Origin of the sequence: Bacillus sp. 3G2 (genome assembly GCF_044324725.1) — a bacterium.
In the GTDB taxonomy this organism is placed as follows: Bacteria; Bacillota; Bacilli; order Bacillales; family Bacillaceae_G; genus Bacillus_A; species Bacillus_A mobilis.
The window spans coordinates 1,927,751-2,389,123 of sequence record NZ_CP172246.1 but is presented as its reverse complement, the minus strand read 5'-3'; the positions used below and the strand labels follow the sequence as shown (position 1 = coordinate 2,389,123).

General features: G+C 34.0%; 449 protein-coding genes, 14 pseudogenes, 1 riboswitch and 6 other annotated features (2 of these 470 only partly in view). Of the genes and pseudogenes, 113 read left to right on the top strand and 350 right to left on the bottom strand.

The window, feature by feature from the left end; translation table 11 throughout:
- The 6 genes from ACHZK0_RS12165 to ACHZK0_RS12140 form a co-directional block, all read right to left on the bottom strand.
- Positions 1 to 19, bottom strand: the beginning of a protein-coding gene (locus tag ACHZK0_RS12165; RefSeq protein WP_395761606.1) for an ATP-binding cassette domain-containing protein. It extends 3,152 nt beyond the left edge of the window; the window shows 19 of its 3,171 coding nt (coding positions 1-19); its start codon is at positions 17 to 19; its stop codon lies off the left edge, out of view.
- Between the two features lie 79 nt (positions 20 to 98).
- The gene (locus ACHZK0_RS12160; protein WP_262742658.1) at positions 99 to 578 is read right to left on the bottom strand and encodes an SRPBCC family protein; all 480 of its coding nucleotides are present in this window, start codon (positions 576 to 578) and stop codon (positions 99 to 101) included.
- 263 nt (positions 579 to 841) lie between these two features.
- Positions 842 to 1,402, bottom strand: a complete 561-nt coding sequence (locus ACHZK0_RS12155) for a class I SAM-dependent methyltransferase (RefSeq protein ID WP_395761605.1) — start codon at positions 1,400 to 1,402, stop codon at positions 842 to 844.
- Between the two features lie 185 nt (positions 1,403 to 1,587).
- Complete coding sequence (locus tag ACHZK0_RS12150; protein ID WP_395761604.1) at positions 1,588 to 3,822, bottom strand: SpaA isopeptide-forming pilin-related protein; 2,235 nt, start codon at positions 3,820 to 3,822, stop codon at positions 1,588 to 1,590.
- Positions 3,823 to 3,973: 151 nt separating this feature from the next.
- On the bottom strand, positions 3,974 to 4,777 hold the full coding sequence (locus tag ACHZK0_RS12145) for a class C sortase (RefSeq protein WP_270607974.1): 804 nt from the start codon (positions 4,775 to 4,777) through the stop codon (positions 3,974 to 3,976).
- Positions 4,778 to 4,869: 92 nt separating this feature from the next.
- Positions 4,870 to 6,531 carry a SpaA isopeptide-forming pilin-related protein gene (locus ACHZK0_RS12140; protein ID WP_395761603.1) on the bottom strand — a complete coding sequence of 554 codons (1,662 nt, stop codon included), beginning with the start codon at positions 6,529 to 6,531 and terminating at the stop codon, positions 4,870 to 4,872.
- Positions 6,532 to 7,105: 574 nt separating this feature from the next.
- Here ACHZK0_RS12140 and ACHZK0_RS12135 point away from each other — a divergent pair.
- On the top strand, positions 7,106 to 8,332 hold the full coding sequence (locus ACHZK0_RS12135; RefSeq protein ID WP_262743161.1) for an AraC family transcriptional regulator: 1,227 nt from the start codon (positions 7,106 to 7,108) through the stop codon (positions 8,330 to 8,332).
- Positions 8,333 to 8,624: 292 nt separating this feature from the next.
- On the opposite strand, the gene ACHZK0_RS12130 is transcribed toward ACHZK0_RS12135, so the two are convergent.
- The 7 genes from ACHZK0_RS12130 to yqeK all read right to left on the bottom strand — a co-directional run bounded on the left by ACHZK0_RS12130 (position 8,625) and on the right by yqeK (position 15,630).
- A complete protein-coding gene (locus tag ACHZK0_RS12130; protein WP_395761602.1) occupies positions 8,625 to 11,297 on the bottom strand; it encodes a M4 family metallopeptidase in 2,673 nt (890 codons plus the stop codon).
- Between the two features lie 207 nt (positions 11,298 to 11,504).
- Entirely contained in the window at positions 11,505 to 11,879 is a 375-nt protein-coding gene (locus ACHZK0_RS12125; RefSeq protein ID WP_061680389.1) for a hypothetical protein, read from the bottom strand.
- A 108-nt stretch (positions 11,880 to 11,987) separates the two neighbouring features.
- Positions 11,988 to 12,842 (bottom strand): GNAT family N-acetyltransferase, encoded by an 855-nt coding sequence (locus tag ACHZK0_RS12120; RefSeq protein WP_262743159.1) that lies wholly within the window; start codon positions 12,840 to 12,842, stop codon positions 11,988 to 11,990.
- A gap of 102 nt (positions 12,843 to 12,944) precedes the next feature.
- Positions 12,945 to 13,580, bottom strand: coding sequence for an SDR family oxidoreductase (locus tag ACHZK0_RS12115; protein ID WP_395761601.1), 636 nt, complete (start codon positions 13,578 to 13,580; stop codon positions 12,945 to 12,947).
- A 16-nt stretch (positions 13,581 to 13,596) separates the two neighbouring features.
- Positions 13,597 to 14,337, bottom strand: coding sequence for an S-adenosylhomocysteine nucleosidase (locus ACHZK0_RS12110; RefSeq protein ID WP_262743157.1), 741 nt, complete (start codon positions 14,335 to 14,337; stop codon positions 13,597 to 13,599).
- Positions 14,334 to 14,990, bottom strand: a complete 657-nt coding sequence (locus tag ACHZK0_RS12105; protein WP_270344341.1) for a DUF3885 domain-containing protein — start codon at positions 14,988 to 14,990, stop codon at positions 14,334 to 14,336. The genes ACHZK0_RS12110 and ACHZK0_RS12105 overlap by 4 nt, the downstream gene beginning before the upstream one ends.
- Before the next feature lie 31 nt (positions 14,991 to 15,021).
- The gene (gene yqeK / locus ACHZK0_RS12100; RefSeq protein WP_262743155.1) at positions 15,022 to 15,630 is read right to left on the bottom strand and encodes a bis(5'-nucleosyl)-tetraphosphatase (symmetrical) YqeK; all 609 of its coding nucleotides are present in this window, start codon (positions 15,628 to 15,630) and stop codon (positions 15,022 to 15,024) included.
- Between the two features lie 193 nt (positions 15,631 to 15,823).
- Between yqeK and ACHZK0_RS12095 the strand changes: the two genes are divergently transcribed.
- From ACHZK0_RS12095 to ACHZK0_RS12085, 3 genes are all read left to right on the top strand, one after another.
- Complete coding sequence (locus ACHZK0_RS12095; protein ID WP_061680394.1) at positions 15,824 to 16,519, top strand: response regulator transcription factor; 696 nt, start codon at positions 15,824 to 15,826, stop codon at positions 16,517 to 16,519.
- Positions 16,509 to 17,666 (top strand): sensor histidine kinase, encoded by a 1,158-nt coding sequence (locus ACHZK0_RS12090; RefSeq protein ID WP_242239320.1) that lies wholly within the window; start codon positions 16,509 to 16,511, stop codon positions 17,664 to 17,666. Before ACHZK0_RS12095 ends, ACHZK0_RS12090 begins: the two co-directional genes overlap by 11 nt.
- Positions 17,667 to 17,847: 181 nt before the next feature.
- Positions 17,848 to 18,864 carry a D-alanyl-D-alanine carboxypeptidase family protein gene (locus tag ACHZK0_RS12085; protein ID WP_262742998.1) on the top strand — a complete coding sequence of 339 codons (1,017 nt, stop codon included), beginning with the start codon at positions 17,848 to 17,850 and terminating at the stop codon, positions 18,862 to 18,864.
- A gap of 60 nt (positions 18,865 to 18,924) precedes the next feature.
- Here the strand turns inward: ACHZK0_RS12085 and ACHZK0_RS12080 are convergent, their stop codons facing one another.
- The 19 genes from ACHZK0_RS12080 to ACHZK0_RS11990 form a co-directional block, all read right to left on the bottom strand.
- Complete coding sequence (locus ACHZK0_RS12080; protein ID WP_262742997.1) at positions 18,925 to 19,383, bottom strand: DinB family protein; 459 nt, start codon at positions 19,381 to 19,383, stop codon at positions 18,925 to 18,927.
- Between the two features lie 13 nt (positions 19,384 to 19,396).
- The gene (locus ACHZK0_RS12075; protein WP_262742996.1) at positions 19,397 to 20,125 is read right to left on the bottom strand and encodes an alpha/beta fold hydrolase; all 729 of its coding nucleotides are present in this window, start codon (positions 20,123 to 20,125) and stop codon (positions 19,397 to 19,399) included.
- The gene (locus ACHZK0_RS12070) at positions 20,118 to 20,678 is read right to left on the bottom strand and encodes a hypothetical protein (RefSeq protein WP_270343923.1); all 561 of its coding nucleotides are present in this window, start codon (positions 20,676 to 20,678) and stop codon (positions 20,118 to 20,120) included. Before ACHZK0_RS12070 ends, ACHZK0_RS12075 begins: the two co-directional genes overlap by 8 nt.
- A gap of 51 nt (positions 20,679 to 20,729) precedes the next feature.
- Positions 20,730 to 21,245, bottom strand: coding sequence for a GNAT family N-acetyltransferase (locus ACHZK0_RS12065; protein ID WP_392387858.1), 516 nt, complete (start codon positions 21,243 to 21,245; stop codon positions 20,730 to 20,732).
- A gap of 129 nt (positions 21,246 to 21,374) precedes the next feature.
- Positions 21,375 to 21,731 carry a hypothetical protein gene (locus tag ACHZK0_RS12060; protein WP_061680401.1) on the bottom strand — a complete coding sequence of 119 codons (357 nt, stop codon included), beginning with the start codon at positions 21,729 to 21,731 and terminating at the stop codon, positions 21,375 to 21,377.
- Positions 21,732 to 21,998: 267 nt separating this feature from the next.
- A complete protein-coding gene (locus ACHZK0_RS12055; protein WP_262742994.1) occupies positions 21,999 to 23,939 on the bottom strand; it encodes an AMP-binding protein in 1,941 nt (646 codons plus the stop codon).
- A gap of 49 nt (positions 23,940 to 23,988) precedes the next feature.
- On the bottom strand, positions 23,989 to 25,530 hold the full coding sequence (locus ACHZK0_RS12050) for an acyl-CoA carboxylase subunit beta (protein ID WP_270607708.1): 1,542 nt from the start codon (positions 25,528 to 25,530) through the stop codon (positions 23,989 to 23,991).
- A gap of 2 nt (positions 25,531 to 25,532) precedes the next feature.
- On the bottom strand, positions 25,533 to 26,321 hold the full coding sequence (locus ACHZK0_RS12045) for an enoyl-CoA hydratase (protein WP_073515069.1): 789 nt from the start codon (positions 26,319 to 26,321) through the stop codon (positions 25,533 to 25,535).
- A 4-nt stretch (positions 26,322 to 26,325) separates the two neighbouring features.
- Entirely contained in the window at positions 26,326 to 27,237 is a 912-nt protein-coding gene (mvaB, locus tag ACHZK0_RS12040) for a hydroxymethylglutaryl-CoA lyase (RefSeq protein ID WP_073515068.1), read from the bottom strand.
- Between the two features lie 21 nt (positions 27,238 to 27,258).
- A complete protein-coding gene (locus ACHZK0_RS12035) occupies positions 27,259 to 27,474 on the bottom strand; it encodes an acetyl-CoA carboxylase biotin carboxyl carrier protein subunit (RefSeq protein WP_001987345.1) in 216 nt (71 codons plus the stop codon).
- A 26-nt stretch (positions 27,475 to 27,500) separates the two neighbouring features.
- Complete coding sequence (locus ACHZK0_RS12030; RefSeq protein ID WP_262742992.1) at positions 27,501 to 28,838, bottom strand: acetyl-CoA carboxylase biotin carboxylase subunit; 1,338 nt, start codon at positions 28,836 to 28,838, stop codon at positions 27,501 to 27,503.
- Between the two features lie 15 nt (positions 28,839 to 28,853).
- A complete protein-coding gene (locus ACHZK0_RS12025; protein WP_270607706.1) occupies positions 28,854 to 29,999 on the bottom strand; it encodes an acyl-CoA dehydrogenase in 1,146 nt (381 codons plus the stop codon).
- A 215-nt stretch (positions 30,000 to 30,214) separates the two neighbouring features.
- Positions 30,215 to 31,183: a YbgA family protein gene (locus ACHZK0_RS12020; protein WP_262742990.1), complete on the bottom strand. Its 969-nt coding sequence runs from the start codon at positions 31,181 to 31,183 to the stop codon at positions 30,215 to 30,217.
- 4 nt (positions 31,184 to 31,187) lie between these two features.
- On the bottom strand, positions 31,188 to 31,841 hold the full coding sequence (locus ACHZK0_RS12015; RefSeq protein WP_262742989.1) for a TetR/AcrR family transcriptional regulator: 654 nt from the start codon (positions 31,839 to 31,841) through the stop codon (positions 31,188 to 31,190).
- Between the two features lie 24 nt (positions 31,842 to 31,865).
- A complete protein-coding gene (locus ACHZK0_RS12010; RefSeq protein ID WP_262742988.1) occupies positions 31,866 to 32,885 on the bottom strand; it encodes an ABC transporter permease in 1,020 nt (339 codons plus the stop codon).
- Positions 32,882 to 33,607: an ABC transporter ATP-binding protein gene (locus tag ACHZK0_RS12005; RefSeq protein WP_262742987.1), complete on the bottom strand. Its 726-nt coding sequence runs from the start codon at positions 33,605 to 33,607 to the stop codon at positions 32,882 to 32,884. The genes ACHZK0_RS12010 and ACHZK0_RS12005 overlap by 4 nt, the downstream gene beginning before the upstream one ends.
- A 187-nt stretch (positions 33,608 to 33,794) precedes the next feature.
- Entirely contained in the window at positions 33,795 to 34,046 is a 252-nt protein-coding gene (locus tag ACHZK0_RS12000) for a hypothetical protein (protein WP_262742986.1), read from the bottom strand.
- Between the two features lie 211 nt (positions 34,047 to 34,257).
- On the bottom strand, positions 34,258 to 35,100 hold the full coding sequence (locus tag ACHZK0_RS11995) for a metallophosphoesterase (protein WP_395761600.1): 843 nt from the start codon (positions 35,098 to 35,100) through the stop codon (positions 34,258 to 34,260).
- Between the two features lie 397 nt (positions 35,101 to 35,497).
- Positions 35,498 to 36,370: a YitT family protein gene (locus ACHZK0_RS11990; RefSeq protein ID WP_016081573.1), complete on the bottom strand. Its 873-nt coding sequence runs from the start codon at positions 36,368 to 36,370 to the stop codon at positions 35,498 to 35,500.
- Positions 36,371 to 37,018: 648 nt separating this feature from the next.
- On the opposite strand from ACHZK0_RS11990, the gene ACHZK0_RS11985 reads away from it, so the two are divergent.
- A complete protein-coding gene (locus ACHZK0_RS11985; RefSeq protein ID WP_080117184.1) occupies positions 37,019 to 37,219 on the top strand; it encodes a DUF2187 domain-containing protein in 201 nt (66 codons plus the stop codon).
- Between the two features lie 263 nt (positions 37,220 to 37,482).
- Here the strand turns inward: ACHZK0_RS11985 and ACHZK0_RS11980 are convergent, their stop codons facing one another.
- Entirely contained in the window at positions 37,483 to 38,043 is a 561-nt protein-coding gene (locus ACHZK0_RS11980; protein ID WP_270608236.1) for a GNAT family N-acetyltransferase, read from the bottom strand.
- A 73-nt stretch (positions 38,044 to 38,116) separates the two neighbouring features.
- Between ACHZK0_RS11980 and ACHZK0_RS11975 the strand changes: the two are divergent.
- Positions 38,117 to 38,191: pseudogene (locus tag ACHZK0_RS11975) on the top strand (undecaprenyl-diphosphatase); the annotation flags it as partial.
- 7 nt (positions 38,192 to 38,198) lie between these two features.
- Here the strand turns inward: ACHZK0_RS11975 and bla are convergent.
- A complete protein-coding gene (gene bla, locus ACHZK0_RS11970) occupies positions 38,199 to 39,125 on the bottom strand; it encodes a class A beta-lactamase Bla1 (RefSeq protein ID WP_270343915.1) in 927 nt (308 codons plus the stop codon).
- Positions 39,126 to 39,349: 224 nt separating this feature from the next.
- On the bottom strand, positions 39,350 to 41,479 hold the full coding sequence (locus ACHZK0_RS11965; protein WP_395761599.1) for a peptidoglycan D,D-transpeptidase FtsI family protein: 2,130 nt from the start codon (positions 41,477 to 41,479) through the stop codon (positions 39,350 to 39,352).
- Between the two features lie 349 nt (positions 41,480 to 41,828).
- On the opposite strand from ACHZK0_RS11965, the gene ACHZK0_RS11960 reads away from it, so the two are divergent.
- Positions 41,829 to 43,550, top strand: coding sequence for a peptidoglycan D,D-transpeptidase FtsI family protein (locus ACHZK0_RS11960; RefSeq protein ID WP_395761598.1), 1,722 nt, complete (start codon positions 41,829 to 41,831; stop codon positions 43,548 to 43,550).
- A gap of 46 nt (positions 43,551 to 43,596) precedes the next feature.
- Here the strand turns inward: ACHZK0_RS11960 and ACHZK0_RS11955 are convergent, their stop codons facing one another.
- The 5 genes and pseudogenes from ACHZK0_RS11955 to ACHZK0_RS11935 all read right to left on the bottom strand — a co-directional run.
- Positions 43,597 to 44,424, bottom strand: a complete 828-nt coding sequence (locus ACHZK0_RS11955; protein WP_061680420.1) for a hypothetical protein — start codon at positions 44,422 to 44,424, stop codon at positions 43,597 to 43,599.
- Positions 44,414 to 44,947 (bottom strand): RNA polymerase sigma factor, encoded by a 534-nt coding sequence (locus ACHZK0_RS11950; protein WP_395761597.1) that lies wholly within the window; start codon positions 44,945 to 44,947, stop codon positions 44,414 to 44,416. Before ACHZK0_RS11950 ends, ACHZK0_RS11955 begins: the two co-directional genes overlap by 11 nt.
- Positions 44,948 to 45,544: 597 nt before the next feature.
- A complete protein-coding gene (locus ACHZK0_RS11945) occupies positions 45,545 to 47,515 on the bottom strand; it encodes a penicillin-binding transpeptidase domain-containing protein (protein ID WP_395761596.1) in 1,971 nt (656 codons plus the stop codon).
- 594 nt (positions 47,516 to 48,109) lie between these two features.
- The gene (locus ACHZK0_RS11940) at positions 48,110 to 48,730 is read right to left on the bottom strand and encodes an SGNH/GDSL hydrolase family protein (protein WP_270343906.1); all 621 of its coding nucleotides are present in this window, start codon (positions 48,728 to 48,730) and stop codon (positions 48,110 to 48,112) included.
- A 110-nt stretch (positions 48,731 to 48,840) separates the two neighbouring features.
- Positions 48,841 to 48,963: pseudogene (locus ACHZK0_RS11935) on the bottom strand (acyltransferase); the annotation flags it as partial.
- 296 nt (positions 48,964 to 49,259) lie between these two features.
- Here ACHZK0_RS11935 and ACHZK0_RS11930 point away from each other — a divergent pair.
- A complete protein-coding gene (locus ACHZK0_RS11930; protein ID WP_395761595.1) occupies positions 49,260 to 49,979 on the top strand; it encodes a CPBP family intramembrane glutamic endopeptidase in 720 nt (239 codons plus the stop codon).
- 156 nt (positions 49,980 to 50,135) lie between these two features.
- Here the strand turns inward: ACHZK0_RS11930 and ACHZK0_RS11925 are convergent, their stop codons facing one another.
- Positions 50,136 to 51,449 carry a D-alanyl-D-alanine carboxypeptidase family protein gene (locus ACHZK0_RS11925; RefSeq protein WP_395761594.1) on the bottom strand — a complete coding sequence of 438 codons (1,314 nt, stop codon included), beginning with the start codon at positions 51,447 to 51,449 and terminating at the stop codon, positions 50,136 to 50,138.
- 357 nt (positions 51,450 to 51,806) lie between these two features.
- The gene (locus ACHZK0_RS11920) at positions 51,807 to 52,466 is read right to left on the bottom strand and encodes a CatB-related O-acetyltransferase (RefSeq protein ID WP_270344362.1); all 660 of its coding nucleotides are present in this window, start codon (positions 52,464 to 52,466) and stop codon (positions 51,807 to 51,809) included.
- A 452-nt stretch (positions 52,467 to 52,918) separates the two neighbouring features.
- Between ACHZK0_RS11920 and ACHZK0_RS11915 the strand changes: the two genes are divergently transcribed.
- On the top strand, positions 52,919 to 53,389 hold the full coding sequence (locus ACHZK0_RS11915) for a DUF5065 family protein (RefSeq protein ID WP_270608444.1): 471 nt from the start codon (positions 52,919 to 52,921) through the stop codon (positions 53,387 to 53,389).
- 567 nt (positions 53,390 to 53,956) lie between these two features.
- On the opposite strand, the gene pepD is transcribed toward ACHZK0_RS11915, so the two are convergent.
- The 6 genes from pepD to ACHZK0_RS11885 all read right to left on the bottom strand — a co-directional run bounded on the left by pepD (position 53,957) and on the right by ACHZK0_RS11885 (position 58,372).
- Positions 53,957 to 55,426 (bottom strand): beta-Ala-His dipeptidase, encoded by a 1,470-nt coding sequence (gene pepD / locus ACHZK0_RS11910; RefSeq protein ID WP_395761593.1) that lies wholly within the window; start codon positions 55,424 to 55,426, stop codon positions 53,957 to 53,959.
- A gap of 142 nt (positions 55,427 to 55,568) precedes the next feature.
- Positions 55,569 to 55,745, bottom strand: a complete 177-nt coding sequence (gene spoIISB / locus ACHZK0_RS11905) for a stage II sporulation protein SB (protein ID WP_262743444.1) — start codon at positions 55,743 to 55,745, stop codon at positions 55,569 to 55,571.
- 72 nt (positions 55,746 to 55,817) lie between these two features.
- Positions 55,818 to 55,946: a hypothetical protein gene (locus ACHZK0_RS11900; protein ID WP_000237818.1), complete on the bottom strand. Its 129-nt coding sequence runs from the start codon at positions 55,944 to 55,946 to the stop codon at positions 55,818 to 55,820.
- A 112-nt stretch (positions 55,947 to 56,058) separates the two neighbouring features.
- Positions 56,059 to 56,796 carry a type II toxin-antitoxin system SpoIISA family toxin gene (locus ACHZK0_RS11895; protein WP_270344190.1) on the bottom strand — a complete coding sequence of 246 codons (738 nt, stop codon included), beginning with the start codon at positions 56,794 to 56,796 and terminating at the stop codon, positions 56,059 to 56,061.
- 188 nt (positions 56,797 to 56,984) lie between these two features.
- Entirely contained in the window at positions 56,985 to 57,722 is a 738-nt protein-coding gene (gpmA, locus tag ACHZK0_RS11890; protein WP_395761592.1) for a 2,3-diphosphoglycerate-dependent phosphoglycerate mutase, read from the bottom strand.
- Between the two features lie 167 nt (positions 57,723 to 57,889).
- A complete protein-coding gene (locus ACHZK0_RS11885) occupies positions 57,890 to 58,372 on the bottom strand; it encodes a MarR family winged helix-turn-helix transcriptional regulator (RefSeq protein ID WP_097818874.1) in 483 nt (160 codons plus the stop codon).
- 103 nt (positions 58,373 to 58,475) lie between these two features.
- Here ACHZK0_RS11885 and ACHZK0_RS11880 point away from each other — a divergent pair, with 103 nt between their 5' ends.
- The gene (locus ACHZK0_RS11880) at positions 58,476 to 60,161 is read left to right on the top strand and encodes an alpha-keto acid decarboxylase family protein (protein WP_395761591.1); all 1,686 of its coding nucleotides are present in this window, start codon (positions 58,476 to 58,478) and stop codon (positions 60,159 to 60,161) included.
- 169 nt (positions 60,162 to 60,330) lie between these two features.
- Here ACHZK0_RS11880 and ACHZK0_RS11875 read toward each other — a convergent pair whose 3' ends face one another.
- The 9 genes from ACHZK0_RS11875 to ACHZK0_RS11835 form a co-directional block, all read right to left on the bottom strand.
- A complete protein-coding gene (locus ACHZK0_RS11875) occupies positions 60,331 to 61,113 on the bottom strand; it encodes a class I SAM-dependent methyltransferase (RefSeq protein ID WP_395761590.1) in 783 nt (260 codons plus the stop codon).
- A gap of 292 nt (positions 61,114 to 61,405) precedes the next feature.
- Positions 61,406 to 61,813 (bottom strand): VOC family protein, encoded by a 408-nt coding sequence (locus ACHZK0_RS11870; RefSeq protein ID WP_395761589.1) that lies wholly within the window; start codon positions 61,811 to 61,813, stop codon positions 61,406 to 61,408.
- 119 nt (positions 61,814 to 61,932) lie between these two features.
- Positions 61,933 to 62,643 (bottom strand): class I SAM-dependent methyltransferase, encoded by a 711-nt coding sequence (locus tag ACHZK0_RS11865; RefSeq protein ID WP_262743473.1) that lies wholly within the window; start codon positions 62,641 to 62,643, stop codon positions 61,933 to 61,935.
- 100 nt (positions 62,644 to 62,743) lie between these two features.
- Complete coding sequence (locus ACHZK0_RS11860) at positions 62,744 to 63,505, bottom strand: ABC transporter ATP-binding protein (RefSeq protein ID WP_395761588.1); 762 nt, start codon at positions 63,503 to 63,505, stop codon at positions 62,744 to 62,746.
- Positions 63,506 to 63,515: 10 nt separating this feature from the next.
- Positions 63,516 to 65,855 carry an ABC transporter permease gene (locus tag ACHZK0_RS11855; RefSeq protein WP_395761587.1) on the bottom strand — a complete coding sequence of 780 codons (2,340 nt, stop codon included), beginning with the start codon at positions 65,853 to 65,855 and terminating at the stop codon, positions 63,516 to 63,518.
- Positions 65,856 to 65,861: 6 nt separating this feature from the next.
- On the bottom strand, positions 65,862 to 67,112 hold the full coding sequence (locus ACHZK0_RS11850) for an MFS transporter (protein WP_270606831.1): 1,251 nt from the start codon (positions 67,110 to 67,112) through the stop codon (positions 65,862 to 65,864).
- Between the two features lie 58 nt (positions 67,113 to 67,170).
- Entirely contained in the window at positions 67,171 to 67,806 is a 636-nt protein-coding gene (locus tag ACHZK0_RS11845) for a TetR/AcrR family transcriptional regulator (RefSeq protein ID WP_262743477.1), read from the bottom strand.
- Positions 67,807 to 68,058: 252 nt separating this feature from the next.
- Entirely contained in the window at positions 68,059 to 69,423 is a 1,365-nt protein-coding gene (locus tag ACHZK0_RS11840) for a DEAD/DEAH box helicase (protein WP_395761586.1), read from the bottom strand.
- 73 nt (positions 69,424 to 69,496) lie between these two features.
- Positions 69,497 to 69,766 (bottom strand): hypothetical protein, encoded by a 270-nt coding sequence (locus ACHZK0_RS11835; protein WP_262743582.1) that lies wholly within the window; start codon positions 69,764 to 69,766, stop codon positions 69,497 to 69,499.
- Between the two features lie 62 nt (positions 69,767 to 69,828).
- Here ACHZK0_RS11835 and ACHZK0_RS11830 point away from each other — a divergent pair, with 62 nt between their 5' ends.
- Positions 69,829 to 70,587 (top strand): hypothetical protein, encoded by a 759-nt coding sequence (locus ACHZK0_RS11830; protein ID WP_395761585.1) that lies wholly within the window; start codon positions 69,829 to 69,831, stop codon positions 70,585 to 70,587.
- A gap of 108 nt (positions 70,588 to 70,695) precedes the next feature.
- Here the strand turns inward: ACHZK0_RS11830 and ACHZK0_RS11825 are convergent, their stop codons facing one another.
- The 3 genes from ACHZK0_RS11825 to ACHZK0_RS11815 all read right to left on the bottom strand — a co-directional run bounded on the left by ACHZK0_RS11825 (position 70,696) and on the right by ACHZK0_RS11815 (position 72,108).
- Complete coding sequence (locus ACHZK0_RS11825) at positions 70,696 to 70,869, bottom strand: hypothetical protein (protein WP_270606832.1); 174 nt, start codon at positions 70,867 to 70,869, stop codon at positions 70,696 to 70,698.
- Between the two features lie 130 nt (positions 70,870 to 70,999).
- Positions 71,000 to 71,686: an MBL fold metallo-hydrolase gene (locus ACHZK0_RS11820; protein ID WP_270606833.1), complete on the bottom strand. Its 687-nt coding sequence runs from the start codon at positions 71,684 to 71,686 to the stop codon at positions 71,000 to 71,002.
- A 161-nt stretch (positions 71,687 to 71,847) separates the two neighbouring features.
- Positions 71,848 to 72,108 carry a hypothetical protein gene (locus tag ACHZK0_RS11815; protein WP_139303636.1) on the bottom strand — a complete coding sequence of 87 codons (261 nt, stop codon included), beginning with the start codon at positions 72,106 to 72,108 and terminating at the stop codon, positions 71,848 to 71,850.
- Positions 72,109 to 72,329: 221 nt separating this feature from the next.
- Here ACHZK0_RS11815 and ACHZK0_RS11810 point away from each other — a divergent pair.
- Positions 72,330 to 72,485 (top strand): annotated as a pseudogene (locus ACHZK0_RS11810) (SMI1/KNR4 family protein); the annotation flags it as partial.
- Positions 72,486 to 72,703: 218 nt separating this feature from the next.
- Positions 72,704 to 73,033 carry a YkvA family protein gene (locus ACHZK0_RS11805; protein ID WP_262742970.1) on the top strand — a complete coding sequence of 110 codons (330 nt, stop codon included), beginning with the start codon at positions 72,704 to 72,706 and terminating at the stop codon, positions 73,031 to 73,033.
- 221 nt (positions 73,034 to 73,254) lie between these two features.
- Here the strand turns inward: ACHZK0_RS11805 and ACHZK0_RS11800 are convergent, their stop codons facing one another.
- The 10 genes from ACHZK0_RS11800 to ACHZK0_RS11755 form a co-directional block, all read right to left on the bottom strand.
- Positions 73,255 to 74,490 carry an MFS transporter gene (locus ACHZK0_RS11800; protein WP_395761584.1) on the bottom strand — a complete coding sequence of 412 codons (1,236 nt, stop codon included), beginning with the start codon at positions 74,488 to 74,490 and terminating at the stop codon, positions 73,255 to 73,257.
- A gap of 156 nt (positions 74,491 to 74,646) precedes the next feature.
- Positions 74,647 to 75,117: a MarR family transcriptional regulator gene (locus tag ACHZK0_RS11795; protein ID WP_262742967.1), complete on the bottom strand. Its 471-nt coding sequence runs from the start codon at positions 75,115 to 75,117 to the stop codon at positions 74,647 to 74,649.
- A 204-nt stretch (positions 75,118 to 75,321) separates the two neighbouring features.
- Complete coding sequence (gene tdcB, locus ACHZK0_RS11790) at positions 75,322 to 76,323, bottom strand: bifunctional threonine ammonia-lyase/L-serine ammonia-lyase TdcB (protein ID WP_270606836.1); 1,002 nt, start codon at positions 76,321 to 76,323, stop codon at positions 75,322 to 75,324.
- A 106-nt stretch (positions 76,324 to 76,429) separates the two neighbouring features.
- Positions 76,430 to 78,013: an aminotransferase class V-fold PLP-dependent enzyme gene (locus tag ACHZK0_RS11785; protein WP_270606837.1), complete on the bottom strand. Its 1,584-nt coding sequence runs from the start codon at positions 78,011 to 78,013 to the stop codon at positions 76,430 to 76,432.
- Positions 78,014 to 78,082: 69 nt separating this feature from the next.
- Positions 78,083 to 78,631, bottom strand: coding sequence for a glycerol-3-phosphate 1-O-acyltransferase PlsY (plsY, locus tag ACHZK0_RS11780; RefSeq protein ID WP_262742964.1), 549 nt, complete (start codon positions 78,629 to 78,631; stop codon positions 78,083 to 78,085).
- Between the two features lie 132 nt (positions 78,632 to 78,763).
- A complete protein-coding gene (locus tag ACHZK0_RS11775) occupies positions 78,764 to 79,663 on the bottom strand; it encodes a BadF/BadG/BcrA/BcrD ATPase family protein (protein ID WP_262742963.1) in 900 nt (299 codons plus the stop codon).
- Between the two features lie 18 nt (positions 79,664 to 79,681).
- Complete coding sequence (gene anmK / locus ACHZK0_RS11770) at positions 79,682 to 80,833, bottom strand: anhydro-N-acetylmuramic acid kinase AnmK (RefSeq protein ID WP_270606851.1); 1,152 nt, start codon at positions 80,831 to 80,833, stop codon at positions 79,682 to 79,684.
- A 22-nt stretch (positions 80,834 to 80,855) separates the two neighbouring features.
- Complete coding sequence (locus ACHZK0_RS11765) at positions 80,856 to 81,122, bottom strand: hypothetical protein (protein WP_262742962.1); 267 nt, start codon at positions 81,120 to 81,122, stop codon at positions 80,856 to 80,858.
- Between the two features lie 78 nt (positions 81,123 to 81,200).
- A complete protein-coding gene (locus tag ACHZK0_RS11760; protein WP_270606838.1) occupies positions 81,201 to 82,484 on the bottom strand; it encodes a PTS sugar transporter subunit IIC in 1,284 nt (427 codons plus the stop codon).
- Positions 82,485 to 82,495: 11 nt separating this feature from the next.
- Complete coding sequence (locus ACHZK0_RS11755; protein ID WP_262742960.1) at positions 82,496 to 82,801, bottom strand: PTS sugar transporter subunit IIB; 306 nt, start codon at positions 82,799 to 82,801, stop codon at positions 82,496 to 82,498.
- Between the two features lie 226 nt (positions 82,802 to 83,027).
- Here ACHZK0_RS11755 and ACHZK0_RS11750 point away from each other — a divergent pair, with 226 nt between their 5' ends.
- A complete protein-coding gene (locus ACHZK0_RS11750; protein WP_262742959.1) occupies positions 83,028 to 84,584 on the top strand; it encodes a glycoside hydrolase family 10 protein in 1,557 nt (518 codons plus the stop codon).
- 55 nt (positions 84,585 to 84,639) lie between these two features.
- On the opposite strand, the gene ACHZK0_RS11745 is transcribed toward ACHZK0_RS11750, so the two are convergent.
- The 3 genes from ACHZK0_RS11745 to ACHZK0_RS11735 all read right to left on the bottom strand — a co-directional run bounded on the left by ACHZK0_RS11745 (position 84,640) and on the right by ACHZK0_RS11735 (position 87,498).
- Positions 84,640 to 85,473, bottom strand: a complete 834-nt coding sequence (locus ACHZK0_RS11745; RefSeq protein ID WP_262742958.1) for a DUF3974 domain-containing protein — start codon at positions 85,471 to 85,473, stop codon at positions 84,640 to 84,642.
- 24 nt (positions 85,474 to 85,497) lie between these two features.
- The gene (locus ACHZK0_RS11740) at positions 85,498 to 86,610 is read right to left on the bottom strand and encodes a toxic anion resistance protein (RefSeq protein ID WP_000137398.1); all 1,113 of its coding nucleotides are present in this window, start codon (positions 86,608 to 86,610) and stop codon (positions 85,498 to 85,500) included.
- A 303-nt stretch (positions 86,611 to 86,913) separates the two neighbouring features.
- Positions 86,914 to 87,498 carry an O-methyltransferase gene (locus tag ACHZK0_RS11735; protein ID WP_262742957.1) on the bottom strand — a complete coding sequence of 195 codons (585 nt, stop codon included), beginning with the start codon at positions 87,496 to 87,498 and terminating at the stop codon, positions 86,914 to 86,916.
- Between the two features lie 311 nt (positions 87,499 to 87,809).
- On the opposite strand from ACHZK0_RS11735, the gene ACHZK0_RS11730 reads away from it, so the two are divergent.
- Positions 87,810 to 87,968, top strand: a complete 159-nt coding sequence (locus ACHZK0_RS11730) for a hypothetical protein (RefSeq protein WP_001100983.1) — start codon at positions 87,810 to 87,812, stop codon at positions 87,966 to 87,968.
- Positions 87,969 to 88,003: 35 nt separating this feature from the next.
- Here the strand turns inward: ACHZK0_RS11730 and ACHZK0_RS11725 are convergent, their stop codons facing one another.
- The 3 genes from ACHZK0_RS11725 to ACHZK0_RS11715 all read right to left on the bottom strand — a co-directional run bounded on the left by ACHZK0_RS11725 (position 88,004) and on the right by ACHZK0_RS11715 (position 91,777).
- Positions 88,004 to 88,873 carry a sigma-70 family RNA polymerase sigma factor gene (locus ACHZK0_RS11725; protein WP_395761583.1) on the bottom strand — a complete coding sequence of 290 codons (870 nt, stop codon included), beginning with the start codon at positions 88,871 to 88,873 and terminating at the stop codon, positions 88,004 to 88,006.
- On the bottom strand, positions 88,851 to 90,161 hold the full coding sequence (locus ACHZK0_RS11720; protein WP_270344142.1) for a phytoene desaturase family protein: 1,311 nt from the start codon (positions 90,159 to 90,161) through the stop codon (positions 88,851 to 88,853). Before ACHZK0_RS11720 ends, ACHZK0_RS11725 begins: the two co-directional genes overlap by 23 nt.
- 83 nt (positions 90,162 to 90,244) lie before the next feature.
- Positions 90,245 to 91,777 carry an SMI1/KNR4 family protein gene (locus ACHZK0_RS11715; protein WP_395761582.1) on the bottom strand — a complete coding sequence of 511 codons (1,533 nt, stop codon included), beginning with the start codon at positions 91,775 to 91,777 and terminating at the stop codon, positions 90,245 to 90,247.
- A gap of 225 nt (positions 91,778 to 92,002) precedes the next feature.
- Between ACHZK0_RS11715 and ACHZK0_RS11710 the strand changes: the two genes are divergently transcribed.
- Positions 92,003 to 92,635 carry a cupin domain-containing protein gene (locus ACHZK0_RS11710; protein ID WP_061679243.1) on the top strand — a complete coding sequence of 211 codons (633 nt, stop codon included), beginning with the start codon at positions 92,003 to 92,005 and terminating at the stop codon, positions 92,633 to 92,635.
- Between the two features lie 637 nt (positions 92,636 to 93,272).
- Here the strand turns inward: ACHZK0_RS11710 and ACHZK0_RS11705 are convergent.
- Positions 93,273 to 94,535, bottom strand: coding sequence for an exosporium glycoprotein BclB-related protein (locus ACHZK0_RS11705; RefSeq protein WP_395761581.1), 1,263 nt, complete (start codon positions 94,533 to 94,535; stop codon positions 93,273 to 93,275).
- 465 nt (positions 94,536 to 95,000) lie between these two features.
- Between ACHZK0_RS11705 and ACHZK0_RS11700 the strand changes: the two genes are divergently transcribed.
- Positions 95,001 to 95,291: a DUF4183 domain-containing protein gene (locus tag ACHZK0_RS11700; protein WP_262743567.1), complete on the top strand. Its 291-nt coding sequence runs from the start codon at positions 95,001 to 95,003 to the stop codon at positions 95,289 to 95,291.
- Positions 95,292 to 95,352: 61 nt separating this feature from the next.
- Here the strand turns inward: ACHZK0_RS11700 and ACHZK0_RS26820 are convergent, their stop codons facing one another.
- Both ACHZK0_RS26820 and ACHZK0_RS11680 read right to left on the bottom strand, forming a co-directional pair.
- Positions 95,353 to 96,318 (bottom strand): DUF4183 domain-containing protein, encoded by a 966-nt coding sequence (locus tag ACHZK0_RS26820; protein WP_416351277.1) that lies wholly within the window; start codon positions 96,316 to 96,318, stop codon positions 95,353 to 95,355.
- Between the two features lie 738 nt (positions 96,319 to 97,056).
- Positions 97,057 to 97,671 (bottom strand): helix-turn-helix domain-containing protein, encoded by a 615-nt coding sequence (locus ACHZK0_RS11680; protein WP_262743588.1) that lies wholly within the window; start codon positions 97,669 to 97,671, stop codon positions 97,057 to 97,059.
- 59 nt (positions 97,672 to 97,730) lie between these two features.
- On the opposite strand from ACHZK0_RS11680, the gene ACHZK0_RS11675 reads away from it, so the two are divergent.
- A complete protein-coding gene (locus ACHZK0_RS11675) occupies positions 97,731 to 98,315 on the top strand; it encodes a LysE family transporter (RefSeq protein WP_262743587.1) in 585 nt (194 codons plus the stop codon).
- Between the two features lie 233 nt (positions 98,316 to 98,548).
- On the opposite strand, the gene ACHZK0_RS11670 is transcribed toward ACHZK0_RS11675, so the two are convergent.
- Positions 98,549 to 99,286, bottom strand: a complete 738-nt coding sequence (locus tag ACHZK0_RS11670) for an N-acetylmuramoyl-L-alanine amidase (protein ID WP_270606848.1) — start codon at positions 99,284 to 99,286, stop codon at positions 98,549 to 98,551.
- A gap of 280 nt (positions 99,287 to 99,566) precedes the next feature.
- Here ACHZK0_RS11670 and ACHZK0_RS11665 point away from each other — a divergent pair, with 280 nt between their 5' ends.
- From ACHZK0_RS11665 to ACHZK0_RS11655, 3 genes are all read left to right on the top strand, one after another.
- The gene (locus ACHZK0_RS11665) at positions 99,567 to 99,827 is read left to right on the top strand and encodes a hypothetical protein (RefSeq protein ID WP_270344257.1); all 261 of its coding nucleotides are present in this window, start codon (positions 99,567 to 99,569) and stop codon (positions 99,825 to 99,827) included.
- A gap of 426 nt (positions 99,828 to 100,253) precedes the next feature.
- On the top strand, positions 100,254 to 100,505 hold the full coding sequence (locus ACHZK0_RS11660) for a type II CAAX prenyl endopeptidase Rce1 family protein (RefSeq protein WP_395761580.1): 252 nt from the start codon (positions 100,254 to 100,256) through the stop codon (positions 100,503 to 100,505).
- A gap of 162 nt (positions 100,506 to 100,667) precedes the next feature.
- Positions 100,668 to 101,453: a sulfotransferase family 2 domain-containing protein gene (locus ACHZK0_RS11655; RefSeq protein ID WP_395761579.1), complete on the top strand. Its 786-nt coding sequence runs from the start codon at positions 100,668 to 100,670 to the stop codon at positions 101,451 to 101,453.
- A 671-nt stretch (positions 101,454 to 102,124) separates the two neighbouring features.
- Here the strand turns inward: ACHZK0_RS11655 and ACHZK0_RS11650 are convergent.
- From ACHZK0_RS11650 to ACHZK0_RS11635, 4 genes are all read right to left on the bottom strand, one after another.
- Positions 102,125 to 103,921, bottom strand: a complete 1,797-nt coding sequence (locus ACHZK0_RS11650) for an ABC transporter ATP-binding protein (protein ID WP_270344260.1) — start codon at positions 103,919 to 103,921, stop codon at positions 102,125 to 102,127.
- On the bottom strand, positions 103,914 to 105,668 hold the full coding sequence (locus ACHZK0_RS11645) for an ABC transporter ATP-binding protein (protein WP_262743529.1): 1,755 nt from the start codon (positions 105,666 to 105,668) through the stop codon (positions 103,914 to 103,916). Before ACHZK0_RS11645 ends, ACHZK0_RS11650 begins: the two co-directional genes overlap by 8 nt.
- Before the next feature lie 346 nt (positions 105,669 to 106,014).
- Positions 106,015 to 106,899, bottom strand: a complete 885-nt coding sequence (locus tag ACHZK0_RS11640; RefSeq protein ID WP_270608406.1) for a GNAT family N-acetyltransferase — start codon at positions 106,897 to 106,899, stop codon at positions 106,015 to 106,017.
- 261 nt (positions 106,900 to 107,160) lie between these two features.
- Complete coding sequence (locus tag ACHZK0_RS11635) at positions 107,161 to 107,847, bottom strand: MOSC domain-containing protein (protein ID WP_395761578.1); 687 nt, start codon at positions 107,845 to 107,847, stop codon at positions 107,161 to 107,163.
- Between the two features lie 157 nt (positions 107,848 to 108,004).
- On the opposite strand from ACHZK0_RS11635, the gene ACHZK0_RS11630 reads away from it, so the two are divergent.
- Positions 108,005 to 108,907, top strand: coding sequence for a LysR family transcriptional regulator (locus tag ACHZK0_RS11630; protein ID WP_395761577.1), 903 nt, complete (start codon positions 108,005 to 108,007; stop codon positions 108,905 to 108,907).
- A 98-nt stretch (positions 108,908 to 109,005) separates the two neighbouring features.
- On the opposite strand, the gene ACHZK0_RS11625 is transcribed toward ACHZK0_RS11630, so the two are convergent.
- From ACHZK0_RS11625 to ACHZK0_RS11615, 3 genes are all read right to left on the bottom strand, one after another.
- Positions 109,006 to 109,269, bottom strand: a complete 264-nt coding sequence (locus ACHZK0_RS11625; RefSeq protein WP_262743403.1) for a hypothetical protein — start codon at positions 109,267 to 109,269, stop codon at positions 109,006 to 109,008.
- 48 nt (positions 109,270 to 109,317) lie between these two features.
- On the bottom strand, positions 109,318 to 110,442 hold the full coding sequence (locus tag ACHZK0_RS11620) for a C45 family autoproteolytic acyltransferase/hydolase (protein ID WP_262743404.1): 1,125 nt from the start codon (positions 110,440 to 110,442) through the stop codon (positions 109,318 to 109,320).
- A gap of 167 nt (positions 110,443 to 110,609) precedes the next feature.
- Complete coding sequence (locus ACHZK0_RS11615; RefSeq protein ID WP_395761576.1) at positions 110,610 to 111,653, bottom strand: aspartate-semialdehyde dehydrogenase; 1,044 nt, start codon at positions 111,651 to 111,653, stop codon at positions 110,610 to 110,612.
- A 129-nt stretch (positions 111,654 to 111,782) separates the two neighbouring features.
- On the opposite strand from ACHZK0_RS11615, the gene ACHZK0_RS11610 reads away from it, so the two are divergent.
- A complete protein-coding gene (locus tag ACHZK0_RS11610) occupies positions 111,783 to 112,655 on the top strand; it encodes a LysR family transcriptional regulator (protein ID WP_395761575.1) in 873 nt (290 codons plus the stop codon).
- Positions 112,656 to 112,725: 70 nt separating this feature from the next.
- Here ACHZK0_RS11610 and ACHZK0_RS11605 read toward each other — a convergent pair whose 3' ends face one another.
- The 4 genes from ACHZK0_RS11605 to ACHZK0_RS11590 form a co-directional block, all read right to left on the bottom strand.
- Positions 112,726 to 113,922, bottom strand: coding sequence for an MFS transporter (locus ACHZK0_RS11605; protein ID WP_395761574.1), 1,197 nt, complete (start codon positions 113,920 to 113,922; stop codon positions 112,726 to 112,728).
- Positions 113,923 to 114,062: 140 nt separating this feature from the next.
- On the bottom strand, positions 114,063 to 114,479 hold the full coding sequence (locus ACHZK0_RS11600; protein WP_262743407.1) for a MarR family winged helix-turn-helix transcriptional regulator: 417 nt from the start codon (positions 114,477 to 114,479) through the stop codon (positions 114,063 to 114,065).
- Positions 114,480 to 114,600: 121 nt separating this feature from the next.
- Positions 114,601 to 115,206 carry a PRK06770 family protein gene (locus tag ACHZK0_RS11595; RefSeq protein WP_395761573.1) on the bottom strand — a complete coding sequence of 202 codons (606 nt, stop codon included), beginning with the start codon at positions 115,204 to 115,206 and terminating at the stop codon, positions 114,601 to 114,603.
- Positions 115,207 to 115,305: 99 nt separating this feature from the next.
- Complete coding sequence (locus ACHZK0_RS11590; protein WP_270344037.1) at positions 115,306 to 116,079, bottom strand: HAD family hydrolase; 774 nt, start codon at positions 116,077 to 116,079, stop codon at positions 115,306 to 115,308.
- 307 nt (positions 116,080 to 116,386) lie between these two features.
- Between ACHZK0_RS11590 and ACHZK0_RS11585 the strand changes: the two are divergent.
- Positions 116,387 to 116,617: pseudogene (locus ACHZK0_RS11585) on the top strand (arginase family protein); the annotation flags it as partial.
- Between the two features lie 34 nt (positions 116,618 to 116,651).
- Here the strand turns inward: ACHZK0_RS11585 and ACHZK0_RS11580 are convergent.
- Both ACHZK0_RS11580 and ACHZK0_RS11575 read right to left on the bottom strand, forming a co-directional pair.
- On the bottom strand, positions 116,652 to 117,311 hold the full coding sequence (locus tag ACHZK0_RS11580) for an ATP-binding protein (RefSeq protein WP_262743109.1): 660 nt from the start codon (positions 117,309 to 117,311) through the stop codon (positions 116,652 to 116,654).
- Complete coding sequence (locus tag ACHZK0_RS11575; RefSeq protein ID WP_262743100.1) at positions 117,311 to 118,198, bottom strand: CPBP family intramembrane glutamic endopeptidase; 888 nt, start codon at positions 118,196 to 118,198, stop codon at positions 117,311 to 117,313. Before ACHZK0_RS11575 ends, ACHZK0_RS11580 begins: the two co-directional genes overlap by 1 nt.
- 382 nt (positions 118,199 to 118,580) lie before the next feature.
- On the opposite strand from ACHZK0_RS11575, the gene cspD reads away from it, so the two are divergent.
- Positions 118,581 to 118,784 carry a cold-shock protein CspD gene (gene cspD / locus ACHZK0_RS11570; protein WP_000176365.1) on the top strand — a complete coding sequence of 68 codons (204 nt, stop codon included), beginning with the start codon at positions 118,581 to 118,583 and terminating at the stop codon, positions 118,782 to 118,784.
- An 86-nt stretch (positions 118,785 to 118,870) separates the two neighbouring features.
- Positions 118,871 to 119,056 (top strand): cold-shock protein, encoded by a 186-nt coding sequence (locus tag ACHZK0_RS11565; RefSeq protein WP_061679056.1) that lies wholly within the window; start codon positions 118,871 to 118,873, stop codon positions 119,054 to 119,056.
- Positions 119,057 to 119,095: 39 nt separating this feature from the next.
- Here ACHZK0_RS11565 and ACHZK0_RS11560 read toward each other — a convergent pair whose 3' ends face one another.
- Positions 119,096 to 119,647, bottom strand: coding sequence for a GNAT family N-acetyltransferase (locus ACHZK0_RS11560; protein ID WP_061679057.1), 552 nt, complete (start codon positions 119,645 to 119,647; stop codon positions 119,096 to 119,098).
- Between the two features lie 373 nt (positions 119,648 to 120,020).
- Here ACHZK0_RS11560 and ACHZK0_RS11555 point away from each other — a divergent pair, with 373 nt between their 5' ends.
- Positions 120,021 to 120,569, top strand: a complete 549-nt coding sequence (locus ACHZK0_RS11555; RefSeq protein WP_270344039.1) for a hypothetical protein — start codon at positions 120,021 to 120,023, stop codon at positions 120,567 to 120,569.
- A 52-nt stretch (positions 120,570 to 120,621) separates the two neighbouring features.
- Here ACHZK0_RS11555 and ACHZK0_RS11550 read toward each other — a convergent pair whose 3' ends face one another.
- From ACHZK0_RS11550 to ACHZK0_RS11530, 5 genes are all read right to left on the bottom strand, one after another.
- Positions 120,622 to 122,022, bottom strand: coding sequence for a protoporphyrinogen oxidase (locus ACHZK0_RS11550; RefSeq protein ID WP_270608129.1), 1,401 nt, complete (start codon positions 122,020 to 122,022; stop codon positions 120,622 to 120,624).
- A gap of 60 nt (positions 122,023 to 122,082) precedes the next feature.
- Entirely contained in the window at positions 122,083 to 122,811 is a 729-nt protein-coding gene (locus ACHZK0_RS11545; RefSeq protein WP_262743103.1) for an alpha/beta fold hydrolase, read from the bottom strand.
- Positions 122,812 to 122,925: 114 nt separating this feature from the next.
- Complete coding sequence (locus tag ACHZK0_RS11540) at positions 122,926 to 123,075, bottom strand: aspartyl-phosphate phosphatase Spo0E family protein (protein ID WP_088313100.1); 150 nt, start codon at positions 123,073 to 123,075, stop codon at positions 122,926 to 122,928.
- A gap of 167 nt (positions 123,076 to 123,242) precedes the next feature.
- Complete coding sequence (locus tag ACHZK0_RS11535) at positions 123,243 to 124,190, bottom strand: hypothetical protein (RefSeq protein ID WP_262743104.1); 948 nt, start codon at positions 124,188 to 124,190, stop codon at positions 123,243 to 123,245.
- A gap of 25 nt (positions 124,191 to 124,215) precedes the next feature.
- Positions 124,216 to 124,776, bottom strand: coding sequence for a helix-turn-helix domain-containing protein (locus ACHZK0_RS11530; RefSeq protein ID WP_063261085.1), 561 nt, complete (start codon positions 124,774 to 124,776; stop codon positions 124,216 to 124,218).
- 171 nt (positions 124,777 to 124,947) lie between these two features.
- Between ACHZK0_RS11530 and ACHZK0_RS11525 the strand changes: the two genes are divergently transcribed.
- Positions 124,948 to 125,835 (top strand): DMT family transporter, encoded by an 888-nt coding sequence (locus tag ACHZK0_RS11525; protein ID WP_395761572.1) that lies wholly within the window; start codon positions 124,948 to 124,950, stop codon positions 125,833 to 125,835.
- 35 nt (positions 125,836 to 125,870) lie between these two features.
- On the opposite strand, the gene ACHZK0_RS11520 is transcribed toward ACHZK0_RS11525, so the two are convergent.
- The 3 genes from ACHZK0_RS11520 to catA form a co-directional block, all read right to left on the bottom strand.
- Positions 125,871 to 126,383 carry a GNAT family N-acetyltransferase gene (locus ACHZK0_RS11520; protein ID WP_270344042.1) on the bottom strand — a complete coding sequence of 171 codons (513 nt, stop codon included), beginning with the start codon at positions 126,381 to 126,383 and terminating at the stop codon, positions 125,871 to 125,873.
- A 145-nt stretch (positions 126,384 to 126,528) separates the two neighbouring features.
- Positions 126,529 to 127,473 (bottom strand): GNAT family N-acetyltransferase, encoded by a 945-nt coding sequence (locus tag ACHZK0_RS11515; protein ID WP_395761711.1) that lies wholly within the window; start codon positions 127,471 to 127,473, stop codon positions 126,529 to 126,531.
- Between the two features lie 203 nt (positions 127,474 to 127,676).
- Positions 127,677 to 128,327, bottom strand: coding sequence for a type A chloramphenicol O-acetyltransferase (catA, locus tag ACHZK0_RS11510; protein ID WP_395761571.1), 651 nt, complete (start codon positions 128,325 to 128,327; stop codon positions 127,677 to 127,679).
- 199 nt (positions 128,328 to 128,526) lie between these two features.
- On the opposite strand from catA, the gene ACHZK0_RS11505 reads away from it, so the two are divergent.
- Complete coding sequence (locus tag ACHZK0_RS11505; protein ID WP_063261091.1) at positions 128,527 to 128,709, top strand: DUF4021 domain-containing protein; 183 nt, start codon at positions 128,527 to 128,529, stop codon at positions 128,707 to 128,709.
- A 47-nt stretch (positions 128,710 to 128,756) separates the two neighbouring features.
- Here ACHZK0_RS11505 and ACHZK0_RS11500 read toward each other — a convergent pair whose 3' ends face one another.
- Complete coding sequence (locus ACHZK0_RS11500; protein WP_395761570.1) at positions 128,757 to 130,988, bottom strand: MMPL family transporter; 2,232 nt, start codon at positions 130,986 to 130,988, stop codon at positions 128,757 to 128,759.
- Positions 130,989 to 131,112: 124 nt separating this feature from the next.
- Here ACHZK0_RS11500 and ACHZK0_RS11495 point away from each other — a divergent pair, with 124 nt between their 5' ends.
- Positions 131,113 to 131,730, top strand: coding sequence for a TetR/AcrR family transcriptional regulator (locus tag ACHZK0_RS11495; protein WP_262743108.1), 618 nt, complete (start codon positions 131,113 to 131,115; stop codon positions 131,728 to 131,730).
- Between the two features lie 101 nt (positions 131,731 to 131,831).
- Here ACHZK0_RS11495 and ACHZK0_RS11490 read toward each other — a convergent pair whose 3' ends face one another.
- On the bottom strand, positions 131,832 to 132,239 hold the full coding sequence (locus ACHZK0_RS11490) for a GNAT family N-acetyltransferase (RefSeq protein ID WP_395761569.1): 408 nt from the start codon (positions 132,237 to 132,239) through the stop codon (positions 131,832 to 131,834).
- Positions 132,240 to 132,767: 528 nt separating this feature from the next.
- Between ACHZK0_RS11490 and ACHZK0_RS11485 the strand changes: the two genes are divergently transcribed.
- Positions 132,768 to 133,208 carry a MarR family winged helix-turn-helix transcriptional regulator gene (locus ACHZK0_RS11485; protein WP_262742811.1) on the top strand — a complete coding sequence of 147 codons (441 nt, stop codon included), beginning with the start codon at positions 132,768 to 132,770 and terminating at the stop codon, positions 133,206 to 133,208.
- A 38-nt stretch (positions 133,209 to 133,246) separates the two neighbouring features.
- Entirely contained in the window at positions 133,247 to 134,071 is an 825-nt protein-coding gene (locus tag ACHZK0_RS11480; RefSeq protein ID WP_395761568.1) for a class I SAM-dependent methyltransferase, read from the top strand.
- A 111-nt stretch (positions 134,072 to 134,182) separates the two neighbouring features.
- On the opposite strand, the gene ACHZK0_RS11475 is transcribed toward ACHZK0_RS11480, so the two are convergent.
- The 4 genes from ACHZK0_RS11475 to ACHZK0_RS11460 form a co-directional block, all read right to left on the bottom strand.
- Entirely contained in the window at positions 134,183 to 134,653 is a 471-nt protein-coding gene (locus ACHZK0_RS11475; RefSeq protein ID WP_395761567.1) for a DMT family transporter, read from the bottom strand.
- A gap of 16 nt (positions 134,654 to 134,669) precedes the next feature.
- Positions 134,670 to 135,365 (bottom strand): Crp/Fnr family transcriptional regulator, encoded by a 696-nt coding sequence (locus tag ACHZK0_RS11470; protein WP_395761566.1) that lies wholly within the window; start codon positions 135,363 to 135,365, stop codon positions 134,670 to 134,672.
- 19 nt (positions 135,366 to 135,384) lie between these two features.
- Complete coding sequence (locus ACHZK0_RS11465) at positions 135,385 to 135,810, bottom strand: DMT family transporter (RefSeq protein WP_098374815.1); 426 nt, start codon at positions 135,808 to 135,810, stop codon at positions 135,385 to 135,387.
- A gap of 180 nt (positions 135,811 to 135,990) precedes the next feature.
- Positions 135,991 to 136,476, bottom strand: a complete 486-nt coding sequence (locus ACHZK0_RS11460; RefSeq protein ID WP_262742803.1) for a DUF2798 domain-containing protein — start codon at positions 136,474 to 136,476, stop codon at positions 135,991 to 135,993.
- 216 nt (positions 136,477 to 136,692) lie between these two features.
- Between ACHZK0_RS11460 and ACHZK0_RS11455 the strand changes: the two are divergent.
- Together ACHZK0_RS11455 and ACHZK0_RS11450 are read left to right on the top strand one after the other, a co-directional pair.
- A pseudogene (locus ACHZK0_RS11455) lies at positions 136,693 to 137,294 on the top strand (DUF2441 domain-containing protein).
- Positions 137,295 to 137,327: 33 nt separating this feature from the next.
- Positions 137,328 to 138,269, top strand: coding sequence for a nucleoside hydrolase (locus ACHZK0_RS11450; protein WP_395761565.1), 942 nt, complete (start codon positions 137,328 to 137,330; stop codon positions 138,267 to 138,269).
- 163 nt (positions 138,270 to 138,432) lie between these two features.
- Here ACHZK0_RS11450 and ACHZK0_RS11445 read toward each other — a convergent pair whose 3' ends face one another.
- The 4 genes from ACHZK0_RS11445 to ACHZK0_RS11430 all read right to left on the bottom strand — a co-directional run bounded on the left by ACHZK0_RS11445 (position 138,433) and on the right by ACHZK0_RS11430 (position 141,362).
- Positions 138,433 to 139,299, bottom strand: coding sequence for an MBL fold metallo-hydrolase (locus ACHZK0_RS11445; protein ID WP_395761564.1), 867 nt, complete (start codon positions 139,297 to 139,299; stop codon positions 138,433 to 138,435).
- 73 nt (positions 139,300 to 139,372) lie between these two features.
- The gene (locus ACHZK0_RS11440) at positions 139,373 to 139,906 is read right to left on the bottom strand and encodes a DUF6843 domain-containing protein (protein ID WP_262742800.1); all 534 of its coding nucleotides are present in this window, start codon (positions 139,904 to 139,906) and stop codon (positions 139,373 to 139,375) included.
- Positions 139,899 to 140,528 (bottom strand): immunity protein Imm33 domain-containing protein, encoded by a 630-nt coding sequence (locus tag ACHZK0_RS11435; RefSeq protein WP_262742799.1) that lies wholly within the window; start codon positions 140,526 to 140,528, stop codon positions 139,899 to 139,901. Before ACHZK0_RS11435 ends, ACHZK0_RS11440 begins: the two co-directional genes overlap by 8 nt.
- A 48-nt stretch (positions 140,529 to 140,576) precedes the next feature.
- Positions 140,577 to 141,362 carry a class I SAM-dependent methyltransferase gene (locus tag ACHZK0_RS11430; protein ID WP_395761563.1) on the bottom strand — a complete coding sequence of 262 codons (786 nt, stop codon included), beginning with the start codon at positions 141,360 to 141,362 and terminating at the stop codon, positions 140,577 to 140,579.
- A 134-nt stretch (positions 141,363 to 141,496) separates the two neighbouring features.
- Here ACHZK0_RS11430 and ACHZK0_RS11425 point away from each other — a divergent pair, with 134 nt between their 5' ends.
- Positions 141,497 to 142,234 (top strand): ZIP family metal transporter, encoded by a 738-nt coding sequence (locus ACHZK0_RS11425; RefSeq protein ID WP_270343781.1) that lies wholly within the window; start codon positions 141,497 to 141,499, stop codon positions 142,232 to 142,234.
- 83 nt (positions 142,235 to 142,317) lie between these two features.
- Positions 142,318 to 144,018 carry a pyruvate oxidase gene (locus ACHZK0_RS11420; RefSeq protein ID WP_395761562.1) on the top strand — a complete coding sequence of 567 codons (1,701 nt, stop codon included), beginning with the start codon at positions 142,318 to 142,320 and terminating at the stop codon, positions 144,016 to 144,018.
- 43 nt (positions 144,019 to 144,061) lie between these two features.
- On the opposite strand, the gene ACHZK0_RS11415 is transcribed toward ACHZK0_RS11420, so the two are convergent.
- The 11 genes from ACHZK0_RS11415 to ACHZK0_RS11365 form a co-directional block, all read right to left on the bottom strand.
- Positions 144,062 to 145,063, bottom strand: coding sequence for an ABC transporter permease subunit (locus ACHZK0_RS11415; protein WP_270343784.1), 1,002 nt, complete (start codon positions 145,061 to 145,063; stop codon positions 144,062 to 144,064).
- Between the two features lies 1 nt (position 145,064).
- Positions 145,065 to 145,931, bottom strand: a complete 867-nt coding sequence (locus tag ACHZK0_RS11410) for an ABC transporter permease subunit (RefSeq protein WP_395761561.1) — start codon at positions 145,929 to 145,931, stop codon at positions 145,065 to 145,067.
- Between the two features lie 54 nt (positions 145,932 to 145,985).
- Positions 145,986 to 147,257: an MFS transporter gene (locus ACHZK0_RS11405; protein ID WP_395761710.1), complete on the bottom strand. Its 1,272-nt coding sequence runs from the start codon at positions 147,255 to 147,257 to the stop codon at positions 145,986 to 145,988.
- 144 nt (positions 147,258 to 147,401) lie between these two features.
- Positions 147,402 to 149,285, bottom strand: a complete 1,884-nt coding sequence (locus ACHZK0_RS11400) for an FtsX-like permease family protein (protein ID WP_395761560.1) — start codon at positions 149,283 to 149,285, stop codon at positions 147,402 to 147,404.
- An 11-nt stretch (positions 149,286 to 149,296) separates the two neighbouring features.
- Positions 149,297 to 150,064: an ABC transporter ATP-binding protein gene (locus ACHZK0_RS11395; protein WP_262742797.1), complete on the bottom strand. Its 768-nt coding sequence runs from the start codon at positions 150,062 to 150,064 to the stop codon at positions 149,297 to 149,299.
- A gap of 252 nt (positions 150,065 to 150,316) precedes the next feature.
- Complete coding sequence (gene thrS, locus ACHZK0_RS11390; RefSeq protein ID WP_395761559.1) at positions 150,317 to 152,236, bottom strand: threonine--tRNA ligase; 1,920 nt, start codon at positions 152,234 to 152,236, stop codon at positions 150,317 to 150,319.
- 48 nt (positions 152,237 to 152,284) lie between these two features.
- Positions 152,285 to 152,507 (bottom strand) — a binding site (T-box leader).
- 37 nt (positions 152,508 to 152,544) lie between these two features.
- Positions 152,545 to 152,768: a binding site (T-box leader), on the bottom strand.
- Positions 152,769 to 152,893: 125 nt separating this feature from the next.
- The gene (locus ACHZK0_RS11385; protein ID WP_395761558.1) at positions 152,894 to 153,601 is read right to left on the bottom strand and encodes a pseudouridine synthase; all 708 of its coding nucleotides are present in this window, start codon (positions 153,599 to 153,601) and stop codon (positions 152,894 to 152,896) included.
- 186 nt (positions 153,602 to 153,787) lie between these two features.
- A complete protein-coding gene (locus ACHZK0_RS11380; RefSeq protein WP_395761557.1) occupies positions 153,788 to 154,408 on the bottom strand; it encodes a DUF4937 domain-containing protein in 621 nt (206 codons plus the stop codon).
- 121 nt (positions 154,409 to 154,529) lie between these two features.
- Positions 154,530 to 155,348, bottom strand: coding sequence for a nucleotidyltransferase (locus ACHZK0_RS11375; RefSeq protein ID WP_262742794.1), 819 nt, complete (start codon positions 155,346 to 155,348; stop codon positions 154,530 to 154,532).
- 311 nt (positions 155,349 to 155,659) lie between these two features.
- Positions 155,660 to 155,884: a hypothetical protein gene (locus ACHZK0_RS11370; RefSeq protein WP_395761556.1), complete on the bottom strand. Its 225-nt coding sequence runs from the start codon at positions 155,882 to 155,884 to the stop codon at positions 155,660 to 155,662.
- Between the two features lie 150 nt (positions 155,885 to 156,034).
- Positions 156,035 to 156,340: a hypothetical protein gene (locus ACHZK0_RS11365; protein WP_395761709.1), complete on the bottom strand. Its 306-nt coding sequence runs from the start codon at positions 156,338 to 156,340 to the stop codon at positions 156,035 to 156,037.
- A gap of 174 nt (positions 156,341 to 156,514) precedes the next feature.
- Here ACHZK0_RS11365 and ACHZK0_RS11360 point away from each other — a divergent pair, with 174 nt between their 5' ends.
- Both ACHZK0_RS11360 and ACHZK0_RS11355 read left to right on the top strand, forming a co-directional pair.
- Positions 156,515 to 157,090, top strand: coding sequence for a hypothetical protein (locus tag ACHZK0_RS11360; RefSeq protein WP_395761555.1), 576 nt, complete (start codon positions 156,515 to 156,517; stop codon positions 157,088 to 157,090).
- 208 nt (positions 157,091 to 157,298) lie between these two features.
- A riboswitch (glycine riboswitch) is annotated at positions 157,299 to 157,418 on the top strand.
- 107 nt (positions 157,419 to 157,525) lie between these two features.
- Positions 157,526 to 158,896: an alanine/glycine:cation symporter family protein gene (locus ACHZK0_RS11355; protein ID WP_262742896.1), complete on the top strand. Its 1,371-nt coding sequence runs from the start codon at positions 157,526 to 157,528 to the stop codon at positions 158,894 to 158,896.
- A gap of 165 nt (positions 158,897 to 159,061) precedes the next feature.
- Here ACHZK0_RS11355 and ACHZK0_RS11350 read toward each other — a convergent pair whose 3' ends face one another.
- Complete coding sequence (locus tag ACHZK0_RS11350; protein ID WP_262742895.1) at positions 159,062 to 159,829, bottom strand: DUF3891 family protein; 768 nt, start codon at positions 159,827 to 159,829, stop codon at positions 159,062 to 159,064.
- A gap of 204 nt (positions 159,830 to 160,033) precedes the next feature.
- Between ACHZK0_RS11350 and ACHZK0_RS11345 the strand changes: the two genes are divergently transcribed.
- Entirely contained in the window at positions 160,034 to 160,306 is a 273-nt protein-coding gene (locus ACHZK0_RS11345) for an HU family DNA-binding protein (RefSeq protein WP_001043960.1), read from the top strand.
- Between the two features lie 42 nt (positions 160,307 to 160,348).
- Here ACHZK0_RS11345 and ACHZK0_RS11340 read toward each other — a convergent pair whose 3' ends face one another.
- The 11 genes from ACHZK0_RS11340 to ACHZK0_RS11290 all read right to left on the bottom strand — a co-directional run bounded on the left by ACHZK0_RS11340 (position 160,349) and on the right by ACHZK0_RS11290 (position 177,199).
- Positions 160,349 to 160,888: a cold-shock protein gene (locus tag ACHZK0_RS11340; RefSeq protein WP_262742894.1), complete on the bottom strand. Its 540-nt coding sequence runs from the start codon at positions 160,886 to 160,888 to the stop codon at positions 160,349 to 160,351.
- Between the two features lie 35 nt (positions 160,889 to 160,923).
- Positions 160,924 to 161,673: a 4'-phosphopantetheinyl transferase Sfp gene (gene sfp, locus ACHZK0_RS11335; RefSeq protein ID WP_395761554.1), complete on the bottom strand. Its 750-nt coding sequence runs from the start codon at positions 161,671 to 161,673 to the stop codon at positions 160,924 to 160,926.
- 64 nt (positions 161,674 to 161,737) lie between these two features.
- Positions 161,738 to 163,180 carry an MDR family MFS transporter gene (locus tag ACHZK0_RS11330; RefSeq protein WP_262742892.1) on the bottom strand — a complete coding sequence of 481 codons (1,443 nt, stop codon included), beginning with the start codon at positions 163,178 to 163,180 and terminating at the stop codon, positions 161,738 to 161,740.
- Positions 163,180 to 163,404 (bottom strand): MbtH family protein, encoded by a 225-nt coding sequence (locus tag ACHZK0_RS11325; RefSeq protein ID WP_262742891.1) that lies wholly within the window; start codon positions 163,402 to 163,404, stop codon positions 163,180 to 163,182. Before ACHZK0_RS11325 ends, ACHZK0_RS11330 begins: the two co-directional genes overlap by 1 nt.
- Complete coding sequence (locus tag ACHZK0_RS11320) at positions 163,401 to 170,549, bottom strand: amino acid adenylation domain-containing protein (protein WP_395761553.1); 7,149 nt, start codon at positions 170,547 to 170,549, stop codon at positions 163,401 to 163,403. The genes ACHZK0_RS11325 and ACHZK0_RS11320 overlap by 4 nt, the downstream gene beginning before the upstream one ends.
- 31 nt (positions 170,550 to 170,580) lie before the next feature.
- Positions 170,581 to 171,474, bottom strand: a complete 894-nt coding sequence (locus ACHZK0_RS11315; protein ID WP_242239161.1) for an isochorismatase family protein — start codon at positions 171,472 to 171,474, stop codon at positions 170,581 to 170,583.
- Between the two features lie 30 nt (positions 171,475 to 171,504).
- Positions 171,505 to 173,121 (bottom strand): (2,3-dihydroxybenzoyl)adenylate synthase, encoded by a 1,617-nt coding sequence (locus ACHZK0_RS11310; protein ID WP_395761552.1) that lies wholly within the window; start codon positions 173,119 to 173,121, stop codon positions 171,505 to 171,507.
- A gap of 12 nt (positions 173,122 to 173,133) precedes the next feature.
- Positions 173,134 to 174,333, bottom strand: a complete 1,200-nt coding sequence (gene dhbC / locus ACHZK0_RS11305) for an isochorismate synthase DhbC (protein WP_395761551.1) — start codon at positions 174,331 to 174,333, stop codon at positions 173,134 to 173,136.
- Positions 174,334 to 174,358: 25 nt separating this feature from the next.
- Positions 174,359 to 175,144 (bottom strand): 2,3-dihydro-2,3-dihydroxybenzoate dehydrogenase, encoded by a 786-nt coding sequence (gene dhbA, locus ACHZK0_RS11300; protein ID WP_262742887.1) that lies wholly within the window; start codon positions 175,142 to 175,144, stop codon positions 174,359 to 174,361.
- Positions 175,145 to 175,775: 631 nt separating this feature from the next.
- Complete coding sequence (locus tag ACHZK0_RS11295) at positions 175,776 to 176,978, bottom strand: OFA family MFS transporter (protein WP_395761550.1); 1,203 nt, start codon at positions 176,976 to 176,978, stop codon at positions 175,776 to 175,778.
- Positions 176,975 to 177,199, bottom strand: a complete 225-nt coding sequence (locus tag ACHZK0_RS11290) for a hypothetical protein (protein ID WP_262742898.1) — start codon at positions 177,197 to 177,199, stop codon at positions 176,975 to 176,977. The genes ACHZK0_RS11295 and ACHZK0_RS11290 overlap by 4 nt, the downstream gene beginning before the upstream one ends.
- A gap of 259 nt (positions 177,200 to 177,458) precedes the next feature.
- Here ACHZK0_RS11290 and ACHZK0_RS11285 point away from each other — a divergent pair, with 259 nt between their 5' ends.
- Positions 177,459 to 177,644, top strand: a complete 186-nt coding sequence (locus ACHZK0_RS11285; RefSeq protein WP_061679135.1) for a YkvS family protein — start codon at positions 177,459 to 177,461, stop codon at positions 177,642 to 177,644.
- 58 nt (positions 177,645 to 177,702) lie between these two features.
- On the opposite strand, the gene ACHZK0_RS11280 is transcribed toward ACHZK0_RS11285, so the two are convergent.
- Complete coding sequence (locus ACHZK0_RS11280) at positions 177,703 to 178,002, bottom strand: ArsR/SmtB family transcription factor (RefSeq protein ID WP_000214798.1); 300 nt, start codon at positions 178,000 to 178,002, stop codon at positions 177,703 to 177,705.
- Positions 178,003 to 178,332: 330 nt separating this feature from the next.
- Here ACHZK0_RS11280 and ACHZK0_RS11275 point away from each other — a divergent pair, with 330 nt between their 5' ends.
- The gene (locus tag ACHZK0_RS11275) at positions 178,333 to 178,506 is read left to right on the top strand and encodes a hypothetical protein (RefSeq protein WP_001142748.1); all 174 of its coding nucleotides are present in this window, start codon (positions 178,333 to 178,335) and stop codon (positions 178,504 to 178,506) included.
- A gap of 123 nt (positions 178,507 to 178,629) precedes the next feature.
- On the opposite strand, the gene ACHZK0_RS11270 is transcribed toward ACHZK0_RS11275, so the two are convergent.
- The 4 genes from ACHZK0_RS11270 to ACHZK0_RS11255 form a co-directional block, all read right to left on the bottom strand.
- Entirely contained in the window at positions 178,630 to 181,719 is a 3,090-nt protein-coding gene (locus tag ACHZK0_RS11270) for an AAA family ATPase (RefSeq protein WP_395761549.1), read from the bottom strand.
- Positions 181,716 to 182,873 (bottom strand): exonuclease SbcCD subunit D, encoded by a 1,158-nt coding sequence (locus ACHZK0_RS11265; protein WP_262743064.1) that lies wholly within the window; start codon positions 182,871 to 182,873, stop codon positions 181,716 to 181,718. Before ACHZK0_RS11265 ends, ACHZK0_RS11270 begins: the two co-directional genes overlap by 4 nt.
- 15 nt (positions 182,874 to 182,888) lie before the next feature.
- Complete coding sequence (locus tag ACHZK0_RS11260; RefSeq protein WP_262743065.1) at positions 182,889 to 183,128, bottom strand: DUF2584 domain-containing protein; 240 nt, start codon at positions 183,126 to 183,128, stop codon at positions 182,889 to 182,891.
- A gap of 184 nt (positions 183,129 to 183,312) precedes the next feature.
- Positions 183,313 to 183,570, bottom strand: a complete 258-nt coding sequence (locus ACHZK0_RS11255) for a hypothetical protein (protein ID WP_001119406.1) — start codon at positions 183,568 to 183,570, stop codon at positions 183,313 to 183,315.
- A gap of 316 nt (positions 183,571 to 183,886) precedes the next feature.
- Here ACHZK0_RS11255 and ACHZK0_RS11250 point away from each other — a divergent pair, with 316 nt between their 5' ends.
- Together ACHZK0_RS11250 and ACHZK0_RS11245 are read left to right on the top strand one after the other, a co-directional pair.
- On the top strand, positions 183,887 to 184,942 hold the full coding sequence (locus tag ACHZK0_RS11250; protein ID WP_395761548.1) for an enoyl-CoA hydratase/isomerase family protein: 1,056 nt from the start codon (positions 183,887 to 183,889) through the stop codon (positions 184,940 to 184,942).
- A 183-nt stretch (positions 184,943 to 185,125) separates the two neighbouring features.
- Positions 185,126 to 185,758 (top strand): LysE family translocator, encoded by a 633-nt coding sequence (locus tag ACHZK0_RS11245; protein WP_262743067.1) that lies wholly within the window; start codon positions 185,126 to 185,128, stop codon positions 185,756 to 185,758.
- A 71-nt stretch (positions 185,759 to 185,829) separates the two neighbouring features.
- Here the strand turns inward: ACHZK0_RS11245 and ACHZK0_RS11240 are convergent, their stop codons facing one another.
- The 8 genes and pseudogenes from ACHZK0_RS11240 to ACHZK0_RS11205 form a co-directional block, all read right to left on the bottom strand.
- A complete protein-coding gene (locus ACHZK0_RS11240; protein ID WP_000633351.1) occupies positions 185,830 to 187,290 on the bottom strand; it encodes a CoA-acylating methylmalonate-semialdehyde dehydrogenase in 1,461 nt (486 codons plus the stop codon).
- 36 nt (positions 187,291 to 187,326) lie between these two features.
- Positions 187,327 to 188,217, bottom strand: coding sequence for an NAD(P)-dependent oxidoreductase (locus ACHZK0_RS11235; protein ID WP_097819800.1), 891 nt, complete (start codon positions 188,215 to 188,217; stop codon positions 187,327 to 187,329).
- Positions 188,218 to 188,233: 16 nt separating this feature from the next.
- On the bottom strand, positions 188,234 to 189,943 hold the full coding sequence (locus ACHZK0_RS11230) for an acyl-CoA dehydrogenase family protein (RefSeq protein ID WP_395761547.1): 1,710 nt from the start codon (positions 189,941 to 189,943) through the stop codon (positions 188,234 to 188,236).
- 306 nt (positions 189,944 to 190,249) lie between these two features.
- Positions 190,250 to 191,158 (bottom strand): methylisocitrate lyase, encoded by a 909-nt coding sequence (prpB, locus tag ACHZK0_RS11225; RefSeq protein WP_242239146.1) that lies wholly within the window; start codon positions 191,156 to 191,158, stop codon positions 190,250 to 190,252.
- Positions 191,159 to 191,176: 18 nt separating this feature from the next.
- On the bottom strand, positions 191,177 to 192,613 hold the full coding sequence (gene prpD, locus ACHZK0_RS11220; RefSeq protein ID WP_262743069.1) for a 2-methylcitrate dehydratase: 1,437 nt from the start codon (positions 192,611 to 192,613) through the stop codon (positions 191,177 to 191,179).
- A 98-nt stretch (positions 192,614 to 192,711) separates the two neighbouring features.
- Positions 192,712 to 193,833: a citrate synthase gene (mmgD, locus tag ACHZK0_RS11215; RefSeq protein WP_071724138.1), complete on the bottom strand. Its 1,122-nt coding sequence runs from the start codon at positions 193,831 to 193,833 to the stop codon at positions 192,712 to 192,714.
- Positions 193,834 to 194,247: 414 nt separating this feature from the next.
- Positions 194,248 to 194,473, bottom strand: a pseudogene (locus ACHZK0_RS11210) (cytoplasmic protein).
- Positions 194,474 to 194,488: 15 nt separating this feature from the next.
- Positions 194,489 to 195,634, bottom strand: a complete 1,146-nt coding sequence (locus ACHZK0_RS11205; RefSeq protein ID WP_270607983.1) for an MFS transporter — start codon at positions 195,632 to 195,634, stop codon at positions 194,489 to 194,491.
- Positions 195,635 to 195,871: 237 nt separating this feature from the next.
- Here ACHZK0_RS11205 and ACHZK0_RS11200 point away from each other — a divergent pair, with 237 nt between their 5' ends.
- A complete protein-coding gene (locus tag ACHZK0_RS11200) occupies positions 195,872 to 196,153 on the top strand; it encodes a hypothetical protein (RefSeq protein WP_395761546.1) in 282 nt (93 codons plus the stop codon).
- Between the two features lie 138 nt (positions 196,154 to 196,291).
- Here the strand turns inward: ACHZK0_RS11200 and ACHZK0_RS11195 are convergent, their stop codons facing one another.
- Both ACHZK0_RS11195 and ACHZK0_RS11190 read right to left on the bottom strand, forming a co-directional pair.
- Positions 196,292 to 196,948 (bottom strand): DUF1801 domain-containing protein, encoded by a 657-nt coding sequence (locus ACHZK0_RS11195; RefSeq protein ID WP_395761545.1) that lies wholly within the window; start codon positions 196,946 to 196,948, stop codon positions 196,292 to 196,294.
- A gap of 363 nt (positions 196,949 to 197,311) precedes the next feature.
- Positions 197,312 to 199,810, bottom strand: coding sequence for a PBP1A family penicillin-binding protein (locus ACHZK0_RS11190; protein ID WP_270607982.1), 2,499 nt, complete (start codon positions 199,808 to 199,810; stop codon positions 197,312 to 197,314).
- Between the two features lie 466 nt (positions 199,811 to 200,276).
- Between ACHZK0_RS11190 and ACHZK0_RS11185 the strand changes: the two genes are divergently transcribed.
- Entirely contained in the window at positions 200,277 to 200,486 is a 210-nt protein-coding gene (locus ACHZK0_RS11185) for a KTSC domain-containing protein (RefSeq protein ID WP_262743551.1), read from the top strand.
- A 67-nt stretch (positions 200,487 to 200,553) separates the two neighbouring features.
- Here the strand turns inward: ACHZK0_RS11185 and ACHZK0_RS11180 are convergent, their stop codons facing one another.
- The 4 genes from ACHZK0_RS11180 to ACHZK0_RS11165 all read right to left on the bottom strand — a co-directional run bounded on the left by ACHZK0_RS11180 (position 200,554) and on the right by ACHZK0_RS11165 (position 203,077).
- Positions 200,554 to 200,766: a YqaE/Pmp3 family membrane protein gene (locus ACHZK0_RS11180; protein WP_262743550.1), complete on the bottom strand. Its 213-nt coding sequence runs from the start codon at positions 200,764 to 200,766 to the stop codon at positions 200,554 to 200,556.
- Between the two features lie 174 nt (positions 200,767 to 200,940).
- Entirely contained in the window at positions 200,941 to 201,615 is a 675-nt protein-coding gene (locus ACHZK0_RS11175; RefSeq protein ID WP_395761544.1) for a DUF6944 family repetitive protein, read from the bottom strand.
- A 186-nt stretch (positions 201,616 to 201,801) separates the two neighbouring features.
- Complete coding sequence (locus ACHZK0_RS11170; protein ID WP_395761543.1) at positions 201,802 to 202,509, bottom strand: SDR family oxidoreductase; 708 nt, start codon at positions 202,507 to 202,509, stop codon at positions 201,802 to 201,804.
- Positions 202,510 to 202,741: 232 nt separating this feature from the next.
- The gene (locus ACHZK0_RS11165) at positions 202,742 to 203,077 is read right to left on the bottom strand and encodes a hypothetical protein (protein ID WP_242243278.1); all 336 of its coding nucleotides are present in this window, start codon (positions 203,075 to 203,077) and stop codon (positions 202,742 to 202,744) included.
- 209 nt (positions 203,078 to 203,286) lie between these two features.
- Between ACHZK0_RS11165 and gerPF the strand changes: the two genes are divergently transcribed.
- Positions 203,287 to 203,502, top strand: a complete 216-nt coding sequence (gerPF, locus tag ACHZK0_RS11160) for a spore germination protein GerPF (protein ID WP_001141565.1) — start codon at positions 203,287 to 203,289, stop codon at positions 203,500 to 203,502.
- Positions 203,503 to 203,714: 212 nt separating this feature from the next.
- On the opposite strand, the gene ACHZK0_RS11155 is transcribed toward gerPF, so the two are convergent.
- The 6 genes and pseudogenes from ACHZK0_RS11155 to ACHZK0_RS11130 form a co-directional block, all read right to left on the bottom strand.
- Complete coding sequence (locus ACHZK0_RS11155) at positions 203,715 to 204,050, bottom strand: YolD-like family protein (RefSeq protein ID WP_270344227.1); 336 nt, start codon at positions 204,048 to 204,050, stop codon at positions 203,715 to 203,717.
- 494 nt (positions 204,051 to 204,544) lie between these two features.
- A pseudogene (locus ACHZK0_RS11150) lies at positions 204,545 to 204,794 on the bottom strand (hypothetical protein).
- A 277-nt stretch (positions 204,795 to 205,071) separates the two neighbouring features.
- Positions 205,072 to 205,290 (bottom strand): hypothetical protein, encoded by a 219-nt coding sequence (locus ACHZK0_RS11145; RefSeq protein WP_131933612.1) that lies wholly within the window; start codon positions 205,288 to 205,290, stop codon positions 205,072 to 205,074.
- A 510-nt stretch (positions 205,291 to 205,800) separates the two neighbouring features.
- Positions 205,801 to 206,652, bottom strand: coding sequence for a peptidylprolyl isomerase PrsA (locus ACHZK0_RS11140; protein ID WP_262743589.1), 852 nt, complete (start codon positions 206,650 to 206,652; stop codon positions 205,801 to 205,803).
- A gap of 198 nt (positions 206,653 to 206,850) precedes the next feature.
- Positions 206,851 to 207,861: a glycoside hydrolase family 25 protein gene (locus ACHZK0_RS11135; protein WP_395761542.1), complete on the bottom strand. Its 1,011-nt coding sequence runs from the start codon at positions 207,859 to 207,861 to the stop codon at positions 206,851 to 206,853.
- Positions 207,862 to 208,386: 525 nt separating this feature from the next.
- The gene (locus tag ACHZK0_RS11130) at positions 208,387 to 208,977 is read right to left on the bottom strand and encodes a hypothetical protein (RefSeq protein WP_098342560.1); all 591 of its coding nucleotides are present in this window, start codon (positions 208,975 to 208,977) and stop codon (positions 208,387 to 208,389) included.
- Between the two features lie 275 nt (positions 208,978 to 209,252).
- On the opposite strand from ACHZK0_RS11130, the gene ACHZK0_RS11125 reads away from it, so the two are divergent.
- Entirely contained in the window at positions 209,253 to 209,447 is a 195-nt protein-coding gene (locus tag ACHZK0_RS11125) for a hypothetical protein (RefSeq protein ID WP_270344336.1), read from the top strand.
- A 972-nt stretch (positions 209,448 to 210,419) separates the two neighbouring features.
- Here ACHZK0_RS11125 and ACHZK0_RS11120 read toward each other — a convergent pair.
- The 6 genes from ACHZK0_RS11120 to ACHZK0_RS11095 form a co-directional block, all read right to left on the bottom strand.
- Complete coding sequence (locus ACHZK0_RS11120; RefSeq protein WP_395761708.1) at positions 210,420 to 211,031, bottom strand: C1q-like domain-containing protein; 612 nt, start codon at positions 211,029 to 211,031, stop codon at positions 210,420 to 210,422.
- 106 nt (positions 211,032 to 211,137) lie between these two features.
- Positions 211,138 to 211,674, bottom strand: a complete 537-nt coding sequence (locus ACHZK0_RS11115) for a C1q-like domain-containing protein (protein WP_061679487.1) — start codon at positions 211,672 to 211,674, stop codon at positions 211,138 to 211,140.
- Positions 211,675 to 211,917: 243 nt separating this feature from the next.
- A complete protein-coding gene (locus ACHZK0_RS11110) occupies positions 211,918 to 212,229 on the bottom strand; it encodes a hypothetical protein (protein ID WP_061679488.1) in 312 nt (103 codons plus the stop codon).
- On the bottom strand, positions 212,211 to 213,233 hold the full coding sequence (locus ACHZK0_RS11105; protein ID WP_262743478.1) for an anti-sigma factor: 1,023 nt from the start codon (positions 213,231 to 213,233) through the stop codon (positions 212,211 to 212,213). The genes ACHZK0_RS11110 and ACHZK0_RS11105 overlap by 19 nt, the downstream gene beginning before the upstream one ends.
- A complete protein-coding gene (locus tag ACHZK0_RS11100) occupies positions 213,223 to 213,723 on the bottom strand; it encodes a sigma-70 family RNA polymerase sigma factor (RefSeq protein WP_063262826.1) in 501 nt (166 codons plus the stop codon). Before ACHZK0_RS11100 ends, ACHZK0_RS11105 begins: the two co-directional genes overlap by 11 nt.
- 599 nt (positions 213,724 to 214,322) lie before the next feature.
- Positions 214,323 to 214,592, bottom strand: a complete 270-nt coding sequence (locus tag ACHZK0_RS11095) for a DUF3947 family protein (RefSeq protein WP_395761541.1) — start codon at positions 214,590 to 214,592, stop codon at positions 214,323 to 214,325.
- Between the two features lie 593 nt (positions 214,593 to 215,185).
- Between ACHZK0_RS11095 and ACHZK0_RS11090 the strand changes: the two genes are divergently transcribed.
- Positions 215,186 to 217,141 (top strand): beta-propeller fold lactonase family protein, encoded by a 1,956-nt coding sequence (locus tag ACHZK0_RS11090; protein WP_395761540.1) that lies wholly within the window; start codon positions 215,186 to 215,188, stop codon positions 217,139 to 217,141.
- A gap of 345 nt (positions 217,142 to 217,486) precedes the next feature.
- On the opposite strand, the gene ACHZK0_RS11085 is transcribed toward ACHZK0_RS11090, so the two are convergent.
- A complete protein-coding gene (locus ACHZK0_RS11085) occupies positions 217,487 to 217,840 on the bottom strand; it encodes a hypothetical protein (protein WP_262741728.1) in 354 nt (117 codons plus the stop codon).
- A gap of 949 nt (positions 217,841 to 218,789) precedes the next feature.
- Between ACHZK0_RS11085 and ACHZK0_RS11080 the strand changes: the two genes are divergently transcribed.
- Positions 218,790 to 219,398 carry a hypothetical protein gene (locus ACHZK0_RS11080; RefSeq protein WP_262741729.1) on the top strand — a complete coding sequence of 203 codons (609 nt, stop codon included), beginning with the start codon at positions 218,790 to 218,792 and terminating at the stop codon, positions 219,396 to 219,398.
- On the opposite strand, the gene ACHZK0_RS11075 is transcribed toward ACHZK0_RS11080, so the two are convergent.
- Entirely contained in the window at positions 219,377 to 219,550 is a 174-nt protein-coding gene (locus ACHZK0_RS11075; protein WP_262741730.1) for a hypothetical protein, read from the bottom strand. The two genes, ACHZK0_RS11080 and ACHZK0_RS11075, sit on opposite strands and share 22 nt — an antisense overlap.
- Before the next feature lie 240 nt (positions 219,551 to 219,790).
- Here ACHZK0_RS11075 and ACHZK0_RS11070 point away from each other — a divergent pair.
- The 3 genes and pseudogenes from ACHZK0_RS11070 to ACHZK0_RS11060 all read left to right on the top strand — a co-directional run bounded on the left by ACHZK0_RS11070 (position 219,791) and on the right by ACHZK0_RS11060 (position 221,686).
- Positions 219,791 to 220,054 (top strand): annotated as a pseudogene (locus ACHZK0_RS11070) (hypothetical protein).
- Between the two features lie 140 nt (positions 220,055 to 220,194).
- Positions 220,195 to 220,509: a thioredoxin family protein gene (locus ACHZK0_RS11065; RefSeq protein ID WP_000658777.1), complete on the top strand. Its 315-nt coding sequence runs from the start codon at positions 220,195 to 220,197 to the stop codon at positions 220,507 to 220,509.
- Between the two features lie 295 nt (positions 220,510 to 220,804).
- Complete coding sequence (locus tag ACHZK0_RS11060; protein WP_140384339.1) at positions 220,805 to 221,686, top strand: cation diffusion facilitator family transporter; 882 nt, start codon at positions 220,805 to 220,807, stop codon at positions 221,684 to 221,686.
- On the opposite strand, the gene ACHZK0_RS11055 is transcribed toward ACHZK0_RS11060, so the two are convergent.
- The 5 genes from ACHZK0_RS11055 to ACHZK0_RS11035 form a co-directional block, all read right to left on the bottom strand.
- Positions 221,676 to 222,311 (bottom strand): phosphatase PAP2 family protein, encoded by a 636-nt coding sequence (locus ACHZK0_RS11055; protein ID WP_061678422.1) that lies wholly within the window; start codon positions 222,309 to 222,311, stop codon positions 221,676 to 221,678. The two genes, ACHZK0_RS11060 and ACHZK0_RS11055, sit on opposite strands and share 11 nt — an antisense overlap.
- Before the next feature lie 77 nt (positions 222,312 to 222,388).
- Entirely contained in the window at positions 222,389 to 223,144 is a 756-nt protein-coding gene (locus ACHZK0_RS11050) for a sporulation protein (RefSeq protein ID WP_262741731.1), read from the bottom strand.
- On the bottom strand, positions 223,126 to 223,947 hold the full coding sequence (locus ACHZK0_RS11045; RefSeq protein ID WP_262741732.1) for a serine/threonine protein kinase: 822 nt from the start codon (positions 223,945 to 223,947) through the stop codon (positions 223,126 to 223,128). The genes ACHZK0_RS11050 and ACHZK0_RS11045 overlap by 19 nt, the downstream gene beginning before the upstream one ends.
- Positions 223,947 to 224,129: a hypothetical protein gene (locus tag ACHZK0_RS11040; RefSeq protein ID WP_000473374.1), complete on the bottom strand. Its 183-nt coding sequence runs from the start codon at positions 224,127 to 224,129 to the stop codon at positions 223,947 to 223,949. Before ACHZK0_RS11040 ends, ACHZK0_RS11045 begins: the two co-directional genes overlap by 1 nt.
- A 110-nt stretch (positions 224,130 to 224,239) precedes the next feature.
- The gene (locus ACHZK0_RS11035) at positions 224,240 to 224,419 is read right to left on the bottom strand and encodes a YozD family protein (RefSeq protein ID WP_000658451.1); all 180 of its coding nucleotides are present in this window, start codon (positions 224,417 to 224,419) and stop codon (positions 224,240 to 224,242) included.
- Positions 224,420 to 224,569: 150 nt separating this feature from the next.
- Between ACHZK0_RS11035 and ACHZK0_RS11030 the strand changes: the two genes are divergently transcribed.
- A complete protein-coding gene (locus tag ACHZK0_RS11030) occupies positions 224,570 to 224,737 on the top strand; it encodes a DUF3930 family protein (protein WP_000456535.1) in 168 nt (55 codons plus the stop codon).
- A gap of 4 nt (positions 224,738 to 224,741) precedes the next feature.
- Here the strand turns inward: ACHZK0_RS11030 and ACHZK0_RS11025 are convergent, their stop codons facing one another.
- From ACHZK0_RS11025 to ACHZK0_RS10980, 10 genes are all read right to left on the bottom strand, one after another.
- Positions 224,742 to 225,404, bottom strand: a complete 663-nt coding sequence (locus tag ACHZK0_RS11025) for a hypothetical protein (RefSeq protein ID WP_166689191.1) — start codon at positions 225,402 to 225,404, stop codon at positions 224,742 to 224,744.
- A gap of 187 nt (positions 225,405 to 225,591) precedes the next feature.
- A complete protein-coding gene (locus ACHZK0_RS11020) occupies positions 225,592 to 225,807 on the bottom strand; it encodes a YozE family protein (protein ID WP_000750725.1) in 216 nt (71 codons plus the stop codon).
- Positions 225,808 to 225,879: 72 nt separating this feature from the next.
- The gene (locus ACHZK0_RS11015; RefSeq protein WP_000995761.1) at positions 225,880 to 226,152 is read right to left on the bottom strand and encodes a YokU family protein; all 273 of its coding nucleotides are present in this window, start codon (positions 226,150 to 226,152) and stop codon (positions 225,880 to 225,882) included.
- Positions 226,149 to 227,570 (bottom strand): lysine 2,3-aminomutase, encoded by a 1,422-nt coding sequence (gene ablA, locus ACHZK0_RS11010; RefSeq protein ID WP_262741733.1) that lies wholly within the window; start codon positions 227,568 to 227,570, stop codon positions 226,149 to 226,151. The genes ACHZK0_RS11015 and ablA overlap by 4 nt, the downstream gene beginning before the upstream one ends.
- Positions 227,571 to 227,780: 210 nt before the next feature.
- The gene (gene rocR / locus ACHZK0_RS11005; protein ID WP_262741734.1) at positions 227,781 to 229,166 is read right to left on the bottom strand and encodes an arginine utilization transcriptional regulator RocR; all 1,386 of its coding nucleotides are present in this window, start codon (positions 229,164 to 229,166) and stop codon (positions 227,781 to 227,783) included.
- 98 nt (positions 229,167 to 229,264) lie between these two features.
- A complete protein-coding gene (gene ablB, locus ACHZK0_RS11000) occupies positions 229,265 to 230,110 on the bottom strand; it encodes a putative beta-lysine N-acetyltransferase (RefSeq protein ID WP_262741735.1) in 846 nt (281 codons plus the stop codon).
- Positions 230,107 to 231,375, bottom strand: a complete 1,269-nt coding sequence (locus ACHZK0_RS10995) for a peptidase (protein WP_395761539.1) — start codon at positions 231,373 to 231,375, stop codon at positions 230,107 to 230,109. The genes ablB and ACHZK0_RS10995 overlap by 4 nt, the downstream gene beginning before the upstream one ends.
- A 15-nt stretch (positions 231,376 to 231,390) precedes the next feature.
- Entirely contained in the window at positions 231,391 to 232,053 is a 663-nt protein-coding gene (locus tag ACHZK0_RS10990; protein ID WP_000525280.1) for a CoA transferase subunit B, read from the bottom strand.
- Positions 232,038 to 232,736: an acetate CoA-transferase subunit alpha gene (gene atoD / locus ACHZK0_RS10985; RefSeq protein WP_000208097.1), complete on the bottom strand. Its 699-nt coding sequence runs from the start codon at positions 232,734 to 232,736 to the stop codon at positions 232,038 to 232,040. Before atoD ends, ACHZK0_RS10990 begins: the two co-directional genes overlap by 16 nt.
- Positions 232,733 to 234,043, bottom strand: coding sequence for an aspartate aminotransferase family protein (locus ACHZK0_RS10980; RefSeq protein WP_001205889.1), 1,311 nt, complete (start codon positions 234,041 to 234,043; stop codon positions 232,733 to 232,735). The genes atoD and ACHZK0_RS10980 overlap by 4 nt, the downstream gene beginning before the upstream one ends.
- Before the next feature lie 984 nt (positions 234,044 to 235,027).
- Here ACHZK0_RS10980 and ACHZK0_RS10975 point away from each other — a divergent pair.
- On the top strand, positions 235,028 to 235,777 hold the full coding sequence (locus tag ACHZK0_RS10975; RefSeq protein WP_395761538.1) for a DUF4397 domain-containing protein: 750 nt from the start codon (positions 235,028 to 235,030) through the stop codon (positions 235,775 to 235,777).
- Between the two features lie 33 nt (positions 235,778 to 235,810).
- Here ACHZK0_RS10975 and ACHZK0_RS10970 read toward each other — a convergent pair whose 3' ends face one another.
- Entirely contained in the window at positions 235,811 to 236,944 is a 1,134-nt protein-coding gene (locus tag ACHZK0_RS10970; RefSeq protein WP_080467794.1) for a BA2291 family sporulation histidine kinase, read from the bottom strand.
- Positions 236,945 to 237,177: 233 nt separating this feature from the next.
- Between ACHZK0_RS10970 and ACHZK0_RS10965 the strand changes: the two genes are divergently transcribed.
- On the top strand, positions 237,178 to 237,570 hold the full coding sequence (locus tag ACHZK0_RS10965) for a YueI family protein (protein WP_000247570.1): 393 nt from the start codon (positions 237,178 to 237,180) through the stop codon (positions 237,568 to 237,570).
- A gap of 120 nt (positions 237,571 to 237,690) precedes the next feature.
- Here ACHZK0_RS10965 and ACHZK0_RS10960 read toward each other — a convergent pair whose 3' ends face one another.
- Positions 237,691 to 239,115: an aldehyde dehydrogenase family protein gene (locus tag ACHZK0_RS10960; RefSeq protein WP_262741738.1), complete on the bottom strand. Its 1,425-nt coding sequence runs from the start codon at positions 239,113 to 239,115 to the stop codon at positions 237,691 to 237,693.
- A 132-nt stretch (positions 239,116 to 239,247) separates the two neighbouring features.
- Entirely contained in the window at positions 239,248 to 240,603 is a 1,356-nt protein-coding gene (locus ACHZK0_RS10955; protein ID WP_270343663.1) for a hemolysin family protein, read from the bottom strand.
- A gap of 354 nt (positions 240,604 to 240,957) precedes the next feature.
- On the opposite strand from ACHZK0_RS10955, the gene racA reads away from it, so the two are divergent.
- Positions 240,958 to 241,500 carry a chromosome-anchoring protein RacA gene (gene racA, locus ACHZK0_RS10950; RefSeq protein ID WP_262741740.1) on the top strand — a complete coding sequence of 181 codons (543 nt, stop codon included), beginning with the start codon at positions 240,958 to 240,960 and terminating at the stop codon, positions 241,498 to 241,500.
- Positions 241,501 to 241,596: 96 nt separating this feature from the next.
- Here racA and ACHZK0_RS10945 read toward each other — a convergent pair whose 3' ends face one another.
- From ACHZK0_RS10945 to gntK, 15 genes are all read right to left on the bottom strand, one after another.
- Complete coding sequence (locus tag ACHZK0_RS10945; RefSeq protein ID WP_061678435.1) at positions 241,597 to 242,193, bottom strand: hypothetical protein; 597 nt, start codon at positions 242,191 to 242,193, stop codon at positions 241,597 to 241,599.
- A 275-nt stretch (positions 242,194 to 242,468) separates the two neighbouring features.
- Positions 242,469 to 244,319, bottom strand: a complete 1,851-nt coding sequence (locus ACHZK0_RS10940) for a hypothetical protein (RefSeq protein ID WP_395761537.1) — start codon at positions 244,317 to 244,319, stop codon at positions 242,469 to 242,471.
- Positions 244,309 to 246,129 carry an AAA family ATPase gene (locus ACHZK0_RS10935; RefSeq protein WP_262741742.1) on the bottom strand — a complete coding sequence of 607 codons (1,821 nt, stop codon included), beginning with the start codon at positions 246,127 to 246,129 and terminating at the stop codon, positions 244,309 to 244,311. The genes ACHZK0_RS10940 and ACHZK0_RS10935 overlap by 11 nt, the downstream gene beginning before the upstream one ends.
- Positions 246,130 to 246,235: 106 nt before the next feature.
- The gene (locus ACHZK0_RS10930) at positions 246,236 to 246,496 is read right to left on the bottom strand and encodes a hypothetical protein (RefSeq protein WP_000391452.1); all 261 of its coding nucleotides are present in this window, start codon (positions 246,494 to 246,496) and stop codon (positions 246,236 to 246,238) included.
- A gap of 75 nt (positions 246,497 to 246,571) precedes the next feature.
- On the bottom strand, positions 246,572 to 247,999 hold the full coding sequence (locus ACHZK0_RS10925) for a basic amino acid/polyamine antiporter (RefSeq protein WP_061678438.1): 1,428 nt from the start codon (positions 247,997 to 247,999) through the stop codon (positions 246,572 to 246,574).
- 213 nt (positions 248,000 to 248,212) lie between these two features.
- Positions 248,213 to 249,724: an ABC transporter permease/substrate-binding protein gene (locus tag ACHZK0_RS10920; RefSeq protein WP_270343669.1), complete on the bottom strand. Its 1,512-nt coding sequence runs from the start codon at positions 249,722 to 249,724 to the stop codon at positions 248,213 to 248,215.
- A gap of 3 nt (positions 249,725 to 249,727) precedes the next feature.
- Positions 249,728 to 250,675 (bottom strand): ABC transporter ATP-binding protein, encoded by a 948-nt coding sequence (locus ACHZK0_RS10915; protein WP_262741744.1) that lies wholly within the window; start codon positions 250,673 to 250,675, stop codon positions 249,728 to 249,730.
- A 102-nt stretch (positions 250,676 to 250,777) separates the two neighbouring features.
- Positions 250,778 to 251,335 (bottom strand): YdcF family protein, encoded by a 558-nt coding sequence (locus ACHZK0_RS10910; protein WP_395761536.1) that lies wholly within the window; start codon positions 251,333 to 251,335, stop codon positions 250,778 to 250,780.
- Positions 251,336 to 251,447: 112 nt separating this feature from the next.
- Positions 251,448 to 252,677, bottom strand: a complete 1,230-nt coding sequence (locus tag ACHZK0_RS10905) for an MFS transporter (protein ID WP_395761535.1) — start codon at positions 252,675 to 252,677, stop codon at positions 251,448 to 251,450.
- Position 252,678: 1 nt separating this feature from the next.
- Entirely contained in the window at positions 252,679 to 253,215 is a 537-nt protein-coding gene (locus ACHZK0_RS10900) for an NADPH-dependent FMN reductase (protein WP_000780350.1), read from the bottom strand.
- Between the two features lie 145 nt (positions 253,216 to 253,360).
- Complete coding sequence (locus ACHZK0_RS10895; protein WP_262741746.1) at positions 253,361 to 254,515, bottom strand: glycosyltransferase family 1 protein; 1,155 nt, start codon at positions 254,513 to 254,515, stop codon at positions 253,361 to 253,363.
- A 34-nt stretch (positions 254,516 to 254,549) separates the two neighbouring features.
- Positions 254,550 to 255,770, bottom strand: a complete 1,221-nt coding sequence (locus ACHZK0_RS10890; protein ID WP_262741747.1) for a glycosyltransferase — start codon at positions 255,768 to 255,770, stop codon at positions 254,550 to 254,552.
- 272 nt (positions 255,771 to 256,042) lie between these two features.
- The gene (gene gnd, locus ACHZK0_RS10885) at positions 256,043 to 256,939 is read right to left on the bottom strand and encodes a phosphogluconate dehydrogenase (NAD(+)-dependent, decarboxylating) (protein ID WP_000765992.1); all 897 of its coding nucleotides are present in this window, start codon (positions 256,937 to 256,939) and stop codon (positions 256,043 to 256,045) included.
- An 18-nt stretch (positions 256,940 to 256,957) separates the two neighbouring features.
- On the bottom strand, positions 256,958 to 258,307 hold the full coding sequence (locus tag ACHZK0_RS10880) for a GntP family permease (RefSeq protein ID WP_061678446.1): 1,350 nt from the start codon (positions 258,305 to 258,307) through the stop codon (positions 256,958 to 256,960).
- 14 nt (positions 258,308 to 258,321) lie between these two features.
- Positions 258,322 to 259,860 carry a gluconokinase gene (gene gntK, locus ACHZK0_RS10875; protein ID WP_395761534.1) on the bottom strand — a complete coding sequence of 513 codons (1,539 nt, stop codon included), beginning with the start codon at positions 259,858 to 259,860 and terminating at the stop codon, positions 258,322 to 258,324.
- Between the two features lie 513 nt (positions 259,861 to 260,373).
- Here gntK and ACHZK0_RS10870 point away from each other — a divergent pair.
- Together ACHZK0_RS10870 and ACHZK0_RS10865 are read left to right on the top strand one after the other, a co-directional pair.
- Positions 260,374 to 261,276: an ABC transporter permease subunit gene (locus tag ACHZK0_RS10870; protein WP_262743372.1), complete on the top strand. Its 903-nt coding sequence runs from the start codon at positions 260,374 to 260,376 to the stop codon at positions 261,274 to 261,276.
- Positions 261,273 to 262,292 (top strand): ABC transporter permease, encoded by a 1,020-nt coding sequence (locus tag ACHZK0_RS10865; RefSeq protein WP_270608085.1) that lies wholly within the window; start codon positions 261,273 to 261,275, stop codon positions 262,290 to 262,292. Before ACHZK0_RS10870 ends, ACHZK0_RS10865 begins: the two co-directional genes overlap by 4 nt.
- Positions 262,293 to 262,422: 130 nt before the next feature.
- On the opposite strand, the gene adhP is transcribed toward ACHZK0_RS10865, so the two are convergent.
- From adhP to asnB, 16 genes and pseudogenes are all read right to left on the bottom strand, one after another.
- The gene (adhP, locus tag ACHZK0_RS10860; protein ID WP_270343680.1) at positions 262,423 to 263,460 is read right to left on the bottom strand and encodes an alcohol dehydrogenase AdhP; all 1,038 of its coding nucleotides are present in this window, start codon (positions 263,458 to 263,460) and stop codon (positions 262,423 to 262,425) included.
- A 431-nt stretch (positions 263,461 to 263,891) separates the two neighbouring features.
- Positions 263,892 to 264,428, bottom strand: coding sequence for a methyltransferase family protein (locus ACHZK0_RS10855; protein ID WP_270344150.1), 537 nt, complete (start codon positions 264,426 to 264,428; stop codon positions 263,892 to 263,894).
- Between the two features lie 300 nt (positions 264,429 to 264,728).
- Positions 264,729 to 265,583, bottom strand: a complete 855-nt coding sequence (locus ACHZK0_RS10850; protein WP_242252073.1) for a MurR/RpiR family transcriptional regulator — start codon at positions 265,581 to 265,583, stop codon at positions 264,729 to 264,731.
- Between the two features lie 212 nt (positions 265,584 to 265,795).
- Entirely contained in the window at positions 265,796 to 266,431 is a 636-nt protein-coding gene (locus ACHZK0_RS10845; RefSeq protein ID WP_395761533.1) for a response regulator, read from the bottom strand.
- A gap of 14 nt (positions 266,432 to 266,445) precedes the next feature.
- Entirely contained in the window at positions 266,446 to 267,543 is a 1,098-nt protein-coding gene (locus ACHZK0_RS10840) for a sensor histidine kinase (protein WP_262743373.1), read from the bottom strand.
- Positions 267,544 to 267,721: 178 nt separating this feature from the next.
- A complete protein-coding gene (locus ACHZK0_RS10835) occupies positions 267,722 to 268,615 on the bottom strand; it encodes a mechanosensitive ion channel family protein (protein WP_395761532.1) in 894 nt (297 codons plus the stop codon).
- A gap of 296 nt (positions 268,616 to 268,911) precedes the next feature.
- Positions 268,912 to 269,460 (bottom strand): cysteine hydrolase family protein, encoded by a 549-nt coding sequence (locus ACHZK0_RS10830; RefSeq protein WP_262743366.1) that lies wholly within the window; start codon positions 269,458 to 269,460, stop codon positions 268,912 to 268,914.
- Positions 269,461 to 269,574: 114 nt separating this feature from the next.
- A pseudogene (locus tag ACHZK0_RS10825) lies at positions 269,575 to 269,829 on the bottom strand (hypothetical protein).
- A gap of 66 nt (positions 269,830 to 269,895) precedes the next feature.
- Complete coding sequence (locus ACHZK0_RS10820) at positions 269,896 to 270,384, bottom strand: hypothetical protein (RefSeq protein WP_262743364.1); 489 nt, start codon at positions 270,382 to 270,384, stop codon at positions 269,896 to 269,898.
- Between the two features lie 259 nt (positions 270,385 to 270,643).
- Positions 270,644 to 271,291, bottom strand: coding sequence for a nitroreductase family protein (locus ACHZK0_RS10815; RefSeq protein WP_001105300.1), 648 nt, complete (start codon positions 271,289 to 271,291; stop codon positions 270,644 to 270,646).
- Positions 271,292 to 271,389: 98 nt separating this feature from the next.
- Positions 271,390 to 272,265, bottom strand: coding sequence for a D-amino-acid transaminase (gene dat, locus ACHZK0_RS10810; protein ID WP_262742928.1), 876 nt, complete (start codon positions 272,263 to 272,265; stop codon positions 271,390 to 271,392).
- A gap of 129 nt (positions 272,266 to 272,394) precedes the next feature.
- On the bottom strand, positions 272,395 to 273,357 hold the full coding sequence (locus tag ACHZK0_RS10805; RefSeq protein WP_395761531.1) for an ABC transporter substrate-binding protein: 963 nt from the start codon (positions 273,355 to 273,357) through the stop codon (positions 272,395 to 272,397).
- A 137-nt stretch (positions 273,358 to 273,494) separates the two neighbouring features.
- A pseudogene (locus ACHZK0_RS10800) lies at positions 273,495 to 273,590 on the bottom strand (phosphatidic acid phosphatase); the annotation flags it as partial.
- A gap of 7 nt (positions 273,591 to 273,597) precedes the next feature.
- Positions 273,598 to 273,927, bottom strand: a complete 330-nt coding sequence (locus ACHZK0_RS10795) for a hypothetical protein (protein WP_073518478.1) — start codon at positions 273,925 to 273,927, stop codon at positions 273,598 to 273,600.
- A gap of 48 nt (positions 273,928 to 273,975) precedes the next feature.
- Positions 273,976 to 274,335, bottom strand: a complete 360-nt coding sequence (locus ACHZK0_RS10790) for a GNAT family N-acetyltransferase (RefSeq protein ID WP_262742926.1) — start codon at positions 274,333 to 274,335, stop codon at positions 273,976 to 273,978.
- Positions 274,336 to 274,428: 93 nt separating this feature from the next.
- Positions 274,429 to 276,330 (bottom strand): asparagine synthase (glutamine-hydrolyzing), encoded by a 1,902-nt coding sequence (asnB, locus tag ACHZK0_RS10785; RefSeq protein WP_000333823.1) that lies wholly within the window; start codon positions 276,328 to 276,330, stop codon positions 274,429 to 274,431.
- Between the two features lie 217 nt (positions 276,331 to 276,547).
- On the opposite strand from asnB, the gene ACHZK0_RS10780 reads away from it, so the two are divergent.
- The gene (locus ACHZK0_RS10780; protein WP_262742925.1) at positions 276,548 to 277,012 is read left to right on the top strand and encodes an Hsp20/alpha crystallin family protein; all 465 of its coding nucleotides are present in this window, start codon (positions 276,548 to 276,550) and stop codon (positions 277,010 to 277,012) included.
- Positions 277,013 to 277,047: 35 nt separating this feature from the next.
- On the opposite strand, the gene ACHZK0_RS10775 is transcribed toward ACHZK0_RS10780, so the two are convergent.
- Entirely contained in the window at positions 277,048 to 277,635 is a 588-nt protein-coding gene (locus ACHZK0_RS10775) for an SCO family protein (protein WP_000833337.1), read from the bottom strand.
- Positions 277,636 to 277,970: 335 nt separating this feature from the next.
- Between ACHZK0_RS10775 and ACHZK0_RS10770 the strand changes: the two genes are divergently transcribed.
- A complete protein-coding gene (locus tag ACHZK0_RS10770; protein WP_262742924.1) occupies positions 277,971 to 278,945 on the top strand; it encodes an MBL fold metallo-hydrolase in 975 nt (324 codons plus the stop codon).
- 197 nt (positions 278,946 to 279,142) lie between these two features.
- Here ACHZK0_RS10770 and ACHZK0_RS10765 read toward each other — a convergent pair whose 3' ends face one another.
- The 4 genes from ACHZK0_RS10765 to ACHZK0_RS10750 form a co-directional block, all read right to left on the bottom strand.
- Complete coding sequence (locus tag ACHZK0_RS10765) at positions 279,143 to 279,985, bottom strand: DegV family protein (RefSeq protein WP_262742923.1); 843 nt, start codon at positions 279,983 to 279,985, stop codon at positions 279,143 to 279,145.
- A gap of 152 nt (positions 279,986 to 280,137) precedes the next feature.
- Entirely contained in the window at positions 280,138 to 280,389 is a 252-nt protein-coding gene (locus ACHZK0_RS10760; RefSeq protein WP_000629012.1) for a DUF2535 family protein, read from the bottom strand.
- 342 nt (positions 280,390 to 280,731) lie between these two features.
- On the bottom strand, positions 280,732 to 281,475 hold the full coding sequence (gene tatC / locus ACHZK0_RS10755; RefSeq protein WP_262742922.1) for a twin-arginine translocase subunit TatC: 744 nt from the start codon (positions 281,473 to 281,475) through the stop codon (positions 280,732 to 280,734).
- Positions 281,476 to 281,517: 42 nt separating this feature from the next.
- Positions 281,518 to 281,703 (bottom strand): twin-arginine translocase TatA/TatE family subunit, encoded by a 186-nt coding sequence (locus ACHZK0_RS10750; protein WP_000492443.1) that lies wholly within the window; start codon positions 281,701 to 281,703, stop codon positions 281,518 to 281,520.
- A gap of 213 nt (positions 281,704 to 281,916) precedes the next feature.
- On the opposite strand from ACHZK0_RS10750, the gene trhA reads away from it, so the two are divergent.
- Positions 281,917 to 282,573, top strand: a complete 657-nt coding sequence (gene trhA, locus ACHZK0_RS10745) for a PAQR family membrane homeostasis protein TrhA (RefSeq protein ID WP_061679535.1) — start codon at positions 281,917 to 281,919, stop codon at positions 282,571 to 282,573.
- Positions 282,574 to 282,612: 39 nt separating this feature from the next.
- Here trhA and ACHZK0_RS10740 read toward each other — a convergent pair whose 3' ends face one another.
- The 6 genes from ACHZK0_RS10740 to ACHZK0_RS10715 all read right to left on the bottom strand — a co-directional run bounded on the left by ACHZK0_RS10740 (position 282,613) and on the right by ACHZK0_RS10715 (position 290,615).
- On the bottom strand, positions 282,613 to 283,332 hold the full coding sequence (locus ACHZK0_RS10740; RefSeq protein WP_061679534.1) for a lysophospholipid acyltransferase family protein: 720 nt from the start codon (positions 283,330 to 283,332) through the stop codon (positions 282,613 to 282,615).
- A 111-nt stretch (positions 283,333 to 283,443) separates the two neighbouring features.
- Positions 283,444 to 284,079 (bottom strand): FMN-dependent NADH-azoreductase, encoded by a 636-nt coding sequence (locus ACHZK0_RS10735; protein ID WP_262742921.1) that lies wholly within the window; start codon positions 284,077 to 284,079, stop codon positions 283,444 to 283,446.
- A 241-nt stretch (positions 284,080 to 284,320) separates the two neighbouring features.
- Positions 284,321 to 286,306 (bottom strand): penicillin-binding protein 3, encoded by a 1,986-nt coding sequence (gene pbpC / locus ACHZK0_RS10730; RefSeq protein ID WP_395761530.1) that lies wholly within the window; start codon positions 286,304 to 286,306, stop codon positions 284,321 to 284,323.
- Between the two features lie 155 nt (positions 286,307 to 286,461).
- On the bottom strand, positions 286,462 to 286,950 hold the full coding sequence (locus ACHZK0_RS10725) for a dihydrofolate reductase (RefSeq protein ID WP_076537399.1): 489 nt from the start codon (positions 286,948 to 286,950) through the stop codon (positions 286,462 to 286,464).
- Between the two features lie 19 nt (positions 286,951 to 286,969).
- On the bottom strand, positions 286,970 to 287,926 hold the full coding sequence (locus ACHZK0_RS10720; protein WP_270341247.1) for a thymidylate synthase: 957 nt from the start codon (positions 287,924 to 287,926) through the stop codon (positions 286,970 to 286,972).
- A 106-nt stretch (positions 287,927 to 288,032) separates the two neighbouring features.
- Positions 288,033 to 290,615, bottom strand: coding sequence for a family 78 glycoside hydrolase catalytic domain (locus ACHZK0_RS10715; protein ID WP_395761529.1), 2,583 nt, complete (start codon positions 290,613 to 290,615; stop codon positions 288,033 to 288,035).
- A 184-nt stretch (positions 290,616 to 290,799) separates the two neighbouring features.
- Here ACHZK0_RS10715 and ACHZK0_RS10710 point away from each other — a divergent pair, with 184 nt between their 5' ends.
- The gene (locus ACHZK0_RS10710) at positions 290,800 to 292,257 is read left to right on the top strand and encodes a serine hydrolase (RefSeq protein WP_395761528.1); all 1,458 of its coding nucleotides are present in this window, start codon (positions 290,800 to 290,802) and stop codon (positions 292,255 to 292,257) included.
- Positions 292,258 to 292,308: 51 nt separating this feature from the next.
- On the opposite strand, the gene ACHZK0_RS10705 is transcribed toward ACHZK0_RS10710, so the two are convergent.
- Together ACHZK0_RS10705 and ACHZK0_RS10700 are read right to left on the bottom strand one after the other, a co-directional pair.
- Positions 292,309 to 293,418, bottom strand: coding sequence for an alpha/beta hydrolase (locus ACHZK0_RS10705; protein WP_395761527.1), 1,110 nt, complete (start codon positions 293,416 to 293,418; stop codon positions 292,309 to 292,311).
- Between the two features lie 132 nt (positions 293,419 to 293,550).
- On the bottom strand, positions 293,551 to 294,432 hold the full coding sequence (locus tag ACHZK0_RS10700) for an AraC family transcriptional regulator (protein WP_270341241.1): 882 nt from the start codon (positions 294,430 to 294,432) through the stop codon (positions 293,551 to 293,553).
- 45 nt (positions 294,433 to 294,477) lie between these two features.
- Between ACHZK0_RS10700 and ACHZK0_RS10695 the strand changes: the two are divergent.
- Positions 294,478 to 294,612, top strand: a pseudogene (locus ACHZK0_RS10695) (peptidase); the annotation flags it as partial.
- 35 nt (positions 294,613 to 294,647) lie between these two features.
- Here ACHZK0_RS10695 and ACHZK0_RS10690 read toward each other — a convergent pair.
- The 6 genes and pseudogenes from ACHZK0_RS10690 to ACHZK0_RS10665 form a co-directional block, all read right to left on the bottom strand.
- A complete protein-coding gene (locus ACHZK0_RS10690; protein ID WP_262743418.1) occupies positions 294,648 to 295,577 on the bottom strand; it encodes an aminoglycoside phosphotransferase family protein in 930 nt (309 codons plus the stop codon).
- 62 nt (positions 295,578 to 295,639) lie between these two features.
- A pseudogene (locus ACHZK0_RS10685) lies at positions 295,640 to 295,842 on the bottom strand (hypothetical protein); the annotation flags it as partial.
- On the bottom strand, positions 295,835 to 296,470 hold the full coding sequence (locus ACHZK0_RS10680) for an HAD family hydrolase (protein ID WP_262743419.1): 636 nt from the start codon (positions 296,468 to 296,470) through the stop codon (positions 295,835 to 295,837). The pseudogene ACHZK0_RS10685 and the gene ACHZK0_RS10680, both read right to left, overlap by 8 nt.
- Before the next feature lie 106 nt (positions 296,471 to 296,576).
- A complete protein-coding gene (locus tag ACHZK0_RS10675; protein WP_262743420.1) occupies positions 296,577 to 297,164 on the bottom strand; it encodes a YpjP family protein in 588 nt (195 codons plus the stop codon).
- Between the two features lie 283 nt (positions 297,165 to 297,447).
- A complete protein-coding gene (locus ACHZK0_RS10670; RefSeq protein ID WP_395761526.1) occupies positions 297,448 to 298,647 on the bottom strand; it encodes an ABC transporter permease in 1,200 nt (399 codons plus the stop codon).
- A complete protein-coding gene (locus ACHZK0_RS10665; protein WP_395761525.1) occupies positions 298,640 to 299,350 on the bottom strand; it encodes an ABC transporter ATP-binding protein in 711 nt (236 codons plus the stop codon). Before ACHZK0_RS10665 ends, ACHZK0_RS10670 begins: the two co-directional genes overlap by 8 nt.
- A 153-nt stretch (positions 299,351 to 299,503) precedes the next feature.
- Here ACHZK0_RS10665 and ACHZK0_RS10660 point away from each other — a divergent pair, with 153 nt between their 5' ends.
- Both ACHZK0_RS10660 and ACHZK0_RS10655 read left to right on the top strand, forming a co-directional pair.
- Entirely contained in the window at positions 299,504 to 299,935 is a 432-nt protein-coding gene (locus tag ACHZK0_RS10660) for a GNAT family N-acetyltransferase (protein ID WP_270341237.1), read from the top strand.
- Positions 299,936 to 299,965: 30 nt separating this feature from the next.
- A complete protein-coding gene (locus tag ACHZK0_RS10655) occupies positions 299,966 to 300,493 on the top strand; it encodes an HAD-IIIA family hydrolase (protein ID WP_395761524.1) in 528 nt (175 codons plus the stop codon).
- 57 nt (positions 300,494 to 300,550) lie between these two features.
- Here the strand turns inward: ACHZK0_RS10655 and ACHZK0_RS10650 are convergent, their stop codons facing one another.
- From ACHZK0_RS10650 to ACHZK0_RS10625, 6 genes are all read right to left on the bottom strand, one after another.
- Complete coding sequence (locus ACHZK0_RS10650; RefSeq protein WP_061679521.1) at positions 300,551 to 300,991, bottom strand: GNAT family N-acetyltransferase; 441 nt, start codon at positions 300,989 to 300,991, stop codon at positions 300,551 to 300,553.
- Positions 300,988 to 301,461 (bottom strand): SAM-dependent methyltransferase, encoded by a 474-nt coding sequence (locus tag ACHZK0_RS10645; RefSeq protein ID WP_132132033.1) that lies wholly within the window; start codon positions 301,459 to 301,461, stop codon positions 300,988 to 300,990. Before ACHZK0_RS10645 ends, ACHZK0_RS10650 begins: the two co-directional genes overlap by 4 nt.
- Before the next feature lie 87 nt (positions 301,462 to 301,548).
- Positions 301,549 to 302,247, bottom strand: coding sequence for an aspartate/glutamate racemase family protein (locus tag ACHZK0_RS10640; RefSeq protein WP_395761523.1), 699 nt, complete (start codon positions 302,245 to 302,247; stop codon positions 301,549 to 301,551).
- A gap of 148 nt (positions 302,248 to 302,395) precedes the next feature.
- Positions 302,396 to 303,598 (bottom strand): alcohol dehydrogenase EutG, encoded by a 1,203-nt coding sequence (gene eutG / locus ACHZK0_RS10635; protein ID WP_270341278.1) that lies wholly within the window; start codon positions 303,596 to 303,598, stop codon positions 302,396 to 302,398.
- A 52-nt stretch (positions 303,599 to 303,650) separates the two neighbouring features.
- Positions 303,651 to 305,096: a GntP family permease gene (locus ACHZK0_RS10630; protein WP_395761522.1), complete on the bottom strand. Its 1,446-nt coding sequence runs from the start codon at positions 305,094 to 305,096 to the stop codon at positions 303,651 to 303,653.
- 205 nt (positions 305,097 to 305,301) lie between these two features.
- Positions 305,302 to 305,967 (bottom strand): HAD family hydrolase, encoded by a 666-nt coding sequence (locus ACHZK0_RS10625; RefSeq protein WP_262741665.1) that lies wholly within the window; start codon positions 305,965 to 305,967, stop codon positions 305,302 to 305,304.
- A gap of 191 nt (positions 305,968 to 306,158) precedes the next feature.
- Here ACHZK0_RS10625 and ACHZK0_RS10620 point away from each other — a divergent pair, with 191 nt between their 5' ends.
- Together ACHZK0_RS10620 and ACHZK0_RS10615 are read left to right on the top strand one after the other, a co-directional pair.
- Positions 306,159 to 306,956 carry a lipid II flippase family protein gene (locus ACHZK0_RS10620; RefSeq protein WP_270341276.1) on the top strand — a complete coding sequence of 266 codons (798 nt, stop codon included), beginning with the start codon at positions 306,159 to 306,161 and terminating at the stop codon, positions 306,954 to 306,956.
- Between the two features lie 24 nt (positions 306,957 to 306,980).
- Positions 306,981 to 307,556 (top strand): nucleotidyltransferase family protein, encoded by a 576-nt coding sequence (locus tag ACHZK0_RS10615; protein ID WP_262741667.1) that lies wholly within the window; start codon positions 306,981 to 306,983, stop codon positions 307,554 to 307,556.
- Between the two features lie 36 nt (positions 307,557 to 307,592).
- On the opposite strand, the gene ACHZK0_RS10610 is transcribed toward ACHZK0_RS10615, so the two are convergent.
- From ACHZK0_RS10610 to ACHZK0_RS10595, 4 genes are all read right to left on the bottom strand, one after another.
- Complete coding sequence (locus ACHZK0_RS10610; RefSeq protein ID WP_262741668.1) at positions 307,593 to 308,498, bottom strand: alpha/beta fold hydrolase; 906 nt, start codon at positions 308,496 to 308,498, stop codon at positions 307,593 to 307,595.
- Positions 308,499 to 308,539: 41 nt separating this feature from the next.
- A complete protein-coding gene (locus ACHZK0_RS10605; RefSeq protein ID WP_262741669.1) occupies positions 308,540 to 309,880 on the bottom strand; it encodes a sodium-dependent transporter in 1,341 nt (446 codons plus the stop codon).
- Between the two features lie 116 nt (positions 309,881 to 309,996).
- Positions 309,997 to 310,245: a binding site (T-box leader), on the bottom strand.
- Positions 310,246 to 310,360: 115 nt separating this feature from the next.
- Positions 310,361 to 311,659: an aspartate--tRNA(Asn) ligase gene (gene aspS, locus ACHZK0_RS10600; RefSeq protein ID WP_395761521.1), complete on the bottom strand. Its 1,299-nt coding sequence runs from the start codon at positions 311,657 to 311,659 to the stop codon at positions 310,361 to 310,363.
- Between the two features lie 108 nt (positions 311,660 to 311,767).
- Positions 311,768 to 311,979 (bottom strand) — a binding site (T-box leader).
- 65 nt (positions 311,980 to 312,044) lie between these two features.
- Positions 312,045 to 313,427, bottom strand: a complete 1,383-nt coding sequence (locus ACHZK0_RS10595; protein ID WP_270607179.1) for a UDP-N-acetylmuramoyl-tripeptide--D-alanyl-D-alanine ligase — start codon at positions 313,425 to 313,427, stop codon at positions 312,045 to 312,047.
- Positions 313,428 to 313,491: 64 nt separating this feature from the next.
- Here ACHZK0_RS10595 and ACHZK0_RS10590 point away from each other — a divergent pair, with 64 nt between their 5' ends.
- Positions 313,492 to 313,974 carry a hypothetical protein gene (locus ACHZK0_RS10590; protein WP_270341222.1) on the top strand — a complete coding sequence of 161 codons (483 nt, stop codon included), beginning with the start codon at positions 313,492 to 313,494 and terminating at the stop codon, positions 313,972 to 313,974.
- A gap of 103 nt (positions 313,975 to 314,077) precedes the next feature.
- Here ACHZK0_RS10590 and ACHZK0_RS10585 read toward each other — a convergent pair whose 3' ends face one another.
- Positions 314,078 to 315,589, bottom strand: a complete 1,512-nt coding sequence (locus ACHZK0_RS10585; protein WP_262741673.1) for a M36 family metallopeptidase — start codon at positions 315,587 to 315,589, stop codon at positions 314,078 to 314,080.
- Positions 315,590 to 315,919: 330 nt separating this feature from the next.
- Between ACHZK0_RS10585 and ACHZK0_RS10580 the strand changes: the two genes are divergently transcribed.
- Both ACHZK0_RS10580 and ACHZK0_RS10575 read left to right on the top strand, forming a co-directional pair.
- A complete protein-coding gene (locus ACHZK0_RS10580) occupies positions 315,920 to 316,504 on the top strand; it encodes a TetR/AcrR family transcriptional regulator (protein ID WP_262741674.1) in 585 nt (194 codons plus the stop codon).
- A gap of 1 nt (position 316,505) precedes the next feature.
- Entirely contained in the window at positions 316,506 to 317,591 is a 1,086-nt protein-coding gene (locus ACHZK0_RS10575; protein ID WP_395761520.1) for a DUF418 domain-containing protein, read from the top strand.
- Between the two features lie 203 nt (positions 317,592 to 317,794).
- Here the strand turns inward: ACHZK0_RS10575 and ileS are convergent, their stop codons facing one another.
- The 13 genes from ileS to ACHZK0_RS10510 all read right to left on the bottom strand — a co-directional run bounded on the left by ileS (position 317,795) and on the right by ACHZK0_RS10510 (position 336,179).
- Positions 317,795 to 320,896 carry an isoleucine--tRNA ligase gene (gene ileS, locus ACHZK0_RS10570; RefSeq protein ID WP_395761519.1) on the bottom strand — a complete coding sequence of 1,034 codons (3,102 nt, stop codon included), beginning with the start codon at positions 320,894 to 320,896 and terminating at the stop codon, positions 317,795 to 317,797.
- Between the two features lie 53 nt (positions 320,897 to 320,949).
- Positions 320,950 to 321,189: a binding site (T-box leader), on the bottom strand.
- A gap of 98 nt (positions 321,190 to 321,287) precedes the next feature.
- Entirely contained in the window at positions 321,288 to 325,490 is a 4,203-nt protein-coding gene (locus ACHZK0_RS10565; protein ID WP_395761518.1) for a tetratricopeptide repeat protein, read from the bottom strand.
- Between the two features lie 271 nt (positions 325,491 to 325,761).
- Positions 325,762 to 326,646, bottom strand: a complete 885-nt coding sequence (locus ACHZK0_RS10560) for a class I SAM-dependent methyltransferase (protein ID WP_395761517.1) — start codon at positions 326,644 to 326,646, stop codon at positions 325,762 to 325,764.
- Between the two features lie 174 nt (positions 326,647 to 326,820).
- The gene (argS, locus tag ACHZK0_RS10555) at positions 326,821 to 328,509 is read right to left on the bottom strand and encodes an arginine--tRNA ligase (RefSeq protein WP_395761516.1); all 1,689 of its coding nucleotides are present in this window, start codon (positions 328,507 to 328,509) and stop codon (positions 326,821 to 326,823) included.
- A gap of 47 nt (positions 328,510 to 328,556) precedes the next feature.
- Positions 328,557 to 328,771 (bottom strand) — a binding site (T-box leader).
- A gap of 40 nt (positions 328,772 to 328,811) precedes the next feature.
- Positions 328,812 to 329,588 carry a class I SAM-dependent methyltransferase gene (locus tag ACHZK0_RS10550; RefSeq protein WP_395761515.1) on the bottom strand — a complete coding sequence of 259 codons (777 nt, stop codon included), beginning with the start codon at positions 329,586 to 329,588 and terminating at the stop codon, positions 328,812 to 328,814.
- Between the two features lie 49 nt (positions 329,589 to 329,637).
- On the bottom strand, positions 329,638 to 330,072 hold the full coding sequence (locus tag ACHZK0_RS10545) for a BrxA/BrxB family bacilliredoxin (RefSeq protein ID WP_098885140.1): 435 nt from the start codon (positions 330,070 to 330,072) through the stop codon (positions 329,638 to 329,640).
- An 83-nt stretch (positions 330,073 to 330,155) separates the two neighbouring features.
- A complete protein-coding gene (locus ACHZK0_RS10540; protein ID WP_073518519.1) occupies positions 330,156 to 330,539 on the bottom strand; it encodes a thiol-disulfide oxidoreductase DCC family protein in 384 nt (127 codons plus the stop codon).
- 3 nt (positions 330,540 to 330,542) lie between these two features.
- Positions 330,543 to 331,670, bottom strand: coding sequence for a conserved virulence factor C family protein (locus ACHZK0_RS10535; protein WP_262741681.1), 1,128 nt, complete (start codon positions 331,668 to 331,670; stop codon positions 330,543 to 330,545).
- Positions 331,671 to 331,825: 155 nt separating this feature from the next.
- Positions 331,826 to 332,164 carry a single-stranded DNA-binding protein gene (locus ACHZK0_RS10530; RefSeq protein WP_395761514.1) on the bottom strand — a complete coding sequence of 113 codons (339 nt, stop codon included), beginning with the start codon at positions 332,162 to 332,164 and terminating at the stop codon, positions 331,826 to 331,828.
- Positions 332,165 to 332,472: 308 nt separating this feature from the next.
- Positions 332,473 to 332,727 (bottom strand): DUF4318 domain-containing protein, encoded by a 255-nt coding sequence (locus tag ACHZK0_RS10525; RefSeq protein WP_270341203.1) that lies wholly within the window; start codon positions 332,725 to 332,727, stop codon positions 332,473 to 332,475.
- A gap of 105 nt (positions 332,728 to 332,832) precedes the next feature.
- The gene (locus ACHZK0_RS10520) at positions 332,833 to 333,564 is read right to left on the bottom strand and encodes a Bax inhibitor-1/YccA family membrane protein (RefSeq protein WP_001260655.1); all 732 of its coding nucleotides are present in this window, start codon (positions 333,562 to 333,564) and stop codon (positions 332,833 to 332,835) included.
- Between the two features lie 75 nt (positions 333,565 to 333,639).
- Entirely contained in the window at positions 333,640 to 335,535 is a 1,896-nt protein-coding gene (locus ACHZK0_RS10515; RefSeq protein ID WP_061679547.1) for an ABC-F family ATP-binding cassette domain-containing protein, read from the bottom strand.
- Positions 335,532 to 336,179, bottom strand: a complete 648-nt coding sequence (locus tag ACHZK0_RS10510; protein ID WP_071723983.1) for an HD domain-containing protein — start codon at positions 336,177 to 336,179, stop codon at positions 335,532 to 335,534. The genes ACHZK0_RS10515 and ACHZK0_RS10510 overlap by 4 nt, the downstream gene beginning before the upstream one ends.
- 109 nt (positions 336,180 to 336,288) lie before the next feature.
- On the opposite strand from ACHZK0_RS10510, the gene ACHZK0_RS10505 reads away from it, so the two are divergent.
- Positions 336,289 to 337,164 (top strand): hypothetical protein, encoded by an 876-nt coding sequence (locus ACHZK0_RS10505; protein ID WP_395761513.1) that lies wholly within the window; start codon positions 336,289 to 336,291, stop codon positions 337,162 to 337,164.
- Between the two features lie 271 nt (positions 337,165 to 337,435).
- Here the strand turns inward: ACHZK0_RS10505 and spoVS are convergent, their stop codons facing one another.
- A complete protein-coding gene (spoVS, locus tag ACHZK0_RS10500) occupies positions 337,436 to 337,708 on the bottom strand; it encodes a stage V sporulation protein SpoVS (RefSeq protein ID WP_061678591.1) in 273 nt (90 codons plus the stop codon).
- A 480-nt stretch (positions 337,709 to 338,188) separates the two neighbouring features.
- On the opposite strand from spoVS, the gene ACHZK0_RS10495 reads away from it, so the two are divergent.
- Entirely contained in the window at positions 338,189 to 338,773 is a 585-nt protein-coding gene (locus tag ACHZK0_RS10495) for a preprotein translocase (RefSeq protein WP_262741686.1), read from the top strand.
- Positions 338,774 to 338,936: 163 nt separating this feature from the next.
- On the opposite strand, the gene ACHZK0_RS10490 is transcribed toward ACHZK0_RS10495, so the two are convergent.
- From ACHZK0_RS10490 to exsG, 3 genes are all read right to left on the bottom strand, one after another.
- Entirely contained in the window at positions 338,937 to 340,520 is a 1,584-nt protein-coding gene (locus tag ACHZK0_RS10490; RefSeq protein ID WP_395761707.1) for an esterase/lipase family protein, read from the bottom strand.
- A gap of 248 nt (positions 340,521 to 340,768) precedes the next feature.
- Positions 340,769 to 340,978, bottom strand: a complete 210-nt coding sequence (locus ACHZK0_RS10485; RefSeq protein WP_046959276.1) for a hypothetical protein — start codon at positions 340,976 to 340,978, stop codon at positions 340,769 to 340,771.
- A gap of 162 nt (positions 340,979 to 341,140) precedes the next feature.
- Positions 341,141 to 341,293, bottom strand: a complete 153-nt coding sequence (gene exsG, locus ACHZK0_RS10480) for an exosporium protein ExsG (protein WP_000395675.1) — start codon at positions 341,291 to 341,293, stop codon at positions 341,141 to 341,143.
- Between the two features lie 208 nt (positions 341,294 to 341,501).
- Here exsG and ACHZK0_RS10475 point away from each other — a divergent pair, with 208 nt between their 5' ends.
- The 5 genes from ACHZK0_RS10475 to ACHZK0_RS10455 all read left to right on the top strand — a co-directional run bounded on the left by ACHZK0_RS10475 (position 341,502) and on the right by ACHZK0_RS10455 (position 348,070).
- The gene (locus tag ACHZK0_RS10475) at positions 341,502 to 342,458 is read left to right on the top strand and encodes an excalibur calcium-binding domain-containing protein (protein ID WP_395761512.1); all 957 of its coding nucleotides are present in this window, start codon (positions 341,502 to 341,504) and stop codon (positions 342,456 to 342,458) included.
- Positions 342,459 to 342,663: 205 nt separating this feature from the next.
- Complete coding sequence (gene ric / locus ACHZK0_RS10470; protein WP_395761511.1) at positions 342,664 to 343,371, top strand: iron-sulfur cluster repair di-iron protein; 708 nt, start codon at positions 342,664 to 342,666, stop codon at positions 343,369 to 343,371.
- 294 nt (positions 343,372 to 343,665) lie between these two features.
- Positions 343,666 to 344,628 (top strand): AAA family ATPase, encoded by a 963-nt coding sequence (locus ACHZK0_RS10465; RefSeq protein WP_270606870.1) that lies wholly within the window; start codon positions 343,666 to 343,668, stop codon positions 344,626 to 344,628.
- A complete protein-coding gene (locus ACHZK0_RS10460) occupies positions 344,628 to 345,842 on the top strand; it encodes a DUF58 domain-containing protein (RefSeq protein ID WP_395761706.1) in 1,215 nt (404 codons plus the stop codon). Before ACHZK0_RS10465 ends, ACHZK0_RS10460 begins: the two co-directional genes overlap by 1 nt.
- Positions 345,839 to 348,070: a transglutaminase TgpA family protein gene (locus tag ACHZK0_RS10455; protein WP_395761510.1), complete on the top strand. Its 2,232-nt coding sequence runs from the start codon at positions 345,839 to 345,841 to the stop codon at positions 348,068 to 348,070. The genes ACHZK0_RS10460 and ACHZK0_RS10455 overlap by 4 nt, the downstream gene beginning before the upstream one ends.
- 84 nt (positions 348,071 to 348,154) lie before the next feature.
- On the opposite strand, the gene bsaA is transcribed toward ACHZK0_RS10455, so the two are convergent.
- Positions 348,155 to 348,637, bottom strand: a complete 483-nt coding sequence (gene bsaA, locus ACHZK0_RS10450) for a glutathione peroxidase (protein WP_262741692.1) — start codon at positions 348,635 to 348,637, stop codon at positions 348,155 to 348,157.
- A gap of 224 nt (positions 348,638 to 348,861) precedes the next feature.
- On the opposite strand from bsaA, the gene ACHZK0_RS10445 reads away from it, so the two are divergent.
- The 4 genes from ACHZK0_RS10445 (at position 348,862) to ACHZK0_RS10430 (ending at position 351,102) form a co-directional block, all read left to right on the top strand.
- The gene (locus tag ACHZK0_RS10445) at positions 348,862 to 349,071 is read left to right on the top strand and encodes a DUF3925 family protein (RefSeq protein ID WP_000844973.1); all 210 of its coding nucleotides are present in this window, start codon (positions 348,862 to 348,864) and stop codon (positions 349,069 to 349,071) included.
- A 96-nt stretch (positions 349,072 to 349,167) separates the two neighbouring features.
- Positions 349,168 to 350,139 carry an MBL fold metallo-hydrolase gene (locus tag ACHZK0_RS10440; protein WP_395761705.1) on the top strand — a complete coding sequence of 324 codons (972 nt, stop codon included), beginning with the start codon at positions 349,168 to 349,170 and terminating at the stop codon, positions 350,137 to 350,139.
- Between the two features lie 85 nt (positions 350,140 to 350,224).
- Complete coding sequence (locus tag ACHZK0_RS10435; protein ID WP_270606867.1) at positions 350,225 to 350,659, top strand: hypothetical protein; 435 nt, start codon at positions 350,225 to 350,227, stop codon at positions 350,657 to 350,659.
- Between the two features lie 227 nt (positions 350,660 to 350,886).
- The gene (locus ACHZK0_RS10430; RefSeq protein ID WP_395761509.1) at positions 350,887 to 351,102 is read left to right on the top strand and encodes a hypothetical protein; all 216 of its coding nucleotides are present in this window, start codon (positions 350,887 to 350,889) and stop codon (positions 351,100 to 351,102) included.
- A gap of 56 nt (positions 351,103 to 351,158) precedes the next feature.
- On the opposite strand, the gene ACHZK0_RS10425 is transcribed toward ACHZK0_RS10430, so the two are convergent.
- Together ACHZK0_RS10425 and ACHZK0_RS10420 are read right to left on the bottom strand one after the other, a co-directional pair.
- The gene (locus ACHZK0_RS10425; RefSeq protein WP_395761508.1) at positions 351,159 to 351,839 is read right to left on the bottom strand and encodes a DUF3600 domain-containing protein; all 681 of its coding nucleotides are present in this window, start codon (positions 351,837 to 351,839) and stop codon (positions 351,159 to 351,161) included.
- Positions 351,836 to 352,414, bottom strand: coding sequence for a sigma-70 family RNA polymerase sigma factor (locus tag ACHZK0_RS10420; protein ID WP_073518537.1), 579 nt, complete (start codon positions 352,412 to 352,414; stop codon positions 351,836 to 351,838). Before ACHZK0_RS10420 ends, ACHZK0_RS10425 begins: the two co-directional genes overlap by 4 nt.
- A gap of 206 nt (positions 352,415 to 352,620) precedes the next feature.
- Here ACHZK0_RS10420 and ACHZK0_RS10415 point away from each other — a divergent pair, with 206 nt between their 5' ends.
- A complete protein-coding gene (locus ACHZK0_RS10415) occupies positions 352,621 to 353,607 on the top strand; it encodes a quinone oxidoreductase family protein (protein ID WP_395761507.1) in 987 nt (328 codons plus the stop codon).
- Between the two features lie 29 nt (positions 353,608 to 353,636).
- On the top strand, positions 353,637 to 354,275 hold the full coding sequence (locus ACHZK0_RS10410; protein ID WP_262741696.1) for a zinc dependent phospholipase C family protein: 639 nt from the start codon (positions 353,637 to 353,639) through the stop codon (positions 354,273 to 354,275).
- Positions 354,276 to 354,319: 44 nt separating this feature from the next.
- Here the strand turns inward: ACHZK0_RS10410 and ACHZK0_RS10405 are convergent, their stop codons facing one another.
- From ACHZK0_RS10405 to ACHZK0_RS10385, 5 genes are all read right to left on the bottom strand, one after another.
- Entirely contained in the window at positions 354,320 to 354,703 is a 384-nt protein-coding gene (locus tag ACHZK0_RS10405; RefSeq protein ID WP_262741697.1) for a VOC family protein, read from the bottom strand.
- Positions 354,704 to 354,825: 122 nt separating this feature from the next.
- On the bottom strand, positions 354,826 to 355,995 hold the full coding sequence (locus ACHZK0_RS10400) for a DEAD/DEAH box helicase (protein ID WP_061678608.1): 1,170 nt from the start codon (positions 355,993 to 355,995) through the stop codon (positions 354,826 to 354,828).
- A 19-nt stretch (positions 355,996 to 356,014) separates the two neighbouring features.
- Positions 356,015 to 356,542, bottom strand: coding sequence for a hypothetical protein (locus tag ACHZK0_RS10395; RefSeq protein ID WP_061678609.1), 528 nt, complete (start codon positions 356,540 to 356,542; stop codon positions 356,015 to 356,017).
- 90 nt (positions 356,543 to 356,632) lie between these two features.
- Positions 356,633 to 358,321: a formate--tetrahydrofolate ligase gene (locus tag ACHZK0_RS10390; RefSeq protein ID WP_395761704.1), complete on the bottom strand. Its 1,689-nt coding sequence runs from the start codon at positions 358,319 to 358,321 to the stop codon at positions 356,633 to 356,635.
- 94 nt (positions 358,322 to 358,415) lie between these two features.
- Positions 358,416 to 359,096: a class I SAM-dependent methyltransferase gene (locus tag ACHZK0_RS10385; RefSeq protein ID WP_262741699.1), complete on the bottom strand. Its 681-nt coding sequence runs from the start codon at positions 359,094 to 359,096 to the stop codon at positions 358,416 to 358,418.
- A 204-nt stretch (positions 359,097 to 359,300) separates the two neighbouring features.
- Between ACHZK0_RS10385 and ACHZK0_RS10380 the strand changes: the two genes are divergently transcribed.
- Positions 359,301 to 359,639, top strand: a complete 339-nt coding sequence (locus tag ACHZK0_RS10380; RefSeq protein WP_001253205.1) for a hypothetical protein — start codon at positions 359,301 to 359,303, stop codon at positions 359,637 to 359,639.
- A gap of 30 nt (positions 359,640 to 359,669) precedes the next feature.
- Here ACHZK0_RS10380 and ACHZK0_RS10375 read toward each other — a convergent pair whose 3' ends face one another.
- The 4 genes from ACHZK0_RS10375 to ytfJ all read right to left on the bottom strand — a co-directional run bounded on the left by ACHZK0_RS10375 (position 359,670) and on the right by ytfJ (position 361,686).
- The gene (locus tag ACHZK0_RS10375; protein ID WP_000798748.1) at positions 359,670 to 359,882 is read right to left on the bottom strand and encodes a hypothetical protein; all 213 of its coding nucleotides are present in this window, start codon (positions 359,880 to 359,882) and stop codon (positions 359,670 to 359,672) included.
- Between the two features lie 69 nt (positions 359,883 to 359,951).
- The gene (locus ACHZK0_RS10370; RefSeq protein ID WP_098375361.1) at positions 359,952 to 360,272 is read right to left on the bottom strand and encodes a hypothetical protein; all 321 of its coding nucleotides are present in this window, start codon (positions 360,270 to 360,272) and stop codon (positions 359,952 to 359,954) included.
- Between the two features lie 51 nt (positions 360,273 to 360,323).
- Positions 360,324 to 361,100 carry a hypothetical protein gene (locus ACHZK0_RS10365; protein WP_000014093.1) on the bottom strand — a complete coding sequence of 259 codons (777 nt, stop codon included), beginning with the start codon at positions 361,098 to 361,100 and terminating at the stop codon, positions 360,324 to 360,326.
- 160 nt (positions 361,101 to 361,260) lie between these two features.
- Positions 361,261 to 361,686, bottom strand: a complete 426-nt coding sequence (gene ytfJ, locus ACHZK0_RS10360) for a GerW family sporulation protein (protein WP_000349987.1) — start codon at positions 361,684 to 361,686, stop codon at positions 361,261 to 361,263.
- Positions 361,687 to 361,940: 254 nt separating this feature from the next.
- Between ytfJ and ACHZK0_RS10355 the strand changes: the two genes are divergently transcribed.
- Positions 361,941 to 362,471 carry a DUF3841 domain-containing protein gene (locus tag ACHZK0_RS10355; protein WP_262741700.1) on the top strand — a complete coding sequence of 177 codons (531 nt, stop codon included), beginning with the start codon at positions 361,941 to 361,943 and terminating at the stop codon, positions 362,469 to 362,471.
- A 176-nt stretch (positions 362,472 to 362,647) separates the two neighbouring features.
- Here ACHZK0_RS10355 and ACHZK0_RS10350 read toward each other — a convergent pair whose 3' ends face one another.
- From ACHZK0_RS10350 to ACHZK0_RS10330, 5 genes are read right to left on the bottom strand one after another with little or no spacing between them, the layout of a single operon-like run.
- Positions 362,648 to 363,076: a GNAT family N-acetyltransferase gene (locus ACHZK0_RS10350; protein WP_262743392.1), complete on the bottom strand. Its 429-nt coding sequence runs from the start codon at positions 363,074 to 363,076 to the stop codon at positions 362,648 to 362,650.
- Positions 363,073 to 363,363 (bottom strand): cupin, encoded by a 291-nt coding sequence (locus ACHZK0_RS10345; protein WP_270341172.1) that lies wholly within the window; start codon positions 363,361 to 363,363, stop codon positions 363,073 to 363,075. Before ACHZK0_RS10345 ends, ACHZK0_RS10350 begins: the two co-directional genes overlap by 4 nt.
- 12 nt (positions 363,364 to 363,375) lie before the next feature.
- Entirely contained in the window at positions 363,376 to 363,861 is a 486-nt protein-coding gene (locus ACHZK0_RS10340; RefSeq protein ID WP_262743390.1) for a GNAT family N-acetyltransferase, read from the bottom strand.
- A complete protein-coding gene (locus ACHZK0_RS10335; RefSeq protein WP_270341171.1) occupies positions 363,858 to 364,418 on the bottom strand; it encodes a 2'-5' RNA ligase family protein in 561 nt (186 codons plus the stop codon). The genes ACHZK0_RS10340 and ACHZK0_RS10335 overlap by 4 nt, the downstream gene beginning before the upstream one ends.
- A gap of 6 nt (positions 364,419 to 364,424) precedes the next feature.
- Entirely contained in the window at positions 364,425 to 364,991 is a 567-nt protein-coding gene (locus ACHZK0_RS10330) for a GNAT family N-acetyltransferase (RefSeq protein ID WP_262743388.1), read from the bottom strand.
- 136 nt (positions 364,992 to 365,127) lie between these two features.
- Here ACHZK0_RS10330 and ACHZK0_RS10325 point away from each other — a divergent pair, with 136 nt between their 5' ends.
- The gene (locus tag ACHZK0_RS10325; protein ID WP_270606861.1) at positions 365,128 to 365,754 is read left to right on the top strand and encodes a DUF1648 domain-containing protein; all 627 of its coding nucleotides are present in this window, start codon (positions 365,128 to 365,130) and stop codon (positions 365,752 to 365,754) included.
- Between the two features lie 32 nt (positions 365,755 to 365,786).
- On the opposite strand, the gene ACHZK0_RS10320 is transcribed toward ACHZK0_RS10325, so the two are convergent.
- Entirely contained in the window at positions 365,787 to 366,914 is a 1,128-nt protein-coding gene (locus ACHZK0_RS10320) for a metallophosphoesterase (RefSeq protein ID WP_262743387.1), read from the bottom strand.
- Positions 366,915 to 367,059: 145 nt separating this feature from the next.
- Entirely contained in the window at positions 367,060 to 367,482 is a 423-nt protein-coding gene (locus ACHZK0_RS10315; protein ID WP_270341169.1) for a GNAT family N-acetyltransferase, read from the bottom strand.
- Positions 367,483 to 367,612: 130 nt separating this feature from the next.
- Between ACHZK0_RS10315 and ACHZK0_RS10310 the strand changes: the two genes are divergently transcribed.
- Complete coding sequence (locus tag ACHZK0_RS10310) at positions 367,613 to 369,013, top strand: PLP-dependent aminotransferase family protein (RefSeq protein ID WP_262743385.1); 1,401 nt, start codon at positions 367,613 to 367,615, stop codon at positions 369,011 to 369,013.
- 46 nt (positions 369,014 to 369,059) lie between these two features.
- On the opposite strand, the gene ACHZK0_RS10305 is transcribed toward ACHZK0_RS10310, so the two are convergent.
- Both ACHZK0_RS10305 and ACHZK0_RS10300 read right to left on the bottom strand, forming a co-directional pair.
- The gene (locus ACHZK0_RS10305; protein WP_262743384.1) at positions 369,060 to 369,905 is read right to left on the bottom strand and encodes a YitT family protein; all 846 of its coding nucleotides are present in this window, start codon (positions 369,903 to 369,905) and stop codon (positions 369,060 to 369,062) included.
- 168 nt (positions 369,906 to 370,073) lie between these two features.
- Positions 370,074 to 371,276 carry a macrolide family glycosyltransferase gene (locus ACHZK0_RS10300; RefSeq protein ID WP_262743393.1) on the bottom strand — a complete coding sequence of 401 codons (1,203 nt, stop codon included), beginning with the start codon at positions 371,274 to 371,276 and terminating at the stop codon, positions 370,074 to 370,076.
- 385 nt (positions 371,277 to 371,661) lie between these two features.
- Here ACHZK0_RS10300 and ACHZK0_RS10295 point away from each other — a divergent pair, with 385 nt between their 5' ends.
- The 3 genes from ACHZK0_RS10295 to ACHZK0_RS10285 are packed head-to-tail and all read left to right on the top strand — an operon-like array spanning position 371,662 to position 374,157.
- Entirely contained in the window at positions 371,662 to 372,540 is an 879-nt protein-coding gene (locus ACHZK0_RS10295) for an aminoglycoside phosphotransferase family protein (RefSeq protein WP_262743380.1), read from the top strand.
- A gap of 23 nt (positions 372,541 to 372,563) precedes the next feature.
- The gene (locus ACHZK0_RS10290; RefSeq protein ID WP_262743379.1) at positions 372,564 to 373,451 is read left to right on the top strand and encodes a GNAT family N-acetyltransferase; all 888 of its coding nucleotides are present in this window, start codon (positions 372,564 to 372,566) and stop codon (positions 373,449 to 373,451) included.
- Positions 373,444 to 374,157, top strand: coding sequence for a class I SAM-dependent methyltransferase (locus ACHZK0_RS10285; protein ID WP_395761506.1), 714 nt, complete (start codon positions 373,444 to 373,446; stop codon positions 374,155 to 374,157). The genes ACHZK0_RS10290 and ACHZK0_RS10285 overlap by 8 nt, the downstream gene beginning before the upstream one ends.
- Before the next feature lie 20 nt (positions 374,158 to 374,177).
- Here the strand turns inward: ACHZK0_RS10285 and alr are convergent, their stop codons facing one another.
- Positions 374,178 to 375,353 (bottom strand): alanine racemase, encoded by a 1,176-nt coding sequence (alr, locus tag ACHZK0_RS10280; RefSeq protein WP_270341254.1) that lies wholly within the window; start codon positions 375,351 to 375,353, stop codon positions 374,178 to 374,180.
- Between the two features lie 171 nt (positions 375,354 to 375,524).
- Here alr and ACHZK0_RS10275 point away from each other — a divergent pair, with 171 nt between their 5' ends.
- Positions 375,525 to 375,986, top strand: a complete 462-nt coding sequence (locus ACHZK0_RS10275; protein WP_262743377.1) for a DinB family protein — start codon at positions 375,525 to 375,527, stop codon at positions 375,984 to 375,986.
- An 8-nt stretch (positions 375,987 to 375,994) separates the two neighbouring features.
- Here ACHZK0_RS10275 and ACHZK0_RS10270 read toward each other — a convergent pair whose 3' ends face one another.
- The 6 genes from ACHZK0_RS10270 to ACHZK0_RS10245 form a co-directional block, all read right to left on the bottom strand.
- Positions 375,995 to 377,176, bottom strand: coding sequence for an MFS transporter (locus ACHZK0_RS10270; RefSeq protein ID WP_262743381.1), 1,182 nt, complete (start codon positions 377,174 to 377,176; stop codon positions 375,995 to 375,997).
- Between the two features lie 174 nt (positions 377,177 to 377,350).
- Positions 377,351 to 377,896, bottom strand: a complete 546-nt coding sequence (locus ACHZK0_RS10265; RefSeq protein ID WP_262743376.1) for a MarR family winged helix-turn-helix transcriptional regulator — start codon at positions 377,894 to 377,896, stop codon at positions 377,351 to 377,353.
- Positions 377,897 to 378,039: 143 nt separating this feature from the next.
- The gene (locus ACHZK0_RS10260) at positions 378,040 to 378,816 is read right to left on the bottom strand and encodes a Cof-type HAD-IIB family hydrolase (RefSeq protein WP_262743375.1); all 777 of its coding nucleotides are present in this window, start codon (positions 378,814 to 378,816) and stop codon (positions 378,040 to 378,042) included.
- Positions 378,817 to 378,822: 6 nt separating this feature from the next.
- Positions 378,823 to 379,413 carry a histidine phosphatase family protein gene (locus ACHZK0_RS10255; RefSeq protein ID WP_001166451.1) on the bottom strand — a complete coding sequence of 197 codons (591 nt, stop codon included), beginning with the start codon at positions 379,411 to 379,413 and terminating at the stop codon, positions 378,823 to 378,825.
- Positions 379,414 to 379,996: 583 nt separating this feature from the next.
- Positions 379,997 to 380,968 carry an SPFH domain-containing protein gene (locus ACHZK0_RS10250; RefSeq protein WP_000257392.1) on the bottom strand — a complete coding sequence of 324 codons (972 nt, stop codon included), beginning with the start codon at positions 380,966 to 380,968 and terminating at the stop codon, positions 379,997 to 379,999.
- A gap of 2 nt (positions 380,969 to 380,970) precedes the next feature.
- Positions 380,971 to 381,399, bottom strand: coding sequence for an NfeD family protein (locus tag ACHZK0_RS10245; RefSeq protein WP_262743603.1), 429 nt, complete (start codon positions 381,397 to 381,399; stop codon positions 380,971 to 380,973).
- Positions 381,400 to 381,671: 272 nt separating this feature from the next.
- On the opposite strand from ACHZK0_RS10245, the gene ACHZK0_RS10240 reads away from it, so the two are divergent.
- Positions 381,672 to 382,889, top strand: a complete 1,218-nt coding sequence (locus tag ACHZK0_RS10240; protein WP_262742149.1) for an MFS transporter — start codon at positions 381,672 to 381,674, stop codon at positions 382,887 to 382,889.
- A gap of 50 nt (positions 382,890 to 382,939) precedes the next feature.
- Here the strand turns inward: ACHZK0_RS10240 and ACHZK0_RS10235 are convergent, their stop codons facing one another.
- The 5 genes from ACHZK0_RS10235 to spoIIP all read right to left on the bottom strand — a co-directional run bounded on the left by ACHZK0_RS10235 (position 382,940) and on the right by spoIIP (position 387,851).
- The gene (locus ACHZK0_RS10235) at positions 382,940 to 384,415 is read right to left on the bottom strand and encodes an amidase family protein (RefSeq protein ID WP_395761505.1); all 1,476 of its coding nucleotides are present in this window, start codon (positions 384,413 to 384,415) and stop codon (positions 382,940 to 382,942) included.
- Positions 384,416 to 384,753: 338 nt separating this feature from the next.
- Complete coding sequence (locus tag ACHZK0_RS10230) at positions 384,754 to 385,200, bottom strand: NUDIX hydrolase (RefSeq protein ID WP_061676422.1); 447 nt, start codon at positions 385,198 to 385,200, stop codon at positions 384,754 to 384,756.
- A gap of 23 nt (positions 385,201 to 385,223) precedes the next feature.
- A complete protein-coding gene (locus ACHZK0_RS10225; protein WP_132131900.1) occupies positions 385,224 to 385,964 on the bottom strand; it encodes a M15 family metallopeptidase in 741 nt (246 codons plus the stop codon).
- 11 nt (positions 385,965 to 385,975) lie between these two features.
- The gene (locus ACHZK0_RS10220; RefSeq protein WP_270341159.1) at positions 385,976 to 386,473 is read right to left on the bottom strand and encodes a GNAT family N-acetyltransferase; all 498 of its coding nucleotides are present in this window, start codon (positions 386,471 to 386,473) and stop codon (positions 385,976 to 385,978) included.
- A gap of 223 nt (positions 386,474 to 386,696) precedes the next feature.
- The gene (gene spoIIP / locus ACHZK0_RS10215) at positions 386,697 to 387,851 is read right to left on the bottom strand and encodes a stage II sporulation protein SpoIIP (protein WP_262742152.1); all 1,155 of its coding nucleotides are present in this window, start codon (positions 387,849 to 387,851) and stop codon (positions 386,697 to 386,699) included.
- Between the two features lie 89 nt (positions 387,852 to 387,940).
- Here spoIIP and ACHZK0_RS10210 point away from each other — a divergent pair, with 89 nt between their 5' ends.
- Entirely contained in the window at positions 387,941 to 388,237 is a 297-nt protein-coding gene (locus ACHZK0_RS10210; RefSeq protein ID WP_262742153.1) for a hypothetical protein, read from the top strand.
- Between the two features lie 4 nt (positions 388,238 to 388,241).
- On the top strand, positions 388,242 to 388,547 hold the full coding sequence (locus ACHZK0_RS10205; protein WP_395761504.1) for a permease: 306 nt from the start codon (positions 388,242 to 388,244) through the stop codon (positions 388,545 to 388,547).
- Here ACHZK0_RS10205 and ACHZK0_RS10200 read toward each other — a convergent pair.
- The 4 genes from ACHZK0_RS10200 to cbpA all read right to left on the bottom strand — a co-directional run bounded on the left by ACHZK0_RS10200 (position 388,520) and on the right by cbpA (position 391,885).
- Complete coding sequence (locus ACHZK0_RS10200; RefSeq protein WP_262742156.1) at positions 388,520 to 389,047, bottom strand: DUF1572 domain-containing protein; 528 nt, start codon at positions 389,045 to 389,047, stop codon at positions 388,520 to 388,522. The genes ACHZK0_RS10205 and ACHZK0_RS10200 overlap by 28 nt on opposite strands.
- Before the next feature lie 17 nt (positions 389,048 to 389,064).
- A complete protein-coding gene (gene csaA / locus ACHZK0_RS10195; protein ID WP_071721684.1) occupies positions 389,065 to 389,394 on the bottom strand; it encodes a chaperone CsaA in 330 nt (109 codons plus the stop codon).
- 67 nt (positions 389,395 to 389,461) lie between these two features.
- Entirely contained in the window at positions 389,462 to 390,799 is a 1,338-nt protein-coding gene (gene brnQ4, locus ACHZK0_RS10190) for a branched-chain amino acid transport system II carrier protein BrnQ4 (RefSeq protein ID WP_395761703.1), read from the bottom strand.
- 438 nt (positions 390,800 to 391,237) lie between these two features.
- Entirely contained in the window at positions 391,238 to 391,885 is a 648-nt protein-coding gene (gene cbpA / locus ACHZK0_RS10185; RefSeq protein ID WP_395761503.1) for a cyclic di-AMP binding protein CbpA, read from the bottom strand.
- A 244-nt stretch (positions 391,886 to 392,129) separates the two neighbouring features.
- Here cbpA and ACHZK0_RS10180 point away from each other — a divergent pair, with 244 nt between their 5' ends.
- From ACHZK0_RS10180 to ACHZK0_RS10170, 3 genes are all read left to right on the top strand, one after another.
- Entirely contained in the window at positions 392,130 to 392,999 is an 870-nt protein-coding gene (locus tag ACHZK0_RS10180) for a hypothetical protein (protein ID WP_395761502.1), read from the top strand.
- Positions 393,000 to 393,207: 208 nt separating this feature from the next.
- Complete coding sequence (locus ACHZK0_RS10175; protein WP_061676432.1) at positions 393,208 to 394,515, top strand: hemolysin family protein; 1,308 nt, start codon at positions 393,208 to 393,210, stop codon at positions 394,513 to 394,515.
- A gap of 1 nt (position 394,516) precedes the next feature.
- On the top strand, positions 394,517 to 394,999 hold the full coding sequence (locus tag ACHZK0_RS10170) for a DUF456 domain-containing protein (RefSeq protein ID WP_073518583.1): 483 nt from the start codon (positions 394,517 to 394,519) through the stop codon (positions 394,997 to 394,999).
- Between the two features lie 24 nt (positions 395,000 to 395,023).
- On the opposite strand, the gene ACHZK0_RS10165 is transcribed toward ACHZK0_RS10170, so the two are convergent.
- From ACHZK0_RS10165 to cls, 4 genes are all read right to left on the bottom strand, one after another.
- Positions 395,024 to 395,644 (bottom strand): NAD(P)-dependent oxidoreductase, encoded by a 621-nt coding sequence (locus ACHZK0_RS10165; protein ID WP_395761501.1) that lies wholly within the window; start codon positions 395,642 to 395,644, stop codon positions 395,024 to 395,026.
- A gap of 103 nt (positions 395,645 to 395,747) precedes the next feature.
- Positions 395,748 to 395,927, bottom strand: coding sequence for a hypothetical protein (locus ACHZK0_RS10160; RefSeq protein WP_001045960.1), 180 nt, complete (start codon positions 395,925 to 395,927; stop codon positions 395,748 to 395,750).
- A 187-nt stretch (positions 395,928 to 396,114) separates the two neighbouring features.
- Complete coding sequence (locus tag ACHZK0_RS10155; RefSeq protein WP_063261342.1) at positions 396,115 to 396,573, bottom strand: spore coat protein; 459 nt, start codon at positions 396,571 to 396,573, stop codon at positions 396,115 to 396,117.
- Between the two features lie 31 nt (positions 396,574 to 396,604).
- On the bottom strand, positions 396,605 to 397,789 hold the full coding sequence (cls, locus tag ACHZK0_RS10150; RefSeq protein WP_262742162.1) for a cardiolipin synthase: 1,185 nt from the start codon (positions 397,787 to 397,789) through the stop codon (positions 396,605 to 396,607).
- A gap of 160 nt (positions 397,790 to 397,949) precedes the next feature.
- Here cls and ACHZK0_RS10145 point away from each other — a divergent pair, with 160 nt between their 5' ends.
- Complete coding sequence (locus ACHZK0_RS10145; RefSeq protein WP_071721689.1) at positions 397,950 to 398,036, top strand: YjcZ family sporulation protein; 87 nt, start codon at positions 397,950 to 397,952, stop codon at positions 398,034 to 398,036.
- 126 nt (positions 398,037 to 398,162) lie between these two features.
- Here ACHZK0_RS10145 and ACHZK0_RS10140 read toward each other — a convergent pair whose 3' ends face one another.
- The 8 genes from ACHZK0_RS10140 to cotH form a co-directional block, all read right to left on the bottom strand.
- Positions 398,163 to 398,669 carry an acyl-CoA thioesterase gene (locus ACHZK0_RS10140; RefSeq protein WP_000141167.1) on the bottom strand — a complete coding sequence of 169 codons (507 nt, stop codon included), beginning with the start codon at positions 398,667 to 398,669 and terminating at the stop codon, positions 398,163 to 398,165.
- A gap of 195 nt (positions 398,670 to 398,864) precedes the next feature.
- Positions 398,865 to 399,740 carry a TIGR03943 family putative permease subunit gene (locus ACHZK0_RS10135; RefSeq protein ID WP_088029551.1) on the bottom strand — a complete coding sequence of 292 codons (876 nt, stop codon included), beginning with the start codon at positions 399,738 to 399,740 and terminating at the stop codon, positions 398,865 to 398,867.
- Between the two features lie 3 nt (positions 399,741 to 399,743).
- The gene (locus ACHZK0_RS10130) at positions 399,744 to 400,640 is read right to left on the bottom strand and encodes a permease (protein ID WP_061676438.1); all 897 of its coding nucleotides are present in this window, start codon (positions 400,638 to 400,640) and stop codon (positions 399,744 to 399,746) included.
- A gap of 198 nt (positions 400,641 to 400,838) precedes the next feature.
- A complete protein-coding gene (locus ACHZK0_RS10125; RefSeq protein ID WP_073518588.1) occupies positions 400,839 to 401,780 on the bottom strand; it encodes a magnesium transporter CorA family protein in 942 nt (313 codons plus the stop codon).
- 184 nt (positions 401,781 to 401,964) lie between these two features.
- Positions 401,965 to 403,344, bottom strand: a complete 1,380-nt coding sequence (locus tag ACHZK0_RS10120; RefSeq protein ID WP_262742163.1) for a putative polysaccharide biosynthesis protein — start codon at positions 403,342 to 403,344, stop codon at positions 401,965 to 401,967.
- Between the two features lie 165 nt (positions 403,345 to 403,509).
- Positions 403,510 to 404,112, bottom strand: a complete 603-nt coding sequence (locus ACHZK0_RS10115) for a DedA family protein (protein WP_000881202.1) — start codon at positions 404,110 to 404,112, stop codon at positions 403,510 to 403,512.
- Between the two features lie 93 nt (positions 404,113 to 404,205).
- Complete coding sequence (locus ACHZK0_RS10110; protein ID WP_262742164.1) at positions 404,206 to 404,823, bottom strand: NUDIX hydrolase N-terminal domain-containing protein; 618 nt, start codon at positions 404,821 to 404,823, stop codon at positions 404,206 to 404,208.
- A gap of 106 nt (positions 404,824 to 404,929) precedes the next feature.
- Positions 404,930 to 406,006 carry a spore coat protein CotH gene (gene cotH / locus ACHZK0_RS10105; protein ID WP_262742165.1) on the bottom strand — a complete coding sequence of 359 codons (1,077 nt, stop codon included), beginning with the start codon at positions 406,004 to 406,006 and terminating at the stop codon, positions 404,930 to 404,932.
- Positions 406,007 to 406,187: 181 nt separating this feature from the next.
- On the opposite strand from cotH, the gene exsB reads away from it, so the two are divergent.
- Positions 406,188 to 406,766, top strand: coding sequence for an exosporium protein ExsB (gene exsB, locus ACHZK0_RS10100; protein ID WP_016088231.1), 579 nt, complete (start codon positions 406,188 to 406,190; stop codon positions 406,764 to 406,766).
- Positions 406,767 to 406,811: 45 nt separating this feature from the next.
- Here exsB and ACHZK0_RS10095 read toward each other — a convergent pair whose 3' ends face one another.
- The 6 genes from ACHZK0_RS10095 to ACHZK0_RS10070 all read right to left on the bottom strand — a co-directional run bounded on the left by ACHZK0_RS10095 (position 406,812) and on the right by ACHZK0_RS10070 (position 411,681).
- Complete coding sequence (locus ACHZK0_RS10095; RefSeq protein WP_061676444.1) at positions 406,812 to 407,423, bottom strand: phosphoserine phosphatase 1; 612 nt, start codon at positions 407,421 to 407,423, stop codon at positions 406,812 to 406,814.
- A 13-nt stretch (positions 407,424 to 407,436) separates the two neighbouring features.
- Entirely contained in the window at positions 407,437 to 407,982 is a 546-nt protein-coding gene (locus ACHZK0_RS10090) for a short-chain dehydrogenase (RefSeq protein ID WP_262742167.1), read from the bottom strand.
- A gap of 13 nt (positions 407,983 to 407,995) precedes the next feature.
- Positions 407,996 to 408,412 (bottom strand): FosBx1 family fosfomycin resistance bacillithiol transferase, encoded by a 417-nt coding sequence (gene fosB / locus ACHZK0_RS10085; protein WP_262742169.1) that lies wholly within the window; start codon positions 408,410 to 408,412, stop codon positions 407,996 to 407,998.
- A gap of 58 nt (positions 408,413 to 408,470) precedes the next feature.
- Positions 408,471 to 410,132, bottom strand: a complete 1,662-nt coding sequence (locus tag ACHZK0_RS10080) for a peptide ABC transporter substrate-binding protein (RefSeq protein WP_395761500.1) — start codon at positions 410,130 to 410,132, stop codon at positions 408,471 to 408,473.
- A gap of 75 nt (positions 410,133 to 410,207) precedes the next feature.
- Positions 410,208 to 411,221, bottom strand: coding sequence for a DUF2628 domain-containing protein (locus ACHZK0_RS10075; RefSeq protein WP_262742170.1), 1,014 nt, complete (start codon positions 411,219 to 411,221; stop codon positions 410,208 to 410,210).
- Positions 411,222 to 411,228: 7 nt separating this feature from the next.
- Positions 411,229 to 411,681, bottom strand: a complete 453-nt coding sequence (locus ACHZK0_RS10070; protein ID WP_262742171.1) for a methylated-DNA--[protein]-cysteine S-methyltransferase — start codon at positions 411,679 to 411,681, stop codon at positions 411,229 to 411,231.
- A gap of 134 nt (positions 411,682 to 411,815) precedes the next feature.
- Between ACHZK0_RS10070 and namA the strand changes: the two genes are divergently transcribed.
- Positions 411,816 to 412,853, top strand: a complete 1,038-nt coding sequence (namA, locus tag ACHZK0_RS10065) for an NADPH dehydrogenase NamA (RefSeq protein ID WP_270341152.1) — start codon at positions 411,816 to 411,818, stop codon at positions 412,851 to 412,853.
- 29 nt (positions 412,854 to 412,882) lie between these two features.
- Here namA and ACHZK0_RS10060 read toward each other — a convergent pair whose 3' ends face one another.
- Together ACHZK0_RS10060 and ACHZK0_RS10055 are read right to left on the bottom strand one after the other, a co-directional pair.
- Entirely contained in the window at positions 412,883 to 413,542 is a 660-nt protein-coding gene (locus tag ACHZK0_RS10060) for an oxidoreductase (protein WP_270341151.1), read from the bottom strand.
- Between the two features lie 115 nt (positions 413,543 to 413,657).
- Positions 413,658 to 413,807, bottom strand: a complete 150-nt coding sequence (locus ACHZK0_RS10055; protein WP_168216100.1) for a hypothetical protein — start codon at positions 413,805 to 413,807, stop codon at positions 413,658 to 413,660.
- A gap of 267 nt (positions 413,808 to 414,074) precedes the next feature.
- On the opposite strand from ACHZK0_RS10055, the gene ACHZK0_RS10050 reads away from it, so the two are divergent.
- Positions 414,075 to 415,025: a metal ABC transporter substrate-binding protein gene (locus ACHZK0_RS10050; protein ID WP_262742174.1), complete on the top strand. Its 951-nt coding sequence runs from the start codon at positions 414,075 to 414,077 to the stop codon at positions 415,023 to 415,025.
- Between the two features lie 134 nt (positions 415,026 to 415,159).
- Positions 415,160 to 415,630, top strand: a complete 471-nt coding sequence (locus tag ACHZK0_RS10045) for a GNAT family N-acetyltransferase (protein WP_262742176.1) — start codon at positions 415,160 to 415,162, stop codon at positions 415,628 to 415,630.
- 14 nt (positions 415,631 to 415,644) lie between these two features.
- Here ACHZK0_RS10045 and ACHZK0_RS10040 read toward each other — a convergent pair whose 3' ends face one another.
- From ACHZK0_RS10040 to ACHZK0_RS10030, 3 genes are all read right to left on the bottom strand, one after another.
- Complete coding sequence (locus ACHZK0_RS10040) at positions 415,645 to 416,391, bottom strand: VOC family protein (RefSeq protein WP_262742178.1); 747 nt, start codon at positions 416,389 to 416,391, stop codon at positions 415,645 to 415,647.
- Positions 416,392 to 416,409: 18 nt separating this feature from the next.
- The gene (locus ACHZK0_RS10035) at positions 416,410 to 416,934 is read right to left on the bottom strand and encodes a PadR family transcriptional regulator (protein WP_262742180.1); all 525 of its coding nucleotides are present in this window, start codon (positions 416,932 to 416,934) and stop codon (positions 416,410 to 416,412) included.
- Between the two features lie 106 nt (positions 416,935 to 417,040).
- Positions 417,041 to 417,991 carry a CobW family GTP-binding protein gene (locus tag ACHZK0_RS10030; RefSeq protein ID WP_262742182.1) on the bottom strand — a complete coding sequence of 317 codons (951 nt, stop codon included), beginning with the start codon at positions 417,989 to 417,991 and terminating at the stop codon, positions 417,041 to 417,043.
- 165 nt (positions 417,992 to 418,156) lie between these two features.
- On the opposite strand from ACHZK0_RS10030, the gene ACHZK0_RS10025 reads away from it, so the two are divergent.
- The gene (locus ACHZK0_RS10025; protein ID WP_262742184.1) at positions 418,157 to 419,059 is read left to right on the top strand and encodes an aldo/keto reductase; all 903 of its coding nucleotides are present in this window, start codon (positions 418,157 to 418,159) and stop codon (positions 419,057 to 419,059) included.
- A gap of 24 nt (positions 419,060 to 419,083) precedes the next feature.
- Here ACHZK0_RS10025 and ACHZK0_RS10020 read toward each other — a convergent pair whose 3' ends face one another.
- Positions 419,084 to 419,668: a GNAT family N-acetyltransferase gene (locus ACHZK0_RS10020; protein ID WP_395761499.1), complete on the bottom strand. Its 585-nt coding sequence runs from the start codon at positions 419,666 to 419,668 to the stop codon at positions 419,084 to 419,086.
- Between the two features lie 84 nt (positions 419,669 to 419,752).
- A complete protein-coding gene (locus ACHZK0_RS10015) occupies positions 419,753 to 421,216 on the bottom strand; it encodes a flavin monoamine oxidase family protein (protein ID WP_049111020.1) in 1,464 nt (487 codons plus the stop codon).
- Positions 421,217 to 421,456: 240 nt separating this feature from the next.
- Here ACHZK0_RS10015 and ACHZK0_RS10010 point away from each other — a divergent pair, with 240 nt between their 5' ends.
- Both ACHZK0_RS10010 and ACHZK0_RS10005 read left to right on the top strand, forming a co-directional pair.
- Positions 421,457 to 421,648, top strand: a complete 192-nt coding sequence (locus tag ACHZK0_RS10010) for a DUF3896 family protein (RefSeq protein WP_063261324.1) — start codon at positions 421,457 to 421,459, stop codon at positions 421,646 to 421,648.
- A 105-nt stretch (positions 421,649 to 421,753) separates the two neighbouring features.
- Complete coding sequence (locus ACHZK0_RS10005) at positions 421,754 to 422,755, top strand: LLM class flavin-dependent oxidoreductase (RefSeq protein WP_061676457.1); 1,002 nt, start codon at positions 421,754 to 421,756, stop codon at positions 422,753 to 422,755.
- 45 nt (positions 422,756 to 422,800) lie between these two features.
- Here ACHZK0_RS10005 and ACHZK0_RS10000 read toward each other — a convergent pair whose 3' ends face one another.
- The 3 genes from ACHZK0_RS10000 to ACHZK0_RS09990 all read right to left on the bottom strand — a co-directional run bounded on the left by ACHZK0_RS10000 (position 422,801) and on the right by ACHZK0_RS09990 (position 424,958).
- The gene (locus ACHZK0_RS10000; protein WP_262742187.1) at positions 422,801 to 423,745 is read right to left on the bottom strand and encodes an alpha/beta hydrolase; all 945 of its coding nucleotides are present in this window, start codon (positions 423,743 to 423,745) and stop codon (positions 422,801 to 422,803) included.
- A gap of 207 nt (positions 423,746 to 423,952) precedes the next feature.
- Positions 423,953 to 424,408, bottom strand: a complete 456-nt coding sequence (locus ACHZK0_RS09995; protein WP_048543159.1) for a DUF3939 domain-containing protein — start codon at positions 424,406 to 424,408, stop codon at positions 423,953 to 423,955.
- Between the two features lie 106 nt (positions 424,409 to 424,514).
- On the bottom strand, positions 424,515 to 424,958 hold the full coding sequence (locus tag ACHZK0_RS09990) for a Dps family protein (protein WP_000105194.1): 444 nt from the start codon (positions 424,956 to 424,958) through the stop codon (positions 424,515 to 424,517).
- Between the two features lie 241 nt (positions 424,959 to 425,199).
- Between ACHZK0_RS09990 and ACHZK0_RS09985 the strand changes: the two genes are divergently transcribed.
- Positions 425,200 to 426,240 (top strand): GerAB/ArcD/ProY family transporter, encoded by a 1,041-nt coding sequence (locus ACHZK0_RS09985; RefSeq protein WP_061676459.1) that lies wholly within the window; start codon positions 425,200 to 425,202, stop codon positions 426,238 to 426,240.
- Positions 426,241 to 426,276: 36 nt separating this feature from the next.
- On the opposite strand, the gene ACHZK0_RS09980 is transcribed toward ACHZK0_RS09985, so the two are convergent.
- From ACHZK0_RS09980 to ACHZK0_RS09960, 5 genes are all read right to left on the bottom strand, one after another.
- Entirely contained in the window at positions 426,277 to 426,645 is a 369-nt protein-coding gene (locus tag ACHZK0_RS09980; protein WP_061676460.1) for a DUF3979 family protein, read from the bottom strand.
- A 297-nt stretch (positions 426,646 to 426,942) separates the two neighbouring features.
- Positions 426,943 to 427,248 (bottom strand): hypothetical protein, encoded by a 306-nt coding sequence (locus ACHZK0_RS09975; protein ID WP_060490078.1) that lies wholly within the window; start codon positions 427,246 to 427,248, stop codon positions 426,943 to 426,945.
- A gap of 194 nt (positions 427,249 to 427,442) precedes the next feature.
- Positions 427,443 to 429,425 carry a HAMP domain-containing methyl-accepting chemotaxis protein gene (locus ACHZK0_RS09970; protein ID WP_395761498.1) on the bottom strand — a complete coding sequence of 661 codons (1,983 nt, stop codon included), beginning with the start codon at positions 429,423 to 429,425 and terminating at the stop codon, positions 427,443 to 427,445.
- Positions 429,426 to 429,629: 204 nt separating this feature from the next.
- On the bottom strand, positions 429,630 to 430,679 hold the full coding sequence (gene rsgA, locus ACHZK0_RS09965) for a ribosome small subunit-dependent GTPase A (protein ID WP_395761497.1): 1,050 nt from the start codon (positions 430,677 to 430,679) through the stop codon (positions 429,630 to 429,632).
- A 182-nt stretch (positions 430,680 to 430,861) separates the two neighbouring features.
- Positions 430,862 to 431,389 carry a DinB family protein gene (locus tag ACHZK0_RS09960; RefSeq protein ID WP_395761496.1) on the bottom strand — a complete coding sequence of 176 codons (528 nt, stop codon included), beginning with the start codon at positions 431,387 to 431,389 and terminating at the stop codon, positions 430,862 to 430,864.
- 195 nt (positions 431,390 to 431,584) lie between these two features.
- Between ACHZK0_RS09960 and ACHZK0_RS09955 the strand changes: the two genes are divergently transcribed.
- Together ACHZK0_RS09955 and ACHZK0_RS09950 are read left to right on the top strand one after the other, a co-directional pair.
- Entirely contained in the window at positions 431,585 to 431,932 is a 348-nt protein-coding gene (locus ACHZK0_RS09955) for a DUF4257 domain-containing protein (protein WP_061676465.1), read from the top strand.
- A gap of 84 nt (positions 431,933 to 432,016) precedes the next feature.
- Entirely contained in the window at positions 432,017 to 432,241 is a 225-nt protein-coding gene (locus tag ACHZK0_RS09950; RefSeq protein ID WP_060490073.1) for a hypothetical protein, read from the top strand.
- 38 nt (positions 432,242 to 432,279) lie between these two features.
- Here the strand turns inward: ACHZK0_RS09950 and ACHZK0_RS09945 are convergent.
- The 3 genes and pseudogenes from ACHZK0_RS09945 to ACHZK0_RS09935 all read right to left on the bottom strand — a co-directional run bounded on the left by ACHZK0_RS09945 (position 432,280) and on the right by ACHZK0_RS09935 (position 434,787).
- Positions 432,280 to 432,484, bottom strand: a pseudogene (locus tag ACHZK0_RS09945) (hypothetical protein).
- Between the two features lie 142 nt (positions 432,485 to 432,626).
- Entirely contained in the window at positions 432,627 to 433,802 is a 1,176-nt protein-coding gene (locus tag ACHZK0_RS09940) for an MFS transporter (protein ID WP_395761495.1), read from the bottom strand.
- Between the two features lie 49 nt (positions 433,803 to 433,851).
- Positions 433,852 to 434,787: an aldo/keto reductase gene (locus ACHZK0_RS09935; protein ID WP_262741900.1), complete on the bottom strand. Its 936-nt coding sequence runs from the start codon at positions 434,785 to 434,787 to the stop codon at positions 433,852 to 433,854.
- Between the two features lie 108 nt (positions 434,788 to 434,895).
- Here ACHZK0_RS09935 and ACHZK0_RS09930 point away from each other — a divergent pair, with 108 nt between their 5' ends.
- Positions 434,896 to 435,204 (top strand): ArsR/SmtB family transcription factor, encoded by a 309-nt coding sequence (locus ACHZK0_RS09930; protein WP_061676468.1) that lies wholly within the window; start codon positions 434,896 to 434,898, stop codon positions 435,202 to 435,204.
- A 311-nt stretch (positions 435,205 to 435,515) separates the two neighbouring features.
- Here the strand turns inward: ACHZK0_RS09930 and galT are convergent, their stop codons facing one another.
- Positions 435,516 to 437,006: a UDP-glucose--hexose-1-phosphate uridylyltransferase gene (gene galT / locus ACHZK0_RS09925; protein WP_395761494.1), complete on the bottom strand. Its 1,491-nt coding sequence runs from the start codon at positions 437,004 to 437,006 to the stop codon at positions 435,516 to 435,518.
- A gap of 721 nt (positions 437,007 to 437,727) precedes the next feature.
- Here galT and ACHZK0_RS09920 point away from each other — a divergent pair.
- Complete coding sequence (locus ACHZK0_RS09920; protein ID WP_395761493.1) at positions 437,728 to 441,228, top strand: endo-alpha-N-acetylgalactosaminidase family protein; 3,501 nt, start codon at positions 437,728 to 437,730, stop codon at positions 441,226 to 441,228.
- 230 nt (positions 441,229 to 441,458) lie between these two features.
- Here ACHZK0_RS09920 and ACHZK0_RS09915 read toward each other — a convergent pair.
- The 11 genes and pseudogenes from ACHZK0_RS09915 to ACHZK0_RS09865 form a co-directional block, all read right to left on the bottom strand.
- A pseudogene (locus ACHZK0_RS09915) lies at positions 441,459 to 445,858 on the bottom strand (endo-alpha-N-acetylgalactosaminidase family protein).
- Between the two features lie 434 nt (positions 445,859 to 446,292).
- Positions 446,293 to 447,300 (bottom strand): tagatose-bisphosphate aldolase, encoded by a 1,008-nt coding sequence (gene lacD / locus ACHZK0_RS09910; protein WP_395761492.1) that lies wholly within the window; start codon positions 447,298 to 447,300, stop codon positions 446,293 to 446,295.
- A 15-nt stretch (positions 447,301 to 447,315) separates the two neighbouring features.
- Entirely contained in the window at positions 447,316 to 448,251 is a 936-nt protein-coding gene (gene lacC / locus ACHZK0_RS09905) for a tagatose-6-phosphate kinase (protein ID WP_395761491.1), read from the bottom strand.
- Between the two features lie 26 nt (positions 448,252 to 448,277).
- Positions 448,278 to 449,426: an N-acetylglucosamine-6-phosphate deacetylase gene (gene nagA / locus ACHZK0_RS09900; protein ID WP_316251373.1), complete on the bottom strand. Its 1,149-nt coding sequence runs from the start codon at positions 449,424 to 449,426 to the stop codon at positions 448,278 to 448,280.
- Positions 449,427 to 449,445: 19 nt separating this feature from the next.
- Complete coding sequence (locus tag ACHZK0_RS09895) at positions 449,446 to 450,612, bottom strand: SIS domain-containing protein (protein ID WP_262741892.1); 1,167 nt, start codon at positions 450,610 to 450,612, stop codon at positions 449,446 to 449,448.
- Between the two features lie 61 nt (positions 450,613 to 450,673).
- Positions 450,674 to 451,573, bottom strand: coding sequence for an ROK family protein (locus tag ACHZK0_RS09890; protein WP_262741891.1), 900 nt, complete (start codon positions 451,571 to 451,573; stop codon positions 450,674 to 450,676).
- A 108-nt stretch (positions 451,574 to 451,681) separates the two neighbouring features.
- Positions 451,682 to 451,849, bottom strand: a complete 168-nt coding sequence (locus tag ACHZK0_RS09885; RefSeq protein WP_170956859.1) for a DUF6903 family protein — start codon at positions 451,847 to 451,849, stop codon at positions 451,682 to 451,684.
- On the bottom strand, positions 451,839 to 454,010 hold the full coding sequence (gnpA, locus tag ACHZK0_RS09880; RefSeq protein WP_395761490.1) for a 1,3-beta-galactosyl-N-acetylhexosamine phosphorylase: 2,172 nt from the start codon (positions 454,008 to 454,010) through the stop codon (positions 451,839 to 451,841). Before gnpA ends, ACHZK0_RS09885 begins: the two co-directional genes overlap by 11 nt.
- 12 nt (positions 454,011 to 454,022) lie before the next feature.
- Positions 454,023 to 455,012 (bottom strand): carbohydrate ABC transporter permease, encoded by a 990-nt coding sequence (locus ACHZK0_RS09875; RefSeq protein ID WP_395761489.1) that lies wholly within the window; start codon positions 455,010 to 455,012, stop codon positions 454,023 to 454,025.
- Between the two features lie 14 nt (positions 455,013 to 455,026).
- Positions 455,027 to 455,917, bottom strand: a complete 891-nt coding sequence (locus ACHZK0_RS09870; RefSeq protein ID WP_061676478.1) for a carbohydrate ABC transporter permease — start codon at positions 455,915 to 455,917, stop codon at positions 455,027 to 455,029.
- Between the two features lie 69 nt (positions 455,918 to 455,986).
- Positions 455,987 to 457,330 (bottom strand): carbohydrate ABC transporter substrate-binding protein, encoded by a 1,344-nt coding sequence (locus tag ACHZK0_RS09865; RefSeq protein WP_061676479.1) that lies wholly within the window; start codon positions 457,328 to 457,330, stop codon positions 455,987 to 455,989.
- A gap of 169 nt (positions 457,331 to 457,499) precedes the next feature.
- Here ACHZK0_RS09865 and ACHZK0_RS09860 point away from each other — a divergent pair, with 169 nt between their 5' ends.
- The 3 genes from ACHZK0_RS09860 (at position 457,500) to ACHZK0_RS09850 (ending at position 460,599) form a co-directional block, all read left to right on the top strand.
- A complete protein-coding gene (locus ACHZK0_RS09860) occupies positions 457,500 to 458,360 on the top strand; it encodes an AraC family transcriptional regulator (RefSeq protein ID WP_270341125.1) in 861 nt (286 codons plus the stop codon).
- A 69-nt stretch (positions 458,361 to 458,429) separates the two neighbouring features.
- A complete protein-coding gene (locus ACHZK0_RS09855) occupies positions 458,430 to 459,293 on the top strand; it encodes a PucR family transcriptional regulator (RefSeq protein WP_395761488.1) in 864 nt (287 codons plus the stop codon).
- A 202-nt stretch (positions 459,294 to 459,495) separates the two neighbouring features.
- The gene (locus ACHZK0_RS09850; RefSeq protein WP_131932959.1) at positions 459,496 to 460,599 is read left to right on the top strand and encodes an ABC transporter ATP-binding protein; all 1,104 of its coding nucleotides are present in this window, start codon (positions 459,496 to 459,498) and stop codon (positions 460,597 to 460,599) included.
- A 204-nt stretch (positions 460,600 to 460,803) separates the two neighbouring features.
- On the opposite strand, the gene ACHZK0_RS09845 is transcribed toward ACHZK0_RS09850, so the two are convergent.
- Positions 460,804 to 461,373: the 3' portion of a serine protease gene (locus ACHZK0_RS09845; RefSeq protein WP_270606299.1), read on the bottom strand. 381 nt of this gene lie beyond the right edge of the window; only the last 570 of its 951 coding nucleotides appear in the window; its start codon lies beyond the right edge, outside the window; it ends in the stop codon at positions 460,804 to 460,806.

Below are 461,373 nucleotides of genomic sequence, written 5' to 3'. Positions count from 1 at the left end.
TTAATTGATTTACTTTCATATTAACCTCTATTCTTATTTTTCATAAAAGGCATTTTTAAGATATAATAATTACACAATAAATATAATCTATTACGTAATTAACCTCTCACTTCAAGAAACTTACCTTTATATATTTCAAACCACTGTTGCCATTCATCTTTAGAAAATTCTTTTTCTTCTCCTTCTAGAACGGAAGAAAAAAGATCTAAACAAATATGCCAACCTGCTATATCTTTCGGTGTATGATCTGTTAAATCATGAATGTATTCTTTAAGAAGTAAAAGAGTACCATTTTCCTCTTTATGTATTTCAAATCGGATACGATCTTTATCCCAAGTAAATTCAAGCACTGCGTTTACTTGACACTCTAAAATATCAATATTTATAAATGAACCGTCCATCATGTCAAACTTGATTATGCCACCTGTTTTAAGGCTTTCAATCTGTAAATTAGACATCCATTTTTTAAGCTTACTGTTTTCTGTTAATACAGACCAAACTCCCTTTATTGTATATGGAAATTGGCGTTCAAATTTTACAATATACCCCTCAGTTACTTTTTCAATTTCAGCTATCATATTGATTACCCCCCTACACAGAATATATGTTCTCACTTTATTTTACACGAATATAAATATAAAATAAATATTTATGTCACCGAAGTATTAATTTAAAATTAATGGCGCTGAAAAACTTAAGTATTTTCTAAATCGAGTTCTATTTTATTAGGAATTAAATATCATGTATATCATTTCCTTATTAAATATAAACTTACGTATAAAAAAAGCCGCATTTGCGACTTTTGAAATGATAGAATTTACTCTTGTTTTTGTTGAATGATTTACCGCTTAATCGCATCGACAATTAGCGATGGAAAACCAAGTTTATCGCCTTTATTTCTAGAATCATACTTTTTAGAACGGAAAATAATACCATCGTTTACATCCCATTCGTTGTAATAAAACTCACCATTTTCATCACAATATTCAAGTAAAACTACCTCAAACCCCGCAGTTTCAAACATTTTCGTTAAGGTTTTATAATTATGAACGATTTTATGACTTGCTGCTGGATGATCTTTCGGACCTGGTCCGCCTATTTGAACTATATTTTGGTACGCATCATCTTGGAAAAACGCATCAGGAACACCACACCGAATGTGCCCTGCTGGTTTTAAAAATTCATAACAAATTTCTGCTGCCCTTACACCTTCTTCAAATGTAAGGTGTTCCCATACATGTTCAGCTAAAATAGCTGAAATAGAATTGTATTCAAATCTTTCTTCCCACGTAGCTTTATCTAATAAGTTAAGTTCATCTTCTTGCGTTTGAATCCAACCTGGATTATTATTAAACATTCCAGCTCCAACTACTACTTTAATTTCATCTTGTTTTATTGCCATCAGTTTCACCTCATAGACATTTTAATTTATTAGTATATTCTATGTTTACTATTATCCTTCCTTCTTCGACAAATTTAATAGCATAAGTCCAGTACAATACCGAACTCATGCTTGAAATTTTTCAAACACAACGATTTTCTAACTTTATGGAATCAGTTTATAATACACAACTGTTTTTATACTATTTATATACGATTTTTCTTACATAAACATAACACACCAAACATTAGCACAAAACCAGTCACGTAAAAACTTGTTGTTCCGCTGCCACCAGTATTAGGAATTATCCATTTATTTTTCACATTTTTCACTGTTAGTTTTTGTGTCCTTACCGCTTCTGTAATTTCTATTTCTATTGGATCTCTAAGTAACATATATCCATTTGGCGCTTTTATTTCTTTAATCGTATACTTTCCAAATACTAACTGATTGGAAATCCCCTTACCTTTTTCATCCGTTGTTAATCTAGTAACTTCTTTACCTTCTTTATCTAAGACTTGAAATACAGCACCTTTTAGTTTTAGATTAATATCCTTATCATCAACTTTCTCAATTTCAATTTGTCCAGTCGGATCTGGTAATTTCTTATTTCCTATTTTAATTTCTACTACTGTATCTTTTTCTATTTTTACAGCTATTTTATCTTTTAATAATTCATAACCTTTAGGTGCTTCTACTTCCACTAGAGTATAGTTACCTATTGGCAATTCTTTTGATATCGCTTCTCCTTCTTTATTTGTTACTAAATTTCCAACTACTTTTCCTTTTGAATCTTCAATTTTAAACTTTGCTCCTACTAACTTTATATTTTTATCTCCAGTATCTACTTTCACTAGCTTCATTTTCCCCATTGGATCTGGTAATTTCTTATTTCCTATTTTAATTCCTACTACTACATCTTTTTCTACTTTTACAGCTATTTTTTCCTTTAATAATTCATAATCTTTAGGCGCTTCTATTTCCACTAGAGTATAGTTACCAATTGGTAACTCCTTTGATATCGCTTCCCCTTGTCCATCTGTTACTAACTCACCAACTACTTTTTTATTTGAATCTTCAATATGAAACTTTGCTCCCGCTAGCTTTTTATTTTTATCTCCCGTATCTACTTTCACTAGCTTCATTTTCCCCATCGGATCTGGTAATTTCTTATTCTCTATTTTAATTTCTACTACTGCATCTTTTTCTACTTTTACAGCTATTTTATCTTTTAATAATTCGTAACCTTTAGGCGCTTCTGTTTCCATAAGAGTATAGCTACCTATCGGTAATTCTTTTGATATCGCTTCTCCTTTTTCATCTGTTATTAACTCGCCAACTACTTTTTTATTTGAATCTTCAATATGAAACTTTGCCCCCATCAATTCTATATTATCATTATTACTATCTACTTTTTTTATCTTTACTTTTCCTGTACTAGGCTTGTTCCAATGTTGCCAGTTAAATTTGAAATTGTGAAATTCAAATCCACCAGTTTGTTGTACCGCACCGACAAATGCTTGTCCATTAATCGAACCGCCTTTTGTTTCTAATACAGCATTTGGAGCAAACACACTCCCAACGACACCATACCCCTCTGTTGTAATTTTTTTTGCATTAGGAAAAACCCAAATCACTTTCCCGTATAACTCAGTGAACGGTGAATTAGGAGAATAAGGTTGTGATGTAGGAATTATATCTGTAGCCCTTCCAATATTGTTCGTGTCATATAAGATAGCACCATTTTTAAATGTAACCTCTATTGCATCTGAATACATAACGATAAAATCTTTTCCTTTCGCATTAGGTAAAAAGACATCTCTTATATCTAAATTGATTTTCCCTACCAATTCTGATGAAACATAAATATTAGGATTGTTTATATCTTTTCCAATTCCATAACTCATATTTAGAATTGGGGTATTCGTTTTATATTGACCTGCATTTTTACTGACTTGGTTCACTATGTTGTGAAATTCATTAAATTTCGCGTCAATTTCTAGTTTTTCTTTATAAACGATACGATCATAAGAAGATTGTATGATATGATTTGGATCACTCTCTTTTGTCATTACAACTATTCCGTTTTGAATAATAAAAGATTCCTCTCTTGATTTTTTAAATTTTCCAGACAATAACAAGGATGGATATCCCTCATCATCCCATTTTTCCCCAATTATATTAGATGTTCCCGCTGCTGCACCTACAATCGTATAACCAGATGCATCCATATCACCTTGAACTGCAATTGCTCCTTCAATATCGCCACCTACTGCTATATGGTTACCAAAGACAACAGCATTATAACGCGATATATCTCCTAGACCTTCTAAGTTTATCGTGGATCCATATGCTTCTTTTGGTACATATACGACAAAACTTACACATAACATTAACAAAACCATAAATGGAATACTTACCAGTTTTAATCGTAGCCTCAATTCCTTTGTTCCCACCTTTACCGTATTTTTTCTACAGTCGAATAAAGTGAAACTTTTATCAGTGAGGATTTACTCCCCCTATATACCTTCTTTGCTTTTCTCTGCATTTTCGGTCCCACTGCCCAATTAATACAGAATAAATAAATACATTCTATCGAATACATTTTCTCTTATAAATTGCGACTAGAAACACACATAACAATATGATTGTGACTATTACCGTCCACTTATTAAACATAAATATCTCTGTACTCATTTTTTGTTTTTCTTTCTCATTAAACTCCACACGCTCACCTCGAACCAGTAATCTATTTGTATTTACTCCATAAGGCGTACATGTAATTAATGTAATATAATCTTTATTTTCCACAATTTTCAAATCGTCCGTTTCGTGTGGTAACACTACTTTAATTTGATCTACTTTATAAGCAAGAACTTTGTCTAAAGAATGAATATAAAAAAGATCTCCTTCACTCAACTTATCTAAATCTGTAAATAATTTTGCTGATGGTAAACCACGATGCCCTGTTAAAATAGTGTGCGTATTTTCTCCACCTACTGGAAGTGAAGAATAATCTAAATGACCTACCCCGCGACTCAATACTTCCTCAGAGGTCCCTTGATAGATTGGTAATTTTATATTAATTTTCGATATTTCAATATACCCCATTACATCACCTAAATTTAACGCATCCGCATACGCTTGATGATTATTTTTTTCTTCAGAAAATGGATCTGCAAATGTTTTCATGGAAGTTTGAACTTGTTTATTATATTCGGTTGCTTCTTTTTCCCTACGTTCAACTTCTTTCTTTTGTAGTGCTTTGATCTTCTTATCGTAGGAGCTAATCTCAGAATAATGTGCACGAGTCGCCAACCAATTACTAATAGTAGGATATAAAAAAATACCTAATCCTAATAAAAAAATACCTCCTAAAGCAAGATTTCGTTTCATATTTCCACCTCTGCATATACTAAAATATCGAAAAGAGGGAAGCATTTTGCTTCTCCCCTTTTTACATCACTTGGTTACATGTTCCTAAAGCCTTAATTATTAGCAAACTTTTTTCTAAAGAAAACAAATACCGCTGTAGCCATTAACGCAAGGCCTAGTACAGTAAATAGAATCGTTCCGATACCACCCGTTACAGGAAGAATCCATCCACTTTTATTATTTTCAATCGATAATTTAACCGTTTGATTATTTTCGCTAATCTTTACATCAATAGGATCCTTTAATAATTGATATGAAGCTGTTGTACCATCTTCTTTTGTATAAGTTGGTGCTTTCGTTTCAAAAATTTGATAGTCTCCATACGGAATGTTAGTCCATTTAATAACACCATTTTCATCTGATACACCTGTGACTTCTTTACCTGCCACAACAACTATTTTTCCATTTTTATCTTTAAGTACAAACTCCGCACCTTTTAATTTCTTCTTATCAGCACCATCAACTTTTGTTAACTCGATAATTCCAGTTGTCGGAACAACAACTACAGGTTTAGATTCCTTTTCTCCAATTACATCATTTTTATTTATAAAATCAATTTTTGCTGTATTTAAAATTTCTGAACCAGATAGTACTCCTTCTTTTACTTGTGATTTAATTTGTAAATGAAATTCTTTTTTACCATCTAACTTTGTGAAATCTTTTACTGTAGCTGTTACTTTTTGGCCTTCTACAGCGACCTTTACAATGCTTGCATTTACTTCTGCTCCATCAATTTTCACGATTGGTTTTCCTTGAATCATTAAACGATTGTCTAATGTATCTGTTACTACATATTTTTTGTATTCTTTAATGTCTTCTGGAATTAATGTTTTGATATCATAATTGTAATTAGTTAACGGATTAATTGGTAACGCTTCCGAATTACCGTTAATCTTTTTATCAATATTTGGTTCTTCATAGTTTTGCACTTCTACTTTAACTACTGTACCAGAAGTAATTGTTCCATCTTCGTTAATAGTTCCGGAGGTCTTTATAAAAAACTCGTGTTTAGTCGGATCTAGTACATACCCTTTCGGCGCTTTTGTCTCTTGGAAATAGTATTCCCCATACTCTAATCCTTGCACGCGAATATGCCCATTACCATCTGTTGCTAACTCTTTTTTCACTTCTGTACCATCTTTTTTAAATAAAGCGAATACTGCACCTGCTAATGCTTTTTCATTTGCACCACTCTTTACTAAATCAACTGCACCACGTTTAATCTCATTTTTCGGATACATATGAACATCATAGTTTAGCACCTTACCCTCTTTATTCGTTAATGGAATATCCACTGTATACGTATTTGGATTTAGGTTAACATGCGGAGGTCCTGCCACTTCTTTCACTTCATAACGTCCTAGCGGAAGATCTTTTAATACAGCTTGTCCGTTATCATCTGTTACTACTTGAGTTGGAGTTGCTCCCATTACAGGCTTCACATCTTCTTTCACGATTTTCCCATCGTTTGAAATTTTTTCAAACGACGCAACCCTTTTCACTTCAAACGTTACACCTTTTAACGGCTTCGCATTTGTTGGTACCTCTTGATTTGCAAAGCCATCTCCTTCTATCCCCTGTGCGCCATCTTTTTCTTGTTCATATTTATGGATCGTTAAAGTACCTTTGGATGGTGAAGCTGCCTTTACTAATACACTAGACCATGTAGAAAATGTTAAGAAAAATACTAAAAGCACACTAAATATTTTTTTCATTTCTCTTATCCCCTTTACTACTTCTATCATTTTAAAAATCTCATTATTACTATTACCCTCTTAAAAGTAATAGTGTGCCAAGTACCAGATTTAAACGAGTAACTTAAAACATAGTCGTCCAACAATCCATTGTTTACAATCACTTATTCACTCTTCTTATCTTCTATTATTACGTTGTCTCTCCGTACGATATATGTAGTTTCCCCTCTGAATTACACTTATATCTCAACTTCAAAAATCATTACATATTAACTTCTATCGCAAATTTCCATTAATTACTTAACTTAACTTCAATTCATTAATCCCTCCCTTCCTATCCCTATTTAAAATCCAATCTTAATTATTTTTGATACATATAAGCAATGAACAACGAATAAGTGTGACAATTCATATTTTACGTTACTCCCTAAAAATATTACCTGTATATTCAAATAATATGTGCTATTCATGTTAAATTATGGTATTATTCTTAGAAGTTTATAATTTTTATAGATAAAGTTTTTCCGTTTCTACTTATGAAAAAAGAGAATATATAAACATTCAACTATTACACACAACTGTAAGGAGGAATAATATGACTAAAAAGCTCAGTCTAGTTGAGATAGAGTACATTTGTAATATGTTTTTCCAATCTTTTGAAATTCCAGTTTGTTTTTTAGATTGTAACAAAAATATTCTTTTAGAGTTTACATCAAAAGATGATTCACATTCTTTCTATAAATCAAAAATAGAACAGTTACATGTGCTTTTTCAAAAAAATGATTCAAATAATTCACCTATCTTCAGAACTCACCAATATTTAGGGCACTTCATTTTAATTCACATAAAGAGCCATTATATGGTGAACGGTACTGTTATTATTGGGCCCTTGAAACAGGTAAATTTTTCTACAAGTAAAGCGGATAGTAACCTTAATTTTATTTCGAATTATAAAAGAACAAGAGATCATTATTTTTCATTGTCAGTCAAAGATCAAAATTTCTTTGTAAATATAGCAATATTGTTCTATAACATTCTCTATAAAAAAATTTCAGATGTAAGTACCTTTTCAAATAACAGTGACTCATTTCATGTAAGTCATAGCAGTATCTTAAACGAAGATTTATATATTTCAATGCAAAAAAACGAATCCTTCTGTCATAATTTGTATATAGAGAACCAACTACTTGGAGCTATAGAAAACGGGGATAAAGAAAGCGTACTCAAATATTATTACGAATTCCAACAAGAGACTCTTTCATCCTTATCTTCATTCGATCAATTAAGACGTCATAAAAATATTTGTATTTCATCCATCACACTTGCTACTAGATATGCTATAAAAGGAGGACTTCCTTCCGGGATTGCTTACAAGATTTACGATCTACACATCCAAAAGACAGAGGATTTAAAAGACACGGAATCTGTTTGGGATTTATTAAGAAATGTTTTCTGTACTTTTGCAGACCGTGTAAAAGTACAAAAAGTACAGAAACACTCAAAGACTATCACTATTTGCAAAAACTATATTTTTAAAAATATTTACAATCAAATATCTGTTACACAACTTGCTAAATTTGCAAATGTAAATTCAGATTATTTATCTATATTATTCAAAAAAGAAGTCGGTATTTCATTAATTGAGTACATTCAACGTGAACGAATCGAAGAAGCAAAAAAATTATTAACTTTCACAACCTATCCCTTATCAGACATATGTGCTTCGCTCAACTTTAGTGATCAAAGCTATTTCACTAAAATTTTCAAAAAATTCACTAACGAAACACCTGGTAAATACCGAAAATCTCATGTTGTCATATAGAGTTAAACTTTCATTAAAACAAAGTGTTTTTAGTAACTTATCAATGGCAGATTAAAATTACTTCCACATTCATGACCTTTTGAATTTAGGCTATTTTTAAATCAAAAAAACACGTTACTATTCTTTTATTTGAATGAGAATAGTAACGTGCTTTATATGTAATGTAGGTCTGTAGGCAAAATAGCGTCCAAATGCAAAGTTTTATAGAAGCAAAATACACCACTTAAATACTAAAATCTTATTAAGTAAAAAATTCATCTAATAATTATTGTGTGAGAAATAAATCCTACTATTATTTTTGTATCTTTCTAAATTTACGAACTAAAGTGAGTACGGTACCTGCAATAACCATCCAAATGCCCATTGTTGCACTGTTAGTTGTACTAGCACCCGTGTTTGGAAGTTCTTTATATGTAGATTCTTTTTTATCGGAATTATTCTTGTTCGGGATATTACTGTTATTAGTAAGGCCATTAGCTGTGCTAATGTCTTTATCTTTCACCAATACTTTTTGCATTGTATGAACCTCATTACCTACGGAATCTTTGACACTATATATGATTTCAAAAGTACCAGCTTTAGAGGTATCTACAGTTCCTTCATACGTTACGTTAGAAGTAAGGTCACCGTCCTCTTTATCAGTAGCTAATACTCCTACCATTGGATCAAATTTATCTCCCTCAGTAATTGTAATTGTAGCAGGTACTTTTAGTATTGGTATTTCATTTTTAACTTCTTCTCTAACTTTGACCGCTACAGCTTGTTTCGCAGTTACTTCATGTCCTTTAGAATCTGTCACTATGTACGTTAATACGTAAGTACCAGCTTTAGAGGTATTTACTTCACCATTAACTTTTACTTTAGAAGTAAGATCGCCGTCTTCTTTATCAATAGCTAATACTTTTGCCATTGGATCGAATGAATCTCCTACATGAATTGTCGCTGCAGTAGGCACTGTTAATGTGGGGTTTAAATCTAATGTTTCTCCATTTCTCTCCACAATTACCGTCTGTGTAGCCGTTGTATTCCCCCCTTGAGAGTCAACGACCGAGTAGTCCACAATGTATGTACCTGGTTTAGAAGTATCTACATCGCCTTTATGTTTTACTTTATTTGTTAAATCACCATCTTCTTTATCAACAGCTTTTACATTACTCATCGGGTTAAAAGTATCACCAACACGCAGTGTAATTGTAAGAGGTACAGTTAATTCAGGGACTTGATTTTCTGCAGTTTTTTCGTTTTCTTTCACTGTTCCTTTAATTTTTGCTGCATCAAAAGCTTTTTGGACCGCTTCAACTTCAATTGAGTTCGCACCATATTTGTTTGTTGCAACTTTAAGACACGCTATTCTTAATTCAGAGAAATTAGAAGTCATGTTCAATTCATCTGTATTTGCATAATAGAAAAGATCAAACATTTTATCTTCACCAATACCATTTACAGTTACACCGTTTTGAGTTCCACCTTGTGCAATTAAATACGCGACTTTATTAATAATACTTGAGTTAAAATGAACGCCCTCATTATCTTCTCCGTTTAAATCACTGTATTTGCTATAATCATCTGGATACGGTAATCCATTAAAAAATTTGACTGCAGATGGATTCTTCATATTACGGAGAACTGATCCAGTTTGTTCTCCTATTGTCCAATTAAATTCCCCATTATTTATGTATTTCTCAATAGCCGTTCCCATAATATCAGATAACGCCTCGTTAATTGCCCCAGATTCTCCGGAAAATTCAAGATTAGATTCGCTAGATGTAACCGCATGTGTAAATTCATGGCCCGCTATGTCAAATGCTTTCACCATTGGATCACCATATATTAGCATACTAACATTGCTAATATTAGCACTAAATGCATTCTCCCAATTTTTAGGATCATCTGTTTCTCCAGAATCCCATGCATGTACAACTGATACTACTTTTTTCCCCTTATTATCAAAACTATTACGTTTATATTTATCTTTATAAAAATCATATACCTTTGTTGCTAAGAAATGAGCACTTACCGCCTTTGGATCATTAAATATGGTTGAAGTGCTAGTTGCTAATATACCAGGATAATATCTGTTTTCAAAAGTAATATCTCTATAATTTACATCATATGTCTCAATTCCTTGCCCTCTTGTGTAATCAGCAAGTGCATATTCCCCATTACTTTGTTCAGAAATACCAAATGTGCGAATTATACCTAAATCATCTTTACCTGTTCCGGTTAATGATTTGACATCACTTTTTTTACTCTCCTCAATGAATTTAACATGCTCTTCACTTATTTTTAAATCTGACTCTTGCACCATATTTTTCAACATATCTCCATTATTAGCATTCACTAAATAAGTTCCAGATACATAGTTTGGTGTTGCAGCTGTAAATGTAACTTGATATGCATTGCTAGCCTGTCCATTATTTTCATTTACAAAAATAACTTCCTTGACTTCTGGCTCAGAAATAAATGTAATATCGTTCCCGTACTTCGTATAAATAAATTGTTTTGCATCTTCTTTTGATAAATTAATTGGATTCTTTAAATCTTCTTGTGTTAAATTTTGTGCACTTTCTCCTGAAACACTTTTAATAATACCCTTTTTATCTACATGAGCAGTCAATTGGTGTCCATACACTTCTTTTCCTTCATATATTTGTTGCATACGAACAAGTGTAGTCCCATCATAAGCCCCACGTTTTTGAAGAACCTTGTAATCTACCCCTTCGTCTCCACTAACTTGTTTTTGAGACAAAGCATGCTCCGTCTTTTCCTTAAGTGCATCTTTTACTACATTCTCAGGTGTCTTTTGTGATGGTTGTGTAAGTTCACCTGTACGGAACGAATCCTCTTGAATTTCAACTTGCATTTGACCCTTTTCCTCTGCATAACTTACTCCATACGGTATTACAGTTGTTAAGGCTAATCCTGTTGTTAAGGCAACTATAGCTATTTCTTTTTTATTTTTCATGTTATTTTCCTCGTATAATTTCCTAAAATATGAAACTGCTTAAATGTATTCCTATTAAAAATAGAAAAATAAAAATTACAACACATTACACAAAACCATATTATAAAAAGATGACTTCTGTAGCAAACAAAAGTCATCCCTTCAATATGTAATATCCCTAATATATTTTTAATGCATAATTTTCATTTGAAAAGAAAAAAGCATTCATTAACGAGCATTTTGCATTACTTTTATTAGGTCATTTATATTTTCAACTTTCTGCTGAAACTGATCAAATCTGCTATGTAGCAATGACGGATTCTTATCTTCAGTTGAAATAACTTTTTTTAATTCCTCTTCTAATTTATCATATGTATCAAAGAAATTATCAAATTCTACACTTACAAGTTCTTCATTTTCACGATAAAATCTTTTTGATTCTATATAAGTCATATATGATTTATTTAAAAATCCTAATGAAATTAAATATTTAGAAGTGTTTTCTTGATAAATAGCAATATCACATGCTGTTTTAATATCAGAATAAGTTTTTTGAACGAAACAATGTAATTCAAAAATCTTAAACTTTAATCCATTATTCATTTCATCCCCTCCCATCCTATCTATTCTACATAAAAAAAGAATATTATACAAAGTAAAATATCAATATAGTACAAAAATAAAAAGCGTAAGAATAATTCCTTCCGCTTTTTATATCAAAACATACATTTCATATTGTGCTAAAGAATTCTTTTCAAATCCAGTTTTCTTTAAAAATCCTTCTAGTAAATTGTTGTTTGGAAACCCAATTGATAAACTTGTTACATTCAACTCATCTCTTGCTATTTGTAATAATTTTGATCCAATATTACGATTTCTATAGTCTTTGTCTACGAAAAGAAAACTGATTTTACCATGTTCATTCACACATATAGCACCCTTTAAATCATTATCGACATATGCACCGTAAAATGTATTATTTGTTTTTTCGATATAATCCATATCATTTTGCCAATTTATATGGAAGTGTAACCATTTCTGAACTTCAAGTTTAAAAGATGGGAAATCTAAGTGTTTTACTTCAATTCCCTTGCAATCTTTATTTATTATTTTAGTCATATCTTTTAAATTATAATAAGATAGATCGTACACTTTTTCATAGCCTAATTTCGTATAAAAATGAATCGCTCGGTCATTGCCTACAATAACTTCTAGAAAAAGTTGCTTACACTCATTTTGAAGCGCCTCTTCTTTATGCAGTTCAAATAACTTTTGACTCACACCAATACCGCGGTAATTAGGATGAACCGCTAATGTTCCACAGCGCATTGTTTTTATGTTTTCATAATCCTTTATCCCGCCAAGTATTACACCAACAGATTTATTATCGTCTAAATCTAAAGCAAGAAAGGAATGTTTTAGTGAATTCCCTTCTGGTCCAAAAAATCTTTTTATAAAATCTTCTTTTGAAACTTCCATTTTAATAATGTAATCTGAAAATCCATCTTTAAAAGCTTCATACACTAAATCGATACTTACTTCACTGCATCTTTTGTATTGAATCATATAAAATTATCCTCCACTTACTCGTGTTAAATTTAACATTCAAATACATAAAATGTTCTAGTTCCACTCTACCCATCATTCTTTAATTTTCAGTTCTACCATTTAATTTGAAATAAACGGGCATTTTCCTACATACCTCTCACTATTAATTTGTTTTATAACAAACGGAGCAATATCACTATTTTGAATTTTGATTCCTGGCATATCTACTAAACTCTCTTTTATATTTCCAATACCATTCCCTTCCATAACAAATGGTAATCTAACAATTGTCCAATCTACATCACTACCTTGAATAATTTGCAATTCTTTATATTTATCTTGCATCATCTTTGATAAAAATACTTTAAACAAGGTAGTTCCTATTTTATTTATAATTCCCTTTTGATCTCCTGTCACATCTAAAGAACCTCCAGAAATCAGTATATATCTTTTTATTTCAAATTCTTTCATTGCTTCTAAAATATGCTTCGTTACTGTACTAAAAATATAAGATTCATTTTTTGGTTGACCAACCGCATTTATTACAACTCGACAACCTTTAAGTAATTTCCGTATTGAAGAAAAATCACGTGCATCTCCATTAATAATCTCTAAGTTTTCATTTGTTATTTTGATATTATTAGAATTTCTTGTTAATAGTTTTACTTGATATCCCTTTTCTAACGCTTCGTTTACAAGGAATTTCCCGGCTCTTCCATTTGCACCTAGAATAGCTATTCTATTTGTACTTTCCAATATTAACCCCCTCTAACTATCTATTATTTACTACATTAATCTCATACACTCGTAAAAAAGCAATTAAATGTTCGCACGCTCGTTCACATGCTAACATTTTAAAGATTTTTTGTTCCTCTTTCGTTTTATCATTTGCTTGATCTGAAGCAGCTTTTAAACATAGAAAAGGCTTGTTATTGATTTGGCATACATAAGCGAATGCTGCTACTTCTTGATCAACCGCTAATGCTCCATATACAGTATGGAGCAAATATCTCATTTCTGAACTACGGATACGTTGATCTCCAGATAAAAATGTACCGAAATGAATCGGTTCATATGATCGGATCTTTTTTATTCTTCTTACAATTGACTTTGTTGTTTCAATAGGTGCTGTTCTACCATTATATAAATTAAAAACATCCTCCCCCGAACCAGCAGCAGTAACATCGTGTTGTATTGCATTAAGAGCTACTACAATATGACCATTTTTCACCTTATTTGATAAGCTTCCGCATATCCCTGTCATAAACAACTCATCTGGCTGAAACTCACTAATTAATAATTGTACACAACTTGCACAACTTACTTTGCCAACTCCAGTTATAACGGAGATAACTTCCAAATCATTTATATAATGAAAATGAAATTCCCAAGCTGCTCTTTTTTCAATACGTTCACTTGGATAATATTGATGCAAATACGTAAGTTCTGGTTCCCATGCGGATACGATTGCAATACGTTTCATTACACACTTCACTTCCCCCATTGTTGTCATTTAAATAAGTTATCTATGCTTTCTCGTTCATAATCTGGAATCCACTTTTTATATTTCTCATATAAGTTTCGTATTGTTTCTTTATTCTTCGCAATCACTTCACATCCTCTATCATCGTAAATATACATGATAATATCTTTTGTTGTATTTATGAGAAATACATCTGGATAAGAAATTTCTTTTTCGCATCCAAAACGAGGATAAAGACCTGGAAAATCTTCATGATTTGCAGCTTGAATAAGCTGTTTATACTTTATATCGCTAGCAAAACATTTTAACGAAAATTGATATGTACAATATAAATCAGCTTCTTCATCTTCAAATAGAAAAGGTAATGTTTCTTGCCTTAACTTGAAATTTAAATCCCTCTTTTTAATAAAACTATTGTATACATTTATTTTCTGCGGATTTTTCACATTTCCCTTTTTAAATCGATAAACATTTGTTACTAAAAACACTTCATCTTCTTTTGAAAATATATCTTCAAACAAGTATTTATTATATGTATAAAGTTGAGTGAAGTATTCCATATTTAAATCGTCAGTTCTTTCGACATTTGGACATTTCTCTTTCCCAAAATGAAAATGCAAATAATTTTCCCACTGAAAGTATATATGTGGTACTAATGTAAATCCAGGAAATATTTGATTCATATACTCTTTTAATTACATCCCTATATCCTTTCTACTCTACAATTTCTTTTAAATGCCAATATGCTTCTTCTAGCCACGGGTGTATAACTTTCAACGTTTCTTTTCTATCCCACAAATATGAAATATATACGAAAGCAGCATGTTCTAAAGATTTTTCTAATCCTTTTCTTATTTCTACTAAATAAGGTGGTGTCCCATTATGATCCCATTCTATTTTATCAGCAACAAATAACACTAAATCCATCTTCGTTGAATGTTTACGTAGTGTAGTATGACAATTAATTGCATTTAAAATTTCTTCATCTTCCACTCTAAATATCTCTTTTGCAATTATTCTCGACAGTTTTTGATGAATAATCATCGGGAATTCTCGTTCTTCTTGTAATATCTCTATTCTAAATTGTTCAGCAACTGCAATCCGCACTTCATTCGGAAAGATTGCACTAATATCATGTAAATATGCTGCAATCGCTGCCTTTTCCTCGTTTTCATGATACTTAATCGCAATTTTTCGAGCTTCATTTGCCACCCGAATTGAATGTTTATATGTAAGTTCTTTATTGTATTTTAATAGAAAAGCTTTTATATCATTTTCAATTTTTCCAGTTGGAGTAAATGAATAAATCTCTTTATATACCATAGCAAGTCCCCCCCTTATTCTTCACTTTCAGTATAATACATTATTTAAATATCTTTCTTCTTTGTATTCGTTATGAATGTTTTAATCCCTTTTTATACGTTACATGAAATTTTATGTGGAATCATTGCTACAAAATACATAAATGTTTGATATTATAGTAATGTTAATGATTTGTTAGGAAAGGAACTACATAATGAATAAAAATATATTAATTATTGATGATGATAAAGAAATTGTTGAATTACTTGCTGTTTATTTGCGAAATGAAGGCTATAACATTTATAAAGCATATGATGGAGATGAAGCATTACAAATGATTTCTACATATGAAGTTGACCTTATGGTACTGGATATAATGATGCCAAAACGAAACGGATTAGAAGTTTGCCAAGAAGTGCGTGAAAATAATACTGTACCTATTCTTATGCTTAGTGCAAAAGCAGAAGATATGGATAAAATTTTAGGTCTTATGACAGGTGCAGATGATTATATGATTAAACCATTTAATCCATTAGAATTAGTAGCTAGAGTGAAAGCTTTATTACGAAGATCGTCTTTCCAAAATGCCACTTCCCCCAAGAATGAAGATGGTATTATTCGTATTCGTTCTGCTGAAATACACAAACATAATCATACTGTTAAAGTAAATGGAGAATATATTAAACTTACATCTATTGAATTTGATATTTTATATTTACTTGCGAGTAATACCGGAAGAGTATTTAGTTCCGAAGAAATTTTTGAACGCGTTTGGAATGAAGATGGTTATGGCTCAAATAAAACTGTAATGGTTCACATTAGTAATTTACGAGATAAACTTGAAACAGGAATGAATGGAGAGAAGTTTATCCATACTGTTTGGGGAGTAGGCTATAAAATTGAGAAATGAAGCATTTGATATATTAAAAGATATCCCAAAATGGAAGTTGATTTTTTGGTTTATGTTAGCCATTACACTTACTCCTATTACTGAATTAATTATATATCGCCTTGTTACAAGTGTAATTGAAAGTTCACTCACGTTAAGCGAGCTCGGAAAAGAATTCATTAGAATTTTTGGATATGAAAAATATAAAGGAATAAAGGAATCTCTATGGATGATGATTGTATCTTATTTGTTTTTATTTTCTATTTTCTCATCCTACCTATACATTTTTTATCGTCATGAAAGAAAGATTTACTATAAAACTTGTATTAAAAAAATGATAGAAGAAATTCGTTATATTGCAGATGGAAACTTCAATCATAAAGTGTCTATCGTAAATCATAATTATCTGGAAGAGTTAGCAACCGGAGTAAATCAGATTGTTGAACAATTAAAAGTCTCAATTGATGAAGAGAGACAGGCGGAACAAGCAAAAAGTGAACTTATTACAAATGTATCGCATGATTTACGTACTCCTCTTACCTCTATAGTTGGATACGTAAATTTAATCCATCATGATAATTATAGAGATGAAGTGGAATTACGCCATTATATACAAGTCATTTACGATAAAGTAACCCGTCTTAATGCATTAATGAATGACTTGTTTGAATATACACGTGTTCAAAATAAAGAGTTAAGTTTATATTCTGTTCCCATTGATATTGTAGAGCTACTGGGACAATTAACTGTTCAATTCCGCATACAAGTTCAAGAAGCTAATATAGAATGTCGCCCTTCTTTCCCATCTCAAAAACTCATGGTATTAGCTGATGGAGACAAATTAGTGCGTGTGTTTGAAAATCTTATTATAAACGCTATCGCTTATGGAAACGAGGGTGGATATATCGACCTTGCTGCCTATGAAAGCAATAATATGATTACTATAGATATAACAAATTACGGCCAACCTATTCCTAGTACAGATTTACCTCATATATTTGAACGTTTTTATCGCGTTGAAAAATCTCGCTCTACAAACACCGGTGGATCTGGGCTCGGATTAGCAATTGCAAAAAGTATTGTCGAATTGCATAAAGGATCAATTGAAGTATATAGTGATGATAAAAAAACAACTTTCACTGTAAAACTACAACCACATAAATGTTAATAAAGCTTAATTTTAGATCCAATTTCTTACCATATAAGAAATTGGATCTTTTATTTCCCATTAAAATCCAAAATTTAATAATCCTTTATAATTCTTTAGAAATTCTTTACCTTTTCTTTCTTCCTAATTAAGCATTCCTTTTTACAATAGTATTATTGATGTCATAGTAGGAGGATCGCTTATGCAATTCCTGAAAAAGTTCACAATTTTATTATTATCTTTTGTTATTACAGCACTTATTGTTTTATATTTTTATCTTTATGTAAATGGTCCAATTATTCAAGCTAAATCAGCTATTTTAATAGATGCTAATTCAGGTGAGGTTATTTATAAAAAAAATGAGGAAATTCCTATACAATCAGCTACTTTATCTAAATTAATGACTGAATATATCGCAATGGAACAACTGAATGAAGGCAAAATACAGTTAGATGAGTTAGTAAAAATAAGTAGCGAAGTTTTCCGAGCAGAAACGAGCCCTATACAAGTAACTTCTGAAGATCAAACGACAGTTCGTGATTTACTACATGCATTGTTTTTGACAGGAAATAATCGTTCCGCACTTGCCCTTGCAGAACACATTGCTGGAAATGAAGATAACTTTACACTTCTAATGAATGAAAAAGCAACACAACTAAAGTTATCACAACCATCCCCATTTCTAAATGCTACTGGAATGAATAACGATACGAATAAACAATCAACTACAACGGCAATAGACGTTGTTAAACTAGCAACACAATTAGTAAAAGACTTTCCCGATGTATTGAATATTACGAAGCTAACCTCTTACCAATTTACCTTCAAGGATTCCAAAGTTTTCAACACAAATAAAATGATTTATTCCCTTAATAAAAACATTAAACTCCAAGGTGTTGACGGCTTACAAACTAGTTTTCCAACCAATGGTAATTATAGTTTTGTCAGTACAGCAAAACGAGGAGATACTAGACTTATTTCAGTAATTTTAGAGGCTGATGATGAAAACAGTACTTTTATTGAAACAAAAAAGTTACTACAGTACGGTTTTGATCCTTCCTCATACTCTGCGTTCCAAGCTTTTAAAGACGCTGTTACATCTTGGACAGTTTTGCTTCAGTTTCAAAATTTAATCATACAGACATTATTGATTTTCTTCATTATTACATTTTTAATGTTTTTACATATACGTCAGAAAAAATCCGAGGATTTCAACTAGGAAATCTTCTTATAGATATATAAAGCGGCTTACACTTAGAGTGCAAGCCGCTTTATACATCTATAGTCCTCTTCCAATTAAATTCGCTGAAACAGGCTGAAGATTTAACTCTCTCACCCATATAGATAGCTGACCAATGTGATGAATTTCGTGCACAATTACATGTCTTAAAACTTCACCGTATGTGTATGTTTTATCTGTCCACGAAGCTTTTAATATGTTACATTCTAGGCTAGATGACCACACCTGCAAAAAAACTTCTAATTCTCGTTTATATAAATCAGATAACGCTTTCACTTTTTGGATTGATTGATAATCTTTAAACTGCAGTTCATTATCTTCTTTTCCTTGAAGTGCGCTAATCCAGCTGTATTCAACATCGACAATATGGAATAATGTTTCTAAAATACTCCCAACACCCCCTACACGCATGCGGAGTAGTTCTTCCTCTGAAAGTTTTTCACACAACTTAAACCAGTCGTCCCTTACTTGCCAATTGTATTGAAATAAAGTGTACATATTTATCTCTCCCCTACCCTATAATCCACTTAATAGCATCTATCACATAATATGGCTCATCTTTTTGAATATAGTGACCACTTTGTTCTGCTATTACAAATTTATTATTGCTTGATAGTCGTAATAAATCTTCTTGCAATTGCAACCATTTCATTTGTGCATCTGGCGAATAAAAAGCTTTTTTACCCGCAGCTAAAACGACAAGTGGAATATCATTCATTGATTTACAATATCTATCTACTTCACTTAAACTAAATGTAAACTCTCCATATGAACTTTCATATATAAACTGTTTATAGTAAGCTTCTTGAAATTCAGTAGACATGATTGGTAAAAATGCTTCTTTATAATTTTCTGGTGTCGAATCCACCAAAACAATTCCCAACAAATCTTCGGGATAAAAAGTCGCAAATAAACGTGCATTTATACCACCAAAAGAATGTCCTACAAAAATATAAGGTGGTTTCAATTGTAATTGCGCTAAGCAACATCTTAAATCTTTTACCATTTCAGAACTAATACCTCTCTTGGAACTCTTTCCACTTTTCCCTAATCCCGCTCGATCATATGTAAGTACCGTCCCATATTCCGTCAACTCTTCAGCAATATGATCCCATGTCTTTGAATAATCGCCATAACCTGCCTCCATTATAATGACTGGCTGCAGCTTCTTTCCTTGGAACTTTTTCGTATACATTTTAAAATCGTCAACTTGTACATATTCCTCTATACATTTAACCATTGACAATCACTTCTCTTAGACCAAGTTCCTCTATAGCCTGATTCATTATTTCACTTACAGATAAAGATCCATCCAATACAATATCCGAATTCGACTTAACAGCATGAATTGCCTCTAAATAAGCTTTTCTCGCAAATGTCATGTAATGATTCAAATCATTATGTATTTCATCTATTGTACCTTCTTTAAAATCTCGCAAGATTCTTCTAGCCATCGCAATATCTAAAGGTGTGTCGATAAATATTGTTACATCAATGAATTGTCGCATTTCACTATTTAAGTATGCAAAAGGATAATCTATAATGATACAATCTACGTTACTATCTCGTATAAGATACTGAATATCATGAATTAATGGTGTAAGTACCCATTCATCATAATTTGCTCCATCATCAATCCATTTACAAATATCACTAGGACAGTTTTTAAAGTGATAGTTATCAAAATATAGCGCTTTTGAATTTGTTAGCTTTTGAGTTAATCTTTCTGTAACAGTAGTTTTACCTCCTCCTGAAACAGCTGCAATTGTAATGATTTTCGTTTTATTATTCATAATTCCCCACCATACCCTATCTAATTAACATAATATAATTACAGATAACTATTATTTTTTATCGCTCCATTCATATTCTAGCATACTCATTTCCCATAAATTCCAATACGTTTCTCCTACTTTTTTGGACTCTCGCAATAAACCTTCTTTTACAAATCCTATTTTTTCATAACATGAAATGGCCGACGTATTAAAATCATAAACACCAAGAGTTACTCTATGTAGTTTTAATTCTTCAAATGCAATTTGTAGTACTGCTTTCATCATATGTTTCCCTATAGAACGTCCTCTCATTTTCGTATCACCAACTAACACTTTTCCAATCCTTGCAGACTTATTTATATTGTCTATTTGCCCAAGTGAAATATGACCAACTACTTCTGCACTCTGTTCATCTATTACTTTGAAGGCAAGTGTATTTGTACTTTCTATATATTTATCTAATTGCTGTTCAGTTAAAGGATATGTAAATGCATTTCCTGACCATTGTATTAAAAAATTCTCGGAACTAATCCAATTCATTAACTGTTTAAAATCCTTTCTTTTAAAGGGCTCTAGTCTAATCACTTCTATTCTCCTTTCTTACACCATTATTTCTAGACTCAACCTTAATTCTATGTAGAGTATATATTCTCCTTTTATACAAAAATAAAATAAAGCCATTCATATGAATGACTTTACAGAAAAATAATATACTTATGCTTTGTTTGCTACATCGACACCGTTAAAATCAAACCCAGCAGTTACAGTTGTAACAGGAGGAAAAATTGCTTCAATTTTGCAAATCGAGATAATTACCCCAACTGCTCCAGGAATAGCTGCAAGCTTAACGACGTCACAACTTACAGACGAAATTGTACCTACATAAGTACGTCCCTCTGTGTTAATTTGTACCGTTTGATTAACTAATTTCTTAAGCTCATCTCTAATTCCTTGTACACAAGAGTCATCACATTTCTCATTCTGTTCTTTTTTACACTCTTCGAAAACATCCCAACAATCATCCTGTTTACAATTACACTTCTTTTTACAATTATTAAATCGAGAACCCAATACCTCACCCCCTAATCATTTCTATTAATATAGTATGTCCACTAGCTTCGAAGTGTACGAGGCAAAAACATAGAAAAGAAAAAATAAACACATGTACTAAATTATCCTATACACATAAAAACCAAATGTATTACTATAAAAACTTCCATTGTATATATTTAAAATCCTCACATTAATAATTAACTTTTTCTTTTCATTGCAATGCAAAAAAATAAAAACTGACCTCTAACAATTAGAGGCCAGTTCATGTTATACATACTTTATATTTTATAATTTACTAGACTGTAACCCCTGAATAAACGGAACTACTTCAGGATTTACAAGTGATGATAAATCACCTAATTCTTTTCCTAAGTAAGCAGCTTTAATGACGCGTCGCATTACTTTAGAATTACGTGTTTTCGGTAAATCTTCTACAACGTGAATATCTTTTGGACATAATGCTTTTCCAATATGAGAGTTTACTAAACTCATTAATTCTTTCTTTAACTCTCCTGTGAATGTTACATTGTCCCTTAGTACTACAAAACAATGACAAACTTCACCTTTCACATCATCAGGTACACCAATTGCGGCAGCTTCTATGACATCATTATGCTTCACAAGAATAGATTCATATTCAGCAGGTCCAATACGTTTCCCAGCAATGTTTAACGTATCATCCGAGCGTCCTGTAATAATATATTGCTCGCCATCATAAATCACCCAGTCACCATGAACCCATTTATTTTCAAAACGTGACCAATATGTGTTCACATAACGCTCATCGTCTTCCCAGAAGCTTTTCGTCATACCAACCCAAGGTTTTTCTAAACATAATTCTCCAACTTCATCACGAATTGGATTACCTTGATCATCGAGCACAACCGCTGCCATTCCTGGTAAAGATGCATTAAAACTAATCGGTGCAATTGGTTTAATAAGGACGTTTCCGAAAATCCCACCAGAAATTTCAGTTCCGCCTGAATAGTTACAAATTGGTACATTACTTTTTCCAACTGTTTCAAATAGCCACATCCAAGGATCTGGATTCCAAGGTTCACCTGTTGAGGCAAATACTTCTAAACTTTTGAGTGAATGTTTATTCACATATTCATCACCTTTTGCCATTAACGCACGAATTAATGTTGGTGATATACCAAGATGTGTAATTTCATATTTATCAACTGTCTCCCATAACCGATCTGCTTCCGGGAAATCTGGAACACCTTCGTACATAACCATGGTTGCCCCATTAATAAGAGAACCGAATAGTAAAAATGGTCCCATCATCCAGCCCATATCAGTTACCCATAATACACGGTCACCTTGTTTGATGTTCATTCCAAATCCTGCATCAAATGCAGCTTTCAAAGGGAAACCAGCATGTGTATGTACTGTTCCTTTCGGTTTCCCAGTTGTTCCAGAAGTATATATAAGCATTAATGGGTCATCACTATTCATTTCTTCTGCATGTACAAATGGCTTTTCTTTTTCTAACGTACTCCATGAAAAATCATAATTATGCGGCGTAAATTCATTTCCTGCGTGACGCACGATAACGACTTTTTCAACAGTTGGACAATGTTCACAAGCTTTATCTACTTCGTCTTTTAATGAAACAACTTTACCTCGGCGTGAAAAACCATCTGCAGTAATGATCATTTTTGACCCTGCCGCTTGCACACGTGTCATGACTGCATCAGACGCAAAGCCTGAGAATATTGGTGAAATAATTGCGCCGATTTTCATAACAGCTAGCATCGCAACAACTGTTTCTGGAATCATCGGCATATAAATTGTTACACGGTCGCCTTTTTCAATACCAGCATGTTTCAAACCGTTTGCAACGCGGCTTACCCAGTTGTCAAGTTCTTCATATGTAAATGATTTTGAAGTTCCATTTTCTCCCTCGTACTGAAGTGCTGGTTGTGTTCTTGTTTCATCATCTGCAAGCCAACGCGATAAAACTGATTCTACAACGTTACATGTTCCGCCATTATACCACTGTGCAAACGGCGTACCATTCTCTAAGTCTAGCACGTCTGTATAAGGTTTCATCCATTGATAGCCTACCGCTTTCTCAGCTTCTCCCCAAAACCAAGCTGTTTCTTCGATTGACTTATTATAAAACGTTTCGTAATCTTCATATCCCAATGATTTCATCCAACCATATAAACGCGTTTTTTCTTTGTACTCTTCTGTTGGAAACCAAACTGCTTGTTTCAATGTTTTCCCCTCCTTGACTTTTTGAGCAAGAAAGCCCTAAATAGGGCTTTTAAACTGGATAAACAGGGTGTTTACGATCCGTAAATACTTGATATTTACTCATATACATTTCGAATCGTTCTTTTAACTCTTCTCTTAAATTATTTGGATGAACAATACCATCAATGACCATCTCTGATGCCAAATGGTAAATATCAATATCCTTCTTATACTCTTCACGTTTTTCAGCAATGAAGCTAGCACGCTCTTCTTCTGGTAAAGCTGCAATCTTATTTGCATATACAGCATTGACCGCAGCTTCTGGGCCCATTACCGCAATAGAAGCTGTCGGTAATGCAAGACAACAATCTGGTTCAAAGGCTGGACCTGCCATCGCATATAAACCAGCACCATATGCTTTACGAACAACGATAGAAATTTTCGGTACAGTTGCTTCACTCATTGCAGAAATCATTTTTGCACCGTGGCGAATAATACCAGCACGCTCTACTTTTGTACCAATCATAAATCCAGGTACATCTGCAAGGAATAATAATGGAATATGATATGCATCGCATAAATTAATAAACTTCGCTGCTTTATCAGCTGAATCGTGGAATAATACGCCGCCTTTCATACGCGGTTGATTTGCAATAATACCAACTGGCTTACCATCAATACGTGCTAAGCCTGTAATTAGTTCTTGAGCAAATAATTTTTTTACTTCATAAAAAGAACCTTCATCAATAATTCTGTTAATGAGATCTTTCATATTGAAAGGAGCATTTTGATTTTCTGGAATGATTTGTTCTAACGTTTTTTCGAATTGTTTCGGTTCTTGAGGTGTAACCAATGGAGTCTTCTCTAAGTAGTTGTTTGGAAAATATGAGATGTATTGTCTTGCTTGTGTAATCGCATCTTCTTCGGTCTTACATAGAACATCTCCGCATCCTGATACTGAGCAATGCATACGAGCTCCGCCCATCTCTTCTAAAGTTACTTTCTCACCGATAACCATCTCAGCCATACGAGGAGATCCTAAATACATAGATGCATTTCCTTCCACCATCATAACAACATCACAAAAGGCTGGAATATATGCACCACCAGCTGCAGAAGGTCCAAATAATAAGCATACTTGCGGAACTTTACCTGATAATTTCACTTGATTGTAGAAGATTCTTCCTGCACCACGGCGCCCTGGGAACATTTCTACTTGATCAGTGATACGCGCTCCAGCAGAGTCAACTAAATAAAATAACGGAACATGTAATTTTTCTGCCGTTTCTTGAATACGTAAAATCTTTTCAACTGTACGTGCGCCCCATGATCCGGCCTTTACTGTTGAATCATTTGCCATTACGCATGCAGTGCGACCATGTATTTTACCTGTTGCTGTAATAACACCATCAGCAGGTAATCCCGTTTGTTCACAATTTGCAAATAATGCATCTTCTACATATTCACCATTATCAAATAAAAGAGCTAAGCGATTTCGAACGAATAGTTTTCCTTTTTCTTTATTTTGTTCATGATATTTTGGTGCGCCGCCTTGTTTAATCGTTTCAACTCGTTCTTCAAATGTATTCGATTCTTGTTTTTGATCTAACATATTTACTCCCCCTTATACATTGGTGTGCGTTTTTCCTTGAATGCCTGTAATCCTTCTATTCTATCTTTCGTATGGATTACACCCTCATACGCTTGTTTTTCCATTTGTAATCCGGTATGTAAATCAACTTGAATACCGTTTGAAATTGCTTCTTTTGCTAATCGAACAGCAATTGGACCATTACTAGCAATTCTTTCTGCCATTTCAATCGCTTTCTCTTCAAGTAAATGAGCTGGTACAACGAATTCTACTAGACCATATTCTTCCGCTTCTTGCGCCGAAATGCGTCTGCCTGTATAAATTAATTCTTTCGCTCTACCAACACCAATTAATCTTGGCAAACGCTGCGTACCACCTGCTCCTGGTATAATTGCAAGTGTAGTTTCAGTAAGACCAAGACTTGCAGTGTCTGAAGCAATTCTAAAATCACAAGCTAAACTTAATTCCGTACCACCACCAAGTGCGACTCCATTTATAGCAGCAATAACTGGCTGTGGTAATTGTTCAACCATTTCCATAGTAGAACGAATCATACTAACAGCATGACGAACTTGTTCCTCATTCATGCCGGCACGTTCTTTTAAATCAGCTCCAGCACAAAATGCTTTTTCACCAGCACCTGTTAGAATAACTACACGAGTATTTGACTCTTCATTTATTTGAGTTAATATGTTTTGTAACTCTTCTAATAACGCTAAAGATAATGAGTTTGCTTGTCTTTCACGATATAATGAAATCTTTACAACGTGTGGTGTTACATAATCAACTGAAATGTTTTGTAATTGTAGCATCTTCTCACCTACTTATCGTTTTATGTTGAAGCGCTCTATACACATGACTCGGTAATTGGATATTTAATTTACTTTGAATAAATTGACTTGCTCTCAATAACTTCTCTTCATCAATATTCGTTTGGACACCTAACTTATGGAGCATATGTACTAAGTCATCGGTTGCAACATTGCCTGATGCTCCTGGTGCATATGGACATCCCCCAAGACCGCCACAAGAACTATCAAATGTTGTAATACCATATTCTAATGACTTAACTACATTTGCCAGAGCCATTCCATACGTATTATGGAAGTGCATTGCAAACTGAGAAGCATCATATTTCTTTAATAAATGTTCTATTACGCGCTCTACTTGTAACGGATTCGCTACACCGATCGTGTCACCAAGAGAGACTTCATAAATGCCATATGAGAATAGTTGATTACATAATTCGTCAACTGCTTCGACACTTATGTCCCCTTCATAAGGACAACCAAATACTGTAGAAACATAGCCTCTTACCTTTTTACCTTCGAACGTTGCCTGCTTTGTTATATCTTCAATGACAACTAATGCTTCTTTAATTGATTTATTAATATTACTTTTATTATGAGATTCACTTGCTGATAAAAAAACATTCACCTCATCTACATTTTGCAAAAAAGCTCGTTCCAAACCATTTTGATTTGGAACAAGCGCTGCATATGTAACATTTGGATCCCTTTTCAGCTCAGAAAACACATCATTTGCATCTGCTAATGCAGGAACCCATTTAGGGTGAACGAATGAGGAAACTTCAACGTACGATAATCCCGCCTCTGTAAGTAGTTGAATCCATTTTACTTTATCTTTTGTGCCAACAATCTTTTTTTCATTTTGCAAGCCATCCCGTGGCCCGACTTCTTTAATGACAGCAAAATTAGGTAGTTTCAATTCGCTTCCCCCTATATCTCCCTATTCAATTTCTAGTAATACATCTCCTTCATTTACAAAGTCACCTTCTTGCACATTAATTTTCATAACTGTGCCAGCTTCTTCTGAAATGATTGGAATTTCCATTTTCATAGATTCCAAAATGACGACATCCTGCTCTTCCTCTACTGTATCTCCTACTCCTACAACAATCTTCCATACATTTCCTGCCATCGATGCATATACTTTCGTCATCATTTTTTCCCCCTTAATATTGTTAAACCTTATTTTTTAACAAGTTGTTTCGTTACAAAACCTGTTGTATAAATACCACTTTTGAACACATCATCTTCCAATACTTGAATTAGCATTGGCGTGTTCGTTTTAATACCTTCTACTTTTAATTCTTCTAAAGCATCATGTAATTTCGAAATTGCTTCTTCACGAGTTTCACCATGAGCAATGACTTTCGCAATCATTGGATCATAGAAAGGTGTAATCGTTACTTGATTCTCTAAAAAGTGATCAATACGAACGTTTGTTGGCAGCGTTAAATTTGTAATTTTCCCAGGTGATGGGAAGAATGTTTTCGGATCTTCTGCATAAATACGTGCCTCGATGGCATGACCACTACGTTTTACATCATCTTGTGTAAACGATAATTTCTCACCACATGCAATTAGAAGTTGTTGTTCTACAAGATCTAAACCAGTAATTTCTTCTGTAACTGGATGCTCTACTTGTAATCTCGTATTCATCTCTAAGAAATAGAAATTTTTCTGATCATCAACTAGAAACTCAACTGTACCAGCATTTGTATATCCAAGAGCTTTGGCAGCTTGTACAGCGACTTCACCCATCGCTTTTCGTGTACCTTCATCTAAAAATGGTGAAGGTGCTTCTTCAATCACTTTCTGATTTCGACGCTGTACTGAACATTCACGCTCCCATAAATACACTGTGTTACCATGTGTATCTGCTAAAAGCTGAATTTCAATATGGTGTGCATCTGCAATATAGCGCTCTAAATACATTTCTCCGTTACCGAAGAAGTTTTGCGCTCTTGTTTTGTTACTTTCAAATGCTTTGGTGAGCGTTTGCTCAGTTTCCATCAACTGCATTCCAATGCCTCCGCCGCCTGCGGATGCCTTCAACATTAATGGATAACCAATCTGTCTAGCAATTTCAATTGCTTCTTCAGCAGTTTCAATATTTGTAGTAATACCTGGAACTACTGGGACATCTGCAGCTTGCATTGCAATACGAGATTCGATTTTACTCCCCATCTTCATAATGATTTCTTCTGATGGACCGATAAATACAATCCCTTCTTCTCTACAACGAACCGGAAAAGACGGATTCTCTGATAATAATCCATATCCCGGATGGATTGCTTCAGCATTTGTCTTCTTAGCTATTTCAATAATTTTTTCAAGGTTTAAATAGCTTTCTTGGACACGCGGTCCACCTACTAAGTAAGCTTCATTTGCCATTTTTACATGAAGGGCATTTTCATCTGCCTCAGAATAAATAGCAACAGTGCGAATGCCAAGTTTTTGGCAAGTTTTCATAATACGAACTGCGATTTCCCCGCGATTAGCAATTAATATTTTTTGAAACATAGTGATTCCTCCCTTTTATCTACATCCTAAATGTCTAGCAATTACGAGACGTTGAATTTCAGAAGTTCCTTCACCAATTTCTAATAGTTTTGCATCACGAATATGTCGTTCCACTTCATATTCACGCATATAGCCATATCCACCGTGAATTTGTACTGCATGATTTGCAATACGGCTTGCTGCTTCAGATGCGAAAAGTTTTGCCATGGCCGCTTCTTTACCGAAAGGTTTATCGTTATCTTTTAACCAAGCTGCTTTATGTACTAAATTACGCGCTAGCTCTACTTCAGTCGCCATATCAGCTAATTTAAATTGAATCGCTTGGAAATTAGAGATTGATTTTCCGAATTGTTGACGTTCTTTCGCATATTGCAGTGCACGTTCAAATGCAGATTGTGCAATACCTACTGCTAATGCTGCGATTGAAATACGTCCTCCATCAAGTGTATATAAGAATTGTTTAAATCCTTTATTTACATCACCAAGAATATTTTCTTTCGGTACACGTACACTATCAAGTACGATTTCACATGTATTAGAAGCACGAACACCCATTTTATCGTAAGGACTTGTGATCGTTAATCCTTCACTTGTAGTCGGTACAATAAATGCCGAAATGCGTTTTCTACCATTTTCTTCAACGCCGTTGACAGCGGTTACAATAATTGTATTTGCATACTCTGCATTTGTAATCCAACACTTTTCACCACTAATTACATATTCATCACCATCTAATACAGCTTTCGTTTGTGTACCACCTGCATCAGATCCAGCGTTCGGCTCAGTTAATCCGAAAGCACCTAACGTTTTACCTGACGCCATTGGAACTAAATATTTCTGTTTTTGTTCTTCTGTACCGAAATAATAAATTGGAGAAGCACCTAATGAAATTGTTGCAGCGTAACTTAATCCTGTACCACCACAAGCACGACCAATTTCTTCAACTGCTAACGCGTACGATACAGTATCGCCACCTGAACCTCCATACTCTTCAGGGAATGGGATGCCTAATAATCCAAGTTCGCCCATTTTTTGAAATGTTTCATATGGAAATTCCGCAGTTTTGTCATAATACACAGCTTTCGGTGCGATTTCCTTTTCAGCAAAGTCACGTACCATTTCTTTAATCATTTGTTTTTCGCGAGTTAGAGTAAATTCCATTCCGCTACACACCCCTTATCGAATATTGAGTTTCGACAGCGTGCGAGTTTCTACTACAATCGTTACTACTTAAAGACAAGAATTTTAGTTAGATAATTGTTATAATTCTGTCATAACTTAATTTTAAAACAGATTCTGTACTAATGCACAAAAAAATTCCTACATTGTTCTACAACAACATAGGAATTTTCTTGTCGAAATATGTAATTTATTGTTTAATAATCTCTACCTTTACCCGAATCTGAAATCTCTACTAAGGTTTCAGGATATGGTTCGAAATATGTTTGTCTTAATAAGTACTTTTCATCAAATCTAAGGGCCCATGATTTTAAAATTGCAAGTAAACTACTAAGCGGGATTTTCTTTTCTTTATACTTTTGTATCAAATCTAAAAAGTGATCTTTTTCTTGTTTTTTCAGCTTTGTTTTAAAATATCCGAAAATATGCTCACATACATTTACATTCGATGTATAGCGGGGTGTGCGCATCAATAATTCGTATAAAGCCTTCTCATACTTATCAAATACAACTTCAATCGTTTCATTTTTTTGATTTGCAATAATACGCCCTAATTCCTTTTGTTTTACCTGATTATATGCCATAAATAAATATTTATTGTCCGACTGAAACGATATAAGGTCTTTCATATTTTTATTATGTTTAATCATTTTGTAATATGCGATTGTAAATAACCTTGTAAAGAAATGTTCTCTAATAATAAAATTCGACAATCTACCTTCTTCTTCAATTGGAAGATGTGGAAATTTTTTTATTACTGCTCCGCCAAATAAGCCAGATCCCTTTCCTTTTGCTGGCGCCTTTTCAAAACCAGAATAAATTTTCACATCACGCGTACCACAACTTGGCGAACGATTCTTTAAAATAAAACCATCTACATCAGATATCGTTTGTAAAAAGTCTTTTGAAAATTGCTCCATTTTTCCAGTTACATCTGCCCGCGTCGACGGCTGCACAAGCTTATTCACACCATTTTCTTCTACAATTCGTATCGTTTCACGAGGAGTGCCCAATCCGATCTCGACTTCTGGACAAACAGGTATAAATGTAACAAATGGCTGCATATTTCGTATTGTTACATCTGGAATCATCTCACCATTATAACGACATGCATCAAATTCTAAACATTTACTTACAACAATTTTCGGTTTTGCAAATTGGCGCATCACATTACCTCCGTGGCGTTAATCCGTACAATATAAATTGAATCGTATTTTCAATTTCCAATTCATCAGCCCATTTTTCTTCAGGCAATAATAAAAAACGTGTTAATAGTAATCCTAATACAGCTGATAAAGTAAGACGTAATACAGAAGATGGGGGTATTTCAATAATCTCCCCTTCCTCCTGAAATTTTACAATTAACTTTTTAAAATGTGAAAGTAACTCTGTTTCTACTAAATGTTGTATTTCATTTTTCAGTTCTGGCTGAAATGGCACTTCTTGAATTAATATTTTTATCATTGGAAAGTGCTTTTTTGCAAATTCAAAACGATTATGAATAACAACTCTTAGTAGCCCTTCATACGATTCATATTCCGATTTAAATATTTCCTTTGCAAAGGCTTGTACGAAAAATGGTGCAACAAACTTTGTTAATGTCGGCATGACGACTGCTAACAATAAGTCTTTTTTCGTTTTATAGTAGCGGAAGATTGTTCCTTCCGCTACACCAGCACGCTTTGCAATTTCACTTGTTGATGTTGAAGCGTATCCTTTTTCTCCAAACATATCAACAGCTGCCTCTAATATACGCATTTGACGTTCATTTCGTTTATCCGTATTTGTTGCGGCAATTAATTCTTCCAGCCAATCCTTCTTCATCTATAATGCCCCTTTGTATCATCATTATATTTTCCGATGTTTCTTTAATGCAAATACATTTCCTATTGCAAATAAAAGAGAAAAAAGTAGTAATACAGTAATATCTAATGCAATCTCTGTAAATCCTTGATTTCGAATCATCACTTGTCTCATTGCGTCAGCGCCATATGTGAGCGGAAATAATTTCCCTAACATTTGGAGCCACTTATTCATAGATTCAATTGGAAACAAACCAGAAAAGAAAATTTGTGGCACAATAACAAGCGGTATAAACTGGATCATTTGAAATTCGTTATTTGCGTATGCCGATAAAAACGTCCCTAAAGTTAATGCTGTTAAAGAAAGCATACATGTAATAAGTAGCGTTAGCCATATGGACCCAGCTACATACAAGTCTAAAATATAAACTGAAAAACTTACGATTATAACGGATTGTATAAATGCAAAGATTCCAAAACCAACAATATATCCTACAACTATTTCCCATCTTCTTACCGGAGTTGATAATAACCTTTCTAGAGTACCACTTAAACGTTCTCTTACGAAAGACACCCCAGATAAAATGAATACAAAGAAAAATGTAAAGAAACCGATTAATACAGGACCAAGCCCATCAAACATTGTAAAATCTTTAGAACCATGTAAATAATTCACTTCAGGTTTCATAATTGATACATCGTTCTTCTCTGTACTTTTTTGTAATATTTGAAGTACAGCACGATTTTTTGACGAATCACTACCTTCTAATACAATATTCATTTTTCCATTTTCTAAACGAATTACTGCATCTATCTTTTGTTTTTCCAACTCAGACATTGCCTTTTCTTTACTATATTCATAAATTGTCGCTTCCTGATTTTCCATCACTTTTACTACCTGAGCTGGCATATCAACAACTGCAATATGCGGAACATAGTCTTTTTGTGTAAACACTAGCGACAATAACCAAAGTAATAACATAGGTGCTCCAAACATCATCGCTAACGAACGCTTATCTCGAAAAAATTGGCGAATAATACGAATGATTACACCAATAACTCTCATGATAGGGCCACCTCTTCCAACAAAAAGACATCTTCAATCCGTCCTGATGATACCCGCCTTTTCAATTCTTCAGGCGTTCCATTCGCAACTAGCTTTCCTTCTCTAATCAACCCTAGACGCTCACAAAACTCAGCTTCATCCATAATGTGCGTTGTTACAATAATGGTAGTGCCTTTCTTTTTCAAATCATAAAATTTTTCCCAGATCGTTTTTCTAAGAAGTGGATCTATCCCCACTGTTGGCTCATCTAAAATTAATATTTCAGGTTCATGAAGGAGTGCTATCGCTAATGATAAACGCTTCTTCATCCCGCCTGAAAAATGCTGTACTTGCTTTCTCATATGTTGTGATAATTGAACAAGATCAAAAACCTCTTGTATTCTTTCTTTTTTATGCTTTCCCTTTAATCCATACATCGTTGCAATAAAATCTGCATTTTCATATGCTGACAATTCTTCGTATAATGCATCCGCCTGGGCCATATAACCAATTCTTTTCATTTCATTTAAATTAGGCATATTAGTATTATTAACAAGCACTTCACCTTTCGTTGCCTCATTAATACCTGCAATCATTTTAATGAGCGTTGTTTTCCCCGATCCAGAAGGTCCAACAAAACCAAAAATCTCTGCTTTTTCAACTTGCAATGAAAGATTGTGTAACACTTCTTTTTTCCCAAAACTTTTTGATACAGTCCGTAAAATAATTGAAGGTTGTTGCACGTTTCATCCTCCTTTTCCAATAAAATGAGTGAGTACTCACTTTTATTTTACTCTTGCTTAATTATATGTCAAACTTCATTGATTAGTATGTATGTTCAATGAACGATATTAAACAATGAAACAGAGTCGACATTAGAATTTCATTTCCTAAAGTCGACTCTGTTTCATTTAAACTATAAATTTCACTTTACGTTTTTAAATTCATATACTTCCGAATTCTAGCAACATCTAAAGAATATTCGATAACTAATTGCTGTAACGGTAAAATAACTGTGTCAGGATATAAATGGGCATATTGTAATGTTTCTGCATATTTTTCTAACCTTTTTTCTAAATACTTTATTATTTGATCAGGATGATTTACTAATAAACATTTACAATAATAATGTATTTGTTCCTCAATCGCCGTGTATTCTTCAATTTCATATTCTTTATGCATGTGTACACCCCTTTAAGTTTTTTACATGAGTTACTTATCACAATTTTCACTCGACAAATTTTAAGTTTTTTGATTATTTACACTATAACAAACACTCAGGGTCAAATTTTGTTACTTTATGTAACGTAGAAAATTTTTAACAAAATTGTAATGTTAACTTGTATACATTACATATGGCCTATTTATTTTTCTATACAAAAAATCGTGCAGTTCAATTTAACTGCACGACTACAAGTTCGGGCCTATTGAAAATTCTTTGCGGAATGATACTATTGCCTAATCCTCTACTCACTACCATAGACGTATTTTGTTTTTCATATAAACCGGCTGTATATGTAGGGATAATCCCTTGATTCGGAGCAACTAATCCTCCGATAAATGGCAATCTAACTTGTCCTCCATGAGCATGACCCGATAACACTAAATCTACTTTCTCCTTAGCATACTCTGTCAAAAATTCAGGCCTATGGGATAGTAATACATTATATGTATCTGGCTGCATTTCAATTTTCGCCTTTTTAATTTCATCTATTATAATATTTCCTTCATCACGGTTTCCAGTAACAAACTCTGGATCATCAATACCTAACAAGTTTATTTCTTGCTCACCCTTTTGAATGCCTACATGTTCATTCCTTAAAACATTGACATCATATTTCTTCAACTCTTTTTCTAAACGGTTATACTTTCCAGACCATTGTTCATGGTTTCCTGTCACAAAATATACAGGATACTTCTTTACAATTTCTCGTATTAATTGCATACTAACTTCTGCATCGTATGATTTACTGTCAATTAAATCACCAGTAATCGCAATAACATCTGGATCTATGCTTTTAATTTTTTGAATTAACACATCTTGATTATCGCCAAATTGTTTATTGTGTAAGTCTGAAATTTGTAGAATTTTATACCCTTTAAAAGAGGAGGGTATTTTACTAGAGGTTATTTTAACCTCAGTTATACTTATTAAATTGTTCTGTAAATATAAAAAGATAATACAACCTACTAACGTAGCAATAAGTAATACACTTTTTTTAATCTTCTTGCTCATATTCCCTCCTAAAACCTTAATCAGTACTACAATTCTCAAAAACATTCCAATAGATTTTTCTTTTTTTATCTAACGGTTCTCTTTTAAAGTGAAATCAATTTAACTACGATAATCAAGTACAAGTTTCTAATTACAGGAATTAAAGAACTTATATCACTCTGTTGAAGTAAACATACCCAGTTCTGTTCTAATCGTAACTCTATCATATAACATTAAAGCCGAAATTCCCAAGTTAAGGAATTTCGGCTTTTTGAGTTCGTATGAATATCTTAGTTTTCGTTCTATGTACCATGCAGTTGTACATCTTAGTACATATCAGTTGTCTATCTATATGTGGTGAGGTTTTATCTTTTTCAATAATCAACTATGTATACAATATTTAAGTTAATTAATACCCTTAATGGATATCATGCTTTTTAAAGTTTCCGCCTTGTACTTCCGCAACATCATATACAGTGACAAAAGCATTTTCATCAATTTCATGAATAAGTTCCTTCATTTTATTCTCTTCTAAACGACTGATAACACAGCTAACTTCTTTATAAGCTTCTTTCGAAAAGCCACCATACATTTCATTATAGATTGCATTTCTCCCAAGACGGTCCCAAATTGTATCTATCATTAATTTAGGTTCTTTTGTAACAATTTTAAATGTTTTAGAGCCACTTAATCCTACTTCAATAATATGAATTACTTTAGAAGCTATAAAGTAAGCAATTGCTGATAAAATTCCACCTTGAAGACCGAATACTGTTGACACAAAAATAAATACGAACATATTTAAAAACAAAATAAGATCACTTGTGCCAAACGGTAATCTTCTAGACAACAATACCGCTAGCATATCAATTCCATCTAACGCTCCGCCATTACGAAGTGCCAATCCCATACCAAAGCCGATAATTACACCACCAACAACTGTAACTAACAATGTATCTCCTTCAATAATTGTAGGCACATTATGCATAACCACAGTACCTATTGCAAGTGATACAATACCAATTACTGAATAAATTGCAAATCCTCTACCGATTTGTTTATAACCTAGCCAAACAAATGGAATATTAATAATTCCAATTAAAAGACCTAATGGTAACCCAAATAACTGAGAACTAACAATACTTATACCTGTTACACCACCATCTGAGACATTATTAGGAATAAGTACAGCCTCTAATCCATATGCGGTTATAAATGCTCCAATAACAATCAAAATTGCTTGTGAAATTCTTTTTAATTTATTAACATTTTTATTCCTTATACTTCCCATCTCAATTCCTCATTTCTCACATTTTTCTCTTTTTTTCATTTCATGATTACATCATCTTCTTTAGTCTTAGTGTCACACCTACTATGTAACTTCTCTCAAACTATAACTTCCTATACTTAACCTAAAGGGTATACGGTATATGTATGGATTCTTATAACTACTAATCATGCGTTACCCTATTAAATACGTTATCCGCTTTACCATTTAAACACCATGCAATTATTGTTAATAGACCGCACACAGAAACTACTGCCTGTTCTACCTCCCAAGAGTTTAAATTTACTTCCGTCCACTTACCTATCACACAATATCAAAACCGCAGTTCATGAAATCAATTCCATAAGCATAATGAGCACTACTTTACAAATCCCAAAACAACACCAATTGACCAATATGCTCATTTGGTCAATTATAATATACCTAAAACTTAAGTAAAATTCCATTGATTAATATTATTTCTTTCTATTTAAAAAAGATACATAATGTAGGATTATTTAAGTTTTTTATAAAATAAGTAAGTTTTACAAACACCCTAGTTTTCAATGTTTTCATGGTTTGAAAATTATTTAAAATACGCTTAATCGAGGTTAATTTATTCGATATATTCTCTCTTTTCACTCTTGTATTTTATCTTCATTCGTTTATCATATGGAGACAAAAAATAACGTTACAATTGGTTCCTACGTACAATTTCCCTATCGTAATAACTCCACCTTACAGTTAACAGGTTGTGTAGTTAATATCTTACAAAATACGATTGTAGTTGATATTGCCGATATTGCTGGAACACATGCTATTGAAGAAAATAGGCAAGTTGTAAAATATGGTTATTATAAAGTGAAACTTTAATGAATGGGGGTTTTGTTCATCCCTCACTCATTATTAGCCCTCACCAATCGGGCTTTTACTTGCAGCCCGCCCCCCACCTAACTTCTTTGCTTTCGCTGAATTTTGAGGCGGGGGTCTTACTGCCTGTTAATACGGAATCAAAAGATGAAATAAATCGATAACATATAAAAAAGACCCTAGTACACACTAGGATCTTTTTTTATAACGTTATTTTTATAGTATTTTAATTTACAACCATCATACTTTGTTTCTAAATTTTATAATTACGTAGGGTCCTTCCATTCAGAATTCAATATTGAATATTGATATTCATCAATCCACTCGCCTTTTAGCATGTAATTCTGCAATAAATGACCTTCTCTCCTCATCCCCACTCGTTCTAGTACTGAAATAGACTTATTATTTCGAACGTCCGAAAATGCAATCACTTTATGTTTCCGTAATGAATGAAATATGTAACTCAATAAGGCATAAACAGCTTCAGTTGCATAGCCTTTTCCCTGATATTCTGGAGAAAGAGTAAATCCGATTTCTACGATGCGAGGTTCATTTACAAGTGTGTGAAGTGCGCAATCTCCAATTATTTTGTTATTTTCAGCCAAAGCAATTGCGAACTGGAACCAAGTACCTGGTAGATTAGGATTATTTTTAACTTGTTCATTTACAAACGTTTTAGCCTCATGATATTGATAATTAACCCATGACTGAAATTTAGCCACTTCTGGATTAGAACGATAAAAATGAAAGTATTTAGTGTCATCAATACTAAACCTTCTCAAAATAAGACAATCTGTTCTCCAAAAGACTTGATTGCCATTCTCCATAACTATTCACCCTCTTTTCTACATTAATTATATCTTTATATTACATAGGTATAAATAGTTTACATGCTTATAAAAAAGCGATTCTTTTCACATTAAAAAGAATCGCTTTCCAAGTTCTTATTTTTCATTATTTTACATAAAGAATTGAGAGATTATTATCTAAGAGCCTTAACTATAACTTCAGTTGCCTCTGCAATGAGTTGATTATCATAGATAGCCTCTTTCTCATCTTTACTAGATAAAATTGCGATGATAATTGGTGCTCTATTCGGAGGCCAAACAATAGCAATATCATTTCTTGTCCCATAACTTCCAGCACCTGATTTATCTCCAACTACCCAGTCAGTTGGTACGCCTGCCCGAATAAGTTTGTCCCCTGTAGCATTTCCTTTCATCCACTCTGTAAGAATTTTACGTTTTTCAGCTGGAAGTGCATTTCCGACTGTAAAAGCTTTAAGATTCGTAGCAATTGCTTTCGCTGTACTAGTGTCACGATTGTCCCCTGGAATAGCCTCGTTTAATTCTGTTTCAAAGCGATCAGACATAGTAACCCGATCCCCGATCTGTCTAAGCGCTTTTTCATATCCTTTCGGTCCGCCTATTTTATGAAATAAAATGTTCCCTGCAGTATTATCACTGTAACGAACAGCAGCCTCAGCAATTTCTCCTAGTGTCATTCCCGTATCTACATGTTTCTCTGTAACAGGTGAATATTCCACTAAGTCTTCTTTCGTAAATTTGATAACTTCATTTAATGTATCAATTGAGTTTTGCTGTAGTAATACTCCTGCCGCTAAAGCCTTGTATGTTGATGCGAAGGCAAATCTTTCGTTTGGTCGATAAGAGATTGTTTGATTTGTACCAGTATCAATTGCGTATACACCTAATCGAGCATCAAATTTTTTCTCAAGTTGAGAAAACTCTTTATGTGTCGCCTGATTTTTATGTTTCACTTGTCCAGTCTTTTCTTTCGCTTCAACTTGCAGTGACCCTCCTGTAAAAGCTTCTAGGCTTGTAAGACTTAAACCTAATATACCAACACATATTCCTATTTTTAGTATCCTCTTATTTTTCAAAATCATCATTCCTTCCAAATTTTCAGTACCTATTTATACGTACACATAATAGACAATCACCGAAACAAATTTGTTCCATAAACTTAAAAAATTTATAACTAGTATGAGAGTGATTAACAAAATAAGAGATAGTAGCTATGATCGCATTTATCTCTTATTTCACATATCATTTTTTTACTTATAGATGGTTTTCTTTATATAAACAGGGTCTCTTCCCTGAAAAAAATACTCTAATTTTGCTTAGAACTACCTGTATTAGTAGCTTCACCATGTATACGTTGCTGTTTTAAATCAAAGTATACATCTAAAACTTCCTTTCCAATTATAGAATTAATTCCACTTTTATCGTTATGAAGCCACGGAACTACTACAGAAAAGGCTACTTCTGGATTATCATATGGAGCATATCCAACTAACGTTAAGTTGTAACATTCCATACGTTCCCCTTTCGCATTTCTACCAATTGGATCATCTCCACCATATACAGTTTGAGCGGTCCCCGTCTTTCCTGCTGGCTTGTATGGAGCATTTTTGAAATACTTCACACCAGTTCCATCACCTTCTTGGAATACCCATCTAAAGCCTTCTCTTATTCGATCAATTTGTTCTGTCTTCATATCAATTCGATTTAATACGACAGGCTCTATAGAACGAATAACTTTGCCAACCTCTTCTTTTATTGATTGCTCTCGTATTTCTTGTACAATTTGAGGTTGCATTCTATAACCGCCATTAGCAATCGTTGAAATATATTGTGCTAATTGCAACGGCGTATACGTATCATACTGACCGATAGAAAAATCTAGTAAAAACCCAGGCTGACTATCTACTTTTCTAGTTTGGCCAATTATTTCATTCGGTAAATCAATTCCTGTTGGCACGCCTAATCCAAATTGTTTAAAATAATAGCGCATCGTATCAAATGCTTCTTGTTTTATATCCAATGAACCATTTGGTACGTAATTAACGCCCGCAATTTTTAAAGCTGTCTGGAACATGTATACATTCGAAGATACTTGTAGCGCTCGTAAATCATTAATATTACCAAATCCGGATACATTCCACGATTTCTTAGCTTGTGTACCTTTAAATTTCATCGGTGCATCATAAAATTGATCTCCTGGTTGTATTGCCCCAGTCTCATATCCAGTTAATAAAGTTGCACCTTTTACAGCTGACCCTAGTTCATATGACGTCGTCATATTACCTAATGCCAAATCCTCGATTTCCATTTCCCCTTCTTTTTCTACTATCCTTTTGCCTGCCATAGATAAAATCTGTCCGTTATTCGGATTCGTCATAACAACAAAAGCTCGGTCCAATAGTGGCTCTGAACTCTTAAAAGCTCTCAAATTTTTCTCTAAACTTTCTTCCACTTTCTTTTGTAATTCCATATCAATCGTTAATGTTAAACTATTCCCACTTTTCCCTTTAGAAATTACTTCTGTGTTTATAATGTTTCCTGCTTTATCAGTAATGTTTTTCACTTCTTCTTTTGTACCGTGTAATACGTCTTCATATCGTTGTTCAATATAACTTTTTCCTACACGATCATTACGGTTATATCCACGTACCAAATAAGAATCTAAGTTTTCTTTAGGCAGACCTTCTTCACTACTCGTAATATTTCCTAATACAGAACGAAATAAATTACCATTTACATAATTACGTTCCCAATCAACCGTCGCATCTACTCCTGGAAAATTCGCAAGGTTTTCACTTATACGCGCATACTCTTCATCTGTTACATCTTTTTTAATAATTTGTGGTGTTAGTTGATAACCTGAACTCATTTTACTTTTAATAGCTAACACCTTTAAATCTTGTGCTGTTAATTCTGCTAATTCTACTTCTGTAACGCGACTTCGTCTTAAATCTTCTATTTTTTTATCTAACTCTTTTCCCTCTACTCCCTTTTCTTTAAACTTTTCTATATCCTTTTTCGTAATCATTGTCTCCGCACGTTTCGTATTCAACTGCATCCAAAAATCTTTTTTATCGATATCTGTTAATTTATTTATATCTTCTTCAGGCATTTCAAGTACTTTTGCCAAGTCTTTTGCTGTTTTTAAAATATCTTCACTAGTAATTCCCTTTACCCTTGTATACGTAATCGTACGAAGGGATTTATTATTAACAACTGTTTTCCCTTCTCGATCTAGTATTTGTCCACGTGGAACTGGAATGCTGGTTGTTGCATTTTGACTACTTTCTACTTGATTCTTATATGCCTCTCCCTCTACGATTTGCACTTTTCCTAGCTGCATAATAATAGCTGAAAATAATAAAAATATGCAAAGGAACATTATATTTAATCGTATAGATATATACGTCTTGTTCTTTCCTTTTTGTTTTTCCATAAATCCTCCATTTAATTCCTTATATGTTATATACCGTTGACCGATTATAAATATCGTTTCGACTTTTTTGCTAAATCCTTGTTAGCACCCATCCCTTTTCGTTTAGCTACGTAATTCATAACTCTCCTTTCCTGTTTTCTCTCTATTTTTTGTCGCTAGCATTAGAAATGCTAAACTATATACTGGCCCATATAAAACTTACACATAGATTTGCTAAAAACTTTTCATACTGATTATTCCTTTCTTCATGCTGTAATACTTAATAGACAACCTAAATAATAAAGTTGTTCCACATTTACAAAAAAAATAATTAACTATAAGATGAAATAAGCTAAAAAGGGAGGGTTTTATGTTACATACAAAAATAAAAAGATGGAGATTTATAGCGATTCTTTCTATTGTAGGTTTGATATTAATAATTTTGTTAAAAAGCCATTTCTTTTCAATTACTATCGAAACTTCTTCGGCCGAAAGAGGACAAATACTTGATCGAAATGGTGTAATACTAGCTACAAATAAGAAAGTTAAGTCTCTATATTGTACTTTTAATGATGAGAAGCTATCGAAACAAGATACAGCAAACACATTAGCTTTTTCCAATCAATTTTCAAGCGAGTTTCAACATGACATTTCTACAGAGGACATAAAATCTCAATTACAACAATCTTGTAAAAAGCATACTATGAATGATATACCGTTATACTCTGATATAACTGAGAATGAACTTGCATTCATAAACAAAAACAAACCCAATAATGTAATAATCAAAGATGAAGTGATTCGATATTATCCTAAACGTGAAATTGGTTCACAGGTAATTGGGTATGTAGAAAATGACCTTAATGTACCCGTTGGAAAAAGCGGGATTGAGCTGCAATATGAAAATGATTTAAAAGGAAAACCCGGAAAAACTCTTATTTTTAAAATGAATAATAAAAAGTTCTTATGGAACATGCAAAAAGTACAAAAAGGAAAAGATATCCGGCTAGCTTTAGACTCTAAGTTGCAGCAAAAAACAGAGGAAGCATTAAGATCTCAAATCAAGAAAATAACTGATGTTAATACTGGTTATGTTGTGGTAACCGATGTGAAAACTGGCGCAATTTTAACTATGGCCAATTCAGCAGTGTTTGATCCAAATACATTATATGAACAAGTATCAACTAAAAAAGAAAACATCAAATCACTTTCGCAAAATAAAGCAATTCAAAAATTAAAGTATGGTGAATCTTATGTAAATATGGCCTCAACTATAAAGCCACTTACTATTTTAATTGGATTAAACGAAAAGCTTTTTCAACCTGAAGATACTTATTTAGATAAAGGTACTTTTCAATATGATAATCAAAATAACATTACGAATGCACCTGGAACGCCAACAGGTGAGATTACACCGAGGCAGGCCATCATTAATTCATCTAACACATTTATGACAGCAAAAGTAGCGCTACCCTTATTCAACCAAAATAATGGGAATATAGAAAAAGTTGCACATATATGGACAGAGTATTTAAAGCAATTCGGCCTTCGTTCTAAAACTGGGATTGATTTACCTTTTGAAGAAGACGGACAATATGAATTCCATCCAACAAACAAGTTTGAAAATGGTATCTCCGCCTTATTAAATGCCTCTTGGGGAGGAAATGAAGTACACACTCCTCTTCAACTTGCTCAATATGCAGCAACTTTAGCAAGTAAAGGTGATAAATATAAACCTCAAATCGTAAGTGCTATTATTGATCAAAATGGTAAGGAAACCAAAAAGTTTAAACCAATTTTAGAAAGTTCAAATCGTTACCCGGTGAAATTTTGGAGTGTCGTGCAAGGTGGAATGAGCCAAAATATAGAGGAAATTAAAAACTTACCCTTTCATGTCGCAGGTAAAACAGGCATAACAGGTGCTCCGAATGAGCAAGAAAGAATGATAAACCATTCTCTTTTCATTGCATATGCTCCTACCGAAGATCCACAAATTGCCGTTTCTGTCGTTATTCCTGGTAGTAATTCAGAAAAAAATATTGCTGCTCTCGTTACCTCAGAAATTTTAGAGTACTGGAATACTCTTCAATAAGAGAATAAAAACATAGAGGAAGGTTCATTAAAGTGAACCTTCCTCTTTACCATATAGAATCTATATTCGTTATTTTCCATTTACCTTCATGATCCTTTTCGAACATGAAAGAATATTTAATATCAGTTAAAACATACTCTTTTTGTACATATCCAGTATTACCGCTAATTGTCGATACTTTTATATATCCATTATTCTGCACTTTTTCTGGAATCCAAGCTTTTACCATTTCATTAGATACTTCGTATAAAACTTGTGATTCTCGCTTTGGTTCAGCTAAAATTTTCGTTTTATTTCCAGTAACAGTTGCATATATATAATGCGCTTGCTTTGGTTCGTTACTTTCTGTCAATCCACTTGGTACTTTGTATGCTTGCTTTGTATCATTTGTAAATTCTCCCCCCATGGTAAGAGCAACTTGCAACTCATGAAAAATATCTTCATCAAATTTCAATTCATCCTTCTTATAACTCTTCCCTTTAAATAGAACTTCATCATTTAACGCTCTATACAAGTCATTTTCATTTTTTGAATTTGTACTTTGATATAATTCATTCATAAATTGTTTTAATGTTGGATCTTGAGCAGATTCATCTTTAGTTTTAGGCTTAATTTGTGTACTACTTTGGACCGGTGATTTATTATCATCAAGCCATGGTTGTTGAACGATAACAAATAACATTGTACAAACAAAAACAACTATAATAGGCAGAGCTTTTTTACGAAACGGTCTTTTATGTTTTACAAGATCCGCTTCATTATTTTCATATATAGACTGCTTTATTTTAAAAATAAACTCTTCTTCATCGTTACGATTCTCCATTGGGCCTTTTTTTAATTGTTTATACCAGTCAGGATTTTGTTTATTGTTCATCACTACCACCCTCCCCTATTAATTTTGAAACCTTACTTCTCGCTCGGCTTAATCTAGATTTAACAGTTCCAATGGATACCCCTAGTGTTTCAGCCATTTCTTCATAAGATAATTCATATTTTGCGTCTAAAATAATTATTTCACGGTGTTTTTTAGGTAGTTTTAAAACAAAATCCCACACTTCATTCATTTCCTCTTGCTTAAAAAACTCTCGTTCTGCCGATGGAGATTGCTTATCGTCACTAAAAAAACCTACTAATGATATCCTTTTAAAATAGGAGGATTTCAAATAGTTTATTGCTGTATTTCTTGTAATTTTTAATATCCACGTTTTAATAGATGACTCCTTTCGAAATGAATTCCAATTTTTAAATACCTTTATAAACACATCTTGCGTGATATCATCTGATAAGTGTGGATCTTTCGTAATAATAAATGAATAATTCCATACATCTTGCCAATAGTCTTTTATAACATAGTCAAGCTCATCATGAATACACTTTTCAATAAACGTCTCTTCCATTTCCACACCTCGAACTTATTTGAATAAAGATAAAACTGCCCTCACTTTTATTATGGTTTCAATATATAGACAAGATACAAGTTGCATTTGTTCCGTTCTTCATCTTTTTTTGATAAAAAAATCCTCCTAAAAATGTAAAGGTCTGCAATTACTTTCATAAAATAATCATCTATATATTCTTTTACATGACAGGCTCCTAACAACAAGTAAAGCATACAATGTTAAAAATACACTCAAAAAAAATCTGATTATTATTTGTGCATTTCACGCAACACTCCACTTGTATCACCTTTTTCTTAGAGCATACTTATTTGTGTGCTCTATTTATGTTTTACTAAATAACTGTTTTGTTAAAGTTTAAAATTCCCATCACTTGTCCCTTTCAATTTGTTTTACTCTTCTATTTACTATTAGCAATACCAACCTTTCAAAAATGAAAACAAAGATGAGTTATTATCTTTATTCAGCCACAACAAAAAAGCATTCTCGATTAAGGAGAATGCTTTTTCGAAACTTAATTGTTCTTTGTATTGCTCAATTTATACCTTCGTGTTAAGCAAACAATGAATATAGTAAAAGATTTCACCTTATAGTTACTTATTTTTTCTGAAAAACATGTTTTACTTTTTCGCCTGGAACGTTACTCCCCCCTCTTCCTTTTACATCTTCGATCATCATGGTAACGATCATGTCGGGCGCATTTGCATCAAAAGCTGCAAACCATCCAAGTTCTTTTCCGTCTGCTTCTTTCGACTCCTTCAGTTCTGCTGTACCGGTTTTACCAGCAAGAGTTATACCATCAACCTTAGCAATTCTCCCCGCGCCATCAGGGTCATTAATGACTTTTATTAATGCACTCTTTAATATCTCTTGATTCTTTTTAGAAACCACATTTTCTTTCCAATTCCCCGCTACTTTTGCTTCTTTTAAAAGATAAGGCGACGGAATATTCCCTTCATTCACAATCGGTGCATACGTTAATGCTAAATGAAGTGGTGTCATTAATACTTGTCCTTGTCCATATCCCGTGTCTGCTAGTTGAATATCATTTTTTATCCCATCTCTTGCAATGATTGAAATAGGAAATTCGTATTCGATTGGTAATTTTTCATGAAATCCGTATTTCTTAAATTCATTTACATACTGATTTTTTCCCATTTTCAAAGCTTGTTGAGCAAAATAAATATTATCAGAGTACTTCATTGCCTTATCAAAATCAATTGGACTAGCTTCCTTCACACGTGTTACATAATAATTTCCCCAAGATGAATCCTTTGTCCACTTCAATCCTTGAATTTTAAATTCTTCCTTAGGGTTTATTGTGTTTGTTTCCAAACCAATTGCACCTGTAATCGTTTTAAATACGGAACCTGGTACAAATGCTTGTGTGAAACGATTCATCATTGGTAGTTTCGAGTCGTTATTCCATGCTTCTCGTTGGGCTTTTGATGCGCCTCTAACTATTGTATTTGGATTATAAGCAGGGCTACTTACAAGTGCGATAGTTTCACCCGTTTTAGGATTGACCGCTGCACTTGATCCTGCTTCATTTTTCATCTCATTAAAGATTTTTTCTTGAATTGCAGCATCAATTGTTAACGTAACATTTTCTCCTTCTTTTGCTTCTTTTTTTGCTACGTTTTTAATCTCTTTCCCGTTCTCGTCTTCCATAAATACGCGTCCACCCTTTTCACCACGCAATTTATTCTCTAATATCTTCTCTAAACCAGTCTTACCCACTAAATCATCTGCTTGATAACCTTTTTTTTGAAGCGATTTTAACTCCTCCGCATTCACCTTTCCTATATATCCAGTTAAGTGTGCCGCCGCTTCTCCTAATGGATACGTACGAATATTTACTGGACGAGAGGAAACTCCTTCTAATTCAATATAATCATTCTGTCTAGTTCCCTCTTTTAAAATACCAATGGGTACAAATGAATCTGGTTTTATCCATTTTGCTGCGAGCTTCTGATCGACCTCTTCTATAGACATATCAAGTAATTGTGCTACTATTTCTTTCGTTTGCGCTGCCATTTCACCTAGTTTCTCTGGAATAATTCCAACCTCAGACGCTTTACCATTCGTTGCAAGCCCTTTTCCATTTCGATCATATATTTCTCCGCGTTTTCCTTGTTCTAGTTGCATACGTACTTTGTAATCTTTTTTCATACCTGGAAAAATGAAATCTGGTGTCCAATCTATTTTCCAAGATTCTTTTTCTTTCACAAGTTTTGCTTCATGGATAAATGAAGCTGGTCCTCCATCCGTATCCATCTTAACTTCAAAAAGAAAAAGTTCTTTATCTTTAGCATTCTCTCCTTTCGTTTTAACTTTTAAATTCTTAACGCCAATACCTTCATAGATTTTTTGATATTTTTCTGTAAATTCTTTTTTAGAAATCGATTTTTTAGCATGATCTGATAAATGATCATACATATTTGCAAATTTTTTATCGTTCCATAAATTGATATATTTTTCAAATGCTTGTTTTGGCGGTTCGTTTTTATTACATCCTACCAACATAACTGCGAAACAAACGAAAAGCAGCATCCATAATTTTTTCAATTCAATCTTCTCCCTTAGTTAAAAATATTTTTTCCTTTCTTGATATATTAAATAAAATGAAACTTTAATTAGTGGGGGTTTTGTTCATCCCCCATTGATTATCAGCCTTCACCAATCGGACTTTTACGGCCAGTTGATTCCCCACCTACCTTCTTTGCTGTCGCTGAATTTGAGGTAGGGGTCTTTACTGCCAGTTAAAGCGGGATAAAAAATGTTGTAACGCTTAATAGACAGTGTAAGTAATGAAATTGTTCCACATTTACACTAAAAATTTAATTTATGATTAAGCTGGATTAGAAGAGAGAAGTTTTTAAGCTCATACAAACAGAAGAAGCGGATATAATTAATGAACTTTATTATTAGTATTGTTTTAATAATTTCATTTAAAATATCTCTTAGTTTAGATTCTGCAATTCTATCTTTTTTGTATATATTTGATACAAAAAAGAACCCTTAAACAAAGGGTTCTGCAACAGAAAATATCAAAAATAAAAAGTTATTTAAACTATAATTTATAGGCACCCTATATCCTTCTTTTTCGTATTAAAAACCCCTGTGCAATATGTGCGACAGGAGTTTTAGTCATTCTACAACTTATTTAGAAGAGTCATGCACAGGTAAACTACTATGAATTAATTCAGCAACTTTTACATACCCCTTTGAATTTGGATGAATTAAATCCGCAGACCAAAGCGTATTGTCATTAACTAAAGGATGACTCCAAAAGTCAACATGATGAATCTTATACTCTCTACTCAGTGAACGTATAACATCATTTGCCTCTAATAATTGTTCCTTTATTACTTGTTTTTTTTCAGAAGCGAAAGGAAGCCTTACTGTAAAATCTGGAAGGTTTGCTATAATAATATCAGCTTCTGTTTTACTTAATTTATCTATCATACATTCCATATCATTCTTATATGCTTGATGATTCCAACGTCCTTTTAATACATCGTTTGCACCCGCAATTAGACTAACCAGATCTGGTTTAAAAGTTAATGCCTTTTCCAATTGCTGTGAGCGAATTTCTTTAGTTACTAACCCACGCTTTGCAAAATTAGCATATTCTATATCGTTTACACAAAGTTGAACAAAATGATCTACCCAGCTTTTTAATGCTATTCCCTCAACTTCATCCCCTATACCCTCTGTAAAACTATCACCAATCGCTACAAATCGCTTCCACATATGTAGTCCCCCTTTATTATTAACCATATCTATACTATACAATAGCTCACACCGTAATTGTTATTTCTAAGTGGTTTTCGATTTCAATTATATTCCATTTTATTATATTTACTAAAGAAATAAAATCTCTCTAGGCATTATACTTTTTTCAAAAAATTTGTTGTTCTTTGTTTTGACCAATTGATACATTTCTTTTCGATTAAATGATACGAAACTATAGAAAAAAGTAGTGTCATTGTAATGCACAAAATAATAAGGAATATAAATTCTTACAAATCTCTTAATTAAATATCCCAATAATTAGTTTGCCCCTTATTAGACACAATAACAGGAAAATTTAGTTTATATAATAATCGGCCATTCATTTGTAGAATCTATGGCAATACTCATACAGATCTTGCATAAATTAATGATATAATAAACCTTGATATTTTTTGGGTTTAACATAATTTGATTTTTTACTCGTCTTTAATCAATGGGAGTCTCAAATAATGAATGTCTCTATTTCATTAATCTTTTAAGAATAAAAATCAATTTTCCAGAAAGGAGATTATGTATGATAGGGATAGTGGCATTATTCATACTGTCATGGATTGCACTTCAAATCTTCGGAAAACAATCTCTCTCAGTATTAGGTTTACTGCCAACAAAAAAACGAACAAAACAATTTATTTTCGCATTCCTATTTACAAGTATGTTATGCGCGTTGGTACAAAGTATAGATTTCTTGATTACACATCAATATTGGAAACTCAATCCAACCTATTCATTTATGGATTTTCTCACAGTTTTTTGGTGGAATATAAAATCCGTTCTCTTCGAGGAATTCATTTTCAGAGGAGCATTACTATATATAATAATGCAAAAAATTGGAGAAAAAAAAGGGGCTGCTTTTTCTGCTATTTGTTTTGGTATCTATCACTGGTTTTCTTATGGATTATTTGGAAGTTTCATACCATTGATTCTTATCTTTTTAGCAACCGGATTCTCTGGTCTTGTCTGGGCTTATGCTTTTCAAAAAACAAAATCAATGCTATTACCCATTGGATTTCATTTAGGCTGGAACTTCACACTCAATCAAATTTTTTCAAAAGGTCCATTAGGAGATCAGCTTTTTATCTCTGTAAAAGGATTTGACTATGTCCATCTCGTAGGAATTCCTTCCTTATTTCATTTTTTATTACCCAACATAGCCGTGCCGCTCTTTACTTATTTATTCATTAAGTTTTATATTTGTAAAAATCAAACAAAATTAATAGCTTCTACACAAAAATAATTCAAAACTCAAATAAAAAGGAGCATGATAGCTCCTTTTTATGTTGAATCTCGTATTGATACTAAAAAACAGTATCCTTAATAGTTTTTCTAATAAGAATTTATAAAACTTCGAAACTCTTTTTTTCAGATTAATATTTAGTTTCATCCTATAAACTTAGCTTTTTACTATATCAACCGCACTATCCCACATACCGCTAAAAAATGATCCGATTTTACGCATAAAACGTGTAAACCAATTTGCTTGTTCTACATCAGATTTTGTTACAAGGTCTATTTGTAATGATTTACCTAATAAGAACCCAGGATCTGTATTATCTTTAGGCGAGATAATCATTTTACTTACTGTTACACCTTTTTTAATAGGCGCTTCTTGTTCTTTATTCGATACTTTAAATTCTTTTTTATAAACATCTTTATTGCCCTGTGACATTGGAAGTGAAACAGCTTGCTTCGTTTGAACTACTACATCTTTGTCTTTCGCATTTGCAACTCGCAAAGTTTCATACCCTTTTACTACTGCATCTTTTCCGTAGATATTCTTCACTTCAAAATTCGCAAATCCATAATCATATAATTTCTTTGTTTCATCAAAACGTGCTGTATGAGAGTTTGCTTTTATTACTACAGAGATTAGACGCATACCGTTTCTTTCTACTGTACCAGTGAAGCAATCACCGGCTTCTGGAGTAGTTCCTGTTTTCAACCCATCTACACCTTCGTATTGCTTAATTAAACCTTTTAACATCATGTTAAAATTCACCATATCAATTGGATACTTGCCACCCTTTTGAAATGTTTTTTTGGGGATTTTTGCTGTATCTAACATTTTGGGGAAATCTTGAACGAGACGTTGTGCTAAAATCGCACAATCTCTTGCAGACATTTTATTTTTCTCATCTGGAGTTGTCCCTTCTGGATGATGTCCTTTTAAATCATAGTTTGTTAAGCCTGTAGAGTTTACAAATTTATAATTTTTCATTCCAAACTCTTTTGACTTATCATTCATCATTTTTACGAAATCGGCTTCTTTTCCAGCAATTTCTTCAACTAAAGCAATTGTTGCACCATTTGCAGAGTAAATTGCCATTGCCTCATATAACTCTTTTACTGTATAAGAGCCACCATTTTCTAATGGAACGTTTGATAATGAGCGATCTTGTGAAATCTTATATGCATATTCAGAGATTTTAACTTTTTGATCCCATTTAAGTTTTCCTTTATCCACCGCTTCATGAACTAAGTATTCACTCATCATTTTCGTCATACTAGCAATTGCTAGTGATTCATCCGCATTTTTTTCATATAAAATTTTTCCGGAATTTGCTTCTACTAAAATTGCTGATCCTGCTTCTACGTCTAAAACAGGAACTGTTTCCGCTGATGCGCTCTCAAATGTAACAATTATGCTACAAAATAGTGTAAGCACTGTTACGATTACAATGAATTTTTTGTAAAACATACCTTTCAATTCTCTTACCTCCAATATCTTTGTACTCAAAAAAACGTTATTCTAGCATAATCACTATAAAAATAGACAATTTTATCAAATTCTATATACATATAAGACGTTAATTTCATATTTTTTAGGATTACAATGAATAGACAATCTAAATAATGCGTTTGTTCCACATTTACAAAAAATAAAACCAGTGTATCCCGATTAAATATCGAGACACACTGGTCTTATTAGCTATCAAGGATTTTAATTATTGAATTCAGCTATTTACTATACTCATACCAGAGATGAATTTTCCTTAGTCTAGACTATTAATTTTTTATAATAAAAAAACTACATCCTATATAGAATGTAGTTTCCTTCACAGATCTATCTATTTTTTATTTCCTTGTTATAAAAATCATATAATAATTCAATAGATGAACTAGATAAAAGCGGCATCGCCTTCTCAACTAATTCTCTATCCCAATCAAACCAACGCATTTCCATTAGCATATTCATTTCTGTATCAGTGAATCGTTTCTTTATTTCCTTAGCAGGATTTCCACCAACTATTGTATACGGCGGAACATCTTTACTTACGACAGATCCTGCTGCAACGATTGCACCTTCACCGATTGTAACGCCAGGCATTATTATAGCATTCATTCCAATCCAAGCATCACTTTTAATGACTGTATCACCCTTCGGTTCATATGAATATTCAATTTGCTCAGCGAATGGATATACTGTAATCCATTCTGAGTGATGATTATGATTACCACCCATTAAAATGATTACTCCACTCGCAATACAAACATAGTTCCCAATAATGAGTTTATCAAGATGCCATCCCATCTGTTCAATTGGATTGAACAGTGCTCGGGACTTAGCATCCCCCCACAAATACCTTACACAGCCATCTTCAAAATTTTGATGACCATAATAACCCGAATAATAGGAGTACTCTCCTACCTCAATAAGTGGATTTGTTACTATATCTTTTATATACTTTGTTTCTGACCAATGATTAAATAATGGATGCTTCATAACTTTATTCCTCGCTTCTAAGTATTATATATTTTGCTATTTACTTAGAAGCTTACTACGACTGCTACATTTTTTAGCTTTCTCAAACGACGAATCATTATATTCAAGCCTTTCTTTTATAATAAAAAAATCATAACTTGTTAAATTACATAAGTCAAATTGTAAAATTAAGTACTGAAACTTATAGTATGAATTGAAATTTAAACATTAAAACAATCGAGTTTTCAAATAACAAATACCAATTACATATGATAAAGATTTCTTAACTATACATCTAACTTCTTTCCTGTATTAGCCGTAACTTCCTCGATTTAGTTTTATTATTCATTAATTTGTCAGATAAATCAATAAATGTTAATATAATTATAGAAGATATTATCATCCAGTAGATTTCACGGCTAGCTTTTCACAAAACGAGTTCTGAATCCTTTATTAATTAGGAGGTTTAGAAGATCAAACTTTTAAAGCAATCAACAATTATTGGCGTATTGACTGTTGGAGGATTTTTATTTTCGAATACAATCGCTACACCCCCACCTGTGTCTGCACAATCGCAACTTACACAAAAAGTATCACCATTTTTAGATAATTGGCAGTGGCAAAACTATTTTTTATTACATCATAATGCAGATTTTATAGAAGAGTTAGCAGTTGGTGACTTAAAGCATGGAGATACATTCGATGTTACTATATATACTGGTGGTAAAGATACTGGTATTGTAAAAATATATCAATTAAGTGGAAATGAAAATGACAAAATAAACTTGCATAGATATAAAACTATTTATGACTCAGGTCTAAAACATGATTATGGTAGATTTGTAACACCTATTACTAAGGTTTATACTCCAGGAACATATGTAGCTGTTATGAAACTTGGAGAAAATTATTATTATGGGGGCAGCTTTAAAATCTCAAAATAATATATATTTATCTCACCAGTAAACAAAAACTATTTTAAAAACTTCTCTATCTTATATAAGATAGAGGAGTTTTTTGATTCTTCTATCCTTTTAAGATTTAAAAAATCCTTACTTTCTTTATAAATTATAATTTTCATTCAATAATTGTTTCCACCTCTTTTAGTACCACAATTCAATATGCAATATTGCATATTTTATATGTTCACTCTTTAAAAATGTGATAATTTATTTATAAAAATATTTAAAAATAATATTGAAAGGAGAATATTAAATGTCTTTCTATTCTTGGTCTCCTCTTATTTTCTTAATAGTTGTTGCAATTATCATTTCTATTCAAAAGGCTAAGAAACAATAATTTATTATTTGGAGGTGTAAAGATGTCATTTGCAGCATGGAGTGCAATTTTTATGACTTTAATCGGAGCAATAACTGGAGCAGCCTTTGGTACAATTTCCTCGAGAAATAAAAGCAAAAATTAAATACTAACGTAAAAATAAATCTCTAATAAAACTCTATACAAAAAAGTAGCCCATAAAATTTTATAGGCTACTCTTCATTTTATGAATATTATTTAGCTAATTCTTTCGTACCCTTCATTACATCAACGAAGAATCCCCAGTTATTCACAACAGAAGAAATACTAATATGCTCATCTGGAGTGTGAACGTTGAAAATATCTGGACCGAATGCAATTGCATCTAAGTCAGGCATCTTTTGAACGAATGCACTACATTCAATACCTGCGTGTACAGCGAAGATTTCAGCATCTTTATTGTATTTTTCTTGATGCACTTTTTCAAATAAATTACGAATTTGTGAATTCGGATTGTATGGCCATTCTGGATACTCTGACTCTATTTCAAATGTTGCACCAACTAATTCGGCAATACATTTAATTTCATCTGCAACATGTTGTTTTAAACTACTCACAGAACTTCTCACTTCGTTACGTAATTTAATTTCATCTTGCAACGTTTCAATAACACCTAAATTTGTTGAACTTTCTACTAATCCTTTAATATCCATGCTCATACTTTGAATGCCGTTTGGAATTAAAAATAATGATGAAATAAGTTGCTTTTGTGTCTCTTTAGCAAATACTTTTTCTACTTTCTCATCCAATTTTGTAAGTGTAACGTGAACATCTGGATCAACAGCACGCATTTCTTCTTGTAATACTCTTGTCCAAGATTCTAGTTTTTCTTCTACCTTCTCTACATCTTCTGTACGTAATACAATTGTAGCTACACTTTCACGTGGAATTGCATTTGTTTTTAATCCGCCGTGAACTTCACTTATATCAAAGTGAATATTTACTGATAAATCATGTAATACTCGTCCTAATACTTTGTTCGCATTACCGCGTTGTTTATCAATTTCCATACCAGAATGTCCGCCTTTTAAACCACCAACATATAGACGGTATGCATCCATATTCGCTGGCGCTTCATCCCAAATCACTGAAATTGTTTCAACAGCTTTCGCACCACCTGCGCTACTTACAAGTAATTTATGATCTTCTTCAGAATCAATGTTAATAAAGATTTTTCCTTCAAAATGATTTGGGTCAACAGCGAAAGCCCCACCCATTGTCGTTTCTTCTTCAGTAGTAATAACTACTTCAAGTGCTGGATGCGGAATATCTTTTGAATCTAATAATGACATTGCATACGCAACAGCAATACCGTTATCAGCACCTAACGTTGTTTGATTTGCATATAACATATCCCCAATAATTCGTAATTCAATTGGATCTTTTTCAAAATCATGTACGGTTGCTTGGTTTTTTTCACATACCATATCCATATGACCTTGAATGATAATAGCTGGTACATTTTCATAGCCAGCAGTTGCGTCTTTTTTAATAATGACATTCATTGCTTCATCTTGAATCACTTCTAAGTTACGCTCTTTTGCAAAGCTAACTAAATAATCACTAATTTCCTTTTCATTACCCGATCCTCTAGGAATCTTTGAAATTTCTGCAAAATGATAAAATACAGGGTGCTTTGTTAATTGTTCTAAAGTAGAATACATTTTTAAGCTCCTCTCAAAATGACAAAATAATATGTAAGTCTCTTATCATTATACCATGATTCGTTACTTTCCCTTTCTATTTCATACCTTAAAACCTATTCGTTAAATATTTAATCGTATAAAAAAAGAGAAAGAAAATGCACTATGCATTTTCTTTCTCTTTTTTTGCTTTCATATATTTTGAAGTACTATTATTCATTAATTTCTCTAACCGATTTATATTTTCCGTTAATGCACCTTTCACAAGAGAGAAATCTGTATTTGGTTCTTCTTTTTTTTCTTTAAAAAATGAAGACTTTTGTACATTGACTTCAGCCATCCCTTCTCCCCCTTTTCAAAAAGATACAATCTTCTATTTATATTATATAGCAAATGTAGAAAGAGTGTACACTTATGATTTTCTTTTTAATTCTTCTTCTAATTCTTCTACTTGTTGCAAAGTATCTCCTTTTATTAAAGAGAAATCTGTTGTATCTTCATTGTCTTCTTTAAAAAAATCATTGTCATAATCTTTTACCACTACGATCACCTCTACATGCTAGTGTAGGAATGATTGTCCAATTTTATTCAACTTTGTTGGATTTTGTTTTTAATTTATGTATAGAAGAAAAGGACAGAAAAAGATTCTGTCCTTATTTACTAAAATAACTATGATGTATTGTTAAATTATATACATTTTCAAAATCCCGATCTTGCAGATTATTTTTCTTCCCATCAATAACAATGAAAACATCACTTACTATTTTTGCTGGTATAATCCCGACATTTTCTACTTGCACCGCTTTCTGCTCATTCAATTGCTCGATGTGTTCAAACGGAACAATCGTACTAAATTGAGAACGGATACCGCGAAAGTTTGTATTTAATTCCTTTGCCGCTTCAAATACAACAATTTTCGCTCCAATTTTTTCCCCGTATGAATCTAAAAATACATTTAAGCTTTTTGTATATTCTTCTTCCGTATGCCACTCCATTGTACCGAATACTGCTGGATTGACATTTTGAATAATTGTTGTGTAAATTTCTCCTCTTGCTTTAGAAGCAATTAATGACCGTTTTATCGATTGAACTGTTTTGCCGATATCGCTAAATTTCGCTCCCCATATTTCTGAAATATTAGGTGTTAAAATAAATGCGATATCAACGAAAATAACCATTGCAGTGAACATTAAAAGATTTTTCCAGAGGGTTAAATCAATTCCTTTTATCATGAAATACACGGTGACTGATATTATAAACAACCCATACCAAGTCTTTCTAATACGTTGCTTTTTCTCCTCATACAACTCTTCATTTCTCCAGTAAAAGAAAACAAGAACGAGAAAAACGATTGCTAAAATAAATAAGCCGATTCGAATGTTAGAGATCACCAATGACATCACCCTCCATTCAAAAACTACTCACGATATCATTACATGCACAAGCAGCTCTCTTTATGACAAAAGACGTGGACAAGCTTCTAAATTTAGCAATATCGCATATACATTAGAAGGTACCACGTCTTTTATCATGAATCTACATTGTATATGTAGACAAGCATACGTTTCAAATTTTCATGTTAAAAAGAAATATGTTTCGGAATTTCCCCTTCAGGTACTTCTCCATCCATACTTAAGTAATAATGACGAATTGGACGTAAATCTTCGTCTAATTCATACACAAGCGGAATGCTCGTTGGAATATTTAATGAAACAACACCATCACTTGAAAGGTTATCTAAGAATTTCACTAGCGAACGAATCGTATTACCATGCGATGAAATAATTACCTTTTCTCCATTTTTTAATGACGGCGCAATTTCTGAATGCCAATAATCAAGTACTCTTTTCTCCGTATCCTCTAAACATTCAGTCAACGGAAACTCACCTTTTTTAAGTGTTTTATATCTTGGATCATTCGCTTCATACCTAGGATCATCCTCAGTAAGTGCAGGTGGTCTTACATCAATACTTCTTCTCCAAATATGAACTTGCTCCTCACCATATTTTTTCGCAGTTTCATCTTTATTCAATCCTTGTAGTGCTCCGTAATGTCTTTCGTTTAATTTCCACGATTTATGTATAGGCACCCAAGTAAGATCCATCTCATGTAGAACTATCCACAGCGTCCGAATTGCTCGTTTTAATACCGATGTATAAGCAACGTCAAAAGTATATCCATTTTTCTTTAATATCGCTCCTGCTTCTCTTGCTTCACTTAACCCATTTTCTGATAAATCTACATCTGCCCATCCTGTAAATCGATTTTCAAGATTCCATAAACTTTGTCCGTGACGAATAAGTACAAGTTTTATCATAATAATTCCCCTCTCGGAAATGTGAATTTTATTGTTCCATTGCGTACACGTATAAAGTATCTAGTAATGTATCTTTTTATCCATTCACTCTATAATCAAACCATAGTTGCCAAATGTATGGATAAAATTTGTTCTTTTTCAAACTATAAAAACAGATATATTTCTTATTATTTTTGATCGATTACAACTTCTCGTTTTGATATCCAAGCATCAAAACCTGATCGACTATTTGCCATTTCATTCATAACTTGATGCCAATTTTCTTCACACGATTCACCAAATTTTGAAAAAATAGCACTCATTTGTTGTCTTTGTACATCGCTCAGTTTTTTCTCTAAATCTACACCTATTTCTGTTAAAGATAACTGTTTCACACGGCGATCATGTGTAGCTTCATTACTCTCAATTAAACCCTTTTCCACAAGCTGTCGTAATGGTCCGTGAAGAGCTTGTTTACTTATTTCTAGCATTGATAATAACTCATTTACACTTATCCCTGGAAATCGTGCGATAAAAAATAAAATTCGGTGATGTACTCGTTGTATGCCATACTCTTTTATAATTTCATCTGGCTTTTCAGTAAATGTTTTATATGCAAAGTAAAATAATGCTAATGCTTCATTCATCTGTTCTTCTTTATGTTGTGTCATCTACTTTCCCCCTGTATGTAAATTATACCACAATCCAGTAATCAATATTTTAATGAACGCATTGGAACTTAGTCTATTGAAATATTCATTGCAAAATTAGGAGATGATTCACTTGAAAACGCAATATACTGTAAGTACATATTTACTAGACCGACTAAGCGAATTAGGAATTGAACATATTTTTGGTGTCCCTGGTGATTATAATTTGGCTTTTTTAGATGATGTACTAGCACATGAAAAGCTAAAGTGGATTGGTAATTGTAATGAATTGAATGCGGCATATGCTGCAGATGGATACGCTCGTATAAAAGGAATCGCCGCTCTTATTACCTCTTTCGGTGTTGGAGAATTAAGCGCACTTAACGGCGTTGCTGGGTCATACGCAGAAAACGTACCAGTTATAAAAATAACTGGTACGCCAACAACTAAAGTAATGGAAAATGGAGCACTCGTTCATCATACGTTAGGTGATGGAAAGTTCGATCATTTTTCCAATATGTATCGAGAAATCACGGTGGCACAAGCAAAATTAACACCTGAGCATGCAGCTGAGGAAATTGACCGTGTATTATGTGCATGTTGGAATGAAAAACGCCCTGTTCATATTCAATTACCGATTGATGTGTATAATAAACCCATTAATAAACCTACGGAACCAATTTTACATAAACCGATTTTAAGTAATAAAGAAGCAGTAGATAAAATGCTTCTACATGCAACTTCAAAAATAAACAGTGCCAAAAATCCTGTTATTTTAGCTGATTTTGAAGTAGCTCGTTTTCATGCGGAAGAATATTTGCATCAATTCGTAGAAAAAACTGGGTTTCCTATCGCAACGTTAAGTATGGGAAAAGGAATATTCCCTGAAAAACACCCTCAATTTATAGGAATTTATACTGGTGATGTTAGTTCTCTATACTTACGAAAAAGAATTGATGAATCTGACTGTATTATTAGTATTGGCGTGAAATTAACTGATACTATTACTGGCGGCTTTACACAAGGCTTTGCGAAAGAGCAAGTAATAGAAATCCATCCCTATACTGTGAAAATTATAGATAAAAAATACGGACCTATTGTAATGAAAGATGCTTTACAACAGTTAAGTGATGTAATCGAACATCGCAAAGAAGAAACACTTGAAATTAAGCCGTTTATTTCAGAATCACTATCGATTACTGAAGAGTTTAATCCAAAAGGACAAATAGTTACACAAAAACGTTTTTGGCAGCAAATATATCATTTCTTACAAGAAAACGATGTTTTAATTGCAGAGCAAGGAACACCTTTCTTCGGTAGTGCCACTATCCCTTTACCGAATAACACTACATATGTAACTCAACCATTATGGGGATCAATCGGTTATACATTACCTGCTCTACTCGGTACACAGCTCGCTAATTTATCTCGGCGTAACATTTTAATTATCGGTGATGGTTCTTTCCAATTAACTGTCCAAGAGTTATCGACTATACTTCGTCAAAATTTAAAGCCGATTATATTTTTAATTAATAACAATGGATACACTGTTGAACGTGCAATTCACGGCCAAAACGAACCGTATAATGACATACAAATGTGGGATTACACAAATCTCGCAAACGTATTCGGATCAGAAGAAAAAAGTCTAACTTGTAAAGTGGAAAATGAAATAGAGTTAGCAGAAGTCTTAACGAATATAACTTTACATAAGAATCAACTCATCTTTATTGAAGTTGTAATGAGCCAAGGGGATCAGCCTGAATTGTTAGCTAAACTGGGCAAAAGATTCGGCCAGCAAAATTCTTAATATAAAAAGCATAACCTAATTATACAATTGATAGTGTAACACTTGTTTTGAGAATAGTTTTGACACTCAAAATACATAAGGAATAGGATGGAAAGCGCCATCCTTTTCCTTATGTATACTATTTTAAGAACCTTCTTCGACTAATACCCCTTGTGACAAGTCAAAATTCTTAATCCATCTTTAATTTTATAGCTTTTGTAGAAATAAAGGTTTTAATATGCTTATCTAATATCCTTGTTCCACCAAAATCATCCTCATAAAAGCCTGTTATAACAAAACCAGCTTCAATTTGGCCTTGGATTTGGTCTTCTAGAGTATGCGCATATTCTATTGTTTGATTTGAATTGATGTAATCTTGAACTTCATCCTTTGGTAAATAATCCAATGTTGATGAAGGAATTGAATGTTTAACATCAAGAATACCTTTTTGTTCTTGGTTATCATCAAAAATCCATAGTAACGGATTTGTAAATCCAGAAATAAGAATGCCTTTATTCTTTAAAACCCTGGAAACTTCATTCCATACAAGATGAATATCTTTTACAAACAAATTAGAAACAGGATTTACAACAATATCAAAATATTCCTTCTCAAAATCACTCAGGTCTGACATATCTCCTTGTACTGTTTTTAAAGTTAAACCATCCCGCTGTGCTACCTTTTCATCTTGTTCCAGTTGCTTCTTAGATATATCAGTAACTGTTACATCTGCTCCAGCAGCAGCTAGAACAGGTGCTTGTTGCCCTCCACCTGATGCTAAGCACAGTATTTTTAATCCCTCTAAAGACTTTGGAAACCAATCTCTAGGAACAGATTTTTCTGTAGTGACTGTGATTTCCCATTCACCTGATTTACTTTTTTCAATAACCTCGCTACTTACTGGTTGCGTATATCTAGAACCTTCTTCAACCTTTTTATCCCATGCATTACTGTTTTGTTGAGTTGTATCCATTATAACTATTCCCCCTAGCTATCTTGTTATATTTTAAATGTAAGGTCATTTACTATTTATGCTTTTCTTTTTCTATTAACCTAACCAATAATTAATACATATTTTTCTATATTTATATTAACAGATAAAAAGTAGTAAGAAAAATAAAATATTCTAAATAGAAAAAATACAAATTTATTTAAAAAAATAAAAAGGTGTTCCAAACCTGTTGACGCTTGGAACACCTTTTTATTTGTTGTTTAAATTTTTAATCTCTTAACTACAACCATTAAACAAATCAATTACAATTTATTTATTCCACAAGCGTTAACTGCCAAGACACACCATACTTATCATTTAACCAACCAAATTTTTTACTAAACGGATAGGCACCTAAAGGCATAAGTACTGCTCCATCCTCCGCTAATTTATTAAAAGCCGTTTCAATTTCTTCTTCCGTATTACAAGTTACATAAAGAGACATAGCTGGTGTAAATGTAAAATTATGATTTACATAACTATCTATGCACATGAATTCTTGCCCATGTAACGTAAACGTTGCCTGAATTACAGTACCCTCTTTACCAGGTCCATTTTCATCGTAGCGAGAGATACTTACAATTTCTGATTGATCAAATAGTGATGTGTAAAAATTCATCGCTTCTTCAGCTTTGCCTTCAAACATTAAAAATGTAGTGATTTTTTGATTTGTAGTACTCATACAGAGACAACCCCTTGTTATGTATTTATGCAAAATATACATCGGTCAGCAAAACCGAACATATTTTCCCGTAAGTGTATTGTCTATAAAAACGATGAGTTTGTCAATTATCTACTTTCTTATTTCTTCTTAAATAATGCTGTCCAAAGAAATGATTCTCCAAACATAGTATTTGGTTGTTCAATTTGCTTCATTTTTCTAATTTCAATCACTTCAAATCCCTTAAATACCTCTCTTAATTTCTCTTCCGAATAAGCAAGACCACCTTGCAGACTCCATCCTCTATATACGTCCCAATCTGTTATTTCTGAGCCATTTCGCTCATCTAAATCGCCTGCCGCAAAACATGTTAATCCGAAATAACCACCTGATTTCAATGAGTTTTTAATTAAATCCACATAATTTATTCTTCTATGTGGTGGAATATGATGTAAACAACCCGAATCGTATACAAAATCAAATTCATTTTGGACCTCTAAATTAAAAATTGAATCACAAATAAATTCAATTTCTATCCCTTTTGCTAAAGCCCGCTCTTTCGCCCATTTAATGCCTTCTATAGATAAATCCACTGCCGTTACATCAAACCCTTCATTTGCTAGATAAATTGCGTTTCTACCCGGACCACATCCAAGTTCTACTACTTTTCCTTTTGAAACCCAATTTTTATTTATATACGAAACTAGGTTCTCATCTGGAACGTTTTCAAAAAACGGAACATCTTTTTCTCTATTCGCATAAAATTCATTCCAAAATGGTTCTGCTGGTCTTAATAATGAATCAAGCATTTTAATAATATCTTCTTGATTATGCAACGTTTCATTTTTCACTTGTATCCCTCCAAATTTAAATAGTCAGAAAATCATTATACATCTTTCAGAACTTTCAGACAAAAAGAAAAACTCCTACATTCAATAGGAGTTTTTCTTTTTAAAATCCAAGTATAGCTAACCATTTTAACAACTTCTCTTCTCGTACTTTTAAATCATCGTTCCTATGCTTACCTAACTGTATTTCACTCACAATTTCTCCGTCCGCCATAAAAAGAACTCTTTCTGTTTTCGCTGCTACCTTTACATCATGAGTCACTAACATAATAGTCGTTCCATCACGGTTAATATTTAATAAAATTTGCATTACCTCTTCTGTTGATTTTAGATTTAGAGCACCCGTTGGCTCATCAGCAAAAATAACATTTGGATTATTGATGAGCGCTCTACAAATAGAAACTCTTTGTAATTGCCCTCCAGATGCTTCGGTTATATAATGGGAGGCTATATCACTTATCCCCATTTTCCCCATTAGCTCCAAAGCACGTCGATTTACTATTTTCTTACTCTCACATTTCGCTACATATGCTGACAAGATAATATTATCAAATAGATTCAAATTTCTAAGAAGGTTGCTCTGTTGAAAAATAAATCCTATTTCAGTAAGGCGCAATTTGGCTAGCTCTTCTTCTTTCATACATGATATTTCTTTACTATCAATTTTCACACTTCCTGATGACATTTGATCCATTCCACTAATATTATATAGTAACGTTGATTTCCCAGAACCAGAAGGGCCCATGACCGATACAAATTCTCCTTCATAAATCTCTAAATCTATATTTTTTAGCACATGATAATTTGCATTTCCATCTAATGAATATGTTTTGTTTAATTGCTTTACTTCTAAAATTTTCTTCACGTTACACCCCCTACTCCCCATTTCGTTTTAAATCGTCTGTTTGTTTCATAGTAAAACTACTGAAAAGTGTTGTTGCAGTAACAGATATAAATAAAATAGTTGGACATATTACATAAGAAACGATAGGATTTACAACAAACTTTATATGAGCTGCTCCCATAAATGAGCCTAACCAACTTACTAACATTTCCCCAAACGTAGCAGCTAGTAATGTCCCTGTTACAATGCCTATTAATACAATGACAATAGAACGGGTTATATACTGTATTCGAATATCGTTGTAAGAAAAGCCAATATTTTTCATAATTAATATTTGCGAAGAATCTTTAGCTAATAACATTTTAAAAAACATCGCAGTAATTAAAACTGATATCAATATGGCAATTAACATTACCACTTGAGTCACGAATCTTAATTGTTTAATTGTCTCTCCTAAAGTTTGCGTTAAATAATCATCTGTATCTGTTATTTTTGCAGAACTAAAATTATGTTTATACTCCTTCACTTTTTCTTGTAAATTCATAGTAGGCTTTATATCTACATTTACTACATACCATAATATATTTTCGCTATTATAAGAGAAGCTCGCTTTAGCTGTTTTCCCGCCATTTGTTACATCTTGATATATCCCACTAATGGTTTGTACTCTTTCTTTTCCTTCTACAAATAAAACGATTTCATCCCCTACATTCTTTTTTAATTCATTTGCGTTCATATAAGAAAGAGCAATTTCATCTTCATTTTTTGGTTCCATACCTTGAATATAGTCTAATGGAAATTTAGAGAAGTCTCCTACTTCTACATATAAGTTTTCATGTGTCCCATCAGTATTCACCACTTTAAATGTACTCGTTACAAATGCTGCATACTTTTCAACTTCTTCATCGTTTCGTATATATGAAATTACTTCCTTAAATCGTTTCTCTATATTTTCAGATTGCTGTAAATCTATTCGAATATCACTTTTTCCTGTTCCCATATAATTTACAAACTTCGGTGACTGAATCGTATACAAAAAGTTAACAGGTACAACAATCATGAACACAGCAATGATTAAAACGATACTTAACACGCGATATAACTTAAATCGTTTTACTACATCTTGCATACCAATAAATATATTTACATTTGTAATTCTAGTTTGAGAGAGTGAAAAAGTCCTTTTTCCCTTCTTCTTTCCTAGATTATCTCTTGATCTTAAAGCATCTATTGCTGTAATTCTCCTGAAATTCCGCAAAATGATACGACAAAACAGGATAATAGTTAGAAATAACACAATTGTGACTATTAATGGTACAACAAAATGTAAAATACTTGTACTTGCTATTCCCATATAAAGTGATATTTTAGCGGTGAAAATTTTTGTAACAAATAACGAAAGAATATATCCACATATACATCCACTAGCAGCAATAACAACATATTTTGTTACATATAGCTTTTGAATCTCTATACTTGTTATGCCGATAGCTTTCATTACACCTATTTCCCGATAATCTTCTTCCATAGAAGTCATAATCGTAAATCTAATACATAAACTTGCGATTAACATTAATAATGCACTTATTATAATAAGCACTGCAGCTATTATTCCATCTGTTAGTGAATTGAGAGTTTTAAAGAGTGAATACGTAATAGAGGGACCTTTTTGAGGTAAGTTCGATGACTGGTATAGAGTTTCAAATTCATTAATTTTATTTACATCTGTTAGCTGGAATTCAATAAGATATTCGCTTTCTCCAAAATTCACCTTTATTCTTTCGAAGTCTTCATCGCTTATTACAAATCGTTTTGAACTAACGATTGATGGGTTCATTTGAACATCACGAACAAATGACGAAATAGTCAATTCTAGTTCATTATTATTTTTAACAACCCATATTTTATCTCCAATACGCAATTTATATTTTTGCATATAATAAATTGGTACACCTATTTCCCCTTTCCTTACATTGATCACTTCATTATTTAAATCTAATAAAAAGTCAAAATTACTATTTTGTTTAACAAAACTAATGTCCATTACACTATTATGTTCCGCTTCATTTTTCTTCTTTATAAAAATGTTAGACCCGCCAATTTGAATCATCTCAGCCGTTTGCTGTTCTTTTACAACAGGAGTTTTCGCTACAAATGAATCGATTGACTTTTGATTTATTTCTCCGGCATGCATTTGTACGAAGTGTGGTGCGTTTGATACTTTAAACAATTGATCAATCGAGTTCAATAAATTTATAACGTTACTTGAAGCACTAGCCATTAATAGACTTGATAACAAGATAAACATAAATAAAATGGTAATTATCATTTTATTTTGAGAGAAATCTCTTTTTAACATTCGCCTAATCATATGAAGCTAGTTCCCTTCATTCCATAATATTTTCTTCGTCACGATCGCCATTATTATCATTATGAAACTAATAGCTAAAATAGGTAAATAAATTTTCATATTGAATTCTTCAAACATAAAACCATAAATAACTTGCCCAATTGGCGCCATACATTGAGATACCGCTGTTATAATTGCCATTACTTTTCCTAGATTTTCATTTGGTGTTTTCTTTTGGACTACAGTAATTACATAGATGGATACAATTGTCATGATCATTGCAATTAGAATAGAAGAAAGTATAAAGAGGATAAATGGTGGATAGTATCCTAAATTAAGAATAAATGGCGTAACTGATAGTGACATTGGTATTACTAATAAAGCTAGTAAAAGCATCCAGTAATACAATGTTTTCATCTGTATCTTTTTCGCAAAAAAACCTATTGTTAATGCACCTAAAATAGTAGCAAAATCGATCAATCCCATTCCAATTCCGTATATCATGTCGCTACTTTTCATTGTTACTCGTATAATAATTGGAGCACCAACTACAAATAGCGGTGTCAGTATTAAATTTAGTAATGCAGATAAAAGCATAGATTTCAAAATAAATGGTTGTTTTAAAACGTATATAAAGCCATCTTTCATATCCTTTACAATTGTCGGTATGATATGGCTTTCTTGTGCTCTTTTTATAAAAGGTATTGTAATAAACATTTCTAAAATCGCAGATAAAAAGAAAGCAAGACAGCTTATTATTACGAGCATTTTCAAACCAATTATGCCGTACAATATTCCTCCTAATACAGGAGCAACTATGTTAGATAATGCTTGCACGCCATTTACGATACCGTTCGCTTGTTCTAACTTTTTCTCTGGAACTAATTGCGGAATACTCGCCATTACAACTGGTGAGTACATTGCACTAATGACAGCTAGTAAAAACATAATTGTCCCAATCAGTGTAATAGATACCGATCCAGTAAATAATAAAACTAAAAAGCTTAATACAATCGCAGTGTTTATAAAATCAAAAATGACCATTAAATTACGGCGATTGAAACGATCAGCTATCGCTCCGCCAAGAGGGGCTAACAAAAACGGAATACTCGTAACCGCGTATAATCCTGCGAATATATCAGCACGCCCTGTTATATCTAGCACATATAACGACAGAGCAAAACGTAAAAGTGTTGATCCTAAAATAGTAATAATTTGCCCACTCACCATTAAGTGAAAATCTTTCATAGAAGATCTTATACTTGCTGGCATCCTCATCACACCCTTCTTTTAATTTAGACCGACTGTCGGTCTGTAGTAATTAAACAGAAAATGATTATTTCTGTTTAATTAAAACCTCAACCATATAATCAAAGGATCCTTCTTTCGCCCCAACAGATACTTCCATCATTTTAATATAAGCTTTCACTCTCCTCATCATTTCTTCTGGTTGCCACTCGAATAACCCCTCATCAAATATAACTTGTGCTGAAGAGAGTAATAATTCAATCGTTTCTTGTGGGTATGGTGTAGAAAATACACCTTCATCGATTCCTTGTTCTAAAATCTCTGCCAAAACAGGAGATAAATGAATAATGGATTGCACTATACTTTTTTGATGCATTTCCGCATTATTTGGCTGATGAAATTGTTCAATCATTTTATCTTTAACATCTCCTGATTTTGGTGATTGCTCCATCAAGACTCGAAATAACTTTTCTAATACTGGGATATTTGGATTAGAGACGATTACTTTCGCTTTAGCAACATCATCTTTAATGATTCTCATAATGATTTCATCCATTACTTCTTCTTTCGACTTAAAATAGTGATAAAATGTCCCCTTCGCTATTCCTATCTCTTTTAAAATGTCATTTACTGTTGTTTTCGTATAACCTTTCGTAATAAATAAACGTTCAGCAGTTTCTAAAATTTCCTTTCTACGCTCCTCATACTCCTTTACTATACGCATTCACGTTCTCCTTCCCACCCAGACCGACTGTCGGTCTATTTAAATTATATGTTTAGTTCGTAAAAAGTTTCCTATTATCGTACATATACAACACCCTACTTTCTATTTCCTTTATAAATTTTTTATTTTTTAATACGGTAAATGAAATTTTAAAAATTGCCCCTTTTCATCACCTTTGTACTTATATCGATATCGTTGTATAAAAACAAAAAAAAGCCGCAACGATTTGCGACTCTTTTCAATAATAACTATTTAACGGCCACGTCTTTGCTGACCTTGTTTTGTACTACTTTTTTTATTACTTGGCTTGTTAAATGATCGGTTGCTATCATTTCTCGAACTATTTCTTGAATCACTTCTTGAGCCACTTTTTGAACCACTTCTCGAACCACTTCTTGAACCTTCACGGCTATCTCTTTGACGATATTGATCTGATTTCTTTGGAGCCGGCTTTGGTACCGGTTTTCCATATTCATCTACACGTCTTATCTTCGGTTGTTCGATTATTTCTCTTTGCAACGGTGCACCAAGCGTTTTTTCAATTTCTTCTAAATGCTTTTCATCTTTCGCTGCAACAAACGTAATTGCAAGACCTGATCCACCTGCACGTCCTGTTCGGCCAATGCGGTGAATATAACTTTCTACATCTTCAGGAATATCAAAGTTAAATACATGTGTTACACCATCTACATCAAGTCCACGAGCTGCTACATCAGTCGCAATTAAGTACTGAATTTTAGCTTCGCGGAAACTCTTCATGACTCTTTCACGTTTCGCTTGAGGTATATCACCATGAAGTTCAGCACAATTATAACCTAGTCCTTTTAAATTATCATAAAGCTTACTTGCTCTAACCTTTGTACGACAGAAAATAACAGCTAAAAATGGCTGGTCACGGTCCATAACAAAACGAAGTGCATCTGGCTTTGCACGATCTGTCGTCTCAATGACACGCTGCTCAATTGTATTTACCGTTACTTCTTCACTTTGTATTTGAATCATTTGCGGGTCATCCATATAACGTTTCGCCAATTTTTTAATATCTTTTGGCATCGTTGCTGAGAATAACATCGTTTGTTTACTACCAGGTGTCTCATCTAAAATATCTTCAATATCATATAAGAAACCGAAATAAAGCATTTGATCCGCTTCGTCTAGTACAATTGTTGAAAGATTACTTAAATCAATTGTTTCACGACGTATATGATCTAATAATCGTCCTGGTGTCGCAACAACAATATGTGTATTGCCTTTTAATTTTCTCAATTGTTGTGCTACATCTTGCCCGCCATAAATCGCTAGTACATTAATATCTTCTCTTTGAACAAGCATTTTTTTAATTTCAGTTGTAATTTGCAGTGCTAGTTCCCTTGTTGGTGCAACAATTAAAGCTTGAACATCACTAGACTCTGGATCGATTTTTTCTAAAATCGGTAACACGAATGCTAACGTTTTACCCGTTCCTGTTTTCGCCTGCCCAATAATATCTTTACCTGACATAATAACAGGAATTGCCTGCTCTTGAATTGGTGTTGCTTCTGTAATTCCATTTTCACGTAATGTATGATTAAAAGTTTCGCTAATTCCTAATTCTAAAAAGTTTTTCAAATAGACCACTTCTTTTCCTTATTTTTCACATTAGCTTTCATTGTACCATTTGTTTCGCCAAATATGAAAAATAAAAAAATTCTTATCTTCTTTTTTTATATTCATCGTGTACTAGTTGGACAAATTCTTTTTGTTTTTTCTCGGAATTTATTAATGCTTCCATGTTAGTAGTAGACAAAATGAACTTCTTAATTTTTCTATTACACCAAATTAAACTTGTATACTTCGGATCTTCATGTAGATTTCGAAACCACTCAAATTCACTTAATTTTGCGATATGATGTTTTAATTTCATGTCATTTCGAGGGTAAAATAAAATTATATCCATTATTACATCAAGCAATAAACTCATCTTCTTCCCTCCTATACATATATATTTCAAATTTACGGAACTATAGTTACAGGGTGATAAAATTGACCACAACATTCATAAAGATTTTTTGCGTATTTTTCTTACTATATTTTCAATCCAACACAATTATAATGGCGAAATCTCAAACAGATGTAATAAGTGAATTCAAACATGCTTTACTCAAAAATGATGAAAAATTAATGAGGTCATATGTAACAGATGGAGTTGAACTACCTACTTTCCAAACAAATAAACAAATTCATGAAATTAAAATAGTACCGTCTCCAAAAGAAGATACTACAATTCTTATTTCTTATTTCAAAGACACTGATGATAGATTTACTCTTGGTTACATTTTAGAAATAGTAACAAAAAATAATAAAATATCTCGAATTAATCAAATTTATGATGGAACGAATCCTCTTATGAAAGAAGCTAATATTGTAAAAAAATATGAAATGAAGTGTAAGGAACATATACTTACTCCTACAAAATTCCCGTTCGAAATTCACGAATTTCAAGGGTATATCTATAACAATTACTTAAACCTCCAATACTACAATGACGATATTAATGGGATTTTTAAAATCACTGTTTCACCAGTTCACAACAAATTAGGCCTATATGTACATAGGGGAGCTAAGTTCTACAGTTTAAAAAATAATATAACAGCATTATATAATCCTCATTTTGATTCAGCATATGAGCTTATCTTTCAGAAGAATGGTTTTCAATATACAATTGCAATTGGTAACAAACGCTATATAAAAGGAACATATAACGTAAAGGATTTAATTCAAATTGCAGAATCTATGAATTAAAAAACCGATCTTTTCGATATGGGAAAGATCGGTTTTTTAATATTTTTTATAATCAGTTTTCCTCCTAAAAATGTGCTAACACAAGTGAGGATATTTTTAATAGTATTCTTAATCAGCATTTTTTTCTTTCTTATCACTATTATCATTTTTATATGTATACGATAATAGAATAATAACAATTAACCAAAAGACTGAGTTTTGTATCCATTCCGATATTACAGGAATTTGGAACGTTATAAATCCAAGTATAAGACTAAATACAATAATCACCAATTTATGCATATAATCCCCTTTTTTATCTAATTGTATTTTAAAAGTGATAGGAGAACAATAGACACAAATTCAATACTATTTTTTAATCATCTGTTTTATTTTTGAAATTACTTTATTATTCGTAAACAAATACTAATTTTTAGACAGTAAGTTTTCCTCCATGATAACAATAATATCTTGCTGCTTTAAGGTTTTTAATTCTCTTTAAAGACTCTTCCGCTTTTTCTAAATCTAAGCAAAAATTCGGATTAGCTATTACTAATTTATGATTATCTTGAACTGCCGCATCCCCTGTGATAACACAGTTTGAATTCGGAAAATATAATGAAATATGCCCCGAAGTATGTCCTGGTGTCGCTACAATTTGACATTCATCATTCAAAATCATTTGACCATCATATACTTTTTCATCGACGGAAACATGTCTTATATTTTTTAATTGCTGTATAAACCACTCACCAAATTTTTTCTCTTCAATTGGCATACGTTGTAACATGTCTTCAGCTTGAACTAGTCTCTCCGATTTTATTTCACCATTAATGTAGTGGGATTCAATTTCACTAGCAATAATATTAACGTGAGGATATTTCACTTTAAAATCATATAAAGATCCTATATGATCGTCATCATAATGGGTAATAATTATATTTTTTAAGTTTTTCATCTCATACCCCTGTTTTAAAATTGCATCCTCAATTAAAGGTGAAAAATTGATATAACCTGTATCTACTAAACTTAATTCATTGTTTATTATAATTAAGCTCGGATAAATACATTGTTTTGCCCCATTAAATTCAAATTCAATTGGTAGTTCTATTATCTTCACTTTTCTTCCCCCATACCTGTTATTAAATGTTTAATAATAACTAAATCATCCACATATATTTTACTATACATATCACCAAATAATTTGCATCCAAATGTCCATTTTGTTTTAATGTATAATTTCCATATAACAAAGAAAAAGCACCTGTTATGGATGCTTCCTTATCTTACCTGCTCAACTACATAAATCAACTTTGGCCTATCCGAAACCTGATATGTATAGTCTTCATTTTTATGCATATATGTTTCTATCCTATTTATCACTTTAAACATTCTGTCTGAATTCGCACTGAACCGAGATACTGAATCACATAAAACTATTGACCCTTTCTTGTAAAAATTTATAATTTCATAAATATCTCGTTCTAAACAAACTTCTCCTACTTGCAAATCCTCTTTCGCTTCATAGTTATAGATTCCCATTCTCATTCCCCCAAAAAATTGTATTTTTCCTTACAACATCCCCTTGTTACATAAATAATAACACGATAAAATTCTAAAACTCAAACTCATCGGATTTATCTGAGAAAATAAAAAAACCATCAACGAAGCGACAACTTTCAAAAAGATGGGAGAAAAGTGAGGGAAAAATGGTTCAAAACAAAGTAACACCTGAACTGCTATATGAAGTGGCCAATCGTGCAATTAATACCAGAATCACATTAGAAGCTTATGAATCACCAGCGAGTAAAGGGGCTATTCAAGAATTATAAAAGTCCTCATTAATAGATGTACCCTTAGATTATTTAGAAGTAATTCAACATTGTCCGAATGCAGAGATTAATGTAAAAAATGAACTTTAATACGTATTACCACCAAACGTTATCTGCGTAGTACCTTTACTTGGAACGAACACATACACTATAAGCCGTTACATAACCAACATTCTATTAATTTGAACAGGTAATTCCTTATTTTTATGGAAATATACATTAAGAAAAACTATAAAATTGATTAATCTCTCACTTCTTTGTCTATCCTTTTAAAAAATCTATTTTTTTGTAAAAGGAGTGTTTATATGGAGAAACAGACACTTTGGAAAAAATTCAAAAAAAGCTCAGCAAAGCTCGGGAAATCAAGCGTATATGAAAGTATTATTTTATACTACACAATGAGAAAAAAAGGGTTACCTACTAAAGCGAAATTCATAATATTAGCCGCTTTATCCTATTACGTATTAGCAATCGACTTTATTCCAGATATAGCTGCTATTATTGGGATTGGCTTATTAGATGATGTTTTAGCAATCGCTATAGCGCATAAATTTGTAATGCGCCATGCAGATGCTGAAATTCGAGAAAAGAGTAAAATAAAAATGGAATCATTATTTACTTCAGCTCAGGCGTGACTTAAAATAGTTAGTCATTTACCCTAACTTTTCTAGTTTCAACTATAACCAATCTTTAATTAATGTAAACTCTATGCACCCCACTAAATATTATCCTGCATGAATTGCGCTTTTACAGGATAAATCGTGTCAGAAACAACAGAAATCCGCTTAACTCTCTAGCCTTAGAAAATTAGGGTGCCAGCACTTGTTCTTAAGTTCCGACACCCTATCCTTCGTTTTTATGCAGTTACATGCGTCCCCCTATACAAAACTGCTATTGCAACTACTATAAAAATCATCCCCATAAAAGCAGGTGCGGCATGACCAAGTGATACATAGATTTGCCCTCCAATCATTGGACCAATCATTCTTGCCAAAGCTTGAATAGATTGGCTACCGCCTTGAATCCTTCCTTGTTCACTAGAATCGACAGACTTTGAAAGCATCCCATTGAATGAAGGCCCGAAAATTGAGTCACCAAAACCAAACAGTAACATCCCAACGATTAGAAGAGGATATAAGGAAAATAAAGCAGATGCTGCAATAAAACTGTAGCCAATAACCTCCGAAACCATCCCAAGTATTGCTATTTGTTTATCACTAAGCTTGATCAAAAGCTTTGGCATTATAAAAGCTTGTGAAATGATATCTTGAAAGCCCATAATTGAAAACATAAGCCCGATTAGTGCAGGTTTCCAGCTAAAAGTATCCATCGTAAATTGTGTGAAAATTGCTTGTAAAGATCCGTTAGGTATCCACAGTAAAAACGCTGAGACAAGTAACCATTTTAAGTTTTTCATGGAAAGTATGTTTGCCAGCTGTGTAAAAGGATTTAACCTTACAAAAGTAATTTCTTTTAACCTATTATTTTTGTCAAGACTCTCAGGCATGTATTTCATCCCATATAAAACATTTAATAAAGTTATAAGCGCTCCAAAATACAAAGGTACAGAATGACCAAAATTTGCAAGTAATCCCCCAAAAGTTGGTCCGATAATGGTTCCTGCACCTACCACTGCACTCACCCACCCAAAATACTTCGTTCTCTGTTCTGAGGGAATGATATCTGCAAAATATGCAAAAATTGTACTGATGCTCCCGCCTGTTATTCCTTCTATTATACGTCCAGCAAATAGTACCCATAAAGCCCCTCCTATCCCAAAAACTAAGTACCCAATTGCAGAACCGAAAAGGCATATTAAAAGTAATGGACGACGGCCATATTTATCGCTCAAAGCTCCGAGTGCAGGAGCAGCGAAAAACACGCAGACCGCATAAACAGAGGTCAGTAGCGTAACAACTAGAGCCTGTTCTTCCTGACTACTTATATAAGGCTGCACTAAGAATGGCACTACTGGCATGATGATACTGAAACCTATACCACAAAGAAATACAGAAATAAGGCCAAATATTAAAGCATGTTTATCTATGTTTTTTTCAGTTTCACTTTCATTTTGTGATCTAAATATAGACATTTAATTTCTCCCCTTAAAATATTTTGTTGCTTTGTCAACAAAATAATAACTCCACTTTGTTGATTAGTCAACAAAAATATAATAATAAAAAGGTAGCCTTACCGTGAATAGGCTACCTTTTTATTATTTAAATATATCTCGCATTAACAGGCAAATTTACGACTTAATATGTATACCTTGTTTCTTTATTTCTGCATCCAAATGCCTACTATACTTTTCCACGAATTTAATAATACTGTCAAATTCTGCCTCGGTTACTTGCTCAAATACAGCTTTATCCCGCTGTTGAAACTCATTGTGCAACTCTTCGTGAATTTTATATATTTCTTTCCCTTGTTCAGTAAGCTTAAAATAGATTTCTTTTTTATTCTCTGATTTCTGGTAACTTTCGATAAGGCCTTTGTTTATGAGCTTCTTAGTCATTCTACTTATTGCACCACGAGTCACATAAAAAGCCTCTGCAAGTTGTGTCACGTTAGAATCGGCATTGTTTTCAATGTATTCAATACAATGTACTTCAGAAGACTTAAAACCTTTAAGACCTTCTTCCATTTTATCCTTATTAAGCCAAACCATCTTATTATATAATTCCCTGAAACCGTTCATGACCTGTTCTTCCTTGTTCATGTTCTATCCTCCTAACAGCTCATTCATACGCTAAAACCATTATATTAAATTTCTGTTTCCGTTTCGACAATATTAATATAATTATTTGAGTTATCTTTGAAAATTGACGATTACATATACTAATTCACTAAACAGTAGACAAAAAGTAAGAGCTAAGATCAGTTGTCTTAGCTCTTCTTCCATAAAATTCATGTTTTTCAAATACTATTTCACTTCATTGGCTACAAAAAATTGCTCACAAACACTGGAAATGCGCTGCAAATCTACGTTTCCACCAGATATAACTGCGACTACCTTTTTCCCTTTAATATATGGATGCACTTTCCCTGCAAGTAGAGCAGCAGTAGCTAATGCGCCAGCCCCTTCTACAACAGCTTTACCGCGTTGTAATAAGTCTTTCATCGCTACTTCTAATTCACCTTCTGATACAGTTACAATATCATCTACTAATTCTTTTACTACTTCAAAAGTTAAATCGCCTGGTATTTTAACTGCGCAACCATCCGCTATAGTAGGTGCCTCATAATGTTCTACAATCGTACCTTTGTCATAAGATGCCTTCATCCCATGAACATTGTCTGCTTGGACACCAATAATATTAATGGATGGATTAAAAGATTTTAATGCAACAGCAATTCCAGAAATAATTCCACCTCCGCCAATTGGTACAATGACAGTATCAACATCCCACATATCATCAAGAATGTCCAAACCAATTGTACCTTGACCAGCCATTACCTCTACATCATCATATGGGTGTAAGTATGTTTCGCCTGTTTCACTAATAATCTCTTCACATTTTGCCTTCGCATCATCAAAAGTTTCACCATATAAAATCACTTCTGATCCGTATCCTCTAGTTGCTTCAACTTTCGCCTGTGGGGCAGAAATCGGCATCACAATTTTACTCTTAATACCAAGTAAATGAGCAGATAAAGCGACTCCTTGCGCATGATTACCAGCGGAACAAGCAATTACTCCTCTCTCTTTTTCCTGATTTGTCAGCTGTGACATTTTATTAAATGCACCACGGAATTTAAAAGAACCCGTTAATTGCATATTTTCTAATTTCAAGTGAATTTCTCCGCCTGTTTTACTAGTCAAATAAAATGATTTTACTAGTGGCGTTTTACGAGCATTTCTGTCTAAAATGTTTTGAGCTTTTTTAATGTGTGCTATATGTAATGGTAGTTTTTTAGTTATCATCCTAACACCTCTTCTAATGATTTATAATCTACTATTTGCCTCATTCCTAAGTTTTCGTAAGTAATAACTCCTTTATACGCAACCAACTACGTTAAAAAACCATTTCTCATATATGTACGCTATTCTTTAAAGTACACATATGCAAACAATTCAACATCCTCTTCATATCACGTTCTTTGTAATGATTCAGGCATGCAATTTGAATCCAGTTATTCTTTTGTAAATACGCTGATTCATAATGGACGATATATCCTTGTAATGCTAACGCATCGCCTACATCTTTAGAAAACTGATCTTCTTTTAATTGAATGGTAAGTATGATTGGCGCAGCATGTTCTTTAGGTGAAACAAGTTTTAAACCCACAGTAGTTATAGCTTGTTCAATATATGCATACGTCTCTTTTATTTTTTCAAATGCCATTTCATCATCAAATCTTTTTAAGGCTTCTTGCAATGCATACATTAAATTCCATGAATGAGAATATGGAATACTGTCATTTTCTTCGTACATGCCAATGTCCATATAGGCCGGTAATACTTCATTTACTTTCACATTGTGATTATAAAAAACGAAAGATAATCCAGTAAACGATTTAATTGCCTTTCCACTAACACCGCTTGCAAAATATACATCTTTCAAATCTATCGGTATTGCTCCAATTGAGCTAATGCAATCTACACATAGTTTCACTTTATACTTTTCACATAAAACATTTAGTTCGTCTAAATCATTTAACATTCCAGTTGATGTTTCATGGTGAACAAACCAAAGCCATTCATAATTTCCAGTTTCCATTATGTTTTCTAGCTCGGTATAAATAAACGGTTCTCCCATTTCTTTTTTATACGTATCAAAATGTAATTGCGCGCGTGCTGCGTGTCCAACTAATCTATTACCGAATTCCCCATTTGTTAATACTAGTCCTTTTCCTTTTAAAGAACGTAACTGTAAAGCAATCGTATCATTCGCTAACGTCCCTGTTCCTAACAATATTTGCACACGTTTTGCTTTTGTCATTTGCAGTAAACGTTTTTTCACATTTTCCATTGTCACTTGAAATGACTTAGAACGATGCGAAATAGGCTTAGTAGAAAATGCCTTTCGAACATTTTCTTCAATATCTACTGGACCTGGTAAAAATGTGTATTCCTTCGTCATAATCCCACCAACACTCGACTCTTCAAACATAGCAGGTGTAACATACATTGGCTGGAAGGCTGCTTCTTCTGTTCCAACTAACGTATGGAAAGATTTGAATCCCATTTGTTCGTATAAAGGTAGTTCACGTGTTGTAGCAGAAATGAGTGCTAATTCATATCCATTTAGAAGTAAATAACGATGTAAAAAGCGAATTAAACCTAATAATGCTCTTCCATTTCGGTATTCATGTTCTACTGAAAGCAAACGAATTTCATATACATTTTCTCCAAGTTCTTGCATATAAAAATCTAGATTTGAAATTTTATTATCTAATGAGAATGGTCGTTTTCCTCGCAATGCAACCATACCTACTAATTTTTCGTCATCTAAACAAATTAAATATGTATTTTCATCATGAAAACGATCAATACGAACACGCTCTTTCGTTTCTTCGTGTTGCGGAATTTCTTCTACAAATGTTTTATAATTCAATTTATGTATACGTTCAAATTCCCAATCTTGATCGGCAACTTTATATATTAACCCCATGCCTTCTCTCCTTTTTGTATTTAATAAAAATTATAAGTGGAGATTTACTCCACTTATTAAAAGTTCGTTTCATTCTCGATTTACATATAAAATAAGTACAATGATAAGAGCACTTAAAATAGTCGTAACAATTGAGTAAGGATATAAAATCATGCAAACTGGTAAACAAGCGATTGTAATTAACCCTGGCTTAGTAAATCCTTTAAAGATTAAATAAAATATAATGAAAACAGCCACAAGAGTAAGCGCTATCAAATAATTAAATGCGATTAATCCTCCGATAAATGTTGATATGCCTTTTCCGCCCTTGCCTTTAAATACAATTGGATAAATATGTCCAAGTAAAACAGCCATTAAAGCTACCATTACAAATGTAGAATCTCCAAAAAGGTATTTTGCAATAGAAACTACGATTGCCCCTTTGATTGCATCACCTAAAAATGTAGCGATGAAATACCCTTTTCCGTATACGCGCCCCATATTTCTTGCGCCAGGATTACCGCTTCCTTCATCCCGAATATCAACGTTATGTCTCCATTTCGTTACTATATAAGCGGTCAATATATTTCCAAATAAATAAGAAGCGACCAAATAAAAAAACTGCATACTATTAATCATATAATCATTCACTTTCTACATGGAAGTACTTATACAATATTCATGAACTATGTATATTGTACTTTTTTATCCACTTCCCTTTATATATTTTAACATCATATATTTACAAATCATACAAAAATTCTCATACAGCTATTTTTTAAAATATTTATTCTTCATTAAATAATAGGTTCCTTTCACTGCTGGTTCTGATGGTGATACAAATGTAACATCTCCTATACTTTTATCACAGCATTTCTTAAACTCAGCATATATTTCAGGAACGAAACGCAATATGCTGCCACTTACTGCAATTGAAGCGGATAAATTAAACTGCATCTTATTGTAAATATTCACCGTCATTCTTGTTAATTCCTTAGCCGCTTGTAGAATAATTTTATGTGCATCATCATTCCCATTTCTCGCTTCCTCAATAATTAGCGGTGCAATTGCTGCAACTTTATCTTTTGAAAAACTATATACTAGTTGTTTTATATGAAACGATGTTAATAATTGAAACTCGTCTTGAATCCTCAAGCTTAATGGACAAAGTGTAACTCCTTGATCAAATTGATTGGCCATTCTCTTTAAACCTTGTAACGCAATCCAATATCCGCTTCCTTCATCTCCTAAAATATGTCCCCATCCACCACTATACTCGTACACTTCTCCTTTCTTTCCAATACAAATTGCACCTGTACCGCCAATCGTTAAAATTCCATCCTTCCCTTTTAAAGCAGCTGCATGTGCAATCATTGCGTCATTTAAAACTTCAATTTGTGTTCCGTACTTCTTTTTTAAACGTACTGTTAATTCATCCGTATTTATTCCACTTACACCGGCTAACCCTAAACAAATACAAACGCAATGCCCATTTAAAAACCCTTTCTGGCATTGATCAATCACTTCCATAATATGCACAAGAGCTTCTTCAAAATCTATTAATATATTTCCAAAACCACTTGTAGCTCTTACAATTTCGTTTCCGTCTTTATCAAATGCAATTGCTTCTGTCTTCGTTCCCCCGCCGTCTATACCAATCATGTACTTCATATGTTCGCCTCATTTTCATCATCTTATTGGAGGGAATGTTATATTCCCTAAAACTACAGATTGCGTTGCACCTGTTGCGCTCGGCACATTACTCGGATTACGATGATATGTTTCATTTGCAAAAATAGCAAATGCGATTGCTTCTTTCGCTTCTGAAGAATAGCCTATATCCTCCTGAAGGAATAATGTACATTTTTCTTCTTTCAATCCATGCCGTATCATTTCTACAAGTGTATCATTATAACTTCCGCCACCACCTAGAATTACCTCATCAATTTCATAATACGGCAAAATAAACTCCTTATAATGATAAACAATTGAACTTGCAGTAAACATCGTGACAGTCGTCAATATATTTTCTTTACTATGCTTTTCAAACCGCTTCAATAATTCACTTACAAATTCTTCTCCAAACTGTTCTCTACCAGTTGATTTCGGTGGATTCATTTTCAAAAATGGATGACTCATACAATATGTCAAAATTTCTTCCACAACTACTCCTTGTTTTGCAACCTTACCATTTTGATCATATGGCAACTGAAATAACCTTTGACATACTTCATCCATTATCATATTCCCTGGCCCTGTATCAAAAGCTATAACACTCTTATCACTTAGTTGACTTGGTATTACGGTAACATTACTGATCCCGCCAATATTTTGTAGTAGTCTATTTTTAGTTTGGTGACGATACAAAATAATCTCTGAATATGGTACAAGTGGTGCACCTTGTCCCCCTGCTGCCATATCCATCGTTCGAAAATTAGAAATAACTGTCGTTTTCGTTTCATACGCAATTACTGCTGGTTCTCCAATTTGTAATGTGGAAGGAATCATAGTACCATCTTGCTTTGGCTGATGATAAATCGTTTGTCCGTGAGAACCAATTACATCTAATTGTCCCAAAGGAAAATTGGCCTCTTTACAAACTTCCTTTACAGCACCTGCGAAGCATAAACCGAGTTTGAAATTTAAACTGCATATAAGTTGTACATTTGAATTTTCTATTGATAATGCCTGCTGGATCTCATTTTTCATATCATTACAAAATGGCACAGTAGTAAAATGTATTAGTTCAACTTTAGAACCTACACCGCTTCCTTCTATATGAACAAGTGCTACATCTATTCCGTCTAACGAAGTACCGGACATTAACCCTGCAATATACATAGCATGCATGACCTCCCCTTTACTAAAAAACAATCATGTAAGTTACAAACGTACAACCGATCGAAAATAATATAAATCTAAAAAACAACTGATTTTTTGATGCAAACGACCCATCAACGAAAGAAACAACTACTGTAAGCAAAACACTTGCCGAAATGCTTGTAACGAGCCATATACTATGCATTTGTGATAGATTTAACATTCTTAATAAAGGTACAAATAGTAAATTCGCACATATCACTCCAAATAGTAATAAAAATACACCTTTATAACTAAATTTTATATCCATTCCATTTCATCCTCTCCGGACTTCATGTGAAAGAAGTGATAGGCAAAATACCTATCACTCATAAAGACAGTTTAAAAATCACGGATTAACAGATTCTCCTTCTCCACTCTTTTCAATTTCAAGCATATTTTTGTCGTACATTTTAAAGAATGGTAGATAAATAAGAAATGATATTGCTATATTTATTAAAACTAATACAACTGCACGCCAATCTCCTCCCGTAGCTAAATATGCACCAATTGGAGCTGGTAGTGTCCATGGCGGCATAATGTGCGTTGGTGTTACAAATCCCATTGCAGTTGCTGAATATGCAACAGTTGCTGTTACAAGCGGGGTAATGATAAACGGGATAATTAAAATTGGATTTAGTACAATCGGTAATCCGAATATGACTGGTTCATTAATATTAAAAATACCCGGAACAATACAAGTTCTTGATAATGCTTTCGAATATTTTGATCGACCAAATACAATCATAGCTAATACAAGCCCTAATGTCGCACCAGAACCGCCAATCCATATAAACCATTGATATAACGGCTCTGGTGAAATGAAGGGCAACTGATCTGCTCCACTAGCAACTGCTTCGCCATTTTTGCCTAGGTATACTTCCCATAATGGCCGAGCAACAGTTCCAACAACCGACACACCATGGATTCCGAATGACCAAAAAAACGTAATTAAAAACACTGGAATGATTACACCGAAGTAACTATCCCCAGCTTTTACTAATGGTGCTGCTAATTTATCAACAACATGGTGTAAATCAATGCTAAAAACGACAGTTACTAGACTCATTATAATAATAACGAATGCAGCAGGTATAAGTGCTTCAAATGAACGCGACACAGATGGCGGTACTTGTTCTGGCATTTTAATCATTACATTTTTCGTCTTACAAAACCTTAAAATCTCTACGGATAAAATAGAAACAATCATCGTGACGAATAATCCATGACCTCCGAGATTTGTCATCGGAAGCATAAACCCTTTTTTATCAATTAATTCAGGCGTTAATGTTAATAGCAAGGAACATACTGCAAGCTGTGCCCCTGATAAAGCATCTAGCTTATAACTTTTCGCTAAATTATATCCTATTCCAAATGCTATATATAAAGACATAATAAACATCGTTAAACGATATGGTATTAATATACTTGTTTGATTTTTTAATGCCCAAACGGATATGAAACTATCTTTCGGTAATGGTGGAAATGCTACGATTAAAAAGAAACTTCCTACTATAATAAATGGTAACGCTGAAATAACTCCATCACGGATTGCTTGTAAATGCCTCTGTTCAGAAAGCCTTGCCATCGGTCCAGATAAGTTTTTATCAAGAAACGTGACAAACTTATTCATAACGCTTCCCCCTAACTAATTAATTCATTTACAGTTTTTAATAAAGTCGGTCCGCCAAGCGGTGTATATGCTTGCGGCGGAATGATACCACACGGAATAGATTCCTCTTCTGCAAATTTTTTAACTGAATCGAATCGATGTCTTATTTGAGGTGCAACCATTACAACATCCCAGCCATTCTTCACTTCTTCTTCCACTTCATTTGTTCCAATCGCATGCACTTCCATGTTTACCCCTTTTTTCTCCGCTTCTTTTTTTAAAGCGTTTACAACAATTGCACTGGACATTCCTCCAGAACAAACGAATAAAACCTTCATTTATTAATCCTCCTATACTTATAAATTAGCCCCTTCGAATGAAAGGAAGTTTCACTTTACTAACAAGCATATGAAGAAGTGAAAGAATTTAGTTATGATGAAAGTAAATTTCACTAAAAATATTTTTCCTATTAAATTAATGTTTCAATATGTATTTTTCTCAATTGTAAGAACAACCTTACCTCGGATATCATATTAGTTAACGATATAATAGGGAGGCGTATAAATGATTGTTAAACGTTTATTAATGATATGTTGTATCGCCATCTTTTTTATTCCTTTCTCTTTCATTTTTCCTCACTCTACTTACGCTGAAGTAACTACGTACAAAAAACATGAATTACGTGCTGTATGGATTGCATCTGTTCTTAATATTGATTGGCCCTCAAAAACTGGCTTACCCATCGAAAATCAAAAACAAGAATTTATTAGATTATTAGAAGATGTAAAAAACGCCGGTATGAATGCAGTCGTTGTACAAATAAAACCAACTGCTGATGCTTTTTACCCTTCCCATTACGGTCCTTGGTCTGAATACATTACAGGTACACAAGGAAAAGATCCTGGATACGACCCGCTCGCATTTATGATTGAAGAAGCTCATAAAAGAAATATAGAATTCCACGCATGGATTAATCCGTACCGAATAACGATGAATCACACTGATATAAATCGATTATCAAATAATCATCCTGCAAGGCAACATCCGGATTGGATTGTACCTTATGGTGGGAAATTATATTACAATCCTGGTATTCCAGAAGTGAAAAAGTTTATAACTGAAGGTGCTTTAGAAATCGTGCAAAATTATGATGTTGATGCGATACATATGGATGATTATTTTTATCCATATAAAGTAGCAGGTGAAGAATTCCCCGATCAAAAAACGTACGAAACCTATAATAACGGTAGATTTACAAATATAGAAGATTGGCGACGTGACAATGTAAATGAACTTGTCAAAGATTTAAATACTGCTATAAAACAAGAAAAATCATACGTAAAGTTTGGTATAAGTCCGTTTGGCGTATGGCGAAATATAGCTGACGATCCAACTGGCTCTAACACTACCGCAGGTCAAAGAAACTATGATGACCTTTACGCTGATACACGTGAGTGGATACAAAAAGGATACATTGATTACATTACACCTCAAATTTACTGGAATATTGGTTTCACACCAGCTGCATATGACATATTAGTAGATTGGTGGGTAAAAGAAACAAATAATAAACCGATTCACCTATACATCGGTCAGGCGGCTTATAAAATTAATAACAACTCCGTCCCCGCTTGGTTTGATCCTGAAGAATATCCAAGACAAATTGCATTAAACCGGTTATATCCTGAAATAAAAGGTAGTATGCATTTTAGCTTAAAAGATATTAATAACAATCCACTAGGGGTTAAAGATAGACTCGCAAAAGACATATATAAACATCCTGCACTTATTCCGCCTATGCCTTGGCTTGATCATGAGCCACCAAAACAACCAACTTTAAAAGGGGCCATTCCAAGAGATGAAGGTATTGCTGTGGGTATCATTGATGATAGAGAGAATGACTCTGCTTATTACGCCATTTACCGTGTAAATGGCAAAAATGAAGTGGATATAGAAAATCCAAAACATTTACTTACTACTGTAAGAAAAACAAAGCTTGGAGAAATTTATATAGATAAAACAACTATTTCTGGAGAGACGTATACGTATGTAGTAACTGCAGTTGATCGATTGCATAATGAAAGTATTGCATCTAGTCATACAACCGTTACAGCAAAATAACATCTAATAAAAAAGCGCCTTAAAAGCTACGAACTATAGCTTTAAGGCGCTTTTATTATTTATTCTTAAACTTCTCAGTCGCTGCTCTCATCTTCACATTCAAATCGTGATCAATCGAATCACGAATATCTCGCTCGACTACTTCCATTTCTTTTTGGAAATTTTGCAAGTAGATTTTTAGTTCTTCTTCTTTTTCTGGTCGTTGTGAAGGTGGTAATTGTACGACTAACGATAGCATAGCAATTAAATCTTTCATTAAGAATGTTTCAAGCTTATGTTGTTGTTCAAACATACGCTGCTCCTGATAATACGGCAAGGCATTTAATACTGAAATTGTAATATCATCAACCGTTCGTTGTAATGAAGGATTTATTGAGCGCTTATACGCTTGAATTGTATTTAATGCATCTGGATATCGATCATAAAAATACAATTTATAAAACGATAAGTCTGTCGGTTTTACTGTTTGCTGCGTTTCTTGTCTTAAAAAATCTTTTACTTTCATCGCCGCTACATCAATATCTTCATTTGTAAGTTTTTTCGTTGTTTTTGCCATTACATGTACTTTTTTCTGTTTTTCTTTCGGTAACATTGAGAATACTTGCTCTCTCGTACGTTGACCAGATGCACAGAAAAGAGTGTTTAATGTATACTGTTCTTTCTTTCCTTCTGTACGAATCCAGCGATAAAAGAGCGGATGTTGTGTAAATTCTTGTAGAAACGGTAATGATTTATTCGATAACTTATCTAAAGAATCATGTGCTCTTTTATATGGTTTCGTCCATGAAAAATACAGTTTACGTCCGAAATATACAACTAAAACAACGACAGTAAATGCGATTAAAAGCAATGTACCTAATAGTACTAATACGGTTTGAATGAAACTCATTTTTTCACCTCCTCTAAAAGTCTGTTATTTCCTTGGACGCTGAATGAGTTTTTGTTTCATTTCATCATTAAATGTATCTAGTTCAATAACAAACTTCTTACTTGACTCGATAATGCGTTCTGATGATTTCTCAGAAGCTTCAATCGCAGCAAACACATTTTGGAATGATTCGCGTAATTTATCCATGCTAATTGCAGGATTTTCAAGAAGTTTTGTTGTTTCTTCTGTATTTTGTTTTAATGCTTGTGAGTTACTTAATACCATAGATTCAATTGCTTCATTTGTCGCATTCACTGCATCAATTGTTTTACGCTGATTTGTTAATGCTAACTGGATAGCAGCTGAAACTGTTACGACGTTTTGTGTCATCGTAATGGCATTACGAATTGCCTCTGTTAACTTTTCATTATTTTTCTTAATAATATCTACAGATGCGATAGATTGTAATAATACACTTTTTGCTTGCTGCATATTACGTGTACGCACTAGAATCTTTTCTAATGCATCGTTAATTAATGGAATATCTCTTTGACGTTCTGGATTTTGTTTCTCAGCTTCCAGCATGCCAGCAAGTTTTCTCCCTAAGTATACTTGCTTATCAAGAGCGTGAATTTTATCGTGCGATTGCTCTTTAAGCATTTCAAGACCAACTGTATCTTCTTGTAAGTTGTCACGACCAATTAGAAGGGATCTTATAATCTCCTCAATTTGCTTATCTATAGATTGATATTTATGCACGTATGTTTCAAGTGGATTTTTCTTGAATACTTTAAACATAATTTTCTTCATACCACTTGCTTTTAATGAATTTGGATCAAGTTCTGATACCACTTTTCGTAATTCTAACAATGTATTTGGAATTTCTTCGTTCTTTCCATTCATCATCGCTGTTACAGGACGTTTTAGTGCTGACAACGTTTGTCCTGCTGCTTGTTGCTCTTTATCTCCTAAATCTCCTAGCTGAGACAATACTTTTGATAAATCTGTATTTTGTTCGCTATTTAACTTTTGTACATAAAGATCAGCTTCTTTATTCAGTTCTTCTAATTCTGCATCTTTTATAACTGTATCAACCACTACTTCTACATTATTATCTTTCACAATCGATACAGGTTCTTTTTTCTCGAGTTCAGTCAACAAAATCGCTCCTTTATTTATATGTGCGAATTTATATGCACTATATTTCATCTCATTCATCGAATTCCACTTGTTTGAAACCGATTTTTCAAGAAATACCTGCATATGCAGTCATTCCCTGTTTCTTACTATAAGTATACCTGTTCTCAACATTATTTTCCTCAGACTTAAGACCTAGAGAACAACATGCTGAAGGCCGATTCTTCATATATTACGTATATAAATTATGTTCTTCTTATCCTACTGTATGCAATCTTTTGACATACACCCTTTTTCAATGTGATAATTAAATTGTACTCACTCCTATTTCTTCTTGCGCGCTACGAATGCTCCATTTTGAAATGCCAATAACACCGTTTCAAACATTTCATCTTCTTCAATCATGTTTATAAACTCGGCTAACTCACTCGCATGAGAAGTAGCATTATCAACAACAAGAAAACCCTTTGGTTGTAAAATGCGTTTTATATGCTCAAGCCACCACATGTATTGCGTACGCTCTGAATCTAGGAAAATAAAATCAAATGAATGATTTAGCTGTGAATCTAAAAATGCCCCTGCTTCTTGATTATGAATATCAATCCTTTGCAAAAGGTTTACCTTTTCAAAATTGACAAGTGCCTCTCCAACTCGTTCCGAAGAAAGCTCTACAGTTGTTACATTTCCATTTGTTTCTTCTACCGCGTTAGCTAACCACAATGTAGAATAGCCATTAGAAGTCCCAATTTCTAAAATGTTTTTTGCTCTACATCCTTTTACTAAAATTGATAAAAATTGCCCCATTTCACGAGAAATATTCCGTAATTTTTCTTCCCGTGTTTTTTTATTTCGATCATGCTCTTCTCCATATTGTTCAAGTTGAAATAATAATGAATCTAACGTATCCATTTTTTCATCGCCTTTCCAAAGCAATATGATGAAAAAGCTCTTGCTGCCCGTCTACTTTCATTATATGCGAAATGAAAACCTTTTTCTCGTTATATGACAAAGATTTAAATTTTTTTATAGCATATTGTTTCGTTTTTTGGTAAAGTTAATTTCTACGTGCAATTATTCCATTCATACTATTTTTAATTCAATTGCAGTTATTAAATCATATAAACCCCAATTAAATGAATCGGTATTTCAAATTCAATTAAGCGCCCTTTCCGGACGCATTTTCTTTTGTTTATATATTTCTAGAAGAAAGGATGCTTACAATGAACGTGATTAGCTTAGATGCTGCTAGAAAACGAAAACAGCATAAAAAATTAATGATTACTATACCGATTATTTCACGTATTTATGAAGAAGACGGGGAAATTAAATTTGAGGTAGCAGGCGAAAAAGATGTACCTCTTGAAATGTTAGAGAAATAATCAAAAAGACGCACTTCTAAAGAAATGCGTCTTTTTTATACTGTTACATTTAAGTGCATAAGTTTTTCAGGATTAACCATCATATAAATGTTTGAGATTTTCTCATCCTCAAATGCAAATGAAAGTACATAAGTCACTTTATTATTTAATGAAACTATAACTCCTGGTGCACCATTTACCTTTTTGAATTCAACTGTATACTCTTCTGTCAATCGTTTTGCAATTCCAAAGAGCAAACGTATAATTTTATCCGCAGAATAAATCGGATTAATAGCCGTTGTAACTTTACCGCCACCATCTGATTTGAATATCGCATCTGTTTTTAATACTTCTATCATACCTTGCGCATCCCCACACTGCAATGCTGATACAAATTTCTCTACATAAGCAGCCATCTTCTTCGTACTTAATGTTGACTGCTTCGGCTTATTCAAAATACTTTTTCGTGCACGTTGAAAAATTTTCCGGCAGTTCACACTACTCTTATCAACAATTGAAGCGATTTCTTCGTAGTCATAACTGAAAACCTCTCTTAATATGAAAACAACCCTCTCTACCTCAGTCAGTTGTTGTAAAAGTAATAAATATGCTGTAGAAATTGATTCTTTCATTACAAATGACTCTGATGGATCATTAATCTCTTCCACAAATGGCTCTGGCAACCACATTCCGACATATACGTTACGTTTATGTGCTGCCGAACGTAATTTATCAATTGAGCGGTTTGTTACCATTTTACATAAATAGGATCTCATATTTTCTATAACTTGAACGTCCTCCATATTATTAAGCGATATAAATACGTCATGAACGATATCTTCGGCATCCATAACACTCCCAAGGATTCTATATGCTAACGAAAATAATAATGATTGATACGTTTCATATAATTGCTCCGCTTCCATGATGAACTGCCTCACTTTCGGATTGCTTTAAAATGTGTAACGCTGCACGTTTTCCGCTTGCTACCGCAGCATCAGCTAATATTTCATCATGCCCAACCCAATCTCCTGCAACATAAACACCTGGCAGTTCACGTATATTAGGACCAGGGTTTTCAACACGGTCAATATGAGGAAAATCATGTACTACCGATATTTTCGGTAAATATTGCTGTGCAACAACTTCTCTTTTCCAATTCGGATGTAACAATTCCATCGTATTTTCTAACTGCTCTTTATCTTCTTGAATATGATTCAGCTCTAGCATTGGGTTGTGATACTTAATTAGACTCACTGCAATTGATCCATCTTCACTTAATTTAGCTGCTCTCGATTGATTTGTGAAAAATATAGGTTGATCTAATCCCAATGCAAAATGATGCAAAGGATTCGGTAATTGTTTTAAACCGATATCTAATGCTGCCGCGGTCACTTGTATAGATCGCTCACTCCATTTTTGCAAACTTGTTCCTTCTGCACCTTTTATAATTTTACAAGCTTCTTTAGGCGAGGTTGTTACAATGACTGCACCTGCTTCAAATACTTCATCGTCAAAACATTGTATTCTTTGTTTCCCTTCACAATACTCTATTTCCAACACATTCTTTTTAGCTAGAAATTGCACACCACTAGTACTTGCAATATCCCTAAAATTTGTTATTATCGTCTCCCAACCACCATCTACATAAAGTACCCCTTCTTTCATAGAAAGCTGTATTTGCTTTAATACTGAAGATGCTAATTGTATTGTAGGAGCATACGTATATGTTGTTGTTCGGCATAATGCATAAAATATATTTCGAACCATTGGATCATTAATTTCATTTTCTGCCCATGTAGTTAGACTCATTTTCGGAACTTTTCCTACATCTAATTTTCCTAAATGAATCATAAGACGAGAGAACTGTATTTTTGCAGACCATGAAAGTAACGGCGTTGATAAAATTGAGCGAAAATCTGTTGGGATGGTAAAAATACCCCCTTTCCATATTCCATGTGCTTTTGTAGATGGGATTCCACCAGGAAGATTTATACCTAACTCATAAAAAGTTTTAAACGCTTCCCCACCTCTATATAAAGCATGTGCACCAAGATTCATACAAATGCCCTTTTTATTTATAGTCATCCCTCGACCACCGAATTGACTGGACTTTTCTAATACAATAACCTTCCTTCCAGCTTTCGCTAAATATATAGATGCTGTTAATCCAGCAAGCCCACCACCAACAATTACTACATCCAAATTTTTCACAACAAAATCCCTCCTTATCCGTTCTACATACAAGACGAACGATTAACGAGGGATGTGACATTCAGTGATACATAATTTATTTTCTAATCCATTACATGCTGATGCCAAATTTCTCTTTCTTCTTCACTCATTCCTCCAATTATTTTTGAAAAATCTATTTTTCTATCAAATGAGTTTTTTAACATATAAAATTGTTCAAACGAACCTGTAAATATTTTTAATGAATGAGAACAACAAATCGTTTCAAGGTTATCAATTGTTGTGCCATCTAATTCTAATTCTATTAGTCCTTTCATTTTACCTAATGCGGCTCCATCCTTTACTTTTGTATCTGTCAACTTTATATTTTGAATTGACGAATTGTGTTTTAAGCAATTTAAATTAGCAATGATGCTATTTTCAAATTCAATTGTTATTAGTTTTTTTAAATTCTGCAAAACAAGCAAATCCAATTCACTAACATTCTCTAAACTTAAAATATATAAATGCTTTAAATTATCTACTTTCGAAATCGCATAGAGCTGCTCACAATTTGAAATATGTACTGTAAGAGATTCTAAATTTTGAAACTTCGGTAGCAACGAAAAGTCTTGAATACTAGTATGTGAAATATCTAATTTTTTTAATGATGATATTACTACAAGTTCCGATAGATTATTAATCTTCGTATTCTTTATATTCATTTCTTGTAAGTGCTGCAAACGTAATAATGGCGTTAAATCTTGAACCGGGTTATTTACTAAATACAACTTCTTTAAAGAATCTACTCGTTCTAATCCTGTTAAATCTTTAATTTCATTTCCAGATAAAATTAGTTCTCTCGCTTCCGTACACATCTGTAACGGACTAATATCTACTAATCCATTTCCACCTAAATATAATCGCTTCTCTCTAATAAACTTACCTGCACACTCAGGTGGACCCACTATATTTCTCCAATTCTCATCTAAACTATCGTACCAATCATGAATGTTATTTTCAGATTGAAATATAAATTGAGGATGTAAAACAGGTAATTCAATATTAAATAAAGCGTCTAAAAAGTGTATATTATTGTTAGCACCATAACTCCAATATACATAGTCTTCTTCTTGGTGAATGGTGAAATTTTTATTTTTTAGCGTTTGTAAAATAAATAGTAACAAGTCTGAAATTCTATTCGCAATTACATATTTTACTTCTTCATCTCGTCCAAAATTAATAACTTGCCCCACTTTTCCCTTTTCATCTGGATCAACATCTATTCCTATATTGTTACCGCCATAATCTTTACTAATAGGTATCCAATTGTGATTCACATATCTTTCCTTAATACATTCTGTTGGTATTGAAAATGCATCAAAATTTAAAAAATCATCCTCTTCAATTCTTTTCCATATTCTCCACTCATCCAAAACTTGATTTAATGAAAGAAATGGCAAACCAAAAAATAACCCTGGTCCTGATTTATCCTCACCGTTATGTGCAAGATAAAGATTACGTAATTCATCTGGAAACGCAATTCCCATTTCATTTTCAGCATCTTGAATTTCTTCTATTGTTGCAGGCGCATTCAAAAACGGTTTAAAGTAATTTTTTAATTCAACTTCCAACTCTTTTAAAATAGTTTGATTCATTTTCTGTACTCCCCTTATAATACAAATTAAAAAAGTGCCGTATTTTACATTAATTGTAATTAAATGCACCTTTTTTCGCAATGAAACTGTTGTAATTATATTGCATACCAACGAACAATTTTATCACTTTACAAACCAAGAGCAGCAGCACTTTCACATTTCAATAACTAGACTCATATCTTAAATTCAAATTGCATGAAAATATAAGAAAGGCGGGTAATACAAATGACTTCTAGTATCGACTACACTTCCCCCTCAACTAATTTCACCTATGATTTAAGTAAAAGTAATTTTTTTAAAAAAGATGCCCAAAATTATATAAACGTACTTGGCGTGAAACAATTAAATACGTTAGAAAATACTTCTTTACTAGATATTTATTTAAGTACTGGAAATGTTGTAGAGCCGCATATTCATCAAAATGCAGCTGAACTAGTTTACTGTATTTCAGGATCTGCTGTTGTTTCTATACTGAATCCTTTTACAAATCAAATATTAAACTTACCGATAAAACCAGGGCAAGTTGCCAACATTCCAAAAGCGTGGTGGCATTATGAAATTGCTACAACAGATAGTACTCATTTATTAGCTATTTTCGACGCCCCAACCCCAGAAGTTATTTTTGGTTCTGATATTTTAAGATTAACTCCCGCAAATTTGATGGCTCATACTTACTGCCTTGATGAACAACAATGGAAACAAGCGGTATCCCCTATTCAATCCACTACAGTAATTGGTCCTTCAGCAAACTGTAATCAAAACCGCGGAATGATAAACCCACCAACACAGCCTCCTAGTCCACAACAAAATTTATATTATCAAGATTCATATTATTTCCCTCTTTACTGGGGATATTAATTTATATCATGAATAAACAATAAAAAATCTCCTTGGAAAATACGTAGGAGATTTTTTATTGTTTACACTCCATTCCTATTTTTATCGTAACAATTAATAGAGTACATACATATAATATTTATATATTTAATTGGAGGTGATAGTACTATGAGTAATTATAACTATCGAAAAAACTACTCTCATAATAAAAATAGTAGTTCATCAACATCCTCTCAGTCTTCGAATTCTCAATCTTCCAATTCCCAATCACAAAGAGATTTAGCCGAGCAAGGATATGTAAAGAAAAAAGGATGTAACTGCAATAAAAACAAATAGTTTATTACTAATTTGAACAACCGCATTTCCACTTTCACAATAAATAAATTACTTCCCTTGTATAAAAGTTTATTTTATGGATGAATTCTATTTTTAATAGAATTCATCTTTTTTTATTTATAGGTAATTTTTTAACCTATATAGCTTATTCCATAAACAATAAAATTTAAAACATACATTTTTATTTTATACCAGCTTAACAAAAAGAAACTTCTCAATTGATTTATTACCTTTCTTCCCATAAAATATAGCCCTTCCTAATAAGATTAGGAAGGGCTATATACAAACGCCAGTTCGAATTTCAAAAAGACATTGTAACAAATTAGACGATATTAATACCTGCACTTACAAATCCAGCTACTGCAGCTATTGGACTTGCTGCTGTTAATGAAACATATAACAGTATTTTATCTCCAGCAGCTACTGGAATAGCTTCAGGTATGATTCCCGATGCTGTAGCACCAATCGCTATTACAGCAAATGCTGGTGCTAATAATAGAGGTGCTCCCTGTACTGTAAACGTATTACTTGCTGCTGGTGCAGTTAATATTTGTATTTGCACTTGCACAGGTGATAATGGAGCTAATGCAGCTGTTGCACTAAAGAAACCTGCTAACGACGTAATAGTTCCTGCTCGTGGTGCTACGAATGCATAATCACCTACACCTAACGCTAAAGTGATACTAGTTCCACCAGTTAAAGCTACGCCAGGTTGACTAAATCCAAATCCAAGAAGAGTTCCTGTATTAGCTACTAATGCGTTAACTAACGCAGATGGTGTTGTACCTGAAGCGAATGGAATAATAGCTCCACCACCAGTTGCACCAGTTGCTCCTGTTGACCCTGTCGCTCCCGTTGGACCTGTCGCTCCCGTTGGACCTGTTGCTCCTGTTGGGCCTGTTGCTCCTGTTGGGCCTGTTGCTCCTGTTGGGCCTGTTGCTCCTGTTGCTCCTGTTGCTCCTGTCGGGCCTGTTGCTCCTGCTCCTGTCGCTCCTGTTGGACCTGTTGGACCTGTTGCTCCTGTTGCACCAGTTGCTCCTGTTGGGCCTGTTGCTCCTGCTCCTGTTGGACCTGTTGCTCCTGTTGCTCCTGTTGCTCCTGTTGCTCCTGTTGCTCCTGTTGCTCCTGTTGCTCCTGCTCCTGGAGTAGCGCCAATTAATTGAGTTAATAAATTTAATAGAAGTTGTAAACTTGCAGGATCAATAATTAAAGAGAAGAAGAATGGTGCAAGAGCACTGTAGAATTGTTGTAATAAAGAAAGTAATTCGCTTATGTCTGGATTAGGAGATTGGAGTACATTGATAATACTTTGGATTAATTGTTTTAAATAATTACCTTCTGGAGATGGTGCTAATCCATTTAGTAAATTTAGTAGCTGAGTAAACAAATTGAGTAAATTTAATCTGTTTGCATCACTTGGATTTGCAAAAAACGCTGCAATAGCCGAAATTAAAGAATTTAGTAAAGTGATTAATTGCCCTAATTGAGTGCTAGTAATTGGAACTGTCTGTGGATTATTACAACATTCCGGAGTGAAAACTATCGGATTATTACAGTTATTATGACCAAAACAATTATTTGTCATTTTTTTCCTCCTTACTTGTCTTATTGAGTATTTTCCTATTTATAAGAAACATAAAACCCTACAAAAAGCTGTATTATATATCCACTTAAAATAGGAAACATGAATGATAATTAAACTTTACAACGTTATTTAATTATGTTCATGACTCACATATTAATTATATGTTTTTAATAATTGACTGCTTAGATTAAACACCTAAACTTAAGAGTTTATTTTATTTTTCCACGTTTATCTCTTAGGTCCAAAAGCACATTTTAATTTGAGTATAAAAACTAAGCATTAGCATACAACCAACAAGTAACAAGTAACAACACTAGCTTTTCAGATAAGTCACAATGATAACTTTCCTAAAATTATGTTCTCTCAATAATCATGTAGCCGTCTCTATTATTGAAAACTCTCATACAATATATCGGACAAGTTATTCTATACTTCGTTCCCAAAAATTGAGGAGGTCAGAGTTAATTGCCAATCATCCAACCATTTATGGCATCTAGAAGATTTACATCTACACTAAGTGCCGGAACAGGTACAGGTGCAGCTTTTGCGATTGCTGCAACAGCTTGTTTAAATGATGCAGGTACTACTGCAACCACTTTTCCGACTTTTACGTATTACAACTTATATGTTAATGGCATTCTTCAACCTAGTGTGAACTCCAGTGTTACTACTGGACCTACTGGTGCTATTACAATTCCTGGCGGAGATGCATTAGACGGCGGAATTCCAATTACAATCGAATTTATCGTCACTTAGTGTTATCTACTTTAAAGTAAAACAAAAAGACAGATTCTTTTTATTTAAGAATCTGTCTTTTTTAATTAATAGTGATAAATTGCAAAATAATTGATGAACCTTGTGATGGTGGTTGATCATCCAATAAAGTTAACTGACCAGTACTAACCTGATAAAATGGTTGTGGTTGAAGTATTCCATTAATAAACAAATTAATATAGGAAACCTCATCAGGAGATAATATGTGAGTTGTACCATATTGAGCTATCCCATCCGAATCTGTATATATAAATTTTACTCCATCTGCAAAAGTGTAAAATAATAAATTAGTTGTTGTTATGGGACCAATAACTCCAGTTGGACCTGTTAGGCCTGTTGCTCCGGTAGTTCCTGTTAAACCCGTTGTTCCTGTTAATCCCGTTGCCCCTGTTAATCCCGTCGGTCCTGTTAATCCCGTCGGTCCCGTTAATCCCGTTTCTCCTGTTAATCCCGTCGGTCCCGTTAATCCCGTTTCTCCTGTTAATCCCGTCGGTCCCGTTAATCCTGTTGCTCCTGTTAAACCCGTCGGTCCTGTTAATCCCGTCGGTCCTGTTAATCCCGTCGGTCCCGTTAAGCCCGTTTCTCCTGTTAATCCCGTCGGTCCTGTTAAGCCCGTTTCTCCTGTTAATCCCGTCGGTCCCGTTAATCCCGTTTCTCCTGTTAATCCCGTCGGTCCCGTTAATCCCGTTTCTCCTGTTAATCCCGTCGGTCCCGTTAATCCTGTTGCTCCTGTTAAACCCGTCGGTCCTGTTAATCCCGTCGGTCCCGTTAATCCCGTCGGTCCCGTTAATCCCGTTTCTCCTGTTAATCCCGTCGGTCCCGTTAATCCCGTTTCTCCTGTTAATCCCGTCGGTCCCGTTAATCCTGTTGCTCCTGTTAAACCCGTCGGTCCCGTTAAGCCCGTTTCTCCCGTTGGAATATAAATTGGTGGAAGAACTGGAAAGGTAGGTCCAATATTTTCAGGTCCTATCATACCTTTATTCAAGGATAATTTGTCATTGTGGTTCACTTGAATACCTCATTCCACATGTTTTTTTATTCATTCAAATCATTAACATCTATTATTAAAGAATAACTTAATAACTATCCTCTTTTTTCAAATGACTAACCTATTAAACATTTTACCATTGTTATAACTACTACTAAAAACTCTCACTTCCCGGCTTTATTTTTTATTCCACAATATCCACTTCAAATTAATAAAATAATTCCACTTCACCGGATCTCCCTCTAACAATTATACAAAATGATTAAAAAATGATTCATACTTTTTATAAGTCACTTTCTTACACACTTAAGTAATAAAGCGAAAGTTTAATCAGTAGGAATTTTATCCGTCCCCACTAATAATTAGTTAAACCAATCGGTCGTTTATGTGAAGCCCGAACCCCACTTAAGATCTTTGCTCCAGCTGAAATTTGAGGTGGGAGTTTTACTGCCAGTTAATACGGGATAATAAATACATTACACTATATTCATAGTAGAAATTATCTATACTAAATTTTCCGTATATACATTATCAATTTACACTTTTCCCTGCGGATGTTACATTGAATAAGAAGACGTTTTCTCAAATGCGAACCATCTCAAAGCGTAGTTGAGAAACATACTCCAATCCTATACGCGAGAGCAATACTATGTTGACACTCAAACGAGTGTCTTTTTTTATGAATTAATAAAATAAAACCATCTCTTATAGATGGTTTATCAACACACATTGCTTTTTATTCTTGATATAATTGCAAGTTTATGTAGCTGGATAATAAATGGTCATACTTAACCGAGTTAGCGTACGTCCAGAATTATGATAAGAGTGCTGTCTATCTGCCTTAAAGCGAATTGAATCTCCGCTATTTAATGTATATTGACAATCTTTTATTTCCATTGTCAATTCCCCTTCAAACACCGTTATAAACTCTTCTGTACCTTCTTTATGACCTTCTGAAATTAATTTTCCTTCTGTTTCAATTTCAACCGTATAGATTTCAAAGTTCCTATCACCTTGAAAAGGAAAAGAAGGATACACTTTATATCTCCCACTGTCTTCTGATAATACTTGAACATCATTTCGTAACACAATTTTTGTATCCGGTTGCGGATTATTGATTAAAGTAGTAAAAGACACTTTCAAACCATTAGCAATTTTCCATATCGTAGTTAATGTCGGGCTTGACTCTCCTCTTTCAATTTGCCCAATCATCGTTTTACTCACACCTGTTAATTGAGAGACTTTTTCTAAACTCATTTTCTCTTTTTCACGTATTGTTTTTAAATTTTTTGCTAAAATAAGTTGAATTTCTTCCATAAAAAACACCCCTACACTATATACAATATAACGACCGTTATGTATAATAAAAAGCACACGTTATATTGTTCTTTTCGGTCATTATAACACACATCAAATAATTAGGGGGTTTTGAAATGCCTATATTTTCTTTTTTATTATTTGTTTTTATAAGTAGCTTCACACCCGGACCTAACAATTTTTTAGCTATGACATATGCCAATCAACATGGTTTGAAACGGAGTATGCAATTTTGCTTTGGGGTAGCTTTCGGATTTTTCATACTCACTTCCTTATGTAGCTTCTTTAATATTGTACTAATTAATATCCTACCTATAATCGAATTCCCTTTAAAAATTTTAGGTGTAATATATATGCTATATTTAGCTTTTAAAATACTCACTAGTAAAACTAGTACAGATCCAGATGAAAAACCTAATAAAAACTTATTTACAGTCGGGGTTTTTCTTCAATTTGTTAATCCTAAAGGAATACTATTTGGGCTGACTGTAGTATCAACTTTTATTCTCCCTTACTATAATTCATATTCAAGTTTTCTACTATTTTCATTATTTCTAGGTGTAGTCGGGTTAATGAGTACATTTAGTTGGAGCTTATTTGGTTCCATGTTCCAAAAATTTTTATTAAAACATACGAAATCTTTTAACATCATTATGGCCGTTTTATTAGTTTTCAGTGCTATTTCAATTGTAGTCAATTAAATTCGAATTCTAAATTTCATTTCTTTTTAAAAGTATGTTTTTAAAATTTTGCTAAGATACCCAATTAATCTTCCACTTACATGCATTACTTATCAATTTTCAAGGCGTGAGTCACCTGAACCTAATCATATTTATACGAGATAAAATTATAAAAAGAGGATTACTCATAATAAGTAATCCTCTTTTTATGTCCTATGATTTTTTAAACATTGTGTTCCACTAAACGAGAACCTTTACTTAACTTCATACCACCAGCCTTTACGATCAAGCCAACCCGTCATACCATTTAATTGGTTATCTGATGTTGGATCGGAAATAAAATATGTTAATCCATCAGGCTGTAAAATAAATTTAGCTGTCATTTTAACTGAATTTAAAGCTTGCATAGCTTCAGGAACTTCATATGGTGAGAAAGCGCCTGATTGAATGATATTTTGTTTGGATGGTGGAGTTGTCCCACCAGATTGCCCAGTTAATGCATATACAATTGAATTAGCAATCTTATCTGGATCCCATTTTTCCATATCTGCTTCATTATCGATAAATCCAAGTTCAATTAAAATTGCGGGTGCTTTCGTATTAGATAACACATAAAGGTCTTTTCGTTCCTTCGCACCACGATTTGACCAGCCAATATCTTTTGAAAGTTGCGCTGCTATCTTTGCTGATAAAACTTGTTGGTCATAGTACAGAACTTCAACACCATTAGCTTTCGTATCATATGAGTTTAAGTGAAATGAAACTACTAAATCTACATCATGTGAGTTTGTTTTTGATACAATGTTATTTAAATTTTGTGCTTGCGTTGTCCCTACTTCATCAGTATCATCATAAACTGTATGCCCTAATGCTCTTAATTTAGCAACAACTGCATCCTTAACTTGGCGATCCATAATGTGTTCTTTCCGATTTCCATAATTCGCACCCTGTACAATACTATTGTGTCCTGCATGTAAACTATATCTAGCCATTGTTCCACATCCCTTTTTTATTACTATATTCAAAGCTCGTCTTATTGTCCGGTCAAATATCCTGTACATCTCCAGCAAACAAAATTTAGACACTAATCTAGTTTTAAATTTTTAATTCTAGATTATCTATTTTCTAAAACAAAGGACTCATAAATAAAAACCACAACTAAAATTTTCAAGTTGCGGTTTTTACGCATTTAAACTGTTAATTTCAAAATCTTTTTATTATAATACAAAAAATACGTTATAATATAAGCTACTGTTCTTTAGGAGGGGTTTAATGGCTGATAAATATAAATTTTTGATTCTCTTTGTTACAGCATTTTTTTCTTTCTTTTCCTTAATAAAAGATTTCCGTAACATTTCAAAAAGTTTCTTTTGGGGGAGCTTTGCAATCCTAACAAGCTTTATATTATTATTAACTCATGTTTTAGAGTTAACTCCTATACTTCTCTATTCAGCTCAGATGGCTCTTGAGATTATTACAATACCACGTAAATTACTTCTTCCATCTGGCGCTGAAGTTGCTATTTTTTGCTAACCATTCGCATATCTAAAAATTTCAAGTCTATATTTCTAATTAACTTTATAAATATAAAAATGCGGTTTCTCCTTCCTAGAGAAACCGCACTATATTTAATTTAAAACTGACTAGTATACTAATCTCATACATCGCTGTTTTTTTATTTGTAACCCTGTTAGACAAGCTTTCATATAATATAGTCATTCCTTTCTTAAAAATTAAGCTAGTCACTGGATTTCTGAAAAAGTGCTTTTTTTTATAAAAAGGTGGTTGCGGAAACAACCGCCTTCTTGTTTATGAAAAAAGGTTTATTTTGTTGAGTTTTATTTTCATGAATAAATTCACATTATTCATATATTGTTTTAAATTTGTTACCTCCGTCATATAATAAAAGTTAAATTTCATATTTTTGGAATTTGATTAACAGAGCAGGAGGAAAACTCAATGAACAGTCTTTACGACAGAAGACCTATTAGCACTTTAACTGTAATTATTGGAGCATTCTTTTTTGGTTTGGCACATTATTCTACATATAACGGTAACCTCGCTCAAATTTTCTTTGTTATTGGTTTAGCTAGATTGCCACTTAACTGGATTGCATTTAAAGCTAATTCATTATGGGCCAGTTCTATCACACATATCTTATTTGATTTCACACCATTCATAGCAGCATTATTATTTTCCGTCCTACGCTAAAATAATGATTCAGGAGCACTTTTCACACCCCTATAAAATAACGCTTTCATTCCAAAGTTATATGGTTTTAAATTATCTATTCTACTTCCCTTCTCTTATTCATATACCGAGTAGTTTATTCATAAATTAAAAATAATTGACATAATTGAATGGAGGCTAACTATGTCTTTTGCAAATATTATTAAATACGGACGCGTTCCGCACTTTAACTCTAACTTCCCTTTGATTTTATTTTGGAGTCAGAAAAGTGGATGTACTTCACTTGCACATTGGTTTTTTTATCAGATAAATTTATTTAAACAAGCCATAAAATACGATTCCTTCATCCATAATTATGAAAATGAAATATATAAAAGCTCCCCCGACTACTTTATTGAACTAGCTGCGACTTTATATACAAATGAAAAAGATTCCTATAAATTAGTGAGAAACCCTTATACAAGAGCTGTAAGTTCATTCTTTTCACTAATTGCCCCCCCTCACATAGAAAACCCAGCATGGAATCCTATTCGGCATTTTTATTATGGTAATGAATTTTGTAATAAGCCTATTTCATTTAAAATCTTTCTCTACTATTTAAAAGCGCAAATGATAGATTTAGAACAAGTAGATCCACATTTAATGCAGCAATATGAACCAGCTGAGGAGGAGTTTGTCACAAAATATATCTACCTTGAAAATTTCTCTACTGAAGTTGTGCGCTTAGAACAAACATATCAATTAAAAACTTCTCCTTTACACATACTAACTAAATCATGGCATCATCAGAAGGACAGGGCGATTTTTAGGGGTGATTTTGCAGATGCTGATATTACCGACCCTTTATTCCCACGCCTCCCAACATACGATAGTTTTTATGATCATGAAACTATCCAATTAGTACAGGATATTTTTAATAAAGATTTTAGCACGTACAATTACCCATTAACTCCTTTAAAAAATAAGTGATTTTCTAATTGTAGTTTCCTCATAAAACTCTCGTAGTAAGTTGTGGCACTGGAAACAGTGTCTTTTTTTAATAAAATTCAAAGTGTATTATTTATTAAATTATTAAAACGTATAAATATAACATGAAACACTCATTAAGGTTGTCTCCATTCGCTCTATTTGTTCCACTGCCGTTGTAAAATCAAAGTTCAATTATTTCACTATTAAATACAAAAACTTCAATTTCCAAACGATTAGTCTCAATTGTTGAAAAAACAATTGAAGCATTATAATAATATAAAAATTATAAGACACACTGATAAAGCAATACTTGGTCAAGCGTATTACTGACTGTGATTTAGTTGTTAGCATCAAAAAAGCTACATGTGGTTGTCGTAATGGACTTCATGATATTTTTAAGGTTTATTTAATTAACTCCGAATTTATAAAATTCAATTTCATAGTTTATGTCATACTCATGCAACACTTTTTGGAACAATTTGTATATCCAAAAATTACAAGTGAACGTTTGGGTTATAAAAGTGTTTTTATAACCTTACGCATGTTTTAACTTGGATGCAAAAAATACGCAGTTAAAACATTTAGTGAACAACTATTTGGATAATAATGTTTACAAATATAAAAATGCGGTTTCTCCTTCCTGGAGAAACCGCATCATATTAACGTTTTTATTAGATTTTAAACTGACTCGTATACAGATCAAAGTAAAACCCTCTATCTTCCATAAGAGATTCGTGATTCCCTCTTTCAAAAATACTTCCATCTTTTATAACAAGGATTTGATCTGCTTTTTCAATCGTTTTCAGTCGATGAGCGATTACAAAACTTGTTCGGCCTTTCATTAAATTATTTAGTCCTTCTTGAATTTGTAATTCTGTTCTCGTATCAATATTTGATGTTGCTTCATCGAGAATTAAAATATCTGCATCCGCTAAAATTGCTCTTGCAATCGCAAGAAGTTGTTTTTGTCCTTGACTTAAATTCGATCCTTCTGAAGCGATTTTTGTTTCATATTGATTCGGTAAATGCTTTATAAAAGAATGTGCAGATGCCGCCTTAGCTGCATTGATTACTTCTTCATCACTTGCATCTAGTCGACCATAACGGATATTATCCATAATCGTCCCAGCAAATAAATACGTATCTTGTAAAACTACTCCTATTTTACTTCGCAACGAATTCATATCATAATCTTTTATGCTTTTTCCATCGATATGAATTTTCCCTTGCTGTATATCGTAAAAGCGAGTTAACAAATTAATAATTGTTGTTTTACCCGATCCAGTGGGACCAACTAAAGCAATTGTCTCCCCCGGCTGCGCCTTAAGACTCACTTCTTTTAAAATCGTTTTATTTCCCTCATAACCAAATGAAACATTCTCAAGTGCAACATGCCCTTGTAAATTTTGTACAACGAACGCATCTTTTTTATTTTGAATTTCCGGTACTTCATCCATAATTTCAAAGACACGTTCTCCACCAGCAACTGCCGCTTGAATCGTGTTCATTAAAGTTGCGAATTGACTGAGTGGTCTTGAGAATTGACGGGAATAATTAATAAAAGCCGCAATGACACCTACGGTTGTCATTCCTTTTAAAACCATAATTGATCCAGTCCCAATTACAAGTCCCATACCTAAGTTATTAATAAAGTTCATACTCGGAAAAATAAAAGCTGAAAATGTATCCGCCTTCGTAGCTGAAATTCTTAGTTGTTCATTAATTTTATTGAAATTTTGTACAGTTTCTTTTTCTTTCCCGTATAATGTTGTAACATCCGCTCCTGTTATAGCTTCCTCAATAAAACCATTTAATTCTCCTAAATCTTTTTGACGCTTTGCAAAGTTTTTACCACTATAAGCAACTAGTTTCTTTGTAACGAAAAACATAATAGGTACTGTAATTAAAGTAACAATCGCTAATATCCAATTTAATGCGAACATTGCAATCGTTACACCTATAAAGGTTAATGCAGATGAAATAATTTGTACCACACTTTGTGTCAACGCTTGATTCAAATTATCTATATCATTTGTCACACGACTCATTAAATCCCCTTGCGAACGTACATCAAAGAACCGTAAAGAAAGCGTTTGGATTTTCTCAAAAATATCTTGTCGTATTTTTTGTATCGTTTTTAATGCAACATTAACCATGACAAATGTTTGTAACCAAGTTAACAGTACTGTTACACCGTAAATCGCGATAAGTAACAAACACATTCTCGCCGTACCGCTTAAATCTTTCGGTACAATATATTGATCTATAATTACTCCCATTAGATACGGACCTAATAATCCAAGTAACGTCGTAACAAATACTAAAAATATAACGAACGTAAGAGCAGCCTTTTGGTACCCCATATAGTTCCATACTCTCATTACAGTTCCTTTCGTATTTTTAGCTTTACCCACCTTAGACGCGTTACGCCCACCTTTATTAGCAAATTGCCCTTGAAAATTACGCATGTTCTTTCCCACCTTCTTTATTTAAATTACCACCTTGGGAAAGATAAATTTCTTGATATACCTCACATTGTTCTAACAGTTCTTCATGTGTACCATCACCAACTAATTCACCGTTATCTAAAACGAGAATTTTATCAGCATCTATTATAGATGAGATTTTAGAAGCGATTAATAATGTTGTTGTTCCTTTATATTCTGTTCTTAATGCGGATTGAATGTTAGATTCTGATTTTGCATCAACTGCTGATGTAGAATCATCTAATATAAGAATGGATGGCTTTCTCACAAGCGCCCTTGCAATTGAAACACGTTGTTTTTGTCCACCTGATAAATTCGTCGCACCTTGTGTTAAATGATATTGATATGAATCTTCCAACTTGTTTATAAACTCAGTCGCACAAGCTGATGAAGCTGCTACTTCCAGTTCGTCATTCGTTGCATCTTCTTTACCATAACGTAAGTTCTCTTCTATGCTACCTGAAAACAACAATGCCTTTTGAGGTACAAACCCGATTGAAGCACGAAGTTTTTGTAAATCGTATGATCTAACATTGATTCCATCAATGCATATTTCACCTTGATCAACATCGTATAAACGCGGTAATAGTTTTGCTAAAGTAGTTTTACCACTTCCTGTAGAACCGATAATTCCTACTTTTTCACCTTTACATATGTTAAATGAAATATCTTTTAAAACATATTCATTATTTTTCGTGTAACTATAACTAACATTTTTAAAGTCAATTTGTCCCTCGATTTGCTTAGGTGCAACCGCATTTGTTTCGGTCGTAATATCAACCTCAGTATTTAAAACTTGCTGTACACGATCCGCAGATGGAAATGCTCGCGCGATTTGCATAAATACCATACTTATAGACATAAGTGACATTAAAATAATATTCAAATAGTTTATAAACGCTAAAATAGCTCCTACTTGAAGCGTTCCATCAAATACTTTTTCTCCACCAATCCATAATGTTGCGACAATCCCGCCGCTTACCACTAACATAATGATTGGCATCATTATAGAAATAAGCTGCACCGCTCGAATATTTATCTTCGTTAAATCTGTATTCACTTTGCCAAACTGAGTGATTTCATATTTTTGTCTTACATACGCTTTAATAACACGTACTCCAGATAAATTTTCTTGTAACTTTGTATTCACTTTATCTAATGCTTCTTGCACTTTTTTGAACGTCCCACTCGCTTTACTTGCAATGAATATAATCGCAAGTAATAAAATTGGAACAACTACGAGCAATATAGGAAATAACTCGCGTGCTGTTACAAAGACAATTATTATACTTCCGATAAATAACAAAGGACCACGAACAAGAACACGTAATGTCATCGTCATCGCCGCTTGAATAGAAGTAATATCATTTGTCACAATCGTTAATAACTTTCCAGTTCCGAACGAATCACGATTTTCGCTAGAAAATGTTTCTATTTTCGCAAACACATCTTTTCGTATGTCAGTAGCGAAATTAACAGCTGCTTTTGTAGAATACATCATACACCCAAGTCCTCCAACTAAACCGAGTGCTGCTGCTCCTATCATAAGAAACCCCATCTTTATTACATAATTCAAATCCCGATTTGCTATCCCAACGTCAATAATATGTTGCATAATAGTCGGTTGAATTAAGTCCATCGCAACCTCAAGTACCATAAATAGCGGTCCAATTATAGCGAAGAACATGTATGGTTTTAAATAGTGTAATAACTTACGAAATGATTTCATACATAATCTCCTTTTCCCATGAAATTACCACTGAATAATTTATATCCCTCCTTATTTAAGCGATGTAGTTTGTAATTTCTTTCTTATTCCTATTATATTATGTAAATTAATATTTAACATTATTAAATGATACGCATGAATGACTTTTCGGTCAATAAATGTGCCTTATATTACACAATTAGAAAAACCGTATTCTTAAATTGAAAGAATACGGTTTTTATCTATATGAGTTACACTGCGAAATTTATTCTCAAATTCATTTTTTCAGGTGGACTTCACATATATAAACCTATCTAAATAGTATTTATACTTATATACTCCTCATCAAAAATATCTATATAAACAATTAGAACTCTGTTAATACTGGGAATTTATAACCTTTAAAATCTAACTCTTTATTACTTCGCACCATTAAATATTTTCTAGACTGTAATTCTGTAAACTGTACATCCTCAATCCCTAATTGATCTGGAGAGAAATAAAATTCGATTTCTGTAAATCTTTCAGAAATCCCCTCACAAATTTCATCTAAAACTGGAATTACTGGTGCAAACACTCCATATAATTTCAACTTTTCATTATCTACTTCATACACAATTAGAGCATCTAGTTTCTCTGAATAATACAATTTCTCATTCCATTCCGAGTCATGCATATTCAAATAAAACGAAGGGCGGAAGTTTAATGTTGAAAAATTATTTGAAAGTCTTTGACTACTATCAATAGTTTCATGTATTAACTTTCTATCCTCTTCCATATAATAATCTAACTTTCTAAGTAAGGAATCATTATTCTTCTTTTTATCATATGGAATAGTCATCAAATACTCCTGCACAACTTTAAACCCAAATGATGCATATAGTTCAGGTTTTTCCGTAAACAATAAAGTACACTCACATTTTTTATCGATTTCTTCTATCATTTTACTCATTAATTGTGTCATGAGTCCTTGTCTACGAAAATTAGGATGTGTCATTACCGATTGAATTCCCGCTGCATTTATTCTTTCACCATTTACTAGCAATGGTAGCGAAAATGCCGCAACATTTGCAATCGCTTTATCGTCATGTAAAAATGATAAAGCTTTGTATGTATCATCCCAATAACCTCTCTCCGAAAAATCATTCAATGTTTGAATTGTAATCCCAAACACTTCTTCAAATAAAGGAAATAACTGCTCTCTTTTCGGTTCTTCTAAAAGAAGTTTTTCAAAATTTTCAACATTCCCCATGTTGTCCCTCCATACGTTAATTCCATCAAATTAGATATAGTTGTAGAACCTGCTCTTAAAGTAACAGGTCTTACCAATCAATATACTATCATAAAATATAAAAAAAAAGTCTAATTAATTTTATGTTTTGACTATTCGAAAATAAGTCGAATAAAACAATATTAGGATTTTTGAATATTAATAAGTTTATTATATAAAAATAGTGCTTTCTAAGTCGTTTTTACTAATAGAAATGCACCATTTATAAAAAAATATTTTTTATTATTTTTTTCCTTCTAGTCTCTCCTGCGTGTTAATTTCTTCTCCCCTCATTCGCTTTTCAAATGTTTGTCTCCAACTAGTAGAAAGTGCACGAACATCTAAGATCCTTTTTAATCCTTCTATATTTTGTTTTTCCTTATGCATGATACGATTAGCAAATGCCACTGTTACACCTTTCGGATCATACTTCAGTATCTTTAACGTATCAACAGGTGATACCCATCCTTCTTTTAATACGCGAAAATAAAATCCTGTATATCCTGTTTCTTGAAAATACAGCGGTAATTTTGGAATATTGTATTTCTTAGCTAATTTAAAACAAGGTTGCCTTGGCTGTGTTACTTGTACAATTGCTTCTCCAATTTGAAATGTATCACCAATACAAACATCCTCTTCACGCATATCACTAATTGTTATATTTTCTCCGAATGCTCCATATACAAGATCTTGACTCAACTCTTTTTCCCAATATCCATAATGTTCTCCCGAATATACGCACACCGCTTTATCTACTCCGCCATGATGAACTAAGTCTGCCTGGCCATCCCCATTAAATTTTACAAAGGATAAAAAGACCGATTCCTTTACTTGTTTCTTATTTATACCTGTATGAATTACCTTTCCACCGTACGTAACCTCTCTTGGTAACCCTATTTTTAAAGATAATAATTGATATTCATTTGCCATTCTATTTCCTCCTTTAAAGGTGTTACATGAATTTGCTCACTCAAGTTATATTCGCACTATCTCTGTTATATAAAGATGATTATAAAACCCAAAAAATTATTGTTCAATCCTATTATTTATATAATAATGATAGGTATAACCTATCATTAAACTTGAGGTGATCTCAATCGAATTACGACAACTTGAATACTTTTTAGCTGTTTCAAAAGAATTACATTTCACAAAAGCAGCTGAGAAATTAAATATTTCACAGCCTTCCCTAAGTCAGCAAATACGTGCTTTAGAACATGAAATAGGAATGCCGCTTTTCGATCGCATTGGTAAAAAGATATCTTTAACTGACGCAGGGAGGATTTTATTATTACATAGTAAAACCATTTTTCATGAAGTTGAACAAGCTCGTTCCGCCATTCAAGACTTAAACGGATTACAGCAAGGCTCCTTAACAATAGGGTCTTTGTTAACCGTCGTAAATTACTTACTACCATCAGCTATTTTTAATTTTAATCATTTATATCCAAATATAGAGCTTTCTGTATTAGGGCTTCGTACAGGAGATATTCGCGAAAAATTATTACAAAACGAACTAGATATTGGCATTACATTTCTCCCGGTGCAAGATAAAGAGATTATTTCTATCCCTCTATACAAAAGTGAACTTACATTAGTCGTACCAACCGATCATCAATTAGCTGAACGTAATCATGTATCTATTGCTGAATTACAGAACTACTCTTTAATTCTTTTACCTAAAAATTTCTTTTTAACCGAACTAATTACATCTCATTGTCAAAAATTTAACTTTAAACCAAAACCAATTTTAGAAATTAGTACGATGGAATCTTTAATCCAAATGGTTTCAAAAGGAATGGGAATTACAGTGTTACCAAAACCGTATATAGACTTTTTACAAAACAAAAACATTCAAGCTATTAAAATAGAAAATCCTACTCCAACAATAGAAATTGGTCTTATTTATAGAAAAGATAAATATATGTGTGCTGCAACTCGAGAATTTATTGAGCAACTAAAAAGAACAGTACATTCTTTACAAAGCTAAACGAACAAAAGAGATTATCCTATTGAAACCGTTTCACAACGATTTAGTAGAATAATCTCTTTTCAAAACAAAACATTATATTAAGATTCACATAAATCTCAATGTACCTTTTTAAACATTGGAATATATTTCGTAAAATATGCCCCCACTAGCAATAATACGATTGAAAACAACCAAGTAAACATACCGCCAAAGTTAAACCAATATGCAAAGAAATTTAAAATCGCAATTGCAAAGAAACAAATTGAAGTTAACGCACTCTTCAATCCTTTTATCCCTGCTTTTTTTCTTTTTTCATAAGTAATATACATTGAAACGACAACAATTAAGATAAAAACAATCGGTAACATAACTTTTAGCAATGGCAATCCCTCCAGTATATATACCTTTCTATCACCATTTTATCCCATTTAATCTTTTGAAATCAATTCATTATGCTCTTCTCTCCAAAAATCCGCATACGTTGTATTTTTAAATTTCACATTTATCTCAGAAAATGAAAGACTTTCTCCAACTTTCAATGTGTACCAATCGTTTAAAATTGGAGATCCGAAGCAAATATTCATTGTACGATTATGTAAATCAAATAAGACAGAATGCAAAGTTCCAAACCATTCTTCATAATTATGTACTGTCAGCCCAGTAGGATACTCTTTTTCTACTAAACCTTTTAAAGATTCCATACTCACTTGTTCATTTCGGTTTAAATGATCATACAATGTGTGATATCTGTTTGTAGATTGTTCTAATCTTCTATTATTCAATTTTTGAATAGGCACACTAATTGCATGGTTTGTTGATACGATAAAATCATGACTTTCCTCCTCAATTGTGGTTATTGATTTATACCCGTCAAATATTTCAATACGCGCTGCGTCTAGAGGATCCGCTACAATTAGATTGACATTACTTGCAATTGGCATTTCATCTATTAGTAATTTCGCCTCCTGCACATTTTTACATTTCTCCAATAATACTCGAATTACCGCAAAACATTGTAAACCATTTAACACTGGCTTTCGTAAGCCTTCAATATTCCCTACTGGTTGACCACATGCTGAAAATGTAACAGATAACCCATGCTCGTTAACTCCTTCTGTTCGTCCGAAATATTGAGTAGAAAATCCACTATGCACATATGCACCCTCAACATGTGTTGAGCAAAAACGCATATCATCTATTTTTGGCGACAAATCATAATTTCTTAATACATATGTGTGCTTTGAATCTGTCTTTTTAGGTAATACGACACAATGACTACATCCTGCTTTTAATAATGTTTGATAATAATACATCATATGTTTAGAAGGAATTTTCAATACTTCACAAAAACCTTCAATTTCTTCATTAATTCCATGACAATATTGATATAATATATTTCTAGATTCTGTCCAATAGTTATCTGATACTAAATGTTCTTGTTGTATAAATTGTGGAATGAGATACGAATGATTTTTCACAAACTCTCCTTGCTGCTTTCCTATATCATAATGACTTCCTTTTAATGATGAAAAATACCCCTTTACTTCATACATCACATTTCCCCCTCACATTGAATATACCCATATCATACCCAATGGATTTTAATCATTCTTGATGTTTTTTACTGTCTTTCAAATCAAATTTGGCTGGAATAAAGAAAACAATTATAAAATAAAAATTAGGAAACTGTAATCATTAACAGTTTCCTAATTTACCTATACTATATTATCCCCTCTTCCACCAACGTTTCTGCAATTTGAACTGAATTCCAAGCGGCACCTTTTAATAAATTATCGGAAACAATCCACAGATGGAAACCTTTTGGTGTATCAGGATCTTTTCTAATTCTCCCAACAAATGTATCTATTTTCCCTTCTGCATATAATGGCATTGGATACAACTGTTTACTAGGATTATCTTGTAATATAACACCTGATGCATCCAGCAACACTGCTCTTATTTCTGCGACAGTTGCTTCTTTTTCAAGTTCAATATAAACCGATTCTGAATGCCCTGAAACAACTGGAACACGCACACAAGTAGCTGCCATTTTTAAATTGGGATCTTCTAAAATTTTCTTCGTTTCTTGAATCATTTTTACTTCTTCAAATGTGAAATCATTATCTGTGAATATATCTACTTGTGGCAGTACATTAAATGCAATTGGATAATGTATTTTATCTTTTTTCACGGGCAGTATAGTACTTTCCACTTCTTCACCTGCAAGCATTGACTTAGCCTGTTCTGTCAATTCATGAATCGCGTGAACTCCTGAGCCTGATACAGCTTGATATGTTGAAACAATAATTCGTTCTATACCAAATGATTTTCGTATTGGCTGAAGAGCTGTTACCATCTGTAATGCTGAACAATTTGGAACTGCAATGATACCTTTATGCTCCTTTAAAGCGTGCGCATTTACTTCTGGAACAACGAGCGGCACATCGTGAGCCATTCGGTATTCACTCGTGTTATCAATTACGATTGCACCACTAGACACTGCATGATTAACAAATCGTTTTGAAACTTCTCCTCCTGCACTAAAAAAGGCAATATCTACTCCTTCAAAACTAGTTGTTTTTGCCTCTTGTATTATTATCTCTCGTCCTTGAAACTGCACTACCTTACCAGCTGATCGTTTTGACGAAAGTAATGTAACTTCAACTATATTAAAATTAGTTTCTTTCTCTAACAGTTCAATAATTTTCTGTCCAACTGCCCCTGTAGCACCCACAATAGCTACATGATAGCCCATTTCATTCATCTTTTCTCCTCCAATATCACTTAAATGAATATTTCTACAATTTTATTTTATAAAGAATTTAACCATTTGGAAAATTGAAATACGTGATATAATCATTCACAAATCATGATAATAAAAGAGGGATTGCTTATGGAAATGAGACATGTTAAAACATTTTGTGCGATTGTTAAGTATGGTGGTTTTTCTAAAGCTGCTCATGCGTTAGGTTATGCGCAATCTACTGTTACAGCGCATATGAAAGCATTAGAAAACGATTTACACCTCCCTCTTTTTGATCGATTAGGGAAAAAAATACTTCTTACAAAAGCAGGTCATCAATTTCATCCTTATGCTTTAGAATTACTTGCAATTTATGAAAAAGCGCAAGAAATCCCTCAAAATACCGATCAATTAGAAGGTACATTAAGTATTACATCAAACGAATCATTAGCAGTCTACCGTTTACCACAATTATTACGTACTTACAAACAGAAAAATCCGAAAGTAAATATCGTACTTGAAACAAATACAAATGAACAAGCATTACAAAAATTACGTGAAGGAGAAACAGACATTGTCTTCATAATTGGAGAATGTATAGAACATAATGATTTTATTACGCGTACATTTAGTAATGAAACATTTGGATGGATTTTACCACCTCATTATTCTACACAATCTAATCCGTTTTGTTTATTAAAGGATACTCAGTTTATTTTTACTGAACAAAGCTGCGGTTATAGACCAATGGTAGATCGTTTTTTACGTCAAAGCGGGAATATTCCAGCTAAAACATTTGAAACTTCCAACGTTGAAGTTATTAAACAATCCGTTATGTGTGAGTTAGGAATTTCAATTCTTCCTTACATCGTTGTACAAGAAAGTTGTCAAAAAGAGCAACTCTGTTTTCAGCCTATCGAAACGTCAACTGTTATTCAAAGTCATATAATCTATCATAAATCTAGATGGATTTCCCCTGTAGTACAGTCGTTTCTTTCACTCTTAAAAGTGATGAAAGTATAAAAAGAATATAAAAGAAAACATGAATTGAAATCCTTTGAAGAATATCAATCCACGTTTTCTTTCATACTACTTATATAGTCATCTTCTTTTTATTAGATAATGCTTTTCCTTTAACTAGAACAAATATAATCGGAAGGACGAGTAAACTAGCAATTGCACACATTATTCCTAAAGAAGAAAACGGAAATCCATTACTTACGGTAAGCGACGCTGCACCAGAAGCAATAGTCATACCAATATACATGGCAGAGCTATTTAATGCCATTACAGTCCCTCGCGCAGCTGGTTTTAATTCTGAAACTAATGCCGTTAATGATGCTTGGCCAAATCCAATAAATAGACTCCAAATTATATGAACAGTAATTGCAGTTACTAGATTTTCTATAGAAAGCGAGAATACCATTACACTAATCGCGACTACAATACTGGCAATGGATATAACATTCCTCTTTCCTATTTTATCAGCTAGCTTTCCACCCAAAATATTACCAACCACACTACCAATTCCTGCCAAAAAGATTACAATACCTATTTCACCAACGGAAAGTCCAAAATTATTCCCATAATAAACACCTATGTATGAAAACATACCGTGTAATCCAATTGTCCATAGAAACGTTGCTAATAATGCAAATAAAACTGATATATTTACTAAAGCCGTTTTCAATGATGCACCTAACGTTTTCGCTATAGAAACATGCTCCTTATTTCTCGGTTTTTCATTTTCTAATATGTGATTAACTAGTAATGTAAGCAATAAAGTTACTAGTCCTATACTATAAAATGTCCATTGCCAATTTCCTAATTCAGATAAAAGTGCTCCTATAGGTACTCCGATGACTGTCGAACCAACCATTGCTCCCATAATTGTTCCCATCGCTTTTCCTCTTGACTCATATGTAACTTTATCTCCTACTAATGCAAAAATACTTGGCATAATCATTGCACCAGATAAACCTGTTAGTCCACGAAATAATAAAAGAATTTCAAAATCCTTCGCTAAACCCGTACAAAATGTGGAAATGGAGAAAAGTACAAACCCTATTACGATCATACGTTTCCTTCCAACTCTATCAGACATCGGTCCGAATAAAGGTGCAGTTATTCCATAACAAAGTGCATAAATAGTAATTAATAGCCCTCCACTCCCATCAGGAATACTGATTGTTTCTGTAATAGCTGGTAATAGAGGTGCTACTAATAATGAATCTAACCCAACAAAAAAAGCTACAATTGCCAAAATACGTATCATCGACTTTAACTCCATATATTACTCCCCTTTATTTCATATATGAAATAATTCTTTATTTTTATCTCCTCTTCTTTTTTTACTGCACTTATATTTATTTCATATATGAAGTATATATATAAATAAAAATGTAACAGCGTGTTACATTTTTATTATATTTAATTCAAATGCTTCTTCCACTTTAATAATAAAGCATCTAAATGCTCTTCTTCTTCTTTCGTAAAACAACCACAATTCTCTTTTAAAAAATCACTATATTGCACATCTACTTGCTTTTTCGTTTCTTCACCTTTTTTAGTTAAATAAACGAGCGTTTCACGTTGGTCATTTGGATTCTTCTCTGTCATAACATAACCATCACGCTTCATCCGCTGAATCATTGTTGTCATATTACTTGGAACACATCCCAAGTTTTCAATTAATTTTGACATAGATACTTTCCCAGATTTTGCGAGTACTTGAATCACTCCAAATTGTACGTAACTTATATCATATTGCTCAATTGCCTTATCTAGATTTTTTTGGAGTAAATGATAAACATCACGAATATTTGCGTAAAGCTCTCTGTTATTCATATGTATATTTAAGCCCCTCTAATTTATTTCACATATGAATCATATTCCCATTTTTTTCTTGTGTCAACAAAAACACCTTTGTATTTATAACAACAAAGGTGTTTCAAAATCAACATACTTCTTATTTATTAGTCTGTTCTCCACCTGCAATTAATTTACTGCCTGAATATGTACCTTTTTGCATAAACAATTGATTGATTAATTCTTTTTGTTCCGCTTCTGACAGTACTCCTTTCCCTTCGCCTAAATTCCCGCTTTGTAATTTCCAAATCTTATTGTGATCCGCGTCCATCTTTTCATATTTCCCTTGTTTCCATCTCTCTAAAATGTCTGCATATGTATTTCCTTGTACTAGATTATTACTCTTTACAATATCAAGTAAACTTTCAATACGTTCTTGTGTGATAAAAATATAACCCCACTTTTGATCAGCTTTCGTTTTTTGATGTGCCATTTCATGTAAAGCTGTCTGTATGTTCTCATCTGTCCACTTGAAATTTTTATTAAAGCCGCTATTTGGTAATGAATGATTGCCATTTTCTAAAAGCTTTGCATCTTCAGCTTTTACATTACTATCAGCTAGTACCTCTGCTGCTGGAGCAGCTGGTGATGCCTTTTTCGCAGCTGGTTTACTATTATTCATATAATACAGCATACCATATGTTACACCTACTCCTATTACCGCCATACCAGCTATTATACCTATTATTTTAAATAATGTTTTCATCTTGCTTGTTTCCTCCCGCATATCCCATTTCGTAATATCTATTTATCAAAAACAGATGCAGCATCTCTCTTTTCGCTGCTTACTACAATTTTTTTCATACTAGTTAACATAAACATAACTTTTACTTTCTAGAAATGTAGCAACTCCATCCTCATCGTTACTTTTAGCAATAAATTTAGCGACTGCCTTTAATTCCTCAACAGCGTTGCTCATCGCTACACCAATCCCACACTTCTCTATCATTTCCATATCATTGTAGTCGTCTCCAAAGGCAATAACTTCGGATACGTCTCGATTTAAGTGCTGTAAAACATATTGAATACTATTCCATTTTGAAACTTCTGCATGCATAATTTGGCACAATGTCCCGTCATCTGTAATGACTGCCTTGCATTCAAGAGGCAATTCTTTAATGAATTTCTTGCTTATTGAGTCTTTAGTACAAATAATTGCTTTAGAAGCTTTTTCAAAGTCTAAATCTCTTACATCCATAATTTCACTTGGTATATTACCAAAATAATCAGTAACATCAAAATTCGAATACAACTTATCACCTATTTCAAGACAAATCTCATGAAGATTATACTTTTTTGCTATTTCTATGATTTCTAAAACGTTATTTTTAGAAATCTTCATTTCATATAAAATATCATTCCCTTTAAGAACTAGAGCCCCGTTATAACAAATGATAATCTCACTCTTTAACACGTCTGGAATATACTGTTTTATAGCTCTTGGCGGCCTTGCTGTAGCAAAAATCAATTCGTCTCCATTATTTTTACATTCTCTTAAAATATTAATAGATTTTTCTGAAATTGTTTTATCACTTTTTAATAAAGTCCCATCAAGATCTGAAATTATAATCTTTTTCATCCTTACATTTATTCTCCTTTCACAAATAATAACTCGAGATATTGATTATTGATTGGATCAACTGAGTTTTGGTAAGTAGTTAATCTTTATCTACTTTTTTCAAGTCTCATTTTCATTTATTACATAGTCTCTATTTCCTGAACCACATATACATTTCCTTATATTATATTTCTTTCCTTTATAAATTGAAAGATTATTCTGTAAAAATAACCCATCTATTTCAAATGCAAATCCACCTCTAAGCATTTCATTTTTACTTTATAAAAATATATGCTAGCCTACATATAAAGAAGATGAATAAATATGAGTTACAAATTGGGATCAAGGACATATGAAACTCTCTTCACTTTTAAAATATATTCATGCTCTTATTAGAGATAAAAATGTCTATGGTATTGATATTTGCGGTGAACTACCGATTTATCCTTCTCAGCTCTTTCTAGCTACATATACAAATGCCATTAAGAAAAATGAAGAAGCAAACTTACAAATTTTAAAAACAATTTATGAAACGAACTTACATATTCAATATGCATAAAAAGAACGAGTACCTTATAAGGTACTCGTTCTTTTTACGCGCGATTTTCTTTTAACCACTTCGTAATCGCATCTAACCTCGAAACATCAAAACGACTCTCTTCACACACATGTAAAATGTTTAAGTTATTTACAATTTCTAGTTCATTCGTTTTTACACTTTTCGCTTCAATTATTTTGCAGTAACCGTCTGTAACGGTATTTAAATTTTCATAATAACGTTGAAACGATTTTGATATATGTAAATGTTTTTCAAAGTTTCTTCTTCTTTTTGTCTCGTCAGATTCTTTCCGTTTTCTAAGTTCTTCATCATTCGTATATAAATAAAAATATTGATCAGGAAAACCAATCTCCCCATGTATCAGCTTTTCTTTATAAAAGTTTTCTATTAAAGATAACGGCTGATTAAATACATCAAAATGGAAACACCAATTATAACTAAGTGGCTGATAAATATCACCATCAAGTATTACTAATTCATACTGCTCTGACTTCTGCACTGCTATTTTCCAGCGCTCTACTTGTTTTTCAAAATACCAGGTTGTATGCTCATTTTTTGGTCTTTCAAATAAAAAATTCACTTCAGGTATAATATAAGCACCATAATTTTTTTCTAACTCACGACAAGTGCTGCTCTTACCAACAGCACTTGCTCCCTCAAACGCTATAATCCCCATTGTTTCTCCCACTTTCATTAACTTAAATCTCTTTGCTTCGCTTTTTTCCCCCATAACTGTCTCCATAATACAATTGAAGCTATAGAAAGCATGATTGTTGTTATGATACTCCCCTCAATTCCAAACGAGCCTCCATGAAGGAATTCCGATCCGTTTGTTACAGGTTTAAAGAGTGGCGTAGAATACATCGTCATTCCACTTACTGCAAAGCCATAAATATTAAACTGTGCCCAGTTCCACAACGAATGCCACGCGCATATTCCCCAAAGACTACTGTCCTTCAAAACATAAAAAGCTGCAAATATACCAACTAATATTATATTCGAAATTGAAAGAATTGTAATACCTGGATTTAGTAAATGAAGAAAGCCAAATAAAAAAGAAGTCACAACAACTCCGATCCATATACGGCTTCTAACAGAAAGGACTGGAAATAACCAACCTCGAACAACTATTTCTTCTGTTGCACCTTGTATTAAAAAAGCAACTAAAGACCCCACAATTCCAAATATGGCGGTTGGTGTAATTTGTTGCATTTGTAGTTGTACATTTCCTGTTAATAAAAGTAGCATGACTGGTATTGAAATGAAGACAAAACCTATTAATGCACCTCTCAAATATTTTCTTATCCATTGATTTCTCCAAAAACCAATGGATGAAATTGATCTTTTTTCTACGAATCTAATCCATAAAAAAACAAAAAATATAGCACCTCCAAACGTCAATACCATCTCAATATCGCTATAAATTGCCTTCATTAAAAGTGTTTCTGCTTTCGGTAAAAACAACATAAATAACATGAACAATTCACCTAAAGTTAAAAATACAATTGCAAGTATAACAGCGAATATTGGATGAACTTTTTTTCTTCCCTCTTTGGCTGCTTCAATTATTTTAAATTGCAATATTCTCGCCTCCTTAACACATACATCAACACTATTCTTATACTATATATCGTTTTCCTAACACAAATTTCCAATAAAAATATTCAATGTTTAGCATAAACCCAAATTTGGAATAATATATAAATAAAAGAGATGACTTTGTGCGTTTTACTATTATCACCAAGATTATTCACTGGTATTACCAGCACTTGCTATTTCCCACCATTTGTTGTAAGATAGTAATTAAGGTCAATTTAACACTATATTTTCTTTGCATATTATCAAGTATCAATCTGGAACATTTTGTACTCCTTATGGGTTTTTGATAATATGTGAACTTTTATTTTTCATTCAAATAAGGCCGATCATATTGTAATCTTTTTAAATTTTAGGAGGCATTACCATGACATTAACAGGTAAAGTAAAATGGTTTAACAGCGAAAAAGGTTTCGGTTTCATCGAAGTTGCAGACGGTAACGATGTATTCGTTCACTTCTCAGCTATCACTGGCGACGGCTTCAAATCTCTTGACGAAGGTCAAGAAGTTAGCTTCGAAGTTGAAGACGGTAACCGTGGACCTCAAGCTAAAAACGTTGTAAAGCTATAATTCAAACAATAAAAAGGTTGTTACCAGCTCGGTTAACAACCTTTTTAATATATAACTAAAATTTTTTACATAAAAGGAGTGGTTATATGTATCGCAATCGAAAGAACGATGTAGCAGAGGTACCACCAGAACAAACGCCTGTTTGGGAATGTGAAGCAGATGATTGTTTAGGATGGATGAGAAAGAACTTTTCATTTGAAGAAGAGCCTAAATGCCCTTTATGTAAAAGTAGCATGAAAAGCGGAGAACGTTTATTACCTAAATTAGGTTAATTTTTTACTTAACCCCTCTTTTATAAGAGGGGTTTTTTATTATAAATTTATATTCTCTACATCCGTTCGAACTATAGAATACAATAGTGCATCATGTTGCTTATTTCCTTGATGAATGTATCCACGTAATAACCCTTCCTTATGAAAGCCTATTTTAGATAACATTTTACAAGAAGTAACATTTTCAGGATATGTAATAGCTCCAATTCTAAATAAGCCTAAATCTTGAAATCCATAATGGATGATTTCTTGTGCTGCTTCTGACGCATAACCATTACCCCAATAACGAGGATGTAAGTCATATCCAATTTCAGATCGTTTACTCCATAGCTGTAAATTATTTAATCCTATTGTACCTACTAAAGTATTTGTTTCTTTTAATACAATCCCCCATCGTATTGCCTTTTTCTCGAAGTAATTTTTTGAAAAAGATTCAATCATACGTGAAGCTTGTCCAAACTCTGTAAAAGAATTCATACCATAATAACAAGTTACTTCATCCAATGAAAAAATTTCATATATTTTTTGACAATAAGATTGTTCTATTTCAACTAAACGTAATCGTTCTGTTTCTAATATAGGAAATGCCACAGGATCACTCCTTTCTTTCTACACATTCATTATAGCAGAAAAAGTATTTATAATTAGGAAAGTCCTCAATGTCCCATTAATCAAATATTTCTAGAGAAGCTTATCCTCTTAATTCAATACGAACTAAGAGTTACCCTTCTTTCTTTTGCATGAATAGAAAAAATAAAGAGATGATCAAAGTACTTTGATCATCTCTTTATTCTATATTTTTAAAATGTATTTTATTTTTTCATTTCCATCATTCCGCTCGTAATAATATGTCTAATAATTTCGATTCCTTACTCATTTCCCCCTACTAAAACACCCCCTCCTCCATACATTTATGGTAAAATATAGTTAACGTCATATTTTATTGTGGAGGTGTAAATATTCTATGTATATATTCATCGGCTTATCCCTCTTACTCATATTATTCATTTTTTTATTCGCAAAAAAGTTCGCCCCAAACTCATTTATGATGACTAGTTTTAAAGGTAATGGCTTTAAAACTTTTTCAATCAGCATTTTAATCGCAGCCACTGTTTCTCTTTCATATGGAATCTATCACGCAGCAACATATCAACCTAAACATTTAGATATCACACTACAAAATCAAAACTTTACTGTTTTCGGTAATGTTGGAGAAGTTGGATATTTCTCAGAAGAATTACTAAAAAAAGATACAGAAGTTGAACTATATTTTGCCTCTTGGAAACCAATGCAATTAAATAATCCAGAAATAATAGTAAATTATCCTTCCGGTAAACAGGAAACATGGAAACCGAACATAACATTAATTCCTGCCAATAAATTAAAAGAGCAACATAATATAAAAGAACTCTATCAACTCTCATCATATTCATTTAAAGAATCCGGAAACATAACCTTAACAATTACTGAGAATAATTCAACAAATAAAAAGGTCTCAATTCAAGTGAAATAAATAAAATGTCCCTCCAATATACTGGAGGGACATTTTATTTATATATGTATTATTAATTTGACGGTTCATGCAATGTTGCCATTATTTCATTTGCAGTGTTCTTTCCATTTCCAATACATGCACCAATTCCGACACCGTAATATGAAGCACCAGCTAAGTATACATTAGGATAAAGGTCCGTCATTTTTTCTTCTAATGTTTGAACCGCTTGATTATGTTCTAAATGATATTTCGGCATTAAATCTTTCCAATTTGTAACTTCAACTACTTCTGGTTCACCTTTAATTCCGAGACTCTTTTCAATATCATATAAAGCGACTCGTACTAATTCTTCTTCACTATAATTTTTAATCGTTTCATATACTGTATTGGTACTCTTATAAAACATTCTTACTAATAGCTTTTGTTTTCCAGATGTATGTTTCCACTTCCGGCTTGTCCATGTACAAGCATCACAATGCAAATCACTGTTTTCCATTACGATAAATCCTGTGCCGTCCGCCGGTAATTGTTCATCTAGTATGTCAAATCCTAAGTAAATACTAATAAGAGATGAGTTTTTAAATGTATGAAACTGCTCGTTTAACTCATTAGACTGTAATAAAATTTCGGCGATATCATGCGGAGCTGCTACAACAACATAATCAGCTTGGATTGATTCGTGATTTGCAAAGGAAATTTCATAGCGATCACCTTGTTTCCTTACAGCTGTCGTTATAGCGCCTTTCTTAACTACTGTCTCAGTCAGCACCTCTTCTAAACGATCAATAATCGTAGATAGCCCACCTTTAAATGATACGAACTTTTTGTTTCCTGCTGATTGAAACTGTTTTTTATTCTCTTCAAAACCTTTAATGATACTTCCATATTTATTTTTATACTCCAGTAAATACGGTAATGTCGATGCCATAGTAAGTTCATTCAATTTACCAGAATATACACCTGAAAGCACTGGGGCAATTTGTCTTTCCACTAATTCTTTCCCTAAAAAGCTTTCTAAAAATACAGCAAGTGAAGTATCTTTTGTAAACTCTTTATTTTTCGTTATGAAATCTTTTAAAGCAACAATTTTCCCTTTCGTTGATACTAGCGTACTGCTAAACAACGATTCGACACTCATCGGTATGCCAAAAATAGTGTCAGAAGGAATTGGATGTAAAGTATTATCAGAATATATGTAAGAAATACCCGTTTCGTTATATACCATTTCTTCTTCTAAATTTAAATCTTTTACAAGCGGTAAAACATGTTCATTACGAGCAACGATAGAATCTGCTCCTGATTCCATGATAAAATCTTTTTCTTCTACACTATGGATTTTACCGCCTAAATACTCTTCTTTTTCTACAAGGATTAAATTTAAATCAACATTATAATCCTTTTTTAATTTTTCTAAATAAAACATAGTAGAAAGTCCCGTTATACCTCCACCGATAACAACAACTGTTTTCATATGTGCTGCGCTCCTAACCGATACAATTAATAATTCCTTTCTTATTATACCCAAAAGTCCTTATATTCGACTAGCAGCTTGCGCATTCTGTAAGAAATTAGACAATATATTCGAATAGATTTCCGGTTGATCATTGTGCACTAAATGACCAGCAAACGGAATTACAGCAATATGTATATTGTCGTTTAATTGTTTGAACGTTGTAGCAGCTGTAACTTCATCTTCTGAATCTCCCCCAGCTATACAAAGTGTAGGTACTTGAAGATTAGCTACTTCACCAGTTTCACCAAATGGATACCAATCTTTAACTTGCCACGATTCAAGTAATGCTTTCCAATCACTTTTTTCATGAATTTGATTCATATAAGTTACAATTTCTTCATTTCCCATCAATTGCTGATGACACTTCGCTTCATACTCCTGAGACTCCTCCCAATTTTCTCTCTTAACCGGAAAGATACCTGAAAAACTTAATGTTCTCACTTTATCCGGATATTTTTTTGCAAATAATAAAGCGACTAATCCACCTAGAGAAACACCAGCTATATGACATCTATCAATTTGTAAATGCACTAACGTATCATGTAAATCCTTTACAGAACGTAGGAAAAAATTCTCCAATGCCCCCCCTGACTTTCCATGCCCTCTTAAATCAGGACGAATGACTTGATAATTTTTTTCTTGAAAAAATACTACCTGCTCTTCGAATTCCACTAAACCTGTCATACCACCAGAATGTAAAAGTACAATCGGTTCACCCTCGCCTGAAATGTACGTATGTAATATCATTTATGCCCTTCCTTCCAAATTGAATATTCTATTAATTAACATTATATAGAATATATATCTAAATTTCCAAATAAAAAAGAACTATAACATTTCCAAATCCTGTCATAATTCTTTTTATTTTAAAAACATAAAGTAATTAATTAATTTGTCTATTTCTTGGCTTAATGCTAATACTTTTTCATGTTGAATTCCGTAATCCGATACTAAATATAAAAGTTCTTCTTTCTTTATTTCAATGACTTTTTCCAATTTCATTAATTCCATGTCGTTTTACTTCTCTCTCCAATACTAAAATGTATGTATTTTAGTATAGCCTATTTACATAATTAGTAAAAGTAAAATACGCATGTAAAATCTTACAAATGTAAAAATAATATACTATCAACAAAGAAATTTAATATTTAGCCCTTTTTCCAATTCATCAAACTTCATTACGTATGAATAACAAATCGGAATTTCTCTAATGTTATATCTTTATATTTTGGAGCTCTCTTAATATGGTCAAAGTAACTATATGAGAATTTAAAGGTATGTCCGAAGTCCCAATCAAATTCACCATAGTCTTTTAGCCAAAATTGATTTTCTGTTGGTAATATATGAGCACGTTTAGCTTCGACTAAAGGTAAACCATCTATCGGTGAGTGTAAAGTTATTTCACTATTTGACGTTAAGTTTTGACTAGCACGTAACACGTATACTAATTTTAACAGCGGACGTATCCCTCGTTGGAATATATCTCTATGACCTAAGTCGTACATAATATTAATTGCATGAGAAAAAGTTAGTAAATGACCAATTAAGTCATGGTGTGCTTCCGCTCTATAAATAATATTAAATTGCGAAAGCTCTTTTAAAATAAACGTAGATAATTGTTCTGGATTTCTTAATTCACTTTCTATCTCTTCTTTTATACTTAATTGTTTTACTTCCTTTGTTGTAAATCCAATCCACGATCTACCAGGAATTGTTTTTCGAAACGATATTATAAGGTTAGTAATCCCTTCAATCTCTTGATTATCGCCCCATTTTTGTAACTCTTTCATAGCTAATAAACTTAATGCCGCATAAATGACATTATGCCCCACCCAATGAAGTTCATCAATTGTATGTTCCAATGATTTTATAATCATTCTTTCAGCACTTTGAAAATCAATTTCTTCTTTACTATCAATAATTTCACATATGTTATGCTTGTTCAGCATCCTCTTTGTTTGGGAATACATATTACGAGTTATTTCTTCTTCCATATTGTTATCTTTTATGAAAAAATAACTAGCAATTGCAGCTGCTCCGAAATGTGCATGCCAAATATCATTTGTTTGTCTTTTGCATTGAGAAATAATTGAAAGGCCATCTCTTAAGACAGTTTTATTTTCCATCTTTTTATCCCCCATCACTTTATACTCATCCTAAAGATGGCGTCAATACAAATAAAATATGATTAGATTCATCACTTTTATTTAAAAAACGATGTTTCACATTTGGCGGAATACGTACAACATCGCCTTCTTCTAAAAAATATTCTTTTCCTTCTAACTCCACATACACTTCTCCTTTCATGACAACAGCAATCTCTTCCTTATCTTCATGTGAATAATGACTTTCCGTTGTTTTTGCTTGTTTATTTAAATCCATCATTAACATTTCAATACGAGCTTTCATAAAATCCGGTGTTAATACATCATATACAATGTGATCATTGTTTTCCCGATATACTTTTTTTCGATCTTTTTTCTTAGAAATGAGTGAATCTGTATCGATTTCATTAATAAAAAGTGTAAATAATGGTACATTTAATGCTTTCGCAATTAATTCCAATACACTTAAAGAAGGATTCGCATGTCCTCTTTCAATTTGACTAATTAGTGACGTGCTAATCCCTGCATAATCAGCAAATTCACGAATTGTCATATTATTTTTCTTACGATAACTTAATACAGTTTGTCCGAGTCTATCATGGATCATAGTAAAAACTTCCTTTCGTCCATCATATTGCATCTTTCGCTGTCTTTGTGCTGACATAGTAAACAAAAGCAAATAATCCTTTCCTATCGTCTTAGGGACTTATATACTTACTTTTGTACATTATATCGTATTAAGTTTATTATAATAAACATTGTATCGGAGGAACAAACTGTGAAATCACCTATTCTTTCATATTGCATCTTATTTTTCGGCGTATTCGCCCTATCAACTTCAGCAATTTTTGTAAAATTAGCAGACGCTCCTGCGGCTATCGTTGCTTTTTATCGATTATTCTTTGCTGCACTGATTCTATTACCGTTATTACTATTTAATAAAAATAATCGAAACGAGCTAATAACAGTAACAAGAAGACAATGGGGATTCGGATTCATATCCGGGCTATTTTTAGCTGCACATTATGTACTATGGTTTGAATCATTACAATATACTTCTGTAGCGAGTTCTACAGTTATCGTAACGTTACAACCTTTATTTTCAATGATTGGTGGTTACTTTCTATTTAAAGAGAGATTTACGAAAGGAGCGGTTATTGGTTGCCTCATCGCTATTTCAGGAAGTATCGTCATCGGATGGCAAGACTTCCAAATTAGCGGAGAAGCATTATACGGAGATATTTTAGCATTTATTGCGGCCGGAATTATTACCGCTTATTTTTTCATTAGCCAACATGTTCGTAAAGATTTATCACTTATACCATATTCGGTAATTAGTTATGGAAGTAGCGCCTGTTTTCTCGGTATATTTGCCTACATGCAGCAAGAATCTTTCATCCATTACTCTACACAAACTTGGTTGTGCTTTATTGGCTTAGCTTTCATTGCTACGATTTTAGGTCAAACGATATTCAATTGGTTACTAAAATGGATGAGCGCTACTGTTATTTCTATGAGTATTTTAGGAGAAACGATTGGGACTTGTATACTAGCGTACTTTATATTAAATGAGACTATTTCTTTACAACAAGGACTAGGTATTACAGTTATTTTCATTGGTTTAGCATTATTTTTAATGCAACCAAAACTGCCGAATCGCAACTAACAAAAAAGCATGACAGTAAAATGTCATGCTTTTCACTATTCGTTATGTACGATTAAACCATCAGGTCTAAAACGACTCATCATTATTTCATTAATAAACTTTCCGTGAGCCTTCAAATTCCCTATCTTTACTCCCTCTTCTACAAATCCGAATTTTTCATATAGTGACTTCGCTTTCGGATTCGTTTCTAAAACACCAAGCTCTACTCGCTCTAACATTAACCAATTATCAGCTAAATCAAGCATTTTTGTAAGAAGTGCTTTCCCAATACCCTTATTATGATATTGACTATCTACCCCTATAAATAAATCACCCGAATGAGATCTACGGCCTGGACTTTGAGTTAACCCAACAAATCCAACAACTTCCCCATCATACTCTGCAACAAATTCAAATTGATTTGGCGCTAAATTTCGAATTCTATTTTCCATTGCATCTACACGCATACTAGGCAAGAAAACCATATAAGGTAAAACATCATCTTGTATGCATATACGGTGAATCGCTCTAGCATCTTGTATTTCTACCGCCCTTACTTTTATCCCCATTTTTTCTTCCCTCCATATTCATAACAATATATTCTCTATCCTCCTGCATAAAACCCCTTCTTTCCTTTATTTCTTTATATTATTTTTACATAATTATTTCGGCATAACATTAGATTTACGAACAGCTTATCTACATATATACCGGTTAATTTTTTACTTTATTATATAACGCAAGCAGCTTTTCAATTGGAATACCATTTACTTTCATACCGGTTATATCACAATTTTCTATTTCAACATTTTTCAAATTACTATTATGTATTACACTACCTTCTAACTCACAATTATCGAATATAATAGGTTCCTTCTCATCTCCAAGACTTGTATTTTTAAATTGAACTCCACCTAATGTCACCAAATTAAAATTACCACCAGAAAGATTTAAATCTGCAAATAAAGACCTTTTAAAATTGATATTTCTAAACTTAGATTGACCTACATTACAATTACTCATATTCAAATGCATTATATTACTACCAACAAATGCACTATTTTTTAAATTCACTTGATAATATTCTGTATTAACCAGATTACAGTTTTCGTATTGGCTATTTTTCAAATCTTTATTTTTAATTAGGTTCACTTCAGCTGTCTCTACATTGATTCTTTTTACATAACAATACTCGTCTTCAGATTTAAAAATTATTTCATAGCCCATTTTTTTATAAAAATGATGATTATTAAATTGTCTACTAGATGTTTCGAGATCCCAAATCCTTATGCTTGGATATTCCTCTTCTATTAAATTCATTACATATGATCCAATTCCTTTTCCTTGATACACAGGATCTACAAAAATACGATCAATTCGGCCATATGACTTACCTGAGATCGTAACTATAATGCCCCCGATTATTTTTCCATCCATTATCACTTTGTAACAATCCAATTCTTCAATCGAATATTTCATCATTTCAACTGAAGAATAACCTGGTGGTTGGATGTTATAGTCAATAACATCACCTTGACCGGATAGCCATCGTTTTGCTTCTTCATCAAATGTTTTTGTCATTATTTCTGTTAACTTTTCAGCATCTAAAATTGTAGCTTTTTCTATAGATATTATTGACATTTTTGTTTTCCCCTTTATTGTTACAAAATAATATGTTTTGTGAATGATACAGATATAAAATACAGAAAATTAAAACCAATCACCTTATTTACTATTAAACTACAAATCACCCTATATCTTCCACTATTTATTTATATTAATGAATAAAAAAGAGACCACGCTATATAAACATGTTCTCTTCTGTTTTTCATTTTCAATTGTGTATAATTAAAAATTAGATATTACTTAAGCCACTCGTTACAACTATTACTTAACTTCTGTAAATCCTCTATAAATCGACTCGCATGATATCCATCACAAACCGAATGATGAACTTGCAATGAAACTGGTAGCATAACCTTATTCTCTTCATTAAAATATTTCCCACAAGTTATAATCGGTAATAGAAAATCACCATCATTATTAATATTTAGATTAAATCCAGTAAAACTAGCCCAAGGTATGCTAGAAATCGGAAAAACATTTGGCGGAATATTCTCTTTCGTGAAGAGACCATGTACATTAGTATAGCATCTCATATCTTCTTCATAGTTTTTATAGAAAATGTGAAAATCACTAGAATAATCCGTCCATATACTTGAAAAAGATTTATCATCTTTATGGAAGGTTGTATAACTTGGTATCATTACCTCCCAATATCCTAAAACTCCTTCATCGTTAAAACATGTGCGAAATTCTTTATGATTATTTACTACTCTAGAAATTAAATATATAAAAACGGGATAAAATTTTATTCCCTTTTGATGTAATTCCTTTAATAACCTCGTAATATCAACATTCACAGTCACACTAAACGTACATTTCAACTTTAAATAATGTTCAAAATACTGCTCTCTATTCCAATTTTCTCTGTCAATTATATGAAACCTCATTTTAATAGCCTCCTACAATTTCATTTTATTTTAGAAGGCTAACTTTCTTGTTCTCACCACAATTTTTCACTCCTTTCAATTTAAATTTATCCTCAAGTTTTTATTTAATTATATAACATCTGCAAAAATCCGTTCACATATTTCTAGAAATACATCCACATACTATAAATAAATCAAATGAAATTCGGAGGATGCCTACATGAATAACAAAAATGTAAATAAAAAAGAAACTGTTACCGAAAACGCTACACCTATTCAAAATGATAATACTGCAAATCTTAATATCGAAGAACAAGCAATGAACGGCTTATATGGAATGCCAGAAACTACTATTGAAGATGCTGATCACACTGAAACTGAAGATTTAAATTCAAAAAATTAATGGACTACATAGAAGAAAGCCAAGGAACATATCCTTGGCTTTCTTAACTATGCATCCACCTTTTGTACTTCTTCACTCTTTCTTGAAAGCTTTCCTGGCCAAAAAGCAAAGCGTCCTAGAACAACTGTAATTGCTGGTACAAGTAACGGTCTAACAATAAACGTATCTAGTAGTACACCAATTGCAGTTACAATACCAAATTGAACAAGAACTTGAATTGGAAGTGTACCTAAAACCGCAAAAGTTCCGGCTAAAATTAAACCTGCTGATGTAATGACACTACCTGTTTGTATAACCCCATTTTTTACTGCATCCAAATGATTTTGTGTCTTTCTGTTTTTCCATATTTCTGAAACCATAAAGATATTATAATCTTCACCTAAAGCAACTAAAAATACAAATGCGTATAACGGTATTGCACCTTGAATGGCCGGCGCTCCCATACCATAATGAAGTAATAACCACCCTGCTCCTAATGCCGAGAAGAACGATAATACAACAGTTACAATTAAATAAATCATCGCAACAATTGATCGTAAGTAAACAAGTAACAATAACGCTATAATACTAATCATTACTGGAATGATAACTGATTCATCACGTTCCGTAATTTGCTTAGTATCATACAATGACGCTGTTTCTCCGCCAATCCATAGTTGATCTTCTGCATTATTAACCCCAGCATCTTTTAATACTTTTTCTACACTATTTTTCAATTTAGGAATTTGATCTAACGCTTCAATTGAGTATGGATTTTCAGCTAAAGAAACCTCATACATTTGTATTTGCTTATTTTCTTTACCCTCTTTTGGGTCTTTAACTGTATTTACAAAAGAAAATTTCTCTAGTTCTTCTTTTATAGGAAGCTCTTTTCCTTTCGTATCAACAACAACTTTTACTGGCGCTAGTTCACCAGCTGAAAAATGATCACTAATTAACGTAAACCCTTCACGTGAAGGCATATCTTTAGGGAACGATTCTAGTAAGTCATATGTGTATTGAATACGTGGTACAAATGATGCCAATCCACCTAATACAAATACAGTGAGCATTATTATTGTCCACGGTCTTCGTACTACAACATCTCCAAGTTTTTTACTAAAGGCACCTTTTGATTTTTTAACTTTTATGACTTTCTTTTTCTTTCTTACAAATTCTTCATTCATTGAAGCTGTTCTCGGTATAAATGGGAAGAATGCAGCTCTACCAAAAATTAATAATAACGCTGGTAAAATTGTTAAAGCAGCAATGCCCATTATGAATACAGCAACACTAAATGGTACTGCAAATCGATGAAAGGCACCATACTGAGCAAGTAATAATGTTCCTAATCCAAGTACAACAGTTAACGCACTCATTATAATTGCTCCGCCAGAAGCTTTAATTGCAAGTTGTAATGCCTTATATTTACTTTCTTCTTCTAGCAAGTATTCTCTATATCTCGAAATTAAAAATAGACAATAATCCGTCCCAGCACCAAACAATAGTACAGTCATAATTGATATTGCCTGAGCATCTACTTTAATCCATCCGTGATCAGCTAAAAAACCAAGAGTCGGACTAATAATACCGTATGCAAAGCCAACAACAAGTAAAGGTAAAATTGCTAAAATTGGTGAACGGTACAGTAAAATTAATAGGACTAATACGAGTAGTACAGTTGCAATTAATAATTTCACATCTGCTTGACTAAATAAACTAACTGCATCCGTTTGAATACCTACAGGTCCAGATAATCGAACATGTAAACCAGACTCACTTATTTTTTGTTTAAATGGATCTTCATCGACCTTACTATTCACTATGTTTCTTAAATCATCAAGATTTCCTTTTAATATATCTGTTCCAGCTGACTTGTTAAAGAATACCGGTGTAACAAATGATGTACCATCTTTTGATGCACTTTTTGATAATACTTGTTCCGGGATTGTATCAAATGGTGGTAACGTTGATTGTTCCTTTAAAGGACTAGCTTTTAACTCTTTATAAACATCTTGTATGAGCTTATAATCCTGTGACTGTAATCCACCATCTCTATACCATACTACCAACAACGGATTTCCTGCATTATTAGGAAATTCTTTTTTCATTAGTGCTTCCGCTTGCTGTGACATAGCTGTTTCAGGTAAATTTTTCGGATTAGGTTCTTTCGTACTGTTTACTTGTGGCAACGTAAATGAAAGTACTAATGTAATAAGAATCCATACCGATAAAGTTATCCATTGCGTATGCTTCCCTGCTACAAGCCTTCCTAACATATGTAACGGGTGCTTTTTCATAAAAATCCCACCTTCCCTTTTTTCCTCCAATATTAATTATATATACTGGTCGGTTAATTAATCAAGAATGAATAAAAATTTGTGTTATAATTATCTCAACAATACATGTCAGGAGCGAATGGATTTGGAACAAAAACAACGTCCTCTTGGAAGGCCACGTCAAAATAAAAATACAAAATCTAAAAAAGAAATGATTTTAGAAGTTGCAACTCGGTTATTTCTTACTCAAAATTATCAAGTCGTTTCCATGGATGAAGTCGCAAAAGTTTGTGGTGTTACGAAAGCAACCGTCTACTATTACTATTCAACAAAAGCCGATTTATTTACCGCTACAATGCTTCAAATGATGATACGTATACGAGAGAATATGCACCAAATACTCTCTACAAATAAAAACCTGGAAGAAAGATTATTGGACTTCGCTAAAGTCTACTTACATGCAACGATGGATATTGATATGAAGAATTTTATGAAAGATGCAAAACTGTCGTTATCTGAAGAACAATTGAAGCAATTAAAAGGCGCTGAAGACAACATGTATGAAGTATTAGAAAAAGCACTGGATCATGCAATGAAAATTGGAGAAATCCCGAAAGGAAACGCTACATTTGCTGCTCATGCTTTCGTATCTTTATTATCAATTGGGAATTTTAAAGATGAAAATCAAAATCCTATTCTTGCCAATATAGATGAATTAGCACAAGAAATTGTTTCTTTTTATCGGAACGGATTAGGTCATTAATATTAAATTAATTTACTTTAATAAAAGAGCATGTTTGAATTTTTTCAAACATGCTCTTTTATTAAAAAAATATATAAATAACCAAAAAAGAAGAATCCCCACTATCTTATTATATGTTTTGTCATTCCAACAGAAAATGTCTCAAATCCTATAGATTCATAATAAGATTGCAATTTTTCCACACACATAAGTTGGGGAATAACCTTGTTTTGTTCACAGTGCCGGATTAATCGCTTTACTATTTCTTTTCCGATACCTATGGACTGATACTCTGGCAATACACAAACACCACAAATAACACCCGTAATTACACCATCCGATATAATACGCCCCATCCCTACTAATTTCTTATCATCAAAAGCATACATTGCATACCAACTTTGTTTACACATTTGTTCTAACTCGTTAACCGTTAATTGAAGCGAATTCCATCCTAAAGATTCATATAACGCTAATAATCCATTGAAATCTGTCGGGTGTTCCATTGTGTAATTTATACTATTATTCATGTGAATACTCCTTATTTTCTCGTTTGTACTGCATAAAATTAGCCTTAATATGAAATTAACTTAAACAAACTTCCATAAGAACAATATAATTCCTTCTCAACATAAAATAAAAAGAAGTTAACTTCACCTCAGTTAACTTCTTTTATATAAATCTATCATTATTTTATCAACCAAAAATCATACAGCTACAAACGATCAGGACAAACAAAACTAATAAACTGTTTGAGAAATAACCCATAGAATACTACCCCTTTATTTCATTATGTAAAAGATTTTAACATAAAATTATTTACAACATAATAACTGAAAAAGACATTGCATGCATTACTTATTTGTATTTAGTAATATTTCCTTTCCGGTCATACTCTCCTCTCCTAAAAACATCTCTCATACTCTTCTATTTCAATTCATATAATTTTCTCAAAAAAAATATAGTAAACATTAATTTACTATAATAGATTAAATCATTTGATTTACCATTAAAATAGTAATAAAATAATTACTAAATGCATAAAGGAAGCGAAAATGATGACCCAAAACGAATTATTAAACGAATACATGAATTTGTTATTAAATATGTCAGGCACTTTCAAATTATTATCGGAAAAATCATCTGAATTTACACATATAGAACAACACGTAGTCGAATATATCGCACAACAAAAGATGCCTGTAAATTTAAAAATGATTGCCAGTTATTTAAACATTCCTAAACAACAATTAAGCGTAACAGTTCGTAATTTAGAATTAAACGGATACATTATAAAAAAACAAGATACGGTAGACAAAAGAGCTATATTAATCTCTCTAACAGAAAAAGCTGAAAAGGTACATTATGAGAGATGGAAACAAATATATAATAACTTTACTCAAAACCTTGAGAAACTAAGTGAAGAAGATCAACGTGATTTAACTTACGGATTGTATAAAACAAATAAAATGCTCTCAAAAATGTTACATAACGATTAAGAATACAAATAATTTTTCATTACATGGAGGACGGTTTCATGGTTAAAGATATAGATATACATTCAGTACAAGGTACGATGCTTATTCCGCTATGGGGACGTGCGTATGGAAGCGAGAACAATAAAGCTATTTTAGATGATACTGAGGCTATTCGTATTATTAAAGAATGTGATTTCGACTTCTCCTCAATAGCAAATACATTTGGTGAATACGGATGTATCACATACATTACTCGCGCACGAAAAATTGATGATACGATAAAAAAATTCATTATAAAACATCCAAATGCTACTATTGTAAATATAGGTTCTGGACTAGACACTACTTTTTCTAGAATTGATAACGGTACGATACATTGGTATAATCTTGATTTGCCCGATGCTATTTCATTTCGAAAAACATTAATTGAAGATACACCAAGAAACATGAGCATCGCTAAATCATTTTTTGATACCTCTTGGTTTGACGATATAAAATATAATCCAGACGATGGTATTCTTTTTATATCAGCTGGCGTGTTTTATTACTTTAAAGAAGAGGATTTGAAGAAAATCATAGTCGCTATGTCAAAACGTTTCCCTGGAGGCGAATTATACTTTGACGCTGAATCAAAATTTGCACTGAACCTTTCAAATGCTACTGTAAAGAAATCCGGTAATAACGGCGCAATGATGCATTTTTATTTAAACAATCCAAAATCAATAGCAAAATGGTCTTCTACCATAAAAGTATTAAGCTGCTCTCCTTTCTTTAAAGATATACCTACAAATAAAGAGTGGGATGGTAGTACGCGTATAATGATGAGAATTGTAAACTTAATAAAGATGTTGAAGTTTGTTCATGTGCAGTTCAATAGAAAATAAGTAAAGGAGACCTTAAGTTTTCAAGGTCTTCTTCACTTATTTTTCAACCGCTTTAGTTACTGACTTATAATTGTATTGTATAGATGTAAACTCTTCACAAAAATATATTCATTACTGCTTATCCGCATTTATAAGAATAGTTTTCTTACTCGAAAATAGATTTTTAAAAATTCCTATCCCCATAATTAATAGACCTATCCCAACTAATTTATTTATTTGCAATGGAATGCTCTCCATTCCAAATAATCCGAATGTATCAATACATAACGCAACAACTAATTGAGTAATAAGGCTAATTAACACCGTATACGCTGGACCTAAACTCTTTATTGCACCCATGATACAAATAATTAACCCGATGCCAAACAATCCACTTACATAAAACAAATAATTTGTAGTATACACTTTAATGCTAATACTGTGTTCTGTAATGATATAAAATAGAATAGAACTTATGAGACCTATTCCAAGAACACATGCTGTTGTTAACCACTGCCCTACATTTTCATTTACCTTTGCATTAAAAACAGATTGTAAGCTAATGAATACGCCAGCTATTATAGCTAAACTAAATCCAATCATATTCCCTCTCCCCTATTCATTGCTCATATATATTATTTTTAGCAACTTCCTTCATTCTAAAAAAATCTTTAATTACAATAATTCCATTTTTCTTTTCAATTAATTTTTCTTTATAAAATTTTTGTAACACTCGAATTACGTGCCGATAACTTACTCCTATAAAATCCGCAATACTTGACACTGAAGTTGCATCCAAATCTTCTTTATACATATTCCCGTTACTGTCAGTGGAAATAGAAAGTAAATAACTAGCGACACGTACTTCTACTGGATAAAGTAAATTAAGAGCTGTAAAACGAGTCGATATTTTTAACGTGTTCGCAATGTTATCTAGCAAGAACTTCATTAATTTAGGATTTTGTAAAAACTTATTTTTAATAACCGTATGAGAAATGGAGATCGCTACAACTTCTGAACAAGCTTCTACCGCATTATGCGCTTTGCTATTTTGTATGAATTCAATATCACCAACAACCGCTAATGGATTGATAAAACGAAGAATCAGTTTCTTTCCCTCTGGTGTAATCGTATAAACCTTTACTTTACCTTTAACAACAAAATATAAACGATCCATTTTGTCATCTATATTGCAAATAAGCTCGCCTTTTTCAAAATGATTTAATTGAAAATAAGCTGTATCTATTTCTGAAAAAATTTCAAGCATTTTATTAGTTTCCAAATAACGGGTAATTAAATCTGATCTTTGCTCCACTTTCATTTCCTCCTTTCATTTACATATTAAATACAACGATACCTAAAATCATTACTATTGTTCCCACAATATGATATCTCTCCATCTGTATCTTTTTCATTTGGAATAATCCCTTCATCTCAATAAAAGTTGCTGTTAACAATTGCGCAACCATAAGTGTCCCAGCTGTTACTGTAACTCCCATTGAACGTATCGCTATTGTTTCTGCACAAATAATTAACCCACCAAGTGCACCAGCTACTAAATATATTTTTTTCACATTCTTCAAATCCGCTATTTTCTCTTCTTTCTTTAACAAAAATATTGTTGTTGCAATAAGGAATCCAATAAAATGCGTAATAATACTCGTCGACCATATACCAATATGTGAACTAAGTTTCGCATTAAATGTGCCTTGAAGTGTAATAAATACGCCAGCTAAAACAGCAAATACAATGCCTTTCAAAAAATCATCTCCTAATCTTCTATTTCTGACTTAATTAAAAGCTATAATCCTATATAGGCAAAAGGACAAATGTCACATCAATATGAAAATAACTGCGAATGAACATAAAAAAATGCACCTCAAAATATTTGAGATGCATTTTCATTTTAATATCAATATATACAATTTAAATAATTATAACTACGCTACATTAACAGATTTCTTCTTCAAAACAAACTTTACAAATATGAAACGCACAAGCGGTCCCATAATAATTAATTGTAATGGATACGCCATAATGAAGTTTTTAATAAAAATCGAGAAATACATTGAAACAAATGATTCACCATGTAATCCATTATGAAAATACATCATAGCCATTCCGTAAAAAGACATAAAGAAAACCATTCCAATTACCATAGCTGTCGCCATCGCAATAATAATATTTACTTTATTCGATTTATCAAACGGTAACGCAAATACAAGTTTTTTCGCACAAGGCCCAACGATACATATTTCAATTAATAGTGCAATAATGAATCCGATTAGTAGTTCTAATACGATCTCCTTAATATGAATTGGTCCTCCTATTCCGTTCAGTATTAAATTATAAAACGTCATTACAATAACCATCCCAAGGCACATCATCATACCAAACTGGAGGTTTTCCTTTCTTGTTGTTGGCAATTTCTATCATCCTTTCTGTTTAAGTCTTTGTCATTATATCGATTGTGGAAACCTCTTCGTAAGTGAACATTTTGTGAACAAATTTAAAGCGTTATCATATTTTCTTTACTTACTGCTCAAATTCTTACTTTTATTTATGAAGGTTTTATATATCTCAATGTTGAATTATTAAATTTAACTTTGTAATACCTGATAGTTACTACTAGGAGGATAACCATGAATAAACAAGAGTTTTACGCATATCACATCGTAACAAGGAAAAAATGAAGATGGGACAAATCATTCATTTCGAAAAAAATCAAACGAATACCCTCTTTCATTTCTTTTTTGAAAGAGAACATTTAAATTCTAACGGTCAAGATACTATGCAAATTTTAAAAGAACATTATACAAATGAAGGATTACTTATAAAGAATGAAAACGCTAAAGTAGTTATGAATTATATGGATCAAACAATTAGAGCGGTTAGAGAAACGATTGTAGAAATGGTAAGACTACAAGAATTCCCTGAATACCCTTCCCGATTATCTTGTTTATATGCTGCAAAGAGCTATGGAGATACTTTAAAATGGAAAGCATTATTTGATTCTTACAATCGAGAAGTTTTACAGATTGTTAAACTACGAGTAATTGGACATTGTTTTGAAGGTGACGGAAATCTTTTACCGAAAGAAGATGGTATTCCTTTTTCTCAAAAAATTGAACAAGCTAGAGAGTATTGGAGAGGAAACGTTAGTAATGAACTTCCTGAGTTACTGATCAATGGAAAAATTGAAGTGGTGGAAATTATTGATGATTTTTCTGCAATTCATATCTAATTCCAAACTAAATCGTATAGGATGGAGATTATAATGGGGAAAAAAGTGTACTTCAATCATGATGGTGGTGTAGATGATTTAATTTCACTATTTTTACTACTCCAGATGGATAATGTCAAACTTACAGGTGTTTCAGTTATCCCTGCAGATTGCTATTTAGAACCAGCATTGTCTGCAAGTCGCAAAATTATTGATCGCTTCGGCAAAGGAAATATTGAAGTAGCTGCATCAAATTCCCGTGCGAAAAATCCATTTCCAAAAGACTGGCGGATGCATGCATTTTATGTAGATGCTTTACCAATTTTAAATGAGTCTGGAAAAGTTGTAACACCTATAGCGGCAAAACCTGCACATCACCACTTAATTGAAACCCTACTACAAACTGAAGAGAAAACAACTTTATTATTTACAGGTCCGCTTACCGATTTAGCGCGTGCACTATATGAAGCACCTATAATCGAAGAAAAAATTGAGCGCCTTATTTGGATGGGAGGCACATTTCGTACTGCCGGCAATGTACATGAGCCAGAACATGATGGAACAGCTGAATGGAATTCGTTTTGGGACCCTGAAGCAGTAGCTCGTGTTTGGGGATCAAAAATTAAAATTAACTTAGTGACACTAGAAAGTACAAACCAAGTTCCGTTAACTATAGACATACGTGAACGTTGGGCAAAAGAGAGAAAATATATTGGTATTGATTTCCTTGGTCAATGCTATGCAATGGTCCCTCCTCTCGTTCATTTCTCAACGAACTCTACTTACTATTTGTGGGATGTATTAACTGCTGCCCTTATCGGGAAAACTGACCTTGCAAAATTACAAACAATTTATAGTATTGTTCATACATATGGACCTAGCCAGGGGCGTACAGTGGAAACTGTTGATGGACGACCTGTAAATGTAGTATTTGATGTACACCACAATGCATTTTTCAGCTATATAACTGAATTAGCGAAGAAAGCTTCTACTTGAACCACTATCTATGCGAAAAATAAATAGAGAGACATCACTTCATACTTTGAACCCCATATTTAGAAATTGGTTGAAACCAGCTATTTAACCATTGAAAAGAGTATTGAATTAAATTTCAATACTCTTTTTGTACCGTACAATTATATTTGATTCATGTAGTGTCTTACTGATTATCCATTTCATAACCATTTACAAAAAACGTTATTGTTTCTAGTTCATCTTCATTTAATTCTCTATCTACGTCTCGTTTATACGCTGCCTTTATGCTCTCTTCATCGCCTTTATGAATTTCTGTATAAGTTCCCACTGTTTTTAACAAATGCATTTCTTGTAAAAACTCAGCCCGACTTATAGCTGTCCCATGAGAAAGAATATAGGTTTCAGCATCAAATGCCTCCAACTCTTCTATTAATTTAAACGTTCGTTTCGTCGTATAGTTCCACTTTGAAGAAAAGATATCTGCATATATACAGTCTCCTAAAAATAATATCTTTTCTTCTTTCACGTAAATAACAACTGAATCATGTGCATGATCTCCGCCGACATGTTTTAACACGCATGTCACTTCACCAAGGTCTAATTCAATTTGATCCTGGAACGTTAAGGTCGGGGGAATGATTTTAATATTTCTTGCTTTTTCTTCAAACTCTTTTTTGATGCAATCCGCACAAAATGCAATTTCAGTACCCTCTTTTACGCGTGCATCCAACGCTTCATCTGTCCATTCATAAGATACTAATGACTGCATTTCTTTTTTCGTTTCAGCATGCGCAATAGTTAATGCATCTTGTAGTACAGGCAATCCAAAAATATGATCCCAGTGCCAATGCGTTAATGCTACGAAGTTAGGTTTTGATACATTCTTTTCTTGTAGCATTTCTAGAAATAATTGTGTATGTTCTTCTGAATTCCCTGCATCAATCATTACCGTTTTTTCTTGTCCAACGACCATTCCTAATATAGGTCTATCTGTTTCAGAAACAGGTGTCATATACCAAAATGAGTTTCCTATTTTTTTAATTTGTTGCATAATTAGCTCCTCCATTTACTACTATTCTCTTCAATTTATACTACTTATAAATTTCTTCCATCTAACATACTTACTATTTCACTTTATTCATATATTGCTCTTGTACATGCTGCATTAAATCTCTCATCTTCTTTTCAGCAGGATGTTCCTGGTTCTCAGGTACCTCTCTACCATTTGCTGAAAATTCTTGAGAACATGCTGTACGAGTTACTTCTAAGTTTGCAAGTGGGAATTCCCATGAATTTTCGGTTCTACTTCCAGTTGAAGCAAGGCGTATACAGCTAGAATCAAGCTTCGTACGCTTCCCTTCTTTATTTACTGTGTAATATATATCATTCACTGTACCATATTTCATATTTTGTGTAGATGTCACAGCAATACCGTCAGCTGAAAAAGTAACAACACTAAATCCATCTTCTTCCTGTAACGTCTCAGCACCAGGTACGTTATATAGTACAATCAAATCCCCTTCGTATTCTTCAGGAATTACGTAAATTGTATCTGTAGTTTCTTTACCAAAACTGATACATCCACTTAAAAATAACGTTAATATGATTCCGAAACAAAATGTACTTTTCTTTACAAAGTAGTAAATTCTTCTATCCATTTAAATACGCATCCCAATCATAGTCTTCAATCTTATAAAATTCACCTTCATCATTTCTTTCATATGCACATAAAGGTGGTTCCTCAAGAAAGTTTAAAATAGAATCATCTATATTCAAAATAACTCCAATTGAAATAATTTGAAAGTTTTTAGGATTATTTACATAATCACCACTTTCATAGCCACTTAAAATTGACCAATCTGGATCGTCCTCTGCTGTTGAATTATCTTTAAGCATAAAGTTAAATTCTCTTTTTTCAAGTACATCATCACTAACAATTACCTTCGCATCAAAATAGAAATCCCAATCACTTGAAGCTGGGTCATCATATTCCGTATCACATATATTTTCAATTCCAAATGAAATTGTATCACCTATTTTTAAATCTATACGATACGGATTATTGTCCAGTTCTCCTACAAATTCCTTCTCATTTTTTTCAGTAATTTCAACCCACATTCTTTCACGATGAAACCCATCTTCTTCCTCATTTTTAGATACAAAAATGAGTTTTACCAAATCTCCAACCTTTAATTTCTCCAAAACATCTGTACTAGGAAGGTAGAATGTATAAGGCGCTTCTTTATTTAATTCATAAACATTATCTAAGTACCAGGGCATCTTTTTCTCTCCTTAAAAGCTTCTTGCACTCTTAATATAAAACTAACACTATTTTTTCCGGCAAACTACTACCATAGAATAGCAGTCTTCCCCTAACTCATTTCCTTCCCAATCATTATATATATGTAATAATTCAAATCCATTCGCTGCTAATAATCTGTCTAACTCCTGCGGATATGTATAGCGAAGATCAATCGTTGTTTTCAGTTCCTCTACTTGCCCATCATCCTCATAAAAACTTCTTGTTGTTATATAGTGCTGTATTTGCTGAATTGAATCATATGTCATTTCAGTATATAAATCACATTTTCTTCCCTTTTCATCACTAATAGTTGTCCAATATTCTTCTGTAGATGGTTGTATTAATTCTTCTTTTGAAGGAAAACGTGTATCGAATATAAATATACCATTATCAGCTAACACATGATGAATAGATGTTAATAAATTATTTTGATCAGTATTCGTAAGAAAATGCTGAAATCCGTGGCCAACCATAAATGCTAACGGAATCGTTTCTTCAATCTTTAATTGTAAGCAGTCTTGTTGTAGCCATTTTACTTTTTTACACTCCGTAGACTTTCTCTTCGCTTCAGCAAGCATACCTTCATGTATATCTACGCCAATCATTTGATATCCGTTTTCGATAAATGGAATTGTAACCCTTCCTGTTCCGCAGGCAATATCTAGAATCCATTCATTTTGTATACTTAGTTTTTGTGCCCATGATTGTAAAAACGGAAAATCTGACAAACTTTTATTTTCTATATCATATCGTTTTGGATTTTCATATTCAGATAGACTCCATTTTATTTGCAATTGTATTCCCCATTTCATTTTCCACCTAAATTTAATATATAAATTATAACGAATTATTAGTTTTTTCTCTATAATCAAACACAATTACTTGGACTAATCTAACTTTCCTTTTCGTAAGCTAAAAATAAGTGGAAGAATCGGAGTGTGATATGATGGAACGATTATGGATTCCTATGATAGTTACATTTTTTTCATTAGGTGGATTACTATTAGGCGGTGCTGTCGGCATTGCTACGCGTCAGCTAATTGAAGAAAAAATGCATCGTTTATATGCATTATGCGGCGGAATTTTGCTCGGGCTTTTATCCCTTGAGATTATTCCCGAAACTTTTGCAAGCTATGAAATAATTGGCCCTATGCTCGGTATAGCTATCGGTATTTTAGTTATGAGCTTATTAGATAACTATTGTCATCATCCAATGATACATAAAAAAGATCAACAAGCATGGCAAACTTTCCTTTTTCTTTCTTTTGCTATATTTATTCATAATTTGCCGAGTGGCTTTGCACTAGGTACAGCATTTATAAATCATAATGATTCTGCCATTCCTTTCTTACTTGCGATTGTAATTCACCATATTCCTGAAGGATTAGCTTTAATTATCCCCTTCCTCTTTACAAAACATAAATATATTTCCTTTTTATTAACAACTTTATTACTTTCCCTTATCCTCGGTACCGGTACTGTTTTTGGCATTTTGATGGAAGGAAAAGCCCTACATTTGCAAGGACTCATTATGGGGAGCGCTATCGGTTCCCTTGGCTATGTTACAATTCATGAAATGCTTTGGAAGGCAAAGAAACAGCTCTCTTTCCTTTCATTTCTTACGTGGGCTACTAGTGGATTTTTACTTATAACAGTATTTACACTATTTACTGGTCACCATTAAAACTAATATATTTTATCATTTGTATATTTTTCCTTTTTCTCCAAAACATAATAGTAACTACCTATTATAAGGAGGAAAAAATTATGTTTGAGAAAACAGCCGGTGAAGCACTAGTTGACCTATTAATTGACTGGGGAGTAGAACACATATACGGAATGCCTGGAGATTCTATCAACTCTATCATTGAAGCTTTAAGAAAAAAACAAGATAAAATTAAATTCATTCAAGTTCGCCATGAAGAAGCTGGTGCACTAGCAGCAGCTGCCTATGCTAAGTTAACAGGGAAACTTGGTGTTTGTATGGCAATTGCAGGACCTGGAGCTATTCATTTATTAAATGGTTTATATGATGCGAAACTCGATAAGGCTCCTGTGCTAGCAATTTCAGGTCAAGTAGAAACTGATTTACTCGGGACGGATTTTTTCCAAGAAGTAAACTTAGAAAGATTGTTCGATGATGTCGCGGTTTATAACCAGCGCATTATGTCAGCAGAACAGCTACCAGCTGTCGTGAATCAAGCGATTCGAATGGCTTATACGAAAAAAGGGGTATCCGTTCTTACAATTCCAGATGATGTTCCGAAATTCGAAGTAAAAAGTGGTGCTCGTGTTACAAATACTTCTTTTACATTACCTGAATTATTTCCGCAAGAAGAAGATTTACATGCTGCCAAACTCGCAATAAATGAAGCGAAAAAGCCTGTTATTTTAGCTGGAAAAGGTGCGAAACATGCGAGAGAATCTTTACTTACATTCGCGGAACACATTGGTGCTCCAATCGTACTTACATTACCAGCTAAAGGGATTATCCCTGATGAACATCCACTTTGCATCGGTGGATTAGGATTAATTGGAACGAAACCTTCTTATGATGCAATGAAACATGCAGATACTTTAATTATGGTTGGTACTTCTTATCCGTTCACCGGTTTCTTACCCGAAAAAGCAAAAACAATCCATATCGATACTGATCCTGCCCAAATCGGAAAACGTTACGTTACAGATATCGGCTTAGCTGGTGATGCTGATAAAACATTAAAATGGTTATTTAAAAATGTAGAAAAACACGAGGACCATTCCTTCTTAGAGCATCATCAAGAAATGATGAAAAAGTGGGAGGAAAAATTACACGATCAAGAAGACGATACTTCTACTCCAATTAAGCCACAACGCGTTATGCATGCACTGCAACAAGTAGCTCATGATGATGCAATATTATCAGTCGATGTCGGAAATGTAACCGTTTGGACAGCAAGGCACTTCCGTATGAAAAATCAGCAATTTATTATTTCTAGCTGGCTCGCAACACTTGGCTGCGGTTTACCTGGTGCCCTTGCTGGAAAAATTGCTTTCCCGGATAAACAAGTATTTGCTGTTTGTGGTGATGGTGGTTTCGGAATGACAATGAACGATTTCGTAACAGCTGTTAAATATAAACTGCCAATCGTTGTCGTCGTATTAAATAATAATAAAATCGCCATGATTAAATTCGAACAAGAAGTTATGGGGAATATCGAATTTGGTACAGACTTAACTAACCCTGATTTTGCAAAATACGCAGAGGCGTGCGGAGGTATTGGATACCGTGTTGAGAATGTAGATGAACTACTTCCTGCTTTCGAAAGTGCGGTAAAGCAAAATAGACCGTGTATTATTGATGTTGTTGTTGATGCTAACGAAGCACCAATGCCAGCAAAAATCACCTTTGGTCAGGCCGCTGGTTATACGAAGCATATGATAAAAGAATTATTTGAAGAAGGTAAGATTGATTTACCACCACTATAAACAAAAAAGATAGCTGAAAACGATTTGTCTTCAGCTATCTCTTTTATTTTTGTATCTCTCTATAAAAAGAAAAATCATTTACATTAGTTTGTACTCGTTTTTCTTCCTTTACTTCTTTATCCTTACTCTTAGGTATTTTTACATTTCCTAATTTAATCGCATCTTGCATACTATTACTAATTAGATTGCCTGACAAGATCGTCATACTATAGAAAGCAATTGGTATAAGTACTATCCATGTATGTGTAGTTAAATGGCGGAAGTTTTGACCAATTAGGCCAGTCCATTCTTTTGTTACACTATCTGCATCTAATCCAAATAATATCGTTCCTCCAAAAAATAACTTAAGTAATCCAAGATGCAAAAGAAGCAATAGTACACTCACAAATTGTTGCGCTACTAATAAAAGAAATGATGGTAATATATGCGGCCATATATGGCGCTTCAACCTATGCCACTTACTTCCGCCGAGCACAGTAGCTGCCAACATAAATTCTTCTTTCTTAATACGCTTTACTTCTTGCGCTACATACAACATAACCGTCGGTACCGCAAGACATACAAGAACTATAATTTGAAATGCCACACGCAAATACAACGGCACAACTTCTGCTCCACTATCAAACGTTAAAACTTCATTTAGCATAAAATAAGAAATCATAACCATCGGTACAATACTAAAAGGATCAAAAAAGGATGAAATAACTGGAAAAGAACGTTTACCATACATACCAAGAAGTAAACCAATTCCCCCTCCAACTATAACTCGTAATATCGCTATAATTATACTCGCTCCAACTGTCCATTTCGCGCCTTCTATTATTAATTGAACAAGATCGCGACCTTTCACATCACTTCCAAACCAAAATTTACTTGATGGTGAAAATGGAGCTGCCTCTAGTTCCCCTTTTTCGTTATACATCATCGTGAGTTCACGAATATTCCCATCAAAAAACACCGTATATCCAATACTAACAATCATTAGTACACTCAAAAAAGTAATACCTACCCAAAATCTCACATCTCTTTTTACAACTTGCCACATGTTACACACGCTCCTTTATCACATTTTGTAAAAGCGTATGTAATATACGAAATAGTATAAAAAGCGGTACATATAATATTACTAGACTCACTGTAAATATTTCTAATTTAGAATTTTCTTTTACAAAAACAAACATACCATATGTATTAAATATCCATTCAATAATATATAAATTGGAAAGCATAAATAAAATATTTGTTTTCGCATAATAAATTGTCGTCAATAAAACATTTCTTGAAATATGATGTGTCAAAATATGCCGTAAGCTTAGCCCTTTACTCTTGGCAAACAAACTATATTCCTTCTCTAATTCTTCTTTAAATCGTAATAACAACAGTTTAATAAACAATAATGTTGTTGGTATTGTAAGACATATAATCGGTAACAAACGTATCCTTTCTTCCCCTAATCCAGCTAGTTTGACCGGCATAAATCCTGTTTTTTGAAAAAGAATTACAACAAGAAGTTGCGATAATAAAATAAGTAAAATATCCGGTATACTCTCAAGTGTAAGAAAGATCCCGTTCCACATTTTCTGTTTCATATGAGAACGTTGCAATACCCAAACGACAAGTATATACGCTATAAGCAAAGATAGTAAAAACGCTGATAGAAATACAATCATCGTTTCAATGTAATGAATCCATATTTGCGGAAATAATTTTCTTGAGTCCCGAAATCCATATGTAATTTCACCTGGTTGAAGTAACTTCTCTCCAAGAAATACAATCGTGTTCCAAAAACCGATTAAATCAATTTGCAATCCCTTAAATAAACGCGGCAGCGCACCTAGACAAATTATACATAAAATTGCAGCTACTAGTTGTAAACAAGTAATGCCACACCATTTAGCAATTCGCATCAACATAACGATTTCCCCTTACCGTTAGATAGAATATTCAGAATTCAAAAACCACATATATTACATCTCTTCAGCTATACTTTGCACCCGTTTCTTCCCACTAGGTAAAATAGTTTGATATAAACACGTAACAAAAAATAATAAACCAAATAAAATAATAAACAACGTATCTGCACGAATCCATTTCGGGAACAACATCGCTATCGCACCGAGAGATAACAGCTGGAATCCTGTCGTTAATGGACTAAGTAAACTTTGAACACGTCCCATGAATGATTCTTCTACAATTTCATACATCCAGCCCATGATTGCAACATTAATAAACGGTAAAAAGAAAGTCGCAAAAGCGATACATACATAAAAAGACCATACTTGGTTTACAAAGTAACACATACCGAAAAAGACCCCTGAGCCCGCCATACCAAAGACAATAATAGACTTGGGTGCATATTTCATCCCTACACTTGTTGCTACTATACTTCCAATTAGTAATGAAATCCCTCCAACTACACCGCCCACCATCGCTAAACTTTCATACGTTGCTGGTGCTAATTTATATTTTAATATGTAAGTTGTGGACACGCTTAAAATACCATTTAATAGTCCAAACACGATAAATCCTAAAAGTAATTTTTTTAAAGTGTCATTTTGATATATGTACTTGATCCCTTCTTGAAACTCTGTTATTAACATTTTCAAATTAACTTCTTTCCATTTTGTTCTACCGTTTGGCAAACGCACTTTTTCTGGAATGGAGATCGTTTGAATCAAAATACCACTCATAATAAAAGTGAGCGTATTTACTAAAATACTCCCGTATATTCCAAAAGTCCAGTACACCATCGTTGCAATTCCTACACCAAACAAAGCATACAAACTATTCACCATTTGATTCACACCTGCTGCTGCACCGTATTGGTCGGCTTCAACTACTCCCTGTATCATCGACTGTTCTGATGGAGAGAAAAATTGTATACATGCATTTTCCAAAAATAAAAATATAAAGACGAGTATAATCATCCCGTAATAAAGCGAAATTAGAATTCCGATATTACATAGCGAACAACATATGTTACTTACCGTGCATATACGCTGTCTATCAAAACGATCCACTACTGTCCCTACTAATAGAAAAAAGATTAATGCAGGTAATGCCATCATAATTTGTGTCATCGTTGCGTAAACTGGTTGTTTTCCGTATTGATCTAGCAAATAAAACATTAAAGAAACTCCAGCAATCATAGAACCGAGTCGCTCTAAAATATTTGCTAGAAAAAAACGTGCATACACTTTGTTGCGAAATAACTGTAGCATTTCTTTCATACTTAATATCCTTTCTCTCGACAAAATTTTATTAATCTAGTCATTTCTTGGAAGTTATATTATATTTTTCGACTATTATCCAATCTTTTCCTTCTATATAGAGAACATTATAAAAAGACTCTTGTCATTTATACAAGAGTCTTTTTTCTTAAACTATTTCGCTACTTCTTCTTTCGGCATTACCATACCTTTATAAAGTTGGACGGTAATCCAGTAATAAATGAAATAAATGACTAAGAAAATCCCGATTGGCACCCACACCTTTACAAACGGGTCGACTAGTATAAAGCTGAATAAGTTAAGCCCTACTAACACGTGTGAAATTCCAATGATTGCTGGGAAGATAAATAAATATGAAATTTCTTTATATATACTTTTTATTAACATACTACGTCTCACACCGATTTTTCGTAACATTTCATAACGGCGTACATCACGAGATGCACCTGTTAATATTTTGAACATTAGCGAACTTGCCATCATTGCTAAAAAGGCAATTCCAAGGAAAAATCCCATAAACATTGTTCCACTCATGAAACTGTTCATAAACTGATAAATTGTCATTTTTGTATATAGTTCTACTTTTGTACCTGTTGTTGTTTCAATTAATTCTTTTTGCCTCTTATCTATATCGAGCAACAATGGTTTATATTTTTTCATATCATCTACTATTGCTAATGTTACACTATGTTCCGTTCCTTGAACTGCTTTGTAGTGTTCTTCATCAGCAATTCTTACAGGTTTTCCGTTAAATTGATTATGTGTAATTTGTATTTCTCTTACAACTGCATCTTCCCAATCTTTTGGCATACGAGGCAGCTTATTCGCTGCTTCGGGAGCTTCCAAAGCAGAATATACAGGTTCAGTTAAAGATTCAGCCACACGTTTACGAGCAGGCTCTTTTAAAGTTTTTGTATCAAAGTGATCGGAAACAAGTGGTGGTTTCGCAGTTAAGTCGTTACGTAAATAATAAACCGCTTCTCCATCTACTTTATACTTGTACTTACTTTCTTCAACAATTTTCATTTCTTTTAAAGCCGCTTTATCTTGATCATTTGGATCATGAATTACAACATCATATACACGAGAAAAGTCTGTCATAATGCCGACATTTTTTTGAAACGCCATACCTGCTGTCATTGCTCCTGCACCTAATGCAATTAACATCGCTACCGTACCTAATACTCTTGATAAACTATTTACGCGAAAGCGTAACTGTGCATATGTAAAACTATTTAAGCCCGTTTCATTTCGTTTTTTATTCCCTTTAATTTTCATCACAAAAAACGGGAGCAATGAACTAAAGATAAAATATGTTCCAAGTGTTGTAACGATTGTCGCTATTATAAAACCAAGTTCGGCATATGTTTTTATATTTACCATAAAGTAGTATCCTGTACTTACTAGCAATATACCGAGTACTGTCATTATAATAATACGAGTTTTACTTTTCTTCACTTCATCTAGTGTTTCATCTTCACGAATTAACTCTAGTTCTGTTTTGCGTAATAACCGGATGCTATTCATTAAACCAGTAATAAAAAATAGTATTAAGAAGAAAATAGCTGTAACTAAGATTGCTGGTGTATATACAGATGAGTAACTACCTTTCGCTGAAATTTCCATACCATTCATTAAAAAGTTTCCTGCTACACTTGCAAGTAACATCCCTACTAAAATCCCGATAATAATACTGACAATACCCATACCGAATGTTTCAATAAATAATAATTGCGCTACTTTTTTCTTTTTCGCACCGAGCATCATGTACATACCCAGTTCTTTTCTTCTTAATGTGAGCAAGAAAGAATTGGCATATATAATATAAAATACAGTAATAAACGATAATAGGATGGCGCCTACCCAGAATACGAGTCTAATACTACTAATAAGACTATTTTCCTTCGTAAATTCACTATTCATCGCCATCGTTTGGAACATGTAGAAGATACTAATACTAATAACGAGACCAATAAGTAAAACCATATAATCTTTTAACATTTTTTTCATACTATGACGTGATAATTTGAATAACATCGTCTCGCCCCCTACTTAGACTCAGTAGCTGAGCCCATATGAGCGAGCACACCTAAAATATCTTGATAAAAACTTTCCCGTGTTCCTTGGCGCTTTAACTCTTTATAAAGAAGACCATCTTGAATAAATAAAATACGTTCACAATAGCTCGCACTAAATGCATCGTGTGTAACCATTAAAATACTTACATTGTGATTTTCATGTAAATCTTGCATCGCTTCTAATAAGCTTTTTGCATTTTTACTATCAAGCGCTCCTGTCGGTTCATCTGCTAATACGATTGCTGGATTATGTACTAAAGCTCGAGCTGCCGCTGTTCTTTGCTTTTGTCCACCAGAAACAGCAGTTGGATATTTCGTTAAAATTTCAGTAATCCCTAATTTCTTCGCAACCTCATTTACCTTTCCAGTAATCTCACTTGAAGGTACGCCTTGCAGAGAAAGTGGTAAAGCAATATTTTCATAAATTGATAAGTTTTCTAGTAAGTTAAAATCTTGAAAGATGAACCCTAATTTTTGAGATCGAAAATCTGATAATGCATTACCCTTCATAGAAGTAATATTTGTACCAGCTATTGTCACACTACCACCTGTCGCTTGATCCAGTGTACTAATCACATTAAGTAGTGTCGTTTTCCCAGACCCAGAAGGACCCATAATCCCGACGAATTCCCCTTCCTTAATATTTAATGATACGCCCCTTAACGCTTTTGACTGATTCTCATTTCTTTTCCCATACGTTTTTTCTACACTTTCTACAGTAACTACATTCATTGACATCTCTTTCACTCCATCCCTTTTGTATAAATTTAATTTCTCACATATTTCTTATCTTTTTCTCATGTAAACCCTTAAGAATTTTTTAATTTTTCAATCAGAAAGTATTGTACGAGTTACGCAAACCTTTTTCCTATTTCATATTCTCACTTTTCTAACACTCGTTCCTTCGATTTCGCTTACATTTACCTTACATTTTTGTAAGGTAAAAAAGAAAACACACCATTATGAAGTAGTGTGTTTTCTTTTCAAACTCTATTTCCGATTATTTATTTCCTCTTTCATACTTTCCACAAATCCATTTAGTTCAACAACTTCTGATTTTTCTTCCCCATATTTACGTACATTTACAGCTCCATTCTCCATTTCCTTATCCCCAATAACAAGAACATAAGGAACTTTTTGCATTTGTGCTTCTCTTATTTTATATCCTAACTTTTCATCTCGTACATCTCGTTCTACACGAATACCAGCTTGTGCTAATTTATTTGCAACTTCATCTGCATATTGCACATGAACTGCATTTGAAACAGGGATGACTTTTACTTGAACTGGTGCTACCCATGCCGGGAATGCCCCTCCAAAATGCTCAATTAATATAGCTAAGAAGCGGTCTAAAGACCCTAATACTGCCCGGTGAATAACAACTGGTCTTTTCTTTTCATTCTTCTCATCTATATAATTTAAATCAAACTTCTCTGGCATTTGGAAATCTAGCTGGATTGTTCCGCACTGATGACTTCTATTTAAAGCGTCTTTAATATGAAAATCAATTTTCGGTCCGTAAAATGCACCGTCACCTTCATTTAGTCTATATTTACAATTCAATGAATGTAATACATTTGCTAATGACGCCTCTGCTTGCTCCCATAACTGATCATCACCCATTGAATCTTCTGGACGAGTAGAAAGCTCTACTTCATATTCGAATCCGAAAGTTTTATAAACGTAATCAATTTGCGCCATTACGGATTTAATTTCATTTTCAATTTGTTCTGGAGTTACAAATAAATGAGCATCATCTTGGCAGAAAGTACGTACTCTTAATAATCCGTTTAATGCCCCGCTAAATTCGTGTCGGTGTACTTGACCGAACTCACACATACGAATTGGTAATTCACGATAAGAATGTAATCTATTTTTGAACATTAGCATATGTCCTGGGCAGTTCATCGGTTTTAATGCAAAGCTTTTATTATCTACCTCTGAGAAATACATGTTATCCTTGTAATGTCCCCAGTGCCCTGATTTCTCCCATAATTCTTGGTTCATCATAAACGGAGTACGTACTTCTTGATACTTATACTCTTTTTGAATTTCTCTTAAAAATGCTTCTAATTCATTTCGGATAATCTGTCCTTTCGGTAAATAAAATGGCATTCCCGGGGCCTCTTCTGAAAACATAAATAACTCCAGCTCACTACCTAACTTACGATGATTTCTTTTTGCTGCTTCTTCAACGAAATGTAAATACTCTTCTAATTCTTTTTGAGAAGAGAACGCAACGCCATATATACGCTGAAGCACTTGATTGTTACTATCACCTCGCCAATACGCACCGGAAACGTTAGTTAATTGGAATGCTTTCAAATAGCCTGTTGACGGTAAGTGTGGTCCTCTACATAAATCTACAAATTCACCTTGTTTATATAGTGTTACACTTTCCCCACTAGGAATCGCTTCTAACAATTCTAATTTCAGATGATCATTCATTTCTTGAAACAGTTTTGCTGCTTCTTCTCGAGAAACTTCAACTCGCTCTATTTTTACATTTTCATTTATAATCTTTTTCATTTCTTTTTCGATTTTCGGTAAATCTTCTACGTTCACACTACTTCGAAGATCCATATCATAATAAAATCCATTTTCAATAACAGGCCCTACACCAAGGTTTACATTGCCATACATTCTCTTTACAGCTTGCGCTAAAATATGTGCCGCAGAATGTCTTGCAATTTCTACCCCTTCACTTGAATCTATAGTAACGATTTCTACTTCCGCATTTTCTTCAATATTTCGGCGTAAATCATATAACTGATTATTTACTTTCCCTGCCACTGCTTTCTTTTTTAAACTACTGCTAATGGATCCAGCAATTTCTTCTAAAGTAATTCCTTTTGCAAATTCTTTAACGCTACCATCTGGAAATTTAATTTCAATCATTTGTTCTTTCATTTTTCATCTCTCCATTTCATAATAAAAAGCACACTCATCCCTAACTAAAATAGGGACGAGTGTGCTTATACCCGTGGTTCCACCCAGATTCCCATTGTAAATATACAATGGCTTCTTTTACGGTAACGTCGTTTACACGGCACTAGATACTTAATTTCCCCAGTGCAGCTCTAAGGTGGTAAGTTATTTTTCTGCGTTAGGAAGTTCTCAGCTTTCCTTCCTTCTCTGTATTACCGGGTAAAATAACTCGTGTCCTTTTCTTCGCTTATTATGAAATTGAATGCAAAAAAGCATATTCATCCCTAAAAATTAGGGACGAATATGCTTATATTCGTGGTTCCACCCAGATTCCCATCACAAAAAACATAATGGCTTCTTTTGCGATAACGTCGCTTACACGGCACTAGATACTTAATTTCCCTAGTGCAGCTCTAAGGTGGTAAGTTATTTTTCTGCGTTAGGAAGTTCTCAGCTTTCCTTCCCTCTCTGTATAACCGGGCAAAATAACTCGTGTCCTTTTCTTTGCTTTTATAAGTACATCCATTAATTGTTATTTACTATATCCTATTCATTTTATTATTGCAAGTGTTTAAAAAAGTTTTTTTATTTAATAAAAAAAGAAACCAAAAATAGATTCTTGGTTTCCTCTTCTCAATTTTACCAATCTTGTGGTTCGTAATTTAAGTCTGAAAATAGACGTCGTTTCTCTTTCTTCGATAAATCTCTCCACTGTCCAACAGGTAAATTATTCAATTCAATATTCATAATTCTCGTACGTTTTAACGAGTATACTTGATAACCTAAAGCTTCACACATACGACGAATTTGGCGATTTAGCCCTTGCGTTAAAATAATGTTGAACTCATATTTTGATAACTGTGTGATCTCACAAGGAAGCGTTTTTGTTCCTAAAATTTTCACACCAGCTGCCATTTTTTCTAAGAAATCAGGTGTAATTGGCTTATCTACTGAAACGATATATTCTTTCTCATGTTTGTTTTCAGCACGTAAAATTTCATTAACGATATCACCATCATTCGTTAACAAAATTAAACCGTCTGAGTCTTTATCAAGACGTCCAATATGACTAATTCGTAAAGGATGGTTCACTAAATCGATAATGTTACCTTTTACAGCTTTTTCACTCGTACATGTAATACCTACTGGTTTATTTAAAGCAATATATACGTGATCTCGTGCAATACGAAGTTGCTCTCCATTTACGCGTACATCATCACCTGGATTGACTTGGTCACCAATTTTTGCAACCTTACCGTTAATAATTACTCTTCTCTCATTAATTAATTTATCTGCTCCACGTCGAGACGCTTTTCCAGCTTCACTAATAAATTTATTGATACGCAAATTAGGCACATCCTTTTCTAAACAAAATTTCAAGCTCACACTGCTTCTACCGTACAATACAAAAGGGTAAGCCTTCTATTATAACTTAAATATATTAACATGAAAGGGTGTATAACGTCTTCTATTAATTACTCGTTTATAAGAAAATATCTTTATTATACATTCATTTATGCACGTTTTGAACACTTAATATACAAGCCACTCTTCCTTACATACAGCTTGTTTACCCCTTATATCTTCTACATCCTCATGAATATTAGCTAGTTTATACAACTCTGGGAAAATCTCTTCTACATAATTTTGATGCGCCATTTCATCTTTCCAATAAGTTAACACTATGTAACGATTTTCAGTTTTTAAAGACTTCCCAACAAATCCAGCTAACATCCCTTTTGCTTTTTCCATTCCTGTATTCCAAATTGTTTCTTGTTTATGTAAAAAATACTTTTCCTTTCCAACCTTTACATTACATATAGCAACTCTTACGAATGTTCCTTCTGTAACAACGTCATTCAAAGGCTTTTCAGTTATATCATACAACGTTTGAAACAATTCAATTTCACATGAAAGAAACGTATCCTCTTGGTTGCTATTTACATAAATGGTATCGTGAGCACCATTCATAAATGATTGATATGCACCTCGATCTTCCCATAAAGTAAATACACATGCCTCATCTTTATTCCACCCACCAAATTGTCCTTGAAATCCATCTAGATGCTGTATATCACGCCATTTTTCTTGTGCTTTTGAAAATACGTTTTTTTTCTCTTCTTCCACTTTACAATAGATTGTTTTTAGTAACATTTTTAATTCCCCCTTATGATACGATCCATTTCCCACTTTCAATACTTTCTACTTTTCCACCTACACGAACATTAATTTTACTCCCTATTTCTTTTTGTTTACATAATATAATTATATTATTCTAGTTATCTACAGTATTCAAAAACTCATCCGCTTTTTCTATCAACCATTCACCAAATGTATCTAAAAACATTAAAATTTCATTTATATCATTTACCGGCTCAATTACATATTGTAATGTCTTTCTCATATTTTTTTCTTGTTTGGGAAAATACTTACTAAATAATATATATGCTGGGTATAAGTCTCTAGAGTAGAGCCCTTCTCTATCAATCGTTAGTGCAAGACCTGCCCTGATTATTATCTTCATTATCCAACGACAACAATCTTCTATATCTTCCACGCCTTTATTATGTATTAACTCTTTGCGTGCTTGTCCAATTTGTTTCCGCAGTTGAATAAGGTGTACATAGGCTAACTCTTGATTCACTTTATATTTAGGTAAAGACAATTTTACGTCCTCCCCCAGTATACAAACACCATGTGTCTGTATAATAAAGCTTATAAAAGAAAAACGATTGGGATTTATCACTTCTTTTTCACTGTAAAAACTTAACTCCACTCCTGATATACAATTAAACTTTTTTAAACTTTGAACTTCTAGCTTCTCTCGCCAACTTAAGTCTATTAATTTTGGATCCTTTCGCACCAATATAATTACATCTATATCAGCAACCCCTTCAATTCCAATCCCTCTTGGAATTGAACCTCTTATATAAACACTGTGTAAATCATCCTGTAACAATTCACAACAAGTATTTTTTATTTCCTGTATTACCTCCATAAACATAGGTTGCACTTTTTCAATATGTGCATCATTTATAATATATCCTTCATCATCTGTAGGACAAAAACGTCCTATTTTTTTTATACTTGGCAAATTATCACCTCACTTCCATATAAAAATCAGTTTATTCCATACGTATATTATAATTCGAATAATTCAGAATTAAAAACAGAAAAATAGGACGTAAACACTCTTATAAGGGCGTTTACATCCTTTCACTTTTATCATCATTTATTTTTCAAATCATACAGCATATCTTTCCATATGCTGTCTATATAACTTCCAGCCATCCATTTCTTTCTTAAAAACTTCCATCGCTAAAACGGATGCTACTTTTTTATCCTGCACATAAAAATCTACAATTGCAGATAAAATCAGTTCGCTCTCCGTTCTTAAACTGTTTGCTAAATCTTTATATTTCCAATAGGGTTTTGTCCTTCATAACTTTTTAAAGTTTCAATATTATCTTCTTTATATGTATCGCCTCGGTATACCTCATAGTCTTTATCACTGTAATACCCAAAGTAACCTATAAAATCATCTGATACCCAACTATTTATTTTCTCAATGTTACCAGCATTTGAATCTTTACGATATTCCTCAACCGCACGTATGGCTTCGTTTTCCATTGAATATATCTCCTTTTATTTTCTTATACCATTTTTGTATTCTCTTCTTTATAACAAAACACCTTGTAATTTATAGATTCAACCTCTTTTTAAAAATACAAATAGCCATAAACTACTTAGTAAAATCGCGTTGTCTATGACTCATTCCATTTACTTTTCAAATAGGTAATACGTAATTTCTCCTGGATAATGTAATACAGTTACCTTCCTCTCTCCTTTTTTAAAACTAACAGTATGCCCGTTTTCCCCTAAGTTCTCCCATCCACTTGCCTTTGTAATAGGCATTACACTTATATATTTATAATCCTCTTGCTTATTATCATCGTTAATATGGATTGCTGACATTGGTACTGGAAAATCTTCAATTTTAGATTCTTTGTCCAGATATATGAGTGCAAATAAGCTAACTAATAGCATGGCCATTGAAATATTTGAAACTAGTTTTTTTCTATTCATTTTCACTAAAAACCCTCTTTTCTCTTATATTACTTTCACCATTTTACTTATTTTAATTATTTATGTATAGAAAAAATATAATTTAAATCAATTCCAGACTATATTCTCTATTATTAACAATATTATTGTTATATATTGTAATTAAAAGATATTCATTTTTGGAGGTATTACCCATTGAAGAAATTATTTTTTAATAAATGGTCAATAATTATTTCTATTTTTATTATTACCTGTACGATTTTCTACACAACCACAGATAAAAAAAATAACGAAAAAACTACCGTAGAAACAATTGATACAAAAATTTTTAAAACTAAATTACAACCAAAAATTGATGAATTAACGACAAATTATAATGACATCATCGAAAAAGATTGGTTGCCTGCCTGGGAAGAGATTAACACGAACGGAGATTCAGTAGACAAAGATAAACTATTAGTCACAATGACTGCTATTTCCAAGCAATACGAAAAAATTATAAACGAAATAGATACTTTGAAAATTAATGAAAATATATCGGAAGTACAAATACAAAAACAACTAGTTTATTTCGCAACTGAATTTAAGACTGCTTCTAAATTTATGAAAAACGCAGCAGATTTAATTATAGACGGAGCAAATAACTCTACTCCATCCAATAAAACAGTTGAAAATACTAAACATGCTTTAGGACTTGCGGACCAACATATTGTCCTCGCTTTATCTACGTTAAATGAAGTTGAAGTTAAATTAGGACTTGCAAAAAAATAAAACTGGTTACTATTTTAAAATAAAAAAAGATTGCAATTCACATTTTGTCTGTCTATAATGTTTTTATTGATTTACAATCAATGTTTTTATAAATTTTATAATTCGGATGAACCATTCAGGAGAAGGTCTATTGATCTACCGACGGGGCAAAAAGTTGCTGAACCAACTTTGAAACTCTCAGGTCTTGGTTACAAGTAGAACTGCATGGGGACGAATCTCTGGAGAGACTCCCTCTCGCTTTATATAGCGCGGAGGAAAACGAGCACCGAAGGAGCAAATCCGCTACTATAGCGGATAATCTCTCAGGTAAAAGGACAGAGACAAGCGAAAGAAAAAGCCGATTTGTATCGGTTTATTTTTCTATCCCTTGTTTCTCCAGAGACCATTTCATTTACTTGAAGTGGTTTTTATTTTTTCTAAAAAAGGAGAATACAGATGGAGACAGTAAGTACAGTATTAGAACAAATCAATCACTATGTGTGGGGATTACCAACGTTGTTGTTACTCGTTGGTACTGGTATCATTCTCACAGTGCGTTTAAAGGGTTTACAGTTTAGTAAACTATTATACGCACACAAACTAGCATTTAAAAAATCAGAAGATACATCTTCCTCTGGAGATATTAGCCACTTCCAAGCACTTATGACAGCTATGGCGGCAACGATTGGTATGGGAAATATAGCCGGTGTTGCAACTGCTGTGACAATCGGTGGACCCGGTGCAATCTTTTGGATGTGGATTACTGCCTTGTTCGGTATGGCAACAAAATATGCCGAAGCAATTCTTGCGGTGAAATACCGTGTTAGCAATGAAAATGGTGAATATTCAGGTGGACCAATGTATTATTTAGAACGTGGTTTAGGTAAGAAATGGCTTGCGGTTTTATTTGCTATATTCGGTACAACTGCTTCTTTCGGTATTGGTAATATGGTGCAGTCTAACTCAGTAGCAGAGGCAATGCGAATTAATTTCTCTTTCCCTCCTGCTTTAACTGGTATATTCATGTCCTTTTTAATTGCTATTGTTATTTTAGGCGGCGTTAAAAAAATTGGGAAAGTAACAGGATATATCGTTCCTATTAAAGCTTTCTTTTATATCATTGCTGGCCTTATTATTATTTTCTATCACTACGATCAAATTCCAGAAGCATTCTCACTTATTTTTTCTGGTGCATTTAATGGTACTGCAGCTGCTGGTGGTTTTATCGGTGCAACAATTGCATCAGCAATTCAAATCGGAATGGCACGCGGTGTATTTGCGAACGAAGCTGGTTTAGGTAGTGCGCCTATTGCCGCAGCAGCTGCTAAAACTGATTCACCTGCAAAACAAGCTTTAGTTTCAATGACTGGTACTTTTTTAGATACGTTTATTGTATGTACCATTACAGGGCTAGTATTAATCACTACAGGTGCATGGAAATCTGGTAAAACTGGCGTTGAAGCTACAACACTTGCGTTCCAATCTGTATTTGGCACTGCTGGTAGTATGATTCTCGGTATCGCGATTATATTATTCGCCTACTCTACTATTTTAGGCTGGTCATATTACGGTGAGAAGTGTGTAGCTTATTTATTTGGTGAAGGAGCTGTACGATATTATAAAGCTATCTTTATCGTCATGATTGCTATTGGTGCGAATTTAAAATTAGGCATCGTATGGACGTTTGCTGATATTGCAAATGGACTTATGGCGATTCCAAACTTAATAGGGCTAATTGGTTTAAGTGGCATTGTTGTAGCTGAAACGAATCGTTTTTTACAAGAAGAGAAATTAAAAGAAGCTCATAATAATAAACAAACAAGTTAATCTATTGATAAAGGAATGACTCATACATAATGAGCATTCCTTTTTTCATTATTTTATTCAATCAATTTCATATGAAAGAATGACCTTAACAATCAAAGATTCTCTTTCCTAGAAACTATATTCCCCCTTCTTTCTGAACATATGTCACCCTTATCAATTAGCACCTTACTGTATGAAACAAATCTTTTGCTTTTTCATTTCCGCGTTTCTATCAGCCTTTGCAATCCCTTTCCCTTCAATTTCACGTTTATTTATAGTTTTATATTTTACATACGTATGAAATTCCGTTTGAAATGGAAAGGGTGTGATCCGAATTGTTTCCTCGTCCACCCACTCTGCTTGAACAAGTTTCTCCTCCTTACTATTAAACATTTCTGTTCCTTCAAAACCACCTTTAAACAAATCAATTTCATTTTCCTTTTTTACACCAGGTTTATTCATACATACATATAAAGAAAGTTCATCGCAAAACTTTAATAATCTATAATGTTTATCAAACATCGCAAACTGTTCTTTTGTTAACGTTTTCAAAATTCTTTTTTGTCGTTCCAATTCCTCAGTATAAAATGACATCATCTCTTCATCTTCCTCATTTAATGGAAATGATAAAAAATGTTTACTACAAAGTAATGCTCCGTATGGATTTGAATCTTCAATTTCATTCAAACCAATCGTATAAAATACAAAGCGTAACGAGCTAGGACAGTCCATAAATGTATACGGGATATTTTTAGCATCATTCAAAATTGGTACTTTATCAAGTTCTATCCATCCTCTATCATGCTCATATATTGCATCAATAGTCTCTTTTAAGTATGCGTCAACTTCAAAAAAATCTTTTTTTATATGCTTCGCAATTTCTCCAGCTAAAAAACCATGATCATGTTGACGAATTAATATACTTTCTTTCTCATCCTTTTCACGAAAAATCATCCGTATACTCCCCCTCATCCTCATGTTACAGTGTTTTCTATACATCAATTCTTAATTAATCCCTAATTATTAGCAGGGATTCAGTTTCTTGCAACGAAATTAACATAACTATATAGCATTCTTTCTAACAATATAAATAGCTTTCTCTATACTATCCATTATACTAAAACATTCATTCTAAAAAACTTTTTATGAGGTGAAAACATGAACAAAACAGAATTAGTTAAAAACGTGGCACAATCCGCTGATATTTCTCAAAAGGAAGCTTCTGCAGCTGTACAATCTGTTTTTGACACAATTGCTACTGCATTACAATCTGGCGATAAAGTTCAATTGATTGGCTTTGGAACTTTTGAAGTGCGCGAAAGATCTGCTCGTACAGGACGTAACCCACAAACTGGCGAAGAAATTCAAATCGCTGCTGGTAAAGTTCCAGCATTTAAAGCAGGTAAAGAGTTAAAAGAAGCTGTGAAATAAACAAGAAACCAGCCTATAAAATGGCTGGTTTTTTGTTTTTTATTAAAGCAGATTCTTTATATTCTCTGCATGATACACTTCACAAATATAAAATATACATTTGCAGTTACTTACAATTTGATATTTTCTAGTTGGATACACATTCGCCGTAACAGAGCATCCATCAAACAATTCAATAATATTCCCAGATGGCTGATACCCTTCGTATAATACGTTTCTTCTTACTTCCATCTTTTCTATAAGTTTTTCAACTGGAATATTTCCACTCTCTAATTCACTCTTAATTGTATTTGGTAAAAACGAAGTGTCCGCAAAAATTAGATTTTCAGATAACACTTTTCCTTTATAACTAACATGAGATACACGGTAAAGAAATGTTCCGTTTTTATCAAAGAAATTCTTTGCTTCTTTCGGGATGTACTGTCTATCAAGTACCTCTTGTTCGAGAACACCAAACTGAACTGTATCATTCAAAAGCTTTTCTAAAGCATGAATAGATGATGTATCTCCAGAAAATAAAATATTTTTAATTGCTTGTACATTATAAGTGAATTCATTTGTTCTATTTTCCGCTACTAACATGAGGAACACCTCTTCTATAAGATTTTTTATTTAACTTATCTATAATTTAAAAGCGCTACTGCATCTAACTGCGAAATTTCAGTTACTTCTTTACTAAATATTGCAATGGAAGCCATATAATCTACACTTGGCCTTATATCTTCCATCATTGTATTTTCTACTAATTCTTGCCTATCCTTAAAAATCAACAAATTTGGAGGATCATATGGAGCCGATACGGTAATATGGACTGTTGGAATCATTAGTCCTTCACCTGTCGCTTTGAGTACCGCTTCTTTTCGAGTCCAATATGTTAAAAAACCTTCCATTTTCTGTTCATCTGGTAATTTCATAACTTGCGCGATTTCAAATTCTGTTAATACGCCCTCTGCCATTTTCATAACATCTACATTTGGATTCATTTGTTCAACATCAACGCCTACAGGTGCAGACTTAGTAAATGCAACAACAACCCACTCACCCGAATGCGAAACAGATATTTGCGGCATTCCTTCTGGTAATTGTGGTCTGCCATGTTGTAACTTACATACTGGGCACATTCGATCAATTGGTACTTGAACTGGCGACATAGAAAGTATTTGCCCAAGAACTAACCTACTAATTACACAACCTATTATAAAACGTGCACGATCTACCGAATGATGGTATGAATTTGCTTTCTCTCGTTCTACATCATTTAGCAAATTGTAATGCCATGATTGTAAATCGGAAATTCTTGCCCACCATATTTGACAATCATTCTCACTAAGAGTTGGTACAGAATCTACAACTTTACTCTCTATCATGTAAACTCTCTCCTTCTAACAAACAATATCATTTTATTTCAAAAGAGTATTATTATTCTATAACTTATTCGTTTACAACTTCTTTCTCTTTTTGTAATACAGGTAACGACTTTTTCTTCTTCTTTGACATTATCTCTTTATCAGAAATACGTAAAGAAAATAGTAATGCTATGAGTAAAAATAATGCTGATCCAATTAATGCAGCTTGATAAGGCAAGAAATCTGCCTGTGCATTATTCTGTATTTCATTACTTCCAAACCCAGATAATATGCTAGCTAATACAGCAACTCCTATTGCAGATCCTAATCGATTTTGCACATTGAATATAGTTGTTGCTCTTCCCATAGAAGGTGGCGTTATATTGTTAAATGCAGAAAATTGAACTGCACCGACAGACTGACCTAAGAAAATACCGATACCAAACAATAATGCCCGTATTTGCCAAGGATTTGTATCGTGATTTACAAAACTTAATAATACAAAGATAACCGCTGTACAAGCTAATCCAATAGAAATTACTTTGCGAGCTCCTAATTTCTTATATGACCATGGTACAATCTGTGACGATATCATTAATCCAATCGCCTCTGGGAATGTCGTAAGACCTGATTCAAGTGCGGAAACTCCTATTACATTTTGATACATAAGTGGAAAAACAAATAGCATGCCTAGTAAACCGGCAGATGAAAACAATGAAATTAGACTCATTTTTCTAAAGACTGGTTCTTTTAATAAGCGTAAATCTAACATCGGTTGCTGTACTTTAAGTTCAACAATGATAAACAATGTAATGAATATAATCCCAGCTATTCCAGTACTTATAATCTCTGGAGAAACCCAGCCTTTTGATGGACCTTGGCTAAGTGCATAGATTAGCATCGCAAATCCTGGTGCTGAAAGAACAAAACCGAGAGAATCAAAGCGACCAGCTGATTTTTCAATATGCTCTTTTAAAAATAGTAGACCGAATAGTAACGCTACGATTCCAAACGGTACATTAATATAAAATGCCCAGCGCCAAGACATTTGATCTACAAAAAAACCACCAATAATTGGTCCTACTGCCGGTGCGACAGCAATTGGCAACACAATAAACCGTGAAATTTTCGGCCTTTCCTCTGGTGAAAATGTTCGGAATAACATCGCCATCCCCACCGGTGTTAAAAGCCCCCCACCAGCACCTTGCATGATACGAAAAATATTCAATGAAGTAATATCGTTCGCTACACCGCATAATACAGACGCAGTTGTAAATACGAAAAGAGCGGTTAGAAATACTCTTTTCGTACCAAAGCGATCTCCTAACCAACCAGAAATAGGAAGGAAAACAGCTAAGCTAACTAAATACCCAACATTAACTGTCCCCATAGCAGATGGAGGAACTTGTAATTCTTTACTTATCGTTTGCAGTGCTACATTCACAATTGTTGCATCCATCGCAGCCATAAACATCGCAGTTATATATACGATACTTACAACTACTTTCGGATTTATTTTTTCCTTCATTATCGTTTTCCTACTAATATTTTTTCGCCAACTTGATTACTTTTTGGATTCAAATCTTCCCAGTTATTTTCAACATATTGTAAACAATCATTCCTACTAGCCTCTTCATGTACGACATTCCAACCAATAGGTACTTCGAGAAAGACAGGCCAGAGAGAATACTGACCCTCCTCATTTTTTAATACTTTATATGTGTAATTATCATTTTCGAATGGATTCGTCATACTGTACTTACCCCTTTCTTTTCCTGCAAATATTTCGCCAGTACTTGTCCGATTTCTGTAAGCGGACCTGGCTGACATAAATCTTTATGTCTACAATCAATATCGTGCTGCACAATTCCTCCGTCTAAATAATTTAGCCACGTATTTGGAGAAATTGGATCAAACCAGTCTGGTATAACAGTAGATCTAAAGAATAAAATATCTCCGTTATAAACTTTCGGTACATATTTCCCTAACAATCCTACTGAATTCACATATGTTTCTTTCAAATTCAAAATTGTCTCTTCTTCAAGACTTGCTAATGCACTTCCATCTTTACGAAGTATTTCAACTGCACTTTCCATCGTAAGTGGTTTTCCATCCATATTATCTGGATCATATCCACCTAAAGCAAGTAATGCGATTAATGCTTCTTCTTCAGTAGGTGCTTCCGTATTCGGTAAGAAGTGACCAGGATAAGAATCCAGCATAACGAGTAATTCTACTTCTTCTCCTTCATTTTGTAGTTGCGCCGCCATTGCATGAACAACGTTTCCTCCAAGCGACCACCCGAGTAACCGATATGGTCCGTGAGGCTGTACTTCACGAACGTGTTTTAAATAATCCGCCGCCATCTCCTCTAAACTTTTTGGAAGTTCTTCATTTTTAGCGATACCACGTGCTTGAACACCATAGATTGGATAATCTGTTCCTAAAGATTTCATAAGTCCTGCATAGCACCAACTTAATCCACCTGCTGGGTGTACACAAAATAGTGGTAATTGGTCTCCGCTTGCTCTTAATGGAAGCAACACATCAAGTGCACTTTGACCATTTCCCATTTCAAGTCTTTCCGCAAGCCCTGCAACAGTAGGTGCTGCAAATAAAGTTCCAATATTTAATTCCACTCCAAGCGCTTCTTTAATTCGGCTCATAAGCTGCACTGCAAGAAGTGAATGACCACCAAGATCAAAGAATCCGTCATCAATTCCAATTTGAGGTACACTTAAAATCTCTGTAAATAAGTCACATAACATTTCTTCTTGCGGCGTTCTTGGTCCACGACTAGAAGATGATGCGATAAATTCTGGAGCTGGCAATGCCTTTCTATCTAATTTACCGTTTGGAGTTAAAGGTAACTCATTTACTACTACAAAAGCGTATGGAACCATGTAATCTGGTAAACTACCTCCAGCATACTGACGCATTTCATTCGTATCAATCATTTCATTATTAGATGCGACAATATAAGAAACTAACCGTTTATCCCCTGGTTGATCTTCCCGTACAATAACGGCTACTTGCTCAACTTTAGGGTGTTTCATTATGACCGCTTCTATTTCCCCTAATTCAATTCGGAATCCACGAATTTTTATTTGGTGATCTGCACGCCCTATATAATCTAGCGTCCCATCTTTACGCCAACGCGCTAAGTCTCCTGTACGATACATTCTTGTACCTGACTTACCAAATGGATCTGCGATAAAGCGTTCTGCAGTTAAGCCCGCTCTTCCTAAATAACCACGAGCAAGCCCAGCACCTGCAACATACATTTCTCCCACTACTCCGGGTGGCACTGGTTGTAAATAGTTGTCTAATACGTATACTTTAAGGTCTGGTATACTGCAACCAATTAAACTATTCGCGCGTAAAGAAACAATATTCTCATCTAACTCAATATAACTAACATGTACTGTCGTCTCTGTAATACCGTACATATTAATAAGCTTTGGTGTGTTATGAGAATGTCGACTATACCAATCTTCTAATCGACTTAATTCAAGTGCTTCTCCTCCAAAAACAACATATCGTAAAGATAATCTTTGACCAATTTCCTCATTTTCACGATCCGCTTGCATCAATTGATAGAACGCTGATGGAGTTTGGTTTAATACAGTAACCTTTTCCTTAACAAGAAGTTGTAAAAATTCTTTCGGCGAGCGACTTACAGTATGTGGTACTACGACTAGACGCCCTCCATATAATAAAGGTCCCCAAATTTCCCAAACCGAGAAATCAAAAGCGTATGAATGGAACATCGTCCAAACATCGTTCGCGTCAAATTGGAACCAATGATCAGTTGCTCCTAAAAGTCTTACTACGTTATGGTGAGGTATCATAACGCCTTTCGGTCTGCCTGTTGAGCCTGATGTATAAATAACGTAAGCAATATGCGAAGGCGATAGTGGCTTCATGCGCTCCATTTCATCAATATTATCTTCACTATATTTCACTATTTCTTTTATTACTTTTTCATCATCCACTAAAACTTTCAGTTCCTCATCACATTCAATTTCCACAGCTGAATTTGTTAAAACACATGATGGTTTCGCATCGTGGAGCATAAATGAAATACGTTCAGACGGGTAATCTGGATCTAATGGAAGATAACCTGCTCCTGCTTTAAGAACCGCGAGTAAACTCACAACCATATTTAAAGATCTCGGCATTGCTAATGCAACAAGTTGATCAGGACCGACTCCTTTTGCTATTAGCAATCGAGCTATTTTATTCGCTTTTTTATTCAATTCTTCATAAGTTAATTTTTCATCTTCAAAGACGACAGCAATAGTATCTGGATTTATATAAGCCTGTTTTTCAAATAATTGTGGTAATGTCATTTCTGGTACAATTTGAAAACCACCATTCCACTTTTCTAATACCGTATTTTTCTCTGCTAAAGTTAATATTTCTAATCTACCAATTGATTTATCTTGATTTTTTGCCGCATCGTCTAATAAAAGAATATATCTTTCTATTAATTTTTGAATCGTTTCACGTTTATATAAATCAGTACTAAACTCTAACAATCCATGTAAGCCATTTGGGGTACCATCAACTCCATTACTCTCGCTAATTTCAAATGTTAAATCAAATTTCGCAGAGCCGACGCTTTGAATTTCAAGGTTCGCTTCTATATCCGGAGCATCAAAGGTTGCTTCTGGCGTATTTTGGAAGGCTAACATAACTTGAAACATCGGATGACTATTTCGAGTACGTACTGGGTTTAATACTTCAACAAGTCGTTCGAATGGAACATCTTGATTTTCATAAGCTGCAAGATTTACTTGCTTCACTCTATTCAATAGTTCTTTAAAACTTGGATCTCCTGATGTATTTGTACGTAACACTAATGTATTTACAAATAACCCAACTATATTTGATAGTGCATCGTCATTTCTTCCAGCAATCGGACTTCCAATTGGTATATCAGTACCTGCGCCTAATCTTGTAAATAGTGCACTAAGTCCTGCTTGTAACACCATAAACAAACTAACCCCGTTTTTCCGTGCAAGCTCTACTAACCTATTATGCATAACTGTATCTATTTGAAAATGAATTGTTTCTCCTCGGTAACTCGTTTCAATTGGACGCTGGTAATCTGTAGGTAACTCCAATTGATCTGGTAAACCCTTTAGCTCTTGTTTCCAAAAATCTAATTGTGTTGAAATGAGACTCTCTCGTGTAGCTTCATCACCTAGCAATTGCTGTTGCCATAGTGCATAATCTGCGTATTGAACTGGAAGTGTCTCCAGCTGTACTCTCTCCCCTTGACATCGTGCTTTATAGGCCGCTGTAAAATCTCTTGTTAACGGTTGTAATGACCAACCATCCCCTACAATATGGTGCAATAGTATGAGTAATACATGTTCGTTTTCATTCACTGTAAATAGTTGCAAACGAACTGCTGGTTCCATATCAAGATTAAAGCTATATCTTACCGCCTCTGCAAGCACACTTTCTAATTCATCTTTACACGTTCTTGTTATAATCATTTCTAAATTTAAATTTTCCATATCTAAAATTTCCTGATAGGAACTACCTAATACGTTAGGGAAAATCGTTCTAAGCGTCTCATGTTTCTCAACTACATCATAAAAAGCACCTTGCAATGCTTCCTCGTTCAACTTTCCAGAAATACGAGTGACTAATGGAATATTATAAGTAGGGCTTGGACCTTCTAAACAATTTAAGAACCATAATCTACGCTGTGCAAATGAAAGTGGAACTTCATTTGGTCTACTTACTTTCTTAATAGCTGGTCTTGCACTTTTTGCTCGGTCTAATTGTTTCGCTAGTTCCGCAACAGTTGGCGATTCGAATAATTTTCCAATTCCTAATTCGACACTTAACGTTTCACGAATTCTTGCCATTAAACGAGATGCAAGAAGCGAATGGCCTCCCATTTCAAAGAAATTATCATCAATGCTAATACGAGAAACACCAAGTACTTCTGCAAATAAATCACATAATATTTCTTCTTTCGGATTTCTAGCAACTCTCTCCTTATTCATTTCATTAAAATCAGGAGCTGGTAATTTCTTTCTATCAACCTTTCCATTTGGTGTTAATGGTAATTCTTCTAACAACACAAATGCTGAAGGTACCATATAATTCGCTAAACTTTCTGAAACATAAGAACGAATTTCTGCAAAGTTAATTGTATCCTTCTCTTCAGCAACGATATACGCAATAATTCGTTTATCATTTGGGCGATCTTCTCGTACCATTACTACTGCTTGTTTAATATTTTCATGTCGTTGTAATACCATTTCAATTTCAGCTAATTCAATTCGGAAACCTCGGATTTTTATTTGATGATCTGCTCGGCTCACGTATTCCAGCACACCATCGTTACGCCATTTCACAAGATCACCTGTGCGGTACATGCGCTTCCCTCGGTCTCCAAAAGGATTTGCAACAAATCGTTCAGCCGTTAACTCTGGTTTTCCTAAATAGCCGTTCGCAAGTCCTTCTCCAGCAATATATAGTTCGCCAATTACTCCAGGTGGTACTGGTTGTAATCCTGCATCTAATACATATACATCTGTACTCCAAATCGGTTTTCCAATAGGAGGTATACCAATTTCATTTTCATCGATGTTCTTGAAAGTAGACCAAATAGTCGTTTCAGTAGGTCCATATAAGTTTGTAATAGAGCAACCTAATTTTTTTAATGTATTTGCTAAATGAGCTGGAAGTGCTTCACCACCAACAAGCACTTTTAGCCCTTGTAGTCTCTCTGGATATTCCATTACTAACGCCTGCCAAAGGGTCGGTGTAGCTTGCATAATTGTAGCTCCTTCTTCTTGCAACAATGCCGTTAACACAGAAGGTTCTTGAATTACTTCTTTTTGTGCAATTGTTAAACTTGCACCACTAATAAGAGGTAAATAAATTTCTAGTGCAGAAATATCAAACGCAAACGTTGTAACTGCTAATAAATGATCATTTTCATTTAATGAAAACATATCGTCCATAGCCAATAAAAAGTTACTTAAAGCTCTCATAGGAACAATTACACCTTTTGGATTTCCAGTTGATCCTGAAGTGTAAATGGTATAAGCTGGGTTTAAAAGTGATTCATCTTTTCTAAATGGTAGATTCATATAAGAATATGCTTTTAATGCTAGTTCTGTTTCTTCGCTATCTAATTCGATTTTTTTTATATCATTTTCTATAACTAAAGCAGATGAATGTGTGATGATACACACTGGCTTTGCATCATTTACAATATAATTGATTCGTTCAGCTGGATATTCTGGATCTATCGGTAAATACGCTGCACCAGCCTTTAAAACTGCTAGCATACTAACTACCATTTCTATTGATCGTGGAAACACTAAAGCTACGATCTGATTTGCTCCTATTCCTTCTTCTACTAAATAGTGTGCCAGTTCATTTGCTCGTTCATTTAGCTCATTATACGTAAGGTCTACTCCGTTACACGTAACCGCTATTTTATTTGGATTTTTTTGTACTTGCTTTTCAAATAAAATAGGTAAAGGGATTAACTCTTCAGCTTCTTTAGTCTTATTCCATTCCATTAGAACTTTATGATTTTCTTCAGGAAGAGTAATGTTTATATTTCCAATCGACTCGTCTTTTTGATCATCATTTATCACTAATTCTAATAACTTCATAAATCTCTCTTTATGTAGCGTTAGTTCCGCGCCACTATATACTTCCGGATTCGCATCAAAATGAATCATTAACTCATTTTCATCGAAACGTTTATAAACATTTATCGATAAATCATCGACAGGTCCTGCTGATAAATTATGTGTAACACCACGATTCCCAGCAAAGTTAAGCCCATAATCAAAAGGCATAACATTCACTAATGGCCCGAATAACCTTTGATTTTCACCTAGTAACTTTAGGTCTCTTCTTAATTCCTCATGACGATATTTATGATGACGACGTACGTCTCGGATTTCTTTAGAAACTTGCTGTAATAATTCCGCAAGCGTTATATTTGGAGTTACAGTGAGGCGAAGTGGTACTAAATTCATTACCATACTCGGTGTATAAATAGATGCAGAACCGAGACGTCCCATCATCGGTAAACCTAAAACAATATCATTTGCACCTGTTAATTTATGCATATAAATACTTGTTACAGCAGCAATAAATTCTGGCCAACTTGTTAACAAAACATTAATATCTTCTAGTAAAGTTTTCGTGCTAGAACTAGATAAATAAGCTGTTTCTCGTAAAAACCCATTTGATGTTCTCGGAGCTCTTTCTGCTAAACTTATAACTTCTGGTTCATCTGCAAACTTCTCTAACCAAAAAGCACGATCTTCCTGAATTTGTTTAGACTCCTGATATTCAATATCTTCTTGTACAATTTTTGAAATAGAACCAAATGGCTTTTCATTCTTATTTGTTTCTTCTATAAGTGATGTATACTCTTTCGCTACCTTTTGGCTAAGAAGTGAAAACCCATAGCCATCCATCACAATGTGATGGATGCGCTGATACCAAAAGAAACGATTATTTTCAACTTGAATAAGTGCTTCAGTAAATAATGCGTCTGTTTTCAAATCGACTGGCATAGATAAATCATTTTTCATCCATACTTTAGCAGCTTTTTCAGGATTTTCTTCTTTACGAGCGTCAATAAAATGCATATGAAACTGTAATTCTTCAATAACTTGCCATGGGCCCATTTCATCCTCTTCGAAACGAACATGTAATGCTTCTGCTTCTGTTACAACTTTACGTACTGCTAATTCGAAAATTTCTTGATTAACATTTCCGCTTATTTCAACATACTCCCCAGTATTATAAATCGGATTGAGCGGATCTAATTGCTGTGCAAACCACATACCAGTCTGCGCAGATGATAACGAATGACGAACCTTTTGACTATTAGGCATTCTTTACTACCCCTTTATTATGTAGTCTATATTAAAGTACATGTTCTGTTTGCGGAGATAATAAACGGTACCAATCAACAACAGTTGGGCTCTCTGCTAAATCCGCAAAAGTGATTTCTTTTCCTTCACGACGCCACTTCTCTACTAAACTCATAATTCTGACCGAATCAAGTCCTCTATTTAATAAATCTTCATCAGTCTCAACACTTTCTACTGGTTCACGAAGTAATTGTGCAACTAGTTCATGTACTTCCTGTAAAGTGATCCCTTCACTCTTATCGCCTTTTACATTTTGTAAATCTTTTAATAGTAAGTTGGTTGATGTCGTCACTGCACATCTATTAGATGCATACTGTAATGCTTGTTTATGATGCTCTAATGAAAAATCAGCAACTGCATCTGCTACAAAGAACGGCTCTATACCATCCATAAACGCTTCACAAGCTGTTAAAAGGCAGCCAATATGCGCATAAATACCGCAAATAATAAGTTGATCTCTTCCTTGCTCATTTAAAATTTCTAATAGATTTGTCTTTTTAAATGCACTATATCTCCATTTCGTTAAGAATATATCATTCTCATCAGGAGTAAGTTCATCCACAATTTTCTTCTTATCTGGTCCAGCAGGAATACCATCACCCCAGAAATCTTGTAATAACCCTCGTTGTTCTAACGTTTGTCCACCTGGCTGAGCTGTATAAACAACTGGGATACCAAGTTCCTTACATCTTTCTCTTATCACCTTAATATTTGAAATGAGTTCTACTTTCGGTGATTCTTTATCGCTATATGCATCAAGAAAATATTCTTGCATGTCATGGATTAGAAGAACCGCACGTTTTGGATCTGGAGTCCAATTTACTTTATTTTTTGGTAGTTCTGATTCAACTGGCATTTTGTATACTGAAATAGATGGGATAGCCATCTAATCACTTCCTTCCAATTTTTATATTCTTTATCGTTTTATCGTAATAAGTTTTTCAGCAATGACTTTACGTAATTCTTTTTTGCTTACCTTTCCAACACCTGTTTGCGGGAACGATTCAATAAATTCAATTCGATCTGGAATTTTATAAGCAGCTATACCTCGGTCTCTTAAAAACATTTTTAATTCACTTACTGTCGGAGCTTGTCCGCGAGCTATAACAAATGCACAAGTACGTTCCCCTAAATAATCGTCAGGCATTGATACAATTGCAACATCATGTACTGCATCATGTGCTAATAGATGATTTTCAACTTCTTCCGCAGCAACTTTCTCACCACCACGGTTAATTTGATCTTTATCCCTACCTTCTACAATGATGTAACCTTGTTCATTTACTTTCACAAGATCTCCTGTACGATAAAATCCATCTTCTGTAAATGACCGTGCATTATGTTCCTCTGCTTTATAATAGCCTCGAATTGTATATGGTCCTCTTGTTAATAAACTTCCTACTTCACCAACTTTTACTTCGTTATCATTTTCATCGACAACCCTTACTTCGTCGTATGTAGACATCGGCCTACCTTGTGTATGAATGATGATTTCTTCTGGATCATTTAATCTTGTGTAATTTACTAAACCTTCTGCCATACCGAACACTTGCTGTAACGTACATCCAAATGTAGGACGTATACGTTTTGCAACTTCGGCGCCAAATTTCGCTCCACCAACCTGAATCACTTCTAGGCTCGATAAATCGTTATTACGAGAAGATGCAGCATCAAGCCAGATCATTGCTAATGGCGGAACGAGAGCAGTAATCGTGACTCTTTCTTTTTCTATTAGAGCAAATGCCTCATCTGGACTACCTCCAGTTGCCAGCACTACTTTTCCACCCGCATAGAAAGTTCCAAATGTCCCTGGAGAACTCATCGGGTAATTGTGCGCTACTGGAAGAACTGCCATATAGACGCTATCCGTATTCAAATTACAAATTTCAGCGCTAACACGTAAACTATAAATATAGTCATCATGTGTTCTAGGAATTAATTTAGAAAGTCCTGTTGTCCCTCCTGACAATTGGAGAAACGCAACATCACTTGGCTGAACTTCTGGTAATGGAATAGAATCTATATACAGATCACTTATGTTCATAAACTCTTCTTCTTCTCCCACTACAATTACATGTTGTAAAGTTGACACTTTCTCTTTCACTTCTCTTGCTAGTTTTCGATAATCAAAGCCGAGGGCCTTATCTGAAATAACGTAAGCACTCGCCTCACCAAACTCACAAAAATAACTAATTTCACTGCTTCGATGTGAAGGTAGTGCAAAGACAGGAAGTGCTCCAATTCGAAATAGCGCAAAACATATTTCGAAAAACTCGATAACGTTAGGTAATTGGATTACAACTCGATCCTCTTGTTTTATTCCTAAATTCAGTAAACCTGACGCTAAGCCATCTACTTTTTTATCAAGCTCACTATACGTTATATGCGTATTACCACTTACAACCGCAATTTGATCTCCATATTTTTCAGCACGCTCTCTTAACACCCCGCCAAATGTTTCACCAAGCCAACACCCTTCTTCTCGATAGCGATTAGCAAATTCTTTTGGCCATTTTGTATAACCTGTCAACATTCTTTCTTCCCCCTATTTTTCATTCAACGAATTATCACTTAACCCTAGAGCCTTCAGCATTGTTTGGAACTTAGCTGATGTTTCTGCTAACTCATCTTCTGGTTTTGACTCAGCAACAACTCCCGCTCCTGCAAATAGTCGAAGTGTATTTTCTTGCACTTCAGCACAGCGAATTGTAACAATCCATTCACCATCTCCATTTAAATCGCTCCACCCTAGCATTCCTGTAAAGAATTCACGGTCAAATGGCTCAATTTTTTGAATCGCCTCTCTCGCTTCTTCCATAGGCGTTCCGCAAACTGCTGGGGTAGGATGAAGTGCAATTGCTAATTCTAAAGAAGTAGTATTCGGATCTTTTAGCTCACCTTTCACTTCCGTAGACAAATGCCACATCGCTTCACTATGAATAACAGATGGTTTTTCTGGAACATGTAATGTGTGACAGTATGGACGAAGCGCAGCAGCTACCGCTTCTACTACTACCGCATGTTCATGTAAATCTTTTGGAGAAGAAAGTAATTCCTCTGCTCTTCTTTTATCTACAACTGGATCATCACTACGTGGTCTTGAACCAGCTAACGGATTAGAAATAACTTGCATACCATTACGTGAAACGAGTAACTCAGGACTTGCTCCAATTAATGCCTTACTATTCTCGTTTTCATCTTTCGGTAAATTAACAGCAAATGTATAACCATGCTTATTATGCTCTGCTAATTCTCGAAGAAGTTTTTGCTTATTAATCTTTTCGGAAGATTTAACATCTAACGATCTGGATAGAACGATTTTCTTTAAATCTCCGTCTTGTATTTTTTCAATTCCTTGCTTCACACCATTCATATACACTTCAGGATCTGGTACAGGTGTCATTTCAAATGTTAAGTTCTCATTTGTTTCAAGCTGGTTTGTTGTATCTAATTGTAATCGTTCAGATATTCTGCAATATTCTGGTACGATAAGTTGCACTTCTTTTCTACGATCAAATGGCAAAGCACCAACAACGATAGGATTCGGATTTCCAGCTTGTTTTGCATTACGTAATACCGCTTGTACAAGTTCTGGAAAACTTTCAATTTCACGATGCTTTACTGTAGTAAGCTCTCCTTCTGTCAATATTGTTCGAGTAGGTGAAGCGAAAAAGAATGAAGATTCAGTCTTATAATCTTCTAAAAGTTTTTCTGACAGTTCCTTTACAGCCGTAAGTTCATTCATAATATAGTAGCCCCCTATTTTTTTATTAAACGCCTAATGTAGCTCCGCCATCGACACATAAATTGTGCATTGTAATATGACTCGCTTTATCTGAAGCTAAAAACAATACCGCTTCGGCAACTTCTGAAGGCTGTGCAATTTTTTGTAAGGGTATACCGAGTCTATATGTACTTTGAGAACCAGCAATGATATTTTTTGCTCCATTCTCATCAGCCCATAGTAACCTTTGCATTTCAGTTTCAGTTGAACCTGGAGAAACTAAGTTACAGCGAATGTTATATGCTGCAAGTTCTAATCCTAAACACTTCATAAACATCGTCGTTGCAGCTTTGGATGCCGCATATGCAGCCATATCCATTCTCGGGGTATTTGCTGCATTGGAACCAACCGTAACAATTGCCCCTGACTTTCTTTGCATCATACGTTTACTTACCGCTCGTGACATATAGAAAACTCCTGTAGAATTTACAGAGAATGTTTTATTCCAATCTTCATCACTTAAAGAGTGAATCGCTCCCATACGTAAAACCCCTGCAACATTAACTAATATATCTATCGGTGCTATACCATTTTCAATACCGTTTACCATATCTTCAACTGCGGTACTATCACTCACATCTAAACGAAACGTTTTCATACGTATTTCATTTAATTCATTTTCATTTAAGAGAACATTTAACCCCTCTTCATTTTGATCAACCGCAATAACTGTAGCTCCTCTTTCTAAAAACATTTTGGCAACAACACTACCTATACCTTGGGCTGCACCTGTTACTAAAACCGTTTTTCCATCAAATTCCCCTAAGTTCATTTCCTCTATCCTTTCATTTAAAAATTAATCTAATTAAACGATATTGATAACGATTATCATTATCAATATAAAAAATAATACACTTACTAAACTAATTGGTCAAGTGTACTTTTCATCAAAATATTATTCATTGATAATGTTTTTCATTTAATATTCTTACACCGAAATGATAATCTTTCTCAATAAACTTGTCAACCTATTTTTATTTTTCAGATAAAATATTTTAGTACTTCTCAATGCAATTACATCTAAAAGTATTAATAAGCACGTACATTAAACATTTAATTCCTACGCCTCTTTGTAAAATTAAAGAAGATAAACTGTAGATACCCTCATTTACAAAGCCTTACTAAAAAATTGAGCATATATTTTCTCAACATTTTTCTGAAAATATCGAGAAAGTATATCTTGCAATTATTGATGTATGTCGTGTTTATAATTTAAGATTTAATAAGTAGTTCGAATATAATGTATCACTTTTTAATATTCCAATATAATCCAAATAGGTATGTCACTCATTTTTCCCCAAAAAATTCCAAAGATTATATAACCTATTTAAAACAACTCAAAAAAGCACCCTCTTTAACAGGATGCTTTTTCGTAATCATAGTGTTTTAGAAGATTTATATACTTATGCTACGCTGCGATACTCTTCTTCGTGTTCTTTTTTCTGTTTAGGTGCTTGAATTACTATTGCGATAATAAATGATACGACACATAATACGCCGATCACCATGAATGTTGGTTTGAATCCACCTAGAAGTGCACCGATAAAGGAACCTGCAAGCGCTCCAAATCCAAATCCTTGATACACAATTCCGTAGTTCTTACTATGGTTTTTCATACCGTAGAAATCACCAACAATAGCTGGGAAAATAGTGATATTTCCACCAAAGCAAAACGCTACACTTGCTACACATACGAAGTAAATACTGTAATTTAAATCTACGAAACTTAGAACTAATACTGAACTTGCCATAACAACAAAAGTACCAGTAACGATTTTTAAGCGGCCGATTTTATCTGATAACGGCCCTAGAATAATACGACCTAATGTATTGAAGATTGCTACCATAGCCACCGCATTGGCTGCTGTTGCTGCGTTAAGTCCTACAAGTTGAACACCAATATCTTTTACCATACCAATTAAGTATAAGCCACTCATACATGATGTAAATAACATAATAAATAATAAGTATACTTGTTTTGTGCCTAGCATTTCTTTCGTTGTATATTCGTGAGTTTTTGTCTCATGAACTGCACCTTGATCAGCAGCTTGATGGATTAAACAAGCTCCAAGGACAATCATAGCTGTAACAATTAAACCCCAGTATATAAACGCTTGTGATACACCAACTGATTCAATTAACTGTGCGTTAACGTATTTAAAGATTAAGCTACCTGAACCATATGCAGAGACAGAAATTCCAGCAATTAAACCTTTACGCTCTGGAAACCACTTTATTAAATTGGATAATGAAGTGATATATGCTGTACCATCTGCATAACCTACAACAACTCCTGCTAGTACATACAGCAAAATTAATGAGGAAGCTTGTGAACTAAGTACTAATCCTAGCCCTAATGCTAGTCCAGCTATCATAATAAGTTTACGAAGTCCCCATTTTTCTTGCAATTTACTTGCAAATAAAGTTGAAAATGCTAAGGAAAGACTAGTAATTGAGAAAGTTATAGCAACTGCGTTAAGACTCCAACCATATTTGCTAACTAAAGGCTGATTGAATAAACTCCATGTATATATCGTTCCAAGCCCCATTTGTACGATGACTGTGCCAAGGACAACTAGCCATGGATTAACATTTGATTTTTTCATACCTTTCCGCCTCCTCTTTCTATTTCAATGCTGTTCGCTAAGTCTTGTTTTTTTATGTTCATTTTGGTCACCTCTTTTGATTTAACAACTTCATTGTATAAGATGTTTTCGTTCATGTAAGCACTTACAAGATAGAGCGTCAAAAACATGGAATCAGTTACAGAAAACGAAGGACGAAATACAAAAAACGAATTATTAAATACGTAAATAGCTATTATCATGTTTTGCATCCATACGACTTACAGCTGTTTTATCATCTTTTTTTATAAAAATTATGTCTCAAGTTATATCATGGCTAGATTACAAAATTTTGATTTTCCTATACAACCAAAAAAACTATTTTTACACTACGATGCATTTTATTTTTTATAAAACAAAAATTTTTTTATTGATAAACAAAACTAAATATTCACTAATATATCTATACGTGGTTTAATATATATAATAAAAAAATAATTCTGTCTTTAATAAGGAGGTACTATGAAAGCAAACGTAGGGGATACTATACTTTTTCACCGAAATAATTTAAAGATTACAGGATCTGTACTAAAACTATATACTGAATCGGTCTTAGTTGAAATTACAGATGTAAGCGGTGGTACTTTTGAATTTGATCGAACAATTGTAAATCATAAAAACTATAAAATTTTAAATACGAATACATAAAACAACACAAAATAGCCCCTGCTTACCAGCAGCGGCTATTTTATATGAAAATACTTCATTAGTTTATATATCCTAAAACACTTACAATCTTACTCGCTTTTAAATTGTTAATGTGATAATAAATTTCTAAACCTCTTCTCTCAGCTCGTAACACTTTACCCTTCATTTTTGATAAATGTTGTGAAACCGTCGATTGTGGAATATTTAGTAATTCTGTTAATTGCGTTACATTACAAGTTTTTCTCGTACTTAATTCATTTACAATTTGTAATCGGATTGGGTGAGCCATAATTTTTAAAATATCTACATCTTCTTCTGAAACTAAACTTTTTCTCATTTCACTCGTATATGTTGTCATAAGACATTCCCCTTTTATGTGAATTTCTCTTATTTAGATCTATTTCCAAAATATTTAAAACTCCGGCGGAAAACCTTTATATAAAAATAATAGAATTTTAAATTTTTAAAAACAGAACGAAATACAATTCACTTTATTTATTTGGTACATATACATAATACAATGTTAATATGTGCTCTATGTGAAGTTAGCATAAATTTATAATGAAGATTTTTCAAACCATTCACATCTAACTATATACTTCCTCATAATACTATCCAGTGATTTTAACATATTTTAGGCATTTGTATATACTATCTACAAAATAAATGTTGTTTAGGAGGAATTCAAATGCCAACAATGTTACAAGAAGAAGTTGAAGAAGCGCGCGAAACGTATGTCAGTCGTATCATTTTGGTCGGTGGATCTGCTTTATTTTTAGTCGGTGGTGTTATCTCGGCAATTTCGGCCTTTAAAACTTATAATAGATTGGAAAATACACCGCCTTCTACAGATAACTCGTAGGTGCATTATTTAATTTTGAATAACAAACAAATGCCACCTCTAAAAAGAGATGGCATTTGTTTTATCATAAGTTCTTTACTAGAAACCCGCAAAGAATGCTTTAAGTATGAATTACAATTGAACTTACTTCACAACAAACCTCGTCTGACTACACCCATCCTTCTGCTTCGTTACTTCTAATACAGCTGGCATTGCGTTTTTCAGCTCTTGAACGTGTGAAATGACACCGATAAATCGGCCTGACTTTTGTAAGTCAATTAAGGCGTCTACCGCTTTTGTTAATGACTCCTCATCTAGTGAACCGAATCCTTCATCTATAAACATCGTTTCAATGGAAATACCACCTTCATACGATTGAATGACGTCTGCCATTCCAAGCGCTAAGCAAAGCGATGCATTAAATTTCTCGCCGCCAGATAATGTTTTTACATCGCGTGTTTGGCCAGTGTATGCGTCGTATACATCTAATCCTAATCCACTTTGACGATTTCTCTTTTCAACTCGTTCACTTCGTTTTAAATAAAATTGTCCATTTGATAATTTACGTAATCGTTCGTTTGCAATTTGAACAATTTGTTCTAAATACTCAATTAAGATGTAACGTTCAAATGATATACGGCTTTCGTTATCACCTTTCATTACTTCATATAAATCAACAAGTTCTTGGAAAGCTTTTTCTTCCTCATGAATTTGCTCATCAATACGTCTAATATTTTCATATAAATCAGAAATATATGTTACTGCATTTTGCGCACGTTGACGTTTTTCTTTAATGATATCAAGATTTATTTCTAAATCTTTTATATGTTCACCTAACGCTGTAATATCCATATACTCTTTACCTTTTAATTCAGCACGTAACTCTTCAATTTGTTTTGCAAGTACTTCAAGAGATGAATAATAGCTTTGAATTTCTTTTTGTAATATCTCCATCTCGGCATCATTTAATTTAGCTTCTTTATACGTAGATTGATCTGTAAATCCGCTCTGCTCAAGCTCTTTCATAAAGCGCACGAAAGTCTCTTCTTTCTTCAATTTTGTACTTTCAAATTGATTAGAAGCACTTTCCTGTTCTGCTTGAATTCGTATATTTTCATTTTGCCAATGTTGATACGCTTCCTGCACTTTCTTCCATTCGTCCTCCATTAATTTGAGTTCATGCATAGCTTGGTCAAACTGTACTTTCCAAGCTTGGACTGTTTGTAAGTTTTCAGGAATATTTTTCTTATCATGTTCATATGACGTACGAAGCTGCATACAATCCATTTCTATACGATGCTGCTCTGTTTCTACCTCACGCTTTTGCTTTTGAAGTGCATCTATTTTTCCTTCTACGTTTTTTATATTCACAGCAGTTTGCTTACGCGTTTCTTCGCTTGCTTTTAACGTATTCACTTCAATTACTAATTGTTTTCCCTTTTGAACAAGCGCACTATATGTTTCAGCTAATTCTTCCGAGCGATAGCCTCGCTTCTTAACCTCTTCTATTACCTGTTCATATTGAAGATGATAGAAATTCCATTTCTCTTCTAATTGAACATGTAATTTTTCAGCAACATTTTTCTTATCTCTTAAATCATTTAACTCTTTTTCATCGATTACATCACTTTGTTCTGTAGCTTTTTTCGGATGGTTCGAACTCCCACATACTGGACAAGATTCGCCATCATGTAGATGAAGAGCTAATATACCAGCTTGCTCACTTAACCAGCGGCGTTCCATATTTTCATATGCGTTCACTGCCATTTGCATCTTCTTGTATGCCGCTTCTTTTTCTTGCTCGAATTTGTGCTTTTCTTGCCAAACATCATATGCTTGCTTTAAAACTTTTGCATCTTCTCGCATATTCGTTAGTTCTTCTACTTTAGCTACATATTGCTCAAGTGCTCGTTCTAATTGCTGCAATTCACCAGACATTAGCTGTTTTTGATTTGTATGCTCGTCTAATTGTCGCTCTAAGTTGTGCATACCTTCTTTTAATTTCCCAACTTGAATTTCTGCATTTTGTAAATTCAACTGTTTCTCAGCTAATGATGCAATAATCGGTTGTAACTCTTCTAATCTTTGAACAAGTTTTTTTCCCTCTTCTCTCTCAGGTTCTTTATTCTTTATTGCTTCATATTTCTGCTGAGCTAGTTCAAAGCTATTCGTTATATTTTCTTTTTTGGCGATTATCTGTTTTAACAAATTTTCAGCCTTCTGCTCATTTTGTATTGCTTCTTCGTACCATTGTTCAAATGGTACTAAGCGCTTCGCTTCTTCCGCACGTTTAAAAGATGTTTCTTTCATTTCAATAATTGTACGGTTTTCTTGTAAAGTATTATATTTCTCATTCTTTTGTTGTAAATCTATAAATTTCTCATTTACAGATTTCGCTGCATGAAAACGTGTTTCAGCATCCTTTAATTGCTTCGTTTGAACTTCTTGTTCTACTTGTAATTGCTCAACTTCTGCCTTATACACATCTGTTTCTTGTTCTAATGCTTCTACTACTTGATGCGTATTTACATGTTCTTGTTCCACTAATGACTCTAATAATGACCCATCACGAATTGGTAATTTAAAAACATTACGGAAGTATAATTCTCGCTCTTTCTGCTTTTCTTGTAAGACGTCTTTCCATTGTTTTCGTTTTTGATCAAGTAACTCACGCATTAGCTTATAACGATCTGTTTTGAAAATACGACGCAAAATTTCTTCTTTGTTTTCTGTCTCAGATGTTAATAGTTTACGGAATTCCCCTTGCGGTAACATAACGATTTGACTAAATTGATGTTTACTTAAACCAATTAAATCTTCTACTTTTTTATTTACATCCGTTACATGGAAACGATCAACAGCTGGAACCTTCTCTTCATCAATCACTTCATATAATTCTACTGCATGTCCCGTAATTGTCTTGTTCCCTTGTTTTTTATGTCCAAGTTGTCGTTTTATTTCATAACGTTTCCCTTTTAGCTGAAAGGTTAGTTCTACACTAGTATACATATTATCATCAGCAAATTGACTGCGTAGCATGCTCGTATCACTACGTTCTTCTCCACTTGCCTCACCATATAACACATAACAAATCGCATCAAAAATCGTTGTCTTTCCAGCTCCTGTATTCCCAGAAATGGCGAAGATACGATGGTCTCCAAGATCGTTAAAATCGATTACTTCTTTCTGTTTATATGGTCCAAATGCTGTCATAATAAGCTGAATCGGTCTCATCCTCGTTCACCTTCCCGTTCTTGCACTGTTTGTAGTACCTCTACAAATAGACGTTCTTTCTCTTCTGATAAATCTAAGCCTTTCATTTCTTTATAAAAAGCCTTTAATAGCGATAAATCATCCGTTTTATGTCTTGAAACTGTTACTTCATTTGACTCTGTGAACTCTCGTCTTTGAATAGATCTTTCAACATGCATTGCATTTGGATATACAGAGCGTATTTTTTCCATTGGCTGCAAGACAGGATTTTCATCTAATAATTTTACAAATACGTAATCTTCACTTATTGGATGTTGTAACAATTCATCTATTTTTGCTTCTACTGTTCGCATTTTACGGCGTGGTGTAAGTAACCTTTTTTCAATTGTTACTTCACCTTGCTCGTCCAGTTCTACAATATAATATCCTTTTTTATGTTTTTCTTCAGAAATAGAATATGCAAGTGGCGAACCTGAATATCGAATTGTCTCATTACGTACGAAATGCGCTTGATGTAAATGTCCAAGCGCTGTGTAATGAAACTTATCAAAATAATGACTATTTACGTATTCAGCACCACCAATTGAAAGTGGTCGTTCTGCATCACTTGTATTTTCCTCTGCTTCTCCTGCAGAAGTTACAAATGCATGAGCTACAAATACATGTCTAGCTTCTTTATCCATCGTCTCAGAAAGCTCATTCATAAAAATACGCATCGCATCATCATGTGAACGTACGTCTTCATTTTTCAATACGTGTCTAACTATGCTTGGATCAGCATATGGAATGAGATGGAAGTGAACCTCACCATGTTCATCATTTAATATAATTGGATCATATGGAAATTGAAATTGTCCCACAATAAATAATCCTTGTTTCTTCATTAAACTACTACCAAAATGAATACGATCAGGACTATCATGGTTACCTGCAACCGCAATAACCGGTGTTTGTAAATCAATCACTATTTTTTGTAACACATCATTTAATAAATCTACTGCTTCTGTTGGTGGAATTGCGCGGTCATATAAATCGCCTGCAATAATTACAGCATCTGGTTTTTCTTCTTCAACAGCTTGTACAAACTGATCTAATACAATCTTTTGATCTTCAGTCATATACACGCCATGAACAAGCTTTCCTAGATGCCAATCCGCTGTATGAAATAACTTCATATTGTCCTGCTCCTTTTAATTTACTGATTTTAGTGATACGAGTTGATAGTTTATAGTAGTTTTTCCGTTCTCCCACTCTAACCTTTGTATCATTGCACTACCAATTCTTTCTTCATTTGATTTATATAAAGGTAATATTTCTTGAACTGTAAATAAGTGATAACCATCCAATTTTAATTGAAATATGTTTTCTTCTATATGTAACCTTACTTCTTTTTCATTTGAAATAATTTTTGTGTGCATCTCAAATTTCATGATAGATACAACCCCTTTTTCTAATCTCTACACTATTAATAGTATATTGGCTATGCAAGATTGACAAGTAAATACACGGTAAAGTACATACTTTTCTATCGCTATATGCTTTTTATTTTTAACATATAATACGGTATGTGAAATTTTATTTGTTTCAAAAATAAAAATGTCTTATGGGACATCTTTATTTTTGTATAAAGTCTTTCATTACATAATATAAAACTGTAATTAAAACAATCGCTACAAAAAATGAAAATACAGCGACAATGTACCCATCCTTATTTAATAAAATACAAAAAGAAATAGATATGATAAAAATCGGAAATACGAGACGTACTTTATCCTTCACTTCCTCTGTCGTATCTGTATGATGAAAAAACTGAGTTATCCCTATCATTAAAGAAGACAAAATAATCACCGACAACAGTAAAGGTCCTGGCATTCCGATTTCTCCTTTCTCTATTTCTAATAAAAAGCAATATTTCTTTTATCATAATCATTTCAAATACCCTTTTTAAGGTGATTATGTACAATTTACACCTATATAATAGCGTGTTTATCATGATAACTTCAAATAATTACAATTACAGTAATGTTGTAATATTCATTGTCAACCTCCGAAATCCTGCAAATATAACTCGTCAAAATATGCATTTGTCAAATTAACATGTATCGCCAACTTTAGACAAAGTTTATAAAGGACATTTCAGTACGTATCAAGAATTAAGAATAAGAAGATATGTAAGGGAGGATGAATTATGACTGAACACGTTTTATTTTCTGTTAGTGAAAACGGAGTTGCATCAATTACTTTAAACCGCCCAAAAGCACTTAATTCTTTATCTTATGACATGTTACAACCAATTGGGCAAAAACTGAAAGAATGGGAAAATGACGAGCGAATTGCGCTTATCGTTTTAAAAGGAGCTGGCACAAAAGGTTTTTGTGCAGGCGGTGACATTAAAACTCTTTATGAAGCACGTTCAAATGAAGCTGCATTACAGCATGCGGAACGTTTTTTTGAAGAAGAGTATGAAATTGATACATATATTTATCAATATAAAAAACCAATCATCGCTTGTTTAGATGGAATTGTAATGGGCGGAGGTGTCGGTCTTACAAATGGTGCGAAATATCGAATTGTAACTGAGCGTACGAAATGGGCAATGCCAGAGATGAATATCGGCTTCTTCCCGGACGTTGGTGCTGCTTATTTCTTAAATAAAGCTCCAGGGTTTGCTGGCCGCTATGTTGCTTTAACGGCATCTATTTTAAAAGCTGCTGACGTTTTATTTATAAACGCTGCTGATTACTTTATGACATCTGATTCATTACCAAATTTTCTTACTGAACTGGAAAGTATAAATTGGCATGAAGAAGATGATGTACATACTCATTTAAAAGAAGTCATTCGTACATTTGCAACTGCTCCAAGCCTAGAAAGCGAGCTTGCTCCTTCATTAGAAGAAATTACTTCACATTTTGCTTTCGATACAATTGAAGAGATCATCCATTCATTGGAGAAAGATCCAAGTTCCTTTGCTTTAAAAACGAAAGAAACGCTATTATCAAAATCCCCTATTTCGTTAAAAGTAACATTAAAACAGTTTATTGATGGCCAAGATAAGTCCGTTGAAGAATGTTTCGCTACCGACCTTGTACTTGCTAAAAATTTCATGAGACATGAAGATTTCTTCGAAGGAGTACGATCCGTTGTCGTTGATAAAGATCAAAATCCGAATTATAAATATAAGCAGTTAAGTGATGTTTCAGAAGAAGATGTAAATCGATTCTTTAACTTACTTAATGCATAAAAATAAATGGGGTCTTCCCCGTATATACAGGATTAAACTGAGGCTATATAGTCGTGTCATTACGCGACTATATAGCCTCTTTCCTATTTAATAATTTTTAATAAAATTTAATTTTATTAAATCAAAATATGTGCTACACTATTTTTAATTAAATATTCTAAAAATAAAAAAGGAGGAGCGGCTATGATTGAAAATTTTTTTCTTTTCATCATTATGTCTATTTGTCTTATTATTTTACCCGGTCCTGATACTGCAATGGCCACGAAAAACACATTAGTTGCCGGTAAGATGGGTGGAGTAAAAACAGTGTTCGGCACATGTGTTGCACTTTTGATTCATACGTTAGCAGCAGTAATCGGACTTTCCGCACTTATTGTAAAGTCAGCTCTTTTATTCTCTATTTTCAAGTACGTTGGAGCTCTATATTTAATTTATATTGGTATTAAAGCCCTTTTAGCAGTAAGAAACAAAGAAAGTGTTGATACGAACGATTTACCTTTGCATAACGAAAACGAACATACTTCTTGCTTTCGCCAAGGGTTTCTTACAAATTTATTAAACCCTAAAGTTGCAGTCTTCTTTTTAACCTTTTTACCGCAATTTTTAAATCCAAATCATAATACGTTTATCCAGCTTCTCGTAATGGGCCTTACTTACCTCGTTTTAACAGTTATTTGGTTCGCTTTTTATATATTTTTAATTGATAAAATTAGTGCTTTTATGAAAAAACCGAAGACGCAACGTTATATTCAAGGGTTAACGGGTATCGTCTTAATTGGTTTTGGTATTAAACTAGCTTTTGAAAAAAGTAATTAATAACGGCGAAAAACACCACTATTAATAGTGGTGTTTTTCATTTAATAACTGATTTCGCTGTCTACTCTTTATTAAAACCAGCGCTCAGTTACAACTTTTTTACGTGTATAGAATTGTACGCCATCTGTACCATTTGTACCTAAATCACCAAAGAATGAAGCTTTATTTCCTGCAAATGCGAAGAATGCCATTGGTGCTGGAACGTTTACGTTTACACCGATCATACCAGCATCGATGTTATCACGGAACGTTTGTGCATGCTTACCATTTGACGTATAAATAACCGCTCCATTTGCAAATTTAGATTGATTTGTCAGTTTAATACCTTCTTCTAAATCTTTAACTCTTACAATGCTTAATACTGGAGCAAAGATTTCATCTTGCCAAATTTTCATTTCTTGATTTACACCATCAAAGATTGTCGCACCTACAAAGTAACCTTCTCCAACTTCTTCCTTAATTTTACGGCCATCTACTAATAAAGTTGCTCCATCTGCTACACCGCTATTAATATAGCCTAGTACACGCTCTTTATGAGATTCACGAATTAATGGTCCAACATAATTATCTTCGTGGAAACCATCACCTACTTTTAACTTCTTCGTCTCTGCTACTAGTACGTCGATGAATTCATCAGCAATTTCATCTACTACCGCTACTACTGAACATGCCATGCAGCGCTCTCCACTACTTGCGAATGCAGATCCAATTACACCTTGCACTGTTTTCTCAAGATTGCAATCTGGCATTACAATCGCATGGTTTTTCGCACCAGCTAACGCTTGTACACGTTTCCCGTGTTTCGTACCTGTTTCATAAACGTAACGAGCTACCGGCTCAGATCCAACGAACGAAACAGCTTGAATATCTTTATTTTCTAAAATGCTATTTACAACATCTTTTCCGCCTTGTACTAAATTTAATACTCCTTTTGGAAAACCAGCTTCATAGAATAACTCTACAAGTCGCTCTGCTAAAAGTGGCGTTCTTTCAGATGTTTTTAATACAAACGTATTACCGCAAGCAATTGCAAGTGGGAACATCCATAATGGAATCATCATTGGGAAATTAAACGGTGTAATACCCGCAACAACTCCAATTGGATAACGCCAAATCGATCCATCAATGCCACTAGCAATATTAGGAAGAGCTTGTCCCATCATTAAATTTGGTGCTGACGTTGCAAGTTCTACCGCTTCAATACCACGCTGTACTTCACCAGTCGCATCTGTTAATGTTTTACCATTTTCAAGCGTTATGATTTTCGCAAGCTCTTCTTTGTTTTCTTGTAAAAGCTGTAAATATTTATACAATTGTCTTGAACGATTCGGAACTGGTACTTTAGACCATGTTTCGTATGCTGCTTTTGCCGCTTCAACAGCTTTTTCAACATCTTCTTTCGGAGATAGTGGAACGTAAGCGATAATTTTTCCAGTTGCCGGATTTGGAACTGCTTCTACTTCTGTACCAGTAGATTCTACCCACTCACCATTAATATGATTTTTTACTCGTTTAATTTCAGTTGTAATCATTATATTCTCTCCTTTTTTATGATATATTTACGTCTATTATTTTTGATTAGAAATTAATTGTTCACTAACCTTCTTATATAAAGCAGCCATATCGTTTTCACCATACCCTGCTTCACTTGCTTCTTCATATACATTTAATAGCATTTCGCTAACTGGTAAGTGAAGTTCGCTTTCTTTCGCTAAATCTACTGCAAATCCTAAATCTTTCTTTAATAAATTCACAGTAAAGCCTGGCTCGTAGTTTTCTGATGCAATGAAACTTTTATAATTGCGCTCATAAATTCTACTTTGACCGTAACTTACATTTAAAATATCAAACATTTTATCTAAATCCATATTATTCTTTTTCGCTAATGTTAAAGCTTCACTTACGCCAGCTGTATAAAAACCAATTAATAGGTTATTAATTAATTTAACAGTTGTACCACTATCAATCTGCTCACTAACATGGAAAATGTTCGCGCCTAGTGCGCCCATGATAGATTCCGTTTTGTCATATACCTCTTTTGATCCACCAACCATAAACGTTAATGTACGGTTTTCAGCTCCAATTACCCCACCACTAACAGGTGCTGCTAAAAAGTCTACTTTCTTTTCCTTCGCAGCTTCCTCTAACTGTTTGTTTAACTGTGGAGATACAGTACTTGTATCAATTAAAACTACATTCGCGTGACCATTTTCAAATAATCCTTCTTCGCCAAAATATACCGCTTCAACAGCGCGAGGTGAAGGTAAACTTGTAAAAATCACATCACATGTTTCTGCTAGTTTTGAGATTGATAAGCCAATAATTCCTCCTTCACTTTCAAAGGAAGCTTCAGCCTCTTTGTTTAAATCCACACCGTATACTGTGTAACTTGATTTAACTAAATTTTTAGACATCGGAAGACCCATGTTACCTAAACCGATAAAACCAATCTTTTTCATATCGCTTTCCTCCTATTTACACAATATACTTTCCGCGATTTATAATAGCTTTCGCAATTTCTCTCTTTTTTGTAAATACGTTCGTGTATAAAGGCACTAATAATTGACGAATTTCAGTTAAAATCACATGTCTATCTTGTTCTTCTGTGACAGCCGCTGAAAGTATAGAGATCGCCGCTTCCTCTACTTTGCGATAGCCTTCTTCACAAATAACGTCAGTTATCATTTGTTTCGTACGCTCTTTCTCTTCACCATTTTTACTAATGGCTTTACTCGTACGTAAAAATGCTGATTCCATGACGTACACGTCCGTTAACATATTTGATAATACACGTGAATATTCTTGCTCTTGATCAATTTTTAATCCTGGAGTTTTAGAGAGCGTTTTCAAAGATTGTTTCAACAATTTTTTCGCTAATAAAATATAACAATGGTTTCTTTCGACATTTGCTACATCAATCTCTACTTCTGTATCTTCAATTTGTTCCATTTGCTTCATTAACATTTTGGCAACTGTTAATCTATTAATTTCGTTCGTTCCTTCAAAAATACGACTAATTCTAGCATCACGATATAAACGTTCTACCTCGTACTCTTGCATATAACCGTAACCACCATGAATTTGTACAGCTTCATCTACGATATGACCTAGTGTTTCAGAAGCATTTACTTTATTAAGTGCACATTCAATTGCAAATTGAGACATTTTCTTCATAAGATCTTCATCACTCTCATGAATTGCTTCATCAATTACACCCGCTGTACGATAAGCTGCACTTTCTGCTCCATATGTAGCAATGATCATATTTGCAATTTTCTCTTGAATCATCGTAAAATCTACTAATTCCGTTTGGAACTGTTTTCGCTCTTTTCCATATTGAACCGACAAACCAATTGCTTGTTTTGCTGTTCCAATATTTCCAAAAGCAAGCTTAAGTCTAGCGAAGTTAAGAATATTAAGAGCTACATGATGCCCTTTCCCAACTTCCCCTAAAACATTTTCTACAGGGATGACAACATCTTCTAAAATAAGAGTAGCGGTTGATGAGCCTTTAATCCCCATTTTCTTTTCTTCTAGTCCAATGGATACACCTTCACATGTTCTTTCGACAATAAACGCTGTCATTCCTTTATTTGTCTTCGCAAAAACAACGTATACATCTGCCATATGAGCATTTGTAATCCATTGCTTCTCACCATTCAACTTCCAAGCAGTACCATCGTCATTTAATACTGCACTCGTTTTTGCACTTAAAGCATCAGAACCAGCATTCGGCTCAGTTAGAGCATAAGCCCCAATCCATTCTCCTGATGCAATTTTCGGCAAATATTTTTCTTTTTGTTCTTTCGTTCCGTAATATATGTAAGGCAATGTACCTACACCTGCGTGTATATTAAATGAAACGCTAAATGCACCAGCGTATCCCATTTTTTCTGCTACAAGCCCTGAAACTGCCTTTCCTAACTCAAATCCACCGTACTCTTCTGGGACCTCGATACTTAATAACCCAAGTTCTCCAGCTTTCTCAAATAGTTGACAAGATACTTTATAGTTATGTTGTTCAATATTCTCCATTTGTGGAACAATTTCTTGTTTAACGAATTGTTCTGTCGTTTTTGCGATTAAATCTTCATCTCCTGAAAAATCTTCTGGCGTAAAGAAAGTATGATTCACACCTTTATTAAGTGAAAAAAATTCATCCCACGGTAACTTCGTTTTCTCCATCTGAATCCCCCTATCATTTCGGCGTTATTTTCTACTTCATATGCTCGTCTACGATGAGTGGAATATCTTATTTTTGAAAACAGAAGGCGATGAATATTCACATCAAGCAGTTCTTTTTGCCAAAGATGTATTCTCATCGCCTTAGTTGTTTTATCCCGCTTTAATGGGCAGTAAGACCCCCGCCTCAAAATTCAGCGAAAGCAAAGAAGTTAGGCGGGCGATCAACTGCCCATTAAAGTCCGATTGGTTCAACTAATAATCAGTGGGGGATGAAGAAAACCCCCACTGATTAAAGTTTCACTTTATCTATTGATCCTCTGATAATACTGTTTTTGCAATTCCAGTATCTAATTCTTCAAAGTCATGATATGAAATTGTTTCATATAACTCACTTCTCGTTTGCATACTTGAAAGTGCATCTTTTTGAGAACCTGTTTCCTTAATTAAAGTAAACACATTCTCATATGCTTTCGCTGCAACGCGAAGTGAAGTTACAGGATAAATAACCATTTGGAAGCCCATATTTGCAAATTCCTCTGCACTATAATACGGCGTTTTTCCGAACTCAGTCATATTCGCAAGTAAAGGTGCATTAACTTTACTATTAAATAGACGGAACTCTTCTTCTGATTGAAGCGCTTCAGGGAATATCGCATCTGCACCTGCTTTTACATAGGCGTTCGCTCTTTCGATCGCTTCATCTAAGCCTTCTACACCGCGAGCATCTGTACGTGCCACAATATATAAGCTTGGTGCAACTTCTTTAATCGCTTTAATCTTTTGAACTAATTCTTCTGTCGTAACGAGTTTCTTACCATTTAAATGTCCACATTTCTTTGGTAATTGTTGATCTTCAATTTGAACAGCCGCAACTTTCGCTTCTAGCATTTCTACAGCTGTTCTCGCTACGTTTAATACACCGCCAAATCCTGTATCAATATCAACTAGAACTGGTAAGTCTGTAGCTCTTACTAGATCTCTTGCTCTCTCTGCCACTTCAGTAGACGTCACGATTCCTAAATCAGGTAGCCCTTTACTTGCAGTATAAGCAGCTCCTGATAAATAAAGAGCTGAAAATCCTGTATTTCTCGCAACTAAAGCTGCCATTGCATCATGAGCACCTGGAATTTGCAAAATTTCATTTGCTTCTACTAAAGCTCGGAAGCGATTCGCAAGCTCCTCTTGTGTTGACTGTTTATTCACAACCCAAGCCATTCTAAATTCCCCCTATTATTAAATTAAGAATAGATCTACAAATTCGTTTACATTCATATTTTCTAGTTTCTCTTCATTTAAACAAGCTTCATGAATTTGTTCTTGTTGCTTACTAGAATAATGACCTGCCATATTTGCAGTGAATTTTTGAACAACTTTTGGAATTGCTTCGTCTCTACGGAAACGGTGACCAAGTGGATATTCACATTCCACGTTTTCTGTTACAGTGCCATCTTTGAAATGGACTTGAACAGCGTTGGCGATTGAGCGCTTGTTCGGGTCAAGGTAATCTAAACTGTACTGTTTGTTTTCAACAACAACCATCTTATTACGTAATTCATCTACACGTGGATTATTTGCTACTGCATCCTCATAATCGTCCGCAACGATATCTCCTTTTAATAAACCAATTGCCGTAATGTATTGTAAACAATGATCACGATCAGCTGGGTTATTTAATGGACCTTCTTTATCAATAATACGAATTGCTGACTCATGAGTTGTAATTGTAATACGATCAATTTCTTCTAATCTTTCTTTAATTTCTGGGTGTAATTTCACAGCACACTCTGCAGCTGTTTGTGCATGGAACTCTGCTGGATATGAAACTTTAAATAATACATTTTCCATTACATATGACTCTAATGGTCTCGCTAACTTTAATTCTTGTTTATTAAATAATACATCTTGGAATCCCCATCCTGGTGCAGATAAAGCTGTTGGATAGCCCATTTCACCTTTTAGAGCAGTCATTGCAAGATGAACACCGCGGCTTGTTGCATCACCTGCTGCCCATGATTTACGTGAGCCAGTATTTGGTGCATGACGGTATGTACGAAGACTAGAATTATCAATCCATGCATGTGATAATGCATTAAAGATTTCTTCACGTGTTCCGCCAAGCATTTTTGCAACTACAGCAGTTGTTGCTACTTTTACATATAATACGTGGTCAAGACCGACACGGTTTAAGCTGTTTTCTAAAGCAAGTACACCTTGAATTTCATGTGCTTTAATCATCATTTCTAATACTTCACGTACTTTTAATGGTTCTTTTCCTTCTGAAATACGAACACGGCTAATATAATCTGCAACTGCTAAAATTCCGCCTAAGTTATCAGATGGATGTCCCCACTCTGCTGCAAGCCAAGTATCGTTATAGTCTAACCAACGGATCATACATCCGATATTAAATGCACCTTTCACTGGATCAAGTACATATGACGTACCTGGTACACGTGTACCATTTGGCACGATTGTTCCTGGAACAACTGGTCCTAGTAATTTCGTACATTCTGGATATTGTAATGCTAAAATTCCACATCCAAGCGTATCAAGTAATACGTAACGAGCAGTACTGAATGCTTCTGCGCTAGTTACCTCTTTATTTAATACATAATCCGCAATTTCTTCTAATAATGCATCTTTTTGTTTAATTTCATTTGTTTTAATCATGCTATTCTTCCCTTTCTGTCGAAAATTCGTTATTATTAATGATGGGTGTCGGTCAAACACCCATCTGGCGGGCGGCGCATACAACTCCCCAGTTGTTCTTATTTACTAAGTACATGTCGCTCGCCAATATAATTTACACGTGGACGGAACAATCGATTGTTCGCATGTTGCTCAATTACGTGTGCACATAGTCCCACTGTTCTAGAGCTAAAGAAGATTGGTGTGTAAAGTTGAATTGGGATACCAAGCATCCAATATACTGGCGCTGCATAATAATCAAGATTTGGATAAATTCCTTTTTCCTTCTCCATAATCTTTTCTCCAGCTTCACACATTTCATATAGTGTATAATCACCTTTTACATCACATAACTGCTTTAAAGCTTCCTTCATCATCAGTGCTCTTGGATCCATCTTCTTCATATACACACGATGTCCAAAGCCCATAATTTTTTCTTTGTTATATAGTTTCTTCTGTAACAACTCTTCAAATTTCTCAACATTACCAGCTTCTAAAAGCATGTACATAACCGCTTCGTTTGCACCGCCGTGTAAACTACCTTTTAAAGATGCAACTGCACCTGTTAAAGCACCATATAAGTCGGATTGCGTTGATGCAATAACGCGCGCTGTAAATGTAGAGTTTGGCATTTCATGTTCACTATATAAAACAAGGGAACGATCAAAGATCTTCTCCTCAAGTTCAGTTGGTTTTTTACCTGTTAACATATAGAAGAAATTCGCACTATATGATAATTCTTTAAGTGGCTGAATTGGGTCTTCATTATTTAAAATATGATAGCTATTCGCTACAATGTTTGGTACTTTACTCAATAATTTGTACCCGCGGCTTTTGTTTACCTCTAAAGAGCGGTTTTCGATATCATTATCGTAACCAGCTAATGCGGACACACCTGTACGCAATCCATCCATCGGGTGCGTTTCTTTCGGTAATGCCTTTAATACGTTGAATACACCTTCTGGTACCGCGTATTCTTCTTTTAATTTCTTTTCAAGTTTTGCTTTTTCATCCTCATTTGGTAGATGTTCTTCCAATAAAAGGTGCACAATGTCTAAATACTCTTTTGTTTTTGAGAGTTCGATTAAATCATACCCTTGAATTACAATTTCACCTTTCACTGTGTCAAGAAACGAGATTTTCGTTTCCGCTGCCACTATACCATCTAATCCCGGGGAAAATTTTTCTTCAGCTTTCATCATTATTTCCTCCAATCCTAATAGATCTTCGTGCACATAACTGTAAGCCTTTACAATACTGTGGAACTACATTTCTATTTCAATGTATCAGAGTTTTTAGAAGATTTCAATTTATTTTATAATGATAAGTTTCCTATACTTTTACCGATGTAACAATACAATTTTCCAAAAATAATTTTCATATTTTATAAAGAAAGGACAGACTTCTTTGCGTGTCTTATTAAAATAAAATATAAAGATGATTCAGAAAATCCTACAAAATATATCATTCACTCGATTTTTTTAAGAAAATAAAAAAATCGAGTTGTATACATATACAACTCGTTTCTACATGAAATTTATTTCACTATCTCATCAATATAATTCTTATATAAAACTTATTTATTTTTAAAAAAGTTATTATTTTACATAATTAAATTAAATTTCTTTCGTTTCCTCATAATAAGATTCAACTATATGATAGTTTTTAAAGTACTAAAGATTATAAACATCCCCTAAAATAGAATGTATTCTTTCTCAACTGATACGATTTCCCCATCTGATTTCTCAGAAACTATCCCTAAAGAATAGTCAGGCTGAATTGAACTATTAATATATTATCCTTTAACCATTGCAAATCGTTACGTTCAATTGAAATTTTCATCCTTGTTACTTCCGTTTACGCAAATTCTTTTTTACCTAATCGCTGTTTTACAAAAACAACAAAAATAATTAAAGCAAGTAACCCTGAAATTGCACTACCTGCAAATAAAATACGGTAACCAAACATTTGCGAAACAACTCCAAGTAAAATCGCACCAAGTCCAATCCCTAGATCAAATGCGGTAAAGAACGAAGCGTTAGCAACTCCTCTTTTACTCGGATCAACCATTGTAATCATCGCTGCTTGCAATGCCGGCTGTGCTGAACCGAATCCAACACCGTATAATACAGCGGCGATAATTACACCCATTAAACTATTTGAAAGTGTTAATACAACTATTGCGATAATAGTAATGCATAGTGCCGGGAGTATGATAAATACTTCACCATACTTATCTAATAGTTTTCCTGAAATTGGTCGTACAATTGTTAAAGCAACTGCATATACAAAAAAGAATGTCCCAGGATTCACATCAATTGACGATGCAAATAGCGGTAGAAATGTCGTAATCCCTCCATATGCAAATGATAAAAAGAAAACAACAATCGTAATGGATAGAACCGATTTTTCAAACAACTGCATTTTCCCTTTTTCTTTTTGAGGTGTGAATGGCATTTTCGTCATGAACGATAATAGAACTGCCATAAAGGATAAAAGAGTTGCTAACAAGAATAGGCCGTGAAATGAATAATGTTGCACAACCGATAATCCAATCATTGGGCCGATTGCCATTGCAATTGTCATAGCCATCCCGTACCATCCCATCCCCTCACCACGGCGTGAATCTGGAATAATATCAGTTATCGCTGTTCCAACAGCTGTTGTAGAAACAGCCCATGTCACCCCATGAATAACCCGCAAAACAGCTAAAAGGACAATTGTCGACGCTAAATTATAAGAATACATCGTTATCCCAAAAAAGATGAGTCCGAAAATAATAAAAGATCTTCTACCATATTGATCTAACATTCCTCCGATAATCGGTCGTATTACAACTGCTGCTATTGTAAACATTCCCATCATGAGTCCAACTTGTGATTCATTGCCACCTATCTCTTTAATAAAAAGAGGTAGCGTTGGAACTAGTAAATAAAATCCTGTAAATAAAAATAACATTGCGAAAGTCATTTGAATAAATGATTTCGTCCATAATCGTTCCATTAAAATTCCTCCATAAATACGTATGTTCTTGCAATTAACACCTCCATTTTACATTTTCTTAATCCCTTTGCCCTCCGTAAAAAGACGTATCTTTTTATAATAAATGGTCCACTACCCATTTCAATTGGTCTTACAACTTAATACGTATACCTTAGCCTAAAGTCCTATCGATATGTACCTTTATATGTATGAAAAGAATATACTACTTTATTATCACAACTTAGGAGTGATTATTTTATGTGGGTATCTTCAAGAGTAACAGTCGTCGTTCCTTCGACCCCCGAAATACACGTTCCAGCCGTACATACGGCTAGTTCCGATGTAGGAATTGAACTTCCCGCAACTTGGCAACAATATCACATTCCCGGTCAAGTCACCCCATCATTTTGGCATCATGGTACACATCCAAGTAGTACCACCTTCCATAGCCAAAGTTATCCTCCACTACCTCAGGCTCAAGTTTTTTATCATTTCCCTTCTATTTACTTCCAAAATTTCTACGGTACCTTTAACATCTAAATGCATCATTTTAGCGAAAATAATATGTCAATTTATTTTCATTATACAAAAAGTCGAATTCCTAGTAACTCGGAATTCGACTTTTTATGTAATCTACAAATATAAATACACTGTTAATAAAAGATTTAACTACAAATCTTACTGTTTCAAAGATTTATGTGATCCATCACAATTAGTCCCTTTTTGAGACAACCCGCACGTACAATCATTTAGTCCCTTGCCACCCAAAATCCTCTCCATATATTTTTCTATTCTGGATGTTCGAGTTTTATTTTGTTTAGCTTGCGAAAAATAAAGGATATATGCTCTTTGGCGTCCCGGTGTAAGTGACTCAAAGGCAACTTTAAAAGTAGGTATTTCATCAAATTTATTTTGAAGCTCTTCTGGAATTATAATTTCTTTATGCTCTTTCTTTTCTATTTTCAAACCTCTTTTTTCAACTTCAATAGCTTCAGTAATATATTTCTTCAAAATGGATTCCATTTCAATTATTTCTTGTATATTAGTAAACCGAATCTGACGCGCCGCCTGTGTATTTTTCGTTTGTTGGACTAAAATCTTATGAGTATCCTGCAACAATGCACCTTTATGAAACTGAAGCGCACAATATTCTTTAAATCCATGAATTAAAACTATGTTTTTTTTCGCGAACGTGTAGCAAGGATGCATCCACTTAAAATCTTCCGTTAATTCACTATTAAGAACAATACTTCTTAACTTCTCATATTCTTTTCTCCACTTTTTTGACCTATTTAAAAATTCATCAACTTTAGGATTCAATCTGCTGTTTGTCAATATGAAACGCCCCTCTACCTTTTCAAATCATATAAAACTTTGCATACTTGCTTTTTCAGCATATATGTAAGAAGTCAACTCTCTTTTTCCACTGAAATTCACATATCCAAGTGTAAAAGAACTTATAAAACTCGTCAACTAATAGTACGGAAACAATAAAAAAACTCTCTCTAGGAGAAAATTTTTTAGTGCTTTTACATAACAACTATTTATTCCTTATCCCCTAAAAATGCTTACTATAGTAAATTTCTGTAGTAAAGTGCTAAAGAATATTTTGACTTTCTAATTCAAACGAAAAAAGCACTTAAGAATGTAATTTTTTACAAACCTTAAGTGCTTTTTAATATTTTTTATAAAATCTTCTTATTGCCCATTATTAGCAGGGGCTTCTCCTGCATTCCCGCCAGTCTCTGGTTGTGTTGTCGCTGGTGGTGTTGTATTTCCTTGACCTCCCCCATTATTTGCTGGAGGTGTCGTATTTCCTTGGCCTCCTCCGTTATTTGCTGGAGGTGTCGTATTTCCTTGGCCTCCTCCGTTATTTGCTGGAGGTGTCGTATTTCCTTGACCACCTCCATTATTTGCTGGAGGTGTTGTATTTCCTTGGCCTCCTCCGTTATTTGCTGGAGGTGTCGTTCCTTGGCCATTTCCTTCATTTTGTTTCTTTTGTTCTTCTTGTTTCTTTTGCTCTTCTAGTTTCTTTTGTTCTTCTTGCTTCTTCAGTTCCTCTTGTTGCTTTTGTTCTTCTTGTTTTTTAAGCTCTTCTTGTTTCTTTAATTCTTCTTGCTTTTTCTCTTCTTCAGTCTTTTGCTGTTGATCTTGTTTTGGTTGTTCCGTTGTATCAGGTACGCTCGTATTTGGAGAAGAATCACGTTTTTCCCCTTTTATACGTAGCTCACTACCTTCTTGAATTACACTACTTGGCATTTTAAAGCGTGATTCGTCAGTAGCAAACTTATTCATCATTTCTTTAAAGATCAACTGTGCAATTTTCGTATTTTTACTACTAATATACTCGTCTTTACCATCTTTCATATATCCAGTCCATACCGCCATCGTATATTGCGGCGTATAACCTGCAAACCAACTATCCCGGGTTGCACTTTCTGGAATGTTATATTTCGCTAGTTGTTTTGAATCATAGTTTGTTGTACCTGTTTTACCAGCTACATCTAAAGAACTTATATTTGCCGCTGTACCAGTACCAGATGTTACTACTGAACGAAGCATATCAGTAATCATATATGCTGTAGAGTCAGCTATAACTTGTTTTGGTTTTTGCTCAAAACTTTGTGACTTACCGTCTGGATAAACTACTTTCTTAACAAAATGCGGTTTTGCATACTTTCCACCATTACCAAATGTCGCATAAGCACCCGCCATTTCAGTTGGTGATACTTCATTTGTACCAATAGCTGTAGATTCTGCCGGCGGTTTATTAAATGTAATACCTAATTTCTCAGAGAATTCCTTTGATTTATTCAGTCCTACTTCTTTTGCAGTTTTAACTGCTGGAACGTTACGTGACATTTTTAGCGCTTCACGCATAGTAATTGGGCCTAAGTGACTTCTATCCGCATTTCGAAGTTCTTGTCCCGTTGAATATTTAAATGGAGAATCATCAATTTGATGATACGTAGCCCATTTTAAATATTCAATTGCAGGGCCGTAATCAAAGATTGGCTTCATAGTTGAACCAGCTGCACGATCTAAATCAATTGCCATATTATGACCTTTAAATACTGCTTTATTTTCCCCACGTCCACTACCTATAGCACGAACCTCTCCTGTTTTCGTATCCATAAATGTGAATGCACCTTGGAATTTATCATTTGGATAATTAATAATATTTTCATTTAAAATCTTATCCGCAAATTCCTGTGCTTTCGGGTCTAATGTTGTATAGATTTCTAAACCATCTGATCCAATATTAACATCTGGTATTTCCTTTTCTACTTCTTTCACTACTGCATCCATAAATGCAGTATGTGGCATTGCCTGAACAGTTGCAGTCTTAATTCCATCTGTAACTTTAACTTTCGAAGCTTCTTCCATTTCTGCCTTCGTAATATATCCATGTCGATTCATTAATCCTAGTACAACATTTCTTCTTTCTGTTGCCCTTTGAATATTTTCCGTTTTTGTTGGATCATAGTTATTCGGTGCTTTCGGTAAACCTGCAAGCATCGCAACTTCTGGTAATGTTAACTCTTTTAATTCTTTACCATAGTAGTTTTGTGCTGCTGTTGCGATACCATATGAACGGTTTCCTAAGTTAATTTTATTTAAATACATTTCCAAAATTTCATGTTTTGAATATTGTTGTTCTAGCTTATACGCTAAATATATTTCCTGAACTTTACGTTTTGATGTTTTTTCCATCGATAAGAAGTAGTTTTTAATAACCTGTTGCGTTATTGTACTTCCACCTTGTGAACCGTAATCTCCTTTAAGACTCACCAAGACAGCACGGGCAGTACCTTTAAAGTCTACTCCACTATGCTCATAAAAACGTGAATCTTCTGTTGCTAAAAATGCATTTTCTACCAATTTAGGAATTTGATCATACGTAACATTCGTCCGTTTTTCTTTCCCGTATTCATATACCAAATCGCCATTTTTATCATAAATTTTTGAGGATAACGGATTAACAAGTTTTGCTTTCTCAAGTTTCGGTGCATCCTTAATCATTACGAAGAAGGTAGCAACCCCTGCCACTAAACCAACAATACCAAGTAATAAACAAGTAATCAAAAACTTACGAAAGAATGATGTTTTCCCTTTTGGTTTTTGTGTTTTAGAAGCTGGCTGTTTTTTCTTTTTAACTTGTCGTCGCTCCTCTCGAGAACGATAATTTTCTGACATGTTACTTTCTCCTGCCTTTCAATTCTCCCGTTGATTTACATAAAAATATTGAGGTCACTTTCTAAACTGAATTTAATTAAGAAAGTATATTAACCTGGAGCATTCAATATTTTCCTAATTCACAGATTATAAATTTTAGAATACTTCTTATACAAACTATTTTCACTTCTATTTTCCCTAATAATGCTGCCCCTTTAAGCATAGAATGTAAAAAGTGAATTTTTAATACCTCGTATAAATAATATACCTTTTTTTCAAATGGTCAATATTTTCTTATTTATAAATCAAAGGTGAAATAAAAATAGCACAACAATATGTACTTCGTGTGAACTTCCTTATAATTACGTATAACGAACATTTAATATATTGCATATAAGTATAATACCTCTTTAATTATAAGGATTTCAACACCACAACCTCAACATCTACAAGAAATTATTAAAAATGAAAAGTGAGGAGTTGCGTAATGATGAAACTATCTCCCGTGATTTCAAAAAATATAGTTGCCGTTGGCTATAATCCTTTTTCTATGATTTTACGCATTCAATTAAAGAGTGGAATGTATGATTTCTTTAACGTGCCTGAAAACATTTACACCGGTTTATTAAGCGCACAATCTAAAACTAATTATCACAATACTTATATTAAAAATTCTTACCGCTATACTAAAATTTAAACTTAAACAGAATGAAAAAAGAAAGGCGGTAGTCCTCCTTTCTTTTTTCAATCATTTCAGGACTTAGCTATCTTCTATCCCTCTTATTCATTTCACCATATGCTCGAATTTGTTTTTTTAAGCGCCGATCTGCTTTTCTATCATGTACAACTAATATCGCATGTATAACTCCTGGAACCCAAAATATTAATGTTAATATGAAGTTAATTATCGCTTGAAATGGTTTTCCACAAAATAATACAGCTACAGGTGGAAGAAGAATTGCCAACAAATACATCATCTCTTGAAAACTCCTTGTTTTGTATTTTTTATCTCTCTTCATACACTAATAAAACCAATTATCTTTGTATTTCATCTAATAACTGTTCTACTGTTATATATTCTATTCCAATGCAAAAAAACCTACTACTTCAACTTTTCCACGTATGTAAAATTGAAATTTTACATACCTCCTTTATATAAACAATTTCATATTTTTATTTTTTTCTAATCTTTCTTCTTTCTCTATGATAGTTAATCCGATCGCAGAAATAGCAGTTCCGATCGCTTGTATCCAAATACCAATAAGTGCTATTATCTTCTCATTCTTCTTATCAACCATACTGTCTTCATGTTCTATTTCGTTCTTCGATATATTCATAATACCTTGATACGCTTGAAGTCCAGCGCCTAAACTTTGCAAAGAATTGCCTAATATTATAATTCTTTGTATCGCTTTCATCTGAAGCAAAGCTGCTTCTACTCCTAAAAAAGCTCCTATCGATTGTAAACTGTTCCCGACAATAATGAGATAATCATTCTCTTTCAATTGTTCATTTATATTAAAATATGTTCCTATTACATTTGATATATTCCCTAACGCTAATAACTCAATGCCCATTTTATCAAGCATTTCACTTTTATTCTCCAAACATATATTTTGATTTTCTTTTTCGCCCTCATCTTCGGTATCATTACTCGCTATAATTTGTAATATATACCCGAGGGCTTGTAATGAGCTTCCTACAATTACAAGATCTGATTCAACTTTCTCTTCTCCAATAAATCCTCTTGTCGTCCCAATAGCCGCTGTAAGATTTCCTCCTACTTGAAACCATGCTCCCGTCACTTTTAAACCGCTTGGATTCATTCTTATCACCTATTTAGAAATTTTCTATTGCTTTCGAAATATATAAATGACATCCTCTTTCTCATATTTATTTTCTACATGTAATTTTGTGCATTCTATAATGTGTTAAAAATACAAAAAAGCACCTTTAAGGTACTTTTTTATACAAAGTGTGTATCACTGAAAATATGCTAATTCAATGTATATTTACATACATTCTGGGCATGTCAATGAAGATCCATTTTTATCTATTGTTATATTTAATATATATTTAATCGCATTACGTGACCACATTTCAGGTGTGGGTGATTCATTTACATACTGTGGTGCACATGAATACAGCATTGGAGTGCTAATGCTCCCGCCTGGATCTAAAGCAACAACAGCCATACCATTGGGTAACTCAAGTGCCATAGATTTCGTGATACCTTCAATTGCAAACTTTGAGGCACAATATGGCGCCAGCTCAGCTTCTCCCTCCCGGCCCCAACTAGAACTCATATTAATAATCATTCCTTCTTTCCTAGCTACCATCGCTGGGACAAATGCCCTAATTACATTTACTACACCATTTACGTTTACATTCATTACATTTTCGAATTCTTGAGCTGTTACTTTCCACAGTGGCGCATTTTTATTAACAATCGATGCATTATTTATTAACAAATCAGGTGCTCTATGTCTATGCAGTATATAATTTGCCCAACTACTTACTTGCTGGGAGTCTGAAACATCAATTATTTGAAAATCATGTATATTACCGTAATATTTTTTCAATTCTTCAATTTTATCTTTTGAACGCCCACAGCCATATATAGTCCATCCCAATTCATGAAATCGATCAACCATTGCACGACCTAACCCTTGCGTCACTCCTGTAATCATTACAATTTGCCCAATTTCGTTTCGCTTCAAATATCTCTCCTCCTTTACAACATTTTACACTCTTCCTTTTCATTCAGCCATTTACTAAAGTATCAACTCATTTCATTCTTTAGTAGGAGTTTTTATGTAAACAAAAAGAGTAACCGTAACAGTTACTCATGCTTATATATCAAAAACATCATTATTTATTTCGTTATTGCTTGTATATTTCAGCTTCTTTTTCCCGTATTTCTTACACCGATACATATAAGCTACACCTAGATTACCTAATTTTATTTAAATTCTCAATCTCATTTTGCAACTTTTTGAATTGTTCAAAGTGCATAGTGATAGACTGACTATTTCCATAATCAACACTATGCTTCACAAATAAAACACCAGTGTCATGAAAAATTGCTTCCAGTTCTTTTCTGATGGATACTTTCATTATATGTGCTGTTTTAATAGCCGATAAAATTGCAATTTCATTAAACTTTAATTTTATTTCATTTGGACAAAATGCTTCTTCCACCAAAATAACTTCATTGCTATAAATAAGTGCAACAAGATTACTTGATTTTGCATCTGTTAAATCTACTTTTTTTATAACATTATTCATTACATTTTGCCTCCTTTGATTTCGTATATATTAATTATACAATTGTTTTTTAAAATTAATCGACCTTACATTAATTTTAACATACTTTTATTGTAGGATTAAGCTACACTTCAAACGTTTTACTATTCCACAATTTTTGTTACATGAACCATTTGGACTATAAGGCCATATAGTAGTATTAACAAATGATTGTAAAGCGGGTGAAAACTATGCCCTCAGTTGTAGGGAATTTAGTTGTACAAAATAGTAACGGTTCATTTAATTTAGGCGATTTCTACAATGTTTCTCCGAAAGAAAATACGAAGGCTTATAATGGATCTGGTGCTTCAAATGTTGGTTTTGTTGTTAATACTTTTAATGGTGTGAGCGCGACTAATACGTTTGATTCTGACCTTGCAGATCAAAACCAAGTAGGTACAGCTTAGTCCTATTTTTCATCGTACTGTTTAGGAATAATAAATTTGTCTATACTATAATCAGGCTGTTACACAGCTATTAATGATTTTTGGAGTACCCTATCTTTTCTCTCTTTCCCTGGGGCTTAGCAGCTAGTATGAAGCTAGCTGCTTTTTCGTTTCATTTTTTCTGTTCCTCATCTAACAAAAATAAAAAGCTAAAATTTAAATTTCAGCTTCCTTTACGTTATTTCAATAATATCTGTAGTATTAAATACGTAAGTTTTATAAAATGCATCCGTACATATTACAATGCGCTTTAGCGGGTTTATATGCACAACTGTCATATAACTTGTAAGTATGTATCCATCTTCAAAATATGTCACCAATATTTCTTTCTCAGACAATAATGACGTTAATAATTTATCAGAAATTCTCTCTTTTGCTTCTTTTGTTAAGAGCGGTTTTTGTACTTTAAACTTCTCTCCAACAATCTTTCGCGTACTTAATAACTGTTCCGACATCACTGTAAATGGAACCCATTCTCTTTCTGCTTTCTGCAGCTTTACATCATTCATTTCTTTATCTCCTTGATCATTTATCCATTCTATTTCACATATATTGTTACTCAATTGTTTTTTCATAATGATAGGCTCATATTTCCCCAGCATTAACAAGTAGTAAAGCACCCACCTTAAAATCGTCATATGTGATGTATATAAGTCGAAATCAATCGCCCGTAGACGTCGAACTGATGAAAGTTAATAATCAATGGACGATAAGCGCCTCACTGATTAATGTTTCACTTTATGTCTAATTCATATACTATCTGCACTCAAAAGAACACTCGTTCTAATTATACACGAACATATATTCTTTTGAGAAGAGATATAATTATATTTTTAACAAAATATAATTCAAATCATTTTCTTATACATTTATCCATCATTGATTTTCTTCTTCATCAAATAAGTTTTTCACTTCCTATTTAATAGAAAGTTCACATATTTACTAAAAAAGCGACTTCATACAAAATGAAGTCGCTTTTTTCTAATAACGTATATTTCTATATTTATTTTTCTATCCTGACAAGTGCTCTTTCTGAAATCAAAATTTCATCAATTTTAAAATGATTTATTTTTAATTTTAATTCCCCTACTCGTTGAAACTTCATACGTGTAACTTATTTGGAATTGAAACTCTTGTACAATTTCAAGCATACTTTCATCTGAAAAACACGATTCAAAAACAATTACATCATTAGAATCTGGATCCTTTAACGGAATTTCTACATTGCAACCTATATAACTTGCTAAACTCATTTTTACTCCTCCAATATTCGTATACAAAATACTTCATATGAACATTTATCTACTCAAATATAAAATCCCTGCCTAAACGAAAAAGTTTTAATTTTTCAAGTTTATTAACCAACTATAAATGAAAGCATATATTATAAAGAACGAACTCACAAAATTTAGGGGATTTATAACGGACCACAATTCGTTCCTTATGAATTTCTATGAAAAGAGAGCAATGTAAATACTCTCTTTTCGTACATACTGTATAAAACTATTTATAAATAATTGGTCCTAATTATTAAATATATTTTGGTTGTACTATTATATGTAACTCCCTCTCTGTTTCTGCTTTTTTTGGATTACGAAAATACTCTAATTCGTACTTTAATACTTCATACTCAACCATCCCAATCTTAATCCCTTTCGTTACCTTTAAAATAGCTAATAAGTTACTTATATCTTCATCATACGATTCAAAAACCTTCCCTCCACCTTCTCTTTGAAAAATTACTTTCATATTTTCTCCTCCTACGTAATATATTTATCTATTAAATAATTCGTTTAAAAGTATTCTTTCTTTATCCTAAAATTTCATACTAAAAAGAACATCCTTTTTTAGTAGAATGCTCTGCTTTTCATTTCACTTCATTTCGCATCAATATTTTTCAATAATATTGTATGTTTCATTCTGTAAATTATGCTTATCCACTTCAATAAAGTAAAAGTTAAATCAATTAGTATTTTGTTCATTCTCGACTAATAATTAACTTACATCAATCAGATTGCCTACGAATAGTGGGAGGAGATTAATAAATTTACTTTATATTTAATGAAATTAAGAAAACGAAACATTATAATATCAATATTCTTTGAAGCATTGCTCATTCCAATTTAAAATAATTACATAAATTCCCATTGTAATTCTTAATATTTAAATGTAATATTATATTGTCTTACTATCTATTTATAACTCACACACTAATTAGAAAAGGGAACCTATATAGGTTCCCTTTTCTAATTACAATCATTATTTCTTTTCTAGAAATTCAAATGTATTTTTAAAGTCTTTATCGTTCACTTTAATATCAGCATCTTTCAATAAATCATTGACTACTTGTTGTTTCCATTTTCCTGTCGTATCTTGTAGTCTTTGCTGTTCTATATCTTTACGAATTTGATCTTTTACTTCATCAAATGGTTTCAATTCTTTTTTATCTGTCACTTTAATAATATGGTACCCGTAAGTTGTTTTTACCGGCTCACTTACTTGTCCTGCATCTAATTTATATGCAGCTTCCTCAAATTCTTTCACCGTTTGCCCTGGAGCAAAACCAGTTATTTCTCCGCCTTGTTCTTTTGAACCAGGATCCTCTGAGTATTGCTTCGCTAAAGCTGCAAAATCTTCACCATTATTTACTTTCTCTTTCACTTCTTTAGCAGTCTTTTCATCTTTCACTAAAATGTGACTTACTTTCATTTCTGGTTTATAGTTTTCTTTTACATCTTTTTCTGTAACAGTCGCTTTAATCGCTTTCTCAAATGCAATTTCTGGCTTCATTTTTTCTTTTAATTCATCTTCGTTTTTCAATCCAACTTGCTCTAAAGTCGATTTGAAGTTGTCGCCCATTTTATCTTTTGCTTCTTCTACTTGTTTTTTTGCTTCCTCATCTGAAACTTTATATTTATCTAGCAATGCCTTACTTAACACCATTTGGTATAAAGTACTTTCCCCATATTTTTGTCTTAACTCTTTACTTAACTCTTTCTCTGAAACATTTCCTACTTTTGATGTTACTACGTTGTCTGAGGAACCACATGCAGATAATGCCAGTACTACACATGAAATAATTGTTCCTACAAATAGCTTTTTCTTTTTCAATTCAAAATACCTCACTTTTATTATTATATAAGAATAACTATACAATGTACTTGTGTTAACAATGTGTTTTCCACATGTAATTCATTTCATTTGATTGAACTATGGATCTTGTTCTTTTTTCAATAATTAAAGGTCATCTTACTATGTATCAGCAATATGACCCTTTACGTATTCCTAAAAACATGTAACTACTTATAGTTACTTAATAGTTATATGTTCTTCCAATATCCAATTATTTTGCCCGATATCTACCGCATTTTTCGCTCTGTCCCACACACGAAAAGATTTTGACCCATCAATATTTCCTTTATAGTTTATACATTCAGGCTCTGCATAGTAGTTAACCCCATACCCAACGGGATATTTTGAAGATGCATAAAACCATTTCACATCAAAATGTTTTATATATACCCACTGTTTATCATTGCCTAAGCAAATCATATTTTTATCTGCGTCTTCCCAATAACCACGTATGACTACATATGGCGTTTTTTGAGTGATTGTACCTGTAAATTGAGGATTCGCAGGATTTTCATATACGTTTATACCATATCCATCATCATATTTTGAAATCGCAATACCAATACCATTTGGTTGCTGCGTATCCTCTTTGTCAGATAGAATAGATTGATTTACTTGATCTGAGCCTATAAACCAAGAAAGCGACTTATTTCCTATTAATTGATTCAAATCACATTTCCCAATACCAGGAACATTTCCTGAATCAGTATATTGCCAAATATCACAAGGATATGCTGGCTTATTCCCACCACCATAACGAGGAATCCACACAAAATCAACTTCAATATTACGTGCTCCAAATGATACATACGTGTGATGCCCCACATATAGTCCTACTTTTTTCGCACCTAAACGGCGTAATTCATCTATAAATGCTTGTGTCCCCCCTTGCATATCCATCATCGTTTGAATTTCTACATCCACTACCCAAAACTTAGCAGATTTATCTCCGCGATTCCAAAAATCTTGTGCCTCTTTCCTTGCATCAGCAATAGAAATGAAGCGACAAAATGCATAATTCCCAAATGGAATACTGCGTTTTTTCATTTCAGTCACATAATTTTGATACATAAAATCTACCGTATTCGATCCATCCTGAACTCTAGCAATTACTAAATCTAGCTGAGATGCTGCAATATCCCAATTAATCGTTCCATTCCATTTTGAAATATCGATAATATACCCCAATACAATTCATCCCCTTTTTATTATCATATTCAAAGCTAGCTTTATTGAAATCTCCTTATGCCTAATACTAGCTATCTATAATATAAATAAGGAGAATCTATATTATTTTTCAAAAATTATAATCTATTAATTAGACTTCCATTAATTTTATTTATATTTCATACAGTTCATTCACAAATTTGAAATATGCACTATCATCTATTTGTAAATAATATCAATTCATTAACCTTTCATTAGCGCTATTATTAGAAACGTTTTCATTATTACTACTCGTCAATATTAATCTTGTTTAGACTAATAAACATATGTATGAGAGCTAACTCTCTGTGTTTCTTACGGTTACTCTATATTAACGAAAATGATTTATCTTTCATTTCTTATATATTTTCACATGAAACATACTATCTTTATACGCTATATATTTATCAGTGGAAATTTCATTCACCATCCGCAATTAGCTAGACACTGTAACGTTAATGCATACAAAAAAGACATTTTCTATTAAAGAAAATGTCTACTTACAATCTAGTAAAACAGTTTTGGTGTTAAATCTGTATTTTGTAATTGTTCACTCTCGCCGCTCGGAACACAGCTTGTGGAGAATAAAATTGGGATATCACAAATGTCATCGTTCATTACATCATGAAATACATTTGCAGCAACACCAGTAAATGTTTGACATAAATTTGAAATATCATCATTAAAAAATTGAATCACTTGCGCAGCAAAAACTGGAAAGACAACATTTGATCCACCAGGGAGCTGCGGCTGTACAACAACTTGTTCAAAATAAGGATTATTTTCTAACGCCACTTGAAATAAATGAGCAATTTCAAATGCATCTAGTGGACATGGAAGTGGATTTACAATGTTATTTTCATTATTCGTTACAATAACTGTTACACTTACATTCCCAAATTCAACAAAAGATTTTAGAAGCGTTGCTAACGCTATCGCTTTTTCATTACTTAACGCATGCACTAAAATAATATAATTCCCGCCAACTGGAATTAGCGGACCAACTGAAACAGTTGGATCAGCACCAATTGAATTTTTTAACTCATTGAAATATGTGATCCACGGTGGTGAAAGCTGAGCTTGTACATTTTCTTGCACTCTTTCATTACCTCCTAATACAATTCTTACTATTATAATATGTTTCAAAGAAAAAAGTGTATTAGATAAATTACTTATTTTTTACTTTTACCTATTATATCGATTAAACATTTTATAAAATATTCTCAGCTTTCAATGCATTTTCCGCATTCTTACCACGCCTTAAAACCCCATATCGTTATCAACTCAACTAAAATTTCATATTATATTAATACACCTTTATAATCTGAACGAAAAAGCGCAGTATATGATACTGCAGATGAGGAGCTGATTTTATGAAAAAAAAACCTATCGTGGTCAAAGTTCCACCAAATTCAAAGCTGAAAATTACATTTTTCGGTCCTTGTAACGAGGTAATTACAAATGTTTCTATAATTAATCAACTTTCCACACCTAAGTGCCAAACTATTACGCAATATCCAAACTATAAAAAATACGAAACTGAAGTACGATTTTTATCAAATTGCTAATCCATTCAATCTACAATTTGGTTAACTAAACGACTTCGGTAAAAGACTAAAATTACTCATTTCATGATATTCCTTTGATAATCTATTGATTTTTCACACGTTTTTATTAACCGAGCATATATTATCGTATGGAGATTATCCACTCATAAAACCTATCTTTCTTTAGAGCGTACTTTTTATGTATGCTCTTTTTTTATTTATCTCTAATTCTAAGCAGATAAACCTGTTTACTTTTATATTTCATGAGTGGTAAACCCACCTGCTACTAATAAGCAATCTAATCAAGGTATACAACAATACTCCTTGATTTATTATACGTTCACTACTCTGTTACATTAGTGTATTCATTCATCTAAAATATTTTCCTTCTTAATTGACCATAAATGTATTAAAATCTTTATATAATCAAGGAGGTCAAACATGTTCAAGTTGCATCCGATTCTACTCATCTTAGGATTTATTTTATTTTTATATAGTGTAATCGCCTTAATGTTATTCCTTTCCATTCAATAACAATACCTACAAAAACTTATGTTAAATATGTAATTTCTATATAGTTAAGAAAAAGCCCGTAATTATACGGACTTTTATGTATTTATAAATTAAGATGTCTTTTCTATTCGATAAGGCGACTAGCAAATATAATGCCAAAGAACTTTTACAACCATGTTACTTAATTCGTTGTACTCTTTTCATTACCTGTAGGAGATCTAATACTCAAAATAAGATAGCCCCTTTCAACCACAAAACTACAAAAAAAATTTTGAATCCTTATCTTTCACTTTTTATGTTGTACCTCATTTCCATTTTTATTTTCACTATCAATATTGCAACATCTTCGCATGTGAATTGTTCCTAAAATAAACTATATTCAACCTATTTACTTATATATTTTAGAAAAACAATAATAATCCCCCACCACTTGGTAAAGGGGATTAACTAAACATACTGGAAAGTATTTTATTCTATTCGCTATTTAATTGGCGAAGGAAATCTTGCAGCTTCAAAATGAACCGTATTCAAACCATTAACATTTTGAACAATTACTCCAGCAACACTACTCTCAGCAAAAACTTCAACTGAATCTCCTGCTTCTAATTGTAGAATAGACGTTACTGAAACATCATTATTAAAAAATACCCCGGTCCCAAAGAAATCATTATCTATTGCTATTGCTGGATTTCCATTTACACGAATTTCAACTCTAGCTCTGTAATTTACATTAAAATCATTTGGAGAGAATGTTATATTTCCTAATACACTATATACACCTTTCATCTTAGGAATAAAAATAGATGTTGTTGGGTTATATTCATTTGCTAGATCAAACTGTTCATTTTGAAATAATACTTTAACTGAAGTATTTTCAGGAACAGGTTGATTCATTGTATTTACAGCTCTAAATGCAGACGCTCTTACAAGATTTTCTTTTTTATCATCACAACAATTCACTTTTACATACTTTCTATCACATTGACTATTTTTTCTGAAGCAATCATGACTTTTCTCTTTGTAACCTTTACAATACTTGCAGTAATAATAAGACGTAGTAAGTCCCCCTTTAAACTTATTATTACATACTATGAAATATAGATTAGAATAGATTGGACAAACTGCTACTATTTTCAATTGAATAAAATATCCCCACCATTTTGGTGAGGATTACCCTTTATCTTCTGTATACTCGACTTTATTTAATTGGCGAAGGGAATCTTGCAGCTTCAAAATGTGAGCCGTCTTCTGAAGTACTTAAAACTCCGTCTATGCTACTTTGTGCATAAACCTCAACTTGATCTCCTTCATTCAATTGAATAATCGTCGAAACACTTACTACATTTCCAAAACTTATTGGACCAAAAAAATCATTATCTATAGCTATTGCTGCGTTTCCATTTACACGAATTTCTACACGAGCTCTATAATTTAAGTTAAAATCGTTTGGAAAGAAACCAATCGTTCCAATAATAGAGTAAACCCCTCTAGTCTTCGGAATAAAAGTAGACGTTGCCGGATTATACTCATTTGCTAAATCAAATTGTTCATCTTGGAACAATACCTTTACAAAAGTATTGGCAGGAACCGTTTGATCCACCGTATTTCTAGCTCTAAATGCTGATGCCCTTATAAGCATGTCCTTGTTGTTATTACACTTACTCGTGTTCTTACAACAATCATGCTGTTTCTTTTTATACTCTTTACAAAACTTACAGTAGTTATAGCAAGACATACTAGTTCCCCTTTCATGCTTATTCCTACATATTATGTAAGAGGGACTTGTAATGTTTGGACGAGCTATTATTTTAGTACTATACTTGCCACCTATTTTATGTGTACGTGAGCGAAAAAGATATCAATAAAAACACAACCTAGATGTATAGTGCACTCCATTCAAATTTGATAGATTCTTCTCTTATTTATTTTACTTTCAATATAAAAAAGAGCGAATCTACATTCGCTCTTTCCCACATATTTATGGCCCAAAACTTATCATCCAACCTAACATAAATCCAAAGAAAGCAAACAATAGCATAAAAACAAATAAACTACAAGCCCACAATGCATATTTTCGACTTTTTCTTTTTGTGATCATACCTACAACTGAGCACACCACTCCAATACCAACTATTTGTAGAAAACCTTTACCTATAAATGTTTCTTGAATAAGCAATATAATGTTCAAATACATTAGAGCTAAAAAGGCAATAATTAATGAAATAGTCCCCATCCACGATTCCTGTTTATACATATGATTCTTTCTTTTTTTTAAGAATGCCAATTCCATAACCTCGCTTCACCTACTTTCAATTTTCTAACTTTTTCGTGGCTCATTAATTTTTCAACTTCTCCTTTAGGTCCAGTTACAACTGCCCCATAAGTTTTCACCCCATTTTTTTCAAGGAAAGAAATTCGCTTTGACAACTCTAATACTTTCGCTCTAGATAGCTTCACTGCTAAATTTTCATGCTTCTGTAATGACTTTAAAACAGTAATAAATTGTTCCTCATGAGGTGAATCACTTTCAAAAGCACCACTTGGACTTGCAATCATATCTGCTGGGAAGCCAATCGGGGCTACATACATACCCTCATCATTCGTTTGCTTCTCCTCTAATCCTGTATTAACGGCATACCAAACGATATCAATAGTAGGAAACATATCTGTTACTTCTTGTACACTTAATAATTCCCTAAAAGATACAAATGCTTCCACAACAGACTCTTGCGGAAGACCCTTTAATACCTGTGCTTCTTCGCTACTATTATAGGACGCATTATAATTATTAGGATGAGACAATACTTCGTTATCTATATACGGGATTTCTGGAATTTTTTCATCTGTTGTATATTCGCGGCTTACTTTCGTTGCTGTACTTAATAAATAATCTGTTTTCTCTTCTCCTATTCGAATATCTTTCTTCCCAATCCTTTTATACAAATCAAAATGCAATTGTAAACTAAGTGGTAACAACGTTTGCTCCATGTCCCTATCTTTCAAAAATACATTTGGTTCTGTTACACTTAACGTTTGATTTACTACATTCCGTATCTCCATCGCGTTTGTAGGTGCCAATGTATAATATAAGAGTGTAGATATATATAAAATAGGTTGAATGAGTAATAAAAAAGTAAATACAATTAAAATATTCGTAATACGCGCTCTTTTTTTACCTATTTTCAACACTTGCTCTTGTTTTCCATCAGGTAGTGAAGCCGGTCTTTGCTGAAGAGCTTCTTGTAACAATTCTTTATAATCATCTTGTTCAGAATGAGGTTTATCATTTGTCATTTTGACTCTTTTCCTCCTTTAACAATTCTTTTAATCTCTTTCTCCCGCGAAATATGTGACTTTTATACGTGTTTAACTTTAAATCTAATACAGATGCACCCTCTTCGTACGTTAATTGATGTACGTCACATAATAAAATAACTTGCGCCTCCACCACTGGTAAAGTATGAATAATCTGAATTAATTTTTCGTAACTATTTTTTGCGACCACATACTCTTCTGTGGATTCCCCTGCTTGTATTGTCTCTAATTCCTCCGTTCCTACAAAGGTTACTTTTTTCTCTTTCCTAACAAAATCAATAAACGTATGATATGCCACTTTAAATAGCCATGATTTTACCTTTTGGTTTTCATAGTCTTCTAAATAAAGATACGCCCTATAAAAAGTCTCCTGCATCAAGTCCTCCGCTACGTGATGGCTACGAGAAAGGGAAAATAAATACCGGTACACATCGTTTATATAAACCTTATATATTTCTTCAATCTCCATCCCCCTCCTCCTTTCATATATAACACGAATAAAGAAATCAAAAAGTTGCATTATTTTTTCTTTTTTATTAATAAAAAAGAAATTTTATACATTTTAATAACTATTTACAATTATAAACAAAATATATGATGTTATGTCTGTAAATATCCTTCAAAACCAGTAAAAAACGGTTCGGATATTCTTCTGCTCTTGTAAGTTGATAGTCATAGGACAATCGTTCTGTACGATATAACCACCGATATGATTCCGTTGCTACCTCTCGTCCTGGTTCGCGTTAGGAAATGTTCATGTATCCTTTCATTTAGTGCCACTATCCATCATTTGTTATGATAAGATAATTCTCACTCTTTCTTTAATCGATATCTTCTTATGAAAAAAACACTTTTAGAGTATGTAAGGAGATTATCTCAGCGGCTATTTACAAATTGGAGGTGGAACTATTTGACGCTTACATAAACACTGTTTTCGCTATTTGCGGATACCTCAAAATTCGGCATATGCGATAAAGATAGGTGGGAGCTCGGTTGCCTGTATATGTCCGATTGGTGATGGCTAATAATCAGTTTTGGGTACCTGCTCCTACTAATAGAACTTTCAACTTATAGATTGAATATAGTTCCATATGGAATCGTAAGAAAAGAACTTCCATACGGTGTGATTTGATGCACTGGATAAAAATATTCCATAGATGAATAATACGGCTCGATACCTTGTTGCTGCATTTGCATTTGTTGTTGCATTTGCATTTGTTGTTGCATTTGTAACGCTTGTTGAACAGCTTGAACTGTACTTTGTGCTCCGCTAAACGTTATTGATGTACCATACGCTGGTCGCATACTAGCTTGATTAGCAAAATATGAATAAAACATTATTTTCAACTCACTTCCATATAAGCTATTACAAACCATAGTATGATTCTTTTTTTAGGAAGTGCTGAAAACTAGTACATTAGCTTTTATTAGGTTTCTCATTTCATTATTTCTTTTAATCGCTTCAATTTCATATTTCACTTACTCGTTTCAATTATTAAACGTGATTGAATTTTTAAAGCAGAATAAAAAAAGGAATAACCTTACATAAAGTAAAACTTTAATCAGTGGGGTTTTCTTCATCCCCCACTGATTATTAGTTGAACCAATCGGACTTTAATGGGCAGTTGATTCCCCACCTAAATTCTTTGCTTTCGCTGAATTTTGAGGTGGGGGTCTTACCGCCCATTAAAGCGGGATAAAATTCTAAATGGAACTCCATTAGACCCTAACTTAATTAAACTTATAATTATCACCAAATCTTTACAATAATACTAGTCTCATAAGAACACCTTCATTTTGTTTACATATACTTTTACAAAACATTCTTGGGTATATCACATATAACTTATACTCATAAACACTTTACATCTAGAAACAAATATTGATCATTACATGTACTTACTATTTAAATTTTTTAAAAGGAGGTTATTATGAAAAATAATCAAAACTCAAACGATCCGTGCGAAAAATTCCAATTCCCCTGTTTTATTTCTATATCCTCTTGCAATCAAACTAATTGTTGTACACCTGTTTTTTTCTCATTTTCTCAACAACAAGAATTATTGTCCCTAATTAACCAATTAAACCAGGCTATCCTTTCTTTCTTTACCACGCCAAATCTGACAACTATACAAATACTCCAATCTGCATTACAGGCATTAAATGATTTAATCATTACAGTACAACCAAATACTCCAAATAGAAATTTAGTTATACAAACTATAACTAAATTAATCAATTCTTTGCCTACTGCATCTCTTACTCAAATCTCTGCATTATTCCAATTTCTATTCCAAAATTTATCGTCGCTCATTAGTTGTTCCAATATATCGGACCCATTGTTGCAACAAACATTCAACTTGATTTTGCAAGGAATATTGAATAGTTCTCTATTAAATATTACCGGAATACCCGGTCCTACTGGCGCGACTGGACCTAGAGGATTTTCAGGACCTAAAGGAGCTACTGGGCCTCAAGGTGTACAAGGGCTTCAAGGGCCGGAAGGACTTGCAGGAGCTACTGGGCCTCAAGGCGTGGAAGGGCTTCAAGGGCCAGTAGGACCGGAAGGACCGACGGGGCCTCAAGGTGTACAAGGGCTTCAAGGGCCACCTGGACCACCTGGGCCCACTGGCTCTGGGACTGGAATGGGAGTTCCTGGACCACCAGGGCCGACTGGACCTCAGGGTGTACAAGGAATCCAAGGACCGGAAGGACCAGAAGGACCAACTGGACCTCAAGGTGTCCAAGGGCTTCAAGGACCAGAAGGACTCGAAGGGCCGACTGGACCTCAAGGGGTGCAAGGAATGCAAGGGCCGGAAGGACCAGAAGGACCACCAGGACCGACTGGAGATTGTGAATGTCCAACGGGGCCGACTGGACCGACGGGGCCAACTGGACCAACGGGGCCAACTGGACCAACGGGGCCAACTGGACCAACGGGGCCAACTGGACCAACGGGGCCAACTGGACCTGCATGTAATTTCCTTGTTTATGTTACAAACGCAGGAGCCATAGATGACCCTACAAATGATACAGTATCTGTTATTAACACCGGAACAAATACAGTGGTTGCTACAATTACTGTAGGTAATGCACCTCTTGAAGTAACCGTTTCACCAAATGGCGCTCGTGCTTATGTTACTAATATTTTTTCTGATACCGTTTCTGTAATTGATACTGCTACGAATACAGTTATTGCTACTATTCCTGTTGGGTCTAATCCAATCGGTGTAGCTGTTACTCCAAATAACACAACTGTTTATGTTGGAAATCATGGTAATAATACGGTTTCTGTTATTAATGCTGGTACTAACACTGTCATTGATACCATTCCTGTTGGCAACGCTCCCCAAGGAATCACTGTTTCTCCAAATGGAGCCTTTGCATATGTTGCAAACGAATTAAGCAACACAATTTCTGTTATTAATACTGCTACGAATACAGTTAGCGCTACCATTCCTGTTGGCATTCGTCCTAGAATAATCGTCTTTACACTAGATGGCACTCGTGCCTATGTCACAAATCAAAACAGCAATACTGTTTCTGTTATTGACACCGCTACTAATTCCGTAATTAATACAATAAACGTAGGCACTGAACCGGTTGGTATAGATATTACACCGGATGGCACTCGTATTTACGTTGTAAATAAAGTTAGTAATAATGTATCAGTAATAAGTGTGGCGACAAATACTGTAATTGATACAATTCCTGTTGCTTTATCCCCAGATCAAGTAACCATCATACCAAATGGCACTCTCGCCTACGTTACAAACCAAGCTAGCAATACTGTTTCTGTTATCAATACTGCTACTAATACGGTTATAGACACGGTTCCAGTAGGTGTTGCTCCAACTGGTATAGCAACCGGAACTATTTGTGAATAAAATAAAAAAACAGAGGGACAAAAAATATGTCTCTCTGTTTTTTTTGTATGCTCCTTAAAAATTTTATATGCAAAGCGGTCCCCCACTTTGTACTTTTTACAAATCGTGATATACATGGAGAGGATATTATTCGACTCAATTCACTTTTTCTTATGTATACTTCTATACATTTATTTGTACGCCCCCTTATATTAAAAGAAGTAACCGGTTATCTTTACGAGCTTAAAAACAGTCACAAATGATCTATATCACGAGCTAATCTTATTTTCCTAACCTCCTACTCATCGCCTCCTAACATTTCTTTACAAAATAAAAAAGCAGCTGATATGCTACTTTACATTCGTCTTATCCCCAAGAGAAATGATAAATATATTCCCCCGTTATACTTTGATTAATCCCAATAATTCTAGCAAACCTCATTAAGTCCGCCCCCTGAAGAAAATACATCGCAAGCGTAACTGGTACTTGTGACCACATAAATTGATAAAACTCCTCGACTCTCTGGTTTGTTGAAACAATTAGATCATTTACAGGCCCTTGATTCCATACAGAAGTTCTAACTGAATTAAACGGAAGATCTTTCCCATTAACGACTATTCGTGCCATGCTTTGAGTTATGTCCACATCAATTCCCTCCATCATTACAAAAATCGGACCTGTGTATTTACTCCTATTGTTATAAATATTCTTTACTTTCATAAATGTCTAAGGCAAATCTCTATTTTTCACTTCTATTCAAATTAATTTATTTATTAAAGTAAAAAACAAATGAATTTTTAGTATTCAACTCCCCCAACTTGCATGACATTTAAATCTTTTATAACCTTGTTCACTTTTAACAATCTGATATGCAAAATTACATATCTTATTATCTCAATATCACTTTATTAACTACACTTTAATAAGAATCCATTTAAACACCTTGATAAATCAACGTTTGTAAATTAATTCCTTATCCAGAAATCCACCCCTTTATCCTTAAACACTATATTCGAATAATTATATTGGAATTTCTTGTTGTATACACATCTATCTTTTTCAGGTATTATATACGAGAAGAGTAAGGTAAGAGTTACTCTTTGCCATTTTAGGAAAGGTCCTGTTGGAAACAACAGGACCTTTTTTCGTATAATCGCATTTTCGTTTAATTCCGCCTTATAACCATTTTATTATTTATCAAAAACACTATGCTCACGTATCACACATCTGTAAATCAATGAATATGCATGCGCCTTATAAAAAAATTAAACAAGCACGTTATTCGTCGTTTTAACGATAGCGCGCTTCACTCATCTACTTTATTTGGTTTCTTTGATTTTTCATTCTCTTCTTTCTGAGCTTTCTCCACTGCTTTTAAAAACCCTTCCAATGCTTTTTCGTATTATTATCATTTAGTGGGGATAGATCACCTCCTTTTAGAAAGTATTCCATAATTACCAAGCTCAATAAGAAACACAAAATCCACGGCACTCAAGTATCGTGGCTGATTATATAAAATGAATTGGTATTTTCGTCATTCTTGCGGATCAGCTTTACAATAGCCATTGTGTATGAACATCGGTTTTTTTAGCATCTAGTTCACCGCCTTAAAAATGCAGGATTTCCCTTTCCAATATCGAATTGGTAATGTTTAGAAAGGGGGTGTAACATGGCGGAAATTAAAGTGGGACTTACACAATTTTTAGACTTCACACTGAAAAGTAGTGCAGCTAAAACAAATTTTGTAAAGAATCTAAAATCTCAACCTGAATATCACCCGGTTTTTGATTACTGGAAACAATTACGAGAAACTATTATTAAATTTCATAAAAACGAACTACCTTTTGACTGTTTTGAAACATTAGTACAAACTGTTGACCAGAAGAAAAAACAAAACTACATTGATGTTATAAAGCAGTACAAAAAATTTATTAAAAACAAAGACGTCTCTTGGTTTGATCCAGGTAAATCACATTGGTTATCAGATAATTTAATCGTCCGCTCATCACCTGAACTCGGTTTGCTCATTAATGATGAGCCGCATCTTATTAAACTTTTTTTCAAAGGAAAAAAAGAGCGAATTGATAAATATAACATCAACTCAACACTGACATTATTAAATGAATCAACATTTTCAAATGAATATAACAATGTAAATTATACGGTGCTTAACATCCAAAAGAACAGAATGTATACGAATAACTCTATTAATAATGATCATTTAATAGCTCTTGAATCAGAAGCCCATCAGCTTTCTTATTTATGGAATAAGGTGTAAAGGGCATAGGTAACTATTTCAATACCTTGTTCATGCTTAATTTGGGCACAATTTTCACAAATCCAATTCGTTTCTTTTAAGTGGAGCTCACCTTCTTGTTTCTCACAAACAATGCAGGGTGGGCGTTTTTTAAAAACAGTTTCTTTCCCCATTTCAACATCCTAATCCCCCCTCTACAAGAATAATATAATGATCTTTTTCTACCGCATCTTCATTTCCCCTCTTGTTAGTCACGCTTCTTTCACCCACATTACTTTATTTGGTTGTGATTATTGCTGGAACTCAGCTAACGCCGCCCTAACCTCTTCTCTCACAACTTCACGAATAAATTCTTATAGCGATTCCTCTAAATTCATATATGCATCCCCTACATCTTTTTTTGAATTTCCTGCTTGTTTTATCCGACATTACAGGGGCTTCATAAACATTTCATAAAAACATCTGAGGAAAAGAACGTTATAGCGATGGCTATCATGAATACAATTTGATCTATCCTACCTATACCTTATAATTCAGAAGTTTGACACAGCTCATGAAAAAGCTTATAAAGAAAAGTAAGGTTCCTAATATTCGTTTCTAGGATCTAAAAGATTACCAGTAAACGTTTAGTAGGTATCACACTAGACACTTACCAAGATGTTGTACCAGGAATTTAAGAAACTGCGGTGAATCAATTTGCAAACGAATTATTCGGAAAGAAAACTCTCGTTAGAATTTCGTTAGAAGTTTTCGTTTCACAGCAAATACACCAACTAATCAACCTAAAATATTAATTGTGAAAAAGGAGAAACAAAACATGAAAGAAATCAAATCAGAACAGGAATTCAAAGACATCATCGCAAGTGAGGAGCCAGTAGTTGTTAAGTTCTTTACTACATGGTGCCCGGATTGTGTTCGTATGGACAACTTTATCGGAGATGTAATGGAAGAGTTCAATAAGTTTGAATGGTATTCTATTAATAAAGATGAGTTCCCAAGTATCGCTGAAGAGTATCAAGTAATGGGTATTCCAAGTTTACTTGTATATCAAAATGGTGAGAAGCTAGGCCACTTACATAGTGCTAACGCAAAAACTGAAGAGCAAGTTACTGAGTTTTTAGAAGCATACTAAGATGAAAACCCTCTGAAAAATATTTTCTAGAGGGTTTTTATTTTTCCCGATCATCTTTCAGCGGTGTAATATACGAATTCACCATAATACATGTATCCTTTCCCCTATCCCCTCGATCCAAATCGCATTTATACCCTAACTTTGCACTTTACAACATATTTTTCCTTCACGAAACTTTGTTATCCCCTTCTTAAAAAGCTAAAAAACGTCAACAATGTTTGTATAGACCCACACGAGTTTCGTTTGGTACTCTATTTATAGAAAGAAATTCCTTGTAGAAAGGTGAGTGATTAAAATGGATACTCTTTCTCATAAAGAAGCTGATAAAGGTGCGATTGTCAGCATTATGGCCTACATATTTTTATCCTCTATGAAAATCATCATCAGTTATATTACCCTCTCTAGCGCATTACGTGCTGACGGTTTAAATAACTTAACGGATATCGGTGCTTCTTTAGCGATATTAATTGGTCTAAAAATCTCTCGCAAACCTCGTGACCCAGATCATCCTTATGGGCATTCGCGCGCAGAACAAATTGCATCACTTGTTGCTTCTTTTATTATGGCAACGGTCGGATTAGAGGTTGTTATTAGTGCCATTCAATCTTTTTTCAATCCGAAACAAGCAGCGCCTAATGTACTTGCTGCATGGGTAGCCTTATTTTCTGCTGTCGTTATGTATTTTGTATATTTGTATACGAAAAAAATTGCAGCGCGCACAAAAAGTAAATCATTAGAAGCCGCTGCGAAAGATAATTTATCAGATGCTCTCGTAAGTATCGGTACAGTAGTAGGTATTGTCGGTTCGCAGTTCCAAATGCCTATTTTAGATCCTATTGCTGCTTTACTTGTCGGCCTTATTATTTGTAAGACTGCGTGGGAGATTTTCGTAGAAGCTTCTCATATGTTAACGGATGGAATCGATCCAGATAAGATGGAAGAGTACGCTGGTGCTATTGAACATATTGGCGGCGTGGAAAACATCGTAGACATTCGCGCGCGTATGTACGGGAATCAAACGTACGTTGATATTACAATCGAGGTTGATGCTCATATGGATGTTGGGGAAAGTCATTGTATTACTGACAACATCGAGGCTATGCTTCGGAAAAAGTTTGGCATTTACCATGCACACATTCATGTTGAACCAATGAAAAAAGAACCTATTATGACATAGGTTCTTTTTTCATGAACGTTTTATGAAATATAACACATAAAACGAGCCAGCTACCCCCAGCCGCCCATCCTGCTAATATATCAGATGGATAGTGCACGCCAAGATAAATTCGGCTAACTGAAATAGATAATACAACAAAGCTCGCTATAAAAATAATCAACAATTTTTTATGCAATGTAATTCGTTCTTCAGTAATGGTGACGTAGGCAATAAATCCTAAAAAAGCAGTAGCATTCATCGTATGACCGCTCGGAAAACTATATCCAGTTGCCGTAACAAGCTGTGTTACATCAGGTCTTGCTCGTTCGTACCATAGTTTAAGCATACTGTTTAAGTAACGAGATCCATAATAATTAATTGTTAGAAGTAATGCACTAAGCAATTTTTTTCTAACGAGAAAATACATTACAAGAATAATGAGCAACGGAAAATATATTCTTTTGGAACCGATAAATGACACCCAAGTAAAATAGGCTGTCAAATAATCGTTTCGAAAACTTTGAATAAAATGCGCGACTATATTGTCAAATTTCTCAATACAAGCGGTATGATACGAAAGTGATAATACGACAAAACAAATGAGTAGCGTAGAACTTAACAAGTATAAATGTCGATATCGTTTCACATACATAACCTCACTATGCAAAAAAATGGAGCGGTTGTTTTAGTTTTCCTCTCCATTTCTTTTTTATGCATAGTTTATTAAAAAATATAATTGTTAATTTTTTCTTTCATTGCTGGAATATCTTCATTCGTTACTGTAAAGCGAATCACTTTCTCGTCAAGATCAAGTGCTTCTGCAAATAAACCTGCTAATCCGCGGGATTTTCTGTCTACTTCCATAATAACCTCTAGTCGATCGTAGGCGCTTGGCAAGATTAATAATTCTAGTTCATCTAATTTCCCATAATACTCTCCGGAAACCGGAACAAACTCAAATTCTTGCGCAAATGGAACTTGCTTACGTAATCGATACGGTAATTCTTCACATTCTATATGACGCGCTTTAAAACCTAATTGTTGTACACCCTCTAACACACTATTTAATAATGCATTTGGCAACACTTGAATGTAATCACGATCACTTGGATCTATACTGCGTTTAATATCAAGGCCTGTATGCACCCAAACTGTTTTCATTCCAAGTGTAAGCGGTGTTTCAACTGGCATTATAAACGAAAATGGAATTTCCTTTTTTTCATTCGGCTCAACAGAAAAAGGTTCTGTTAAACGAACTCGCTCTAGATCATATGTTGCTGTTACTTTTTTATCATCCACTTCTCGTACATACGATGTTGATAACGTTAAGTAAATGCTTTCAATTTGTTGGCTAACTGAACCTCCAGTTATATGAACCTTTCCTAGTATCTCTTCTCCAACAATATACTCATCTTTTTCAAGAACTGTATCTACTTTTGCATTACCAATGCCAACGCTTGCTAAAAACTTTTGAAACATGGATCCTCCATCCTTTCTAAAGCAAAAGCTACATCTTTTTTTAAATCTTGTACATTTTCATAGTACGGCGTTTTTATTTGTAACATTCGCATAAGCATTTCACGGTTATAATTTTCTAAAGTTAATTCGTCATACCATGGTTTTTCATATTTTTCATTAGATTCATAGCCTGCATATAATAAAAATAATGAGAAATGACCAAGCGCATAAAAATCGCTACGAAACTGAACTTCTCGCATCAAAGCTTGTTCACCTTCATAAGTTGTAGCTCGTTCATCACCCTCACCCTTCAATTTAGCCAAACCAAAATCAATAATACTAATTCGATTTTCTTTCATTAATATATTCGGAATACGTAAATCTCGGTGAATAATACCTTTACTATGAAACACCGATACAATTTCTAATATATCGTATAAAATTTTAAAAACTTCACGTTCTGTATATACATACCCATCTAAGAAAATATAATCTTCGAAATTCTCACCCGGCATATATTCCATCACAAAAAAGCTTTTTTTCTCCCATACGAAATGATCATATAAACTAGGAATTGCATGATGAGCTAATTTTTGTAAGATCATTTTCTCTTGTTCAAATGATCTTCTACCAGACTCATACCTTTGTTTACTTTGTCTTAATTGTTTTAAGACTTTATATCTATTTATTTGTAAATCATTAACGACATATGTAACCCCATAACTGCCCATTCCAATTACTGATTCAATTTTATAACGTTCTGCAACGATTGTATTTTTTCGAAGTGGTCTATCAAATAAAGCTAGTATACGACGCCATTTCATCAGCTACTTGAAAAGAAGCTACGGCTTTTACGCTTTCTTTTATAATGCTGATGGCCATAACCAGATGAACGTCGTTTATAATCGCTACTTGAATAAGAGCGACCTCTATGGCGATAATCACTACTAGAATACGAACGATATTTTTTCCTACCTAATAAAGAATCAATAATTTTTTTGAACATCCCTTCACCTCTTGAGTAAAATTTTCTTTTAATTATACCAACTATTACCGACTATATTTGTGACAAGTTTGTAAAGAGTAAAAAACGACGAGTAAACCCCGTCGCTACTTTCACTCATCCTCTTCATCAAACACTTCATCAATCATACATTTCTCTAATAGGTACTCGAATGTAATGTCTGCGAGATCTTCAATTTCTTCTCGTTTTGGGACGTATCCTCTTTCAATTAGTTGCTCATAAAAAAACTCCGCAATCTCTTCCGTATCAATTACGACTTCAATTTCCTTCATGAGCATCACTCCTTTATTTCTGTTTTATGAAAAAATCTCAAAAATATGTATATGAGATTAGAAAAATAGTTTTTCTTTTTTTATAGGTCATATCCTTTGGACGAGATGCATACGATGGTAGTACAAGCTATCAAAAAGGGGGATTTAATTATGGAATACCAATATGAGGTAGAACAAGAAGTAGGGCAAACAAAAGAAGAGTTCATGCATGAAGATCAATGGGCAGACTCTCTTATTAAATGGCTTTTTATTTTTTTAATAATTGTAGGCATACCTTATACTGCATATGTTGTTGTTCAATTCATTCTCTCTTTCTAGTTAACTATTTTTTCTCTGTCAATTTAACTAAATAATTATGAACAACATCCATAACAATTTTGTATTCTTCATCTTTAAATGTATCAAATAACAATTGATAATCGTTATAAATATCAAGTAATCCATCAATGATTTCTTGACGATTTGTCTTAACACTCACTTTTTTTGAGTTGTTAATTGACTTTAATTTTCCTAAATCTAATTTATTCATACCAGCTTTATCTTGTTTCATTTTCTTCAAAATTGCATTTGCCGTTTGAGCATTTGCAAGTAGCGTTAAATCTGATTCATCTGCTTCTAACCATTCACCATCCGTAATTCGTGACAATTCGTATATTGTATCTTCCCATGCGTCATTTTTATATCTCCATACTTCTGTACGAAAACCAACAATTCGAAACACATCTTTATCATATCCTGTTACTTGCACGAGATCACCAAAAGTGAAATTATAGTTTAATTCAATCCACTCAGTTTCACCTTTTTTCATATCTTGCTCTGAAACGTGTTGCAACGTTTGCTCTACGTAAAAGCCATCGTGATTATTTACTTCGTAAACGTAAACTCCATCTAAAATCTTCATATTTGTGATTTTACCAACGGTTCCATATAGCGTAATCACGACTATGTCCCCTACGTTATATTTAGGTTGCTTTTTCCTTGCCATCTATATCTCTCCTTTTTTTGACGTCGTGATTTTGATAACAGTATATGCAACCTACATAAAAACGCTTATCACAGAAGCGTATATTCATAAATTTTTTCAATAAAAAATATCACCATATGAAATTTTTTTTGCAACGTAAAAAAAGCTAGCAAATAGACTAGCTTCACGTCAAAATTTTCATATTGTTTTATCTCTCTTGTATGTATAAATCCCAAGCTTCATCAAATATAGACATACTTTCTAGCATTCCACTTAATTCTAAGTATGAACTAATTTCATCGTAATCTTCAGATTGCTTCGGAAAGCTTAAATCATCGTACATTGCCTCTGCTAAATTCGAAATTTCATTACTAAATAGAGCGGCACGATGCTTCATCATATAGTGGTAAAATGTCTTTTTCAAAAATATTCCCTACCTTTCTAACTTGGATACATTATACAAGGCAAAATAGAAAAAAACCAGCATAAAAGCTGGTTAAAAGTCGAAATAATTTCTTTTTAATAGACGTGGTCTTCCCATTAATTCTTCATATGTTAGTTGTTTTGGTAAATCTTTCGTATAAATTAGAAACAATTGATCTTCTATTTCTTTCACTGTTTGATCTGCTTGATAGTCCATACCACATGAGGAACAAGAAATGCATGGTGTCTCTTGGATTTCAATGGCTTTCGTACCATCTGGCAATTCCCAATATACAGTATTCAAGCTTTCTTTCGCTTCTGTACTGTCACACCACATACAATTCATACTGCATCACCCTCAGTTTTTTTGTCGTTTTCTTCTAATTTAGCCATTTGCGATTGATACTTTTTATCTTTCAGTTGATCGCGCTTATCACGTTTATCTTTTAGTGATGCATGAGTGTCATTATCTTCATAGTCTTTACGACGGTTCATACGCTGTAAGTCATCTGGAACAAGGTTAAATTTCTTATCACTCATAAGACCTGCAATGCCAACATCTGAACGTTTTTCTTCGTAGTCTGGATAGATTTCTTTAAAGTACCCTTCTGCTCTTCCTGGGATATAGCTCTCTGGCTCTGGATACGTTGTAATAACACCTTCAAAGTTACGAAGCACAACTTTATCTGCACTTTGCGAAATTAAATAGTTTGGTTGAAGCGCAATTTTGCCGCCTCCTCCTGGTGCATCAACAACGAATGTTGGAACCGCATAACCAGACGTATGACCGCGTAAACCTTCAATAATTTCAAGACCTTTAGATACCGGTGCACGGAAATGACCAATACCTTCAGATAAGTCACATTGATAAATGTAGTATGGACGTACACGGATTTTTACTAAGTCATGCATAAGTTTTTTCATAATTGGAACGCTGTCGTTAATACCAGCTAAAATTACTGCTTGGTTTCCGATTGGAACACCAGCATTCGCTAGCATTTCACATGCTTTTTTCGACTCTTCTGTAATTTCAATAGAAGTATTGAAATGTGTATTTAACCATACTGGATGATATTTTTTAATAATGTTACATAAGTTTTCTGTAATACGCTGCGGGAATACTACCGGCGCTCTCGTTCCGATACGAATAATCTCGACATGCGGAATCTCTCGTAAATTTTTTAATACATATTCTAAAATTTTATCGTTAATAAGAAGACCGTCACCACCAGAAATTAATACATCTCGTACTTGTGGTGTATCACGAATGTAACCAATTGCATCATCTAATTGTTTCTTTGGCACACCCATTCCAATTTGTCCACTAAAACGACGGCGTGTACAGTAACGACAATACATAGAACATTGATTCGTTACTAAGAATAATACGCGGTCAGGATAACGATGTGTTAACCCTGGAACTGGTGAATCTTCATCTTCATGAAGCGGATCTTCTAAATCATATTTTGTTTTATATAACTCTTCCGAAATCGGTACAGATTGCATCCGAATCGGACAGCGTGGGTCATCAGGATTCATTAGCCAAGCATAGTACGGTGTAATATTTAACGGGATCGTTTTCGTTGAAATTTTAACGCCTTCTTCTTCGTCAGGTGTTAAATTAATCACTTTCTTTAAGTCATCTAACGTTTTGATCGTATTCGTTAATTGCCAAACCCAGTCATTCCATTGTTCTTCAGTAATATCCTTCCACAACTCGATATCTTTCCAGTGACGATTTGGTTTGTATACATCATGTAACATTGCTATTCCCCCTTTTTATACGCTCATCCTTTATATAAGCAATAGTTATGCCAACTTTACATTATTGATAAGTAAATGTACGGAGAACGCTATTACATAAGCAAAAAAATATTTTTAAGCACTGTATGAAATCCATACATACTATCATATTCATTACTTTTTATATATGTAAACGCTCTTTTATTGGTGCAAATACACAAAAACCGCCAATTATTCGGCGGTTTTGTCGTACTTACTCAGCTTATATTGCAGCGTTTGACGAGGGATACCTAACATTTTTGCAGCTTGTAGTATATTCCCTTCCGTTTCAATTAACGCTTGATCTATTAATTCTTTTTCCGTTTGATGAAGTGCTTCTCTAAGAGGCAATATGCTCCTCTTCTTCGGAAGATTCTCTTTCCGAAATGTACGCGGTAAACAATTGGCTGTTAATGTATTACCTTCTGCAATTATGACAGCATGTTCAATCGTATGTTTTAACTCCCGAACATTTCCAGGCCATTGGTAAGCTTCTAGTCGTTCTTTCGCTTCCTTATCCATTTGAAGTACACCTTTTTTATAACTTTTATTATATTCTTTCAAAAAATAAGACGCTAATAATAATACATCCTCAGTTCTTTCACGGAGCGGCGGAATATATAATGAAAAGACATTTAATCGATAATATAAATCAGTGCGAATTTTATTCTCTTTTAAACATATTTCTGGTGGCTGATTCATTGCGGTAATAACGCGAACGTCTACTTTTCTCGTCTTATTATCACCAATACGACGAATAACACCATCTTCTAATACACGTAGCATTTTCGCTTGTAAATCAAGTGGCATTGAATTCAGTTCATCTAAAAACAATGTCCCTCCATCTACAAGTTCAAATAATCCCGCTCGTTCGATTGCCCCTGTATAGCTACCTTTCGTCGTTCCGAACAATAAACTTTCTAACAGGGACTCTGGCAAAGCTGCGCAGTTTTGTGCAATAAACGGCTTGTTCTTCCGTTTAGAAGCTTCATGAATCGCTTGTACAAATAGCTCTTTCCCTGTTCCTGTTTCCCCATATATTAAAACATTTGCATCCGTTGGGGCTACTTTTTGTGCTAATTCTTTCGTCTGTTTAAACCGAGCATCATTCGTCACGATCGTCTCAAATGCAACATGCTTTTTAATTGCTTTTTTTCTAGATGACCGTTTTATTTTCGACTGCAAATCGACAATTGTATCCGTAAGTTTTTGAACTGTGGAATAATCCTTAGCAATTTCAACAGCTCCAGCAATATTTCCATCTATAAAAATAGGTAACGTCGTATTTACTGTACAAATGTCTTCCCCATTTAAATTTTGATAATGTTGCACTTGATGAACGATTGGTTTTTTTGTATCTAACACTTTCATCAACGTACTTGTTTCCCTAGATAAAGAAGGAAACGCTTCTAATAAATGTTTACCTAACACTTTTTCAATTTTTGATCCATCGTGTTTTGCAGCTACTGTATTATAAAAAATTGTAATACCATTTTCATCTACTGCGTGTATAGCCTCATCAATACTGCCCAAAATCGCTTCAATGACTTCTTGTGTCGAAACTGCTAGCAATGTCATCCCCCCTTTTGCCGAAAATCCAGCAATCGTATGCCGAATTTCCGGCATACCTATATGCGATTATAAGCATGACGATTCCGTTCTATTTTTATACCGTACTATTTAGACAAATCTTTCACCCATATATTCATATCTTCCAGCTTATCGAAAATGTAGCAATTGTTCGCCAGTCTTCCTGTATACGTATAACCTAACTGATGAAAGGCCGCATTCATTCCGAAAGAAAGTGATCGAGCAATTGTATAGGAGCAGAAAATCGATTTTTCTTGCAATTCTTCTTCTAACTTAATTAGTAAACTTTTCATAAACCCATGTTTACGATATTCGGGTAACGTAGCACAATTCGTTAATTCTGCATTTCCTTCTTTTATATTCATTTCTGCAGATGCTGTACTAATTATTTTCCCCTCGAATTCATACACATAGTATATTGTATCGTCTTCTTTCATCGTTTGTTTTACATAACTTGCTTCGTTTAAAGGAGTCGGATACACTTCAAATACTTTTCCAAAAACAACCGCTAATTCTTCCGCATCCTCTTCTGTCGCTTTTCTTAATAGAAATTTCTCTGGGACTATTTTTTCTTTTACTTCTTTTGCTTTAACACCGCTTAAAATGGTATCTTCCTCAGCCCAATGAATACTATTTCGTCTTTCATCATTAATAAATTTCACGAAGAAGTATGCATCATGACCTTGAAAATAATGCGGTATTGTTGCTTCCAATAAAAAACCGAAAGAGAGCCATGTAGAAACATGCTCTCCCTTTCCTTTAATAATACATTTAGTGAAAGAATGCTTCTCTGCTAATTCGTCAACTGTTTGGATAATCCTCTCAATATTTCCTGTGTAGTGGTCTACTCGAATACGTTTATTAAAATAGTCTAAAACGCCTTCAACTGTATAACCATTCGTCTGTTCTCTAAAAGATTCATAGTATTTCATTTTTTCACCTCACACCAATCTAGTAATGTACATGCAATTATTTTTGCGGCAGCTATCATTTTATCAACTTCTATATATTCGTTTGGATAATGTGCTACTTTCGTCTCTCCTGGACCAAATACTATCGTTGGTACGTTAGCGATTTGTGTAAATAAACCTCCATCAGTCCCCCACGGAGATGCTTCAATAATTGGTTTGTTCCCTTCGATTTCAACAAAGTTATGCTCTAGTGTAGTAATTAACTCATGATTTTCTTCTAGTTCACCAGGAACCCATCTCGCTCCAAACCACTCTACTTCTACAGGATTTTCAACAAACCAATTGTCCACATCATTTAATTCTGCGATCCAATTCTCAAACTCTTCTTTTGCTGCCTCTATAGTCTCATTCGGCGCAATACCACATCTTCCTTCTAAAATTAACGAATCCGGAACAGAACTTGGCCAGCTCCCGCCTTCAATTTTCCCAATATTAATTGGGATTGGAATCGGGATTCCTTTAAATAATGGATCTGTAATTCGACCATTTCTCTTCTCTTCCAATTTTCTCAAATGATCTACAACAAACATACTTTTTTCAATTGCACTTACTCCTTCATAACGTGTTCCACCGTGTGCTGCTTTGCCTTTCACATGTAGACGAAACCACATGGACCCTTGTTGTTTCGGGAAAAACTTCATATTTGTCGGTTCTGGAATGATGACACCATCCGCTTTATATCCTCGTAATATAGTCGCTAATGTTCCTGCCCCGCCACTTTCTTCTTCTATTACACTTTGAAAATAAATATCTCCTTTTAATTCAATACCAGATTCAATAATGGCTTCCATCGCAAGCATTAGTGCGACATTTCCGCCTTTCATATCCGTTGTTCCACGACCATATATACGATTCCCTATTTGCTCACCACTATAAGGGTGGTGATCCCACTGATTCACATCTCCTTCTGGCACGACATCAATATGTCCATTTAATATCATAGATTTTCCGTCGCCACTTCCTTTTAAAGTTGCCACTATGTTAGGACTATCTGAAAAACTTGTGCGCGGTGATACAAAATAAGGATGATCTTTCATTTTAGAAAAGGAAGGTTCCCAAATATCAAGATCTAAACCTAGCTCACGTAATTTTTCAATCACAATTGCCTGCGCACCACTTTCATCACCAGATACGCTTTTTTCTTGAATTAATCGTTTTAAAAATTTTACGCTTTCCTCTTCATGACTCTCGATATAATCACAAATTTTCTTTTTTAATTGCTCCATATATTACATCTCCCCTCATTCAATTACTAGTAGGTTAGAGCCAATTTTGAAATCAGCTTCTGTATGTTGTTTTATATCTTCCACTGTGTATGGGCTCATTAATTCTTGTAAAATGAGTCCATCCTGCGTCACTTCCATAACTGCCATATCCGTAATAATTAAATCTACACATTTCTTTGAAGTTAATGGTAATGTACACTCCGAAACAATTTTTGCATTTCCGTATTTATCGACATGATTCATCACAACAACGACCCGCTTCGCTTTTTGTGCCAAATCCATCGCTCCCCCAATACCTGGAACGCGTTTTCCTGGTACAATCCAGTTCGCTAAATCACCATTCTCACTTACTTGTAATGAACCAAGAATCGTTATGTCTAATAAACCTTTTCGAATCATCCCAAACGCTGTACAACTATCAAAATAACTCGCTCCTGTAATTAGGGAAGTCGGTAAACCTGCTGCATTACATAAATTTTCGTCTTCATTCCCTTTGCTCGGTGTAGGTCCCATACCTACGATTCCATTTTCCGCATGAAACATAACATTTATATCGTCAGGAAGATGATTCGGTACAAGCGATGGTATACCAATACCTAAATTTACAATCATACCATTTTGTATTTCTTTCGCCGCACGCCTAGCAATCTTATCTCTCACTTCTACGCCCATACCCATTTCCAATTCACTCCTTCCGACGGTACAATATAATTTACAAATACTCCTGGGACAACAATTTCTTCTGGATCTAAACTTCCAAGTGGAACAATCTCCTCTGCTTCTACAATCGTTATATCCCCTGCCATTGCTACGTGAGGGTTCATGTTACGAGCGCTTTTATCAAACACAAGATTACCAAATGGATCCGCTTTTTTTGCATATACAATTGCAACCTCAGCAGTTAATGCTGTTTCAACTAAATATGTCTTACCATTCATTTCAACTGTACGTTTTCCCTCTTCTACAATCGTATCAACACCTACATCAACTAATACGCCTCCAAGTCCTACACCACCAGCGCGGATACGCTCTGCTAATGTTCCTTGAGGGGAAAACTCGATTTGCAACCTTCCTTCGTTTAGCTGTCTTCCTGCATTTGGATTTGAACCAATATGTGAAGTAATTAATGATTTTACTCTTTCATTCGTAACAAGACGACCAATTCCTACATCAGGAAATCCCGTGTCATTTCCTATTAAATTTAAATTTGTAACTCCTTTTTCTAAAATCGCCTGTATTAAAGATGGAGGGGATCCAATCCCCCCAAATCCTCCAAACATTAATGTCATATCATCGTGGAACAAAGAAATTACTTCCTCTATCTCTTTTAATTTATCAAATGTATTCGTAATAGTTGTCATGCGATACTATGCCCTCCTTTTTGCATCATTTCTTCTACACTTTTTGCAAAAATTGAAAGTAATTCATCTAACTCGGAATATGTAGTTGTCATCGGCGGTGCTACAAGCAGTGCACTATCTTCTTTTCCTGCTTGCCCTGAAACAGCTTGGTATAAAAGAAGACCATTTTTAGCTGCAACCGAAATAAGTTCCGATGCTTTTGTAAACGGTTGCAATTCTACTCCGATCAGCAACCCTTTTCCTCGCACATCGGCAATGATTGTCGATTGTTGCTGAACTTTCTGTAGTCCTTTTATTAAATACTCTCCTTTTTCTGCTGTTTTTTCAGGTAGATTATGTTTCTCCATATACTCAATAACAGCTAGAGCTGTTGCTGCTGATAATGGATTTGCACTTAACGTATGCCCACTCATAACTGAACGTGATCCTCGTAAAATCGGCTCCATAACACGGTCACTTACAATCGTCGCTGCCATCGGTGTATATCCAGCCCCTAAACCTTTACCAAGAGTCATAATATCAGGTTCTACACCCCAATGCTCCATCGCAAACCATGCGCCAGTACGACCAAGCCCTGTCATTACTTCATCGGCAATAAATAAAATATCGTAATGACTACAAATATCTTTAATAACTTTATAATATTCTTTCGGCGGAACGACTGCGCCTCCAGCTGCTCCGATAATTGGTTCAGCGATAAAAGCTGCGATATGTTCTGCACCAATTCTTTCAATTGATCTTTCTAGTTCAGTCGCACAAGCAAGCTGACAAGTTGGATATACCTTTTGCACCGGACATCTAAAACAATATGGAGCTGGAATAGTTGGATAATCTTCTAAAATTGACACGAAACGTTGTCTGCGCAGTGGATGCCCAGACATTGATAAGGCTCCCATCGTAATACCGTGATAACTCATCCATCGTGACAAAATTTTATGTTTCCCTTGAATACCTCGCTCTTGAAAATGCTGGATTGCAATTTTCATAGCTGTTTCATTTGCTTCCGTACCACTATTCACAAAAAAGCTCCAGTTCAAATCTCCTACACTTAAATCGCTTAATTTCTTCGCTAATTTTTCAGCTGGTTCACTCGTGAACTGTGATCTATAAACGAAAGCAATCTCCTCTGCTTGCTTTTTGATAACGTCCGCAATCTCCTTTACGCCATGCCCAATACCTGCCGTAATTGCCCCTGACGAGCCATCAAAATATTTATTTCCGTTTTGATCATACAAATACACACCTTTTCCATGTGAAATCATTGGATACGGCTGACCAACAAGTGGTTTAATTAAGTAATCGCGCATAGCGCTCCCCCATTTCTCCAATTTGTATATATATATGAAGAAAATTGACGTTTCTTTCATAAAAAAGAACCCTCTGCGAAAGCAGTGATTTTATCAAAAAACTATTATAAAATATACAAATGAGTGCTTAATATCAATTCAAAAACAGAAAATTCAGAACTTAAATTGAAGACCAACCCTTATCTATACGCTCAACTAACCCTCCTTTATATAAAATAAATGTTTCACTACATGTTTTATTAACATAATGTCAGCTTCCCTCAATTGCCGACATTGTGTAAACTTCGACGAAACTCCCATTAAACTCCTTCCTATTCTCCTACTTTATATTGCATATTTTTAAACAAATCTCGACAATTAATCCCACTAAATGCATAGCAATTATTTTAAAGAAACCAAGATTTCACATACATCAGCATCCGTTTTATACATTAAAAAAAGAACCGATTAACCACATTAATCAGTTCGGCACGACGCTCTTTTATCAGTTAATACCTTCACTTGCTAACGTAAATAGAAACAATAGCATTACAAATTCAAATTTCATCCTACAGCCTAAAGCACAAAATCGTCCATAACTCCACTCACAAATCTTTGCGGGATATCCCCATCCCAATATTTCATTCCTTTCCTCAATTTCAAACTACCTTTCCTTTATAATTTATGTAGGACAATTATCACTTTGTATGTGTATTCGCCCATAATTAAAAAAATCCCTAGTTTTCTAAGGATTGGGACATGTTTTCCATATTTCACTTGTTTCATTCTTACGTTTTCATTTCGAAATACAAACTTCATCAGCTCATATGGAGGAATTATTGTTGTACCCTCTAGAAATTTAAAACCCACGTTCACCTAAACTACACTTACCATAAGCAATATTTTTTACTTATTTTCAACTTTCCTCCTTTTAGAAACAATTTTTTTGCATAACCTCTTTCTTGCTAAGCATATAGTGTTAATGATGACAAAGGAGGAATGTTCATGTCTCAATCTGAAATCGAAAAATATGGACAAGAAGCTGCACGTTACGAACAGCTCGCTCGTTACTATCAATTTCATAATCCAAAAAAATATGTAGAACTATATATGAAATATTATGATGCGCTTACGAAACTTGTACAGGCATACGAAAAAAGAGATTCACAAGAAGCTGCTTTACCGTCACACATTAGGTTTTTTCACTCAGCTTCCAATACACCTGCGATTGACATTTTAGTAAACGGACAAAAGGTTATTAAAAATATTTCATTTAAACAATTTAGTCCTTACTTAACATTAGTACAAGGTAAATACCGTATAGATATTGTTCCTGTCGGCAATGAAACTCCCATCTTTTCAGCTTTAGTACCAATAATGGGGAATCACTCTTATACTTTTGCGGCAATAAATAGTGACAATCATCTACAATTACAACCTATGCTTGATAATACACATTTACCAGCTGGTCAAGCAAAAATACGCTTTGCACATTTTTCTCCGGATACCCCTGTTGTAAATGTAAGTTTAAAAGGTGGTGATCATTTATTTGAAAATGTACTCTTTAAACAAATTACAGATTTTTTAGAAGTGAGCCCTGGTACAGCAGATATTGAAGTTTCACTCGCAGATAATGCAAGTGTCTTGCTAACTATACCGAATTTCAAAGTCGAACCGAACATCATTTATACCATTTCAATTTTAGGTTATTCAACGAAGGATCCTAAATTAGAAGCCGTTATCCTTACAAATTAAAACAGTCTACACCATTCATTTGGTGTAGACTGTTTATTTTTGAAACTCAATTTGAAATTCTGTCCAATCGTTATCTGAACGACACATGATGGACCCATTATGTTTTTCTACAATTTGTTTACATACAAATAACCCAATACCAGTTCCTAACTTTTTAGTAGTTACAAATGGTTCGAAAATTGTTTCTACATTTTCAGCTGGAATCATTGGTCCATTATTTTTTATTACAATTCGAATTGCTTGATCTTCTTCAAATACATCAACGATAATTTTTCGTTCTTCTTTTATCGATTCAAGAGCGTCAATTGAATTCATTAATATATTTAAAAATACTTGTCTCACTTCACTCCGATAACCAACAAGCGGAATTGGGTACGGCAAATTCTTTTCAATCGATACATTTGCATTAACCAAACTCGGATATAAGAACTGTATAATATCTTGAAACAAATCATTAAGCCAAAATTGTTCTGATTCCGTCCACATTTCTTTTTTCGATACGAGTAAAAATTGCGAAATCCGAAAGTTTAATTGGTCTAATTCATGAGAAATAATATCTAAATACGATAAACTAGGATGATCTGCCTTTAATAATTTGACAAATCCCATAATCGAAGTAAGTGGATTACGAAATTCATGTACAAAACTAGCTGACATTTGCCCTAATATCGTCAGCCTTTCTTTATGTGTTTCGTTAATATATTGCTGTTTTTCCTCTAAATTTCTTGATATAATTTCCGAGTATTTTAAAACAGTATAATAAATTAATTTGTCAAAACAAGTATGTATTTGAGCCATAATTGGTTTCAATTCACGTGCGCTAACCTCTAATTCACACATCGCTTCAAAAAGCTCATTTCTTCCCACGTTTGCATTATAAACAAAATCTCCAATATTCGCATCTGCTCCTGCACGTTCAATAGCAATTTTCTCGCATAATGGCTGAAGATAATCTATATCTTTTTCTTCCATTGTAAGTTCGATAATTAACTCTAATAAATCCTCTCCATTTTGAACTGCTTCTAGTTTAAATGGATCTTTATCGGAAATTATCATTTTGTTTTTCCAGTTCTCAACGAATTGGTGCCTGTTGTTTTTCAAGTGCGAACAAAATACTTCTTTAATATCCTTATCGATTGGAAAAACCCCCATTCCCTCCATTTCCATACGACGAACACCCTTTATATTTTGAATATTAACACAAAAAATGCAATTCGTTAATAGATTATTGTCACATTTTGTTAATATGTGTTGATAAAATTTTTAATGCCTTTATTAATTGTTTAGATTGATACATTTTATTTTCCTTCCTTTCATTCAAATTTTTTTACATTCGATGCGACTTTTTTTGCATCCTGCCTCATTCTTTCGTACAATAGAAAATGAAAGGTGTGAAAAATATGGTAAATAAAAATGTGGAAGATTATCTCCAAGAAGGCATTTACGGCCAAAAGCAGAACAAACCAGAAGAACGTAATATGTATTTAACTACATTACGTGAGCGTGTAGAAATCGCTTTAACTATCGGTCAAGTAATGCAAAGTAATGTATATTCTGAAGTAGCTAGTAGTATGCGCTCTTCTCAATCATTACAAATATTCCTAAATGGTGGCATTGCTTACCCACATTTATCAAAATACATTAAATTAGCAAATGAAAAAAATGTTCCTTTTACAATTGTTCAAAATAAAGGCATAGAAACGCCAATCGGTTTAGTATTATCCCATAGTACAGCTGTTGACAAAGAACAAATTTATGTAGAAGATGCTATTTTCAAACAAGAAATGAAGTAAAAGGTACACTTGATTAAATGAAATCGTATCGAGAAACATAAAACAAACAATAAAAAACGAGTATGGAATCGTAAACATTTCCTGCTCGTTTTTTATTACGATGTTTTAGCTCGATCTACTTTATTTTTTAATACACACTAATTTCATTTCTGTCATCTCTTCTATTGCATATTTAATTCCTTCACGCCCCGTGCCGCTTTCTTTCACACCACCGTATGGCATATGATCTACCCTAAACGTTGGAATGTCATTAATCATGACACCACCAACTTCTAACTCATCAATTGCCCGCATTGCTTTAAACAAATTATTTGTAAATACACCTGCTTGTAGACCGTAACGTGAATGATTTACTTGCTCTATCGCTTCATCAAATTCTTTAAATGTATTTACTGTCATAAGTGGACCAAATACTTCTTGGCACTGTACAGATACATACTCTGGAACATTTGTTAATACAGTTGGTTCAAAAATCCTTGCATCATGTTTCTTACCACCGTATAAAACAGCTGTCCCTTCCTTAATAGCTTCTTGCACCCACATTTCAATTCGCTCTACATCTTTTTTCGAAATTAAAGCCGATACATCCGTTTCTTCAAGTAATGGATCACCAACAACAACTGTTTCCATCGCTTTCTTTAGCTTTGAAAGAAATTCATCCATTCTCTTTTCATGTACAAAAACACGTTGTACCGAAATACAAACTTGTCCATTATTAACAAATGCACCCCATTTTACACGTTCAATTAATTCATCTGTTAACTCTACATCTTCATCAATAATAACAGCAGCGTTTGATCCTAGTTCTAACGTAACTCGCTTTAGCCCAGCCTTTGCCTTAATTCCGATTCCAACTTTCGGACTTCCCGTAAAAGTAATGGAAGCAACATCATCATTTGTAACTAGGGCCTCGCCTACAGTTGAACCAGGACCAGAAATAATATTTAAAGCCCCTTTTGGCAATCCTGCCTCTTCAAATAGTTCAACTAATGCGTAAGACGATAATGGTGTTTGATCAGCTGGTTTTAACACAACTGTATTTCCAGCAGCAATTGCAGGGCCAACTTTATGTGCCACTAAATTTAATGGGAAATTAAATGGTGTAATAGCTCCTATAACCCCAATCGGTTTTCGGATTGTGTATGCAATACGTCCATCTGCACCAGGTGCTGCATCAAGTGGCAGTGTCTCGCCGTATATACGCTTCGCTTCTTCCGCCGCAAATTTGTATGTCTGAACGGTACGATCTACTTCCCCCCTCGCAGCACGAATTGGTTTTGCAGCCTCTTTTGCAATAATTTCTGCAAATTCTTCTCTTCTTTCATCCATTTTTTGTGCAACCTTCTCTAAAATAGTCGCACGATCATATGCAGATAATGTATTCATTTTTTTCATTGCATTTTTTGCAGCAGTAACAGCCTCTTGTACATCTTCTTCCGTTCCTTGTGCAATTTCCGCTAACGTTTCTTCAGAATATGGTGCGTATAATGGTTTATACGTGTTTACAGACTTCCAATCTCCATTTATATATAAATGCTTTTTCATAATTCTTCTCCTTCCAAATATATGTATACAACAATACTTCACCTAGTGAAAGGTCTGACTTATGCCATTGTATCATAGCCCTTATTCTGCCAAAAACATTATGCTCAAAAAAACTCTGCCATATAGCAGAGTCTACGAACTAATTTGTTCTTGAAATTTAATTTGTTTTTCATCTTCTAAAATAACAATTGATTCTACATTTTTTGTAACTTCTAGTCTCTTTATATAGTGTCCATCTAATTCTTTCACACAAAACTTATAATTTTCAATTTCAATAAAATCCTCTTCAGCAATTTCTATATTTTTCGTTAAAATCCAGCCACCTATTGTATCAACACCATTATCATCAATCGTTAAACCTAATAACGTATTCACTTCACTAACAAGTACTTTTCCCTCTAGAATTGTTTTCGTTTCACTAACTTGTTGAATTTCTGGCTGTTCATCTGTATCAAACTCATCTTGAATATCTCCCACTATTTCTTCTAAAATGTCTTCAACTGTAACAAGTCCAGATGTACCACCATATTCATCTATCAATATAGCAATATGCGTCCTTTCTTTTTGCATTTTTAAAAATAAGTCATGTATTGGGATAGAGTCGATAACTAAAATGATTGGCCTAATATACTGCTCTACTTTCTTGTTACTTACTGCATTATGTTGCACAAAATCTGTGAAAATATCTTTAAAGTTTACAAAGCCTATTACGTGATCTTTGTCTCCATCTACAACTGGATATCTCGTATATTTCTCCCGAGACATTTTTTGCAAAGCTTCTTCAGCAGGCATTTCTTTACTAATAATATGCATCTCAGTTCGGGGTACCATTATTTCTTTTGCGATACGATCATCAAATTCAAAGATTTTATTTACATATTTATATTCAGATTGATTAATCTCTCCATTTTTGTAACTTTCTGAAACTAATAACCGTAATTCTTCTTCTGAATGAACCTCATCGTGCCCTTTCGGTGGTTTCAGCCCTAACAATTTCGTAATAATTCGAGCTGATCCATTTAGGATCCAAATAAATGGAAACGCCATACGATAAAAGAAAATTAACGGTATAGCAACAAATAAACTCACTTGTTCAGCTTTTTGAATCGCGAAAGTTTTTGGGGCCAATTCCCCTATTACAACATGTAAAAATGTAATAAACAAAAATACTAAAATTACAGCAAAAATGTCTGCCAGTTGAGTAGAAATGTTCAAATTCACAAAAAGCGTGTCAAACATTTGCTTTAACGCAGGTTTACCAAACCACCCAATCCCCAGAGCTGTAACTGTAATTCCTAGCTGACAAGCAGATAAATATTCGTCTAAGTTTGTAATGACTGTTTTGACAGATGTTGCGCGATTATTTCCTTCTGCAATTAAATAGTCAATTCGTGAACTTCGCACTTTAACAATTGCAAATTCTGCTGCAACGAAAAATGCCGTTAAGGCAATTAAAACAATCACTATACTTATACTATATATGTCCAAATACTTCTCCTTACTTACATTGTAAGCAAGGAAGCCACCTCCTACTTAATTTTATTCAAGTGAAGTAAGCATTCTAATACTCTAACAAAATTCTACATTAGCAACCACCTTTTTATATATTATATGCATACATAAAAAAGATATTTATCATTATGATAATCTAATTCATTTCCCTTAGTCAAATAATTCTAAATCTTACGATAAAACATTTTTATATACACGATATATTCTTCACAGCTTCATTTCGTGAAAAAACACTTTCTTTGCCGATTCCACACTTCTTTTGTCACACTTGAAGGGAACTTCCTTCATAGATCGAAATCATTCAACAGGATATATATAGGAGGGATTATTTTGGAATATAAAACACCATTTATCGCAAAAAAATTAGGTGTTAGCCCAAAGGCTGTTGTCCGGATTGCACAACAATTAAATCTTACGATAGAAAAAAACAAATATGGTCACTTTATTTTCACACAAGAAGATTTAGATCGAATGTTAGAATACCATCTTTCACAAATAGAGCAGTCTCCAAACTCTCACCCAACTCCAAACACACCATCAAACGATGTTATAGAATTAAAAACGCAAGTAAATACAATTGTTCAAAACATATCATCGCATGATTTTGAGCAATTAGCAGCTCAATTAAACACAATTACAAGAAGGCTTGATCGAATGGAAGAACAGATGCAAGATAAGGCAAATGATGTTGTTACGTATCAACTTTTACAACATCGCCGTGAAATGGAGGAAATGTTAGAGCGCATTCAAAAGCTAGAGGCTACACTCAAGAAAGAAGAGCCAATATATATAACTCCAGATACTAAACCAACATATGAACGTGAGAAGAAACCGAAGCGCCGCAAAATGATTTTTAGTATATTTGGATTATAACTTTTAGACCCTTATTAGAATAATAAGGGTCTTTTTTCATGAAGAATGATTTCATATTAAATTAGCATTCTCTTTATTATACATATTTATTTCGCTTTATTTGGTTAACATAATATTCTTACTGTATTCTGCGATTAATGCCTGTGCATGAGCATTCCCTTGAATTACATCTCGAAATTCTTTTAAAGAATACAAATGCGTAGCCCCTTTTCGGGCATGAATTCGTACTGGTACACCTTGTAAAGTATCATGAAACTGAAATGGCTTATCTATCGGTTCAATTGGAAAACCAAGTGTTACTAAATACATATACATTCTTTTTGTAACTGCTGCAATATACCATTCTGCTTTCGTTTCTAATGCATGCATAAATAAAATAGCTGTTAGTCTTTTGAAGTGTCCTCTCCCACGAGACGTTTTCGCAATACTTAGCTTGCCTATTTCATATACATTTTTCAAATCTTTTACTAAATCATTTTTAGAAAACGGATAGAAAAACTCAGAATTTGATTGCTCTGGTACCGTATACTTAATACATTCTACTGTACCGATATGATGTTCATCTTCTATTAATAAAAATCGTGATGGATTTAAATTACGTTCTACGAACATTAAGTTTCTTTCTTCACAAAAATCTCCCCATAGTTGCTCGAACCAAAAATGTTCTTCCTTTGTTTGAACCCGCTGGAACATATTTCCCCGCCTTTCCCATCGCCGCTCTGTTTTTGATAACGCTTTCACTATCTATCATATAAGAACACATCTTCGTATGCAACTAAAAATATTTACGACTTATTATATTCTGCAAAATGAATTAAATTCCATCTTAATCGTCTTTTATCCCTCATGTACCGTTCTTCTAACACCATATTTATATTACTTTCAAATTCAAATCGTATGGAGCTTCCTTCCATACTGCATATAATTCTGCTTAATCTAAAAAAATCCTTTATAAAAAAGGATTTCTTTTACTTCTTCATGCTTTTTAACCACTTCTCAAAAATTTGTACCATCCCATGTTTTCCGGCTAATTTCTTTTCCCCTTGCTTCGTTTTATATGGATATAATTGCAAGAACACACCACACCCGGACTCAATTTTTTTACTATGCATATGACTTCCTGGATATACACAAATAACTTCATAAATGGCCCTTCGATAATAGACTCTCTTTCCATCCTGTTCTTCTACATATTTGATAGACCAATACTTATACATTTGCTCAGTTGCTTTCGTATTTCCAACGTGCTGAAAAATATTGTACATCGGGCTATACTTCACTTCAATAATAATAGAAGATTGATATACGTATTTCCCTTCTTCCTTTACATAACAGTCTAAACGAATATCTGGCTTCTTCGTATCTTCTCCATTATAAAAATTACTCCCTTTACTTAATGCAATAAGAGGATGTGTTTCAATTAAATCATTGAATGCGACATGTACCCTCATATCCTCTCGGTGTAAAACAACTGTCGTTCCATCCTGTAATCCATCTACATAAAAATGTTCTTGTATTTGTTCACTGATGGGATTTATAGCCTCAAAACCAATTTGCTCTAACATGGAAATAACGATAAAAAAAGCGTAATATTCATACACTAAAAATGTTGGTTTATAAACAAATAATAAAGATGGAGATTGATCTGTATATTGTGGAAGTAAATCTAAATGCTGTAGTAGTTGTTGATGTGGTATCGGTAAATTATGTGAGTTCATGTTACCCGTTTCAGAAACTTCTCTCCAAAATGGAGAATGCATTAAAGTTTGAAAGTATTGTACACTTTCATGTACAAAATGTGCTAATATTTTATATTCTTGTATCTTCATAGAACTTTTTCGCAAATCCGCCTCTTTTAGTAAATGTATATTTTTATATTTTTGCTTCTCTCTATCGGTCACTGATCCATTACGCTCAATTGTTTGTATAATCGTTTTTACAGCCTGAAATTCTTCTGATTTCTTCTTTTTTCCTCTTTCTAATATTTCAATTGTTTGACGTAAAAAACTTTCAGCTTCAAGTAAATAGAGATTAAATTGCATCGCTTTAAATTTAAGAAAAGCATTTTCCTTACTATTTTTTTGTTCTATAAACTTACGATTATATTTTTTTGCATAAGGTTTTCTTTCCGCCACTATGGCTCCTTTTCTCGTTGCTTTCCGCTCCTTTTCTTCCCATTTATATTCATGTATAAAATTTGAACTCAATTCTATTTTCTTAAAAATTTGCTTTATCTTTTTCATTTTTTGCGGCAACTTTCTAAGTAACACTAAATAAGAAGAATCTTCAATATCACTGAGTGCAGAAAAAGTCTTTTTATAATAACCTCTATCTAAAATCAACTCATTTAAAATTGACTTTACATAGTTTTGAATCATTTCAAATTGATCATCAAAAAAATTTTTTGGAACGACTTGAAAAGCGCCATAATACGTTTTATCTTCTATATTCACTTCAAAATGATATAAGCCACAACGCCAAGGATAAAAGAATTCCGTTTTTCCATGTTCATATATTAATACCTTTTGTTTTTTTTCATTTATTTCATATTTTGATTCCTTTATATTTTTCTGTCCCTCATATACTTTATTCCATATAAAAGTAATATTCATTGGACTTTCATAATGGTAATGCAATCTAATTGGTTTTAATTCTTGTACTTTATAAATACACTGAACTAAAGCTGTAGTAGATGTACAAAGACGATTTAATAATATATATTCCCCTTTTGCCTCAGATCCAATGATTAACTTTAATACAAAAGGGAGTGTTTCTTTCGTATCAACGATTTCTGTTACATATCGCCCTTCATTTTGCATAACCATACAACTCCAGTTCTCTACGTTTTTCTCTTATATATGCTAAAGAGTGTTCAAATGTAGATACTCTGTTTGCAAGTTGCGATTGTAAAAGAGGTACTAATGTCGCCCCCCTTTTTACTTCTTCAGAAAGTAAAGAGCCCACCATCATTTCAGTCCCTCTTATTTTCGTCAATACACGCTGCTTGATTTGTAAATCAAATCCTTCTTCTCTACTGATCATATAGGAATGATTATTTTGAAACGGTATATTTTGCAAATAAGTAGCTATTGCGTTTGCACATCGAAATGAAATTCCCTTTGACATATCGTGTGATGACAATACAACATGTAACTTATCTAATAGCTCTAACTCTTCTTCAGAAAACACCTCGATCATCGCTTTATTTCTGACCCAACTTATACGAAATTCTCCTGCAGTTACTTTCAAAGGTGGTTGTAATACAATTTTCTCTTGTTCCATACACATCTCACAAAACGGAATCTTTTGTAACGTTATTAAATTCGTCCGATCTAATAATCGATCTGAGAGCTCTTTCGTTGTTTCATCAAAATTTACTGTACCTACAAATATAATATTTTCACCAATTTCAATTGTTGGTGGAATTGGATTTTCTTTTTCTTGTACACCTTCATACAAATTTAAAATACGGTTTTGCTTTTCAAGTTGAAGAACAGATAGAAATGGAGTAAACCAATGCTCAATATGTGACATATTCATTTCATCAAAAACGATTATATAAAGCTGATTTTGATTTTCTTTTGCCTTCATTAACGCCCTAACTAATTTTGTTTCACTTTCCATAAAAGTACCATTTGGGTGAAGGTAACCAAGTAAATCATGTGGTTCTTGATACGATGGTGAAATCGGAATCCACACCAATTCTTCCCCATACTGTAATCCAAGTGCTTCTGCATAAGCTTGCACAAAACGGGATTTCCCGGCGCCTGGTATACCACCAAGAATCGTCAACATATTTGTTTTCGCACTTATATGGAAATTATAAATGTCCGTTTCATCCAAATAGAGCCCTTTATTGCGTACAAAACTTTTTACATACTGTAAAAAGACGGATTCACGCTCATCCCATTCCCATTCATCCTTGTGCACTTTTATTTCCTCTACTTCTACACGCTTACCTTCTTCAGTCATTCGTTTTTTTAATTGCTCATACATGTGATTACTTACAAAATACAATTGATCTTCTACCGCTATTTCTACATGCTTACCCCAGTCATTAAAGTCGATATACTTACATTCCCGCTGCTGTTCAAAATAGGCAATTGAACTAATTGATGATGACTTTAAAGATATATTTCCATATAACCTTCCATCGTGCCACAATAATTCAGGAGGCTCAAAGTCTTTCGGATATTTGGGCATTAAAAATGACAAATATCCATTTCCAAGTTTTCTTTCTAAAGACTCTCCTTTTTTGTATTCGGAAACTTTAGGTACTGGAATCATTTTATAGCCATTAGCCATTTCTCGCGGTTCTTCTGCACAAATTAACTCCACATATATATGTCCTCTCTCGTAATAGAGACGAAACATAACCAGTTGCTTTTCTAATTTTCTTTTCTTTAATTCCGAAAAGACTTTTTCATTCTTTTTATTGCTACATAAACCTTCAAATACGTATGGTTCATTTTTTAATTGCTCTTGTAACGTGAATGGTATTGGCGATAGGCATTGTACAAAGAAGTTCTCTCCATTCTTCTCTCTCTCTGCTTTTGTAAACTTTCCGATAAACCTCATATAGTACATTCTTTTTATAAAACTTGGCTGAAGAGCTTTATGTAATTTCACCTTCGTCACCTTCTTTTTTTCATACTATTCTTAGTGTATGAGAGAAACGAAAAACTAGAAACAAAAAACCTGACGTTATCCGCCAGGTTCAAAATGAAAACGTATATTAATGAGATGGAAATGCTTTTTTCTCTTGTAAAATGGCATTATGTGCAATTTTCATTTTAGCAAGTACATATCGTAATCGATCTTCAGCGTTTTCATCTGTATTTTGCTGTAATTCCGCCAAATTCTCTACAGCACTTGCTAAATTTTCAATCACTCCTCGTAGTTCAGGATGATGATTAAAAAAGGATTCTTGCACTAATACTTTCCTTACTTCACTCGCTAAATCAACAATTCTGGTTAACTGTTCTTTTTCTTCCATTTTCATCCCTCCTGAATATCTTATGTATTAAATATTCTCTAGACAAAGAAAAAAGCCCTTTATTTAAAAGGACTTTTACATTTTTATATTTCCAGTCAATAACATATAGATTGATGTGATAGCTGCAATAACAATTGCCCACATTACATATCTCTCAATACCTCTAAAACAACGATTTCCTTTTTCTTTTCTTGCATACACGTAAACAATAATCCCGATTCCATATACGATTGAAACAAGTAATAAATTTTTCAAACCTGCTGCATATAGAAGCCATACAGAATAAATAGAAGCAATTAAAGCTAACGAGCCGTTTTTTACTTTTGCATCTTTTAGTTCGTTTGTAATAACTAATTTGAATTGGAATAACGCTGATAATAAATATGGTACTAAAATTGATGTTGACGCTATGAAATACATAATTTGATAAGTCGATTCTGAAAACAGAACGATTATAAATATAATTTGGGCAACGCCATTTGAGATCCATAATGCCATATGTGGCGTTTGTTTTTTATTTGTTTTCGTAAAGACTTTTGGAAACACGCCATCTTTTCCTGCTACGTGGGAAATTTCAGAAACAAGTAAAAACCAGCCTATTAATGTACCTACAAGTGAAGCAACTAATCCGATGTTAATCGCAACTGCGCCCCATGTCCCAACAACATGCTCTAATACATGTCCCATTGACGGAGTTTCTAACACGGAAAGCTCTCCTCTTGACATCGCTCCCATTGACAAGACAGAAATTAAAATATAAATAGACATTACTAAAATAAGTCCAAGTACTGTCGCTTTACCAACATCTCGGCTATTTTTCGCTCTACCTGATAATACAACCGCTCCTTCAACCCCAATAAAAACCCAAAGAGTTACAAGCATTGTATTTTTCACTTGACCCAGTATAGAGGAAACTGAGATCGTTCCTTCTCCCCAAAAATCATGTGTAAATGTATCCCAGCGAAACGCCGTTACCATTACAACAATAAATAAAACGATTGGAACTAATTTCCCTATCGTTGCAATAACATTCATAATAGATGCTTCACGGATTCCAAATAAAATTAGAAAATGAAGTGTCCATAATAAAAGTGATGCTCCTACGATAGACGCAACATTATTTCCACCTTTAAAAATTGGGAAGAAATAACCTAATGTACTAAACAGTAACATGATTGTTGCAACGTTTCCTAAAATTCCTGCTAACCAGTATCCCCAAGCACTGTTAAATCCAATATATTCACCGAAACCAGCACGTGCATAACTATAGATTCCGCCCTCAAGCTCTGGTTTTTGTCTTGCTAACGTTTGATATACGAGCGCGAGTGGAATCATTCCCATCGCTGTAATACACCAGCCAATTATTATAGAGCCGCTATTTGCTCCTACTGCTAAATCATGCGGTAAACTAAAAACACCGCCACCAACCATTGTTCCGACTACTAATGCAATTAATGGAAAAAATCCTAACTTCTTTTCTATTTGTACCACCCCATCTGTCATTCTAGGTGTTATGTTCGTTCAACTATTAAAGTCACCTTTTTCTCTAATAGACGTTTCTCTTATATTTTTTCAGGAAAACATTACTTATTCTAAAAGAAAATGAAGAAAAATGGAATACTTTTTTGAAAAAATGTATAAGTATGCACAAAAAAACCGTTCATTTTGTAATGAACGGTCATTTCATACATATAAATTTGTATATTTCTTGTAAAATTAACGAAGTAAATTCTCTTTTTGTAAAAATTGTTTTGCTACTTCTTCACTACCTTTACCATTCACATTTACTTCATAATTCATTTTTCGCATTTCTTCATCGGTAATCTTCCCAGATAATTTATTTAATACTTTTTCAAGTTCAGGATATTTCTGTAACGTCTCTTTTCTTAATAACGGTGCACCTTGGTATGGTGGGAATAATCCTTTATCATCTTTTAGCACTTTCAGTCCGTATTGCTCAAGTTCACTATCAGTTGAATATGCATCGATTACATTAACATCCCCTGATTGAATTGCACTATAACGTAGTTTCGGTTCCATCGTTTTCACATTTGCAAACTTATAGTTATATAATTTTTGCATTCCTTTATAACCATCTTCACGATCAGCAAATTCTAATGTGAATCCTACTTTCGCATCCTGTGCCATTTTTCCTAAATCAGAAATTGTATTTATATTATTTTGATCTGCTATTTTTTTCGGCATGGCTAGTGCATACGTATTGTTATACTCCATCGGCTTCAACATCACCATATCATATTTCTTTTCCATTCCAGTGCGTGCCTGCTCATATACTTCATCCCGATTTGTACTTTTTGGCTCTTCTTTCACGAAAGTAGATAAAGCTGTTCCCGAAAATTCAGGGTATATATCTACTTCACCCGATTTCAATGCTTCAAATACAAATGCTGTTTTTCCAAGACCTGGTTTTAATTCTACATGTAAATCGGTATCTTGTTCGATAAGTTGCTTATACATTTGAATTAAAATTTCAGGTTCTGATCCAAGTTTGCCAGCAATAACAATATCTTTCTTTTCTGTATTCCAAAGAAATGGAGAAGCAATCATGATACAAACAATACATATCGTCAATATAACACGCTTAGAAGAGCGTTTTGGGCTCTCAAGTACTCGAAGTACTACATCAAAGAATAAAGCGAGTAACGCGGCTGGTACGGCCCCTAAAATGATAAGTGCATGATCATTTCGATCGATACCTAGCAATATGAGTTTACCGAGCCCACCAGCACCTATAAGAGCTGCTAATGTAGCCGTTCCAACAATTAATACCATCGCCGTACGAATACCGGCCATAATAATTGGTAATGCAAGAGGAAGCTCTACCTTCCACAGTCTTCTCCAGCTATTCATTCCCATAGCTCTCGCTGCTTCGATTAAAGATTCATCTAACTCCCTTATTCCTGTATATGTATTTCGTAAAATAGGTAATAGTGCATACACAACTAATGCAATAATGGCTGGAAGTTTTCCAATTCCTACTAACGGAATTAAAAGTCCGAGTAATGCCAGTGATGGGACCGTCTGCATAACTGCAGAAGTTCCTATAATAAACTCAGCCATTCGTTCTTTTCTCGTTAATAAAATACCAAGCGGTACCGCAATAATTACTGCAAAAAATAATGAAATAAGCGATATTTGTAAATGCTCACTTAATGCAGTAAGTAATTCTATTTTTCGTTCTTGGAACGTTTGTATAAAATCCGTCACTGTTTAGCCTCTTTCCTTCATTTGTTCAACTATGTAATTGACAATATGACGACTTGTTAAAGCTCCAACATATTGACCATTTTCTTCAACTGGCACTGATTCTTCAGCTTGTAAGCAAATAAGTGCTTCTTGTAAAGGAGAATGCAAAGATAAAGCAATCCCTTCAACTCGTGTGCGATCGTCTAGCGGCATTACATCTCCTATATTCATGCCCTCATACCAAGGTCGTCCACGATTTCCAATGAACTCCTCTACAAATTCATTTTTCGGATTATGTACAATTCCTTCTGGTGTATCTAATTGAACAACTTTTCCTTCTTTCATAATGCAAATACGATCGCCAAGTGATAACGCTTCTTGCATATCATGCGTTACAAATACAATTGTTTTTTGAATCTTTTTTTGCAATTGTACAATATCCTTCTGAAGCTGCTCTCTACTTAGTGGATCTAACGCACTAAATGGTTCGTCCATAAGAACGATTTTCGGATTTGCGGCTAATGCCCGTACAACACCAACGCGCTGCTTTTGACCTCCTGACAATTCATCAGGCATACGATCGCGATATACGTCTGGATCTAGCCCGACCATCTGTAGCAATTCATCGACACGGGCTTTTGTTTTTTCTTTGCTCCATTTTCTCATTTCAGGAACAACTGCAATATTTTCTGCAATTGTCATATGCGGGAACAAAGCGATTTGCTGCAACACGTATCCTATATTCCAACGTAATTCGTTTATATTATATTGTTGAATATCTTTTCCATCGATTAAAATCGATCCTTCAGTCGTTTCAATTAAACGATTAATCATTTTCATTGTCGTTGTTTTCCCGCAACCACTCGGACCAATAAGGACAAAAAACTCTCCCTTTTTAATTTCTAAATGCAATGAATCCACTGCTTTCGTGCCATCTTCATACGCTTTTGACACATGATTAAATTGAATCACAAATACAACTCCTTTATCGTTGTTTCCTTTATTTTGATGGAAGATGGAATTCATTTCAAATGATACGCATTATTCTACAAAAAAAGAGCCCCTATTTGAGCTCTAATGGTCGAACAATATTGTTTTCATTATTGCAGCATATTCACGTACATACATTTTCCTCTTAGAACGCATTGGTGTTTCAGCAGCTAGTGCCTCCATCTTCATGCCTAAACGCTTTGCAATTATTTTCGTTCTATATAAATGATACGTATTACTTACAACTACCGCATGTTTCACATCATATAAATCCATACTAAACTTTACATTCTCATACGTATTTGTAGATTGATCTTCTATTAAAATACGACCATCCTCTATACCATGTACCATTAAATAGTTTCTCATACTATGAGCTTCCGGTATATCTTCATCTTCCCCTTGACCACCTGAAACAATTACTTTCGCTTCAGGATGGGAATATAAATATTCTAACGCTACATCCAAACGGTTTTGAAGAGATAAAGACGGTCTATCTCCAAATAACTTTGCGCCTAATATAAGAACGTACGGAGAGTGATTACTCAATTTTTCACGGGCAACATTTTTCATTCGAAACGTCATATAAAGAATGTATAGTGGTGGTAATAATAAGATTATAAGCAAGATCCATTTGTTCATAAATTAGTTTGCACTCCCTTTCTATTTATTATATAGAAAAAGATAGGAAGGCAGAAGTACTTTTTATCCCGCGTTAACGGGCAGTAAGATCCCCACTGATTAAAGTTTCACTTTATACGATTGATTTATTCTCAACGTTCGTCCCTACTTTACGTTGAGAAAGTATATAATACATAGCGATTCCTAATGAAAAGATCAATATGCAGCTTAATACGTAAAAAGGGAGCATTACCCCAGTTTTAGAAACACCAACTGTAAACAGCATTAATAATACAATTCGTATTCCTGTACCAATTAATCGAAATAAGCTGTCTACACGTCCCATTACTTCGTTTGGAATTTCCTCCATCATCAATACATTTCTTGCCACTCTTGTACCCGCATTTCCAACTGCATGAAAAATTGCAAGTCCATATAACAACATTACGGAAGGCTCAATAATCATTGCGGTAATTGAAATTACATAAATGAGCATCGTCATCACGATTGAAACTTCTATCTTTATATATTTCATCATAATTGGAATACCTATTCCCGCAAGAACCGCTCCGACACCGTACATCATACCTTCTATTGCGTATACTGAGGCACTGGCTTTTAATATATCTGAAATATATACCGGGATTAAATAATTTGCCATCATCACACCGATAAAAGGCATATAAGTTGCAAGTAAAAACCAAAAGAACTTCGGACGCTTTTGCATGAAGTGAATCCCTTCGAACAATTGCTTCTTAAATGTTACTTTCTTTTTTACTTCCTTTTTCTTTACGTACGGTATACATAAGAAAAGGATGAAAGCTCCTGCAAAAGTTAACATATCTACTAACAAAATCCATTTTAAAGAAATGATTTCAATAAGGAAGCTAGCAGCCGCTCCTGAAATAACTTGTGTTAACTGTCCTTGTATTTCCATTGTTCCACTTAAATTTTTATAATGTTCTGCTTGAAATATCTCTTGGTTGAACGCAAATATTGTAGGATAAAATAATAAATAGTAAAATGACCCTGCTATATAAATAAGAATATAGTGAATTGAATGATAAGGTTGCCCAGTAAATCCCCATATAGCCATCATTCCTATAACGACTATCCCGATACCTTCATTACATAATAATAAAGATTTTCTTGAAAAGCGATCAATACTTTGCCCAATAAACGGTGTTAATAAAAACATAATCAGAGTTGCGATGATGGAAACATAGCCAAACGTAGTATCTCCACCACTCTCTTTAATTAACAGCCACGGAATCGTTATCATAACAATTCCGGAACCAATAGCTGATAAACTATTGGCCCCTAGAATGAAATACAAGCGTGAATCTTTATACAGAGATGGCATATCACTCAACTCCTAGTTGTTTTTTCACCTCTTTATATACACCCATATATGCTTTTAATTCTTTAACTAAATCATGAATTAATGGTTTTGCATCTTCTCCCAGTTCACCGTCTTGTACATGAAGTCCATCAAGCACCACTTGTTTTGGGATGGCATTTGCGTATACCCCTCTTGCAACAGTGCGCATACTGTTTAATGCGTTTATTCCACCTTTACCGCCTCCTGCAACTGCAAGTAATGCGACAGGTTTATGAACAAATTCACTACTACTTAAGTAATCTAACGAATTTTTCAACGCACCACTCATTGCATTATGATATTCAGGTGTACATAGTACTACACCGTCTGCAGTTTTCACTAACGCCTTTAATTTTTTTACCGCTTCTAATTCACGTTGTGATTCTTCCCCATTATATAAAGGCAATTCCTCTGCTGCTAAATCGTATAACTCCCCTTCAAATTGATCAGCAATATATTTTGCCACCACACGCGTTCTACCGAATTTTCTTGGTGTACCGTTAATAACGACTAGTTTCATAATTATTTCTCCCCTTTGTTTTCAAGTTATACTTATATATTATCAGAAATTTCTATACAAAACACAATATAAAGAGGGAACTAGCTTGATAAAATAGTATGATAGGCAAAAAAAGAACTCATACGAAAGTATGAGTTCTTCACAATTACGATTCTCCACCATTATGACTCAGTATACCTCTGCTTCCATTCGCTTCAAAATGGGTATACGCTTTTTCTGCTAATTTAGTACGTTCTTCTGGTAAAGCTATATATTTCAAAATATTTTCTATTATTTTTTCGTACGAAGTAAACACAATTCCTGGCCACTCCATCTCGTCCTCTGGATTACTATTTTCCGAAATAATAAATTTCTTATTTGCCACTGCATAAGATACCCGAGGTGTTTCAAGAATGCCTGACAAGTAAAAATGAATATTTAATATAATTTTAGACCTAGCAATCAACTCATTTCTAGCAATTCCCCACGCATTATTTTTAAAAACTATATTTAAATTTGGAGCAACTGCTTTTAATTGATCTAAAATAGCTTGCCGCCTCGAATTAAGAGCACCTATAAACAGTATATCAATGTCTTCAGTGACCTCATCATCAAATGCATCTTTTTTTATTTCCAAAGTTGGAGCATAGTTCATTCCTACATGTTTTATTTCTTTTCCTATTCCTTTTTGTTTTAACCATTCTATATTTTGTTTACTATAATCCCAAATCTCCTTATCTTTTAACAATATTAAATAAAATGGATGGGCATAAGGGCTTCCTTCATATAGCTGTTCTAAATTATAAATAATTGCATTTTTCGGTAGTAGATTTGGGTTATGTGCATACGTATGTGCTCCAAAAACAATTGTATTTTTCACATTTTCTAGTATTGTTTCTGATATAATTGCTGTATTTCCCTCTTGCTCCAATCGCCATTTCAATGCTCGCGCGACATCTATAAAACTACCATACGTCTTTGGACATATAAAAAGACAATAATCATATTCTTTATTCAAATATGCTTCCATTAGTCTTAAATTATTTTTATATAAATCCACATCTGGATATTTCAGTAAAAGCTCATTTGCATGTTTTTTTGCTACTTTATATAATCCAGCATAATAAGCAGCAATGCACCTTCTTAATTCGATTTTTTCCCGATGCTCATCCGCTACGTCCATTTCTAAAAGAAGGTTTGCGACACAATACGCTTTTAAATGATCACGATCATAATAATAATCTAGTAGTGGCATCAATTCTTCATACGTATTTCCATGCACAGATTCACCTAGTTCAAGCGCCCATCGTATTAATTCCATGATTACTCCACTACTCCTTTAACTGAAAATGTATTTAATAAAATTTCGCATTACTTTCTACCATATTTGCTATATGAAACGGTAGCTCTTCTTTTTTCGATTCCAAATATTTTTGTGATACTGCACCTAAATGTTTTTTATGCGGTATATAAAAAGCACTTATAGAAATCTCATAGTCAAATAAGTAATCATACACATGATAATCTACAAATAGAAGATCATTTTTCGGAAAAGGAATTTCCTTCCCTTGCAACGCATACATCAAAGCAATATTATTTTGAGATTTTAATCGATACATTCTTGCAAGCTGGTATAATGGTTCAGCCCGAGTTGGTCTATATTCCCACGCTTTTTGAAAATAAAGAATAGCTAATGCTGTATATTGCTCTTCTTGGTTCTTTGCATTTTCTATTTCATCAGCTTCTGTTACTTCATATTGTTTATTTGCTGAACGGTTTGCTAATTGTTCATAACAAAATCCTATTCGCAATAACGAATAGAACACCTCTTCAACCCATCCACCTGCTTCCACCCGTTTTTTATACCATTTAATAGAATCTTCAAATTGGCTTAAATGAAAATAAGTTTGGGCTAAATAAAATAAATATCTTATATGCAAATCTGGCGTTGTTTCTGGATCACTCAACCCTTGTAACAACAACCTCTCATCTCTTTCGAATTTATCAGCTTTACTACCACCATCTCCAGGATCGTTAACGACAAGTGTCTCTAGCCTAGCTACCCTCGTATTGTAATCCGCACCAACTTTGGAACGATCTATATCCCAATACTCATGAGTAACACCGACAGATTTCCATGGTAAAGAAGCTTTCAAAAGGCGTGTAAGCCAATACTTAATATGAATATCATATTGCAATGTAAGATAATGGTCTTCCGTTAAACTAGTCTTATCAAACTCTGGATCAACTTCTAATATCATATCAGCATCTAATATTAATAAATAATCTGCTTCCGGATATGTTTTTTGTGCCAATGAAACTGCTAAACTTCTGTTATAACCAAAGTTTTTAAAAGGTTCATGATGAACTGTTCCAGGGATTTCATTTTCTTTACACCAATTTTCAATAATTTCAGGTGTATGATCAGTTGATCCCGTATCACAAATAGAAACAAAATCTACAATTGATTTTGTAGCATTTAAACATCTTTCCATAATTCTAGACTCGTTTTTAACAATCATACAAAGACATAACTTTTTTTCTTCCCCTGTATTCTTTACTTGCTCATTTCCCATTTAACCACCTCATATTTTATTAACACGCTCTTCTCGTATGTAACACTATTTCATAGCTACACTGATGACATAACCATCCTTTTACTATTTATGAAAACTTCATTTTATTTATTCTTCTTTTTATATTGGGACATCTTTCATACTTCCCTTTATATTTGATAAAATCTGTACAATTAAACAATGTTTGATTGGTATTTTTAAATGAGAAACTTCTTTCACTATAAAAAAAGAAACTTGCGCTTATGCACAAGTTTCTTTTCAAAAATCATTCCCTATTTTTTCACAACTTCATGTCCACCGAACTGATTACGAAGAGCTGAAACTACTTTTCCGTGGAATGTATCATCTTCTTGAGAACGGTAGCGCATAAATAATGACATTGCGATTACTGGTGCTGCCGCTTGAAGTTCAAGTGCCGTTTCCACAGTCCATTTCCCTTCTCCTGAAGAGTTCATTACACCTTTAATACCATCTAGTTTTGGATCATCTGCAAATGCCTTTTCAGTTAAGTCCATTAACCAACCACGGATAACTGATCCGTTCGCCCATACTTTTGCAACATCTTCATAATTGAAATCAAAGTCACTCTTATCTAGTACTTCAAATCCTTCAGCGATTGCTTGCATCATGCCGTACTCAATACCGTTATGAACCATTTTTAAGAAATGACCACTACCAACACGGCCAGCATAAGAATAGCCATTTTCTACTGCTAAATCTTTAAATAAAGGTTCTAATTGGTCGTAAATTTCTTTTTCTCCACCAACCATTAAGCAAGCACCGTATCTAGCTCCTTCTACACCGCCTGATGTACCGATATCTACATAATGTAATCCGAAGCTTTTTGCTTCTTCAGCACGGCGTAACGTATCTTTATAGAATGAATTTCCACCTTCAATAACGATATCGCCTTCCTCTAATAATGGATACACATCTTTTAATACTGATTCAACAACTTCTCCCGCAGGTACCATTACCCAAATTGTACGTGGAGCTTCTAGTTCAGCTATCATTTCTTTTAATGTATGACGAGCAGTAATCCCTAAAGCGCCTGCCTTTTCAACAAGCTCTTTATTTACATCGTATACAACTACTTCATGCTTGTCTTCATATAAATGTTCTGCTAATGGAAATCCCATTTTTCCTAATCCAATTAAGCCTAGTTTCATATTAATCAATCTCCCATTCTATACAAATATATTTAATAACGAAATTAGTCCAAGTGCTACAACAGATAATATTGTCTCCATTGCAGTCCATGTTAATAATGTTTCTTTCACAGTCATTCCGAAATACTCTTTAATCATCCAAAATCCAGAATCATTTACATGTGATAAAATTAATGATCCTGCACCTGTTGCAAGTGCTAACAGTTCAACGTTTACACCTGGTGTACTTGCTGCAATTGGTGCTACAATTCCAGCTGCTGTCATCATAGAAACTGTAGCAGATCCTGTCGCAATTCGGATAAGTGCCGCAATTCCCCAACCTAATAATATCGGTGAAATATGAGATTCTTTCGCCATTTCTGCGATTGTCGTTCCAATTCCAGAATCCAATAATACTTTATTAAACGCGCCGCCTGCACCGATAACTAACAATATGTTCGCAATAGGCCCTAAGCAATCATTTGTAAATTGTAATACTTTATCTTTTGAGAAACCTTTTGCATAACCAAGACTAAAGAAAGAATATATCGTTGCAATTAATAATGCGACGATTGGATCTCCAATAAAGTGTAATACTTGTGCAAGTTGACTTGTTTTGCTTAGCGCGACTTCCGCAATCGATGCACCTAACATTAGAAATACTGGAAGTAAAATAGTAAACAATGTATTTCCGAAACTAGGAAGTTCCTTCTTCTTATCTCTTTCAATAAATTGCTCTGCTATATCTAATGGCACTTCTTTATGTATACGAGCACCAATCCATTTCCCGTAAAGCGGACCTGAAATGATTGCAGTTGGAAGTCCGACAATTAATGCATATAAAATTGTTTTCCCTACATCTGCTTTAAAAATACCTACCGCTGCCATCGCTGCTGGATGCGGTGGAACGAGTCCGTGTACAACAGATAGTCCTGCTACTAGTGGAATACCGATTGTAATAAGTGATACCCCCGTTTCTAACGCAATTGTAAATACTAATGGAATTAATAGTACAAATCCAACTTGGAAAAATACTGGAATACCTACTAAAAATGCAACGAACATCATCGCCCAGTGAACACGTTTCTTCCCAAAACGATCAATTAATGTGGTAGCAATTCGTTCAGCACCGCCAGATTCGGCCATCATTTTTCCAAGCATCGTTCCTAATGCTAAAACTATCGCTAAAAACCCTAACGTATTACCAAGCCCTAGTTTAATAGAGTCGATAATCCCTGGATCTTTTGGCGAAGTTCCAATCAATGGCATTCCCATTGCTAGCCCTACACCAATTGCTGTTAAAATTAACGCGACAAATGGATGCCATTTTACTACCGTAATAAGTAAAAGTAGTATGACAACTGCCGCTAGTACGATCCCCACTACCATTTCTCCCAATCCCCCTATTGTTTACGTTGGAAAGCAGCTATACAATCAAATTCTTCTTTCAAGCGATTGTAAAGTCGTTCATACATATAAAACATTTCTAAATATATAGCCGTATTTTCTTTATTCGGTACATGGTGATGAACAATATCAATCCAATCCTTTACCTCTTCAAGAGAATCAATTTTTCCTACAGCATATAAAGCAACTGCCGCTGCCCCAAGCGCAGATGCTTCATGACTTTCAGGAACAAGCAATTCTTTTCCCATCATATCGGATAGCATTTGTCTCCAAAATGCAGATTTCGCAAATCCTCCTGAAACGCGTATTTCAGTAAGTGGCCCTGTACAATCCCTAATTGCAAGTGCAACAGAATATACGCTCATACAAACACCTTCCATAACTGCTCGTATAAAATGTTCTCGTTTATGCTGAAGATTAATTCCAAAGAATGTACCACGCGCATTTGCATTCCAGTAAGGTGCTCGTTCTCCAGAAAGAAATGGTAAAAATAGCAATCCACCTGCTCCAGCTGGTACACTTTCCGCATATTTAATTAATAAATCATAAGGATCAATGCCAAGCTTCCTTGCTACTTCTTGTTCTGGGCTACCGAATTCATCACGTAACCATCTCAATAATATTCCGCCGTTATTCGTTGGTCCGCCGATCACCCAGTGCTCGTCTGTTAATGCATAACAAAACGTTCTTCCTTTTTCATCTGTATTAACACTTGATGAAATTGTTCGAACCGCACCACTTGTTCCAATCGTAATTGCAGCCGATCCAGGCGATATTGCCCCAACGCCTACATTCGCAAGAACACCATCACTTGCACCAATAACAACTGGAGTATCTTCACGAATGCCCATCTTTTGTGCTAATTCAGGTTTCATCCCCGATAAAATATATGTAGTTGGCACAGGTGTTGATAATTGTTCTGGTGACATATGTAACATCGTTAAAACATCTTCATCCCAGTTTAATGTTTCTAAATTAAATAACCCAGTAGCAGATGCTATCGAATAATCCACTACGTAACGTGAGAATAATTGATACATAACATACTCTTTAATGGAAATAAATTTATAAGTACGCGCATATAATTCTGGCTCTTCCTCTTTCATCCACAATAATTTAGAAAGTGGCGACATCGGATGAATTGGTGTACCCGTTCGTCTATAAATATCATGCCCATTCATATGTTGTAATAATTTTTCTGATTGCTTCGTACTTCGATTATCTGCCCAAATGATAGAACGCGTTAATGGCGCACCATTTTCATCTACTGCAATTAATGCGTGCATCGCTGTACTAATACCGATTGAAGAAATATCTTCTGGCAACACGTTAGCTTTTCCAATGGCAACGCTTACAGTTTTATATACAGCAGCACATATTACATCAGGATCTTGCTCAGCCCATCCGACGTTCGGTTGAATAATTGGATAATCAACTGCATGTGATGCAACGACTTTTCCTTTTTCTGTGAACACAACCGTTTTTGTACTTGTGGTACCGATATCAACCCCGATAACTCTCCCCCTTGTTTCCATGCAAATCTTCCCTTCGTTTCTAGCAAAATACGATCTAGTAAACCGTTTACATGAATTAGTATATAAAATATTTTTTCTTAAATCAAGTTTTAAAAAGAAAATTTTTTTCATGGTAAAAAAACAATCCTCACATTCTATTTCACTTACATACTAAATTTAGCTTTTCCCCGCGGTAAATTTGCGTTATATTCGTTACGCAACACACTCTTTTTCTTTCATTAACAACACATAGAGAGTCCTTCCATACGTTCTATTCATTTGCATAAAAAAGGAGTTGTACAGCAACTACCTCTGCAATGGCATTTTTTTTGCACTTTGCTCGTTTTTATTGTATTAAGTTCACTCGTCTGTTTATCTTAATAGTCTTAAAGCGTGGATCCTACTATCACTTTATTAACTTGTAAATATATATTACATACTATAAAATTTAATAGTATTTATATTTTTCAGAAAAATAAAACAATATATTAGACTTTATTGTATAATGTTGTAAAAAGATGTCGGAGGGATTTAATGTTACATAAAATATCTCAATTCACAATTAAGCTTTCATCCATTCTTTTATCACTGTTACTATTATTAAATTTACCTTATTTATTTGTCACTCAACAAGGATTCACCTTTCAACCCATTTATTTTTTTGACCAGATCGTTACTCTGTTAAAACAGGTTTTCTCCCCTGAATCATTGTTGGTTATAGGATCAGACCCAAAGTATGGTCATTTAAAAACAGCACCATTATTTCCAACTGTTTTAGAACCTTATCTATATTCATTTACTGTATTATTTGTAGCCTTTTTGCTTGCACTCTTTATTTCATCTAGCATGGCATTTTTTTATTTTTTAGCAAAAGATTATATAAAAAAATGGATAAACCGAATTGTATTCATATTAGAAGCTGTCCCTGATATGATGATGATGATTTGTTTGCAAATATTTTTCATATGGGTACTTCAGAAATTCGGGGAAGCTCCTTTCACTATTATTTCTTTTAATGAAAATCGAGCTTACTTACTCCCTATTTTATCTTTAGCTGTCTTACCTACATTACAAATGTTTCGAATGATGGTGTTATACATACAAGAAGAACATGGAAAACATTACGTAGAGGTTGCATATGGAAAAGGCCTTTCATCCAGTTATATACTGCGCATTCATTTATTCAAAAATATATCTATCCACTTCTTCCATCATTTAAAAACGATTTTTGTTTTCTTACTTTCTAACTTATTCATTTTAGAATTTGTTTTTAATATGCAAGGCATTATTCAATTTTTATTTAAAAAGGCGTTTATTTCACCTCCAGCTGCATTTATCATACTTGTCATGATTATCTTACCGTTTTACGCCATTTTTCAAATCATCTCTTTCATGATGAATAAATGGCAAAAGCAATTGAAAGGAGCAGCTTTATGAAATCTATTTGGAAATCAAAACGATTTTTAATCGGCTTTACTTATTTATTCATACTTGTTTCAGCTAGTTTTATTTATAGTTGGTTTTTTAAAGATACCATCCCAAAAGCTCCCCAGTTACTTTACAATGACAATAACGAATTGCTTGGAAAGGCTCCCTTTCCACCATCGTTAATACCGCCTTTTGGATCGGATCGTTTTGGAGAGTCTGTTTTCTTACAAATTATAGAAGGAGCAAAATTTACCATTTTATTAGCCGTGGCAATTAGCTTCTTTCGAATTTTATTCGGAACATGTATAGGAATCCTCTTAAGTTTATATGCTCCAAAATTCAAGAGATTTTTCCAGTCATGCTCAGAAGTTTTTTATTACATTCCTACTTTATTTATCGCATTTATACTCATCACGCCCGTTAATATTGTAATCGTATCAAATGCTGATAGATTAGATCCAAATATTTCATTTGCGTTTTATCAAGTACTCGTACTTATTTTCGTCGCTCTGCCTACACTTTCTTTATATATATCCTCAGAGGTTGATGAATTTATGAAACAAGATTACATTTTAAGTTCCCAATTGCTAGGGGCTAGCCGTTTTCATATTATCAAAAAACACTTACGAGTCTTATTACTTGATCGCTTATTTGTGTTATTTATGGAGCATATCGTCCAAGCACTCATACTCGTTATCCATTTAGCGTTGCTTGACATTGTAATTGGCGGAATACAAATGCGAGAACTCTATGATGGAGTGCTCAAACCTGTTTCTCTATCTAACGATTGGGCAGGCCTTATTGGATTAAATCGTTATGAAATGAATCTTTCATGGTGGATTATTTTTTATACTCTCGTTTCATTCTTTATTACGATTCTTTTTATTAAACTTATGACCATCGGGATTCAAGATGCACTGAAAGCAAGAGATTTGCAAACAGTAGCAATTCAAACTGTTCCAAATCATAAAAAATTTGTTAAAAGTAAAGATTCTTTTTCGTTTGCAGATAAAGTGAACCTTTAATCATTTCTCATTAATTAGCATTGATATTAAAAAAAGCTGATCCTTATTGAATGCAGGGATCAGCTTCTTTATGCCGTCTAACTTTTTTAATATCCTTTGCTAGACTCATATTTTTTATATTTAAAGTGAATTATTTACAATCACAATTATGCTGTTTAAAATCGATTACCATACGTCCTTGAATTCTACCTTGTTCCATTTCTTCGAATACATTTTGTACTTTATCTAGAGAACAAGTTTGAACAACCGGCACTACTTTTCCTTCTGCACCGAACATGAACGCCTCCTCTAAGTCCTTACGAGTACCAACTAGAGAACCAACTACTTCAATTCCATCTAGTACAAGTCGCGGAATGTTTAAATCCATAGTTTCTACTGGTAAACCGACTGCAACGACTTTACCACAAGCACGTACTGCATCAACTGCTGAGTTGAATGCTACTTTAGAAACCGCTGTTACTACAGCAGCATAAGCACCACCAAGCTCATCTTGCACAATCTTATCAGCAGGACCTTGAGAAATTGGATTGATAGTCATATCAGCGCCAACCTCTTTTGCTAACGCTAATTTATCATCATTAATATCTACTGCAATTACCTTTGCACCAAATACGTTTTTAGCATATTGGATAGCTAGGTTACCTAATCCACCACAACCATAGATGACAATAGGTTGACCAGGTTTAATATCTGATACTTTTATTGCTTTATATGTAGTTACGCCCGCACATGTAATTGATGATGCTTGAGCAGGATCTAATCCTTCTGGTACTTTCACCGCATAGTCAGCTGTAACAATACATTGTTCCGCCATACCACCATCTACTGAATAACCAGCATTCTTAACTTCACGGCAAAATGTTTCTCTACCAGTTACACAATATTCACAACGTCCACAAGATTGGAACATCCACGCAATACTTACACGATCACCTATCTTTAGTGAAGTAACATCATCAGCAAGTTTCGTAACAATACCTACACCCTCATGACCAAGAATACGGCCATCTGTGTTTCCAAAATCATGATTTGCAACGTGTAAATCAGTATGACAAACTCCACAATACTCTACATCTACTAACGCTTCACCTGAGTGTAACGGACGTAATTCCTTTTCAATAACTTCAATGTTTGCTTTACTATTTTTATTAACTACTACTGCTTTCATATGTGATCTCCCCTTTAGTGTTTTAGAATTTTAATGAGTACATCTCAAAACTTCTGTCTTCACTGATTTGGCTAATCATTATGCCAAATTTAAATGTTCAATCATCATTACAAGTTCATCATAACATGTAATTTTAAAAGCTCATTGTTAAATATTGAACAATATTTGAATTATTAACCAAATGTTTTCTTACTATATTTAAAGAAATGTAAAAAAATATTGAGTTTGGGAATACTATTTTAAGCTTTGGAGATTAAAAATGTTATATTCATATAGATAAATATAAAAATTAAATAAAGCCTTCTATTATTATATTTAGGTCATACACTTTAAACGCAATAAAATCAAAGACAGGAACTTATTTGTTCCTGTCTTTTTATAACGTGGTGAGATCCTACATCCATCTATTTAAGAAATCCCTCCTATAATCCCTAGTATAGAAACGGAATAATTCGCCAAGTCTTGGACTGATATTGCCTATATTGTTCACCAAATAGCTTAATAAGGACTCTCTCCTCAATTTTTATACGATACGAATACACAATGAAAAATAAAATGATATTTATGGTAACGGCAATGAATGAAGATGAAGATATTGCAAATCCTAAAAAGGTCAAAAAAGACCCTAAATAACCAGGATGACGAACATATTTATATAGACCGTTTTGAATTAACCTATGTCCCCCTTGCATTCCGACATTTCTACTGTAAAATCTACCTAAAATTTTCATTGAAGAAAATCTTATCCATACACCGATTAGCGCGATAATAACACCGAAAAACAGCAATGAATGAATCTTATTTACTGTAAAGAAATACATAATCTCTGGAATGGTTAACATCAATGCAAAAACTACTCCGATAAAAAAACTAGAACCACGATTTTGCTTTTCTTCTTTAACAGGTGAACTTCTATAAAACTCTAATAATAAATATAGAAGAATAGGTAAATAAGCTATGAGAAACATAATTCTTTATCCTTTCAATAAAAATATTTTATAACTAACTCCTTTTTACCCCAATCTGATTTGTCAGTTTGTCGTTCTATTTACCTATGATTATTTCTTTAACTCTCATTAAACACCCTTCAAGGCTTTGTCTTCCTCCCATATGCCAAACATACAATTCAAATTTCATATCTACATTATACGAATTGAGTTGAATATTCATTCTTTTTATTCATTATGCAAATAAAAAAGGATAATCAGCCCCATAATGGACTAATTACCCTATCAGTAATTATCGAAATTGAACATTTAAATCGCCTTTTATATTCGTTTCATCGAAATTGTTTCACGTATACTTTGTAAATTTTGCAACGTTTCTTCTTGGCGTTGTAATGATAACCCAACGTATAAAGTATCTAACAAACTTAACTGTGCTAGTCGTGATGAACTTGCTTCGGTGCGAAATTCCGTCTCACGTGTTGAAGTGTATAATGTAATATCAGCAAGTTGACTTAATGCTGATTTCTGATAGCTCGTAATCGCAATAATGCGAACTCCCCTCGCTTTTGCTACTTCTAATGCTTCCAGTAACCCTTTATTGCTACCAGAATGAGAAATTGCAATGACTACTGCTTCTTTAGTTAGTAAACCCGCACCCATAATTTGAAAATGTGAATCTGTATGAGCAATACAAGAAATACCAGTTCTCATAAATTTATGATATGCATCCATCGCAATAATACCGGAACCACCATTTCCATAAAACTCAATACGGCTTGTATCTTGCAATACTTTTACCGCTTGCTCTAGTGCTGTATCGTTTAGTAAATGTAATGTATCTTGCAGTCCTGTAATATGCGAATGAAAAACTTTTTTAGCAACAGTTACCATACTATCTTCCGCCGATACTTCTTCATGAATATTTTGCATCGGAGTATGTACAATTTCACGAGCTAATGTAATCTTTAAATCTTGAAAGCCTTGAAAACCAAGATGCTTACATAAGCGGAATATCGTAGCTTCGGAGCTATTCGTAACTTCAGCTAATTCTGTAATAGATTTATGTACAACATCTTGTGGATGTTTCAAAATATGTTCAGCAATACTTCGCAATTTCGGTGATAAACCGTTTAACGAAGCCTGAATCTTTCCAAGCCCATTTCTTGTACCTGGCATAGCATATCTTCTCCTTCCATCGCATCCTTATTCCATAAAAAAACAATTATTGCGGGCCAATAATCAGTGGGAATGCCCCCCACTGATTAAAGTTTCACCTTATTGTACCTAATTATTGAAAGAAGAAAAACCTTTATTCAGAATCACTATACATTTTTAATTGCTTCTATGTATTCTGTCATAACATATGACTATATTATTCATACTTAATATTATTTCTTCTCATGTTTCACCGCATATAATGCAGCTTGCGTACGATCATCTACTTCCAACTTAGCTAAAACATTTGAAACATGTGTTTTTACAGTTTGTTCTGTAATATGAAGCTCTGCTGCAATTTCCTTATTGCTTCTCCCTTTCGCAATTTCACGAAGTACTTCTTGCTCTCTTTTCGTTAACATGGAAAAAGGGTTTTCTTTTTCTTTTTTGACCGCTGACCGTCCTAAGAGTGCTGGTGTTACTTTCGGGTGAAAATTCGCATTCCCTTCCTGTACTGCAATGATAGAAGCTACAAGTTGCTCAGGTTGTACTTCTTTTAATTGATAACCATCTGCTCCAGCTTCTAGTGCTGGTAAAACATAATCTTGCTCTGAAAAACTGCTTAATATAAGTATCTTAATTGTCTCATCATATTGTTTTATTCGTTTCGTTGCTTCAATACCATCCATCTTCGGCATTGATAGATCCATTAATACTATATCCGGCCTTTTTGTTTGGACGAATGTTAATGCCTCTTCACCATTTTCTGCTTCCCCAACAATTTCAAATTCTTCTCTCGTTTTCAAAAAGAATACAAGTCCTCTTCGAACGATATGATGATCCTCAACTAAAAGTAATTTAATCTTCAACCTTATTCTCCCCTTCAAACCGGCAATTGAATTTCAATTTTCGTACCCTTTTTCAGCTCCGTTTTTATTTGAAACGATCCCTTTATTAACTGAATGCGTTCCTTCATACTTTTTAAACCAAGCGCTGTCTCTCTTACGTTATCTTGTATAAAGCCTATTCCGTTATCCTCTATGTAAAAATATAGCTGGTTATTTTCTATTTTTAAAAGAACATTTACCTTTTCACATGAAGCATGTTTTTTACAATTATGTATTGCTTCTTGACTAATACGCCATAAAACTTCTTCTATTTCATCCCCAATTGAAATCATTCCATCAATTCGAACTTCCACAAAAATCCCTAACAACTTCCCGTAATTTTTAATTGCTTCTGCTAAACCTTTCTCTAATCCTTCCGGTCTTAATTGCCAAATTAAAAGTGTCATTTCTTGTAATGCTTCCTGTGATAATTCTCCAATATAACTTAACATCTCTTGCAAGTCTCTATCTTGCGTCATATTTAGAGTACCTTTTGCTGTTAGCATAATAGAAAATAACAATTGTTTTACTGAATCATGTAAATCACGAGCTAATCGATTTCTTTCAGCTACCACTACGTATTTACGTTCTTTTTCTACTAACTGAATACGTTGTATTGTCGTACCTATTTGAAATGCAATCGATTCTAATAATGCTAATTCTTCTTCTGAAAAATGTGTTTTTTGAGGCGAAGCCACATTTAATAGACCAAATTTCTCCGATCCAGACCTAAGAGGAATTGTCGCATGATGCGTTACATCTTCTGTCTCTCCCCAATTACATTCAATCGCATCCTCTATTCGCTTACATTCAATAATATTTGTTGCTTTTTCCAATCTGCCATTCACAAAACGCTCTACACACCAACAGTCTCCTTCACACATTGGCTTTTTTTCTTGCCACGTAAGAGCTGGAGGTAAGTTCTGATCTACAAGCATGCGGTGCTTTCCACTTTCATCAATAAAAAAGATCCACCCTGTTTCTAAATTCATAACTTGTAACAATGTATGTAACACTTTTTCTAACATGTCCTGTAAGTCTGTCGCTTCATTTAATAATTCAGCAATTGCTTTTAATGCTTCTAAACGATGCATCTCTTTTTCTTCAAAATTCATTCTCATCACCAACTACCATTATAACATTAAGAAATTTCTAAATTCTACAAATTAAAAAAAGCCAAATTCCTTCGGCTCTTTCTTTATCTCAATCATTTTATTAATATTTTTCTATCCAATGTTGGTTGCAGAATTTTTGTTAACAAACTGTTCTACTTTAACTGTCCGATAAAGATTGTCCAGCACGAGCATGCTGTAAGCTTTCAGCAGTAACGACCATATTTGCTGCTGGCATCTGCACTTGATTCTTATGGAACATAGACATTAATTCAAATCTTACTTGTCTAGAAGTTTCAAAATAATCTTCTGGCTTTATTAAACCTGTAATACAAAATTCATATCCAACGTATTTAAAATTCGGATTTAAATCTGTAACACCAACATATTTAAACGGCTCAACAGCTTCATCCTCTACTGTATAGAGACTCGGAGCCAATTTTTCATTACAATTTACACAAACTTCTTCTAACAATTCCTTAACTCTTGTAGGATCTTCCTGATAACTTACCGCAATCCGTTCAATTACACGCATCCATCCTTTATTAAAATTTTGTATCGTTCTAATCTCTCCATGTGGTATAGTTAGCAGTTTTCCTGACCATTCACGAATTTGCATAAAACGAATACTAATTTCCTCAATCGTTCCTGAATTTGTTCCGTTAAAAGTAACAAAATCGCCAACACGAAACTCTTTGTCCGCTAATCGCGCAAAGCCTAATATAACATCTTTTAGCATCTGTTGTGCAGCAAAACCAATAACAACCCCCGCTATCCCTGCACCTGCAATGATACTTTTTATATCTACAAATTGGCTAATTAAATATATGATTAGACTAATGATAATGATATATCTAAAAATAGATCGAATCACACTTTGAATCGTTTGCTCTACCTCTTCATCAAAAAAGCTTGATTTCCTAAAAAACCAGTCAATAATACGGTTGATTATAAATGAGATAATGATTAGAACTAAAGCAAATAGTAAAAATCTTAAAAGTAAAAACTCTCTTACATAATTAAAAAATTCTTCAGTATACGTTAATAAACTCATCCATCCACACCCTTAACTAATGAAAATTTCATGAAAAACTAATTTATGGTTATATTTTTTGATTTCCTTATTACTTGTTACACTTTCTTCTATAAATATACCCTTTTTCATCCACTAAAGGGAGATAACAATACAACTTTTTATAAGTGACTTTATTTTGAGACCTCAATACTTCCCTAAACAAAAAGGGGAATATTAACACAACGCCGAATTGTTCATTTGAATACATTTCGACTCGCGGAGGTTACTTACAATGGGCTATAACGTAAAAAGAGACCTTTTTAAAGGCCTCTTTTTTACTTTACTTCTGCATGTAAGCATGACTTAAAATGTCCAAGTGCAAATTCATGTCCTTGCGCATTAAAAGACGCAACCGCCTTTTCAAAAACAACAATTTTAAATCCTTTGTTATAAGCGTCTACTGCTGTGTGAAGAACACAAATATCCGTGCAAACACCTACAAGATGAACTTCTTCTATCCCTCTTTCTCTTAACTTCATCTCTAAGTCTGTTCCAGCAAATGCACTATATCGTGTTTTATCCATATAATATACATTCTCTACATTTTTATATGTTTCGTACACATCTTGTAATTCACCAAACAAATCTCTTCCATTTGTACCAGCTATATTATGAGGCGGAAATAACTTTGATTCTGGATGATATACATCATTTTCTTCATGTTTATCAATTGCAAAGACAACGTAATCTCCATTTTCAATATATTGCTTCGTTATATGTACAATTTCCTTCTCAATTTCTTGCCCTGGTTTCCCGCAAGTTAAAGCACCTTTTTCAGCTACAAAATCATATGTATAATCAATATTAATAAGAGCTCGTTTCATAACTACTCTCTCCCCTTCTTCTGTTTCACAGTAAACAATAGAAAATTTGTTATTACGACATCATATGTACTATTCGACATTTCACATGAAATACCTACATTTTTCATGTGAAACTTACCTTAATCCGAGTTTATCATATAATAGATAAACAATGGTAAAACAAATAGCTCCTATTAACAAGTCGTGAATTTGATAGTCAAGCGTAATTTAAGTCACCTCTTGAATCACAAACCAAATGACTGACATCGTTAAAAGAATCAAGAGGATGCGGATATACCGATTCACATCTTCAGCCTCTTTCTCTGTCATAGTAGAAACAAGTGATTTCTTCCTACTTAATCGTATTAGAAAACGAAACAAGTTATTCAGTATTATATCCGCTAGTCCAAATAAAAAAGCACACTACTTTTTGAGTAATGTGCTTTTTATCCTTAATTAAGACGCAGGTTTTGTTTCAAATGTTGCTTGATTAAAACTAATAACCTTTCCTTTCGGGTCATTGTTTTCATACTGAACTGCAGTAATCGTATGATTACCTGTCTCAAGCATCTTTTCTTTTAATTGTACGGTTGTCTGTGTTGTACTAGTGACTTGATGTTTATCTGCATATACTTGATCTACAAATATAAATGTTTCTTTTTCGTTTTGAAAATTAGAAAGCTCTAATTCAACTTGCTGAATTAAAGTATCCTTTTTGATGAACACAGCCGGTATATTTCCATTTTCAGACGTGCCATCTGGCGTAATAACTTTCACTTTTCCTTCTCCAACTGGCACCGATCCTTCAGGAAATACAACTACATTCTCATTACTTGCATTTACAACTTTTTCTTCCTGCTTTGATTGTGTACCCTCTTTTTCCTGTGGAGTACCGCAACCAGCTAGTAACAATACAGACAATCCAGTGATTATGAATTTTTTCAAAATTCATCCCCCCTGTCATTTCATTATAATTTATTATACAAAAATAACTTTTTAATTTTAAGACTACTTTCAACACTTTCATGAACAAATAGAATATTGCTCACGATTAATGTATCATACTTTCCTTAATAGAACATTAATTTTTTTTATGAAATAAATAGTAATTCCCTCTTATCTATCATTTTAGCCCAACAGATTAATTACATACCTGTCCAAAATAAAAAGACATTGTTCATACAATGTCTTTTTATTTTGAACTTTAAAAAACAAATGTTGTAATCTCATCTACTTCTTTTCTTGGAAGTTTCTTCGGCTTATCTTTCGGAAAACCGAGTGAAATAACCATATTTATTTGTTTTTCAGGCTCAATTTGTAAATATTGTCGTAGTTCATCTTGAGCTAACAATACCGGTCCTGTCATCGGACAAGTACCAAGCCCCTTCGCATGCGCAGCTAACATTAAATTTTGTGCTGCTAAACAGCTACTCTTAATTCCTTCTTCTTCCCAAACTGAATCTGGAACAAAAGCAATTGGATCAAATATCTTTTCGCGAAATTTTGATTCATATGGTGTGGCCAAACATACGATTAATACTGGTGCCTCCGAGAAAGCTGTTGCATATGGTCCGAAAGAACGTGTAAGTAATTTCCCTGCTTTCTCTTCTCCGTTTTCTGCCGCTTTTGCCGCAAGTTTATGTAATGCATCCCATGTCATTTGTTCAATTTCTTTAATTTTCTCTCGGTTCATTATGACCAAGAACTCCCAAGTTTGTGAGTTCGTATCACTCGGTGCATAACGAGCACAATCAATAATTTCTTTTATATCACTAGTGGATACTTCTTGTTCTGTGAACTTCCTAACACTTCGTCTACCGTGAATTACTTCTTTAAAATCTTCATAATTCATACATTAAATCCCCTTTTTACAGCGTTTTCAAATCTTGTCCTATGCTTGAATTATATCATGAAAAAAAGCTGGAGGAATACCAGCTTTTTTCTTCAATATTAGTTCGTAACTTTAAACAAACGAATACTTTCTTCATATGCAACTTGGAGTTTCTTTGTAATTGGTCCTCTTCCCCCGGTTCCAAACTGTTCATCACCTATTTGAACGACTGGGAATATTTCAAGTGGTGTCGCTGTGAAGAAGCACTCATCAGCTTCAAATACTTCTTGTAGTGAAAATTCTCGTTCTTCTACTTCAATATGTAACTCTTTCGCTAATGTAATAACGAATTGACGTGTAATGCCGTGGAGAATGAAATTGTCAGCCGGATGTGTAATTAATTTATTATTTTTCACCATAAAGAAATTTGAATGACACCCTTCCGTTACAATTCCATCTCGTACTAATATCGCTTCTTGATAGCCTTGTTCGTTTATTTTATTTTTAATCATAATATTAGGTAGCAGGTTTAAAGATTTTATATGACAGAACTTCCAGCGTATATCCTCTTCTACAGTAACTTTTATTCCTCGTTCCATTGCAGTAATTGGCCTTGGAAACGAAACTATATTTGCAAAATATGTTGGTTCCATATTTGATTCATACACATGATTACGTGCTTGAGCACCTCTTGATATTTGCAAATATACATTCCCATCTTCTTGAAAGTGATTTTTTTCAATCATTTGATGTAACTCTTCCACCAACTCTTCCTTAGTAAACGGCGGAATTAGTTTTATTTCTTCCATAGAATTAAAGAATCGTTCTAAATGTAAATCTAATAAATGTGGCTTCCCATCATATAGTCTGAATACCTCATATATACCATCCCCAAATTGAAAGCCTCTCTCCTCTAATGAAATCATCGGTTGTTCTTCCTTCGTATTTACCATTCTTCCGTTAAACAAAATCCATTCTTTATGAGTAGCTTTCATTTATTCCCACTCCTTTATTCCATAATTGGTTTAATTGTACAACTTATCCGCACCTAAAAGAAGGAATTTTCTGTATTTTATAAATAAAAAAGCACATCACCATTTAAAGTGATGTACTCGACCGTTCATTTATTTTAGAAAATATTTTTCAATATCATCTAACATAAGATTTGCAGCTACAATACCACCTGCTGTATTCCAAATCACTTCATCTACTTGGAATACTTTATTATCTTTAGAAGCCTGTAACTGCTTAAAGAGTGGATCTTCTGTCCATTCTTTCGCTAACGTGTTTCCTTCATTATTCTTATCCGCATCTTTATCAGATGTAAAATAGAATATATAGTCCCCTTCCATATTTGGAATTTGCTCTTTTGTAATTCCTTTTATCGCAAATTCATCTTTATCTTGTAGTGGTGGTCGTTTAAATCCAATATCATTTAATACAACGCCTGAGAATGAATTTTTTTGATAAATACGGACATCACCTGGGACGAAGCGAATAATGGAAACTTTAGAGTTAATTTTATCACCTAATTGTTCTTTTATTGCTGCAATACGCTTTTTATAATCATTAAGAGCATTTTGCCCTTCTTTTTCTTTATTTACAGCTTTTGTATAAAGCGTAAAGTTTTCTTTCCAATCACCGCGCAATGTTTCAGCATATACTGTTGGCGCGATTTCTTTTAACTGCTCGTATATTTTTTCGTGACGCATTTTATTTCCGATAATTAGATCCGGCTGAAGCTTCATTACCGCTTCTAAATTAATGTCACGCTCAGTTCCTACTACTTTCGTATTTTTTAACTCTTTCGCTAAATGAGGATACCATTCATCACCAGCACGTGGTTTTGTCGTTCCAACTGGCGTTACCCCAACAGTTAAAAGTGCCTCAGCACCCTCATTTGTTAAAACAACAACTCTTTTTGGCGTACCATTTACTGTCGTTTCACCCATTGCATGCTTTATACTATATGAATCTTTTGCCTTTACAGATGTATCTTTATCTTTCTTTTCTTCTTTACCGCACCCTGCGATTACGACTATTAATAACATAACGCAAAGTATAAGAATATTTTTAGTGCGTGTCATAAGTCCTCCTAGTTGAAATTGATTATCATTTACATTTAAAGATTAATGTATATCTTATACATTGTCAATAGATATATCAGAAAAATTTTTCAATATATATAATTTCAACCTCATTTTTATTCAAAATATTTTTGTACTTATTTGCTACTCACATTTTTTAAACGTAACAAGTGAAAAAGCAATGGGCATAAGAAAGTAATTGTAATTCCAGTCAATACATAACGTAAATAAAAAACCGCCTTAAGTAAGGCGGTTTCTATCATTTTGCTTTAACCAATTTAAAATAAATATATACGATTGATAGTGAATATAACGTATGCAAAACAAAAGGAATAAAAGAGCTATTCCAGTGCTACTATACAACAAACCGAACTTTAAAAAAATATTTATAAGCGGCGGGAAGTTCGTTACATTTTGTAATGTAATCAGCATACAAAATAAAAGGAAAAACACAGGGGCATATTGTAATTCATACGGCTTTTTCTTCTTATTCATTCTTTTTCGAATGAACATATGGATTAGCTCTGCTACTAGAAAACACCCTCCAATTAATACAAGACCAGAAGTCATCGTCATATATCCACCTGCCTTATATTTATCCCGCGTAACTACGCATCGTTATATTTTCTTCACATATATTCCATCTTCTTCATTAAAACCAAAGCTCTCTATGAAAGAATTAGCTTGTTCCGTTAATTCCGTTTGTATTACTTTTATCTCTTTCACATTTCTTTCTTTCATCATCGTTTCAAATGTAAAATACGTATTTGTTCCATAACCGTAACTTTGATAATCAAAGTGAATAATTAACTGAGATAAAACCGCACTCTCCTCTTGAACACGATAATCTATTACACCAATATATGTATCATCAACTTTCACACAATACTGTACCTGATTCTCACTTAAACTATGTGAGCGAAACATTTCTTTAACAACGTTTTCATTTTCTACACTTACTTTTTCAAACGTAATCATATGTTGTCCATCCTTTTACTTTTATTGTATCAATAATTCGTTCTATTTATGAAAAAAACCTTAAGATCCTATGCGATCTTAAGGTTTTTCTAATTAAACTAAGCTATACGCACGTTTCGTTTCTTCGTGGAACTTATTCGTATCGTATTTATGCTCAACATAAATTTGGTGCCATACCATAAACGCAAGTACAGTCCAAATTTTACGGCTATAATCGCCTTTATCTGCACAATGTGCTTCCAGTAAGTTTAATACATACTGTTTGTCGATTAAATGCTCTGTTTTACTCTCGTTTATAATATTGATAGCCCAATCATGCATTTCGTCTTTTAACCAGTGACGAATTGGTACTGGGAATCCAAGTTTTTTACGATCTAATACGTGATCTGGAACGATTCCGCGTGCTGCTTCACGTAAAATAGCTTTCGTAGTTCCGTTAGCAATCTTAAATTCAGTTGGAATTTTAGACGCAACATCGAATACTTCTTTATCTAAGAACGGTACACGAAGTTCTAATGAGTTTGCCATTGTCATCTTATCAGCTTTTAATAAAATGTCACCGCGTAACCATGTGAACATGTCAATGTACTGCATTTTGCTTACATCATCATAATCTTTAATTTCGTTATACAATGGTTTCGTGATATCCATATAGTTAACACTTTCATTGTAATACTTCATTAATTCAACTTTCTCTTCTTCACGGAAGATTTTCGCATTTCCATAGTAACGCTCTTCAATTGGCGTACATCCACGCTCTAGGAAGCTCTTTCCTTTAAATCCTTCTTTAAGAGCACCACTTAATGCTTTTAGAACGCTCTTTCCTGGGCTAGGAATGTAAGAGAACATTTTTAGTGAGTTTGGCTCACGATAAATGTTATAACCACCAAATAGCTCGTCTGCACCTTCACCTGAAAGAACAACTGTTACATGCTTACGTGCTTCTTTTGCAACGAAGTACAATGGTACAGCTGCTGGATCTGCTAAAGGATCATCCATATGCCAAATAATTTTTGGGAACTCATCCATAAACTCTTTCGCTGAAATGAATACGTTATGGTTTTTAACGCCTAATTTCTCAGCAGTTTCTTTGGCAACATCAACTTCACTGAAGCCACGTTGTTCAAAACCAATAGAGAATGTTAAAAGATTTGGATTCATTTCTCTTGCGATAGAAGCGATAATAGATGAATCGATACCACCAGATAAGAATGAACCTACTGGTACATCACTGCGCATATGCACTTTTACTGAATCATATAACACATCACGAATTGCTTGGATATGCTCCTCTTTCGTTGCGCTAGAAGCATTGAAATAAGGTTTCCAGTAGCGATGGATTTCCATCTCTTTACCAACTTCTTTTACGAAATAATGACCAGGCTCGATTTTATTAACATCAATTGTTAATGTTTCTGGCTCTGGACCATATTGGTACGTAAAGTAATGTTGTAGTGACGTTGGATTAACGCCTTTATCTTCCATCACATGCATAATACTTTTCTTCTCAGATGCGAAGAATGTAGTATCACCTTGTTGTGCAATGTATAAAGGTTTAATACCAAAGTGGTCACGTGCACCGAAAAGTTTCTTCTCTTCACGATCCCAAATCATAAATGCAAACATACCACGAAGATAGTCTACACATTTTTCTTTCATATGTGCATACAATGCAATGATAACTTCTGTATCAGATTGCGTTGCAAACGTTGCACCTTTTTCAAGTAACATTTCACGTAATTCTACATAGTTGTAAATTTCACCATTAAAAATAATTACATATCGATCATTTTCATAAGTTAGCGGCTGATGTCCTGCCTCTAAGTCAATGATGCTTAAACGGCGGAAGCCAAATTGTACATGTTCATCACGAAAATATCCTTCGTCATCTGGACCGCGGTGGAAAATCATCGTGTTCATATTTTCAAATTGATGTTTTTCTGTTTCTGAAAACTCTCTAGGGTTTTCACATAAACATCCTACAAAACCACACATACTTCTTACCCTCTTTCAGTTTTCATTCTGTCTATATACTACTATATCAACCCTATTTATACTAGCATAATCAATTGAATATGGCGACCAAAAACTATAAAAAAATCACTCCATTTCACATTTTTAACAATTTTTTATGAAAACATGAAAACTAGGCAATCACCTTTCTCCGCTTTTGTCATATGATATTGCAAATTGATTTCTAGGAGGGAATACCATGAGTGAAGAAAAAAAAGACTCTTCTCGCCCACCGGTTCGTAATTATTTAAAGCAAATTGATGATTTCTTCGAGCAAACACCACTTCGCAATGTAATCGCTGATTTAAATCATTTTTTCCAAAAAGGAAACCGTTTATTAACATTCCCTGTAGATTTATATGAAGTTGGTGAAGAACTAGTTGTTACAGCTGAACTACCAGGTATACAAAAAGAACAAATTCAAATTGAAATACAAAGTGAATACTTAAAAGTCTCTGTAAAAGAAGAGATACTTGAAGAGGCCGAAGAAGAAACATCTCATAACTATTATCGCCGAGAACGTTCCATTTCAGAAGCATCAAGATTGATTAAATTACCGTACTCAATTAATAAAAAATCAGCGAAAGCTTCGTATCAAAACGGCGTGTTAGAAATTCGAGCACCAAAGCTACCACAACAACATGACATTTTATCCATAGACTAATGTAAAAAAAAGAAGGGTGCTGTGCACCCTTCTTTTTAATCCGCTAATCGCTTCATATCACGTATAATGTCTTCGTACGGCGTATTACTAATGCCACTATACTTTTTCATTACTTTTCCGTTTTGATCAATTAAATAAAATGATGTACCATGCATAACTTGACCATTCTCCGGTTTATCTACAAGTGATTGGAAATTATCTTTTGAAAACTTTGTAATATCTTCTAACGAATAACCCGTTAATAAATTCCAGTTACTAGTATCCTCTGTAAACTTTTGAATGAAAGCCTTCAGATTCTCCGGCTTATCAAGGTCTGGATCTACACTAAACGAAACAAACTGAACGTCTAATTTCTCTTCTTTTGCCATCTTTTGCAGCTTTGCCATATTAGCAGTCATTGGCGGACAAACTGTTTGGCAATTTGTGAACATAAAGTCAGCAACCCAAACTTTCCCTTTTAAATCTTTTGTACCAAATGACTTTCCATCTTGATTTGTAAATTGGAAAGTTTCTAAATCCCAATTCAATGGTTTACGAAGCTTTGAACCCGATTCACTACATCCAGCAAGTACAAAGAGACAAAATACAACCATAAGACCAATTATTTTTTGATAACGCTTCATATATAAACCTCTTTTCTCTATCCTAAATTTAAATAGGTTATGTTTATCATAACAAAAGTTAACACTACGAGAAAATTGTTTACTACATTTGTTCACGAAATCGTACGAATTTACGTATGTTACTTCTTTATTTCAAGCGAATTACTAGACAAAATATATTTTTTTACTATTATTTCTCTAAATAGAATTTGCAAAACTAATTTTATTGTTACTTTTGTAAACGCATCCCCCTATTTTTTAACAATTCCTTAAACATTCATCCATGTTATACACTGTATTCCTTAACAACATTTCGGTACAATACAATTACAACGATTTTAAATGAGGTGATGTTCATGACAAAACGTTATGAAAATATGGATAATGTAAGCACAAAAAAATCAATTCGTTCCTTCATACGTTGGCGAAAAGAGCGAAAACAAAATAAAAAGGATTTTTCTTTTTTAGTAGAACAATCACCTGTTAAACAAAGTAAATTCCTACAAAACAACTTTGAAAAGACGACTGTAACTTGGATTGGTCATTCCACATTCCTTATCCAAATGAATGGATTAAATATATTAACAGATCCAGTATGGGCTTCAAAATTAAAATTAGTTCCTAGACTTACAGAACCTGGTCTTTCTTTACGAGAACTACCTAAAATTGATATTGTCCTCATTTCGCACGGTCATTATGATCATTTAGATTTTTCAACGCTTCGCCAGCTAAATGATGATATTTTATACCTAGTACCTATTGGGCTGAAAAAATTATTTACTCGCAAAAAATTTACTAACGTAGAAGAGTATAATTGGTGGGGAAATACAACAGTTAGTGATGTTTCCTTTCACTTTGTCCCTGCCCAGCACTGGACGAGAAGATCCTTATTTGATATGAATACATCTCACTGGGGCGGATGGATTATTAATAATGAAACAACGAAAGAAACCATTTATTTTTGTGGTGACAGTGGCTATTTCCAAGGTTTCAAAGAAATTGGTAAACGCTTTTCAATTGATATTGCTCTTATGCCCATTGGAGCTTATGAACCAGAATGGTTTATGAAAATATCTCACGTTTCCCCTGAGGAGGCTGTGCAAGCTTATTTAGACTTAAACGCTACACACTTTATACCAATGCATTACGGAGCTTTTGCACTCGCAGATGAAACACCTCGCGAGGCAGTAACAAGGCTTCGGAATAATTGGAATTTACGTATGTTACCGTGGGAACAACTGCATGTACTCTTTTTAGGCCAAACTTTCACTTATAATAGCGTAACAAATGATAAGCAAACAAATGAAAAAATTGAAACATTACAAGTATAACGTAACTACTTATTTTCAATATCCAACATATACTATAGAAAATCATAAAGTGAATCTTTTATCAGTGGGTGTTTTCTATGAATGAATATTTGCAGACTCGCTATATCATTAGCGGTAGTGCCTGTATAGCCCTTCTTATTTCTTACTTTCTATTCACATAAAAAAGCTACTTGAAATAAGTTTCAAGTAGCTTTTTATTACTCTGCTAAATACATAAATCCGATTGCACCCGGACCTGTATGAGTACTAATAATAGGTGTTGTATAGAAAATTTCTGATTGAGTAAATCCACTCACTTTTTCAACCGCTGTTTTTACACTTTCAGCTAATGGAATTGCTTTTGCATGCGGAATTGCAACAGCTTTTATAGACTTTCCTGCTGTATCTTGTTCAAATATTTTTGTTAGTGTCTTTACAATCTGCCCTTGACTACGTACTTTTGTCACTGGATTGTATGCTCCACCTTCAAGGTTAGCAATTGGTTTGATGTTTAGTAAAGAACCGATAAATGCTTTTCCTTTACCAATACGTCCACCTTTCACTAAGTTCTCCAATGTATCTACAACTACATATAAGCGAGTATTTTTTCTCACTTCATCAATTCGCTTTATAATATCTTCTAGCGAGCGCCCTTCATTTGCCATTTTTGCAGCTTCAATTACTTGATATGCTAAAGCATGTGTAATAAATTGAGAATCAACAACTGTTACTTTTGTATCAGTCATCGTTGCAGCACTATTCGCAGTTGCAACAGTACCACTCATTCCACTTGTCATATGAATGGAAAGTACTTCACTTCCATCTTCGCCTAACTTGTCATACATTTCTACAAATGTACCCATTGCTGGTTGTGATGTTTTTGGTAATTCCTCTGATTTAATCATTTCTTCAATAAATTCATCAGGTTGTAGATCAACGCGATCTAAATATGTTTGTCCATTTACAGAGATTGATAATGGTAGAACATGAATGTCATACTTCTCAATTACCTCTTGTGATAAATCCGCCGTTGAATCTGTTACAATTTTAATTTTTTGCATATTATATTCTTCCCTTTCCAATACGCTCTCCTTGTTATTATACTAGTATTCCCATTGCTTTCAACAATTTGGAACGAAATTTAATCAAATTAATTATATTTTTATATCTAAAATGAAAAAGACAGAGCTCCAAACCCTGTCCACACTCTATATCATGCATTTTTTTCGAGAGTATTTGTTTTATATACATTTAAATAATCATTCCACTTCAAACAATTTTGTAAATATTCACGGAAAGAATACGAAAATCTTGGGTGTTTTTGTTTTTGAATTTTTGCAATAAATAATTGAAGACGAGACTGAATTAGAAACGATAATGGATGCTGCGCCTGTAGGACAGGGATCTCGAATATTTTAATACAATCCCCTGTTGAATGAGTGAAATAAAAACTTTTCGTAATCACAATATCAATCCTCTTTTTCATTGGATTTTTGAACTTCCTCTACTTTACGCTGTTACACTTTGTTTAAAGTGGAGACTCCTATGAATACAAAAGTATCCTTGGACAATCACTGTCGTTCTTATGGTTAGAAGATTTATACCCTATTCATCTCCACCTAATCCATCCCCCATCCTAAATAGCCGATAAGACGAGGATCTCGTTATCCGTAAATTGCTTAATACATTCAGTATAAACATATAAAAGCGCAAAGTTTGTCTAAATTTTGGAGATTCTATAATTTTTTTCTTCTATATATTGTATACGTTTATAGCTATAGTATAACAACTAAATAAAAAAGTGCCTTTATAACGAGGCACTTTTCGACTGTATGTCTTCTTCTCTTTTCTTTTTTCGCTTACTAACAATCTTTGATAAAGCAATACTAATTTCATAAATACAAATAAGTGGTACCGCAACTAAACTATGAGATAAAAAATCTGGCGGTGATATACACGATGCAATGATAATCAATGCTACGTAAGCATACCTTCTTATTTTTATTAAAAATTCCGCCGTCAATAGTCCAATACTCGTTAAAAACATTACGACTACAGGCAATTCAAAAATCACAGCAAATGGAACTGTTAAATTAAGAACAAAATGAAAATACTTTTCTGTCGTAAACATCGTATTAAACATTTCATTACCTATCGTAGTTAGAAAATGAAATAAAAATGGCATTACAATGAAATATCCAAAGCATAAACCTGCAATAAATAATATAGACAATACCGGTATATACATTACTGTCATTTTTTGTTCATTTGGATGTAAACCCGGTTTTACAAATAACCAAATTTGTATAGCAGCAAAAGGAATTGTACAAACGATAGCAAATACTGTAGCAATCGAGAAAAAAATCCACAATACATCACTTGGACCGAGAACAGTTAATTTCATTGGTAAATCTTTTACAAGCCAAAAATAAATATCCTTCGTAAAAGTAAATCCGATAATTAAAAATAGGACAAAGGATAGCACTGTATATATTACTCGTTTGCGAAGCTCAACTATATGTTCTACTACACTCATTTCCCGATCTTCCATCTCGTTCACCACACTTTATTTATCCATTACAAGGAAAATTCATTACATTTTTTCTTTCTTTTCCTTCTCTTGAAATGCATCATCAGTCAATTCTTTCGTTGATTTTTTAAATTCTTTTAACGTTTCCCCTAAAGCCTTTCCGATTTCCGGCAATTTTTTCGGCCCAAATAAAATGAGTACAGCTACTAAAATTAAAATTAATCCTGGAAAGCCAATATTTGAAAACATTTCTCCATCCCCTTTATTAGTAGATTCCTTGTCCTACTATTGCATAATTTTATTTTGTCAAAAAAGTTTGAAAACGTCAACAAAACCATTGCCTTTTGTCAAAAAAATTCAAAAATATAATCAATTATACAAATTTCATTTTCTATTGCTCTTGTGTATGATATGGTAAGGGAAACGACATATTATTTTATGATAGTAGAAAGGATTTGCATTATGACTGAAAAAATGACACGAATGACACAATTTGTGAAAGAAGAAATTGCAAATGCAATTACACATGGTATCGGTGCCATTTTAAGCATCCCTGCCTTAATCATATTGATTATACATGCCTCTAAGCATGGTACTGCATCTGCTGTAGTTGCATTTACGGTTTATGGTGTAAGTATGTTCTTACTGTATTTGTTTTCGACATTGTTACATAGCATCCACCATCCAAAAGTAGAAAAATTATTTACTATACTAGATCACTCAGCCATTTATTTATTAATCGCTGGCACATATACTCCTTTTTTACTGATTACTCTTCGTGGACCATTAGGCTGGACGTTACTCGCTATAATATGGACACTAGCAATCGGAGGTATCGTCTTTAAAATTTTCTTTGTACGCCGCTTTATTAAAGCATCAACATTATGTTATATCATCATGGGTTGGCTCATAATCGTTGCAATTAAACCACTTTATGAGAATCTTACTGGACATGGCTTTTCACTACTTTTAGCGGGCGGAATTTTATATTCAGTAGGGGCTATATTCTTCCTTTGGGAAAAGCTTCCTTTCAATCATGCCATTTGGCATCTTTTCGTTTTAGGTGGTAGTGCGATGATGTTTTTCTGCGTACTCTTTTATGTCTTACCTACAGCATAAAAAAAAGATTTCAGCTTATATAAGCTGAAACCTTTTTTATTAATTATGTAATTGTGATGCAATAACATCCTGTGTATGCTTCGTTAACTCTTTAATATCCATATTCGCATACTCTTCAGGTGTAATCGGCTTAGAAATTGTTACTGTTGCATGAGCTGGTTTCATACGATTTCCATTCGCTTCAAACATTTTATATGTCCCATCTAATGTTACAGGTAAGATTGCTACACCAGATTTTACTGCAAGGTGAAAACTCCCAGCCTTAAACTCTCCAATTTCGCCACCCTTACTTCTCGTTCCTTCTGGGAAGATTACGATAGAATGTCCATTCTTTAATAGTTCAATTCCATCTTTAATCGCTTGAAGAGATTGACGGCGATCATTACGATTCATAAATACACAATTCATAAGTTCCATCCAAGTTGGTACAACTGGGAACTTCTTAATCTCTGCTTTTGAAACGAATCCAATTGGTTTATTTAAGTAACCTAATAACACAGGAATATCCATATTACTTTGATGATTACTTACAACTAGTACCGGCTTATCTTTTGGAACATTTTCAAGTCCCTTTACTTCAACTGTAGATCCAGCTACACGTACCATTTTCTTGCCAAACCAATTTGTCGTTTTGTACACAACATTATCTTTTTCTTGTGGCGACATCGTATTTACTTGTCTTTTGAGACGCCACATTCTCGGTGTAATCGCAATTACGATTAAAATTAAATAAAAGATTTTAAAAAACGTTTGAATCATACAGAACCCCCACCTATTATCATTCCGACCTTCATTATACTAGACAAACGAAGGAAAAAGAAGAAAAAATGTCCAAACAACTGGTGTTTGGACATTTTTAAACATTCTATATTAGAAACGTTTTGCTAATTCACGAGCATTAGCAATTGCTGCTTCTTTAATTTCTGGTGCTTTTTCAGGGTTTGCATTCATACCTTCAACTGCAATATATTCAGTATCATTTACACCAACGAATCCTAATACTGTTTTTAAGTGATTGCGACCGAAGTCTACAGATGCGTATGCTCCTTCAGAATAAACGCCACCTGTTGCTTGAATGTGAAGTGCTTTTTTGCCTTCTAATAAGCCAACTGGACCATTTTCAGTATACTTGAATGTTTTACCTGCAATTGCTACGTTATCTAGGTATGCTTTTACTACTGGTGGATAGCTAAAGTTCCACATTGGAGTTACGAATACATAACGATCTGCATGCATAAATGTTTCTAAGTTTGTGTTCATTGCTGCAACTTTTTGTTGTTGAACTTCAGTTAAAGTTTCAAAGCCTTCACCTGCTGCAAATTTACCCCAAGCAGCAAATACATCTGCATCGATTGCTGGTACTGTAGTGTTGAATAAATCAATTGTTACAACTTCGTCTTGTGGATGTTCGTTTTTATAAGCTTCGATGAAAGCTTCCCCTACTGCCATTCCGAAAGAACCTTCTGCTGAATTTGGATTTGCTGTAATAAATAGTACTTTTGTCATTGTATTCTCTCCCTTTTAAACATTTTATCTTTAATTTGAGATTTATAATTCGAAAGTAAATAACTTACCTTATGTAAGTATAATACAAAAAGTTATATGAGATGTCAATAAAAAATAGCTACTTTTTTTTCGTAAGTTAATGATTTATTTTGTTTCTATAAAATTCAGTATACAGATATCATGATTTTCCCATACAAAAAGGCTACCTCTACAAATGATAGAGATAGCCTTTTATTACATATTATTTTTGAAAAACATTTTTCACTTTTTCAGCTGGAATGTTACTTCCGCCTCTACCTTTTACATCTTCAATCATCATTGTAATGACCATATCTGGTGAATTTAAATCAAATGCAGCGAACCAGCCTAGCTCTTTTCCTTCGGCCTCTTTTGATACTTTTAATTCTGCTGTACCTGTTTTTCCAGCAAGCGTCTTACCATCAATTTTAGCAATTTTCCCAGTACCATCTGGATCATTAATTACTTTCGTCATAGCAGTTTTTAAAATATCCTGGTTGCCTTTTGAAATGACATTCTCTTTCCAAACTTTTGGTTGCTTATCTGTTTTAATAATATATGGAGAAGGTATGTTTCCATCATTAACAATTGGTGCGTACGTTAATGCTAGATGGAGTGGCGTCATTAACACTTGCCCTTGTCCATAACCTGTGTCTGCCATTTGAATATCGTTTTTAATACCATCATTTGCAATTTTAGAAGCTGGGAATCCATATTCAATTGGGAGTTTCTCATCGAATCCGAATTTTTTCGCTTCACTCATAAATTTATCTTTTCCGATTTTCAAAGCTTCTTGTGCAAAATAAATATTATCCGAGTATTTCATCGCTTTATCAAAATCAATCGGATTTGCATCTTTTACACGCGTTACATAATAATTACCCCAAGAAGAATCTTTTGTCCATTTCAATCCTTCTATTTTCAACTCTTCTTTTGGATCAATTGTTTTCGTTTCAAGACCGATTGCAGCTGTAATAGGCTTAAATACAGATCCTGGAACTGATAATTGTGTAAATCGATTCGTCATCGGTTTCTTCGGATCATTATTCCATGCTTCGCGTTGTGCTTTTGATGTCCCTCTTGCAATTATGTTAGGATCATATGCTGGGCTACTTACAAGTGCAAGTGTTTCTCCACTTTTCGGATTAATTGCAGCACTTGAACCAGCCTCGCCTTTCATTTCATTATAAGTTTTTTCTTGAACAGCACTATCAATCGTTAAAGTTACATTTTCTCCATCAACAGCATCTGTTTTTGCTAAATTTTTTATTTCTTTCCCTTGTGCATCTTCTACAAAGACACGGCCACCTTTTTTACCACGTAGCTGTTCTTCTAGTACTTGCTCTAAACCAGCTTTACCTACTGGATCATCAGCTTGATAGCCTTTCTTTTGTAGCGTTTTTAAATCTTCAGCATTTACCTTTCCGATATAACCAGTAAGATGTGCTGCCGCTTCTCCTAATGGATATGAACGAACATTTACTGGTTTTGTTGCAACACCAGGTAAATCTATGTACGTATTTTGGGTTGCTCCTTCAGGCAATATTCCCATTGGTACAAGGTAATTTGGTTTTACCCATTTCGCTGCTAGTTTTTGATCAATTTCTTCGACAGACATATTTAGCAACTTTGCTATCGTTTCCTTTGTTTGCGGGGCAGCATCACCTAACTGTTCAGGAATCAATCCGATTTCAGAAGCTTTACCATTTACTGCAAGATATTTACCATTACGGTCATATATTTCTCCGCGCTTCGGCTGCGTCGTTTGCATACGCACTTTACTATCTTTCGTCATACCTGGGAATATAAAATCAGGAGTCCAATCTACTTTCCAAGATTCTTTATCTCCATCTTTTTCTTTCACCATTTTTGCTTCATGACCAAAAGTGATTTTTCCACCTACTGTATCCATACTTACTTTAAAAGGAACAGGACCTTCATCTTTTTTATCTTCTTTTACTTCCCCTGTTTCTACTTTTAAATCTTTCACTTCAATGCCAGCATAAATTTTTTCATATTTCTCAGTGAATTCTTTCTTTGAAATATCTTTTTTTGCCTTTTCTGATAATTGGTCATACATTTCTGCAAATTTTTGTTTATTCCATGCTTTTGCATATGTATCAAATGCTTGTTGTGGTTTTTCTTCTTTACCACATCCAACTAACATGAATGTTAAGCAAAGAAAAAGAATCCCCCATATCTTTCTCAATTGATTCTCCTCCTCTTTCTATACAAATACTTTAGAAAATATTAGCATTTTTACATGCTATCTTTCATTATAGCACTATCGAATCTCATCTATAAACTTATATTGATGAATACAAATAAAAAGATTGATGTGAATGTTCACATCAATCTTTATTATTATTGTTGCTTCTCATATACATGGTAATAGTACGTATACGGATTTTTTTCATCCGTTAAGCCTTTTTCTACAAAAATTTCTTTCCAATTTGTCATATCCATTTCTGGGAAGAATGTATCCCCTTCAAATGCATAGTGGATTTTTGTTATATATAACTTATCTACGTAAGGTAAAAAGAGATCATAAATTTGTGCCCCGCCAAAAATAAAAATTTCCTCTTCATTTTTACATAGTTCAAACACTTCTTCTACAGAATGTGCTACTTCGCAACCTTCAACATGATACCCTTCATTACGAGTTACAATTATATTACGTCTGCCAGGCAGTGGTCTACCAATCGCTTCGTAGTTCTTTCTTCCCATAATGAGCGGATGACCCATCGTTGTTTTTTTTACATACTGTAATTCACTTGGTAAACGCCAAGGTAAATTATTATCTTTACCAATTACTCGATTCTCGTCCATTGCGACCATAAATGAAACAATCATTTTTTCATCTCCTCTACAATTACACTGCAACTGGTGCTTTAATTGCTGGGTGTGGATCATATCCTTCAATCGTTAAATCTTCCATTTCAAAATCAAACACAGATTTCACATCTGGATTTAATGTAAGTTTAGGGAATGAACGTGGTTCACGTGCCAATTGCTTTTCTACTTGCTCAAAATGATTCGTATAAATGTGAGCATCTCCAATTGTATGAACAAATTCTCCTACTTCAAGTCCGCATTCATGTGCAATTAAATGTGTTAGTAGCGAGTAACTTGCAATGTTAAATGGAATTCCAAGGAATATATCCCCACTTCTTTGATATAGCTGACAAGAAAGTTTGCCATCCGCTACATAAAATTGGAATAACGTATGACAAGGAGGTAATGCCATACTTGGTACATCTTCAGGATTCCAAGCAGAAACAATTAGACGACGTGAGTCCGGCGTTTTTTTAATCATTTCAATTACATCTTTTAATTGATCAAGCGTCTCACCAGCTGTTGTTTTCCAGGCACGCCACTGCTTTCCGTATACGTCTCCTAAATAACCATATTTATTTGAGAAATCATCATCTTCTAAAACGTTCTTTTTAAACAATTCCATTTGCTCATCGTATTGCACTTTAAATTCTTCATCTTGTTGTGAGCGAAGACCGAAATCAGTCATATCAGGACCATTATATTCGTCACTTTCTACCCAGCTCTTAAATGCCCATTCATTCCAAATGTTATTATTATGCTGCAATAAATAACGAATATTTGTATCACCTTTCATAAACCAAAGCAATTCACTTGCTACAAGGCGAAACGGCACTCTCTTTGTCGTTAATAAAGGAAAACCTTTACTTAGATCAAAACGCATTTGATATCCAAATACAGATACAGTGCCTGTCCCTGTACGATCTTCTTTCTTCGTACCATGCTCCATTACATGGCGGCATAAATTTAAGTATTCATATTCAGCATGTTTCATATGTAGAAAAACCTTCTTTCAATCTTATATGGAATTTATCATAACATGAAAAATAGTAAATTTAATCATCCTAATCAATAAAAAATATTTCTATATTAACAGAATTCTACCCCTTTATATTTTTACAAAATGTAAATTTATAATCGCCCGATTCTAATTCCCTTTCAATATTACGCTCTGCTTTCCAATTCGTTTCGTCTATCCGTAATGTAGCTCTTGTATTAGGTGGTACAGAAGTCTGTAAAAAGGCTTGTTCTTTTTCTACACGCCACTCAATCTTAATTTCTCCATAAGCTGTCTCACGTTTTACTTTAATCCATTCTAAATTCGAATCAAAATGAGGCTGTATGTAAAAATGCTTATATGCAGGCTTTGTTTCATCCACTTCTAATCCAATAATATATCGATATATCCATTCGACGATAGAACCGTATGCGTAATGATTATAAGAATTCATACTATCATTCCAAAGTGTTCCATCCTCTTTCACGCCATCCCAATGTTCCCAAATCGTTGTGGCCCCTTTTTGCACTTGATATAACCAAGATGGATAATCTTCATGAAAGAGAAGCTTACAAGCAAGGTCATGACGGTTAAACTTGCTTAATATTAAATTTAAATAAGGTGTTCCTATAAAACCTGTTGTTAAATGATTTTTACTTTCTTTTAAAAGCTCAATTAACCGATTAAATACTTTCTCCTTCACATCATCTTTCACTAGTTCAAAAAGAAGTACTAATATGTGGGCTGTTTGGGTATTCGAAATTAACCTACCATTTGGTGTAACGAATTCATTTTGAAACGCTTGGACAATATTTGCATGTAATTCTTTATAAAACGTAGCATCTGTTTTTTCACCTAAAATCTCAGCAATTTTTTGTACAAGCGCTGTTGAATATGCATAAAAAGCCGTCGCAATAAAATACTTGTCTGTTCCGCCTTCATATACATCGGGTTTCGTATCTAATGCAAGCCAATCCCCTAAATGATAGCCTGTATCCCATAAATACTCGTTCTCACCTTGTGAACGTATGTAATCTATATACCTCTTCATACTGTCGTATTGTTCTTTTAAAATTGATACATCTCCGTAATGCAAATAATGAACCCACGGACAAATAATTGCTGCATCGCCCCAACCACCAGAAGTATGTAAATCAAAATCTTCTCTTTTCCCAAAAGCATCTGGAATAACTAAAGGTACAGCTCCATTAACATTTTGATCTAATGATAAATCTTGGAGCCACTTTTTAAAGAACGATTGTACATTCATAATTTGCGTAGCTGTCCCAATGAACATTTGTGCATCTCCTGTCCATCCAAGTCGATCATCTCGCTGCGGACAATCTGTTGGCACATCAAAAAAATTCCCTCTTTGAGACCATTCCACATTATGATGAAGTTGATTGATTAATGGATTAGACGTTTCAAATTCAGTTACTTTTCCCATATCTGTATGTAATACAATTCCTTCAAAATCTGCTATTTGAGGCGGCTGGGTTAATCCACTTATTTTCACATATCTAAAGCCTTGATAGGTAAAATGAGGTTCAAACGTTTCCTCTTCTTCTCCTTTTGCTATATACACTATTTTTTGTTTTGCCTTTCGGAGGTTTCCAGCGTAAAAATTACCGTCTTTATTCAATATTTCAGCATGATGCAATTCTATCTTTTGGCCAATATAAACGTGACGGACTGTAAATTGAACCCAACCTACCATATTTTGCCCCATATCAATGAGCCATTCGTGATTCGGTAGTTTTGAAATAGAAATCGGTTTTATAATTTTCATTTTACGAATTGATTTATTTTCCTGCGCAACAATTATTTGTTTAGAATGCTCAAGTACTTCAACATCTTCTAGCTCTTGCCCACTTTCTTCTAGCCTAGCATCGTATACTTCACCTTCATAAATTTCTGAGTACAAAATTGGGCTTGAAGTTACCTTCCATGTTTCATCCGTTACAATTTTTTCTTTCGTTCCATCTTCATACGTTATATGTAATTGAGCAATTATTGCTCGTCTTCTCCCGTAATAATTACGTACATGATGTACCGTAATCGGCCCTTTATACCAGCCATTACCTACCAGTACAGAAATATCATTTTGCCCACTCTTTAATAAATGTGTTATATCATACGTTTGATATAATACTCTCTTATCATAACTTGTCCAACCAGGAGTAAAATAACAATCTCCAATACGCTCACCATTTATAGAAGACTCATATACCCCTAAACTTGTGATATATAAACGTGCTGTTTTAACTACTTTTTTAATAGTAATATTTTTATTAAAAGACATAACCTGCGTTCGCTCTTTTTTCGCAGTAATCCACTTTCCGTTCCAACTATCTTGCTCTTGTAACCCAGTCTCCCAAAATGCTACTTTAGACCAAGATGATTCTTCTCCGTAATTATCCCATGCCTTTACTCGGTAATAATAACGCGTCTCTGCTCTGTATGAAAATGAATTGATTGGTATATGTAAACTTTGATCTGTTTCTACTTTTTGCGAATCAAAAATTATAATCTCAAAATCTCTATCCTTCGCAACCTGCAATTGATAAGAAAGTTGTTTTACATTTCGGTTACTCGATTCAAGCTGCCAACTCATTTTAACAACTTTTGAATCTATACCTATCGGATTTTTTTTATTATCGCAAAGTACTCTCTTTATTGTTAGCACACTTCTTCACCATCTTTTCTAAATCTTAATTTAAATTAATTATAATAAAAATAAAATTCTAAATAAATAATAATTTCATTCATTCTTACAAAATTATTAACTTTCCACATTTATAAAGGTTTTTATTTTATATTACCGAAAGTATAGTGCGGTAGAACAAAATTTATATTTGGAGGTTAGAAGTATGTCTAAAATTGAAACTCCTGTTATATCTTCTTTGCAAACAACTGTTGAAAAAATGATGAAGGATTTAAAGGTTCCTGGCGCTGCTGTAGCTGTTATAAAAGATGGTGAGGTAATTATTTCAGAAGGTTTCGGCTATCGTAATTTAGAGTCAAAAGAGCCTGTTACACCGCATACTCGGTTCGCAATCGGTTCCTCAACGAAAGCTTTTGGCACACTTTCATTAAGCTTATTAGCGCAGCAAAAAAAGTTTAATTGGGATACTCCTGTCCAGTCTTATATACCTAACTTCTCTTTATCTGAACTACTTGCTAGCTCACAAGTTACTGGAAGAGATTTAGCTGCTCATCGTACTGGAGTAAGTCGTCATGATGCTCTTTGGTATAGCTCTTCCTTATCTCGAAAAGATCTCGTTGAAAAAATAAAACATTTACCACTTGATGCACCGTTCCGCACAGCATTTCTTTATAACAACTTAATGTATGAAACAATTAGCTACATTGTTGAAAACATTACAAATCAAACGTGGGAGCAATACGCTACAGAACATATTTTAGATCCTTTAAATATGAGACATACAAATTTCTCTGTTACAGATTCACAAACTACAGATGATTATGCTTTACCTTACGTTGAAAATGAAGGTGAAATAAAAGAAGTTCCATTCCATAACATCGATACAGTCGGCGCTGCTGGATGTATTAATTCTACAATTGAAGATATGGCAAATTGGGTACTTCTTCACTTAAACAAAGGGAAATTTGGAGACCATGAATTAATCTCCTCAGAATTATTACAACAAATGTATACACCACATAATTCCATTCCAGATCAACCAGTTTTATCACTTCCTGAATCTCCATTAAATAGTTACGGTCTTGGTTGGTTTATTAGCGCTTATCGTGGTAAAAAGGTGATTCACCATGGCGGTAATATTGATGGATTTTCAGCACTTGTTTCATTCATACCAAATGAAAACATAGGCCTTGTCATTTTAACGAATGCTGGAGGCACATTACTTCCTACTTATCTCGCTAATCAAATTTATGACGAACTACTTGAATTAGAATCTATCGATTGGCATAAACGTGCTGTAGAAGATAGTGAAAAAATGAAAGAAATGATGAAAGAAACAACTGAATCACTTCCTGAACAAATGAAAGGGACTGCACCTTCTCACAAATTAGAGGATTATACTGGTACGTTTGAACATCCTGCATATGGAACATTACAAGTATACAAACGAGATAATTCGTTATTTGTACAATTTATGGAGATGGATATTCAATTAGCGCATCATCATTACGACATCTTCTCTGCAAAAGTTGACTTATTCCAAATGAAAATGAATTTATTATTTGCTTATGAAATGAATGTGAGTGGTGAATTCCCATCCCTTCAATTGCATGTACCTGCAATGCTAAGTACTCAACCTCTTACATTCACAAAAATTAAATAGTTAATTTAATAGAGGGAAGCTTTCGCTTCCCTCTATTTTTCATCATTCTCCCTACTTTCCACTATGCTTTAATATAAAATTCCCCATTTCAATTGCTAAATCTTCACTTTGAGGATACACACCTACGTTATCTCCATAAGCGTGTCCTAAACCTCGATAAAGGACTGTTTCGGTATCCACTCCTCTATTAGTTAATTTAGCTGCATAAGCTAAACATTCTATCATTAGGAAATCATGCTCTCCTACTGTAATAAATGTACTTGGATAATCTGGTGATACATCAACATATGGGCTTAAATACTTAGAATTAATTTCTTTCGTACCAAGTACTTCCGACATACCTCCAACCATTGAATGCATAATTTTAAGCATTTTTTCTAATCCTTTTTTATACTTTGGAGCAATTTCATATTTATCTATACTCCAAGAATAAAATTCATCTTCAAAGTCACACATATTAAGTGTTGGATATAGAAGTAGCTGTCCTTTAACGAGATTTCTACCCTCTTCCATATCTTTAGTCGTACAATATTGCGTTAAGTTACCTCCAGCACTATCACCCGCAACAAAGATATTATTCTTATCGCCGCCCAATGTGTCAGCATTCTCATAAATCCACTTTAAAGTGGTATAACAGTCTGTATGCCCACTTGGAAAAGGATTTTCCGGAGCTAATCGATAATCAACAGAAACGGCTAGTATATCTGTTTTCTCAACTATCAATTTCACAAGCTCTTCAACCACATCTGGGGATCCCGCCATAAATCCGCCACCATGAATAAAATATAGAATTGGTGCATTCTCTCGTTTTGAACTACTATTATAAATTCTTATCGGAGTATCAAATCCATCTTCAGCTTTCACTGTTTGATGCATAATATTAATATCTTGAGTGACAATGGGAACACTTTTAATCGCATTAAATTGTTTCCGCATATTCTTTACTGATTTTTCAGAAGCATCCATTTTCATCATATTTTTAGGCATAAATCTCATTACATTCATTTGAACCTTCATATCCTTATAAAGACGAGGATCCATAGCACCTTTTTCATCACAATCTGGTATGTTTTTTACTAAGATTTTTGCTCCCTGTAAGTTAATCTTTTCTTGTTTTTCTTGTATTTTTTCTAAAAGGGTTAAGTCATACTTTCTAGTCATCCAGTATTCATCCTCTCTTATTTTAAGCGTTTTCATTTTTAAGGATTATATAAATCCCCTTTAAACCTTACTTCATCTGTTATTATTAAATTAAAAACGTTCCATGTACAAAATGTAACATGGAACGTTTTTTTATTGTTGTTCATATTTGATTAAATTATTGTCATTTTTTGATATGAATTTCTTCCTATACTGTAATGGTGTATATCCATATTTATCTTTAAACTGTGAAATAAACGATTTTATATTTGGAAATCCGTGTTTTACTGCTATATCTTGTACAGAACTTGTACTTCTAATAATATCTTCATAAGCCTTATAAAGCCTATACCTCGTTAAAAAAGTGGTGAAATTTGATCCAAACGATTTTTTGAACATGCGTGAAAAATGTTCTTCACTTACAAAAAAATGTTTAGCCACATCTTTCAGTTTCAGTTCTTTATTATAATGTTTGTAAATATACGTAATCATTTCCTTCTGTCTATTTCCAAGTTGAAAATTATTGTCTATATTCTCTCCACCTTTGCAATATCGCAATAAAATATAAACAATTTCATAAATTAAACTATTAATTTTTATGTAACTTAAATCATCAGAATGTATGACTAACTCTTTTAATTCATAAAATATTTGCCTAAGATTCGTTTTCTGAACGATGGATTCCACTATATTGAATCTATATTTATCAAAATCTTCATTTACCTCTTTAAGAAATTCATACGAAATAATTAACATCATTACTGCACAACTTGTATTCTCTACTTTTTCAAATTCATGAACATCTCCACTATTTACAAAAATAAATTCGCCAGCAGATACTTTCTTTTTTTGCCCATTCACATACAAAAACACTTCTCCATTAACTACTAAGCTAATTTCAATACTTCTATGCCAGTGAGGAGGAATATAATAGTGAAAATCAGTAGGAAACATCGTATCTTCTATGTATTCAACCATTCCTGGAATTCTATCACGTAATTTTATTTCTTCATATTTACCTTGCCTGACTTTCAATAACCCACCCCCTTTTTTTATTATAATGGAGACGTCAAGTTTCTCTTTATAGATAAAGGCGAAGGAATGTCTGGAATTGGTATACAACCACATATACATATCCCGTGGACTCCGGAACATATACAAGAAGATATAGATTTAAAGTTAGCATTACAACTGCTTCAAAACGAAGAATGGTAAAAAATAAAGGTAGATGTGAATCACACCTACCTTTTCTATTTCATATCAATCTTTTCTGGTTGAAACCAAATTGGCTTTAACAACTCAAAGTTTTTATGATCCTCTAAAACGATAGTAAGGCGTTCTAACGTATCATCTAACATATGTGGTGCTGCTCGTAATGACCAGACAACTGATGAGAAAACTGTCATGCCAACATATACCGCATATAAATTCCAGAACTCCTCTGGTATTTTCCCATTAAAGTAGCCTTCTATTTGTCCGATTGAATAAGGAATACTAATGTCTCTTGCAAATAGTGCAATCTTTACGAAATCATGCAGTGGGTCACCCCAGTCATAACCATTAAAATCAACAACACCTACATATTTCCCATCTCGCACAATTATATTTTCTAAATGAAAATCATCGTGTTGAAATCGATTTGGGCGGTTCTTTAAATATTTTTCATTTTCATCTATAAACTTTATGATTTTATCATCATTTTTTATTTTTATTCCACATGTTTTATATGCCTCTACATATTTTTGATGTTTTTTCATTGCTCTTTCATACCATGGAAGAATATCCTTAGGAGCTTCATATGTATGCATTTTTGCTAAATCTTTTCCTGCCTCTATACCAATCTCATAGTGTTCTTTTGGTGAATACGTAGGCAATAGCTTCTTCGCATCTTCCCCTTCTATATATGAGAAAATACTATATACACCTTCTTCTTCCAATGTACCTATTTCAATCGGCCTTTGTGCCTGTACGTTACGTTTTACCATTTCATTTAAAATTTGAAATTCTATTTTCCTTCTTTCATACTCTTGTATATCGCCAATCCGTAACAAATATTTTTCATTATCAATTGTCGTAACTATATATTTCTTATCAGGAGAGAAACCTTTAGAAATTTCTTCAATATTCGCTGCATTTTTTATTATTTGTATATTGTTTTGCCATGCTGTAATTGTTTTCATTTTTATTCCCCTTACATTTCTACATTTGGTCTATACGCTACTTCTCTATTAATAGCTTGTTATCTAGGCCCTAAAGTCCTTACGATTTCCTCGTCTACTTCCTTAAAATATATTTCACTTTCTCCCGTACTATATGATACTACATTTGCCTTTCTTCATCCAATTATAGGAAATAATATATCATAAAAAGAAATAGACTCCTCTAATTTGCTACCCAAAATTCAATATGATGAATACCTGCTCGAAGTATATTCCTATTAAGAATACGCCCCTTGTACTACTTGCACAATTTCCATCGGTGTATTAACCATATAATCTGGTGCATCTTTTTTCACTGTTTCAATAACATCATACCCCCAAGATACCCAAATTACGTTCACCCCGGCCTTTTTACATGCTGCTACATCTCGCTGTTCGTCACCAACGTATAACATATCTTTCTCTGTTATCTTTTTGGATTTTAAAAACCTTTTTATCATTTTATCTTTCCCGAACAAATTTTTTGAACAATACACTTCTTGAATATTTTCTATATCATTATTGTGTAAAAATGCCCGAATATGCTTTTCTGAGTTCGATGATATGACTGCAATTCCGTAGCCTTTTTTATGTAGTTCATCTAATACATCCTTCATTCCATGGAACAAAATAAGATCTTTTATAGCAGGTTGATACAATTTATAAAACTCTAATGCTAATATAGGTAGTTTATACAGTGGTACATCGAGTTGTTTACATCGCTCTGTCATCGTTAATTTACGTAAATACTCAATTTCTTCTTCCCTTACCGTTTTATACCCGTGCTTTTCAGCAAGCTGATTATAAATTGGTACAAATATATTTTGTGAATCTACTAATGTGCCATCAAAGTCAAAAACAATATACTTTTGCATTCCCATACTCCCTTTGCTTCTTTTTTCTAAACCTATCTTATTCAACAACGTAGTTGTCTTACCCTTCTACAAAAATAAAAAAGAACAAGATTTTCTCTTGTTCTTTTTAAGAAAGCCATTTTGGCGGTACATTCGTATTCCAATAAATATTTCCTAACTCATGGTGTCCTGTGTACCCATCATCAAATCGATGATAATGGAAATTAAAATAGTATCCATCTTGCGGTGGATGATCTCTTCTTACATGAAATCGCAATAAGTCATCTCCTGATTTCGTGTCATACACATGAAAAATCTTTTCATTATTTCCGCCAGCTGGTCTTTGAGAAATCGCTAATGATTGTAATGACTCCTCTGGTACATCACTTGCAAGCTCAGCAATTGCCTCTTCAATTTTCGGTAATATTACATCTTTAAACTCATCTTCAATTACTGGACCAATTTTAGTACCAAACTTTTGCATCGACTGCTTCTCTGCTTCTTGCATTGCGTACGTAATAAAAGTATCAGTGGTTAACCTGTCATTCGTTTCTTCATATGTATAGGACGTACTCTCCAAATTTTGTTGCCCAGCTGTGCTCGTAGGCTTGTCCGCAGCTTTGGCATTATCAAGCAATATGGAAGGAGGCGTCACTAAACCAAATGTAAATACGGTAATTAATGCGACTAAGGTTTTTCTAAACCAATTTGGCATGTATGTTCCCTCCCCTTTCACTCATTATGTTTTATATAACGGTTGTTCCTTCTATTATACAAAATGATTGTAATTTTTGCACTTTACAATTTTGTTAACGTTCACATATTTTTCACTTGAATATGAAATTGTAAGATTTCATACAATATAAATACAAAAACAATGAGGAGGCAATCAGATGACTTTAGATGTCATGTATTCCGCCGCAAGCATACTCGTTTTAGTATATTTTCTTTATCAATGTGTAACAGATTAAAAAAAGAGCCGTTTTTAGGCTCTTTTACTACGGTAAAAATACAATCCAACCAATCCATACTATAAAAATAACCCCGGCAATTACAGATGGTAATAAATAAAAATGAGAAAGGATCACTATTCCATACAAAAGTAGTACTGGAAGTAATAAATAGCGATCTGCCTTCCATCTTAACAATAGTAATTTTCCTTCATCACAATATAAATGAAGAAACATTTTTTTCGTAAATTCATTCCAATAATCGCGCGCATAACGAGAAATTCCAACTAAAGCAAATGCAAGAATAATAGCTGCAATCCACCTCGGGCTCATGATAATACTAACAGTACTTATACAAACAATTTGAATATAAAATATTCGTGCACTACTTGTACGGAAAAATTCTTTTAAAAAGGATTCAACAATACGAGAATCCTTTTTCTTCCCTAATAACTTTTTAGAACGTGGAAACATCCACGGTTTTTTATTCGAACTACTCGGTTTAGCTGTATGACCACCAACTTGCATAATCCCACTCGTCCAACGCATACTTTCTTCTTTCTCTTTCTCAATTTCTTTAAAAAAGCAATTTTTATAATTTCGTTTTTCTTTTATCAATACGATAATTAGAAAAACTGCTAGACCGATACTTAGTATAGAATAAAATGGATTTTTATAAATAAGAAACAGACTCAATCCAAAAAAGGATAGACTTATAGAGGATATTATATTTTTTATAATCCAGAGTAGCCATCGTTTCCCCACTCGTACATGAATAAATCTCGTTAATAACGACAACATAAATCGAAATACTGTAAAGAATAACCAAAATAATACGACTTGTATCTTCGTCACTCCGATACTTTTCATCAAAACTGGTAACATAGCAACTACTACCACTACATTCGTTATCGCTATTCGAATAAACGTATATGTCATACCGTACTGCATTAACTTTTGCATGTGAGCGGGGTACGAAATTAAAAACAAACTATCCGCTTGTTCAAAAAATGAGCGAACTCCTCTTGAATATGTAATCACATAAAATACAAGTAGACCTAATCCGAAATAAACAGTCTCCCCCATCGATAATTCTTCTATCCATAGTGAACGATAATAAATTCCTATAAATATAAGTGCTGGAATAATAATATATAGTGCAACTGTCCAATCAGCTATAGAACGTATGGACTTCCATTTAAGCCCCAGTTCATGGCGCAATCTTTTATAAAATTGTTGTTTAATCATGCTGTTCACGCCTAACGATTACATCAAAACAGTCTAATAATGAACTCCCTGGCATTTCAGCTAACTTTTGGATAGATTCTAAATGCCCATCTGCGACTAATGTACCTTGTGAAATGAGTAAAAATCTCTCACAATTTCTTTCAGCTGTATCTAATACGTGCGTACAAAGTAAAATTCCTGCGCCGCGTTCTTTCTCTTTATATAAATAACTTAAAAACTCTTTCGTAGCTACTGGATCTAAGCCGATAAAAGGTTCATCAATGATATAAAAATCTGGTTCAGTTAAAAATGCCAAAATGAGCATCGATTTTTGTTTCATTCCTTTTGAAAACTTTGATAAATACTCATGTTTATGTTTATCCATTCGAAACATATGTAATAATTCTTCCGCTTTCCTTTCCCAGCTTCCTCCCTCATTCTCGCGAGCAGCCATTAATAGTTCAATATGTTCCCATAGCGTTAAATAATCATAATATGTCGGATGCTCCGGCACATATGCATAAGGGTTTTTCTTTTCACCGAATGATATTTCACCATTCATATTTACAAGTAAACCGAGCATTGTTTTAATCGTCGTACTCTTCCCAGCACCATTCGCACCAATAAGTGCAACTAATTCACCTTTTTCAATCGAAAAGGCAATATCATGAATTGTCTTTTCCCCTATATCATATCCGGCAGAACGGATATTCACATCTAGCATACCTTCCCCTTCTTTCCATTTCCAATACAATCAAGGAAAAGAATAACATATAACTATCTATATATCATTATAAAATATTCATTTTCATAGCAGGAATAAATATTTTTTAGTAGAATACTTAATGTTTGATTACATTTTATTGGAGTGGATAATATGCCCTTTCATATACGTGAAGCTACGATAGACGATATAGATGCACTTTGTTCTTTAACGAAAGAATTAAAAGGTTCCTCTATTTCCTATGAAGATATGAACAACCGATTACAATTCGTACAAATGAGTCCCTTTGATTTTTTATATGTTTATGAAGAAGAAGACACTATATTTGGATTACTTGGGTTTCGTATACGTGAAAATTTAGAAGATATAACTCGTTATGGAGAAATTTCAATTATTAGCGTTGATTCTACAATACGACGAAAAGGCATTGGACAAGTATTAATGGATTACGCTGAGCAATTAGCCAAAAAACATAATTGTATTGGTACATGGCTAGTTAGTGGAACTACGAGAGTAGAAGCACATCCTTTTTACAAAAAATTAGGATATGAAGTGAATGGATATCGATTTGTAAAACATTTTTAAACTATTTATAAATGGAAAGGACTAAAAAATATGACAAACATCGAAGCTATTTTTATTGATCGTGACGGTACAATTGGTGGTGACACTACAATACATTATCCAGGTTCTTTTACATTATTTCCTTTTACAAAAGCAGCTCTGCAAAAACTAAAAGCTCAAAATATAAAAATTTTCTCTTTCACAAACCAGCCAGGTATCGCAGACGGGATAGCGACTGTTGCTGATTTTGCACAAGAATTAAAAGGGTTCGGCTTTGATGATATTTACGTATGTCCTCATAAACACAGTGATGGTTGTGAATGCCGCAAACCAAGTACAGGTATGCTGCTACAAGCAGCCGAAAAACATGGACTTGATTTAACAAAATGCGCTGTAATTGGTGATCGCTGGACTGATATCGTTGCAGGAGCAACAGTACATGCGACGACGATATTAGTTCGAACAGGCGCTGGATATGATGCTTTACATACGTACCGAGACAAATGGGCACATATTGAGCCAAACTACATTGCAGAAAACTTTGAGGATGCTACAAATTGGGTTTTAAATCAACTATAATACAAATGAAAAGAGACGTTTTCACAACGAAAATGTCTCTTTTCATTTTATATTTTTTTAAAATGTTAATTCATAATGGAAATAACGATTATCTCTCAAATAACCATTTTCAGCGTATAATCGCTGTGCTGATAAATTATCGATTTCTGTTTGTAATTTTACACCTTTTGCACCATTTTCTAAGGCAAATTCTTTAGCAGCTTCTAGTAATTTTTTACCTGTTCCTGCTCCGCGCTTAGTGGCTTGTACAAACAGATCATTTAATATCCATAATTCCTTCATCGAAATGGAAGAAAATGATGGATATAATTGTGTGAATCCAATATATTCACCGTCTTCAACTGCTACGAAAATAACGGATTCTTTTCTCTCGATTCGATTTCGCAAAAATACTTTTGCTCCTTCTAGATCGGAATCTTGTCTATAAAACATACGATAGTTATTAAAAACTGATGCTAGTCCATCTAAATCTGCAATTGTTGCCTCATATATTCTCATTTTACTCCATTCCCCTTCCAATACTGTCTCATTATATCTGTTGCCCATTTAGGCTGTACAATTTCTTCTTTCGGCATAAACTCTTTCATTATCGGCTTTATATCCAATATAGGGGTGCCATCAATAGCATCTAACCCCTCAACAATAATTGATTTACCTTCTCTTTTGATCACCTTTACAATTGTAGATCCTATGCGATTCGGACGATTTTTCCCGCGCTGTGCAAAAATGCCTACTATAGGATAATCATTATTATTTCTAGGATGTCTAGCAAAATATTGAATTTGTTCATCAGTTACTTTATGAAAATAAAAAACAACTTCAATGTGAGAAAAATCTTCAATCCCTTGTATACTTTCCTCTGTATATATTTCAGTTAAAGTAATATAAGATCTTACTTCTCCCCACTCATCATCTTTTATTTCCTTTCTTTCATTATGTACAAATGCGATTGGCTGAACTGAAAACATACGCATTCCCCCTTAAATGTAACCACTTACATTATAAAATATTTTCTGAATGTTTTCCACAAACACGAACCAGGTTACATAATATAATTATAATCTAGTTTGTAAAGCAAAATTAACTGCTTCAACTGCATGTATATGAGTTGTGTCAAATATCGGAATAGATACGTCTTCCTGCTTTATTAATAATCCTATTTCTGTACAACCTAATATGATTCCTTGTGCCCCTTCTTGTACTAGCTCTTCTATAACTCTTTTATAATACTCCCTAGATGAAGATGTTATCTTTCCTAAACATAATTCTGTATATATTACTTCGTTTACCTTATCTCTATCTTTTTTTGATGGAACCATTACTTTTATATGATTTTCTTCTATGCGTAATTTATAAAAGTCTTGCTCCATTGTATATTTAGTTCCAAGTAAACCAACCTTTTGAATATCTTTCCTTTTAATTTCTTTTGCAGTTGCATCAGCGATATGTAAGACTGGAATATGAATATTCTCCTTTATTTTCTCAACTACTTTATGCATTGTATTTGTGCAAATAATTATAAAATCGGCTCCTCCCTTTTGTAATGAATTTGCTGCATTTCCTAATATTTCTCCTGCTCCATCCCAATCTCCGTTAGACTGGAATCGTTCAATCTCTTCAAAGTCCACACTATTAATCATACATTTTGCTGAATGTAACCCTCCTAATCTCTCTTTTATTTCTTCATTTATGATTCGATAATATTCAGAAGTTGATTCCCAGCTCATGCCACCAATTAAACCTATTGTTTTCATTACACAACCACCCACCTTATACTGTTTTTTAAAACTAATCACAACATTTTATTATGTATATTATACATAATAAAACAAGACTTTACGTTTGTAATATAAAGTCTTGTTTTAACTATTTCCAAGGAAATTTTATAAGAATATTCTGAAATTAATTACCTAATGTTTTTATAGAATCTTCATATTGATAATGAAAACACCCTCGATACAACTGTTTAATTTCATCATATGATGGCACACGTGGATTATTTGCTGGACTTCCACTTTCAATTGCATCTGATGCCATTTTAGAAATGGCTTTTTCAAATTCAACTTCACCAATTCCGTATTCTTTTAAGTTTGGAATACGAAGATCAAAACAAAGTTTTTTTATTTCCCTCAGCGTGTAGTCGGCTACTTCTTCATCACAATAGGAATACAAATCTTTATTTAAACAACGTCCAATCTTCGCTAGTCTTTTTACTGCATTAACTTTTGTATATTCTAAAACTGTAGGTAATAGTATTGCATTTGATATACCATGTGGTACATGAAATAACGCCCCTACTGGCCTGGACATTCCATGAACTAGCGTAACAGATGCATTTGAAAATGCGATTCCAGCTTGTAAGGACGCAATCATCATCGCTTCTCTTGCCTCCATATTCTCTCCATCTTCATATGCAATACGTAAATATTTCATAATACTTTCAATTGCGGAAAGTGCAAGTACATCGGTAAGTGATTGTGAAACTTTAGAAATATATGCTTCGACTGCATGACATAATGCATCTATCCCTGTTGCTGCTGTAATATGAGGTGGTACCGAACGTGTTAAAATTGGATCAATAATCGCTACTTGCGGGGTGAAATTTGGATGCTTCATCATCATTTTTACATCTGTTCGTTTATTCGTAATTACTGCTACACTTGTTACTTCCGATCCGGTACCAGAAGTTGTTGGGATTGCAATAAGTGGTAGCGGATCATTGTCTATTTCCATATTCTTTTGGACGTAATCTTCCACTTCTCCACCATTTGTATATAACACCGCAACTGCTTTCGCAGCATCAATACAACTTCCACCACCAATACCGATAATAAAATCACACTTTCCTTCTTTACAAAGAGTTAACGCTTCTAACACGTGTATATTGGTAGGCTCAGCATTTACTTTATTATATGTAATAACAGTTATACCTTTCGTACTTAATTGTTGTATACACCTCTCAACATATCCTAAATCCTCCATAATTGTATCCGTAACTATAAACGCTCTTTTCCCCAACTTCTTAGATTGTTCCCCCAGCTTTTCAAGCGAATTTCTTCCATATAATACAGACTTCGGCATACGAAACTCAGCAACTTCTTGCAAGTACTCCACCCCTTCTTACCCTAATTAATGTTTTAATTTATAAAATATCGACTTAATAAATTCCTGTTACAGTATAGAATGCAATAACTAAAAATACAGCAACCGTTTTCAAAATTGTAATAGCAAAAATATCTTTATATGACTGTTTATGTGTTAAACCTGTTACTGTAAGAATAGTAATAATTGCTCCGTTATGTGGTAATGTATCCATTCCTCCTGATGCCATTGATACGATGCGGTGCATTACTTCTAATGGAATATCAAATTGATTGGCCGCTGCAATAAACTTATCTCCCATTGCACTTAAAACGATCCCCATTCCTCCTGATGCAGAACCTGTAATACCGGCTAAAATATTTGTCGTTACTGCTCCATTCACTAAAGGATTTGTGAATGTGGCAGAAATACCATCTCTCATAATCGCGAATCCTGGAAGTGCTGCGATGACACCACCGAATCCAAACTCAGCTCCTGTATTCATCGTTGCAAGTAGCGCTCCACCAATACTTGTATTCAATCCAGCTTGAAATCCTGTTACTACTCGTTTCCAATATAATAATAACGTCATTACAATACCTATTATAAGTGCCAATTCTACTGACCAGATTCCAACTACTGCACTTAATTCTACTTTTCCAAATGCTTTCATACCAATTGTAGAAAAATCAAAACCATTCGGATACCACTTCGGTATCATAATAGTAAAAACTTTATTCATTACACCTACTAAAATAAGTGGTATAAAAGCAATCACTTGTTGTACTCTTGTAATTTCAATGCTTTTCAGTAATGGCATATCTTTTTGTTCTACTTGCACTTGCAAAGATGCTGCCATTTCAGTATCCCCATCGTTAAAACCAAAATACCCTTCTCCCGCTGCCTTCGCCTTCTTACGTCTACTCTCTAAATATAGTAAACCTAACGTCAGTACAAAAATTGCCCCTACAATACCTAGTATCGGCGCAGCATAAATGTCTGTTTTAAAAAACGTTGTAGGAATTACGTTTTGAATTTGTGGTGATCCAGGTAGCGCATCCATTGTAAACGTGACTGCTCCAAGTACAATCGTTCCAGGGATTAAACGTTTCGGGATATTCGCTTGTCGAAACAGCTTAGCTGCGAACGGATATACAGCAAACACTACTACGTATACACTAACGCCACTATACGTTAAGATCGCACCCATTAATACAATCGCTAAAATCGTACGTTTTTCACCAACTAACTCTATAATTGTCTTTGCAATCGAGTCTGCAATTCCTGACATTTCTACTACTTTCCCAAATATTGCCCCAAGTAAAAATACAGGGAAATATAGTTTAATAAAACCTACCATTTTCTCCATAAAAATATTCGAAAAGAAAGGTAATACAAAACTAGGCTCTGTCAAAAATACCGCAAATAATGCAAATATCGGTGCAAATAAAATAACAGAAAACCCTCTATATGCTACAAACATTAGTAAACTAAGTGCTAATAATATAATAACTAGCTCCAATTATACCCCTCCTTTAAACAGAAAATTCAAACTTTTATAGATAAATTTCTACTAATCTTTTGATTCTGACATCCCTCCTCTTATTCATACAAATTTTTCATGCTAAAAATGTCTAATTATACATATTCGATTACATATGAAAAATCCCTTTAAACAAATACGATTTGATCATCATACGTTATAAAGGGATTTTTAGTCTCTATATTTACTTCTTTACCAAACTATTTTCTAAACAAAAATGATGTAGTTCTTTTACATCCTTTACTATATGAGTCGCACCAACTTCAGTCAATTCTGTTTTACTACCATAACCGTATAAAACGCCAATTGAAGCAATTCCATTATGATTCGCACCGATTATATCGTGCTTCCTATCTCCAATCATAACAATGTCTTCTTGATTAAGGTCTTCATTTTTTTGTAAAATATGAGCAATGATCTCTTCTTTTTTTATTCTTGTACCATCTAAATTACTTCCGATGATATCTTCAAAATAATCCGTTAATTCAAAATGCTCTAGTACTTGTTTTGCAAATATAGTAGGTTTTGAAGTTGCTACAAATAAACGATTACCCGAACTTTTTAATTGTTGTAAAAGATCCGGAATACCTTCATATACATTGTTTTCAAATAATCCACTCTGCTTTAAATACTCACGAAAATAAAAAACCGCTCGTTCAACTTCTCCTTCCCCCATGTTATATCTCTCTATGAATGATTGCTGGATGGGCGGACCGATAAATGAGTCTAACTCGCTTACATGCAATTCTTCAATTCCAATCTTTTTTAATGCATACAATACTGAATTTACAACCCCTTCTTTTGGATCCGTCAATGTTCCATCTAAATCAAATAGAAATGTTTTGTACAAATTTAATCCCCCGCTCCTTTTTACTTTACATATTATATAGAAGTTTTTTCATAACCACCTTTTACTATACTATCATTATTTATCTTTTCAAAAAATTATTTCTTCTATGTCATACACTTTCAGTTACAAAGTGCAACAGATATGATAAAGTAAAAAAGTTACAATTAACTAAATAGAAACTGGTGAAACAAATGTCAATTACGTTAATCTTTATAATGGCTTTCACAATTATTATCCACGCAGTCGAAACAAGTTCTTATAGTATTCGATTAGCCGGTGTTCGTTTAAAAAAGATTGTCGTTGCCTTATCCGTCGTAGGGATGGTACTGCTTATTTCAAGAACATCTAACTTACTACAAGCCTTTTTAATTGGCGGGATTGTCGATGAAGCAAAACTAGATTCTTCTATTGATTTAGAGCATATTATACGGCTCGTTCTATTATCTGCCTCTGTTGGTACATTGCTTGCGATTATACTGTATCCAACTTTGACAAGACTATTTGGATACGTCATTCAAAACTTTGAAACAGACGGTTCTTTCATCCGAATGATAAAAACAAATAACATTCAAAAATTAAAGTATACAAAAAAATATGTACGATTTCCAAAATTAGAAATGATTCATAGACTACGTATTGGTGGTATTCCAAAACGCATTATGCTTATTAACATGTTTGCTACTGCAATTTATACAGCTGGCGTTCTGTCAGCCCTTTACGCTTCTTTTCTAAATCCAGATTACGCGACAAATGCAAGTACAGCTTCTGGACTTGTGAATGGTTTCGCTACTATTTTATTAACAGTGTTACTCGATCCACGTATTGCACTGTTAACAGAACGTGCTTTACAATCAGAAAATGGCGTTGAATCTATGAGTAAAATGTATGGTTGGCTAATGATATCTAGACTTCTCGGCACCTTATTAGCACAGCTTCTATTTGTACCAGGTGCTTACTGGATTTTATGGATTATTGAACTAATGCATTAATTTACTAGAAAGGTGAATTTATCAATGAATATAAAAACAGAGCAAGATATAATTCTCTTAATAGAAAACGACGAATGGATGATGAACGTATTACAAATGGCAAAATCACTAAATTTACCTGATTGGTGGATTTGCGCCGGATTTGTCCGCTCTAAAATTTGGGACACTTTACATAACTATGAAGCTAAAACAGCTATGCCTGATGTTGATGTGATTTATTATGATAGTCTACATAAAGATGAGGTATACGAACAATCATTAGAAACGAAATTAATAAATATTGATGCTACTATCCCTTGGTCTGTAAAAAATCAAGCTCGTATGCATGTAGTGAATAATATGCCACCATATTCTTCTTCTGTTAATGCTATTTCTAAATTTCCCGAAACAGCAACGGCTTTAGGGGTTACATTAGATGAAAAAAACAAAGTTATATTAACAGCTCCGTGCGGTATTGAAGATGTACTTTCCTTACAAGTAAGACCAACAGCTCATTTTCTTGAATCGAAAGAACGATTACATATGTACAAAAACAGAGTTATAAAAAAGAATTGGCAAAGTAAGTGGCCTAACATAACAATCACATATCCAAAAATTTAGAAAGGGTGCCTCTCATTTATAGAAGCACCCTTTTCTTCATTTCAAAAAATGTATGACTGTTTCTGCAAACCTATCTGCTTCCTCATAATGAGGTGAATGACCGCTCTCTTCAAATGCGATATACTTCCCATTTCGAGCATCTTTATTAAATATTTCAATTTGTTTTTCACACGTTACTACATCATGTTTTCCTACAATTAATAACATTGGATTTTGTACATCTTTTATTTTAGATAATAATGAAGTATGAAATGTTCCTTCTAATTTTAATCTATCAAAATGAATGTTGGAGCGACTTGAAAATATTCCCCACTCTTCATCACTATATAAACTCTCGTCTGTCACATCTTCCTTATAATTGTAAATCTCCATTCTATTTTCTTCTAATTCATTGCTTAGTCTTATATAAGCTTCTAGCAACTCTTCCGAACTCGCATTGCTAGATGAATAAGCAAGGGACTCTTCCGCTACTTCTTCTTTTCCATACTTTTTTAATAAATTCCTTGTCTTTTGTAACAAGGCCCTACTTGTTAACGCAAAATCAAAAGTTGGCCCTTCGAATATTATTTTCTCTATTGAACTTGGATATATCGACGCATATAACAACGCTACATATCCACCGAAAGAATGTCCAATTACGGACCACTTTTCAATTTGTAATGCTTTTCTTAGTTCCTCACAGTCTTCAATTAAATCATTTAATCCAAAAGCTTCGTCCTCAGTAATTTCTTCTGATCTACAAACACCCCTTTGATCTATCATCATTACATATAAAGAATCTTTTAAACGTTCCGCTTGATGGAATGAAAAATCATAGCAACTTTCTCCTGGTCCACCATGCAAGTATAAGACCGGTTTATTTTTAGGGTTTCCATGCGTTTCAACGTATAGCTTTTTCCCTCTAATGTTCATGTATTTCCCTGCTTCTATCAAATTCGTCATAAAAATCACCACTTTTTTACTGAATATTATAACATTTAACCTTAAATAATCCCTATTACATTTAAAAAGACGATGATGATTGCGAGTGGTGCTACAAATCGAAGTAAGAAAGCCCAACAAGTAAATACTTTCTTTCCATAATTACCACCTACAAAAAACTCTGCTTCTAGCACCTTCTTTTCCATTTTGAATGAAACGAAAATACTAATAAATAGTGCTCCAAGTGGCATTAATATATTACTAGATAAGAAGTCTACTGCATCAAAAATATTCTTTCCAAAAATCGTAATATCACTCCATACTCCAAATGATAACGCTGATGGTATACCTACTAAGAAAATACCGAAACCAATCATCCATGATAATTTCGTTCTCTTTTCTTGTTCACCATTTGCAAACGCTGAAACAACTGTCTCTAGTAAAGAAAATGCCGATGTTAATGTCGCAAATGTAAATAGTGCAAGAAATACTGTTAAGAAAAATCCGCCGAATGGAATTTGACTAAATACAGATGGTAATACGATAAATAACAACCCAGGCCCTTCTGTTGGCTCCATTCCTAATGAAAATACAGCTGGAAAAATAGCAAGACCCGCAAATAATGAAACAAATAAATTCAATCCAACAATTGTTATTGCTGATTTTGGTAAACTTTCTTTTTTATTTAAATAGGAACTATACGTGACCATAATCGAAATCCCGATACTAATGGCAAAGAATGATTGGCCCATTGCGAACAAAATACTTTCTGAAGTAATCTTTGAGAAATCTGGTTGTAAGAAAAACTTCACACCTTTCATTGCGTTATCAAGTGTTAGTGAGCGAACAATAAGAGCAACAAATAATACGAACAATGCTGGCAACATATATTTACTTGCTTTTTCAATTCCGTTTTGTACACCTTTTGATACAACCCAAATCGTAATAAACATAAAAGCGAAATGCCCTATAATCGCCCAAGCGGGATTTCCAATTGTTTCAGTAAATAATGCTCCGTAATTTTGTCCCGGAGTAATAAGTTGTCCCGTTACTCCTCTGAATAAATAAATTAACACCCATCCACCTACAACGCTATAAAACGAAAGTAGTATAAAACATGTTCCAACGCCAAGTCGTCCAATCCAGTGCCATCCTGTATTTGGCGCGATACTTTTAAATGCTCCAACCGCTTGCTTCTGTGTACTGCGGCCAATCATAAATTCAGCTATAAGTAGCGGTAGCCCAATTAATACAGTAAATAATATAAAGATTAAAAAGAATGCTCCTCCCCCGCTTTTCCCAGCAATATAAGGAAACTTCCATATTGCGCCAAGTCCAATTGCCGATCCTGCTGCAGCCATTATAAAACCTAATTTCGAAGTCCATTGCTCCGTCTGTTTCATCTTATTTTCCTCCTAATAAAATTACTTTATATGAATAATTAAATTTTACAAACCAATCCGAATAAACCCTCCATTTCTATTTCCATAAAATAAAAAAATGGCCTAGCATCTCTATATAAAGAGACGCTAAGCCATTTACTTAACGCGGTACCACCCTTATTGATTCCATTATGAATCCACCTTAGTAGTAATCGTTTGATTACAAACCTAATATCGAAGGTTAACCGTTAAGATTTACTAAGAATGTTATTCCGTTCCACCTTACTGCTCCTAGGCGAGTTCAGGATGTCATTTGGCTATGTCACACCAACCCATAGCTCTCTGTACAAATATACGACCTTACTACTCCTATTCAACACATTTAAATATTAAGAATATATTTTCTTTTGAAATTAATATGAAGTATATCGGTTATATTTATAACTGTCAAGGGATATATTAAAATTTGATGAGAAAATGCGGCATTTCCTTCCCCTATTATTAAGGGATAAGTCTTGTACAGTCCCTTGGAAAAGCACTCGCTTCTCGTACATTGGTTAATTCTAATAGTTTGTATACAACTCTCTCTAATCCAATTCCAAAACCACCGTGCGGAGGACAACCGTATCGGAATGTATTTAAATAAGATTGAAATTTATCTGGATGTAATCCTTTTTCTTTAAAAGAAGCAAGTAACATTTCATAATCATGAATTCGCTGTGCCCCTGAAGTTATTTCTAGCCCTTTATATAGTAAGTCGAACGAATCAGTAATAGATGGATTCTCATGATTCGGCATCGTATACATCGGTCTAGCTTCTTTCGGATAATGTGTAATGAAAACTAACTCACTCTTATATGTTTCCTTCACATATTTGCCTAGTAGCTTTTCACCTTCTGTATCTAAATCCCCAATTGGCGATTCTTTCCGGTATTTACTTTTTAAAATTTCTTGCGCTTGTAACAATGTAATTTTTGGTATTTCTGTAATAAAAGGTACTTCTATTTGTAATAGTTGTAGTTCTTTTTCACAATTTTTTGCTACTTGTTGAAACATATATCGTAAAACATCCGTTTCTAATTGCATCACTTCATAAAAATCATGAATAAATCCAAGTTCTACGTCTAACGATATATATTCATTCAAATGACGAGAAGAATTATGATGTTCCGCCCTGTAAACAGGTGCAACTTCAAAAACACGTTCTAACCCTCCAGCTACCATCATCTGTTTATAAAACTGTGGTGATTGTGCTAAATAAGCTTCTTTTTGAAAGTATGGAACTTTAAAAACATTCGCTCCTCCTTCTGCCCCTTGTGAAACAATTTTCGGAGTAAATATACGTGTGAAATCGTTCTCTATAAGAAATTCACTAAAGCTCTGAACAAGTGTAGATTTCACTTTAAATATCGCCGCGGTTCTCTCATGTCTTAATGATAATACCCGCTCATTCAGTAGTTGATCTAAGCCAACTTGCAATTTCTTTTTATTTATTTCAAATGGAAGTGGTTCTGCGCCATTTAATATTTTCACTTCATGAGCAAGCACTTCCACCCCTAATTCTGTTTTCGAAGTCTCTACTATTTGACCAACTACTTGCACGACACTTTCCACATCTACTTTAAATCCAGCTAACTCATTTTCTAAGACACATTGCATAACTCCTGATCGATCCCTTATTAATAAAAAACTAATATTACCTAGATGACGAATCTTTTTTACCCATCCTTGAAGTAATACAACCTTCCCGCTTTGCTTTGTACATTCTTTCGTGAGTGAACGCTTCATTATTGACTCCATTACTTTTCCCTCCAGTAATTTTATATTGATTTACGTTATTATTGTTGTCATCGTCATCATCCACGGTCACTCACCTCCTTTCAAAGAATACAAAAATCCGCCCCTATAAATAGGGACGGATTTTTCCGCGGTACCACCCAAATTGTCATAATGACCATCTTAGCCCTTATAACGGTAGGTACCGTTTGCTTTTACTAATTATCACGTTCAAAGCAACACTCACAGGTGTCTTTCCATCATGCGGTATCGCAATCTTCTCAGCAACCGATTGCTCTCTGTAGACCTTTGCATCATGTACTTTTCCTAATCATCACTTTTTATATTTACAGAGTATTCTATCTCTTTAGTTTATAAAACGCAAGCTTTTTAAATATATTTTCATTTTTCATATCCAATTTTGTACAATCTCCTCTAAAGCCATTCCACGTGAGCCTTTTAATAATACAACATCATTTTCCGTTATTACTTTTAATACTTCCTCTGCTATTTTGGTCTTATTATTAAATGACTGTACTTTTCCTGTATCATATTTCTTTCTTACTTCTTCCGCTACAATTTCAGCTAACTTTCCATAAGTAAATACATATTGAATGCTCTCTTCATTTAACATTTTACCAATTTCTCTATGATATGTTTCAGCATTCTTCCCTAGCTCCAACATATCCCCAATTACTATCATTTTTTTCTTATAGGCATTTAATGTCTGTAACGTTTCAATTGCAGCCTTCATTGAAGAGGGACTAGCATTCCATGCATCGTCAATAATTGTAAAACCTGTTTTGGCAGTTAAAAATTGAAAGCGCATATGAGTAATATTTACTTGCCGCAATGCTTCCTGTATTTTTTCTGTAGAGATATTGTAAAATTGACCTACGGCGATTCCGACAATTGTATTTAAAATATTATGTTTTCCATGCAAGGGAACATCGTACTGTATTTTTGAATCATTTAATTTAAAATGAACACCATATTCATCTAATTGCACGTTTGTTGGAAACAAATCATTTGTATACTTTTCACCAAATGCCTTACAATTTATACTCAATAGATTCTTATTTTTCAAAAGCAATGGTTCATCACCATTATACAAACATAATCCTTCATCTTTTAATCCATCAATAATTTCTAATTTAGCCTTCGCAATCTCTTCTCTTGATCCAAGCGTTTCTAAGTGAGACTGGCCAATCATTGTAATAATCGCTACATCCGGCTGTGCTATTATTGATAAGTTTCTAATTTGCCCTTTTTCACTCATCCCCATTTCAAGTATTAAAAACTCTGTATCTCGTTTCATCTCTAAAATTGTTAATGGTAAACCAATTTGACTATTAAAATTCCCCTTTGTTTTATGCACACGATAAGTTGTACTTAAAATCGTGCTTATTATATCTTTTACCGTTGTCTTTCCATTACTACCAGTAATTCCAATCACTTTTACATTTAGCTCTTTTCGATAAAATTGTGCCAATTGTTGCAAAGCAAGCAAAGTGTCATCTACAAATATAATTGGAATCCCTTTTGGCGGAGTACCATAAGACTTTTTCCATAAGGAAGCGACAGCTCCATTATCAATTGCCTCTTTCACATAATCATGTCCATCTTTCACTCTAATAATTGGGACAAACAAATTCCCTTTCTTAATTTTCTTGGAGTCAATGCAGATACCTTGTATCTCTATATTGTGAAATGATTCTTGTAGCCCTTCACCATCTATTACCTCTTCCAGTTTATTTAATTGTATTTGAATCAAATTATCACCTTTTTCCATTTTATTACATAAAAATTGTATTTATTTCGCATATTAATTAACAAATTTAAAGCGAGGTGTGTATATGAAAAAAACAATAAGTTTCTTTCTCCTTTTGTTATGCCTAATCGTAGTAAATGAAACATACGCCTATTCTCCAAAAGCTTTACCAATCTCCCAAAACTCTGATCAATGGAAAGTGAATATTGATGAACCAAAAAAAATAAGCAAAAAGACGCTTCAGGCTAAAAAAGATGAATTTCAAACATATCAATTTTCAGTAAAAAATGTTGGAAACAGTGAAGTATATAACGTACAAGTCGAAGTATTCCGCAACGAGCCAAAAACAAAAACGAAATATGAACTCTTTTCCCTAAAGGAAAGTCGTTTAGCAAGTGGAAAAACTGGATTTAGACATGCTAATTTTCCAGTTGCTACAAAAGCAGATGTAGTTGATGTAATCATTACTTGGCAAGAACACCCTTTCCGCTCCATGAGAAACGGTCAAAAAGTTGAGTCTAGAAAATTTAAAGAGCATTTTGTTTTTAAAGACGAAAAAAATAGATAGAATGTGGATACATTCACACTACCATTCATTTAGCTACCTTTACTAGTACCAGTTCATACGCAAATTAAAAAGTCGTGGCTTATAAATGCCACGACTTTTTATATTAATTCGTACTAATTCCTCTTGCTGCCCAAATACGATCGATATCAGCAGCATGTTGTCCGCCATATAAAAGAGCATCCGCTTGCTTAATTGCTTTTGCTCCATCACGGAATTTAGAGTTTGGTGTCAATGACCAATGTGATTGTAAAATAATTTTCGTTGCTACATCACGTCCAAAAGCTTGTGCCATCTCATATTGACCTTGAGCCCAAATTTCACCATCATCGTGTACTTCATTCTTTATATCTTTTGGATACACTTTATTATTATCTAAACGGCGTAAGCACGTTGGATCTGAACTAGAATAAGCAGTCGCATCCCATTCTCCAACACATGCTTTTCCGTATCCTGTAGTTGATACTGCATCTTCATACGTAGCACCTAAGAAGTCACCAAATCCTTCCCCCATCGCTCCGCCTTCTGCTGAACTACCAAAGCCCGGAACTTGGTTATCTTGAATCGAATGCCCATATTCATGTGCGATAATACCAGCATCTTCTGCATCATCTACTCCGCCAGTACCAAAAGTTAAAGCTTTCGTTGTCGGAGAATAAAATGAGTTGTCATCTGTCGTTCCATTCACATTCACTTTAATAGAGCGATTATTAATATTTTTAAACCCTAGACTTTGAATGTAACGTTGTAATGTGTCGATATGATAATACGACATCACATCTTCAAAGCTATCATTTGCTCTTGTGTAGTTAAATTGTAAGTTTGTAGATTTTGTTTTTGCTTTTGAAGAAATCGTAACATACTCTCCAATTAAAAATCCTGTTCCATCTAAGCCTTTTAACGTAACAGTCTTCAATTGGTTCGTTAGCGCCGGTGAATCTGCATCGTTATTATCTTTTAAGCCTACTTTACTACCACTAGATACGACCGGATTAGGTAAAAATACTTTTCCTGACCCTTCTGCTTTTCGGTTTATATCAACCTTTTTAATTAATTTTCCATTTTCTGCATCAATAAATGTTTCCCATGCACCAAACGGGTTATTAGAATGGACTACAACTTTATATACTGGACGAGCAATTCCCTCTTCAACAATATATCCGAATTCTTTCTCTGTAGGAGCCCATAAGTTTTGCTCACTTGTTTCTCCAACATATGCCATTGATTTTTGGATTGCATCTTTTTCACTAATTTTTGTCGTTACTTCCTTTACACCATTGACGGATTGATAATCAGAAACAGCAAGTACTCCTTTTCCCTCTCCGTTAAGTGTAACTGTAATTTGTTTTGAAAATACAGGCGCACCATTCACAACTTGTTGGAACCTAACATATGAAGCTACTGACGTTTCTGTTGTAGAAATATATTGCAAGTCTGAGAGGTCAGCTTTCAATCCATACTGCACAGCATTTTCTTTTAAATATTCAGTTGCTTTTTTCTGCGGTGAATAAGCTTCTAGCTTTACTTGTTGCTGTTTTTCTAATGCTGAAACCGTAGAAATCGTCCCCATTACTAATGGCACAGTCATTGCCATTGCCACCATTTTTTTATTAAACATAGAACCACTCCCCCTAATAAAGTAGCTCAACCTTATCCCATTACCACTAGGCAATCATTCCCCACAAAATGGGGGGATAAAAATTGAATCTACGAGTAATTCTCTATAAACAATTCTATTACCTTTCCATTTAGGGTGAGTGAAATTTTCTCAATATTTATGTGTAAAGTAAAAACAATACTTTAGAAAGAAATTTCTAAATCCATTCCTTCCCCCTGAAACTTTTCATATTACTGTGTAAAAAAATAGGCTATTTTTTACCTAACGGTAGGTTGAAAAAATCACTTGTGAATGATACGATTTTAATAACCTTTTTTTAGGAGGATCTATATGAGTAAAAGTGAAGAAACACTCTCTTCAATAATGGAAGCAAGTTATCGCCTTTTTGCTACGTACGGTATTGCTAAAACAACTTATACGATGATTGGTGAGGAGGTTGGTATCGCAAAACCATCTATATATTACTACTTTAAGTCTAAAGATGCCTTAATTGAATGTATTTTTACTGAATTATGTAAAGCGATGCAGTTCTCTTCATATTTTCATACAGAAGAATTTACGAAAACAAATTTTATTGAAAAATGCACTGCAATTGGACTTAAAATAATTGATGAACAGCGAAACGACCCTTATTTTAATCTGGTGTTACAAGAATATCTATTACTATCTTCCAGAAACAATATGTACAAAGATCGATTACTAACTGTGCAAACAGAATATTTACATGGATTTGAAGTACTCCTTACAAAAGCAAATGAACTTCAATTAATTGAAAATAAAAATCTAGTTTCAAAAGCTCATATGTTAGCATTAGTGCTTGATAATATCGGAAATTTTATGATGATTGACGCAAAGATAGATTATAAACAAATTTGGATTGAAGCTGTAAATAGCATTTTTGAAAGAAGGGATTGAAGTGAATACAAATAAGCGCATTATCGGCTTAGATTTTGCTAGAGCTTTGGCGATGTTTGGTATGCTACTTGTCAATTTCATGGTGATAACAGGTGCAGAAGGAAATGGTCCGCCTTTTTTAATAACCTTCATGTCAATATTTGAAGGTAGAGCTTCTGCTTTGTTTGTTATACTTGCAGGCACCGGTATAACTTTAATGACTAGGTCAGCCGTTGCTAGCAATGAACAAATAAAAATTTCTAGTAGTCGAAAGACCATATGGAAACGATCACTATTCTTATTTATTTTAGGATTACTACTATATGTTATGGAGTGGACTGGGGATATATTACACTACTACGGTGTTTACCTTTTCGTCGCTGCATTCCTTATTACAGTACGCAAAAAAGTATTACTATTGCTATCTATTATTATCCTACTCATCGCACAATCTCTTCAGCTTACTTTTAATACTTTCGAGGGCTGGGGAGGTCCAACTCCATTTATTAACTATGTAGACTTCTGGACAATAAAGGGTTTTCTTCGCAATTTATTCTTTAATGGATATCACCCAATTTTTCCTTGGTTCTCGTTCTTCTTAATCGGTATGATAATTGGCAGGTTAGATCTTCATAATAAGAAAATTAGAGAAAGATTACTCTTACTCGGTATTACAATCACAATATTGACAGAACTTTTATCAAAAGGACTTACACACTTTTTTATTCCATACATCGGCAAAGAGGCCGCCACATTTTTATTTAATACAGGACCCATCTTACCAAACATATTATATATTTTATCTGCTACAGGATCCGCTATTGCTATATTAATCATTTGCCTCAATATCGCTGAAAAATATACAAATAGTTGGTTTGTCACTTCCATTGTACAAACAGGACAGTTAACATTAACTCATTATGTCAGTCATGTATTTATCGGTATTGGGACATTAATTCTATTAAATAGAATGGAACATCAATCACTACTATTCGTTTTATTATTTGCTACTGCATTTTTCATTTTCAGCATTTTAATTAGTGTGTTATGGAGAAAGAAATTTTCTAGAGGCCCTATCGAATGGATTATGAGGAAATTGGCCGGATAAAGTGAAACTTTAATCAGTGGGGGGTTCTTCATCCCCCACTGATTATTAGCCCTCACCAATCGGACTTTAATGGGCAGCCCGCCCCCCACCTAAATTCTTTGCTTTCACTGAATTTTGAGGTGGTGGTCTTACTGCCCATTAAAGCGGGATAAATTTCCATCATACAAAAAGGAAGTTGGAATGATTCCAACTTCCTTTTTTCTTTAATGAGCCGCGCTTAATTTAATTCGAACTTTCGCTTCACCTAAAGATAGTTCATCGTCTTCATTCGTTAAGTGATCAAATGTAAATTGCTTAACGAGTAAATTTTCTTCCAATAAATCTTTATGGTTCTTTAATGTTTGTTGTAGTTCTTCCTCTGTATCAAGAATAACATCTACTCGTAAATTAACCGGTAAATTTAACTGTTTACGATATTCTTGAACTGCTCGAATGAATTCACGCGCTACTCCTTCTTGTAACAATTCTTCCGTGACATTCGTATCTAACATAACTGTATATTGTCCGTTAGTCGTATTAGAAAATCCTGATTTCGCGACTTTCTCGACTACTACATCTTCAGCTGTTACAAATACTTCTTCTCCTGGTGCAGCTTCGTAAACTGCTCTTTCTGTAGATACAAAGTGTTCTACTTCTTCTTTTGATAATTGTTTTAGCCATGTATTTACTGCGTTCACATTTTTACCAAACTTCGGCCCAGCTGTTTTAAAGTTCAGCTTTAATTGATAGGACGTATATTTCGTTTCATCGAGTTCAACATGGAACGCTTTGACATTTAGTTCATCCATGACGATATCACGATACGATTCCCAATCCATATCATTCTCATTATGTGCTAGTAATACAAGTTCCGCTAATGGCTGTTTTACTTTTAAAGAATGCTGATTACGATTACTTCTTCCAAGTTCAACAACTTGTAAAACTGCATCCATTTCTGCTTCTAATTTCGGCTGAAGTAGTGATTCATTCACAACTGGATAATCCTCTAAATGAACGCTACTTCCAGTTAAATTTAAATGAATATCTTCAGCGACAAACGGTGTAAATGGTGCGATTAATTTACTAATTGTCACAAGCACTTCATGAAGTGTCTCATACGCAGCTGCTTTTTCGGCATTCATACCAGACTCCCAGAAACGATTACGTGATCGTCTTACGTACCAGTTACTTACTTCATCTACAAGTGCCGCGATTTCACGAGCTGCATTCGTAAATTGATAATCATCAAGTGCTGTTCTCACTTTTTTCGTTGTGCTATGCAATCTTGATAATACCCATTCATCCAATTTCGTCCGCTTTACATCATACGTTTCTTTCGGATTATACTCATCTAAATTTGCATATAAAACGTAGAAACTATACACATTGACTAATGTATCTACAAATTTAGATTTTGCTTCTAGTACTGTTCTTTCAGAAAAACGCTTCGCATTCCACGGAGCACTGTCGACGAGTAGCGCCCATCTTAAAGCATCTGCACCAAATTGATTGACTAAATCAACTGGATCTAGTGCATTCCCTTTACTTTTAGACATTTTCTGGCCTTCTTCATCTAATACATGCCCTAGTGATAGCACTCGTTTATACGGTACTTTTCCTGTATAAAGTGCTGATACTGCTAATAAACTATAAAACCATCCGCGTGTTTGATCAATGCCTTCTGCAATTACATCTGCTGGAAACTGTTCTTCAAATAACTCTTTATTTTCAAATGGATAATGATATTGCGCAAATGGCATGGAACCACTATCAAACCAAACATCAATTACTTCTGGTGTACGATTCATTGTACTTCCGCATTTTTCGCAGCATACTTGCACTTCATCTACATATGGCTTATGCAATTCTAAATCTTCCGGTGTTTCTTTCGTACTGTGCTTTCTTAAATCAGCAATGCTTTTCGGTGCGAATTGATGATCGCAACTTTCACATTCCCATACGTTTAATGGTGTTCCCCAATATCTATTTCGGCTAATATTCCAGTCCACCATATTTTCTAAAAACTTACCAAAGCGTCCATGTTTCATATGATCTGGATACCAAGTAACAGAATCGTTATTTTGTAAAAATGTATCTTTAATTGCAGTTGTTCGGATTAACCAACTCTCTCCTGCATAATAAAGAAGTGGTGAATCACAGCGCCAGCAATGTGGGTAGCTATGTTCATACTTTTCTTTATGATATAGTAAGCCTTCCTTCGCTAAATAACGAACGATATCCACGTCACAATCTTTTACAAATTTCCCTTTCAAAAATGGTACTGCTTCTGTATACTCACCTTTCTCATCTACAACATGTAAGAATGACAATCCTGCACTTTGAACGACTCTATAATCGTCTTCCCCATATGCTGGAGCGATATGAACAAGTCCTGTACCACTATCTGCCGTGACAAAATCTGCTGCGATAACGTGGTAGCCATTTGTAACTTCTTTCATTAGAAATGGCGGCACATAAGATGTGTCTACTAATTCTTCACCTTTATGGACAGATAGTACTTCATAGTTTTCTTTTAATACATGTTGTACACGTTCTTTCGCAACAATGTATACATGACCTTCTTGTTTCGCTTTCACGTATTCCATATTTGGATGTACAGCGAGCGCAACATTTGCTGGAAGTGTCCAAGGTGTCGTTGTCCAACCTAGGAAATACTCATTTTCACTATCTTTCACTTTAAACTTAACTGTTGCACTTAAATCTTTTACTGTTTTATACCCTTGTGCAACCTCATGTGAACTTAGTGAAGTTTGACAACTTGGGCAATATGGTGAAACTCTATGTCCCTTATACAATAAGCCTTTTTCATGAATCGTCCCTAAAATATGCCATACACTTTCAATATATGGATTCTCTAACGTAACGTATGGATCATCCATATCTACCCAATAACCGATGCTTTCAGTGAATTCACGCCACTGCTTCTCATATGTGAATACACTTTCTTTACACTTCTGAATAAATGGCTCAATTCCATACTCTTCGATTTCATGTTTACCAGAAATACCGAGTTGCTTCTCAACACCTAATTCTACAGGTAAACCGTGTGTATCCCATCCCGCTTTTCTTAACACTTTATAACCAGCCATCGTTTTATATCTTGCTACTACATCTTTAATTGTCCGTCCAAGTGCATGACCTACATGCGGTAATCCATTCGCCGTTGGTGGTCCTTCATAAAACACAAAAGATTGTGCGCCTTCTCGATTCTGAATTGATTGCTCGAAAATACTTTGCTCGTTCCACTGCTTACGAATACGTGTTTCTCTCCCTACAGCTGACTCTTTTACATCTACTTTCTTCATCTACAATCACTCCTTTGAATGTTTTAAAGCACACAAAAAACCCGTCCCTATAAAGTAGGGACGGGTTTACCCGCGTTACCACCCTAATTCTATTAGCTCTTCACTAATAGCACTTAGCAACGTACTGTCATACGTGTTCTTTGTAACGGTAGACATCCGTCCGGGCTTACTTATTTTCAGCCTCGGCTCCTCGGAGATGATTTTCAAATAACGTCTGAACACCGGCTTTCAGCAACATACCGGCTCTCTGGGGAACAGTGCACTATTTTACTCTTTCTCGTCTTCAGATTTGTATACTTTGTTAAAAGCTATTTTATGCCATTAGGCAATAAATTGTCAACTAATTCAAAATATATTTTTATTTATGCCCTTTTTCGCGATTGTTATACAATTACTTTTCAAATTCTCGTATTCCAGCTAAATCTTCATCTTCTTCAATAAGCTCAGCAAAGAATCCTGATTCATCCTCACGAAGAACAATTTCAAGCTCTTCCTTCGCCTCTTCAATTCTGTTTAACTGTGCTAAATAACAAGCACGATCGTATCTTGCTAACAAATTACTTGCATCCATTGTTAATACATCATTTGTTATTTTTTCTGCCTTTAGTGTTTGTCCGGCACCATGATATGAAGACGCTAAAGAAAGAAGAATTGCTGTTTCATTTGGATGATGTATAGAAGCATTTTCTAATATATGAATCGCCTCTTCAAACCTTTCTTGACTTTGATACATTTCTCCTAAAGCAAGAAACGCTCTACTTACAAACGGTGTTTGCTCCGTTAACTGTAAGGTAATTTTTTCTGCTTTTCTTTCTTCCCCTATTTTAAAGAATACTTGTGCTTGTAAAAGAAGCGTATCATAATCATCTGGTAACTCTCGAACCATTTGCTTCGTTAATTCTGAAGCATCCCGTAACATATCTTCTTCCTCACACTCTATGAAAAGATTTACAAGTTGCTTCGCTACATCGTAATCCCATCTATTTTCTAACGATGTTTGCAATACATCTATCGCCTCTTTATACATCGCCACATTCCCGTAAAACAGTGCAAATCGCTGCGCTGCCATACTATTTTTTTGATTCAACTTTAACGAAATTTCATACAAATCAATGATTGTAGTAATAATCGAAATTTCTTTCGCACGGTTTTTCATACGATAAAAGGCTCTCGTAATTATGGATTTCTTCGGCTGTTCATTTTGTTGACGTTCAATCCATCTTTCCGTCACCGCAGATGCAGCATACATAAATGCCATACTTCTTTCTGCCTTTTTCACTTTTAATGTATGAAGAAAATCTCGTATGTTAGACAATTTCTTATGTTGTTCTATCGCTTTTACGTATACCTCAAATATACGTTCATTATTTACATCTTTTTGTATCACTTTCATTGCAATTTCAATTGCTTTTTCATTTCTACTTTTCACTAACACTTTTGCATAATGATATAGAACTTCTGTATGCTCACCATCTATTTGTAGCGCGTTTTCAATCCATGCTTGTTCTTTATCTATTTCATCCATCGCTCCATACACATATGCAATCGCATCTAGTCGCCATATTTCAGGTACTTCGTCCGCTAATTGTTCTAATTCAGTCAGCAATTCTTCATGAAGATTCATTTCTACTGAAAGCTGTGCCAAATATTCCATATTAATATGCAACGGCTCTTCTTTCATCGCCTGAACCATATGATTTTGCTCTTTAGAACGGTTTTCTTCTTTTTCGTATATTTCCGCAAGCTGTAAATGTACCCCTACGAAATGCTCATCAAGCTCTAAACATGTTTCATACGCTTGTTTCGCTTCTGTCAATTGCCCTAATACCATAAGTGTTTCACCAATTCGGTAATACGGTAATGCCGTTTCCTTTTGTTCTATCGCCCTTTTATATCTTTTCATCGCTTGGCCGTACTGCCCAATAGATTCATATAAAATACCTATATAACAACCGTATTCACTTACCTCATTTCTTTCTTTGTGTAACGTTCTTAAGAATGCTATTCCTCGTTGTACAAATACCGTTCCTTTAATTCGATTCACATATTCATCTAATGCACTTGCTACATTATATTCGCTCTGCTTTATACCATTCTCTAACTTAGACAATGCTACTTTAAAGCCTTCTTCACTTCCACCAAGTTCAACCTCAGCATCCCATAAAACCATTCCCGCATTCATAAGAAAATCTTGGCTCTTTTCAATTTGCTTTTCAATACCGAGTATATATTGTTTTGCTTCCTTGTATTGTTCTCTTGCCATATAAACTTGCGTAATTCCGAAGTGAGAATAAACATCATCATGATTTTCTTCTAAAGCACGAGTATACAATGTTTCTGCTTCTTCCAGGCTATCATTTTGAAAATGATAGTCACCGAGTTTTACATATAAAGGTGCCTTATCGTCACAATTCTTAATACCTTTTAATAAAATTTCTTTCGTACGTTCCTCATCCTTCAAATCAGATTCGTATATTTCCGAAAGTTTCGTATAAATGTAAGGTGCATTACTATCTAAATGAATCGCTATTTTAAGCCCTTTTATCGCTAAATGTAATTTCCCTAAATGATGCGCACATCTCGCTCGCTCATACCATACATGTGCCTCATTTTTATACTCTTTTAACAGATCATTAAAAATTTCATACGCTTCTTCATATCGTTCTAAATCTATTAATATTAATCCGTGATTCGTTAAAGTGAATCGCTCTGGACTACGTTCTAAAGCAACTTGAGAAAACTGCAACGCCTTTTCAGATTGGTCGATATACATATATGATAAAGCGAGAAAACTCCAAGCAATCGGCTGATCTGCATCTAATTGTAATGAGGAACGAAAACTTGAAATTGCTTCTATATAACTTTCCTGTTCAAAAGCATACCTTCCGTTTATTAAATGATATAAAGCACGATTATTTTTCTTCTCAACACACGCGAGCATTTGCCCTGCTTTTTCTAATTCTTGAAGGCGAATAAAACACTGCGCACCATGCAATTTAACAAAATCTGAGTTCGGAAACTTCTCCATTAACTTTTCAATACAACTTATAATAAACTCATTATCTACTTCAACATCTAAATGCTTAACCGTATATAACCACGTATTCGGATTATCACTCGTCTCTTTTAAAAATTGTACTAAGTTATGAATCCCCTCTTTATCATGTTCATCTAAATGGTCCGTAAGAGAAAAAATAGTTTTAAAATAATGATTTTCTTCTTCATTTAAAAATGCTAGTTGCTCCTTCTTTTCTTTCGGAACAAACGTAATCGCTAAACACCCTGTGTAACGATATTTTTCTTGTAACTTACTATATTCCACAATAACGGGTTCTATAAAGTTCGGATCTTGAACATAAAAAGCTTGTAACGTATCATCATACCCACATAATACTTGCACATGTGAAGCATGCTCAATATCTATACTTAATAAAATAGGAATCCCTTCATCCAGTAGTCTCTTATAACTTTCTTCATTCCCTTTAAAATAACGATATTCATAACCTAATTCTTCTAAATAAGAAACAGTATCTGAAAACTTCGAGCCTGTCATATCAAAGATAAATTCTGCTATTTCATCTTGTGTACGTTTTTCTCCCCATAACTGCAACATCATTTCTAAACTTGTCGGAACACAATAATTATCCTTTTGTACAATCGGAACTATCGGTAAATGAACCTTTTTGCCATCTGGATTTTTTTCTAAATTATGATATAAAGACTCTTTTAAACTTTTTTCTTCTTTTAATAACTGTTGTAAATCTGCAAGTTTATTCATTTTGTAAAGCGCTTCTGCACGTAAATGTACAAAGTAAGTTTTATACGCATGATAAGGAAGCTGATTATTTATGTTATCTATTACCGCTAACATCTCTTCATACTTCCTTAAATCTAATAAATATTTTACCTTTTCAAAATGAAAATATGGTACTTGCGGGAACTTTACAATCGCATCATCAATTAGCTGTAATGCACGTTTTTGTTCTCCTTGATTCGCATATAACTGTGATAACAAATAGGTAGATAGCTCTTCACAATCTTTATGCTGCATGCCAGCTATAAATTGTTCTTCTGCTTTCTCCCATTCACCTGTATGCATATAAACGTAGCCCCATTTATCAAATACAGCACGTGCACTGTACTCCTCTGCCTTTTGCATATAGATTAGGGCTTCTTCATTTCGCTTCATTTCCAACAAACATCGTACTAACGTAAAATATGTTTTCGCTAAAAGATCAACTTCTATTTCTTCTTTATTTACCTCTTCTAATGATTCTTTTAACAACTGTTCTACTTCAAGTATTTTTCGCTCATCAATTAACTCATCACAATATAAAGAGAGCGTTCTCAAATTCGGGAATTTTTTATAGGCGTAGCGAATGAGGAATGAACTGTATTGGTGCATAAGCCCTTCATCAGTAAGACGTATTAATATGTCAAACTCCTTATGTGAAGGAATATTAGCAAGCCAATTCTTCAAATAGGATAAAGTATTCTTTTCTTTTATATATGAAATTTCATTATTTATTTCCTGTAATCCATCTATAAATCTCTTGTCTTTCAAACAAGCATCTAACTGCTTAAAATCTAGCATGTATTCACCTCGAATATTTATTTGCACTGCTACTTGCTTAGATTTTACACATCATATTGTAGGTATTCAACTAAAATCTCCTATAATGGATAGTATTATTTAATATTATTCGAATTTATAACAAAATATAGTAGAAATGATTGTTTTTCTCCATATTTTGAGGATCTTATCTATTGAAAGCTGGAATCAGCACATGCAATTATATCGGCGATAATACGGTGGATATCGACTTACTGACAAAAAGTGACAACCCTCAATAAATCGCTATCTTTCAACATCCTATGTCACCAAATGTAATTTTCATATTCGGAGCATATACTAAAGAAGAGTGCATTTGAAATGCTTTAAAAAATCGGAGTTCAGCTTCATATTGAGCTAGTGCATCATTATATGTTAATCCTCTTGTCATTAAACGATCTATAAATTGCTTCTTATCACCTGGATTCCCTGCAATCCCCTCTTCTTTTAATGAATGATACAAACTTCGTTTATCATTATCATTATGCTGCAAATTAGAATCTAAAAAGTTCACTTTATCACTTACTCTACATTCAATATTTTTTACGCCTAGTTCACTTAAAAACGTCGGTACTTTCATACCAATATTTCCATCTTTTCCGCTTCTCTGCGTGTCACTTTCAAATAATTGCTGCAAAGCACTTAGCCTAATAATTTCCGATTGATTCTCTCCATTTAAATAATATGAAGACATATTTGATATCCAGTGTGGTTCAAAACAAATTATTTTTCCGCCCCTTTTAACTGAATGCATCATTTTTTGTAGCATCGTTTTTGGTGAACTCAAATGTAATAAGAAAGCATGACAGATTGCTATATCGTATGTATCGTTCAATTCAATTTCTGTAGCATCACCCTCAATAAATTGTGACTCATACGGAAGTAAGCGAAACAACTCTCTCGCTTCAGCTAGTAATGTTTCTCCACTATCAATGCCTGTATACTTTGATCCTTTTGGAAGTAATGGCATTAATATTAGGCCTAAATAACCATATCCACAACCATAATCAACGATATGTACGGGCTTAGTAATCTTCCAAACTGTATTTACTAAAAAGCTTACATAATCGTCATTGTAATATAAATCTCTCGTGTTTTTTAAATATGTTAGTTTACTGTTCCAGTCGTACGTTTCCAAGTTTAACGCCTCCTTTTTATATATGACATTACAATTCTCCATTTAATAAGGACATTCCTACACTTGAAACACTTCTAAAAAATTTAGATTTAACAAAATAAAACTTCTGCTTTCACATTTTCTATAAAAATAAATAGGCATACATATCTACTATGATACGTATACCTATTTGGTTTACATCTCCTTAGGTGCCTCCACCCCAAGTAAACGTAATCCCTCTTTTAATACAACCGTCACAGCATAAACTAATGCAAGTCTGCTGTCTTTCTCTTCGCTCTCTTCTAATATACGAACATTACCGTAGTATTTATTAAACGATTGTGCTACATCTAATACGTATTTTGAAATGATTGATGGCTCATTTTTATTGAAGGCAACTTCAATTACTTGTGGGAATTTATTCAGTAATTTTACGACGCTCCAGCTATGATCATCTTTTAATGCAAACGTACACGTTTCAAATTCTACACTTTCTTTTCTTAAAATAGAGCAAGCACGTGCATGTGTGTATTGTACGTACGGCCCTGTTTCACCTTCAAATTTCAGCATATTTTCTAATGAGAATTCGATATTATGCATACGCTCGTTTTTTAAATCGTGGAAGATAACTGCACCAGCGCCGACTTGCTTTGCTACTTCTTCTTTCTGTTTTAAGTTCGGATTTTTCTCTTCAATATTTTGTTTTGCAAGGTCTATTGCTTCCTCAAGTACTTCTTCAAGTAAAATAACTCTTCCTTTACGTGTCGACATTTTCTTACCGTCTTTTAAAATGAACCCAAACGGTACATGTTCCATGCCCTCTACCCAATTGTAACCAAGCTTTTTTAATACAGTGAAAAATTGATTAAAATGTAAACTTTGTTCCGGGCCAACTACATATAACGCTTTATCAAATGCATATGTGTTTTGACGATATAACGCTGCCGTTAAGTCACGTGTTGCGTAAATCGTTGCACCATCGGATTTTCTAATTAAGCAAGGCGGCATTCCCTCTTCTTCTAAATTAACGACTAACGCGCCTTCTGACTCTTCAAGCAAATCATGCTCCTCTAAAATCTCAATAAAATCTTCCATTAAGTTATTATAAAAAGCTTCTCCTTGAAAATTAGTAAATTCAACACCGAGAAGTTCATAAATACGAGAAAATTCTTTTAAGGATTCGTGACGGAACCAATTCCAAAGCTCAACAGCTTCTTCATCACCTTCTTCTAATTTCTTAAACCAAGCACGCCCTTCTTCTTCTAGTTCTTCGTCGTCTTTTACCTCATCATGGAATTGAACGTATAACTTAAATAATTCACGGATTGGATCTTCTTTAACTACTTCTTCATTTCCCCACTTTTTATAAGCGGTAATTAACTTTCCAAACTGTGTACCCCAGTCTCCAATATAATTAATTCCCACAACTTCATAGCCGCATTTTTCAGCGATATGTTTCAATGAATTGCCAATCATTGTAGAACGTAAATGCCCCATCGAAAAAGGTTTCGCGATATTAGGAGAGGAATAATCGATAACTACCGTTTTTTCACACCCAAAGTGATTTTGACCGTACTCTTCTTTCTCCGCTAAAACCGTTTTTAATACTGCATCACTTACAATTTCACGATTAAAAAATACATTTACGTAAGGACCAACAGCCTCTACCTTCGAAAAAAATGGATCACTTAATTTCTCCGCAACTTCCTTTGCGATAAGAGCTGGTGATTTTTTATATTGCTTCGCAAGTGAAAAACATGGAAATGCCGCATCTCCGAATTCATCTTGTTTCGGCGTTTCGATTAAATCTAAAATTTGTTTTTGCGTTAATTCATTCGTGAAAATATTAGATAAACTTTCCGCAAACTGCGTTTTATAATCCATACTATATAACCTCCTTATTTTTTAAAACACAAAAAACTCGTCTCTAAAAAAGAGACGAGTTTAAACCCGTGGTACCACCCTTGTTGTTCATTACGAACCACTTTCCCGTTTATAACGAGGACAGGGGGCCTCGGCTTACTCTACTATTCGTTCAAGAAGCATCTCCGAAGTGCGCTTCATCTTTTCCTTCCGCACTAGGCTCACACCATCCCTAGCTCGCTTTCCTTCTAAAAAAGACTACTCTCTTCATCACAGACATTATATTTAATTAATTATTGCTTATTATACATCTTTTCAAACAATTAGCAAGGGTCAATTACACCAAAGTGAAACTTAGCACTTTTTCTTTTGTACACGTGAAAATTGTGTTTTTCAAATCTAGAACTACGGAAATGGTCTTTCAAAACGACACGCTTTCTCGCCACACGTTTCGCTTCCGCAATTGTTTCATCAGTAATATCATGATACAAAGCGAAGTGTTTTAATCCTTTTATTCCATCTGATTCTATAACAGTTTCTTCGAACATTGGATCAAGGTACACAACATCATAACTATTATCTTCACATTGTTTTAAAAATGCGTAATGCTCCGTTTGCTTCACATCGATTCGTTGCATTGCCTCATCAATTTCAGAAACGGATGAAGACCATGTTTTTAAACCATTTCCCATAATATAAGCCATATATTCATTGCCTTCAAGCCCCGTTACTGTTCCGCTTTCACCAACAATATAACTAGCTACAATACTATCTGATGCCATACCGAGCGTACAATCTAACACTGTCATTCCGCTCTCTAATTGCGTGGCTTGTACAAACGGGTCGTGTTCTCCGCGCATTAATCTTTTCACACGAAACATCGCTGAGTTTGGATGAAAGAAAAACGACTCCTCCGTTCCTTTTGGATAAATAGCTAATCGATTTTTCCCTACAACAAGTATATCTTGTTTATACTGCTCATGTAGTTTATGTACTGGTATGTCATTACGTTTAACGAAAGAACGATTTAATTCTGTCGCTACCTTGTTTGCATAATCTGTCATTTCTTTGTTCGTTCTTCCTGCTGTTGTTACGATCATTTTTTCACCTCTATATAAAGAAAAGAGGGAGATTTACTCTCCCCCTTCTTTAGCAATTCTTTTCGAAAGCTTGTTCTAAGTTCGTAATAATTTCGTCCATAGTTGCACCTTCAATTTCATGACGGTGAATGAAGTGAACAACTTCTTTTCCTTTTAACAATGCCATAGATGGTGAAGATGGAGGAATTTCTCCGAAGTATTCACGCATTTTAGCAGTAGCATCCTTATCTTGGCCTGCGAATACAGTTACAAGATGATCAGGTTGTTTTTCAGCACGAACAACCGCTTGACCTGCTGATGGACGTGCTAAACCAGCTGCACAACCACAAACTGAGTTTACAACTACTAAAGTTGTACCTGTAGCTTTTTCCATAAATTCTGTTACAGCTTCTTCTGTAGTTAACTCTTCAAACCCAGAACGCACTAATTCTTGACGCATTGGGATTACCATTTGGCGCATGTATTCTTCATAAGCATTTGACATCTTGTAATCTCTCCTTCAACTTTCATTCCAAATTCATCATATCACGCTCTATTACTAGGTGCAAAAGAAAGATAGCGATGATTTCATTTTTTTGTAGGGATTTCACAAACCCCACCGCGGCAATGTCCAACTGGGACAAGTTTTCTATTGTTAGCGATATAATCATATACTTTACTTCCAAATCCGAGTACGATAGATAGTTTTATAAAAGGCACGGCAAACCAGTAAGATGGAACGGCCTTTGCTAATACATGTATGCTATGAATTCCGTCATACCACTTATTATTTTTAAAAATATACAATCTTTGTTCCATCTTACTTTGTAGTTCTTGAGAAAGTTCATACTTCTCAACTACATCTTCATCTCGAAATGAAACAAAATTCATCTTACCCTTTTTATCTAATTTTTTCGTACGTTCTGCAACCGCCGTACACATCGGGCACCAACTATCATAGAAAACAATCATACATTATTCCCCTTTACGAGACTCCGTCATTTGTTTCCATACAGAACCTTTTGCTTCTTCTCCGCCTTCAATACGCTCTAATGCTAGACGCGCTTGCATCGCCACTTCAAACTCTGGATCATCTTGCGCTGCTTTTAATGCCGGAATCGCACTTTCATCTCCAAGTTCAAATAAGAACATCGCTGCACGCCAGCGTACTAATTTACTTGAATCTTTCAGAGATTTAATCATAACGAACATCGCTGCTGGATCACCTACGTCTGATAAGCAATCGCCCGCTGTACGGCGAACACTTACTGAACGATCTAATAGCGCTTTATATAATAACGGCAATACTCCATCACCTTTTACCATACCTAAATACGCTGTTGCTAAACGGCGGATCGAAACTTTCTCATCATCTAACGCCATCTTCAACACTGGCATATCTTCTTCAGTAGGATCCATTTGTTCTAATGCTGCAAAACGGTTTTTCCAGTCAGCATCTTTCATCATCTCTTCTGTTACTTTATATGGCTCACGCTTTTGAATCGTTACTTCAACAGCACCTGCCTGGTTTAATAATTCTTTAACCGTTTCATTTACACGTTCTTCTGAATAAGCAGCCACAATCTCTTCTACTACTTCTTTCCCGATTTCTTCAAAATTACCGTAACGTGTACTTTGTTCCACCCATTTACGTTCTTTTACAACGTTTGGTGCAGACATTTGTACTTTCATAATTGATTCTTTAAAACGATCTGGTAAACCAACACGTTCTTCTGTTGTTCCATCTGTTAACTTTACTTGCATTGGGATTGTAAAGAACATTTGAACAAACACTTTCACTTCCCCAAAATGGGCAAGTTGTTGTTCTTCACTTTCTTCTACTATCTCTTCACCGAAAACAGCACGAACTTGCTGTAATAAAACTTTCCAGTCATACTTCGCATTTCGCTCCACTGCTAAAAAGTCGGCTACATGATATACACCTTTAATGCCTTCAACTTTCAAAATTTCTTGCACTTGCATTGGTGCTTGTTCTTTATTTTCATTTGTATAATTATTACGCGCTCCTGATGGTAATACTTCATTCAAAATAACTTTCATTGTATTTGGACTTGGCGTAGGTTCAATTGCTTTAATCTTCACGTAAAAAACTCTCCTTTATTGCGTGTTCTTACGTGTATTGTAACATGTTCCACCTCTCTAAACCTACTCGGATGCTTTATTTTGCTGATTTCTTTCCATCATCATACTTTCTCTTTCCACCTAATTCTCCCAAACCCATTGTTTAAAGTCCCATCTTATTGTGATGCCCCCTCCCGCCTTCTCTCCAAAAATGTAATACTCTCAATCACCACTTCCGTTATATATAGTCTCTTTCCTTGATCATCCTCGTAATTCCTCGTATGAATACGTCCAGTAATTGCAACAAGAGACCCTTTCGTACAATATTCAGTTACATTCTCAGCCGATTTTCTCCAAACGACACAATTAATAAAGTCCACTTGTTGTTCACCTAAACTATTTCGAAAACCTCTATTCACCGCAACACATACTCGTGCATAAGCGACGCCTTGCTTTGTGTAGTATAATTCTGGCTCCTTCGTCAATCTACCGATTAATACAACTCGATTCATCATAAGTTATACCACCTCACATATTTTTCTTTATTGTAAAGAAAAATGTATGAAGGGTAAAAATCGTAAAATAATATATTTTCAAATAAAAAATATATTATTTTATCTTGTAAAAACCAAAAAGAAACCTTACATACTTTAAACATGTAAGGTTTCAAAATTTATCCCGCTTTAATGGGCAGTAAGACCCCCACCTCAAAATTCAGCGAAAGCAAAGAAGTTAGGTGGGGGATCAACTGCCCATAATAGTCCGATTGGTTCAACTAATAATCAGTGGGGATAAAGACCCCTCCACTGATTAAAGTTTCACTTTATACTTCACTGCATGAAATGTAATATCCACCGCGAGCCATCTTTATCTCAACGCTGTACATTACATCTTCTAAGTAAAAAGTAATCGGTTTTACTTTACTCTCGAATTTCAACTTTTCATTACATTCAGACGCATATCTTTCTATTGCTGAAGTAATAACTTCTGCTGATGGATACGTTAAAGCATCATCTAGTTCTATGAAAAAACTTTTAGAAAATAGTTTTTTTATAATTCCTTTATTTTCTTTCATCATACTCCACCCCCCTTTAACTTAAGTTACCAATATCCATATTATACCATATAATCAATTTATCTTTAAAAATAAAAAAATCCTGCATTTTTCATGCAGGATTTTTTATTAGTCATTTTTCGTAAAGTAAGAAACGAAACGAAGAATTTCTAAGTATAACCAAACTAATGTAAGCATTAGTCCCATTGCAGTGTACCACTCCATATATTTCGGAGCTTGACTACGTACACCATTTTCGATTAAATCGAAATCTAGTAATAAGTTTAATGCAGCAACTACGATAACAACTGCACTAATAATAATACCGATTGTACCGCCTTGGTGAATGTACGGAACCGTTACACCAAACATGTTTAATAGAAATACGACTAAGTACATAACCATAATTCCAAGTGTTGCTGCCATCACGCCTGTACGGAATTTATCCGTTACTTTTACTACGCGCGTTGCATATAACACTAACATTGCAAATAGAATTGAGATTGTTAGTAATACAGCATTTAAAACGATAGAATCGCCAAACTTCATTGTATAAACAGCTGAAATACTACCTAATACAACCCCTTCTACCGCCGCATAGATTGGTGCACCAAAAGGTGAAATACGCGGGAAGAACATAGACGCAAATGCGATGATTGCTGCAACGATTAAAGCACCAATTAATACTGGCATCTTCATCGTCCCCTGCATCATCTGTATGTATGAATAGACAGACGTTGCAAGTAGCAAGATAAGCATAATAAACGTTTTGCCTACTGTTCCGCCAATCGTCATCGCAGAAGCGCTTGCTCCCTCTTTACGGAATGCCTCTTTTTTCAACATTGGATTAGATGTTCTCATTTTTTCCCTCCTAAAATAGGTTCTACCAATAGTGTAAAGTTTTTCTCTTTACTTTTCAATATATGCAGCTTGTTTTTATTTTAATCCTTCAACGATGTCTGATAGTTCGCTCCATCTTTCCATCGTTTTTTCTAGCTCTTCTTCTGTTTTCTGTTGTGCTTCAGATAATTCTTGTGCCTTTGTGAAATCAGATCCAACTTTCGCAAGCTCTTCTCCAATTGACTCAATTTTCTCTTCTAGTTCGGCAATTGTATCTTCAATTGTTTCCCATTCACGCTGCTCATTGTATGAAAGTTTACGTTTACGTTGTTGTTTCGGCGCTTCTTCTACCACTTTTTTCTCTTTTTGAACTTCAGCCTTCTCAATAAGTTCTTTCGTCTTTTCCATCTCTAAAAAATCCGTATAACTACCTAGGAATTCACGCACTTCGCCTCCACCACTAAAGATGAACAATTCATCTACTACTTTATCTAAGAAGTAACGGTCATGCGATACAGTTAAAACGACACCCGGGAAATCTTCTAAATAATCTTCCAGTACTGTTAATGTTTGTGTATCTAGATCATTCGTAGGTTCATCAAGTAATAGTACGTTTGGTTCTCCCATTAAAATACGTAATAAAAATAAACGTCTTCTTTCACCACCAGATAGTTTACCAAGTGGTGTACCATGTGAATGCGTCGGGAATAAGAAACGTTCTAGCATTTGAGACGCACCAATTACTTTTCCATCTGTCGTATGAATAACTTCTGCAATCTCTTTAATGTATTCAATCATACGCTGATTTAAATTCATCTCTTCATTTTCTTGCGTATAATAAGCAACTTTTACAGTTTGTCCTACTTCAACTTCACCACTATCAGGAGATAGCTTACCTGCAAGCATATTTAAAAGAGAAGATTTCCCGCTTCCATTCGCTCCGATAATCCCGATGCGATCGCCTGGTTTCACTATATGATTAAAGTTATGTAATACCGTTTTATCACCGAATTTTTTCGTTACATCTTTTAACTCAAGTACTTTTTTACCAAGGCGACTCCCGCTAAGCGCAATATCAACTGACTGTTTTGCAGCTGGTCCTTCTTGACCTTTTAACTCATCAAATCGTTGAATACGTGCTTTTTGCTTTGTCGAACGAGCTTTTGCACCACGTCGAATCCATGCTAGTTCGCGGCGGTATAAGTTTTGACGTTTTGATTCTTGCGCAATTTCTTGTTCTTCACGAAGTGCTTTCGCTTCTAAAAATGTACTATAATTTCCTTCGTAACTATATAGTTTACCATTGTCTAATTCAAAAATACGATTCGTCACACGATCTAAGAAATAACGATCATGGGTTACAAGTAATACGGCACCATTATATCGTGCTAAATATTCCTCTAACCATTCTACTGTCTCATGATCAAGATGGTTCGTAGGCTCATCTAAAATTAATAGATCCGGTGTTTCAATAAAACATTGCGCCATCGCAATACGTTTTTTCTGTCCACCAGATAAATTTCCAACAGTTGCTGTGAAATCAGTAATTCCTAATTTCGTTAATAACGATTTTGCATTCGCATTTGCTTCCCATGCACTCATCGCATCCATACGTTGCTGCACTGCAAATAATTGTTCCTGTACTTTTTCATTACTTGGATCTTTTTCGATATTTAATAACGATTGTTCATAATCACGAAGAAGACGAATTAAAGGTGTATCACCATGGAACACTTGCTCTAATACTGTTAGTTTTTCATCAAACTCTGGTTGCTGTGATAAATAACTAATTGTATACCCACGTGAATGCGTCATATCCCCTGTATCAGGAGTTTCTAACCCTGCAATAATTTTTAATAATGTCGATTTACCAGTACCGTTTACACCAATAATCCCGACACGTTGTCCTTCTGTAATACTACATGATAATCCATCAAATAACGGTTTTTCTCCGTATGATTTCGATAAGTTTTCCACAGTTAACATTTTCATATTTGTGCATTCCACTCTTTCATAAATTGTTCAATAAACTGTTCCATATAACGATGTCGAACTTCAGCCTCTTGTTTTGCTGCGTCCGTGTTCATTAAGTCTTTTAGTTTCAAAAGTTTTTCATAAAAATGATTTAAAGATGGATCGTTATTTTTTCTATATTCATCTTTCGTCATCACTTCACGCGGAGGAATAGTTGGATCATACATTAATCTCCCTTTCGCCCCACCATACGCAAATGTGCGAGCTATTCCAATTGCTCCAAGAGCGTCTAAGCGATCCGCATCTTGAACAAGCTTCCCTTCAAGTGACTCCACTTTACCGCCATGACCACCTTTATAAGACATATTAGCAATGATATGAAGAACATGTTTACTTTCCTCTTCTTCCACATGTAATTCTTCTAACCAATCAGAAACTTTTTTCATTCCTGCTTCTTCACTTTCATTTAACTTCTCATCTGCCACATCGTGAAGTAATGCTGCCATTTCAATTATAAAACGATTTCCTCCTTCTTGCTCGGATAAAGAAATCGCCAGTTTATGTACGCGTTCAATATGATACCAATCATGCCCACTCGCATCTTTTTCTAAAATATGTTTTACAAAAGTAATTGTTTTTTGAATCTTTTCTTGTTTTGTCATTTTATCTTCACCCAGTTACTTATTGTAACACGCCCGCATTTTTTCATCACATATTTTCTTGTCCGCCCATACACTGAGTGGTAAGCATCATCATGAAGGAGGAATAACTATGTTCTATAATAATCAACCGCCTTATCCACAACAACCATTTTACCCTCAGCAACAGGAACAACGGTATGAAGAACAATATGAGGAATATGGGGAACAAGAACAACAATATGAACAAAATCCATACGAAACACCGCAAAATCAAGAGCAACAATTTCAGCAAAACGCATACGACACACGTCCAAATTATGATTACCCTCAAAACCCATATGCAGCACCGCAAAATCAAGAACAACAATTTCAGCAAAATCCATATGTAGCACCACAAAATCAAGAACAACAATTTCAACAAAATCCATATGCAGCACCACAAAATCAAGAACAACAATTTCAGCAAAATCCATATGCAGCACCACAAAATCAAGAACAACAATTTCAACAAAATCCATATGTAACACCACAAAATCAAGAACAACAATTTCAACAAAATCCATATGCAGCACCACAATATCAGCCGCAAATGTATCAACCAAACTATGGCGCACGTGTTTCACCACCGGCACCACAAACAATTGATCCGACACAACCACAAATTTTACCACCTGGCCCAACACTCGATATTACACAACCGCAAATCTTACCACCAGGACCAACATTTGATATCACACAGCCTCAAATTTTACCGCCTGGACCAATTACAGAACCAACACAACAACAAATTCAACAAGTTGTCGGTACACAGTTTTTACCTTTAAAGAAACCTGTACTAGATTTCGTAAAACCTTGGGTAGATTACGGTTTAAATGAAGCAAAACATACATCGCACAAACATGCTTTAACAGAAGTTGCTGCGATTATGTTTTTAGTTGGGAAAGGATTCAATCCAACGATTGCACATTATATTGTAGAATCTTGGGAGAAGAATGAGCAGTTTTAGGGTTGTTCGTTTCAATTTAAATAAAGTGAAACTTTAATCAGTGGGGGGTTTCTTCATCCACCACTGATTATCAGCCCTCACCAATCGGACTTTTATGGGCAGTTGATCCCCCACCTAACTTCTTTGCTTTCGCTAAATTTTGAGGTGGGGGTCTTACTGCCCATTAAAGAGGGATAAAACAAAAAAAGTGTCACAAACGCCTATTTTATAAGCATTTGTGACACTTTTTGTTTGTTATGTTAAATATCATTTCAATACTGAATTACCGCAATTACCTTTTCTTTCTAGGACCAATAATTAATTTAATCGCCGTTCTTTCTTGATCATTAATAGTAACCTCTTGGAACGCTGGAACAAAGGCTAAGTCAATACCACTTGGAGCAACAAACCCTCTTGCGATCGCAATTGCTTTAATTGCTTGATTTAAAGAACCCGCCCCAATCGCTTGAATTTCTACATTTCCACTTGTTCTTAGTACACCTGCAATTGCACCTGCCACTGAATTTGGTTTTGATTTTGAAGATACCTTTAATATATTTTCCATGTAAGTTGCTCCCTCTATTATTTAATCGCTCTTTTGTTACCGTATAAATATTTCAACGTATCTTTTACTACTATTCACACCAAAAGCAAACAATGCTACATATGTACATTCATTCGATACTTTTCGTCTTCTTCCTGCCCCACTACGTAAATAAAGGGCAACAACCATAAACTCTAATATATAAACATTTTAAAAGACAGACATTCACTTAAACGATCACATCATTGCAACTAAGGATACTGGTTTTATTTTTACATGTGAAAGTAAAATATGCGTTTCCGCTCCACTTCAACACCCAATATATTCCACTGATATTTTCACCAAATCATTACCCTTTTTTCTTCAAAAATGGTCACAGCTTCTTTTCTATTACTATATTTCATCGTATTAGCACTTTACACTTCAAATCTATCACCTTTTATATAGGACAAGCATAAAATACTATGAGTATACACTTCATTCATAATAGGAGGTAATATATTGGATTCATACTACCATTCTTCAAACTCCAATAAAAAATGTTCATGCAAATCTTCTTCTAGCTTATATAAAAAATGCTCATGCAATTCCTCTTCTAGTTCATATAAAAAATGTTCATGCGACCAGTCACATAAAAAAAACTGTCCGGCATACGGCACTTTTTGGCAAACAGAGTTTATAACTGTTTCTTTCGGAGATCCTTTTCCATTTAATCACGCTGGCCCTATAGCAGGAGGCGTTTCCTTACTAAATCCTACTACTATACAATTTAGTCAAGCAGGTGATTATAGAGTTTCTTTTATTTCAACGATTAACACTACTGTAAACCCTGTGTTTCCACATATTCCAGTCATGACTATATTTCTAAATGACAATCCACTTGCTAATAGTCAAGGTGACTTTGCTTTTCAAATGAATACTTCATCAAATAACGAATGCCTTCAACTAGCAGGCGAAACGATTGTTACAGTACCAGCTAATTCAACTCTTCAACTGAAAAATAATAGTGGTTTTAATCGTCAAAGTATTGCAACTTGTGATAATGGTATCAATTCAGTTGAATTAACAGTTATAAAACTAAGTTAATAATCATCTTCACATTCAGATGCTATTTCAGCATCTTTTTTTATTGAATAATGTCCTTTTGTTTCCCATTATACTTTTCTGTTAACCTAATAGACATGAAAAAAGTACCGAACTCTTCTACAAAAGTTCGGTACTTTTTATATTAAAAACTTCTCATTCTTTCTTACTTCTCCACATAAACTGACTTAACAATTGTACGATTATACGGTTGTCCTTCTTTATTCATCCCTTTTATATCCATCGTAACATTGTATACTCCTGGTTGCTTTATGTCCTTCAAAGCACCAGTAAATGTAGTATTATTAACATTTTGTAATTCATTATGTTCAGAGACTAGTTTTCCTTCTTTATTAACTATTCTTACTGTTATGGAAAGATCCCCTTTCATTTCAGGCGCCACAGGTGATTTTTTCAGTTTATACTCAGACTTATTCACTTTAACTTTTGCAGGCATTTGGAGAACAAATGGCGCACCACTATTGTAATCGCTTACAACTAAAAATGCATCTTTCGACTGCTTCGCCATCATTTTAACTTTCCATTCTCCTACATCCATTTTATCAAATTTAAATGTTCTAATTGTCGCACCATTAAAGAAAGATTCACCTTCACCAGCAGTTATAACGCTATCTTTATTTGTATACATTTTTCCTTTTGGAGATATCATTTGCACTTCTACATCAGAAGAAGCAGTTAATATAGAAACGATTCCTTCAGCTTTTTTATCAACCGCAACAGTTTTCTCTATCCACTGATTTTGTGGCAATTCTCCTCCTAGTATGTTTTGATTTGAAGTTGTATTTAATTGTTCTACATTTTCATTTGAACTAGTGCTGGATGCTACTAAAGCTGGTACAGCTACATTTGATGTACGTAAATATGGTTCAATTCGAGAGAAAACAGCAGATCCTTTTCGTATATTATCATGATCAAATTTGGAATCTGTAAATAAATGCGTTCCATACGGTAACTTAGCACTCCACTCATTTACTAATCCATCATTTGAACCGTATGATGACAAATAAAGCCCGCCCATAGATAAAGCAGAAAATACTGGTCCCCAGCTAGTCCCGGTAGCCGTATAGTAACGGTTTAATTTAGCTGCTGGATTATTATCAATCGTTGAACGAAATTTTGCCATTTCCCCCATTTGTAATGAATACGTACCATCATCTTTTTGACCTAATATAGAAGCAAGCCATCCTGCCCACCAACTATATGATAAATCCGCCAAGTTTGATCCATGATGTGGCGTCGCAAGCGTAATAACATTTCCGACAAATCGATTTGCGCCATACCCTACTAATGCAGCCTGTGTATCGATACCGCCTTTACTATGTGCTACAATATTAACTTTTTTACCGAAATGATTATATATTTCTTCTAATTTTTGTGCTAACAATTTTCCATTGTCCCACTGACTAGCTGACCCTTTTCCAGCAGCATCATATAATTGTATAAATACTGTTTGATAACCTGCTTTCAAAGCATAGTCATACATATCATTTATATCGTGATATACTGTCTTTCCATACCAACTATCGGCATTCCCATTCCTTCCTTGCACAAAAAGAATTGGAGGCTTATTCTCATTATAATTTGCAGGTTTTTGACCTAAAAACCATTCTCCAGGTGTAGCTACTTCTTTATCTGGAAATCCCGTTTTAATTTCTTTTACTTCCTTCGCCTGTACCTTCGTACTAACAGCCATCGGAGTCATAATAAAAAATGCGAGAAGTAGTAACATACACCTTTTCAAAATCCTCATTAACATTCCCCCTTTTTTGAAAGGAAGTACTATTTTTACTCTAGTTATTTCTTACTTATTTTTTAGGTGAAAAAATAGTAACTGTCCTTTCTTATGAAACGTTATTCTCTCAACATGTATTCATTCCTTTTCCTATTAAACTCATTAAAAATTTCTCAACATATTTCTAACTAAAAAAGCTGCGTATAAAAGGTTTATACCATAACCTTTTATACGCAGCTTCTTTCTTATAAATCAATGATATACTCATCATCATATTTATCATATTGGAGCCCTGACCCTATTTTTGATTCCGTAACTTGATCTCTTAAAAACGGTGCAGCTTCCATTTTGCTAGTTGCAATTTCAATTCCATATTTTTTCGTTAAATGGGCTAATTCTATTAAAAACCACTCTCTTCGCAATGTAACTGGAATATCAAATGTTCTTCTTTTCATATATAATAGCACCTCTTTAATTTTCATAACTTAAAAAACATTATAGTATATGCATGTCCATTTTAAATGTGCTATTAATAAAACATAATTTTAGTTTACATAAAATTATTATGTAGTAGTAGAAAGAGGCTTGTCCTCCTCTTTCTACTGTAGAGATTTAAATTAAGAACATCTTGGTACACCGAAAGCTAAGAATAAACCTGCTACTCCTGCTGTAATCGGTACTTTCAACGTAATTACATCGTCTACTTTCGTTACTAAAAAGTAAGCATTACCTTCTTGTAACACACAATTCACTAACAATTGAAATTCCATTCAAATCTCCTCCTTTCAATCGATATACTATACTTTATGAAATATCGTTAAAAACGTAATAGGAAATATATCTATTTTTCCTTATATACGAAATAATTGTTTATAAGTCTATTAAAAATACCAATTTTCTAAATTTATATAAATCGTGTAATATCCAATAAGTTCCTATATAATCAATAGTGAAAATCTTACAAATGGAGGTATAAAAATGACGATTTTGAGTAATATTGGTGCAGCTTTATTTTTTATTGCATTTATTCTTTTCATTCTATGTATCATTTCATTCTTTAAGAAAAATGGAAAAGCAAAACAATATGGCCGTCCTGCCGTTATTTTTTTTATGATTTCAATTCTCTTAACAGGAATGGGCACTACAAAACCTGAACACCCAATCATCGATTTTTTTGCTACTTTAAGTTTAATTTTATTTATTTTTTTCCTTGTGCTAGCAATCTTATCTGTAATTAAAAAGACAGGTGTAGCAAAAAAACAATTTATCATCACTGCTATTTTATTTGTCATTTTTGTTGCATTATCAAGTATTTCAGCTCCTTCTTCTGAAAAGACGACAGCAACTAGTAAAAAAGTTGCTTCTAACAATGCAGAACAAAAAGAGAACGAGCAGAAAAAAGAACTAGAAAAGAAAGAAGCGGACGAAAAAACTCAAAAGCAAGAAGATGAGAAGCGTCAAGCGGAAGAACAAGCTCGTAAGCAAGAGGATGAAAAACGCCAAGCCGAAGAGCAAACTCGCAAACAACAAGAAGAGCAAAAACGTCTAGCTGATGAACAAGCTCGTAAACAACAAGAAGAACAAAAACGTCTAGCTGATGAACAAGCTCGTAAACAACAAGAAGAACAAAAACGTCTAGCTGATGAGCAGACTCGTAAACAACAAGAAGAGCAAAAACGCCAGGCTGATGAACAGGCTCGCAAACAACAAGAAGAACAAAAACGTCTAGCTGATGAACAAGCTCGTAAACAACAAGAGGAACAGAAAAAAGCACAACCAGCTCAAACACAACCTGCTTCCGGAAATACTAGTAATACATACTACAAAAATTGTGCTGCAGTTAGAGCTGCTGGAAAAGCTCCATTATATAAAGATCAACCAGGCTATAGCTCTCACCTTGATCGTGATGGCGATGGAGTTGCATGTGAAAAATAGTAATAAAAAAAGAAGCTTCTAGTAAGCTTCTTTTTTTATTACATAGTATTGCGACTACTTACCTCCACTCCCTCTTCCTTTTATAAAACTCATTTTATTATTCTCAAAACTGACACATTATAAGTGATTTCAATCACCACATTGTTTTTCATTTATCGCTATTCTTAATTTAGATATTACATTTAAACTTTATGGAGGCATTCATATGAAACATACATTTACTGAAACTTCAATTGTCGGTGAGATTGTTACGCAATTTCCGAAAGCTAGTGATCTTTTTAAATCATATAGAATAGATTTTTGTTGTGGTGGTAATAAGCCGCTTATTGATGCAATTCATGAAAGAAATTTATCGGTGGATGAAGTAATTACAGAGTTAAATACACTTTATCATAATGCGAAACGATTAAATGAATCTGAAATTGATTGGAAAAATGCTTCTTATCGCGAATTGATTGATTATGTGATTAATAAGCATCATCGTTATTTAAATGAAGAGTTACCGCAACTAAGTCCATATGTGATGAAAGTATTACGCGTTCATGGAGCGAATCAGCCTCACTTAGCTCAAATTCATAAGCTATTTCATGAACTTAAAATGGAATTAGAACAACATTTAATTAAAGAAGAAATGGAAGATTTTCCATTAATTTTAGAATTTGAACAAAATCCAACTGATGAAAACTATGCAAAGTTACGTAAAGTAGTAGATGAACTAGAAAATGAGCACAATCATGCTGGAAATATTATAAAAGGACTTCGTAAAGTGACAAATGACTTTACTCCTCCAGAAGGCGCTTGCGGCACTTATCGACTTGTTTACCAACGTCTTGAAGCGCTAGAGTCTGATTTATTTGAGCATATTCATTTAGAAAATAATATTTTATTTCCGCGTGCGATTACGAAAGCATAAATAAAAGCAGGACATGAGTAGCAATGCTCATGTCCTGCTTTTATTTATGCTTCACCACCCTCTCAATCCAAATAACTAAATTTCCTATCCGCTTCTCTTTTCACATAAAACTAGAAATCATTATTTACCATATTGCCCTAAGTTACGGAAACAATTATACTAGATGTAATCACAATGAATAATCTGAATATTCTCAGAATTTAAGGTAGAAGTTTTACTACCCACACATAGAATTATACATTCTATTTTCCACTAAATAGATTAGAAAACGATAATAACATTAGGAGGATTACGATGCACCAGCTTGATTCATTACATCCCATTATAGAAAAAATAATTAATAATATTGAAAAGTTAATGGTCGGAAAGCGAAAAGAAACGATCTTAGCTTTGACAGCTCTGTTAGCGGAAGGTCATGTACTATTAGAAGATGTTCCTGGCGTTGGGAAAACAATGTTAGTACGTGCTCTTTCTAAATCTATCGATGCTGATTACAAGCGCATTCAATTCACACCTGATTTACTGCCGTCAGATGTAACAGGTGTTTCTATATATAATCCGAAAGAGCTCCAATTTGAGTTCAAACCTGGGCCAATTATGGGGAATTTTATACTTGCTGATGAAATTAATCGTACATCCCCAAAAACACAATCTGCCTTACTTGAAAGTATGGAAGAAGGCAATATTACAATAGATGGCATGACTAGACCGTTACCAAAACCGTTCTTTGTAATGGCTACACAAAATCCGGTCGAATATGAGGGAACATATCCTTTACCAGAAGCACAGCTCGATCGTTTCTTATTGAAACTAAAAATGGGATATCCTACACAAGAAGAAGAATTTGAAATTTTAAACAGGATGGAAAAAACAAATCCCCTCTCCCATTTACAAGCTATTACAACAATAGAAGAATTACTTTATTTACAACAAAGCGTACGGGAAGTAAGCATGGACAAGGCAATCAAACATTACATTGTAAAGCTTGTTAGTCAGACTCGTTCTTATAGTTCTATACAACTAGGTGCAAGTCCACGTGGCTCGATTGCTTTAATGAAAGCTTCACAAGCTTATGCATTCATCCATGGCAGAAATTATGTTATTCCAGACGATGTTAAATTTTTAGCTCCTTACGTATTGGCTCACAGACTCATTTTAAAAATGGAAGCAAAATTTGAAGGAATTACAGGAGAACAAGTTATCACAAAAATCGTTGCGCGAACTACCGTACCTACTCAAAGGAAGATGAGCCTTTGATGAAACGGATACTACGAGCACTCTATCATTTTACTAAGTTATCACTTATTCCGTTATGCCTAGTCTTAACATTTGTATACGCTATGCTTCAAGGAGGATTTGTAAGTTGGTTTTTGTTTTACAGTATAATTCCTATTGGACTTTATTCACTACTGCTTCCCTTCTATGCTTTACGGAACGCCGAGGTAAAACGAACAACAAATCAAGACAAATATGTAGCAGGAGAACCATTTTTAAGTACGATTACAATAAAAAGAAGTTTTCCTTTTCCCTTACTGTATTTAATTATAGAAGATGTGCTACCATCACAATTTACAAATTGTAAACAAACGAAGATGAATAAAGTAATACTCTTTCCAGGAGTGAAACGAAATATTTCGTTTCACTATGCTATTGACACAATCCCTAGAGGAGAGCACTCTTTTTCAAGCGTACGTGTCAAAACTGGTGATTTATTCGGTATAATGGAGAAAGAAGTAACTTTTTCAGTTCCAGATACATTTTTAGTCTATCCCCAATATGTAGATATAACATATCGACAAATGGAAAATCATTTCGAACAAGGAGCACTTTCAGCAAATATAAATTTAGTAAAAGACTCTACCATTTCTGTCGGTGTGAGAGACTATAAACCTGGTGACCGCTTTTCATGGATTGATTGGAAAGCAACTGCCCGAACAAACAACATTATGACGAAAGAGTTTGAACAACAGCGCAGCCATAATATTATGATATTCATGGACAGAACCCCATCCCCTCTATTCGAATCAGTCGTCACATTTACTGCCTCTATTGTCAGGTCTGTCTTGAAGCAAAATTCACCAGCGTCATTCGTATCTGTCGGAAAAGAACGAACTTTTTTCCCTTTAGACAATGGAGATAGTCAGTTGCATCAAATCTTTTGTCATTTAGCGAAAGTACAAGCGGACAGTGCATTCCCGCTCTCCCGGAGTGTAGAAATGGAATTAAGAAAAATTTATGAGCCCGTCACGATTATACTCGTAACAAGCGATCTTTCTCCCGATATTCAAAAGGCGGCTGACTTTGCTGCTATTAAAAATAGAAAATTAATGGTGTTGATCGTAAAAGAAAAAGCAAATCAACTCTCACATCGAGAACTCAGTATTCTAGAAACTCTACAAAAACGAAAAATATTTGTAAAAGCGGTTTATGAAAACCACTATACAAACGTATTTTTTGAGGTGAGCAAATGATAACATTACAAACAAAAAAACAATTGGATATGAACAGATTTTTCATGCATGCATGCGCATTTCTACTTTTACTAGAATGGCTAAGGCCCCTCATCGGTATTACAAACGTAGGTAGATTAGATATTTTTGTAATATTTATAGGAATTTGCTTCACTCTCTCTTTTTTTCAAACAAAGTGGCAGATTCCAATAAAGATCATCACAATTTTATTCATCATTCATTTCCTATATTATAAAAATGCTTTTATAAATCCATCTTGGCTCACAAAATTTTTTACTGATATTTATCAAAATTCCTCCCTGTTATTTCAGGGGAATTTACTAGATATTTCTCCAGTTTTTCCAACACTTTTATTTTTTTTATCATTTTGGTTTTTGAGTGCTTTCATTTCTTTTTGGATGATTCATAAAAAACGTGGGTTGTTATTTCTTACATTGACCATTATTTATATCACCGTTTTTCATAACTTACATTTATACAATGCAAACTTCGCTATTATTCGTACTGTTGTCATCGGCTTTTTTCTGCTTAGCCTTCTTCGCATAGAACGAATAAAAGAGATGGAACACTTACAAAATTATGCTAGAGAAATCTCAAAATTACTTAGACCTCTTACAATATTTATTGTATTGTCAGCAACTATAGCATACCTTGCACCAAAATTTGGCCCTCAATGGCCCAACCCAATGGATTTTTTAAAATTCAACACATCCGAAGCAAGTAAACAGCAAGATGTTTCTAAAATTGGGTATGGTTTAGATGACTCGAGATTAGGTGGTCCTTTTAAGGCTGATCCTACAATTGTTTTTACAGCAGCAACCCCAAACAAACAATATTGGAGAGTAGAAACGAAAGATTTTTATACCGGAAAAGGCTGGGAAGTTTCTGAAAATCAAAAGAAGGTTTCTTTTAAACATAAAAACGATGTCTTGAGCTGGTACGAACAAAATACAAAAACGGAGACAACTAAGGCAACAATCACCATGCAAAAAAGGTATCCTCACCTTACCTATCCAGCAGGATTAGTCTCAGTTGAGGCTTCTTCTGAAAATGTATCATACAGCGTTGACACATTTTCAGAAAAAATCTATACGATGGACGGAGACTCTTCCACTACTTTACATTCATATAAAGTAACATATGAGGTCCCGGAGTTTTCCATAGAAAGCTTGAAAGCTGTAAAAATGAATGAAGGTCAAGAAACAAATCCTTATTTCATGACAAAGTACACGCAACTTCCCGAATCATTACCACAACGAGTAAAAGACTTAGCTAGTAGTCTAACAAAGGATAAAGACAACCAATACGATAAAGTATTAGCTATTGAAAACTATTTCACCGACCATTCTTTTGTATATGAAACAATGAATGTCTCGTTCCCTGCCAAAAACCAAGATTATGTAGATCAATTTCTTTTCGATACGAAAAGCGGCTACTGTAATAATTTTTCGACGTCTATGATTGTGTTACTTCGTTCTGCCGGGATTCCAGCTCGCTGGGTAAAAGGTTATTCAGAAGGAACTCTTGACAATACGCTGGTGGGTGCTGAAGGTGAGGATGTTTATAAAGTCGCGAACGATAACGCACACTCTTGGGTCGAAGTATATTTCCCAGAATACGGATGGATTCCATTTGAACCGACAAAAGGATTTACTAATCCCTATAATTTTATAAACAATACTCCTGCTCCTACTATACAGAATAGCGAAGAAACTAATTCTCAAAACGCGCAAATGCACCAAAGAAACAATGAAGCAAAGCTTAAAAATTTAATAGAAGATACCGAAGAAACTCCTACTAAAAAAATTACAAATTCTAAAAATAAATTTTCTTGGTGGTACGTATTCCTTTCTACGATACCAATTAGTATCATCGGCTACACTCTCTTCGCTACTAGAATGAAATGGATTACATTTTTTATCATTCTTTTCTATAAATATCGAAAAGATGATGCCGTTTTTACAAAAGCTTACAATGCACTTCTAAAACAATTTGCGAGAATTGGTATACAACGAGGAAAGAGTCAAACATTCCGAGAATACGCTCTCCATGTCGATACACTTTACAACTCGAATGATATGCAACAACTTACTTTCAGTTATGAGAACGCTATGTATCAAAAGGGACAATCCGCAGCAGAATGGGAAAAATCCGTACACTTATGGGAAGTGCTTATGAAAAAAGCAGCTTCTCCGCCTAAATCAAATGACTTCCATTCAGCGATTTAATCTTGATAATGTGAGTTGAAAGAAAACGCCTCAAAGAACAAAGTAGTTCTTTGAGGCGTTTTTTAAGTAAAGTGAAAACCCTAATTATTCTCCTAGTACCTTCTCAATCTCAACCTCTAAATCTACCGGCTTCGTTTGCGGTGCAAAACGCCCTACTACTTTCCCGTCTTTTCCAATTAAAAACTTAGTAAAATTCCATTTCACTGCTTTCATACCGAGTAAACCTGGTGCTTGTTCTGTCATGTATGTATATAGAGGATGAGCCTTATCGCCTTTCACATCAATCTTTGCAAACATTGGGAAGTTTACACCGTAGTTTAACTCACAAAAACTAGTAATATCTGCTTCTGTACCTGGTTCTTGTCCTCCGAATTGATTACAAGGGAAACCGAGTATTTCTAGGCCTTGGCCTTTATATTTATCATATACTTCTTGTAAACCTTTATATTGCGGTGTAAAACCACACTTGCTAGCTACATTTACAATAAGAAGTGCTTTTCCTTCGTAATCTTTTAACGACTTATCCTCTCCTGTTATCGTTTTAGCTGAAAAATCATAAACTGTCATGGTCCTTGCCCCTCTCTTCACTATCATTCTATGTTTATACTATACTACATTCGTGAATATACAGCTCTTATTACGTATTTACACCCCAAAATGATAACGCTTTATTTCTGCTCGAAAATTCGACACAAACTACTAGACTTTTATGTTGGAAAGTTTTACAATTGAATTGTGAACAAAATGTGACAGTTTATATTCCATTATAAAAGAAAAGGATGGTGTTCATTATGAAAACTGCACAACATGAAACGATTTCAAATCGCGAGTTTTATTTCGTACTATATATGATGTTATTGTATGTGATTGGCTGGGTAATCGATGTAAATGGTTTATTTTTAAGCTCCTACTTTAATTTAGCAGGAGAAATTATGCTTCCAATCGTTGGTGGCATAGTTGGACTGTTCGTTATGTCTATCAATAAAGAACAAGCAAAATAATAACACTTTAAAAAGGCAGAAGACGAGCTTTCGTTTTCTGCCTTTTTTCTATTTTAGCGTATAATAGAAACATACAGTAAATAAGGAGTGGTAATGATGAAAAAAGTAGAGCAATTATCTTCTCACCTATATCTTATTGATGATTTTGATTTACAACATAATGAACGAACTGGTACATACGTTTTATTAGGTGAAGATATTACTTTAATTGAAACTTGTGCAGCCCCTTCTCTTCCGTATATTTTAGACGGCTTACAACAATTACATATTGATTTAAACGATGTAAAAAACATTATCGTTACACACGTTCATTTAGATCACGCCGGGGCTGCTGGTTTAATGATGGAAAAGTGCCCAAATGCTACTTTATATGTGCATTCTCGCGGCGCTCGTCATATGATTGATCCAACAAAACTCATTTTAGGCGCAAAAGCTGTATACAAAGAAGATTTCGATAAACTGTTTGATCCAATTCTTCCTATAGAAGAAGAACGTGTTCGTATTGTACAAAATGGTGATACATTACAAATTGCCGAAGACCGCATCCTTACATTTTATGATACACCGGGACATGCAAAGCACCATATTAGCATTCACGATTCATTAACAAACGGCATTTTTACTGGCGATACAATTGGCATTTATTATAGAGAACTCGCAGACGTTGGTATAGAACTATATCTCCCATCAACGTCTCCTTCACAATTCCAACCAGATGCGATGATTGCTTCAAAAAATCACATTCAAAGTATGAATGTAGATACTATTTATTTCGGTCATTACGGTGCATCATCCAATGTTACAGAAGTATATAACCAGCTTGAACATTGGCTACCTATTTTCGTTCATACTGGTAAAGAGGTCTTTGAACAGTATAATGATTTCGATGAAGCGACTAAAGCTTTACAAACTGTATTAATGGATAAGATCTCTTCCCATCTTACAAAGTTAAACGTTCCATCAGATCATTCTGTTTATAACATTTTACATCTAGACATAGAAATTAGCGCGATGGGCATTATTGATTATTTCACGAAGCAAGAAAAAGTAAACTCCGCTATTAACTAACAGTATAAGAAGAGATATACAACAGTAGTTATTGTATATCTCTTCTTTTTTTGAATATATTTTGAGTAAAGGATGGTGGAATATAATGCAAAAAGTAATGCTATACCTCTGCTTCACCTTATTTATCGTGTTATTATTATTTGTCGGAGTGAAAATTCAATTTTATTTAGATACAGATGCGCAGGCAAACTTTAACGTGTATCCAAGATTATTCTACTTTACATTCTTCCCTCTTATAGTTGGCATTTTATTACGATTCCTTCAATCCATTAATCGCGAAACAAGTAAACAAAACTGGCGCTTTCAACCGGATAAATTTATCGCTATTACCGTACCTACGCTATTCATTTCCTTTTCTCCAGCTCTACTCTTTTCACCAGTTGGTGCATACCTACCTTATTTAACTAATATTATTCTTATAAATACTACTTTTGTTACGATAATAAGTTTAATAGCTGGCTATTCCCTTTTAGATTGTTTTATACAAAAAGATACTGCAAATATGAAAAAATATAATTGAGTACTCTATTGAATTTAGCAAACAGTGCGACAGAACCAAATAATTAATTTTTAAGTGTCGTTCGTTGATTACGGTGGTTTATTTATAAGTGCGATATTACTTGTAAGAGTCGCTATTCATGCGGTAAGGAAATTTATGTTAAACTAAAGAAAATCGTGTACTAAGTTAAATGACACTTCAACTAAGGGAGAATTATTATATATAAACTTTTTGGATTCTCGTGTCTAATGTTTCTCGCAAGTATATGTTCTTTCTTTATTTTAAGAGGACCTCATGCAAATTTAACTTTAATTATTGTGATTCTAGCTATACTTTCATTACTCGGTATTATGTTTGCAATCGCATCAAAGAATTGGTTATTCGGAATAGTTGGCACTGCATTAAATGGCGTAATATTAGTAGTTGTATACTTCCTATTGCTTGTAAAAGGAATAGGTGGTTAATATGTTTTCCCTTTCAATACAGCAAGCTCATAGCTAAAGCTATGAGCTTTTTTTACTTATCTCACCTTTTCAGCTACATACTCCATAAACTGCTCCGCATTAATAAATCTTTCTTTGTATGCCTCAGGTACTTCTTCTACTTTCATCCCACCAGTTGATTTTGTCTTCACTCGTACGATTTCATATGTCATTAAAGCTTCCATATAGTGATCAAACTCTTCTAGTGTTAATACTTCTTTACTAGATTTATGACCATTTAATTTATCAAAGTATGGTTGAAGCCTCATACTTACCTTCTTCATCTCTTCTCTTTTTGCTGGTGATAATTGATCATAATCAATATTACCGTTTGAATCTCCATATACCAGCTTTGCATTTGTTAATTTTTTTAGTTCTTTTGTAAACTCTTCATATTCCTTCGCACCCATTTCATCTTTCGCTTCTGATAATTTTGCATTAAAACGCATATACGCTTCTAATGTCATTGCTCCGGCATGTTTTTTTAAATTCTCGAAAGACCCGTATATACCATCAGCCATAATAGATTGATACGCAAAACCAGTCGTCGGGATTAAAAAAGCCGCTGCAAGCACTCCTGCGATAAGGCGCTTCTTCCTTTTACTTCCCCCGCTCTTCATTTTTATTTGAACGATTACTTTTTCTTTTAACTCGGGCGGGGCAACAATCCCATTTGCTTCCTCTTGTATAGATTCTCTAATTCTGCAATCTAAACTCATTTCACATTCCCTACCTCTCCTAAAAAGATTTCTTCTACTTGCTCTTTTTGACGTAGTTTTATTAATGCTGCGTGAATTCTAGATTTCACAGTACCAATTGGAATATGTAATATTTGTGCTACTTCTTCTTGTGAATAATCGTGTAAGTATCTTAAGATAATAACTTGTTTTAATTTATACGGTAATTTATGAATGAGTTCGATTAGTTTTTGGTTAGATATTTTACTTACAACATCGTTAGAAAAATCAATTTGTACTGGTTTTCTTTGCTCTTCTGCTCTTTTTATAATTCGTAGTCGCATCCACCTCTTTCTTCTATAAGAGTGAATTTGTTTAATCGCAAGTCCAATTAGCCAAGGGCGAAATGGCTTCTCGCTATCATACTTACGAAGCGATTCATATAGCTGTATGTATATTTCTTGAACGACATCATCTACATCCGTTTTATCTTCTATTAAAAAATGTGCTGTTTTATATACTTCTTGAATCGTTTTATCATACAATTCGCTATACGCTTCTTTATTGCCTGATAAAGTTAAATGGATTAAATTTATATACACCGTTTCATCCTTCATATACCACCCCTCCTTTGTCTTACACTATATATTGGCAAGTAATTGATATTTCGTTCGATTTTTTCAAAATTTTTTTATATAGATTAATATAATGATTCAATGAGTTCATAAGCTTCACTTATAAAGTCGCATAACTATTATATAATTTTCCAATTTCTAATGAAGCCTTAAAATGATTTATATAGTCAAATTTAGGAGGATATATAATGAAAGCTATCATTGTAACGTCGTTCGGTGGTCCAGAAGTGATGAAATATACAGATGTGGATATGCCAACTATTTCAGAGGATCAAGTTTTGATTCGCGTTGTTGCTACTAGTTTAAATTTCGCCGATATTAAATCCCGTTATGGTAAAAAAGGAAATAAAGCACTACCTTTTATACCAGGAATAGATGTCGCTGGTGTTGTAGAACGAGTCGGTTCTCATGTGAAAAATATTTATCCTGGACAGCGAGTCATCGCTTTTCCTCAAAATGGATCTTATGCAGAATACGTTGTTGCAAACGAAAATCTTACTTTTGCTTTACCTCATGAAGTCGATTTTCAAACTGCAGCTGCTTGTCCGATTGTATCTTTTACAAGCTATAGTTTACTCGCAAATGTTGCAAGGCTTCAACAAGGTGAATCTGTACTCATTCATGCAGCTGCTGGTGGAATTGGCACTACTGCTATTCAACTTGCAAAACTATTAGGGGCTGGAAAAGTTATCGGTACTGTCGGAAGTGAAGCAAAAAAAGAAATTGCTTTAGATGCCGGAGCTGATTATGTTATTTGTCATCAAAATGATGATTTTGTAGAGAAAGTCAATGAGTTGACAGACGGAGAAGGAGTTAATGTTATTTTAGACTCTATTTCTGGAACAGTTTCGGAAAAAAGTTTAAAATGTCTTGCTTATTATGGTCGCCTTGTTCATTTCGGAAATGCAAGCGGTGAAATTGGTAACTTCCAAACGAAAGATTTACACGCAAGTTGTCGCTCTATACTCGGTTTTAGCTTTGGTACTACACGAAAAAAACGTCCCGAAGTACTCCAAGAAACTGCAAATGAAGTTTTCCGTTATTTACGTGACGGAAGTTTGCAAATTAAGGCTACGAAATCTTTTCCACTTCAAGATGCAGGGAAAGCACATGAATGGGTCGAAAGTAGAAAAAGTACAGGGAAAGTAATACTAACTGTCCAGTCCTCTTCCTGAAATGAATACTTGAAACCGAGGTGTCATTCATGGGATCACGAATTATGCATGCTATTATCGCTAACAGGATTGCCGAAAAATTATCTATTCAAGATAAAACTTCTTTCATACTTGGAGGTGTAGCCCCTGATGCTGTTCATTCAGCAGAAGAAAAAGGCGCTTCACACTTTTACGCTGGCACAACGAAAAACTATACGAGAAGGATAGATTTCAATTCTTTTTTTCAAAAATATAAAGTTCATATGGATTCCCCTTTTCTCTTAGGTTATTACACCCATCTCATTGCCGATGATAATTGGCTAAGTGGCTTTTTTCTACCTTGGCTAAAAAATAGAATAGAAAATGACGAAACGATCGCACCTATGTACTATAACGATTTTAAATTGTTAAATGCAAAATTGCTTCATCATTACGATACAGAACAGCAGCTCTTCTCTCTTCTCAATCAAGAGGTTCACATTATGGATATTGAAGAGGTTTCTAAAGAAAACGTACTAGCTTTTCGAAAGTATCTTTTTGAAGATATGTTGTATCCAGAGCAACATTTGCATGAAGACTTACAAGTGTTTACGTTTAATCAAATGGTTGGTTATATTGAGACAGCTATTGAAAAAGGCGTATTTTATATTAATCAACTCTCTAATGAAAAATCCCCTTCAAACATGTAATCCCCCTCAATATATTTGAGGGGGATTTTCACATAGTGATATTATTATTTGTTCTTTTCCATAACCGCAAAATAATTCCCTTCACTATCAGCAAAGTTAAACACTTTACCAGAAGGCATAGTTACCATTTCTCCAACAGTAACATTTTTATTTTTTAAATCTGTATATAATTGGTCAAGATTTTCCGAGAAGAACATTAAAGATGGTGTACCAAGATTTAATTCTGGGCTCATCTTAGAAATCACTTCTTTATTATGTAATATAATGCTCGTTTCTGCACCGCTTTTCGGAGCGATTTCAATCCATCTCATTCCTTGCTTGTTATCTTCCTCTGCTACTACATGAAATCCTACTTTCTCTGTCCAAAAATCGACTGCCTCATCTTGATTGTTTACATATAACATAATTTGTCCGACTTTATGAATCATTGTTTTTCCCCCTAATGTTTTTTATATTCTATGTAGGTTTCTACAGGTACTATTATTATTCCTTTTTCATTCAATTACAATCAAAAAGACGTAACTACAAATAGTTACGTCTTTCCCATTCTTTATCTAGGCTTTTTCTTCCCAGTAAACGCTGGTTTCTTTTTCTTTGGTGCTTTCGGTTTCGTTTCTACAAATGATCCGTTGAACATTTCTTGCTTCGTAAATACTATACCTAGTTTTTTTGCAAATTGAAGTAATTTACGCTCTTCTTGCTGTGTTACAAGGGAAACGACTGTTCCTTCTTTACCCATACGTCCTGTACGTCCTGAGCGGTGAATATATTGGTCTACTGTGTCTGGTAACTCCAAGTGGATTACATGTGTTAAATCATCAATATCGATACCGCGTGCTGCGATATCAGTAGCAAGTAGAATTTCTAATTTCCCGCCGCGGAAAGCACGCATCGTTGCTTCACGCTCTTGCTTACCTGCTTCTGCATGAAGAGCTGCTGCTTTCATTTTACGGAACTGCAATTTCTGAGTAATTTCATCTAAACGGAATGGGTCATTTAAGAAAGCAACTGCTTTTACATCGCCCATATGCATAATTCTTCTTACGTAATCATTTTTTTCGCGTCGCTCACAAATGATATACGTATGCTCAACTAAGCTTTTTGACTCTGCACGTGTTACACGTACAACTTGTGGTTCAACTGCTAAATCACGTGCCGCGTCTTCTGCAGCTTTGGTAATTGTCGCTGAGAAGAATACTAATTGACGGTCGCGCATCGTTGATTTAATTACATCTTGTACTGCGCCCATCATCTTTTGTTTTACAATTTGATCAAATTCATCAAATACAATTGTTTTCACTTCATGCATTTTTAGCTTTTTCATACGAATTAATTCTAAAATACGTCCTGGTGAACCGACAATTACTCTCGGATGTTTCTTTAATTTTTCAACTTGGCGCTTAATATCTGCACCACCAATTAAAGATGCACCTGAAATTTCAGTCCCTGCTGTAAACTTTTGAACCTCTTCGTGAATTTGCATAACAAGCTCACGTGTTGGCGCTAAAACAACAACTTGTGGTTGTTTTACTTCAGGATTAATTTTATGTAAAAGGGGTAATAAGTACGCTAATGTTTTTCCTGTTCCAGTTGGAGATTCAGCTATAACGTCTTGTCCTTCTAAAATAGTTGGAATCGCTTGTTTTTGAATTTCAGTTAATTCTTTAAAACCAGCCTTCTCCCAAGCTTGTTGTAAAAATGGTTGCATATCTTTTATCATTTGTTTTTCTCCTTTATCTCTATTTTTGAAGAAAATGTTGTATTGTTCGCACCGTTTCTATCATGTGTGAAATAACAGCTATTAAATCATCAACATGGTCTTCTGTAATCGCTTTTTGAAATAGAACCTCTACCTTATTATGATATGAAATCGCTTGCTTATTATATTCGTATGAAAGTTTTTGCGTAATCATTCTTTCTTTTCCCCATATAGAATGCATGAAAGTTTCAATTTCTTCGCACACTACCTCTGGCTTTTCTATCGGGAATGAAAATGCTAACTTCATTTCACAACCTGGTGTAAATTGTGGTACTTCCAATATTTCACCAGATAAGTTCTTTGCATCTACAGATAGTGAAAATGTTGCTTCTACTAACTGTTCGAACGGCTCTGTTAATTGAAATGAAATATTGTATATACGACTTAATGAGGCAAGGTCCATCATATCTTTTCGATCTGTTACAAGAATATCTCCATGTAAATCAAAATCATATACAGCACCTTCTACGATTACTTTTAAATTATCAAAAGCAGTTGGATCAAACATAATTTCCTCCAAAAAACAGGCGCCTTTCGATGGAAAGGCGCCACTTGATGTATATATAGTTTACAGATAAACGAGATGAATTACAACCTTTTAGAATAAACCTACTGCTTTTCCATCTTCATTTACGTTCATTTGTAGTGCTGCTGGCTGTTTTGGAAGGCCTGGCATTGTTAACATTGTTCCTGTTAACGCAACGATAAATCCTGCACCGATAGATGGTTTTAACTCACGAATTGTAACGATAAAGTCAGATGGACGACCTAATTTTGTTGCATCGTCAGAAAGAGAGTATTGTGTTTTCGCCATACAAATTGGTAGGTTACTCCACCCTTCTCCTTCATATTGAGCTAATTGCTTACGTGCTTTCGGAGCAAATTCAATATCTTTTGCGCCGTACACTTTTTGAGCAATTGTACGGATTTTTTCTTCTAATGGTAATTCTAGTTCATAAAGTGGCGCGTAGTTGTTTTCACCTTTTTCAATTTCTTTTAACACTTTCTCAGCAAGGTCAACTCCGCCTTGGCCACCCTTCTCCCAAACTTCCGTTAAGGATACTGCATAGCCACGCTCATTGCACCACTCTTGTAAGTAAGCAACTTCTTCATCTGTATCTGTAATAAATTTATTAATTGCAATTACGAAAGGTACACCGAAGCTTTGAATTGTTTCAACATGCTTTTGTAAGTTTTCCATACCTTTTGTTAATGCGTCTACATTTTCTTCTTTTAATTGATCTTTTGCTACGCCTCCATGCATTTTAAGCGCACGAATAGTCGCAACAATAACAACTGCTTCTGGTTTAATGCCAGCTGCACGAGCTTTAATATCTAAAAACTTCTCTGCACCTAAATCAGCACCGAATCCAGCTTCTGTAATAACATAATCACCTAATTTTGCTGCCATTGTTGTAGCGATAACACTGTTACAACCGTGAGCTATATTCGCAAATGGTCCGCCGTGAATGATAGCTGGTGTATTTTCTAACGTTTGTACTAAGTTTGGTTTTAATGCATCTTTTAATAATAATGTTAACGCACCTTCTACACCTAAATCTTTAACCGTTACAGGTTGATTTGCAAAGTTATAAGCAACTACGATGCGAGATAGACGCGCTTTTAAATCTTGAATATCTGTTGCAAGGCAGAATACCGCCATAATTTCAGATGCTACTGTAATATCAAAACCGTCTTCACGTGGTACACCTTGAACTGGTCCACCAAGACCAATTACTACGTTACGAAGGGCACGATCATTTAAGTCAACACAGCGTTTCCAAACGATTTTACGCGTATCAATTCCAAGTGTGTTTCCTTGTTGGATATGATTATCAATAAACGCTGCTAACGCGTTATTAGCAGTTGTGATCGCATGGATATCTCCAGTAAAGTGAAGGTTAATGTCTTCCATAGGTACTACCTGTGAAAAACCACCACCTGCTGCTCCGCCTTTTAGTCCCATCGTTGGTCCAAGAGATGGTTCGCGAAGTGCAATTACTGTTTTCTTACCAATTTTATTAAAAGCTTGACCTAAACCAACTGTTACTGTTGATTTACCTTCTCCAGCTGGAGTTGGGTTAATCGCTGTTACTAAAACAACTTTACCGTCTTCCTCGTTCTGTAAGCGCTTAAAAATGTCAAGAGATAACTTACCTTTATAATGCCCGTATGGCTCTAATTCATCTTCTAAAATATTTAATTCAGCTGCAATTTCTTGAATCTTCTTCATACTCGCTTCTTGTGCGATTTCAATGTCGGATTTAACTGTTGTAGTAGTTGTCATATACCCTAGTCCCCCTTTAATTGGTTCTGATGATATTGTATCAGTTTTTTGTATTTTCTGCACTTATTTACCTCCTAAAAATTCTTTCATTTCTTTATGCGTTTTTTAACATAAATACCCATAAGAAGGTTAACGATTGTTGTAACTCGATAGGTAGTTGACCTAACATCTTCTCATTTACTCCGCGCTTATATACACCGATGCCATCTACAACTTCAAAACCTTGTTCTTTCGCTAACTGTTCAAATTCCCATGGCATCATCGTATTACAAACAACGTCTTTGCCGTATAAACGAGGATAACTGTTCTCTCGAGGCTTTGCTGTCGGCCCTAAAATCGCAATACATGCATACCCATCGCTTTTTAAAACGCGCTTTATCTCATTTAATGCTCGTAATGGCTCCTCGGTCCATTCCAAAGAATTAATTGCCATAATTGATTCAAATTGCTCATTTTCAAATGGTAAGGCAGAAAGATCTCCTTTTATAAAAGATAAATTTGGTCCTTCTCCGCGCTCCCTCCCTTTTTGAATCATCACTTCTGATAAATCTACTCCAACTGCTTTATAGCCCGCGCGACTTAATTTATATGTACCGTATCCATCCCCACAACCAACATCAAGCACCTGAGCTTCTTTCTTCACATACTGTTCAAAAAATGGAATAATTGTACTTCTGCTCCCGCTGTCCCACATCTCCTGACTATTTTGAGTCCAAAATTCTGCACTACTATCCCATTTTTTCTCTGCTGATTCATGCCAATTAAATTTCGTCATACATTCCCCTGCCTTCACGTTTTATCACTCATTTCATTCTACATCATTTTCCAAAATTCCTGTTTATCTTCATTAGGAGACGTACAAGCTACTAATGGAATCTTTATTCTCCAATTTTTGCTTTACTTGGGTTTAACTCATACTCATGTTCTTCTCTTTATGTAAGATACTATAGGTACACCCAATTGAAAGAGAGGGATGTACATGCGAAGAAAGAGAAATCATCATTTTAAAAGTGGTGAAAAAAACGAAGAGTATGCAGCTGAAATATCACCAGCTGGCATTCCGATTAGACATAACCGTAAAGAAATTGCAAATGAAATAGAAGGTACAAATACCGGTGCAATGGTAGGCTATGTCGCTTTATTTCTTTCGCTTTTCTCAATTGCATTTTATCCAGTTACACTCGGCTCTCTTGCGATTTTAGTCGGCTTATTAGCTGTCAATTTCGGAGCAAGAACACTTGGATATACTGCAATTGGTTTTGGAAGTTTTTCTGTTTTATTTACTTTACTCTATCCGCTTGCTTTGTCAGCGTTTTAAAAAAAACACACCAAGTTATACTTGGTGTGTTCATTCGTGATACAACATAATATGACCGCATCCACAGCAATGTTTCGCTGTAATTTCTTGAAACACTGGATAATTCTCTTCATCCCGATGCTCAATAAACACCTTTTCAAATCGATACATATTTTGTGCATATGCCCAATCTTGTTTCGTACGTGCATACAAAGTGGAGGAAAAAAACTCCTCACCACCGCAAACGATACATGTATTCTTCATTACTACCCCTCCTATGCTTGTCTTACTTCATCTATATGAACATAAGCATAAGAAAAAGACCTTCTATTACTAGAAAGTCTTCTCTGAAACAAAAAGAAATGTACCAAACATTCCTACTCCGCTATATTCTTTCGTAACATCAGCTTCTGTTTTAAATGTTTGCTTTACAGTCATAAAGAATACACCATTTCGTGCATCTGTACTTTCAAATTTTAATTTTTCTTTTTTACCATCTACATTTTGTGTGCATTCAAAACTACTCTCATCACATTTTAGTGCATACTTATCCTCTACATACACTTTAAAATCTGATTCTTTCGGACAAGTAATAAGTAAAATCGCCACGAGAATAATACTTACCATACCCACAATTGTATAATATTTCTTCATTTGTACTCCTTTCAAATGACAAGAAAACTTGACTTCATGCGCCAAGTTTTCTTAGTCCACAACCCATTGCCATTCTTGTTCTTTCTTATCAAAAATGAGCCAACCTGTTTCTGTTGCTTCTTCTTTCAATTCATCGATATTATCTAGTACCTCATCCGTACTTTCATACGAACCAACTACATATACCGGTATCTCAAGACCCCTTCTTGACTCAATTTTCCCTGCTAGATCAATATAAAGACCATCTTCCATTAATGGAATAAGCCCCATGATCACTTCTTTTGAAATTGCTGGGAAAATTTTTGATTTTTGGAACAAAGAAAAACGTTTCTTACCGAAAGCACCGAGTTTATAAGGAATGACTTTACTTAACATGCCTACAAAATCAGCAATTCTACGATAATACACTTTGTTGTACCATCCATCATCATGTGAAAAATAAACAAATCTATTTTTCAATAGCGGAAAGAACGTTCTTGCAAGTGGTTCTTTTTTGTGAGCCAAATATAAAAGCTCTGCAATTTCTTTTGGCTCTAGTTCATCTAAATCGCTTGCATCATCAAAATCTACCCAACAAAATTCATCAAATTCATCAATCTCTGCTTGAATTAACTTATGTATATTTTCTTCCTCAACATATTCAAATAAAGTATGATAGTGAAAATCTGTCCATTCAAAGTTGTGCTTCAAAAGCAACACTTGATGAAGCGGTGAAGGGATGTTACTTGCAAACTCTTTAAACGTAATACCTGATGTAATAAAACAATGACCCCGACGATTACCATTAATATATATCATATTCTTTACTTGGTCAGATCCTCCAGACAAAGCACCTAGCCACCTTCGTTTTATATGTTTCAATTCTATAGCATATTTTAACATGAAAAATTTTAGAAACATAGAAAAAAATTCAAAAACTATTTACAATTTCATGTGTTTTATTACATAGTGATTACAAGAAAAAACGCCTGCTCGTGAGCAGGCGTTTTTAAAGGATTTCATCTGGGTTTTGAGGATGATGATTTCCCTCTTTCTTTTCATCTTTTTGGAACATCGATTGAATCTTATCAATTGTTTGTGGAGCTAATTCAATCATTTTTTCTGCTAAATGTGTCGCATTTTGTAGGTGCAATATATTTACACCATCTTTATTCACCACAAGAAATGCTACCGGTGTAATAGAAACACCACCCGCGCTACCGCCACCAAATGCAGGGTTACCGTTCGCTCTTTGTCCATCATTCGTTTGGAAATCAGAACCTCCTGCTCCAAACCCGAACGCAACTTTAGAAACCGTTAACACCACACCACCGTCAGCCGTTTGAACAGGCTCTCCAACAATCGTATTTACATCGACCATTTCTTTTAAATTTTCCATTGCCGCTTTCATTAACCCTTGAATTGGATGATCCACCGTTCATAACCTCCTTTGTCATATCTTTCCTAGTTTTTCCGAAAGTTGGTGAACTAAACATAAAATTTTATATTGATTTCAAAAATATTTTTTATAATCTCCGCAGAATCAAAAAGCACCCTTTGAATTGTAAGGATGTCTCTAACAATTTAAAGGGCACTTCAAATTTGATATTTTTTATTTTTCCATGCAAGATAATTAAGTATATAAAAATTCATTACATAATTATTTTAAATGAGATTGGAAGTGTCTATTTGATAGTATATACCGTAAAACCACTTCACATTTATAAAAAAATGCAAGAAGTAGGTTTTTATCATGGTGATGAGAATTATGTTTGTCCTTACTTCAAATCTCCATACGCATGGATGATGGAACAGATGAAAGAGAGAATTCCTAATTATGATGGCCGTACTTACCCTGTATGGGTTTGGAATAAAAGACCCGACCAAAACCGCCCAGCACTTTTATCTAAAGGTCAAAGGGGTGTTATTCTTACATTAGATATACCAGATGAAGTGATTCTTTGGTCTTGTTTTAGTAGTTGGCACTCTGTTTTAAATAATTCTCCTATAACAACAACGGAGGAAGAATGGGATCAATTCGCAGCTGAAGGTTTTCCAAAAGACAAAATGCTAGCTACCTGGCCTAGAATTTTTGACTTTGATTGGTTACAAAGCCTAGATAAAGATTGGATAAAATTTGATCCAGATTGGATACAAGGTGTGACACCTCGTATAGAAATGAAACATATAATAAAAGCTAAACGATTCATTGCTAAATAAAGTAGAGAGCTATTGCTCTCTACTTTTTGACTTTATATATAAAATAACGGATTTGAAGAATGAAAATAATTAATATATATAGTGTAAATCTTCGTATCTTAGATTTACACGTTGTTGCAAGTAACCATTTTTGTGCAACTTTATATTAAATGACTCTATTATTTCCCCTCATATTCTCACTTCAAAGTCATAATTACCTGCCTTTCAACAAAGCCAAACTCTTCGTACATCTCTTTTGCAAAATTTCCAGCAAATACATTCAAACGAATTTCTGAATAATTCTTTTGTAATTCCTTAATACCAGCCTCCATTAATTTTCTTGATAACCCTTTCCCGCGGTACTCTGGAAAAACATACAATTCGTATATAAACCCTAGTTTTTCATGAGAAAAATAGTCCGTATTTTCCCCTATTAATATCCATCCCATTACACTGTTTTCTTCTTTAACGACTAAATAATACGCTCCTTTTTCTACAATCGGCCTTGTAATTTCAATCGCTTTCTCTGTATTTAACCGACAATTTCCCCTCGTACCTTCAAAAAGCGATTGAGCTGCATATTGTATTATTTCGCCCGTTTCTTCCCGATTTGCCTTTTCTATCATTTTTCACAACTCTCCTCTTTAATAGGCATTAATATCGCTCGTTCAAAATCCTCCGCTTCCACCTTCACTTTTTCTTTATTTGCCCCACATACATATCCTTCTCCGTCCACAATAAGAAGCAGTTGCGATACAACTGCTTCATGATATCCAATTATTCCATTCTCTTGTAAATGCATAGCACCGATATGTATATTCCCTTGATGATTTACTATTTTCGACATTATGAAATTAGATTGAAATGCAGAAATTTCCTTTCCGACTTTTTCACTAAAATCAAAAATTTTCATTACTAATCTTCCTTATATGTATAAAACCATCCTTATCGTCTGCATCATATGTCCTTCAAAATCTTCTTCAAATTCCTCTAATTGTGCAAAACCTTTCGCTTCATAAAAACGTTTTCCTTTTTCATTCGCTGCTTCTACATGAATGTATAGTTTCCGAATTCCTTTTAATACCGTTAACCCTTTTTGTAATAAAGCACTTCCGATCCCTTTCCCTTGCTGATTTGGTAACAAATAAATCGCACCTAATTCTGCTTCGTTTTGCAGTCTAACAGGTGAGAAATTTGCAAAGCCAATTACTTCTCCCTCTTCTTCCGCAACGAATAAATGTGTATTCTCAAGACGATATTTCATTTTTTCATCAGAATAAGCCTCGTCTAAAAAGCTGTCTTGAATCTCTCTTGGAATAATGCCTTCGTATGTATCATGCCAAGCTATTTTAGCTACTGATTGTACGGCGTGAATGTCTTCTTGCTTCATTTCTCTAATTACATAAGTCATCTCGATGTCTCCATTCTCTTTAAATTACATTCTGCTAATATACTAGAAGAAATGGCAGAACCATTTTCATAATTCACCTTAATTAATTTTAATTTTTCAATTGAAGCTGTTGTAAAATCAAATTTTTCATATATATATTCCATTACACTTAAAAACTGATTTGTATGTAACCTATTTGCAATCGTACAATGCGGAACCCACTTTCCCGGTACGTAATATGAATTTGGGTTATCATGAAAAGTTTTAAAATAATCATGATAAGAATGATGAAGTTTTAACAATTCATCGGTAACAGTCGGTGCTAGAAAGACTGTTCCATTAGTAGGAAAAACTCCAACAGAAGGAAAAGTTACTGGGTCCGTATTCTCTTGATTAGCTACAAACTCCCCTAATTTCTCCTTATACAAATGAACATCTAACTCATTATAATCAGCTAACGTAATATGAGGTTCTACTCCGGCTAATTGATTTGTGCCAATAATATTTGTTAATTCATTTTGCAATTCTGTAATTTTATTAGTAAACACACGATCAAATGTAGCAATAATAGCGTACATACTTCTTCACCCCTTTGTTACACATAGCGCTTCCCATTCTTCACGAATCATTCCCATTCGGATAGAGTCATAGTATGTTCCGTTATAATAACGGCATTTTCGCATTCTACCTTCTAATGTCATACCTATTTTCTCTGCTACTTTCATCATTCGTTCATTACCAGACCAAGTCGTGAGTCCTACTCTACCAATCTCCATCTTTTCAAATAATAAATCTCGATATAACGTTAACGCTTCAGTACCGTAGCCACCATTCCAGTAAGTTGGATTATAAATGACAATTCCCATCTCCAACCAACGCGTCGGTTTATACTCCCAATAAAATCCGACCGTCCCTATAACTTGACCGTTATTTTCTATAATTAAATTGGATAGCGGTTCTTCTTTTAAGCGAGTTTGCATCTTCTCTTTATAAGACGGGTATTCTTGCATTGAGAATGGAAAATACGGTGCATCCCATTTTTTCCATTCTGGATTTTCTTCTTTAAATACGAGATCCCATAATGGTTTTATATCTGATTCTTCAATTGTACGAATTGTTACTTTATCCCCTTTTACTATTACGCTTTTCATAATTTCCTCCTACGCTCCTCTTTATTTCATATATAATTATAATATTTTTTCTGAAAAATCAAAACAGATATCGTTTATTATATTGTATAATTTTGTTATAAGATACCAATTATTCATGTAGAAAGCTGGTGATTCAGTGAATTATCGATTTAGCATTGCTTTACTTCTCACTATTATTACGACAAATATTATTCTCTATTTCTTCTTACCATTAAGTATTGTTACGAAATGGGACTTCAATGGAACGCCTACATCAACAATGGATAAAAGCACTTTTGTGATCGTAAATATAATTATATGTTCCTTCTTATTCTTTTTATTTTTAGCTTTATCTAAAGCAGCGAGTAACCAGAAATTTCTTCATTGGATCGGCAACACAATGTTACTATTCTTATTTTTTGTCGATATTGTCATTGCCCTTATAGCTCTTGGCTTTTCACTTCCTCTTGATCATTTCATATTTTTAGCATTAGGGCTTTTATTTATATCAATAGGTTATTTCAGTTCCAAAATTGATACGACTAAATCAACAATTTCATTGGAATGGAATGATAAGCACCTTGAAAAAAGAGCTTCAAATATTTGTAGTATTTCAATGATGATAGCAGGTATTTTCCTAGCGGGGCTCCCATTTATCGTTTCTGCTCCGTATAGAGGGTATGGCATACTAGCCATTATTTTAGGAATGACGCTTATCATTTTACCTAGTACGATTTATTTACTTATTAAAGACAGCAAGCAATCTACTACTTTAAAAAAGTAATTAAAAAAATAGGAGGTTACATCCCTCCTATTTCAGCTAAATATTTTCTTTTGCGTCTTTTCTGTCTCTATTAAAATCCCTTTCTCTATCCAACCTTCTACTCCATCTTTTTTAATTAAATCATAGCCTGAGCAGCTACCATCAATAAGAGAAACAATGTCACCTTTTCTTACGCTTATTTGCGCACAAGAAATATCGGTTTTCACTGTATATTCACCTGAATCTAGTTGCTTAATGTATTCATCTTTCACAGAAAGTATTGTATTCGTTTCCTTTTGCCTACATATTGTATAATCTTGCTTCTTCTCAATAGGCTCTATGTAATAATGTGGATAGGTAACCCCGCCCTGCATTGTTGCATCGGCATGAAAATCTGCTATTATTTCATACTCAGGGAAGTAGTCTACATATGTATAAGAAAACTTATCACCTGTTGGTTTCCTCTGAATGATAAATGCATTTAATTGCCCTGCCTCTTTAATCGTATTTCCGCCGTCAATTGCAATAATCTTTTTCTTGCTATCAATAACTGGATTATTAGATGGCGCTTCATCAGAATAGTTTACAACAGGCCAATGACCGACAACTACATACTTATTCGCTTTATGTGATTGATTGAAAAACTCCGGCATTGCTATCGCATTTTTTCGTTCTGTTTCTTTCCAATCCTCTCTATCTTCCAGGCCAGCATGTACAAAGATATAATCTTCTGTTTCAATCACTGTTGGTAATTCTGTTAGCCACTTTATTTCTTTTGAAAAATGGCTTATCAATATGTTTTTTACTTCACAAATATCACTTTCTTCATTAACGATAACTTTCAATTGTGCTAGCCATTCATTGAAAATTGTATTCTTTCTCGTACATAAATAATGTATTAGCGCAGGATTTTCGTTTACAAGTGCTTCAACTACTACTTCACAATTCCCTTCTATTACATAAACATTCGGCTTACTAACTACTAGATCCATCACATAGTTTACGACGCCAATACTATTTCTTCCTTTCTCACAAAGATCACCATTAATAATTAAATAATCTTCATCTTTAAAATTAACTTTATGTAGTAGTTCCTTAAAAAGTTCTAATTCTCCATGAATATCAGAAATAATGATGACTCTTACATCATTTGGTATAGATAATTTCTTTATTTTTTCCAAGTATAAACGCTCCTAACATGCTCTAAATTCAATATTTCCTTGTTAATTTCTAGTATTCGACAAATTATATTACTAGACCTGTTTCTAGCTCAGATCTGCAAAAAAATAGGCTCCATATATTTTCACACACGGAACCTACTTAGTATTATAACTCTTTATAAAAAGAATAGCTTACCTTATCATAGCCCTCTCTTTCGTAAAAACGATGTGCATCAATTCTTGGAAACGCGGATGTTAGAACGATAGAACTGCACCCTTTTTCTTTCCCCCATTTTTCTACATAGGACAACAGAACTTTACCATATCCTTTTGATCTGTGAGCTTCCACGGTTACAAGGTCATACACGAAAACATGTTTCTCATTATAAAAATTCGTACAAATCGCTACACCGGCTAGACTCACAACTTCTTCATCTTCATCCCGTAACGAGAGTAGTTTATAATTTTCTTCTTTCATTTTTTGGAATAAAGAACTCGCTTCTTCTCTTGAAAGCTTCGTTCGTAATTGCTGTAATACGGGAAATACGTCATATAAATCCTCTTTTGTTACTACTGCTTTAATATTCATTATGATTCGCCCCTTACTATTTATAAAATTTTCTAAATGTTATATCATCATTATAGAAAACAACTGCCCTTAGCTTAAGTGACAGTTCTATTCTTTTTTATAAGGCCAGTATGAAAAGGAGCGTCTGCGAATGGATCTGAATATCCCATTAGTATTACAAAGTAAAACACCTATTTACATACAGATTTACGAATATATCAAACGAGAAATTTCTCATGGATCACTATGTGCCGGTACACGCCTTCCTTCTCACAGAAATTTAGCTATGCAACTTAATGTGAGCCGTATTACAGTTGAATCTGCTTATCAACAATTACTAGCTGAAGGGTATGTAGAAAGCAAACCGAAGCGTGGGATTTTTGTTGCAAAAGTTGATATCGATGTCATTCAAAAGACACAGCAAATTGCGTCAAACAGTGCTAACAATAAAGAAAACGAACAATATGATTATGATTGTAGTCAAGGACTTATTGATCAAAAAGCTTTTCCGATAACAAACTGGAAAAAAGCAATACAAGAAACTTTATTTCAGTATGAAAATGAATTATTTGCTAAAGAAGATCCACAAGGTGAGCTCGTTCTACGAGAACATATTTCAAAGTATTTATATCATGCTCGCGGGGTACATTCTTCACCTGATCAAATTATTATCGGAGCAGGTACGCAGCCTCTTCTTTGGCTACTACTTCAACTACTTGGGCCAAAAAAAGAATACGGAATCGAAAACCCTGGATTTCATCGTATAACTGCTATGATTCAAAGTTCAGGCCTTCCCGTTCACCCTATCCCTTTAGATGATAAAGGGATTCACATTTCCGCTTTACGTGAATCGGGTTCCAATGTAGCCTATGTCACTCCATCACACCAATTTCCACTTGGAATCATTATGCCGTTATCTAGAAGACTCGATTTATTAAAATGGGCGAATGATTGTAAGGGATATATTATTGAAGATGATTACGACGGAGAATTCCGTTATATAGGAAAACCGATTCCTTCTTTACAAGGACTCGATTCAAACGAACGTGTTATTTATATGGGAACTTTCTCGAAGTCTTTTTTGCCTTCTTTACGAATGGGATATATTGTTTTACCACCTCATCTGTTAAGAGTCTACCAAGAGCTTGGTGGTATGTTTAAACAAACAGTTTCTACCATGCAACAACTTACCTTTGCTACCTTTATTCAAAATGGTGATTGGGAACGTCATATTAACCGAAGCCGCACGTTATATAAAAGAAAACATATTTCTTTAATTAAATCTATTACAAACGAAATGGGAAATAACGTTCATGTACTTGGTGAACAATCTGGACTTCATATCGTACTTCACGTTCATAACGGGATGAATGAACAAGAACTTATTCATGCGGCTGCGAAACAACGTATTAAGTTATACCCTCTCTCCACATACGATTCTGTTCATAATGTAAGGGATGAGTCCTATGTATTGCTCGGTTTTGGCAGTATTCCAGAGGATCGTATCGAAACTGTTGTCCAATTACTGAAAAAAGTCTGGTTTCCTAAATAAGAATAGCTCCACGCAAGTTATACTTACGTGGAGCTATCTTCATTCACTATTTTTCTGATTTCGCTGTTCTTCCCGGTCGTTTAACACCTGTTGTTTCTGTTGAATAGGAAGCTTCAATTATAGCGGTTGGATCTACAGAGAGAACGAGATCTTTCATTTTCGGATAAATGAAACGGTTTGTAATACAATAAATAATTCTCTTTTCTTCTCCTAAAAAACCACCTTCTCCATGTAGATACGTAACAGATAATTGCAATTCTTTCATAAGTAGATCGCCTATTTCTTTATTTTTACCAGAAATAATCATAACGCTCTTTCCTTGATTTATACCATCTAATATGAAATCAATCATCTTCGTAACAATATAGAAAATTGCTAATGAGAACATCGCTTGTTCGATTGAAAATAAAATCGCTACAAATGTAAAAATAACTGCATTTACAGCAAGTAAAAATGTACTAATCGGCACTTTAAAATGTTTGTTCATCCAAACTGCTAACATTTCTGATCCGTCTATTGCTCCGCCCATTTTTACTACGATCCCTACCCCAACACCAAATAGGACTCCTCCATAAAGAACAATTAACAATTCAGAAGTTGTAATTGCTGGAAATGGTTTTAAATAAATTAATCCGAGTGTTGTAACTACGTTTGCATAGGATGTACGGATAAAGAACTTCTTTCCCATTACTTTTGCAGTAAATAATAAAATCGGGATATTAATTCCTAAGAACACTCCGTAAAGCGGTAATCCAGCAACTTTATTTGCCATAATGGCAATTGCCGTTACCCCACCATCTACTAATCCATTAGGTGCTAAAATAAGCTCCAATGAACCCGCTACAATAATCGATCCAATTGTTAATAATAGGTATTCAAATATTTTCTTCATTCATTACCCCCAAAACTTATATCTTTTCTTAGTATTATTTTAACGTAATTTTATTACTAATTCAAAGATATGGGCTTATATACACAAAAGTTTCACCTGTACAGTGATTTTTTATGTAATTTTTTATAGAAACACACTTACATATTACAGTAAGTGTGCTCCAAACATTTATTTAAGTTTTGAGTATGAATTCATTTTTAATATTTCATCAACTGCCCTCTTATACCCACCAGCATTTCGAAGTGACTCTCCAACTTTACGACTATTTCCCTTAAACGTTACATCATACATTACTTTCTCTACGGATTCACGTAACGATTCAGAAGTTAAATCTTTACGATCAAGCCTTATTCCAGCCCCTACTTCATTCACTCGTTTCGCAACTAAAGGCTGATCTCCTGTTACCGGAATTACAACTAACGGGACACCATAATATAGTGCTTCACTTGAACTATTCATACCACCGTGTGTCACGAATACATCAGCATACTGTAATACTTCTAATTGGGGCACATAATTAAACAACTTAAAGTTATTCGGAATGTTTTCAAATTGACTTATATTTATCTTCTTTCCAACAACTAATATGACTGTCGCTTCTACATCTTTAAACGCTTCAAAACATTTTTCATATAGCTCAGGTTGTTCATTAAAAACTGTTCCCATAGAAATGAAAATCAAGTTTTTATCTTTTAAATCTTCCATAGAAAAGCTGCCTACTTCTTTACGCGTAGCAATTGATGGGCCGACAAACTTATACGATTCATCGAATACATCTGAACGCGGCTGATATTCCTTTGAAGTATATACAATCGTAATATCACCAGGATGGTTCATAATATCATACATACTATTACATTTCATTCCATACTGTCTGTTCCATTTTTCCATTCCTGCTAAACAAGATTGATACAATGGATTCGTTTCATCTATTTTTCTGGATTCATGTTCATCGTTAAAAGTAATGTACTGATTAAAAGCAAACGTTGTACAAGAAGACACGCTAGGTAATTTTAAAACATTGGCTATAATACGTCCTACTGGAAAATGATTATCATATATCAAATAATCGTACTTTTCCCCTTTCGTTTCTTCTACAATTTGAGTAACAATACGTTCTGATGCTTCAATCATATGAGACAGCATCGTCAAAGGACTCCCACCTTCATTTACTCGCTCCATAATATTAATTTGAGAGAGGAAATTCTCAAACACTCGGAATTGTGCACCTGTTGCTTCAATCTTCTTTCTATAATCTTCAATACAATACGAAACAACTGTCTCCCCTCGCTGAATTAACTCACTTACAATAGCTAAAGTCGGATTTATATGACCTTCTCCAGGGAAATTTATTACGAGTACGTTTGCCATCATATTCTCTCCTATCTAATATTATTAATAATTAATTATATTAATTAATTTAAAACTATTATAAAGGAATCTATTCTATTTCTTCACATTTTTCTCTTCATTTTATTATTGAGAAATATTTTTCATAATCTACCGTATAGCTCTCATATAAGCACACTTGCTCTTCAATTACTGAAAAATAAGAGATTTACATTTGGGTATTTTTACAGATTTATCACCAAAAACATTATTTTGATAATTCATACAAAACTAGAAAAATATAATTTACACACTGATTTCTCACCAAGAATGTATGTAAGTTCTATGTTGTTCCTATCATTATCCACTTGGAACATATTCTGTTATATAATGAATTTATAGAATTTACAGAAAAAGGAGCAACTTCATGCTACAACACCTATTCACTTCACCTATTCTATCAGTTCAACCTTTACACCCAGGTTATGAAGACCATGCAAGCGACGTGTTTCTCGTCCGAACAGAAGATGCAGAAGTCATCGTACGTTCTTCTAAAATGACTGAAGAACCAAACAATGATTTTTGGTGGGGATGCAAAAACCTTTTTGGAATCGATCCAAGGAACGTACATCATTTAGAACATATACACGAATTATTGAAAAAGCATACTAACTTGCCCATCCCCACTATTTTGCAAAAACATGTTTTAAATGGCCGGAAGTATGTTAGTGTCGAAAAACTAACAGGAAGTACGCTCCAATCCTTTATTGGACAATCTGATTCAATTTTATTTAGCCTTGGAAAAGGACTAGCAGAAATTCATTCGTTTCAAGCAGAGTTTATAGGAAATCCATCAGGTACTTTCCAAGTTCCACTAGAAGAATTTAAGTCTCACATATTAAAAGTCAGTAAAGAACTTGTAAAAAGGTTTTATTCCGATAATGCGAGCATCCGTAACGCATTTCCTACTTTTGAACAACAACTTTCTTCCTTACCGGTACCAAAGGAAGCAACGCTCGTTTTAATTGATATGGATCCTACTCAGTTTTTATCAAATGGTACATCTATTACAGGCTTAGTAGATACAGAAGCCTATGCAGTTGCTCCAAGAGAGTTTGATTTTATCGGCTTAGAATATATATTTACTGAAAAAGAGGCTCATGCTTTTAAACACGGTTACGAAACCATTATGCCCATTCCCCGTCTTGAAGAATGTAGACATCCCTATCGATATTTGTACCGATTATTATCTGTTCAGGGCAGCGTGGAGTTAGAAAAGTGGCTAAGTCATCCATCCTATTTTTAAATACGAATGAGAGGGGTTATGAAATGAATATTGAACAAAAGAAATCTTTAACAGTAAACGAAATTCAGCAAATGAAAGATTTAGCTCATATTTGTGGGCAACACGATGAAATTGATTACTCGTCAGATTTACATGTAAACTTTTTAACTGCTCGTAATAATGAAGAGTTAAATGATTTTCTACTTTATGACGATACTCAATTAATCGGTGCATTAAGTATGTATGACTTTGAAAGACCGACAAAACTGGAGTTAATAGGGTTTGTTCATCCGAACTATAGGAAACAACATATAGGCACTACTCTTTTGCAAACCGCAATGAAAGAAATACGAAAAAGAGAGGTAGATGAAGCACTTCTTATTATAAATGGGGATTCTGCTTCTGGGAAAGAATTTGCAAAGCATATGAAGTTACCTTATTTATATAGTGAATATAGTATGGAGTTCCAAGCAAAAGAAGTGCAAAAACCAACAAAGAATACTATACAGCTCACTCTTGCAACTTCAGAATCACTTCTTGATCTTATTGACCTTTCCAGTAAAGCTTTTGGAGATTCAGCAGAAAATACCGCTATATGGTTACACAAAATGATGAATTCACCTTCTCATCAAGTTTACAGTGCTCTTATCGACGACAAAGTGATAGGAACGATTACAGTTTCTGAGCAAGAACAATCTACTACATTATCAGGATTCGCCGTTCATCCTTCTTATCAAGGTAAAGGATACGGAAAAGATATTCTTAGTTATATGGTATATACCCTTATTACTGAAGGAGCTTCAACAATTGAATTAGACGTGGAAACAAAAAACATCAATGCTTTACAACTATATACACAATGTGGTTTTGAAATAAAAACGAAGCATGACTACTATAATGTAATGAATCTTGAGGTGAATACATATGTCTAAAAAACTAATTTATTCTGATTATGATATTTTCGCATCCATTTATAATAAACATTGGGGGCATTATGCTGAACACTCCTATCTACTTTTGGAAAAACTTGTTTTACAATATGCAACACCACATTCTCATATTTTAGATCTTTGCTGCGGGACTGGTCACCTTACTAAGAAATTAATTGATAATACTTTTGTAGTAACTGGTATAGATGGTTCTGCCCAAATGATTGAATACGCACGTCAAAACGCGCCAAACGCAACCTTTATCGTCGATGATGCTCGCTATTTCAACATAAATGAGCAATTTCAATATGTTATCTCTACTGGCGATAGCTTAAACCATATTTTGAAATTAGATGAATTAAAAAGTGTTTTTCATAATGTCTACTCCGTATTGCATAGCGAAGGTACATTCGTATTTGATATGAATATGGAGAAAGGGTTTCTTGAAAATTTGATTGCTTCGTTTCATATTTCAGCGGATGAATATGTTTGTACAATTGATTCTACATATGATGATGAAAATAAAAAAGCTATCATGAACTTTATACTATTTCAACATGATATAGATAATAATTGGGCAAGAAGTGATTTTTCTTTTGAGGAAGCTTGTTATTCCAGTGAAGAAATAATTTCTTCACTGGAATCCGTAGGTTTTAAAAACATTCAACTACACGGTACAAATAGAACATTTTTCATTTGTCAAAAATAAAAAAACTGAATCATATCGATTCAGTTTTTTCTTAGTATATTTACAATAGCAGTCGTTTCATTATTTTCTTTATAAACTCGCGGGATTCTTCTGTCTAACATACATGTAACTTCATAGTTAATTGTACCTAACATATCTGCTACTTCTTCTACCGCAATTTCTTCTTCACCTTGTTTACCGTAGAATACTACTTCGTCTCCCACTTGTACTGGCATTGCTTTTGAAACGTCTAACATAAGCTGATCCATACAAACACGTCCAATAACAGGTACTCGAACTCCATTGATTAATGCATGCCCTTTATTAGATAACTGACGATTATATCCATCAGCATAGCCAATCGGTACAGTTGCAATCCATTCTTCACCAGTCGTTACATACGTATTCCCATAACTTACACCACGATTCTTCTTCGCATGTTTAATGTGAGCTATTTTTGATTTTAACGACAACGCAGGCTGTAAAGAAACAACTGAATGATCCACCTCTTTTGAAGGGTACATTCCATAAATTCCAATACCTACACGAACCATATTTTGAAATGTATTGCTTAGTTCCATTGAACCTGCACTATTTGAACTATGAATATATGGAATATGAATTCCTAATTCTTTTGCTGCATTGACAGCTTTCTCAAATAAACTTGTTTGCATATTCGTATATGATTTATCAATTTCATCTGCCGTAGAGTAATGTGTAAACATTCCTACTACCTCTACATACTCCATACGGTTTAATTCTTCTAAAAATGGTTTAACCTCTTCTTCTTGTAAACCGATACGACTCATTCCTGTATCAATTTTCACCTGAATTTGCGCTTTCTTTTGAAGACGGTTTGCGATTTCATTTATACCTTGTAAATCTTCACTTCTATAAACAGTCATCATAACGTCATATTGAATTGCCTCTTCCGCAGCTGTTACTGATGTATAACCTAAAATTAAAATCGGCACGTTAATTCCTGCTTCTCTTAACTCTATCGCTTCATCTACAAATGCAACTGCAAGCTGATTTATTCCTGCTTCAATAGCAGCTTTCGCAACTTCAACTGCCCCGTGGCCATACCCATTTGCTTTTACAGCAGCCATCATTGCAATATTTTCATCATTCACTCGTTTTTTAAATTCTTTTACATTATGTTTTACTGCATTTAAGTCAACTTCAATAATTGTATCTCTTCCATATTTCAAACTCATTGGTCTAACTCCTAACTCAATAATTGCATTCCATTCTATTTCACGTTTCATATGACCTTTTACAATATAATACTTTTCAATATGCTAGTCAAACTACTAGAATTTTCGGAATTTTGAGTATGATATAATACCCTTAAGAAACTATTATATACGGAGATGAGGAGAATTACAATGTTTGTACAATCTGCCTTGCATCAACTTAAAGTTGCTGTTGATACTTCTATTCAAATGCTTAACCAATATAATGAAGCAAACTTAAAAATACAACCCATTCACACAAAGCGATCTGTATTTGAAATGTGTGCACATCTTTCTCTTATTTGCCATGCAGATCTACTTATTTTAAATGGTATTACAGAAAAACAACTACATACTTTCTATAAAGAACAAACACCCGAAACAATTACGCAAATGCAACAAACGATGATACAGGGCTACGATTTACTTTCTAAAACTTTTTTATCCTATTCCAATGAACATCTAGCAGAAATGAAGACTGCTTATTGGGGTATTTCTTATTCCCGCTTTGAGTGGTTGCTTGAAATTGTTGCACACTTTTATCATCATCGTGGGCAAATTCATATTATATTATGTGAGCATACGAAAGATCCTCACATTCCTTTATTTGAATGATTTTTCACTCATTCATTATTTATAAATAGAGAAGCTATAAAACCAATAAAAAGTATCATTCCTAATAAAATAAATGTTTGGGCATAACTTCCTATTTTCATAAGATAAATAGAAATGATGGGTCCTATACTAGTGCCTAAAAATAAAATAAAGGTATAAATAGAAACTGCTATTCCCCTTGCTTTCCCTCCCAACTGGCCGACAAGAGCGACTAAAGACGGTATGGATATAGCAATACCTATTACAAAACAGACACTCATTATGACAAGAAGAGGCAAATACGAAACAAAACCCATTGCGCTTAGACTAAAAATAGCTACTAGCAATCCACCTTGCAGAACCTTCCTTACTTGGAACCTCTTTGTTAAACGACCTGTAAGTGGTGACAGCAGCATACCAATTAGCCCCGCTAAGCGAAAATAAAGGATTTGTTCTGCAGTTAAATTATACGTAGGAGAGCTCAAATAATTCCCTAAAACAGTATACATATTAACAAAAGCCATTAATAAAACAAACGCAATCATATAGCTCAATAATAAGCTTTTATGTGTAAAGACTTTACCTATCTGTTTAATCGGTCCCAAAATATCAGTATAAGATTGAGATATCTCCCCTTTCGGAAGAGAATACTGAATCCATATAGCAGTAATCATATAGACAGTGCTAAGAAGAAAGAACACCATATGCCATCCAAAATGTTGACTAACAACCGTACTTATTACCTGCCCTACAATTCCAGCTACTAAAAAACCGGTACTAACAAATCCTATTGTTGTAACCTTTTTTTCTACTGGAAACATTTCTACAACGTAAGCTAACGCTACCGGAGAAAATGTAGCTGCTGCAATACCCTGTAAGCCCCTAAAAATAACAAGCCACAATATACTATCCACAAACCCTAAGGAAAACGAAATAATCGACAGAGCAAGTAATCCAATGAAGATCACTTTTTTCCGCCCATATTTATCAGAGATTGCTCCAAATAACAAGCAACCAATAGCAAAGCCAACAGAAAATATACTGCCTGTAGCTGCAGCTTGTGCTAGTGAAACATTAAAAAGGTCTGAAAATAGTGCAATTAAAGGGATTGTTACATATAAGCTAGACATCACTACCATACCCGACCAACATAATACAACGGTCATTATTGTATAATTCTTTTCACTATTTATTTCCTTTCCTATTTCCATCATAATATCTCTCCCTTATTACAATTTTTTTATCAATTTAAAACCTCTAAAGTACGCTTACTTATTTTAATTACATCGTAAAAAACATGACAGATCATGAAATTAGTTAAACATATAATAAGGTAGGCTAATTATATTTCCAAATAAATAAGTTGACCCTTATAATCAACTTATTTACCTACCTTCTCCTAATTTCACCTGCATATTTACTTGCATTTTATTTAATAACCTTTCTAAAACTTGACGCTCTTCTTGATTAAAATCGTCAACTAACGAAGCGCAAGATAACCAAAAAGTTGGTAAAGAGTGCGTAACTAATTCTTTTCCTTTTGGAGTAATTTTCACTTTTAATCTTCTTCGATCTTTAGAATGATGGAATCTTACGATTAACTCTCGTTTCTCCATCCAATCTAATAGACCAGTGACAGAAGCACGTGTTATCCCTAATCGACTCGCAATATCAGAAGGACTCATATTCACTTCTTCCCCATTGGATTCCATTTCACGTAAAATAAACAACAGTAAAAAATCTAATTTACTTTCCGAAATACCAAGCGGAGCTAAATCTACGTCAACAGAATCAAGAACATTATCAGACGTCCATAACATTAACAAACCAAGTTTTGCTGCGATTGGATCCGTATCTGCTGATGCCGTCTTTTTTATTAACTCTGCATACGGTCCAATCCCTAAAGGAAGAGAATCATTTCTTGAATTCATCCATCTTCAGTCTCCTTTCCCTTTAATTAGCTTACCTAACTACTTTTTTATTATACTCACATTTTTCCTTTTATTGCAAGAATATTGTTACAAAAAAATCCTGTCATAAAAACAGGATTTTTCAAACTGACTAACTATTATTTTTAAATAATACGAAACTTCTTTAAGGCAAAAGAAATACCACCTTCACTTGATTTCGTTGTAACGAAATTCGCTCTTGTTTTCAACTCTTCTCCGCCATTCCCCATCGCAATCCCTAATCCTACATACTGCAACATCTCAATATCATTTCCGCCATCACCAAAAGCTATCGCTTCTGATTTACAAATGTTTAAGTGATCCAATACTTTTTGAATTGCAGTTAACTTCGATACTTTACTATCTTCCAATACATTTATTACGTAATTATGAAAACGCTCAAACGTAAGCATAGGATATCTTTCAAGAAATTTTTGAGATTCTATTTCATCTGCATACAGACATAAGCAATAGATTTCTTCTGACAAATCCCTGCTTTTTTCAGGGTACTTCTCTAAATTCAACGTCTCGCTAAGTGCTTGCATTACACGCTCATTATCCGAGGCTATTCCGTTCATGGCAAAATCCTCGGTAAAATAAGAAATACCGTGACCATGTAATTCAGCAAACCCCGAGATATCATGAACGATTTCACTTGAAAGTACTGATTTATGTATAACTGTTTCCTCACACTTGATATGTGCACCATTTGCAGAAATAAACGTATTTATGCCTAGTTCCATAAATTGCGTACATAGGCTATATGGTCTCCCTGTAGTAACAACTACGTGAATCCCTTTATCTATTAATCTTTGTATTGCTTCTTTTGTACTTCCGTGCATACTTCTATCAATCTCACTTAAAAGCGTACCGTCAACATCAAAAAACACTACTTTGTACATAGGTCTTTACATCCCGTCCAAATGATTCGTATCATTAATGAAATGCACCGTTTTTTGTTCCCCGTCAATTTCAATTAAGCTTATTCCTGTATCTCCCATTTTAAAATAATAATCCATTGAAATGGGCATTTTGAAAAATGCACGTAATAGACTATTTATTACACCACCATGTGCAACAATTGCTATCCGTTCATAAGTATTCTCTGTCACGATTTTAGAAAAGATTCCTTCTATTCTCATTCTAAATTCAATAAATGATTCCCCATTTTCAAAACGATCATGAAGAAACTTTGGCTCTGGATATTTCTTTGCTTCTTCAAATGATAGGCCTGCTTGCACTCCGTTATTAAACTCCATTAATTCCTCTTCTAATTGAATTGGACACCCAATTCCTTCAGCTAACGTTTCACCCGTTTCACGAGCACGTTTTAATGTACTTGCCCAAATGAAATCTGGCGGGAAATCTGCTTTCACTTTCTGTACCAGCCTTTGCACTTGCTGTCTTCCCTTTTCTGTTAATTCAAAGTCAGCTCGTCCTTCATGTACATGTAAAATATCTGCTTCGGATTCACCGTGGCGTATTAATAATATTTGCACTTGTTTCCCACTCCCTTGTTTTATATCCATAAATCCCCATTATATCATATTCTAAATTTTCTTTAACAAAAACATATTACTTTGACAGTCTTTTAACCCGTCTAGTAAACATGTTATTCCACTTAACAATTCCAAACACTCTAAACTTATTATTCTTTCAAAAGTAGCAAACAAAAAAGTCCTATCCATAAGTATAGGACTTTTTTGTCTATTAAAATGCAGCCATACACACAATCATAATCCCTATAAAAATAATAATTCCCTTTTTCACATATTCCCCTCAATTCTATAATACTTAATAACCACTCTTTCTTTTCTACTTTTGATAAATATTTATATGTAAAATCGTCTAAGACATTTAAAATATATTACAAATCACAAATGTTTAAAACGTTTATTTTGAATATTTTTCACTTCCCTTTAAATACGAGTATGAAATTAAAAACGTCGAGAAATATTACTTATAAACAGCTAGGAAACTAATTACAACTCTGTGCATCAAAACAATGATAAAAATTGTCCACTATTACTACATGAATCAAAAATAAAAAGAGAAATGGCATCCCACTTCTCTTTTTCACTCTTATTGTTCTTTTGGTGTATCTGAAGAAGGCAGTTTCTTCGCTTGTTTTTCTTTAAAGATTTCTCCAATTGCCCCGAGAGTACCAAGTGTTTCAATTGCATTAGATGGAATAAAGACTTTATTTGCTGGTCCTTTCGCAACCTCAATCAATGATTCAAATGATTTATAAGCAAGTACGCGTTCATCTAAATCTGCTGCACGAAGTAATTCAATTCGATTTTGTTCTGCTTTTGCAATTTCCTCAATCGCTCTTGCTTCCCCTTGCGCTTCTAGTTCCTTTGCTTCTTTTATACCTTCAGCTTCTCGAATACGTGCTTCTTTATCCCCTTCAGCCATTAATATTTTACTTTGCTTTTCCCCTTCAGCACGAAGGACTTTATCTTGTTTTGCAGCTTCCGCTTCTAATATGATCGCACGTTTATTACGTTCTGCTTTCATTTGTTTTTCCATTGATGCTTGCACATCTTTCGGCGGATTAATATCAACAACTTCAACACGTTCAATACGAACGCCCCATTTTTCTGTTGCTTCATCAAGTGCTAAGCGAATTTCTGTTGAAATTTTTTCACGACCAGATAACGTTTCATCCAGTTCCATTTTACCAATAATTTGGCGCATCGTTGCGGAAGTAATGTTACGAACACCATATTCATAGTTCGAAATACCATATGTCGCAAGTTCTGGTTCCACAATTTGATAGAAAATGATTGTATCAATTTCTACTTGTACATTATCTTTCGTAATTACCTTCTGCGGTGGTACATTCGTTTGTTGAATACGTAAGTCATGATATACACGAACGCGGTCTACAATTGGTATTAATAAATTTAATCCCGGCTGCATAATACGCTGAAACTTACCAAATCTCTCCACGACTCCAACTTTTTGCTGTGGAATAATTTTAATTGTTAATGCGATAAATGTAACAACAATTAGTGCGAAAATAATCGTTAATGTTAATGCTACTGCCATATTTATTCACTCTCCTTTTTTACTTGTAATATAGTACTATTCCTCTTTATAACAATAACTTTTTCTCCAGCATCAATTGGATCATCTGCAATAGCTGTCCAGGTATCTCCATCCACCTTCACAATACCATTCGCTTCATTTGTAATCGCTTGCATAACAGTCCCTTTTTTACCAACCAGCATATCTACTGTATCAGTAAAACCTTTTGCTTCTCGAAAGTTTTTTGAAATTCTTTTCGTAAAGAAAGTCAATGTTAAACTTACAATCGCACCAGCAATAACTTGTAACAGTAGTGCATCAGGAGCAAACAAAGCAATTAGACCTCCGACAACAGCTCCAATTCCAAGCCAAAGCATATAAAACGTAATCGACAACATCTCTGCAATAAATAAAATACCAGCTATTATAAACCAAATTACCCAAGCAGCCATATACAACCCTCACTTTCTTTCTCATTTTCTATATGTATATGAAAAAAAGAATGGTTTATCCGCCCTTTCTTATACATGGGCGCTTACTACAAGCTATTGTACATATTCACTGTTATAATGAGTATTATTAAAATACTATATTAATATATTCTTCATTATACATGAAAATCCCTTTCAAAAAGTGACAAAAAATTAAATTCTTCCGAAAATTTAATTTTCAAATTATAATTATTCTAACTAGTGAAATATTTTTCAGAAAGTGGTGTGTTTATTTGCATAATCGCTCATTAACTTACTATTTAGGATCAAAAATATGCATTACTCTCGCTGACATCGTATACATCATGATTATTACAACTCATATGTATATCACAACTAAATCAGCTACATTAACTGCTCTGTTTCCATTACTTCAAGTCATAACTACTCTTATAGCGAATACATCTGCACCACTTATAATGAATCGTTTTCCATCTTATTCATTACTTTTTACACTACAATGGACAAAAACTGCTCTATTATTTTTATTAATGATATTATTCCCAGCCCTGTCCACAAACGTTGTAGCACTATTCATTTTCATTTTTTTCATTTCATTATGTAGCGGCTGGAGCGCACCATTATTATACAGTATCCTGCCTCGCCTTACACGAAAAGAAAAATTAGTAAAAGTAAATAGTATTTTTTCCTTTTCCACACAAATTGCGCAAGCCGCTGCTTATTCATTTACAAGTGTTATTGTTCTTCTTATCGGTGCCACTTCTACACTTATGATGAATAACATATTGATGATTTTTGGATGTGTTGCACTACACGCTTCATTACGTTCCATACATACTGAACGAGTAATAGAGCCTTCTTCTTCAAAAGGAGCTGCTTTATTGGAAGGTTGGAAACTCTTATTTCAGAATCCTTCTCTCCGTACCGTTACATGTATGGACTTAATTGAAACTTTCGCAGGGACGATATGGATCGGTGCTATTACAATGGCGTATGTAACGACTGTTCTTCATAAAGGAGAAGAATGGTGGGGATATATTAATACAAGTTATTATGTTGGGACGCTAATTGGCGGGATATTAGCGTGGAAAATGAGTACATACATTCAAAACAATTTAATACGTTCCATGGCGATAGGCTCTTTTATGTTCAGTATTCTTACATTTTTATATGGTATGACAAGTAGCGGGTTCATTGCGCTTTTTCTATGCGTTCTAATGGGTCCATGTTATCAAATTAGAGATATTTCTCAAACGACAGTGCTACAATCAAGTGTCGCTCCTACTTTATTATCAAAAATGTATACAGCTCATGGCGCACTCCTCTCGACAGCTTCTGGTCTTTCTATGCTTAGTGTTGGAATTATTACCGATTTGTTTGGTGTTCGTACGATTTATATCATCGCTGCTTTTCTTATTTTATGTTCTGCTTGTTTATCTTTTAGCCTATTAAAATATCATAAAACAGATCAGAAAGATATTTCAATGTAATCAACAAAGTAAAAAGGACAGGAACTCCTGTCCTTTTTACTTTATTCTATTTATGACAAACTCGGAATTTTTCTATGTTCTGTCGCTTGTTCAAAAGCATATGCCAGTTTAATCAAGGTCCCCTCAGAAAAAGCAGTGCTTGTAAGAGTAATTCCAAACGGTCTTCCGTTATCCATATATCCCGCTGGTATCGCTATAGATGGATATCCTGCTTTCGCACATATAGTGGAGCCGATATAGGAAGGGAATAAAATCGCATCAAGATTATATTTTTTCAGTGTAAAGTCAATACCTTGTTCTTGCGAAAAATATATATCTTCTAATCTTGCGTTTATATATTCAGGATTCCTTAACGTATTGGGAAAATCTTTTCTTCCTTCTAACTTAGTTTGCCCATATTTCAATGCTCTTTCCGCTATGTTCTCGTTAAACTCCATTAACTCCGCAATAGAATGCACTGGAATAGTAGAAGGTAATTTAGAAAGATAGTTATCTAAACTATGCTTTAGTTCATAAAGCGGTACTCCCCAGCTCCATTCTCTATGAAAAGACGGAATATCAATATTTTCTAATACTGTCACTCCCTCACTACGCAATACTTCAATTGTTTCCTTAAACAATGTTTCATCATACTCACCAGATTCATAATAATCTTTTGGCGCATTGCTATATACACCAATCTTTGCTCCATGTAAGCCATTAACATCAAGATATTTTGTATAATCATGTTCTGCTATACCTTCACTTTTATGAGTAGCTACATCTTTCTCATCTACTCCAGTTAAACTCCCTAGCAAAATAGCGGCATCTGTTACTGTTCTAGCAAATGGACCTGCTGTATCTTGCGAATACGTAAACGGAATAATGCCTCTACGACTAATTAAACCGACAGTCGGTTTAATACCGACTACAGAGTTTTGAACTGCTGGACTTAATATAGAAGCATCTGTTTCCGTTCCAACAGATACTACTGTAAAGTTAGCGGCAACTGCTATCGCAGATCCTGTACTTGAACCACCAACAAACATATCATCCTCACCCGTACCGTAAGGGTTTATTGTTTGCCCACCTCTTGCACTATATCCAGCCCACATGTCAAAAGACATTGCATTTGCTAATTCTGTCATATTTGTTTTTCCTATTATTACTGCTCCCGCTTCTCTTAGTTTCGTAACGAGAAATGCATCATCACTACTAATATTTTGTTCCAAGGCAATCGTACCTGCACTTGTATGCATGGAATCATTCGTTTCAATATTGTCCTTAAGTAACACAGGTATACCATGTAATGGACCTCTTACACCTTTTATCTTTCTTTCATAATCTAACGCTTCTGCAATAAAGATTGCATCCGGGTTGATTTCTAAAATAGAATTAATTTTTGGTCCATCTTGATCATATTTTGCGATTCTATGAAGATAATACATAACTAATTCTTTTGAAGTTAATTGCCCAGCTTCCATCGCTGCTTGTATTTCATGAATTGTTAATTCTTTTTGTAATTGTGTATTGAACTGAATCTCCATCGTCATTCTCCTTCTGTAAAGTGAAACTTTAATCAGTGGGGGTTTTCTTCATCCCCACTGATTATTAGTTGAACCAATCGGACTTTTATGGGCAGTTGATCCCCCACCTAAATTCTTTGCTTTCGCTGCATTTTGAGGTGGGGGTCTTACTGCCTATTAAAGTGGGATAAAGCCTTTTATTGATATCATGTATCTTATTACTTGTTCATTTTCTCCGCTCCTCGTATATACAAATACAATCCCTTTAAAAGAATTCAACTTACCGATGTAAAAACCTTTTATTTCCTGAAAAATAAAAAAAGTCTGAAACGAATAAACTTCCGCTTCAGACTCTTTTATTACTTTACATATACCTCATCTAACAAATGTAAAAACTCCCCTTGTTTCCCGGCTAATTCAGGGCATTTTGCAATATCAATCCATTCGTAGCAAAATACTAAACCTTCATCTTCCTCACCAGCACTTACAATATGTTCCCAATCATCTTTTACATCTGTTAGTAACGTTACATGGAAGAAATGGCGCTTTTGATATTCTTTTTTGTCTTTCACAAGTATGATGTAATCGGCTAGGAATCTTTCTATGCATAAATGGCGTAATCCAGATTCTTCTTGTACTTCACGTAAAAGTGCTGCTTCTAACGTTTCCCCTTCGTCAACTGTTCCCCCTGGTATTTGTATACCAGCTTCAGGTATATCACGATGTTTAAAAACAAGCAGTTGCATAACTCCTTCTTTTTCTCTTGTTACATATGCGTGTACTTTTTTCTTATATAACACCGTCATAATCCTTCTCTCCCCTCAATTGTTCACTGCGTTACTTCTTCAAGTGTCAGTTGATTTTCATATAAATATGTAGCTTGTGGATTTCCCACATACCTCACATGCCATGGTTCATATCGATAGCCTGTAAGCGATTCTTTCTCTTTTGTATATCGAATGACAAAACCAAATTTATGGGCATTTTCAGAAAGCCACTGCCCTTCTTTCGTTTCGCCAAAAATTGTCTCTAATTGAAACTTAGCAGATTGAGATGTAATATCCATAGCTAGTCCAGTTTGATGTTCACTTGTTCCAGGAACTGCGCTAGACATCGCTGTTTTTGCTTCTCCATCTTGTTTTTTATACATCGTATTTAACGCTTTTTGTCGATCAAAAGATCTAAATCCAGAAACCGCAAAAAGAAAAGCGCCCTCCTTATCAGCTTGCTGAAACATTTCTTCAAGCGCCCCTGCTGCCTCTTTTCTCATTTTTTTCTTTTCTTGATCACCTTCACTTGAGTAACGCACTTTCGGAATAACTAAATCTGGCGGTCTATATCCATCTGGTAAACGCCTATTTTTATTCACAAGCACAAGCATCGAATTTGGATTACTAATTACCGCAATATCTCCATCCATATTCGCAATCGTTTCTTTCGCTTTTGGAAATATGTTATTTACATTTACCTCACGCGCCTGCTTATCCTTATACATTTTATAATTGATTCCTGCTACTCCAACAATGAGTATCATCGCTACGATACCAAGTAGTGTCCATCTTTTTTTCATATAACGACCTCTTATTTTAATAATTTGGCCATTTCATACTCATCGATGTTGTCTCCATCGATAATAAGAGCAGCTCTTTTGACACCTTCTTTCTCAAATCCAGCTTTTGTATATAGTGCCTGAGCTCTTGTATTGTGGGCCATTACCGTTAATTCTAAACGCCATACATCATGTAATCTTGCCCACTTCTCAGCCTCTTTAAACAATCTCGTCCCAATACCTCGCCCGCTATACTCTTGCAAAATACCAATTACAATACTTGCTACATGTCTTTTTCTTTGAATATGATTTCCATTCACTAAAATAAACCCTACAATTCTCTCATCTTCAACTGCTACCAATATCGTTGCATACTTATTTTCTATAAAGCGATGAATCATCTGTTCTTGTTGCTCGGCTGTAAATTTTCTTTCTCCTGGTTCATATAGCATAAATTTCGTTTCTTCATCCAGTTGCCTACTTAATTGCAAAAATGGTGCTGCATCTTCTATTTTGATCTCCCTAATCACTTCAATCACCCTATCAGTTTCATAATAAAAAGTTTTCCTTGTAAAAAGATTTTCTCTACTTTTCCAAAAATACCTTTGTAAATCTCCCAGTATAATTTGACAAATTTCGATATTACTATAACAACGACAAAATATGTCTATTCTGTGACGTCTCATCATGACAAAAAAACGTAAGTATTACACTCACGTTTTTTCAAACTCTTCCATTCATTTATGTTTCACTTTATCCATTCACTTTTTCTGCTTGCCAGAAATATTCACCAAATGCTTTAGCAAGGGCATCAATCGATCGGTTTAGTTCTTCCTCTGTATTATCTACACCACCAACTTCAATTAATATCGCTTGCCCTGATAAGTCTTGATTGTAGACACCATTTCCTGTTTGAAATCCTTTTTGAATGACACCACGACTCACACCTGGATACTTCTTACTAATCGCCTCATGTAAAGCCGTTGCTAATTGCAAGTTTTTTTCATAGTTTTTGTTTCCTTTCCCTACTACAAATGCAAGCTTTGCATATGATTTATCGCCAATTGTTTTTGTCGTAACATTCTTCCGAGCACTATCACGGTGTAAGTCGAAAAAGTACTGCAGTTCTTTATTACCAGTCATTGCTTCTTGTACAATTTCCCGTGACATTTTGTAAGAACTATTACTATTTAACCCTTTACTAATCAACTTTTGACCGATATCTGTCTTGTCGTTAGTAGCTCCGATCCCTTCGCTTGCTAATTGTTCACGAAATCGATCGCCAACTATTGAAATATTCGTGACAGAACTGGTCGCTTTATTCGGATTGGGATCGTTCGCTAAATTTAATAACGGCAAATAAGATTCCCAACTATGCGAATGATAAATAAACGCAACTTGTCTTTTTCCTGTCGTTTGAGCCGGTTGCTTTTTCTCTTTGTTCGTATCTGGCTTTTGAGCCTGTCCACCTTCACCAGTCCGTTCTTTTACTACTTCTTCAAGCGGAACACTCGACTCTATCGGTAAGTTAGAATAATTTGTCCCTTCACCCGCAATTACAATTTCTGTATCGTACTTTCCAAAACCAGGTAGCTCTTTGCCGACAAAACTGCGTACATCGTTAAAACGAATATTCGTAGCCATCGAAAAGAGAAAAGAAGAAATCGAAAAATCTTGATTTAAATTTCGATACTCCTGTGTAAAATAATGATTCTCTTTCCCAAGAACGTACATGTAACCATTCATTGATAGCTCATTTAACCAATTATATAAATACGTTGACTTTGTCTCTTTCATAGAAGTTACCATCATACTAATAAGAAAAAAAGTCGCTAGTACTGTAGCAATAATAAATAAAACTAACTTACGTGCACTTGTGAATTTCACATAAAAAAAGCCTCGATTCATACTATCACCCTCTCTATTCCAAGTTATGTACAAGCTCTAGAGAATAGACCGTCTAAATTCCGGCTATATTGTTTATGAGGTGAAATGAATTGAAGCTACTAATAGGAACATTACCCGTTGTACTATCATTTATTTTTTATTGGCTTGCTAAACATCCTACAATCCGTGTTGCTTTACATATTTCAGCGTACTTAGCACTTTATGTACTCGGTACAATTATTTCTATTAATATATACGATGTTTTAATACAAAATTTAGTTTTCATGACAAGCATTCATGGTATTTTACTAAATCCATTTTTTCTTATATCAGGAGCGTATATAGGGATATACACTTTATACTTACTTTTGTCTTACATGATTATAAATATGAAACATGGAGCGTAATGAAATGCGACCACCGTTCATCTGTCATATATGTAAAAAAAGAATTGCGCGAAAGAAAGATCTTATTACTGCCACATCGTACTTCCGCTTATATTTATTTCACGATGATTGTTTTAAACGACAGCAAGTGTTCATCTTACGATTTATCCCTGTAAATACACTATTTAATTTCTTTCTTATTATATATGGACTTATTTTTGGCAGCATTCTTATGATTACAGAACCATCTATTATTTGGGTTATTTTCTTATTTCCCATTTTATATCGGTTTCTTTCCTATTATTATGTTGAACGTTTTTTCTCTACATAACGCGCAGACTGTCCTCTCGGAATACTTAAACATTCCCACTCATTTTCTTTTAACATTTTACCGATGTAAATAATCTGTCCAATATGCAAAGCGTAATGAGAAATTTGTCTTTCAATTGCTTGCATAACAGTCTGTGCCTCACCGCGAATATATACCGTCTGTAATAAATGTTCCGGCGTTAGGACATTCATCGTTTTAAAAACATATTCCCATCCTTCATTCCATGCTGTGAGAACCTCTTCCTTAGAATGATAGCCACCTTCAAATTCAGCATCTCGGTTACGATCTATTTTTTCACCATCAGACGTTAAAAAATCCGTCCATCTAGAACGCATATTACCGTGCAGATGCTTAATTATGATTGCTATGCTATTTGTTTCTTCATGAGAAGACCATTCAATCTGTTCATACGATAATTGCGAAAGTACCCTCTCTCCTTGCTTCTTTGTTGCTTTAAAATTTGAAATGATACATTGTAAATATTCTCGTCCAATATCCATGTTCCCCCGCCTTTACACTAACTAATTTTCGTTCCATTTGGTAATTCCATATTTGGCTGCAGTAATACAACATCACCAGCTTCAGGGACACCTCCTAAAACAAGTACTTCTGATTTAAATCCAGCTACACGTTTTGGCGGAAAATTTACAACAGCAGCGATTTGCTGACCGATTAAATCTTCTGGGGTATATCTCTTCGTAATTTGAGCACTTGACTGCTTAACCCCAAGCTCTCCAAAATCAATTTTCAGTTTAATCGCTGGAACTCTCGCTTCTTTAAATTCCTCTGCATGTATTACAGTTCCAATTCTTACATCCAAAGTTAAAAAATCTTCAAAATTAGCCATTTTATCATTCCTCCCATTTATTACTTAGACAAAATACAAAAATCCCCTTTTAAAAAAAGAAAGGCGCCTAAGCACCTTTCTTTTGTAGTTCACTTGATTCATTTGATTTATAGAAGAAGAAACCGAGAATCCCGCCAATACATGATGGGATTAACCATCCTATTCCTTCATTATATAATGGTAACATTTGTAGTACGTTAGAAATCGCGTCAATTTTAATTTTCGCACTTTCTAAACCGTTAAAGAAACTAATTAACAATGCACCTAAAATCGCTCCAATATAAATGGTATTACGCTTCCCAATCCATTTATGGAAGTAAGAAAGTACAATTAATACAATTGCAACTGGATAAATGATCATTAACACTGGTAAAGTAACTGCGATTAATTGTGTTAAACCTAGGTTAGATACAATTAAACTAAACACACATACCATCGTTACAATCGTTTTATGCGAAAGTTTTGGGAATAAGTTTGTAAAGAAGCCCGCACAAGCTGATGTTAATCCAACAGAAGTTGTTAAACAAGCAAGTATAATAACAAGTCCTAATAAAACTTTACCACTTGTTCCATATAACTCATTTACAACATTCGTTAAAATAAGCCCACCATTCTCTGATACACCAAGTGATGTACTCGTTGAACCAAGATAAGCAAGTGATAAATAGATTAACGTTAAACCAAGTACAGCAATAATACCTGATACTACTGTTATTTTTGCAACTTCACTACTCTCTTTTATCCCTTTAGAGCGGATAACTTGTACAACGACAATTCCAAATACGAGCGCACTAATTGCATCCATCGTTAAATATCCTTGTATAAATCCACCAAAGAAAGCATTTTCTTGATATGCCGCTAGCGGCGCAGCTGGTTCTCCAATTGGATCAATAATTGCCTTTCCGACAATTACAGCAACAATTAATACTAACAATGGTGTAAGAAATTTTCCAAACCAATCCACTAATTTAGATGGATTTAATGATAAATACCACGTTATTCCGAAGAAAACTATCGTGAATAGAAACAACATGTACCACTCTGAAACCATTGCTTCTGATAAAAATGGCTTCATACCCATTTCAAATGAAACGGCTCCCGTACGCGGAATCGCGAAAAATGGTCCAATCGCTAAATAACTAATCAATGGAAAAATAAACGCAAATATAGGGTGAACTCTAGAAGATAGCGCTTTCAAGTCCCCCTCTACAAACGCGACAGCTGTTACAGCTAAAAGGGGTAATCCGACTCCCGTTACAAGGAATCCAATTGTAGCAACCCAAACATTCTCTCCAGCTTGTTGCCCTAAAACTGGTGGGAAAATTAAATTTCCTGCTCCTAAAAATAGTGCAAATAACATTAAACCAATTGCTACCGTATCACCTGGCCTTAAACGTCCCTTCATACTTTTCATTTGCATAGCACTTTTTCATTGTTTATCTCTATTTTCACAATATGCTATGCATCCTCCTCTCTGCTCATGATGATAAAATATGCCCCTTACAAAGCAGTGTCTTTCTCCATAATTTCTCCATTCCCCTTATTTTTACTCTAATTATCAATTTTTGATTTTTTTGAATTTTTAAATCATTAGAGTGGTATTGCGCGGAGTATAGTTGTCAGACCTCTTTGTTTTTATCACACATATAGTAACATATTTAGTTGAAAAATAAAAACATATTTTCAAATTGACTTTTTTGAAAATCCAAATTATCTACATTTTTTATTCTTTTGCACAAATATTGTTACAATCTCACCATTTACCCTATCATTATTTTCAAATAACTTTATGCACGTAACATAGCAAAAAAGCCATCCAACATAATTAGATGGCTTTTGCATGTTACTCTATCGTTTCAACTTCACGTGGATTTTTCATCTCTTCCACATACACAACTCTAAATCCGTGATCTTCTAAATCTGTCAATAACGTATCTAGTTCACCGTCGTTAAACTCTTCTCCTAATGTAAACATAATTCTACGAACTAATAAGGCATCATTATCAAAAGTCATTAAACTTTGGATACCTGTATATTTTTTTAATACTGTCGATAATTTTTGAATGGCCCCATTATAATCTTGTGTTCCAATCATGACAGAATATTTACTAGAATGAACGCCCCAAGCATCTTCTAACAACTCAAAAACTTTTTTATGCGTTAAAATTCCAAGGAAAACTCCTTTTTCATCAACCACTGATAAATAAGGTAATTTTTTTATTGTAAAAAATACTTTAAAGAATGAAGAATCTTCTCTAACATATCCTTCTTTGTCGTTTAATAATTGTACTACACTCTCCTCCAGCGAACCTTTATATTCTAAAATATCTACTTTATATATATTCCCTAAATATTTCTCTTTTTTTTCATCTAAAACTGGTACACAACGATAGCCAGTTTTATTTAAATGCTTCAGCGCTTCCCCTATTGTAATTGAACTTGAGCAAAACAGAACTTCCCTTTTCGGCACATAATTCCCTTTAATCCTCATAAACAGCCTCCTTATGTTAAAATACTTTCTGTGCCATAACTATATTATATTTTCAGAAAAAAATAAATAATTTATTTTACTTTTCTGAAAATTATTCATTTTCTTGTCATAATTTATTCACGTTTCATTCACTTATACCCCCTACAATACTAAACTTCTTTAAGAAAAATATATTGTAACTTACACAGAAAAAAGCTAAAATAAGAATAAGAATTTTCTGAATATTCTAAGAGTAGGTGATTACATGTCTTTATTGCGCTCACATATATGTAAATTTATTGTCGGTGTTCTCATTATTTTTATTATTAGTCCTATTCCTGCTTTATTCATTACACATAAATACTCATACATAACTGGCTTTATAAGCATTTTTCATAACTTCGCACAACTTTCTTCTATGACAATTCCAAAGATTGATTGGATGCACGAATCTATCTTTTTCTCAGCAAATCAGATGGTTCATACTTCGAATCATTCAACACCGTTATTCCCTTACATATGGGAAATATATTTCGTATCGATTGTTCGTTTTACCTTTACTCTTGCGATTGGATTCTTCATCAGTTTAGGGATCGGTCATTTATTTTTTAAAGCACCTCATTCGGTAAAGAAGTTCACTTCTTTATTAAGATGGATACCGTACTCTTTTTGTACCGTATTATTACAATGCTCAGTCTTATTTCTACTCCTATACATCGCAAAATTTATAAAACTTCCCTACTACTCATCTTTCATCATCGTCTGTAGTACTTCCATGATTATCGTTATGCAAGCAATGAAAAAGTGGGTTCCTTTCTTAAGTAATAGAAATGAATATGAAATAAAACAATCTTCTTTCCTTGTAGATACATTGTTTTTGGCGCTTACTTCGAATCATAAATCTATTCTAGGTTCCATTATTCTTTCATTCGTTTTTATGGAATGCGTTTTTCACGCAAGCGGACTATTACAATTTATCGTTCAATTCGGCGGAAATGCACCTGTAATTGTCACAATTAGCTTACTGCTTTTGTATATCCCGTATTGCATACTCTCTTTCCTTCAAACGCTATGGACGACAAATCACGTTAAACAACAATCATACGCTTTAACGAGAAGTATTCCAAAACCTTAATTTGAAATAACCCTCTAGAATCTGAAAGTGGAGGGTTATTCCTTTTGTATAGCGGACAAAATAACAGCAAATTCAAAAGCTAGTGCAGAAACATACTAATATTTACCCTTTTTCTTTGACTATTCTTTTCGTTTGGATTTATTATAAAAGTATAACATAATTGCAGGAGGTGACATCTTTATTCCAAACTATGGAATAGAGAACACACTTGGACATATTAAATATTTTTCTCATCTTTATACTCATCCTTATTTCAGGCTTTTTCGTTGCATCAGAATTCGCTGTTGTAAAAGTACGAAAAAGTCGAATTGACCAGCTTGCAAATGAAGGCAATAAACAAGCTTTAGCTGCAAGAAGTGTCCTATCTAATTTAGATGTTTATTTATCAGCTTGTCAGCTCGGGATTACGATTACTTCTTTAGGGCTTGGTTGGCTTGGTGAACCAACTGTGGAACATTTACTACGACCGCTCTTTGAAAAGATTAATATTACTGGAACAATGGCGAATACTTTATCCTTTATTATTGCTTTTAGTTTTATTACATTTTTCCATGTTGTATTAGGTGAATTAGTTCCAAAGTCTTTCGCCATTCAAAAAGCAGAAGCAATCACACTTAAGTTTGCACGACCACTTATTTTATTTGATAAAATTATGTATCCATTCATTTGGTTACTTAATAGTGCGGCTATCTTTTTCACAAAACTACTCGGATTAGAGCCTGCGAAAGAAAACGAACTTGCCCATTCTGAAGAGGAACTACGACTTATTTTAGGCGAAAGTTTTAAAAGCGGTGAAATAAACCAAACCGAATATAAATATGTGAATAATATTTTTGAATTTGACGACCGAGTTGCAAAAGAAATTATGGTCCCTCGTACAGAAATGATTTGCTTATCTACTGAAAATACGTTAGAAGAAAATATGAATATCGTCGCAACTGAAAAGTTTACACGCTATCCTATCATCGAAAAAGATAAAGATGATATTATCGGTATGATCAATACGAAAGAAGTATTTCACGATCAAACGAAAGGCATCCATAAGCCACTTGAATCTTACATACATCCAGTACTAACTGTATTTGAAACTGTTCCAATTCGCAAAACACTCGTACATCTACAAAAGAATCGTGTTCAGATGGCAATCGTTATGGATGAATATGGTGGTACTGCTGGACTTTTAACAATGGAAGATATTCTTGAAGAAATCATTGGAGAAATTCAAGATGAGTTTGATGCAGATGAATCACCTATGATTGAAAAACGTACGCCGAAGCTTACTGTTTTAGACGGGAAGGTGCTCATTTCTGAAGTAAATGATATGTTTGGCCTACATATTGATGATAGCGATTTAGATACAATTGGGGGCTGGTTCCTCTCTCAAGCAGTGGACTTAAATATTGAGGCTGGTTATTTCATTGAATTTGCCGGTTTTCAATTTAAAGCACTAGAACTTGATGGACATCAAGTGAAAAAAATTGCGGTACATAAATTAGACACGAAGAAGGAGTTATAAAGTGACAGCATTATTAACAATCTGTATTATTGCCTGTTTCATTGTTTCATTTCTCGCCTTTATTTACCCTATCATTCCAGGCATCCTTGCTGTATGGGCTGGATATTTCATTTACCATTTTGGTATAAATGGCGGAGAACTAACAACTTCCTTTTGGATTATTCAAGTCATTTTCACACTTTTCATTTTCGTTGCTGATTTTATCGCAAATGGATATTTCCTAAAGAAATACGGGAGTTCTAAATGGGGCGAACGTGTCGGTATGATTTCTATCATTGTCGGCTCTTTCTTCTTCCCACCATTCGGTTTAATTATCATACCGTTCTTATCGGTATTTATAACAGAACTCATGCATAAAAAAGCACCAAAAGATGCCTTTCTAGTAGGAGTTGCTACTGTAGTTGGTTTTTTAAGCAGTACAGTAGCAAAAGCCATTCTACAAATCATTATGATTATCATATTTGTATGTTATATCATCTTTTAACCATCCCAATTTCGGGATGGTTTTTTAATAGGAAATTCCGACTCGACTATTCTCATATTTGTTTTCACTACATAGATTCCACGTAAATTGCGCTGTATCACCAACTGTTATTTTCGCTCCACCTTCTGGTAATACATCTTTTTCAGTTCGATATACCCCTGTCACATCACCGTCTATTAAATGCGTCGGACAAACGACCGTCCAACATAAATTACTACGACTAAGCATCTTATATGCAGCTAAATGATCTTCTGCTGCTGTTGTTGTCTTCCTTTTTGATTCAGTTGATTGAAAACGATATAAATTTAAATTTGTTCTCGCTTGTAAAATACCAGCTGTTCCTATTGTAATGATTTTATGAACTCCTTCTTCTTTCATTTGCTTTATAATTTGCGGCATACTCTTCGCTAATGTCCCATTTTGATCCGTACCAAGTGCACTAATTACTATATCGCTTCCTTCTATCGCTTTCTTTATATCATTTTCATTCCATACATTACCTTCTATAACTCGTAACCTTTCATGATTTATTTCTATTTTATTTACATCACGCGCTAATGCAGTCACTTCAGCTGAATCCTTTAATGCTAATTTTATTATGTTTGAACCTACTCGCCCAGTTGCTCCCAATATACATACTTTCATTTGTTTTCCCCCTTTTCATTCTTTCTCTATTTTTCAATAATCTCACTCAATTTACAACAAAAAAGCTTCCTCATATTTAGGAGGAAGCTCTATTATTATTATTTTATTTCTTTTCTTTAGAATCCGTAGACTTCTCAGTTCCACTTGTTTCTTTATCCTTTTTGTCCTCTTGTTGTGTTGTTGTATCGTCTTCTTTCTTCTTGTCCTCACCTTTACTACAACCTACCATTAATAAAGAACTTGCAAGTGCCATAGCAGTTAATGATTTAACCCATTTGTTCATTTGCGTTTCCTCCTTTAGATAGAATATGTACAACCCCATATTACTCTCTATTTTTAAAGGAAAGATTGAAAAATAGTAAATAAACGGTAAATTTTTGTAAATTTTCTGATAATAAATATAGACTCCTATTCTTTTTTCTCCATGAAAAGTAAAAAAACTAAGGCGCCTATCTTTCCGCCTTAGTTTCTTATGCAAACTTTTCATTTTCATATACATGTTTAATCTTATACTCTTTCTTCACAACATATTGCCATACACTATAGGCATAACGGTTCATTTTCAGGAAGCAATTTTCTAAAAACGAGCGGAATTCCGGATTCGCAACTTCAACTGCCACTTGAGCGAACTTTAGTGATAACCGTTTTAAATGCGAAATATAACAAGTTGCAATATGGACATCCCCTGTATATTTACTATCAGTTTCCTTTTCCATTTCATGAAAATGAAATGAAATTGGTTCACAAGTTATATGCTGTACATTCTCTCCTTCTTGAAAATTCACTTGTTCATTATATGCTTGCAACATATAAGGTAAATGCTGCTGCAATAGCTCCTTTAATTCTTCGTCTCTTACCTTTCCTGTATACTCCCCAACCTTATATATAAGCATATAACTATACCTCATTAATTCTTTCATACAATCCATGAAAGTACCTCCCTTCTCTTTTGTATATATACTATAAATATGATGCTATAACATTTGCTATTCTTGCTAAAAACCAATCCCATTTACTAATTTTCTCAAAATCTTCTTTCGAAAATTTTTTTGATTTATGAAAATCTACTTTTAATCGGTTCCATACGTCAGCAACAACTTTTTTATCATATATGAGACAATTAGATTCACAATTTAAATAAAAACTTCTATTATCAAAATTCGCTGTACCTATATCGACAATTTCTCCATCAATGATCGTTACTTTCCCGTGAAAAAAACCATTCCGATATTGATAAATTTCTGCTCCAGCATCGTTCATATCTTTCAAATATGGATAAGCCGCTTGTTTTAACAATACCGCATCACTTTTAAATGGTACGAGAATTTTCACATTGACACCGCGATGTAATGCATCTTTTAACTCATTTATCATTTCTTTACTTGGTACAAAATATGGCGTAGCAATAATTAAAGATTTTTTAGCCTGCTTTAAAAGCGCTCCATATTTCTCCCATAAACCTTTTCCATCTGAAAATAAATATTGATACTTCACATCCCCTATTGCAGGTAAACTTTCATGTACAGGCATTATTTCTCCTGTATCTTCTTTCCAGTCAGCAGCAAATTTTCTTTCCATATCGGTAGCACCATTCCCATTGATGCGTACATGATAATCACGCCACGGACCAAATTTCGGATCTTGTCCAAGGTACTCCTTTCCAATATTAAAACCGCCGACATATGATATCTTCCCATCTATCGTAACAATGCGTCTATGATTCCGTTGATGCAATGAATAGAATACATGTTTCAGTTTAAGCTTTTTACTAAACGTAAACTGGACACCGTTTCTTTTTAATTGACGAATTATCTTTTTCTTCAGCTTATATCCACCTATTCGATCGACTGACAATTTTACTTCTACTCCGCTCGATGCCTTTTTCTCGAGCAACTGCAAAAATTCTTGGCTTATTTCATCTTTACCTACAATATAAAAATGGATATATATGTACTTTTCTGCATTACGTATATCCTCAAATAAATTCTTATATAACTCTTCGCCGTTCGTATATAGTTGAAAGTCACCTAATCGAACTTGTCCTAATTCATATTCACTAGCCATTTTTTTCCCCATTTCCACATCGATGTTCATCCAAATGAATACACCTACTAAAAAAAGGAGTACAGCGAAAAAGTGTTTCATGGATATTTTCCTTTCTCCACTTACTGTTATTTCTATATCTTCCCTTTTTTAATACATTATCATTCAAGAAAATATGTCATTACATGATATATGTCCATATCAAACGATAGCTCATTTGCATATTGTATGTTGTATCTTAAAATAAAAGGAGGAAATAACAATGGGCTTCGCACAAGGTAATGGATTCGCGCTATTAGTCGTATTATTTATCCTCTTAATCATCGTCGGTGCTGCTTGCTTCTGCTAAGTAGTTATCGTCATATGATATGTGGATGAAAAAACTATAAAAGCGGACACCTATTTTTAGGTGTCCGCTTTTCATATGAAAAACATATCAGTCCGTTATAATACCTTTAACGACTACATATTCAATTCAAAAAGTTAGTAATGTAGCTACTTTCTTACTCTCTGCCTTACGTATATGGCGTTGTTCTGCACGCAACACAGCAATGCGATGTAATTCTTTCTCTTCTTCTGTTTCAGGGATTACTCGAGGAACTGGAACCGGGTTATTCTCCTTACTAAGTGCAACGAATGTAACAAATGATGTTGCTGCTATACGTTTCTCACCTGAAATTAGGTCTTCTGCTACTACCTTCACAAATACTTCCATAGAAGTTCTACCCGTCCAAATTACAAAAGATTCATAACTAACACAATCTGAAGAGCGAACAGGATGTAAGAAATCTACCCAATCCATAGATGCTGTGACACATTCTTTTCTTGCATGCCTCGTTGCTGAGATAGAAGCAACCATATCCATCTCGGCTAATATTTTCCCACCAAATAACGTATTATGATCATTTAAATCTGTTGGAAATACTCGGCTCGTTTTAAACACTCTGGATTCATTAGCTGTTTTTCCCTTTACTTCAGTCATTGTTATCACCTCTTTGATTATTTAATCCACTATTTGCAGAAAGTGAACTACCCACCACAAAATTCGGCTGGAGCAAAGAAATTCGGTAAGAGTTCCATTTCCCATTAACATTAGAACAGTATGAACTTACTATCACTACACGTTTAATATTAACAACATTCAGAACTCTTAGTCCACAAAAAAGAACCGATGTGATCAATCGGCTCCTCTAAATACATATTGTTCTTTCGGCTGTTCAACTTTATTCCATTTCGTTACTTCTAAAACCGGAATGTTCGCATGGAATGGCTGATAAAATTCCGTTGCTATTTCTCCTTCAACTTGAATCCAATCATCATTGTTCCATTCTACTCCTTCTGGTTTTTTCACTAACATACCATATACACCAGAATCCGCTACACAATGTATAATACCGAAACGGAATAAGAAATATTGTTCTTTTTTAGAAGAATCATCTTTGAAAACAAACCCTTTAAAAGATAATTTTTTCCCAGTAAACTCGCCAGGATAATTATAAATTGTTTCCATCCCTTTTAGGAAATCTTCATCTTTTAAAGTAATACTATCTTTCGTAACGAACTCTTTTTTCCCTTTTTCCATTACACCACGGTATCCTTCTTTCCCGTAATAAATGCTCGTATCAGGTCTTAGAAATTGCCTTGTCATAAATGGATCTTTACTTTCTGCTTGTGCTACTGGAAAATGAAACCCTTTCGCCTTAACAATATCTGAATCTAACGTTGCAATTGGGAAAAACAATCCTGAGACTATCGGAAAACAAAACAATGTGTACGAAAATGCTTTTTTCCACCATGTATTCTCATCTTTTGAATGATCATGTCCGCAATGGCTATGATCGCAACCACAGTTGTGCTGTTCTTTTTCTCTTTCTTTTTGATGTTCTTTTTGGAAAACGATAATAATTTGAACGACCGTTAAAAAACCTAAAATAATAGCTGCTGTTTTTGATAAATAGGCATACTTCATATTGATATACTTCGTAATATTACCTGAAATATGAAGCTGCGCGATTAAGATTGTAAAACCTAATAATATATATGCTCGAAACATAACCTACCACCCCATCGCATAAATGAGTAGTGAGCTTGCATAAACAACAAGTGTAACTGTAACTGTAACGACAATTACAAATTTCGTTTTAAATGTTGCAAGCATCATAAACATATTTTTAATATCCACCATCGGTCCGTATACGAGGAACGCGACAAGTGATGCTGTTGAAAATGTACTTTGGAATGACGAAGCAATAAATGCATCCGCTTCTGAACAAAGTGATAAAATGTAAGCAAGTCCCATCATAACAGCTGGTGAAGAAAACGGCCCTTGTCCTATAGCAAGCAGTGTTGAAGTTTGTACGAACGTTTGAACTGCAGCTGCAATTAACGCACCTAATACTAAATATTTTCCCATCGAGAAAAATTCCTCAACAGCATGCGTACATACATCCCACATTTTTTTACGTAATGGACGCTTATGATTCACTTCTGGGAAGTGATCATCTCTTAATTGATGTTCTTTAAACTTAAATGATAATATAATTCCAACGATAATTGCTACGATAATCGCTACAATAGAACGATACCATACCATGTGCATACTACTTCCAAAGGCAACATATGTTGCAAATAATACGACCGGATTAATAATTGGACCAGTTAACATAAATGCAATCCCGGCATATGGCGGAACCCCTTTTCCGATTAATCGTCTTACAATCGGAACAATTCCACATTCACAGCCCGGAAACATCATACCTAAAAAAGTAGCCATTAATACAGACAGAAAACGGTTTTTCGGCATCCATTTCGCTACCATATCCTCGGTCACAAACATTTGAATGAATCCTGAAATAAATACACCAATGAGCACAAAAGGAAGTGCTTCGATCAATATGGAGATAAAGATTGTATTCATTTGCAGGAATGCTTTCGGTAATTGAAACAATTCCATGATGTATTTCCTCCAACTTTTCATTAACAATATGTAATTTTAACCTCATTTTATGAATTGGACAAGACTTATACGGAATACACTCCCTTCATATACATTACATTTTATAAGTTATATTCTATTCAAAACTTTGGATTTCATAGCAAAAAAGCTGCTCTAGCGCAGTTATACAACTATGCTAGAGCAGCTTTCTTATCGTTAAAAGTAACGTTTCTTCCAAAATACAAATGCTAAAGCGCAAGATAATGTTAAACATATTATAAGTACAATTACAAAACCTTGAGCCTCACCTTCAAACGGAACCTTTACGTTCATTCCAAAGAAACTAGAGACCATTGTTGGTAATGATAAAATGATTGTAATAGACGTTAACAGTTTCATAACACTGTTTAAATTATTCGATATAACAGAGCTAAAAGTATTCATCATTCCACTTAAAATGTGACTATATATTTCCGCCATTTCAATAGCCTGTTTATTTTCGATTAATACATCTTCTAATAAATCTTGATCGTCTTCATACATTTTTAAAAATGTACTGTTTCGCATTAATTTTTGAATTACAATTTTATTCGCCTTTAATGATGTCGTAAAATATACTAAACTTTTTTCAAGGCCTAACAATGTGAAAATCTCTTTATTTTTCATCGACTGATTTAATTGATGCTCTAAATCGATTGTTTTTCGATTTATTTGCTTTAAGTATCTTAAATAATAAGTAGAAATCGTATATAAGAGCTGAAGTGCAAAACGCGTCTTTTTAAACGTATAAAATTCTTTAATACGTTGATTAATAAAACGTTCAAAAATTGGGTTTTCTTCTAAACAAATTGTCACAAAACAATCTGGCATGACAATCATACCAATTGGAATCGTGTCATAAATTGAATTTCCTTCTTCATCATGTCTAACTGTTGGAATATCCACGATTATTAAAGTATTATTGTCTTCCTTTTCAATACGAGAGCGTTCTTCGTCATCTAAAGGGTCTTTAATGAAATCTAAGTCTACATTTAAAGTTTGTACTAGATATTGAATTTCTTCTTCCGTTGGATGAAGTACATTAATCCAGCAACCCTTTTGCATTTCCTCAACCTCTTGTAGTTTTCCGTTTCGGTCTGTTAAATAAATATTTAACATACTATCACCCCGATTCTATTTACATGTAGGAATCTACCTTTCTTACACAACAGTTTTTGAACCGCCATTCTCAGCATATGAAACATACGTTTAAATTTCAATAGAAAAATTATTTTGAAAACGTTTTTATAAGAAAAATATTATAAACAAAGAAAAAGACAGAGTGCTCTCTGCCTTAAAAAGCTTATGTTGCCTTTATAACATATTTAGAAAGCATCCACAAGTTAAAGCCAACCGAAATCGTATAACCAGCGTATGTTGAAATGATAAAGCTTACATAATCGAAATACGGAAGCAACACAATATTTAAAACTATTTTCACAATAATGCCAATCACTAATCCTAGTACTGTTTTCTGTTGTTGATTAATTCCTTGTAACATCGCAGCTGTTACTGTAAATAGCGAAAATAGTATACAGGCAGGAGCATAATACTGCAAAATAACTCTCCCCATCTCCGGATCATTGCCAGCACCAAATAAAAGAGTATATACTGGTTTCGCAAGCAACATCATTCCAATTGCTGCTGGTACCGTAATACCTACTACTAGTACATTCGTCCTCGTAAAATGTTTGTACAGTAACTTCACATTTCCTGCTGTATAGGCTTTTGTCATCTCAGGTACGAGAGACATACTAAAAGCAGTCGCAACGGAAACCGGGATAAGTACAACCATCTGAACAAGACCAATTATTGCATTAATCTTCTCCGCTTCTCCTTGCATATATCCTATTTGTATAAGTAGTTTATTAATTGTAAATGTGTCAATCGTCTGATACAACGGAATTGCTAAACCAACGACAACAAATGGTATTGAATATGTAAAGAGCTCCTTATATAGCGAAAAAAATGATTTCGTTGTTTGCGGGATACTTGCCATTTCTTTTTTCTTTAAGTGCTTTCTCCTCCTTATGTAATATGCACTTAATACAGTCAGTCCACCTATCGCTCCCATAAAGGCACCGAACGTTGAAATACCAACCGCTAGCGAGACAGAAGCTTTTAAAATATATAACACGACAAAGCTTCCTATCAAAATGGTTAAGACCCGAAAAAATTGCTCTACCACTACACTTAAAGCAGAAGGCCCCATCGATTGGAACCCTTGAAAGAATCCCCTTAATAAACTCATTACCGGTACAAGTATTAACGCAAAACTTACAATTTGAATATTAGTTGTGACTGCCGCTACACTATTCCCTGTTTGATCATTTCCATCGATTACAAGTTTAGCTAAATGTGGAGCTAATATATATAGGGTTAAACATGAGATTACTCCCATTATTAACATAAAAAAGATACCGCTCTTTAACACTCTCTTAACCGTATGATAATCATTCAGTTGATCATATTTTGATACCATTTTCGAAACTGCCAGTGGTAGTCCCATCGTTGCAATGCTGAGCATAATCGTATATGGACGATATGCATACGTGTATAAAACGTACCCACTCGTACCGACCATTGCTGTAAATGGTATAACATATATAAACCCTAACATTTTAGATATCATCGTTGCCATCGTTAAAAATATCGTTCCACGTATAAACGGTGACCCTTTCATCACATTCCTCCGCTACGCTTTATTATTATACATTATGGACAACTCTGTTTTTTTAGAACCGAAACAAGTCAACAACCCCTGAATTGTTGGGTTTCACCCGTAACACAAATCAGATGGAGTCTTTTTGCCGAAACAAATAAAAAAGCCAATGAAAAATCATTGACTTTAACGCGCTGCTTTTTTCTTTTTGAAATACTTTAAACCAAAGTATAAAGCAACAAAGAGAACAGCTCCTATAATTATGTAATGTGTGTAATCAGATGCATACTCTTTAATGTGTCTCCAATTTCCACCAAGCTTTTCACCTAAGTATATAAATAGTATTGACCATGGAATAATCGCAACTACAGTATACAGTGTAAATAGTTTTAACGGCATTTTAGCTAATCCTGCTGGAATAGAGATTGCGTGACGTACGACTGGGATAAAGCGCGCAGAAAAGATGACTCCTGCTCCGTAACGCTTAAACCAACCTTCCGCTATGTCTAAATGGTGTTTATTAATAAGTAGATATTTCCCGTATTTCTCTACAACTGGACGTCCTCCATAGTATCCAAGCCAATATAAAAATATTTGAGCTAACGTACCACCGATTGTTCCAGCAATGACTGCACCGACAAAGCTAATTTTACCATCTGCAACTAAAAAGCCCGCATACGATAGTACAATTTCACTCGGGATAATTTCAATCATTAAAGCTAGCGCTACTCCAAAGTAACCTAAGCTTGCAAAAAATTGCAATAACTGATCTATTATGCTTGCTAACATTTTATTTTCTATCTCCTTTTTTCTTCACATACCATCCCATTATTACATAAAGGTTGCATTCTGCCAATATCTTCATTCCAACAATATTATCTATTAATCTAGTAAGGTTTCTTTCTGAGGTTCTTTCATGAAGGAAAACATTTCTTTAATTTGTTCTTCGGTATTTCTAGCAATCGATAAATTAGGCAATTCATTTTCACCAAAGAACTCCACATCTTCTGTTTCAATACTCGTTTTCTTTTCGCCACCAATAATCTTACAGCCAATAAAAATTTTATATACGTGTGTTGCTGAAGGCGATGGTTGATGTTTTTCTTTATCAAATATAGCGAGTAGCTTAAAATCATTTACTTCATAACCCGTCTCCTCTATAACTTCTTTCGCTGCTACTTCTGTTGGCGTATAGCCGATATCAGCCCATCCACCTGGCAATGCCCATTTCCCATCACTTTTTTCTTTCACAAATAATAACTTTTCATTTTGAAAAACGACTGCTCTTATATCAACTTTTGGTGTTTGATAGCCTGTCTCATTTGCAAATAACTTCTCTACAACTTCCCAATCTGTCTTTGTGTAATGTGACATCATCGAAATGGAAATATCCCGTAATTGTTGGAAACGCTCTATATCATACACATCTTTAGAATACGTTAAACCCGCTTGGGCTATAGCTTGTATTTGTTTTACCCAATCAATCCATTTTACCGTCATGTTTCCACATCTCCTATCCTCTTTTAATTGAATATTAAGTTAGTTTCACTGATACATCTTTATTATACAAAAAAAGAGATTGATAATGTTCCAATCTCTTTCAAAATTAATCCAATTCATGTAGGTGGTCATGTATATACTTTCTTCTCTTATTTATATATTCATAAATCATATCCGCTTCTTGATCAAATGTTTCTAATTTTTCTTTCATATAGGGATCTTGTAGTAAATATGGACGAATCGATTCACACAAACCTTCAACTTTCGGCCTCATAAACGAAACAGTAAATTTTTCTTCTAATATTTCTTCCAAAATACTTCGGTATTGCTTCCTAAATACAGGTATATCTAACAATCTTGCGCTTAACGTGTTATAGCCTTGAATACGAATATACTCATGATTTAGTGGCCTTCCTTGTACATCACGCCCCCAAGTCGCATCATAATCCCACGGTATCACTTCAAATAAATTTGTTTCATCATTATGATATAGCGCATAGTTATGAACAAAACCATCAAAGTTTTGCGTAAAAATGACGCCAGCTAACCACCTTAAATATTTGTCTACATGCAAAAAATTCCCAATTTCTTTTTCATAAGCTTCCCTCTTCAAAGTATTCGCTTGAAATACAAATTCACTCAGCTGTTCTTCGCTATTTTCATTCGAACATTTAAATTCATATCCCGCAAAAAGCTCTGTCTTAACATCTTTATCTCTCTCACTCATTAAAGAAAAGTTCGCATCATCATCTATCGCATAATAAATAGAACCATTTGGTAATCCTCTATTTTTCAAAAAGTTTTCATCAACTGATTCTAACTGTAAATATACACCTTGAATTTGACCATTAATTTTTATAAATACATGTTGTGATTTTGGTGAAAGCACACCAATATCGTGAAAAAAGTCTAAAGATAATTTATTTCGTATGAGAGACGGATCCATAAATTCAGAGTTCAAATGAAACTCTTTCGCACCTTGAAATTTTTTCGGTTTATAAAACATAACATGATAAGACTTTTTCTCAAATTCACGAATATGAGCACCTCGGTATACGATATCAATGTCATACTTCTTTTTTCCATAAGTTAATTTTGCTGGCACTGGACTATCTGACCAAATGTCTTTTTTCAATTCCACTACGTACATTGGATGAATAAAAAAATCATATGAAGGCAGCATATTTTCTCATCCCTTCTCAGTTCTCTTCATTCAATGTATGCACCTTGCCTTGTCCATACATCCGCTATCATCTATTTATATAAAATTACACTCTTGTCCTGTTCAGAAAGACGTCATATCTCATATCATGTTAAGGAAAAAGAATACCTTTTCACCTGAATACATGATAAGGAGGATTTCTATGAAACGTGATATTAGAAAAGCGGTTGAAGAAATCAAAAGTGCTGGGATGGAGGATTTTTTACATCAAGATCCAAGTGCTTTTGAGTGCGATGATGATAAATTCTCTCATCATCGATGTACAACAGGATGTAAATGTACAACTGGGGGTAAATGTCCAAGAACAAGATGTACTCGTGTGAAACATTGTACGTTCGTTACAAAATGTACACATGTAAAAAAATGGACATTTGTTACAAAATGCACTCGTGTACGCGTTCAAAAATGGACGTTCGTTACGAAAGTAACGCGTAGAAAAGAATGCGTTTTAGTTACGAAAGTGACGCGTAGGAAACATTGTACGTTCGTTACAAAATGCATACGCTTTGAAAAGAAATTTTTCTGGACAAAACGAAGCTTCTGTAAAAAGTGCGAATTCTTCCCGCATAGAGACGGTCACTCGTGCGATGATTCATGTGATCATGGTAGAGACTGTCACGATAATGGACACAAATGGAATGATTGCAAAGGCGGACATAAATTCCCATCTTGCAAAAACAAGAAATTCGATCACTTCTGGTATAAAAAACGTAATTGCTAGTTTTTATGCCTACAAAAAAAGGCCGTTTTGCGGCCTTTTTTACGTTCATTGAAAATGACTTATATCTGCAAATTGCTTCACTTCACCTTTACCTTCTTCAAATTCTATTATACTTAGACTAGCACTATGCATAAATGGATCATTCCAAACATTTTCTATTTCAATACCCGCAAAATGTCCTACAAGTAGTTTTGCCGCTGCCGCATGGGAAACAATTAATATACTTTCTCCTTTATGCTTTTCTAGAAGAAGCTGTATCCCCTCAATTACCCTTTTATAAACAGACTCAAAATTTTCTCCTGATGTTGACTGAAAAAGATGTGGCTCATACCAAAACAATTGTATTTCGTCTGGGTATTGCCTTTCTATATTGTCGACTGTCTGTCCTTCCCATTCACCCATGTTAATTTCATAGAAATGCTCATCCGCGATTATCGGTATATCACGTTCGCCCTTTATTAACTCTGCAGTATGTAGCGTTCTTTCACTCGGACTACTATAAATCGCATCGATAGATAAATCTTTCATTCGATCTCCTAATTGCTTAGCTTGTAGCATACCATTCTCAGTTAAAGCAGAATTTTTCCGCCCTTGCATTCGCTTCGCTACATTCCATTCTGTTTCACCGTGCCTTGTTACATATACAGTTGTCTTCATTTCTCATTCCCCCTCACCATTTTGGCCGCAATTCCCACGGTTCTACTCGTCCTACAATCCATTCATCACACTTACTCTCAATTCCTTTTATTACCCCATCCGATATTTCTTCATGGGTAAGCCATCTCCCGTACGTATCTTCTAATATAAAACCTAATATTATTCTATGGTAGCTACACCGCGTACCTCCTATTTTTTGTGCGGGCATACGCGACGCTTTACTACCAAAAATATGAAAAACGTTGTATGTTTCAGGCCACAACTCTAATTCTCTACAAATGAGTGATAACGTATCCTTCGCATTTGCGTGTATCCATGCGACAACTACTGTTATTGGACCATTCCTCTCAATTGTACTTTTAGTAGCTAGCTTTACATCGTCATTATTATGATAATCTAATGGTAGACATGTGATCCTTTCTGGCGCAGCACTCTCTCGCTTAACATTTTCTAATTTCACTTCATCTCGTCCAATAATAGAAACATGAAATCCTTTCTCACAAAGCCACATAGAGACTCTCTTTAGCATTCCTGTCCCGCCAATTACTAGCGCATGCAACTTTTTTCCTCCCTTAGTAAAATGTCATATGAGGTTTATCTTCTCTATAATAATTAAGTCGGTCTTGCAATGTCCCTGAGTGAAATTCAAACTTATGGCCGTCAGGATCAACAAAATATATAGACTCACAGTCCCTTACATTCCGTTCTCTTCCTTGTAAAATATGAACATCGTTCACTTCTAATCTCTGCAATAGGCGTTCAAAGTCTTTCTGTTCAACTGAAAACGCAATATGCGTATAAGATTCATGAATCTCATTTCTCGGAATATGTGTTTCTTCATTAAGCGCTACCCATACCCCGCATATATTGAAATATGCGAGTTTTCTCCCTTTAACTAATAATTCCCCTTCCAATACTTTTTCATAAAATGTAATAGAATCTTTTAAATTAGATACTGAAAAACAAAGATGATTGATTCCTTTTAACAACTCTAATTCCTCCTATACAAATAAAAGATGAGCGAAAATTCACTCACCTTTTATTATACTATTTCTTTGTAATATATGCCCATTTATAACTGAAGTCCCCACCAAACGTATGATTCGCAATACCTTTCACGTATGGTTTTTCTAAATATGCCGTACTTTGTTGGTACGCAGGAGAAATAGCAGCATCTTGACCAATTAAGATTTTTTCAGCTTCTGCAAGGGCACTCCAGCGTGCTTTATCATCTTTTAATAGCTCTCCTTTTGATTTCGCTACTAAATCATCATACTTCGGATTAGAATAATCCATTTCATTAAATGAGCTTCCAGTAACAAACATGTCAATATAAGTCATTGGATCCGGATAGTCTGGACTCCATGCAGATAATGAGAATTCATATTCAAATTTCTTTTCTAACTCTAGCTTCTGCTTATATGGTTGTTGTTTCAAATTCACTTTAATACCAGGTAAATTTTTCTCTAACTCTTCTTTAATAAAGTCGCCCACTTTTTTACGACTACCGTTATCATCATTTAGAAATTCTACTGTAATTGTATCTTGGCCAAGCTCTTTCTTCGCTTCTTCCCATAATTTTTTTGCTTTTTCTGCATTATCTTTGCTATCACGGAAATTTTTATTTACAGTACGGAAATCTTTTCCATCTGGTCCTGTCGTAAATTTCTCAGGTACTAAGAAATATGCTGGTAATGATCCGTCATTTAAAATAACATTGGCAATTCCTTTTTTATCGTATGCTAAATCAATCGCTTCACGAACTTTTTGGTTTTTAAACGTTGCATTTTTTTGGTTAAAACGCAAGAAATACATACGTGGATCTAACTTCGTTTTAAATTCATCTGGCTTATTCTTTTTATATTTATCAACGAATTCAGAACTTAAAATAACTCGATCGGCTTGATCACTATCATATAAATTTACTCCTGTGCTCGTTTCTTTCACAATATTTACATTAATTTCTTCTAACTTCACAGTATCTTTATCCCAATAATTAGGGTTTTTCTTTAGCTGATAGCTTCGTTCATGTTTCCATTCACTCATCGTAAATGGTCCATTGTACAATAATTTATCTGCTTCTAACGCATATTTATCCCCTTGTTCTTTCACATATTTTTCATTTAAAGGGAAAAATGTTGGGAATGAAGTAAGCTCAAGGAAATATGGTGCTGGTTGCTCTAATTCTACTACTAACGTTTTATCATCCTTTGCTTTTACGCCTAATTGATCTAGCGGCAATTCTCCCTTATTTACTTTCTGTGCATTTTTCACATCAAATAAAATAAATGCATACTCAGCTGCCGTTGCTTTATCTAATGCGCGTTGCCATGCAAATACAAAATCTTGCGCTCGAACTGGATCGCCATTAGACCACTTTGCATCTCGTAATTCAAATGTATATGTCGTTTTATCTTCACTAATCTTCACATCTTTTGCCATACCTGGAGTTGGTTTATTGTCCTTATCTAAACGATATAACCCTTCCATTGCATTGACAAAGGCACGGAATGATACAGAGTCTGTTGATTTTGACGTATCCATTGAAGGAATTTCTGCTGCTTCTAATAAGTTTAATACTTGCTTATCTGCTGCTCTCTTACCTGCTTCTTTCTTCGTTGTAGATGCCTTCTCCCCATTTCCGCAACCTGCAACTAATACACTTGTCGATAATGCAACTGCAGCAATCGTTGTTACCTTTCTCTTCATTCTTCCTTCCCCCAATCTATATGTATAAATGAAAGTAGTATAATACATACCATTATACAAAAGATTCAGATTATTTCAAATATTATTTTTGTACAGTAAAAAAAGAAGCAGATAGAACGCCCTTCTATCCGCTTCTTTTTCTATTCTTTTTACTTGTAATCCATCCTCTATGTCAAATGGATTTTGAACTTTAAATATTTCGTCCATTATCTTCAAAAACTCTTCCTCATTTTTAGATTCTCCATTAATCGTCAATGAGTACGGCTCAATCTCGCCCAATTTATAATCAACAACAAATTGGATCTTCACCTTTTTCCTTGGCATATCAGGACTTTCTCCTTGGAACTCTACCAATTCTAATCCTTCGGTGCCACGATAATATACCCAACCTGGATTTCTAAAATAATTTTCAAACGATTCACCAATAGAAAAGAATGGATATTCGTATAGTGAGCCTGCACGAACCTTTTGAATAATATCTCGATCCGTCGGGAAAAAGAAATGGCTAAAAAAGATACTAGCAACCGCTAAAATCGTAACGATGGTTGCTCCCATTTTACTCGTTCCACCACTATCACGAATGAGATACTTCTCAACCGATTCATCTTGAATTTCTCGTGCTTTTATTCGATATATACGCCTTTCTGCAAATTGATAATATAATCCATTCGCAAAAATCGCCATTCCAAATAAAATAAAAACGAGCAATAAAAACGTAAGAGGCACCATATTAATGATCGGCAGTGCTACGTTGAATCCCATATAATAAGAAAACGCATCGCATGCTAATAATAACAATATAAATAAAGCTGCAGGCAAATAATACTTACGATATCCAAGCCAACCTACATTAAAAATAGCTGCCCAACCATTCCAGCTCCATCTAGCAATCCGCTTTTCCTCAAGCTCCCATTTCCTTTTATAATGCGGATATTGTCTCCCTACATATACTTCTAATTCCTTGTCTATTAGCGAGCTTCCTTCACCTTGTTCATTATGCAAGGTCCGCTGGCAACTTTCACAATTCAACTGATTTCCCTTGCAAAGTTGCCCACAATTTATACACTTCAAAACAATCCCTCTTCTCATCCATACGTCATTTCAAAATACCTTCATGTTTTAATAACCACTCTTTCCTCCATAAACCACCCGCATACCCAACAAGCTTCCCGCTCTTTCCTATTACACGATGACACGGAACGATAATTGAAATTGGATTACGACTATTCGCTCCTCCTATCGCTCGTACAGCTTTCGTATTTCCAACCTTCTCTGCAATATCTAAATATGAGGCACTTACGCCATAAGGAATAGTATAGAGCGCATCCCATACATTTTTTTGAAATAATGTTCCCTCAGCAGACAGCGGAACCGTGAACTCTTTTCTTTTCCCCTTAAAATATTCATCTAGCTCATTTATACATTGATCTATCGTTTCATTTTTATGTTCTTCTTGTCTCTCATCAACAAATATAACAGACGTAATTCCTTTATCATTCGCTGTAATTTCCAGCAAACCTACTTCACTTTCATAATAAGCCTGGTACATATGTCATCCTCCAATTCAATTCATATTAATGATTGTAACACGAATAGACAAAATTTTTCGTATAAGCGTTTTATTAGTAAAAACAAAAAAGAGAATGATACAATGTAAGAAAATTCAATCTAGGAGGCTATTGGATGAATTCCGAACTTTTTTCACCTTATACAATTAAGGACGTTACATTAAAAAACCGTATCGTTATGTCACCTATGTGCATGTATTCATCAGAAAACGAGGATGGCCAAGTAACGAATTTCCATCTCGTTCATTATGGAACCAGAGCTGCCGGTCAAGTTGGTTTAGTTATGATTGAAGCGACAGCCGTGTTACCTGAAGGAAGAATTTCTAACAAAGACTTAGGTATATGGGATGACAGCCTAATTGAAGGCTTACATAAAACGACAACTTTTATACATGATAACGGTGCAAAAGCTGCCATTCAACTCGCTCATGCCGGAAGAAAAGCAGAATTAGAAACGGATGCTCTCGCTCCATCAACAATTCCGTTTAATGAAACAATGAAAATACCAGTAGAAATGAATATACAGCAAATAAAAAATACTATATTAGCTTTTCAGCAGGCTACAATACGATCAAAACAAGCTGGATTTGACGTTATTGAAATACATGGTGCTCACGGTTATCTTATTAATGAATTTCTTTCTCCACTTTCTAATAAGCGGACTGATGAATATGGGGGCTCACCTGAAAATCGCTATCGTTTCTTACGTGAAATTATTGACTCAATAAATGAAGTTTGGAACGGACCGTTATTCGTTCGTATTTCAGCAAATGACTATCATCCTGATGGGTTAACGGTTCAAGATTACGTTCAGTATACAAAATGGATGAAAGAACAAGGGGTAGATGTAATCGACTGTAGTTCTGGGGCTGTTGTACCGGCACACATCGATGTATATCCCGGGTATCAAGTACAATACGCGAAACATATTAAAGAGCATGCTAACATTGCAACTGGGGCTGTTGGATTGATTACGACCGGGGCACAGGCAGAACAAATTTTAAATAATAACGAAGCAGATTTAATTTTTATCGGACGTGAGTTACTTCGCAATCCTTACTTTCCAAGAATAGCCGCCAATGAACTTGGCTTTGAGTTAGAAGAACCGTATCAATACGAGCGAGCACCTGGGAAAATCAGTACCAATAAATAAAACCGAGAAGCTTTTCTTCTCGGTTTTATTTATTCTATCGTTGTAATTTCATTTGAGTTATAAAAATAGATACCCGTTTCTTCTCGCAATGCAGTGATATACATCCCTTTCGCCACATCTTTCGCTGAAATTGGTTTATACTTTTTAAAAGCCCCTTTAAATATAAATGGAATCATACGAGATAACTTTTCAGCCATTCGTTCACCAAAACGAAATTCTTGTCGATTTCCTACTAATAATGACGGCCTAAAAATGTGAATACCACCAATCACTAATTTTTGTAATTCCTCTTCCATTTTCCCTTTAACTTGCGAATAAAAGAAAAACGATTTAGGATTTGCTCCCATCGAGGACACAACTAGGAAATTTTGCACCCCTTGTTTTTCAGCTAAACAAGCAGCTCGTAACGTATATTCATAATCTACCTTTTTGAAATTTGCCTTTGTTTTTGCTTTTTTGATCGTTGTTCCTAGACAACTAAACACGTCATCTACAGCGAAAAACTCTTTATATTCCTCTAACATCGAAAAATCTACTTGCTTTTGCTGTAACTTCTCATGTTGCCATTGCATTGGTTCTCTTACAAAAATAGTAACCGAATCGTAGTAATCTGATTCAAGTAATAGACGCATTATCTCTTGTCCAACTAAACCACTTGCACCAAGTACTAACGCTGTTCGCTTATTCATATATGCATATACCTCTTATTTTACTTTTCTCTCCTTCAGTAAAATACAACTTTTAGGAGTTTCCTTCTCTCATTTTACCACAAGTAAAGCACTATGCGTACGCATAGTGCTTTACTCACTCTTTTTTCTCATCGTTCTCTCGTAATTTTGTGACTGTTGATGCATCTCCTAAATTACTTATTAATCTTCTTAAAAAAATTAAGACTAAGGCTAATGGGAATACTACCGCTAATATCAATAAAATAGCTTCCATTAAGTAACCCAAACACTCATCCCCCTCTACACCCTCCTTTCATATATATGAACACAGCGTTGTCACATATGCATGTATTCGCAAAGATAACACCTCTATATTTGACAACTTTATAACAAAATCAAATCGGAATGATTATTATTTATTGCAACTTTATAAAAGATGTATTATACTAAGTTCGCAAACTAAAACGTAATTATTCCGTTTTGTATTAAAATGATATTTTTCTTCTATAATTGGGGAAAATATATCCGTAAAAAAAGAAAAGAGGAGAACTTCATGCCTAAAAGATTGACTTTATTTTCATTCTTACTTATTTTCACTTTAATTTTTACTGGCTGCTCAAATAAAAAAGAAGGTAAGGCCAAGAAAGATGGAAAACTAACTGTATATACAACTATTTTTCCTCTTGCTGATTTCGCAAAAAAAATTGGTGGCGACTATGTAACTGTTGAAGCTATTTACCCTCCTGGTGCAGATTCTCATACATTTGAACCAAGTCAAAAACAAACCGTACAAGTTGCAAAAGCCGATTTATTCGTTTATAACGGTGCTGAATTAGAACCCTTTGCTGAAAAAATGGAAAAAGCATTGCAAAAAGAAAATGTTAAAATTGTAAATGCATCAAAAGGTATTGAACTGCGTACTTCTACAGAAGAAGAGCATCATGATCACGGAGACGGCCATAAAGAGGATGAACATCATCACGATAAAGACCCGCACATTTGGTTAGATCCTACTTTAGCAATGAAACAGGCAGAAAAAATTAAAAATGCACTTGTAGAATTACAACCTGACCATAAGCAAGAGTTCGAAAAAAACTTCGCAGCACTTCAAACAAAATTCACTGATTTAGATGATCAATTTAAAGCAGCTGTTGCGAATGCAAAAACGAAAGATATTTTAGTTTCTCATGCGGCTTATGGTTACTGGGAACAACGCTATGGCCTAAAACAAATTGCTATCGCGGGTATTTCAGCTTCTGATGAACCATCTCAAAAACAACTTGCTGACATTACAAAAACAGTAAAAGAACATAATCTACAATATATTTTATTTGAAACTTTCTCTACTCCAAAAGTAGCATCTGTCATTCAAAAAGAAACGGGTACAAAAATTTTACGCTTAAATCATCTTGCTACTATTTCTGAAGATGATGCGAAGAACAATAAAGATTACTTCACTTTAATGGAAGAAAACGTAAACACATTGAAAGAAGCTACTAACTAATCATTTTTTTAAAGAAGCTGCATATGTCATGCAGCTTCTTTTTTATTTGTTCTTACTTGACTTGACCAAAATAACAAGTAAAATTATCCATATTAGCTTTTAAGCTATATTAATTTAGAAGGTGAGTTGGAATTATGAATCTTCACATTTGTGAAGTAACAGAAAAAAATTGGCGTTCGGTAGCTGCTTTAAACGTCGCAAAAGACCAGCAGCAATTTATTGAAAGCAATGCGTTTTCTCTAGCAGAATCATTATTTGAAGGAAACGGAACGTCAGTAGGTTTATACGATGGAGAAACACTTGTAGGATATGCTATGTATGGATGGTATTCAAAAAAACGTAAAAGCATCTGGTTAGATCGCTTTATGATTGACAAACAATATCAAGGAAAAGGATATGCAAAACGTTTCCTTCACCTGCTTATTCAACTCTTACAAGAAAAATTTGAATGTAATATAATTTACTTAAGTTTACATCCTGACAACAAACTCGCAATGGGACTATACGAGTCATTTGGCTTCCGTTTAAATGGCGATATTGATGACGAAGGCCCAGTTGTAGGTGTTGTAATGGAGTTACTATTAGATGAAAATACAAGCCTGTGAAAACAGGCTTTTTATTATTTATTTATCAATGTCACATTTTCTATATTTAATTTCTTCTCCCTATTTGCTTCACTTTTACAATCTAGTATTACCTCCGTAAAATGCTCATTCGATTGAATTAAATGAATTACTTGATTGTTTAAATGGATTATTATTTCTTCTTCCCCATTTGTAACATCTGAAAATAGACAACTAACTATTTCCCTATCTTCATTTGTTATTTCTCCATATAGCCTTACGGCAATTATTCCTGAAATGCCCTGTTCCACACTATTTGGATACATATATTTCTCCATATATTCTCTGCTCTTTTGATTGTCCATTTGTTGTAGAAAGAATTGAAACGGCATCCCCTTCATCGGCTGTATGTATGCATTTTTCCATGGCATAGTTTTCTTAAATAAATTAAAAAACCACTTATATTGTAATGGTTCTGGTTTTGTAATTTCAATTCCACCTTCTATCATTTTTTCATACACTTTATCTATATTTTCAACATCAATTGCCAATCCGATAAGTCCTCGATGGCCAGCATAATATTTCTGAACCCACTCTTGTACCCAGCCACCACCATCTTTTGTTTTTACTCTTACTAATTCTAAATATTCTTTTCCAATCCATACGTTAGATACTTTAAAGCCTTTCGTTCCCTTTCCCCATTTCGGAACATATGGAAGTCCGATAGAATGTACGTTTTTAATCATTTCCTTATTTTCTTGTATCTCTTTATTTACATTTACAACAAGATGATCAATTTTCATATTCTTCCCACCTTATTTTTATTTTCCCAATAGTTTTTCTAACTTATGAATAAATCGAAGTTGCATCTCACATTGTTCATACATATTTTCGAAAATAAGTTTCACATACTCTGGTGCATGTTCTTTCAGTCTTTCTCCTTCCCTCATTTCTTCATAAGTAGCTAATATTTCTCTTTTCTGTTCATCTAAAGCTTCTAAAATCTCTTCTCTCATACCCTCTTCTTCTGAAAGAAAAGTTAATGCTGTATATAAATGTTTCGGAAACACAACTGACGACTTTTGAAACGACTCCTTTAATAGTCTTTTAAATTCTTGGCTTCCCTTTTCTGTAATACAATATATCGTTTTTGAACGTCTACCAGTCATTTCAATTGCTTTTACTTGAATTAATTCCTCATTTGTCATTTTTTTTAACGCGTGATAAATAGAAGCCGGGAACACCTCTGCCCATTTACTACTTTGCACCATATGTAGCGCCTGCTGTATTTCATAACCAGATAGCGACTCCCTTTTAGTAAGCAATCCCAGAATCATTAAACGCACTTTTTATCCCCCTACCCTAATAAAATACTAAACGTTTAGTATTTTTAGAATATTTTAATGCAAATTTCAATTTTAGTAAACAAAAAAGCCTGCAATATACGCAGGCTTATTTCACACACTCTTCAAAATGTTCTTGGAACCATTCTTTATTAATATCTTTTCCAATAAAAACAACTTCACTTACTCGCTCTTCACCCTCTTGCCACTCTCTATCGTACGAAGCGGCAAATAACGTATGCACACCTTGGAAAACGATACGTTTATCTACTCCATCAATCGATAAAATTCCTTTGTATCGATATAAGTATTCCCCTAGCTCTTGAACGACAGCTGACATCCACTCATTCAGTTTTTGTAAATCTAACGGACGCTCTTCTCGTAGTACAAACGATTTTACACCTTCTAAATGATTATGTTCTGTATGAGGGTAAATTTGTAACGTATCTTTCGTTTTAAACGTTTGAATTTGTAGTAATGATGCTATATCCACATCACAGTTAGTCGCCTCTATTAACTTTGCAGTTGGGTTAATACCTTGCAATTCCTGTAATAGATTTTCCTTTTCACTTTCATCCACTAAATCTAATTTATTTACTAAAACGACATCAGCAAATGCAATTTGTTCCTTTGCTTCTAGTCCTTTTTCAAAATGTTTATGTATATGATAACTATCTACTACTGTTACAACACCATTAATTTGGTATGCAGATTGAATAACAGGATCTAAAAAGAATGTTTGAATAATCGGACCTGGATTTGCAAGACCAGTCGTTTCAATTACTAATCCATCAAAATCCATTTTCCCTTCTGCTTTTACGTCCAGTAATTGCTTTAAAGCGACGAGTAAATCTTCACGTACAGTACAACATAGACATCCATTCGTCATCTCCATAATCTCTTCTTCAACATTCATAATCAACTGATTATCAATACCAATTTGCCCTATTTCATTTACAATCACTGCTAATTTCTGACCGTGATTCTCTGATAAAATTCGATTTAATAATGTCGTTTTCCCTGACCCTAGAAAACCCGTTAATATTGTTACTGGAATCATCCATTACATCTCCTTATAGCTATATGTTTCTACATTATAGCATACAGAGAAAATCGTTTTTGTAGCAAAACATATTTATTGTAAGTACGACACTGTAACTATATAATAATACATAGCAAGAAAGCCTTTTCAAAAAATTATTTATTCCTCAAGGGGGTACTTATAATGGAACGAGTTCAAATGGCCGAAACACTAGAATTTTCTCGTATTATTCAAGGTTTTTGGCGTTTAGCAGAATGGAATATGACAAAGCAAGAGTTACTTTCTTTCATTGAAGCTTGTATGGAGATGGGAATTACTACTTTCGATCACGCTGATATTTATGGCGGCTATACGTGTGAAGGATTATTTGGAGAAGCGTTACAACTCAAGCCTTCTTTACGAGAAGACATGCAAATTGTCACAAAATGTGGAATCGCTCCCCCATCGCCGAAATTTCCAGAGCGATATGTTGCGCACTACAATACGAGTGCTGAACATATTATAAACAGCGCGGAGGATTCATTACGAAACTTACATACAGATTATATTGATGTATTGCTCATTCATCGCCCAGATCCATTTATGGATCCAAATGAAGTAGCAGAAGCGTTCTCACGCTTAAAACAAGAAGGAAAAGTCCGTCACTTCGGTGTATCTAACTTTTTACCTTCACAGTTTAATATGTTAAGTTCTTATTTAGATTTCCCGCTCCTTACAAACCAAATTGAAGTATCTGCGATGCATCTTGAGCATTTCGAAAAAGGAACAATTGATTTATGCCAAGAAAAACGAATCAATCCTATGATTTGGTCGCCTCTTGCTGGTGGAGAAATCTTTACTGGTCAATCAGAACGTGCCGTACGTGTACGTGAAACTTTACAAAAGGTTGCTACTGAACTAGGTGTTACTAGCATCGATACAGTTATGTATGCATGGCTGCTTGCTCATCCAGCTCATATGATGCCAATCGTTGGATCTGGTAAATTAGATCGTGTTAAAACAGCCGCTCTTTCTACAAAAGTTAATTTAGATCGACAACAATGGTTTACAATTTTCGAAAGCTCTAATGGACATCCTGTACCATAATACACAAAAAGAAGAGCTGTTTCTTTACAGCTCTTCTTTTTCATATGTATTTCTAGTCATGGCAAATACACACATATCCCTTAATCCATTTCCATCTACCGCTACACTCGCACTTTCCAATGTACCTTCTAACTTAAAGCCTAATTTCTCAGGTATTGCCCTACTCTTCTTATTTAAAGAATCACATCGAATTTCTACGCGATTTGCTTTTAGCTCAGAAAAAGCATAATCCGTTATACCCTTTGCAGCCTCTACCATATAGCCTTTTCCACTAAGCCTTGAGTCAATCCAATATCCAATTTCAAATTGAGGTATATCCCAATTAATACGATGCAATCCAGCGGATGCAATAAATTCACCTGTTTCTTTCGAAAAAACTAGTAATCTTAAATCCTCACGCTGCAAAAATTGAATATGCGATTTTCTAATACTCACTTCTACTTCTTCCTCTGTTTGCTCTTTTTGTGCAAAAACCATCCATGGTTTTAATTCTTGCATAGAAGCTCTAATTGCATCGTATACAGCTTTACCGTCACCTGGTTTCGGCATTCGAATAAATAGCCTTTCAGTATAAAATTCAGAAGGAAAATCGAATAATAACGGATTCACTTTCAACACTCCTTTTAATTCTTTTATATATAATAATATCCATCTCAAACTATACAGTAAAGAAATTTCTGAATTTTATACATTTTAATCATTCACCTCTACCGCAACACGGACGCCCGATTCAATTGCACCTTGTATCCATCCGTGATATAACGTTGTATGATCACCTGCAAAATATAATCTCCCCTCTGGTTTTATAATTGCTGGTTGTAGTTCAGATTCTTGACCTGCCTGGAATAGCGCAAATCCTCCAAGTGCATATGGATCCAATGTCCAACTTTTTGATATTCCAGACATGAATTCATCATATACTTGACCACCTAATATCGTTGCCAAATTGTGTAATGCGTAATAAATACGATCTCCCTTTGATAACCCATCCCACAACAACGCATCATAAGACCATGTATAGCTGCCTAACATCATAGCAGGTCCTTTCTCTCCAATTCCGTGACTTGGATAATAGGCATAACGAATTGGCAAATCCGTTATAATCCTGCCACCTAATTGTCCTTGTTCTTCCCAAAATCGACTTTTAAATTGAATTCCTATTTTCGTTGCTGGCATATAATGCAATTCACGAATTGCTTTCCATTTTTCATGAGATATAGAATCAAATGGATCTACTTCCACAAAGCGCATTGTCGAAAATGGAATTGTAATAATAACTAAATCCCCTGTAATACTACTATATTCAAAGGTTTCCTCGTTTCGATAAAAAGCTGTCACACCGTTATCATGCTGATGTAGCTTCATTAATTTTTGATTATAAATAATATTTTCTTCTAATTGTGGTAAAAAGGACTTTGGTAATCTATCATTCCCGCCTACAATTTCACAAAATCCGCTCTCCTCTTGCATAATATATAAAAAACGTAACGTCTCTACAAATGACCTTTCCAAAAAACCTTCTAAATCTAATAAAACACCGATCATCTCAATTGTTACTGGCGAAAAGTAAGTATTATATTGATAAGGATGATACTTTAAAAATTGACCTGTAGAGTATCTCCCAAAATCCTTTACTACAATATCCCAATTTTTCTCTGGGTTCTTTTTTATAAAATTTATAATTGGCTGTACCGCTAACAATAATAGCTCCTCAGACGTTTTCCCGACTTCATTCATTTCCACAGGATACTTTAATATACTTGGGTCTTTTTCATATTGTTTTAATGTTGTTTTCCGGCCATTTACATAAATAATATCCGTCTCATTCCTATTAATAAAAGGGCTTACCTGTAGCCTAAATTTTCTTATATACGCCATCGTTAATGTGTGTGAATATGGAATTCTCATTGCCCCTACATCCAAATATAATCCGGTGTCTTCCATTCTAACCGTCTCTATACGGCCACCTACTCGGTTGTTTGCTTCAAAAATCTTTACTTCATGTCCTGCAGCTTTTAATAAAGATGCCGAAACTAATCCAGCCATGCCTGCGCCTACTACAATAATTTGCTTCGGGCGCGTCGTCTTCTTTAATCCTTTATTTATAACTTTCAACACTTCATCCATCTCAGTGTTATACATTATATCTTTCTGCACAATTCCACCCCTTACTTCATAAAGTGAAACTATAATCAGTGGGGGGCTCTTCCCCTACTGATTATTAGTTGAACCAATCGGGCTTTTATGGGCATTAGTGGTTTAGTGCATTTTATTCATAAATTCCTATAAACATAACAACATAGCAAGTGGAATATTCACTAAAAGTACATAAGAGATAGCTCTCACATATCTTCACGCTTCGTATAATATAGCAACAGCAAAAAGGAGTGGTTGATAATGAAACAAACTTACGACTACCACGATACAAAGAAGTATTTAGAAGGAAAGAAACAACAACTATGCAACAAACTTAGTAGTAAGCATCTATCTAAAAAAGAGCGTGAACAATTAAATCTTGAGATTGATAACTATGAATATATTTTAGACTTAGTCGAAATGAATCATTATGAACGGGGCTTTTCTCGTTAGAAGTAGATATAGGATGTATCCACTTCTTATTTTGAGCATTTTATTACGCATTTTTCGTAAGTAAATATATAATAGGATGTACATTAAGATTGAGAGGTATATTCTATGATCAAATTAAGTGTATTAGACCAATCACCTATTTCAGATGGTAGTACAGCAGCCCAAGCTTTTTCTCATACAGTTACACTTGCACAAGAAGTTGAAAAATTAGGATTCACACGTTTTTGGGTATCTGAGCATCATAATTCCGTCAGCCTTGCTGGTTCAAGTCCTGAAATACTTATTTCTCATATTGCTGCAAAAACGGATCGTATGAGAGTTGGGTCAGGTGGTGTTATGTTACCGCACTATAGCCCGTATAAAGTTGCTGAGAATTTCCGCGTTTTAGAAGCTCTTTATCCAAATCGTATTGACCTTGGTGTCGGCAGAGCACCTGGTGGTATGCCAATTGCTACTCGCGCACTACAAGAAGGCAAAATGGTCTCACTGGATCAATATCCAGAACAAATTGCAGATGTTGCAATGTACTTACATGATCAAGTACCAGAAAACCATCATTATGCAAATTTAAAGGCTACCCCTGTCATTCCAACATCTCCTGAGATGTGGTTGCTCGGTTCTAGCGGAGAGAGTGCTATGATTGCTGCAAAACAAGGTGCTTCTTTTGCATTCGCACAGTTTATTAATGGATACGGTGGCCCTGAAGTAATGAAGGCTTATCAGGAACAATTCCAACCTTCCTATCTAGGAGACAAACCAAAATCAATCGTCTCTATTTTTGTTATTTGCGGAGAAACGAATGAAGAGGCGGAAAAAATTGCTTCTAGTTTAGATTTATCAATCTTATTACTAGAACAAGGAAAGCGTACAACTGGTACTCCTTCTATCGAAACTGCACAAAATTATTCATACAGCGCTTATGATCTATTCCGTATAAAAGAAAATCGTCAACGTATGATCGTCGGTGATCCATCTTCTGTGAAAGAACAAATCGTAAACTTAAGCAAAGCGTACAATACTGACGAATTTATGATTGTTACAATTACTCATCGATTTGAAGATAAATTGAATTCTTATCGCTTACTAGCAAATGCTTTTCATTTATAATGACAAAAGGGAGATACATCAATTATGATGCATCTCCCTTTTGTACTACTTATTATGTTTGTCGTCTATATATTCAATAGCTTCTTTTAATAGTTCATCAAAATCCTCAGGATAATCATGGTTTAAATTAGGCACAACCTTATACTTATATTCTATATTCTTATCTCTTAATAATTGTACAAATTGCTGCGTACATTCGAAACAATCTTCATCTTGATCCCCGCACATTATATATCCCTTTATATTTTTATCTTGTAGCACTCCCAACAACTCATTCCATTCTTCAATCTCTGGAAGCCACGGCGCCACAAAAATAAAACCATCTACCTCTATATCTTTTTGTAAAATCGTATACAAAGCTACTCTTGCGCCAGCAGAAAAACCACCAATTATTACATTTTCTACTATATGATTTTCTGTAAACGTAACGTAATGCTCTTTTAATTCCTCTTTTCCTCTATGTATATCATCCCAAACAAATCCATCTGAAAACTGAATTTGCGAAGATTGTGGTAAAGCTAACGTATAATCTTGTGTCAAAACAGTATTCCAATATGGTTCTATTATCCCTATATTTTCTTGATCACCGTGCATTGCAATAAACAGTTTTTCTTTTTTCTTACTGTCTATATATTTCACGTCTGCTCGTTCTGTTTTCTTTGCTAATTCTTCTCTTTCTTTACATAATTGAACCATTTTTTGAAACTCTTCAAATTTATGTAGTGGTTTTAAATCGTCGTCGGAAATTAAATACTCATTTCCATACCAAAAGCCCTTTTCTATAATAGCTTCCTTCATTAGATGTAGCGCTTCTTCTTCAAGTCCTGCCGCACCCGCTAGCGCATATTTAAAATTATATATTTGTGCCTCATTCCCCACTATACCTTTCGCATGCTCCATTATATAAGTGTACGCTTCCAAACTTCCTTTATTTGCGTAACAATGTAACGTTTCATTTAATAATTGAATGTAAGTCATACTATTTTTCATACTCCCATTCCCCCGTAATCTTTTATCATATTTAGTTCTCAAACCTTTATACCATTCTGTAATCACTGTATTTAACTCAAGCTAACAATACTTAATCATTACTCCTCTTCGTCCAATAAGTTTATTGTAAAGCTGAATAGATTGAAATTTCAATATTTTTATAAACAAAAAAAGACAACAATATATTTATTGTTGTTTTCAATACATCTACCCACTCTTTTGTTTTTTTCTGTCTGGTTTACTTGAAACTAAATAATGTTTTTCTGAAATATATAAGTCTCTTTTTAATATACGATTTAAATACGGCCCTAATTTCATCCCGCATATAAGGCGATCTTCACTACCTTCAACGATTGGAAACATTTCTTTTTCTGTTACGTATTGATCTACTGCTTTTTGTACGATATCAATTTCTTTAACTAGGTTTAGATTTTCTTCTGTATGTTCAAATACCTCAAGCGTTTCCTTCGTAATAAGAAAACTATTTGTTGGAAATGCAAGTAAATACGGCTTTAACAAATCATAATTTACTGTATAATCATCATTTACTAATACTGTATAAACAATATTAGCATTCTTTTCTAGAAATTTAGCCATTGCTTGTTCTAATTCATCTTTCGTAATTTCACGCTCTTCTTTTCCAGTTCTGAAAAAGCGAAACATCGCATCGCCTCCTTTTTACTATATTATAGCATAAAAGAAAACTGAAAAATTACAAAAAAAGCCATTGAAAGAATTTTTCAATGACTTTTTCTTTATATACTTATATTTATTTTAAGAACGCACTTAACATCCAAACATGTTGTTCTAATGTTGTATGAATTGCTAATAGCATGTCCGCTGAGGTTTCATCACCAGCTTCACCAGCAACTTCCATACCTTCTTTTAATTCTTGAATAAGTGCAGAGTAATCATTCACTAATGTTTGCACCATTTCTTCTGCAGACTCCTTGCTTGTCCCTTCATTCACACTAGATGTTGCAAGGTATTCTTTCATTGTCGCTAGCGGTTTACCTTCCAACGCTAAAATACGTTCTGCTAATTCATCAATATTTGTTCCAGCTTCATTGTAAAACTCTTCAAATTTCTCATGTAATGTAAAGAAGTGTGGTCCTGTCACATACCAGTGATAATTATGTAATTTCACATATAACACATTCCAGTTTGCTACCTGCTTGTTTAATACTTCAACAACATTTGTTTTCGTACTCATACAATCCACTCCTCTTATCATTTCATAATGTTTATCTTTTAATAACCTAGTTACATGTTACCATACATTTCCTTTCCTTTCGAAAGATTGGCTCATATGTAACAAAGTTTTAACACCTTTAATACTTCCCTAATATCTTTTAATTCATGTATGTTTTCAAACACTTCATACGTCTAATTGTCCAAGCTCATACATATGCATAATAGTAAATCAAGCTCATCGTAGTAGAAAGAGGGATAACATGGACAATCAACAATGGCAAGTAGCAAAGAAAGTCGCTGCTACTTATATTGGAACAGTCGTTGGAGCTGGATTTGCTACTGGACGAGAAATTGTTGAATTTTTTACAGTGAACGGATTTTATGGAACAATTGGCATATGTGTAAGTGGATTTTTTTTTATTTGGCTTGGCACAAAGATGATGTTACTTTCATCACAAATCGGTGCATTTTCAGCGCAAGAATTTAACAAATATTTATTTGGAGATGTAGTTGGAAATGTTGTAAATACACTATTATTACTCGTATTATTTGGTGTAACAAGCGTTATGTTATCAGGAGCCGGAGCGGTATTTGAAGAGCAACTTCGTTTACCAAGACAACTCGGGATTTTCATTACAGTGATCGCCTGTCTCATTATAGGTAGTCGCGGATTACAAGGGGTTTTTGAAGTTAATACACTAGTTGTACCTATTATGATGATTTTTATTATCGGACTTGCTATTACAACTTTTTTTCACGGTACAACTCCTCTTAGTAGCACTATTCCTGCAGAAAGCTGGAATATGAAGTGGATTACTAGTCCTATTACATATGTCGCCTTAAATCTTTCGCTCGCCCAAAGCGTTCTCGTCCCGTTAGCCAGTGAAGTAAAAGATCGAAAGGCCATTTTATGGGGCGGTATTTTAGGTGGTGCAGGACTATCTTTAATTTTATTATGTAGCCATTTAGCTATCTTATCAGTCGATCAATTTTATCAATATAATATCCCAATGGCTGAGGTCATAAGAAAATTCAATGCAACTTTTCACTTTTTCTTTGTTCTTATCATTTTCGGTGAAGTGTTCACAACTTTAGTTGGCAATGTGTTCGGAATGACAAAACAAATGCAATCCATCACTGGTTGGAAAAGTAACAATATTATTTTCTTTATTTTACTAATTAGTTATTGCTTTAGTTACATTGGTTACAGTGAATTACTCCATATTCTATATCCTATAATTGGATGGGTCAGCATCATTTTACTTCCAATTATTGCTTTTAAACAACTTCAAAAAACATAAAAGAAGCATCCATGTTATTGGATGCTTCTTTTATGTTCATTCACAATCATCACATACTTCCCAGTATGGCCCCATTTCGAGTGCTAAATATGGCTTTAATTGCAAGCGAATCATCCGACTAGGCATACGTTCTAAAACGAATTGAATCCCTTCTTCCTCTTCGTCTAATTCCACTTTTGAAATCGCAATTCTTTGCATAGTAGAAATAGGCATTCCATCTTTATATAAAGTGATTTTCACCTCATCATATTCATTAAAATACAATTCAACACTCATTTGATTTTTCAACATTTCATCAACAATTTCATATTTATCATTTCGTTCCTGGATTATATATTTCCAGCCGCCTCTACCTTCTTCTTTCGGAGCAGCTTGAAATAATGTCATCAAATCCTCGTATAGCATAAGATAACCCCTCTCTTACTAAAAAACGATGAGTATTTTATATACCCTTTATCTCTATCACTATCCATATGTATTGTACCATATATCGCCGTTCTTACCGTATTCATTTGCTTCAAAACTGTATGTAAAACATCTGATTCTCTCCATTATTATATGAATTATCTCTTATTTCATTTCTTACTATTCTTCTAAAGCTTTCAAATCATATCAAACTTAATGAAATGCTTTCTTTGTCCATCCTCCACTTATTATTTCCTTGTAACAACAAAAAAAGAAGAGTGACTTATAACACTCTCCTTAAAAGAATTTCCCAGTAGCTGCTAACGCTAATACTAGTATTAAAATTGTAAATAATAATGATACGATGAAACTAAAAATAGGTAATGCTTTCTTTTCATTCTTCTTAAAGAGTAACTTTAAGCTAAGAAAGATATTTACTGGTACAAGTATAAAATAAAAATATTTAACAATTTGCACCGAACTATTCGAAAGTGTTTTTAAAATAAACACTTCAATTAGAAAAACAATAAAAAATGAAATACTTAACCAAAATGAGACATAACTAAGCCAAGAATGTCTTTTGGTACCCCAATAAACTCCCATAGTAATCTCCTTTATTTGCATTCTATATGATTATAATTATACACAAAATTAAGAAATACCTCTATTTTTCGACAAATATTATACAAAATATACCTTTAAATATTATAAGGATACTCTCTATCTCATTTAATATTACATAATAAAAACAGACTACTCCAATAGCATACTGCTATTTTGAGATAGTCTGTCCTCTGTTAAACTTTAAATCTTTCAATTAACCCTTGTAACTCTTCAGCCATTTGAGATAATGTACCAGCCGCCGAACTAATCTCCTCAATGGACGCTAGTTGTTCTTCTGCTGATGCTGCAACGTTTTGAGTACTCGTCGCATTATTCTGTGCTGTCATTGCAATTTGACCTACTGAAATAGATACTTCATTTGCACCTTTTGACATCCCATTAGCCGTTTCAACCATCGTTTTAATTTGATCTGCAATTTCATTTGTAGATTGTAAAATCTCAGTAAAGTTTTGCTTCGTTTCATTCGCAATAACAAGTCCAGATTGAACTTCTTCATTTACATGACTCATCGATTTTACTGTCTTACTCATGTCTTCTTGTATTTCACATATTAATTTACTAATTTCACTAGAAGATACGCTAGACTTCTCCGCCAATTTACGTACTTCATCTGCAACGATTGCAAATCCTCTTCCGTGCTCTCCTGCTCTCGCAGCTTCAATTGCCGCATTTAATGCTAGAAGATTTGTTTGATCTGCAATATTTTGAATTACTTCTAGTATGTCACCAATTTGTTTTGATTTATTATTTAATAACTGTATAACTTCATCTGATTGCGAAACAGATTCTGCAATAGACTGCATTTGATTTACTGTTTTCCCTACTAGTTTTCCGCCATCTTCTGCTTTTTCACGAGTATGAGCAGAAGATGTATTAATTGATGATGAACTATTTGCTACATGCTGAATTCCTTCTGTTACATCAAATAGTAACATTGCACCATTTTCCACACTTGTTGTTTGCGTCGTTGCCCCGCTCGATATTTCATCCATTGCCATTGTAATTTGCTCAGTCGCTTCACTTGCTTGTCTTACACTTGCCGTTAGCTCTTCTGATGCTGCTGCAACATGTCCAGCCGAAGTATTAATTCTTCCAATTAACGTTCGCAATGCATCTGTCATCTCATTGAATCCTTTTGCAAGTTGGCCAATCTCATCATTAGAATGAATTTCGATTGTTTGCGTTAAATCTCCCTCACTTATTTCTTTAGAAGTGTTAACTAGTCTTTTTAATGGCTTCGTTATAGAAAGTGTCACAAAATAAATAAGTGCTCCGCCTATAACTAATGAAATGAACATTACAATTAACATATTATAAAATACAGGCTGCGCAGCTTCAATTACTTCATTCGAGTACATCGTCCCACCGATTTTCCAACCTGTTTTTACATTTGTAGCAAATACCATTTGCTTTTCGCTACCGTCATACGTATATGAAAAAGCGCCATGATTATCTTCATAAATTTTCTTCGCCCAAGAATCAGCTGCTTTTTCTCCTGATTTTTCTTGAGGATGTGCAATTATTTTTTGTTTTCCATCTAAGATGAAAGCATACCCTTTTTTACCAATATTGATTAACTTTGTTGTTTTTAATAAATTATCTAAACTTAAATCTACCGCTACAACACTGTTTTTATCTTCTGCTTGTTTTGCAATCGTTACGACAATATGTCCATTTCCTTGTGCCTTATACGGCTCAGTAATTACAATACCACCTTGTTTTGCCACTGCATCTTTATACCAAGAACGTTCTGTTGGATCATAGTCTGCTGCCATTTGTATATTGGGTTCTTGCACAAATTTCTTATCATTCCCAGCAACGTATACTTGTTCAACATCTTTATTCAAATTAATATATTGAGATAACATCTTTCTTAATTCATCTTGATTATCCCCTTGATACATATTACCTTGAATCACCCGTGCAAAATTATTCACATCATTAAATTTTGCATCAATCATTTGATTGATTAAATTATCTAATATTTTTATATTGTCGTGAGCACTGCTCGTAATTTGTGATTCAAAATTCTTTTTAGCCGTTTGATAAGACATGCCTCCGATAATAGAGACAGCCGCAATTAAAATGACAAAAAATGAAATTAGTAGTTTTTTTGCTACTTTCATATCACGAAACCAATTTAATAATCTACCCATTACAAACCTCCTGCTTTTCAATTTCAAAAGTTAAATCTAGTGAATTATAAATATTTCCCATTCCCGAATTATTATTTTTATAACCTATCATGATGAATACTTTGTAAAGTTTAAACAATTAATTTCTATTTGTCCATATATACGAATAATATTATTATAAAATTTACAAAAGCAAAAAACCAAAGGGAACCACCCTTTGGCTTTTTACATTTTTTTATGCTGCTTAGAAATCTTTTTCCACTTATCACGCTCTGCTCTTGCAAGAACAGCATCTTGTTTTCTCATAAAATACGCCAGTTCTTTTTGTAATTTTTTATAGCTTTGCAAACGATTTATCGTAATAATTCCGTTATCAATCGCATAATGCACTGCACATTCTGGCTCATTTTCATGCTTACAGTCCCTAAAACGGCACGTTTTTGCTAATTCTTCAATATCAGAAAATGTTGTTTGAATTGCATCGCTACCTTCCCAAAGCTGCAGTTCCCTCATACCCGGAGTATCAATAACTAAACTACCACTCGGTAATCGGAACAATTCACGATGAGTTGTCGTATGCCTTCCTTTACTATCTTCCTCACGAATATCTCCCGTTTTTGCTACTTCAATTCCTATAAGTGCATTTAGCAAAGTCGATTTTCCAACCCCCGATGATCCGACTAGAGCAATTGTTTTCCCAGAAGAAACAAATTGCTGCAACGAGTCAATGCCAGTATGTTCTAAACTATCAACGATGAAGATCGGAACACCCATTGCCACGGCTTCCGTTTCTACAATTTTCTGTTCCACATCTTCACATAAACTACTCTTTGTTAAAACAATAACAGGCATTGCACCACTTTCATACGCTAATAGTAAATAACGTTCCATTCTTCTTACGTTAAAATCATGATTAAGTGCATTCACTAAAAATAGATAATCTACATTTGCTGCTATTACTTGTTCTTCCGTTCGAGTACCAGCCTCTTGTCTAGAAAAAGAACTTCTTCTCGGAAAAATACGATGAATAATTGCTTTCTTTTCATTCTCTATTTTCTTTATATACACCCAATCGCCAACCGCTGGATAATCTCCCTTCGTTACTGCTTCATGCCGAAACTTTCCAGACAGCTCTGCCATATATTCACCATCATTACAAATAATTCGATATATATGCTTATGCTCAAGTAAAATACGTCCTACTTCAAAGTTCTCTACAGCTTGTTCCTCAAAAAAAGAATCCCAGCCGAACGATTCTAAAATATTTTGATTCAAATTGATATCCTCCCTAGTTTAAGCTAAGCGGAAGGATCGTGCGCTAACTTATACAGTCTCGCCCTTTCCATCCACCTTTGTATTTGGTTTATTATTCATATAAGTTATTTTCGCCATAATACATCACCCCGTTCTCATTTTAATTACTCTCATTATATGGAATATTTATTTAAAAAGCTACTTTATTTAACGTAATTTTCAAATAATTTATTTTTCATCATTCTAATTTGCCCACGGTGATTAATCTCATCTTCTAGCACATGAAACCACAGATAGTACTGGTTATACGCTACATCGTTAGGCCACTTTCTTTCTGACATAAGCCATTCATCATCTTGTTCACTCAAATACTTCAGAGATTCTTCTCGAACACTTTGTAGAAGTTGTACATAATGCTGTATGTCATGACCACGAATTGTTCTCCCTGTTTCCCCTAAATACAGTGCGTCTTCCCATATTTTTAATTCTTCTTTTGTAAAGTCGCGCTCTTGAAATGAAATAAGTTGATGAGCTTTTTCTATAGCTGCTATATGTTTTAATAACGCTCCGATGGAATTCCCTCCACTCGGCATAATGAAATCTAATTGCTCAACTGATAGATCTTTTATTTCCTGTAATGTTACAGTCCTCGTATGCTCCAGCATGCTTACTAATTCCCCTATATTTTTTGTATAACCAGCCACACTTCTTATTCGATAATCTATATTCATCTCACGCACCCCTTTCTACATTCATATTAAGGAATAACTGCTTCATATAATAGACTCATATATATCAGATTTTTCTGCTATAATTAAATTGAATACAGAAAAAACCAAACAAACTTTCTCAATATGCTTCTATGAAATATTAAAAGGAATCAATATAAAATAATCGAATCTTATTCACTAAAAGGAGTGGATTCGATGGAAATGTATCAATGGCTAACTGCTGTTCTCGTTGGTGGCATTACTGGTTTCGTTTCCCATCTAATCAATAACCAAGGCAAGTTATTGCTTCCACGCCGTTTGAAAACTTTTTTTCACTTTGGGTTTTTGACTGATATTCTCACTGGTAGTCTAGCTGCACTTCTTGGACTCGTTTTATTCGATGTCACCTTAATAAAAGAAATTATTAAAGTATCCATTGTGACTGCTATTTCCGGTCAGACTTTCTTATTGCACCAAGCGCTTGGTGGTGAGCAGGCTAAAAACACACAAATTGGGAAAGCTGATGAGAAGATTCAAGAAATTGACAAACTATTACGACGTTAGTGTATACTTTCTTTAAAAATTATTGCTATAATAAACAATAAATATTTTCTATTGCGTCGTTTGTCAGAAGAAAGGGTGTTTCGTATGACAAAAAAGAAAATAGAAGATTTCTTAACAAACACTGAAAAAGAGGAACTGCTAGAAAACTATAAATGTTTACGAGAAGCCCGCACAAAAAGCGAAGCTAACTATTTTGGCGAAGCAGTAAACCATCTATTAAATATAGCTAAACAACGAATTATTAAAGATGCAGGCATACATGATGAAAATGCAGCAACTGTTCAATCAAAGAAAAAAGCACTGTTTTAGTTCATTAGCTAAAACAGTGCTTTTTATTACGCTATTTTTCACATTACTTTCACATCTATTTCACAAATATAAGTCGTCCTATATGCTAAACTAAGTATATCCTTTTCCAAGGAACTATATGCCGATATATAAATCCCTATCTTTATAGGGATTTTTTATTTTTGGATTCCTTATAACTTTGTTACGATACCTTTATACTATTTGTCTAGTTTCTTTAAGCACTGCACTCAAAGATCCCTTCATGTATTATTACTCTACTAATATTGATTTCATATGTGGTTTTTAACTACTATTTTCATTAATAGACTAACCTCATTTCTTGCACTCGTTTTATTCGATGTCACCTCAAATAATAGATGAATCCCTTTTTTTATTAATACAAGCTTCATGATGCAATTCCTGTCTCACGATCTTCATTAAGCTTTTCACTTCTTCTAAACAAAAATAAAGCTCCTATATATAGTAACGCAGTAAAACTACCTATAAGTATAAAATTGTGAGATACTGCAAATAACATTCCTGCTATTGCCGCTCCAATCATTTGACCAATATACATAGAAGCATTTGCAAGCGCGGCTCCTGTTCCCCTTGCTACACTAGACATGTTTTGTAAGTGCCTCATCATTAATACAAACAAAATTCCTGTTACAAAAAATAAAACAAAGAACAATAACTCCACCAATACAATGTTCTTTACATGCGGCAGTAATACATATAGCACTGCTGTAAATATAATTCCACCATAGAAAGAAAGGTTATAACCAATTTTATTTACGATTCTAGGGCCAAAAATATTACCAGTTAAATTCCCTAATCCTAATACGAGCATAGCTGTACCTACTTCATGAACTTGTAAGCCAAATTGAATGGAAAGCCATACACCAAAAAATGAAAATGCAGCAAAATTACCAGTTTGAAAAACAAAATATGCAAAATAAGAAAGTGAAACCTTTGAATCTGTAAGTAATTGTTTATAGCGCTTTAAGATGTTTGTTTTACTTCCACCTATATGAGCCGGTTGTATTTCTGGTAATACTACATAGATAAGAACGACAAGTAGTGCTGATAATATACCAATGATGAAGAATGGTGTTGTGTAGTGTATCATTGCCAAATACGATCCAACTGGCAGCCCTAAAATTTGAGAGATTGCTAACCCTGCTGTTGCAATTCCAATTGCCTTTACAATTTTCTCCTTCTCTATAAGGAGCGGAATAGATGCCCACACTTGTGGAGATACAAAGGCTGCACTTACACCTGCTAAAAATCTAAATGCTAGCATCCATAGAAAACTGGGTGCCATTCCACATAAAAACGTACTTATCGCAAAACAACTCATTCCTATTACCATTACTTTTTTTCTGTTTAAACCATCTGATATAGGACCAGCAATAAGCGCAAATCCAGCGTATCCTAAAGCATATGAACTCACCAGCCATCCTGATAGCTCAGTTGAAACATGATACACCTGTTGTAATATCGGTAAAAGTGGTGAAATTAAGAAAGTATCTGTACCTATCATAAACATGATCGTAAAGAATACAGCTAGTACTCTTTTCATTTAAACCTTCTCCTTTTATATAAAAAGAGGGAACTCCCCCTCTTCTCAACTAAGCTTCTAAAATAGATTCAATCTCTTTCATAACATTCTCATTCAATGAAACTTCCACCGCCCCTACACTTTCTCTTATTTGCTCCGCTCGTTTCCCACCAGGAATAACAGTATCAATTCCTTTTTTGTTTAATAACCATGCTAAAGCTAAATGCGAAACTTCGATATTTTTTGCTTTAGCTAAGCCTTTTAACTTTTCAACTTTTTTAAAGTTACTCTTATATGTATTTTCTTCAAATAGATTTACACTTTGACGCCAATCCCCTTCGCTCAATTTAAAATCTTCTGTATATTTTCCACCTAGTATCCCAAAGGCAAGAGGTCCGTATGGAATAAATGAAATACCTGATTCTATACAATATGGCAAAAGTTCTTCCCCAGCAGCACGATCCAACATATTATACGGTGATTGTACAACATCTATTTGTCCATACTGATTCGCTTCTTTTAATTGCTCTACGTTTACGTTAGATATTCCAATTGCACGAATTTTCCCTTCTTCTTTTAGGCGAGTAAGCTCTCCAATTGAATCTATGTAACTTGTTTCTGGATTTGTAAAATGTAAATAATATAAATCAATATAATCAGTTTGTAATCTTCTTAAGCTATTTTCCACAGCATTTCTTAAATAGCTTCGTTCATTATTAATATAAATCTCTCCATTTAATAACGGCTGTATTCCACCTTTTGTAGCAAGTACAACTTCATGGCGTTTTCCTTTCAATACTTCTCCTACCAATTCCTCTGATCTACCGAAACCGTATGAATCCGCTGTATCAAAAAATGTAATCCCTTGCTGGATAGCTTCTTCTATTAATCTTTTTCCTTCTTCCTCATTCACATCAGCATATAAATTATGCCCCCCTACAGCGTTTGTTCCTAACCCCAACTTTGAAATATGTAGTCCTGCCTTTTGTAATTTTGTATACTTCATTTTTTCTCCCCCTATATTTCTATTGTTCGAATATATTCGAACAATAGAAATATACCACTTTATATGTTATAGTGCAAACTATATGAACTTATACAAGTAGGTGAAAAAATGCGTACTCTCTATCATCCAAATCGAGAAGAAATTCAATTCTCTTCTGTCTTATACGCACTTAGCGATCAAATTCGTTTACAAATTGTAACTATGCTATTAGAGAAAAACGAACAATCTTGTGGTGCGTTAAATATTCCAATTGCGAAATCAACTTTATCTCACCATTTCAAGGTTTTACGTGAATCCGGTGTTATGTATACACGCCTTGAAGGAACACAGCGCTTCATTTCAATTCGTGAAGATGACTTACATGCTAGATTTCCCGGTTTATTAGACGTCGTATTACATGCGACAGAACCATACTAAAAAACATCTCATATGAATATGGGATGTTTTTTTATTTTTTCTATTCTTTTTATAAAGTGAAACTTTACTCAGTTTGGATTTTGTTCTTCACCCACTAGAAATATATACGCTTCATTCTTGTTTACTTTATTTTTGTACTGAATCCTTTGGACACTTTAATTATTTGATTACATTTAATACACATCATTAATATAGGGCCACCTATCTGTTTCAATTCCTGTAGTTGCTTATGCTCACACTTCCCCATATTATTACCTCCCTTATCATATAATTAGGTCATTTTGTAATCGTTATAACTACTAAGTCCATTCCTAATTTAAGGTCTGAATAAAACGTTTAAACGCCGATACCCCTTCGTCATCTCGTTTAAAAACACCAGCATCCTCAAGCGCCTGTATAAATTTCCTTCCCACTTCTTCTCTTATAATCTCCTGTACATTTTGTTCATGTATCCGATTGTCATATTTGATTTTTAATTGTTCTGCCCATCGTATATGAGGCGTTGGAATATCACTTGGAATGTTAAGTAAGAATTTTTCCACTTCCTGAAGTTCTGTTTTTAAACGCGCAGGTAGTACAGCTAACCCCATTACTTCAATTAGACCGATATTTTCTTTTTTAATATGTTGTATTTCCGCATGAGGGTGAAAAATACCTAGCGGATGTTCTTCACTTGTACGATTATTTCGCAAAACAAGGTCCAATTCGTACATATTATTCCGGTAGCGGGCAATCGGCGTAATCGTATGATGTGAAACATCATTCGTAACTGCAAATATATTAACGGATGGATCACTATATCCCTTCCACCTCTCTAATATGTAATCCCCTGCATTTACTATTTGTGCTATGTCGTTACTTCTTAAGCGAATAACTGACATAGGCCATTTAATAATAGAACTTTGCATTTCTGGAAAGTTAGTGAGTTCAAAAATGAAGTCATTTGATGCATTTGCCATAGCAAATTCATAATTTCCACCTTGATAGTGGTCATGTGTTAGAATAGATCCTCCTACAATTGGCAAATCTGCATTAGAACCAAGGAAATAATGCGGGAATTTTTCTACAAATTTTAACAAACGTAAAAATGTTTGACGGTCAATTTTCATATCTCGGTGTTCTGAGGACAATACAATGCAGTGTTCATTGAAGTAAATATACGGAGAATACTGTAGAAACCAGCTTTCATCTGTAAGATTCATACGAATGATACGATGATTCGAGCGTGCCGGATGTCCAATTCTGCCTCTATATCCTTCATTCTCAATACAGAGTAAACATTTTGGATAATTTGTACTTTCCAATACTCTCTCTCTAGCAATTTGTTTCGGGTCTTTTTCCGGTTTTGATAAATTAATTGTAATATCAATGGGTCCATATTCCGTAAGTACTTTATAATTTATATTTTTGGCAATTTGCTTCATTTGAATATAGTTGCTGTTTTTACTTAATTCATAGAAGTAATTTGTTGCAGCCTTCGGATTTTGTTCGTATTTTTCATAAAATAGAGAATTGATAACGGACGGTTTTGACATAAAAACATCCATAATGGCACTTGCTAAAATCTCCTTCTCGTCCATTACTTCCTCAATGACTTTATGCGTACAAGCATATTCAATTAACTCCTCCAATAACTCCGCAATTGCTTTCTTTGCAGATGCGGGCGCTGACGTTTCCACTACAAAGTCATCTAAACGAAGTAAGGAAAGGATTTGATTCCTTGTATATATTTCATCTTCTTGTTCAATTAATTGAACTTCAATAGCACGATTAATTAACTGCTGGATAGCTTGATATATCATCAGTATATACCTCCTCTAACCTTATAGCGTTTTATGTTGTTACGATGCCAGTTCTATGTACCTTTTATAATTTTATGAACAGACGTATGGGATAACCACCATTCTAATTTACATTTTGCTTTTTCCGAAGAAGCTATTAGCATACTTGAATCACCCGTTTAGTAAGCCATTTTGTTACATTATACGTACGTAAAAAAACTTCTACAATCAACATCTTGTCGTATTTTTTAGACATCTTGCTTTTCACTTTTAACATCTCACTAAAAACATAAAAAGGAACATTTTTTGAAGAACGATTTAATGAACACAATGAGGCCTATCTCCACTAAGATAGACCTTTTAATCACAATAATACATAGACTATAAAACTACCTTTACTAATCCTTACCCCTGTGTCTCTCCCCCTGAAGCCACCCTTTTAATAATAAACGTACCTGCTCCGGTATCATCGCCATCTTATTTTATTTATATTATTTTCAACATTACAAAAAACAATATTTCTAAAAAACAGAGCAATATCTCTGTTGTGTAAGCGCTTCACAAAAAGTAATCTATGAGTACAGATAGATACTGGAAACTACTTCTGGTTTTAATAGATTCTCAACTACTATACAAACTTCACATTATATCAAAATATTAAGTTTAAAAGGCCATAAAGTGATCTATACCTGTGAAAAACCATCAATATCAAAAGTGCCAAAATGGAAACGAGGGGGTACATATGAAAAAATCAAAAAAGAAGTACAGGAGGACAATTGCAACACTTGTATCGGGTTGTGTCGTAGGTTCTATTTGTTTTACAAACGGTTCCCTAATCCAAGCTGAGGAAAACACGGATACTAAACAAGCTGAAAATCAAATCATTTCTCAAAGCCCAAATGCGGTTATTTCATCTAACCAAATGAACATTCTCGTTGATGTAAATTTTCCAAGAGTCATTCAATACGATTTAAAATCTGGAACTGGAGCAGGAAAGACTTTTTACGGACAGACTGAAGCATTAGATACAATCCTTATTAATGACGTAGCAGTAAAACCAAAAGTAAAAGCAAAAGTTTTATCAGATAAAGTTCTATATGAGATGACGGTGATAGACACTCATAACAATATCTCTGCGGTTATTACTGCTGAAATGGTTGTTAAAGAGAATATATTAGAATTCAATATTACAAAGATTGTCGACAACAAAATCGTAAAAACTATCGAAATCCCAAATCATAATTTAATTTCTGTAAATAACAGTCAAAAAGATGCAGTGCTAGATGGCGTACAGATGTCAACAAATACTCGTATTAATGGTGACAGACAGATTAAGGTTGACGAAAATTTAATTACGAAAGATGAAGAGCAAAAAGGATATATGTATGCTTTTCTTTCTACTGATGAATTAAGTGCAAGTATATGGTCTAATACGGAGAATAGTTTAGTAAAAAAATTAGCTCCAGATTCTTATGCTGCAAAGACTGATGCTCAAAGAATTACGGCAAATGCTACGACTAATAGTGCAGGAAAAAAAACAATTGGTCTAAGTAGTACCTTCTGGACGTATCAAAAGTCAGAAGAACATCGTAAAGAAGATGGCACTCTAGAGCTAACGGATGGAACAGTTAATAAGGTAGATGAAATGCCGTCTGTGAAGGTTATCATTACTGCTGACGCTAATGATGATAAAAAGATAAACTGGCAAGACGGAGCAATTGCTTATAGGAAAATTATGAACGAACCTCTAGGGTCAGAAAAAGTTCCAGACTTAGTTGGTTACCGTGTTAACATGAACTTTGGCAGTCAAGCCCAAAATCCTTTCTTAATGGCTTTAGACGGAGTGAAAAAGTTTCATTTAAATACTGATGGACTAGGACAATCTATTCTACTCAAAGGTTATGGTAGTGAAGGTCATGATTCTGGTCATTTAAATTATGCTGACATTGGAACCCGAATTGGCGGTGCAAAGGACATGAAAACATTGCTAACAAAGGGTAAAGAATATGGGGCAACTTTTGGTGTTCATGTGAATGCAAGTGAAACATATCCAGAGTCAAAATATTTCCAAGAAGAGCGTTTATTAAAAAATCCAGATGGAACTTATAAGTATGGTTGGAACTGGATTGATCAAGGAATAAACATTAATGCTGATTATGACTTAAGAAATGGCAGAGCACAACGATTCAAAGATTTATATGATGCTCTTGGTGGCAAAAAGAATGATCTAGATTTTATTTATGTAGACGTTTGGGGTAATGGACAGTCAGGTGATAATAGTACATGGCCGAGCCGTCAATTAAGTAAAGAAATAAACAGTTTAGGTTGGCGCTTAGGCAGTGAGTGGGGATATGCGAACGAGTATGATTCCACATTTCAACACTGGGCAGCCGATTTAACTTATGGTGGATATACTCTAAAAGGTATTAATAGTACCATCACTCGTTTCATTAAAAACCATCAAAAAGATGCATGGATTGGTAACTATCCTAAGTATGGAGGCGACGCAGATGCTCCATTATTAGGTGGATACAGTATGAAAGACTTTGAAGGTTGGCAAGGTAGAAGTGACTACAAAGCGTATATTGATAACTTATTTGCGGTGAATATTCCAACCAAATTCATTCAACATTATAAAGTAACACAGTGGGAAGATGGTAAAGCAGTTGAAATGAAAGATGATAAACAACAAACTTACAACTGGGTACCAGGTATGAAGTCCGTATTAAAGGACGAATCTAGTGAAAATATACTTACAATTGAAAGAAAATCAAATGATTTTGCAAATGATAAAGATGGCTATCGCACAAGAACTATGACATTAAATGGTAAGCAAATATTTGAAGGTAAACCTGGTGACGAAAAGTATTTATTTCCATGGTCTTGGGATCAAAACGGCAAAAAATTATCAGCAGAGAATGAAAAATTATATCACTGGAACACAAACGGTGGAAAAACAACGTGGACTGTTCCAACTGGTTGGCAAGGTACCGTTAAAGTGTATGAGTTAACTGAATTAGGTAAAGAGAATATGAAAAATGTTAAAATTGAAAATGGAAAAATCACATTAGATGCAAAAAAATCTACTGCATATGTAATTTATAAAGGGCCAAAATCCAATAAAGATGTTAAATGGAGTGAAGGAATGCATCTTATAGACGCTGGATTTAACAGCAATTCCCTAAAAAATTGGAAAATCAAAGGAGACTCAAAAGCAGTTAAGATTACGAAGAGTGAAGGTAATAATAATATGCTAACAATCTCCAATAATAAAAAGAAAGTAAATGTTACTCAAAAATTAACAGACCTAAAACCTAATACAAAGTATGCTGCATATGTGGGTATAGACAACCGAAGTGAAGCACAAGCAAGCATAACGATTACTTCTAACGACAAAGAGTATACAAATAGTACTGGTAAATCTATCGCTAAAAACTATGTAAGAGCATACGCACATAATACACTAGGCTCTGAGCAAGCAAAAGCTGATGGTCAAATGACTTCAACTGTGGATGGAACAAGTTACTTTCAAAATATGGATGTGTTTTTTGAAACTGGTAAAAAAACATCAGATGTAACTATTGATTTATCTAGAGATGGTGGAACTGGTGCAAGTTACTTTGATGATATTCGCATCGTGGAAAGTAATGCCGAAAACCAAGTAAGCAATAATAAATTTGTACAAGACTTTGAAAATGTTGTACAAGGCATCTATCCGTTTGTAATTGGTAATATTGAAGGCGTAGAAGATAATAGAACACACCTGTCTGAATTACATGTACCATATACACAAAGAGGTTGGAACCAAAAAATAGTAAATGATGTTATCGCAGGTAAATGGTCACTTAAAACGAATGGATTAACGGAAGGTGACGCTCTTGTATACCAAACTATCCCTCAAAACTTCACATTTAAACCAGGAGTAACGTATAAAATTACTTTTGATTATGAGGCAGGTAGTGATGGAACGTATACAGTGGTGACAGGTAATGCTCCATTTGAAGAAAAAGGAGTATTAACTAAGGAGGAATTAAAATCAACCGCAAGCAGTGATAAGAATGAAAAAGCTAGCACATATTCCTTTACTTTAACAGGAGATAAATCGGGGCAAAGCTGGTTTGGCATTTATTCCACTAATAAAGCAGCTAATACTAACGGTGTGAAAGGATCACAAGCTAACTTTAACGGGTATAAAGATATTATGCTTGATAATCTAGTTATTGAAGTAGTGTCAAATAAATAGAATCAGTTGCTTTATATTGCAGAGGTTGTCTCAAAAGGTCATTAAAAAAGACCTTTTGGAGACAACTTCTTTTTTATACTTTATAAACATAAGAGAATCGTTCCTTTCTGTCCGTAATTTGGTTGTGGTAACATACTTATATCAAAAAGAGGTTAACCTATATAGCTACTCAGCTATCTTTCGGTCAACCTCTTTTCATTCTCGATATTACCCGAGCTATAAAACTCCCTTTATCTTAACTCGAGATTTTTATCTCTGTGCCTCTCTCCCCCTGTAGTCACCTTTTTTCAATACGTAAATTATCTAAAATAAACGTACCTGCTCCAGTATCTCCGTTTAAATTCGTTCCATCACTGAAAATTCCAACATAAGTTTGACCGTTCTCAGAACCTGTCACAGTAAACTCTGCTGTTTTTGTGTCAGTAGATGCAGTAAGAGTGTTATTCACACTCAATCCCTTTGCACTCGCAATGTCTCGAACATCAATTTCTTGATCTCCTGAAATAAAGCGGAATGCATTTGCTGTTGTTTGGTAGTCAAATGATACTTTATAAGTTACGCCTGGTTCGAAACGATAATTTTGAGGAATCGTACGGTACAGCAAACCTTTATTTCCAGTGTTCACTTTAACGGACCAATTCCCACCTAATACATCATCGACTAGTTTTTTACCCGCCCATCCTTTTTGCGTATATGGAGCATGCAGTTCAGACAGATGAATTCTGTTGTCTTCTACTCCTTCTGTGTTACCGATAACGAATGGGTAAATTCCTTGTACTACCGATTCAAAATCTTGTTTAAATTCCGTTGGTGAGACATAATTTTTTAAGGATTTTTGAACAATCCGAATATCGTCAAATTTTGTGTTTCCTTTTCCAGCATCACGGCTGAGAGTTAATTTAGCTTTATTCGTTTCAGCTGTAAAGCTTACTTGCATGATTTGCATTTTGCTATTGTATCCATCATTTGAAGCATGTGAATCTGCCTTAACATAGTTCTTTTGCAGGCTGCGAAGTGTGTAATTGTTAACATCTTCTTTCCCACCTGTTACTGTAATTCCGGCCTTTACATCACTATTGTTTTCAACATACACCTCTGCTACATAATCTTTACCTGGTTCCAAACCAGTTAGGACACGTGAAACAGTTGTATCTTTTGACGGACTATCAATATTCAAGTAGTAATCTCCACTACTCACATTGCGGTTGCTTCCAGTTTGATTCGTTCTAACGGCGCTTATAGCTTTGTTATCCCCCTCAATAGTTGTATATGCACTTACTTTTCCTGTATTGAATCCCGCGTCATATATGTGAGCACCCTTGCTCCAATCATAGTCAATAATTTCCAAACCTTTATCTCTTTTTGGTACAACAACATAAGGAGTTGCCGCATCAGCTTTCAAAGTTACCTTATTATTTACGACCTTGACTTCTTTCATATCTGCTCTACCACAATCTGTCAGTTTGTATACATATACACTAGATGCATCTTTATATTCATCTGGAAGTGTCCAAGTTGTTGTACCACCTTCCAAATTCCAGTGATATAGTTTTTCAGACTTAGAAGTTGGATTTTTAAAATCTTGTTTCACCCAAGGAATTAAATAAGTGTGTCCATCAAGTACAACGTTTCCATTCAGTGTAATAACACGTTCCCTAGAATTGTCTTTTCTCGTTACATCGACAATATCTCCATTACTTGGATCTTTCAATTTTATTTCCTTTTCTAAGTTCGTCTTGCTTTTATCCCCTTCTACAGCTGTCCAATTCGTTACATAATATTTTTGTAAGAATTTAGTAGGTAGATTCGTATCAAATGTCATGCGAATAAAATTATCAAAATTCTTATCAGATTGCCATCCTTCGAAACCAGCTAATTCAAATCCACCAAGTAACGGATGATCAGCAGTTCCTCCTACTTCAGGCCAATTCAACACCCAAGAATCTCTTTGGTGATTGCTAATAAAGCGTAGTACTTCTGAGTTGATACCTTTACTTTCCGGTCCACCATAGTTTTTATCGGTAGCCCAGTGTTGCCACGTTGAATTATTGGCCATAGAACCACCAAATTCCGTTGTTAGTCTCCAGCCCCTATCTTTAAATTGATCTGCTATTCTATTTGATTCCCATTGATTTTGATACCATACATCTAAATAAATAAAGTCAAGATTTGGAACAGCAGTTTTCAATTCATCTAGTCTTTTCGCACGTGCTCCAGTATACAAATCTTTTAATTTATTAATTGTATAAGATTGATCTAGCCATCCCCATCCTAAAGAATTTGGACGATCAATAAAATCATTGTTGAAAGCTTTCGCTTCAGGATAAACTTCTTGCGCATTGATATGGACACCAAATTGGGTATTATACTTATGCCCCTCTTTAATAAGCGTATCCAAATCTTTAACGCCACCCATACGCTCACCTACATTACCGTAATCCGGATGACCACTGTCATGTCCTTCGTTTGCATATCCTTTTAATAAAACAGCCTGCCCCAATTCATCTGTAGCAAGAGCAACCTTTTTAATATTATCTGCTGTTTTTAAGAATGGTTGTTGTGCTTGTGATCCGAAATTCATTGCAATACGCATCCCAACATTATTGTTTACATCTTGATATCCTTTAATGTCTTGCATAATATCACGGTATGCAATCGCCGCATCCTGCCAATCTGTCTTATTATCAGTATTCAAATCTTTAGCGATAGCTATTTTAATAGTTGGTTTATTTTTTTGTGGTTCTGGCATAAAATCTCTTTGGTAATAGAGTGCACTAGAACCTATCCCCATTGCCTTAGCACCATTTTTATTTACATATCGATTTGCAACTAAGTTTTTATAGCCATCCACTTCTGAACTAGACCATACACCCGCACTCAATTCGTCAGTTGATAAAAATGCAGTATAATTTTTAGTAGATGTACCTATTTCCCCCATAGAAGAATCTACACTTACATCCACATCTCCTGATTTCCTAACATCAGTACTAATATTCGTTAATTTAGCTTTTGCACCTTTTTGCTCCGAATTTACTGAGATAACGTTCATATCAGTAAACTCAACTGTTTCAATTTTTGCACTACCATTATTTTTAATCTCATCGAAACTATAAATAACTTTATTATCATTTACTGTCAAAGATACTTTAAATACAGCATCAAGGTTTTTCATTTCATCCACAACTTTTAATGTATATAACGCTTCACTATCGCTTAGCTTTTCAAAACTTACTTTAGGATAGTATAGTGCACCATTTACTTTCAATCCGTAAACAGGTGATTCTTGTCCATTCATTACTTTATCGCCAACTTTGTATTTCACAACTCGCGGGAATACTTGGTCAATAGTAACATCCATATACTTTGACTTTAATGTATCTTCTACTGGTGGAGTATCTGGAGGCTTTGGCGCACTATATTCCTTGATTTTGATATTAGAAATCGTAATATCGGCACCTCCTCGGCTTTTTTCAAACCCAAGTCCCCCCGCCTGATCTACACCACCTGTTAATGTCCAAGAATCTACCTTTTTACCATCAATGTATAACGTTGCAACATCGTCCATGAATACTAAACGTAAATGGTATGTTTGTTTTGCTTGTAACGGCACATTTGAAGTCATCGACGTCCAATTGTTGATAGGACCAAATGTTTCACCAAAATACTGATCGTTCGTATCCCCTGTTCCCACATATGTGTATGCAGATGCATTTTGAACACGATAGATTAATCCAAAACGATTCATCTTATCAGTATTAGTAGTTACATCAGCTTCAAAAACACCATTTTTAATCGATTTCATTTGGTTATAGACAATTCGATTCTTTTGGGTAGATGTAACACCGAAAGTTGCTGAACCATCTGCATTATAAGTAACTTTTCCGTCTCCTGAGATAATTTTCAAGTCGCCTTCTTCTAATTTATTATCCGTAATGTCGACAAGTTTTCCATCTCCTGGATCCGTGCCTCCATCACCAGATGCAGCTCCTAATTCGATGAGAACTTGACTTTTTTTATCTCCAAAAGCACCGAGTTTAACTGCTTCCTTACCTGCAAGGAGGTTATTTACATCATTAGGTAAAGTAACCGGTCCAAATAAATCTTTTCCATCTAATGTAATGTTCATAGTGGTTGCGTTATAATCGATTTTTATGGAATGTGAGGTCCCAGCCTCTGGAAGTGCAACATTCGGTCTCGTTTTTAACCAATCACCTTTTCCTTGGTATTTGTATTCATAGAACCATCCAAGTGAGTCGTAGCCTACAAAAACGAAGTTATTATTGTCAATATAATGAGGATAGAAACCAAATCTAGTATCTTCTCCACTGGTTTCTGGAGTAAAGGTATACGCCATCGTTCCCGATTCTTTAGCGATTTTATTTTGTTCTTGAAAAATTGCAGCTTTAGCCCCGTTATCGTTTCCGGCACCTGCTCCAAGCCTTACATAGGACTTCCCATTTTGCTCTATTATTGCATTGATTTCGTTTCCTCCTGATGAAATTGTGACCCACGGATTAGACACATTTGCCCCTACATGTAATGGTACAATCATGCTAACTAAAAATGTCGGCACAATTAGCACAAGTGCAAGAAGGGTATTAAAAGCTCTCTTGAAATGCTTATTCTCCAATTCTTCTCCCCCTTTTAAATTTAAATTTTAGTTAAAAACAATACCTGCACATTCTTTTTTAAAACATACTAAAACCTGAAAGGTACCGCTTTCACTTATGTTTAGAATAGTTTTTTTCATGTGCCCACTCAATAAAGATATTGTTTCTTTTTTTAGTTATATTGTCTTTTTAAAACGCTTACAAAATAAGGATATTGTTACCTTTTTAAGTATGTTTTTTACTGAATTTCACTACATTCAATCGATTAGATTTTATACGATAATTAGTATTACGGTTCTTCTCTCTCCCTTTAGTCATGATTACTGCTCCCTTAACTGTTCTGAGCTTTTACTCTAGAATTTGTGGTCATACTGGACGCAACTAAAAAAATGAGCAGACGAATGTCTACTCATTTTTCTTCATTCCATTTAAAAACGGAAGAAAAGATATTATACTAACTTTGAAGCTCAGCTGTTACTTTTACTTTAGCAAACCATGAGTTAGCTGTCTCTTTCAATACGAGATTCAGTTCTTCAGTGTTCTGTTTACCAATATCTTTTAACCAATCACGACCTGCCTGTTCACCGCTTATAGCAAATGGCATAACACCGTCTTTCCAAGTTGCCCGACCACATAACACTCCGTTAAAGGTAGAACCAGAGTCTTTAGCAAATTTTAATGTTTCTTGAAATAATTTTGCACTTACTCCTGCACTCAGGAAAATAAACGGCAGCTCGGTCACTTCACTTTGTTCTTTGAAATAAGAAGCTGCTTTGTCTTTACTGTAAACAAATTCACCTTCTGTATATCCTTCCACATAATTCATATCTACTGGAACTTCTACTTTTAATACATCTACTTTATATTCTGGTTTCGAGAACTCCTTCATGGCCTCAATCACTTTATACGGTTTTATTTTTGCGTATGCTTTACTTTTTACATCATCACTTTCAGCATCATACGTAACAATCTCTAAGAAAAATGGTATGTCTTCAGCTGCACACTCAGATCCGATACGTTCCATATAGACATGCTTATAGTTATTAATTTTTTCATCTTCATTGACATCATAGTAGAGTAAAAATTTAATAGCATCAGCACCTGCATCCTTTAATCGTTTCACTGACCATTCTGGTAATAAATCCGGTAACCGTCCTACCTCTGACGCATCGTACCCAGTTTTTTCATATGCTACGATTAATCCTGATTCTTTATCTCGAACCTTAGCCGCTGGCAGACCGTATTCAGGGTCCAAAAGAATTGCTGTTGCAAATGGTGTTAGTTCCTCAGAAACTAATTCTTTGAAACGGATAATGCCTTCATCTCCAACATGACTTGCACCGCCAGACGCAATCATTTTTTTCAATGAACCACGTTGGTCAATAGCCAATGCTCCAATTATGCCATTTTCAGCAGATAAACGTTTTAGAGCTTCCAATTTATTTTTGGTTAGTTCTAACATCAACATTCTCCTCTTTCAATCTATTTTTTCAACTTTAACGAGATCAAAGTAATGTTTAAACTTATTCATATTAATATAGCCCGTTCCAGCTTCCATCGTATTTAACATTCCTGTAGTCATCGCCGTTTTAAGAACAGTCTCGACCGTTTGGTTTTGATGTAATGCCACAGCTAATCCTGCAACTGTTGCATCACCAGACCCTACAGGATTGACCACTTCTATTTTCGGGATCGTAACTCTGTAATAGTCCTCGCCGTGCTTAACAAATGCACCTTCACTTCCCATTGACACGATAATCCACTCAATCCCAGTAAATAGTTCATAGTTTAATACTTGCTTTAGATCTATGTTTCCCGCTTCCACGCCAATGCCCAACAGCTGAGATAATTCCGCTGTATTTGGTTTGATGGCAAATGGTTTTTCTTTATGCACCATCGCTTGTTTCAAAGATTCCCCTGACGAATCCATAATTATTGGAATTCCATTTTTATGACAGATTTCTAACATTTGATAATAATAGTTAGTTGGTAACCCTTTCGGTAAGCTACCCGAAATTGTCACAAGTGAAGCTGTTGCAAGTAGAAATTCAAATTTTTCTAAAAAACGAGCCCCTTCTTCTTTGGATAATGTTGGCCCAGATTCTAAAATCTCTGTTTGCATCCCTTCATGAAGAATGGCAATACAATTTCTTGATTCTTTTTTGATTTTCAAAAAGTCATTTGAAATGTTGACTTTATTTAATTCTTGAATAATGTATTCCCCAATCGTACCACCAAGCACACCTGTCGCTAAGACACCTTCTTCCATTTGAGCGATTACTCGCGCAACATTCAAGCCTTTTCCACCAGCAGTTTTATGAACCGCTTCTACACGGTTAACAACATCTAACTTTAATTCATGAATCGGATAGGAAATATCGACCGATGGATTCATGGTGACAGATAGTATCATTGGTAATCCCTCTTTCAGAAATTTGTTTAAGCTTGAAAACGGCATACACCGTCAAGATAAGTAGCAGTTACATCCATCTCTGGCGTTATCACAATAAAGTCAGCATCATATCCCTCGGCAATCTTCCCGCATTCGCCATCGAGCTGCATACTTTTAGCTGGTGCCGTACTCGCCATGTAAATTGCCTCCTCAGGTGTGGCAATTCCCCATTCGACGACATTTTTGACAGCATCTTTTAATTGCAAAATGCTCCCTGCTAAACTTCCGTTTTCCAAACGAGCCATCCCATCTTTTACTTTCACAGGAAATTCTCCCAGCTGATACATTCCTTCAGGCATACCTCCAGCCATCATACAATCAGACACCATAACAACCTTTTCTCTGCCGCGGATATTCATCAAAATATTTGAGGCAACAGGATGTACATGATGTCCATCACATACGATTTCGGCAAAAACATCTTTTAGATTCATGGCTGCTCCGACCATCCCCGGCTCACGATGATGCAATGGACTCATTCCATTGAAAGTATGAATAAAAATGGAAGCTCCTTTTTCTACCGCTTGCTTTGCTTCTTCATAAGTTGCATCACTGTGGGCCAACGCCACGGCAACCCCTTCTCCTACAGCATATTCAATAAATTCCGCTGCCCCTTTCCTTTCAGGTGCAATTGCGATTTTTTTAATAGCATTATTTGATAATCCCTGCCAAACTTTCAACATTTCAACTGATGGGTCACAAAAATATTTCGTGTTTTGTGCTCCTTTATGCTTTTCAGTAAAAAACGGTCCTTCTAAAAAGATCCCTTTAATTTTTGCGCCTTGCACTTTCGTGTAATTGGCACCAATCATTTCAACGACGTTATTTAACGATTCTATTGAGGATGTTAAAGTTGTCGGTAAAAAGGATGTAACGCCGCAAGAAAGGAGTCCTACCGAAATTTGGTTCAGTCCCCCAAAACTATTGTCCATAATGTCGTGATTTCTAAATCCATGAATATGTGTGTCTACTAGGCCAGGAGCGATCCAATGTCCTCTATACTTAATAATTTCTGCCGTGTCCTCTGGCCTAGCTTCTGAATAAACACCGAATTTTCCGTCTTTTATCTCTAAAAATCCAGGCCCCGTAACCATCTCCTCAAGAAAAAACTTATCTGCAAAGATAAAAATAGACATGTATTTTCCCCTATCCTAGTTACTCATATTCGTAGATGGTAACACCTTTAACGACACGGTTTACTGTTCCTGTCGGTGAAGGTGTATCCGGTGTATTGCCTACTTTCACAGAAGCTAACAGTGAGACTGTTTGCCCAATCATTACAAAAGGTAACGCTAAGTAAGCATCTGGTACAGACTGAGCCTCGCTGCCGAATACAAATCTGTTCCCGGAATAATTGGTTTCTCCATCAACCTCAATGGCACAAATATAACTAGCAATGTTGTCCTGCTGCATTTCTTTTAACATATCTAAATCATATTGACGTGTATACGGATGGTTAGAAACAAACACAAAAACTAATGATTTTTCGTTTACAAATGATTTTGGACCGTGTCGGAATCCGAGTGGTGAATCAAATGCGGTAACAATTTTCCCAGCTGTCAGTTCTAATATTTTTAATTGTGATTCTTTCGCAAGGCCTTCTAAACTACCAGAACCTAAGTAAATAATTCGGTCAAAATCAAAATCTACTATCTTTTGAATGTCACCTTCTCTTTGAACGACACTTTCACCCATTTGATGGATTTTTTTCACTATCTTCGATTTTTCTTCTGTCGATATAGAATCAAAAACGAGTAATGCTGTTAACACCATGCAAGTATAACTTCCTGTCATTGCAAATCCTTGATCATTTGATTTTTCAGGCATCAATAGCAATAAATTCTTTTCATTATTCACGGCTCGTTTGGCTAATTTACCGTCTTTCGCACAAGTAATCGTTATTTGATACAAATCCGTTACTATTTGCTCAGCCAATTGTACAGCAGCAACACTTTCCGGACTGTTTCCGCTTCTAGCAAATGAAACGAGTAAAGTCGGAAAATCCTTTTTGAAAAATTGGTAAGGATTTGAAACTAACGTGGTTGTCGGAATGCTTCGTACTTCCCACTGTTGTTCCTCGGCTTTTTCTATTAAATAAGGGGTAACTGTATCACCGACATAGGCAGACGTTCCAGCACCTGTAAAAATAACTCGAACCCGGTTGTGTTTCGTTAGTATTTTTTGCAAAAACTCTTCTATTCCCTCGCTTTTCTCCATATACAAAGCAAAGGTTTCGGCCCATAAATCAGGCTGCCTTCTTATTTCCGCTGTTGTTATCAATGCACCTAACGAAGCTAAGTTTTCTTGACTTAATGTAAACATATTCGTCCACTCCTCTACCTATTTGCCATCATTCTCTCCATAAAAGAAGACCGGCGCCACCTCATTGCATACCTTCAAATACTCGTAAGCCTGCACCAGTAACTCCATTATTTTGCGCCAATGTACTGATGCTCATCTGCTCCAAAAGATGTTGTTGCTCTGGAAGCTGATACCTTTTCAGATTCTCTTTAATCAACTTCAGTAGAAATGGATTTTTCACAATGACACTGCCGCCAAAAACCATTTTGTGTGGATCTAATAAGGAGGAAATCGTATAAAGACCTTGAGCTACATAATCAATTACCTCATTGATGATGGACTGATATTCTGGTACCCCATTTATATAACTAGCAAAAACATCCTTTGTTGAAATCGTATCTACCTGTAAGTCCCTTTCGGCTATTCTCTGAATCCCTGGCCCAGCAGCAATTTTTTCTAATCGTTCATTGCCCCCTCTCGAGAGGACAGGAATCAAACCCAGTTCTCCAGCAAATCCTGCCCCCCTAAAAAATGAGCCTTTATGAATGATAGAACAAGATATTCCCGTACTTATAGTCACGTAGACAAAGGTTTCATCCTCTTTTACATGTGCTGCTCTCCATTCGGCATAAGCAGCCATATAGACATCATTGTCAATCGTAATCCGCTGAATACCAAATTGCTCTTGCAAACGGACCGAAATAGGAAACTGCCTCCAAGGTAAATTGTTTTGAAAAACGGCAATTCCCTTCTCGAAATCCACTTTCCCCGGTACCCCAACGCCAATTCCCTCGATATCCGCGATGGAAATCGATGATTTCCTGAGAACTTGTTCTACAGCTTCTACCACTTTACCAAACATTTTTTCTCGGTCTGAAGGATCACTTTTTATTTCCGCTCGTTCAAGCAGTTCACCTGTGTCCGAAATGACTCCCGCTGCAATCTTCGTTCCCCCAATATCAATGCCGACTGCCTTTTTCATTTGTCCGCACCCCTAGGTTTGTATTTGAAGTATTGAGTAATTTTCTATACTTGTTATCGTTGAACATATATGTGTGATTTCTTAATCAATTCACTTGCCCTGGTTGATTTATACGTATTTCCGATTGTAGTCATAAAGTAACCCTAAGAGACCAGCTAATCCAATCAACATCATACCTAATTCAAATTTACCAGCTGTCTTTTGGTAGATGATAATTAAAGACAGGCATACGATAAACACAACAATTTTAATAATAAATAAAATATTAGTCTTCATTTGAAAAATCCTCCCATCTGATTTCGCTAGGTGCCAACGTCACTTCTTTCCTCTTGCCTTGTCCGTCGTAGACAGCCGTTGTTTGTTCGATCATTGAATTGTTAACGATCGCCATTTTTTGAATGGATGGATATGCATGGACTTCACAATAAATGTTGCTCGCATGATACTTTTGGAATTCTCCTTCTTTATTGGCAGCATAGTATAACGCACGCATTAGCAGACGTGTATTTTCTTCACTGTATGGCAGCCCTGCTATATACACAGCTCTGCCTTCTCCAAACGAATGACTTGAAAGACGAACTTCCTCATTCGAATATTCGATTATTTCGGTTTTATCTGATAACGCATAAATGTTTTTCATTCCTTCACCAAAATCAAATTGGGTGCTGTCAGCAGAAATAAAGTGATTTTCGACAGGATTAATAAAATATTTATCTGTTGATAGGCTAAACCCTAATTCTTTGTCAACACCTAAGACATTCGCCAATTGAAAATAATGTCCTTCATGCTGATAGGCTGTCGGTTCGCCAATACCTATGAAACCTCCACCGTTATACATCCAGGCCCTAATTGTAGTGACTAACTTTTCATTAATCCAATTAGCTCCTCCTGAAAAAGCTGTGCCTACATCGCCGGCATTAATGATAACGTCAATATCCTCAGGTATCCCCTCGTTAATGACATCATCAAAACTAATGAATGAAACTTCCACAGCAGCCCCGCTCAAAGATTCCAAAACACCTAAATAAGAATAAATTTGTTTATACCATAGAGCGTGAGCAACCATATGTGTTTGCCAAGTTCTCAATTTGCCCCAAGAATTCAAAATTGCAACTTTAAGACCGCTGTATGGTTGAACACCTTTAATCGTGTCATGAATTTCACGAAATTCCTCGGTAACTTTTTCAATATAGGAGATAAATTCCGGGAATTGATAAGCTAGACTTAAATAACCGCCATAGCCGATACGATCAACAGGGTTCCGTAATAAAGCTCTGCGTGCCGTTAACCAGTTTTCATTCGCTTCAATCGTCGGGTTGTTACCTTCGTAAAAAGTGTCTGGGAAGAAATAAGGTAAGAAACGCCCTTCTGTGTAACGAACATGTGGTATATCTGCAATCATACGTAGTGTGGCTCCGCCGCCCACACTGCCTACAACTGCGTCCAATCCGATATTTTCAAAGTATTTCCCATATGGTTCTGTACCAATCCAGTTATCACCAAGGAACATCATTGCTTCTTTTCCACTTTCATGGACAATATCCACAAGTTTCTTTGCTTCTTCAGCAACGAACTTATGAACAAAATCTATATAATCTAAAAATGCGGTAGTTGGAATTCGAAACGAAGTATTATAATAACCTTGATCAACAATGTCCTCTGGTCTTAAACGATAACCCTTTTCTTTTTGAAAAGCATCCAATGCAGCAACTGAAACACTAGCACCATATCCGAACCAATCGACAAATTTCTCTTTGCCAAGGTTATTAAATACAAGGGTAAAATGATAGAAAAACGTTGTAAACCTGACCACATCTGTATCTGGATTTTCTGTCAGCCATTGTTTTAAATAGTTTTTCATAAATTCATTGGAATGTGGCTGCCTGACATCAAAAGGAATATCATGTGGCTTATCGCCCCACTTATTAGTAATATGATTGTACATTTGGGTTGGATCCCAAATCGCATAAACTAAGAATGAAACCGTGTATTCATGCCAAGGAATCGCATTTGTAATCAAGACACAATTTTTCTCTTCATTTACTTCCCAATCATTAGCGTTAACAATTTCTCCTGTCGTCCGATCGATAACCTCCCAGTATTTTTTAGGACTGTGAATGTAATCCGGCTTTAATTGTTCCTCAAAGTAGCCTTTCATAAAATCAATTTCAAGGGTGTCAGTAATCGCTGTATTGAATAAGCTCATTAAATAAAGTTGCTGGCATTCATCCATGTGCTTCTCTGCAAACTCATTGTGCGCTCGAGCAACAAAATAGGTCGTATAAATTTTCGCATCCAATTGTTTAATATCATCGTCTAGTTTCGTTCCATCACTATCACGAATCGCATCCGCGCCCCATCGTTCCATCAATTCTTTTGTTTCCTTAAGAAAATTTTCTTCACTCGGTAAAGTAACACGGCCTTTTTTCTTTTTCATGTAAATCCTCCTCTAATCCTTTAAACCACCAAGGGTCATTCCTTGTGTTAATTTTTTTTGAACAATGATGTATAAAATCAAAGTTGGTAGCATAACAAGAACCATGCCTGCATACATTTGGCCATAGTTCGCAGCAGATTTTTGAGCTGCCATCAAGTTCATTAACCCAACAGGTAACGTTTTATTTGGTCCTGGGATTAATGTTAAGGCAATAATGTATTCGTTCCAAAAGGCAAGAAAATTAAATAGAATGACGGCAATAATACTTGGACGAGCTATCGGAATCATGACTAAAATCATTGTTTTGAAATATCCTGCACCATCGACCAACGCCGCTTCCTCATACGTGGATGGAAGCGATTGAAAAAAACTAGACAGCAAGTAAATGGTAAATGGTAACGCCGTCGCCGCATATACCAATGCTAAAACAAATAAATTGTCTAGTAGAAATCCATCACCAATTTGGCCTTGTAAAAAGGTATCCCCGTCCAATAACATCAAGAAAATCGGAACAACAATGTAGTTCACATTGATGAATAATCCAGCTTTAAAAAAAGTATTTATTAACTTGCTTCCTCTAAAGCTATACCTTGCCAACACATAGGCTGCTGGTAAGGCCACAATCAATAAAATGAGCAGAGCCAACGCGGTTACCATGACTGAATTCAACATATAGATACCCATGTTTGCTTTTTGGAAGGCATCGATAAAGTTTTGAAAATAGAAACTTTTCGGCATGGACCAAGGACTTCCATAAAACTCCGAGTTTTGCTTCACTGAGGCTAAGAAAACCCATGCAACAGGAATAATAATAGAAATTGCTAACGTAAGCAGTGCTACATATATAAAACAACGATATATTGTTTCTGTAGCCATACCTTTTTGGGGCTTAACTTTTTTTGGGGCTTTATAAGCTGCTTCTACAATCATTTCTTTTTCGGTTTCCATCGTTTGTGGATCTCGATAAGCTGTTTCTGTTGTCATTCGTTTTTGTGTTTCCATCGTTTTGGACCTCCTTAATACTCCAACACTTCCCTTTTAGTGACACCGCTTATAATTGCAGATAATGCGAATGAAAATAGGAAAATGACCACCCCAATAGCCATACCGTAACCGTAAGAAGAATTCGTGTAAGCCTGCTTATACATGTAGCTTAAAAACACTTCCGTCGACCCGTCAGGTCCCCCACCAGTCATCGCTTGAACGAGTAGAAAACTTAAATTAATCGTACTAATAACGAAGAAAGTTAACGTCGTCCGAATGTTATTCCAAATTAACGGTAACGTAATACTGAAAAATTGTCTGACCCGTCCAGCACCTTCCAAAGCAGATGCTTCATAAAAACTTTCCGGAATACTTGCCATCGCCGCCATATACATGACCATATAATAACCAATCGCTTGCCAAATGAGTGCCCCGCCAATGCTGTATATGGCAATCTTTTGATTGCCGAGCCACATCTTTTGAAGATTTTCAAGGTTAAATAAAGCAAGTATATTATTTAACAATCCTGTAGTCGGATCATAAACTGCAGAAAATATTCCCGCGATAACTACAACGGATAAAATATTAGGGAGATAAAAAATAATTTGAAAGAAACTTTTACCTTTTATTTTTTCTCTCGTTAACAAAGTGGCAAACAAGATCGCCATCACCATCGTGATAAGTGTAACAATAACAATTAATACGATACTGTTTTGGAGAGATCGAAAGAAATTCATATCATTCCATAAAATCTTGAAGTTTTCTAATCCAACAAATACCTTATTATTAGAAAATCCTCCCCACTTATATAAGGACATCCTGAATACCTCAATTGTAGGAACAATCATAAAAATGGCTAACAGGAGTAATGCCGGTGCAGTGCAAACAAAAATAAATATTCTTTTTTCTGTTGTCTTATTCATGCCATCACCTCAGTTAATAAGTACAATGGTGAGACTAGCTGCTCACCATTGTACGTAGTGAAAACTAATTTATTTTAATGCAGACCGTAATTGGTCACTCACTTTTTCAACAGAGCTTTGCCAATCTTTCACCTTTTTATCACCAGAAATAACACTGTCAATCGTTCTAAATAATGTATCTGGCATACTTACGCCTTCAACGGCTTTCGTTGCAGCAAATCCACCTATTCCCACTTTCACTCCATTATCATAGATACTATAGAATGATTTATTTTCACCTGTCAGTTTATTAGAAAGACCTTTTATAGGCTGAATCGCACTCGATTCAGCAAAAATTTCAGCTGCCTTATCCGAGTAAACAAACGTCATGAAATCTTTAGCAAGTTGTTTATTTTTAGCTGCCGAAGGAATCCACATTTGTTCAAAGAAAGTAAATGCATAACGGTCACTATTAGCATCAATTGTTGGTAAAGGCATCATGCCCCATTCAAACCCTTTAGATCGAGGAGCTTCTTTCATTTCACCAACTACCCATGTACCATTTGGCATAAACAAAGCTTTGTTATCGAGAACCAATTGTTGATTTTTCTTGTAGTCTTTATCATTTGCATTCGCGACAGTAGTTGGTTCTGTATATTTTCCTAATTTTCCGATAATTTCAAACGATTTCGTTGCTTCAGAACTTTCCCAAACACCATCTGTATATTTCATAGCTTTATTAAATAACTCAGGTCCACCCACCCCTAGTAATAAAGAGTAGAAGAATGTATCAAAGTAGCCTGTTGTAGGATAAGTAAACAATGAAATTCCTTCTGCTTTCGCTTTATCTCCCAAAGCCCACATCTCATCCCAAGTCTTCGGCACTTCCCAACCTTTTTCTTTTAATAAGCTAGCATTATAGAATAATCCAGTTGGACTATAGAACATCGGTGCCATATAAATTTTACCGTCATTATAAGGATTAGTCGCAGGTGTACCAGTAAGCCCTGGTACTAACTTATCTTTGACTTTAACATCTTCACCATAAACATTTTTATCAAAAACATCCGTAATGTCTTCTAATGCTTTATCTTTAATTAAAGTTTCTGTTAGTGCCTGTTTTCTCCCAGTTGCCAACAACACAACATCCGGATACTTTCCTGCTTTCATATTTGAGCCTATGACATCCTCAAGATTTTTGTCTACTGTCAATTTAACATCAACTTTTGGATTAGCAGCTTCATATGCGTCAATTACTTTGCTCCACATCTCTTTACCATAAGCCGATTCAAGTGTTGCCACATGAAGGGTTTGTTTTTCACTGGAGCCTTTACCATCCTTAGAGTTATCAACTTTTGAAGTATTACCTTGGCAAGCTATTAAACTAAAAGATAACAAAGCTGTCATCCCAGACAACAATAACTTTTTTTTCATCTTTATTTACCCCCATCTCCTAATCTTCCTTTCATAATTAAAGAATACAAAATAGATAACGCTTTCACAATAAACATCTTGTTCTGTTTTTTAGATATCTTGCTTTTTACTGAATATCCCACTAAAATCTTTATAAAATAGATAAAAAATCTATGAAGGAGGGATTCAATTGTCCAATGAAGTATATGAGATTCCACAGTTTCAACGAAATCATCTTCCAGTAAAACTTCTTTATATAACAAAATCAAAATACGATAAAGATTGGCATAGTACCATTCATGCGCATCATTTTACAGAGCTATTGTATATTACCAAGGGCAAAGGAACTTTTATCTTTTATAAAGAAGAAATCCCTGTCCAAGAACACAATTTGATTATCATCAATCCAAATATCGAGCACACGGAAAAATCTGATACGAATCATCCACTCGAATACATCGCACTTGGTATTCAAGGTCTGTCCTTTTCATCCATAGAAAATCCTAGTCCAGTTACTATTCATAATTATAGCCAGGATCAAAAAAACTTTCTCTTTTATCTTCAGCAATTGGTCGAGGAAGTGGAAAGCCATCAGGAAGATTACGATTTAATTATACAAAATATTCTGGAAATTTTACTACTTAAAATGATGAGAAAAAAATCCTTTAACGTAGAAAAAACATCTACTCAAAAAATCAATAAAGATATTGAATTTATTAAAAACTATATTAAGCAGCATTTTCACGAAAATATTAGTCTGGATACATTAGCTCAAATTAGTCATATAAACAAATATTACCTATCCCATTCTTTCAGGAAATTCGTCGGCGTTTCGCCTATTGAATACTTAATTCAAACTCGTATTAGAGAAAGTAAAATATTATTAGAAACTACCAATTATTCAATTTCTAATATTTCAACTATTACCGGGTTTTCTTCCCAATCATTCTTTGCACAATCATTTAAACGAGAAACGAATCTATCTCCTTCACAATATAGAAACGCTATTAATTCTAGCAAAAATATACCAGATTCTAGTGCGAAAATTTAAAGATAATTGCAATGAATCTATACTTATTTACAATATTGTTACTATTATTTTTGAAAGGGGAGTGTTCCTATGATTCAACAATTAAAAACATATTATGGTGAGGATATAAATATCAATGAAGCTGTGTTATCAGAAGATTATAGTTGGTTTTTAGTTGAAGGAAACAAAGTCGGGATTCGTAAAATCCGATTACATCAAAGGGAACATCAATTGCTTTCATCCATCTTAACACCCATTCATATTGATACATTTTATAAAACAGAAAAAGAAAAATCGTGGCATGAAGCACTATACAAAAATAACAATATCTCTATGCTATCAGTTCGTTTTTTACACTTCTTCACAACACAATCTATAGTAGAAAGAGAAGAATTTCAAGATGCTTTACAGTCTATGTTTTCTTTTACTACTACAATGATATGGGAAACTTCGCAAGCTGGCGTCCTCATATTAGAAGAAAACATAACGGAGTCTGTATTGCAAACAGCTTTAGATACACTAGAAACAGATTTTTTTATATCCCTATCCTTCTTTGTTGGAAGACGTTATACGCAAACAGATGAATTTGCTTATCTGTATCAATGGGAGCGGAAATTATTTTCTGTTCTTTCTCCCTATTTATCAAAAAAAATTACATACATTGAACAACTGCTCCCTTATCAATTAATGATTTCATTACCGAAAGAAGAAAGAAAAAAATACACGAATCAATTATTGGCACCCATTTCAAATGACAAGGAACTAATAGATAGCGTTAAAGTATTCTTCCGATGTAACTTAAATGTATCTCTTGCAGCGAAGCAATTATATTTACATCGTAATACTTTGCAGTATCGAATTGATAAATTCATTGAAAAAACAGGAATTAATATAAAAACATTTGAAGGTGCAGTTGCAGTTTATATGGCGTTTCTTTCTTTAGATATCTCGTGAAACTCTTTTAACATTTTTTTCTACGAAAAAGTAATACTTTCATCCCATATCTATAGATGAAAGTAAATCCTACAGTAGCTTTTTTGTTTCTTAAATCTGTAAACTTGCATAAAAGCCTCTCATTCTTTTGTGCACAATGCCGATTTACTTACGTTTTCAATAATCTTATAATTCAATCAATTACAAAAAGGAGTGAATAATGATGACCGAACTAGTATTAGATCATATTTTTAAAGTTTACGATAATAAAACCACTGCTGTTTCTGACTTTAATTTACATATTGAAGATAAAGAGTTTATCGTATTTGTCGGTCCTTCTGGATGTGGAAAATCAACAACTCTACGCATGATCGCAGGTCTAGAAGACATTTCCGATGGTTCGTTTTATATTGATGGAGAGCGTATGAATAATGTCGCTCCAAAAGATCGCAACATTGCGATGGTATTTCAAAATTACGCACTATATCCCCATATGACTGTTTATGACAATATCGCGTTTGGCTTAAAACTACGCAAACTTCCAAAAGATGAAATTAATCGTCGAGTAACGGAGGCATCGAAAATATTAGGGCTCGAAGATTATTTACAACGAAAACCGAAGGCATTATCAGGTGGACAACGCCAACGGGTTGCACTAGGAAGGGCTATCGTCCGTGATGCAAAAGTGTTTTTAATGGACGAACCTCTATCGAATTTAGACGCCAAATTACGCGTAAGTATGCGTTCAGAAATCTCCAAACTGCACCGTCGTTTAAATACGACTACTATATATGTGACACATGATCAAACAGAAGCAATGACAATGGCATCACGCCTTGTCGTTATGAAAGATGGACTCATCCAGCAAGTTGGGACTCCAAAAGAAGTATATGATACGCCTGAAAACATATTTGTTGGTGGATTCATTGGTTCTCCCGCTATGAATTTCTTTACTGGAACATTACAAGATAACTATTTTCACATGGAAAATATTCGCTTCAAAGTACCAGATGGCCAACTAAAAACATTAAAGCAAAAAGGGTATAATGGACAAAAAATCATACTCGGTATTCGTCCTGAAGACATTCATGATGAGCCAATCGTTCTTCAATCTTCTCCTGAATCCACAGTCGAAATTGCAGTAGAAGTTGCTGAATTATTAGGTGCTGAAACGATGATTCATGGAAAACTTTCAAATCAAAACTTTATTGCGCGAATTAACGCTCGTTCCGAGATTAAAGCTAACGATACACTTCCATTAGCTTTTAGTTTAGCGAAAGCACACTTTTTCGATATCACTACCGAACAACGGATTCGTAATATGTAATGGATGTATTTCTTTTAATTTCGGACAAAATTGTATCATAAATTAAATTTTTAATTATATGCCATAGCTTCTACTTCAGAAAAAACAGATATAGTTGTTGCAAACATTTCGTGAAGTAGAATTAAATACTAGATTCCCTGGTATATGCGACAGAACCATATTAAAAAACATCTCATAAGAATATGAGATGTTTTTTAATATTTACTATTCTTTTAATAAATCTAGTAATCCATTCCCTTCAGATGTACGTTCATATCCTAAAGGTACAGTTCTTTTAATAAGTTGTGCATATATTTCTGGCTCTGATAACTTTCTACCATATTCCCTCTCACACTGCTTAATGAGCAATGCGAGCGCTCCAGCAACATGCGGTGTCGCCATAGAAGTACCACTTAATACCGCATATTTCCCTTCAGGATACGTAGATAATATTTCATCGCCTGGTGCCACTAAATCAATTTCTTGATTCGAATTACTAAAACATGCGATTTTCCGTTCTAAGTTGACAGCGCCGACTTCAATTACTTCTGCGTACGCACCTGGGAAGTCTAGTTCCTCTGTTTTATCATTACAATCTCCATTATTCCCAGCAGCACATACGACGAGAACATCTTTCTTTACCGCATTTTGAATTGCTTCATGTAATTCTGGAACGTCTTGCGGACCACCAAGTGACATTGAAATGACTCTAACTCTTTCTTTATTAGGTCCTCTCCAATTTACAGCATAATGAATCGCCTCAATAATTTGCTCATAACTTCCAGAACCATCTCC

Excerpts from the sequence above, each read along its gene's own strand:
- ACHZK0_RS12160 (WP_262742658.1), bottom strand. The coding sequence starts at position 578 with ATGATAGCTGAAATTGAAAAAGTAACTGAGGGGTATATTGTAAAATTT.
- ACHZK0_RS12155 (WP_395761605.1), bottom strand. The coding sequence starts at position 1,402 with ATGGCAATAAAACAAGATGAAATTAAAGTAGTAGTTGGAGCTGGAATG.
- ACHZK0_RS12145 (WP_270607974.1), bottom strand. The coding sequence starts at position 4,777 with ATGAAACGAAATCTTGCTTTAGGAGGTATTTTTTTATTAGGATTAGGT.
- ACHZK0_RS12140 (WP_395761603.1), bottom strand. The coding sequence starts at position 6,531 with ATGAAAAAAATATTTAGTGTGCTTTTAGTATTTTTCTTAACATTTTCT.
- ACHZK0_RS12135 (WP_262743161.1), top strand. The coding sequence starts at position 7,106 with ATGACTAAAAAGCTCAGTCTAGTTGAGATAGAGTACATTTGTAATATG.
- ACHZK0_RS12130 (WP_395761602.1), bottom strand. The coding sequence starts at position 11,297 with ATGAAAAATAAAAAAGAAATAGCTATAGTTGCCTTAACAACAGGATTA.
- ACHZK0_RS12125 (WP_061680389.1), bottom strand. The coding sequence starts at position 11,879 with ATGAATAATGGATTAAAGTTTAAGATTTTTGAATTACATTGTTTCGTT.
- ACHZK0_RS12120 (WP_262743159.1), bottom strand. The coding sequence starts at position 12,842 with ATGATTCAATACAAAAGATGCAGTGAAGTAAGTATCGATTTAGTGTAT.
- ACHZK0_RS12110 (WP_262743157.1), bottom strand. The coding sequence starts at position 14,337 with ATGACAACAATGGGGGAAGTGAAGTGTGTAATGAAACGTATTGCAATC.
- ACHZK0_RS12105 (WP_270344341.1), bottom strand. The coding sequence starts at position 14,990 with ATGAATCAAATATTTCCTGGATTTACATTAGTACCACATATATACTTT.
- yqeK (WP_262743155.1), bottom strand. The coding sequence starts at position 15,630 with ATGGTATATAAAGAGATTTATTCATTTACTCCAACTGGAAAAATTGAA.
- ACHZK0_RS12095 (WP_061680394.1), top strand. The coding sequence starts at position 15,824 with ATGAATAAAAATATATTAATTATTGATGATGATAAAGAAATTGTTGAA.
- ACHZK0_RS12085 (WP_262742998.1), top strand. The coding sequence starts at position 17,848 with ATGCAATTCCTGAAAAAGTTCACAATTTTATTATTATCTTTTGTTATT.
- ACHZK0_RS12080 (WP_262742997.1), bottom strand. The coding sequence starts at position 19,383 with ATGTACACTTTATTTCAATACAATTGGCAAGTAAGGGACGACTGGTTT.
- ACHZK0_RS12075 (WP_262742996.1), bottom strand. The coding sequence starts at position 20,125 with ATGGTTAAATGTATAGAGGAATATGTACAAGTTGACGATTTTAAAATG.
- ACHZK0_RS12070 (WP_270343923.1), bottom strand. The coding sequence starts at position 20,678 with ATGAATAATAAAACGAAAATCATTACAATTGCAGCTGTTTCAGGAGGA.
- ACHZK0_RS12050 (WP_270607708.1), bottom strand. The coding sequence starts at position 25,530 with ATGTTAGATCAAAAACAAGAATCGAATACATTTGAAGAACGAGTTGAA.
- ACHZK0_RS12045 (WP_073515069.1), bottom strand. The coding sequence starts at position 26,321 with ATGCTACAATTACAAAACATTTCAGTTGATTATGTAACACCACACGTT.
- ACHZK0_RS12035 (WP_001987345.1), bottom strand. The coding sequence starts at position 27,474 with ATGATGACGAAAGTATATGCATCGATGGCAGGAAATGTATGGAAGATT.
- ACHZK0_RS12030 (WP_262742992.1), bottom strand. The coding sequence starts at position 28,838 with ATGTTTCAAAAAATATTAATTGCTAATCGCGGGGAAATCGCAGTTCGT.
- ACHZK0_RS12025 (WP_270607706.1), bottom strand. The coding sequence starts at position 29,999 with ATGGAATTTACTCTAACTCGCGAAAAACAAATGATTAAAGAAATGGTA.
- ACHZK0_RS12020 (WP_262742990.1), bottom strand. The coding sequence starts at position 31,183 with ATGCGCCAATTTGCAAAACCGAAAATTGTTGTAAGTAAATGTTTAGAA.
- ACHZK0_RS12015 (WP_262742989.1), bottom strand. The coding sequence starts at position 31,841 with ATGAAGAAGGATTGGCTGGAAGAATTAATTGCCGCAACAAATACGGAT.
- ACHZK0_RS12010 (WP_262742988.1), bottom strand. The coding sequence starts at position 32,885 with ATGAGAGTTATTGGTGTAATCATTCGTATTATTCGCCAATTTTTTCGA.
- ACHZK0_RS12000 (WP_262742986.1), bottom strand. The coding sequence starts at position 34,046 with ATGCATAAAGAATATGAAATTGAAGAATACACGGCGATTGAGGAACAA.
- ACHZK0_RS11995 (WP_395761600.1), bottom strand. The coding sequence starts at position 35,100 with ATGAGCAAGAAGATTAAAAAAAGTGTATTACTTATTGCTACGTTAGTA.
- ACHZK0_RS11990 (WP_016081573.1), bottom strand. The coding sequence starts at position 36,370 with ATGGGAAGTATAAGGAATAAAAATGTTAATAAATTAAAAAGAATTTCA.
- ACHZK0_RS11985 (WP_080117184.1), top strand. The coding sequence starts at position 37,019 with ATGGAGACAAAAAATAACGTTACAATTGGTTCCTACGTACAATTTCCC.
- ACHZK0_RS11980 (WP_270608236.1), bottom strand. The coding sequence starts at position 38,043 with ATGGAGAATGGCAATCAAGTCTTTTGGAGAACAGATTGTCTTATTTTG.
- bla (WP_270343915.1), bottom strand. The coding sequence starts at position 39,125 with ATGATTTTGAAAAATAAGAGGATACTAAAAATAGGAATATGTGTTGGT.
- ACHZK0_RS11965 (WP_395761599.1), bottom strand. The coding sequence starts at position 41,479 with ATGGAAAAACAAAAAGGAAAGAACAAGACGTATATATCTATACGATTA.
- ACHZK0_RS11960 (WP_395761598.1), top strand. The coding sequence starts at position 41,829 with ATGTTACATACAAAAATAAAAAGATGGAGATTTATAGCGATTCTTTCT.
- ACHZK0_RS11955 (WP_061680420.1), bottom strand. The coding sequence starts at position 44,424 with ATGAACAATAAACAAAATCCTGACTGGTATAAACAATTAAAAAAAGGC.
- ACHZK0_RS11950 (WP_395761597.1), bottom strand. The coding sequence starts at position 44,947 with ATGGAAGAGACGTTTATTGAAAAGTGTATTCATGATGAGCTTGACTAT.
- ACHZK0_RS11940 (WP_270343906.1), bottom strand. The coding sequence starts at position 48,730 with ATGGTTAATAATAAAGGGGGACTACATATGTGGAAGCGATTTGTAGCG.
- ACHZK0_RS11930 (WP_395761595.1), top strand. The coding sequence starts at position 49,260 with ATGATAGGGATAGTGGCATTATTCATACTGTCATGGATTGCACTTCAA.
- ACHZK0_RS11920 (WP_270344362.1), bottom strand. The coding sequence starts at position 52,466 with ATGAAGCATCCATTATTTAATCATTGGTCAGAAACAAAGTATATAAAA.
- pepD (WP_395761593.1), bottom strand. The coding sequence starts at position 55,426 with ATGTATTCTACTTTAGAACAATTAACAAAGCACCCTGTATTTTATCAT.
- spoIISB (WP_262743444.1), bottom strand. The coding sequence starts at position 55,745 with ATGGCTGAAGTCAATGTACAAAAGTCTTCATTTTTTAAAGAAAAAAAA.
- gpmA (WP_395761592.1), bottom strand. The coding sequence starts at position 57,722 with ATGATAAAACTTGTACTTATTCGTCACGGACAAAGTTTATGGAATCTT.
- ACHZK0_RS11885 (WP_097818874.1), bottom strand. The coding sequence starts at position 58,372 with ATGACACAACATAAAGAAGAACAGATGAATGAAGCATTAGCATTATTT.
- ACHZK0_RS11880 (WP_395761591.1), top strand. The coding sequence starts at position 58,476 with ATGATTCACTTGAAAACGCAATATACTGTAAGTACATATTTACTAGAC.
- ACHZK0_RS11875 (WP_395761590.1), bottom strand. The coding sequence starts at position 61,113 with ATGGATACAACTCAACAAAACAGTAATGCATGGGATAAAAAGGTTGAA.
- ACHZK0_RS11870 (WP_395761589.1), bottom strand. The coding sequence starts at position 61,813 with ATGAGTACTACAAATCAAAAAATCACTACATTTTTAATGTTTGAAGGC.
- ACHZK0_RS11855 (WP_395761587.1), bottom strand. The coding sequence starts at position 65,855 with ATGATTAGGCGAATGTTAAAAAGAGATTTCTCTCAAAATAAAATGATA.
- ACHZK0_RS11850 (WP_270606831.1), bottom strand. The coding sequence starts at position 67,112 with ATGAGGATGCCAGCAAGTATAAGATCTTCTATGAAAGATTTTCACTTA.
- ACHZK0_RS11845 (WP_262743477.1), bottom strand. The coding sequence starts at position 67,806 with ATGCGTATAGTAAAGGAGTATGAGGAGCGTAGAAAGGAAATTTTAGAA.
- ACHZK0_RS11835 (WP_262743582.1), bottom strand. The coding sequence starts at position 69,766 with ATGAGTTTATTGCTTGATGTAATAATGGATATAATTTTATTTTACCCT.
- ACHZK0_RS11825 (WP_270606832.1), bottom strand. The coding sequence starts at position 70,869 with ATGCATAAATTGGTGATTATTGTATTTAGTCTTATACTTGGATTTATA.
- ACHZK0_RS11815 (WP_139303636.1), bottom strand. The coding sequence starts at position 72,108 with ATGGGAATCTATAACTATGAAGCGAAAGAGGATTTGCAAGTAGGAGAA.
- ACHZK0_RS11805 (WP_262742970.1), top strand. The coding sequence starts at position 72,704 with ATGGAGAAACAGACACTTTGGAAAAAATTCAAAAAAAGCTCAGCAAAG.
- ACHZK0_RS11800 (WP_395761584.1), bottom strand. The coding sequence starts at position 74,490 with ATGTCTATATTTAGATCACAAAATGAAAGTGAAACTGAAAAAAACATA.
- ACHZK0_RS11795 (WP_262742967.1), bottom strand. The coding sequence starts at position 75,117 with ATGAACAAGGAAGAACAGGTCATGAACGGTTTCAGGGAATTATATAAT.
- tdcB (WP_270606836.1), bottom strand. The coding sequence starts at position 76,323 with ATGATAACTAAAAAACTACCATTACATATAGCACACATTAAAAAAGCT.
- ACHZK0_RS11785 (WP_270606837.1), bottom strand. The coding sequence starts at position 78,013 with ATGGGGTTAATATATAAAGTTGCCGATCAAGATTGGGAATTTGAACGT.
- plsY (WP_262742964.1), bottom strand. The coding sequence starts at position 78,631 with ATGATTAATAGTATGCAGTTTTTTTATTTGGTCGCTTCTTATTTATTT.
- ACHZK0_RS11775 (WP_262742963.1), bottom strand. The coding sequence starts at position 79,663 with ATGAAGTACATGATTGGTATAGACGGCGGGGGAACGAAGACAGAAGCA.
- anmK (WP_270606851.1), bottom strand. The coding sequence starts at position 80,833 with ATGTATATTGCAGGGTTAATGTCCGGTACTTCGTTAGACGGAATAGAT.
- ACHZK0_RS11765 (WP_262742962.1), bottom strand. The coding sequence starts at position 81,122 with ATGGATATAAAATTTAGTTATAAAGGTGTATTTTTATTACTATTTGGA.
- ACHZK0_RS11760 (WP_270606838.1), bottom strand. The coding sequence starts at position 82,484 with ATGAATAAGTTTGTCACGTTTCTTGATAAAAACTTATCTGGACCGATG.
- ACHZK0_RS11755 (WP_262742960.1), bottom strand. The coding sequence starts at position 82,801 with ATGAAGGTTTTATTCGTTTGTTCTGGAGGAATGTCCAGTGCAATTGTT.
- ACHZK0_RS11750 (WP_262742959.1), top strand. The coding sequence starts at position 83,028 with ATGATTGTTAAACGTTTATTAATGATATGTTGTATCGCCATCTTTTTT.
- ACHZK0_RS11745 (WP_262742958.1), bottom strand. The coding sequence starts at position 85,473 with ATGAGTTTCATTCAAACCGTATTAGTACTATTAGGTACATTGCTTTTA.
- ACHZK0_RS11735 (WP_262742957.1), bottom strand. The coding sequence starts at position 87,498 with ATGGATACGTTAGATTCATTATTATTTCAACTTGAACAATATGGAGAA.
- ACHZK0_RS11730 (WP_001100983.1), top strand. The coding sequence starts at position 87,810 with ATGAACGTGATTAGCTTAGATGCTGCTAGAAAACGAAAACAGCATAAA.
- ACHZK0_RS11725 (WP_395761583.1), bottom strand. The coding sequence starts at position 88,873 with ATGGAAGCGGAGCAATTATATGAAACGTATCAATCATTATTATTTTCG.
- ACHZK0_RS11715 (WP_395761582.1), bottom strand. The coding sequence starts at position 91,777 with ATGAATCAAACTATTTTAAAAGAGTTGGAAGTTGAATTAAAAAATTAC.
- ACHZK0_RS11710 (WP_061679243.1), top strand. The coding sequence starts at position 92,003 with ATGACTTCTAGTATCGACTACACTTCCCCCTCAACTAATTTCACCTAT.
- ACHZK0_RS11705 (WP_395761581.1), bottom strand. The coding sequence starts at position 94,535 with ATGACAAATAATTGTTTTGGTCATAATAACTGTAATAATCCGATAGTT.
- ACHZK0_RS11675 (WP_262743587.1), top strand. The coding sequence starts at position 97,731 with ATGCCTATATTTTCTTTTTTATTATTTGTTTTTATAAGTAGCTTCACA.
- ACHZK0_RS11670 (WP_270606848.1), bottom strand. The coding sequence starts at position 99,286 with ATGGCTAGATATAGTTTACATGCAGGACACAATAGTATTGTACAGGGT.
- ACHZK0_RS11665 (WP_270344257.1), top strand. The coding sequence starts at position 99,567 with ATGGCTGATAAATATAAATTTTTGATTCTCTTTGTTACAGCATTTTTT.
- ACHZK0_RS11660 (WP_395761580.1), top strand. The coding sequence starts at position 100,254 with ATGAACAGTCTTTACGACAGAAGACCTATTAGCACTTTAACTGTAATT.
- ACHZK0_RS11655 (WP_395761579.1), top strand. The coding sequence starts at position 100,668 with ATGTCTTTTGCAAATATTATTAAATACGGACGCGTTCCGCACTTTAAC.
- ACHZK0_RS11650 (WP_270344260.1), bottom strand. The coding sequence starts at position 103,921 with ATGCGTAATTTTCAAGGGCAATTTGCTAATAAAGGTGGGCGTAACGCG.
- ACHZK0_RS11645 (WP_262743529.1), bottom strand. The coding sequence starts at position 105,668 with ATGAAATCATTTCGTAAGTTATTACACTATTTAAAACCATACATGTTC.
- ACHZK0_RS11640 (WP_270608406.1), bottom strand. The coding sequence starts at position 106,899 with ATGGGGAATGTTGAAAATTTTGAAAAACTTCTTTTAGAAGAACCGAAA.
- ACHZK0_RS11635 (WP_395761578.1), bottom strand. The coding sequence starts at position 107,847 with ATGGCAAATGAATATCAATTATTATCTTTAAAAATAGGGTTACCAAGA.
- ACHZK0_RS11620 (WP_262743404.1), bottom strand. The coding sequence starts at position 110,442 with ATGTATGAAGTAAAGGGGTATTTTTCATCATTAAAAGGAAGTCATTAT.
- ACHZK0_RS11615 (WP_395761576.1), bottom strand. The coding sequence starts at position 111,653 with ATGAATGAAATGGGCTATCATGTAGCTATTGTGGGTGCTACAGGGGCA.
- ACHZK0_RS11610 (WP_395761575.1), top strand. The coding sequence starts at position 111,783 with ATGGAAATGAGACATGTTAAAACATTTTGTGCGATTGTTAAGTATGGT.
- ACHZK0_RS11605 (WP_395761574.1), bottom strand. The coding sequence starts at position 113,922 with ATGGAGTTAAAGTCGATGATACGTATTTTGGCAATTGTAGCTTTTTTT.
- ACHZK0_RS11600 (WP_262743407.1), bottom strand. The coding sequence starts at position 114,479 with ATGAATAACAGAGAGCTTTACGCAAATATTCGTGATGTTTATCATTTA.
- ACHZK0_RS11595 (WP_395761573.1), bottom strand. The coding sequence starts at position 115,206 with ATGAAAACATTATTTAAAATAATAGGTATAATAGCTGGTATGGCGGTA.
- ACHZK0_RS11590 (WP_270344037.1), bottom strand. The coding sequence starts at position 116,079 with ATGAAAAAGATTATAATTTCAGATCTTGATGGGACTTTATTAAAAAGT.
- ACHZK0_RS11580 (WP_262743109.1), bottom strand. The coding sequence starts at position 117,311 with ATGAAAGTGGGAGAAACAATGGGGATTATAGCGTTTGAGGGAGCAAGT.
- cspD (WP_000176365.1), top strand. The coding sequence starts at position 118,581 with ATGACATTAACAGGTAAAGTAAAATGGTTTAACAGCGAAAAAGGTTTC.
- ACHZK0_RS11565 (WP_061679056.1), top strand. The coding sequence starts at position 118,871 with ATGTATCGCAATCGAAAGAACGATGTAGCAGAGGTACCACCAGAACAA.
- ACHZK0_RS11555 (WP_270344039.1), top strand. The coding sequence starts at position 120,021 with ATGTATATATTCATCGGCTTATCCCTCTTACTCATATTATTCATTTTT.
- ACHZK0_RS11550 (WP_270608129.1), bottom strand. The coding sequence starts at position 122,022 with ATGAAAACAGTTGTTGTTATCGGTGGAGGTATAACGGGACTTTCTACT.
- ACHZK0_RS11545 (WP_262743103.1), bottom strand. The coding sequence starts at position 122,811 with ATGATATTACATACGTACATTTCAGGCGAGGGTGAACCGATTGTACTT.
- ACHZK0_RS11540 (WP_088313100.1), bottom strand. The coding sequence starts at position 123,075 with ATGGAATTAATGAAATTGGAAAAAGTCATTGAAATAAAGAAAGAAGAA.
- ACHZK0_RS11535 (WP_262743104.1), bottom strand. The coding sequence starts at position 124,190 with ATGGAAAATAAAACTGTCTTAAGAGATGGCCTTTCAATTATTTCTCAA.
- ACHZK0_RS11530 (WP_063261085.1), bottom strand. The coding sequence starts at position 124,776 with ATGATCCATGATAGACTCGGACAAACTGTATTAAGTTATCGTAAGAAA.
- ACHZK0_RS11520 (WP_270344042.1), bottom strand. The coding sequence starts at position 126,383 with ATGGGGATAAAAGTAAGGGCGGTAGAAATACAAGATGCTAGAGCGATT.
- catA (WP_395761571.1), bottom strand. The coding sequence starts at position 128,327 with ATGAGGTTTCATATAATTGACAGAGAAAATTGGAATAGAGAGCAGTAT.
- ACHZK0_RS11505 (WP_063261091.1), top strand. The coding sequence starts at position 128,527 with ATGAATAACAAAAATGTAAATAAAAAAGAAACTGTTACCGAAAACGCT.
- ACHZK0_RS11500 (WP_395761570.1), bottom strand. The coding sequence starts at position 130,988 with ATGAAAAAGCACCCGTTACATATGTTAGGAAGGCTTGTAGCAGGGAAG.
- ACHZK0_RS11490 (WP_395761569.1), bottom strand. The coding sequence starts at position 132,239 with ATGAATAATAGTATAAATTACACAATGGAACACCCGACAGATTTCAAT.
- ACHZK0_RS11485 (WP_262742811.1), top strand. The coding sequence starts at position 132,768 with ATGACCCAAAACGAATTATTAAACGAATACATGAATTTGTTATTAAAT.
- ACHZK0_RS11480 (WP_395761568.1), top strand. The coding sequence starts at position 133,247 with ATGGTTAAAGATATAGATATACATTCAGTACAAGGTACGATGCTTATT.
- ACHZK0_RS11475 (WP_395761567.1), bottom strand. The coding sequence starts at position 134,653 with ATGATTGGATTTAGTTTAGCTATAATAGCTGGCGTATTCATTAGCTTA.
- ACHZK0_RS11450 (WP_395761565.1), top strand. The coding sequence starts at position 137,328 with ATGGGGAAAAAAGTGTACTTCAATCATGATGGTGGTGTAGATGATTTA.
- ACHZK0_RS11445 (WP_395761564.1), bottom strand. The coding sequence starts at position 139,299 with ATGCAACAAATTAAAAAAATAGGAAACTCATTTTGGTATATGACACCT.
- ACHZK0_RS11440 (WP_262742800.1), bottom strand. The coding sequence starts at position 139,906 with ATGGATAGAAGAATTTACTACTTTGTAAAGAAAAGTACATTTTGTTTC.
- ACHZK0_RS11435 (WP_262742799.1), bottom strand. The coding sequence starts at position 140,528 with ATGCCCTGGTACTTAGATAATGTTTATGAATTAAATAAAGAAGCGCCT.
- ACHZK0_RS11430 (WP_395761563.1), bottom strand. The coding sequence starts at position 141,362 with ATGAAATGGGGAATACAATTGCAAATAAAATGGAGTCTATCTGAATAT.
- ACHZK0_RS11425 (WP_270343781.1), top strand. The coding sequence starts at position 141,497 with ATGGAACGATTATGGATTCCTATGATAGTTACATTTTTTTCATTAGGT.
- ACHZK0_RS11420 (WP_395761562.1), top strand. The coding sequence starts at position 142,318 with ATGTTTGAGAAAACAGCCGGTGAAGCACTAGTTGACCTATTAATTGAC.
- ACHZK0_RS11415 (WP_270343784.1), bottom strand. The coding sequence starts at position 145,063 with ATGTGGCAAGTTGTAAAAAGAGATGTGAGATTTTGGGTAGGTATTACT.
- ACHZK0_RS11410 (WP_395761561.1), bottom strand. The coding sequence starts at position 145,931 with ATGTTGATGCGAATTGCTAAATGGTGTGGCATTACTTGTTTACAACTA.
- ACHZK0_RS11400 (WP_395761560.1), bottom strand. The coding sequence starts at position 149,285 with ATGTTATTCAAATTATCACGTCATAGTATGAAAAAAATGTTAAAAGAT.
- ACHZK0_RS11395 (WP_262742797.1), bottom strand. The coding sequence starts at position 150,064 with ATGTCAATGAATGTAGTTACTGTAGAAAGTGTAGAAAAAACGTATGGG.
- thrS (WP_395761559.1), bottom strand. The coding sequence starts at position 152,236 with ATGAAAGAACAAATGATTGAAATTAAATTTCCAGATGGTAGCGTTAAA.
- ACHZK0_RS11380 (WP_395761557.1), bottom strand. The coding sequence starts at position 154,408 with ATGTTACTAAAAACAATCTATTGTAAAGTGGAAGAAGAGAAAAAAAAC.
- ACHZK0_RS11370 (WP_395761556.1), bottom strand. The coding sequence starts at position 155,884 with ATGGAAAACGAAGCCATACGTGCGGTTGAGGAATATCGTAAAGATTCA.
- ACHZK0_RS11365 (WP_395761709.1), bottom strand. The coding sequence starts at position 156,340 with ATGAATAGAAAAAAACTAGTTTCAAATATTTCAATGGCCATGCTATTA.
- ACHZK0_RS11355 (WP_262742896.1), top strand. The coding sequence starts at position 157,526 with ATGGAGACAGTAAGTACAGTATTAGAACAAATCAATCACTATGTGTGG.
- ACHZK0_RS11350 (WP_262742895.1), bottom strand. The coding sequence starts at position 159,829 with ATGATTTTTCGTGAAAAGGATGAGAAAGAAAGTATATTAATTCGTCAA.
- ACHZK0_RS11345 (WP_001043960.1), top strand. The coding sequence starts at position 160,034 with ATGAACAAAACAGAATTAGTTAAAAACGTGGCACAATCCGCTGATATT.
- ACHZK0_RS11340 (WP_262742894.1), bottom strand. The coding sequence starts at position 160,888 with ATGTTAGTAGCGGAAAATAGAACAAATGAATTCACTTATAATGTACAA.
- sfp (WP_395761554.1), bottom strand. The coding sequence starts at position 161,673 with ATGATAGAGAGTAAAGTTGTAGATTCTGTACCAACTCTTAGTGAGAAT.
- ACHZK0_RS11330 (WP_262742892.1), bottom strand. The coding sequence starts at position 163,180 with ATGAAGGAAAAAATAAATCCGAAAGTAGTTGTAAGTATCGTATATATA.
- ACHZK0_RS11325 (WP_262742891.1), bottom strand. The coding sequence starts at position 163,404 with ATGACGAATCCATTCGAAAATGATAATTACACATATAAAGTATTAAAA.
- ACHZK0_RS11320 (WP_395761553.1), bottom strand. The coding sequence starts at position 170,549 with ATGCCTAATAGTCAAAAGGTTCGTCATTCGTTATCATCTGCGCAGACT.
- ACHZK0_RS11315 (WP_242239161.1), bottom strand. The coding sequence starts at position 171,474 with ATGGCTATCCCATCTATTTCAGTATACAAAATGCCAGTTGAATCAGAA.
- ACHZK0_RS11310 (WP_395761552.1), bottom strand. The coding sequence starts at position 173,121 with ATGTTGACAGGTTATACAAAATGGCCAAAAGAATTTGCTAATCGCTAT.
- dhbC (WP_395761551.1), bottom strand. The coding sequence starts at position 174,333 with ATGAATGAACTTACGGCTGTAAAGGAACTGTCAGAAAAACTTTTAGAA.
- dhbA (WP_262742887.1), bottom strand. The coding sequence starts at position 175,144 with ATGAACTTAGGGGAATTTGATGGAAAAACGGTTTTAGTAACAGGTGCA.
- ACHZK0_RS11295 (WP_395761550.1), bottom strand. The coding sequence starts at position 176,978 with ATGAAAAAATCAAATGTTAATCCATGGCTAGTTGTCCTTGGCACAGTC.
- ACHZK0_RS11290 (WP_262742898.1), bottom strand. The coding sequence starts at position 177,199 with ATGATAATAGCTATTTACGTATTTAATAATTCGTTTTTTGTATTTCGT.
- ACHZK0_RS11285 (WP_061679135.1), top strand. The coding sequence starts at position 177,459 with ATGAAAGCAAACGTAGGGGATACTATACTTTTTCACCGAAATAATTTA.
- ACHZK0_RS11280 (WP_000214798.1), bottom strand. The coding sequence starts at position 178,002 with ATGACAACATATACGAGTGAAATGAGAAAAAGTTTAGTTTCAGAAGAA.
- ACHZK0_RS11275 (WP_001142748.1), top strand. The coding sequence starts at position 178,333 with ATGCCAACAATGTTACAAGAAGAAGTTGAAGAAGCGCGCGAAACGTAT.
- ACHZK0_RS11270 (WP_395761549.1), bottom strand. The coding sequence starts at position 181,719 with ATGAGACCGATTCAGCTTATTATGACAGCATTTGGACCATATAAACAG.
- ACHZK0_RS11265 (WP_262743064.1), bottom strand. The coding sequence starts at position 182,873 with ATGAAGTTATTTCATACAGCGGATTGGCATCTAGGAAAGCTTGTTCAT.
- ACHZK0_RS11260 (WP_262743065.1), bottom strand. The coding sequence starts at position 183,128 with ATGAAATTTGAGATGCACACAAAAATTATTTCAAATGAAAAAGAAGTA.
- ACHZK0_RS11255 (WP_001119406.1), bottom strand. The coding sequence starts at position 183,570 with ATGCCAGGACCTTTACTGTTGTCGGTGATTATTTTGTCTTCTTTAATG.
- ACHZK0_RS11250 (WP_395761548.1), top strand. The coding sequence starts at position 183,887 with ATGACTGAACACGTTTTATTTTCTGTTAGTGAAAACGGAGTTGCATCA.
- ACHZK0_RS11245 (WP_262743067.1), top strand. The coding sequence starts at position 185,126 with ATGATTGAAAATTTTTTTCTTTTCATCATTATGTCTATTTGTCTTATT.
- ACHZK0_RS11240 (WP_000633351.1), bottom strand. The coding sequence starts at position 187,290 with ATGATTACAACTGAAATTAAACGAGTAAAAAATCATATTAATGGTGAG.
- ACHZK0_RS11235 (WP_097819800.1), bottom strand. The coding sequence starts at position 188,217 with ATGAAAAAGATTGGTTTTATCGGTTTAGGTAACATGGGTCTTCCGATG.
- ACHZK0_RS11230 (WP_395761547.1), bottom strand. The coding sequence starts at position 189,943 with ATGGAGAAAACGAAGTTACCGTGGGATGAATTTTTTTCACTTAATAAA.
- prpB (WP_242239146.1), bottom strand. The coding sequence starts at position 191,158 with ATGGCTTGGGTTGTGAATAAACAGTCAACACAAGAGGAGCTTGCGAAT.
- prpD (WP_262743069.1), bottom strand. The coding sequence starts at position 192,613 with ATGATTAAAACAAATGAAATTAAACAAAAAGATGCATTATTAGAAGAA.
- mmgD (WP_071724138.1), bottom strand. The coding sequence starts at position 193,833 with ATGATGAAAGCTGAAGAAAAATTTTCCCCGGGATTAGATGGTATAGTG.
- ACHZK0_RS11205 (WP_270607983.1), bottom strand. The coding sequence starts at position 195,634 with ATGGAACGATTATGGACGAAATCATTTATTCAAATGACTTTCGCAATG.
- ACHZK0_RS11200 (WP_395761546.1), top strand. The coding sequence starts at position 195,872 with ATGTGGGTATCTTCAAGAGTAACAGTCGTCGTTCCTTCGACCCCCGAA.
- ACHZK0_RS11190 (WP_270607982.1), bottom strand. The coding sequence starts at position 199,810 with ATGTCAGAAAATTATCGTTCTCGAGAGGAGCGACGACAAGTTAAAAAG.
- ACHZK0_RS11185 (WP_262743551.1), top strand. The coding sequence starts at position 200,277 with ATGATGAAACTATCTCCCGTGATTTCAAAAAATATAGTTGCCGTTGGC.
- ACHZK0_RS11180 (WP_262743550.1), bottom strand. The coding sequence starts at position 200,766 with ATGATGTATTTGTTGGCAATTCTTCTTCCACCTGTAGCTGTATTATTT.
- ACHZK0_RS11175 (WP_395761544.1), bottom strand. The coding sequence starts at position 201,615 with ATGAATCCAAGCGGTTTAAAAGTGACGGGAGCATGGTTTCAAGTAGGA.
- ACHZK0_RS11165 (WP_242243278.1), bottom strand. The coding sequence starts at position 203,077 with ATGAATAATGTTATAAAAAAAGTAGATTTAACAGATGCAAAATCAAGT.
- gerPF (WP_001141565.1), top strand. The coding sequence starts at position 203,287 with ATGCCCTCAGTTGTAGGGAATTTAGTTGTACAAAATAGTAACGGTTCA.
- ACHZK0_RS11155 (WP_270344227.1), bottom strand. The coding sequence starts at position 204,050 with ATGAATGATGTAAAGCTGCAGAAAGCAGAAAGAGAATGGGTTCCATTT.
- ACHZK0_RS11145 (WP_131933612.1), bottom strand. The coding sequence starts at position 205,290 with ATGAAAGTAATTTTTCAAAGAGAAGGTGGAGGGAAGGTTTTTGAATCG.
- ACHZK0_RS11125 (WP_270344336.1), top strand. The coding sequence starts at position 209,253 with ATGAAAAAAAAACCTATCGTGGTCAAAGTTCCACCAAATTCAAAGCTG.
- ACHZK0_RS11115 (WP_061679487.1), bottom strand. The coding sequence starts at position 211,674 with ATGTCTTGCTATAACTACTGTAAGTTTTGTAAAGAGTATAAAAAGAAA.
- ACHZK0_RS11110 (WP_061679488.1), bottom strand. The coding sequence starts at position 212,229 with ATGGAATTGGCATTCTTAAAAAAAAGAAAGAATCATATGTATAAACAG.
- ACHZK0_RS11105 (WP_262743478.1), bottom strand. The coding sequence starts at position 213,233 with ATGACAAATGATAAACCTCATTCTGAACAAGATGATTATAAAGAATTG.
- ACHZK0_RS11100 (WP_063262826.1), bottom strand. The coding sequence starts at position 213,723 with ATGGAGATTGAAGAAATATATAAGGTTTATATAAACGATGTGTACCGG.
- ACHZK0_RS11095 (WP_395761541.1), bottom strand. The coding sequence starts at position 214,592 with ATGTTTTATTCATATTTTGCTAATCAAGCTAGTATGCGACCAGCGTAT.
- ACHZK0_RS11090 (WP_395761540.1), top strand. The coding sequence starts at position 215,186 with ATGAAAAATAATCAAAACTCAAACGATCCGTGCGAAAAATTCCAATTC.
- ACHZK0_RS11085 (WP_262741728.1), bottom strand. The coding sequence starts at position 217,840 with ATGAAAGTAAAGAATATTTATAACAATAGGAGTAAATACACAGGTCCG.
- ACHZK0_RS11080 (WP_262741729.1), top strand. The coding sequence starts at position 218,790 with ATGGCGGAAATTAAAGTGGGACTTACACAATTTTTAGACTTCACACTG.
- ACHZK0_RS11075 (WP_262741730.1), bottom strand. The coding sequence starts at position 219,550 with ATGGGGAAAGAAACTGTTTTTAAAAAACGCCCACCCTGCATTGTTTGT.
- ACHZK0_RS11065 (WP_000658777.1), top strand. The coding sequence starts at position 220,195 with ATGAAAGAAATCAAATCAGAACAGGAATTCAAAGACATCATCGCAAGT.
- ACHZK0_RS11060 (WP_140384339.1), top strand. The coding sequence starts at position 220,805 with ATGGATACTCTTTCTCATAAAGAAGCTGATAAAGGTGCGATTGTCAGC.
- ACHZK0_RS11050 (WP_262741731.1), bottom strand. The coding sequence starts at position 223,144 with ATGTTTCAAAAGTTTTTAGCAAGCGTTGGCATTGGTAATGCAAAAGTA.
- ACHZK0_RS11045 (WP_262741732.1), bottom strand. The coding sequence starts at position 223,947 with ATGAAATGGCGTCGTATACTAGCTTTATTTGATAGACCACTTCGAAAA.
- ACHZK0_RS11040 (WP_000473374.1), bottom strand. The coding sequence starts at position 224,129 with ATGTTCAAAAAAATTATTGATTCTTTATTAGGTAGGAAAAAATATCGT.
- ACHZK0_RS11035 (WP_000658451.1), bottom strand. The coding sequence starts at position 224,419 with ATGAAGGAAATTGAAGTCGTAATTGATACGGAAGAGATTGCGGAGTTT.
- ACHZK0_RS11030 (WP_000456535.1), top strand. The coding sequence starts at position 224,570 with ATGGAATACCAATATGAGGTAGAACAAGAAGTAGGGCAAACAAAAGAA.
- ACHZK0_RS11025 (WP_166689191.1), bottom strand. The coding sequence starts at position 225,404 with ATGGCAAGGAAAAAGCAACCTAAATATAACGTAGGGGACATAGTCGTG.
- ACHZK0_RS11015 (WP_000995761.1), bottom strand. The coding sequence starts at position 226,152 with ATGAATTGTATGTGGTGTGACAGTACAGAAGCGAAAGAAAGCTTGAAT.
- ablA (WP_262741733.1), bottom strand. The coding sequence starts at position 227,570 with ATGTTACATGATGTATACAAACCAAATCGTCACTGGAAAGATATCGAG.
- rocR (WP_262741734.1), bottom strand. The coding sequence starts at position 229,166 with ATGACATTGCTAGCAGTTTCGACACAAGAAGTCATTGAAGCGATTTTG.
- ablB (WP_262741735.1), bottom strand. The coding sequence starts at position 230,110 with ATGAAATACTATGAATCTTTTAGAGAACAGACGAATGGTTATACAGTT.
- ACHZK0_RS10995 (WP_395761539.1), bottom strand. The coding sequence starts at position 231,375 with ATGGAGCAATTAAAAAAGAAAATTTGTGATTATATCGAGAGTCATGAA.
- ACHZK0_RS10990 (WP_000525280.1), bottom strand. The coding sequence starts at position 232,053 with ATGGGTATGGGCGTAGAAGTGAGAGATAAGATTGCTAGGCGTGCGGCG.
- atoD (WP_000208097.1), bottom strand. The coding sequence starts at position 232,736 with ATGACAACTATTACGAATACATTTGATAAATTAAAAGAGATAGAGGAA.
- ACHZK0_RS10980 (WP_001205889.1), bottom strand. The coding sequence starts at position 234,043 with ATGCGCGATTACTTAATTAAACCACTTGTTGGTCAGCCGTATCCAATG.
- ACHZK0_RS10975 (WP_395761538.1), top strand. The coding sequence starts at position 235,028 with ATGTCTCAATCTGAAATCGAAAAATATGGACAAGAAGCTGCACGTTAC.
- ACHZK0_RS10970 (WP_080467794.1), bottom strand. The coding sequence starts at position 236,944 with ATGGAAATGGAGGGAATGGGGGTTTTTCCAATCGATAAGGATATTAAA.
- ACHZK0_RS10965 (WP_000247570.1), top strand. The coding sequence starts at position 237,178 with ATGGTAAATAAAAATGTGGAAGATTATCTCCAAGAAGGCATTTACGGC.
- ACHZK0_RS10960 (WP_262741738.1), bottom strand. The coding sequence starts at position 239,115 with ATGAAAAAGCATTTATATATAAATGGAGATTGGAAGTCTGTAAACACG.
- ACHZK0_RS10945 (WP_061678435.1), bottom strand. The coding sequence starts at position 242,193 with ATGTTCCAGCGGGTTCAAACAAAGGAAGAACATTTTTGGTTCGAGCAA.
- ACHZK0_RS10940 (WP_395761537.1), bottom strand. The coding sequence starts at position 244,319 with ATGCAAAATGAAGGGCGATATGTAACAGAAATCGTTGATACGAAAGAA.
- ACHZK0_RS10930 (WP_000391452.1), bottom strand. The coding sequence starts at position 246,496 with ATGGAAGAAAAAGAACAGTTAACCAGAATTGTTGATTTAGCGAGTGAA.
- ACHZK0_RS10925 (WP_061678438.1), bottom strand. The coding sequence starts at position 247,999 with ATGACAGATGGGGTGGTACAAATAGAAAAGAAGTTAGGATTTTTTCCA.
- ACHZK0_RS10910 (WP_395761536.1), bottom strand. The coding sequence starts at position 251,335 with ATGAACAAATGGATCTTGCTTATAATCTTATTATTACCACCACTATAC.
- ACHZK0_RS10905 (WP_395761535.1), bottom strand. The coding sequence starts at position 252,677 with ATGCCATCTCTGTATAAAGATTCACGCTTGTATTTCATTCTAGGGGCC.
- ACHZK0_RS10900 (WP_000780350.1), bottom strand. The coding sequence starts at position 253,215 with ATGAAACTAGTCGTTATTAACGGTACACCAAGAAAATTCGGTAGAACG.
- ACHZK0_RS10895 (WP_262741746.1), bottom strand. The coding sequence starts at position 254,515 with ATGGAATTAATACGATGGGCGCTTGAACTAGGTGAATCTGTGCATGGA.
- ACHZK0_RS10890 (WP_262741747.1), bottom strand. The coding sequence starts at position 255,770 with ATGGGAAATGAGCAAGTAAAGAATACAGGGGAAGAAAAAAAGTTATGT.
- gnd (WP_000765992.1), bottom strand. The coding sequence starts at position 256,939 with ATGAAACTAGGCTTAATTGGATTAGGAAAAATGGGATTTCCATTAGCA.
- ACHZK0_RS10880 (WP_061678446.1), bottom strand. The coding sequence starts at position 258,307 with ATGGTAGTGGGGATCGTACTAGCGGCAGTTGTCATACTACTTTTACTT.
- gntK (WP_395761534.1), bottom strand. The coding sequence starts at position 259,860 with ATGGAAACAAGGGGGAGAGTTATCGGGGTTGATATCGGTACCACAAGT.
- ACHZK0_RS10870 (WP_262743372.1), top strand. The coding sequence starts at position 260,374 with ATGTTACATAAAATATCTCAATTCACAATTAAGCTTTCATCCATTCTT.
- ACHZK0_RS10865 (WP_270608085.1), top strand. The coding sequence starts at position 261,273 with ATGAAATCTATTTGGAAATCAAAACGATTTTTAATCGGCTTTACTTAT.
- adhP (WP_270343680.1), bottom strand. The coding sequence starts at position 263,460 with ATGAAAGCAGTAGTAGTTAATAAAAATAGTAAAGCAAACATTGAAGTT.
- ACHZK0_RS10855 (WP_270344150.1), bottom strand. The coding sequence starts at position 264,428 with ATGTTTCTCATAGCTTATTTACCTATTCTTCTATATTTATTATTAGAG.
- ACHZK0_RS10850 (WP_242252073.1), bottom strand. The coding sequence starts at position 265,583 with ATGCCAGGTACAAGAAATGGGCTTGGAAAGATTCAGGCTTCGTTAAAC.
- ACHZK0_RS10840 (WP_262743373.1), bottom strand. The coding sequence starts at position 267,543 with ATGCATCGTTTAGAAGCATTAAAAGCAATTGCTGAATTATTAAATGAA.
- ACHZK0_RS10835 (WP_395761532.1), bottom strand. The coding sequence starts at position 268,615 with ATGAGTTTATTAACGTATACTGAAGAATTTTTTAATTATGTAAGAGAG.
- ACHZK0_RS10830 (WP_262743366.1), bottom strand. The coding sequence starts at position 269,460 with ATGAAACGAGCTCTTATTAATATTGATTATACATATGATTTTGTAGCT.
- ACHZK0_RS10815 (WP_001105300.1), bottom strand. The coding sequence starts at position 271,291 with ATGAATTATGAAGATTTTAAAGAAGTAATTCACGGTAGACGAAGTGTT.
- dat (WP_262742928.1), bottom strand. The coding sequence starts at position 272,265 with ATGAAAGCTACTCATAAAGAATGGATTTTGTTTAACGGAAGAATGGTA.
- ACHZK0_RS10805 (WP_395761531.1), bottom strand. The coding sequence starts at position 273,357 with ATGACACGCACTAAAAATATTCTTATACTTTGCGTTATGTTATTAATA.
- ACHZK0_RS10795 (WP_073518478.1), bottom strand. The coding sequence starts at position 273,927 with ATGACTTCTGGTCTTGTATTAATTGGAGGGTGTTTTCTAGTAGCAGAG.
- ACHZK0_RS10790 (WP_262742926.1), bottom strand. The coding sequence starts at position 274,335 with ATGATTACGTTTGAAAAAGTAAGTGTAGAAAATGAAAACGTTGTTAAA.
- asnB (WP_000333823.1), bottom strand. The coding sequence starts at position 276,330 with ATGTGTGGTTTTGTAGGATGTTTATGTGAAAACCCTAGAGAGTTTTCA.
- ACHZK0_RS10780 (WP_262742925.1), top strand. The coding sequence starts at position 276,548 with ATGAGTGAAGAAAAAAAAGACTCTTCTCGCCCACCGGTTCGTAATTAT.
- ACHZK0_RS10775 (WP_000833337.1), bottom strand. The coding sequence starts at position 277,635 with ATGAAGCGTTATCAAAAAATAATTGGTCTTATGGTTGTATTTTGTCTC.
- ACHZK0_RS10770 (WP_262742924.1), top strand. The coding sequence starts at position 277,971 with ATGACAAAACGTTATGAAAATATGGATAATGTAAGCACAAAAAAATCA.
- ACHZK0_RS10765 (WP_262742923.1), bottom strand. The coding sequence starts at position 279,985 with ATGCAAAAAATTAAAATTGTAACAGATTCAACGGCGGATTTATCACAA.
- tatC (WP_262742922.1), bottom strand. The coding sequence starts at position 281,475 with ATGGAAGATCGGGAAATGAGTGTAGTAGAACATATAGTTGAGCTTCGC.
- ACHZK0_RS10750 (WP_000492443.1), bottom strand. The coding sequence starts at position 281,703 with ATGTTTTCAAATATTGGCTTTCCAGGATTAATTTTAATTTTAGTAGCT.
- trhA (WP_061679535.1), top strand. The coding sequence starts at position 281,917 with ATGACTGAAAAAATGACACGAATGACACAATTTGTGAAAGAAGAAATT.
- ACHZK0_RS10740 (WP_061679534.1), bottom strand. The coding sequence starts at position 283,332 with ATGATTCAAACGTTTTTTAAAATCTTTTATTTAATTTTAATCGTAATT.
- ACHZK0_RS10735 (WP_262742921.1), bottom strand. The coding sequence starts at position 284,079 with ATGACAAAAGTACTATTTATTACAGCAAATCCAAATTCAGCAGAAGGT.
- ACHZK0_RS10725 (WP_076537399.1), bottom strand. The coding sequence starts at position 286,950 with ATGATTGTTTCATTTATGGTCGCAATGGACGAGAATCGAGTAATTGGT.
- ACHZK0_RS10720 (WP_270341247.1), bottom strand. The coding sequence starts at position 287,926 with ATGAAACATGCTGAATATGAATACTTAAATTTATGCCGCCATGTAATG.
- ACHZK0_RS10710 (WP_395761528.1), top strand. The coding sequence starts at position 290,800 with ATGTCTAAAATTGAAACTCCTGTTATATCTTCTTTGCAAACAACTGTT.
- ACHZK0_RS10705 (WP_395761527.1), bottom strand. The coding sequence starts at position 293,418 with ATGACTAGAAAGTATGACTTAACCCTTTTAGAAAAAATACAAGAAAAA.
- ACHZK0_RS10690 (WP_262743418.1), bottom strand. The coding sequence starts at position 295,577 with ATGAAAACAATTACAGCATGGCAAAACAATATACAAATAATAAAAAAT.
- ACHZK0_RS10680 (WP_262743419.1), bottom strand. The coding sequence starts at position 296,470 with ATGCAAAAGTATATTGTTTTTGACTTTGATGGCACATTAGTAGATTCA.
- ACHZK0_RS10675 (WP_262743420.1), bottom strand. The coding sequence starts at position 297,164 with ATGCCAAATTGGTTTAGAAAAACCTTAGTCGCATTAATTACCGTATTT.
- ACHZK0_RS10670 (WP_395761526.1), bottom strand. The coding sequence starts at position 298,647 with ATGATTAAACAACAATTTTATAAAAGATTGCGCCATGAACTGGGGCTT.
- ACHZK0_RS10665 (WP_395761525.1), bottom strand. The coding sequence starts at position 299,350 with ATGCTAGATGTGAATATCCGTTCTGCCGGATATGATATAGGGGAAAAG.
- ACHZK0_RS10660 (WP_270341237.1), top strand. The coding sequence starts at position 299,504 with ATGCCCTTTCATATACGTGAAGCTACGATAGACGATATAGATGCACTT.
- ACHZK0_RS10655 (WP_395761524.1), top strand. The coding sequence starts at position 299,966 with ATGACAAACATCGAAGCTATTTTTATTGATCGTGACGGTACAATTGGT.
- ACHZK0_RS10650 (WP_061679521.1), bottom strand. The coding sequence starts at position 300,991 with ATGAGAATATATGAGGCAACAATTGCAGATTTAGATGGACTAGCATCA.
- ACHZK0_RS10645 (WP_132132033.1), bottom strand. The coding sequence starts at position 301,461 with ATGTTTTCAGTTCAGCCAATCGCATTTGTACATAATGAAAGAAAGGAA.
- ACHZK0_RS10640 (WP_395761523.1), bottom strand. The coding sequence starts at position 302,247 with ATGAAAACAATAGGTTTAATTGGTGGCATGAGCTGGGAATCAACTTCT.
- ACHZK0_RS10620 (WP_270341276.1), top strand. The coding sequence starts at position 306,159 with ATGTCAATTACGTTAATCTTTATAATGGCTTTCACAATTATTATCCAC.
- ACHZK0_RS10615 (WP_262741667.1), top strand. The coding sequence starts at position 306,981 with ATGAATATAAAAACAGAGCAAGATATAATTCTCTTAATAGAAAACGAC.
- ACHZK0_RS10610 (WP_262741668.1), bottom strand. The coding sequence starts at position 308,498 with ATGACGAATTTGATAGAAGCAGGGAAATACATGAACATTAGAGGGAAA.
- ACHZK0_RS10605 (WP_262741669.1), bottom strand. The coding sequence starts at position 309,880 with ATGAAACAGACGGAGCAATGGACTTCGAAATTAGGTTTTATAATGGCT.
- aspS (WP_395761521.1), bottom strand. The coding sequence starts at position 311,659 with ATGGAGTCAATAATGAAGCGTTCACTCACGAAAGAATGTACAAAGCAA.
- ACHZK0_RS10595 (WP_270607179.1), bottom strand. The coding sequence starts at position 313,427 with ATGGAAAAAGGTGATAATTTGATTCAAATACAATTAAATAAACTGGAA.
- ACHZK0_RS10590 (WP_270341222.1), top strand. The coding sequence starts at position 313,492 with ATGAAAAAAACAATAAGTTTCTTTCTCCTTTTGTTATGCCTAATCGTA.
- ACHZK0_RS10585 (WP_262741673.1), bottom strand. The coding sequence starts at position 315,589 with ATGTTTAATAAAAAAATGGTGGCAATGGCAATGACTGTGCCATTAGTA.
- ACHZK0_RS10580 (WP_262741674.1), top strand. The coding sequence starts at position 315,920 with ATGAGTAAAAGTGAAGAAACACTCTCTTCAATAATGGAAGCAAGTTAT.
- ileS (WP_395761519.1), bottom strand. The coding sequence starts at position 320,896 with ATGAAGAAAGTAGATGTAAAAGAGTCAGCTGTAGGGAGAGAAACACGT.
- ACHZK0_RS10565 (WP_395761518.1), bottom strand. The coding sequence starts at position 325,490 with ATGCTAGATTTTAAGCAGTTAGATGCTTGTTTGAAAGACAAGAGATTT.
- argS (WP_395761516.1), bottom strand. The coding sequence starts at position 328,509 with ATGGATTATAAAACGCAGTTTGCGGAAAGTTTATCTAATATTTTCACG.
- ACHZK0_RS10550 (WP_395761515.1), bottom strand. The coding sequence starts at position 329,588 with ATGATCGTAACAACAGCAGGAAGAACGAACAAAGAAATGACAGATTAT.
- ACHZK0_RS10545 (WP_098885140.1), bottom strand. The coding sequence starts at position 330,072 with ATGTCAAATGCTTATGAAGAATACATGCGCCAAATGGTAATCCCAATG.
- ACHZK0_RS10540 (WP_073518519.1), bottom strand. The coding sequence starts at position 330,539 with ATGATTGTTTTCTATGATAGTTGGTGCCCGATGTGTACGGCGGTTGCA.
- ACHZK0_RS10530 (WP_395761514.1), bottom strand. The coding sequence starts at position 332,164 with ATGATGAATCGAGTTGTATTAATCGGTAGATTGACGAAGGAGCCAGAA.
- ACHZK0_RS10525 (WP_270341203.1), bottom strand. The coding sequence starts at position 332,727 with ATGATGAAAGAAAATAAAGGAATTATAAAAAAACTATTTTCTAAAAGT.
- ACHZK0_RS10520 (WP_001260655.1), bottom strand. The coding sequence starts at position 333,564 with ATGAGAACATCTAATCCAATGTTGAAAAAAGAGGCATTCCGTAAAGAG.
- ACHZK0_RS10515 (WP_061679547.1), bottom strand. The coding sequence starts at position 335,535 with ATGAAAATGTTAACTGTGGAAAACTTATCGAAATCATACGGAGAAAAA.
- ACHZK0_RS10510 (WP_071723983.1), bottom strand. The coding sequence starts at position 336,179 with ATGACAAAACAAGAAAAGATTCAAAAAACAATTACTTTTGTAAAACAT.
- ACHZK0_RS10505 (WP_395761513.1), top strand. The coding sequence starts at position 336,289 with ATGTTCTATAATAATCAACCGCCTTATCCACAACAACCATTTTACCCT.
- spoVS (WP_061678591.1), bottom strand. The coding sequence starts at position 337,708 with ATGGAAAATATATTAAAGGTATCTTCAAAATCAAAACCAAATTCAGTG.
- ACHZK0_RS10490 (WP_395761707.1), bottom strand. The coding sequence starts at position 340,520 with ATGTTACTACTTCTCGCATTTTTTATTATGACTCCGATGGCTGTTAGT.
- ACHZK0_RS10485 (WP_046959276.1), bottom strand. The coding sequence starts at position 340,978 with ATGAAAAGAAGAACATTTGATATTCCAGTTACATTGCGAAGAGAGTGG.
- exsG (WP_000395675.1), bottom strand. The coding sequence starts at position 341,293 with ATGGAATTTCAATTGTTAGTGAATTGTGTGTTACAAGAAGGTAATGCT.
- ACHZK0_RS10475 (WP_395761512.1), top strand. The coding sequence starts at position 341,502 with ATGACGATTTTGAGTAATATTGGTGCAGCTTTATTTTTTATTGCATTT.
- ric (WP_395761511.1), top strand. The coding sequence starts at position 342,664 with ATGAAACATACATTTACTGAAACTTCAATTGTCGGTGAGATTGTTACG.
- ACHZK0_RS10465 (WP_270606870.1), top strand. The coding sequence starts at position 343,666 with ATGCACCAGCTTGATTCATTACATCCCATTATAGAAAAAATAATTAAT.
- ACHZK0_RS10460 (WP_395761706.1), top strand. The coding sequence starts at position 344,628 with ATGAAACGGATACTACGAGCACTCTATCATTTTACTAAGTTATCACTT.
- ACHZK0_RS10455 (WP_395761510.1), top strand. The coding sequence starts at position 345,839 with ATGATAACATTACAAACAAAAAAACAATTGGATATGAACAGATTTTTC.
- bsaA (WP_262741692.1), bottom strand. The coding sequence starts at position 348,637 with ATGACAGTTTATGATTTTTCAGCTAAAACGATAACAGGAGAGGATAAG.
- ACHZK0_RS10445 (WP_000844973.1), top strand. The coding sequence starts at position 348,862 with ATGAAAACTGCACAACATGAAACGATTTCAAATCGCGAGTTTTATTTC.
- ACHZK0_RS10440 (WP_395761705.1), top strand. The coding sequence starts at position 349,168 with ATGAAAAAAGTAGAGCAATTATCTTCTCACCTATATCTTATTGATGAT.
- ACHZK0_RS10435 (WP_270606867.1), top strand. The coding sequence starts at position 350,225 with ATGCAAAAAGTAATGCTATACCTCTGCTTCACCTTATTTATCGTGTTA.
- ACHZK0_RS10430 (WP_395761509.1), top strand. The coding sequence starts at position 350,887 with ATGTTTCTCGCAAGTATATGTTCTTTCTTTATTTTAAGAGGACCTCAT.
- ACHZK0_RS10425 (WP_395761508.1), bottom strand. The coding sequence starts at position 351,839 with ATGAGTTTAGATTGCAGAATTAGAGAATCTATACAAGAGGAAGCAAAT.
- ACHZK0_RS10420 (WP_073518537.1), bottom strand. The coding sequence starts at position 352,414 with ATGAAGGATGAAACGGTGTATATAAATTTAATCCATTTAACTTTATCA.
- ACHZK0_RS10415 (WP_395761507.1), top strand. The coding sequence starts at position 352,621 with ATGAAAGCTATCATTGTAACGTCGTTCGGTGGTCCAGAAGTGATGAAA.
- ACHZK0_RS10410 (WP_262741696.1), top strand. The coding sequence starts at position 353,637 with ATGGGATCACGAATTATGCATGCTATTATCGCTAACAGGATTGCCGAA.
- ACHZK0_RS10405 (WP_262741697.1), bottom strand. The coding sequence starts at position 354,703 with ATGATTCATAAAGTCGGACAAATTATGTTATATGTAAACAATCAAGAT.
- ACHZK0_RS10400 (WP_061678608.1), bottom strand. The coding sequence starts at position 355,995 with ATGATAAAAGATATGCAACCATTTTTACAACAAGCTTGGGAGAAGGCT.
- ACHZK0_RS10395 (WP_061678609.1), bottom strand. The coding sequence starts at position 356,542 with ATGTTTGATCCAACTGCTTTTGATAATTTAAAAGTAATCGTAGAAGGT.
- ACHZK0_RS10390 (WP_395761704.1), bottom strand. The coding sequence starts at position 358,321 with ATGACAACTACTACAACAGTTAAATCCGACATTGAAATCGCACAAGAA.
- ACHZK0_RS10385 (WP_262741699.1), bottom strand. The coding sequence starts at position 359,096 with ATGACGAAATTTAATTGGCATGAATCAGCAGAGAAAAAATGGGATAGT.
- ACHZK0_RS10380 (WP_001253205.1), top strand. The coding sequence starts at position 359,301 with ATGCGAAGAAAGAGAAATCATCATTTTAAAAGTGGTGAAAAAAACGAA.
- ACHZK0_RS10375 (WP_000798748.1), bottom strand. The coding sequence starts at position 359,882 with ATGAAGAATACATGTATCGTTTGCGGTGGTGAGGAGTTTTTTTCCTCC.
- ACHZK0_RS10370 (WP_098375361.1), bottom strand. The coding sequence starts at position 360,272 with ATGAAGAAATATTATACAATTGTGGGTATGGTAAGTATTATTCTCGTG.
- ACHZK0_RS10350 (WP_262743392.1), bottom strand. The coding sequence starts at position 363,076 with ATGATAGAAAAGGCAAATCGGGAAGAAACGGGCGAAATAATACAATAT.
- ACHZK0_RS10345 (WP_270341172.1), bottom strand. The coding sequence starts at position 363,363 with ATGAAAATTTTTGATTTTAGTGAAAAAGTCGGAAAGGAAATTTCTGCA.
- ACHZK0_RS10340 (WP_262743390.1), bottom strand. The coding sequence starts at position 363,861 with ATGACTTATGTAATTAGAGAAATGAAGCAAGAAGACATTCACGCCGTA.
- ACHZK0_RS10335 (WP_270341171.1), bottom strand. The coding sequence starts at position 364,418 with ATGTACGCTATTATTGCTACATTTGATCGTGTGTTTACTAATAAAATT.
- ACHZK0_RS10330 (WP_262743388.1), bottom strand. The coding sequence starts at position 364,991 with ATGAAAAGCGTAATAGTAAAAGGGGATAAAGTAACAATTCGTACAATT.
- ACHZK0_RS10315 (WP_270341169.1), bottom strand. The coding sequence starts at position 367,482 with ATGAATATTAAAGCAGTAGTAACAAAAGAGGATTTATATGACGTATTT.
- ACHZK0_RS10310 (WP_262743385.1), top strand. The coding sequence starts at position 367,613 with ATGGATCTGAATATCCCATTAGTATTACAAAGTAAAACACCTATTTAC.
- ACHZK0_RS10305 (WP_262743384.1), bottom strand. The coding sequence starts at position 369,905 with ATGAAGAAAATATTTGAATACCTATTATTAACAATTGGATCGATTATT.
- ACHZK0_RS10300 (WP_262743393.1), bottom strand. The coding sequence starts at position 371,276 with ATGGCAAACGTACTCGTAATAAATTTCCCTGGAGAAGGTCATATAAAT.
- ACHZK0_RS10295 (WP_262743380.1), top strand. The coding sequence starts at position 371,662 with ATGCTACAACACCTATTCACTTCACCTATTCTATCAGTTCAACCTTTA.
- ACHZK0_RS10290 (WP_262743379.1), top strand. The coding sequence starts at position 372,564 with ATGAATATTGAACAAAAGAAATCTTTAACAGTAAACGAAATTCAGCAA.
- ACHZK0_RS10285 (WP_395761506.1), top strand. The coding sequence starts at position 373,444 with ATGTCTAAAAAACTAATTTATTCTGATTATGATATTTTCGCATCCATT.
- alr (WP_270341254.1), bottom strand. The coding sequence starts at position 375,353 with ATGAGTTTGAAATATGGAAGAGATACAATTATTGAAGTTGACTTAAAT.
- ACHZK0_RS10275 (WP_262743377.1), top strand. The coding sequence starts at position 375,525 with ATGTTTGTACAATCTGCCTTGCATCAACTTAAAGTTGCTGTTGATACT.
- ACHZK0_RS10270 (WP_262743381.1), bottom strand. The coding sequence starts at position 377,176 with ATGGAAATAGGAAAGGAAATAAATAGTGAAAAGAATTATACAATAATG.
- ACHZK0_RS10265 (WP_262743376.1), bottom strand. The coding sequence starts at position 377,896 with ATGAATTCAAGAAATGATTCTCTTCCTTTAGGGATTGGACCGTATGCA.
- ACHZK0_RS10260 (WP_262743375.1), bottom strand. The coding sequence starts at position 378,816 with ATGTACAAAGTAGTGTTTTTTGATGTTGACGGTACGCTTTTAAGTGAG.
- ACHZK0_RS10250 (WP_000257392.1), bottom strand. The coding sequence starts at position 380,968 with ATGGCAGTAGCATTAACATTAACGATTATTTTCGCACTAATTGTTGTT.
- ACHZK0_RS10245 (WP_262743603.1), bottom strand. The coding sequence starts at position 381,399 with ATGGCTGCTTGGGTAATTTGGTTTATAATAGCTGGTATTTTATTTATT.
- ACHZK0_RS10235 (WP_395761505.1), bottom strand. The coding sequence starts at position 384,415 with ATGGAGATTCAGTTCAATACACAATTACAAAAAGAATTAACAATTCAT.
- ACHZK0_RS10230 (WP_061676422.1), bottom strand. The coding sequence starts at position 385,200 with ATGACGGTGTTATATAAGAAAAAAGTACACGCATATGTAACAAGAGAA.
- ACHZK0_RS10225 (WP_132131900.1), bottom strand. The coding sequence starts at position 385,964 with ATGAAAAAAAGATGGACACTACTTGGTATCGTAGCGATGATACTCATT.
- spoIIP (WP_262742152.1), bottom strand. The coding sequence starts at position 387,851 with ATGAATCGAGGCTTTTTTTATGTGAAATTCACAAGTGCACGTAAGTTA.
- ACHZK0_RS10205 (WP_395761504.1), top strand. The coding sequence starts at position 388,242 with ATGCGACCACCGTTCATCTGTCATATATGTAAAAAAAGAATTGCGCGA.
- ACHZK0_RS10200 (WP_262742156.1), bottom strand. The coding sequence starts at position 389,047 with ATGGATATTGGACGAGAATATTTACAATGTATCATTTCAAATTTTAAA.
- csaA (WP_071721684.1), bottom strand. The coding sequence starts at position 389,394 with ATGGCTAATTTTGAAGATTTTTTAACTTTGGATGTAAGAATTGGAACT.
- brnQ4 (WP_395761703.1), bottom strand. The coding sequence starts at position 390,799 with ATGAAGGGACGTTTAAGGCCAGGTGATACGGTAGCAATTGGTTTAATG.
- cbpA (WP_395761503.1), bottom strand. The coding sequence starts at position 391,885 with ATGAGGATTAAAGGGAATTATGTGCCGAAAAGGGAAGTTCTGTTTTGC.
- ACHZK0_RS10180 (WP_395761502.1), top strand. The coding sequence starts at position 392,130 with ATGTCTTTATTGCGCTCACATATATGTAAATTTATTGTCGGTGTTCTC.
- ACHZK0_RS10165 (WP_395761501.1), bottom strand. The coding sequence starts at position 395,644 with ATGAAAGTATGTATATTGGGAGCAACTGGGCGAGTAGGTTCAAACATA.
- ACHZK0_RS10160 (WP_001045960.1), bottom strand. The coding sequence starts at position 395,927 with ATGAACAAATGGGTTAAATCATTAACTGCTATGGCACTTGCAAGTTCT.
- ACHZK0_RS10155 (WP_063261342.1), bottom strand. The coding sequence starts at position 396,573 with ATGGATTGTATGAAAGAATTAATGAGGTATAGTTATATGCTTATATAT.
- cls (WP_262742162.1), bottom strand. The coding sequence starts at position 397,789 with ATGAAACACTTTTTCGCTGTACTCCTTTTTTTAGTAGGTGTATTCATT.
- ACHZK0_RS10145 (WP_071721689.1), top strand. The coding sequence starts at position 397,950 with ATGGGCTTCGCACAAGGTAATGGATTCGCGCTATTAGTCGTATTATTT.
- ACHZK0_RS10140 (WP_000141167.1), bottom strand. The coding sequence starts at position 398,669 with ATGACTGAAGTAAAGGGAAAAACAGCTAATGAATCCAGAGTGTTTAAA.
- ACHZK0_RS10135 (WP_088029551.1), bottom strand. The coding sequence starts at position 399,740 with ATGTTTCGAGCATATATATTATTAGGTTTTACAATCTTAATCGCGCAG.
- ACHZK0_RS10130 (WP_061676438.1), bottom strand. The coding sequence starts at position 400,640 with ATGGAATTGTTTCAATTACCGAAAGCATTCCTGCAAATGAATACAATC.
- ACHZK0_RS10125 (WP_073518588.1), bottom strand. The coding sequence starts at position 401,780 with ATGTTAAATATTTATTTAACAGACCGAAACGGAAAACTACAAGAGGTT.
- ACHZK0_RS10120 (WP_262742163.1), bottom strand. The coding sequence starts at position 403,344 with ATGAAAGGGTCACCGTTTATACGTGGAACGATATTTTTAACGATGGCA.
- ACHZK0_RS10115 (WP_000881202.1), bottom strand. The coding sequence starts at position 404,112 with ATGTTAGCAAGCATAATAGATCAGTTATTGCAATTTTTTGCAAGCTTA.
- ACHZK0_RS10110 (WP_262742164.1), bottom strand. The coding sequence starts at position 404,823 with ATGACGGTAAAATGGATTGATTGGGTAAAACAAATACAAGCTATAGCC.
- cotH (WP_262742165.1), bottom strand. The coding sequence starts at position 406,006 with ATGCTGCCTTCATATGATTTTTTTATTCATCCAATGTACGTAGTGGAA.
- exsB (WP_016088231.1), top strand. The coding sequence starts at position 406,188 with ATGAAACGTGATATTAGAAAAGCGGTTGAAGAAATCAAAAGTGCTGGG.
- ACHZK0_RS10095 (WP_061676444.1), bottom strand. The coding sequence starts at position 407,423 with ATGAAGACAACTGTATATGTAACAAGGCACGGTGAAACAGAATGGAAT.
- ACHZK0_RS10080 (WP_395761500.1), bottom strand. The coding sequence starts at position 410,132 with ATGAAGAGAAAGGTAACAACGATTGCTGCAGTTGCATTATCGACAAGT.
- ACHZK0_RS10075 (WP_262742170.1), bottom strand. The coding sequence starts at position 411,221 with ATGAGAAGAGGGATTGTTTTGAAGTGTATAAATTGTGGGCAACTTTGC.
- ACHZK0_RS10070 (WP_262742171.1), bottom strand. The coding sequence starts at position 411,681 with ATGTACCAGGCTTATTATGAAAGTGAAGTAGGTTTGCTGGAAATTACA.
- namA (WP_270341152.1), top strand. The coding sequence starts at position 411,816 with ATGAATTCCGAACTTTTTTCACCTTATACAATTAAGGACGTTACATTA.
- ACHZK0_RS10060 (WP_270341151.1), bottom strand. The coding sequence starts at position 413,542 with ATGAATAAGCGAACAGCGTTAGTACTTGGTGCAAGTGGTTTAGTTGGA.
- ACHZK0_RS10050 (WP_262742174.1), top strand. The coding sequence starts at position 414,075 with ATGCCTAAAAGATTGACTTTATTTTCATTCTTACTTATTTTCACTTTA.
- ACHZK0_RS10045 (WP_262742176.1), top strand. The coding sequence starts at position 415,160 with ATGAATCTTCACATTTGTGAAGTAACAGAAAAAAATTGGCGTTCGGTA.
- ACHZK0_RS10040 (WP_262742178.1), bottom strand. The coding sequence starts at position 416,391 with ATGAAAATTGATCATCTTGTTGTAAATGTAAATAAAGAGATACAAGAA.
- ACHZK0_RS10030 (WP_262742182.1), bottom strand. The coding sequence starts at position 417,991 with ATGATTCCAGTAACAATATTAACGGGTTTTCTAGGGTCAGGGAAAACG.
- ACHZK0_RS10025 (WP_262742184.1), top strand. The coding sequence starts at position 418,157 with ATGGAACGAGTTCAAATGGCCGAAACACTAGAATTTTCTCGTATTATT.
- ACHZK0_RS10010 (WP_063261324.1), top strand. The coding sequence starts at position 421,457 with ATGAAACAAACTTACGACTACCACGATACAAAGAAGTATTTAGAAGGA.
- ACHZK0_RS10005 (WP_061676457.1), top strand. The coding sequence starts at position 421,754 with ATGATCAAATTAAGTGTATTAGACCAATCACCTATTTCAGATGGTAGT.
- ACHZK0_RS10000 (WP_262742187.1), bottom strand. The coding sequence starts at position 423,745 with ATGAAAAATAGTATGACTTACATTCAATTATTAAATGAAACGTTACAT.
- ACHZK0_RS09995 (WP_048543159.1), bottom strand. The coding sequence starts at position 424,408 with ATGTTTCGCTTTTTCAGAACTGGAAAAGAAGAGCGTGAAATTACGAAA.
- ACHZK0_RS09990 (WP_000105194.1), bottom strand. The coding sequence starts at position 424,958 with ATGAGTACGAAAACAAATGTTGTTGAAGTATTAAACAAGCAGGTAGCA.
- ACHZK0_RS09985 (WP_061676459.1), top strand. The coding sequence starts at position 425,200 with ATGGACAATCAACAATGGCAAGTAGCAAAGAAAGTCGCTGCTACTTAT.
- ACHZK0_RS09980 (WP_061676460.1), bottom strand. The coding sequence starts at position 426,645 with ATGCTATACGAGGATTTGATGACATTATTTCAAGCTGCTCCGAAAGAA.
- ACHZK0_RS09975 (WP_060490078.1), bottom strand. The coding sequence starts at position 427,248 with ATGGGAGTTTATTGGGGTACCAAAAGACATTCTTGGCTTAGTTATGTC.
- ACHZK0_RS09970 (WP_395761498.1), bottom strand. The coding sequence starts at position 429,425 with ATGGGTAGATTATTAAATTGGTTTCGTGATATGAAAGTAGCAAAAAAA.
- ACHZK0_RS09960 (WP_395761496.1), bottom strand. The coding sequence starts at position 431,389 with ATGAATATAGATTATCGAATAAGAAGTGTGGCTGGTTATACAAAAAAT.
- ACHZK0_RS09955 (WP_061676465.1), top strand. The coding sequence starts at position 431,585 with ATGGAAATGTATCAATGGCTAACTGCTGTTCTCGTTGGTGGCATTACT.
- ACHZK0_RS09950 (WP_060490073.1), top strand. The coding sequence starts at position 432,017 with ATGACAAAAAAGAAAATAGAAGATTTCTTAACAAACACTGAAAAAGAG.
- ACHZK0_RS09940 (WP_395761495.1), bottom strand. The coding sequence starts at position 433,802 with ATGAAAAGAGTACTAGCTGTATTCTTTACGATCATGTTTATGATAGGT.
- ACHZK0_RS09935 (WP_262741900.1), bottom strand. The coding sequence starts at position 434,787 with ATGAAGTATACAAAATTACAAAAGGCAGGACTACATATTTCAAAGTTG.
- ACHZK0_RS09930 (WP_061676468.1), top strand. The coding sequence starts at position 434,896 with ATGCGTACTCTCTATCATCCAAATCGAGAAGAAATTCAATTCTCTTCT.
- galT (WP_395761494.1), bottom strand. The coding sequence starts at position 437,006 with ATGATATATCAAGCTATCCAGCAGTTAATTAATCGTGCTATTGAAGTT.
- ACHZK0_RS09920 (WP_395761493.1), top strand. The coding sequence starts at position 437,728 with ATGAAAAAATCAAAAAAGAAGTACAGGAGGACAATTGCAACACTTGTA.
- lacD (WP_395761492.1), bottom strand. The coding sequence starts at position 447,300 with ATGTTAGAACTAACCAAAAATAAATTGGAAGCTCTAAAACGTTTATCT.
- lacC (WP_395761491.1), bottom strand. The coding sequence starts at position 448,251 with ATGATACTATCTGTCACCATGAATCCATCGGTCGATATTTCCTATCCG.
- nagA (WP_316251373.1), bottom strand. The coding sequence starts at position 449,426 with ATGTCTATTTTTATCTTTGCAGATAAGTTTTTTCTTGAGGAGATGGTT.
- ACHZK0_RS09895 (WP_262741892.1), bottom strand. The coding sequence starts at position 450,612 with ATGTTTACATTAAGTCAAGAAAACTTAGCTTCGTTAGGTGCATTGATA.
- ACHZK0_RS09890 (WP_262741891.1), bottom strand. The coding sequence starts at position 451,573 with ATGAAAAAGGCAGTCGGCATTGATATTGGGGGAACGAAGATTGCAGCG.
- ACHZK0_RS09885 (WP_170956859.1), bottom strand. The coding sequence starts at position 451,849 with ATGAAGACTAATATTTTATTTATTATTAAAATTGTTGTGTTTATCGTA.
- gnpA (WP_395761490.1), bottom strand. The coding sequence starts at position 454,010 with ATGAAAAAGAAAAAAGGCCGTGTTACTTTACCGAGTGAAGAAAATTTT.
- ACHZK0_RS09875 (WP_395761489.1), bottom strand. The coding sequence starts at position 455,012 with ATGGAAACACAAAAACGAATGACAACAGAAACAGCTTATCGAGATCCA.
- ACHZK0_RS09870 (WP_061676478.1), bottom strand. The coding sequence starts at position 455,917 with ATGAATAAGACAACAGAAAAAAGAATATTTATTTTTGTTTGCACTGCA.
- ACHZK0_RS09865 (WP_061676479.1), bottom strand. The coding sequence starts at position 457,330 with ATGAAAAAAAAGTTATTGTTGTCTGGGATGACAGCTTTGTTATCTTTT.
- ACHZK0_RS09855 (WP_395761488.1), top strand. The coding sequence starts at position 458,430 with ATGATTCAACAATTAAAAACATATTATGGTGAGGATATAAATATCAAT.
- ACHZK0_RS09850 (WP_131932959.1), top strand. The coding sequence starts at position 459,496 with ATGACCGAACTAGTATTAGATCATATTTTTAAAGTTTACGATAATAAA.